Annotated in this window: 278 protein-coding genes, 1 tRNA gene, 15 pseudogenes and 1 riboswitch; of the genes and pseudogenes, 139 read left to right on the top strand and 155 right to left on the bottom strand. The window is 69.7% G+C overall.

Annotated elements, in window-relative coordinates; translation table 11 throughout:
* The 5 genes from AB0C82_RS30035 to AB0C82_RS30015 all read left to right on the top strand — a co-directional run.
* On the top strand, nucleotides 1-5,389 hold a 5,389-nt coding region (locus tag AB0C82_RS30035), incomplete at its 5' end, for an RHS repeat-associated core domain-containing protein (RefSeq protein ID WP_362847949.1).
* A complete protein-coding gene (locus tag AB0C82_RS30030) occupies nucleotides 5,386-5,652 on the top strand; it encodes a hypothetical protein (protein WP_362847946.1) in 267 nt (88 codons plus the stop codon). The genes AB0C82_RS30035 and AB0C82_RS30030, both read left to right, overlap by 4 nt.
* A 208-nt stretch (nucleotides 5,653-5,860) precedes the next feature.
* Nucleotides 5,861-6,742, top strand: a complete 882-nt coding sequence (locus AB0C82_RS30025; protein WP_362847943.1) for an oxygenase MpaB family protein — start codon at nucleotides 5,861-5,863, stop codon at nucleotides 6,740-6,742.
* A gap of 27 nt (nucleotides 6,743-6,769) precedes the next feature.
* Complete coding sequence (locus AB0C82_RS30020; protein WP_362847941.1) at nucleotides 6,770-9,025, top strand: serine/threonine-protein kinase; 2,256 nt, start codon at nucleotides 6,770-6,772, stop codon at nucleotides 9,023-9,025.
* Between the two features lie 50 nt (nucleotides 9,026-9,075).
* The gene (locus AB0C82_RS30015) at nucleotides 9,076-10,635 is read left to right on the top strand and encodes an NAD(P)/FAD-dependent oxidoreductase (protein WP_362847938.1); all 1,560 of its coding nucleotides are present in this window, start codon (nucleotides 9,076-9,078) and stop codon (nucleotides 10,633-10,635) included.
* 84 nt (nucleotides 10,636-10,719) lie between these two features.
* On the opposite strand, the gene AB0C82_RS30010 is transcribed toward AB0C82_RS30015, so the two are convergent.
* The 11 genes from AB0C82_RS30010 to AB0C82_RS29960 form a co-directional block, all read right to left on the bottom strand.
* Nucleotides 10,720-11,694 carry an acetylxylan esterase gene (locus AB0C82_RS30010; RefSeq protein ID WP_362847935.1) on the bottom strand — a complete coding sequence of 325 codons (975 nt, stop codon included), beginning with the start codon at nucleotides 11,692-11,694 and terminating at the stop codon, nucleotides 10,720-10,722.
* Nucleotides 11,695-11,698: 4 nt separating this feature from the next.
* A complete protein-coding gene (locus tag AB0C82_RS30005) occupies nucleotides 11,699-14,095 on the bottom strand; it encodes a polysaccharide lyase 8 family protein (protein ID WP_362847932.1) in 2,397 nt (798 codons plus the stop codon).
* Between the two features lie 11 nt (nucleotides 14,096-14,106).
* Nucleotides 14,107-15,261: an SGNH/GDSL hydrolase family protein gene (locus tag AB0C82_RS30000; RefSeq protein WP_362847929.1), complete on the bottom strand. Its 1,155-nt coding sequence runs from the start codon at nucleotides 15,259-15,261 to the stop codon at nucleotides 14,107-14,109.
* Nucleotides 15,258-16,340, bottom strand: a complete 1,083-nt coding sequence (locus AB0C82_RS29995; protein WP_362847926.1) for a right-handed parallel beta-helix repeat-containing protein — start codon at nucleotides 16,338-16,340, stop codon at nucleotides 15,258-15,260. The genes AB0C82_RS30000 and AB0C82_RS29995 overlap by 4 nt, the downstream gene beginning before the upstream one ends.
* On the bottom strand, nucleotides 16,337-16,939 hold the full coding sequence (locus AB0C82_RS29990; protein ID WP_362847923.1) for a YesL family protein: 603 nt from the start codon (nucleotides 16,937-16,939) through the stop codon (nucleotides 16,337-16,339). Before AB0C82_RS29990 ends, AB0C82_RS29995 begins: the two co-directional genes overlap by 4 nt.
* A 4-nt stretch (nucleotides 16,940-16,943) precedes the next feature.
* A complete protein-coding gene (locus AB0C82_RS29985; RefSeq protein WP_362847920.1) occupies nucleotides 16,944-18,929 on the bottom strand; it encodes a hypothetical protein in 1,986 nt (661 codons plus the stop codon).
* A 3-nt stretch (nucleotides 18,930-18,932) separates the two neighbouring features.
* Complete coding sequence (locus tag AB0C82_RS29980; RefSeq protein ID WP_362847918.1) at nucleotides 18,933-20,720, bottom strand: heparinase II/III family protein; 1,788 nt, start codon at nucleotides 20,718-20,720, stop codon at nucleotides 18,933-18,935.
* Nucleotides 20,708-21,472, bottom strand: a complete 765-nt coding sequence (locus AB0C82_RS29975) for an SDR family oxidoreductase (protein WP_362847916.1) — start codon at nucleotides 21,470-21,472, stop codon at nucleotides 20,708-20,710. The genes AB0C82_RS29980 and AB0C82_RS29975 overlap by 13 nt, the downstream gene beginning before the upstream one ends.
* Before the next feature lie 50 nt (nucleotides 21,473-21,522).
* Nucleotides 21,523-22,440: a carbohydrate ABC transporter permease gene (locus AB0C82_RS29970; protein ID WP_362847914.1), complete on the bottom strand. Its 918-nt coding sequence runs from the start codon at nucleotides 22,438-22,440 to the stop codon at nucleotides 21,523-21,525.
* The gene (locus AB0C82_RS29965) at nucleotides 22,427-23,263 is read right to left on the bottom strand and encodes a sugar ABC transporter permease (RefSeq protein WP_362847911.1); all 837 of its coding nucleotides are present in this window, start codon (nucleotides 23,261-23,263) and stop codon (nucleotides 22,427-22,429) included. The genes AB0C82_RS29970 and AB0C82_RS29965 overlap by 14 nt, the downstream gene beginning before the upstream one ends.
* Nucleotides 23,264-23,404: 141 nt before the next feature.
* Entirely contained in the window at nucleotides 23,405-24,670 is a 1,266-nt protein-coding gene (locus AB0C82_RS29960) for an ABC transporter substrate-binding protein (protein WP_362847908.1), read from the bottom strand.
* Between the two features lie 224 nt (nucleotides 24,671-24,894).
* Between AB0C82_RS29960 and AB0C82_RS29955 the strand changes: the two genes are divergently transcribed.
* A complete protein-coding gene (locus AB0C82_RS29955) occupies nucleotides 24,895-25,974 on the top strand; it encodes a LacI family DNA-binding transcriptional regulator (protein ID WP_362847906.1) in 1,080 nt (359 codons plus the stop codon).
* A 95-nt stretch (nucleotides 25,975-26,069) separates the two neighbouring features.
* Here the strand turns inward: AB0C82_RS29955 and AB0C82_RS29950 are convergent, their stop codons facing one another.
* Nucleotides 26,070-27,986: a serine hydrolase gene (locus AB0C82_RS29950; RefSeq protein ID WP_362847903.1), complete on the bottom strand. Its 1,917-nt coding sequence runs from the start codon at nucleotides 27,984-27,986 to the stop codon at nucleotides 26,070-26,072.
* A 197-nt stretch (nucleotides 27,987-28,183) separates the two neighbouring features.
* Between AB0C82_RS29950 and AB0C82_RS29945 the strand changes: the two genes are divergently transcribed.
* A complete protein-coding gene (locus AB0C82_RS29945; protein ID WP_362847900.1) occupies nucleotides 28,184-29,293 on the top strand; it encodes a nitronate monooxygenase family protein in 1,110 nt (369 codons plus the stop codon).
* Nucleotides 29,290-30,840, top strand: coding sequence for an acyl-CoA synthetase (locus AB0C82_RS29940; RefSeq protein WP_362847897.1), 1,551 nt, complete (start codon nucleotides 29,290-29,292; stop codon nucleotides 30,838-30,840). The genes AB0C82_RS29945 and AB0C82_RS29940 overlap by 4 nt, the downstream gene beginning before the upstream one ends.
* A gap of 72 nt (nucleotides 30,841-30,912) precedes the next feature.
* Here AB0C82_RS29940 and AB0C82_RS29935 read toward each other — a convergent pair whose 3' ends face one another.
* Nucleotides 30,913-33,324 (bottom strand): penicillin acylase family protein, encoded by a 2,412-nt coding sequence (locus tag AB0C82_RS29935; RefSeq protein WP_362847894.1) that lies wholly within the window; start codon nucleotides 33,322-33,324, stop codon nucleotides 30,913-30,915.
* A 151-nt stretch (nucleotides 33,325-33,475) separates the two neighbouring features.
* Between AB0C82_RS29935 and AB0C82_RS29930 the strand changes: the two genes are divergently transcribed.
* From AB0C82_RS29930 to AB0C82_RS29920, 3 genes are all read left to right on the top strand, one after another.
* The gene (locus AB0C82_RS29930; RefSeq protein ID WP_362847891.1) at nucleotides 33,476-34,975 is read left to right on the top strand and encodes an acyl-CoA synthetase; all 1,500 of its coding nucleotides are present in this window, start codon (nucleotides 33,476-33,478) and stop codon (nucleotides 34,973-34,975) included.
* A 385-nt stretch (nucleotides 34,976-35,360) separates the two neighbouring features.
* The gene (locus AB0C82_RS29925; RefSeq protein WP_362847888.1) at nucleotides 35,361-35,861 is read left to right on the top strand and encodes a sortase; all 501 of its coding nucleotides are present in this window, start codon (nucleotides 35,361-35,363) and stop codon (nucleotides 35,859-35,861) included.
* 161 nt (nucleotides 35,862-36,022) lie between these two features.
* On the top strand, nucleotides 36,023-36,796 hold the full coding sequence (locus AB0C82_RS29920; RefSeq protein WP_362847886.1) for a class F sortase: 774 nt from the start codon (nucleotides 36,023-36,025) through the stop codon (nucleotides 36,794-36,796).
* Between the two features lie 28 nt (nucleotides 36,797-36,824).
* Here the strand turns inward: AB0C82_RS29920 and paaK are convergent, their stop codons facing one another.
* The gene (paaK, locus tag AB0C82_RS29915; RefSeq protein ID WP_362847883.1) at nucleotides 36,825-38,111 is read right to left on the bottom strand and encodes a phenylacetate--CoA ligase PaaK; all 1,287 of its coding nucleotides are present in this window, start codon (nucleotides 38,109-38,111) and stop codon (nucleotides 36,825-36,827) included.
* 206 nt (nucleotides 38,112-38,317) lie between these two features.
* On the opposite strand from paaK, the pseudogene AB0C82_RS29910 reads away from it, so the two are divergent.
* A pseudogene (locus AB0C82_RS29910) lies at nucleotides 38,318-39,695 on the top strand (alpha/beta hydrolase).
* Nucleotides 39,696-39,723: 28 nt separating this feature from the next.
* Here AB0C82_RS29910 and AB0C82_RS29905 read toward each other — a convergent pair.
* Entirely contained in the window at nucleotides 39,724-41,370 is a 1,647-nt protein-coding gene (locus AB0C82_RS29905; protein WP_362847880.1) for an FAD-dependent monooxygenase, read from the bottom strand.
* 265 nt (nucleotides 41,371-41,635) lie between these two features.
* Here AB0C82_RS29905 and AB0C82_RS29900 point away from each other — a divergent pair, with 265 nt between their 5' ends.
* The 7 genes from AB0C82_RS29900 (at nucleotide 41,636) to AB0C82_RS29870 (ending at nucleotide 46,884) form a co-directional block, all read left to right on the top strand.
* A complete protein-coding gene (locus AB0C82_RS29900; protein ID WP_362847877.1) occupies nucleotides 41,636-42,760 on the top strand; it encodes a SchA/CurD-like domain-containing protein in 1,125 nt (374 codons plus the stop codon).
* A 76-nt stretch (nucleotides 42,761-42,836) separates the two neighbouring features.
* On the top strand, nucleotides 42,837-43,271 hold the full coding sequence (locus tag AB0C82_RS29895; protein WP_362847874.1) for a cupin domain-containing protein: 435 nt from the start codon (nucleotides 42,837-42,839) through the stop codon (nucleotides 43,269-43,271).
* Entirely contained in the window at nucleotides 43,268-44,536 is a 1,269-nt protein-coding gene (locus AB0C82_RS29890) for a beta-ketoacyl-[acyl-carrier-protein] synthase family protein (protein ID WP_362847871.1), read from the top strand. The genes AB0C82_RS29895 and AB0C82_RS29890 overlap by 4 nt, the downstream gene beginning before the upstream one ends.
* Nucleotides 44,533-45,783, top strand: a complete 1,251-nt coding sequence (locus AB0C82_RS29885) for a ketosynthase chain-length factor (RefSeq protein ID WP_362847868.1) — start codon at nucleotides 44,533-44,535, stop codon at nucleotides 45,781-45,783. The genes AB0C82_RS29890 and AB0C82_RS29885 overlap by 4 nt, the downstream gene beginning before the upstream one ends.
* Nucleotides 45,784-45,799: 16 nt before the next feature.
* A complete protein-coding gene (locus tag AB0C82_RS29880; protein WP_362847866.1) occupies nucleotides 45,800-46,057 on the top strand; it encodes an acyl carrier protein in 258 nt (85 codons plus the stop codon).
* Between the two features lies 1 nt (nucleotide 46,058).
* The gene (locus AB0C82_RS29875; RefSeq protein ID WP_362847865.1) at nucleotides 46,059-46,538 is read left to right on the top strand and encodes an SRPBCC family protein; all 480 of its coding nucleotides are present in this window, start codon (nucleotides 46,059-46,061) and stop codon (nucleotides 46,536-46,538) included.
* 13 nt (nucleotides 46,539-46,551) lie between these two features.
* Nucleotides 46,552-46,884, top strand: coding sequence for a TcmI family type II polyketide cyclase (locus tag AB0C82_RS29870; RefSeq protein ID WP_362847862.1), 333 nt, complete (start codon nucleotides 46,552-46,554; stop codon nucleotides 46,882-46,884).
* 78 nt (nucleotides 46,885-46,962) lie between these two features.
* On the opposite strand, the gene AB0C82_RS29865 is transcribed toward AB0C82_RS29870, so the two are convergent.
* The 3 genes from AB0C82_RS29865 to AB0C82_RS29855 form a co-directional block, all read right to left on the bottom strand.
* On the bottom strand, nucleotides 46,963-48,039 hold the full coding sequence (locus AB0C82_RS29865; protein ID WP_362847860.1) for a methyltransferase: 1,077 nt from the start codon (nucleotides 48,037-48,039) through the stop codon (nucleotides 46,963-46,965).
* A gap of 35 nt (nucleotides 48,040-48,074) precedes the next feature.
* A complete protein-coding gene (locus AB0C82_RS29860) occupies nucleotides 48,075-49,139 on the bottom strand; it encodes a right-handed parallel beta-helix repeat-containing protein (RefSeq protein ID WP_362847858.1) in 1,065 nt (354 codons plus the stop codon).
* Between the two features lie 381 nt (nucleotides 49,140-49,520).
* Nucleotides 49,521-51,149, bottom strand: coding sequence for an acyl-CoA synthetase (locus AB0C82_RS29855; protein WP_362847855.1), 1,629 nt, complete (start codon nucleotides 51,147-51,149; stop codon nucleotides 49,521-49,523).
* A gap of 167 nt (nucleotides 51,150-51,316) precedes the next feature.
* Between AB0C82_RS29855 and AB0C82_RS29850 the strand changes: the two genes are divergently transcribed.
* From AB0C82_RS29850 to AB0C82_RS29820, 7 genes are all read left to right on the top strand, one after another.
* A complete protein-coding gene (locus tag AB0C82_RS29850; protein ID WP_362847852.1) occupies nucleotides 51,317-52,117 on the top strand; it encodes a crotonase/enoyl-CoA hydratase family protein in 801 nt (266 codons plus the stop codon).
* Between the two features lie 15 nt (nucleotides 52,118-52,132).
* The gene (locus AB0C82_RS29845) at nucleotides 52,133-53,080 is read left to right on the top strand and encodes an OB-fold domain-containing protein (RefSeq protein ID WP_362847849.1); all 948 of its coding nucleotides are present in this window, start codon (nucleotides 52,133-52,135) and stop codon (nucleotides 53,078-53,080) included.
* Nucleotides 53,081-54,133, top strand: coding sequence for a thiolase domain-containing protein (locus AB0C82_RS29840; protein WP_362847846.1), 1,053 nt, complete (start codon nucleotides 53,081-53,083; stop codon nucleotides 54,131-54,133).
* A complete protein-coding gene (locus AB0C82_RS29835; RefSeq protein WP_362847843.1) occupies nucleotides 54,126-55,292 on the top strand; it encodes a thiolase domain-containing protein in 1,167 nt (388 codons plus the stop codon). Before AB0C82_RS29840 ends, AB0C82_RS29835 begins: the two co-directional genes overlap by 8 nt.
* Before the next feature lie 53 nt (nucleotides 55,293-55,345).
* Nucleotides 55,346-55,963: a CGNR zinc finger domain-containing protein gene (locus tag AB0C82_RS29830; protein WP_362847840.1), complete on the top strand. Its 618-nt coding sequence runs from the start codon at nucleotides 55,346-55,348 to the stop codon at nucleotides 55,961-55,963.
* A gap of 10 nt (nucleotides 55,964-55,973) precedes the next feature.
* On the top strand, nucleotides 55,974-56,375 hold the full coding sequence (locus AB0C82_RS29825; protein ID WP_362847838.1) for an ACT domain-containing protein: 402 nt from the start codon (nucleotides 55,974-55,976) through the stop codon (nucleotides 56,373-56,375).
* Nucleotides 56,376-56,487: 112 nt separating this feature from the next.
* A complete protein-coding gene (locus AB0C82_RS29820; RefSeq protein ID WP_173310419.1) occupies nucleotides 56,488-56,988 on the top strand; it encodes a hypothetical protein in 501 nt (166 codons plus the stop codon).
* Between the two features lie 173 nt (nucleotides 56,989-57,161).
* Here AB0C82_RS29820 and AB0C82_RS29815 read toward each other — a convergent pair whose 3' ends face one another.
* Nucleotides 57,162-59,381: a terpene synthase family protein gene (locus tag AB0C82_RS29815; protein WP_362847836.1), complete on the bottom strand. Its 2,220-nt coding sequence runs from the start codon at nucleotides 59,379-59,381 to the stop codon at nucleotides 57,162-57,164.
* Between the two features lie 327 nt (nucleotides 59,382-59,708).
* Between AB0C82_RS29815 and AB0C82_RS29810 the strand changes: the two genes are divergently transcribed.
* On the top strand, nucleotides 59,709-59,939 hold the full coding sequence (locus tag AB0C82_RS29810) for a hypothetical protein (RefSeq protein ID WP_362847833.1): 231 nt from the start codon (nucleotides 59,709-59,711) through the stop codon (nucleotides 59,937-59,939).
* Between the two features lie 138 nt (nucleotides 59,940-60,077).
* On the opposite strand, the gene AB0C82_RS29805 is transcribed toward AB0C82_RS29810, so the two are convergent.
* Nucleotides 60,078-61,211 (bottom strand): aminoglycoside phosphotransferase family protein, encoded by a 1,134-nt coding sequence (locus tag AB0C82_RS29805; protein WP_362847831.1) that lies wholly within the window; start codon nucleotides 61,209-61,211, stop codon nucleotides 60,078-60,080.
* Between the two features lie 231 nt (nucleotides 61,212-61,442).
* Here AB0C82_RS29805 and AB0C82_RS29800 point away from each other — a divergent pair, with 231 nt between their 5' ends.
* Nucleotides 61,443-62,936 (top strand): hypothetical protein, encoded by a 1,494-nt coding sequence (locus AB0C82_RS29800; protein WP_362847828.1) that lies wholly within the window; start codon nucleotides 61,443-61,445, stop codon nucleotides 62,934-62,936.
* A 187-nt stretch (nucleotides 62,937-63,123) separates the two neighbouring features.
* On the opposite strand, the gene AB0C82_RS29795 is transcribed toward AB0C82_RS29800, so the two are convergent.
* Nucleotides 63,124-64,560, bottom strand: a complete 1,437-nt coding sequence (locus AB0C82_RS29795; protein ID WP_362847825.1) for a SpoIIE family protein phosphatase — start codon at nucleotides 64,558-64,560, stop codon at nucleotides 63,124-63,126.
* Between the two features lie 363 nt (nucleotides 64,561-64,923).
* On the opposite strand from AB0C82_RS29795, the gene rpmG reads away from it, so the two are divergent.
* The gene (gene rpmG, locus AB0C82_RS29790; protein ID WP_362847823.1) at nucleotides 64,924-65,088 is read left to right on the top strand and encodes a 50S ribosomal protein L33; all 165 of its coding nucleotides are present in this window, start codon (nucleotides 64,924-64,926) and stop codon (nucleotides 65,086-65,088) included.
* Nucleotides 65,089-65,332: 244 nt separating this feature from the next.
* Here rpmG and AB0C82_RS29785 read toward each other — a convergent pair whose 3' ends face one another.
* Complete coding sequence (locus AB0C82_RS29785; protein ID WP_362847820.1) at nucleotides 65,333-65,833, bottom strand: tetratricopeptide repeat protein; 501 nt, start codon at nucleotides 65,831-65,833, stop codon at nucleotides 65,333-65,335.
* A 90-nt stretch (nucleotides 65,834-65,923) separates the two neighbouring features.
* On the opposite strand from AB0C82_RS29785, the gene AB0C82_RS29780 reads away from it, so the two are divergent.
* On the top strand, nucleotides 65,924-66,790 hold the full coding sequence (locus AB0C82_RS29780; protein ID WP_362847818.1) for a VanZ family protein: 867 nt from the start codon (nucleotides 65,924-65,926) through the stop codon (nucleotides 66,788-66,790).
* Here AB0C82_RS29780 and AB0C82_RS29775 read toward each other — a convergent pair.
* Nucleotides 66,787-68,520 (bottom strand): glycoside hydrolase family 6 protein, encoded by a 1,734-nt coding sequence (locus AB0C82_RS29775; RefSeq protein WP_362847816.1) that lies wholly within the window; start codon nucleotides 68,518-68,520, stop codon nucleotides 66,787-66,789. The genes AB0C82_RS29780 and AB0C82_RS29775 overlap by 4 nt on opposite strands.
* A gap of 16 nt (nucleotides 68,521-68,536) precedes the next feature.
* Nucleotides 68,537-69,999, bottom strand: a pseudogene (locus AB0C82_RS29770) (cellulase family glycosylhydrolase).
* A 430-nt stretch (nucleotides 70,000-70,429) separates the two neighbouring features.
* Here AB0C82_RS29770 and AB0C82_RS29765 point away from each other — a divergent pair.
* The 3 genes from AB0C82_RS29765 to AB0C82_RS29755 all read left to right on the top strand — a co-directional run bounded on the left by AB0C82_RS29765 (nucleotide 70,430) and on the right by AB0C82_RS29755 (nucleotide 74,824).
* Entirely contained in the window at nucleotides 70,430-73,267 is a 2,838-nt protein-coding gene (locus AB0C82_RS29765; protein WP_362847813.1) for a glycoside hydrolase family 48 protein, read from the top strand.
* A gap of 211 nt (nucleotides 73,268-73,478) precedes the next feature.
* Nucleotides 73,479-74,270 carry a DUF4389 domain-containing protein gene (locus AB0C82_RS29760; RefSeq protein ID WP_362847811.1) on the top strand — a complete coding sequence of 264 codons (792 nt, stop codon included), beginning with the start codon at nucleotides 73,479-73,481 and terminating at the stop codon, nucleotides 74,268-74,270.
* Between the two features lie 38 nt (nucleotides 74,271-74,308).
* The gene (locus AB0C82_RS29755) at nucleotides 74,309-74,824 is read left to right on the top strand and encodes a DinB family protein (protein ID WP_362847808.1); all 516 of its coding nucleotides are present in this window, start codon (nucleotides 74,309-74,311) and stop codon (nucleotides 74,822-74,824) included.
* Between the two features lie 25 nt (nucleotides 74,825-74,849).
* Here AB0C82_RS29755 and AB0C82_RS29750 read toward each other — a convergent pair whose 3' ends face one another.
* Nucleotides 74,850-75,422 (bottom strand): PadR family transcriptional regulator, encoded by a 573-nt coding sequence (locus tag AB0C82_RS29750; RefSeq protein ID WP_362847805.1) that lies wholly within the window; start codon nucleotides 75,420-75,422, stop codon nucleotides 74,850-74,852.
* A gap of 91 nt (nucleotides 75,423-75,513) precedes the next feature.
* On the opposite strand from AB0C82_RS29750, the gene AB0C82_RS29745 reads away from it, so the two are divergent.
* From AB0C82_RS29745 to lepB, 6 genes are all read left to right on the top strand, one after another.
* The gene (locus AB0C82_RS29745) at nucleotides 75,514-75,954 is read left to right on the top strand and encodes a nuclear transport factor 2 family protein (RefSeq protein ID WP_362847802.1); all 441 of its coding nucleotides are present in this window, start codon (nucleotides 75,514-75,516) and stop codon (nucleotides 75,952-75,954) included.
* Nucleotides 75,955-76,075: 121 nt separating this feature from the next.
* Entirely contained in the window at nucleotides 76,076-76,750 is a 675-nt protein-coding gene (locus AB0C82_RS29740; RefSeq protein ID WP_362847799.1) for a TNT domain-containing protein, read from the top strand.
* Nucleotides 76,751-76,754: 4 nt separating this feature from the next.
* Nucleotides 76,755-76,988 carry a hypothetical protein gene (locus tag AB0C82_RS29735; protein ID WP_362847796.1) on the top strand — a complete coding sequence of 78 codons (234 nt, stop codon included), beginning with the start codon at nucleotides 76,755-76,757 and terminating at the stop codon, nucleotides 76,986-76,988.
* A gap of 56 nt (nucleotides 76,989-77,044) precedes the next feature.
* Entirely contained in the window at nucleotides 77,045-77,554 is a 510-nt protein-coding gene (locus AB0C82_RS29730) for a DUF664 domain-containing protein (protein WP_362847794.1), read from the top strand.
* 113 nt (nucleotides 77,555-77,667) lie between these two features.
* A complete protein-coding gene (locus AB0C82_RS29725; protein ID WP_362847791.1) occupies nucleotides 77,668-77,985 on the top strand; it encodes a hypothetical protein in 318 nt (105 codons plus the stop codon).
* A 133-nt stretch (nucleotides 77,986-78,118) separates the two neighbouring features.
* Nucleotides 78,119-78,811, top strand: coding sequence for a signal peptidase I (lepB, locus tag AB0C82_RS29720; protein WP_362847987.1), 693 nt, complete (start codon nucleotides 78,119-78,121; stop codon nucleotides 78,809-78,811).
* Between the two features lie 62 nt (nucleotides 78,812-78,873).
* Here the strand turns inward: lepB and AB0C82_RS29715 are convergent, their stop codons facing one another.
* The 5 genes from AB0C82_RS29715 to AB0C82_RS29695 all read right to left on the bottom strand — a co-directional run bounded on the left by AB0C82_RS29715 (nucleotide 78,874) and on the right by AB0C82_RS29695 (nucleotide 83,450).
* The gene (locus AB0C82_RS29715; RefSeq protein WP_362847788.1) at nucleotides 78,874-79,146 is read right to left on the bottom strand and encodes an HPr family phosphocarrier protein; all 273 of its coding nucleotides are present in this window, start codon (nucleotides 79,144-79,146) and stop codon (nucleotides 78,874-78,876) included.
* Nucleotides 79,147-79,207: 61 nt separating this feature from the next.
* Nucleotides 79,208-81,214 carry a fructose-specific PTS transporter subunit EIIC gene (locus AB0C82_RS29710; protein WP_362847786.1) on the bottom strand — a complete coding sequence of 669 codons (2,007 nt, stop codon included), beginning with the start codon at nucleotides 81,212-81,214 and terminating at the stop codon, nucleotides 79,208-79,210.
* A 96-nt stretch (nucleotides 81,215-81,310) separates the two neighbouring features.
* Nucleotides 81,311-82,258 carry a 1-phosphofructokinase gene (gene pfkB / locus AB0C82_RS29705; RefSeq protein ID WP_362847783.1) on the bottom strand — a complete coding sequence of 316 codons (948 nt, stop codon included), beginning with the start codon at nucleotides 82,256-82,258 and terminating at the stop codon, nucleotides 81,311-81,313.
* Nucleotides 82,255-83,016 (bottom strand): DeoR/GlpR family DNA-binding transcription regulator, encoded by a 762-nt coding sequence (locus tag AB0C82_RS29700; protein WP_362847984.1) that lies wholly within the window; start codon nucleotides 83,014-83,016, stop codon nucleotides 82,255-82,257. The genes pfkB and AB0C82_RS29700 overlap by 4 nt, the downstream gene beginning before the upstream one ends.
* Before the next feature lie 185 nt (nucleotides 83,017-83,201).
* Nucleotides 83,202-83,450 carry a DUF6296 family protein gene (locus AB0C82_RS29695; protein ID WP_362847780.1) on the bottom strand — a complete coding sequence of 83 codons (249 nt, stop codon included), beginning with the start codon at nucleotides 83,448-83,450 and terminating at the stop codon, nucleotides 83,202-83,204.
* A 182-nt stretch (nucleotides 83,451-83,632) separates the two neighbouring features.
* On the opposite strand from AB0C82_RS29695, the gene AB0C82_RS29690 reads away from it, so the two are divergent.
* Entirely contained in the window at nucleotides 83,633-84,487 is an 855-nt protein-coding gene (locus tag AB0C82_RS29690) for a PepSY domain-containing protein (protein WP_362847778.1), read from the top strand.
* A 105-nt stretch (nucleotides 84,488-84,592) separates the two neighbouring features.
* Here AB0C82_RS29690 and AB0C82_RS29685 read toward each other — a convergent pair whose 3' ends face one another.
* Together AB0C82_RS29685 and AB0C82_RS29680 are read right to left on the bottom strand one after the other, a co-directional pair.
* Entirely contained in the window at nucleotides 84,593-85,093 is a 501-nt protein-coding gene (locus tag AB0C82_RS29685) for a GNAT family N-acetyltransferase (protein ID WP_362847775.1), read from the bottom strand.
* 104 nt (nucleotides 85,094-85,197) lie between these two features.
* A complete protein-coding gene (locus tag AB0C82_RS29680) occupies nucleotides 85,198-86,046 on the bottom strand; it encodes a transglycosylase SLT domain-containing protein (RefSeq protein ID WP_362847772.1) in 849 nt (282 codons plus the stop codon).
* 4 nt (nucleotides 86,047-86,050) lie between these two features.
* Nucleotides 86,051-86,237: riboswitch (cyclic di-AMP (ydaO/yuaA leader) on the bottom strand.
* An 83-nt stretch (nucleotides 86,238-86,320) separates the two neighbouring features.
* Between AB0C82_RS29680 and AB0C82_RS29675 the strand changes: the two genes are divergently transcribed.
* Nucleotides 86,321-86,485 carry a hypothetical protein gene (locus AB0C82_RS29675; protein WP_362847769.1) on the top strand — a complete coding sequence of 55 codons (165 nt, stop codon included), beginning with the start codon at nucleotides 86,321-86,323 and terminating at the stop codon, nucleotides 86,483-86,485.
* A 559-nt stretch (nucleotides 86,486-87,044) separates the two neighbouring features.
* Here AB0C82_RS29675 and AB0C82_RS29670 read toward each other — a convergent pair.
* The 12 genes from AB0C82_RS29670 to AB0C82_RS29615 form a co-directional block, all read right to left on the bottom strand.
* Nucleotides 87,045-87,251 carry a DUF5988 family protein gene (locus tag AB0C82_RS29670; RefSeq protein WP_362847767.1) on the bottom strand — a complete coding sequence of 69 codons (207 nt, stop codon included), beginning with the start codon at nucleotides 87,249-87,251 and terminating at the stop codon, nucleotides 87,045-87,047.
* 98 nt (nucleotides 87,252-87,349) lie between these two features.
* Entirely contained in the window at nucleotides 87,350-88,606 is a 1,257-nt protein-coding gene (locus tag AB0C82_RS29665) for a bifunctional GNAT family N-acetyltransferase/ATP-binding protein (protein ID WP_362847764.1), read from the bottom strand.
* A gap of 151 nt (nucleotides 88,607-88,757) precedes the next feature.
* Entirely contained in the window at nucleotides 88,758-90,137 is a 1,380-nt protein-coding gene (locus tag AB0C82_RS29660; RefSeq protein ID WP_362847761.1) for a deoxyribodipyrimidine photo-lyase, read from the bottom strand.
* A 74-nt stretch (nucleotides 90,138-90,211) separates the two neighbouring features.
* Nucleotides 90,212-91,741 carry an SDR family oxidoreductase gene (locus tag AB0C82_RS29655; protein WP_362847758.1) on the bottom strand — a complete coding sequence of 510 codons (1,530 nt, stop codon included), beginning with the start codon at nucleotides 91,739-91,741 and terminating at the stop codon, nucleotides 90,212-90,214.
* Between the two features lie 185 nt (nucleotides 91,742-91,926).
* Entirely contained in the window at nucleotides 91,927-92,967 is a 1,041-nt protein-coding gene (locus AB0C82_RS29650; protein WP_362847982.1) for an SPFH domain-containing protein, read from the bottom strand.
* Nucleotides 92,968-92,969: 2 nt separating this feature from the next.
* Nucleotides 92,970-93,401: an NfeD family protein gene (locus AB0C82_RS29645; protein ID WP_362847755.1), complete on the bottom strand. Its 432-nt coding sequence runs from the start codon at nucleotides 93,399-93,401 to the stop codon at nucleotides 92,970-92,972.
* Nucleotides 93,402-93,538: 137 nt separating this feature from the next.
* Entirely contained in the window at nucleotides 93,539-94,141 is a 603-nt protein-coding gene (locus tag AB0C82_RS29640; RefSeq protein WP_362847752.1) for a gamma carbonic anhydrase family protein, read from the bottom strand.
* A 7-nt stretch (nucleotides 94,142-94,148) separates the two neighbouring features.
* A complete protein-coding gene (locus tag AB0C82_RS29635; protein ID WP_362847749.1) occupies nucleotides 94,149-94,580 on the bottom strand; it encodes a VOC family protein in 432 nt (143 codons plus the stop codon).
* Nucleotides 94,581-94,735: 155 nt separating this feature from the next.
* Entirely contained in the window at nucleotides 94,736-95,476 is a 741-nt protein-coding gene (locus AB0C82_RS29630) for a hypothetical protein (protein WP_362847746.1), read from the bottom strand.
* Nucleotides 95,473-96,150 (bottom strand): hypothetical protein, encoded by a 678-nt coding sequence (locus tag AB0C82_RS29625; protein WP_362847743.1) that lies wholly within the window; start codon nucleotides 96,148-96,150, stop codon nucleotides 95,473-95,475. Before AB0C82_RS29625 ends, AB0C82_RS29630 begins: the two co-directional genes overlap by 4 nt.
* Before the next feature lie 48 nt (nucleotides 96,151-96,198).
* Nucleotides 96,199-96,618 (bottom strand): DUF6281 family protein, encoded by a 420-nt coding sequence (locus AB0C82_RS29620; RefSeq protein ID WP_362847740.1) that lies wholly within the window; start codon nucleotides 96,616-96,618, stop codon nucleotides 96,199-96,201.
* A gap of 99 nt (nucleotides 96,619-96,717) precedes the next feature.
* Entirely contained in the window at nucleotides 96,718-97,299 is a 582-nt protein-coding gene (locus AB0C82_RS29615; RefSeq protein ID WP_362847737.1) for a hypothetical protein, read from the bottom strand.
* A 96-nt stretch (nucleotides 97,300-97,395) separates the two neighbouring features.
* Between AB0C82_RS29615 and AB0C82_RS29610 the strand changes: the two are divergent.
* Nucleotides 97,396-97,527: pseudogene (locus AB0C82_RS29610) on the top strand (SAM-dependent methyltransferase); the annotation flags it as partial.
* A gap of 31 nt (nucleotides 97,528-97,558) precedes the next feature.
* Here the strand turns inward: AB0C82_RS29610 and AB0C82_RS29605 are convergent.
* From AB0C82_RS29605 to AB0C82_RS29595, 3 genes are all read right to left on the bottom strand, one after another.
* The gene (locus AB0C82_RS29605; RefSeq protein WP_362847735.1) at nucleotides 97,559-98,716 is read right to left on the bottom strand and encodes a hypothetical protein; all 1,158 of its coding nucleotides are present in this window, start codon (nucleotides 98,714-98,716) and stop codon (nucleotides 97,559-97,561) included.
* Nucleotides 98,717-98,927: 211 nt separating this feature from the next.
* Nucleotides 98,928-100,202: a DUF3533 domain-containing protein gene (locus tag AB0C82_RS29600; RefSeq protein ID WP_362847732.1), complete on the bottom strand. Its 1,275-nt coding sequence runs from the start codon at nucleotides 100,200-100,202 to the stop codon at nucleotides 98,928-98,930.
* Between the two features lie 199 nt (nucleotides 100,203-100,401).
* Nucleotides 100,402-101,349, bottom strand: coding sequence for a helix-turn-helix domain-containing protein (locus tag AB0C82_RS29595; protein ID WP_362847729.1), 948 nt, complete (start codon nucleotides 101,347-101,349; stop codon nucleotides 100,402-100,404).
* Between the two features lie 98 nt (nucleotides 101,350-101,447).
* Here AB0C82_RS29595 and AB0C82_RS29590 point away from each other — a divergent pair, with 98 nt between their 5' ends.
* Complete coding sequence (locus tag AB0C82_RS29590) at nucleotides 101,448-102,479, top strand: saccharopine dehydrogenase NADP-binding domain-containing protein (protein WP_362847726.1); 1,032 nt, start codon at nucleotides 101,448-101,450, stop codon at nucleotides 102,477-102,479.
* Nucleotides 102,480-102,832: 353 nt separating this feature from the next.
* Here the strand turns inward: AB0C82_RS29590 and AB0C82_RS29585 are convergent, their stop codons facing one another.
* Entirely contained in the window at nucleotides 102,833-103,570 is a 738-nt protein-coding gene (locus AB0C82_RS29585; RefSeq protein ID WP_362847723.1) for a hypothetical protein, read from the bottom strand.
* A gap of 511 nt (nucleotides 103,571-104,081) precedes the next feature.
* On the opposite strand from AB0C82_RS29585, the gene AB0C82_RS29580 reads away from it, so the two are divergent.
* Genes AB0C82_RS29580 through AB0C82_RS29570 form a run of 3 tightly spaced genes read left to right on the top strand, consistent with a single transcriptional unit; the run spans nucleotide 104,082 to nucleotide 107,103 of the window.
* On the top strand, nucleotides 104,082-104,705 hold the full coding sequence (locus AB0C82_RS29580; RefSeq protein WP_362847980.1) for a methyltransferase: 624 nt from the start codon (nucleotides 104,082-104,084) through the stop codon (nucleotides 104,703-104,705).
* Entirely contained in the window at nucleotides 104,702-105,661 is a 960-nt protein-coding gene (locus AB0C82_RS29575; protein ID WP_362847720.1) for a UbiA family prenyltransferase, read from the top strand. The genes AB0C82_RS29580 and AB0C82_RS29575 overlap by 4 nt, the downstream gene beginning before the upstream one ends.
* Nucleotides 105,658-107,103, top strand: coding sequence for an FAD-binding monooxygenase (locus AB0C82_RS29570; RefSeq protein ID WP_362847717.1), 1,446 nt, complete (start codon nucleotides 105,658-105,660; stop codon nucleotides 107,101-107,103). Before AB0C82_RS29575 ends, AB0C82_RS29570 begins: the two co-directional genes overlap by 4 nt.
* Here AB0C82_RS29570 and AB0C82_RS29565 read toward each other — a convergent pair.
* The gene (locus AB0C82_RS29565) at nucleotides 107,064-107,735 is read right to left on the bottom strand and encodes a response regulator transcription factor (protein WP_362847715.1); all 672 of its coding nucleotides are present in this window, start codon (nucleotides 107,733-107,735) and stop codon (nucleotides 107,064-107,066) included. The two genes, AB0C82_RS29570 and AB0C82_RS29565, sit on opposite strands and share 40 nt — an antisense overlap.
* The gene (locus tag AB0C82_RS29560; protein ID WP_362847712.1) at nucleotides 107,732-108,856 is read right to left on the bottom strand and encodes a histidine kinase; all 1,125 of its coding nucleotides are present in this window, start codon (nucleotides 108,854-108,856) and stop codon (nucleotides 107,732-107,734) included. The genes AB0C82_RS29565 and AB0C82_RS29560 overlap by 4 nt, the downstream gene beginning before the upstream one ends.
* 308 nt (nucleotides 108,857-109,164) lie before the next feature.
* Here AB0C82_RS29560 and AB0C82_RS29555 point away from each other — a divergent pair, with 308 nt between their 5' ends.
* Nucleotides 109,165-109,614 (top strand): DUF6223 family protein, encoded by a 450-nt coding sequence (locus AB0C82_RS29555; RefSeq protein WP_362847710.1) that lies wholly within the window; start codon nucleotides 109,165-109,167, stop codon nucleotides 109,612-109,614.
* A gap of 104 nt (nucleotides 109,615-109,718) precedes the next feature.
* Here AB0C82_RS29555 and AB0C82_RS29550 read toward each other — a convergent pair whose 3' ends face one another.
* On the bottom strand, nucleotides 109,719-110,444 hold the full coding sequence (locus tag AB0C82_RS29550; protein WP_362847708.1) for a response regulator transcription factor: 726 nt from the start codon (nucleotides 110,442-110,444) through the stop codon (nucleotides 109,719-109,721).
* Complete coding sequence (locus tag AB0C82_RS29545) at nucleotides 110,441-111,664, bottom strand: sensor histidine kinase (RefSeq protein WP_362847707.1); 1,224 nt, start codon at nucleotides 111,662-111,664, stop codon at nucleotides 110,441-110,443. The genes AB0C82_RS29550 and AB0C82_RS29545 overlap by 4 nt, the downstream gene beginning before the upstream one ends.
* Before the next feature lie 324 nt (nucleotides 111,665-111,988).
* Here AB0C82_RS29545 and AB0C82_RS29540 point away from each other — a divergent pair, with 324 nt between their 5' ends.
* The 6 genes and pseudogenes from AB0C82_RS29540 to AB0C82_RS29515 all read left to right on the top strand — a co-directional run bounded on the left by AB0C82_RS29540 (nucleotide 111,989) and on the right by AB0C82_RS29515 (nucleotide 119,622).
* Entirely contained in the window at nucleotides 111,989-114,199 is a 2,211-nt protein-coding gene (locus AB0C82_RS29540; protein WP_362847704.1) for an MMPL family transporter, read from the top strand.
* A 237-nt stretch (nucleotides 114,200-114,436) separates the two neighbouring features.
* A pseudogene (locus AB0C82_RS29535) lies at nucleotides 114,437-114,712 on the top strand (beta-galactosidase); the annotation flags it as partial.
* 301 nt (nucleotides 114,713-115,013) lie between these two features.
* A pseudogene (locus AB0C82_RS29530) lies at nucleotides 115,014-115,859 on the top strand (chitosanase); the annotation flags it as partial.
* Nucleotides 115,860-115,871: 12 nt separating this feature from the next.
* Entirely contained in the window at nucleotides 115,872-117,149 is a 1,278-nt protein-coding gene (locus AB0C82_RS29525; protein WP_362847977.1) for a discoidin domain-containing protein, read from the top strand.
* 143 nt (nucleotides 117,150-117,292) lie between these two features.
* Nucleotides 117,293-118,594, top strand: coding sequence for an MFS transporter (locus AB0C82_RS29520; protein WP_362847701.1), 1,302 nt, complete (start codon nucleotides 117,293-117,295; stop codon nucleotides 118,592-118,594).
* Nucleotides 118,591-119,622: a hypothetical protein gene (locus AB0C82_RS29515; protein WP_362847699.1), complete on the top strand. Its 1,032-nt coding sequence runs from the start codon at nucleotides 118,591-118,593 to the stop codon at nucleotides 119,620-119,622. The genes AB0C82_RS29520 and AB0C82_RS29515 overlap by 4 nt, the downstream gene beginning before the upstream one ends.
* Nucleotides 119,623-119,747: 125 nt before the next feature.
* Here the strand turns inward: AB0C82_RS29515 and katG are convergent, their stop codons facing one another.
* Nucleotides 119,748-121,976, bottom strand: a complete 2,229-nt coding sequence (katG, locus tag AB0C82_RS29510) for a catalase/peroxidase HPI (protein ID WP_362847696.1) — start codon at nucleotides 121,974-121,976, stop codon at nucleotides 119,748-119,750.
* Between the two features lie 299 nt (nucleotides 121,977-122,275).
* On the opposite strand from katG, the gene AB0C82_RS29505 reads away from it, so the two are divergent.
* Nucleotides 122,276-122,704 (top strand): Fur family transcriptional regulator, encoded by a 429-nt coding sequence (locus AB0C82_RS29505; RefSeq protein WP_362847693.1) that lies wholly within the window; start codon nucleotides 122,276-122,278, stop codon nucleotides 122,702-122,704.
* Between the two features lie 197 nt (nucleotides 122,705-122,901).
* Complete coding sequence (locus tag AB0C82_RS29500; RefSeq protein WP_362847690.1) at nucleotides 122,902-123,327, top strand: hypothetical protein; 426 nt, start codon at nucleotides 122,902-122,904, stop codon at nucleotides 123,325-123,327.
* Nucleotides 123,328-123,547: 220 nt separating this feature from the next.
* Here the strand turns inward: AB0C82_RS29500 and AB0C82_RS29495 are convergent, their stop codons facing one another.
* From AB0C82_RS29495 to AB0C82_RS29465, 7 genes are all read right to left on the bottom strand, one after another.
* Nucleotides 123,548-125,593 carry a CocE/NonD family hydrolase gene (locus AB0C82_RS29495; protein WP_362847687.1) on the bottom strand — a complete coding sequence of 682 codons (2,046 nt, stop codon included), beginning with the start codon at nucleotides 125,591-125,593 and terminating at the stop codon, nucleotides 123,548-123,550.
* 29 nt (nucleotides 125,594-125,622) lie between these two features.
* A complete protein-coding gene (locus AB0C82_RS29490; RefSeq protein ID WP_362847685.1) occupies nucleotides 125,623-126,936 on the bottom strand; it encodes an ATP-grasp domain-containing protein in 1,314 nt (437 codons plus the stop codon).
* Nucleotides 126,937-127,110: 174 nt separating this feature from the next.
* Nucleotides 127,111-127,563: a DUF6098 family protein gene (locus tag AB0C82_RS29485; protein WP_362847682.1), complete on the bottom strand. Its 453-nt coding sequence runs from the start codon at nucleotides 127,561-127,563 to the stop codon at nucleotides 127,111-127,113.
* 193 nt (nucleotides 127,564-127,756) lie between these two features.
* Nucleotides 127,757-129,169 (bottom strand): GH1 family beta-glucosidase, encoded by a 1,413-nt coding sequence (locus AB0C82_RS29480; RefSeq protein ID WP_362847974.1) that lies wholly within the window; start codon nucleotides 129,167-129,169, stop codon nucleotides 127,757-127,759.
* A 106-nt stretch (nucleotides 129,170-129,275) separates the two neighbouring features.
* Nucleotides 129,276-130,205 carry a carbohydrate ABC transporter permease gene (locus AB0C82_RS29475; protein WP_362847679.1) on the bottom strand — a complete coding sequence of 310 codons (930 nt, stop codon included), beginning with the start codon at nucleotides 130,203-130,205 and terminating at the stop codon, nucleotides 129,276-129,278.
* Nucleotides 130,202-131,257, bottom strand: coding sequence for a sugar ABC transporter permease (locus tag AB0C82_RS29470; RefSeq protein ID WP_362847677.1), 1,056 nt, complete (start codon nucleotides 131,255-131,257; stop codon nucleotides 130,202-130,204). Before AB0C82_RS29470 ends, AB0C82_RS29475 begins: the two co-directional genes overlap by 4 nt.
* Before the next feature lie 182 nt (nucleotides 131,258-131,439).
* Entirely contained in the window at nucleotides 131,440-132,753 is a 1,314-nt protein-coding gene (locus AB0C82_RS29465) for an extracellular solute-binding protein (RefSeq protein WP_362847674.1), read from the bottom strand.
* A 327-nt stretch (nucleotides 132,754-133,080) separates the two neighbouring features.
* Between AB0C82_RS29465 and AB0C82_RS29460 the strand changes: the two genes are divergently transcribed.
* From AB0C82_RS29460 to AB0C82_RS29450, 3 genes are all read left to right on the top strand, one after another.
* Nucleotides 133,081-134,097, top strand: coding sequence for a LacI family DNA-binding transcriptional regulator (locus AB0C82_RS29460; RefSeq protein ID WP_362847671.1), 1,017 nt, complete (start codon nucleotides 133,081-133,083; stop codon nucleotides 134,095-134,097).
* A 196-nt stretch (nucleotides 134,098-134,293) separates the two neighbouring features.
* Nucleotides 134,294-135,088, top strand: coding sequence for an SDR family oxidoreductase (locus tag AB0C82_RS29455; protein WP_362847668.1), 795 nt, complete (start codon nucleotides 134,294-134,296; stop codon nucleotides 135,086-135,088).
* Between the two features lie 224 nt (nucleotides 135,089-135,312).
* Entirely contained in the window at nucleotides 135,313-135,942 is a 630-nt protein-coding gene (locus AB0C82_RS29450; protein ID WP_362847666.1) for a dihydrofolate reductase family protein, read from the top strand.
* An 80-nt stretch (nucleotides 135,943-136,022) separates the two neighbouring features.
* Here AB0C82_RS29450 and AB0C82_RS29445 read toward each other — a convergent pair whose 3' ends face one another.
* Entirely contained in the window at nucleotides 136,023-136,772 is a 750-nt protein-coding gene (locus AB0C82_RS29445; RefSeq protein WP_362847664.1) for an NAD(P)H-binding protein, read from the bottom strand.
* Between the two features lie 124 nt (nucleotides 136,773-136,896).
* Between AB0C82_RS29445 and AB0C82_RS29440 the strand changes: the two genes are divergently transcribed.
* A complete protein-coding gene (locus AB0C82_RS29440; protein WP_362847662.1) occupies nucleotides 136,897-137,388 on the top strand; it encodes an Rrf2 family transcriptional regulator in 492 nt (163 codons plus the stop codon).
* Between the two features lie 311 nt (nucleotides 137,389-137,699).
* On the opposite strand, the gene AB0C82_RS29435 is transcribed toward AB0C82_RS29440, so the two are convergent.
* Together AB0C82_RS29435 and AB0C82_RS29430 are read right to left on the bottom strand one after the other, a co-directional pair.
* Nucleotides 137,700-138,029, bottom strand: coding sequence for a contact-dependent growth inhibition system immunity protein (locus AB0C82_RS29435; RefSeq protein WP_362847659.1), 330 nt, complete (start codon nucleotides 138,027-138,029; stop codon nucleotides 137,700-137,702).
* Nucleotides 138,030-138,141: 112 nt separating this feature from the next.
* Nucleotides 138,142-138,657, bottom strand: coding sequence for a hypothetical protein (locus AB0C82_RS29430; protein WP_362847657.1), 516 nt, complete (start codon nucleotides 138,655-138,657; stop codon nucleotides 138,142-138,144).
* Nucleotides 138,658-139,238: 581 nt separating this feature from the next.
* Between AB0C82_RS29430 and AB0C82_RS29425 the strand changes: the two genes are divergently transcribed.
* Nucleotides 139,239-139,586 (top strand): hypothetical protein, encoded by a 348-nt coding sequence (locus tag AB0C82_RS29425; RefSeq protein ID WP_362847654.1) that lies wholly within the window; start codon nucleotides 139,239-139,241, stop codon nucleotides 139,584-139,586.
* A gap of 121 nt (nucleotides 139,587-139,707) precedes the next feature.
* Here AB0C82_RS29425 and AB0C82_RS29420 read toward each other — a convergent pair whose 3' ends face one another.
* Nucleotides 139,708-142,128 carry a polysaccharide lyase 8 family protein gene (locus AB0C82_RS29420; protein WP_362847652.1) on the bottom strand — a complete coding sequence of 807 codons (2,421 nt, stop codon included), beginning with the start codon at nucleotides 142,126-142,128 and terminating at the stop codon, nucleotides 139,708-139,710.
* A gap of 222 nt (nucleotides 142,129-142,350) precedes the next feature.
* Nucleotides 142,351-143,484, bottom strand: coding sequence for a substrate-binding domain-containing protein (locus AB0C82_RS29415; protein WP_362847649.1), 1,134 nt, complete (start codon nucleotides 143,482-143,484; stop codon nucleotides 142,351-142,353).
* 286 nt (nucleotides 143,485-143,770) lie between these two features.
* Between AB0C82_RS29415 and AB0C82_RS29410 the strand changes: the two genes are divergently transcribed.
* The 3 genes from AB0C82_RS29410 (at nucleotide 143,771) to AB0C82_RS29400 (ending at nucleotide 146,049) form a co-directional block, all read left to right on the top strand.
* The gene (locus AB0C82_RS29410; protein ID WP_362847646.1) at nucleotides 143,771-144,343 is read left to right on the top strand and encodes a dihydrofolate reductase family protein; all 573 of its coding nucleotides are present in this window, start codon (nucleotides 143,771-143,773) and stop codon (nucleotides 144,341-144,343) included.
* Nucleotides 144,344-144,751: 408 nt separating this feature from the next.
* The gene (locus tag AB0C82_RS29405) at nucleotides 144,752-145,111 is read left to right on the top strand and encodes a hypothetical protein (RefSeq protein WP_362847644.1); all 360 of its coding nucleotides are present in this window, start codon (nucleotides 144,752-144,754) and stop codon (nucleotides 145,109-145,111) included.
* A 182-nt stretch (nucleotides 145,112-145,293) separates the two neighbouring features.
* Complete coding sequence (locus AB0C82_RS29400; RefSeq protein ID WP_362847642.1) at nucleotides 145,294-146,049, top strand: alpha/beta hydrolase; 756 nt, start codon at nucleotides 145,294-145,296, stop codon at nucleotides 146,047-146,049.
* 156 nt (nucleotides 146,050-146,205) lie between these two features.
* Here the strand turns inward: AB0C82_RS29400 and AB0C82_RS29395 are convergent, their stop codons facing one another.
* The 5 genes from AB0C82_RS29395 to AB0C82_RS29375 all read right to left on the bottom strand — a co-directional run bounded on the left by AB0C82_RS29395 (nucleotide 146,206) and on the right by AB0C82_RS29375 (nucleotide 151,897).
* Nucleotides 146,206-146,805: a hypothetical protein gene (locus AB0C82_RS29395; RefSeq protein ID WP_362847639.1), complete on the bottom strand. Its 600-nt coding sequence runs from the start codon at nucleotides 146,803-146,805 to the stop codon at nucleotides 146,206-146,208.
* A complete protein-coding gene (locus AB0C82_RS29390; protein WP_362847971.1) occupies nucleotides 146,802-148,244 on the bottom strand; it encodes a HAMP domain-containing sensor histidine kinase in 1,443 nt (480 codons plus the stop codon). Before AB0C82_RS29390 ends, AB0C82_RS29395 begins: the two co-directional genes overlap by 4 nt.
* A gap of 80 nt (nucleotides 148,245-148,324) precedes the next feature.
* A complete protein-coding gene (locus tag AB0C82_RS29385; protein ID WP_362847636.1) occupies nucleotides 148,325-149,008 on the bottom strand; it encodes a response regulator transcription factor in 684 nt (227 codons plus the stop codon).
* Nucleotides 149,009-149,054: 46 nt separating this feature from the next.
* On the bottom strand, nucleotides 149,055-150,725 hold the full coding sequence (gene murJ, locus AB0C82_RS29380) for a murein biosynthesis integral membrane protein MurJ (protein WP_362847634.1): 1,671 nt from the start codon (nucleotides 150,723-150,725) through the stop codon (nucleotides 149,055-149,057).
* The gene (locus AB0C82_RS29375) at nucleotides 150,722-151,897 is read right to left on the bottom strand and encodes a peptidoglycan bridge formation glycyltransferase FemA/FemB family protein (RefSeq protein ID WP_362847632.1); all 1,176 of its coding nucleotides are present in this window, start codon (nucleotides 151,895-151,897) and stop codon (nucleotides 150,722-150,724) included. The genes murJ and AB0C82_RS29375 overlap by 4 nt, the downstream gene beginning before the upstream one ends.
* Nucleotides 151,898-152,077: 180 nt before the next feature.
* Between AB0C82_RS29375 and AB0C82_RS29370 the strand changes: the two genes are divergently transcribed.
* Complete coding sequence (locus tag AB0C82_RS29370) at nucleotides 152,078-153,283, top strand: Ig-like domain-containing protein (RefSeq protein ID WP_362847630.1); 1,206 nt, start codon at nucleotides 152,078-152,080, stop codon at nucleotides 153,281-153,283.
* 154 nt (nucleotides 153,284-153,437) lie between these two features.
* Here the strand turns inward: AB0C82_RS29370 and thpR are convergent, their stop codons facing one another.
* From thpR to AB0C82_RS29345, 5 genes are all read right to left on the bottom strand, one after another.
* Nucleotides 153,438-154,019: an RNA 2',3'-cyclic phosphodiesterase gene (gene thpR, locus AB0C82_RS29365; protein ID WP_362847628.1), complete on the bottom strand. Its 582-nt coding sequence runs from the start codon at nucleotides 154,017-154,019 to the stop codon at nucleotides 153,438-153,440.
* Between the two features lie 287 nt (nucleotides 154,020-154,306).
* The gene (locus tag AB0C82_RS29360; protein WP_362847625.1) at nucleotides 154,307-155,098 is read right to left on the bottom strand and encodes an ABC transporter permease; all 792 of its coding nucleotides are present in this window, start codon (nucleotides 155,096-155,098) and stop codon (nucleotides 154,307-154,309) included.
* Nucleotides 155,095-156,111, bottom strand: a complete 1,017-nt coding sequence (locus AB0C82_RS29355) for an ATP-binding cassette domain-containing protein (protein ID WP_362847623.1) — start codon at nucleotides 156,109-156,111, stop codon at nucleotides 155,095-155,097. Before AB0C82_RS29355 ends, AB0C82_RS29360 begins: the two co-directional genes overlap by 4 nt.
* Before the next feature lie 65 nt (nucleotides 156,112-156,176).
* Nucleotides 156,177-157,025, bottom strand: coding sequence for a DUF4097 family beta strand repeat-containing protein (locus AB0C82_RS29350; protein ID WP_362847621.1), 849 nt, complete (start codon nucleotides 157,023-157,025; stop codon nucleotides 156,177-156,179).
* 94 nt (nucleotides 157,026-157,119) lie between these two features.
* Entirely contained in the window at nucleotides 157,120-157,641 is a 522-nt protein-coding gene (locus AB0C82_RS29345; protein WP_362847619.1) for a hypothetical protein, read from the bottom strand.
* A 473-nt stretch (nucleotides 157,642-158,114) separates the two neighbouring features.
* Here AB0C82_RS29345 and AB0C82_RS29340 point away from each other — a divergent pair, with 473 nt between their 5' ends.
* Nucleotides 158,115-158,564, top strand: coding sequence for a spore-associated protein (locus AB0C82_RS29340; protein ID WP_362847616.1), 450 nt, complete (start codon nucleotides 158,115-158,117; stop codon nucleotides 158,562-158,564).
* Between the two features lie 271 nt (nucleotides 158,565-158,835).
* Here the strand turns inward: AB0C82_RS29340 and AB0C82_RS29335 are convergent, their stop codons facing one another.
* The 4 genes from AB0C82_RS29335 to AB0C82_RS29320 form a co-directional block, all read right to left on the bottom strand.
* Complete coding sequence (locus tag AB0C82_RS29335) at nucleotides 158,836-159,801, bottom strand: endonuclease/exonuclease/phosphatase family protein (protein ID WP_362847969.1); 966 nt, start codon at nucleotides 159,799-159,801, stop codon at nucleotides 158,836-158,838.
* 203 nt (nucleotides 159,802-160,004) lie between these two features.
* Nucleotides 160,005-160,943, bottom strand: a complete 939-nt coding sequence (locus AB0C82_RS29330; protein WP_362847614.1) for a sigma-70 family RNA polymerase sigma factor — start codon at nucleotides 160,941-160,943, stop codon at nucleotides 160,005-160,007.
* A 10-nt stretch (nucleotides 160,944-160,953) separates the two neighbouring features.
* Complete coding sequence (locus AB0C82_RS29325; RefSeq protein WP_362847612.1) at nucleotides 160,954-162,147, bottom strand: FAD-dependent oxidoreductase; 1,194 nt, start codon at nucleotides 162,145-162,147, stop codon at nucleotides 160,954-160,956.
* Nucleotides 162,148-162,348: 201 nt separating this feature from the next.
* Nucleotides 162,349-163,671 (bottom strand): MFS transporter, encoded by a 1,323-nt coding sequence (locus AB0C82_RS29320; RefSeq protein ID WP_362847966.1) that lies wholly within the window; start codon nucleotides 163,669-163,671, stop codon nucleotides 162,349-162,351.
* Nucleotides 163,672-164,154: 483 nt separating this feature from the next.
* On the opposite strand from AB0C82_RS29320, the gene AB0C82_RS29315 reads away from it, so the two are divergent.
* Complete coding sequence (locus tag AB0C82_RS29315) at nucleotides 164,155-165,117, top strand: SDR family NAD(P)-dependent oxidoreductase (RefSeq protein WP_362847610.1); 963 nt, start codon at nucleotides 164,155-164,157, stop codon at nucleotides 165,115-165,117.
* 49 nt (nucleotides 165,118-165,166) lie between these two features.
* On the opposite strand, the gene AB0C82_RS29310 is transcribed toward AB0C82_RS29315, so the two are convergent.
* Entirely contained in the window at nucleotides 165,167-165,298 is a 132-nt protein-coding gene (locus AB0C82_RS29310; protein ID WP_362847607.1) for a hypothetical protein, read from the bottom strand.
* 120 nt (nucleotides 165,299-165,418) lie between these two features.
* Between AB0C82_RS29310 and AB0C82_RS29305 the strand changes: the two genes are divergently transcribed.
* The 3 genes from AB0C82_RS29305 to AB0C82_RS29295 all read left to right on the top strand — a co-directional run bounded on the left by AB0C82_RS29305 (nucleotide 165,419) and on the right by AB0C82_RS29295 (nucleotide 171,006).
* Nucleotides 165,419-165,877, top strand: coding sequence for a hypothetical protein (locus tag AB0C82_RS29305; RefSeq protein ID WP_362847604.1), 459 nt, complete (start codon nucleotides 165,419-165,421; stop codon nucleotides 165,875-165,877).
* 300 nt (nucleotides 165,878-166,177) lie between these two features.
* Nucleotides 166,178-166,348: a hypothetical protein gene (locus AB0C82_RS29300; RefSeq protein WP_362847601.1), complete on the top strand. Its 171-nt coding sequence runs from the start codon at nucleotides 166,178-166,180 to the stop codon at nucleotides 166,346-166,348.
* An 821-nt stretch (nucleotides 166,349-167,169) separates the two neighbouring features.
* Nucleotides 167,170-171,006, top strand: coding sequence for an FG-GAP-like repeat-containing protein (locus tag AB0C82_RS29295; protein WP_362847598.1), 3,837 nt, complete (start codon nucleotides 167,170-167,172; stop codon nucleotides 171,004-171,006).
* 561 nt (nucleotides 171,007-171,567) lie between these two features.
* Here the strand turns inward: AB0C82_RS29295 and AB0C82_RS29290 are convergent.
* Nucleotides 171,568-172,740 carry a serine hydrolase domain-containing protein gene (locus tag AB0C82_RS29290; protein WP_362847596.1) on the bottom strand — a complete coding sequence of 391 codons (1,173 nt, stop codon included), beginning with the start codon at nucleotides 172,738-172,740 and terminating at the stop codon, nucleotides 171,568-171,570.
* Between the two features lie 324 nt (nucleotides 172,741-173,064).
* Between AB0C82_RS29290 and AB0C82_RS29285 the strand changes: the two genes are divergently transcribed.
* Both AB0C82_RS29285 and AB0C82_RS29280 read left to right on the top strand, forming a co-directional pair.
* On the top strand, nucleotides 173,065-173,403 hold the full coding sequence (locus AB0C82_RS29285; protein ID WP_362847593.1) for a hypothetical protein: 339 nt from the start codon (nucleotides 173,065-173,067) through the stop codon (nucleotides 173,401-173,403).
* Nucleotides 173,403-173,846: a MerR family transcriptional regulator gene (locus AB0C82_RS29280; protein WP_362847591.1), complete on the top strand. Its 444-nt coding sequence runs from the start codon at nucleotides 173,403-173,405 to the stop codon at nucleotides 173,844-173,846. The genes AB0C82_RS29285 and AB0C82_RS29280 overlap by 1 nt, the downstream gene beginning before the upstream one ends.
* Nucleotides 173,847-174,050: 204 nt before the next feature.
* Here AB0C82_RS29280 and AB0C82_RS29275 read toward each other — a convergent pair whose 3' ends face one another.
* The 5 genes from AB0C82_RS29275 to AB0C82_RS29255 form a co-directional block, all read right to left on the bottom strand.
* On the bottom strand, nucleotides 174,051-174,695 hold the full coding sequence (locus AB0C82_RS29275) for a dihydrofolate reductase family protein (protein ID WP_362847588.1): 645 nt from the start codon (nucleotides 174,693-174,695) through the stop codon (nucleotides 174,051-174,053).
* 226 nt (nucleotides 174,696-174,921) lie between these two features.
* Complete coding sequence (locus AB0C82_RS29270; protein ID WP_362847585.1) at nucleotides 174,922-175,275, bottom strand: VOC family protein; 354 nt, start codon at nucleotides 175,273-175,275, stop codon at nucleotides 174,922-174,924.
* A gap of 350 nt (nucleotides 175,276-175,625) precedes the next feature.
* On the bottom strand, nucleotides 175,626-176,855 hold the full coding sequence (locus tag AB0C82_RS29265) for a sensor histidine kinase (RefSeq protein ID WP_362847582.1): 1,230 nt from the start codon (nucleotides 176,853-176,855) through the stop codon (nucleotides 175,626-175,628).
* Nucleotides 176,856-176,947: 92 nt separating this feature from the next.
* A complete protein-coding gene (gene ctaD / locus AB0C82_RS29260) occupies nucleotides 176,948-178,603 on the bottom strand; it encodes a cytochrome c oxidase subunit I (protein WP_362847964.1) in 1,656 nt (551 codons plus the stop codon).
* A gap of 1,253 nt (nucleotides 178,604-179,856) precedes the next feature.
* Complete coding sequence (locus tag AB0C82_RS29255) at nucleotides 179,857-180,993, bottom strand: endonuclease/exonuclease/phosphatase family protein (protein ID WP_362847579.1); 1,137 nt, start codon at nucleotides 180,991-180,993, stop codon at nucleotides 179,857-179,859.
* Nucleotides 180,994-181,434: 441 nt separating this feature from the next.
* On the opposite strand from AB0C82_RS29255, the gene AB0C82_RS29250 reads away from it, so the two are divergent.
* From AB0C82_RS29250 to AB0C82_RS29235, 4 genes and pseudogenes are all read left to right on the top strand, one after another.
* Complete coding sequence (locus AB0C82_RS29250; protein ID WP_362847576.1) at nucleotides 181,435-182,130, top strand: response regulator transcription factor; 696 nt, start codon at nucleotides 181,435-181,437, stop codon at nucleotides 182,128-182,130.
* Nucleotides 182,123-183,213 (top strand): annotated as a pseudogene (locus tag AB0C82_RS29245) (HAMP domain-containing sensor histidine kinase). The gene AB0C82_RS29250 and the pseudogene AB0C82_RS29245 overlap by 8 nt, the downstream one beginning before the upstream one ends.
* Nucleotides 183,214-183,401: 188 nt before the next feature.
* Complete coding sequence (locus AB0C82_RS29240; protein WP_362847990.1) at nucleotides 183,402-183,551, top strand: hypothetical protein; 150 nt, start codon at nucleotides 183,402-183,404, stop codon at nucleotides 183,549-183,551.
* A pseudogene (locus AB0C82_RS29235) lies at nucleotides 183,548-183,856 on the top strand (DUF6228 family protein). The gene AB0C82_RS29240 and the pseudogene AB0C82_RS29235 overlap by 4 nt, the downstream one beginning before the upstream one ends.
* Nucleotides 183,857-183,966: 110 nt before the next feature.
* On the opposite strand, the gene AB0C82_RS29230 reads toward AB0C82_RS29235, so the two are convergent.
* The 4 genes from AB0C82_RS29230 to AB0C82_RS29215 all read right to left on the bottom strand — a co-directional run bounded on the left by AB0C82_RS29230 (nucleotide 183,967) and on the right by AB0C82_RS29215 (nucleotide 188,863).
* Nucleotides 183,967-184,971, bottom strand: a complete 1,005-nt coding sequence (locus AB0C82_RS29230) for a winged helix-turn-helix domain-containing protein (protein ID WP_362847573.1) — start codon at nucleotides 184,969-184,971, stop codon at nucleotides 183,967-183,969.
* Nucleotides 184,972-185,050: 79 nt separating this feature from the next.
* A complete protein-coding gene (locus AB0C82_RS29225) occupies nucleotides 185,051-185,983 on the bottom strand; it encodes a hypothetical protein (protein ID WP_362847571.1) in 933 nt (310 codons plus the stop codon).
* Between the two features lie 45 nt (nucleotides 185,984-186,028).
* A complete protein-coding gene (locus AB0C82_RS29220; protein ID WP_362847568.1) occupies nucleotides 186,029-186,535 on the bottom strand; it encodes a peptidase inhibitor family I36 protein in 507 nt (168 codons plus the stop codon).
* A gap of 774 nt (nucleotides 186,536-187,309) precedes the next feature.
* Nucleotides 187,310-188,863: a glycoside hydrolase family 43 protein gene (locus AB0C82_RS29215; protein ID WP_362847565.1), complete on the bottom strand. Its 1,554-nt coding sequence runs from the start codon at nucleotides 188,861-188,863 to the stop codon at nucleotides 187,310-187,312.
* Between the two features lie 726 nt (nucleotides 188,864-189,589).
* On the opposite strand from AB0C82_RS29215, the gene AB0C82_RS29210 reads away from it, so the two are divergent.
* Nucleotides 189,590-190,822 (top strand): PP2C family protein-serine/threonine phosphatase, encoded by a 1,233-nt coding sequence (locus tag AB0C82_RS29210; RefSeq protein ID WP_362847563.1) that lies wholly within the window; start codon nucleotides 189,590-189,592, stop codon nucleotides 190,820-190,822.
* A gap of 277 nt (nucleotides 190,823-191,099) precedes the next feature.
* On the opposite strand, the gene AB0C82_RS29205 is transcribed toward AB0C82_RS29210, so the two are convergent.
* A complete protein-coding gene (locus tag AB0C82_RS29205) occupies nucleotides 191,100-192,245 on the bottom strand; it encodes an epoxide hydrolase family protein (protein WP_362847560.1) in 1,146 nt (381 codons plus the stop codon).
* 63 nt (nucleotides 192,246-192,308) lie between these two features.
* Here AB0C82_RS29205 and AB0C82_RS29200 point away from each other — a divergent pair, with 63 nt between their 5' ends.
* The 4 genes from AB0C82_RS29200 (at nucleotide 192,309) to AB0C82_RS29185 (ending at nucleotide 197,387) form a co-directional block, all read left to right on the top strand.
* Nucleotides 192,309-193,307, top strand: a complete 999-nt coding sequence (locus AB0C82_RS29200) for a YafY family protein (protein ID WP_362847557.1) — start codon at nucleotides 192,309-192,311, stop codon at nucleotides 193,305-193,307.
* A 377-nt stretch (nucleotides 193,308-193,684) separates the two neighbouring features.
* On the top strand, nucleotides 193,685-196,177 hold the full coding sequence (locus AB0C82_RS29195; protein ID WP_362847554.1) for a bifunctional serine/threonine-protein kinase/ABC transporter substrate-binding protein: 2,493 nt from the start codon (nucleotides 193,685-193,687) through the stop codon (nucleotides 196,175-196,177).
* A gap of 161 nt (nucleotides 196,178-196,338) precedes the next feature.
* Nucleotides 196,339-196,890, top strand: a complete 552-nt coding sequence (locus AB0C82_RS29190) for a hypothetical protein (RefSeq protein WP_362847552.1) — start codon at nucleotides 196,339-196,341, stop codon at nucleotides 196,888-196,890.
* A 378-nt stretch (nucleotides 196,891-197,268) separates the two neighbouring features.
* Nucleotides 197,269-197,387, top strand: a tRNA-Glu gene (locus AB0C82_RS29185).
* 596 nt (nucleotides 197,388-197,983) lie between these two features.
* On the opposite strand, the gene AB0C82_RS29180 is transcribed toward AB0C82_RS29185, so the two are convergent.
* A complete protein-coding gene (locus AB0C82_RS29180) occupies nucleotides 197,984-198,712 on the bottom strand; it encodes a DUF1775 domain-containing protein (protein WP_362847549.1) in 729 nt (242 codons plus the stop codon).
* Nucleotides 198,713-198,770: 58 nt separating this feature from the next.
* Entirely contained in the window at nucleotides 198,771-199,160 is a 390-nt protein-coding gene (locus tag AB0C82_RS29175) for a hypothetical protein (RefSeq protein ID WP_362847546.1), read from the bottom strand.
* A 533-nt stretch (nucleotides 199,161-199,693) separates the two neighbouring features.
* On the opposite strand from AB0C82_RS29175, the gene AB0C82_RS29170 reads away from it, so the two are divergent.
* Nucleotides 199,694-200,830 carry a cation diffusion facilitator family transporter gene (locus AB0C82_RS29170; protein WP_362847544.1) on the top strand — a complete coding sequence of 379 codons (1,137 nt, stop codon included), beginning with the start codon at nucleotides 199,694-199,696 and terminating at the stop codon, nucleotides 200,828-200,830.
* Between the two features lie 101 nt (nucleotides 200,831-200,931).
* Here AB0C82_RS29170 and AB0C82_RS29165 read toward each other — a convergent pair whose 3' ends face one another.
* The 5 genes from AB0C82_RS29165 to AB0C82_RS29145 form a co-directional block, all read right to left on the bottom strand.
* Nucleotides 200,932-201,477 (bottom strand): MarR family transcriptional regulator, encoded by a 546-nt coding sequence (locus AB0C82_RS29165; RefSeq protein ID WP_362847962.1) that lies wholly within the window; start codon nucleotides 201,475-201,477, stop codon nucleotides 200,932-200,934.
* 96 nt (nucleotides 201,478-201,573) lie between these two features.
* Nucleotides 201,574-202,200: an SRPBCC family protein gene (locus AB0C82_RS29160; protein WP_362847542.1), complete on the bottom strand. Its 627-nt coding sequence runs from the start codon at nucleotides 202,198-202,200 to the stop codon at nucleotides 201,574-201,576.
* Between the two features lie 56 nt (nucleotides 202,201-202,256).
* Complete coding sequence (locus AB0C82_RS29155) at nucleotides 202,257-204,644, bottom strand: xanthine dehydrogenase family protein molybdopterin-binding subunit (RefSeq protein ID WP_362847539.1); 2,388 nt, start codon at nucleotides 204,642-204,644, stop codon at nucleotides 202,257-202,259.
* Nucleotides 204,645-204,649: 5 nt separating this feature from the next.
* On the bottom strand, nucleotides 204,650-205,186 hold the full coding sequence (locus tag AB0C82_RS29150; protein ID WP_362847536.1) for a (2Fe-2S)-binding protein: 537 nt from the start codon (nucleotides 205,184-205,186) through the stop codon (nucleotides 204,650-204,652).
* The gene (locus tag AB0C82_RS29145; protein ID WP_362847533.1) at nucleotides 205,183-206,064 is read right to left on the bottom strand and encodes an FAD binding domain-containing protein; all 882 of its coding nucleotides are present in this window, start codon (nucleotides 206,062-206,064) and stop codon (nucleotides 205,183-205,185) included. Before AB0C82_RS29145 ends, AB0C82_RS29150 begins: the two co-directional genes overlap by 4 nt.
* A 137-nt stretch (nucleotides 206,065-206,201) precedes the next feature.
* Here AB0C82_RS29145 and AB0C82_RS29140 point away from each other — a divergent pair, with 137 nt between their 5' ends.
* Complete coding sequence (locus AB0C82_RS29140; protein ID WP_362847530.1) at nucleotides 206,202-207,296, top strand: XdhC/CoxI family protein; 1,095 nt, start codon at nucleotides 206,202-206,204, stop codon at nucleotides 207,294-207,296.
* 47 nt (nucleotides 207,297-207,343) lie between these two features.
* A complete protein-coding gene (locus AB0C82_RS29135; RefSeq protein ID WP_362847528.1) occupies nucleotides 207,344-208,606 on the top strand; it encodes a TetR family transcriptional regulator in 1,263 nt (420 codons plus the stop codon).
* Between the two features lie 48 nt (nucleotides 208,607-208,654).
* On the opposite strand, the gene AB0C82_RS29130 is transcribed toward AB0C82_RS29135, so the two are convergent.
* Nucleotides 208,655-210,025 (bottom strand): MFS transporter, encoded by a 1,371-nt coding sequence (locus AB0C82_RS29130; protein ID WP_362847525.1) that lies wholly within the window; start codon nucleotides 210,023-210,025, stop codon nucleotides 208,655-208,657.
* Nucleotides 210,026-210,320: 295 nt separating this feature from the next.
* Between AB0C82_RS29130 and AB0C82_RS29125 the strand changes: the two genes are divergently transcribed.
* From AB0C82_RS29125 to AB0C82_RS29070, 12 genes are all read left to right on the top strand, one after another.
* Complete coding sequence (locus AB0C82_RS29125) at nucleotides 210,321-211,805, top strand: aldehyde dehydrogenase (protein ID WP_362847522.1); 1,485 nt, start codon at nucleotides 210,321-210,323, stop codon at nucleotides 211,803-211,805.
* A 45-nt stretch (nucleotides 211,806-211,850) separates the two neighbouring features.
* Nucleotides 211,851-212,795: a VOC family protein gene (locus AB0C82_RS29120; RefSeq protein ID WP_362847520.1), complete on the top strand. Its 945-nt coding sequence runs from the start codon at nucleotides 211,851-211,853 to the stop codon at nucleotides 212,793-212,795.
* Entirely contained in the window at nucleotides 212,792-213,589 is a 798-nt protein-coding gene (locus AB0C82_RS29115; protein WP_362847517.1) for an aspartate dehydrogenase domain-containing protein, read from the top strand. The genes AB0C82_RS29120 and AB0C82_RS29115 overlap by 4 nt, the downstream gene beginning before the upstream one ends.
* Complete coding sequence (locus tag AB0C82_RS29110) at nucleotides 213,586-214,377, top strand: alpha/beta fold hydrolase (protein WP_362847514.1); 792 nt, start codon at nucleotides 213,586-213,588, stop codon at nucleotides 214,375-214,377. Before AB0C82_RS29115 ends, AB0C82_RS29110 begins: the two co-directional genes overlap by 4 nt.
* A gap of 10 nt (nucleotides 214,378-214,387) precedes the next feature.
* The gene (locus AB0C82_RS29105) at nucleotides 214,388-214,909 is read left to right on the top strand and encodes a cupin domain-containing protein (protein ID WP_362847511.1); all 522 of its coding nucleotides are present in this window, start codon (nucleotides 214,388-214,390) and stop codon (nucleotides 214,907-214,909) included.
* Nucleotides 214,902-215,657 carry an SDR family oxidoreductase gene (locus AB0C82_RS29100; RefSeq protein ID WP_362847508.1) on the top strand — a complete coding sequence of 252 codons (756 nt, stop codon included), beginning with the start codon at nucleotides 214,902-214,904 and terminating at the stop codon, nucleotides 215,655-215,657. Before AB0C82_RS29105 ends, AB0C82_RS29100 begins: the two co-directional genes overlap by 8 nt.
* 19 nt (nucleotides 215,658-215,676) lie before the next feature.
* A complete protein-coding gene (locus AB0C82_RS29095; RefSeq protein WP_362847505.1) occupies nucleotides 215,677-216,465 on the top strand; it encodes an SDR family oxidoreductase in 789 nt (262 codons plus the stop codon).
* A gap of 9 nt (nucleotides 216,466-216,474) precedes the next feature.
* Nucleotides 216,475-218,103: a thiamine pyrophosphate-binding protein gene (locus AB0C82_RS29090; RefSeq protein ID WP_362847502.1), complete on the top strand. Its 1,629-nt coding sequence runs from the start codon at nucleotides 216,475-216,477 to the stop codon at nucleotides 218,101-218,103.
* 39 nt (nucleotides 218,104-218,142) lie between these two features.
* On the top strand, nucleotides 218,143-219,081 hold the full coding sequence (locus tag AB0C82_RS29085) for a PDR/VanB family oxidoreductase (protein ID WP_362847499.1): 939 nt from the start codon (nucleotides 218,143-218,145) through the stop codon (nucleotides 219,079-219,081).
* Nucleotides 219,082-219,106: 25 nt separating this feature from the next.
* Nucleotides 219,107-219,337 carry a recombinase-like helix-turn-helix domain-containing protein gene (locus AB0C82_RS29080; protein WP_362847960.1) on the top strand — a complete coding sequence of 77 codons (231 nt, stop codon included), beginning with the start codon at nucleotides 219,107-219,109 and terminating at the stop codon, nucleotides 219,335-219,337.
* A 2-nt stretch (nucleotides 219,338-219,339) separates the two neighbouring features.
* Entirely contained in the window at nucleotides 219,340-220,356 is a 1,017-nt protein-coding gene (locus AB0C82_RS29075) for an aromatic ring-hydroxylating dioxygenase subunit alpha (protein ID WP_362847496.1), read from the top strand.
* Between the two features lie 202 nt (nucleotides 220,357-220,558).
* A complete protein-coding gene (locus AB0C82_RS29070) occupies nucleotides 220,559-221,407 on the top strand; it encodes an aminoglycoside phosphotransferase (RefSeq protein WP_362847493.1) in 849 nt (282 codons plus the stop codon).
* Nucleotides 221,408-221,463: 56 nt separating this feature from the next.
* Here AB0C82_RS29070 and AB0C82_RS29065 read toward each other — a convergent pair whose 3' ends face one another.
* From AB0C82_RS29065 to AB0C82_RS29055, 3 genes are all read right to left on the bottom strand, one after another.
* On the bottom strand, nucleotides 221,464-222,609 hold the full coding sequence (locus AB0C82_RS29065; RefSeq protein WP_362847958.1) for an MFS transporter: 1,146 nt from the start codon (nucleotides 222,607-222,609) through the stop codon (nucleotides 221,464-221,466).
* 38 nt (nucleotides 222,610-222,647) lie between these two features.
* On the bottom strand, nucleotides 222,648-223,214 hold the full coding sequence (locus tag AB0C82_RS29060; RefSeq protein WP_362847491.1) for a Chromate resistance protein ChrB: 567 nt from the start codon (nucleotides 223,212-223,214) through the stop codon (nucleotides 222,648-222,650).
* Between the two features lie 95 nt (nucleotides 223,215-223,309).
* Entirely contained in the window at nucleotides 223,310-224,137 is an 828-nt protein-coding gene (locus AB0C82_RS29055; protein WP_362847488.1) for a GntR family transcriptional regulator, read from the bottom strand.
* A gap of 639 nt (nucleotides 224,138-224,776) precedes the next feature.
* On the opposite strand from AB0C82_RS29055, the gene AB0C82_RS29050 reads away from it, so the two are divergent.
* The 3 genes from AB0C82_RS29050 (at nucleotide 224,777) to AB0C82_RS29040 (ending at nucleotide 230,035) form a co-directional block, all read left to right on the top strand.
* Nucleotides 224,777-226,207, top strand: a complete 1,431-nt coding sequence (locus AB0C82_RS29050; protein WP_362847485.1) for a cellulose binding domain-containing protein — start codon at nucleotides 224,777-224,779, stop codon at nucleotides 226,205-226,207.
* 166 nt (nucleotides 226,208-226,373) lie between these two features.
* A complete protein-coding gene (locus AB0C82_RS29045) occupies nucleotides 226,374-227,003 on the top strand; it encodes a hypothetical protein (RefSeq protein ID WP_362847482.1) in 630 nt (209 codons plus the stop codon).
* 104 nt (nucleotides 227,004-227,107) lie between these two features.
* Nucleotides 227,108-230,035 carry an AAA family ATPase gene (locus AB0C82_RS29040; RefSeq protein ID WP_362847479.1) on the top strand — a complete coding sequence of 976 codons (2,928 nt, stop codon included), beginning with the start codon at nucleotides 227,108-227,110 and terminating at the stop codon, nucleotides 230,033-230,035.
* Nucleotides 230,036-230,291: 256 nt separating this feature from the next.
* Here the strand turns inward: AB0C82_RS29040 and AB0C82_RS29035 are convergent, their stop codons facing one another.
* The 5 genes and pseudogenes from AB0C82_RS29035 to AB0C82_RS29015 form a co-directional block, all read right to left on the bottom strand.
* Complete coding sequence (locus tag AB0C82_RS29035; RefSeq protein ID WP_362847476.1) at nucleotides 230,292-230,930, bottom strand: SMI1/KNR4 family protein; 639 nt, start codon at nucleotides 230,928-230,930, stop codon at nucleotides 230,292-230,294.
* Between the two features lie 170 nt (nucleotides 230,931-231,100).
* Nucleotides 231,101-231,205: pseudogene (locus tag AB0C82_RS29030) on the bottom strand (VOC family protein); the annotation flags it as partial.
* A 127-nt stretch (nucleotides 231,206-231,332) separates the two neighbouring features.
* Nucleotides 231,333-231,632: a hypothetical protein gene (locus tag AB0C82_RS29025; protein ID WP_362847474.1), complete on the bottom strand. Its 300-nt coding sequence runs from the start codon at nucleotides 231,630-231,632 to the stop codon at nucleotides 231,333-231,335.
* 186 nt (nucleotides 231,633-231,818) lie between these two features.
* Nucleotides 231,819-233,363: a hypothetical protein gene (locus AB0C82_RS29020; RefSeq protein ID WP_362847471.1), complete on the bottom strand. Its 1,545-nt coding sequence runs from the start codon at nucleotides 233,361-233,363 to the stop codon at nucleotides 231,819-231,821.
* 61 nt (nucleotides 233,364-233,424) lie between these two features.
* Nucleotides 233,425-233,565, bottom strand: a complete 141-nt coding sequence (locus tag AB0C82_RS29015) for a hypothetical protein (RefSeq protein ID WP_362847468.1) — start codon at nucleotides 233,563-233,565, stop codon at nucleotides 233,425-233,427.
* Nucleotides 233,566-233,971: 406 nt separating this feature from the next.
* On the opposite strand from AB0C82_RS29015, the gene AB0C82_RS29010 reads away from it, so the two are divergent.
* Both AB0C82_RS29010 and AB0C82_RS29005 read left to right on the top strand, forming a co-directional pair.
* Complete coding sequence (locus tag AB0C82_RS29010) at nucleotides 233,972-234,250, top strand: hypothetical protein (protein ID WP_362847465.1); 279 nt, start codon at nucleotides 233,972-233,974, stop codon at nucleotides 234,248-234,250.
* Between the two features lie 209 nt (nucleotides 234,251-234,459).
* Complete coding sequence (locus tag AB0C82_RS29005) at nucleotides 234,460-234,942, top strand: hypothetical protein (RefSeq protein ID WP_362847462.1); 483 nt, start codon at nucleotides 234,460-234,462, stop codon at nucleotides 234,940-234,942.
* Nucleotides 234,943-235,069: 127 nt separating this feature from the next.
* Here the strand turns inward: AB0C82_RS29005 and AB0C82_RS29000 are convergent, their stop codons facing one another.
* The 3 genes from AB0C82_RS29000 to AB0C82_RS28990 all read right to left on the bottom strand — a co-directional run bounded on the left by AB0C82_RS29000 (nucleotide 235,070) and on the right by AB0C82_RS28990 (nucleotide 238,600).
* The gene (locus tag AB0C82_RS29000; protein WP_362847459.1) at nucleotides 235,070-235,960 is read right to left on the bottom strand and encodes a hypothetical protein; all 891 of its coding nucleotides are present in this window, start codon (nucleotides 235,958-235,960) and stop codon (nucleotides 235,070-235,072) included.
* A gap of 276 nt (nucleotides 235,961-236,236) precedes the next feature.
* The gene (locus tag AB0C82_RS28995; RefSeq protein ID WP_362847456.1) at nucleotides 236,237-237,118 is read right to left on the bottom strand and encodes a hypothetical protein; all 882 of its coding nucleotides are present in this window, start codon (nucleotides 237,116-237,118) and stop codon (nucleotides 236,237-236,239) included.
* A gap of 717 nt (nucleotides 237,119-237,835) precedes the next feature.
* Nucleotides 237,836-238,600, bottom strand: coding sequence for an SDR family oxidoreductase (locus AB0C82_RS28990; RefSeq protein WP_362847454.1), 765 nt, complete (start codon nucleotides 238,598-238,600; stop codon nucleotides 237,836-237,838).
* 53 nt (nucleotides 238,601-238,653) lie between these two features.
* On the opposite strand from AB0C82_RS28990, the gene AB0C82_RS28985 reads away from it, so the two are divergent.
* Complete coding sequence (locus tag AB0C82_RS28985) at nucleotides 238,654-239,280, top strand: helix-turn-helix domain-containing protein (RefSeq protein WP_362847452.1); 627 nt, start codon at nucleotides 238,654-238,656, stop codon at nucleotides 239,278-239,280.
* Between the two features lie 224 nt (nucleotides 239,281-239,504).
* Here AB0C82_RS28985 and AB0C82_RS28980 read toward each other — a convergent pair whose 3' ends face one another.
* The gene (locus tag AB0C82_RS28980; RefSeq protein WP_362847449.1) at nucleotides 239,505-239,825 is read right to left on the bottom strand and encodes a hypothetical protein; all 321 of its coding nucleotides are present in this window, start codon (nucleotides 239,823-239,825) and stop codon (nucleotides 239,505-239,507) included.
* Between the two features lie 202 nt (nucleotides 239,826-240,027).
* Here AB0C82_RS28980 and AB0C82_RS28975 point away from each other — a divergent pair, with 202 nt between their 5' ends.
* The 3 genes from AB0C82_RS28975 (at nucleotide 240,028) to AB0C82_RS28965 (ending at nucleotide 242,054) form a co-directional block, all read left to right on the top strand.
* Nucleotides 240,028-240,606, top strand: a complete 579-nt coding sequence (locus AB0C82_RS28975; protein ID WP_362847446.1) for a restriction endonuclease — start codon at nucleotides 240,028-240,030, stop codon at nucleotides 240,604-240,606.
* A gap of 13 nt (nucleotides 240,607-240,619) precedes the next feature.
* Nucleotides 240,620-241,300: an isochorismatase family cysteine hydrolase gene (locus AB0C82_RS28970; RefSeq protein WP_362847443.1), complete on the top strand. Its 681-nt coding sequence runs from the start codon at nucleotides 240,620-240,622 to the stop codon at nucleotides 241,298-241,300.
* Between the two features lie 304 nt (nucleotides 241,301-241,604).
* A complete protein-coding gene (locus tag AB0C82_RS28965) occupies nucleotides 241,605-242,054 on the top strand; it encodes an SRPBCC family protein (RefSeq protein WP_362847440.1) in 450 nt (149 codons plus the stop codon).
* 139 nt (nucleotides 242,055-242,193) lie between these two features.
* Here AB0C82_RS28965 and AB0C82_RS28960 read toward each other — a convergent pair whose 3' ends face one another.
* From AB0C82_RS28960 to AB0C82_RS28935, 6 genes are all read right to left on the bottom strand, one after another.
* Nucleotides 242,194-244,338 (bottom strand): alpha-galactosidase, encoded by a 2,145-nt coding sequence (locus AB0C82_RS28960; RefSeq protein WP_362847437.1) that lies wholly within the window; start codon nucleotides 244,336-244,338, stop codon nucleotides 242,194-242,196.
* Nucleotides 244,338-246,413, bottom strand: coding sequence for a beta-galactosidase (locus AB0C82_RS28955; RefSeq protein WP_362847434.1), 2,076 nt, complete (start codon nucleotides 246,411-246,413; stop codon nucleotides 244,338-244,340). The genes AB0C82_RS28960 and AB0C82_RS28955 overlap by 1 nt, the downstream gene beginning before the upstream one ends.
* Nucleotides 246,410-247,306, bottom strand: a complete 897-nt coding sequence (locus AB0C82_RS28950) for a carbohydrate ABC transporter permease (protein WP_362847431.1) — start codon at nucleotides 247,304-247,306, stop codon at nucleotides 246,410-246,412. Before AB0C82_RS28950 ends, AB0C82_RS28955 begins: the two co-directional genes overlap by 4 nt.
* Nucleotides 247,303-248,214, bottom strand: coding sequence for a sugar ABC transporter permease (locus tag AB0C82_RS28945; protein ID WP_362847429.1), 912 nt, complete (start codon nucleotides 248,212-248,214; stop codon nucleotides 247,303-247,305). The genes AB0C82_RS28950 and AB0C82_RS28945 overlap by 4 nt, the downstream gene beginning before the upstream one ends.
* 64 nt (nucleotides 248,215-248,278) lie before the next feature.
* Nucleotides 248,279-249,661, bottom strand: a complete 1,383-nt coding sequence (locus AB0C82_RS28940) for an extracellular solute-binding protein (RefSeq protein WP_362847427.1) — start codon at nucleotides 249,659-249,661, stop codon at nucleotides 248,279-248,281.
* A 280-nt stretch (nucleotides 249,662-249,941) separates the two neighbouring features.
* The gene (locus AB0C82_RS28935; protein ID WP_362847424.1) at nucleotides 249,942-250,934 is read right to left on the bottom strand and encodes a LacI family DNA-binding transcriptional regulator; all 993 of its coding nucleotides are present in this window, start codon (nucleotides 250,932-250,934) and stop codon (nucleotides 249,942-249,944) included.
* A 317-nt stretch (nucleotides 250,935-251,251) separates the two neighbouring features.
* Here AB0C82_RS28935 and AB0C82_RS28930 point away from each other — a divergent pair, with 317 nt between their 5' ends.
* A complete protein-coding gene (locus tag AB0C82_RS28930) occupies nucleotides 251,252-252,046 on the top strand; it encodes an SGNH/GDSL hydrolase family protein (RefSeq protein ID WP_362847421.1) in 795 nt (264 codons plus the stop codon).
* A 211-nt stretch (nucleotides 252,047-252,257) separates the two neighbouring features.
* On the opposite strand, the gene AB0C82_RS28925 is transcribed toward AB0C82_RS28930, so the two are convergent.
* Nucleotides 252,258-253,088, bottom strand: coding sequence for a glycoside hydrolase domain-containing protein (locus AB0C82_RS28925; protein WP_362847419.1), 831 nt, complete (start codon nucleotides 253,086-253,088; stop codon nucleotides 252,258-252,260).
* Nucleotides 253,089-253,681: 593 nt separating this feature from the next.
* On the opposite strand from AB0C82_RS28925, the gene AB0C82_RS28920 reads away from it, so the two are divergent.
* On the top strand, nucleotides 253,682-254,761 hold the full coding sequence (locus tag AB0C82_RS28920; RefSeq protein WP_362847417.1) for an N-acetylmuramoyl-L-alanine amidase: 1,080 nt from the start codon (nucleotides 253,682-253,684) through the stop codon (nucleotides 254,759-254,761).
* Nucleotides 254,762-254,882: 121 nt separating this feature from the next.
* Here AB0C82_RS28920 and AB0C82_RS28915 read toward each other — a convergent pair whose 3' ends face one another.
* Nucleotides 254,883-255,191 (bottom strand): immunity 53 family protein, encoded by a 309-nt coding sequence (locus tag AB0C82_RS28915; protein ID WP_362847414.1) that lies wholly within the window; start codon nucleotides 255,189-255,191, stop codon nucleotides 254,883-254,885.
* 19 nt (nucleotides 255,192-255,210) lie between these two features.
* Between AB0C82_RS28915 and AB0C82_RS28910 the strand changes: the two genes are divergently transcribed.
* Complete coding sequence (locus AB0C82_RS28910; RefSeq protein WP_362847411.1) at nucleotides 255,211-255,411, top strand: hypothetical protein; 201 nt, start codon at nucleotides 255,211-255,213, stop codon at nucleotides 255,409-255,411.
* Between the two features lie 50 nt (nucleotides 255,412-255,461).
* Here the strand turns inward: AB0C82_RS28910 and AB0C82_RS28905 are convergent.
* The 5 genes and pseudogenes from AB0C82_RS28905 to AB0C82_RS28885 all read right to left on the bottom strand — a co-directional run.
* Nucleotides 255,462-256,025 (bottom strand): annotated as a pseudogene (locus tag AB0C82_RS28905) (N-acetylmuramoyl-L-alanine amidase); the annotation flags it as partial.
* Nucleotides 256,026-257,077: 1,052 nt separating this feature from the next.
* On the bottom strand, nucleotides 257,078-257,581 hold the full coding sequence (locus AB0C82_RS28900) for a hypothetical protein (protein ID WP_362847408.1): 504 nt from the start codon (nucleotides 257,579-257,581) through the stop codon (nucleotides 257,078-257,080).
* Nucleotides 257,582-257,627: 46 nt separating this feature from the next.
* Nucleotides 257,628-258,311, bottom strand: coding sequence for a hypothetical protein (locus AB0C82_RS28895; RefSeq protein ID WP_362847405.1), 684 nt, complete (start codon nucleotides 258,309-258,311; stop codon nucleotides 257,628-257,630).
* Between the two features lie 45 nt (nucleotides 258,312-258,356).
* Nucleotides 258,357-259,049, bottom strand: a complete 693-nt coding sequence (locus tag AB0C82_RS28890) for a peptidoglycan DD-metalloendopeptidase family protein (protein ID WP_362847402.1) — start codon at nucleotides 259,047-259,049, stop codon at nucleotides 258,357-258,359.
* A 65-nt stretch (nucleotides 259,050-259,114) separates the two neighbouring features.
* The gene (locus AB0C82_RS28885) at nucleotides 259,115-260,611 is read right to left on the bottom strand and encodes an alpha/beta fold hydrolase (RefSeq protein WP_362847399.1); all 1,497 of its coding nucleotides are present in this window, start codon (nucleotides 260,609-260,611) and stop codon (nucleotides 259,115-259,117) included.
* A gap of 295 nt (nucleotides 260,612-260,906) precedes the next feature.
* Here AB0C82_RS28885 and AB0C82_RS28880 point away from each other — a divergent pair, with 295 nt between their 5' ends.
* Entirely contained in the window at nucleotides 260,907-261,629 is a 723-nt protein-coding gene (locus tag AB0C82_RS28880; RefSeq protein ID WP_362847397.1) for a hypothetical protein, read from the top strand.
* 589 nt (nucleotides 261,630-262,218) lie between these two features.
* Here the strand turns inward: AB0C82_RS28880 and AB0C82_RS28875 are convergent.
* From AB0C82_RS28875 to AB0C82_RS28860, 4 genes are all read right to left on the bottom strand, one after another.
* Entirely contained in the window at nucleotides 262,219-263,289 is a 1,071-nt protein-coding gene (locus AB0C82_RS28875) for a tryptophan 7-halogenase (RefSeq protein WP_362847955.1), read from the bottom strand.
* Between the two features lie 29 nt (nucleotides 263,290-263,318).
* The gene (locus tag AB0C82_RS28870; protein WP_362847395.1) at nucleotides 263,319-266,693 is read right to left on the bottom strand and encodes a LodA/GoxA family CTQ-dependent oxidase; all 3,375 of its coding nucleotides are present in this window, start codon (nucleotides 266,691-266,693) and stop codon (nucleotides 263,319-263,321) included.
* A 232-nt stretch (nucleotides 266,694-266,925) separates the two neighbouring features.
* Complete coding sequence (locus AB0C82_RS28865) at nucleotides 266,926-267,690, bottom strand: peptidoglycan-binding protein (RefSeq protein WP_362847393.1); 765 nt, start codon at nucleotides 267,688-267,690, stop codon at nucleotides 266,926-266,928.
* A 51-nt stretch (nucleotides 267,691-267,741) separates the two neighbouring features.
* Nucleotides 267,742-267,879 (bottom strand): hypothetical protein, encoded by a 138-nt coding sequence (locus tag AB0C82_RS28860; protein ID WP_362847390.1) that lies wholly within the window; start codon nucleotides 267,877-267,879, stop codon nucleotides 267,742-267,744.
* 1,054 nt (nucleotides 267,880-268,933) lie between these two features.
* On the opposite strand from AB0C82_RS28860, the gene AB0C82_RS28855 reads away from it, so the two are divergent.
* From AB0C82_RS28855 to AB0C82_RS28835, 5 genes are all read left to right on the top strand, one after another.
* Complete coding sequence (locus tag AB0C82_RS28855; RefSeq protein WP_362847388.1) at nucleotides 268,934-270,043, top strand: peptidoglycan-binding domain-containing protein; 1,110 nt, start codon at nucleotides 268,934-268,936, stop codon at nucleotides 270,041-270,043.
* A gap of 110 nt (nucleotides 270,044-270,153) precedes the next feature.
* Entirely contained in the window at nucleotides 270,154-272,106 is a 1,953-nt protein-coding gene (locus AB0C82_RS28850) for a DUF6603 domain-containing protein (protein WP_362847385.1), read from the top strand.
* On the top strand, nucleotides 272,106-274,925 hold the full coding sequence (locus AB0C82_RS28845) for a hypothetical protein (RefSeq protein WP_362847382.1): 2,820 nt from the start codon (nucleotides 272,106-272,108) through the stop codon (nucleotides 274,923-274,925). The genes AB0C82_RS28850 and AB0C82_RS28845 overlap by 1 nt, the downstream gene beginning before the upstream one ends.
* Nucleotides 274,922-279,568: a hypothetical protein gene (locus tag AB0C82_RS28840; protein WP_362847380.1), complete on the top strand. Its 4,647-nt coding sequence runs from the start codon at nucleotides 274,922-274,924 to the stop codon at nucleotides 279,566-279,568. Before AB0C82_RS28845 ends, AB0C82_RS28840 begins: the two co-directional genes overlap by 4 nt.
* Before the next feature lie 5 nt (nucleotides 279,569-279,573).
* Nucleotides 279,574-281,244, top strand: coding sequence for a hypothetical protein (locus AB0C82_RS28835; RefSeq protein WP_362847377.1), 1,671 nt, complete (start codon nucleotides 279,574-279,576; stop codon nucleotides 281,242-281,244).
* 448 nt (nucleotides 281,245-281,692) lie between these two features.
* Here the strand turns inward: AB0C82_RS28835 and AB0C82_RS28830 are convergent, their stop codons facing one another.
* From AB0C82_RS28830 to AB0C82_RS28820, 3 genes are read right to left on the bottom strand one after another with little or no spacing between them, the layout of a single operon-like run.
* A complete protein-coding gene (locus tag AB0C82_RS28830; RefSeq protein WP_362847375.1) occupies nucleotides 281,693-282,442 on the bottom strand; it encodes a hypothetical protein in 750 nt (249 codons plus the stop codon).
* On the bottom strand, nucleotides 282,442-282,708 hold the full coding sequence (locus tag AB0C82_RS28825) for a hypothetical protein (RefSeq protein ID WP_362847372.1): 267 nt from the start codon (nucleotides 282,706-282,708) through the stop codon (nucleotides 282,442-282,444). Before AB0C82_RS28825 ends, AB0C82_RS28830 begins: the two co-directional genes overlap by 1 nt.
* Nucleotides 282,709-282,765: 57 nt before the next feature.
* Nucleotides 282,766-283,629, bottom strand: a complete 864-nt coding sequence (locus tag AB0C82_RS28820) for a nuclease (RefSeq protein WP_362847369.1) — start codon at nucleotides 283,627-283,629, stop codon at nucleotides 282,766-282,768.
* Between the two features lie 901 nt (nucleotides 283,630-284,530).
* Here AB0C82_RS28820 and AB0C82_RS28815 point away from each other — a divergent pair.
* The gene (locus AB0C82_RS28815; RefSeq protein ID WP_362847366.1) at nucleotides 284,531-285,694 is read left to right on the top strand and encodes a DNA gyrase subunit B; all 1,164 of its coding nucleotides are present in this window, start codon (nucleotides 284,531-284,533) and stop codon (nucleotides 285,692-285,694) included.
* A gap of 244 nt (nucleotides 285,695-285,938) precedes the next feature.
* On the opposite strand, the gene AB0C82_RS28810 is transcribed toward AB0C82_RS28815, so the two are convergent.
* From AB0C82_RS28810 to AB0C82_RS28800, 3 genes are all read right to left on the bottom strand, one after another.
* Nucleotides 285,939-286,385, bottom strand: a complete 447-nt coding sequence (locus AB0C82_RS28810) for an alpha/beta hydrolase (protein WP_362847363.1) — start codon at nucleotides 286,383-286,385, stop codon at nucleotides 285,939-285,941.
* The gene (locus AB0C82_RS28805) at nucleotides 286,385-287,200 is read right to left on the bottom strand and encodes an alpha/beta hydrolase (RefSeq protein WP_362847361.1); all 816 of its coding nucleotides are present in this window, start codon (nucleotides 287,198-287,200) and stop codon (nucleotides 286,385-286,387) included. The genes AB0C82_RS28810 and AB0C82_RS28805 overlap by 1 nt, the downstream gene beginning before the upstream one ends.
* Before the next feature lie 366 nt (nucleotides 287,201-287,566).
* On the bottom strand, nucleotides 287,567-287,893 hold the full coding sequence (locus AB0C82_RS28800) for a hypothetical protein (protein ID WP_362847358.1): 327 nt from the start codon (nucleotides 287,891-287,893) through the stop codon (nucleotides 287,567-287,569).
* Between the two features lie 394 nt (nucleotides 287,894-288,287).
* Here AB0C82_RS28800 and AB0C82_RS28795 point away from each other — a divergent pair, with 394 nt between their 5' ends.
* From AB0C82_RS28795 to AB0C82_RS28785, 3 genes and pseudogenes are all read left to right on the top strand, one after another.
* A complete protein-coding gene (locus tag AB0C82_RS28795; RefSeq protein WP_362847356.1) occupies nucleotides 288,288-289,547 on the top strand; it encodes a hypothetical protein in 1,260 nt (419 codons plus the stop codon).
* 560 nt (nucleotides 289,548-290,107) lie between these two features.
* Nucleotides 290,108-290,281: a hypothetical protein gene (locus tag AB0C82_RS28790; RefSeq protein WP_362847353.1), complete on the top strand. Its 174-nt coding sequence runs from the start codon at nucleotides 290,108-290,110 to the stop codon at nucleotides 290,279-290,281.
* Nucleotides 290,282-290,909: 628 nt separating this feature from the next.
* A pseudogene (locus AB0C82_RS28785) lies at nucleotides 290,910-291,741 on the top strand (IS5 family transposase).
* A gap of 208 nt (nucleotides 291,742-291,949) precedes the next feature.
* On the opposite strand, the gene AB0C82_RS28780 reads toward AB0C82_RS28785, so the two are convergent.
* On the bottom strand, nucleotides 291,950-292,951 hold the full coding sequence (locus AB0C82_RS28780) for a GDSL-type esterase/lipase family protein (protein ID WP_362847351.1): 1,002 nt from the start codon (nucleotides 292,949-292,951) through the stop codon (nucleotides 291,950-291,952).
* Nucleotides 292,952-293,382: 431 nt separating this feature from the next.
* Between AB0C82_RS28780 and AB0C82_RS28775 the strand changes: the two are divergent.
* Nucleotides 293,383-294,250 (top strand): annotated as a pseudogene (locus AB0C82_RS28775) (IS5 family transposase).
* 23 nt (nucleotides 294,251-294,273) lie between these two features.
* Here the strand turns inward: AB0C82_RS28775 and AB0C82_RS28770 are convergent.
* Nucleotides 294,274-294,846: a TetR/AcrR family transcriptional regulator gene (locus AB0C82_RS28770; protein WP_362847349.1), complete on the bottom strand. Its 573-nt coding sequence runs from the start codon at nucleotides 294,844-294,846 to the stop codon at nucleotides 294,274-294,276.
* A gap of 109 nt (nucleotides 294,847-294,955) precedes the next feature.
* On the opposite strand from AB0C82_RS28770, the gene AB0C82_RS28765 reads away from it, so the two are divergent.
* The gene (locus AB0C82_RS28765) at nucleotides 294,956-295,837 is read left to right on the top strand and encodes an NAD(P)-binding domain-containing protein (RefSeq protein WP_362847347.1); all 882 of its coding nucleotides are present in this window, start codon (nucleotides 294,956-294,958) and stop codon (nucleotides 295,835-295,837) included.
* A 795-nt stretch (nucleotides 295,838-296,632) separates the two neighbouring features.
* Here the strand turns inward: AB0C82_RS28765 and AB0C82_RS28760 are convergent.
* The 4 genes from AB0C82_RS28760 to AB0C82_RS28745 form a co-directional block, all read right to left on the bottom strand.
* Nucleotides 296,633-297,454, bottom strand: coding sequence for an ATP-grasp domain-containing protein (locus tag AB0C82_RS28760; RefSeq protein WP_362847344.1), 822 nt, complete (start codon nucleotides 297,452-297,454; stop codon nucleotides 296,633-296,635).
* A gap of 218 nt (nucleotides 297,455-297,672) precedes the next feature.
* Complete coding sequence (locus tag AB0C82_RS28755; RefSeq protein ID WP_362847341.1) at nucleotides 297,673-298,086, bottom strand: DUF6086 family protein; 414 nt, start codon at nucleotides 298,084-298,086, stop codon at nucleotides 297,673-297,675.
* A 144-nt stretch (nucleotides 298,087-298,230) separates the two neighbouring features.
* A complete protein-coding gene (locus tag AB0C82_RS28750) occupies nucleotides 298,231-298,593 on the bottom strand; it encodes a DoxX family protein (RefSeq protein ID WP_362847339.1) in 363 nt (120 codons plus the stop codon).
* 167 nt (nucleotides 298,594-298,760) lie between these two features.
* Nucleotides 298,761-298,895: a hypothetical protein gene (locus AB0C82_RS28745; protein WP_362847336.1), complete on the bottom strand. Its 135-nt coding sequence runs from the start codon at nucleotides 298,893-298,895 to the stop codon at nucleotides 298,761-298,763.
* 80 nt (nucleotides 298,896-298,975) lie between these two features.
* Between AB0C82_RS28745 and AB0C82_RS28740 the strand changes: the two genes are divergently transcribed.
* Together AB0C82_RS28740 and AB0C82_RS28735 are read left to right on the top strand one after the other, a co-directional pair.
* Entirely contained in the window at nucleotides 298,976-299,827 is an 852-nt protein-coding gene (locus AB0C82_RS28740) for a LysR substrate-binding domain-containing protein (RefSeq protein ID WP_362847333.1), read from the top strand.
* Nucleotides 299,828-300,257: 430 nt separating this feature from the next.
* Nucleotides 300,258-300,911, top strand: a complete 654-nt coding sequence (locus AB0C82_RS28735; RefSeq protein ID WP_362847331.1) for a GNAT family N-acetyltransferase — start codon at nucleotides 300,258-300,260, stop codon at nucleotides 300,909-300,911.
* A gap of 167 nt (nucleotides 300,912-301,078) precedes the next feature.
* Here AB0C82_RS28735 and AB0C82_RS28730 read toward each other — a convergent pair whose 3' ends face one another.
* The 3 genes from AB0C82_RS28730 to AB0C82_RS28720 all read right to left on the bottom strand — a co-directional run bounded on the left by AB0C82_RS28730 (nucleotide 301,079) and on the right by AB0C82_RS28720 (nucleotide 303,547).
* Nucleotides 301,079-301,378: an SHOCT domain-containing protein gene (locus AB0C82_RS28730; protein ID WP_362847328.1), complete on the bottom strand. Its 300-nt coding sequence runs from the start codon at nucleotides 301,376-301,378 to the stop codon at nucleotides 301,079-301,081.
* 36 nt (nucleotides 301,379-301,414) lie between these two features.
* Entirely contained in the window at nucleotides 301,415-301,867 is a 453-nt protein-coding gene (locus AB0C82_RS28725; protein ID WP_362847325.1) for a DUF6325 family protein, read from the bottom strand.
* A 255-nt stretch (nucleotides 301,868-302,122) separates the two neighbouring features.
* Nucleotides 302,123-303,547 (bottom strand): helix-turn-helix transcriptional regulator, encoded by a 1,425-nt coding sequence (locus AB0C82_RS28720; protein ID WP_362847322.1) that lies wholly within the window; start codon nucleotides 303,545-303,547, stop codon nucleotides 302,123-302,125.
* Between the two features lie 356 nt (nucleotides 303,548-303,903).
* Here AB0C82_RS28720 and AB0C82_RS28715 point away from each other — a divergent pair, with 356 nt between their 5' ends.
* On the top strand, nucleotides 303,904-304,431 hold the full coding sequence (locus AB0C82_RS28715) for a hypothetical protein (RefSeq protein ID WP_362847319.1): 528 nt from the start codon (nucleotides 303,904-303,906) through the stop codon (nucleotides 304,429-304,431).
* Nucleotides 304,432-304,826: 395 nt separating this feature from the next.
* On the opposite strand, the gene AB0C82_RS28710 is transcribed toward AB0C82_RS28715, so the two are convergent.
* On the bottom strand, nucleotides 304,827-305,234 hold the full coding sequence (locus tag AB0C82_RS28710) for a hypothetical protein (RefSeq protein ID WP_362847317.1): 408 nt from the start codon (nucleotides 305,232-305,234) through the stop codon (nucleotides 304,827-304,829).
* Between the two features lie 623 nt (nucleotides 305,235-305,857).
* Nucleotides 305,858-306,220 (bottom strand): DUF1214 domain-containing protein, encoded by a 363-nt coding sequence (locus AB0C82_RS28705; protein WP_362847314.1) that lies wholly within the window; start codon nucleotides 306,218-306,220, stop codon nucleotides 305,858-305,860.
* Between the two features lie 805 nt (nucleotides 306,221-307,025).
* Here AB0C82_RS28705 and AB0C82_RS28700 point away from each other — a divergent pair.
* A complete protein-coding gene (locus tag AB0C82_RS28700; protein WP_362847311.1) occupies nucleotides 307,026-307,658 on the top strand; it encodes a DUF2461 family protein in 633 nt (210 codons plus the stop codon).
* Between the two features lie 1,044 nt (nucleotides 307,659-308,702).
* On the opposite strand, the gene AB0C82_RS28695 is transcribed toward AB0C82_RS28700, so the two are convergent.
* Nucleotides 308,703-309,398, bottom strand: a complete 696-nt coding sequence (locus tag AB0C82_RS28695; protein ID WP_362847308.1) for a hypothetical protein — start codon at nucleotides 309,396-309,398, stop codon at nucleotides 308,703-308,705.
* A gap of 556 nt (nucleotides 309,399-309,954) precedes the next feature.
* On the opposite strand from AB0C82_RS28695, the gene AB0C82_RS28690 reads away from it, so the two are divergent.
* Nucleotides 309,955-310,305: a hypothetical protein gene (locus AB0C82_RS28690; RefSeq protein ID WP_362847305.1), complete on the top strand. Its 351-nt coding sequence runs from the start codon at nucleotides 309,955-309,957 to the stop codon at nucleotides 310,303-310,305.
* A 238-nt stretch (nucleotides 310,306-310,543) separates the two neighbouring features.
* On the opposite strand, the gene AB0C82_RS28685 is transcribed toward AB0C82_RS28690, so the two are convergent.
* Nucleotides 310,544-311,185 (bottom strand): hypothetical protein, encoded by a 642-nt coding sequence (locus AB0C82_RS28685; protein WP_362847303.1) that lies wholly within the window; start codon nucleotides 311,183-311,185, stop codon nucleotides 310,544-310,546.
* Nucleotides 311,186-311,799: 614 nt separating this feature from the next.
* Between AB0C82_RS28685 and AB0C82_RS28680 the strand changes: the two genes are divergently transcribed.
* The 4 genes from AB0C82_RS28680 to AB0C82_RS28665 all read left to right on the top strand — a co-directional run bounded on the left by AB0C82_RS28680 (nucleotide 311,800) and on the right by AB0C82_RS28665 (nucleotide 314,534).
* A complete protein-coding gene (locus AB0C82_RS28680) occupies nucleotides 311,800-312,240 on the top strand; it encodes a VOC family protein (RefSeq protein ID WP_362847300.1) in 441 nt (146 codons plus the stop codon).
* Between the two features lie 732 nt (nucleotides 312,241-312,972).
* Nucleotides 312,973-313,182, top strand: a complete 210-nt coding sequence (locus AB0C82_RS28675; protein ID WP_362847297.1) for a hypothetical protein — start codon at nucleotides 312,973-312,975, stop codon at nucleotides 313,180-313,182.
* A gap of 154 nt (nucleotides 313,183-313,336) precedes the next feature.
* Nucleotides 313,337-313,672, top strand: a complete 336-nt coding sequence (locus tag AB0C82_RS28670; protein ID WP_362847294.1) for a hypothetical protein — start codon at nucleotides 313,337-313,339, stop codon at nucleotides 313,670-313,672.
* 256 nt (nucleotides 313,673-313,928) lie between these two features.
* Nucleotides 313,929-314,534, top strand: a complete 606-nt coding sequence (locus AB0C82_RS28665; protein WP_362847291.1) for a dihydrofolate reductase family protein — start codon at nucleotides 313,929-313,931, stop codon at nucleotides 314,532-314,534.
* Nucleotides 314,535-314,629: 95 nt separating this feature from the next.
* On the opposite strand, the gene AB0C82_RS28660 is transcribed toward AB0C82_RS28665, so the two are convergent.
* Complete coding sequence (locus AB0C82_RS28660) at nucleotides 314,630-314,890, bottom strand: hypothetical protein (protein WP_362847288.1); 261 nt, start codon at nucleotides 314,888-314,890, stop codon at nucleotides 314,630-314,632.
* Nucleotides 314,891-316,094: 1,204 nt separating this feature from the next.
* Between AB0C82_RS28660 and AB0C82_RS28655 the strand changes: the two genes are divergently transcribed.
* The 3 genes from AB0C82_RS28655 (at nucleotide 316,095) to AB0C82_RS28645 (ending at nucleotide 318,526) form a co-directional block, all read left to right on the top strand.
* A complete protein-coding gene (locus AB0C82_RS28655; protein WP_362847285.1) occupies nucleotides 316,095-317,663 on the top strand; it encodes a PQQ-binding-like beta-propeller repeat protein in 1,569 nt (522 codons plus the stop codon).
* A 374-nt stretch (nucleotides 317,664-318,037) separates the two neighbouring features.
* Nucleotides 318,038-318,202: a hypothetical protein gene (locus AB0C82_RS28650; protein ID WP_362847283.1), complete on the top strand. Its 165-nt coding sequence runs from the start codon at nucleotides 318,038-318,040 to the stop codon at nucleotides 318,200-318,202.
* Between the two features lie 132 nt (nucleotides 318,203-318,334).
* Entirely contained in the window at nucleotides 318,335-318,526 is a 192-nt protein-coding gene (locus tag AB0C82_RS28645; RefSeq protein WP_362847281.1) for a tyrosine-type recombinase/integrase, read from the top strand.
* Nucleotides 318,527-318,800: 274 nt separating this feature from the next.
* On the opposite strand, the pseudogene AB0C82_RS28640 reads toward AB0C82_RS28645, so the two are convergent.
* The 4 genes and pseudogenes from AB0C82_RS28640 to AB0C82_RS28625 form a co-directional block, all read right to left on the bottom strand.
* A pseudogene (locus AB0C82_RS28640) lies at nucleotides 318,801-319,254 on the bottom strand (transposase); the annotation flags it as partial.
* Nucleotides 319,255-319,284: 30 nt separating this feature from the next.
* Nucleotides 319,285-320,904 (bottom strand): cation acetate symporter, encoded by a 1,620-nt coding sequence (locus tag AB0C82_RS28635; RefSeq protein WP_362847279.1) that lies wholly within the window; start codon nucleotides 320,902-320,904, stop codon nucleotides 319,285-319,287.
* Complete coding sequence (locus tag AB0C82_RS28630) at nucleotides 320,901-321,482, bottom strand: DUF485 domain-containing protein (RefSeq protein WP_362847276.1); 582 nt, start codon at nucleotides 321,480-321,482, stop codon at nucleotides 320,901-320,903. Before AB0C82_RS28630 ends, AB0C82_RS28635 begins: the two co-directional genes overlap by 4 nt.
* Nucleotides 321,483-321,992: 510 nt before the next feature.
* The gene (locus AB0C82_RS28625; protein ID WP_362847274.1) at nucleotides 321,993-322,139 is read right to left on the bottom strand and encodes a hypothetical protein; all 147 of its coding nucleotides are present in this window, start codon (nucleotides 322,137-322,139) and stop codon (nucleotides 321,993-321,995) included.
* Between the two features lie 477 nt (nucleotides 322,140-322,616).
* On the opposite strand from AB0C82_RS28625, the gene AB0C82_RS28620 reads away from it, so the two are divergent.
* From AB0C82_RS28620 to AB0C82_RS28595, 6 genes and pseudogenes are all read left to right on the top strand, one after another.
* On the top strand, nucleotides 322,617-323,741 hold the full coding sequence (locus tag AB0C82_RS28620) for a DUF6183 family protein (RefSeq protein WP_362847272.1): 1,125 nt from the start codon (nucleotides 322,617-322,619) through the stop codon (nucleotides 323,739-323,741).
* Between the two features lie 928 nt (nucleotides 323,742-324,669).
* Nucleotides 324,670-326,730 carry a discoidin domain-containing protein gene (locus AB0C82_RS28615; RefSeq protein ID WP_362847269.1) on the top strand — a complete coding sequence of 687 codons (2,061 nt, stop codon included), beginning with the start codon at nucleotides 324,670-324,672 and terminating at the stop codon, nucleotides 326,728-326,730.
* A gap of 309 nt (nucleotides 326,731-327,039) precedes the next feature.
* A complete protein-coding gene (locus AB0C82_RS28610; protein WP_362847266.1) occupies nucleotides 327,040-327,840 on the top strand; it encodes a class I SAM-dependent methyltransferase in 801 nt (266 codons plus the stop codon).
* A gap of 45 nt (nucleotides 327,841-327,885) precedes the next feature.
* Nucleotides 327,886-328,433, top strand: a pseudogene (locus tag AB0C82_RS28605) (AraC family transcriptional regulator); the annotation flags it as partial.
* A 242-nt stretch (nucleotides 328,434-328,675) separates the two neighbouring features.
* Complete coding sequence (locus AB0C82_RS28600) at nucleotides 328,676-330,169, top strand: hypothetical protein (protein ID WP_362847264.1); 1,494 nt, start codon at nucleotides 328,676-328,678, stop codon at nucleotides 330,167-330,169.
* A gap of 40 nt (nucleotides 330,170-330,209) precedes the next feature.
* Complete coding sequence (locus AB0C82_RS28595) at nucleotides 330,210-330,587, top strand: hypothetical protein (protein WP_362847261.1); 378 nt, start codon at nucleotides 330,210-330,212, stop codon at nucleotides 330,585-330,587.
* A gap of 40 nt (nucleotides 330,588-330,627) precedes the next feature.
* Here the strand turns inward: AB0C82_RS28595 and AB0C82_RS28590 are convergent.
* A pseudogene (locus AB0C82_RS28590) lies at nucleotides 330,628-331,023 on the bottom strand (transposase); the annotation flags it as partial.
* A 175-nt stretch (nucleotides 331,024-331,198) separates the two neighbouring features.
* Between AB0C82_RS28590 and AB0C82_RS28585 the strand changes: the two are divergent.
* Nucleotides 331,199-331,396, top strand: a pseudogene (locus tag AB0C82_RS28585) (VOC family protein); the annotation flags it as partial.
* Nucleotides 331,397-331,461: 65 nt separating this feature from the next.
* On the opposite strand, the gene AB0C82_RS28580 reads toward AB0C82_RS28585, so the two are convergent.
* Nucleotides 331,462-332,214: a methyltransferase domain-containing protein gene (locus AB0C82_RS28580; RefSeq protein ID WP_362847258.1), complete on the bottom strand. Its 753-nt coding sequence runs from the start codon at nucleotides 332,212-332,214 to the stop codon at nucleotides 331,462-331,464.
* Nucleotides 332,215-332,271: 57 nt separating this feature from the next.
* Between AB0C82_RS28580 and AB0C82_RS28575 the strand changes: the two genes are divergently transcribed.
* Nucleotides 332,272-332,646 (top strand): MerR family transcriptional regulator, encoded by a 375-nt coding sequence (locus tag AB0C82_RS28575; RefSeq protein WP_362847255.1) that lies wholly within the window; start codon nucleotides 332,272-332,274, stop codon nucleotides 332,644-332,646.
* A 674-nt stretch (nucleotides 332,647-333,320) separates the two neighbouring features.
* Here the strand turns inward: AB0C82_RS28575 and AB0C82_RS28570 are convergent.
* The gene (locus AB0C82_RS28570) at nucleotides 333,321-333,971 is read right to left on the bottom strand and encodes a ScbR family autoregulator-binding transcription factor (RefSeq protein ID WP_362847952.1); all 651 of its coding nucleotides are present in this window, start codon (nucleotides 333,969-333,971) and stop codon (nucleotides 333,321-333,323) included.
* Between the last annotated feature and the right edge of the window lie 217 nt (nucleotides 333,972-334,188).

The following is a 334,188-nucleotide window of genomic DNA, read 5'->3' as shown; positions in this document are numbered from 1 at the left end:
GGTCACGTACATCGACTCCACGACCGCGTCGACGTACTTCGCGCCGCAGACCCCGGCCCGGATGACGCCGAACACCACGTACACGGTCGACTTCAACCTCACCAACACCACCTCCTCGGCGTGGGCGGCCGGTGAGCGGGAGCTGTCCTACACCTGGAAGCTGCCCGACGGCACGGACGTGACCAACGGTGGCAACCAGATCGCCACGCCGGTCCCGGCCCTTGCTCCCGGCGAGTCCGCCGCCCTCCAGGCGCAGGTGAAGACCCCGATCAACTCGGACTCGGGCAACAAGCGCACCGACTACGTCCTGGGCTGGGACGTCCGCAAGATATCCGACGGCTCCTGGCTGTCGGCCGGTACCGGTGCCATTCCGGCCCTGGTGCAGAACGTCGCGGTCGAGGATCCCACCTCCAACACCCTCGGGATGGAGAAGTTCTACTCCTACACCGGCAAGAACACCGGTGCCGGTTCGACGGTGATGAACAACCTCTCGGCCGGTAACAGCGTCTGGTCGTACAACGCGTTCACCAACCCCGGTCGCGGGCTCACGACCTTCGCGCGGTTCGCGTACAACTCCCTCGACACATCCGACACCGTTCTCGGTGCGGGCTGGTCGGGGCAGGCCGCCGGGCCCATCCGGATGGGTGCACCGCTGGAGTTCCACCCCAAGCCCCACCCGACCGAGATCAGGCTCCCCGACGGCGACGGCACCACCCACGTCTTCCGTGAGCAGGCCGACGGCAGCTGGAAGGCCCCGGCCGGTGTCCACTACAAGCTGGCGGCCAAGCCGGGACTGGACTGCACCCCGCTGAAGGACCCGGTTCCCGACGCATGGACGCTGACGCGCCCCGACGGCACCCGGTTCGTATTCGGCTGCGACGGCTACATGACGTCGACCGTCGACAACAACGGCAACACGCAGACCCACACGTACGAGGAGCGCAAGTCCAACAACAAGCCGACCAAGTTCCTGACCTACATCACGGACCCGGCCGGCCGTCAGTCGCTCACCGTCGAGTACTACAAGAAGGGTGACGCGTCCTACGAGTACATCAACGACTCGGGCGCGAAGGTCACCGGCTCGAACCTGACCAACTCCAAGATCTACGACCACGTGAAGTCCATGACGGACGTCTCGGGCCGCAAGATCTCCTTCTACTACACCGACAAGGGCCTGCTCGGCCAGCTCACCGACGGTGTCGGCTCCAGCCAGCCGAAGAACTTCAAGTTCACCTACGACGCCACGCAGGGCAACAAGAACGTCAAGCTGGTCAGGGTCGTCGACCCGCGAGGCAACGGCACCTCGCTGGCCTACAACACACCGCAGGCCGGTGACGACCCGAAGTTCCACTGGTGGACCAAGAGTGTCACCGACCGGCTGAACAACGCCTCGACGTACGTCTACCAGGCGAACACCTCGAACTCGAAGTTCATCGACGCCAAGGTCACCGACGCCGAAGGCCGCGCCACCAACTATGTGCTCGACGACTTCGGCCGTCAGGTGCAGGTCACGAACGCCAAGTCCGAGACCACCAAGATGAACTGGGACGCGGACAACAGCGTCACGTACATCGAGGAGGCCAACGGAGCGAAGTCGGCCTTCTGCTACGACCAGAAGACCGGCTACCCGCTGCGTGAGTGGGACGCCGAGACGACCAAGAGCTGGACGTCCCAGCAACTGGTCGCCACCTACTACTGCGACCCGGCCAACGAGGGCAGCCTGCCCGGCGCGGCCAAATTCGCCTACACGACCCGCCTGGACGGCTACTCGGCGGACCTGACCGTCAAAACGTCTCCGGAGGGCCGCAAGTGGAATTTCGGCTATGACTCCTTCGGTAACCTGACGGCGGTCACCGACCCCAAGGGTGTCGCCACCGCGACGGTGGGCGACTACACCACGAAGTACGAGTACGACGTCTTCGGCCAGCAGACCAGGACCGTCGACGCCAACGGCAACCCGAGCGTGAACGCGGACTTCGAACCCAGCGGGTATCCGAAGACGATCACGGACGCGGAGAGCCACGCCACGAAGTTCGTCTACGACGAGCGGGGCCAGGTCACCTCGGTCACCGACGCCCTGCAGAAGACCACCACGCAGACCTACGACACCTTCGGCCGGCCGATGGTCAGCAAGGTGCCGAAGGACCAGGCGGCCGGGGTCTACATCACCACCCAGGCGCCCGACTACGACGCCAACGACAACGTCACCCGGTCCACCGACCCGGCGGGTGTCCCCACCACCGCGGTGTACGACGCGGGTGACCAGCTCACGTCGTCCACGGGCCCCGACAACAACACCATCGGCCGTAAGACGGCCTACACCTACGACAAGGTCGGCAACCTCAGGACGACGACCGAGCCGAAGGGCGTAGCCACCACCACCGACGCCACGGACTTCGTCACCACCAACCACTACGACGCCGCCTACCAGCTCACCAGCGTGGTGGACGCCAAGGGCGACAAGCTCTCCTACGAGTACGACAACGTCGGCAACATGGTGACGGTCGTCGACCCGAAGAAGAACGCCACCACCGACACCACCGACTACACGTCGAAGTCCACGTACGACCTCAACCACCGGGTCGTCAAGGGAACCGACTCGGCGGGCAAGTACACCACCACGGTGTACGACAAGGACTCGCTGGTTGTCGCGGCCACGGACAAGGAGCGCAACAAGACCGAGCTCCTCTACGACGAGCGCGCCATGCCCGTCGAGAAGAAGGAGCCCTACGAAGGCACCACGGTCCGCAGCACCAAGTTCGAGTACGACCAGGTCGGCAACCGGACCAAGGTCATCACCCCGCGCGGCGTGAACACCTCCAACACCGAGGACTTCACCCTCCGCACGGAGTACGACAAGCTCGGCCGGGCGGTCAAGGAGTACCAGCCGTACGACCCCGCGGACGCCCGCTTCAACAGCCCGAACGTCTACACCCAGACGGTGTTCGACGCCGTCGGCCGGGTGACCAAGGTGTCGGCGCCGCCGTCGTCGGGCGAGTCGGCCCGTATCGAGACCTCCTACACCTACTTCGACAACGGCTCGGTCCGCACGTCGACCGACACGTGGGACATCCGGACCGCGTACGAGTACGACAACAGCGGCCGGCAGACCACGCGCACCCTGACCGGGGCGGGTGGCACGCCCTCGCGGACGATGACCACCGGCTACTGGCCGGACGGGTCCATGAAGACCCGTACGGACGCGCCCTCCGCGGGAGCGGAGCGCAAGTCCTTCGCCTACGCCTACGACGCCAACGGCAACACCACGTCGATCAACGACACCTCAGCGGGTGCCGGGATCGACGCGTACACGATGACCTACACCGGCCTCAACCAGGTCGAGAAGGTCACCGAGGCGCTGGCCGGTGAGGCGAAGAAGACCACGTCGTACGTGTACGACGCGAACGGCCAGCCGGACAGCGTGACGCATCCGGACCAGTACTCCCAGTTCACGTACGACCCGCGCGAGCTGGTCAAGACGGTGAAGGTCGGCGAGACGCCGACCGACGCCACGCCGGAACTGACCGAGTACACCTACACCGACCGCGGCAAGATGCTGCGGGAGACCAAGGCCAACAAGAACACGGTCGACTACGCCTACTTCCTCAACGGGGCGCTCAAGAGCACCACGGAGAAGAAGTCCGGCGGCGCGCTGGTCGCCTCGCACGTCTACACCTACGACGCCAACGGCAACAAGGCGCAGGACGTCGCGAAGAAGATGAACGCCGACAACCACTCGGCGTACCTCGACAGCACCAGCGACTTCGTCTACGACCCGGCCGACCGCATCGGGAAGGTCACCAAGACGGGTAGCGGTGCCGGCACCGAGACCTACGTCCACGACAACAACGCCAACGTCATCAGCCAGACGGTGAAGGGCGTCTCGACGACCTTCGACTACGACCGCAACCGGCTGACCACCGCCACCTCCGGCGGGATCGCGGCGACGTACAACTACGACGCCTACGGCCGGCTGGACCATGTCGTCTCCGGCGGCAAGACCGTCGAGGACAACACCTACGACGGCTTCGACCACGTCACGGAGCACACCAAGCTCCAGCCGGACGGCTCGTCGAAGACGACGAAGTACAGGTTCGACCCGCTGGACCGCAAGACGGCCAAGACCGAGGGCACCAAGACCACCGACTACAACTACCTCGGTACCGGTGGCGAGGTGCTCGACGAGCGGGTGGCGGGTGAGATCACCAAGTCCTACCAGTACAGCCCGTGGGGCAAGCGCCTGTCGCAGATCAAGCACGGCAGCGACGGCACCGAGGAGCTCGGGGTCTACGGCTACAACAGCCACACCGACGCCGAGATCCTCACGGACAGCACGGGTGACACCAAGGCGACGTACGGCTACACCGCCTACGGCAAGGACGACGAGGCCGAGTTCACCGGCATCGACAAGCCCGAGGCGGCCCAGCCGGACAAGGAGGCGTACAACCCCTACCGCTTCAACTCCAAGCGCTGGGACGCCGCTTCGGGTACGTACGACATGGGCTTCAGGGACTACAACCCGGGCCTGAACCGCTTCACCACGCGGGACATGTACAACGGTGCCCTTGCCGACATGCGGCTGGGCAGCGACCCGTACACCGGTAACCGGTACGCCTTCTCGGGCGGCAACCCGGTCAGCAATGTCGAGCTCGACGGGCACTGCTTCGGAATCGACTGGTGCGAGAGCGCGGTCTCCGCCACCGGGGACGCCATCGCGGACACCGCCAGCGGTATCTACATGGGCACCGGTGAGGTCTTCTACGGACTGGTGTCGAACATTCCGGACACGGCGTCGTACGCCGGCTGGATGGTCGACGGCGACTGCTGGAACGGCGGGGCCGGCGCGCCCGGCTGCGACTACGGCGCCACGTTCGACAACTGGGCCGCGAGCCAGGGCTACAACACCGACAAGTGGACGTACACCCTTCCCAGCATGGTGGCCGATCTGGTCGGCCGGAAGCCCTCCATGGCGCCGTCGCCGGGGGCCATGCCCAAGAAGAAGACGCCGCCCGCACCCAAGCCCACGACGCCGCCCGCGCCCAAGCAGGAGAAGTACGGCGACAGGGACGGCTACATCTCCCTCTTCAAGGCACCTTGGAAGGGGTATGGGCAGGGCCAGTACGACAACGGATACAATGCGGCGGACTTCCCTGATTCGGCGAAGGAGAAGGGTGCGGCGTACTTCGGAAGGAAGTACAGCCTCGTGGACGAGAAGTACGCGCGGTACTACGGGGACGGCATCATCGAGATCCGCATCCCCGAGGACGACTACAATCGCTACTTCAAGGGCTACGAGAAGTTGTACGAAGGCGGCCCCGAAGTAGAGGTGCCGGTCCCGACCGAAATGTTCGGCCGGCTGAACTCGTACGAGAGACTGTGGCACAAGTGACAGAAGACGAATGGGACTCCGCCAAGCGGAAGTTCCCCTACGGATCCACGGTCGACGGCACCGTCAACCAGGTCGCGCCCTTCGGAATCTTCATTTCGGTGGAGAATCTGCAACTGACCGAGGCATTCGCGGATGTAGCGGGAATGCATCACGGGGGCGCCGACGGTTCCACGGTGCTCTGGCCCGAGGTGGGTGACGCGGTCACCGGAGTCGTGGTCGAGCACACGGAACGCAACCATCAGCTCAAACTTCATCTGAGGTAATCGAGCCGAAGGTCGCTACGGCGACACCAGGAAGGGCCGTCCCCCGGAAACCGGGGAGGCGGCCCTTCTTCCGTCCCAGGTGACCGGGGCGGACCGTGCCGGAACGCTACGGACAGGTGTCGAAAGGCCCGGACGCCTGAATTCCGGCTCCCCGGTACGCTTGAAGCGCCGTACCATGGCCGATCCGCCGAGCGGAAGGTGCGAGCCGATGAAGGACGCGGACCCGGGGCTCTTCGGCCCCGAATCGGTCACCTGGCAGATGCACGGCGACCCGATGATGTGGATCGCCGGAGTGCGCGCCCTCTACCTCCAGGCACTGCATCCCCGCGCCGTACGCGGAGTCATCCAGAACTCGGACTTCCGCCGCGACGCCTGGGGCCGGCTCCTTCGCACCGCGAGCTTCGTCGGCACCCTCACCTACGGCACCACGGAGGCCGCCGAGAAGGCGGGCGCCCGGGTCCGCAGGATCCACCGCCTGCTCAAGGCGACGGACCCCGACACCGGGGAGGTCTACGGCGTCGACGAACCCGGACTGCTCCTGTGGGTGCACTGCGCCGAAGTCGACTCCTACGTCCAGGTGCAGCGCCGGTCCGGGTTCCCGCTGACCGACGCCCAGGCCGACCGTTACGTCTCCGAGCAGCGCGAGAGCGCCCGCCTCGTCGGGCTCGACCCCGCCGAGGTCCCCGCCACCACCGCTCAGCTCGCCGCCTACTTCGAACGCGTCGGGCCGGAACTCGCCGCCGGAGCCGAGGCGTCCGAGGTCGACGACTTCCTCCGCAACCCGCCGGTGCATCCCCTGCTGACCCCGGCTCGCGTGCTGCTGTGGCGGCGCGTGGCAGCGCTCGCCTACCAGTCACTGCCTCCGTACGCCCACGCGTTGTACGGCAGGCCCGCGCCCGCCCCGCACACGGTCGACCGAGGTCTGCGGGCCACCGGGGCCGTGCTGCGCCGCGTACCCGCGCGGCTGCGCTGGCGACTGCCGCCCCAGCACATTCTGAAGGCCATGGCCCGGCTCGGCCCGGACAGCCGCCCCGCACCGTACAAACTCCGCAGACAGGCCGCCATACTGGACGGGCCGGGGAGGGCGTAGGCGAAGCGACGGGGGCGACAGCACACGATGGCGGAGACCAGGCTGATCCAGAGCCGGTACCGGCTGCTCGATGTCATCGGGCGCGGGGGCATGGGCGAGGTGTGGCGGGCGCGCGACGAATCGCTCGGCCGCCAGGTGGCCGTCAAATGCCTCAAGCCGCTGGGCCCCCAGCACGACCAGTCCTTCACTCGGATCCTGCGCGAACGCTTCCGCCGCGAGGCCAGGGTGGCCGCCGCGCTCCAGCACCGCGGAGTCACCGTCGTCCACGACTTCGGCGAGCACGACGGCGTCCTCTACCTGGTGATGGAGCTCCTCGACGGCCGCAACCTGAGCCAGCTCCTGGAGGACAACGAACAGAACCCGCTGCCCGTGCCGGACGTCGTCGACATCGCCGAGCAGGTCGCGGACGCCCTCGGCTACACCCATCAGCAGGGCATCGTCCACCGGGACCTCAAGCCCGCCAACATCATGCGCCTCGCCGACGGCACGGTGAAGATCTGCGACTTCGGCATCGCGAGGCTCGGCCACGACATCGGCTTCACCTCACGCCTGACCGGCACCGGCATCGCCATGGGCACCCCGCACTACATGTCGCCCGAACAGATCAGCGGGGGAGACGTCGACCATCGCAGCGACCTCTACTCGCTGGGCTGTGTGCTGTACGAGATCGCCACCGGCGTCCCACCGTTCGACCTGGACGACTCCTGGGCCGTCCTCGTGGGACACCGGGACACCCAGCCCGAGCCGCTGCGCAGCCACCGGGCGGAGCTCCCCGGTTTCTTCGACCGGGTCGTCCTGGACCTGCTGGCCAAGACGCCGGGCGAACGCCCCACCGACGCGGGTGACCTGCGCCGCCGCATCCTCCACGGACGGACCGGCGAGCAGCCACAGGTGTCCGGCCACGTCCGCCTGGCACCCCCCGTCCTCGTCGAGCACCCCTCCGGCTCCCGCCCGCCGAGGCTCCCCTCCTGGACCCGCGACATGACGACGGGTCACAAGGCGACGGGCACGGTCGCGGCCGGTTTCCCGCTGCCCGACCACTCGGCGGGCCTGACCGGCGAGTGGACGACCGGCACCGACCTGCGCGTCCTGCCCAGCGCCTACCCCGCCGTCCGCGGCGAACGGCCTACGCCGTCCCCCGAACTGCTCTCCACGCTCGCCAACCGCCACAGTGCCGGCCTCAACCTGGGCCGCCTCGGTCACTGGGAGGAGGCAGGCGAGGTGCACCGCGCGGTCGCCGCCGAACGCGAACACGCCCTGGGCCCCGACCACCCGGACACGCTCGCCAGCCGCTACGAGGTCGGCTTCACCCTCAGCCGCACCGGCCGGGCGGCCGACGCCCTGCGGGAGTTCGGCCGGGTCGCCGACGGCCGCGAACGCACCGTCGGCCCCGACCACCCGGAGACCCTCGCGGCCCGGCAGGAGACGGCGTACGTACTCGGCCAGCTCGGGCGGCACTTCGAAGCCCACCAGGTGTACGCCGCCGTGCTCGGCTCCCGCGAGCGGACCATGGGACGCGATCACCCGGACACCCTGCGCTGCCGCCACAACCTCGCGTTCAACCTGAGCAGGCTCGGGCGCCTGGAGGACTCCTACCGGATGGCACACGAGGTGGCGGCCGCCCGGAGCCGGCTGCTCGGGGCCACGCACCCCGACACGCTCGTCACCCTGTACGAGGTGGCGTACACCCTCGGGCGCCTCGGCCGCTGGGACGAGGCCCTGCGCATGTACGGCGAGGTGGCGCAGGCCCGCGCCGTGTCGCTCGGCCCCGACCATCCGGAGACGCTCTCCGCCCGCTACGAGGTCGGCATCAGCCTGGGCCGGCTCGGGCGCAGTGCGGAGGCGCTGGAGCTGTACCGCGCCCTCGTCGAAGCCCGAACCCGGGTCAGTGGACCCGCCGACGCCGAGACCCTGCGGGCCCGTCACGGGCTCGGCGTCAACCTGGGACGGATGGCCCGCTGGGAGGAGGCCCTCGTCGTGGCACGCGAGGTGTGCGACATCCGCGAGCGGACCCTGGGCCCCGACCACCCGGACACGCTCGTCAGCCGGCGGGAGATCGCCGTCGGCCTCGGCTGGCTCGGCCGCTGGGCGGAAGCGCTCACCGTCTACCGGCAGGTCGCGGAGATCCGCACGCGGGTGCTCGGCGCCGATCACCCCGACGCGCTCGCCGGCCGCAACGACGAGGCGCACTGCCTGGAGCAGCTGGGCCGGGGCACCGAGGCCGTCGAGCTGTACCGTCAGGTCGCCGCACTGCGGCAGCAGCGGGGGACACCGTCCCACTGACGGCCGCTCCCCCTCTGGTCAGGGCCGATCTACGCGTGTTACGAAGGTGCATGACCGAACAAGACGCGCCCGCGCAGCACCGCTACGACGCCGTGATCGTGGGCGGCGGCCACAACGGTCTGGTCGCCGCCGCCTACCTCGCCCGCGCCGGCCAGTCCGTCCTCGTACTCGAACGCCTCGGGACCACCGGGGGAGCGGCCGTCTCGACCCGGCCCTTCGCCGGGGTCGATGCCCGGCTCTCCCGCTACTCCTACCTGGTGTCCCTGCTGCCCCGGAAGATCGTCCGGGACCTGGGCCTCGAATTCGCCGTACGCAAGCGGACCGTGTCCTCCTACACCCCGGCCGTCCGCGACGGCCGGCCCACCGGGCTGCTCGTCGGCGGTGACGGCACCCGGGACTCCTTCGCCGCGCTCACGGGCGGGGACCAGGAGTACGAGGCGTGGCAGCGGTTCTACGCCATGACGGGCCGGGTCGCCGAACGGGTGTTCCCGACACTCACCGAACCACTGCCCGCCCGCGAGGCGCTGCGCGACCGGATCGACGACCCGGAGGCCTGGCGGATGCTCTTCGAGGAGCCCATCGGTGTCGCCGTCGAGGAGAACTTCACCGACGACCTCGTACGCGGAGTGGTGCTCACCGACGCCCTGATCGGCACGTTCGCCGACGCGCACGACCCGTCCCTGGCGCAGAACCGGTGCTTCCTCTACCACGTGATCGGCGGCGGCACCGGCGACTGGGACGTTCCGGTGGGCGGTATGGGCGCCCTGACCGACGCGCTCGCCCGCGCCGCCCGGGAGGCGGGCGCCGAGATCCGGCCGCTGCACGAGGTGACCCGGATCGAGACCGACGGTACGCACGCCGAGGTCACCGTCCGCTCGTCCGGCACGCAGCAGGTCATCGGCGCCCGGCGGGTTCTCGTCAACGCCTCACCGCAGGCCCTCGCCCAACTCCTCGGCGAGGAGCCGCCCGCCCCGGCGGAGGGGGCGCAACTGAAGGTCAACATGCTGCTCACCCGGCTGCCCCGGCTGCGCGACCACGGCGTCGACCCGAGGCACGCGTTCGCCGGTACGTTCCACATCGCCGAGGGCTACGGGCAGCTCGCCTCCGCCTACCGGGACGCCGAGCAGGGCAGGCTGCCCGCCGCGCCCCCGTCCGAGATCTACTGCCACTCGCTGACCGACCCGTCGATCCTCGCCCCGGACCTGGCTGCCCGTGGCTACCAGACCCTGACGCTCTTCGGCCTGCACACCCCCGCCCGGCTCTTCACCGCGGACAACAGCGGGACACGCGCCGAGCTGCTCAAGGCCACCCTCGCCGAGCTCGACGCCCACCTGGACGAGCCGATCGCCGACTGTCTCGCCCTCGACGAGAACGGGGAACCCTGCATCGAGGCCAAGACCCCGCTCGATCTGGAACGGGACCTGCGGCTGCCGGGCGGCCACATCTTCCACCGGGATCTGGCCTTCCCCTACGCGACGGAATCCACCGGCCGCTGGGGAGTCGAGACCGCGCACGCCAACGTGCTGCTGTGCGGAGCGGGCGCGGTGCGCGGCGGCGGGGTCAGCGGAGTCCCCGGCCACAACGCCGCGATGGCGGCCCTGGGCCGGTGACCTCCTTGTGCCGGACCGCCGGCGCCGGCCAAGGCAACGGCACCTGGCCGACGTCGGGTCCCGGGGCCGGAGGCGGGGCCCCGATCAGTGGCCGAACACTCCGCGCAAGGCCGTCAGCTTGCGCGGCAGGTCGTACTCCGCACCGCCCTCGTGCCCGTTGTACGCGAACACCTCGATCTCGGCGGGGCCCGCATAGCGGTGGTAGGCGGCGAACACGGTCGATGACGGGCAGATCTTGTCCATCAGCCCGACCGAGAACCACGCCGGGGCGCTCGCCCGCGCCGCGAAGTTGACGCCGTCGAAGTACGACAGGGTCTCCATCGCCTCCTCCACCCGGAAGCGGTTCCCGGAGAGCCAGCGGGCGATCTCCCAGTACGGTCCCGCGTCCGTGATCTGCGAACCGCGCCGGAAGTGGCAGAGGAACGGCACGTCCGCGAGGGCCGCCGCCACGTCGTCCCGGAGTCCGGCGACCGCGAGCACCAGCCCGCCGCCCTGGCTGCCGCCGAGGACCGCCACCCGTGAGGCGTCGACGGCCTCATGGGCCTTCGCCGCGTCCACGGCCCGTACGGCGTCGGTGATGAGCCGGCGGTAGTAGTGGCGGTACGGGTCCTCGATGCCCCGGGTGAGGAAGCCGGGCGAGGACGAACCGTGCCCCTCCGGATGGAAGTCCGGGGTGTCGGCGGTGTTCTTGCCGCCACCGCCCTGCCCCCGGTTGTCCATGACCAGATGGGCGTATCCCAGCGCGCTCCAGGTCAGCCACGAGTAGGGGATGCCGCGGCCGCCGTTGTAGCCGATGTACTGCACGACGGCGGGCAGCGGGCCCGTGCGCCCGCGCGGCAGCATCAGCCAGGCCTTCACCGGCTGACCGCCCCAGCCGCGGAACGTCACGTCGAACACGTCGACGGTCGCGAACCCCGCGTCGTACGGGACGAACTCGGCGTCCAGATCGTGCCGGGCGGTCTCGGCGAGGGTCTTCTCCCAGAAGGCGTCGAAGTCGGCCGGTTCCTCCGGCTCCGGCCGGTACTCGCGCAGCCGTTCCAGGGGCATGTCGAACAGCAAGGGTCTAGCTCCTCTTCAGGGTGAGGTTGAGGGTCGCGCCGTAGCGGCCCGCCGTGTCGGCGGTGATCCGGATGCCGTCCCTGACGGGGGCGGCGCGCACACCCGGGTCCGCCGAGGTGACGGTGAGACCGCGCACGGCCAGTTCGACGGAGACCGTGCTCCGCAGCTGGGTCGGGTCGGACAGGGACACCGTCACCGCCTTGCCGTCCGGGCGCACCAGCACGGAGGCGGGACCGTCGGCCTTCAGCTCCTGGGCCGAGCCCGCAGCCCAGAAGTTGGCGGCCAGGAGGCCGTCCGCGCAGCGGCGTACCGCGTGCACGGCGGTGGAGCGGGCCACCAGCCGCACGGGCGGGGCCACCGACCACAACCGGGTGCGCTCGGCGGAGGCGGCCGGTGCCTGGAGCCAGAAGTAACCCGCGTCGGCGGGCGCCGTCCCGTGGTCCTGCCACAGCGTCAGATAGGGGCGGGTGACCGGTGTGTCCGTGCCGTACTTGAGGTTGATCTCCCGCCAGGTCGCCGTGCGGTCCTCCCGGAGCCCTCTGAGCGTGACGGGCTGGGGGAAGACGTAACCACCGGTCCCGGCGACGTGCAGCCAGCTGACCCGGTCGAGCTGCGCCGACCAGCCCGCGCCTGTGGGCGCCGCCGCACCGTTGACCAGGAGGGCCGCCGCCGGGTCGCGCAGTTTGCGGTTCTCGACGACCGTCTCGGCCGTGCCCGCGTCGGCGGTGATGCCGGATCCCACGCACGCGATCACGTCGTCCAGGCAGAACCAGCTCTTCAGGCCCCGCAGCGAACTTCCGTACGCCCGCAGCTCCATCCCGTACGCGCCGAGCGTCGTCCCGGGCAGTGCCGTGCCGCCCGTCCAGTCCGCCGTGCTCGTCGTGCGCTGTCCCGCCGCGTTCGCCGGCCGGCCCGCGATGACGGTCGTACCGGGGAGCCGTGCCGGGTCCACGGTCGGCCAGTAGTCCTCGCTGTAGTGCCCGAGGTCGTCCGTGTGGAGCAGCACCATGCCGTCGGAGAGGTGCCAGCCGTGCAGGTTCTCGTTCTGGATCGACTCGTAGTTGTAGATCCGGGTGGAGTACGCGGAGATGCCGAGGGCGAACGAGGGGCGGTGGTGCGCCGCCTTGTCCATCCGGGGGTGCTGCTTGTGGGCGACGAGCGGACCGCGTGCGGGGACGGGCGAAGCGATGACCTGCCGGGCGGCGACCAGCGAGGCCAGGTCGGTGACGGCGAGGAAGTCCCGGTAGGTGTCCTCGGCTATCCACTGCTTGACCAGGGCTGTGAAGCGCTCGGCGGTCTCCCCGGGGAACCCGGGGATCAGGCGCAGCACCGCCTCGATGACCGTCTGCGCCGAGGCGTGGCCCTGCTTGCTGGGGCGGGCGATCTCGCGTCCGCACACCGAGGCGAGGACGTCACCCCGGGCGAGCAGCGGGTCGAAGCCCTCGTCCACCCAGACGCGCACGTTGTCGAGATCGGGATCGGTGACCGTCCAGGCCGTACCGGCCAGCAGGTTGAGCAGCCGGGAGAGGTTGTTCAGCAGTTCCTTGCCGTAGCCGCCGGTGTACGGGTGCTTGTAGTGCTGGAGGAACGAGCCGTCCGAGTAGAAACCCTCGCCCGTGCCCTGCGCGGCCGCGCCCGCGTCGTTGAAGGCCAGGACGCTGTTGGCGCCCGAACCCTCGACGTCCGAAAGAGCGTCACGGACGCGGGCCAGGGCGTCGCCGTCGTCCAGCAGCACGGCGTTGACCGCGACCACCGTGGAGATCCACACGCGGTTGGCACCGGTCGCGATCTGCCGGTCGGCGCGCCACAGGTTGGGGTCGGGCGTGTAGTGCCGTACGGCGGTGGTGATCCGGGTGAGCCGCTCCGCGCCGAGCGTGTCGTACAGGAGCACCGTCGCGTCGTTGAGCGCGAGCGCCGAACCGATCTCCCAGTCCCAGTCGTTGTCGAAGCGGGTGTGGCCGGGCCCGTAACGATGCGCCAGCATCCAGTCGATGCCGCCGAGCAGCAGATCGCGCAATGCCGTGTCGCCGTACTGCGGGGTGCCGGGTACGGCCCACGCGGTCGCGATCGTGGCGAGCCGCTTGAACGACGTCGTCACGTGGTTGGAGAGCGTGGTGCTCGTCAGATCGGGGAACAGCCCGTCGGTGGCGGCCGGGTCGAGGCCCTTCGCGGCGGTGGCCGCTGCCCTGCCGATCCGGGCGACCGCCGCCGCGATCCGCGCGTCGGCCAGGTCGAGCCCGGGGCCGCCGGTGAGCAGGGTGTGCCAGCGGCCGCGCAGCGCGGCGGCGTCCCCCACGGCGGCGTGCGCGGTGCCCGCCGAGAGGGAGACGGGCAGGGCGACTGCAGCGCCGAGCGCGGCCGCCGTGGCCAGGACGGTACGCCGGGTGGTGCCTGGATTCATGATGGTGGCCCTCACAGGAGGTGTCGGCGGTCGACTGCCGCGGCGAGCGCGGTATGACCGGAGGGATTGGGGTGCAGGCCGTCACCGCTGTCGTACGCGGGCAGCAGACGCGAAGGGCGTCCGGGATCGCGGAGCGCGGTGTCGAAGTCCGCGAGGGCGTCGAAGACCCGGCCGGTGCGCAGCGTGCGGTTGATCCGCTGCCGGACCGTGTCGAGCTCCGGGGTCCAGCGGACCCACCCCTCGAACGGGGCGATGGTCGAGCCGACGATCCGCAGCCCGGCGTCGTGGGCGCGCAGCACCAGCTGCCGGTATCCGGCCAGGAAGAGGGCCGGGTCGGTCTGGCCGGGCGGCTGCTGGAGGTCGTTGACGCCGAGGTGCACCAGGACGGTGCGCAGCCCCGGCAGCGGGAGGACGTCCCGGTCGAAGCGGGCCTGTCCACCGGGCCCGAACCGGGCGTCGTTCAGCAGCAGCCGGTTTCCGCTGATCCCCAGATTGGCGACGGCCGACCCGGGAAGCCGCCGGGCCAGCTGATCCGGCCAGCGCATGTCGGCGTCGTCCGGGGTCCCGACTCCTTCGGCGATGGAGTCGCCGAGCACGGCGAGGACCGGGCCGTCGGCACCCGTCGTCTCGACACCCGTCAGCAGGAGCACGGACGTGGTGCGCACCCCGTCGACCGTGTGCGAGGCGTGCGTGTTGCGGTGGAAGGACAGCGGTCCGGTGGGGCCGGGCAGCCGCGTCTCCACGGCCAGCCGCGCGCCTTCGGAGACCCGCAGTCCCTCGACCTGATCACTGGTGAGCGAGGCGCCGGCGGCCAGCCATGCCTGCGGCCGGCCGTCGAACGTCACCGGGTGCCCGCCCGCCGTCACGGGACCGACCAGGATCGGCACGGCACCGAACGCGTTCCCGTACCGCAGCCTGACCTGACCGCCCGCGGACAGCCTGACCACCGCCGTGTGGACGCCGTCGGTCAGACCCGCGCTCGCCACGACGTCGGTCGCCGTCGGCGCGGTCTGCGCCGTCGCCCAGGACGTGGCCCACCGCGAGCGGGCCGCCCCGGACCGCTCGGCCGCCTGTGCGCCCGGAGCGGCCACGGCCACCGCCGCCACCCCGGCCATCCCGGCCGCCGCCGTCAGGATCCCGCGTCTCGCTGGGCTGCGGCCGCTCACTGGGGGCACGCGCCGGTCGGGTTGTACTCGCTCGCGTACGTGCCCACCGCGTCGCCGCCGGTGTTCGAGCTCATCGTGTTGGTGCAGACAGGGCCCTGCGGGGTCCGCATGAACTTGATGCCGCCGCCGGCGTTCCCGGTGATGGTGTTGCCGTAGACGCTGGTGTCGATGCCGTCGGTGGCGGTGTCCCCACCGAGCCGGATGCCCGCGCCGGCGTTTCCGTGCACGGTGTTGTAGCGGAAGATGTTGCCGCTGCCGCGGGCGTCGAGCCCGCCGGAGCTCGCGTCCTTCTGGCCGGTGCAGTCGTTGTACTCGACGTAGTTGACGGTCGAGTTCTCCTTGACGTCGACACACTCGTTGCCCTGCGTGTCGATCGTGTTGTGGTGGATGCGGTTGTTCCTGCTGATGTCGGCCGCCGCGTCGGGTGCGCCGTTCGCCCCCTGCTGCTCGGGGGCCGTGCCGAGGTAGATGCCCTCGCCGTTCTTGCCGCCCCCGCCGAACCGGAAGTCGGCGACCCCGCAGTTGGTGATGGTGTTGCCGTTCACCTCCGCCCCGGTGATGAGGTAGCGCAGCCGCAGGCATTCGTCGGCGGCGTTCTTGAGGGTCATCCCGGTGATGTGGAGCGCGCCCACTCCGTTGCCCGGAGTCGTGCTCATGACATAAATGAGCTTGAGGCGGTAGCCCGCCACCTCCGCGGACGAGCCGTGCAGCCCGTCCACGGTGAAGCCGCTCAGCGTCGTCGAGTCGTGCTGGACCTGGATGATCCGGGCCCCGCCCGCACCCTTCACGATCGCGTTCGACGGACCGGTGAGCGTCACCCCGGCGCGCTTGGTCACCACGTCCTGCCGGTACGTGCCGGCTGCGAGGTTCACCACCGCACCGGTCGGGGCCACGTCCATGGCCTTCTGGATCGTGGCGAACGGGGCGCCCGCCGACGTACCCGCGGCGGCGTCACTGCCGGACGGTGCGACGTAGTACGCCGTCGCCGCCTCGGCCGCGACCGAGGCGGTAGGGAGGGCGAGCGGCGCGAGAGCGGCGGCCAGCGCGGTGGCGAGCACGGTGAACGAGTGATGCCTCATGGGGTGTGCCTCCTTGGGTCTGCGAAGGACAGAGCGAGCAGTACGGGGATGCTGGGCCCCAGAAGCAACGGCCCCAGCGGTACGACGAGCGAGAGCAGCACGGCGGAGACCACCGCGCCGAGCAGGGCGGTGCCACGGGCCGCCGATCCGAAGCCCAGGGCCAGGGCACCGGGCGACCAGGAACGCACCGAGCCGTCCGGCGCCCGGCCCGCCTCGGCGGCGAGTGCCACATGATGGATGACGAACGCGGCCGCGATCCCGGCCTGAGCGGCGAGCACCACGAAGGTCCAGGGCTCGGAACGGCCCAGCAGGTACGTGATGTTCGCCGCGAGGACCGCCGCCACGACGGTGGACAGCAGCCCGTGCCGCCACAGCGCCCGCCAGTACCGGGGGAACGCGGACAACGCGTTGGCGAAGCAGCGGCTGTCCCCCTCCTCGCGCCACCGCTGCAGGGCGTGGCCCATCGCGGCGAGCGCGGGCAGCCACGTCACCACCCCCAGCGACAGCAGGGTGAACGCGGCGCCGGCGGCGGCCGGGTAGGCCACGAACTCCAGCCGCCGCAGCAGCGTCGGCCATCCCGACGAGAGGGTTGCCCGCATGGTTTCAGCCGACCTTTCCTGTGTACGGCTCCGCGACGTCGAGGAGCACACGGCCGTTCAGCTCCAGCCGCGTGGCCCGTACGACGTACGGGGCGCCGGCCGCGGAGAGGAGCACGGCCGCCGCGTCGGCGTCGACCGTCGCCGTACGGACGCGGCGGCCGACGGGGGAGAGCAGCACGGTCTCCTCCCCGTTCTCGAAGCTGACACCGTGACCTTCCACGCAATCGGCCCGCTCGGCCCGGCACGACGCGCCGGGCGTGATCGTGGTGAGGAACCGGGCCCGCGACGACCTGGCTGTCGTCGAACGAAGCGTGTGCAGCGTGCGGGTGAGCCGCAGCTCCGGCGTGCTGGACGTCGGATTGGCCTCCACCTCCGTGACCCCGGATGCGACCGTCCCGCCGGGCGGTGCGAAATGCCGCACCCGGGCCACTGCCGAACCCGTGCGGATCAGCCGGGTGCCGTCGGGCAGCGCCTCGGTCGGCCGGTCCGTCTGGAGCAGGAACGTCCACTCCCGTCCCTCGTCCGCCTCGGCGAGATCGAGCAGCACCAGCCGCCCGGCAGGGGTGAACACCAGGGACCGGTCGAGGCGCCGGACCCCCAGACCGGCGTCGTACATCGCGGCGATCTCGGCGGTGGAGTGCGCCCACCCGCCCTCGGCGTCGACCAGCACGTCGCGCTGCCGGGCCTGCCGCTCGAACGGGATGTCCTTGTAGACGTGGTAGCGGTCCTCGTCGGCGTACCCCTGGCCGTCGACCAGGAGCAGATTGTGGTGCGCCGCCCGCTTGCGGTTGCTGTAGCCCTCGTCCACCGCGAGGAACGCGCCCTGCGAGACCAGCACGAAGGAACCCGAATCCGGGTGGTGGTGCCCCTGGTTCAGGGTTTCCCAGCCCAGCTCCGCGCGGTGCTTCTCCGCCGTCTCCCACGCCCGGTGCCCACCGCCGGGACTCGCCTTGAACGACACCATCGTGGCGTCGTCCTCCCAGCCGGTCCTGGCAGCCAGCAGCCCCAGATCGGGGAAGAACGCCCGGGTCTCGGTGGGACGAGCGGCCGGCACCGACGGGTCGTACCAGAGGTACTCCAGATACGCCTCCGGCAGGATTCCGGGCCGCACCCCGCTCTCGGCCGCCTCCTGCCACAGCAGTTCACCCGACGCCAGATCACCCATCCACTGGGCCTCCGCGATGCCGTACTGAGCGGCCAGCCGGTAGTACAGCCCGGCACTGTGACCGCTGCGCCGGTCGTGGCAGTCGCCGTGGTCGATGACGAACGCGAAGCCGGGAGCCGTCTGGTGCAGGCGGTAGCGGAAGGTGCGGGAGAGGAAGTCGCCCCGTCCCCACCAGTCGATGCCCTCGGCCTCCTGCAGGAGATCCAGATGGGCCGCCAGGAACGGGACCCCGTAACGCCAGTACACGACGCCCTCGGCATGTGAACCGTCCTGCGGCATCAGGTCCAGGACCCGGCCGAGATTGTCCTTGGCGCGCTCGGTCCACTCCTCCTTGCCCAGCACGTAGCCGGCCGTCGCCAGTCCCGCGTAACAGATCCAGTTGTGGTTCTGCCAGTACGACGACGACCACCAGCCGCCCTCGCTCGCCACCGCGAACTCGTACATCCGCCGCCCCTGGAGCAGCAGCTTGTACTTCAGCAGTGCCCGCAGTCCGTCCGGCAGGTCGTCACCGATCCACCGGTGCACGAGTGACAGGTGGTGGAGCAGCCAGCCCGCGTCCAGGTCGTGGTCGGGCATGTGGGCCCTGCCCCAGTGCGGCAGCCGGACCGCGGCCTCGATCCAGCGGATGCTCTCCGTCAGGTGCGCCCGGTCGCCGCCGACGCGGTAGGCCAGCGCCGGGTTCGAGGCCGCCGGCCCCAGCCAGGTGATGCTTGCCAGGGGGTGGGTACGGGGAGGGGTCAGCCCGCGATGACGGGCCGCCTCCTCGTACAGCCTGGCCTCCCGGTCCGGGCGCGGTCCGGGCGGCGGGGTCGCCGACAGCAGCAAGGATCAGCCCTCCGTCCGGAAGCGCGCCGAGGAGCCGTCGGCCAGTTCGACCGTCAGCTCCTCGCCGTCCAGGCGTACGGCGCTGACCGCCGGACCGGCGGACGAGGCCTGGTACACCGAGGCCAGGACGACCCGGTCGGCGTCGGCGGTGAAGTCGACCCGGGTGCGGGTCCGCTGGGGGTCGTCCGCCGGCCCGGGGCCGGGTACCGCCACCGGACGGACGGGGACCCCGCCCGTGTGGGTGTGCCAGCCGTGCAGGGTCTCCTCGCCGTACCAGGTGGTGCGCAGCGGCCCCGTGGCCTGTGTCTGGACGTCCAGCGCCGTGCCGGGACGCAGCTGCGCGGTGATGCGGCGGGACTCCGTGCCGGTGACCGTCAGCAGGTCGACCAGATAGCAGGAGCCGAGCGTGACGCCACGGACCGCGCGCACTCCCTCGTACGCCGCCGTCACCTCGGCGGTCACCGAGCGGCTGTCCGAGCCGACCAGTTCTCCCGCGCACTCGGCCTGTTCCGCGCCGTCCACCCGGAACGTCGGGTGGGCGGCGGTCGAGGCGTACAGGTCCCTGAACTCTGCGTGCGCGTAGGGGACCTGCCCCGGGTCGGGCTGCCACGGGGTGTTGTCCCCGTACAGGTACAGCGACAGCTTGTCGCGATGTCCGTGCGAGCCGCCGTGCGGACCGAAGTCCAGCAGCGCGTGGATGCCCGCTCCGCGCAGGACTCCGTAACCGGCGGACGCGAACACCGTCACCGGACCGGGCGCCGCACGCTCCGGCAGCGGGGGACCGGCGAACCAGCCGGCCAGCTCGCCGTCGAGTCCGTCGTCCGCCGTGCCGAGCTCCGAGCGAGCCCGCGCGGCCACCGGCTCCAGTGCGGTCGACGGCACCAACTGCTGCGCCAGTGCCACGAGTTCGAGCCATTCGAGGGCGAGCGGGGCGCGCAGGTACGGGCCGTCGTGCAGGGCGGGCAGGATGCCGCCGGGCGTCGCGATCGTCGCCAGGACGTCCGTCATGCCGGCCAGAACACCCACGACGTCGGAAGGGATGTCCGCGGGGTCGGTGGAGCGCAGCGCCAGCAGCGCGGCCCGCAGCACGAACCCGTGGTAGTACGTGCTGCCCTCCCACTCCCAGCCGTCATCGGCCACCGCGACCCGCAGGTGGGCGTACAGCCCGTGCTCGCCCGACAGCCACCGCTCGCCGCCGCCCCAGTCCCGGCCGCGCACGGCCGCCGCCGCGCGACTTGCCGCGCCACCCGCCGCGTTGAGCCAAGCCGTGTAGTTGGACGCGAGCTGACCCTGGCCCGTCAGCACGGTGCGGGCGTCGAGCGCCGCCCGCTCCAGCTCGTCCAGCAGCGGAAGGACCGCCCACAGGTCGTCGGTGTCCTTCTCGGCCAGCGTGATCACCGTGTGCCCGATGTTCACCGCCCAGATGGCGTCCGTAAGCGCCTGGTGGAAGAGCCGGCCACGCAGCATCCAGGTCTGCGCCTCGCCGTGCCGCTCGGTGGCGAGCTCCCCGTACAGACCGGTGTACTCGACGAGACGGGCGACGGTCCCGGCACGCTCGCCCCGGTGGGCCAGCACCCGCAGGTGCCGGGCCCACGCCTGGTGCGACAGCACCAGCCAGGCACCGCGCACCGCCTCGTCGTCCACCCGGCAGCCGTGCGCACACCGCGCACCGCCGTCCGGGAAGACCCCGGCGAGCAGATCACCGTGGTCCAGCTCCACTCCGTGCGCCGGGCAGACGTACGCGTGCCACCAGCCGCCCCGCTCCCGCGCGATGCGCCTCAACGCGGCCACACGCCACCGTCGATGTCGACCGTGGTGGCCGTGAGGAAGCCGGACGCCGGCGAGGCCAGGTGGACGACCGCCGAGGCGACGTCCTCGGGGGTGCCCGCCCGGCCGACCGGGATCCCCGCCTCCATGGACTGCTGGGCCTCCGGTGCGGTGAACGTGTCGTGGAAGGCGGTGCCCTTGATGAAGCCGGGCGCGACAGCGTTGACCGTGATGCCCGTACCGGCCAGCTCCTTGGCCAGGCCCTTCGTGAAGCCGCGCACGCCTGCCTTGGCAGCGGCGTACGCGACCGAGCCGGGGCCGCCGCCGTTGTGCGCGGCAAGCGACGACATCGTGATGATGCGGCCCGCCTGCGACTCCGTCAGGTGGGGGAGTGCGGCCCGTACCGTGCGGAACGCGGATGTCAGGTTGACGGAGAGGACCTGCTCGAAGTGGTCGTCGGTCATCTCGGCGATCTTCGCGCGGCCGATCAGATGGCCCGCGTTGCAGACGAGGACGTCGAGGCCGCCGAGGAAGCCGGCCGCCTCCTCGACGAGACGGTCCACGTCCGGGGTCACCGTCACATCGGCCCTGAACGCCTTCGCCCTGCGGCCCAGTGCCTCGATCGCGGAGACCGTCTGCGCGGCCTCGTCGGCGGAGGCGTGGTAGTGGACGGCGACGTCGGCGCCGGCCTCGGCAAGGGCGACGGCGATGGCCCGGCCGATGCCGTGGCCCGCCCCCGTCACCAGTGCGCGGGAACCGTGGAGATCAGCAGACATGGGTGAAGCCCTTTCGATCATTCGATGGCCGGCCGGAGGGCCGGTACCGGTCACTTGAGACCGGCGGTTGCGAAGCCCTGCACGAAATAGCGCTGGCCGATGAGGAAGAGCACGACCATGGGGAGGGTGGCCAGCGTGGTGCCGGCCATCAGGAAGTGCCATTGGGTGCCGTTCTCCGTCTTGAAGACGGAGAGCCCCACCTGGATCACCCGCAGACTGTCGGTGCGGGTCACCAGCAACGGCCAGAGGAAGTTGTTCCACGAGGACTCGAAGGTCAGCAGCGCCACCGTGGTGAGCGCGGGCTTGACCTGCGGCGTCATGATCTGGGCGTAGATCCGGAACTCGCTGAGTCCGTCGAGCCGCGCCGCTTCCTCCAGTTCCACCGGCAGGTCGAGATAGAACTGCCGGAAGAGGAAGACCGCGAACGGCGTCACCGCGCCCGGGATGATCAGCGCCCACCAGGTGTCCAGCCACCCGCTGCCGCCCTGGCCGAGGATGTCGTTCCCGCCGGCCAGCGGCATGAAGCGGACGATCAGGAACTCCGGCAGCACCTTGGTGTACGTCGGGATCATCAGCGCCGCGATGAAGAGCAGGAAGATCACCTCGCTGCCGCGGAACTTGATCCGCGCCAGCGCGTATCCCGCCATCGAGGCCACCAGCACGTTGAGCACCGTGTGGCTGATCGCGATGACGAAGCTGTTGCGGGCGTAGGTGGCGAACGGCGCCGCCTCCAGAGCGTCGAGGTAGTTCCCGAACTCCCAGTGTTCCGGCAGCAGTCCGGCGTCCTGCGAGGCGATCTCCACCGGCGTCTTGAGCGAGGTGAGGATCATCCAGACGAACGGCACCACCATCAGCAGGGAGATCACGGACAGGGTCACGTAGAGCGCGATCCGTCCGGCCGGGACGGGTGCGCGGCGCGGCCGCGGTCGCGCCGCGGGTACGGGTTTCTGCAGCTCAGTTGTGGCCACGGGTGCCTCCCATGATCCGCCGGTTCACCAGGGTGAAGCCCATCAGCAGGACGAACAGCACCAGCGACTGCGCGCAGGCGTAACCGACGCGGAACTCCCGGAAGGCGGATTTGTAGATCTCGTACGTCATCATCGTGGTGCTGTTGGCGGGTCCGCCGTCGGTGAGGATGTAGATCTGGTCGAACGACTGGAACGCGCTGATCATCGAGGTGATGAGCACGAAGAACGTGGCGGGCTTCAGCAGCGGCAGTGTGATCGAGAAGAACTGCCGCACTTTCGACGCGCCGTCCACCGACGCAGCCTCGTACAGCTCCTTCGGCAGGGACTGCAGCGCGGCCAGATAGATGAGCATCTTCATGCCGATGCCCTGCCAGATGCCGACCAGGATCACCGAGGGCATAGCCCAGGTGGTCGAGTTGAGCCAGGCCGGACCGTCGATGCCGAGGAACGCCAGCAACGCGTTGAGCAGACCGTTGCCCGGGTTGTAGATCCACAGCCAGACGAGGGCGATCGCGACGGTCGCCGTGACCTGCGGCAGGAACACCGCCGTACGGAAGATGCCGCGGGCCTTGAGTCCGGTGTGCAGGGCCAGCGCCAGCAGCAGACCCAGCAACATGCCGAACGGCACGGTGAAGAAGGTGTAGATGATCGTGTTGACGACGGACTTGCGGAAGACCGCGTCGTCCAGCATGTCCCGGAAGTTGTCCAGACCCACGAACTGCGGCGCCGTCAGCACGTCGTACTTCGTGAAGGCCAGGGCCACCGAGGCCACGACCGGCAGGCCGATCCACAGCGAGGCGTGCAGCAGCGCGGGCGCCACCATGAGCATGCCTGCCCGGCGCCGGCGCCGGCCCGGGCCCGTGGGGGTCCGGCCGGCGCGCCGGGGCGCCGCTTTCTCAGGGGGTGAAGGCGGCCGCGCGGGGCGTGCCTTCACCACGGATGTCGCTCCCACAGTGACGGGTCCTTACATCCGGCCGATCGCGGCCTCGGCGAGGCGGCCGAGCTCGGCGATGGCGTCCTTCGCCGACTGGTCGCCCACGATGGCGGGCTCCAGCGTCGGCTTGATCTTTTCGCGGATCTCCATCCAGGCCGCGGTGCCGCCCTCCGAGACGGCGTGCTCCAGGCTCTGCAGAGAGAGATCGACGAACTGGTTCTCCTTCACGTAGCTCGTGTCGTCGAGGTCCCGCAGACCGGGCACCGAACCCCGCTGCTCGGCCGCCCCGAGGATCGACTCGGGCGACGCGAGGTACTCGACGAGGGCGAGTGCCGCGGCCGGATGCCTGGAGCTCGCGGAGCGGGAGACGAGCGTGCCGCCCTGGAGCATCGCCGGCCTGCGGTTGGCCAGCACGAACGCACCCAGCTTGTCGCCCTCGATCAGCTCCGGGTTCTGCTCCGTGACCTGCCTCCACAGCGCACTGGTCGACATCATCATCGACGCCCTGCCGGTCTGGACGTTGGACGGGGAGCCGGCGTCCGTCTTCTTCGCGTAGTCGGCCGAGCCGTCCTTGACCAGGTCCTTGAAGAACTGGAGCGCCTCGACACCCCGGGAGTCGGTGAACAGCACCTTCCTGCCGTCCTCGCTGAAGAGCCGGCCGCCGTTGGCGAAGAGGAACGTCTCCCAGCACTGGCGCAGATCGATGGAGAACGGGTCGAAGCCGATCCGGTCGCCCGTCGTCAACTGCTTCGCGACAGCGCGCAGTTCGGCCCAGGTGGCGGGGGTCATCTTGATGCCTGCCTCGGCGAAGTGGTCCTTGCGGTAGACCACGATGCGGGTGTCGAGGACGACCGGCAGGGCGTACAGCTTGCCGTCGTGACGCGACGGGTCGAGCACCCGCTCCTCGTAGTCGTGCGCGGCGGCGAGCTTCTCCGGCAACTCGGCGATCGCCTTCTTGGCGGCGAACGGGGGGATCCAGCCGACCCCCATCATCAGCACGTCGGGCAGCAGTCCGCCCGCGAGGCCGGTGGTGATCTTCTCGTTGAGCTGGGCGTACGTGGTGTAGTCCACGTTCACCTTGACGTCCGGATACTTCTTCCGGAACCCGCCGAGGATCTTCTGCTCCAGCAGGGTCTTGCCGTCGGAGCCCTCGAAGATCGGGGTGAGCAGCGTGATCTCACCCTCGGCCGGGCCGTCGGCCGATCCGGAAGCGGTGGACCCGGTGCCGCAGCCCGTGAGCGCGGCAGCGGTACCCGCACCGATCACGGCGAGCAGTGATCGTCTGTTGAGTTCCATGTGACACCCCTTTTGAGGTGGAGGTTGTGGATCGATCCAGTCATGTCACCCCAGGTATGGCTGGGAAGCGCTGGTAAATCGATGCACTGATGCTAGGAACGCCGTGAGAGTGGCGTCAACAGCTGATGCACAAGAATTTTCAGGGATGTTAACGGGTGTACCGGTGGAGTGTGTTCAGTAAATCGGTACACTGGCCGGGTACGGCGTTCCGAACCGGAGGTGGCATGAGCGGGGCAACGATTCATGAGGTCGCGGCAGCGGCGGGGGTGTCCGCGAGCACGGTCTCCAACGTGCTCAACGGGCGTACCGACCGTATGCAGGCAGCCACCCTGGCCCGCGTCGAGCAGGCCATCGAGCAGCTCAGCTACCGGCCGAACCGGGCCGCGAGGATGCTGCGCACCGGCCGGATCAAGGTCATCGGTCTCATCGTGCCGTCCGTCGCGAACCCCTTCTGGGGCTCCCTGGCCCGCGAGTTGGAGGCCATCGCGCTCGCCGAGGGCTATCACGTGCTGCTCTGCAACAGCGAGCGCGACCCGGCCCGTGAGCTCAAGTACGGCGAGGAACTGCTCGCGGACGGGGTGAGCGGAGTGGTGCTCTGCTCCTCGCTGCCGTCGCTGGACCACATGACGCCGCTGCTCAGCCGGGGCCTGAGGATGGTCGCCTTCGACCGCACGGCGCAGGCGGGCGACCCGCCGTCGCTGGCCAGCATCAGCGTGGACAACGCGATGGGCGCCGAGCTCGCCACCCGCCACCTCATCGAGCTCGGCCACCGCAGGCTGGCGTTCGTCTCGGGTTCCGTCAACAGCGTCAACCGCCGTGAGCGGCTGCGCGGTTTCCGGTCGGCCCTGGAGTCGGCGGGCCTCGATCCGGCCGACGCGATCGTCTGGCCGGGGGCCGGGACGACCGAGTTCGGCGACAAGGACGCCGCCGAGCTGGGGCGCAACGCGGCCCGGGAACTGCTGTCCGGACCGCGCCCGCCCACCGGGTTCGTCGCGATCAACGACATGTGCGCCATCGGTATCTGCCGGGGTGCCAAGGACGCCGGGCGCACGGCGGGGCAGGACGTCTCGGTGGTCGGCTTCGACGACATCCTGCTCGCGGACCTCTTCGAACCACCGCTCACCACCGTCCGCCAGCCGCTGCCGGAGATGGCGGCGGAGACGTTCCAGCAACTGCGCGCCCGCATCGACTCGGCGCCGGTGGCCGGGCGTTCGCTGCTGATCCGTCCACGCCTGGTGGTACGTGAGTCGACGGCGCCGGTCGAGGTGGCGGTGCCGGCTCCCACACCCGAACCGGTCGCGTGAGGGACGGGTCCCGCGGCGCGGACGTCATGCCCTCAGCCGCCGGGCGGCGCAGGCCCCCGCCCTGAACCGGGGGGCGAGGGGCCCGTCCGCCGACCTCAGTCCGCCGAGACCGTCCAGCCCACCGCCTCGATCCGCCGCCGATCGCCGGGCCGCGCCTCGTTGAAGACCGTGCGCCCGCCGTCCTCGACGCGGAGGGAGTCCACGTACACACCGCGCCCCACGTACAGCCGGTCGGTGCTGTACCTCCATCGCAGCCGCACCTCGGTTCCGCGCCAGGCAGCCAGGTCCGCGTCGAGGCGGTGCCAGACGCGGCCGGACCAGCCGGACGCCGAACCCGTGGGGTGCGGCACCGGGCGGGGGTTCTGGGCGTCGTCGTCGCGCAGCGTCGTGAACGGCACCGGCTGCCAGCTCGCCCCCGCGTCCGCCGAAGCCTCCAGATACACGCCGTCGGCCCCTGGCTCGGTGTCCCACCACAGCGCACAGCTCAGCCGGGCACGGTCGGACGCCGGGCGCAGGGCGGGCAGGGACAGGGTGGCGGTCGCGGTGCTCGCCATCCCGGAGAACCAGGCCGTGCGCCCCGCCGCGGGACTGACGGCGACGGCCCGTGCCATCTGGTTCGCCGCCGCGACCCGGGGTGCGCTGCCGGACCGCCAGCTGCGCACCGGGTGGACGGAGTTGCCGAGGACGATCAGGAACGAGTCCGTCGTCGGGTCGAGGACGAGGCTCGTGCCCGTGAACCCGGTGTGCCCGGCGCTGCGTGGCGTGGCCATCGCGCCCATGTACCAGTGCTGGTAGAGCTCGAAGCCGAGACCGTGCTCGTCGCCGGGGAAGGCGGTGTTGAAGTCGGTGAACAACAGCTCCACCGAGTCGTCGGAGAGGATGCGGGACCTGCCGTAGACGCCGCCGTTGAGCAGCGTACGGGCGAGGATCGCCAGGTCCCAGGCGCAGGAGAAGACACCGGCATGGCCGGCGATCCCGTCCAGGCTGAACGCGTTCTCGTCATGGACCTCGCCCCAGACGAGGCCACGTTCCAGGCCCGACCAGGGCAGCCGGGCATCCTCGGTGGCGGCGATCTTCGGCTTCCAGGTGGCGGGCGGGTTGAACCGCGTGCGGTGCATCCCGAGCGGAGCGGTGATCTCTTCGCGGAGCAGGACATCCAGAGCGCGGCCGGTGATCTTCTCGAGGACCAGTTGCAGCGAGATCAGATTGAGGTCGGAGTACAGGTACGCGGTGCCCGGCGCACTGGCAGGCACCTCCTTCCACAGCAGTGCCAGCTTGCCTTCCCGGGTCGGCTCCTTGAAGAGCGGGATCCAGGAACGGAAACCCGAGGTGTGCGTGAGGAGCTGACGGACCGTGACGGCCTGCTTGCCGCCGCCCGCGAACTCGGGAAGGTACGAGGCGACGGTCGCTTCCAGCTCCAGCCCGCCCCGCTCGATCTGCTGGACCGCCAGCATCGAGGTGAACAGCTTCGAGACCGACGCCAGGTCGAAGACCGTGTCCTCGGCCATCGCGATCTGCTGGTCCGCGGGGAACTCCACGCCGCTGTCGGTCTTCTCGTCGTACGCCGCGTAGCGCACCGCCTTGCCGATCGGCCGGTGCAGTGCCACCGTGCCGCCCCGTCCCGCGAGGAGCACCGCACCCGCGTACCAGGGGTGCTTGGGCGAGTCGGCGAGATACTGCTCCGCATCGGCGACGAGCTGGTCCAGTGGCTCCTGGAGAAGTCCGGCGCGCTCGGCGGAACCGCGACGCAGTGTGGGCCGCCCCGTACCTGATCCCATGCCTCCGGCCTCCGCCCCTGTGCTCGGCGCCTGCGCGCCGGATGCTGCCGCGTTCCGCTGCGCGCCTGCCGCCGTCCCCGCGAAGGGAATCGGTGCGAGGGCGAGCGCGCCGCCCAGGGCCAGTATCCCGCCGCCCAGCCTCCGGCGGCTGACTCCCGCGCCCGCCGCGCCCCCCACGTCTGCTGAGTCCGTCGTGTACTTCGCGTTCCTCGCGTTCCCCGCGTCCTCGGTCATCCGGAACCCCTCTCCCATCCTGTAGAAGCACGTGCGCGAAAGTAACTTTCGAAATCTCGTCCGGCAGTGAAACTTCCTGCCGCCGCAGAGATTACTGTCACCGCCCACGCCCCGTACGCCCCTGACGGAACAAAGAATCTGACACAACGTCAGAAAACCTCTTCCCTCGCCCGCCCGGCTGCGGCATCCTGCCGCCCATGGAGACGGAGCTGAGCAGGAACCTGGGGATCGAGCACGCCATCTTCGGCTTCACGCCGTTCCCCGCCGTGGCCGCGGCCATCACCAGAGCGGGCGGACTCGGCGTACTGGGGGCGGTGCGCTACACCGCTCCCGACGACCTCGCGCGCGACCTCGACTGGATGACGGCCCATGTGGACGGCAAGCCGTACGGCCTCGACGTCGTCATGCCGGCCAAGAAGGTCGAGGGGGTGACGGAGGCCGACGTGGAGGCGATGATCCCCGAGGGGCACCGCCGCTTCGTCCGGAAGGTCCTGGCCGAACACGGGGTGCCCGAACTCGCGGAGGGCGAGGCATCCGGCTGGCGTATCACCGGCTGGATGGAGGAAGTGGCCCGCAACCAGCTGGACGTGGCCTTCGAATACCCGATCAGACTGCTCGCCAACGCGCTGGGCTCCCCGCCCGCCGACGTCATCGCGCGCGCCCACGCCCACGACGTCCTCGTCGCCGCGCTCGCCGGAAGCGCCAAGCACGCCCGCCGGCACGCCGAGGCGGGCATCGACATCGTCGTCGCGCAGGGGTACGAGGCCGGTGGCCACACCGGTGAGATCGCCTCCATGGTGCTGGTGCCGGAGGTCGTCGACGCCGTCGGCCCCCTCCCCGTACTCGCCGCCGGAGGCATCGGCAGCGGCGAACAGGTGGCCGCCGGACTCGCACTCGGAGCCCAGGGCGTCTGGCTCGGTTCCCTCTGGCTCACCACCGAGGAGGCCGACCTCCACTCCCGCGCGCTGACCCGCAAACTCCTCGACGCGGGCTCCGGCGACACCGTCCGCTCCCGAGCCCTCACGGGCAAGCCCGCCCGCCAGTTGCGTACCGAATGGACCGATGCCTGGGACGACCAGGCAGGACCCGGCACCCTGCCCATGCCGCTCCAGGGCCTCCTCGTCGCCGACGCCGTGTCGAGAATCCAGAAGTACGAGATCGGGTCACTGCTCGGCACACCGGTCGGCCAGATCGTCGGATCGATGAACACCGAGCGCAGTGTCCAGGCCGTCTTCGACGACCTGACCCGCGGTTTCGAACGCGCCGTGGACCGCATCAACCGCATCGCCGGACGGAGCGCCCGGTGAACCAGCCCCCCAACGGATTCTGGGCCCAGGCCGCAGCCGACCCCGGCCGTACGGTCCTCGTCGCACCGGACGGCGAGCGCTGGACGGCGGGCCGGCTGCACGCCGCCGCCAACCGGATGGTCCACGGCCTGCGGGCCGCAGGACTGGGCCGCGGTGACGCGTTCGCCGTGGTCCTGCCCAACGGTCCCGAGTTCTTCACCGCCTACCTGGCCGCCAGCCAGGCCGGCTTCTACCTCGTGCCCGTCAACCACCACCTCGTCGGCGCGGAGATCGCCTGGATCGTCTCCGACTCCGGCGCCAGGGTACTGATCGCCCACGAGCGCTTCGCCACCGCCGCGACCGCCGCCGCCGACGAGGCGGGGCTGCCCGCGAGCCACCGCTTCGCCGTCGGCGCGCCCGCCGGATTCCGCCCGTACGAGGAACTGCTCGACGGACAGCCTGACACCCCGCCCGACGACCGCACCCTCGGCTGGGTCATGAACTACACGTCGGGAACCACGGGCCGCCCACGCGGCATACGCAGGCCGCTCTCCGGGAAGCTCCCGGAGGAGAGCCATCTCGGCGGATTCCTCGCCATCTTCGGCATCCGGCCGTTCGACGACAACGTCCACCTGGTCTGCTCGCCGCTCTACCACACGGCCGTACTCCAGTTCGCGGGCGCTTCCCTGCACATCGGACACCCCCTCGTCCTGATGGACAGGTGGGCTCCGGAGGACATGCTGCGCGCCATCGACACCCACCGCTGCACACACACCCACATGGTGCCGACCCAGTTCCACCGGCTGCTCGCCCTGCCCGCCGAGGTGCGTGAGCGCTACGACGTGTCGGCGATGCGCCATGCCATCCACGGGGCCGCGCCCTGTCCGGACCACGTGAAGCGCGCCATGATCGACTGGTGGGGCCGGTGTGTCGAGGAGTACTACGCGGCGAGCGAGGGCGGTGGCGCGTTCGTCACGGCGGAGGAGTGGCTGAAGAAGCCCGGCACGGTCGGCAGGGCCTGGCCCATCAGTGAGCTGGCCGTCTTCGACGACGAGGCCAACCGCCTTCCGGCCGGTGAACTCGGCACGGTCTACATGAAGATGAGCACGGGCGGCTTCAGCTACCACAAGGACGAGACCAAGACGGCGAAGAACCGCATCGGCGACTTCTTCACCGTCGGCGACCTCGGCATCCTCGACGAGGACGGCTACCTCTTCCTCCGCGACCGCAAGATAGACATGATCATCTCGGGAGGCGTCAACATCTACCCCGCGGAGATCGAGGCCGCACTCCTCACCCATCCTGCCGTGGCCGACGCGGCGGCCTTCGGGATCCCGCACGCCGACTGGGGGGAAGAGGTCAAGGCGGTCGTCGAACCGGCCGAGGGCCACGAGCCCGGCGACGCACTCGCCGCCGAGATCCTCGGCCACTGCGAAGAGCGGCTCGCCGGATACAAGCGGCCCAAGAGCGTCGACTTCGTCGAGGCGATGCCCCGCGACCCCAACGGCAAGCTCTACAAGCGCCGACTGCGCGAACCGTACTGGGAGGGCCACGCGCGCGCCATGTGACGTGTTGACCGACGAGGACCCGCCCGGCGCCTCGGCGCCGGACGGGTCCTTTGCGTACGCATGGCCGAGCGGCTACCGGCCCTCGCGCACCCGCACCACGCGCAGGTCCGGCGAGCGCGCGATGTCCCTCTCGCAGAAGCGGGACGTCACCCAGCGCTCACCCGAGAACAGTTCCGTCTGGTCGCTGTAGTGCGGCGACGCCGCGTTCGAGGACTGGGAGTACGTGAGCAGCGTGCGCGCCACCGGGCACGCGCTGCCGTTCCAGCCGACCGCCTGGATGTAACTGGAGCCGGCCGAGACCTCGGTGTAGCCGCCGCCTGCCGCGTTCCACACGGGCTCGGTCTTGTTCCAGATCCCCAGCGACTCCGTTCCGCCGCCGACCGGGATGCGCTTCCCGTTCCGTACGACGAACTGGTGGCCGCCCAACGGCGCGTCCAGAGCCATTCCGGCGGTCCGCAGCTCCGTCACCGCGTCGGCGAGGGCCGCGGTGACGCCCGGAGCCGACGTGTTCAGGGTGTGGGGCGTGCGGACCGGGTCGGCGGCCGAGTAGGGCACCTTCCACAGCTGGGCCGCGGGCACGGCGCTCGCCTTGCGCCAGAAGCGGTCGAACAGCAACGCGCCCCGGCTGCCGGTGTCCACGCTCCGGTCCCAGGCCCGCAGGACGGGACACGCCGCCGAGACATCGACAAGGGCGCCGTTCCCGCCCCTCGCCACCCCGCCGGGCAGCGCCGCGCAGGCTTTCGCGAGGTCGGCGGCGACCAGATCACCGGCGGGCGCCCGGTTCGCGAACTGCTGGCGCTGGAGGTCCGAGACGGTGAGCCGCCCCTTCTCCGCCATGGCCGCCACGTCCTCGATCGCCCCGCGGGTCCGCATCGACCGCTGCGTCCCGGTCGTACCGAAGACCCGCTCGTAGCCGGTCAGCGGCTGCCCGGCGTTGGTCAGCCAGGCGCTGTCGTTGGAGTTCTCGACGTACGAGGTGTCCTTGAGCGTCGGCATCCGTCCCGGTCCGAAGATGCCGGGCTGCACCGCGTCCGGGTCCGAGCCGAGCGCGCACTCGCTCCGCGAACCGTCCAGCACGGCGAGACCCGACGAGGGGTAGGTGGCCTTGCCGAGCGGGGTGGAGCAGCGCTGCGCCAGGTCGTCGGTGATGCGTGGCAGCACCTGCGACTGGGAGAAGAACGAGTGCCCCGAGGAGTCGGCGGCGACCGTGTTCACCCACGGCAGGCCCTGCGTCCGGCGCAACGCGGCCTCGACGCCGGCCGTGGTGCGCGCCCTGCTGAAGCCGAGCGCGGTGTCGGATGCGCGCAGGTTCGTGGCGTTGGGGTCGTTGAGCGCGTACGCGGACGTCGCCGTCCACGGCAGCGGCAGCCCGGCGCCCAGCGCGGTGACGACCGGGCCGTACCGGGTCCACCACTGGGTACGGGTCACCGGGGCGCCGTCCTTCACGGGCGCCGTGACCGTACGCTTCGTCATCCGCTCCGGCCTGCCGTCCACGAGGTAGACGGTCGGGTCGGCCGGATCGAGGGTCAGCTGGTGCAGATTGAGCGTCACGCCCGTCGCGACCGTGTGGCTCCACGCGATGTTCGCGTTGTGCCCGATGGACATGGTCGCGGAGCCCAGCAGCGAGGCCCCCGCCACGTTCAGCTCGCCCGGGATCGTCTGCTGCGACTGCCAGAACCTGCGCCCGCCCTGCCACGGGTAGTGCGGATTACCGAGCAGCAGCCCGCGCCCGTTCGCCGTCGTCGCGCCGTTGAACGCCACTGCGTTGGAGCCCATGTCGGCGTTCTGCGTGGACAGCAGACGCTGCGCCGCCTCGGCCGCGTCGTCCGGCCGGACAGCCGGGGCGACGGCGGTGGCGGCAGGCGGCGTGGCCGCCGTTATCCCGTCGATCCCACGCCCCTGCCCGCCCAGCACCGACAGGGCGAAACTTCTCACCGCGACGTCCAGCTGAGTGACGGGGCGCACCCATGACGCCCCCCGGCAGGCCGGATCGGTGATCCGGTTCTGCGCGATCCACGCGTTGTACCCGGCCGCCCAGCCGCGCATCATCTCCTTCGCGTCGCGGCTCGGTCCCTGCGGAGCGGGCAGCTTCAGGAGTTCTTCCACCGTCCCGCTGTCCCGCACCCCACGGAAGTACAGGTCGCTGGAGAGGTTCTTCGTCGCGGACGACAGGGAGCCGTCGGGCGCGGCGTCCGCGCCGAACTGCCGCGACCGCTCGCCGCGCACCGTGAGGAACCCGTCGGCCAGGACACACACCTGATCCGCCGCCTGCGCCCACCCGGTGCCGAAGCCCAGATTCGCGTAGTCCCTGGCCACGATGTGCGGGATGCCGTACTCGGTGTACCGGACGACGGCCGACAGGCCACCGCCCGAAGGGTGCCGGCTCGGCGAGGTGCCGGCCGCGGCCGGTGGCAGCGACGCCGAGACGGTCAACAGGGCGAGGCCGGAGACCGCGAGGAGTCTCAGACGATTACGGAGGGGCAAGGGTCCTCCCAACTGTGCGGGCGAGAAGAGCGGTTGCCCGGGGCATCCGGGCAGCCATGCGCCACTCAGCCAGCACACCCATGTACCTGTCAACCGTCTGGTCGGTATCCCGGGTCTTGACCACCGGCACGAGGCCGCTCAGGATCGCGCCATGACAGGTGTACGCAGCAGCACAGTCGACGGCGTCGTGACCCGCAGCGCACGGCGCACCCCCGGACGCACCGCCGTGCGGTACGCGGACCGGATCTGGACCTACGAGGCGCTTGACGCGGCGATCAGCACGGCGGCCGCCGTCCTCACCGGCGAGCACGGTCTGAGCCCCGGCGACCGGGTCGCCGCGTACGCGCACAACTCCGACGTCTACCTGATCGGCTACCTCGCCTGCGCACGGGCCGGGCTCGTGCACGTCCCCGTCAACCAGAACCTCACCGGTGACGACCTGACGTACATCCTCGACCAGTCGGGCAGCGCGCTGGTCCTCACCGACCCCGCCCTCGCGGAGCGGCTCCCGGCCGCCTGTTCCGTACGAGCGCTGCGCGACGCCCCGGACTCGCTCCTGGACCGGCTGAGCACGCCCCTCCCGTTCACCCCGGAGCGGGAGCCGGCCGCCGACGACCTGGTCCAGCTGCTCTACACCTCCGGGACCACCGCCCTGCCCAAGGGCGCGATGATGACGCACGGTGCGCTGGTGCACGAGTACGTCAGCGCCGTCACCGCCCTCGGGCTCGCCGCGACTGACCGGCCGGTGCACTCGCTGCCGCTCTACCACTCGGCCCAGATGCACGTGTTCCTGCTGCCGTACCTCGCGGTCGGCGCCGAGAACACCATCCTTGACGCCCCGGACGCGGGCCGGATCTTCGACCTGGTCGAGGCCGGGCAGGCGGACAGCCTCTTCGCCCCGCCCACCGTCTGGATCGGGCTCGCCAACCGCCCGGACTTCGCCACCCGGGACCTCGGCGCACTCCGCAAGGCGTACTACGGGGCGTCCATCATGCCGGTGCCCGTACTGGAACGGCTCAGGGAACGGCTGCCCGGCCTCGCCTTCTACAACTGCTTCGGCCAGAGCGAGATCGGCCCCCTCGCCACCGTCCTCGGCCCCGACGAGCACGAGGGGCGGATGGACTCCTGCGGCCGCCCGGTGCTCTTCGTCGAGGCGCGCGTGGTCGACGAGGACGGCAAGGAGGTCCCCGACGGCACGGCGGGCGAGGTCGTCTACCGCTCCCCGCAGCTCTGCCACGGCTACTGGGACAAGCCGGAGGAGACCGCGGAGGCGTTCCGCGACGGCTGGTTCCACTCCGGCGACCTGGCGGTCCGCGATGCCGAGGGCTTCTACACGGTCGTCGACCGGGTGAAGGACGTCATCAACTCCGGTGGGGTCCTGGTCGCCTCCCGGCAGGTGGAGGACGCGCTCTACACCCATCCGGCCGTCGCCGAGGCGGCGGTCGTCGGACTGCCCGACGACCGCTGGATCGAGGCCGTCACCGCCGTCGTCGTACTGCGCGGGGAGGCGACCGAGAGCGAACTGCTCGCGCACGCCCGCGAGAAGCTCGCCCACTTCAAGGCCCCGAAGAGGGTCCTGTTCGTGGACGAACTCCCGCGCAACGCCAGCGGAAAGATCCTCAAGAGGGAACTGCGCGACCGGTTCGCCTGAGGGCTGTCCCCCGCCAGGGATCGCGGGACAGCCCTCACGGCCGCTCGGGAAGACCGCCGCGGCCCGTGGCGCACCGGTCCGGAGCCGCGTTCCGGCGAGGCGCCGGACCGTCCTGTGTGACCGCCGGCATCCGTGGGCCCGCAGATGCCCGGCCCGAACCGGACGACAGGCCCTAGCCCGTTCGCCGTCCCTCCGGTGATGTCCCCCTTTTGCGGGTCTCCGTGCCGGTGACCTGCGCAAGCAGGGAGCTGCTGCGCCTGACGGAGTGACATGTGCGCCGTCACGTCCTGTTGCGGATGTGACGGGCTGTCGGTTGCCTCGGATACGGAGCACAGCAGAGGCGCCGCGCAGACAGGCCGGCCCCTGCACCCGTTGGAGGAGCAACATGCGCAACACACGAATCGGTGCGGGCATCGGTCTGGTCATCGGTGCCCTCGGTCTGTCGGTCCCGGCGGCTGTCGCCGTCGGCAGCCCCGCCAGTGACTCAGGTATGCACATCCGCTCGGGGAACGGTTCCCCGGGCTCCACGGTCACCGTCTCCACCAGGGCCTGCGGCTCCGAGACATACGGCAAGGGCACGTCGGAGGTGGCAGGCGCGTTCCACCTGTTCAAGGGGGACCGCAAGGGAGAGCTCGTCGGTACGTTCAAGATCCCGTTGGAGGCCGAGGCGGGAGTCGACACCGTCATCCTCAAGTGCCCGCCGCGGATCAAGATCACGGGTACGTACAAGGTCACCGACCGGATCCCGAGCGGAGCGGTCGCTGCCGGCTTCGGGGCCGCCACGGACAAGGGCACCCAACTGGCCGTGGGCGGTGTACTGATCGCCGGAGCCGCGGCCGGTGGCGTGATCAGGGTGCGCCGTCGCATGAGCGGCGTCCGGACCTGACGGACGCCGATTCCTTCCGCCGGCCCCCGGACGCCGTGTCCGTCCGGGGGCCGCGAAGGTCCGGCGCCCGGTTCGTGCCGGGCCTCGCGGGCCCCGGCGCGAACCGACAGGCGCACCGGGCCCCACCACCCCACCCGCTGCGAAGCAGAGGCTCACACACGATGGAAAACGGGCGTACGACCGGCACGTCACCCCACTCGTTCACCCCTTCGGTCAAGCATCTGGCCGTGGCACTGCTGGTGGGTACCGCGCTGGTGATCAGCGGGACACGCGACGAGAAGCCGCCGCAGCCCTCGACGTCCCAGGCGTTCACCGCGCCCGTGGTTGCCCCTCCGAGCCGGAGCGGCTCGGTCATGCCCCCCGCCATCCAGCCGGCGCGGTCCTCCGTCGCCCAGTTGTTCACGGCTCCGGTACGTCCCGCTCCGAGCCGCACCGCCCTGGCCGCACCCCCCGCCGTCCAGCCGCTGCCCCCGTCGGATCCCGTACGGATCCACATCCCCGCCATCCGCGTGGACGCCCTCATGATGAAGCTGAAGCTCGACGCGGCAGGGGCGCTGGAGCCCCCACCGGTCGACAACCCCGCCCTCGCCGGCTGGTACGCCGCGGGCACGTCTCCCGGCTCGGTGGGGACGGCCCTCGTAGCGGGGCATGTCGACACGCGCGTCGGCCCAGGCGTCTTCCACGCTCTCGGCTCCCTCGCCAAGGGCGCCACCATCGACGTCGTCCGAGCGGACCTGCGCACTGCCGTGTTCACGGTCCGCGCCGTGGAGGTCTACGCCAAGAAGGACTTCCCGGACAAGAAGGTCTACGGCCCTTCCCCGCGACCGGAACTGCGGGTGATCACCTGCGGCGGAGGCTACGACAAGAAGACCGGATACGAGAGCAACGTCGTGGTCTACGCGACGCTGACCGCGGTGAAGGGGCGCGCATCCTGAAGGCTGTCCTCAGGACGCGTCGCCAGGGTCAGGCATCCCTCAGGTCGGCGATCCGCTTGATCTTGCCGACCGACCTCTCCAACGACTCCGGATCCAGGATCTCGACCCCGACCGACACCCCGACCCCGTCCTTCACCGCCGCCGCGATCGACAGCGCGGCGGCGGCCCGCTCCTCCGGAGTGGCATCGGCACGGGCCTCCGCGCGTACCGTCAGCGCGTCAAGCCGCCCCTGACGCGTCAGCCGCAGCTGGAAGTGCGGGGCCACCCCCGGCGTGCGCAGCACGATCTCCTCGATCTGGGTCGGGAACAGGTTCACCCCGCGGAGGATCACCATGTCGTCGCTGCGCCCGGTGACCTTCTCCATCCTGCGAAAGACCCGGGCCGTACCGGGCAGCAGCCGCGTCAGGTCCCTGGTCCGGTACCGGATCACCGGCATGGCCTCCTTGGTGAGCGAGGTGAAGACGAGCTCGCCCTCCTCCCCGTCGGGCAGCACCTCGCCGGTGAACGGATCAACCACCTCCGGGTAGAAGTGGTCCTCCCAGATGTGCAGGCCGTCCTTGGTCTCCACGCACTCCTGCGCGACACCCGGGCCCATCACCTCGGACAGTCCGTATATGTCGACCGCGTCGATCGCGAACCGCTCCTCGATCTCGCGGCGCATTGCCTCGGTCCACGGCTCGGCGCCGAAGATACCGACCTTCAGCGACGTCGCACGCGGATCCACGCCCTGGCGCTCGAACTCGTCGAGGAGCGTCAGCATGTACGACGGCGTGATCATGATGATCTCGGGCCTGAAGTCCTGGATCAGCTGTACCTGGCGTGCCGTCATGCCGCCGGACGCGGGGATGACCGTGCAGCCGAGCCGTTCCGCGCCGTAGTGCGCCCCGAGACCGCCGGTGAACAGCCCGTACCCGTAAGCCACGTGCACCTTGTGCCCGGGACGGCCTCCGGCGGCCCGGATCGACCGGGCCACCACATCGGCCCAGGTGTCGAGGTCTCGGGCGGTGTAGCCGACCACGGTGGGCCGCCCGGTGGTCCCGCTGGACGCGTGGATCCGTCGCACCTGGTCCTCCGGCACGGCGAACATGCCGAAGGGGTAGTTGTCGCGCAGATCGGCCTTGGCCGTGAACGGGAAGCGGGCGAGATCGGCGAGTGTGCGGCAGTCCTCGGGCCGCAGCCCGGCCTTGTCGAAGGCAGCACGGTAGAACGCGACGTTCTCGTACGCATGGTGCAGCGTGTCCCGCAGCCGCTCCAGCTGCAGCGCCTCCAGCTCGTCGCGGCCGAGTCGTTCCGCTGCGTCCAGCAGAGCCGTCATGCGGATGATCCTCTCCTTGCACAGGCGACCGATCATTCGGTCGTTCCCACTGGGAGCAGTAATTCAGGATGCCGGGGGCGTGGCAAGGGGAAGACGGTTCGCTACGAGCAGACGTGCCTGAACAGCCGTGCGGAAGTCGCGCATTTCGTCCGTGTGGGCCCGGCGGACAGCCGGGAACGGCGGCGCGCCCTGTTTGGATGGCACCCATGCCGATCTTCCACGCGTACGACGGGACCCGACTCGCCTACCGGCTGGTGGGGGAGGGCGAGCCGCTGATCTGCCTGCCTGCCTGGCCGTCCGACACCGGCCGGCAGCCCCCTCGGAGACCTCGGCGGGCTCTCCGCCGCGCGCCGGCTGGTTCTGCCCGATCTGCGCGGCGCCGGCGACCCTGCCGCCCTGGACGGCCCGGCTGCGTACCGCCACGACCTGCTCGTCGACGACGTCGAGGCGCTGCGCGAACACCTCGGGCTGGAACGGATCGATCTGCTGGCCCACTCCGCGGCCGGGAATCCGGCGGCGCGCTATGCCGCCCGGTACCCGCACCGGCTGCTCACACTTACTTTCGTCGCGCCCCTCACCCCCGCCGTCGGAACCGCGGCCACCGACGGGATCCGGCCCGGTGCCCCCGGGCCGCGCGGCCCGGAACCCTGGTACGCCGAGGCGTGGGCCGCCCTGGGGGAGGGGGGGCCCGCATCCACCGTCGCCGCGCTGCGCAGGCTCAAGGCGCCGGTGCTGGTCCTCGCGGGGGAGCTCGACGAGGACGCGACCCCCGACCGCGCCGCCCAGCTCGCGGCCCTCTTCCCGCACGGCGAGTACGTGGTGCAGCGGGGTGCGGGGCACTTCCCGTGGACCGACGACCCGGGCGCCTTCGCCCGGACCGTCCGCGCGTTCCTCGACCCCCGGGTCAGCAACGTGCAGGCCGGCGGGATACGGCTCGCGTACCGCACCTGGGGCGAGCCGACGGCGCCGCCTGTCGTGCTCGCCCACGGGCGCTGCGGCAGCAGCCGGGACTGGACGGTGATCGCCGAAGGGCTCGCGGCCGACCACCGGGTGTACGCCTTCGACTTCCGGGGGCACGGCCTCAGCGAGTGGACCGGCCGCTACTCCTTCGAACTGTTCCGCGACGACCTGCACGCGTTCCTGGAGGCCCGCAACCTGTCCGGTGCCACGGTCGTCGGGCACTCGATGGGCGGCGTCGCCGCCTATCTGCTCGCGGAGCGGGAACGGGGACTGATCGGCAGACTCGTCATCGAGGAGGCGCCGCCACTCCATCCCCTGGACCCGCCTCGCCCGCTCCTCGAACGGCCCCACGGGGAGCTGGAATTCGACTGGCCGGTCGTGCCGTCCATCGACGCCCAGCTGAACGACCCCGATCCGGCGGGGCGCGAGCGCCTCGGCGAGATCACCGCGCCGACACTCGTCGTCGGTGGTGGTCCCCGCAGTCACATTGCGCAGGACCGGCTCGCCGGGATGGCGGAGCAGATACCCGGCGCCCGGTTCGTCACCATCGACGAGGGTCATCTCGTCCACTCCGGCCGGCCGGACGAATTCCTCGCGGCGCTGAGGTCGTTCGGCCTGGCGTGAGACCTCATCAGGTCAGGCTGGGCTCGGCTCAGTCCCGGCTCAGCACCGCGGCCATGACCTCGTGCAGCGTCGCCTCCGGGTCCGCCACGGCCTCCGTCGCCCGCCAGGCCACGAAGCCGTCCGGGCGTACCAGAACGGCCCCGCCCGCAGTGGTGCCGTGCGCCTCCGCCCAGTCGGCCCCGCCTTCCGTCTCCAGGTCGCAGCCCGGTCCGGAACCGACACCGAAGGCGTCGAGGCGCACCGACAGCCGGTCGGCGACGCGTGCCGCGGCCGGTCGCCACGCCGCGTCCCGGGCGTCGCAGAGCAGGACGAAGGACCTTTCGTACAGATCCAGGGTGGACTTCCGCTCGCCGGACCGCAGGACCCACAGATGCGGTGCCCGGGTACCGGGTCCGCCCGTCAGCGCCATGCCTTCGGGCACCACGGGCAGTGCGGGATCGGCGCCCACGACCGCGCCCCGGACGTAGCGGTATCCCAGCGCGACCGTGAGCATCCCGCCCTTCTTCCCGCCGCCCGCGCCCGGTGCGGGTGCGGCGGCGTATCCCGGATGGCTGTGTTCCCCCGAGCGGGCCGACGCGCGCGCGCTCGTCGCCCTCGCCACCGGCAGGCGCTCCGCCTCGTACGTCTCCAGCAGCCCGGGGCCCGCCGCACCGTCGAGCACGGCGGCCAGCTTCCAGGCGAGGTTGTGTGCGTCCTGGATACCGGTGTTCGAACCGAACGCGCCGGTCGGGGACATCTCGTGGGCCGAGTCCCCGGCGAGGAAGACCCTGCCTGACGCGTACCGGTCCGCGACCTGTTCCGCCGCATGCCACGGCGCCTTGCCGCTGATCTCGACGTCGAGACCGGGGGCACCGATCGCCGTGCGGATGTGCTCGGCGCACCGCTCGTCGGTGAAGTCCTCCAGCGTCTCACCCCGGTCGGGCTGCCAGGGCGCGTGGAACACCCACTGCTCCTCGTTGTCCACCGGCAGCAGCGCACCCTCCGCCTTCGGGTTCGTCAGGTAGCACACGATGAAGCGCCGTTCGCCCACCACCGCGGCGAGCTGCCGGGACCGGAAGGTGATGCTCACGTTGTGGAAGAGGTCACCGGGCCCCGACCGGCCGATACGCAGCTGCTCGCGGATCGGGCTGCGAGGCCCGTCGGCCGCGATGAGGTAGTCCGCGCGCACCGTGCTGTGCTCCCCGGACTCCCGGTTCTTCACCACCGCGGTGACTCCGGTCCCGTCCGCGTCGAAGGAGAGCAACTCCGTGGAGAACCGGAGATCGCCCCCCTGTTCGCGGGCCTGGGCCACCAGCACCGGTTCCAGGTCGTTCTGGCTGCACAGGCACCAGCCGGTGGGACTGAAGCGCGCGAGTGCGCCACCGGGGTCGATCTCCTTGAACAGCCACTCCTGGTCGTCGCCGGTCAGCGACCCGGCCTGCAGGATGCCGTGATTGGCCGCGAGGACGGAAGCGGCGTCCCGGATCCGGGGCTCGGCTCCGGCGGTGCGGAACAGCTCCATGGTGCGCACGTTGTTGCCCCGCCCCCTCGGGTGCTTCGAGGTGGCCGAGTGCTTCTCGACGAGCAGGTGCTCGATGCCGAGCCTGCCCAGGAAGAGTGAGGCGGACAGACCCACCAGGGAGCCGCCCACGATGAGGACCGGTACGCGGAGGTCGACGTTCTCGTTTTCGTTCATCAGTTGCTCCAGCTCGGACGCTCTGCGGATGCAGTGTCCATGCCCTTGTAGGAGCGTTTCGGACGTCGACTCACCTGAACGGTACATATTTCTGGCGCCACCCGTACCAGCGCCTCACGATCACATGACGGGGGCGTTGCCCGCGATGTGCGAGGCGGGAAGTACGCATCGGCCGGAGCGGTCCCTCTCCGGCTCCACTGGATACGACGGTCGAGCTCGTGCCACCGGACGTGGCCACGGCACCGTCTCGAAGGAGAGCTGAAACATGACATCGACCCTCTCGGAACGGATCTCGCAGTCCGCGTTCGACGGCTCCAGGCTCCGGGTCATCCTGCTGCTGGATCTCTACGACGGCGCCCAGAAGCAGTTCCTGGAGGCCTACGAGCACATGCGCAACCAGATCGCGTCCGTGCCCGGACACATCAGCGACCAGCTGTGCCAGTCCATCGAGAACCCCTCGCAGTGGCTCATCACCAGCGAATGGGAGAGCGCGCCGCCCTTCCTCGCCTGGGTGAACAGCGAGGAGCACGTCCAGATCGTCCAGCCGCTGCACAGCTGCGTACGGGACACCCGGTCCCTGCGCTTCAGCGTCCTGCGGGAGACCGGCGGCGCCGCAGAGGGGGCCCCCGCTCCGGCCAAGGGCCGCCTCCAGTCCGCCCCGCGGCTGGGTGACGGCGTGGTGCGCCACGCCCTCACCTTCACCGTCAAGCCGGGCAGCGAGGAGTCCGTCGCGAAGATCCTCGCCGACTACGAGCCCCCGAAGGCGCGGGTCGACGAGAACACCCGGCTGCGCCGCACCTCCCTCTTCATGCACGGAAACCGTGTCGTGCGGGCCGTGGAGGTCGAGGGTGACCTCCTGGCAGCGCTGCGGCACGTCTCCCGGCAGCCCGAGGTCAGGGCCGTCGAGGAAGCCATCAACCCGTACCTGGAACAGGACCGGGACCTCTCCGATCCCGACTCGGCCCGGATGTTCTTCACCCGGGCGGCGCTCCCGACCGTGCATTACGTCGCGGCCGGCCGTCACGATCCCCAGGACGTCGACCGGCACGCGCTGTTCTACCAGGCCAAGGAGGGTTGCGGCACGGCTCTCGCCCGGCTGCTCGCCGGGCAGGACGAGGACGCCGCCGACGACCCGACCAGCCCCATCGAGAGCAGCACCATCTTCCAGCGCGACGACATCGTCGTCCGTCTGCTCGAGGTGAGCGGCTCGATCGCCGACCAGCCCGCCCAGGTGCTCGGCGTCGACGGTGACCGTAAGGCCGCCGTGCTGGGACGTCTCCTCGACGACAGCGCGAACGAGGGCGTCCCGATGTCCGAGCGGGAAGCCGTGCGGTTCCTCGCACAGTCCGAGATGCGCCTGATCACCGACCGCAGGGCCTCGGAGTCCTGAGCCGCGCGCCGGGACGCCAGGGGGGCTGCCTCACCACCGTCGCCATCGCCCGCTACGGGCCCGAAGGAGAGCAGTTATGACCACGTTCCGACCTCGCATCGTCGACCTGAGCGAGACCGAGCCGAACCGCAGGCGCGGAGGCGATCTGCGCGCCGTGCTCACGCCCACGGCGGTGGGTGCCACCAGCGGTTTCATGGGCCTGGCCATCATCGAGCCGGGCGACCGCATCGGCGAGCACTACCACCCGTACTCGGAGGAGTTCGTGTACGTCGTGAGCGGCCTCCTCGAGGTGGACCTCGACGGTGAGCCGCACCGGATGCGTGCCGACCAGGGTCTGCTGATCCCCCCGCACGTGCGCCACCGCTTCCGCAACGTGGGCGACGTGGAAGCGCGCATGGTCTTCCACCTCGGCCCGCTCGCCCCCCGCCCGGAGCTCGGTCACGTCGACACCGAAGAGACCGAGACCGCCGGGCTGGGCGCGCGTCCGGAACGATCCGAGACCGCTTCATGACCCGGCGCGTGGCGGTCACCGGAGTGGGCGTCGTCGCCCCCGGAGGGATCGGCGTGCCGGCTTTCTGGGATCTCCTCGCCAACGGCCGCACCGCGACGCGGGGCATCACACTCTTCGACCCCGCGGGGTTCCGCTCGCGTATCGCCGCCGAGTGCGACTTCGATCCGGCGGCGCACGGTCTCGACGAGGAGCAGGTCGCACGCTCGGACCGGTACGTCCAGTTCGCCCTGGTGGCCGCCAGGGAAGCCCTGAACGACGCCGGACTCGACCTGGAGAAGGAGGACCCCTGGCGTATCGGGGTGTCCCTGGGCACCGCGGTCGGGGGCACCACCCGACTGGAGCACGACTACGTCGCCGTCAGCGAGAGCGGCGCGCGCTGGGACGTCGACCCCCGCCCCGCCGGCCGCCACCTGGAACGGGCCTTCTCGCCCAGTACCCTCGCCTCGGCCGTGGCCGAGCAGGTCGGCGCCCACGGCCCGGTGCAGACCGTGTCGACGGGCTGCACCTCCGGCCTCGACGCGATCGGGTACGCCTTCCACTCCATCGAGGACGGCCGGGTCGACGTGTGCGTCACCGGGGCGTCGGACTCGCCGATCACCCCCATCACGGTGGCGTGCTTCGACGCCATCAAGGCGACCTCGCCGAACAACGACGACCCGGAGCACGCCTCCCGGCCCTTCGACGCCCGCAGGGACGGCTTCGTCATGGGTGAGGGCGGAGCCGTCCTCGTCCTGGAGGAGCTGGAACACGCCCGCGCCCGTGGCGCGACCGTGTACTGCGAGATCGTGGGCTACGCCACCTTCGGCAACGCGTACCACATGACCGGGCTGACCCCCGAAGGTCTGGAGATGGCCGAGGCGATCAACTCGGTCCTCGACCACGCCCGGATGGACGGCACCCGGATCGACTACGTCAACGCGCACGGCTCGGGCACCAAGCAGAACGACCGGCACGAGACGGCCGCGGTGAAACGGGCACTGGGCACACACGCCCACAAGGTGCCGATGAGTTCGATCAAGTCCATGGTCGGTCACTCGCTCGGCGCCATCGGGGCGATCGAGATCGCGGCCTGCGTGCTGGCCCTGGTCCATCAGACGGTGCCGCCGACGGCGAACTACGAGACCCCCGACCCCGAGTGCGACCTCGACTACGTGCCCCGCACCGCACGTCCCCTGAAGCTGCGCAGCGTCCTATCGGTGGGCAGCGGATTCGGCGGTTTCCAGTCCGCGGTGGCCCTGACCCGTCCCGCTGGGAGGACCCATTGAGCACCGGACAGAAGCGGCGATCGGTCGTCACCGGAATCGGTGTCGTGGCTCCCAACGGGACAGGCACCGGTGCCTTCTGGAAGGGGACGCAGGAAGGTCTGAGCGTCCTGGACCGGGTCTCCCGCGAGGGATGCGAGCACCTGCCGTTGCGCGTCGCGGGCGAGGTGAGGGACTTCGACGCCGACGCGCTGATCGAAGAGCGCTACCTCGTGCAGACCGACCGGTTCACGCACTACGCGATGGCCGCGGCGGACCTCGCCCTGGCCGACGCCCGGCTCGGCCGCGCCGACTACGAGGACTCGCCGTTCAGCGTGGGCGTGGTGACCGCCGCCGGATCCGGCGGCGGGGAGTTCGGACAGCGCGAACTGCAACGGCTGTGGGGCGAGGGATCCCGGTACGTCGGCCCCTACCAGTCCATCGCCTGGTTCTACGCCGCGAGCACCGGCCAGATCTCGATCCGCGGCGGGTTCAAGGGCCCCTGCGCGGTGGTGGCCAGCGACGAGGCCGGCGGGCTCGACGCACTCATGCACGCAGCCAGGTCCATCCACCGAGGTGCGGGCGCTGTCGTCGTCGGTGCGGCCGAGGCGCCTCTGGCCCCGTACTCGGTCGTCTGCCAGCTCGGGTACGAGGACCTCAGCACGTGCGAGGACCCGACGCGCGCCTACCGCCCGTTCACCGCGGACGCCTGCGGCTTCGTGCCGGCCGAGGGCGGCGCCATGCTGGTGGTCGAGGAGGAGGCGGCGGCCCGCGACCGCGGGGCCGACGTCCGGGCCGAACTGGCCGGCCACGCGGCGACGTTCACCGGTACCTCCGGATGGGAGCACTCCCGGGAGGGTCTCGCCCGGGCGATCACCGGGGCGCTGAGGGAAGCGGGCTGTGCGCCGGAGGAGATCGACGTCGTCTTCGCCGACGCGCTCGGCGTACCGGCGGCCGACCGCGCCGAAGCGCTGGCCATCGCGGACGCCCTCGGCGCCCACGGACGGCGCGTACCCGTGACGGCGCCCAAGACCGGCACGGGCCGTGCCTACTGCGGCGCGCCCGTACTGGACACCGCCGCCGCCGTGCTGGCCATGGAGCACGGCCTCGTTCCGCCCACTCCGAACGTCTTCGACGTCTGCCACGACCTCGATGTGGTCACCGGTCGCGCCCGCCCCGCGGAACTGCGTACGGCGCTCGTGCTGAGCCGGGGACTCATGGGTTCGAACTCGGCACTCGTACTGCGACACCCCGTCGCCATCCCGTCGTGAGAAGGAGAAACCCCTCATGAACGCTCAACTGACCTACGAGGAACTGGCCGCGCTGATGAAGGCCGGTGCAGGAGTCACCGTCGATCCGCAGCAGATGGAGAGCCGGCCCGCGACCGCCTTCGAGGAGTACGGCCTCGACTCGCTGGGACTCCTCGGCATCGTGGCCGTCCTGGAGAACCGGTACGGCCGGCCCCTGCCGGCCGACGCCGACCGGTGCAAGTCGCCCCGCGAATTCCTCGACCTCGTCAACAACACCCTCGTGGCAGGAGCCTGACGTGTCCGGACACACCGAGAACGACATCACCATCGCCGCACCCCTGGACTTCGTCTGGGACGTGACGAACGACCTCGAGGAATGGCCGCGGCTCTTCAGCGAGTACGCGTCGGTCGAGGTGATCTCGCGCGAGGGTCAGAAGACGACCTTCCGCCTGACCATGCACCCCGACGACAACGGCAAGGTGTGGAGCTGGGTCTCGGAGCGGACCACCGACCGTGGTGCGCGCACCGTCCGCGCCCGTCGCGTCGAGCCGGGGCCGTTCCAGCACATGGACATCCACTGGGAGTACTCGGAGGTCCCCGGCGGCACGAAGATGCACTGGACCCAGGACTTCGCGATGAGGCCCGACGCTCCGGTCGACGACGCGTGGATGACGGAGAACATCAACCGCAACTCCCGCATCCAGATGGAACTCATCCGGGACAAGATCGAGGAGCGGGACCGGGAACGCCGCACCGCCTCGGTCACGGCGAACTGAAAGGCATCCCCCGATGCATCACGGTCTCATCGTCGCCCGTATGGCGCCTGACTCGGCGCCGGACATCGCTGAACTGTTCGCGGCCTCCGACAGCACCGAACTGCCGCACCTCGTCGGGGTCACCCGGCGCACCCTGTTCCAGTTCGGCGACGTGTACCTGCACCTGATCGAATCGGACAAGCCTCCGGGTCCGGCGATCGCCAAGGTGACGGAGCACCCGGCGTTCAAGGACATCAGCGACAAGCTCACCGCCTTCGTGAGCCCCTACGACCCGCAGACATGGCGCGGTCCCAAGGACGCGATGGCCCAGCAGTTCTACAGCTGGCAGCGCGACGGCACCGCGTGACACACCGGATCGCCCCTGTCCCGGCACAAGCGCCGGGACAGGGGCGATTCAGTGTGTTGCGGCATGTTGCGGCGGAGATCAGCCGGGGACGACGCATTCGAACGCGTGCAGGTACGTGTTGACCGGACGGACCTCACCGACGAGCAGCCCGGAGTCCGACAGCCGGCCGACCAGACTGTCCCTGGAGTGCTTCGCCCCGCCGACGTTGAGGAGCAGCAGCAGGTCCATGGCGGTGGTGAACCTCATCGACGGCGTGTCGTCGACGAGGTTCTCGATGATCACGACCCGGGCGCCCGGACGGGCCGCGGCGACGATGTTGCGCAGGGTCCTGCGGGTGCTGTCGTCGTCCCATTCCAGGATGTTCTTGATGATGTAGAGATCGGCCTCGACCGGGATGTCCTCGCGGCAGTCCCCGGCGACGATGCGCACCCGCGCGGCGAGCGTGCCGTCGCCCTGGAGCCGGGCATCGGCCTTCGCGACCACGCCCGGCAGATCGAGCAGGGTCCCGCGGACCTGGGGGTGCTTCTCCAGCAGACTCGCGAGCACGTGTCCCTGGCCGCCGCCGATGTCGGCGACGGCGGAGACCCCGGTGAGGTCGAGGAACTCGGCGACATCCAGCGCGGACTGCATGCTGGACGTGGTCATGGCCCGGTTGAAGACGTGGGCCGACTCGGCCGCGTCCTGGTGGAGGTAGTCGAAGAACCCCTTGCCGAAGGTCTCGGGGAAGACGCTCGTGCCGGAACGGACGGCGTCGTCCAGTCGCGGCCAGACCTCCCAGGTCCAGGGCTCCGTGCACCACAGGGAGATGTACCTCAGGCTGTTCGGGTCGTCCTCGCGGAGCAGCCGGGACATGTCCGTGTGACCGAACTTCCCGTCCGGGGTCTCGGTGAAGACGCCGTAGCAGCACAGGGCACGGAGCAGCCGTCGCAGGGGTACGGGCTCGGTGTTCACCAGTCGCGCGAGCTCTTCCGCGCCGGCCGGCGATTCCCCGAGCGCGTCGGCGACCCGCAGCCGGGCGGCCGCTCGTACGGCTGCGGCGCAGGCCGCCCCGAAGGCGAGCTCCCTCAGCCGCATGGCCGGTGGCGGGGCGGGCGCGGGGGGCGGGGGATCGGTCTGGGTGGTGGTGCTCGTGGTGGTGGGGCTCACGGTGGTCATACCGTCTCGGTTCCTCTCGTGCAGCGGATCACGCGTCAGCACATGCCTGCCGGTTCGGACGTCCCGCACTGGTTGCGGACGAAGGTGTTGCCCGTCCCGGTGTCCCGGTCGGCCAGGTCAGCCGGCTGGTTGTCCTCCACCACGTTGTCGGTGATGGAGTTGCCGGTGTTGGGGGCGCCCACGAAGCTCTTGACCAGGACGATCCCGCCCGAGAGCGGCGTGGAGCCCACGTTGTTCCGGATCAGGTTCGAGCGCACGGTCGTGTCCTCGCTCCCGGTGAGGACGATGCCCGTTCCCTGAATGGCCGACAGCCGGGGGTTCGCGGGGCAGAACTTGTTGTTCGCGATGATGCGGTTGTCCTGGATGGTCATCGCGCCGGCCCGGGGCCTGGACTCGTCGCCGACGACGAACACGCCGCTGCAGTTGCCGGTCATGAGGTTGTCCTGGACCGTGAGGTTCCTGACCCGCCGGGCGGTGACGCCGATCCGGTTCCCGGTCAGGGTGTTGTCCCGGATCTCCGCCCCGAGGGTGTCGGTGGCCCCGGCCTCCGCGTCGACCGTGTTGGCGAGGAAGATCCCCGCGTCGCCGTTCTCGCGCGCGGTGTTGTGCAGGAACTCACCCCGGGTGGAGCGCTCCTGCCCGATGCCCCACGTGCCGTTGTTCGTGGAGGTCACCTTGCGGACGGTCAGCCGGTCGGTCCAGGAGGACCAGACGCCGTTCTTCTTGAATCCCGAGACGGTCAGCGAGCGGATGCTCACGTCGTCGACGGGCTTGCCGGACGCACCCAGGACGCAGATGCCGTTCCCGGCCGTCGCGCAGACGTTTCCGGTCGCGGCACCCGGCCTGATGACGGTCCTGCTCCCGGTGCCGAGCAGGGTGAGGCCGGGCTTCGTGATCAGGACGCTCTCTCGGTAGGTCCCGGGCAGTACGACGATGGTGTCGCCCGGCCGCGCGGCGTCCACGGCCTTCTGGATCGACTCGCCCGGACGGACCACGTGTCCGCCTGCGACGGCTGCGGAGGAGGACGGGGCGGCGACGCTCAGCCCCGTGGCCGCGGCGAGCACGATGCCGGCCAGGCATGTGAGGTGTTTGTTCTTCATGATTCGAAGCTATGGGTGATCCCTCCCCGCGGCCACACAGGGTGATCTGGTGAGTGCATGGCGTGCCTAAATGGCTTACGCCGGACCCGCCGTCCGCGCTCATCAACGGCTTGTGCCGGACCCGTCGCCGCCCCGCATCGACCGCCTGTGCCGGACCGTCGCCTGCCCGCATCCGGTGAGCGGACCAGGCTCCCCGCTCGTACATGAGCAGGTCGGGCGAGGGGCCCGCGTCCGGAGCGGGGCCGCAAGGCTTCCCCGGCGCCGCGCTCCCCGGCTCGCCGACGTGGGCCTGGTGGGCCCCGGGGGAACCGTCGGCGCGCCGGCCCCGTGTCGGCACGCCATGGGCCGGTTCCGGGCGCCCTGCCGGGATCGAAGCGCGTTTCAGTCCTGCGGGGCGTCGGCCGCCGCGACCGCCTTGGCCCACCGGTAGTCCGCCTTGCCGCTCGGTGAACGCCGTATGCGGTCGGCGAGCACGACGCTGCGGGGGATCTTGTACCCGGCCAGCCGTGTCCGGCAGTGCGCCTGCACGGCGGCCAGGTCCAAGGCTCCGGCCTCCTCGCGCAGTTGGAGTACGGCGGCGACCCGGTTGCCCCACCGGACATCGGGCACGCCCGCGACCAGGGCGTCGTACACGTCCGGATGGGACTTGAGCGCCTGCTCGACCTCCTCCGGGTAGACCTTCTCCCCGCCGGTGTTGATGCACTGCGACCCGCGCCCCAGGACGGTCACGATGCCCTCGTCGTCGACGGTCGCCATGTCGCCCAGCAGCACCCAGCGTTCCTCGCCCCTCATGAAGAAGGTCTCCGCCGTCTTGACCGGGTCGTTGTAGTAGCCGAGCGGTACATGACCACGCTGCGCTATCCGCCCCGGTTCGCCGGGTGTGACCGGCTCGTGCGTCGCCGGATCGACCACTGCCGTACGGGAGTTGACCTGGACCCGGAAGCCCCGGGCCGGTCCCGAGTCCGCTGTCGCGGTGCCGTTGAAGCCGGACTCCGAGGAACCGAAGTTGTTGAGCAGCATCACGGTCGGCACGAGTGCCTGGAACTCCGCGCGCACCGAGTCGGACATGATCGCGCCGGAGCTGGAGACGGAGAACATCGACGAGCAGTCGACGCCTCGCAGGGGTCCCTTGAGCGCGTCGATCAACGGGCGCAGCATCGCGTCGCCGACCAGGGACACGCTCGTGACCTTCTCCTTCTCGATCGTCCTGAGCACCTCCTCCGGCGCGAACTTGCGGTGGATGACGACGCGCTGGCCGAAGTTGAACCCGATGAAGGCGGTGAGGGTGGAGGTGCCGTGCATCAGCGGGGGAGTGGGGAAGAAGGTGATGCCATCACCGCCCGCGGCCACCCGCTCGGCCAGCTCCTGCGGCGTCTTCACCGGCTCGCCCGTCGGAGCGCCGCCCCCGAGTCCGGAGAAGAAGAGGTCCTCCTGGCGCCACATCACGCCCTTCGGCATTCCGGTGGTGCCGCCCGTGTAGATGATGAACAGGTCGTCGGCCGAGCGCGGCGCGAAGCCACGGCCGGGGGAGCCGGCCGCTTCCGCCTGCGTGAACGGTACGGCGCCGAGTGGCCCCGGACTGTCCGCCGCCGGCTCGCCCACGCGTACCAGATGGCGCAGTTTCGGCGCCTGCGGAGCGGCCGCGGTCACCCGTTCGTCGAACTCGGCATCGAACACCAGCGCGGCCAGGTCGGCGTCCCGGTAGAGGTAGACCAGCTCTTCCTCCACGTAGCGGTAGTTGACGTTCACCGGCACGATGCGGGCTTTGAGGCAGCCCAGCACGGTCTGGAGGTACTCGATGCCGTTGTAGAGGTGCAGGCCCAGGTGCTCGCCCGGGCGGATACCCGCGTCGAGGAGGTGATGGGCCATCCGGTTGGCGGCCGCGTCCAGCTGGCCGTACCGCAGACGGCGCTCGGCGCCCGTGCCGGGATGGTCGAGGTAGACGAGCGCCTCGCGCTCCGGGACGGCGTCGACGACCGACTCGAACAGGTCGGCAAGGTTGTACTCCACCGTTCCTCCTGACCCCGGGGTGACTGACCGCTCGGCCGTCATTAGAGCGCCGACCGGCGCAAGTGGGAAGAGGAGGCACAAGCCAATCTGACTGACTGTCAGAAAACTATTGAACTGCGGCCACTCCTACTGCAACCTGTTCTAGGTCTTGAGACTGGAGGCAGGCAATGGGCGGTACGGAACACCTGGACGTGCGGCGCGAAGGCGCCACGCTGGTGCTCACTCTGAACAGGCCGGAGGCGAAGAACGCACTCTCGCTGCCGATGCTCGTGGGGCTCCACGACGGCTGGCTCGCGGCGGACGAGGACGACACGGTCCGCTCCGTCGTCCTCACCGGCGCGGGCGGCTCCTTCTGCGCGGGCATGGACCTCAAAGCCCTCGCGGGCAAGGGGATGGAGGGTGAGCAGTACCGGGACCGGATGAAGGCCGACCCCGATCTGCACTGGAAGGCGATGCTGCGCCACCACCGCCCCCGCAAGCCCGTCATCGCCGCCGTCGAGGGCCACTGCGTCGCGGGCGGCACCGAGATCCTCCAGGGCACCGACATCCGCATCGCCGGCGCCGGCGCCACGTTCGGGCTCTTCGAGGTCAGGCGCGGCCTCTTCCCCATCGGTGGCTCCACGGTGCGCCTGCCCCGCCAGATCCCCCGCACCCACGCCCTCGAAATGCTGCTCACCGGCCGCGCCTACAGCGCCGCGGAGGCCGCGGGCATCGGCCTGATCGGCAGGGTCGTCCCCGACGGCACCGCACTGGAGCAGGCACTCGACGTCGCCGAGCAGATCAACGCCTGCGGGCCGCTCGCGGTCGAGGCGGTCAAGGCGTCGGTGTACGAGACCGCCGAGATGACCGAGAGCGAGGGGCTGGCCGCCGAACTCACGCGCGGCTGGCCCGTCTTCGCCACCGACGACGCCAAGGAAGGCGCCCGCGCCTTCGCCGAGAAGCGCCCGCCCGTCTACCGGCGCTCCTGAATCGAGGAGGCAACCGTGCCCGACGTCCTCAGCGCCCCGCTGGTCGTCGAATTCCCCTTCACCCGCTCACTGGGCCCCGTCCAGAGCGCCTTTCTCACCGGACTGCGCGAACGCACCGTCCTCGGCGTCCGCACCGGCCGGGGCACGGTCCTCGTCCCGCCCGTCGAGTACGACCCCGTCACCGCCGAGGAGATCGGCGACCTCGTCGAAGTCGCCTCGACCGGCACCGTCACCACCTGGGCCTGGAACCCCGCACCCCGCCGGGACCAGCCGCTCGGCACCCCGTTCGCCTGGGTCCTGGTCCAGCTCGACGGCGCCGACACGGCGCTGCTCCACGTCCTCGACGCACCCGGCCCCGAAGCGGTCCGCACCGGAATGCGCGTGCGGATCCGCTGGGCACAGGACCGCACCGGCGCCATCACGGACATCGCGTGTTTCGAACCGTACGAGAGTGAGAACGTCACCCCGCGACCCGTTCCGCACAGCGGTGAGTTCGCCGACCCGGTCACCGGAATCGTGACCCCGGCCCGCCTCGACTACACCTACCACCCCGGCCGGGCCCAGAGCGCCTACCTGGAAGCGCTGGCCGGGCAGCGGGTCGTCGGCGAGCGCTGCCCGGCGTGCCGCAAGGTCTACGTACCGCCGCGCGGCGCCTGCCCCACCTGCGGAGTCGCCACGGACGAGCGCGTGGAGGTGGGGCCGCGCGGCACCGTCACGACGTTCTGCATCGTCAACATCAAGGCCAAGAACGCCGCCATCGAGGTCCCCTACGTCTACGCCCACGTCGCCCTCGACGGCGCCGACCTCGCCCTGCACGCACGGATCGGCGGCATTCCCTACGACCAGGTCCGCATGGGACTGCGCGTCGAACCCGTCTGGACCCCCGGCAGCCGCCACCCCGACCACTACCGGCCGACCGGCGAACCGGACGCCGACTACGACACGTACAAGGAGCTGCTGTAGATGCGAGACGTGGCGATCGTGGCCTTCGCGCAGACCGGCCACCGGCGGCGCACCGGCGAACTCTCCGAGGTCGAGATGCTGATGCCCGTCCTGCATCGGGTCCTGCACGCGACCGGCCTCAAGGCGAGTGACATCGGCTTCACCTGCTCCGGGTCCACGGACTACCTGGCCGGCCGCGCGTTCTCCTTCACCATGGCGCTCGACGGGGTCGGCGCCCATCCGCCGATCTCCGAATCGCACGTCGAGATGGACGGCGCCTGGGCCCTGTACGAGGCATGGGTGAAGATCCGCACCGGAGAGGCGGACACCGCACTCGTCTACGCCTACGGCAAGCCCTCCTCCGGCGAGGTCCGCGACGTCCTCACCCGTCAGCTCGACCCGTACTACGTGGCGCCCCTCTGGCCCGACTCCGTCGCACTCGCCGCACTCCAGGCCCAGGCGCTCATCGACACCGGAGCCACCGACGAACCCGCCCTCGCCCGGATCGCCACCCGAAGCCGCACCGCCGCGACGGCCAACCCGCACGCCCAGCTCCGCGGCAGCTTCCCGGCCGGCGACTATCTCGTACAGCCGCTGCGAACCGGCGACTGCCCGCCCATCGGTGACGGGGCCGCGGCAGTGATCCTCGCCGCAGGGGACACGGCCCGCGCCCTGTGTCCCCGCCCCGCCTGGATCCGCGGGATCGACCACCGCATCGAGGCCCACTCCCTCGGTGTACGCGACCTCACCGACTCACCCTCCACCCGCCTCGCCGCCGAACGCGCCGGGGCGTTCGAACGCCCTGTGGACACCGCCGAGTTGCACGCCCCCTTCACCTCCCAGGAAGTGATCCTGCGCAAGGCTCTCGGGCTCGGCGACGACGTCGACGTGAACCCGTCCGGTGGCGCGCTCGCCGCCGACCCCGTCATGGCGACCGGCCTCATCCGCCTAGGTGAAGCCGCCGCATGCATCCACCGCGGCGAGTCCGACCGGGCGCTCGCCCACGCCACCTCGGGCCCCTGCCTGCAACAGAACCTGGTCGCCGTACTGGAAGGGGAGCGCACCCATGTCTAAGGAACCCGTGGCCGTCGTCGGCATAGGCCAGACCAAGCACGTGGCCGCCCGGCACGACGTCTCCATCGCCGGCCTGGTCCGTGAGGCCGCCGTACGGGCGCTTCAGGACGCCGGGCTGGGCTGGGCGGACATCGACGCCGTGGTCATCGGGAAGGCCCCCGACTTCTTCGAGGGCGTGATGATGCCCGAGCTCTACCTCGCCGACGCCCTCGGCGCCGTCGGGAAACCCATGCTCCGCGTCCACACCGCCGGATCGGTGGGCGGCTCCACGGCCCTGGTCGCCGCCAACCTCGTCGCCGCCCGCGTCCACCGCACCGTCCTCACCCTCGCCTTCGAGAAGCAGTCCGAATCGAACGCCATGTGGGGCCTCTCGCTCCCCGTCCCCTTCCAGCAGCCGCTGCTGGCCGGCGCGGGCGGCTTCTTCGCCCCGCACGTCCGCGCGTACATGCGCCGCACCGGCGCGCCCGACACGGTCGGCTCGCTCGTCGCGTACAAGGACCGGCGCAACGCCCTGCTCAACCCGTACGCCCACATCCGGGACCCCGGCATCACCCTGGCGAAGGTCCAGTCGGCTCCCATGCTCTGGGACCCGATCCGCTACTCCGAGACCTGCCCCTCGTCCGACGGTGCCTGCGCCATGGTCCTCACCGACCGGAGCGGGGCGGCCCGTTCACCCCGTCCGCCCGCGTGGCTGCACGGCGGAGCCATGCGCAGCGAACCGACGCTCTTCGCGGGCAAGGACTTCGTCTCGCCGCAGGCCGGCAAGGACTGCGCGGCAGACGTCTACCGGCAGGCCGGCATCACCGACCCGCGCCGGGAGATCGACGCCGTCGAGATGTACGTCCCGTTCTCGTGGTACGAGCCGATGTGGCTGGAGAACCTCGGGTTCGCGGCCGAAGGGGAGGGCTGGAAGCTCACCGAGTCCGGCGCCACCGAACTCGACGGTGATCTGCCGGTCAACCCCTCGGGCGGAGTCCTGTCCACCAACCCCATCGGAGCGTCCGGCATGATCCGCTTCGCCGAGGCCGCCCTCCAGGTACGCGGCCAGGCGGGCGAGCACCAGGTGGACGGCGCCCGGAAGGCACTCGGTCACGCGTACGGAGGAGGGGCGCAGTTCTTCTCCATGTGGCTCGTCGGCTCGCACGAGCCGGAGAGCTGAGGGGTACCCCGGCGGTCCGGTCACCGGTCGAGGGCCGCACTATCGTCAGGCGCATGTCCGACACCCGGCCCGAGACCCGCCTCACGCTCGACCTCGCCCTCACCGTCCGCCACGACGGCCGGGGCGGCGTCGGCGACGACCTCGACACCGTCGAGGGCCTCACCCGATGGGTCCGGGAGCACCCGGCCGTACTCGACAGGGCCCCGGCCGGTCACTGGCAGGCCGACCCGCCCACCCTGGAGGCCGTCCGGTCGCTGCGCGCCGCCGTGCGCGTGCTCCTCGCGCACGCCGTACGGCCTGACGCCCCGGGCCCTGCCGACGCCCGGCGGCCGCCGCCGGTCACCGAGGCACTGCAACGGCTCAACGCGGCCGCTGCCGCCGTCCCCACCGTGCCGGTGCTGAGATGGCGGGAAGGCCATGATCCGACGGTCACCGACCGGCCCGCCCCCCTCGCCCTGACCGGGCACCGCGCCATGACGGCCACCCTCGCCCGCGCCGCGATCGGCTTCCTCACCGGGCCCGACCTGCACGCACTGCGTGCCTGCCACGCCCCGAGGTGTGTGCGCTACTTCCTCAAGGAGCACCCCCGCCAGGAATGGTGCAGTCCGTCCTGCGGCAATCGCGCACGGGTGGCCCGCCACCACGAGCGGCACCGCGCCCCGCAGCCGTAGCCTGGCGCCCATGACTGGCGAGCGCGATCTGCGAACCCTCCTGAAGAGCATGAGCCCCGAGCTCGACCCCGGCCGGTACGTGTTCACCACGATGCCGGACGGGGTGGTGCCCGAAGGCGTGTCGCCCGTGGTCACGGTCACCGAACGCGAGGGACTGACCCTGGTGCTGCCGGAGGCGGAAGCGGACCGGGCAGGGCTGGCATACGCCTTCGTCGCCGGCCGGATCACCCTGCGCGTCCATTCGGCGCTGGACGCCGTAGGGCTGACCGCCGCCGTGGCGCTCGCCCTGACGGACGCCGGAATCAGCTGCAACGTGGTCGCCGGCTACCACCACGACCACCTCTTCGTCCCCCACGGGAGGGCCGCCGAGGCCGTGGCCGTCCTGGAGCGGCTGGCCGCGGAGTCGGTCTGATCCGCACCGCCTCCCGGTACCTCCGCCGACGGTTCACCCGAAAGCGCCGGTCACGGCCGCCGGCGGCCGGGCCCGGCTCCGCGACGTGAGCCGGGACACGTACCATGTCGGCATGTCCTTCCTCCGCCGCCGTAGCGCCGCCACACCCGCGGGCCCGGACTTCGACGTCCTGGCCATGGATCCGGGGGACTGGCCCGGTAACCTCGGCGCCGGTCTGCTTCCTGCTCCCGACGGGACATGCCAGGGCGTGTTTCTGCGGTACGACCTGTTCGGCGGGCGTGGCCCGGCGATGATCATCGGGAATCTGCCCGAGGGCTCGCCGGCCCGTGAGACCGAGGAGGGCCAGGTCCCCTTCGAGGTCGCCCAGCTGCTGCTCGCGCTCGAGAACGACGAGCCGGTCGAGGTGACAGGCACCGAGGACTCCCCGGTCATGCAGGGCGACAACCTCCTGATCGTCCGGCGCGTCAAGCTCTCCGAGAGCCGCATCTCCTGCGTCCAGTTCGACCGGAGCGACGGCGTCCTGGTCACCATCGCCAGCTGGGACCGGCCGATCACGGACGATCTCTACGCACTGCTGAAGCCGCTCCCCGCCGAGCTCTTCCAGCAGGGCTGAAACGTCCCTCCAGGGACCCGCTCACCTCTGTCCGAGCCGAGCCGCCTCCCTCCAGGAGGCGGCTTCGTCATGTGCCTCGTCACCACGTCGCGACCACCCCGCCACCGGGCGGGCAGCGGCGTCACCGCCGTCATCACCTGGGCCGACGATGACGCCACGGAGGGCGGCCGACGCTACGTGTTCACGGGCTGAGGCATCAGCAGGGAGGCGACCTGCGCAGCCGACGTGCCGATCCCCGTGGGACCACCGAGGTGCCACGGGGCTCCGCCCGTACCCGAGCGCAGGTCGGCGTCGTAGTACCGGACGCAGTTGCGGTGCCAGTTGAGAATCCCGGCCATCCAGTTCTGCAGTTCGATCACATAGGTGTCAAGGATCTCGCGGGCCTCCGCACCGAGCGCGAAGTCGTCGTAGACGATCGGCAGTTCGTGCTCGATGACGTGCTGGAACTGCCGCATCCGGCCCTTCATCAGCTCGTGCACCATCGACACGCCCGTCGGGTAGTCCACGCCGAAGAAGTTCTGCACGACCAGGACGCAGTTGTGCACCTCGCCCTCGTACTCGATCTCCTTCTGGTACGAGAAGAGGTCGTTGAGGAGCGTCGCGTAGTCGACCGCGGCGTTCTCCAGCGAGCGGACAGGACCGCTGCGGTAGACCTCGGCCGGTACCCGGTCACCGTGCTCCAGCCGGCACAGTCGCATCGTCATGTCCGCGCCGAACGTGAACCGCCGCATCTCGATGTAGTCGACCGGGTCGGGAATGCGGTTCTGCGCCTGGTTGGACAGCTCCCAGAGCCAGCTGTTGAGCATGTCGTCCACGGACTTGCGGAACGTACGCCGCGACGCGTCGTCCATCGGGCCCGCCGTCCGCTCCCACAGATCGGCGAGACCGCGCTCCATCGCGTCGGACGGCTCGGGAACCGGTCCGCCGTCCAGCGGCATGAACAGCCGCAGCCTCTCGTTGGCCGCCCATGCCCCGGCCACGTCACGGGTACGCCCGTAGATCACCGGATAGAGGTCGTCGCCGTACGTCCCCCACGTCAGCCAGTTCGACGAGAGGTCCAGCTCCTGCGGCGTCGCGTCCGGATCGAGGCCCGCCGAGCAGAGGGGAAGATCGATGTTGCGTGCCCGCCGCTCGTCCCAGACGTGCGATCCGGGCCGGCCGGGCAGCCCGTCGAGCATTCCCATCCGGCGCGCCCACACGATGTTCCGGTCCCGGGCGGCCCCCAGGTGCGGGCTGAGGGTGAGCGCGTACGGGAAGTCGAAGTCGGGCAGGATGGACGGGCCGACGTGCTGGAACGGCACATGGGTACGGCTGCGCAGACGGGCCGCCTCCGCCCGCGAGGTGAAGCGGATCGACGCGGCGGCCATGCCCCAGCCGGAATCGGCCGGCCCGGCCGGCACCCCTCCGCCGTTCATGTAGCGGCTGGAGCGCATGTGCCACTCGTGCCCGCCGGACTGCCAGTCCTGGAGCCCCTTGGTGTACGCGAGAACAGCAGCCGTCTCCGCGGCGTCGAGCCCCTTCTCCACGCACAGAGGGCCCACTTCCGTGAGCGCCGTGTTCTCGAACTGCTGGAGCCGCGACGTCAGCAGGTCGTTGACCGCGTCCGCTGCCTCCTGCGTCGTACACCCCAGGAAGTGCTCAAGGACCAGCACGCCGTTGCTGTTCTCCTTCTCGTCCTCCACCTCGCGCTGGTACGAGAAGAGGTCGTTGCGCAGATGCACCGCGTCCGAGAAGGTGTCCCGCAGCACGCCGAGCGGCCTGGACCCGGCCACCGAGGCCGGGACTTCCGCGTTCGCCGCGTACTCCACCAGTCCGGCCGACCAGGGCGCACCACCGACCTTCCGGCGCATCTCGATGTACTCGACGGGGTTGGCGATCCGCCCCTCGTCCATGTTGGAGAGTTCCCACAGGGACTCGTTCAGCAGGTGCTCGGTGTTCTCGGCGAACCGGGCCCGCCAGGCGTCCGACATCGACGGCACCGTACGCGCCCACAGATCGGCGAGCCCGGCCTCGACCGGGTTCTCCGGCTCCGGGGCGGCTGCGGCCGGATCCATCGGCATGAAGGCCGGCAGCCGGTCCAGATACCGCTTTCCGCCCTCGCGGTCCAGTGAGCGCTTGAAGGTCTCCAGGAAGTGGTCGTCGAAGAAGAAGACCCACACATACCAGTCGGTGACCAGCGCGAGCGCCTCGGCGTCGCAGTCGGGGTGGGTGTACGCGCAGAGCAGTGCGTAGTCATGGGCATCGAGATCGTGCTCCTCCCAGATGCCGGAACCCTCCAGCATGTGCATCCGGCGCGCCCACTCCTTGGTGTGGCGCCGGGCCTCCTCCACGTGAGGGTTGAGCCGCGCCGGATGCGGAACATAGAAGTCCGGCAGTGAGAAGGGCTGTGCCATGTGCCTGCGGCCTTTCCGAGGTGTATCCGCGCATCCGCGCGCTGTCGGCGCGGACCGGTTCTGTCCGCGCCAGCACTACCCCTCGGCCATCCGGGGCACGCATGACGCTCACTAGTCACACAAGCGCGGCAGTCCGGCGGCATCGAGTGAAACCCAGGTAACGGGACCCGTCGGTACCCCTGACGGATCTCTCGGACCGCAGGTCAGACCCTGTGTCAGTGGACTGGTCCGGCGACACGTTCCGCCGCCCCCGCAACGGCACTTGACGTGCCGTCATGGCCCGCCCGAGAGTGTGTTCGCCCACCGCCGGTTCCCAGAAGGGGCGTCATGACGTCCACGCAAAGGACCGGACTCGCTCTCGCGTTGACCGCGGTGGGGCGCTCGGTGTCACGCCTCGCACCCATGACCCACGCCGAGGCGGAAGAGGTGAGGACTGAGTGCCCACGTGATCTCGGCTGCGACGGCGGCGGCCAGGCCCCCACCGGGTACTACTACGCACCGACGATCGACTCCTCGAAGCCGTACGACCACACGTACTTCAGCGGCGAAGCGGGTTAACTGACGGTCCAGATCGGCCATCGCATCGGCTTCGTGAAGACCTCGGACGTGGACGTGGTCCGCGCCCGTTGACACAGCGTGCTGCGGAACCGGCGTGTCGGCACCGGTCCCGCAGCACGCTCTTCCCCGTCGACGCGGTCAGCGGGTACCCACCGCTGCACGCACGGCCCGCCGCGCCATCGCGCAGTCGTCGTGCAGCCTGCGCAGCAGGAGACGTTGCTCCTCGCCGGAGGACAGCGCACCCGGCCTCTCCTGGCCGCCGCCCACGGACGGTGCCTCCCGCATGGTCCGCTGCACGGCGGTCTCGTACGTACGGATCTCCCGGGTCAGCACGAGCATGAGATTCACCAGGAACGCGTCACGCGCCGCCGGACCGTTGACCTGGGCCAGCTGACTGATCTGGCGCCGCGCCAAGGGGGCGTCACCCAGCACCGCCCACAGCGTCGCCAGGTCGTATCCCGGCAGGTACCAGCCCGCGTGCTCCCAGTCGACCAGCACGGGACCGGTGGGCGACAGCAGGATGTTCGACAGGAGCGCGTCACCGTGACAGAACTGCCCCATGCCCTGCTTGTTGCCCGAGTGGGCGAGACCGTGCAGCAGTTTCTGCAGATCACCCAGGTCACGGTCGGTGAAGAGCCCCAACTCGTGATAGCGGGCGATGCGTCCGGGGTAGTCCAGCGGGGCCTCGAACAGCCCCGCAGGCGGCCGCCAGCTGTTGACCCGGTTGATCGCACCGAGCGCCGCCCGCACATCCGCTCTCGGAGGGGCCTCCACCGGATGCCTCGTCAGAGCCGCGACCCGTCCGGGCATACGCTCGATCACCAGCGTGCAGTTCTCCGGGTCCGCGGCGATGAGCCGCGGTGCCCGCACCGGTGGGCGATGCCGGACGAAGGCGCGGTATGCAGCTATTTCGTGCCGGAACCGCTCCATCCACGCGGGCGAGTGGTCCAGTAAACACTTGGCCACGGCGGTGGTGCGCCCGGTGGTTCCCACGATGAGGACCGACCGGCCGCTGCGCCGCAGCACCTGCACGGGGTTGAACTCGGGGCAGATGCGGTGGACCGAGGCGATGGCCATCCGGAGCTGCGCGCCCTGGGGGCCGGACAAGTCGATTCTCCCGCTGAGCGGTTGCGTACCCAGCCCGGCCGGTCGCCTGATCCGACCCAGGCCGGGCGCCGGTGCGGCGTGGGGGTCGAGATACGGTCCGCCACCCGCCCCCATGGGACGGTACGGGCGGGGCGGGGCGGACACGGAGGACGATGCTGTGTACATGAGCGAGACAGATCCCTTCGTGCGCCGACAAGTTGCGTACGCCGCCCCGGCCGGCGGCCGTCAGGCACCCTGGGGAGTACCTAGGGCTGCCGGGCGGGGTGGCGCTTTCCTACCTGACACCGGCTCACGGGTGGCAGACCATCTGGCGCACCCTGGCGAACCCTGGCGAATAGTCGACCCGCATCTGCCAGGGGGTTAGTGTCAAGTCAGCCGAGAACCTGGGGGCTTGACGTGACCGGAGAACCCAACACCCGCCTCAACGACCTGTTCGGCCTGGCCGGATGGTCCAAGGGCGAACTCGCGAGAATGGTGAACCGACAGGCGGCGGCCATGGGCCACCTCCAACTGGCGACCGACACCTCGCGGGTCAGGCGTTGGATCGACATGGGGGAGTCCCCGCGCGATCCCGTGCCCGAAGTGCTGGCAGCCCTGTTCACCGAGCGGCTCGGCCGTGTCGTGACCATCGAGGACCTCGGGTTCGGCCGGCGCGGGCGTGTGGGGAAACGGCAGGACCCAGGGACGGAGAAGAATCCCGACGGCCTGCCGTGGGCGCCCGAACGGACGGCAGCGGTCCTCACCGAATTCACGGGAATGGACCTCATGCTCAACCGACGCGGCCTGGTGGGCGCGGGCGCGGCGCTCGTCGCCGGCTCAGCACTCACCAGCGCAATGTACGACTGGCTGCACGCCGCCCCCGCTCCGGCGGCCGACGCGCCACGCCTCAACGACGCGATGTACGCCGACAACGCCGGCTTCGACCGGTACGAGGCGGCACCCATCGGATCCGAGGAGATCGAGGCGCTCGAGCGCTCGGTCGAGGTGTTCCGTGCCTGGGACGCCTCACGCGGTGGCGGTCTCCAGCGCAAGGCGGTCGTGGGCCAGCTCAACGAGGTGGGCGGGATGCTCTCGTACCGCCACCCCGATCATCTCCAGCGCCGCCTGTGGGGCGTCGCCGCCAACCTGGCCGTCCTGGCCGGATGGATGTCCCACGACGTGGGCCTCGAACCCACCGCACAGAAGTACTTCGTCATCGCCGCCCACGCGGCGCGCGAGGGCGGCGACCGTCCCCGGGCGGGCGAGGCCCTGTCCAGGGCCGCACGCCAGATGGTGCACCTGGGCCGGCCCGATGACGCCCTGGACCTGATGAAGCTCGCGAAATCGGGTTCCGGCGAGGAGACCCTGCCGCGCACGAGGGCCATGCTCCACACCATCGAGGCGTGGGCCCAGGCATCCATGGGCAAGGGCCAGGCCATGCGCCGCACCCTCGGGGAGGCCGAGGAGCTCTTCGTCTCGGACAAGGGTGACGTCCCGCCGCCCAGCTGGATGCAGATGTTCGACGAGGCGGACATGCACGGGATGCAGGCACTCGCGTTCCGTACGCTCGCCGAGCACGACCCGTCGGCGGCGACCACCGCCCAGCGCCATGCCAAGCAGGCACTGGACCTGCGCATCAACGGTCGACAGCGCTCCAAGATCTTCGACTACATCTCGCTCGCCTCGGCCTGCTTCATCGCCGACGACCCCGAGCAGGCCGATCGGTACGCACGCCTCGCACTGGTGTCGATGGGGGAGACCTCCTCACACCGCACCTGGGACAGGCTGCGGGAGATGTACCGTCTCACCGGCCAGTTCGCGGGATACGCGAAGATCGAGGATCTGCGCGAGGAGATCGAACTGGCCCTTCCCCAGAGCACGTTCAAGAAGTCCCGGGGAAGCCAGATCTGACGCCGGACGGCGCCGCGTCCCTGTAACCCGTCACCAGGAATCCGTCACCACTGCGTCCGTCCCGGCGCGGGAACGTCCCAGCCGGAACGCCACAGCGCGGGAACCGTCACAGCGTGGAGACCGGCACACCTGACGGTGTGTCGGGCCGATTGGCGCTGCCCCGTACCCGCTTTTCCGACTGCCCGTCTCACTCTCCGATGCGGGCAACCAGCACACACGCGTCGTCCGGGCGTTCGGTCCCGCCGAACTCCTCGACAACGGCTCGTACGCAGTCCTGCGCCGTGCGGGCCTGTGCGAAGCGCGGCGCGAGCGCGAGCAGAGCCTCCGGGCCCGCACCCCGGCTCTCTCTGCGACGTGTCAGGCCGTCCGTGTGCAGGAACAGCACGTCTCCGGGCAGCAGCCGCACCTGGTCCTGCTCATAGGTGACTCCGGAGGCCGCGCCGAGCAGTACGCCGTCGGGCCGGGGCAGGGGATGCCCCGTTCCGCCACGGAACAGCACCGGTGCGGGGTGACCTGCCTGCGCCCAGGTGAGGCTGCCGGTCGCGGGGTCGAAGCGGCAGTACACGGCGCTGCCCAGAGCCGGCTGCACCGTTGATTCGAGCAGCTGGTTCAGGTGGCCCATCAGGGTGGCCGGCTCGATCCCGGCCACGGCCATCCCGCGGAGCGCGCCCAGCAGCATCGCCATGGCGGAGGTCGCGGGGATGCCGTGACCGGTGAGGTCGCCGACCGTCAGCAGCGTCCTGCCGTCCGGCAGTTCCAGTGCGTCGTACCAGTCGCCGCCGATCAGAGCGCTCGACTCCGAGGGCAGGTAGTGGCCCGCGACGTCGAGGGCGCCCGCTCCGTGCTTCGGAAGCCGGAGCGACCCACGCCATGGAGGCAGTACGGCCTCCTGCAGTTCGACGGCCATCCGGTGCTCGGTCCGTGCCCTGTGCTGTTCACGACGGACCGACTCGCGGGTCCGGCCGACGGCACGCTGGCTGCGGCGCAGCTCGCTGACGTCGCGCAGGACGGCCCACATGGAGGCGGTGCAGCCGTCCGCGTCGAGAACGGGTTCGCCCATCATGTGCAGCGTGCGCATGTGACCGTTGCTGCGCAGGATGCGGAATTCGCCGTCTATCGGTTTGCCGTCGACCAGGCAGGCGGTCACCATCGACGTCAGCAGCGGCTGGTCCTCGGGGAGGAGGACCGACGGCAGCTCGTCGAGTGACAGGGGCCCGGATGCGGGCGTCCTGCCGAAGATCTCGTACAGCTCGTCCGACCAGGTGACCTCGTCGGTCAGCAGGTTCCACTCGGCGCTGCCGACCCTGCTGAGGAGTGAGCCGGGCGGTGCGTCGGTGACGCTCGGCCGGGCGGTCACGGGCTCCGGTTCCACGGGGGCCTGGTCCGGCAGTCCTTCCCTGAGCTGTCCCAGGTGTCCGTCGAGGTCGTCGAGGTGATGGACCGCGAGGTCGCAGAGCGCGCGCTGCCAGCGCAGCTGGGGGTCGTCCTCGTCGATGACCACGGCGTCCCGCCGCACGGCATCCACATCTCCGCGCAGTCGACGGGCCCGGTGGATCAACGCGTCGACTGCATCTCGCTCGGGAAGCTGTGGTGCGGGGCGGTCCGCGAACAGATGGGACGGCATGTCGTACTCCGATACAGGCGCGGCGGCCAGTTCTCAAGGGTGGACCGAGACGACTGTCGCACAGGCTGGGGAAGCCCGTAAGGGATTTGGCAACACTCGATGCGTTGTTGCATCCGGCATATGCCATGGGCCCCCGAGACCGGTCTTCACTCCGAACATCCTTTCCTTTAAAGGGTGTTGAGGGCGCGCTGTCTCCGGCCTCAAACCTCCGGCGCGCGCCGGAGCGATAACGAGGAACCCCGTGCGCCCCCGCGAGGATGCGCGGGGAATGCCACCGCACCGCCCCGCGTTGACCGAGCAGAACGAAAACGACACCCATTCCCGTAACGGGGAGGGGGTCGGCGCACGCATCTGGAGGTGCCCATGGCACGCAGTGAAACCAGGCCCGTAGTCACACTCCGGTCGACCGCCGGAACGGGGCAGACCTACGTGACCCGCAAGAGCCGGCGCAACAACCCCGACCGGCTGGAACTGCGCAAGTACGATCCGGCCGCAGGTCAGCACGTTCTCTTCCGCGAGGCCCGCTGACGCAGGTGACCGAATGGGCGGCCGGTGGTACCGGCCCGTGGCCCGGCTCACATCCCGGGGTGGCGATTTCGAGGAACGCGCCCGGATGGTTTATCGTTCACCTATACGTGGGTGAACGGGGCCCTCGCCCGAGGCGACCGCTCCCCGTCCCCACTCCATGAGCAGCCCCGGCCGGATTCCCCCGATTCGGCCGGGGCTTCCCCCTTGCCCCGTCCGGTGCTCACCCGCGCGGTACCCGTCGGCGTCACATGCTCTCGTCGAGGTCCCCGGCATAGAGCTCGATGGCCCGGCGGTAGCGGGCCACGTACGGGTCGGTGCTGGTCGTGGCCACCAGCCTCAGCAGGATCTCCATCGCCTCGTGATGCTCGCCGATGTTGTACAGGGCCATGGCGAGGAAACTCCGCAGGGCCCCGTCGTCCGGGAACTCCGCCACGCCCGCGCGGAGCGTCTCGACGGCCTGGCCGTACCTGCCCAGTACCCGGTACGTGCTGCCGAGGCCGAGCATCGCGCCCCGGCGGTCCTCCACGGTGAGGCCGGGCAGTTGGAGGCAGCGCTCGTAGTACGGCACCGCCTCGGTCTCCAGGCCGAGCACGTCATGGACCCATGCGGTCTGGTAGGCCACGTCGGCCGCGTCGGGGAACTCCGCGGTGAGTGCGAGCAGGCGCTCCCTGGCCCGTTCGGGGTGGCCTTCCGCCCGCAGCCGTGCGGCCTCTGCCACCAACTTGTCCTTGTTCTGTGTGCTCATGCCGACATCGTCGCAGGCCGGTCCGGACCGCTCGGCAGGCGGGACGCGACCGGGCGTGTGGTCAAGGAAGTTCGGGGCAGTCTTTCGCCCATGACTGCTGAGGCGGAACACACCGGAGCGAGACACTGGGGACGGCTGCTGCTACGGGCCTCGATGCTCGTGGCGACGATCATCGGCCTGGTCGCCTTCTCCGTCGTCCTGGCCCACGTGACGCTCACCCCGTCGCCGGCCTCCGAAGACCTCGTGACCTCGAACCTGCGGCCCGGGCGGTCACTGCGGCAGTACGCCGAGGACTACACGTTTCTCGCCGCCTGCAAACAGGCGGGCGGAAATCTGCTGCTGGGCGCACCGTTCGGTGTGCTGCTGCCGATCCTGGTGGCGCGCAGGCTGCGGATGATCCGCATGATTCTCCTGACCGTGGCGGTCATGGTGATCGTCGAGCTCGTGCAGGGGGCACTCGTCGCCGGGCGGGCGTTCGACGTCGATGACGTGATCCTCAATACGACCGGCGCCCTGCTCGGCTATCTGCTGGTGGGCCGCAGGATCAGCCACCGCTACCACACGCTGAACGAAGGTCCCCGGGCAGCGGCACCGGCCGCCGGACCGGACACTTCGAAGGCGAACGCCGGGGGAGAGGACAAGGCCAAGGCCGGAACCAAGGCGAAGGCCGGGATCAAGCCCAGGCCGAGGACCAAGGCGAAGGCCGGGACCAAGGCCGGGGCAGGGACCACGGTCACGGACCGGATCAAGGCGAAGGCCGGGATCAGGTCCAAGAACGGGATGAAGGGGAAGTCCGGGACCACGCCCCGCGCGAAGCCGCGCAAGCCCGGTGCCGGCGCCCGAGAGGGCCGGAGCGTCTCCGCCCCGGCCCGTGTCCGTGAACTGTTCACCCGTATCCGGGACCGCGGGCCGGGCAAGGACGGAGGAGCGCCCCGGCCCGGCCGTAGCCGGCGTTAGAGAGCCGGGTGGGCGTTCTTCATGAGCTCCTGGAACTGGGCGGAGAACCAGTGGCCGGAGACCGGGGCGTTCGCCAGCGAGCCGGTCATGCTGTTGCCGTTACGGGGGTTACCCGTGTACGTCGGGTCGCACATACGGTCGAAGCCCTTGCCCTCGTCGTTCGGGATCGCCTTGCTGGAGCCGTCCGACTCACCCGGGGGCTTCACCCAGACGTAGGCGTCGATGCCGGGCTCCGGTGCGGTCTGCGGCCGCTCGCCGAGTCCGGCTCCGGCCTGGTTGCACCAGTTACCCATGTGGATGCGCCGGTCGTAGCGTCCGCCGTCGACGTAGGTGTCGACGCTGGTGCTCGCTCCCGGGCCGGCGGGCCTGGCGGTGCCTCCCCAGCCGTTGCGCGAGGTGTCGATCAACATGCCGATGCCGGAGTTGAAGCCGACCGAGACCAGCTTGGTGCGGAACCCCTGGGCGAAGGACAGCTCGTCCGTGTAGCGGTTCCAGTCCACCCACTTCGACTGCCGCACCGACGTTCCGTTGACGGAGTCGCCGATGGAGAAGTTCTCCTCCTTGAGCGCGCTGTAGTTGGCCGTGTTGGCGACGAATCCGTGCACGTCGTTCACCGTGGCGCCCTCGGAGGTGGCCGCCGCCTTGAACGTGTCGGCCGACGGGCCGAAGTTGTCGTCCCAGCCGATCCAGCCGTGGTGTCCGGCGTCGATGTAGTTGTAGACGTTGGGAGCGTCGCCGAGCTTGTTGAGCGCGTAGCCGACGCCCTTCACGTAGTTGCCGTTGGCCTTCATGACGTCGCAGGCCGGGGTGGCGGTGGCACGGCTGCCGGTGTTGGTGACCAGGTTGGGCAGCGAGTCGATCTCGACCGTGTTGACGATGCGCAGGCCGGCGTACTTGGGGTCGGCGAGGATCGCCGCGATCGGGTCGATGTACTCGGTCTTGTACCGGCCGATCTCGGTGGGACCGAGCTCGCCGTTGGAGGCGAGCGCCGCGCAGTCGCGCCCCGGCAGGTTGTAGATGACGAGCTGGACGACCAGCTCACCGGTGCCCTTCTGGGTGAGGGCCGCGTCCAGGTGGTCGCGCAGGCCCATGCCGCCGTTGACGCCCTCGATGGCGGCGATGCGGTCGAGCCAGACGGCGGTGGGCTCACTGGCGACGCGGGAGCCCCCGGGCTCGGCCGCGGCCTTCGCGGACCATTCCGGGTTCACGTAGACGTCGGCGCCCACGTACGGGTTGTCGACGCGGTCACCGACCGGCGGATCGGTGGGGTCGGTGGGGTCGGTCGGGTCCGTCGGGCCACCGTTGCACGTGACGCCGTTCAGTTTGAACGTCGCCGGAACGGTGCTGTTTCCGCTGCCACTGGCGTTGAAGCCGAAGGAGGTGGACGCCCCCGTGGCCAGGGAACCGTTGTACGAGACGTTCTTCGCGGTGACGGCGGCGCCGCTCTGCGACACGGTGGCGTTCCAGCCCTGGGAGACCTGCTCGCCGGCGGCGAACGACCACTCAAGCTGCCAGGCGTTGATCGCGTCGCCGGTGTTGGTGATGGTCACGGCGCTGGTGAGGCCGCCGTTCCACTGGTTCTGGATCTTGTAGTCGACGGTGCATCCGGCGGCTGCCGCCGCGGAGGGTACGGCTGCGGCGGCGGTGCCCGCCGCGGCGGCGACCAGCGCTCCCGCCGCGATGAGGGCGGTGCGTGACCTGCGGAGGGGGGTACGGCTCGTGCGGCTCATAAGAGTTTCCGTTTCCTCAGTTGTCGAGGGCGCGCAGGTGATCGCGCAGCCCGATTCCGTACGGGGTGGGGGTACCGTCGTAGTTGCTGATCAAGGCCGGACCGGTGGAACAGTCCCAGGTGTCCAGGTCCATCCGAGATAGGAGAGTCCGCGGTCGTCGAACCACCGCATGACCCGGTCGGCGAAGCCGTGGGAGCAGGTGTTCTCGCCGATCTCGCCGGCGACGAGGGGGACTTCGGCGGCGACCGGTGCGAGCGTGGAGTTCCAGCACTCCTCGTCAGCACAGACGTTGAAGTTGTAGACGTGCCAGGCGGCGGCGAGATTGCCCGCAGGGTCGTCCGGCCTGTGCTGGAGCCACTGACCGAGGTCGTTGGAGTACGCGAGACCGCCGGCCAGGATCAGGTTCCCGGCGCCGGTCGCCCGTACGGCGTCGACCAGATCCTGCATTCCCGCGACCTCGTATCCGATGCCCGGGCAGGTCCCGCCGTCCCGCCAGCAGGCCCAGGCCTTTCCGATGGTGGGCGTGGCACGGTCCGGATACGGCTCGTTGAAGAGGTCGAACACCACGGTCGGATCGTCCTTGAAGGCCGAGGCGACCGAGGACCAGAAGGCGGGTGTGTACCGCGCGTCGGGCATGGGCTTCTGGCAGCTGGCGTGCACGTCGGAGCAGCCGGCCGAGTTACCGGTGTACTGCCCCCACGTCCAGTGCAGTTCGACCATGGGTGTCATGCCGTGGTCCTTGACCCGTTGGACCAGGGCCTTCACGGCGTTGATGTAGTTGTCGCCCGCATAGCGCGGATCGATGTTGTCCAGGCCCAGCCAGCACTCCTCGTTCAGGGGGATACGGACGGTGTTGGCATTCCAGTCGGCGATCGCCTGTACAGAGGCGTCGTCGACCGGGCCGTCGAAGATTCCATGTCCCTGTACGCACATGAACTCTCCGCCGGAGCGGTTGACGCCGAGCATCCGGCGCGTGGCGCCGTTCGCGTCGACGAGCTTGTTGCCCGACACCTTCAGGACGGGAGGGCCGTCCGGCGGGTCGGGTGGATCGGTCGGGTCCGGTGGATCGGTCGGGTCCGGTGGGTCGGTCGGACCCGGGCCGCCGCCGCACGGCGTCCCGTTGAGCGTGAACGCGCCGGGCGCAGATCCCGTACCGGCTCCCGAGGCGAGGAAGCCGGCACTGACGCTCGCACCGTTCGCGAGCGTGCCGTTCCAGTTCTCGTTCGCGGCGGTGACGGTACTGCCCGACTGCGACCACCGGGCATTCCAGCCCTGCGTGACCTTCCGGTCGCCGGGCAGGTCGAATCCCAGGCTCCAACTGGTCACGGAGGAGCCGAGGTTGGTGAGCGTGAAAGACCCCTGGAAGCCGCCGTCCCACTGACTGGTGGTGGTGTACTCCACCGTGCAGAGGGGTGCGGAGCCGGAGGCGGTGACCACGGGTGCGACGGCAAGGCCGACCGTGGCGAGAACAGTTGCCAGGACTGAGCGGAACACGTGCCGTAAGTGTGGTGAATGCGGGGGGTGTCGCACGAAGCGACTCCTTATCGGCCGGACGTGCCCCCTACGGCACGTTGACTGATGGAACCGCTCCCACTGGTGTGGCAGACGTTAGAGCGTCAACTCGTGTCGGTCAACACACCAGTTCTGAACTCTATCTATCGAATTTATTCGACTCTTCAAGTCTATTGACTCCCTTTTTCCTCGTCCCCATGCTGGGAGCGCTCCCACTGGTTCAAGGCTTGTGCTCAACCCCGCAAGACCCCCCATGTCGTCGAGCCGCGAGAGGAACCCGCGCATGCCATCGGTAAGCGCACGAAGTACGTGGGTACCAAGGAGATCCGGCAGAACCGGAACGAAATCCCGACGGTTATGGACGGCGTTCGTCGCCGCCCTGGCGCTCCCCCTGGGAATGACCGCCGCCGCCGGCACTCCGGCCCAGGCCGCCGCTGTTCAGTGCAGCGTCGACTACAAGGCCAATGACTGGGGTTCGGGTTTCACCGCCGAACTCAACCTCACCAACCGGGGTTCCGCTCCCGTCGACGGCTGGACCCTCGCCTACAGTTACGCGGGCAATCAGACGCTCAGCAACGGCTGGAGCGGTACCTGGACCCAGTCCGGGAAGAACGTCACCGTCAAGAACGCCTCCTGGAACGCGACCATCGCCCCGGGAGCAGCCGTCACGACGGGTGCGCAGTTCACCTACAGCGGTACGAACGCCGCCCCCACCGGCTTCGCCGTCAACGGCACCACCTGCGCCGGCGCCCACCAGCCGCCGATCGCCGTCCTCACCAGCCCGGCGGCGGGTTCCGTCTTCACCGTGGGCGACTCCGTCCCGCTCGCCGCGACGGCGGCGGCCGCGGACGGGGCGACCATCAGCAAGGTGGAGTTCTACGACGACACGACCCTGCTCGGCACGGACACGACCTCGCCGTACTCCTACAACGCTTCGGGGCTCGCGGCGGGCGGACACTCCGTCTACGCACGGGCCTACGACAGCCAGGGCGCATCGGCCGAGTCACCTCCCGCGGGCATCACGGTCGTGGCGGGACCCGCCGTCGTCGCCACTCCCGCCCAACTGGGCGTCCGCCAGGGCACGTCCGGGACCTTCGGCGTATCGCTGTCCACGGCGCCGTCCGCTCCCGTCACCGTCACCGTGGCGCGGACCGCGGGCAACGCGGGACTGACGGTCACCGGCGGAGCGAGCCTCTCCTTCACACCGTCGAACTGGTCGACGGCACAGAAGGTGACCGTGAGCGCCGACAGCGCGGGCACGGGCGCCGCGACCTTCACCGTGACGGCTCCGGGGCACGCCAAGGCCGAGGTCACCGTCACGCAGCTGGCCGCGACCAAGACGTACGACGCGCGCTTCCTCGATCTGTACGGGAAGATCACCGACCCGGCGAACGGCTACTTCTCGCCGGAGGGCATTCCGTACCACTCCGTGGAGACGCTGATCGTGGAGGCACCGGACCACGGGCACGAGACGACGTCGGAGGCGTACAGCTACCTGATCTGGCTGCAGGCGATGTACGGGAAGATCACCGGGGACTGGACCAAGTTCAACGGGGCGTGGGACACCATGGAGAGGTACATGATCCCCACCCACGCCGACCAGCCCACGAACTCCTTCTACAACGCGTCCAAGCCCGCCACGTACGCACCGGAGTACGACGTACCGACCCAGTACCCCGCCGTCCTCGATCCCTCGGCGACCTCCGGCTCGGACCCCATCGCGGGTGAGCTGAAGAGCGCCTACGGCACCGACGACATCTACGGGATGCACTGGATCCAGGACGTCGACAACGTGTACGGCTTCGGCAACACACCCGGCAAGTGCTCGGCCGGCCCTGCCGAGACCGGGCCCTCGTACATCAACACCTTCCAGCGCGGGCCGCAGGAGTCCGTCTGGGAGACCGTCACCCACCCGACCTGCGACAAGTTCACCTACGGCGGTAAGAACGGCTACCTGGACCTGTTCACCGGGGACGCCTCGTACGCCAAGCAGTGGAAGTTCACCAACGCCCCCGACGCCGACGCCCGCGCGGTGCAGGCCGCCTACTGGGCCGACATGTGGGCCAAGGAGCAGGGCAAGGGCGGCGAGGTCTCGGCGACCGTCGGCAAGGCCGCCAAGATGGGCGACTACCTGCGCTACGCCATGTTCGACAAGTACTTCAAGAAGGTGGGCGGCTGCGTCGGCCCGACCACCTGCCCGGCGGGCACCGGCAAGGACAGCTCGCACTATCTGATGTCCTGGTACTACGCCTGGGGCGGCGCGACCGACACCGCGGCCGGCTGGTCCTGGCGCATCGGAAGCAGCCACGCGCACGGCGGGTACCAGAACCCGATGGCCGCGTACGCACTGAGCGCGGTCCCCGATCTCAAGCCCAAGTCGGCCACGGGACAGCAGGACTGGGCGAAGAGCCTCGACCGGCAGCTGGACTTCTACCAGTGGCTGCAGTCCTCCGAGGGTGCCATCGCGGGCGGCGCGACCAACAGCTGGAAGGGCAGTTACGCCCAGCCGCCGGCCGGGACCCCGACCTTCCACGGCATGTACTACGACGAGAAGCCGGTGTACCACGACCCGCCGTCCAACCAGTGGTTCGGCTTCCAGGCGTGGTCCATGGAACGCGTCGCCGAGTACTACCACGAGTCGGGCGACGCCCAGGCCAAGGCCGTACTCGACAAGTGGGTCGACTGGGCCCTGTCGGAGACGACGATCAACCCGGACGGCACGTACCGGGTTCCGTCCACCCTCAAGTGGACGGGAGCGCCCGACACCTGGAACGCGTCGAGCCCCGGCGCGAACAGCGGACTCCACGTGACCGTCGCCGACTACACCAACGACGTCGGTGTCGCCGGCGCCTACGCCCGGACGCTGACCTACTACGCGGCCAAGTCCGGCGACGCGGCGGCGAAGACCGCGGCGAAGGCCCTTCTGGACGGCATGTGGGACCACTACCAGGACGACGCCGGGGTGGCCGTCCCCGAGACCCGCGCCGACTACAACAGGTTCGACGACCCGGTGTACGTGCCGGGCGGCTGGACCGGCGCCATGCCCAACGGCGACACCGTCGACGCAGGCTCGACGTTCGCCTCCATCCGCTCGTTCTACAAGGACGACCCGAACTGGCCGAAGGTCCAGAGCTACCTGGACGGTGGCGCCGCTCCGGTGTTCACCTACCACCGCTTCTGGGCACAGGCCGACATCGCTCTGGCCCTCGGAGCGTACGGAGACCTCCTGGAGTGAGCGGGGGAGTGAGTACGCGAACGAGTGAATGAGCGAGGGCACGGAGGTGCGGGCCAGGGACCCGCACCTCCGTGTTCCTCCCGTGTTCCCCCGTGTGCCGGGCGGTACCCGTTCGGCCCGGCGGGGATTGCGCGCGGCCCCGGACCCGTCCAGCGTGGGATGACGTCGCGCGTGCCGAAGCCGTGCGGCTCACCTGCTCAGGAGGAGCACCATGGCGGACGGTCAGTGGAGTCCTGGGCGCGTGGCCGGGGACCCGGACGAATTCCTGCCCGTCCTCGACGTCATCGAGCCCGCACGTCAGCGCCGGCTCACCGTGCTGCTGCGTCTGCTCCTGCTCATCCCGCACTTCCTCGTGCTGGTCCTCCTCCATATCGCCGCCGTGTTCACGGTGATCTTCGGCTGGTTCGCCGCACTCGTTCTGGGGCGGCTGCCCGGCCCCGTGTTCGGCTATCTCGAGAAGTACCTCGGCTACCACATGCGGGTCGCGGCGAGCGAGATGCTGCTCATCGACCGCTATCCGCCGTTCGCCCTCACCCCGCCGCCGGACTACCCCGTACAGATCGAGGTGCGTCCGACGGACCTCAACCGGCTCGCCGTCTTCTTCCGTATCTTCCTCATGATTCCGGCGGCGGTCGTTCAGTCGCTCGCGACGAGCGGCTGGTTCGCGCTGTCGTTCATCTGGTGGGTCATCACGCTGATCCTCGGCCGGATGCCCCGGCCGCTCTTCGACGCGACCGCGGCGACGCTGCGCTACCACATGCGCTTCTCCGCCTACGCCCTGATGCTCACACCGGCGTACCCGCGTGGCCTCTTCGGTGACGACGACCTCGCGGTCACCGGCCTGCGTAAACGCTCCGCGACCAGGCCCCTGATCATGAGCGGCGCGGCGAAGGGCCTGGTCGTCCTGTTCCTGGTCTGCGGTCTTCTGAGCGGACTGGGTTCGTCCACGCCGTCCTGGACCACGGACGACACCGATGACTTCAGCGCCTCCGCGGGCGAATAGGGTCGCGTGACCGCGCGGTCGACGGGCATGATCGCGCGATGACATGGACAGCACCCGAAGTCACCCGGACCTCCGGATCCCTCGTCGGGAACGAGCGCGAGACACTGGAGGGATTCCTCGCCTACTACCGCAGCACGCTCCTCGGCAAGTGCGCCGGACTCACCGGACAGCAATTGGCCGAGCAGACGGTCCGCCCCTCGAACCTCACCCTGCTCGGCCTGGTGCGGCACATGGCGAAGGTCGAACGCACCTGGTTCCGTGAGCGGTTCGCCGCTCTGCCGCTCGCGCCGATGTACGCGCCGGAGCTCGGCAAGGACGCGGACTTCGAGGACCTCGCCGAGGAGCGCGCCGAGGAGGACTACACGCGCCTAGTCCAGGAGATCCGTCTGGCGGACGAGACGGTGGCCGATGCCTCGCTCGACGACACCTTCACCCACAATGGCACGCTCTACTCGCTGCGTCTCGTCCACGTCCACATGATCGCGGAGTACGCCCGGCACATCGGCCACGCGGATCTGCTGCGCGAGAGTCTGGACGGCGCCACCGGGTACTGAGCGCGGACCCGGACCATGCCGGCGGTCAGGAGGGCCGGTCGCCGGTGCCCGCCCGCCCGCGCAGGACGTCGGCGGTCCGCAGGCACCAGTCCCGGTTGTCCCGCTCGAAGGCCAGCCCGCGCAGGCAGGTGAGATACGGCCCGATCCGCTCACCGTCGCGCAGGAACTCCTCCTCGCCGACCGGGCCGCGCAGCCGGATCAGCAGGTCGGCGAGGATTTCGGTCTTGGCGGCGGCGGTCGCTGCTCGTTCCTCCAGCTCGTCGATCACGGGACCGGCGTCGACCCGGTCGACGGCCTGGACCTTGACGAGGAGGTCGTCCCGGATGAAGGAGGCTTTCGCGGTCGCGGCCGCGAAAGCCTCCAACTCCGCGAGGCCCGCTCCGGTGACCCGGAACACGCGCTTGTTGGGCCTGGTCTCCTGGACCACCTCGCGCCCGGCGACCAGCCCGTCCTGTTCCAGCTTCGACAGCTCGGCGTACACCTGCTGGGGAAGCGCGTGCCAGAAGTTCGCGACGCCGATGTCGAACGCCTTGGCCAGCTGATAGCCGCTGTACTCACCGTCCAGCAGGGCCGCGAGTACCGCGTGACGCAGAGCCATGGGCCACCCCCTTCCGTTGTTGTGCTTCTGCCTGCATCATAGTCTGAAAATTGAATAGTCAGATTCTTGAGTACGCAGAGGAGAGTCAGCCATGACGAGTGCCGACACGGCGCAACGCTTTCGCACCGCCATCGAGAAGCGTGACCAGCCGGCCCTGGAAGCGCTTTTCACCGAGGACGTCCGCTTCTACAGCCCGGTGAAGTTCACCCCGTTCGAGGGCAGGCCCATGATGCTGGGCCTCCTCGGCGTGCTGCTGCGGACGTTCGAGGACTTCCGGTACGTCGGACAGCTCGACGGTGCTGTGGACACCGCAGTGGACGGCGAACCGGCCGCTTCGGAGGTGCTCGTCTTCAGGGCCACGGTGAACGGCAAGGAGATCCACGGCATCGACCTGCTCCAGTTCGACGAGTCGGGCCGTATCAAGGAGTTCACCGTGATGGTCAGGCCGCTGTCGGCGGTCAAGGCGCTCAGCGACGCCGTCTTCGCGGGCCTGGTCGCCGACGGCCTCGTGCCGGACCCCGCGGGCGGCTGACGCGGGCGGATCACTCCCACGTTCGGGGCCGGCAACGGCATGGTGCGGATACCCGGAGCCATCGAGGCGTTACCCTGCGTCAGCTGTCGATGGATCATCAAATTTCCGAGGTGCCCTGCCAATGAACCGTATGAGTACCGTACTTGCCGCACTCGGCATCACCGCCGGGCTCCTGAGCGCGCCGGCGAGCGCCGCGACGTCCCACCTCAACGGCACGCCGGCCGCCGCGCCACGGCACGAGCCGTGCACCGGGGAGTTCCAGGGTGACGCGCGGCTCGGGCCGAAGTGGCTGCCGAAGAAGCAGCAGGCCCCCGTCGGCCCGCTGCTGAACGGTTACGAGAGGACGGGTGACCTCTCGCCCGCCGACTTCCTCAAGAAGTACTGGGAAGGCCCGGCGGAATCCGGGAGCTGGAAGTACCCGCCGAACGACGGCTTCGGCGAGGTCAACGGCGAGCTCGACAAGGAGCCCGCCAAGCTGCGCGCGGGGCAGCGGCTGGACCGCTTCGGCTCGGAGTACGGGAGCTACCTCGCCCCCGCCGGTGACGCCTACGCCGAGCGTGCGCTGCCTCCGCAGAGCCTCAACACCCGTGACGCCGCCGTCGCCTGCGACTACCGCGTCTACAAGGTCGCCAAGCCGTTCTGGGTGTGGCAGGGCAGCATCGCGCCGTGGTTCGAGCAGCCGGGCGGCGGTCAGCAGATCAAGCTCGACGCCGTGTTCCTGGACCCGGGCGAGGGCCTGCGGCTCAACGTGAAGTGGCTGCTGGACCACGGCTACCTGACGCCCGCCGGAGTCTAGGGCGATGGACCGCCCGCACCTGCGGGCCGCGCTGCGGGCTGCGGGCGTGCCCGACGGCTACTACCGCATCGAAGGCGTCCACGAACCGGTCCCCACGCCCACCGACTTCCTCTTCCTGCGGAGGTCGCCCGACGGGGTGTGGGAGACCGGTGCGTTCGAGCGCGGCACCTACGAGGTCATCGCCCGGCATCCGGACGAGCGGACGGCGTGCGCGCATCTGCTGGGGCTGCTCGTCTGACAGGCCGGCCGCGTGTCGGACCCAGGGCACCGGGAGGTACCGGCCATGGTGTTCGTATGAACACAGCAGGCATCTTGGCCGACGCGTTCGAGCGCGTCAGGGAAGCGGTGCACACGGCGGTCGACGGCCTCCCGCCCGAAGACCTCAACGCCCGGCTCGACGAGGGGGCGAATTCGATCTCCTGGCTCGTCTGGCATCTCACGCGCATCCAGGACGACCACGTGGGCGATGCGGCGGGAACCGGGCAGGTCTGGCTGTCGCAGGGCTGGGCCGAGCGGTTCGGCCTGCCCTTCGCCGAGGACGCGACCGGCTACGGTCAGACCGCCGACCAGGTCGCCGAGGTGCGGGTGGACTCGGCCGAACTCCTTCTCGGCTACTACGACGCCGTCCACGAGCGGAGCGTCGGATACGTCCGCGGCCTGGACGGCAGGGCGCTGGAACGCATCGTGGACGAGAGATGGTCACCGCCGGTCACGCTCGGCGTGCGACTGGTCAGCGTCCTGGCCGACGATCTCCAGCACGCGGGCCAGGCCGCCTTCGTCAGGGGGGCGCTCGAGCGCCGCTGACGATCTCCGTACGGCGGACCGGCCGGGAGACGCCCATGCGGGCTCCGAACTGCGGTGTCATACTCGGAGCAGTCCTCTTGACAGGGTTGTCACTGTCCGAAAGGCGTCGCGTCATGAGCTGGGCATCGTGGACGACCAGCGGTGTCTTCGCGGGAGCCGGCGGAGTCCGCACCGAAGAAGCAGGAATCGTGGGCGGCGATCTCACCGTCCATACGACATGGGCCGACGGTCAGGCCGAAGTGGCCGTGCAGTTCAGTGGAGCCTCGGACTGGTTCACCTTGGCCGGCAGCCCCGTCCGCTGCCCCACCGAACAGGCCAGCAGGGCGTTCCATCAGGCGGTCGTCGAGGCGGTGCGCGCCGGAGGCGGCGCCACGGTCCCCGATCCACGGTTCACGGAACAGGCCGCGCCCCCGCAGCCCGAAGCTCTGTGACCGTACGCCTGAGACATTCCCCTGAAAGCCTGGCCGCATGACCTTTACGCGCCTCCGTCACAGCTATCGCGCCTAGAGTGAGCCGGTGCTGCCCACGCAGGGCGGTGGCGAACACGGGGCGAGGAGCGGCTTGATGGTGCTGACGGGCGCACGGCGGACGAGGACGCGGACGAAGACGCAGCGACCGCTCTGGAAAGAACTCCCGATTCTCATCGGCGTAGCCCTGCTGCTGGCGCTGTTCATCAAGACGTTCCTGCTCCAGGCGTTCTCGATTCCGTCGGAATCGATGCAGAACACACTGCAGAAGGGCGACCGGGTCCTGGTCGACAAGCTGACCCCGTGGTTCGGCTCCGAGCCCGAACGCGGGGAGGTGATCGTCTTCCACGATCCTTCGAACTGGCTGAGGGGTGTGCCGACCGAGCCTCCCAACGCGTTCCAGGAGGTACTGGGCTTCGTCGGGGTGATGCCGTCCGCCGAGGAGAAGGACCTCATCAAGCGGGTGATCGGCGTCGCGGGGGACACCGTGGAGTGCAAGGGCGACGGCCCGGTGAAGGTCAACGGGAAGCCGCTCGACGAGCCGTACGTGTTCCCGGGCAACACCGCCTGCAGCACCGACGACGCGGGCCAGTTCAAGGTCACGGTGCCCGACGGCCGGGTCTGGGTGATGGGCGATCACCGCCAGGCGTCCGGGGATTCCCGTTACCACCAGGACGATCCCTACCGCGGCATGGTGCCGGTCGACGAGGTGGTGGGACGCGCGGTGGTGGTCGCCTGGCCGCTGACCCGCTGGGACACACTGCCGGTGCCCGACACCTTCGGCCGCTGACGACGCCTCTGCCTCCCCGCCGTGAACGGCCGGGAGGCAGAGGCGCATCGGAGACCGGGGGATCAGGCCTCGGCGTCCAGGTCCTGTGCGAGGAGCGCGGCGAGCTCGTCGACCGATGCTCCGGCGCCGTCACCCACGGCCGACAGCACCAGGGAGTCACCGTGCTGAGCCGCCAGCGCGAGCACGGAGAGCATGCTGCGGGCGTCGACAGGCTGCTGCCCCTCCCGCCCTACGGTCACCTTGACCGGCTGACGGGCTGCCGCCTGGACGAACAGCGAGGCCGGGCGGGCATGCAGGCCGCTACGGGAACCGACGGCGACGGTGCACTGGTACATGCGATCACTCCTGTGGGGTGGATGGGTGCCGGATGGCCGGCCGGTGTGCCGCTCGGCCCGGTCAGGCGGCGACGGGGATCTTCGAGGCCCCGGAAGCCGGAGCCGGGTCCTGCGCGGTTGGGCGTGTTCCCTTGAGGACGACGACCAGCGTGGTCGCCACGACCGTGCCCGCGGCGATCGCCACCAGGTAGAGGAACGGCTGGCCGATCAGCGGGACGACGAAGATGCCGCCGTGCGGTGCCCGCAGGGTGCAGCCGAAGGCCATCGACAGGGCGCCGGTGACCGCACCGCCCGCCATCACCGAGGGGATGACGCGCAGTGGGTCGGCCGCCGCGAACGGGATGGCGCCTTCACTGATGAACGACGCGCCCAGCACCCAGGCCGCACGGCCGTTCTCCCGCTCGGTCCGGGTGAACAGCCTGGCGCGCACGGTCGTCGCCAGGGCCATCCCCAGGGGCGGCACCATACCGGCGGCCATGACCGCCGCCATCACCTTGAGACTGCCGGTCGTCGGGTCGGCGAGCCCGCCGACCGCGAAGGCGTAGGCGACCTTGTTGAGGGGGCCGCCCATGTCGAAGCACATCATCAGGCCGAGCACGATGCCGAGGATGATCGCGTTGGAGCCGGAGAGCCCGTTGAGCCCGTCGGTCAGCGCCTTCTGCAGCGAGGCGATCGGCTTGCCGACCACGACGAACATGAGGAAGCCGACCACCGCTGAGGAGATCAGCGGGATCACCAGCACCGGCATGATGCCGCGCAGCGTGGGACGGACCTTCACGCGCTGGATCGCCATCACCACAGCACCGGCCAGCAGACCGGCGACGAGACCGCCCAGGAACCCCGCCTCGATGGTCAGGGCGATGGCTCCGCCGACGAACCCGGGGACGAGCGCCGGGCGGTCCGCCATGCCGTACGCGATGTAGCCCGCCAGCACCGGGACGAGGAACCCGAAGGCGGCGCCGCCGATCTGGTTGAGGAGAGCGGCCCAGCTGTCGGCCTCGCCCCACACGAAGTGATCGGCGACGGACTTCGCGCCGGCGATCTCGTACCCGCCGATGGCGAACGACAGGGCTATCAGGAGTCCGCCCGCCGCGACGAACGGCACCATGTAACTGACGCCGGACATCAGGTACGTACGCAGCCGGACACCGAAGTGCGTGCCGGCGCCGCCAGATCCGGGCACGGCGGCCTCGGAACCGCCGTCGTCGGCGGCGCCGCTGATCTCGCCCCGCTCGGCCTTGCGCCGGGCCTCGGCGATCAGTTCCGCGGGCCGGCCGATCCCCGCCTTCACCCCGACATCGACGATCGGTTTGCCGCCGAACCGGGCCTTCTCGCGCACGTCGACGTCGTGCGCCCAGATCACCGCGTCGGCGGCGGCGATGACGGACGGGTCGAGCGGCTCGAATCCGGCCGAACCCTGCGTCTCGACGCTGAGGATGATCCCTTCGGCGCGGGCCGCCGCCTCCAGCGACTCGGCGGCCATGTAGGTGTGGGCGATGCCCGTGGGACAGGAGGTGACGGCGACGATGCGGAACGGTTCGGGCGTCGCAGTCCGAGCCGCCCCTGCCGCCCCGACCGTCTCTTGCGCTTCCGTCTCCTGAGCGGGCTCCTCGGCGGCGGACGGCGGCTCGTCGCCGCGGATCAGGCCCGCCGCGACGGCAGGGTCGGCCTCCGCGCGCAGGGCGCCGGTGAAGGAGGGGTCCATCAGCCGCCGCGCCAGGCTCGACAGGATGGTGAGGTGGTCCTCGTCGGCCCCCGCGGGAGCCGCGATGAGGAAGATCAGGTCGGCGGGTCCGTCCGGCGCACCGAAGTCGATGCCCGGGCCACTGCGCCCGAACGCCAGCGTCGGAGCGCTGACGTGCGTGCTGCGGCAGTGCGGGATACCGATGCCGCCGTCCAGGCCGGTCGGCATCTGCGCCTCGCGGGCGGCCACGTCGGCGAGGAAGCCGTCGAGGTCGGTGACGCGCCCGGCGGCGACCATCCGCTCGGCCAGCGACCTCGTCGCGGCGTTCTTCGTCTCGGCGGACAGATCGAGGTCGACCAGGTCCGCGGTGATCAGCTCACTCATCGCGGGGCTCCTTGCTCGTGGACCGCCGTGGTGGCGGCAGGGGGGACGGGTGGCTGTCGGCTCGTACGGGGGATCTCGTAGTCCAGGACACGGACGTCATGGCGCGGGCTCCGTCAGCACGCGGTCCAGGGGGATGTCCGTGGTCGTGACGACCGACGACAGATCGACGTCGGCGGGAGTGGGCATCACGCTGCCGGGAAGCTGGACGGCTGCCGCGCCGTGCGCGACAGCGGCCGCGAGCGCGGACCGGCCGGAGCCCCCGGCGGCCAGGAAACCGGCGAGCGAGGCGTCCCCGGCACCGACGTTGCTGCGGACGGTCTCCACCCGGGCACTGGCGAAGTACGTGCCCGAGGCGTCCACCAGAAGCTGCCCGTCGGCTCCGAGGCTGGCCAGTACGGCCCGCGCCCCCCGCCCGCGCAGTTCCTCGGCGGCCTTGACCGCGTCCCCGACCGTCGCGAGAGGCCGGCCGACGGCTTCGGAGAGTTCCTCGGCGTTGGGCTTGATCACGTCCGGGCGCTCGGGGAGTGCGGCGAGCAGGGCGGCCCCGGAGCTGTCCAGGGCGATCCGCGCACCGGCCCGGTGGCTGCGCGCCACCAGTTCGGCGTACCACTCGGGGGGAAGGCCCCTCGGCAGGCTGCCGCAGCAGGCGATCCAGTCGGTGTCCGACGAGCGGGTCCGCACCGTCTCAAGGAGGGTCTCGGCCTCGGACTCCGTGATCTCGGGCCCGGTCGCGTTGACCTTGGTGAGGGTGCCGTCCGGTTCGACGAGCGTGATGTTGACGCGGGTGCTGCCCGCGATCGGCACACCGGCGGCCTCGATCCCGTGCTCCCCGAGAAGCCGGGCGAGCAGGGCCCCCTCGGGCCCGCCCAGGGGAGCGACCGCGACCGTACGGTGGCCGGCCGCCGCCACCGCGCGGGAGACGTTGATCCCCTTGCCACCGGGATCGACCCGGTCCCCGGTGGCGCGAAGGACCGCGCCCCGGGTGAGGTCCCGCAGCTCGTAGGTGCGGTCGAGGCTCGGATTGGGGGTGACGGTGAGGATCATGCGCGTATCACTTCCGTGCCCCGGCTCTCGATGGCCCGGGCGTCCTCGGGGCTGAGCCCCGTATCGGTGATGAGCAGGTCGACGTGGGAGAGATCGCCGAAGCGGGCGAAGTGCTCCTGGCCGAACTTGCCCGAGTCGGCCAGGAGCACGACCCGGCGGGCAGCCGAGATCATGGCGCGCTTCACGGCGGCCTCGGCGAGGTCCGGGGTGGTCAGACCGCCTTCGGCCGAGAAGCCGTTGGTGGCCAGGAGGACGACGTCAGCGTTGATCTCGGCGTAGGCGCTGAGGGCCCAGGCGTCGACGGCCGCGCGCGTACGGTGGCGGACCCTGCCGCCGACGAGGTGCAGCGCGATCCCGGGATGGTCGGCGAGGCGCGCGGCCACGGGCAGGGCGTGGGTCACCACCGTCAGGGTCGATTCGAGCGGGAGCGCGGCGGCCAGCCGGGCCGTGGTGGTGCCTGCGTCGATGATCACGTTGCCGTCGACGGGCAGCTCGCCCAGCGCGGCGGCGGCGATCCGGTCCTTCTCGTCCGCGGCCACGACGTCGCGTTCGGCGAGGTCGGGCTCGAAACCGAGCCGGCCGGCCGGAATCGCCCCGCCGTGCACCCGGCGCAGCAGCCCGGCCCGGTCGAGCGCCTTGAGGTCACGCCGCACGGTCTCGGCGGTCACCTGGAATTCCTCTGCGAGGGAGAGGACGTCGACGCGTCCGCTCTCCTGGGCGAGGCGGAGGATTTCCTGCTGCCGCTCCGGTGCGTACATGTGGTTTCGTGTCCGTTCCATGCCCGAGTCTGTGGTTTCGCGATCAGGTTACGTCCGGGGTGCCGGAAAGTAAACAGATTCGGGGGACGAGCGGGCATGAACGGACTTCGGGGCGTCACACGGCCGGTGCGCAGCACACAGCGCACCGGGACGCCGACCACGTCCCGGTGCGTGCTCTTCTCCGCTCAGCGGACCGGCGGCGCCCCTTCCGACAGGGGACGCACGAGCAGGGGGATCCCCGGTGCCTGGTGTCCGCCGCTGGCCAGCATGCGTACCTCGCCGCGGTAGCTGATCTCCGCGCGCACGATCCCGGTGTCGTCCTCGTACACCGGGTATCCGCCGGCCCCTGACCGGTCGGTCATCCGGACGACGACCACGTCGTCCGCCGCGCCGTGCGTCTGGAAGATCAGCTCGTAACTGTCCGGGTAATCCATGGGGGCCTCCCGACCGGACGCCGGCTGGAGCCGGTGTCCGTGGTTGTGCTCTCCATTGTTTCGCACCCTCGACCGCGGCGCGCCCGGGCGGGATGACGCCAACGGGGGAGCCGCCCGGTCGATCGGGTGACCCGTCCCGCGGGTCGACATGACCGGCCGGTGCCGGGGCTAGTCATGCGTGTATGAGCCTTGAATTCCGACGAAAAACCACACTCTCCCCGCGCGCCCGCCGTCTCCGCGTCGCCGCAGGCGCGCTGTGCGCCGTCGTCGCCTCCGCCCTGGTCGCGGGCTGCGGTCAGGAGGGTGGCGATCAGACAGGGGCGGCCACCTCGGAGGCCGCCAAGGTCATTCCGCAACAGACGACCTCCCCGTCCCCGAGCCCCTCCGGCAGCCCGAAGCTGACCGAGAACCAGACCGAGCGCAAGAACCTCCTCCAGGCAACCAAGGTCACCTTCGACAAGGCGGCGAAGGTGGCGGTCGGGGCCGTACCGAACAGCAAGCTGGTCGAGCTCGACCTGGAGGGCCTGGACGACGACACCGACCGGCGTACCGACGCGAGCGAGAGTCCCTCGCCGACGGGGACCGCCAGCCCCGCCGGGACGGCGAGTCCGACCGGCAGTCCGACCGGCGTGGCCACTCCTGGCGGAACCGCCTCCCCGAGCGGCAGCCCCAGCCCGAGTGGCACCGGCCCGCAGTGGGTCGCCGAGGTCGTGGAGACGGACGGCGCCGCGCACACCATCCGCATCGACGGGGTCTCCGGCAAGGTGATCGAGTCGGAGCCCGACGCCGACCAGGACGCCGCCGACAAGAGCCAGATGGCCGACTGGATCGCCGAGGCCAAGCAGACGCCCGCGCAGGCGGCCAAGGTGGCGACGGACAAGAAGAAGGGGACTGTCACGTCGATGGGCCTGGACACGAACGACGACGACACCCTGGTGTGGGCGGTCGATGTCGTGGCCAAGGACTGGAACAAGACCGAATTCGAGGTCGACGCGGTCAGCGGCTCGATCGTCCGCGAGGAGACCGTCCGCGACTGACGCCGACATCGGGCGGCGCAGCCCTGCCCGCGGCGGTGGCGGGCCGGCCCCGGCTCGCCACCGCCCCCTTACGTGGGCCACGCGCTGCTCCCCAGGACCGTCGGGTCAGGGGAGCAGCGCCTGTGGGTCCAGCGGCCGTTCGTAGGACAGCCCCGGGTGGCCGTCGAGCACGGTCTCACCGGTGCGCACGAAACCGGTGCGGGTCAGCACGGCCTGGGAGCGGGCGTTGTCCAGGGTCGTCGAGGCCCGCAGCGCCGTCAGGCCGTAGTCGGTGGCGGCCAGGACGCATATGCGGTGGACCGCGGTCGTGGCCAGGCCCCGCCCGGCTGCCTTCTCCGCGATGCGGTACCCGAGGTCGGCGGAACCGTCCGCGACGTCCACCAGGTTCACCCGGCCCAGCACCTCGCCGTCCGCACCCACCAGCACGTGGAAGTAGCACAGCCCCTCGGCCTGTTCGGCCAGGAGGCTGCTGTGCCGTGCGTCGAACCGTGCGAAGTAGTCGTCGCCGCGGTCCGGGACCGAGGCGGCGAAGTAGGCGCGGTTCTCCTGCTCGAAGGCGAACAGGGCTGCGGCGTGATCGGGGCGCAGGAGCTGGAGTTCGGGCATGGGGGCGAGTCTTCCACGGCCTGTGCACACGCGGAACTGCCGGGTGGTGAGGGCCCGTCGGACCCTCACCACCCGGCAGTGACACCGCGGCCGAGGCCAGGGGATCAGTACGCGCCGAAGACGTTGTCGATGGAGCCGTACCTGTCGGCGGCGTAGTTGCACGCCGCGGTGATGTTGGCGACCGGGTCGAAGCTGTCCATCGACGTGCCGGGCACGTGGTACGCCTGGAACGTCGGGTCGATCACCTGAAGGAGGCCCTTGGACGGGGTGCCCGCAGCTGCGTTCGAGTCCCAGTTGTTGACGACCTGCGGGTTGCCCGAGGACTCACGCATGATGTTGCGGTGGATGCCCTCGTAGGTGCCGGGGATGCCGTTCGCTGCCATGACGGCCAGCGACTCCTTGATCCAGCCGTCGAGGTCGTTCGTGTACGTCGCGGGCGCGGCGGCCGGGGCGGCTGCCGGAGCGGCGGCGGGAGCGGCGGCCTTCTTCGCGACGGGAGCGCTCGACCGCTCCGAGCGGTCGGCGCGGTCGGCGCGGTCGGCCGTCGCGGTGCGCTCGGACGAACCCGAGGCCTTGGCCTTCGACTTGGCGCCGATCGCCAGCTCGAGGCCCGGGCGAATAAGCCCGGGATTGTCGCCGACGGCCTTCTTGTTGTCCTTGTACAGCCGCTGCCAGCCGCCGTCCAGGGAATGCCCGTCGGCGATCTTGTACAGGGAATCACCCTTGACGACGGAATAGGTGGTGATTCCGGCCTTCTGCGCGGTGATTGCCTTGGCGGGGGCGGCCGCCGATACACCCGCCCTTTCGGCGGTGACGGACTGTGCCGGTGCGGCGGACGCGGTGGTGGCGCCGATCACCGGAAGTGCGAGAACGGCTCCGCCTGCGGTTACGGCGACGAGGCCACGGGACAGCGGGCTGCGCTTGGTACGGCGGTGCTTACCCATCGTGGGCATGGTGAATTCCTCTCCGGTGCCTACGAGGTGAGCTGTCGGGTTCAGGCTGGAGATGCCTGGCCGCAGGTGACTGCGACTTAACCCCGAGCCGTTCCGCATAACGGATCGGCGACTTACCTGGGTCCCCCGCTCCTGCCGGGCGTGAGTGGTCTGGGTTTCCGGACAGCGGCAGGATTCGGCGTTCCATCCGGATTGAGGGTGACCGTAGGCGAGAAATGCCGAAAGGGACAAGTCCCGAATTCCGGATCACAATTCATTTGCAAGATCGAAAAACATGATCGTGAATGGATTCACCCGAACCGCGAAGCCAACTCTCTTCTCGCGCAAGGGATCCGCGGTGCATGTCGGGAATCTGCCGATCGTGGACGTGACGCTGGCCACTGAGTCCGAAAAGGGCGATTTGCGCGAAGGTGATACCGGTGCGGTTCGGGTGAAATGAATGCTATGGGTTATAGAAGATTATTGCTTCAAAAGTCCGTATTGGGATTATTTAGTCATATGTGTACGGCTCGGGTGCCCGGGGTAGGGCCGGAGCGATCCTCCGTACGGCGGCAGCGGCAGGCATCGAGGACGTCGACAGGCGATCGAGCGCTTCCGCCGGGACCGTGACATGGCGGCCGAGCGGCACACGGACGCCCGGGACCGGCTGCGTACCTGCATCGCGTCCGGCATGGCAGCCGGCCCGCAGGACCAGCCGCCACGGCTTCTCTTCGAGTGCTGGCCCCGCACCCTGCGCGACCCGAAGGCCGCCGGCCTGGACAGCGTCCTGACGGAACGCCAGATCGGCGTGTACCAGGGGATCCTGGTGCTCGGTGAGACTCAGGGGCACTTCGCGCTGTCGGACATCGCGCACACGAGTCGGACTTCGTGGCGATGGAGGACGGGTATCAGATGGACGTGCCGGCGGGCCGCCGCTCACGACCGGAGGTCGTCAGTGCGCTGCGCTCGTATGCGCGGGCCGCGACGGGGTGCGTACCGGGGGAGCGGGGCGCGGGCTTCTAGCCGGGTACTTCCGTGCGCTCCCACCATTCGTAGACCGGCAACGGGCCCTCCGTCGTTTCCTTCCGGCGGTCCGTCGCCCTGAAGTGCTCGTACCCGCCCCGGAACGGGATCTTGACGTCGAGCCCGGACTCGGTGACGGGGACGATCCGCTCGGGGAGATCCCCGGGGCCGCCTTCGAGGGCGGCTTTCGTTACGTTGGCCATGGGGAAAGTCTGCCCGGAGCGCTGCCCGCCTCCGCCGTGACGCGCCGACGTCACGGCATCGCGCGGGAGGGCGGAGCGACGGGCGGCCGCGCATCCGTTCAGGTCCGGGCGTGAGTGGTGATGTCGGCGGTGAACTCCGCGATGACCGCGGGGGTGACCGTCGGCCGGCACTGGCTGAGCGCGGCGAGATAGTCGTCGGTGTCCGCGCCGGCCTCGGCCACATCGCGTTCGAAGGCGGCCTGGGCGGCGGTGCGTGCCGCGTGCTCGATATCTGCCGGGGTGAAGAGCTCGCTCGCCGCGACCAGCGCGTCCACGTCGACGTCGTCCCGCCGTGCCGAATGCCGGGACCAGATCGCCGCCCGCGCCGCCACGTCCGGGGTGCCGATCGGGACCAGGTAGTCGAAGCGACCCGGACGGAGGAAGGCCGGGTCCAGTGAGCGGATGGAGTTGGTGGCGCACACCAGCAGCCGCTCGTCGTGCTCCCGGAAACCGGGGATGAGCTTGAGGAGTTCGTTGGTGACGCCGTGCATACCCGGCTCCTGGCGCTCGCCGCGTACGGGGGCGATCTCCTCGACCTCGTCGATGAAGACCAGCACCCGTTCCAGTTCCGCTATCCGGGCGAACGCCGTGCGCAGGGCGGCCGCGAGATTGCCCTCGTCGGCGAGGCGGGACGGCAGCAGTTCTACGAAAGGCCACCCGAGACGTGAGGCGATGGCCCGGGCGAACGTCGTCTTCCCGGTCCCCGGTGGACCGAAGAGGGCGATCGCGCGGGGCGGGACGACTCCGTGCCGTGCCGCACGCTCCGGCTCGGCCAGCGGCATGACGACACGGCGCTCGATCAGGCTCTTCTCCGCCGCCATGCCGGCCACCTTGTCCCACAGGTCACCGGACAGCACCCGGCCGCCCAGCTCCTGAATGAGGTCGGCCGGCGTACCCGTGGCCGGCTCCGCCTTCTCGAAGTAGGCGACGGCGGGGCGCCTCGTGTAACCGGCCTTGCGCAGACCCTCGCCGAGCATCTCCTCCTCCGCGAGCACGTAGGCGATGCGGCGCACCCGCGCCTCGATCAGCCGGCGCTCCAGCTCCACCAGCAGTGCGCTGGCCAGGCCCCGGCCGCGCCAGGCCGGTTCGATGGCGATCCGCATCACCCAGGCACGGCCTCCCGAGACGTGCGCCAGGGCCGCGCCGATGGGACGGCCGCGGTGGACGGCGACCACCGCGGGCTGACGGGACGTCAGCGCGCTGATGCACTCCGCGAGGGAGAAGACGGACTCCTGTCCGAGGTCCGCCGTCGTGTCGATGAGATGGACGACCGCCGCCAGATCGTCCTCGCGATAGTCATGGATGAGCCAGTTCACATGCCGCTCCTCGCCGCTGGGTGGTCCCGGAGACGCTAGATCCCCGGTGGCCCGCCGTCGTGCGCCGCGGAGGACAACGCCACGGGCGCAGTCGTACGAAAGGGAAGCGGTGCCAGCGGTTGACTTACGGGACGGGGCCGCCCGCCGGAGCTCAGGTGAGGTCGCGCGCGGCCTTGAACCGGGCGAGGGAATCAGCCAGTTGCACGACCTGCTCCGGGTAGGCGTACTCGTCCCGGGCTGAAGCCGGCAGCTTCCACGGCTCGTGGACCGCGCCGCCCTCCAGGCCGCGGAGCTCGGGAACCCAACGGCGTACGTACGTGCCATCGGGGTCGTACCTCTTGCCCTGGATGACAGGGTTGAGTACGCGGTTGGGACGGCTGTCCGTGCCCGTACCCGCCACCCACTGCCAGTTCAGCTGGTTATTGGCGATGTCGCCGTCCACCAGCAGGTCGAGGAAGTGGGTGGCGCCGATCCGCCAGTCGACGTACAGGGTCTTGGCGAGGAAACTCGCGGCGAGCAGGCGGCCCCGGTTGTGCATCCATCCCTCGTGGCGCAGCTGGCGCATGGCGGCGTCCACGACCGGATAGCCGGTACGGCCCTCCCGCCACGCGGCGATGTCGCCGGCCGCGGACCGTTCGGTGCGCCAGTGGTCCCGCCGCGTCCGGTAGTCGGCGTGCGCGGCCGCAGGACGGGCGGCCAGGACTTGATGGTGGAAGTCCCGCCAGCACAGCTGGCGTACGAAGGCGTCGGCGCCCGGTCCGCCCGCCGCGCGAGCCCGGTGGATCAGCTCGACGGGGGAGAGGGTCCCGAAGTGCAGGTCGGGGGAGAGCCTGGAGGTCGAGTCGCCCGCGAGGTCGTCCTGGCGGTCCTGGTACTCCTCGATCCCGTCGCGGTACCACCCGGCGAGCCGCTTCCTCGCCGCGTCCTCACCGCCCGTGGCCAGCCCTTCGGCGACACCCGTCACGGCCGTACGGTCGGGGACGGCCTCCGAGCCGGGGCCGTCCGGCACGCGAACCGCGCGGGGGGCCGCGAACACCTCACGCAGGGGCTGTCCGGACCACCGCCGGAAGTACGGGGTGAACACGGCGAAGTGGTCGGAACCCGACCCCGAAGGAGTCACCGTGCCCGGGGCGACGGCTGTGACCACGGCGTCATGGACGTGCAGACGGCATCCCTGAGACTCCAGGGCGGTCCGGAGCCGCTCCTCGCGCAGATGTGCGTACGTCGTCACCCCGGCGGCCATGTGGACGTCCCTGGCCCCCGACTCGGCGGCGACCCGGCACACCTCGTCGGCCGGCCTGCCCGAGCGGATCACCAGACGCCCGCCGCGGTCACGGAGACCGGCGTCGAGGTCACCGAGACAGTCGGCGAGGAAGGCCCGGCGGTTGGGCACACCGAAGCCCAGGTCCGCGATGTGGCCGTCGAGGACGAACAGCGGCACCACCTCGTCCGCGGCCGCGAGTGCCGCGTGCAGCGGCGGATTGTCGTGGAGCCGCAGGTTGGAGGTGAACAGGACGACTGCGACGGTCATGGGGGAACCTCTGACGGGAAGCGAAGGGGGAACGCTGACACCTTCTGTCCCGCCGCACCGTTTGGTTGCGGCAGTCAGTCGAGAGCAGCGGATTTCACGCGGGCGGGTGACGTCTCCTTGGTGGCCGCGAGGGCGATCCTGCGGGCCATGCCGCCGAAGACGACGGCGTGGAACGGTGAGACGCTCCACCAGTAGAGGTGGCCCAGGAGCCCGCGCGGGTGGAAGACGGCCCGCTGGCGGTAGTGGGACCTTCCGTCCGAGGCCTCCTCGCAGTACAACTCCAGCCAGGCCAGACCGGGCAGACGCATCTCCGCGCGAAGCCGCAGAAGCCGTCCCCGTTCGATCTCCTCGACCCGCCAGAAATCGAGCGAGTCCCCCACTCTGAGCCGCTCGGCGTCCCGTCTGCCCCGGCGCAGCCCGACTCCGCCGACCAGCCGGTCCAGCCATCCCCGTACGGCCCAGGCCAGCGGGAACGAGTACCAGCCGTTCTCACCGCCGATTCCCTCGATGACGTGCCAGAGCGCTTCGGGCGGGGCGTCCACGGTGCGTTCCCGCACATCCGTGTAGAGGCTTCCGCCCGCCCAGCCGGGGTCGGTCGGCAGCGGATCGCTCGGAATGCCGGGGGTCGATGCCGAGGACCAGCGGGTCGTCACCTGGGCCTCGCGGACCCGCTGCAGGGCGAGGGAGAGCGCGGTCGCGAACGGGAAAGGCTGCCCGGGGCCGTCGGGTACGTACCTGGCGATGTCGTGCTCGTTGCACACGACCTCGTGGCGCAGCGACTCGGCGAGCGGACGGGCGAGCGACCGCGGGACCGGGGTGACCAGCCCGATCCAGTGGCTGGAGAGTCGCGGAGTGAGCATGGGCACCGGCAGGATCAGCCGGTGCGGCAGCCTCGCCACCTGTGCGTACCGTTCCATCATGTCGCGGTACGTGATGACGTCCGGGCCGCCGATGTCGAAGGAGCGGCTCACCTCGTCCGGCATCCGCGCACTGCCCACGAGATAGCGCAGCACGTCGCGTACGGCGATCGGCTGGATCCTCGTCGACACCCAGCTCGGCGTGACCATGACCGGCAGCCGCTCGGTGAGATAGCGCAGCATCTCGAAGGACGCGGACCCCGAACCGATGATGACGGCGGCGCGCAGTGCGGTGGTCGGCACCCCCGATGCGAGGAGGATTCTGCCCACCTCGGCCCTGGAACGCAGGTGCGGCGACAGCTCCGCCTCGGGGACGTCCGACGGAGTGAGACCGCCGAGATAGACGATGCGCCGGACACCCGCTGCCCGTGCCTCACGGCCGAAGGTGCGGGCGGCCTCGCGATCCGTCTCCTCGAAGCCGGTACCGGCGCCCAGCGCGTGCACCAGGTAGTAGGCGACATCGATGTCCCGCAGGGCCGGGCGGAGTGAATCCGCGTCGGTGACGTCCCCCTTGACGACTTCCGCCCGGGCCGCCCACGGGTAGTCCCGCAGCTTCTCCGGAGTGCGTGCCAGGCAGCGCACGCTGTGCCCCGCGTCCAGCAGCTCGGGGACGAGTCGGCCGCCGATGTACCCGGTCGCCCCCGTCACCAGGCACCGCAACCCGGTCCCGCTCTCCTGGCTCCGCATAACGCCTCCGCTTCGGCTCGTGTCGTCCCTCCCACTGTGTACGCACGGCGGCGGTCCGGCTTCCCGGGCGTACGCCGAACACTGTCCGCGCGCGCCCTCAGCCGGCGGGGACCGGCTCTCTCGAAGAAGGACCCAAGGGCGACCGTCGTATGACTGCCGCTCACGCGTCGCCGCACGCCCAGTCGTCAGCGAGGGCCGGTGGGGGGCAGCGTGCCGGAGGTCGTGTTGTCGGCCTTCGCCGCGTCCGCGAGGGCCTCGGCAGCGGCCTCGGCGGCCTGCGCGGTGTCGTCGGCGGTGTCGTACGCCGCCCTGTCCTCGGGCGTCCTCTCCCGCGTGGCCGGTGACTGCGGGAGCGCCTCGCCGAAGGCGCGGGAGATGCCCTGGAGTGCGGAGGTGACCTCGCTCGGGATCACCCAGAAGGTGCTGCCCTGGCCCTGTGCGAGCTGGGGCAGTGTCTGGAGGTACTGGTACGCGAGCAGTTTGGGGTCGGGGTCGTTGCGGTGCACGGCCTGGAACACCTCGTCGATGGCCCGGGACTGGCCCTCGGCCTTGAGGATCGCGGCGGTGCGGTTGCCCTCCGCCCGCAGTACGGCGGACTGCTTGTCGCCCTCGGCGGTGAGGATCTGGGCCTGGCGCTGCCCCTCGGCGCCGAGGATCGCGGCCCTCTTGTCCCGCTCGGCCCGCATCTGCTTCTCCATCGCGTCCTTGATCGACTGCGGCGGATCGATGGCCTTGATCTCCACCCGGTTGACCCGCAGGCCCCATTTGCCGGTCGCTTCGTCGAGTACGCCACGGAGCTGGCTGTTGATGGTGTCGCGGGAGGTAAGGGTCTTCTCCAGGTCCATCGATCCGACGACGTTGCGCAACGTGGTGACGGTGAGCTGCTCGACCGCCTGGAGGAAGTTCGCGATCTCGTACGCGGCGGCCCGCGGGTCGGTGACCTGGAAGTAGATGACGGTGTCGATCTCGACGACGAGGTTGTCCTCGGTGATGACCGGCTGCGGCCTGAAGGAAACCACCTGTTCGCGCAGGTCGATCGCGGGGTGGACGCGGTCGATGTACGGGACGACGACGTTGAGGCCGGGTTGCAGGGTGCGGTGGTAGCGGCCGAGCCGCTCGACGTTGCGCGCGCGTGCCTGGGGCACGATGCGCACCGCTCGCAGCACGGTGAAGACCGCGATGACTGCGACGATCAGGCCGGCGATGAGGAAAGCCGAGACTTCCACGGTCACTCCCGGGGGTATACGAGCGCGGTCGCGCCGCTGATCTCTATGACGTCGACGGTCGTTCCCGGCGGGATCACCAGCGTTTCGTCATAGGCGCGGGCCGTCCATTCCTCGCCGCCGATGCGGACCCTGCCACCCCGGCCCGTCACCTCGGAGATGACGTGGGCGGAGCTGCCGACGAGTGCGTCGACGCCGAAGCGCGCTGCCGGGGGCCGGGTGAGGTGACGCAGGGCCAGGGGACGCAGGAACAGCAGGGCCGCCGCCGCGGCGATGGTGAACACCACGAACTGGAGGGGCAGCGGAAGCCCCACGGCGGCGAACCCAGCCGTGACCAGCGCAGCCGCGCCCAGCATTCCGAGGGCGGCGGTGAGGGTGACGATCTCCGCGACGGCCAGCACCGCCGCGACGATCAGCCAGATCAGCCACGGATCCATGAGCAGCCCTTCTCGCCCGTGGGTGCGCGAATGGGGGACTTGGGGACTGAGGAGGAACTATTAGCCCTTTAGTCTAATTTTACCCATTTTGGGCGGCATCGAGTTTCGGGCGCGAGGCGGATCCCGAAAGGGCAGGCTCAGATCTGCTCGTCGTCGCCGTGACGCCCGAGAGCGCGGCCGAAGCGCTCGGAGATGGCCGGCATCAGGCTCTCGCCCTCACCGGGGCGGTCCAGGCCGAACACGTAGCCGGGGAAGTCCAGGTCCTTCTGCACCGCCCAGATCGCGTCGTGGTCATCCGGCGGAAGGATGGACACGGGGTCGCCGACGGCGACCCAGCCGATCGGGACCATCGAGTCGGCGGGCAGCACGGTGCGCAGGTGCACGATGCCGTTGATCCGCACCTCGGACCGGGTCCCGATCCGTGCTCCGTTGAAGACCCGGCTGCCGGTGGCGAGGAAGACCTCGTCCTCGACCCGGCAGCCGGTCAGGTAGGAGGTGGGGCCGACCAGGACCTGCCGCCCCAGGACCAGCGGATCGCGCCGGGTGCCGCGCAGCACCGCGTTCTCCATCACGATGCTGCCGTCGCCCACCTCCACCGGCCCACCCTCGGCGGTGAGCACCGCCCCGAACAGGACGCGGCAGCCCGCCCCCACGCGAACATCCCCGCACAGGGTGGCGGTCGGCGCGACGTACGCGGTGGGGTGGACGGTGGGGGACCGGCCTTCGTGAGCGATCAGCACGGCCCGCTCAGCGTTCCGACAGTTCCGACGGGGCTTCCTGGACCACCCAGCCGTTGCCGTCGGGGTCCTCGAAGGACATGAACGAGTTCCAGGTCTCGCCCTTGCCGTCCTCCCAGCCGGTGGCGCCGACGTGGCGGATGGCGGAGACGTCCACTCCGCGGTCCACCAGCTCCGCACGGGCCGCCTCGATGTCGGTGACGCAGAGCTGGAGGCCCTGCAGTGTGCCCGGGGCCATCTCCTTCATGCCGGGAGCCGAGGGCATCCCCTTGAGCATCGCCACGGAACACCGTGAACCCGGCGGCGTCAGCTGGACGATGCGCATCCCGGGAGCCACCTCGTCATCGAGGTCGACCTTGAATCCGACCTTGTCCGCGTAGAACGCCTTCGCGCGGTCCATGTCGGTGACGGGGACCGGAATGACCTCAAGAGTCCAGTTCATCGAAAACCCTCCTCAGAAATTGGCGGAGTGCCTGGCAGAACGGAACCCACCGTCTCTCACAAGGCAGCGGTCCCGCACGTCGAACCACCGGATTGCCGCCCGTTCATCCGCCTACACCTCATCCGCCCTGCCCCGGAGATTCCTCCGCCCCTCGTTCATCCGCCGTCCGGCATACGTGCGAGACGGGTCCGCAGTGCGGCCTCGTCGACGCCGTACGGGCCGGGAAGACCGGGCAGCAGGGCCAGGGCGGCGAGGAGGAGTTCCCTGGTCGCCTCCGGATCGTCGCGGACCGCTTCGAAGGCCGTCGTGGCGGCCATCGGCGCCAGCCGGTAGCGCCAGGCCGGATGGGCATGGGTCGCGGCGTAGTGCGCCGTCACGGTCTCCAGGGGAGCCAACCGTCCTCCGGCCCGCCGGAGCAGTGGCGCGAGGCCCACCTGAGCCACCAGGGCGCAGATGTCAGCCGGGGCGGCCCGGTTTCGGCGGTGGTTGTCGCGCACCTCGTAGATCACCGCGTACACGAGCAGTCGCTCGCGTTCCGTGGTCGGGCAGGGAAGGGGCACCGTCCGCCAGAACTCCTCGGCCGCGCTCCGTGTGACCGTGGGGCGGCGCCGGGCGTCAGCGGGGGTGGTGGCGACCGCCAGCCGTACGGCGCCGAGGGCGACGGCCTCCTCCGAGAGCCGGCGTACGTACCGAAGTTCGGCGGCGATGTGCGGTTCCGCGTGGTGGGCGGCGCTCCGTACGTGCTGGCCCGTCGGCCCGTCGGTCCAGACGAGCGCCCACCCGTCCGGGGAGACGGAGCGCTCGGCCTCGATACGTCGGCCGGTCGTCTCGGAGAGCACGGCGGCCAGCCGGTGGATCCGCGGCTCAGGGACGGATCCGGCGGGGCCGGGCGTCATCCGTCCCCTCCCTCGCCCAGCGGATATCCGATCGCGGCGATGGCCTCCGCGAGCCCGTTCAGGGACGCCTCGGGGTTCAGGTCCGCGACGATCGCGGGCGTGAGCGGCCGCAGTGCGTACACGTGACGTACGGCTTCGAGGCCGACCGGCCTCCCGTAGTAGGACGAGGCCCAGTCGGCGTACCTCTCGGGCGAACCGTCGGTGAGGAAGCCGAACAGCCAGTCCGCGCCGTCCGGGACGGTGGAGCTGCCGTCGAAGTCGACGTCCCCCGTGTGCCATTGACCGTCCTCGGCCTCCCGCCACAGGCAGGCGGTCACATCGGGGATGCCGTCGGACGTGAAGGCCGGATGCCGGGTGAAGGCCCGGAACGTCTCAGGGACCCGGTCGAATATTCCGGGCCACGCACGTCCGTCCCCGACGTGCGGGCTCATGGGTGATGTGTGGTCGAAGCCGCGGATGTACACACCGGCCGACGAGAAGACGACCGAATAGGTGTCGCCTCCGCCGTTGTCCATCCACGCCAGTTCCCGCGTCCCGGTCCAGCCCGCGTCGAAGCCATGACGGCGGTACGGGCTGTCCGGCTCGAGGACCGCCTCCACCGTCGCCATCGCACGGCAACGGTCGCGCAGCACAGGTATACCGGGCAACTGCCGAGCCACGTCACGAACGGTCATGCGCACATCTCACCAGACGCCACTGTCACCGCGTCCCGGAGCCCGCTGTCACTGCGCCGGGGAGCTGTCGCGCAGCCTCCGCACCTCGGGCGGAAGGTCCGGGCCCGCGTACACGGCGAACAGCGCGGCTTCCTCCGGCGAGTCCCCGACGGCCACGGCCACCAGGGGCGGGAGACCGTCCACCGCGTAAACGGTCCCCGTAGTGGTCGGCGCCGCGTTCCCGTCCTGAGGGCCGGTGTCGTCGCAGGGCGGCTGGGTGGCCGTGCCGAGTTTCTCTCCGACCGTGAACCTGACGTTCGCGACGTCCTGGTACGTGCGGTTCTGGTAGACGAACCGCAGAGCGCAGGACGGCGATTCCTGCGCTCCGCCGACGCTGCCTGCCGTGCAGGCGACTGCCGACACCGCGACGGCCGACATCACCACGACCGCCGTCAGTGTTCCCCGCACAGATGTCCTGGCCCAGCTCATGCGGGTCCCTTCGGTGGATGGCGCGCCGTTGTCGTGTCCGGTAGACGGCCGCGATCCGGGGTGGGTTCCCCTCAATCGCAATTCCCTGGTCGGCCCGGATCAGGCGGCGTAGGCGGACAGGGTCAGGGTTTCGGCGAGGACGAGCCAGAGCACCCAGGCACCCGCGCGGCTGGCGATGTTGCACAGCCTGTTCTCCGTGCACCGGGTGGGACCGTTCTGCCAGGCGGTGACGGCCAGGTAGTGCAGGCCCAGGATCCGCGTGAACGTGAAGCGGATGTGCAGACCGGCTCCGAGATCGTGCCCGCGAAGCGTGGCGATCTGGACGTAGTCGTGGCCGATCTCCTCCACCAGCACCGGATTCGCCCCGAGCAGGTCGCACTCGTCCTGCGCGCGGATGCGGGCCGGGCAGCCACCGCTCACCGGGAACAGCCAGAAGTTGCTCGTCAGCTGTGCGCGTACGTCGTGCGGGCTGGTGAAGGGGTGAAGGCCCAGGGAGTAGCTGTACCGGTACAGGCCGTTCGACCCCGCGGTGTCCCGCTCCGTGACCTGCGCGGGCATGCGTGTACCGGCGTACGAGGCGGGTGGCGGCGTGGCCACCACGAGCACCGCACCGAGGACGGACGCCAGCGCGGCACGGGTCACCGGGCCGCGGAGCACCTGCACGAGCCGGGTAAGCGACACATCCGGAAACTATGCGCCGGGAACCGTTGCGGCATTCCGGGACGAGCCGTTCCAGCGACACGGAAGGGGTACCCGGAGGGGGCGCGACGGCGTCGGCCCGCCGAGCTGGACCTGATGGTCCGGCTCGGCGGGCTCCGGCCGGGGGACCGGTGGGAAGGGTGGACGCGGGACCCTTCATCCGGTGAGAGCACCGGGCACGTCTCCGTCCGGGAGACGCCCGCGGAGTGACTGCGGGAGCCCGGGCCCGGCCCGCCCTGCGCTACGAGGCTGTGGCCAGGTATACGCCCGAGGTGCCCGACCCGGCCGTGTTGCGGCAGCTGTGGTTGCCGGTCGGCCGGGCGTGGATCAGTGCGAGGCAGCGGCCGAGCGCCAACTGGCCGTAGTAGTTGGGGTGTACGGACTCCTGCACAGGCCCCTGGGTCTCGTTGCTGTCGATCCAGCGCGCCCATTCGCTCGCGGTGGCCGAAGCGGGCACGGTCGAGCTGACCAGTTTGCTGGTCCTCGCGCAGACCTCGCGGCCCTGGAGAAGGTCACGCAGGTCCATGAACTGCACTGCCTTGGTGGCGGCGACCGCCTGGAGGCGGTTGGCGACCTGGGGGACGAGCGAGTCGCGGGCCCAGTCGGAGTCCTTGTTCCAGAAGGGGCAGCCACCCGTGCTGGTGCGGCTCCACCCGCTCTCCGAGTAGCGGTTCTCGGCGCCGCGCGGGATGGGGGAGGGATAGGACTGGAGCACGATCCGGTAGTCCGTCTGGGCGTATCCGGCCCCGGACATGACCGCGCGGACCTCGTCGACCGACTTGGCGACGTCCGCCATCACCGTGTTGATCTTCGCGTCCACGGCGGCCTGCTGGTCGTCGTGGCAGTACGAGTACCAGACGATGTAGTCGGTCGCGCACGTCCTGATGATGTCGGAGAATCCCAGATCGTTGCCGCCGACGGACAGCACGACCATCTCGACGTCGTGGGTTCTCGCGATGCCGGCGAGCTGGTCGGCCTGGGGAGCCTCGCCCTTGTAGGAACTGCCGCCGTTCGCCGCACGGAACACGTTCTGTGTCGTGGCGCCCGAGCAGGCGATGTTGATCAACGCCCCCGCTGCCCCGGTCGCGCCGTGCACCTCGGCGGAGTCCGAGCGGTGGCAGCCGTTCGCCGCAGTGGCCCCGTATACACGGCTCGGGTCGTACGTGCTTCCCGTCCATGCACGGTCGGTGCCGTTGCGGTTGCCGCTGGTGGTGAGGCTGTTGCCCCGCCAGCGACCGGCCTCGCCGGAGATGTAGCTGTCCCCCATCGTCACGATGGCGGTGGTTCCGGAGCCGGGGCTCGCGGCGGCGGGGGAGACGCCGGCGGCCGTCAGCGCCGCGGCGGCGGTGAGGGAGAGCGCGAGAAGCCCGCGAACGGCGCGGGTGGGGGATGAGCGCATGGCTGTGTACTCCTGCGTCGGTGCAGATGAGCGGGGACAGCCGCCGGCCGGTGGCATACGGAATCTGGCACGCGGTGGCTTGTTACCGCTAGGTAGCGTCAGGTTTCTCTTTCGTCACGTACGTGAGCGCGGGTACGGGCCCGGACCCGGACCGAGACACGGTCCGGCCGGTGGACGGGTCACAGCGGCAGCCGCGGTGCCCGGTGCGTGTTCAGGCAGGCTGGGGCGTGAGGCGGGACAGGCCCCGGCGGTCGTAGTACTGGGTCATGGCGAATCCGAACGCGAGGGCGGCGGCCACCCCGACCGCGATCATGATCCAGGCACGGGCCAGGCCGGCGTCGGCGCGGGCGTCGAAGTAGAGGATGGAGCGCACCCCGGCGCTGAGTTGGTGCATCGGCTCGAAGGTTCCCAGGAAGCGGTAGAAGCCCGGGGTCGCCTCCAGAGGTACGGTCGCCCCGGACGAGGGAAGCGCGAGCGCGATGAAGACGAACATGGACACGAGCTGCCCGATACCGCCGAACGCGGCGTTGATGGCCTGGACGCCCAGGCCGATCGTGACCGTCGCGCAGAAGGAGAAGATCCACAGCAGCGGCAGGTGCGAGGCGTCCATGCCCAGGATCGCGATCGTCGCCACCATGACGAGTGTCGTGGTCAGCACCGAGATCCCGGCCGTCATCAGCATCTTCAGCACCAGCGTCTGCGTGCGGCTGATCGGAACGGTGGGCCGGCGGGCGTGCCACGGACCGATCTCGCTGTCCGCGTAGCCGAGCGCGGTGTCGACGCCGCTGTGGATGAGGTTGCCACCGATGAAACCGCTGAGGACCAGCAGGAGGGTGTAGTAGAAGGCCGTGAGGCCGAGGCCGCTGTGCCGTCCGATCGGATGGCCGACGCGGGTGGTGACGGCGACGGGATCGGTGAGGAGCAGACGTGTGGTGGGGGCCGCGCTGGAGTCCGCGAGCTGCTCGCCGATGGTGCGCGAGGCCTGACCGGCCGCCCGCTGGCTGATCTGGGCCGCGATGGACGAACCCAGGCTGCCGACACCGGGATTGGTGAGCACGGTGAGGGTCGGCCGGGCGGTCGCCCGGTCGGTCGTCAGGGCGGCGACGGACGAGGTGAAGTCCTTGGGGACGACCAGCGCGCCGTACACCTTGCCTGAAGCCAGCGCGTCCTCGGCGGCCTCGCCGCTGAGCCGGCGCCATGCGACGGAGTCCGACGGGCCTTTGGCGGAGACGACCGCGTCGGTGAGCTGCTTCCCCAGGTTCTCCCGCTGCCCGGGCAGCGGGCGGCTCCGGTCGCCGTCGACGAGGGCGATGGGCAGGCGGTGCAGGTTGTCGTTCGGGCTGAGGATGCCGCCCATGTAGAGGAGCGACAGCAGCAGCGCGACCAGAGCGCTGAGGGCGGTCGGTACGAGCCACAGCTTGGCGTGTCGTACGAGGGTGCCGGCACGTGCCTGCGGGGTGCCGGTGCTCGGGATGTCGGAGGGCATGGTGCTCCGTGGATGCTGGAACGGACACGACAGGGCGGACGTCACGGACGCGTGTCGGCCGGTCGGTGGCCCCGGACGATCCGCGATCCGCGTGCGGCCATCGTCGACGGGCGGACCCTGAAGCGGCGCGTAGCGGGAGGAAATCGCGCTACGGGCGTGTCGCCCACTCCGTTCGTACAAGCAGCCCGGCACGTGCCGGTCAGGCGGCCCCGGTGCTGTGGAACGAGCGGCGGTAACTGTCCGGCGGAACCCCGACGATCCGTTTGAACTGGCGCCGAAGAGTGGTGGCGGTACCCATTCCCGTCGCCACGGCCACGGCCTCCACACTTTTGTCCGTGGCCTCCAGCAGTTCCTGTGCGCGGCGTACGCGCTGAATCAGGAGCCACTGGATCGGTGTCTGCCCGATCACCGCCCGGAACTGCCGTCCGAGGTTGCGCGGGCTCATGTTCGCCTTCCGCGCCATGTCGGTCACCGTCAGCGGCTGATCCAGCCGTTGCTGGACCCAGGCGAGCAGCTGGGTGAGCATGTGATCGCCCGTCGCCTGCACCGGAGTGGACACGAACTGGGCCTGACCACCCGGCCGATGGGGTGCCATGACGAGACGCCGGGCGACGGAGTTGGCGACGGCGGCGCCGTGGTCGAGGTGGATCAGGTGGAGGCAGAGATCGACGGCGGCGGCCTTGCCCGCAGCCGTGAGCACGCTGCCGTTGTCCGTGTAGAGCACGTCCGGGTCGACGGAGGCCAGGGGGTGGCGTGCGCTCAGCTCAGCGGCGTGAGCCCAGTGGGTGGTGGCCCGACGGCCGTCCAGCAGGCCCGCGGCGCCGAGTACGAACGCTCCGGTGCACAGGGACGCCACCCGCGCTCCCGACGCGTGGGCCGCACGTACCGCGTCGACCAGTTCCACCGGCAGCGGTTCGTCGACGTCGGCACACGCGGGCACGATCACGAGGTCGGCGTCCACCGCCCGCTCGAGCCCGTGATCGGGCTCGACCATGAAGGGGCCGACCTGCACCGGCCCCGGCCCGCAGAGCATGACGTCGTACCAGCCGCCCGTCGCCTCACGCGGGGGGTTGCCGAAGATCTCGTACGCCACCGCCAGCTCGAAGTGCAGCAGGCGACCGGCCGTCAGCAGCGCGACAGTTGGCATGTCCGAAAGTGTACGGGTGCTGTCCTTCCGGCCCATCACACCGCCGCTCGGGCCCGGTCGAGACTGGGGTCATCAGAACAACGAGAACGGGGACAGCGATGAGTAGCACGGCTGCAGTGGTGGTGTACGGGGCGACAGGTCACACCGGTCGGTTCGTCGTCGCCGAACTGCGAAGGCGCGGCGCCGCCACCATCATCTCCGGACGTAACGCGGCCCAGCTGGAGGCGCTCGCGGCCGAGTGGCCGGAGGTGGCCGTACGTCCGGCCGCCGTGGACGACGCGAGCGCACTGGACCGGGCGCTCGACGGCGCGGCGGCGGTCGTCAACTGCGCCGGGCCGTTCGCGGTGACGGGAGGTCCCGTCGTCGAGGCGGCACTGCGGGCGGGTATCCCGTACGTCGACGTCGCGGCGGAGATCGAGGCGAACGTCGCGATGTTCGCCGACTACGCGGAGGCGGCCCGTCGGAGCGAAACCCCCGTGGTGCCGGCGATGGCCTTCTACGGCGGACTTGGCGACCTCCTGGTGACCGCCGCGATGGGGGAGTGGAAGGAGGCGGAGGTGGCACACGTCGCGTACGGGCTGAGCAGCTGGCGCCCGACGGCGGGTACACGGGAGGCCGGCCAGGTGTCCCACGAGCGCCGCGGGGGCCGTCGGGTGCGCTTCGTGGACGGTGCGCTGCAGTATCACGACGACAAGGCGTGGGAGCAGGAGTGGGACTTTCCCGAACCGCTGGGACGCCGGTCGGTGCTCGCCGAGTTCACCATGGCCGACGTGGTCACCGTGCCCAGCCACCTGACCGTGTCCGAGGTCCGTTCCCACATGGCCGTCGAGGCGGCGAGGGATCTGGCCGGGGAGGAAACGCCGGCGCCGGAGGCGGTCGACGAGCTCGGGCGGTCGGACCAGACGTTCGTCGTCGACGTCCGGGTCCGCTCGGGCGGCGTCGAGCGGCGCGCCACGGCTCAGGGGAAGGACATCTACCAGATCACCGCACCCCTGGCGGTGGAGGCCGTCCAGCGGCTCCTGTCCGGCCGGACGCGGACGACGGGTGTGGCGTCCGCCGGCGCCATGTTCGACGCGGCCGACTTCCTCCACTCGCTGGCGCCGTACCTGTCGGTCGAGCTCCCGCACTGAACAGTCATGGCGACCGGGCGAAGGGTGAGGTGGCGTCGGCCGTGTCGGCGGCCGGGCCTCAGGACCGCGTCGTACCTCCGCGGTTTTTCCGGCCGCACATGCGGGTTGTCGGCCCACGGGGGTCGCCATGACGTGCCACCGGTGTGACCGGCCGGCGCGAGGCCGGGGGCTCCGGTCCAGCCGTCCGGCCGTCAGCGGCCGGTGGCTCGGGGAGGGGGGACGGGTGCCACCCCGTGGTCCATCGCGGAGGCCGCGGAGGGCGCCACGGGCCGGACACCGTGTGTCCCGGCGAGTTGACCCTTGTGCCGCCCTCCGGGCTGCTCGCCCCCGCGACATGGTGTGCCCTTCGGCCGTCAGGCCTTCGCGGCTGCCTCGGCGTCCGTCGCCTCGGCGTCCGCCGTCGGCTTGGGAGCGGTGTACATGGCCGATCCCTTCTGGATCTCCTTGCTGATGACACCCCGCTTGACCAGCGTCTCCAGGCTGTTGCGCACCACCTGGGCCGAGGTCTTGCGGTCCGGGTGCGCCTTCTCCAGGTCCGCGTGCACCTCGCGCACCAGGCGCGGTTCACCGGCGGGCAGGAACTCACGGAGAAGCTGGTGCAGCGGAGCCTCGGCGACCTTGGGGGCGGCTTCCTCCGACACCTTCGCCGCGACGGTGCTCTCCTCGGACGCCTTCTTGGCCGTCTTGCGCGCGGTGGACTTCGCCGCGGCGGCGGGCTTCTTGGGCGCGGCCTTGGTCTGGGTGCTCCTGGCCTGCGCCGCCTTGGGCTGCGCGGACTTCGTGCGGGTGCCCTTGGCCGACCGCGGCTGAGGAACGGCCTTGGTCTCCGCAGTGGCCTCGGCCACGGGCGCGGTGTCCACGGCCTCGGCGGGGACGGCCTGCGGGGTGGGTGCCGCGGTCGGCAGCGTCCCCTGCATACCGGCCAGCCAGCCCTCGTCCTTCTTGAGCTGCTCCAGCCGGGTCTGCAACTGTGCGATCTGCGCGGTGACTTCGCCCTGCTCCGACCGATTGGCCACCAGGTCGGCGGCGAAACGCTCCGCGTACGTGCTCTGCACGCTCTTGAGGTCGGCGTCTTCCAGCTTGTCGGCCACGGTAGTTCACACTCCTTGTATAGGGGGATTGCTGCCGGATGCTACCCATGTTGGACGGCCTGTGGTTACCGTCGCGCACATCCGACACCCGTGCGGGCGGCATAGTGAACCGTGTCGGCCCTCCAACTCGCGTGTGTGCGGGTCCGTTTACGGAGTAGGGCGGAAATGCGAGGAAGGTACGGCGGCGATGCCGCCGCACAACCCTCACACGACCCACGGTTGTCACTCTTTGTGTTCGACCTGATACGGTGCGGCACTGTGTGCGGGTGATCAGAAGCTGACCCACGGCGCCGCTACGGCCATGGACCCGCCCATGAAGCCGTCGAGCACCTGATCCCCCCACGCCGCAACCGTTGAACGCTTCCTCGCCCGACAAGGAACATGCATGTCAAGTCCCCTTGCCCATACCCCGGTTGCCGCAACTCCGGCACAGTCGGATGACTCCCTCCTCGACGTAGGCCGGCGACTGGTGGAGCGGCACGACAGGGGGAGGGAGTCGCGAGAGTTCGAGATGCTGGGGTTGAGCTGGCATCTGCTGCCGCAGGTGTTCGCGCCCGTCCACACGGACTCCACGGCACTGTTCACCGAGTGGCTGCCCTTCCCCGTAGGGGGAAGTTTCCTCGAAGTGGGCTGTGGCGCCGGAGTCACCGCCGTCATGGCGGCGCTGGCGGGATGCGCGAGGGTCACGGCCCTGGACATCAACCCGGAGGCCGTACGCAATGCCGGGCTCAACGCCCACCGTCACGGCGTGGCGGACCGGATGCGGGTGCTGCACAGCGATCTCTTCGACGCCCTGGCGCCCGGCGAGCGGTTCGACGTGGTGTTCTGGAACTCCAATGTCATCTGGGCCCCGGAGGAATTCGTCTACACACGCCCGATGCAGCACGCCATCTTCGACCGCGGTTACACCACCCACGAGCGCTATCTCCGGGACGGCCAGGCACGGCTGACCTCGTCGGGCCGGCTCCTTCTCGGCTTCAACAGCCTCGGCGACACCGGCCGGCTCGACGCACTGGCCACCACGGCCGGTCTGCGGCTCACCGAGCGGGAGCGGACGACCCGCCGGGCCGGCGATGTACCGGTGACCTTCCAGCTGCTCGAAGTGGCCCTCAGCAGCGGCCGGGAGACGGCGTGACCTTCACCCGGACACCGGTCGCCGCGCCGATCGCAGCCGGGCCGAAAGCCCTCAGCTACCTGAGACTCGGCAAGGCACGTGTCTACCACTACGTCTACGGCTGGGCCCTCGGCCTGCTGCTCCTGCTCATGGACGGTCTGCTGACCAGCGGCACGCTGCTCCCCCTTGCTCTCCTGCTCGCCGGGACGCTGGCCATCCAGTGGAGCACGTCTGCCGCCGACGACGTGTGCGGGTTCCTGGACGGCAGCGACGCCCGCAACTACGAGGGCCGGCCACCGGTGACGACGGTGAGGAAACCCTTGCTCACCGGCGCGCTGACCCTGTCGGAGGCCCTTCGGTTCGCCATCGGCGCGTGGATCGTCGGCATGGCCGCGATCGCCCTCTCCGCGGGGGTCCTGGACCGTCACGTGCCCACGCCCGCCTGGGTGATCGCGCTCGGTGTGCCGGTGCTCGCCGTCCAGTACTCCTGCGGAGTCAAGCTCAGCTACCGGCCTCTGGGACTCGAGTCGACGATCTTTCTCACCGGCGCCTTCACCGTGGTCATGCCCTACTGGTTCGTCGCAGGAACGGTCAGCCCCGAGACGCTCCTGGTGGGCGCGCTGGTCGGTCTGTGGCTGCTCCTCGTGGTGGCGTACGGCAACGCGTCGGACCGGGAGGGCGACGCCGCCGTGCACCGGCGAACTCTTGCCGTCCTCCTGCCACCCACGTGGTACGCGGCCGTCCTCCACCTCCTGGTCGCGCTGAACGTGCTGCTGTTCCTGGCGCTGTTCACCACCACACGGCTGAGCACGGTGTTCCTCGTGGCCGGTGCCCCGGTGGTGCTGCTGCATCTCGTACAGCTCTACTACGGGGTGTACCGCGACGAGTTGCGGAAGGCACGCTTCCTCGTGCTGATCTCCATCGACCTGGGGTTCCTCGGCCTCGCCGCCGCCCTTCTCATGGGTTCCACGTCGTGAACGAAGCTGTCGGCGACCGGGCGCTGGTGCTCGGCGGGAGCATCGCCGGGACGTTCGCGGCCAGGGTGCTGTCCGAGTTCTACCGCGAAGTCGTCGTCGTGGATCGTGACCGGGTGACCGGCGTGCGCAGGGCGCGGCGCGGAGCTCCCCACGCCGCTCAGGCCCATGGGCTGCACGCCCGGGGCTGCCAGATCCTGGAGACGTTCTTCCCGGACCTGATCGAGGACATGCGCCGGGCGGAACTGCCGGTAGGTGATCTGGGTGAGCAGCGCTGGTACTTCAACGCCCGGCCCTTCCGGTCGAGCCGAACCGGACTGACGTCGCTGACGGCACAGCGGCCCGTGGTCGAGGAGTACTTCCGCAACAGGGTGGCCGCCCTGCCCAACGTCACCTTCCTCGAACGGACCGAGGCCACCGGCCTGCTGCCGGCCCCGGACGGCACGCGGGTGACGGGCGCTCGACTGCGTTCGAGTTCCGCGGAGAGCGGGGGCGAGTTCAGCCTCTGCGCCGATCTGGTCATCGATGCCACCGGCCGCGGATCGCGCACCCCGGTGTGGCTGGAGCACCTGGGATACGAACGGCCGGTCGAGCAACGCATGGCGATCGGCCTGGCGTACACCACCAGGCTCTACCGCAGCCGCCCCGGGATGCTCGGTGGCACCCGGTTCATCAACTGCCTGCCGTCGCGTGAGAACCCGAGAGGAGCGTTCTTCGGTCAGGTCGACCGCGATACGTGCATCGTGTCGCTGACCGGCATCCTGGGCGACCACCCACCCACCGATCCCGGCGGCTTCCTCGAATTCGCCAGGTCGCTGCCCTTTGCCGGGGTGTACGAGCAGATCCGCGATGCCGAGCCGCTGACCGACCCTGTCCGCTTCTGCTTTCCCGCGAGCGTGCGCCGCCGCTACGAACGTCTGTCCCGGCTGCCCGAAGGGCTCCTGGTCATCGGCGACGCCGTGTGCAGCCTCGACCCCAACTACAGCCAGGGCATGACCGTGGCCGCCATGGAAGCACGGGCATTGCACCACCACCTGCGGCGCGGCACACCGCGAAGCCGCGCCTTCATGCGTGAGGTCGGCCGGATCGTGGGCACGCCATGGTTCACCTCGACGACGGGCGACCTCGCGTACGAGGGAATGGCCGAGCACACCGGAACGACGGGGCTGCGGCGACTTGTCGCGCGCGTGGGCAACGCGTACGTGGCGCGCCTGCATGACGCGGCGACGAAGGACCCTGCCGTCACGAACGCTCTCATGCGCGTGGCGGGGCTGGTCGACCGGCCGACGGCGCTCATGCGCCCCCGCGTCCTGCTGGGGGCGCTCCGGAGGCCGGCGGACACGGAGCGGGAGCCGGCGAGTGACCCGCCCGCCCGACGCTCGGGTTCAGGCCGGACCGACGCGCTTCAGCGACTGGGCGGCGGGACGACCAGTCCGGACTCATAGGCCAGGACCACGAGTTGGGCCCGATCGCGGACGTGCAGCTTCGTCATGGCTCGGTTGATGTGGGTCTTCGCCGTGAGGGGGCTGATCACCATGTGGGCGGCGACCTGGTCGTTGGAAAGCCCCTGCGCGACCAGGGCCACGGCCTCACGCTCCCGGTTGGTGAGCTCGCCGAGACCGGTGGCCGTCGAGGAGCCGGTGGTGAGCGGCTGACTGACGTACCGGTTGATCAGTTTGCGGGTGATCGAGGGGGCGAGGAGCGCGTCACCGCGCGCGGCGACGCGAACGGCATGCACGAGGTCTTCCGGCACGATGTCCTTGACGAGGAAGCCCGCCGCCCCTGCCCGCAACGCGTGGAGAACGTACTCGTCGAAGCCGTAGTTGGTGAGGATGACCACGTGCACCTCGGCCAGGGCCGGGTCCTCTGCGATGAGCCGGGTGGCCTCGACGCCGTCGAGGACCGGCATCTGGATGTCGATGAGCGCGACGTCGGGCAGGTGCTCCTTCGCGAGAGCCACCCCCTCCAGTCCGTCGCCGGCCTCGGCCACCACCTCGATGTCGTCCTCGAGGTTCAGAAGTGCGCGGAACCCGCTGCGCAGCAGCGGCTGGTCGTCGACCAGCAGGACACGGATCACGGCGTCCGCTCCACGGGGAGTTCCGCGTGGACGGTGAATCCGCCCCCGGTACGCGGCTCCGCGCGCAGGCGCCCACCGAGCGCGGTGACGCGTTCACCCATCCCGAGCAGCCCGACGCCCGGTGCCGGAGCGACGGCCGGCGTGGCCGCACCGTCGTCATCCACCCGTACGGTGACGGCGTCGGCACCGTACTCGATCCGAACCGTCGCCTTGGTCGCGGCGGCATGACGGGCGATATTGGTCAGTGACTCCTGCACGATGCGGTACACGGTCCGGTCCACCGCCGCGGGCAGGTCGTGCTGTGGGCCCTCGATCGTCAGCGCCGCGGAGAGGCCGGCCGACCCCGCCCTCTCCACCAGCTCCGCGACGTCGTCCAGACCGCGCGGCGGAGCCGTGTCGTCGTCACGGAGAGCCTCCAGGGTCGCCCGCAGTTCCCGGGTCGCCTCGCGGGCGGCCTGCTGGATCGCCAGCAGGGCTTCCGGCACCTGCTCACCACGTCTGCGGGCCACGTGTACGGCGACCTCGGACTGCACCTTGATGATCGAGATCTGGTGCACGAGCGAATCGTGCAGTTCCCGCGCGATGTGCAGCCGTTCCTCGTCGGCGCGGCGCCGTGCGGTCTCCTCGCGGGTGCGTTCCGCTTCGTCGGCCCGTCGCTCCGCCTGTCGCAGGGCCTCGCCCGCGGCGCCCGCCGCGATCAGCCAGGCCAGCTCGAGCGCGCCGCGGGCCTGCGCGAACGCCTCCGCCGTGTCGTGAAGGGAGAGCAGAGCCGCGAGGGGCAGCGCGGCCAGCATGGCGAGGCTCGCCGCGATCGTGACGGCACGGTGCCCCGCCCGTACGGCTGCGTACACCGCGAACAGGAAGGCGACGGCCGGCACGTCGAAACCGGCTGCCTGATAGCCCACCGCGCACAGCCCGGTGACGGCCAGGACCGGGACGGGTGCGCGGCGACGCGCGACCAGGGCCAGGCCGCCGACCGCCAGCAGTGCGTAGCCGAGAGGTGCGAGGTCCCCGGTGGCGGGCCGCGCGGACACTCCCGTGATCAGGAGCGCCGTAGCCACACCGACGGCGATCGCCCAGTCCATGACGCCGGCCGGCAACCCGGTCCACCTTCTGCTCATGCGCGCACCTTAACCCCGATGCGGTTGCGGGCGAGTCACGCTCGGGAACGAGCGGCCGACTACCACGGACGCGGTAGCCGTACGCCGGCTGCGGTGTTGGTGGCAGCGGGGTGCTCCGGTCGCGGCACCGCGAAGTGCATCCGCTCGCAGGACGACCGGCTCCCGCACCCGGCGACATGATCAGAGGGCACCCACACCTCCTGACGGAGGCGTGGGGAATCGGCCCCACGACGCGACGACCCAACGACGCGACGAAGTCACGGCGTTACGAAGCACGAGGTCGTGACGTCAAGAAAGAGGAGAAGGACATGAGCGCATCACGAGTCCTGAAGTCGGTCCGCCCCCTGCTCACCACGACCGGAGCCGCCCTGCTGGCATCCGTCGCGCTCGCCGCACCGGCAGCCGCGCGCGTCTCCGTCGTCGCGGCCGGCGACGCGGACACCGGTTCAGGTCGCCTCGGAGCCATCGTGGCCGCACTGGTGGCGCTCACCGGCATACTCGTCGGCGGCCTGGCCCTGGCCGGCTCCACCGGCCGCATCGGCCCTCGGGTCAGCCGGGGCACCTGGCGGTGGGCGGCCTTCGCCGCCATGGCGTCGGGGCTCCTCGGCGTGATCCTCGCGGCGCTGCACCTGGCCGACTCCACCGGTGGTATCGGCACGGGCAACGGGCGAGCGGGGGCCATGGTGGCCGTCGTACTCGGACTGATCGCCATGGCGCTGGGAGGTATGTCCCTCCGGAGCGCCCGCCGCCCGGCCTGACGCAGCTGTGGCACACCCTCCGGCCGGTCGCGTTCGGTTCCTGGCCCCGTGTCGTGGGCCCGACGGGTCCCTTCGTGGGGCCCGACGGCCCGGAGCCGGTCTGGTCAGCTCCGCCCGTCGGCGGGCGGGTTCCCGGCCGGCGGCCGGGCGGTGACCAGGCCTGATTCGTAGGCGGCGATGACAGCCTGGGCGCGGTCACGGACGGCTAGCTTGTCGAAGATGCTGGTGATGTAGTTCTTGACCGTGGAGAGGCTGAGGTCCAGGGCGCGGGAGATACCGGTGTTGTCGAGGCCGGTGGCCATCAGGTGCCACACCTCGACCTCGCGGGGGGTGAGCTCGTCACCCAGGCCGGTGGGAGCCGGCCGTGCCTCGTGGGGAGCCCGTACGTAGGTGGAGATGAGCCGGGTGAGCAGGCGCGGCGCGACGACGGCCTCACCGGCGTGAACGGTGCGGATCGCCGCGCTCAGGTCCTCGGGCGAGCTGTCCTTGGGCAGGAAGCCGTAGGCTCCGGCACGCAGCGCGCCCACGACGTACTCGTCCATGTCGAAGGTGCTGAGGGCCAGGACCCTGGCCTCCGGCACGGTGGCGGCGAGTTCCCTGGTCGCACCGACTCCGTCGAGCACCGGCATCCGGATGTCCATCACCACGACGTCGGGGCGCAGTTGGGCCGCGAGGGTGACGGCCCGCGCGCCGTTCTCGGCCTCTCCCACCACCTCGAAGGCCGGGTCGGGGGCGAGGATCAGTGACAGGCCGCGGCGCACCAGCGGCTGGTCGTCCACGATCAGCACCCTGATGCCCGGCGGCGGCGCAGTCGGCCCGTTCCCCGTCATCGGAGTGTCCCTTCCTGCTGGACGGCTGCCGCGTCCGTCTCGTCCGTGGCCAGCGGGAGGTCGGCCACCACGGCGAACCCACCGTCTGCCTGCGGACCGGCGGTGAGGGTGCCGCCGTGCAGGGCGACGCGCTCGCGCATACCGATGAGGCCGTAACCGCCCGAGCACACCATCGGCCCCTCCCGGGGCGGTCTGCCTCCACCGTCGTCCCGCACCTCGACGACGACCCGCTCCTGTCGGTACGTCAGCTGGACGGAGGCGCGGGCGTCCCCCGCGTGCTTCCGGGTGTTGGTGAGGGCCTCCTGGGCGATTCTGAACACCGTGAGGCCGACGGTCGGGGGCAGCGGACGCTGTGGCCCGCGGACGTTCAGCTCGGTCGGCAGGCCCGCCAGGCGGGACTCGGCGACCAGCCCGTCGAGGTCGTCGACACCGGGCTGGGGCAGCGAGGGCGCCGCCTCCGGCTCGTCACCGGCCCGCAGGACGTCCAGGAGCTGGCGCATCTCGCGCAGCGCGAGCCGCCCCGACGCCTCCAGGGTGACCAGGGCGTCCCGGACCACTTCCGGTTCGGCGAGGTTGGCCCGGGCTCCACCGGCCATCAGCTGCATGGTCGTGATGTGGTGGGCCACGATGTCGTGCAACTCCCTTGCGATACGACGACGTTCCTCCGCCACCGCCCGGTCGGCGAGGAGTCTGCGGTTGGCCGCCATCTCCCGCTGCCGACGGCTGACCACCAGGGCCGCGCCGACGACAACCGTCGTGTTGAGGACGGTGGAGAAAGTCTCCTGCCAGGGCGGAATCCGGCCGCCGCTCTGGCTCAGCAGCGTCAGCGACACCGTCGCGACGGTCGCGAGTGCCGACACCCGGCCGGGACAGGTCCTGACGACCGAGTACAGGGCGACCGCCAGCACGGCGCCGAAGTGACTGGGCAACGGCGCAAGCACGGAGGCCGTCGCGTCGAGTGCCAGTACGGCGGTGAGCGCCGCCACCGGGTGGCGGCGCCGGGCGAGGAGCGGCAGGGCCGCCAGCGCGACGAGAAGGAATCCGGCTACCTGTACGTCGTGGCGGCCGTCGGGGTCGTTGAAGAACACGTAGCTGAGCAGGTTCAACGCGCAGGCACCGCCGGCCACGAGCGCGTCGTTACGGGTCCACGCCGGACCGGCCCCGCCGATGTGCGGCGACTCCCGGGTGTCACCGGGCCCGATGTGTCGGCTGCTGAGCATGACTGTTTCCCCCGTATCCGGCCTTTCCGCCCTGGGACAGGGTTGCACAGCAACCGCGGCGGCAGGACCGGCGGCAGCGGTGCAAGGCCGGGCCCGGACCCGCGACCGACCAGGAGCAGGACCCGGGACCCGCGCCGGACCATCACCGGGGCCCGTCCCGTGACCAGGACCAGGGTCCTGGTCACGGGACGGGGAAGGACCCAGGGCCCCGGCCCGGATCATCCGCTGCCCCGACGCCCGGTGGCGCCTTCCGATGATGGTCTGGAGACCGGCCGGGAACCCCCGGCAGACAGCCCCCTTCAAGTCCGTCCGCCGGAGGACATCGTGATCCGCGCCCTGACCGGATTCTCCACCAGACACCCGTGGAAGGTCATCGCCCTCTGGGTGGTGCTGGGTGTCGCACTGAGCGCCCTCGCCCCTCTCCTGATCGCTCGCGTCACCCAGCACCAGACCGGGGACTTCCTGCCCCGCAGCTACGACTCGGCTGCCGCACTGCACATCGCCCAGGAGCAGTTCGGAGCGAACCCCGACGCCACCATCGTGACGGTGCTGGTCGCCCGTGCCGACGGCAAGTCACTCGGCGCCGCCGACAAGCAGCGCATCGAGGCCGAGGCCGCGAAGCTGGCGCAACGCCGGGTGGTCATGCCCAGGGAGAAGGACGTCCCGCAGTTCCTGGTACCTGACCGTTCCCAGACGCCGAAGGTGGCCCCGGCCATGACGGCGCCCGACCGGAGCTTCGAACTGCTCTCCGTCCAACTGACCGGAAATCCCTCCGACGCGGGAGTCCAGGGCGTGTACCGGACCTTCCGTGACGACGCCCGGGACCGGTTCGCCGAGGTGGGGATGCGCACCGGCTTCACCGGGGGCCTCGCCGACACCGTCGACACCACCGACGCCCACGAGACCGCCGCGAAGGTCGGGAGCGCCCTCATCATGGGGCTCATCGTCCTGCTCAACGTGCTGGTGTTCCGCAGCGTGCTGGCCGCCCTCCTCCCGCTGCTCGCCGTCGCCCTCGTCGGCGGCGTCGCGTTGGGAGCCGTGGCGGGTGCCGCGCTGCTCACCGGGCGCAAACTCGACGCGGGCACGCCTGGGCTGATCAACGTGGTGCTGCTCGGCATCGGCATCGACTACCTGCTGTTCCTCCTGTTCCGCTTCCGTGAGCACCTGCGCGACCGGCCCGACCAGCCCGCCCGTGAGGCGGCCGAGCAGGTGTCCGGCCGCGTGGGCACCGCGATCACCTCGGCGGCTCTGACCATCGTGGCCGCGTTCGCCACACTGGGTCTGGCGACCTTCGGACAGTTCCGCTCGCTGGGCCCCGCGATCGCCGTCGCGGTCCTGGTGATGCTGCTCGGCAGCCTCACCCTGCTGCCGGCGCTGCTCGCCGCCGCCGGGCGCAAGATGTTCTGGCCGTCCCGGGCCCTGCGCCACAAGCCGGGCGAAGGACGTGCCGCCCGTTTCGGCGCGCTGGTCACCCGACGCCCGCTGACGATGCTGATGGCCTCCGTCGCCCTGCTCGCCGCCCTCGCGGCCGGGTTGGCCGGCATCCGCATGGACTACGGCCGGGGCGACTCCGGTGAGCGGACCCCCGCCGCGGCCACCGCCGCCGAGATCTCCCGCACACTGCCGGCCGGGGTCTCGGACCCGACGAGCGTCTACGTCACCACCACGGACGGCGGCACGCTCACGACGGCCGGACTCGACGGCCTCTCCCGCGCGCTCTCCCAGGTCGACGGTGTGGGCAAGGTCGCACGGACGGTCCTGAACGAGGACCAACAAGCCGCCAGGATCGATGTCTACCCGACCGCCGACCCGCAGAGCCAGGAAGCCCGCGACCTGGCCTCCGGACCGATCAGGGCCGCGGTCGCCCGGCACACGCCCGCCGCGATGACCGCACACGTAGGCGGCACGGCGGCGATCTTCGCCGACGTCGCGACCGCCGTCGACCACGACCTGAAGATCGTGTTCCCGGTCGCGGCCGCGCTGATCGGCCTGATCCTCGTGCTGCTCCTGCGCAGTCTGCTCGCACCGATGGTCCTGATGCTCTCCGTCGGGCTCGGCTTCGCCGCGACCCTCGGCGCCGCCACGCTGCTGTTCCAGCACGTCCTGGGAGAGCCCGGCGTCAACTTCACCCTCCCCCTGGTGCTGTTCCTGTTCGTCGTGGCACTGGGCACCGACTACAACATCCTGATCGCCGACCGGATCCGCGAGGAGATGCGGCAACCTGGTCCGGCCCGTGCCGCCGTGGCCCGCGCGGTGCGGCACACGACACCGGCGATCGCCACGGCCGGGCTGGTGCTCGCAGGCTCCTTCGCCACGCTCGCCACCACCCCGGGAAGCGAACAGGTCGCCTTCGCGATGACGCTCGGCATCATGCTCTCCGCGCTCGTTCTCTCGCTCGTGCTGGTACCGGCCCTCGCGGCCCTCCTCGGCCGGAGCCTGTGGTGGCCCGTCCGCCCGCGGCCCGGGACGGGCGGCGTCCCGGAGCACCGTGCGACCGCCACCGCGCCGGAGACGGACCGGGTCGCGACCTACTGACGCGTGGATCGGGAGTGCCTCATGAGCGCATGAGGCACTCCCGATCCGCGTACGCACCCCGGCGTCCGGGTTCGGACAAGCGGCCGGGGTGCGCGGGTCAGCACCTGCGATGCCACCAGCCCAACTCGGGGTCTGCCGCGGGCTCATGGTGCGTCCGTCCGAGCAGCACCTCGTCCGGGCGCTCGACAGCTCGGCAGAGGCGGCCCTCGGCGGCAGCATGGACAGAGCCTCCTCCAGAGCCGCTACCTCACCCGGGGCGGCCGTCCGTGGTTCCCCGTCTCCGGCGAGTTCCCCTTCACGCGCTACCCCGCAGGGCAGGGGGAGGAAGAGCTCCTCAAGATGAAGGCGGGCGGGATCACCGTCGTCGCCGCGTACGTGATCTGGATCCACCACGAGGAGACCGAGGGCCGGATCCGGTTCGACGGCAACCGCGACCTGAGGCACTTCGCCGAGCTGTGCGCCCACCCCGGTCTCGACTTCATCCCCCGGATCGGCCCCTGGTGCCACGCCGACACGGCTGACCCGGGCAGATACCGGACGTAGCCCCTCCATGTCGGCGCGATGCCACCGCCGTCGATTCCCGCGCGCCTGTGCGAATCGGTCAACTCCCCGTGCCCTGAGCCGGATTACCGCTGTCGGGGCCCTTGCGGGGAAGGGGCCGGCACGCTCCAATGGACGCGGCCAATGGAAAGGAAACTTTCCTAACAGAGCTGACCTCCCCGGCTGAGCTGTGTCCGGACGACCCTCCACGACGCTCCCGCGCGTTCGGCGTCCGGCACATCGCGAGAGATCGGAGAACCACATGCGCATGCGTATGCCCCGCCGTATTTCCCGGCGCGTCCCACGTCCGGAACAACCACCCCGCCCCACACACCGCCGTCGGCGCACCGGCCTGCGGATCGTGCTGGCCACGGCCTTGGCCGCGATCCCCGCCGTGGTCGTCCTCAACACCGGACAGGCGGCCGAGGCGGCCGGCCTCGACGATCCGGTGAAGAAGGAAATCGCCATGCAGATCGTCTCGACGGCCGAGAACTCCTCGCTCCAGTGGCGCGAGCAGTTCGACTACATCGAGGACATCGGCGACGGTCGCGGCTACACCGCCGGCATCATCGGCTTCTGCTCCGGCACGCACGACATGCTCGAACTCGTCGAGTACTACACGGGCAAGGTGCCCGGCAACCCGTTGGCCAAGTACCTCCCCGCCCTGCGCGAGGTCGACGGGAGCGACTCGCACGAGGGCCTCGACCCCGGCTTCACGACCGCCTGGGAACAGGCGGCGGCCACCCCCGAGTTCCGGGCCGCTCAGGAACACGAGCGGGACCGCGTCTACTTCGGCCCCTCGGTCTCCCGGGCCAAGAGCGACGGACTGCGGGTGCTCGGCCAGTTCGCCTACTACGACGCGATCGTCATGCACGGTCAGTCGGGCTTCGAGAGCATCCGCGCCGAGGCCATGAACGACGCCGACACCCCGGCCGAGGGCGGCGACGAGACCCGGTACCTCGACGCGTTCCTCGACGCCCGTGTCGTGGAGATGAAGAAGGAGGCGGCACACGAGGACACCAGCCGCGTCGACACAGCCCAGCGCGTGTTCCTGCGGAACGGCAACCTGAACCTCAACACCCCGCTGGCCTGGGCCGTCTACGGCGAGAACTTCCGCATCGACACCGACCCCGTGCCCGGCCCGGGACCGACCAACCCGCCCGGTACCGAGGCGCTGATATCGCGGGGCAGGCCCGCCACCGCCTCGTCGTCCGAGGACTCCACCCTGACCCCCGGCAAGGCCGTCGACGGTGTCGCGACCACCCGTTGGGCCAGTGCCGAGGGCGTGGACCCGCAGTGGCTCCGCGTCGACCTCGGTGAAGGGGCATCCGTCTCCCGCGTCGAGCTGAAATGGGAGGCCGCGTACGCGAAGCAGTACCGGCTGGAGATCTCGGCGAACGGCACCGACTGGACCCGCCTCGCCACCGAGACCGCAGGCAACGGCGGCACAGACACCTGGACCGGTCTGGCCGGCAAGGGCCGGTACCTGCGTGTGTACGGGACCGCACGCGGCACCGCCTGGGGGTACTCCCTCTGGGAGGCCGATGTGTACGGCACCGTCGGGGGCACCACACCCGGCCCCACCGACCCGCCCACGAGCGGCGCGTTCACCGTGGTCGGCGCCGGTGACATCGCCGACCAGTGCAACGAGAGCGATGCCGGATGCCAGCACTTCAAGACCGCCGCACGCGCCATGGCGATCAACCCGGCCTTCTACATCACCATGGGCGACAACCAGTACGACGACGCCCACATCGAGGACTTCCGCAACTACTACGACAAGTCCTGGGGCCGGTTCAAGGACAAGACCCACCCCGTGCCCGGCAACCACGAGGCGTACGACGACTGGAACAACCAGGACGAGGTCGCCTACCGGCAGTACTTCGGTGACCGAGCCACTCCGCAGGGCAAGATGTGGTACAGCTACGACTACGGCAACTGGCACTTCGTCGCCCTGAACTCCAACCGGTTCGACGAGCGCGAACAGCTCGACTGGCTGAAGGCCGACCTCGCCAGGAACAGCAAGAAGTGCGTCGCCGCATACTTCCACCACCCGCTGTTCAGCTCCGGAAGCCACGGCAACGACCCCGTGAGCAAGCCGGTCTGGTCCATGCTGCGGGCCGCGGGCACCGAGCTGGTGCTGAGCGGCCACGACCACCACTACGAGCGTTTCGCCCCGCAGAGCCCTGACGGCCAGGCAGACCCCAACGGCATCGTCCAGGTCCTCGGCGGCATGGGCGGCAAGGACCTGTACGGCCAGGGTGACACCGTGCAGAAGAACAGCCAGAAGCGCATCTGGGACAAGTTCGGTGTGATGCGGCTCGACTTCACCGACACGAGCTTCACCTCGAAGTTCGTCGGCACCGACGGGACGGTCCTGGACACCGGCCCGACGTACAGCTGCCACTGACGTCCGTACCCGACACCGCCCCTCCCACCGTCCGGCTTGGCCGGCTGCCGTGCTCCGGCGGCCGGCCACGTCCGGGCCACGAAGCCGCCCGGAGCGCCGGTTGTGCAGCCAGACCTCGGGCACCGCGTACCAGGAGCGTCCTCATGTACCTCGCCGTCGGCAGAGCCCGTCCACCGGACGGCCCCACCCGGACCCCCTCACCCGCACGGCCCGCCGGCCGAAGACGCCTCACGGGCACGGTCGTCGCTCTCGGCGCGGTCAGCCTCGTCACCGACATCTCGTCCGAGATGGTCACCGCCGTGCTGCCCCTCTACCTCGTCCTGGGCCTGGGGCTCAGCCCCCTCCAGTTCGGCTTCCTCGACGGCCTCTACAACGGTGTCACCGCGTTCGTCAGGCTCGCCGGCGGGCACGCCGCCGACCGCTGGCAGCGCCACCGGCTGGTCGCCGGTACCGGCTACGCGCTGTCCACCGTCTGCAAACTCGGCCTGTTGTTCGCGGGCGGCTCCACCCCTGCCCTGTCCGCCGCTCTCGCGGCCGACCGGGTCGGCAAAGGCGTACGCACGGCGCCGCGCGACGCCCTGATCTCGCTGAGCTGCGACGAACAAGACCTCGGCCGCGCCTTCGGTGTGCACCGGGCGATGGACACCACGGGCGCCATGCTCGGTCCGCTCGTCGCCTTCGCCATCCTCTGGGCGACCGTCGACGCCTACGACGCCGTCTTCGTCGTCAGCTTCTGCTTCGGACTGCTGGGCGTCCTGATCCTCCTCGCGTTCGTTCCCGGCCACGACGCGGCGCCCGCACGCGCCCCGGGCAAGGCGGCGGCCACGCTCGGCGAGACCCTGCGGCTCCTCCACGTCCCCGCCTTCCGCCGGATCCTCGTCACGGCCACGATGCTCGGCCTCGCCGGCGTGGGCGACGGGTTCCTCTACCTGGTCCTGCAGAAGAGGCTCGCCCTCGACGTGGAGTACTTCCCTCTGCTGCCGCTCGGCAGCGCCGCCGTCTACCTCCTGCTCGCCGTCCCGCTCGGCCGGGCAGCCGACCGGACCGGCCGCCGCGTCCCCTACCTGCTGGGGCACGTCGCGCTGCTCGGGGTCTACATCGCGCTGTTCTCACCGATGGCCGGCCTGCCGCTCACCGTCCTGGTGCTCGTGCTGCACGGCACGTTCTACGCGGCGACCGACGGGGTGCTGATGGCCCTCGGCGGTCCCGTCGTGCCGGCGGACCGCCGCGCGGGCGGGATGGCGCTGCTGCAGACCGGCCACGGGGTGGGCCGGCTCCTGGCGTCCGTCCTGTTCGGAGCCGTCTGGACGGTCTGGGGCATGGACACCGCACTCGTCCTCGCCACCGCCGCCCTCGCCGCAGTCCTGGTCATCGCCCGCGTACTCCTGCCGGCCGCCCCGTCACCCGCCGCCCCCGCACCCTTCGACGTCCCGGAGCGCTCATGACCCTGCCCCCTCTCTCCCTCCGCGCGCGGATCACCGCGCTCACGGCGGCCACCGCCGTGCTGGCGGCCGTCGCCGTCGGCTACACGGTCGCGGCAGCCGACGGCGACGGCCGGGCGCCGGCGGCCACCGCCGCTCCGGGCCTGACACTCGACAACGCTCCCGGCCTGTACCACGCCTCACGAGGGGGCACCGCGCTCTCCACGCCGTACAGCCCCTCGGGTACGGGTACGGCCGACGGGGCGCGGAGCAGGAGCACCGGTCTGTCGTGCGGCCGCTTCCACGCGAGCGGGCGGTCGGCCGTCTGTATCGCGCACCACCCGGGCCTCTCGCAGAAGACGAAAGTGACCGTCCTCGACCGCGCGCTGGACACCCGCAGAACCGTCGTGGTCGGCGGCATCCCCAACCGGGCACGGGTCTCCCCGTCCGGCCGGATGGTCGCGTGGACGCTGTTCGTCAGCGGCGACTCCTACGCCTCGTCGTCGTTCTCGACGAGGAGCGGGATCCTCGACACCCGGACCGGCTACCTGATCAAGAACGTGGAGACCCTCCAGCTGTACCTGGAGGGCAGGCGCTACCACGCGCCGGACGTGAACTACTGGGGCATCACCTTCGCGGACGACGACAACCGCTTCTACGCGACGGTGGCCACGAAGGGCAGGACCTACCTGGTCGAGGGCGACGTGAAGACGTGGAAGGCCCGCACGCTCCGCCGGAACGCCGAATGTCCGTCCCTGTCGCCCGACGGCACCCGGATCGCCTTCAAGAAACGCGTCCGTCAGGGCACCGAGGACCCGTGGCGCCTGCACGTCCTGGACCTCAGGACGATGCGGGAGACTCCCGTCGCCGAGACCCGCAGCGTCGACGACCAGGCGGCCTGGCTGGACAACTCGACCCTCGCCTACGCCCTTCCGGGGCGGACGAAGGGCACGTCGGACATCTGGACCGTCCCCGCCGGTGCGTCTGCCATCGCGCCGAGCCTGCTGCTGAGCGACGCGTCCTCGCCCTCCATGGTTCCGGCAGCGGAGTGAGGGTGGCCGCGTGTGCGCACGGTGACGCCCCGGTGCGGAATGTCACGCGCCCGGGGCGGGGGTGCCGATGAGGGTTCAGCGGCGGACGGCGCCCGGGCCGGCTCGCGCCGGCCCGGGCGTCATGCTCAGCGCAGGTCGAACCGGTCGAGGTTCATGACCTTGTCCCACGCTGCCACGAAGTCCTGCACGAACTTCTCCCCGGCGTCGTCGCTCGCGTAGACCTCGGCGACCGCGCGCAGCTCCGAGTTCGAGCCGAACACGAGGTCGGCACGGCTGCCGGTCCACTTGACGTCGCCCGTGGCGGAGTCGCGGGCCTCGAACGTGTTCGCGTCCTTCGACGTCGCCTTCCACTCCGTGCCCAGGTCGAGCAGGTTGACGAAGAAGTCGTTGGTCAGACGCCCGGGGGTCGCGGTGAGGACACCTTGCGACGAGCCCCCGTAGTTCGCGCCGAGGACCCGGAGGCCACCGACGAGGACCGTCATCTCGGGAGCGCTCAGGGTGAGCAGGTTCGCCTTGTCGATCAGCAGGTACTCGGCAGGCAGGCGGCTGCCCTTGCCGAGGTAGTTGCGGAACCCGTCGGCGGCCGGCTCGAGCGCGGCGAACGACTCCACGTCGGTCTGCTCCTGGGACGCGTCCACCCGGCCCGGCGTGAAGGGGACCTCGATGTCGAAGCCGGCGTCCTTCGCGGCCCGCTCGACGCCGACGGCGCCGGCGAGCACGATCAGGTCGGCGAGCGAGATCCGCTTGCCGCCGCCCGCGCTGTTGAACGCCTCCTGGACGCCCTCCAGCGTGCGCAGCACCGTGGCCAGCTCGTCCGGGTTGTTGACCTCCCACCCGCTCTGCGGCTGGAGGCGGATGCGCGCGCCGTTGGCGCCGCCGCGCTTGTCGCTGCCGCGGAAGGACGAGGCCGACGCCCACGCGGTCGACACCAGCTGGGACACCGACAGCCCCGAGTCGAGGATCCGGCTCTTGAGGGAGGCGATGTCCTCGGCGCCGACGGGCTCGTGCGTCGCGGCCGGCAGAGGGTCCTGCCACACCAGGGTCTCGCTGGGCACCTCCGGGCCGAGGTAGCGCACGACCGGGCCCATGTCACGGTGGGTCAGCTTGAACCACGCCCGCGCGAACGCGTCCGCGAACACGGCCGGGTTCTCCAGGAAGCGGCGCGAGATCTGCTCGTACGCGGGGTCGACCCGGAGCGAGAGGTCGGTGGTCAGCATGGTCGGGACGTGACTCTTCGAGGCGTCGTGGGCGTCGGGCACCGTGCCCGCGCCGCCGCCGTCCTTCGGCCGCCACTGGTGTGCGCCGGCAGGGCTCTTGAAGAGCTCCCACTCATAGCCGAAGAGGATCTCGAAGAAGCTGTTGTCCCAGGTGGTGGGGGTGTTCGTCCAGATGCCCTCAAGACCGCTGGTGATCGCGTCACCGCCCTTGCCGGTACCGAAGGAGTTCCGCCAGCCCAGGCCCTGGTCCTCGATCGGGGCGGCCTCGGGGTCGGCGCCGACGCTCTCCGCCGGTCCGGCACCGTGCGTCTTGCCGAAGGTGTGACCACCGGCGATGAGGGCGACCGTCTCCTCGTCGTTCATCGCCATCCGGCGGAACGTCTCGCGGATGTCGCGGGCCGCGGCCAGCGGGTCCGGATTGCCGTTGGGGCCTTCCGGGTTGACGTAGATGAGGCCCATCTGGACGGCGCCGAGCGGGCTCTCCAGCTCGCGGTCGCCCGTGTAGCGCTCGTCCCCGAGCCACGTGGTCTCGGGACCCCAGTACACGTCCTCGTCGGGCTCCCACACGTCGGCGCGACCGCCGCCGAAGCCGAACGTCTCGAAGCCCATCGACTCCAGGGCGACGTTCCCGGTGAGGATCATGAGGTCGGCCCACGAGATGTTCTTGCCGTACTTCTTCTTGACCGGCCACAGCAGACGGCGGGCCTTGTCGAGGTTGCCGTTGTCCGGCCAGCTGTTGAGGGGCGCGAAGCGCTGCTGCCCGGCACCGGCGCCACCGCGGCCGTCGCTGATGCGGTATGTACCCGCGCTGTGCCAGGCCATCCGGATCATGAGCGGGCCGTAGTTCCCGAAGTCGGCGGGCCACCAGTCCTGCGAGGTGGTCAGCACCTCCGCGATGTCCCGCTTGACGGCCGGAAGGTCGAGGGCCCCGAACGCCTCGGCATAGTCGAAGTCCGCACCGAGGGGGTTGGCCACAGCGGGGTTCTTGGCCAGGATCTTCAGATTGAGGCGCTCCGGCCACCACTGACGGTTTCCACCGCCCTGCGTGGGGTGCGGGGCACGCCCGTGCGCGACCGGGCAGCCGCCCTCGCCCTCCGTTTTCGCGTCGGTGACGATTGCGTCGTGGTTCTCAGACATGGGAATCCTTCCGGACGGGGCGGATCACACTGCTCAGGAACTGCGGGCACAGGCACAGCCGGGGGACAGGCCCCGGTGGACGGAGAGTGACCCACGCGATCACACGCCCCGGAAGCGATCGCCCTGACGTCGTGGTGGCCACTGCCGCTTCCTGTCCCTTGGCTATTGCCATAACCGATCCTACGATGGACGCAATCCAAGTCAAGAAGCGAACCAAGTCTTTCCTCCTCGGACACTGGATGTGCAGACGCACACCCCCTGAATCGGGCATACCCCACCGAACCGGATAGGTGAACCTTATGAGCGGACTTCTGGAGCGACTCCGGGGGCGCGGCTGGCGGATGACCTCCCAGCGGCGTGTCGTTGCGGAGGTCCTCGACGGCGACCATGTGCACCTCACAGCCGACGAGGTGCACGCCCGGGCGGTGAGGCTGCTCCCGGAGATCTCCCGGGCCACCGTCTACAACGCCCTGGGTGAGCTCGTCGCTCTCGGTGAGGTGGTGGAGGTGTCCACCGACGGCCGCGCCAAGCGCTACGACCCCAACGCGCACCGGCCGCACCAGCACCTCGTGTGCTCCGGCTGCGGCATCATCCGCGACGTCCATCCGACCGGTGACCCGCTGGCCGGCCTCCCCGCGGAGGAACGGTTCGGATTCACGGTCTCCAAGGCCGAGGTGACCTATCGGGGAACGTGCCCGTCGTGCGACGCGCCGGGGGCGCCCCGGTAGCGCCGATGTCCGGGCCGCACGCCCGTTCGCCAGGCCGGTGGTCCCACTGTGGCCCGGCTCGGAAAGGGCCGGAACCCACAGGGCTGACGACCTTCACGCATACGTTCGGAGCCGGTGGGCACACGGATGTCAGCCAGGCTCACGAAGCGTGACACATCGGCTGTTTCACCCGAGAGGGAGAGGCAAGGAGGACGAACATGACTGCTGAAAGCGGAACCACGAAGAATTCCGGCGTCATGAGGTCGACGGCCCAGCGCACGGTGAACACGGCGAAGGCGAGCGGTGCGAAGGCCGCGGCGGCTGCGAGCGGAGCCGAGCGCGCGGCGCGCGACACGGCGAAGTCCGCGTCGCAGGGTGTCAGGTCCGCCGGCGGCGCCACCAAGCGGGCCGGCCGCGCTGCGGCGAGTGGGCTGCACAGCGGGCAGCAGGCCGTGACGGAGAACGCCACGAAGGCGGTCTCCGCCACCACCACCGCCTGGACGGTCGTCAAGCACAAGAAGGGGGTCGTGACCGGGGCGGCCGCGGGCGTCGCCGGAGTGGCCGGTGCCGCCTTCGCCCTGGGCCGCTCGACGGCGAAGCCGCCGGCCGGCCCGCTGACCCGGCTCACGCGCGGGCGGATCTGAGAAGGGAGTAACTTTCCCTTCCCGCCCGCACGTCACCAGCCGTCCGCCCCCGCCCCGTCTCCACGGGGCGGGGGCGGACGCGCGACCGGCCGGTGGCGTTCAGGCAGGCTCTCCTCCGACGCCCCGCCTTGACGAGCTGCCGCGACGAGCGGGCCGCGAGCCACCGGCCTTCTTCACGCCGGTGACCTGGAGGGGGCGATGCGCCCCCCTTGCGGTCCGTTCACAGCAGGTCACGGGGCACTGTCTCGTTCCAGGTGCGGGAGAAGACGCGCCGCTCGCCCTCGTAGCCGTCGAGAGTGGCGTCGATCAGGAACTCCGTCTCACTGCACCGGAGTTCGGTGCGCGTCTCCACCCGTACGTCCCAGTCGTCCCGCCCGAAGCGCATCGTCCACGCCGATTCGCCACCGACGGACGTGAAGTCGTCGGCGGTGGCCGTGTAGCGCTCGTAGGCCCGGCATCCGACGTCCATCCCGATCGCGTCGATGCGCACCGTACCCCGGTCCTTGACGATCTCCAGTGCCGACTCGTACCCGATCAGGTCCCGCTTGACCTCCCAGCGCTGCTCGGGAGGAGACAGCCGGGTGGTGGGGAGGGGCGGCGCGCCCTCCGGCTCACCGAAGGGGCGGTGCGGCATACCGTCCGGCTCGTCCACCGGGCGTACCGGCAGCGTCAGGGTGCTCGACCCTTCGTACACGCTGAGCAGGACGGGCCGCGGCGGCGGCCAGGCGAGCGGCCAGTACGACGTCGACAGGGACAGCCGGATCCGGTGACCGCGCGGAAAGACCTGGGCCACGCCGTTCAACTCCACGGTGGCCCGGTAGCGGCGCCCCGGCTCCAGCGGCTCGGGCTCGCCGGTCGTGTCGCGGTGTGTCAGGTTGAGCAGGCCGTACGTCACCCGCGTCGCCCGGCCGTCGGGTGCCACGTCGGAGATGCGCGCCGCGACCATGGCCACCGGTTCACTCACGGACAGGTCGAGCTCGACCGTCGGTGACCCCAGGATCTCCACCGCTTCCTCCAGCGGCCCGGTGTCGTAGACGAGCGAACCGCCGTCCTCCTCGCGCTGGTCGTACGGCAGGTCCGGCGGGGCGTTGTACGAGGCCCACTTGCCGGCGAACTGGCCCACCGAGAGCGGTGACTGCACCGTCGTGGCGTCGCCCGTACCGTCGCCGTCCCCCGCGGGCTCCGGATCGCCGGGCCTGAGGATGCGGTGCCGCGACAGCGGATGCGCGACCGCCTTGATGTGCGGCGAGGGCCAGCACGGCTCGCCGACCCAGCGTCCGGGGCGCTCCTCGTACGAGGTGGAGGGCGGCACACTCTCCTGCATCCAGGTCTGCAGCATGGGGCCGTCCATCACCCCGTTGTCCACGTCCTTGAGCCAGTGGTCCCACCACCGCACGACCTCCTGCAGATAGCCGATCGCGGGGCCCGGCTCACCGAGATGCGGGAACGTGTGGGACCAGGGGCCCACCAGCCCCTTGCGCGGAACGTCCAGATGACCGAGCAGGCGCATCACGGCGTTGGAGTAGCCGTCCGCCCAGCCACTGGACGCGAGCACCGGGCAGCGCACGGCCGTGTAGTCCTCGCAGACGGACGCGTGCCGCCAGTAGTCGTCGCGGCGTTGGTGGCGCAGCCACTTCAGGACCCAGGGCTCGGTGTGCTCCATCCGCTCGTGCCACATGTCACGCCACCGGTCCCCGACGACGGCGGGGTCCGGCGGGCACGTCGCGTACGCGAACATGGTCCCCGCCTCCGCGAGGTTGTCCGACAGCATCGTGCCGCCCATGTAGTGCATGTCGTCGGCGTACCGGTCGTCGGTGAACGACGCGATGACCACGGCACGCAGGCTCGGCGGCTGGCGGGCCGCGGTCTGCAGCGCGGCGAAGGCCCCCCAGGAGATGCCCATCATTCCCGTGGAGCCGTCGCACCAGGGCTGGTCGGCCAGCCAGGCCAGCACCTCTTCGGCGTCGGCCTGTTCCCGCTCCAGGTACTCGTCGGCCAGTACGCCCTCGGAGTCCCCGGTGCCCCGCAGATCCACACGCACGCACGCGTAGCCGTGGCCCGCGATGTACGGATGGTGGATGGAGTCGCGCACGGCGGTCAGGTCCCGCTTGCGGTAGGGGATGTACTCCAGCACCGCGGGCACCGGCTCGTCGTCCGATGACACCGGACGCCAGATCCTAGCGGACAGGCGTGTCCCGTCGGACAGGGGGACGACGACGTGCTCTTCTTCCTTCGTCTCGTGCGGCAGGTTGCTCACGCATCGCATACGGCGGTACCGCTCCTCTCGCTGGTCTGTCAGCCGTTCTTCAGGTCGCGCCCGCCCGGCGTGGTCTCGTCGAAGGCCAGGCCCAGGGCCGCCACGCAGCGGTCGTACTTCACCCGCAGTTCCTTCTCGCTGTCCCCGCCGGTGAAGATGTGCGCGATCTCGTAGCTGTAGGTGTCCTGCTGCGCGGTGTCCGAGAGGCGCTGTCCCTCCTCGGGCACCACGTCGACCCGGACGCCCGGAATCTCGCGCTCGATCCGCTCGATGTCCGCCCGCGAGGGAACGCGGTGCGCCACCCCGTCCGCGAACCACCGGTGGTACCACTTGGCGGCCATCGCGTACGGCCCGGCCCGGTGCGGGAACGAGGGGTCCTCGCCGAGTGCCAGGCTGATCATGCAGTGGTGGTTGGGGACGCCGTCGACGTACGCGAACAGCTCCGCATGCGACTGCGAGTGCCGGGGGTTGATCTCCAGCAGGCCGATCGCGTCGGTCCGCGGATCGTAGAAGTACTCGATGCTGAAGGTTGCCGCGTTCATGCCGATCTGGCGCATCACCCGTCCGGAGATGTCGTGCAGGCGGCGCACCACCGGTTCGGGCAGGGCCGAAGGGTACTGGTGGCGCAGAAAGCTCGAGGAGTCGGGATAGTTGATCGAGTCCAGGACGCCGTAGACGGTGACCTCGCCGTCGTGGACGTATCCCTCGACAGCGACCTGGAGTCCCGTGAGGGACTCCTCGGCCAGGCAGACCTGGCCCCCGACACCGGCCATCTCCTCGGGCAGGTCGAGCCGGTCGAGGATGTACTCGAAGGGGCGTCCCACCCTGGCGACCCCCGCGCGGATCTCCTCGACCGCCTCACGGAACTGCTGCTGGTCCTTGACACCGAAGGCGAGCTCGGACGAGTACGCCAGGGCGGGCTTCAGCCACATCGGGAATCGCATGCCCTCGGGCGGTCGGGGATCGTCCGCCTCCATGTCGACCCGGCCGAAGCGCGGGTGCTCCTCGATGACCTTCTGCTGCTCCAGGCGGCTCCAGTACTTGTGCTCGCACTTGACGACGGACCGCAGGTCCGTGCTGCGCGTGCCGTAGTGCTCGCTCAGCATCGGCACGAGCGTGCTCACGGGGAAGTCCCAGTAGCCGACGATCGCGTCGATGCTGCCGTCGAAGGCGTCGAGTACGCCCTTCGCCTTCTCGGCCAGGTCAGCCACCGACACCTCCCCGATCTGCAGTTCCTCGATCGTGAGCAGCGGGTGTAACGCGTACGTGTCGGCACGGGGAACGGCCAGTAGAGTTCTCAGATTCGCCTCTTCCAGACCGAGCACGAATATGTTCCTGCGCTGCGTGGACATGTGATTCACTCGCCTCCTTCGCGGGTTGCGCGATGCGGCGCGCCGTCGATGGCGTGCACTGGGCGCGTTCCTCGCACAGCGCGTTTCACACCTCCGCCCGGCAGCACAGGGGTGGTTCCGCAGCGAGCAGGACCGGCCCGCCCGGCGCCCCGGGCACCCGCGGTTGGCGCCTGTTCAGGCCGAGTCGTTGCGCAGCATGGGGCCCCACGGGCCCGGCTGATGGGTGATCACCTCGCACGCCTCGCCGATGGCGCAGGCGCCGATCCACGCCAGCGGCTCGACCTCCTTGACGAGAGGCTCGTTGTCCGGACCGCGTCCCGCCTCCGTGCCGTGCAGCACCCAGGGCCGGGTGCCGGGAGCCCTGACGCGGGGGAGGTGGGAGTAGTCGTACAGCCTGCGCGCCACCCATGTGCGTACCGAGCGGCCGTCCCACCAGATCTCGACGTCGAGTGCGTTCGCCGACAGTCCGGGCAGGGAGAGCCCCGTGAGCCCGTCCCTGCTGGATGCCAGTTCGAGATCGCACTCCGGACCGTGCGACCAGCGCACGTACAGACCCCGCCGGCTCGCGACCAGTTCAGCCAGGTCGTCCAGGGAGTCGAATACGGGCATTGATTCCGCGTCGCTCATAGCCCCTCGTCCGCAGCCTGCACCGACCGTTCTCCATCGGTTCCCCGAAGCGGGCCGAGTTAACTGCGGACGGGGCGGGGGGTACCCGAACGGGCGTATCGGTCAGGCCGGGCTCGCCACCGCCCTCGGAAACGCCGAGTGGTGCGTGCCCCGCCGTGGGCACGCACCACTCGGTTCAGCCGGTTCAGCCGGATCAGTCGGTCGGTACGGCTCCGGTGCGCGCGACCTCCGCGTACCAGCGGGCGCTGGACTTGGGCGTACGACGGCCGGTCGGGTAGTCCACGTACACCGCGCCGAAGCGCTTGCTGTAGCCGTAGCCCCACTCGAAGTTGTCGAGCAGCGACCACAGGAAGTAGCCACGGACATCCACGCCGTCCGCGATCGCGCGGTGCACCGCGGCGAGGTGACTCTGCAGATAGGCGATGCGGTCCGGGTCGTGAACGGTGCCCGCGGGGTCGACGTAGTCGTCGAACGCGGCGCCGTTCTCGGTGATGACGAGGGGAAGCGACGGGAACTCGCGCTTCAGGTCCCGCAGCAGGTCGTACAGACCGCTCGCGTCGACCGCCCAGCCCATCGCCGTGGTGCTGCCGGGCGGGCGGTGGAAAGCGACCCGGTCGGCGCCGGGCCACGGGCTGTGCTCGCTGACGCCGTGACCGTCGGAGTGGTGGACGCCTTCGCCCGTCGCGGCGGAGACCAGGGTCGGCGTGTAGTAGTTGACCCCCAGGAAGTCCAGCGGCTGCCGGATGTCCTGGGTGTCGCCGTCCCGGACGAACGACCAGTCCGTCAGGTGGGCGGTGTCGGCCAGTACGTCGGCCGGATAGGCGCCGCGGAGCATCGGGCCCGTGAAGACACGGTTGGCGACCCCGTCGATACGGCGGGCCGCGTCGATGTCCTCGGCGCTGCCGGTGAGCGACCGCACCTGATGGATGTTGAGCGTGACGGACATCCGGGCATCGGACGGCAGGACGGCGCGCATCGCCTGCACGGCCCGGCCGTGGCCGAGGTTGAGGTGGTGGGCCGCCCGCAGGGCGTCGACGGGGTCGGTGCGCCCGGGGGCGTGCACCCCGGAGCCGTAACCGAGGAACGCGCTGCACCAGGGCTCGTTGAGCGTCGTCCAGGTCTTCACCCGGTCACCGAGCGCTTCCGCGACGATGCCTGCGTACTCTGCGAAACGCTCCGCCGTGGCACGCTCGGGCCAGCCGCCGGCGTCCTCCAGCTCCTGCGGCAGATCCCAGTGGTAGAGGGTCGCCACCGGCTGGATGTTCTTCTCCAGCAGACCGTCGGTCAGGCGGCGGTAGAAGTCGAGCCCCTTCTGCACCGCGGGCCCGCGACCGGTGGGCTGTACGCGGGACCACGAGACGGAGAACCGGTACGCGCCGACGCCCAGGTCGGACATGATCTGCACGTCCTCGGGCCAGCGGTGGTAGTGGTCCGTCGCGATGTCCCCCGTGTCGCCGTTGCGGACCTTGCCGGGGGTGCGCGCGTAGGTGTCCCAGATCGACGGCGTCCGCCCGTCGGTGTCCGCGGCCCCCTCGATCTGGTAGGCGGCGGTGGCCGTCCCCCAGAGGAAGTCCGGCGGGAAGACGAGTGACGGCTGGGCGGGCAGGGGGGCGGAATGGGTGAGGCGCGAGGGGGCGGTGACCACGGTGAATCCTTTTGTGTGAAACGGGAGAGGGGGGAGGGGGAACTGGGTAAGGGGGAGGCTCGGAGGCTCAGCCCTTGACGGCGCCCTGCATGATGCCGCCGACGATCTGGCGGCCGAGGACGACGAACATCACGAGCAGGGGGAGCGTGCCTAGCAGCGCGCCCGCCATGATCAGCGACTGGTCGCGCACGTAACCGGCGCTGAGCTGGGTGAGGGCGACCGGCACGGTCGGGTTGTCCATGTTGAGCGCGATGAACGGCCAGAAGAAGTCGTTCCACGCGTGTACGAAAGTGATCATGAAGAGCACGGCCATCGCCGGCCTGGCCACCGGAAGCACGATGCTCCAGAAGATCCGCAGCGAGTGCGCGCCGTCCACGCGGGCGGCCTCGATGAGCTCGTCGGGCATCGACTCCATGAGGTACTGCCGCATGAAGAACACGCCGACGGCGCTGACCAGGGTCGGGAAGATGACGGCCGGCAGCCGTTGTCCCCAGCCCAGGTCGCTCATCATCATGAAGAGCGGGACCACACCGAGCTGCGGCGGGATCATCATCGTGCCGATGACGAGGGTCAGCAGCCCGTTGCGGCCCGAGAACCGCAGCTTGGCGAAGGCGAATCCGGCCAGGGTCGCGAAAAGTACGGTGGCCGTGGCGATACTGCCCGCAACGATCAGGCTGTTGAGCATCGCCTTGCCGAGCGCCGCTTCCGTCCAGGCCCTGCTCAGGTTGGTGAACAGATTGGGGCCGGGCAGGAACGGTGGCGGTGTCTGGGTCACCCGCGTGTTGTCGGTCGATGCCGCGACCATCGTCCAGTACAGAGGGAACAGGGACACGAGTGCGACGAGGCCGAGCAGGGCGTACGCCACGGGCCCCGCGTGGTGCTGACGTCCCGCCTTGACCTTGAGATAGGGGAGCCGGGAGCCGCTGCGGAACGGGGCGACGGACGGCTTGCTCTTCGAGGTGCGCCCGGGCGCACCCCGCAGACTGTCGGTGGTCATCGCTTTCCGCTCCTGATTCCCTGTGAGGTACGGGACCGGCCGGCCGCGCTCTTGATGAGGCGCTGCAGGACGAAGGCCAGGACCAGAATCAGGAACATGGCCCACGCGATGGTCGAGGCCCGGCCCATCTGGTAGTTCTTCCAGCCCTCCTCGTACATCAGCAGTCCGAGCGTCTGGTATTGGTTGTCGGCCCCGCCGGAGATTCCGTTCGGTCCCTGTCCGAAGATCAGCGGCTCGCCGAAGAGCTGCGTGGCTCCGATCGTCGACAGCACGATGGTGAACACGATCGTGGCCCGGATCCCGGGCACGGTCACCGTGAGGAACTGCTGCCAGCGCGAGGCCCCGTCGATCGCCGCCGCCTCGTAGCGGTCACGCGGGATGGCCTGCATCGCCGCCAGGTAGAGAAGGGCGTTGTAGCCGGTCCAGCGCCAGATGACGATGGTCGAGATCGCGATCTGGGCAGGCCACTTGTCGCCCTCCCAGTCGATGTTCTCCACGCCGAACATCCCGATGAACCAGTTGATCATCCCGAAGTCGCGCTCGAACAGCATGGTGAACACCAGCGCCGCGGCACCTACGGATGTCGCGTACGGCGTCAGGGCCGCGACGCGGAAGAAGGTCGAGCCGCGCAGCGAGTAGTTGAGGAGATGGGCGATGCCGAGCGCCATCAGCAACTGGGGCACCGTGGAGATGACACCGATGGTGATCGTGTTGCCGAGCGCGTTCCAGAATCGGTCATCGGCCCACAGCGCCGTGTAGTTGGCGAAACCACGCCACTCCATGAGGTCCATGGTGGCCAGCTCGACCTTGTGCAGCGAGATCCACGAGGTGTAGATCAGCGGGTAGAAACTGAAGGCGCCGAAGACGATGAAGAACGGGGCGACGAAACCGTACGGTGCGCCCCGCAGGTCGAGCCGGTGGAGCAGGTTGCGCCGTCGCTGCCGGGGCCGGTCCTTGTCACCGGGGACTTTGCGACCGGGGCCGGGCGGGGCGCCGGTTACCGGCCCGGCGGGACCGGGGGCCGGGGTGTGGGCGGAGGTGGAGGTGACCACTGCGGCCTCCTTCCTGAGGGAGAACTGAACTGGGCGTGTGGCGGCCGCCGCTGGGCGGCGCGGGTGTCGTTGAGGGAGCCGGCGGCCGGAGCGGCCCCGCCCGCACCCGGCGGGGAGGGCCGTCCGGCCGCAGGTGGCCGGGCCCGGGCGCTACGAGGCCCGGGCCCGGCACGCGGCGTACGTCAGCCGACGGCCTTGCGAATGCGCTCGTCCGTCGTGTCCCACGCCTCGGAGGGCTTCCTGCCCTTGGACTCGATCAGGTGCAGCCCCTGCGAGAAGGTGTCCTTGATCGTGCCGTCCTTGCGGCCGAGGACCTGCTCCGCCGGGATCTCGTTGGCGGCCGCGCCGAAGATCTCACCGATCGGCGCGTCGTTGAAGTACGGCGACTTCGCCCCCGAGACCTCAGGCTGGGCCAGTGCCTCCTTCGAGGAGGGGAAGTTGCCGATCCCCTTGAACAGGGCGGCCTGCTGGGCGGGAGCGGTCAGCCACGCCACGAGCTTCTGCGCTTCGGCCTTGACGGGGCTCTTGTCCAGGACTCCCAGGAAGGCGCCGCCCCAGTTGGCGCCCTTCGGTGCCTTGGCGACATCCCACTTGCCCTTGTTGGCGGGCCCCGCCTTCTCACTGATGTGGGCGAGCATCCACGCCGGACACACCGTGGTGGCGAAGGTGGAGTTGGCCAGGCCCGGGTCCCAGCCCGGCTGGAACTGGCGCAGCTTGGCCGTCATGCCTGAGGTGCCGGCCTCGGCCGCCAGGTCCCACGCCTCCTTCACCACGGGGTTCTTGTCGTAGATGAGCTCCCCGTCCTTGTCGTAGAACTGCTCGGAGGCGCCGTAGATCATGGCGTTGAACAGCCCGGTGGAACTGTCCATGAAGGCGAGCTTGCTGTTCTTCGAGCCGTCCTTGAACTTCTGTCCCGTCTCGACGTACTTGTTCCAGTCGCCCGCCCACAGCTCGGCGACCTCGTCCCGGTCCGTGGGGAGCCCGGCCTGCTCGAACATGTCCTTGCGGTAGCAGACCGCCATCGGGCCGATGTCCGTACCGAGTCCGAGGACCTTGCCGTCCGGTGTGGTCACCTGGTTGAGCTTCCACGGCTGAAAGTGGCCGGTGCCCTCGGTCTTGGCGAAGTCCGCGAACTTGGCGGCCTGGGTGTCCACGATCTCCTTGGCGCGGCCCACCTCGATGCCCTGGATGTCCTTGAGGCCGCTGCCGCCCGCGAGGTGGGTCTGGAGCGCGGTGTAGTACGTCTGCTCGTCACCGGCGATCTCCGCCTTGATGGTCACCCCCGGATTCTCGCGCTCGTACTGCTCGAGGAGCCCGGTCTCCTTGAAGCCCATGACGCCGAACAGGCCCATCGTGATGGTGACCTTGCCGTCCTTCTTGCCGCCTCCGGTGGAGGATGTGCTGCCTTCCGAGCAGCCCGCGAGCAGGCCGAGGGCAGCGATGGTCGAGACCGCGACGGTCGCTCGCGACCGTGACAGCGTTCGGGATATGCGCATGAGAGTCCTCCCAGCGGCGGCTCCGGCGCACGGCAATATCCGTTCGTCCGGTCCACGCTGCGGCTCGAAACGTGAAGTGGGATCGATTCCAATCGTGGTGGGATCGATCCCACCGACGTGCCGTGAAGACTGGCTAACTCCCCGCCCTGTGTCAAGAAGTTGAAACGAACTCATTTCAGAAGAGGTCGTTGCGTTCAACTGATGTGGCTGGGGGAAGTCGGACGCGGTCTGGCAGAATGCGCTGGCGAGCGCCGTTTCCGGGCGCCCGGAGCGTGCCTGACGGCGCGGAGCGAACGCGCCGGCGGCGCGGGACACGGGGGAGGGCACATGGGCACCGGTCGGCCGCCGACCATCAAGACCGTCGCCGCACGGGCAGGGGTGGGGCGTACGACGGTGTCCCGCGTCCTCAACGGCTCACCGCTGGTGAGCGACAAGGCGAAGGCCGCCGTCGAAGCGGCCATCGCGGAGCTCAACTTCGTACCGAGTTCGGTGGCGCGGGGACTCGTCACACGCCGGACCAACTCGATCGCCCTCGTGATCCCCGAGTCGGAGAGCCGGCTGGGTGCGGAGCCCTACTTCTCCGCCGTGATCCGGGGTGTGAGCACCGGACTGGCCGCGACGCAGACGCAGTTGCAGCTCGTGCTGGTCAGGGACAAGAGCGAGCTCGACCTGCTGACCGAGACCGTGACGGCCCGCCGGGTCGACGGGGTACTCCTCGTCTCGGTCCACCGGGACGATCCCCTGCCGGATCTGCTGGAGGCCCTGGGCCTGCCCACCGTCCTGGCAGGGCGGCGCTCGGACACCGAACCGCTCAGTCACGCGCACTCCGACAACCTCGGAGGGGCGGTGGCAGCCGTGCGCCACCTCATCGAACGCGGCCGGGAACGGATCGCGACGATCACCGGGCCGCTGGACATGGAGGTCGGCCGTGTCCGCCTCCAGGGATGGCGCGATGCCCTGACCGAGGCGGGCCGGTCGCCGGGTGAGGAGCTGGTGGCCGTTGCAGACTTCACCGAGGAGGGCGGACGCCGGGCCATGGTCGACCTGCTCGCCCGGGTCCCGGACCTGGACGCGGTGTTCGTGGCGTCGGATGTGATGGCGGCCGGTGTGCTGCTGGAGCTCCGGGCGCGGGGCAAGCGGGTTCCGGACGACATCGCGGTGGTCGGCTTCGACGACTCGCTGATCGCGCGCCACACGAACCCGTCCCTCACCAGCGTCCGTCAGCCGGTCGAGGAGATCGGCAGCACGATCGCCCAGATGCTCCTGGAGGAGATCGAGGATCCCGAGATGCCCCGGCGCTGTGTGCTGCTGCCCACCGAGCTGGTGGTCCGCGAGTCGTCCTGACGGCGCAGGCGACGGCTCCGCCGGTCGAGCAGGCGTTCTACGCGCGGACCTGCGTCACGCCGACACCCGCCGCCTCCACCGGTTCGGGCGCGCATGTTGCGAGGATTGCGGCTCCGGCCTCGTGCCGTGATCCGGTGCGCGGTACCGGACAGCCGCAGCGCTGCTCGCGGGCGCGCTTCTTCGGGAAGGACCGACGGTGCTGATCGACCTCACAGGGAATACCGCCCTGGTCACCGGATCGACCCAGGGCATCGGAGCGGCCATCGCGTCGGGCCTGGCCCGGGCGGGGGCACGCGTGGCCGTCAACGGCCGTACGGAGGCATCCGTCGCCGACGCGGTGGAACGGCTGAGCCGGCAGGACCCCGGAACCCGGTTCGTGTCGGCGCCCGGGGACATCGCCACGGACGAGGGCGCCGAACGGGTGGTAGGCGCCGTGCCGCGCGTGGACATCCTCGTCAACAACCTCGGAATCTTCGGTGCCGAGGACGCGCTCACCATCAGCGACGACGAATGGCGGCGGTACTTCGAGGTGAACGTGCTGTCGGCGGTCCGCATGATCCGCAGCTACCTGCCGGGCATGATGGAACGTTCCTGGGGGCGTGTCCAGAACATCGCCAGCGACTCCGCTGTCGTCATCCCCGCCGAAATGATCCATTACGGGATGTCGAAGACGGCACTCCTCGCGGTCTCGCGCGGATTCGCTAAGGAGGCGGCGGGGACGGGAGTCACGGTCAATTCGGTGATCGCGGGCCCCACCCACACCGGTGGGGTGGAGGACTTCGTCTACGAGCTGGTGGACAAGGACCTCCCCTGGGACGAGGCGCAGCGCGCGTTCATGCGCGAGCACCGGCCTCAGTCACTCATCCAGCGGCTGATCGAGCCCGACGAGATCGCGAACATGGTCGTCTACCTCAGCTCGGCCTTCGCCTCCGCCACGACGGGAGGAGCGGTCAGGGTGGACGGTGGATACGTGGACTCCATCCTGCCGTGAGCCGTGAGCCGTGAGCCGTGAGCCGTGAGCCGTGACCCGTGACCCTCGGGCCATGTCGTGACCGGTGCTCGTAGGCCGCTCGCCCCGGGGAGATCCTCGGAAGAATTCGCCGGGACGTGTCGATCCGGCCGTGCCTCGTTCGACGTACTGACGAGGGCAAGGAGCGGCGCCCGCGCTACCGGCCGGACGCCGTCCGTCCGGCCAGCCGCACGAAGGAGAAGGCCATGCCCAAGCTGCGCGTCCACAACGTCACCATCTCGCTGGACGGCTTCGCGTCCGGTCCCGACCAGCGTCTGGAGGAACCGCTCGGAGAGGGCTTCGAGATCGCACACGAGTGGATGTTCGCCGCGCTGCGGGAACGTGCCGAGGGCAGGCGCGGGATCGACGTCGAATACGTCGAACGCGGCGAGCACAACATCGGCGCCACCATCATGGGCCGCAACATGTTCGGGCCGGTGCGCGGACCGTGGCCGGACGAGTCCTGGACGGGCTGGTGGGGTGACAATCCGCCGTTCCACCACGACGTGTTCGTCCACACCCACCACCTGCGGCCGCCGCAGCCGATGGAGGGCGGGACCACGTTCCACTTCACGGACGAGCCCCTGGAGACCGTGCTGCAGCGCGCGTACGAGGCCGCTGAAGGCAAGGACGTACGTCTCGGCGGTGGAGCGGCCACGATCCAGCAGTACGTGCGAGCGGGGCTGGTCGACGAGATGCATCTGGTCATCGCGCCGATCCTCATCGGCAGCGGCGAGCGCCTGTTCGACAACCTCGGTGACCGGATCGACGGCTACCGGGTCGAGGAGATGGTCAGCTCACCGGCCGTCACGCACGCCCGGCTGATCCGCCGCTGACGGACCCGGGCCGACCCGGGCGAGGCCGCGTGGGCCGGCATCCGGACCGGCCCCGACCGGCCCGGTCCCGTCGCGAGGGGTCATACCGTCCGGCGAGGCGTGGCCAGCCAGTCCTTGTACGAGGTGGGGGCCAAGCGGGCTGCGGGACCGGCGACGAGGACGTCACCTTCGATCGCGGCGAACATGCCGGCCTGCTCGTCGGTGACGACCGTGCGGTCGTCCCGCCTCGTGGACAGCGTGAGGCGGCCGAGCTCGTCGAGGGCGAAAACGTCGGGCCCGGCGACGTCGAGCGTGCCGTTGAGCGGCCGGCCGGTGGCGACGTCCGCGAGGGCGGCGACCACGTCGGCGGTCGCGATGGGCTGCACGGGGGTGGAGGGCAGCCGGACGGTGCGGTCGTCCGCGGTCCAGGACATGACAGCGTCCACGAACTCGAAGAACTGGGTGGCGCGCACGATCGAGTAAGCGGTGGGACCCTGCCGCAACAGGTCCTCCTGCAGGGTCTTCGCGCGGTAGTAGTCCAGCTGCGGCACCTGGTCGACCCCGACGATGGAGAGGATGACCTGGTGGCCGACGCCCGCCCGTTCACCGGCGGCCAGCAGGTTCCCCATGGTGGTGCGGAAGAAGTCGGGGGAGGCCTCGTCGAACGTGGGGGAGTTCGTCACGTTGACGACCGTGTCCGCGCCCTGGAGTGCCTGGTCGAGGCCCGCACCGGTGAGCAGATCGACACCGGTCGACAGTGACGCGGGTGTCACCTCGTGTCCGGCCGAGCGGAGTGCGGTGACGAGCTGGGAACCGATGAGGCCGGTGGCGCCGATGACCGTGATCTTCATGATCGAGCCCTTCTGCGAGTCGCGTACCGAGTGGCGAAGGCCGAGTGACGCGCGCTCTAACCCGGACAGCTGATATCCGAGATAATACTCGGATAGTCTGTGTCTGAGTCAAATAGGAGCGCGCATGAAACTGTCCGGTGGCGTCGAATGGGCGCTGCACTGCTGCGTCGTACTGACCGCCGCGACCGAGCCTGTCCCGGCCGCCCGGCTGGCGTTGCTGCACGACGTCTCGCCCAGCTATCTGGCCAAGCAGATGCAGGCCCTGTCCCGGGCGGGCCTGGTGAAGTCCGTGCAGGGCAAGACCGGCGGATACGTCCTGACCAGGGCGGCGACCGCGATCACGGTCCTCGATGTCGTGCAGGCCGTCGACGGGGCGGACCCGGCGTTCGTGTGCACCGAGATTCGCCAACGGGGGCCCTTCGGGACGCCGCCCCAGGACTGCACGAAGCCGTGCCCCATCGCACGCGCGATGTCTGCCGCCGACGCCGCTTGGCGGGCATCGCTGCAGACCGTCTCCATAGCGGACCTCGTGGGCTCGGTGGAAACGGACAGCGGGCCCGAAGCCCTGCCACGCATAGGTACGTGGCTCAACGGGGCGAGCACCCCCCGCGACTGAGAGGTACGGTGCGGCCGGCCGCCGCCACCGCCCCGCAGGCCGCCGTCGCACGCATGGTGCTGTGCCCGCGCCGCTCCTCGTCGGTGGGGGTCTCCACTCACTCGGTGGACCCGTCGACGAGCCTGACGGTGTGAAGTAGCGCGAATCGGAGTCGACTCCGCCGGATTCGTCCCCCAGGCCCGACCGGTGGCGCCGGCCACCGCCACCCCGGATCGGTCAGTGAAACTGTCCCGGGCCGGCGACGAAGCGGGCCAGCTCGTTCGCGGCGCCGCGTGGCAGATCGCGGACCGCTGCGTCCGGCAGGCCCGCGATCACGGCGCGCAGCCGCGCCGCGAGGTCAGCAGCACGGTCCAGGCCGAGGCCGGGACGCCGACGGCCGAGAGCAGCAGGTCCCCCTCGTAGAAGTACGCGTCCAGCAGCGGGCGTTCGAGCAGCAGGCGCACCGCGGGCGGCAGGACGAACGGCAGGGCCACCCGCTGCGTGAGCAGGGTGCGCAGATCCGCCGGGCGCAGCTCGCTCAGCGGCACACGCCGCAGCTCATGCACTCTGCGGACCAGATGCGTCGCGTCGGCAGCGGGCGCCGCCCAGCGCGGTGGATCGAGGTCGTCGAGAGTGCGGTCGAGGTGGAGGAGGCGGTCCATGGCCTCATTCTCGTCCCTGGCCGCAGCACGACACGGCTCACCGGCGACCGGCTGCCCGACCGCTGGTGCCCGTACCCTTTCGACACCATGGATGGGAAACCGCCGGGGGTGATCACCCGAGTGATGCGCCGACGGTGGTCCGGCTTGCCGTTGGGGGCGCCCCGAGCGGTGTGTACGACAGCTCCCACGGCACGCTCTGTATGTGCTCCCGCCAGAGCAGCGCAGCGTGCTTCCTCTCCCAGGATGCCGCGATTCCGGCCCGTATCAACCAGTCCATGGCCATGGCCAAGGGGGCCAGTGTCAGCCAGGGGTTCACAGCCAGTCCGATGACCAGTGCAGGAACCAACATCACTGGCAGGAAGCGCCAGTTGAAGAGGAGAGGGCCCACGGAGTAGTCGGCGGGCAGCACCGTTTCGGGATCCTTGAGCGGCACCGCCTCGTCGAAGTCGCGAACCAGACCGATCCACCTGAGACGGGATGCCTCCAACAGGCCGAACAGCAGGCCGCATCCGACAACGACGAGGGCGACCTTCCGCACGGTGTCGTCGACGACCGGCAGTTCCCCCCGCACGCCGAACGCCACCGGTGCGCTCAAGGCGCTGGCGCACAGAGCCGACACCACACCCATCAGCTGATGGTGGACGTACCTGATCATCTGGCTCCCCCGATGACTCCGCCGAAATGCCCCGTGTGTATGGGTTCTCTGTGGGCCGGACGGCGTCCACGATAGTTTTTGCGCGTTGGTTCAACCCTCCTGGCAGCTTGAACTGCCGGTGAACATCGGGCCTGTGGGCCGTGGGCGAAGCCCCGCAGCACCGGCCGTCCCGTACGACACCGTGGACGCGGCGCTCCCGGGACGGGAAGCTTGACCGAAGCACCCCAGGCAGGTGGTCCAGGTAGGCGACGGCTCCGGTCGAGCCGTCGGGCCGTCGGGCCGTCGGGCCGTCGGGCGGAGGGACAGCGGAGGGACATATGAAGCGGAGCAGGAGCCATGCAGCGGCGTGCTCGGCGCTGATGAGCGCGGTGATTCTGCTGACGGGATGTGGCGGGGGGAGCGGCGCTGATTCGTCCGAGGGAGTGCCTGGGGCATCCCCCAGCAGTGCCGGCTCGGGCGCCACCGACGCCGCTACCCCCACCGCCTCCGCCGGACCGTCGTCCACGTCCTCGGGTCCTGCCTCCACACCAACCTTGTCCGCCTCCGCTGACCCTGTGCGTGCGGACGACCTCCTTGTCGTCGTGACGGTCAGCGGGGGGATCGACGGTCGGCACCGGAGCGTGCTCATCGACGGCGACGGTTCGTACGCGACGCTGTCGCGCGGGGAGCCCGAGGGGAAGGGGCGGATGAAGCCCGCGGAGCTGGCGGCGTTGCGTGCGGCTCTTGCGGAGTCGGAGTTCGCGACCCTGCCCCGGGTCAACCTCGCTGAGCAGCCCATCCCCGACGGGCTCACCACCGCTGTCGTGTATCAGGGCCATGAGGTGGTGACGGACGGATCGAAACCGCTGCCCGGACTGGACCGTGTCATAGCGGCCCTGCCACCCATGGAGGCCCGGTCGTGACCATCCCGCCAAGGGGGTGAGGAGCAGCCGGTGCCCGCGGCGCCGCGCTGGAGCGGGGGAGTGGGTAGGGAGCAGTGGCCCCGGCCTCGGGTGGGGCGGTGAGGGCCACCGCCGCTTCGGTTCAGCCGAGGCGGACCGTCACCCTCTGCGGCGCGCCCGCCCGGCCGGTGAGGTCGCCGAACGTCAGCTTCAACGAAGGCCCGGTGGTGGCGCCGACCAGGGTGGACGGCCTGGAGAGCACCTTGGTGACCCGCCGGTTCCAGGAGACCTCCAGGGAGGTGGCCTGCCTGGACGGGTCCGAGACGACGATCGTCGCCGTGCCGTTCCCGTGCTCACGGACGAGCACGGAGGCGGGCGCGTTCGCGGTGATCCTCTCCACGGTGCCGGGTGCCCAGAAGTTGACCGCGGTGAGTCCGAGGCGGCTCACCCGTACACCCTGCCGGGTGCCCGTGTTCGCGAGGATCCTGAGCCAGTCATGGTCACCGGCACGCCGGGCCGTGGCCTGTGCACTCGCGCCCGGCATGAGGACGTACGCGTAACGGCCGTCGACCGGGTCGGTGCCGTGGTCGGTGAACAGGGTCAGGTAGCGGCGGGTGAGGGGGTCGGCCGGCCCGCCTGCGTTGATGTCCTTCCAGGCGCCCGTCCGTTCCTCGCGTACCGCGTCGACCTTGGCTCCACCGGGGAAGACGTAACCGGCCTGGCCGGCGATGTGCGCCCACCCGGCGTTCTCGAAGGTCGCCGACCAGCCCTGGGCCGTGGGCTGCTGCCTGCCGTCGACGGTGAGGGCGGGCGCACCGCTGGTGCCGAGGTGGCGGTTGTCGATCGTGGTCTCGACGGGGAATCCGTCGGCCGATGTGATTCCCGCGCCGAGGCAGACGACGGAGTCGTCCAGCCAGAACCAGGACTTCTTCGCCTCCATCGTGCCGGACAGGCCCTTCAGGTGCTGGCCGGTGACGCCGAACTCGCCGTCGGTGGTGCCGCCGACCCAGGCGGCGTCGGGCATGGGCTGACCCCAGTTGCCTCCTTCGCCGTCCGCGAGTGGCTTACGGGAAGCCGTGATGCCGGGCAGACGGTAGGGATCGACCGTCGGCCAGTACGCGTCGGAGTACTGCTCCAGGCCGAAGTCGTCGCCCCACCAGGAGAGCCAGCCGGAGCCGGTGTGGTAGCCCCGGGCGTTCTCACCGTTGCCGAACTCGTAGTGCGCGATGCGGTTCGAGGCCATCGAGACCGATGCGGCCCAGGTGCGACGGCGGTGGGTTGCGCGGTCCATGTGGTGGAACAGCCGGTGCTCGACGGGCTCGGGGGCCTCCATGACGGACGCGTCGTCCTGCACACCCTGCAGCAGCGACGCCCGGATCAGGCTCAGACCGGGGTTCTTGAGGGGCGGGTAGTGGTAGTCGCGCCGCATCCAGCCCTTGACCATCGCCCGCCAGCGGGCGTTCTCCTCGGCGCCGGCGCCCTGGCCGAGCAGCACGAGGGTGGCGAGCAGGCCGTGGGCGCGCTGGTGCTCGTTGCCACCGCTGCGGCTGATGCCGCGCGAGGTGACGTTGTCCATGATCAGTCCGTTGTAGATGAACGGTGCGACGGCCTTCTCGACGGTGTCGAGGAAGAGCTGGGTGTTCGGGTCGTTCAGCTGCCAGGCGGATCCGCGCAGCAGCGCGAGCAGGCGTCCCACGCCGTCGTGTAGCACGGCGCCGTAACCGCCGATGTAGGGCACGTTGCGGTGCTGGATGAACGAGCCGTCGGAGTAGAAGCCGTCACCCGAGGTCACATAGGGGAAGACCGGAGCGAGCGCACGGGCGGCGAGTGCGACCTTGTCCGGATCCTCGCCGACGATGCCGCGCAGGACGATGCTGCGGCACAGGTCGACACGGTTCGCGCCCGTGCTGGTGCCGGTGTACTCGGCCACCGCCGAGTCGGGCACGAAATGGTCGACGGCCCGGCAGAAGGCGGCGATCCGGTCCGGGTTCAGGTGTTCGTGGAGGAGCACGCAGGTGTCCATGAGCGCCTGCGCACCGCCGATCTGCCAGTTCCACCAGTTGCCATAGCGCGTGGTGTTCTCGTTGTAGACCTCGGCGTGGACGTGGTCGAGTCCCGCGACGACCGCGTTCAGCAGCTCGGTGTCACCGGTCAGCCCGGTGCCGGGCTGACAGAACGCCTGCGCCATCAGGTTCAGCCTCGTGAAGGTGTCGTTCATACGCGACGAGAAGACGTACGACTCCGCGTCCAGGTCGGGCTCCGGGTCGCTCCACACCAGCCCCGGCCAGAGCGAGCCGCTCGCCGGAGCGATGGTCGACAGGTAGTCCCGCGCGGACGTGCCGAGGCCGGCGAGGAGCGTCCTGAACGGCTCGGCTGTCGGACTGAACCCCGTACCCAGCACAAGATCACGCCATTTCGCCCGAAGGGCGGCGAACTGTTCGTCCACGGTGACCGTTTCACCGGCGACGGCTGGGCCGGGTACCAGTCCTGTGAGCCCCGCGGCGAGGGCGGTGCCCCCGGCGGCGTACAGGAAGGCGCGACGATGCCAGGCCGAAGCAGTCATGGAGGATCCCATCCTTGTGGGGATGCCTTGCAGTCGGACTCCCGGCCCGGCCTACGGCCATCCCCGTAGTGGCTGCGCCGGCCGACGCGGAGCCCCGGGTGCGCACGGGCGGCGCTCGGGAGGCCTCGCAGGGTGCCGGACATCTACGGATCGGACCGCGGTGAGCGGTCCTACTGGTTGGCCAGACTGGGATTCCCGCATCGCGAAGTCAACGATCGACGTTCAATCGGTCAAGAAACGGTCAATGAACGGTCGGTCGGATGCGTGGGCGCCGCACGACTCCCGCACGCGCAGCTGCGGCATCAGCTCGATGTGTGAGCTCTCCGCGCCCGGTTCCTGGAGCCGGCGCAGCAGGAGCTTCACAGCCGCTTCGCCCATCGCGTGCTTCGCCGGCGCGATCGAGGTGAGCCGTACGTCCGCCAGGCCGGCCAGCTCGTCGTCGTAGCAGACGATCGCGAAGTCCTCCGGCACGCGAAGCCCACGGACCGTCAGCCGTTGGAGCAGGTTGATCGCGTCGGCGTCGGTGTGCACGATCGCGGCCCTCACCCCGTCGTTGACGGCGAGGTCGAGGAGCCGGTCCACGTCCTGCTCGAACGTCTCGAATCCGCCGGGGCCGGTGGACCCGTGCGGGGACAGGTCGTCCGCGGGGAGTCCGAGGGAGTCGATCGCGGCGTGGTATCCGCGCCGGATGTAGGGGCAGGAATGCGTGGTCCGGGAGAGGAGGGCTACGCGACGGTGGCCGAGGGCGGCGAGATGGCGTACCCCCGAGGCGGTGCCCTGCGCATGGGCGGAGCTCACCCGGTCGCCCTCGGCACCTGGAGCGCCCACCGGGACGTGCCGTTCCACCAGGACGGCTGGGACCGGCAGGTCCGCGAGCTGCCGCAGGTCGTCCTCGTCCGGCCCCTCGACGCCCCAGCTGGGGGTCAGGAGCAGACCGGTGGCGCCTGCCTCGACGAGGGTCCTGACGCGGGTCGCGTCCTGGTCCCTGCGGTAGTCGGTCGTGCCGACGAGCAGCCGCGCCCCGACGGCCGCCGCCGCGTCCCGGGCACCGCGGATGACCGACGGATAGAAGTAGCCGGCCGCCGGTACCACCATGCCCAGCATCAGTCCTCCCGGGGCGGTGGGAGGTGCCGAGCGTGCGAGGCGGGTTTCGCGCGGGCTGAGCCGCGCTGTCGGCCAGACGGCTGATCCGTGCAGTCGCCGTACGAGCCCCACGTCGGCGAGTGCGGCGACGTCCCGTCTGGCCGTTTCGACGGAGGTGCCCAGGGCCGCTGCCAGATCGGCGATGCGCACGCTTCCGCGCTCCCGCACGAGCCGGATCACCCGCTTGTGCCGTTCGTCCACACGTTCACGCATGGGTTTCTTCCTCCCCGCCCCGCTCCCCGGTCCGTTCTCCGGCCGCGGTGGTCCGTCCAGCCCGTCCTGCGTCCGATGACCGCATGATGGCCGCGTCGAGCCCGGCACGGGCCGGTCGGACGTGATCGTGATCTTTCTTTGTTGTTCGTCCCGCGCTGTGTCGATGAGTTTCCTCATGCCCGGCAGTCATAGATCATGTCGGTACGGGCGACAGCCCCACCAGAGGCCGAAGCGCACACCGACCGAAGTTGCCGAGAACCAGACACGAGACACCGGGGAACCTTAGATGCGTACTCTGATCAGCACTGCCTTCATCTCCCTCGACGGTGTCATGGAGGCCCCGGGTGGCGAGCCCGGCTACCGCAACTCCGGCTGGACCTTCAAGGACATGGAGTTCCTCCCCGAGGCGTATGAGCTCAAGGGCCGGGAGCAGGCGGAAGCGACCGCGATGCTGCTGGGCCGCGCGAGCTACGAGGCGTTCAGCCCGGTGTGGCCGGACATGGAGGACTTCGCCGAGTACAGGGCGATGCCGAAGTACGTCCTGTCCACCACCCTCACCCAGGACGACCTGGTCACGAACTGGGGCGAGACCACGATCCTGCGCTCGCTCGACGACATCGCCGCGCTGAAGGAGACCGAGGGCGGCGCGATCATCATCCACGGCAGCGCCGCGATGAACCGGAGCCTGTCGGACGCCGGTCTGATCGACCGCTACCACCTCCTCGTCTTCCCGCTGCTGCTCGGTGCGGGCAAGCGCCTGTTCAGCGACACGGACAAGGACACGCAGAAGCTGAAGCTGGTCGAGCACGAGGCTTACGCCAACGGTATCCAGAAGAACGTCTTCGACGTCATCCGCTGACGAGCAGTCACCGCCCGTTTCCCTCAAGGCTTCCTCAGGAAATCCCGCATATACCGCGGTGATCGCGGAAGTTGCTTAGGTTGCAGCTGACCTGAACAGTCAACTCCGTTCCGTCGCAGGGGGAACGCCCGTGAGTGATTCGATGAGGACCGGCGTCGGGGGCGGTGGCCCTAAGGCACAGCGGAAGGCGGCGCCGCCTCCGCAGTGTGGAGAGCGGCCGCCGCCGTCCGGCGGGACCGACCGCGTGAAACGGCAATCGCGCTCACGCTCCCTGGCCCTCTGCCACGTCGTCCTGTCCGCCGCCCTTGCCGCCGGCTGCACGGGCGGCTCCAGCGAGCGGTCAGGGCCGACACACCGAAAGGGGTCACGTCGGAGCAACGGGCCCATCCCTCCCAGGCCTTAGGCCGCATGGAGGAGAGTCTCGGCGAGCGGGCCGAGGCGGCACTCGGTACCCAGAAGACCGACGACAGCGGTCCGCTGTTCGTCGAGGCGGGCCTTGAGCGCGTAGCCGACGGATTCCACACCGAGCCGGAACTGACACGCGGACACACGTACACACTGGCTGTCGCCTGCGTGGGTCAGGGCCGCGTCTCCCTCACCCTCGCCCCCGAAGCCACCGGCCGCCGGACCGTGGACTGCGACGGGGTCCCGTATCGCCTGGACATCACCGCGTCATCGGCGCGGATCAGGATCGGCACCGACGCGATGCCGGGAGCCTCGGGAATGGTCGCCTGGCGGCTGGACAGGGCAGACACCCGATCCGGGTGACAACGGCCTGACCTTCCCCGGTCGTACGGCGCGCCTGAGCCGGGCCGCGAACTGCCCTGTGCCCTGTCCGGCAGCTCGGTTCCCGCGCTGCCGCTCTCCACGCGGTCTGGACAGTGCACCGACTGCTCGGCCACGCTGCTTCAGGCCATCCGGCCGGCCGTCGCCAGGAGAGGACCCTCGTCATGAGCACTGCGCACCGCCTGCTCGGTTCCGGAGACCACAAGGTCCTGGTGCTCCACGACTGGTTCGGCACGAGCGCCGGCTGGGGTTCCTTCCTGGACTATCTGGACGGCGACACCTTCAGTTACGCCTTCCTCGACTACCGCGGCTACGGTGACCGCAAGGACGTCACCGGTGCGTACACGCTCGCGGAGATCGCCGACGACGCCCTCGCCCTGGCCGACGAGCTCGGCTGGGAGAACTTCTCCCTCGTGGGCCACTCCATGGGCGGCAAGGCCGTCCAGCAGGTGCTGGCACAGGCCCCGCACCGGGTACGCAAACTGGTCGGCCTGGCCCCGGTCCCCGCCGGTGCGTACCCCCTCGACGCCGACGGCGAAGCCCTCTTCTTCGGCGCCGCACTCGACCGCGACAAGAGACTCGCCATCGTGGATCTGGTCACCGGGCAGCGCGCGAGCAGGGCGTGGGTCGCCCTGATGGTCGACCGTTCCATCGAGCACTCGACCCGTGAGGCGTTCGGCGGGTACGTCCAGGACTGGGTCACCGCGGACCTGGCCCACCGGATCTCCGGCAGCCCCGTCCCGGTCAAGGTCATCGTGGGCGAGCACGATCTCGCGCTGACCGCCGAGGTGATGCGCGGTACGTGGCTCGCCCACTACCCGAACGCGGAGCTGGAGGAGATCGCCAACAGCGGCCACTACCCGATGCACGAGACACCGGTGGCACTGGCGACGTCACTTGAGGCATTCCTGCGCGCCTGAACGCCCTCGCACTGAGCTCGACCCGTACGTCTTCCGGCGATGGCGGTCTACACGCCGATGATCGAGGTCTGCCCCGGCGGCCGGCGGCATTCGGCCCGGAATCGCCGGAGTACCGGACACCGCCGTCACCGATGACCCGGACATGCCCGGCGTCCGCTACTCCGGCGGCGTCCGCAGTTGCGCCGGCGTCGGCCAGGCGTCGCAGGGCTCGGGTGCCAACGCAGCGTCCGTGCCCCGCAGTCTCACCATGACGCTGCCGTCCGGGCTCTCCGCATACGCGACGGTGCAGACGAGCTGACGTCTGGCAGGTCCGGTCAGACCACGCACGGGGTTGCCCACCACGACGTCCGCCGTCTTGCCGGACAGTGAGATGCGGACATCGGCGATCGCGGCGGTCAGTGACGAATCGTTGCGCATCCCGGCCCGGCGCTCCGCCTTCTGCGGGCCCGCAACCAGCGCGGCCACGGTTTTCTCCGTCGGCGGCCGGGTGGGGGCAGCCGAATCGGCCCCGCCGTCGGTGGAGGAGCTGTACTCCCCGCCGAAACCCCCGGAGTCCCCGTCGCCCACAATCCGCGCCACCGGCATCAGGGCGCCGTCCGGGGAGAGGAAGAAGAGCAGCATCCGGACCTGCCGTGCCGGGAGTATGTCCACGGTCGCCGGGCCACTCGCCCCCACGACATCCGTTTCCTGGATGCCGCACGCGGTGAGTGCCGCCAGCGCCGCCACGCCTGCGGCAGGACGAAGGAACGGCCTCATTCCGATGTCTCCCCTTCGCCGGGCCGAGTGGCCAGCGGTATCTCGACCGTGAAGACCGCGCCGCCCCCCGGACCGTTCGCGGCCCGGACGGTGCCGCCGTGCAACCGCACGTTCTCCTGCGTGATCGCGAGTCCGAGACCACTGCCCGCCGTGCGGACACGAGCCGCGTCGGCCTTGTAGAACCGGTCGAAAATATGCGGCAGCACGTCGGGCAGGATGCCGGGGCCGTTGTCGGTGACCTGGGTGACCAGCACCTCCGTCCCGTCCGCGGCCGAACCGGTGTCCACCCGTACGGTGACGGGCCCGCTGCCGTGCCGCAGCGCGTTGCCGACCAGGTTGGCGACCACGACGTCGAACCGGCGCGGGTCCAGGCGGATCCTGATGCCCTCGCGCAGCTCGGTGCGGACGAGACCGTCCCAGTGCCGGTTGTGGAGCGTCTTGCGCACGGTTTCCGCGGCGTCGACCTCGTCGGTGTTCAGCTCGGCGGCGCGGGCGTCGAAGCGGGAGATCTCCATCAGGTCCTCGACGAGCACGGCGAGCTTGCCGGTCTCCGCGCTGATCAGCCGGACCGCCCGCGCGGTGTCGGGGTCGAGGCTGTCGGCGTCCTCGTCGAGGACCTCGGTGACGGCGAGCATCCCGGCGAGCGGGGTACGCAGTTCGTGCGAGACGTCGGATGCGAACCGGCGGGCGCGGGCTTCGGCACGCTTGAGCTCGTCCACGGAGCGTTCCAGTTGGCCGGCCGACTCGTTGAACGTACCTGCCAGCCGGGCGAGTTCGTCGTTCCCCCTGACCGGGATACGGGTGTCGAGGCGGCCGCTGCCCATGGAACGGGCAGCATCGTTCAGCGCACGGACGGGGCGCAGCACACTGCGCGCCGCGATCAGTGCGGGCACGAGGGCGATGACCAGGCCGGGCAGCGCGCCGTTGCGCGCGGCGGTGAGCAAGGCGTCGACGTTGTCCTGTTCGACCGTCATCCGCATCACGGCGAACAGGAGGAGCCCGGTGGGCAGGCTGCTGCTGCTCACGTCGGTCCTGGTGACGACGGGGATGCCGATGGTCAGGTAGGGCACGTCGTTGCTGACGACCCTCTGGAAACCGCCGTACGGCGAGGAGAGGGCGATGCGCCGCAGCTCGGCGGTGACCACCGAGGAGGTGGGGCTGGTGCCGGAGGAGACGCGCAGTGAACCGTACTCGGCGAAGACGATCCAGGGGCGCGGTTTCGCCTTGCTCGCGATGACGAAAAGTGACTCCCGGAGCATGTCGGGGTCCACCGGCAGTGAGGGGGCCAAGGTCTCGGCCTGCTCGCGGAAAGACGTCACCGCCGTGTCCTGGGCACCGGCCAGAACGGCGTTGCGCGCCTCACGGTAGGTGAGAGCGGCGGTCGTCCCGGCGCTGACCGCTGCCACCAGCAGGAACGCGAGGACGAGACGGGTACGCAGGCCGAACGGCCCTGTCCGGTGCGGTCGGTCGGATCGCGGAACACGGCTCGCGGCGCGGGAGGGGTGGGCGCCGGGGGAGGTCACAGCGGCCCGAAGCGGTAGCCGAAGCCGCGCAGCGTCTGTATGTAGCGTGGGCTGCCCGGTGTGTCCTCGATCTTGTTGCGGAGACGTCGTACGCAGGTGTCCACGAGGCGCGCGTCACCGTGGTAGCTGTGCTCCCACACGTGCTCCAGGAGTTGCTGACGGCTGAAAACCTGCTCGGGCGCTGCCGACAGGTGCAGGAGCAGTTTCATCTCGGACGGGGCGAGCGCGACGCGCGTCCCCTTCTTGGCGACGGTGAGTCCGGTGCGGTCCACGGCGAGGTCACCGTGGAACTCCACGGCGGGTCTTCCGCCACCGGGCGCCTCGATCCTGCGCAGCACCGCACGGATGCGGGCTTCGATGACCTCGGTCCTGGCGGGTTTGACGATGTAGTCGTCGGCACCGGCCTCCAGGCCGACGACGACGTCGAAATCGTCGTCCCGCGCGGTGAGCATGATGATCGGCAACTGGCTGTCCTCGCGCACCCGGCGGCAGACCTGCACCCCGTTCATGCCCGGGAGCATCAGGTCGAGCAGGAGCAGATCGGGCCGGAACTCGACGAGCGCGGCGAGCCCGGCCTCGCCGGTGGCGGCGGTCCGTACGTCGTGACCGCGCCGGCGTAGTCCGAGCTCGACCCCTTCGCGCACGGAGGGGTCGTCTTCGATGAGGAGCACGCGTGGCATGGGCAAAGTATCCCTGGGAGCTGGGTGAAAGGGAGGGGCGGGCCGCTCATCGCCTGCGGCGCAGGCGGGCGGCCGCGCCGGTGACGAGCGCGGCGATCTCGGTCAGCCGCAGCGGGCGGGCCAGCAGGAGGAAGACGGCGCTGATGGCCAGGGCCCCCGCGCCGGTGGCCGCGGCCGGCCCGCCGGGGGCCGCCCAGCGCGCGGTGACGTATCCGACCAGCGTCGCGGGAACGGCGGCGAGCAGCAGCCGGGCCTGCGCGGCGAGCGTCGCGGACCGCCACAACGTGGGTGCCCGCGTGTGCTTCCCGGCGAGGCCGCGGTTCAGTACGAGGGCGGTGACCGCCCAGCCCACGAACAGGGCCAGCGAGTACGCCCCGGCAATGCCCGTCACCGCCCAGCGCGCCGGTAGCAGCACGTACGCGGTCACGGACAGGCCCGCGTTCAGTCCGGCGATCAGCAGGTTGATGAGGAAGGGGGTGCGCGTGTCGGACAGCGCGTAGAAGGTGCGGGACAGGACGTACTGCCCCGAGAAGGCGATCAGCCCCGGTGCGAACGCCATCAGCGTGCCCGCCATGACGGCGATGTCGCCCGCGTCCGTCTCGCCGTACCCGAACACGAGTGTCATCGCGGGCAGGGCGAGGGCGAACAGCGCGCACGCCGCGGGTACGACGGCCGCCGCACTCGTGCGCAGCGCGTACGAGAGGTCACGCCGTATCCCCACCGTGTCGCCGTCGGCGGCGGCCGCGCTCATCCGGGGCATCAGCGCCGTCACCAGCGACACCGTGATGATGCCGTGCGGCACCGCCCACAGCAGGTAGGCGTTGTTGTAAGCGCTGAAACCGGCACCCCCGTCGATGCCGGCCGCTTGCGCGCGCACGCCCGCCGCGGTGGCCAGGCGTGTCGTTACCCAGTACGCCGCCTGGTTGGTGAGCACCAGGAGCACCAGCCACCCGGCGGACCGCAACGGGCGGGTGAGCCCGCTGCCGCGCCAGTCGAAGCGGGGACGGAAGCGGAAGCGGGCCGCGCGCAGGGCAGGCACCAGAGCCAGCGCCTGGACGGCTATGCCCGCGGTGGTGCCCCACCCGAGCAGTGCGGTCTCCGACGTGGTGAGTGACCCGCCGTCGCCGGCCGCGAGGTACAGGCCGAAGCACGCGACGACGACGACGTTGTTCAGGACGGGTGTCCACATCATCGCGCCGAACCGGCCACGCGCGTTGAGCACTTGGCCGAGCAGGGTGAACAGCCCGAGGAAGAAGATCTGCGGCAGACAGTAGCGCGCGAAGGCGACCGTCATGGTGGCCTGCCCGCCGGTGTAGTCGGTGTACGCGCCGACGATCGCGGGCGCGCCCCACACCGCTGCCCCGGTGATCACCAGCAGGACGAGGACGCAGACGGTGAGGAGCCGGTCGGTGTAGGCCGCTCCGCCGTCCTGGTGCTGCTTGGCGGCCTTGACGAGTTCGGGTACGAACACCGCGTTGAGGGCGCCGCCGATGAGCAGCATGTAGACGATGGTGGGCACGGAGTTGCCGACGGCGTACCCGTCCGCGGCCAGCCCAAGGCCGAGTGCGGCGGCGACCACGGAGGACCGTACGAACCCGGTCGTCCGGGAGACGACCGACCCGGCGGCCATGATCGCGCCGCTGCGCAGGACGGAGGGGGACCGGGGCGGCGCCGCCACGTCGGATGCGGGCGTCGTCGTCGTGGACGGAGTGCTCATCGACGCGCCAAGTACGCCTGAAAGGCGCGGTGGAGCGCATGGTTGGCTGTGCCGTCCAACGGTCTCTCCCATTCCCCCAGCGTCTCGACGACCTCGCCTCCGGTGCCGAGCTTCCAGCGCAGCAGTCCGTGGGCCCGGTCGTCGGGATCGAGGGTCGAGGGTACCCCGCGCATGTCGTAGACATCGGCGCCCAGCGCTTGGGCGTCGAGCATCATGCGCCACTGCAGAAGATTTGAGGGACGCACCTCGCGACGGTGGTCGGCGGAGGCGCCCGTCTGGTACCAGACCCGGCATCCCACGCGGACCATGGTGTGTGCGGCGAGTGTCTCGCCCCCGTGTCGGGCGAGGTAGAGCCTCATCCGGCCGGGTTCCTCCGCGTTGAGCGCCGCGTACTGGCGCTCGTAGTACTCCAGCGACCTGCCCAGCCGGAATCCGTCACGCTGCTCGGTGATCCGCAGCAGACGGTAGAACTCGGGGAGGTCCGCCGCGTCGCCGACGACGACCTCGACCCCGGACTTCTCGGCACGGCGGACGTTGCGGCGCCACTCCTGGTTGAGCCCGGCCCACAGGTCGTCGGGTCCACGCCCGCGGAGCGGAACGCGGAAGACATGGCGCGGTTGCGCGTCCCCGTCCTCCTCCCCGCCGCACCTCTGCCACCCCCGGGCGCGCAGCCGCTCGGCGACCGCCGTGCCCAACGGGTCGACCTGACTCGCGAGGACGTCGGAAAGCCTGCGGCCCGGCCCCGTCGCCGACTTCACCCGCGCAGCGCTCCAACTGCGGTACGCCGGCGAGGGCCCGATCCGTACGGCGAAGGCGCCCGCCGCGCGCAGGTGCCGCAGCAAGGGGCTGAGCCAGCTGTCGATGCCGGGATCCGCCCAGTCGGCGACGGGACCCTCCGGCAGGTAGGCGAAGTACTTCCGCGTGCCCGGCAGTTGACGCAGAAGGACGAGCGCCCCACCGGACAGCCTGCCGGACTCCGCGTCCTGCCCCCAGCCCACGAACTGCGAGCGCCAGCCGTCCTTGACCTGTGCCCAGGAAGGGCACTGAAGGAATCCCGGGCCCAGCTCCCGGCCTTCGCCGGAGGCCAGAAACGTGCGGTACACGGCGGGCGTGACGGGCCCCAGCGGTAGTTCATGGCCGAGGCGGTCGGCCGTCACGAGCAGCTCTGACACGGTATGAGCCTTTCTCTGGGCGGAATACCGCCGATGCTCACAGCCGTCAGTGACCGCTCCACGCGCCTTGTGTGACCGGACGGCGACCGTTTCCCCGCAGTCGCCGTCACACGGCTGCATTCGCTCTCACCTGCGGTTCTTCCGCCCTACAGTCGCTGCATTCCCACCGAACGACGATGGATGGAGGCTCAGTTGAGCCATATACGGGTGCGCATCGCGATGGTCGCGGTGCTCCTGGCACCGCTCGCCGCGTGTTCGCCGGGACCCGGCTCCGAGGCCGCGACCCGGAGCGCCGGCCAAGGTGGCACGGAGTCCGAACGGGGCCGCCCCGCGACCGTGACCACGCTGCCCGAGGGCCGCGGAGTCAGGGCCGGTGTCACGGTGAAGGTCACGGCGGCGGGAGGCACACTCACCGCGGTCACCGTCACCGACGCCGCCGGCCACGCGCTGGGCGGCACGGTCTCACCGGACGGGGCGAGCTGGGTGTCCCGGCGCAAGGCGGCACCCGGCACCTCCTACACGGTGACGGCCACCACCGCGGCGAAGGGCGGCACGAAGAGCACGACCACCTCCGTGTTCACCACGGCCGGAGCCGACAAGATCAACAAGGTCGACTGGCGGCCGGGTACCGGATCAACCGTCGGCATCGCACAGCCGGTCTCCCTCGTCTTCGACCATCCGGTCACCGACAAGGCGGCGGTCGAGGAGCAACTGAAGATCACCACCTCGAACGGGACCGTGGGCTCGTGGGGCTGGATGAAGGACTGGTCCGGCCGGGACCGGGTCGACTGGCGGCCGAAGGGTTACTGGAAGCCTGGTACGAAGGTCACCCTCGACGCCCAGCTCGACGGCACCGATTCCGGAGAAGGCGGCTGGTTCGTCCGCGACTACTCGACCACGTTCACCATCGGCGCGGGACACGTCGTGAAGGTCGACCTCGACCGCAAGCTGCTGACCCTGGAACGGGACGGCAGCACGGTCCGCACGATCCCGGTCTCCGGTGGCACACCCGGCGGCGACAAGCGTTCCTGGCGTGGCACCGCGGTGCTGATGGCCAAGGAGGGCACGATCAACATGAATTCGGAGACCGTCGGACTCGGCGATGCCTACGACAAGATGGTCGACCACTCGATGCGGCTCACATGGTCCGGCATGTACGCGCACGCCGCACCCTGGAACGACCGGTGGTTCGGCAAGGCCAACATGAGCTCCGGATGTATCGGCATGAGCGACGCCGACGCCGACTGGTTCTACGGCCAGGTCCGCCCGGGCGACCCGTTCGAGATCACGGGCCGCGACACGAAGGGCACAGTCGCGCCGGGCAACGGCTTCGGTGACTGGAACGTGCCGTGGGACCGGTGGCAGACGATGAGCGCTTTGCGCTGACCATCTCGGCCGGTATCCGACCGGGCCCGTCCCCCGAACCGGGGACGGGCCCGAAGGATGCCGACGCCGGCTGCAGTCGCGATCACCTCGATCTCCTGCTCCGGCGGCCCGGCGGCCTGGCGGACACTGTGAGTCCGTTCAAGACCCGGTGTCATTACGGCTGCTGGAGGGCCCAGGCCTCGATGTCCCGGTAGTGGATCGGTCCAGCGCTACGACCGACGTTGCTGCCGACCAGATGCAGCCGTTCGGCCGGCCATCGGTGGCCGGTGAATCCGGTGAGCCCTCCGGCGATCTCTCCTGCCGAGGTCCGGTCTCCACGGCGGGCGCGCGCCAACGTCAGATGCGGGCGCATCGGCCGGTCCTCGAAGGCGACACCGCAGCCCTTGACCACGGTACGCACGTCGGCGGCGAGCATGTGCAACTCGTCGAGGTCCCCGTCGATTCCGCTCCACAGCACCCGGTCGTCGAAGCATCCGCTGCCACGCAGAGCCAGGCACGGTGGTCGGCGGTCCGCAGCGAGGGCAGCGAGAGGCGGGCGCAGGAGCGGAACGGTCTCGACCGGCAGTTCGCCGAGGAACGCCAGCGTGATGTGCCAGTCCTCGATACGGTTCCACCGCATGAGCGGGTACGCGTCGTAAGCGGGTCGCAGCTCCCTGGCCAGTTCTTCTTTCGCGGAATCGGGCGGGGCGAGGGCGATGAACACGCGAACGGTCGCGGGCTGAATCTGTTCGTTCACACCGCCTTCGTACCGCATCGGGAGGTCGGGGGCGACGATCGGGGTCTGGGGAGGTGCGCAGGCGGCGGGCAGCGGGTTGAAGGGTCGCCCCCCGTTATGGTTGCGGGCGGCCTGTGTCGCGCGCATTGCTGCCCGTCCCGAGATTGCTCGACCAGACGACCGGGGCTGCCGGAGTGCACCGCGCTCGTCGACCCCAGGACATGGTCTTCCCGGCCCAACGGCGCTCACCCGGACGCTCGCAGGCAGTGCCTGCGAGCGTCCGGGTGAGCGTGGTGCGTGGTTCTCCGTCAGCTCGGGTCGCTGTTGAACTTGGAGGTGGACCAGAAGTATCCGAGAGCGGTCAGCCCCAGGCACCAGGCGAGGGCCAGCCAACCGTTGTGGCCGATCGGGGTGCCGAGCAGCAGGCCGCGCAGGGTCTCGATCGCGGGGGTGAAGGGCTGGTACTCGGCGATCGGCCGGAACCAGCCCGGCATGGTGTCGGCGGGGATGAAGGCGCTGGAGATGAGCGGGAGCAGGATCAGGGGCATGGCCATGTTGCTGGCTGCCTCGGCGTTGGGGCTGGCCATGCCCATGCCGACCGCGATCCAGGTGAGTGCCGTGGCGAACAGGACGAGCAGTCCGAACGCGGCGAGCCATTCCAGGGCGGTGGCGTCCGTGGACCGGAAGCCGATGGCGACGGCGACGGCGCCGACGAGGACCAGGCTGGCGAGGACCTGCAGCACGCTGCCGACGACGTGCCCGACGATCACCGAGCCCCGGTAGACGGCCATCGTGCGGAAGCGGGCGATGAGGCCCTCGGACATGTCCATCGAGACGGATACCGCCGCACCGATCACGGTGGAGCCGATGGTCATCATCAACAGGCCCGGGACGATGTAGGCGATGTAGTCGGAGCGGTCCGCCCCGCTGCCGCCGATGCCCGCGCTCATCACGTCGCCGAAGATGTAGACGAAGAGCAGCAGCATCATGATCGGCGTGAGCAGGAGGTTCAGCGTCATGGACGGGTAGCGCCGGGCGTGCAGCAGGTTGCGGCGCAGCATCGTGGAGGAGTCGCGGACGGCGAGGGAGAGGGTACTCATCGGGCGTTCTCCTTGGTCTGGTCGGCCTGGTCGGCCTGGCTGGGCACGGTGGAGCTGGTCAGGGCGAAGAACACGTCGTCGAGGTCGGGGGTGTGCACGGTCAGTTCGTCGGCCTCGATGCCGGCGGCGTCGAGCCAGTCGAGGATGGCGCGCAGTTCGCGCTGGCTGCCGCCGCTCGGGATCTGGAGCGTCAGTGCCTCGTCGTTCCGGGTGGTCTCGCGCAGGGCGACGGCGGCGTTCTGATAGGTGTCCGGGTCGGCGAACCGCAGTCGGACGTGTCCGCCGGGGATGAGCCGCTTGAGTTCCTCGGCGCTGCCCTGGGCGGCGATCCTGCCGTCGTGCAGTACGGCGATGCGGTCGGCGAGTTCGTCGGCCTCCTCCAGGTACTGGGTGGTGAGGAAGACGGTGACGCCGCCGGAGACAAGCCCGCGGATGATCTGCCACATGTTGTGCCGTGAGCGGGGGTCCAGGCCGGTGGTCGGTTCGTCGAGGAAGATGATCCGGGGGGCGCCGACCAGGGTCATGGCCAGGTCCAGGCGGCGCTTCATGCCGCCGGAGTAGCTGGAGACCGGCTTCTTCGCGGCGTCGACCAGGTCGAAGCGTTCGAGGAGGTCCGCGGCGACCCGTCGGCCCTCGTCCCTGGGCAGGTGGTGCAGGTCGGCCATGAGGAGCATGTTCTCCTCGCCGGTGATCAGCCCGTCCACGGCGGAGAACTGTCCGGTGACACCGATCGCGGCACGCACGGCCTGCGCGTCGGTCGTCAGGTCGTGGCCGCCGACGTGCAGTTCGCCGGCGTCGGCGCTGATGAGGGTCGAGAGGATCTTGACGGCCGTGGTCTTGCCGGCACCGTTCGGGCCGAGGAGGGCGAAGACGCTACCCGCCGGGATGTGGAGGTCGATGCCGTCGAGGACGGTCTTGTCGCCGTACGACTTGCGCAGACCGGTGGCGGAGACTGCGGCCGGAGGCGTGCGACCGTCACTCCGGGTGGACGTGGGCATGACAGAAGAAGGCATGGAACCCTCCTGGTAGAAGGCTGAAGAGGATGGGGGAGCAGGTGAGTTGAGGCCCGTGCCTACGGTCAGGCCTTGGCGCGGCGCACGTCGATGTTGCCGTACCGGGTGCGGGCGCGGATCTTGACGGTGTCCTCGGCCTCTTCCGGAGTCTCGGACGCGGTGAGCGTGTTGCGTACCTGCCCGGAGCTCGACTGGACGTCGAGCCAGGCGGCCGTACCCTCGCGGACGCCGACCTCGATGGCGCCGTAGGAGGTCTCCAGCTGGACGGTGCCGCGGGCGACCTCGCCCACGCGCAGGGTGCCGTGGGCGGTGGTGGCGCTGACCGAGTGCTCGGCGCGCCGGACCTCGATGTCGCCGTTAGCTCCGCTCACCCGCAGCTCGCCGGTCGCGGCGCCGACGGTGGTGGTGCCGTGGGAGTTCTTCAGGACGGCCGGGCCGTCGATGAGGCCGATGCGCAGGCTGCCGGAACTGGTGGTGATCTCGGCCGCACCCTCCACGCGGTCCACGGTGATCGAGCCGTGCGATGCGGTCAGATTCAGCGGGCCGGTGGTGTCGAGGCGGACGTCTCCGGACGAGGTCTTCACGCGGACCTCACCGAGCCGCCCTTCACCGAGCATCTGGGCCCAGGAGCCGGTCATGTCGACGTGTGAGCCCGTGGGCAGCTGAACCGTCACATCGACGGTACCGGTGCGGCCGAGGCCGAAGAGATTGGCCTTGGGCGTCCGGACGCTCAGTACGCCGTTGGCGTACGTGACCTCGGTCTGGTCGGCCGACCGGATGTCCTGGTCCTTCTTGGGGTCGCGGGGCCGCACCTCGACGACGGTGTCGAGGCGGTCACCCGCGGTGAACTGGATGGAACCGGCCTCCACGTGCGCCGTGGCCGAGATCGGTTCGGGAGTGTCGAAAGAAGGCATGGCTGTCCCGTCCTCTTGGGTCTTCATTGCGTCCCCGCTGGTGGGACGTGGTGTGGGTGAAGTCGATGCGGGCAAGGTGGCGGCGCCGGTACGGCTAGCGCACCCAGCCGGTGAAGCTCTGTCCGACGCTCTGGGCCTTCTCGGTCGTACGTGGCCGGGTACCCGCCGTGTCGACCGCGGCAGACACGGCCCGCACCAGCCACGCGTTGACCGACAGGCCCTCGCGGCTCGCAGTTTCCTCGGCGCGCGCCTTGAGGTGGGCCGGCAGGCGCAGGTTGACGCGGGCGGTGCCGCCTTCGTCGCCGTCGGCCGGGGCCGGGGCCCTGAGCGGTTCGACGGGTGCGGCCGGTCCCGCCGGCGTGCCACCGTCGGTGGGCGGCAGAGTCACCACGAAGTCGGGGTCGAGGCCCCGCAGCCGTACGTCGACCGAGCCGGGGGCGAGTTCGCGGGTGATCTCGTCCATCGCGGCGGAAAGCACGTTCAGCATGGTCAGCCGGGTCGCCGACTCCAGCGGAGCGGTTAGCCTCTCGGCCAGCTCGCGGGCTTCGTCGCCGCCGGCCTCTGCAGCCACCGCGAGTTCGCGGTGGAGAGTGTCGATGTACGGGGTGAGGTCCATGACGCCATGATGGCACCACAATGGCGTCATCTGCAAGCAGGGGCGTGACATTTTTCCTCAGTGACCGTGAGAAGGCTCTTTGACCTGCGGAAACGTGATGGCGCCTGTCTGGCGATTGGTGGCGCCATTCGAGCTCATTCGCCTCGGTGGGCGCGAAATGACGTCGAGTGGCACCGGATGGCGCCGGGGTGGCACCAGGTGGAGCCAAGCGGGGAGTCGAGTGGGGGAGTCGATTGGTGTCCGGTGGCGTCAGCCGGTGCCGGCGGGGCGAAACGCCGCGCCCTCGCGCAAGGGATGTTCTGCGCGCGCAGCCCCATCCGTCTCGTGAATCCCTGCCGTATCAGCCCTCGTCGGCGCATCACATGATTCATCTAGGAATTCCGGGTATCTCTGAGTTTCGGCACAACCATCCTCGCCACTCGCGGGTCACATCAAGTGGGAGCAAACCGCTCTCGCAGACACAAGGGGGAAATATGGGAAGTGTGCGTAATGTCGTGACTGTCGGGGCGCTGGCCACCCTGGTGGTGGGGGCCACGGCCGTGTTCGGTGCGACGGCCTCCGCCGCACCCAACGTCACACCGCAGGGTGTCTGCGGCAGTGCCTACAAGACCGTCAACTCGGTTCCCGTCGGCTCGCTGGGCACCGTCTACCTGACGTACAACTCCTCGAACGGCAAGAACTGCGTGGCGACCATCCGCGCCAACCCGGGCACGGCCAGGGACATGTCCACGTACATCTACGTCCCCGACACGGACCAGTGGGCCGGGGACTCCGGCTACTTCACGTCGTACGCGGGGCCGGGTTACGTCTACGGCAAGGGTCACTGCGTGAGTTGGGGTGGCCACATCACCAACGTGTACGTGTCGGTGGAGAACTCCAACTGCGCGGCACGCAAGGAACAGCGGGTCACCGAGATCCGCTGATCCCGCTCATCACCCGGTCCACGAGTTCCCGCGCCGGCCCCACCGGTACCTGGAGCCTTGCCGCTGACGGTTCAGGGGCGGTCGCCATGAGCCGCGGGCGGCGCGGGATCTCGTCGTGGACCGGCCTGCGGCGGCACGGGCGGCGTGAGGCGGAATGTCCCGCGCGGGTGCCGATCGACCTGCTCCGGCCCACTCCACGAGCCGGAGCAGGGAGGGCGTCACTCACCATCACGCACCGTAATGCCCGGAGCTGTTGACACCGGCACTGGTCTCAGCGCCGAGTGATCCCGGCGATGACGGGCAGATGGTCGCTGCCGGTCCCGGGCAGGGTGCGGATCTGGGTGACGGTTGCCGTGCGGGCCATGACCTGGTCGATACGGGCCAGTGGGAAGGCGCCGGGGAAGCTGAAGGCGAAGCCACCCTCCGCGACGTTCATCCGTGAGGTCAGCGGGGCCAGCCCGCGGTCGTCGACCGTGCCGTTGAGGTCGCCCAGCAGGATCACTGCTTTCACCGGTTCCGCCGCGACGGCCCTTCCGAGCAGGGTGGCGCTCTCGTCCCGCCAGGAGGAGGCGAGTCCGCCGACTCCGACACGTACCGAGGGCAGGTGCGCGACGTACGCGGCGACCTCGCCGCGCGGCGTGTGAACCACGGCCCGTAGCCCACGGTTCCAGGCCTCCGTGATCCCCGCAGGTTTGATGTGCAGGAGCCGGTCACGGGTCAGCGGGTACTTCGACCAGAGCCCTACGGTGCCGTGAACCGCGTGATGCGGGTATGCCGGGGCGAGAGTCCTCTCGTAGACCGGCAGCGCCGAGGGCACCAACTCCTGGAGCGCGATGAGATCGGGGCCGGCGTCAGCCAGGGTCCGGGCCGTGCCCGCAGGGTCGGGGTTCTCATCGCTGACGTTGTGCTGCACCACGACGAGGTCCGGCACGCCAGGACCTCCCCCCGGCAGCAGCAACCCACCGAAGAGGTATGTCCAGGTCGCCGCCGGCAGCAACAAGGCCACCAGTGCGGTGGCTGAACGGCGGAGCAACGCGATGCCGAAAAGGATCACGACCACCAGGCCGAGCCAGGGCAAGAACGTCTCGAGCAAACTCCCCAGCCGGCCGGGGGAGTTGGGCACCGCCCGAGGGAACGCCAGTAGTCCGGCCGTCAGTACGGCGAACGCGGCGGACACCCGCCCCCGCGCCCAGACCGACCGGCCCTTCCCTTCACCTTCCCCGCCCCGGGCCCGCAGCCAGGCCCGGCACCGTACCCACCAGGGCGCAGCCGCCTTCACCGTGGACGTCACACCGCTGCCCGCCTGCTCCACCTAGTTTCCCCATCGTTCGGTCTCTTTCCCCAGGACGAGTCACGGGGTGAATCAGTTGCCGGTTTCGTCGGTGACTGTAGGGGCCAGAAGCGGGGACGTCCGTGCTCCGTCTCGGGGCACCGCGCCTGTCACCAAGCGCTGATGACCGGCGCGTCGGGTTCGTGCCGGCGCCAGGCCTCGTCGAGGCGCGCGAGCCGGTCCGAGGCGGCGATGCCGTGCAGGGACGCGACCTTGTCGTCGATGACCTCGAACGCCACGGCGCCTGCGACCCGGCCGTCGACCACCGCCAGAACGGCCGTGGAGCCGTTGACCACCGCGATATGGAACGCGGGCGAGCCACCGGCCAGCCGCCGCTTCGCCGGCGTGGGCTTGAAGCCGGCGCGTACGAAGGTGGCGACACGCTCGCGCGTCCTGTACCGCAACAGCCGCTTGGCCAGTCCGGCGCCGTCCGAGACCGCTGTCACGTCGTCGGTGAGCAGCGCCACCAGCCGTTCGGTGCGCCCCGACATGGCGGCGGCGAGGAACTCCTCGACGACCCGGCGCGCGGACGCGGGGTCGGTCCCGGCCCCACGGTGGCGTTCGGCGGCGACCCGGGTCCGGGCCCGGTGGACGTGCTGCTGGCTCGCGGACTCGGTGATGTCCAGGATCCCGGCGATCTCAGCGTGGCTGTACGAGAAGGCCTCACGCAGGACGTACACGGCCCGCTCGACCGGCGAGAGGCGCTCCAGGAGGGTCAGTACGGCCAACGACACCGACTCGCGCTGCTCGAAGGTCTCGGCAGGGCCGAGCATCGGGTCGCCATCGAGGAGGGGCTCAGGCAGCCAGGCACCGGCTGCTCGCTCGTGCCGCGTCTGTGCCGAGCGAAGCCGGTCGAGGCAGAGATTGGTGACGACCTTGGTCAGCCACGCCTCCGGCACCCTGACCTGTTCCCGGTCCGCGGCCTGCCAGCGCAGGAACGCGTCCTGCACGGCGTCCTCGGCGTCGGCTGCCGAGCCGAGCAGACGGTACGCGAGCGAGGCCAGCCGGCCCCGGCCGGCCTCGAAGCGATCGACGGCTGCGCTGTCCATGCGGCACAGCCTATGCGGCGACCCTCGCACCGGCCCGGTCCTCCCGCGCGGTGGTCAGGCGGCGCCTGCGCTTCGGCATACCGAAGGTCGGGTGGGCGATGCCCCACCCGGCTCCCTTCAGCACGCCCGACTTGAGACGCGCGGCGGTGCGGCCTCCCAGGTACCAGGACTTCGACCGGACGTTCCCGTCCACCATCTGGAAGATCGCGTCCCGCCGCCCCAGGCTGATGTGGTTGCCGTGGTACTTCAGCCCGGTGACAGGGACCTCGCCGCCTGTCAGGCGCGCGATGATCGCGGCGGTCGCCTGCATGTTGGTGAAGCCTGCCGAGGCGCAGGACATCGGCAGCGGGCGCCCGTTCTCGCCGATCGCGTATGCGGAGTCCCCGGCGGCGTAGACGTCCGGGTGAGAGACCGAGCGCATGGTGCGGTCGACGACGATCTGGCCCGTCTCGGTAACCTCCAGGCCGCCGGCGGCCGCGATCTGGTGCACGGCGAACCCGGCGGACCACACGGTCACGTCGGCGGGGATCGACGTGCCGTCGGCGGCGATCGCCCGTGTGGGCTCGACGGCTTCGATGCCGGTGTGCTCGTGGACGGTGATGCCGAGCCGGCCGAAGGCCTGGCGCAGGTGCCGGCGCGCCTTCGGCGAGAGCCATGCACCCAGCTCGCCCCGGGCTGCGAGCGCGACCGAGAGGTCGGGCCGGGACTCGGCGAACTCGGTGGCGGTCTCGATACCGGTGAGCCCCTCACCGACGACGAGCACACTGCCTCCCTCGCCCAGGCCGGCCACGCGCTCGCGCAGGCGCAGCGCTGAGGGCCGGCCGGTCACATCGAAGGCGTACTCGGCCACGCCGGGTACGCCGTGGTGGGCCACCGAGCTGCCGAGCGCGTAGAGCAGGGTGTCGTACGCGAGCTCGCGGTCGCCGTCCTCGCCGGTCACGGCGACAGTCCTGCGCTCCGGCGCGACGCCGGTGACGCGCGCGACGCACAGTCGCACCCCGGTGCCGGCGAACACGTCGGAGAGCTTGCGGGTAACGATGTCCTGTCCGGTCGCCAGCTGGTGGAGCCGCATCCGCTCAACGAAGTCGGGCACGGCGTTGACGACGGTGATCTCGGTATCGGCGGGGAAGAGCCGACGGGCCAGGTTTCCGGCGGCGAATGCCCCGGCGTATCCGGCACCGAGTACGACGATGCGGTGCTTCATGACGTTGCTCCTGTCTCGTTCGTGTGCCCTCTGAACGGGACGGCTCCTCGATTCCTGACAGAATTGGATGTGACGTGGGTCACATGCGCATGTGGTGGGCGGCTGCGCCTCCGACAGGCCGTCGACCCCAAGCCAGGAGCCACTGCCGAGCCTTGCGAACTTCGGCCAGGTTGTCGGACGAGGCCGTGGCGCCGCCTGCTGTCATGGGCCGTTCTCCACTGCTGCGCCCCGGCCGGCATCGGTGGCGCGGGGGACCGCGTCGTGGGCTTCAGGCGGTGCGGCCCGCTGTGGTGCGTCGGGCGAGGACGGAAGCTCCCGTCCCAGGCGGGCCAGCGGGGACAGAACCATGATCACGGGGGACAGCATCATGCCCGCGGCCGTGACCAGGAGGCTGGTGCGCAGTCCCCACTCCGTCGCGAGAAACCCTCCGAGCAGGGAGCCGAGCGGGGCCATCCCCATACCGACGAACGTGATCGTCGCCGCCGCGCGGGCCTGCACCCCGTCAGGAGTGACTGTCTGCCGCACCGCCATGACCGTGACATTGACCAACTGACCGGCCGTCCCGAACGCGAAGTTGATGGCGAGGAGCGCCGTAACCGTCAGCGCCGAGGAGCCGTGCAGTGCGGGCACACACAGGAACACGCCGTCGCCGAGTGCCGCAGCGGAGACGAGCACCGCGCCGTAGCCGAACCGGCTCGGCAGGCGGGCGGCGAGCATCGAGCCCAGCAACGCGCCCGGCCCCATCGCCGCTAGCGCCAGCCCCACGGTGGTGCCGGACAGAAGCAGTTCCCGTGGCAGGAAGAGCAGATAGACGGTCATCATGGCGGCGAAGGAGAACTGGAAGGCGGCCGAGGCCGAGCACACGGTCCGCAGGGAGGTATCGCTGACGACGAAGCGGAGGCCCTCATGGATCCGTCGCCATATCCGCGCGGGACGTTCCTGGCGCTCCGGCATCACTTCGGTCCGGCGGATCCTCCGGATCGACTGGAACGACAGGGCGAAGAACACCGCGCCGGATGCGGCAGCGATCGGCGCCGACAGTAGTGACACCAACGAACCGCCGAGGGCGGGCCCGCCGATCTGCGCTGCGGACCGGCTCCCCTCAAGCGCGCTGTTGCCCCGCAGCAGATGATCGCGTGTCACCAGCCGTACGAGGGAAGCCTGATACGCCACGTCGAAGAACACGGACAGCGCCCCGACGGCGAAGGTGACCACCAGCAGCGCGGGCAGATCGAGCCGGCCGAGGAGAGCGGCGATGGCCGCAGTGCCCAGTACCAGGGTCCGGCCGGCGTCGGTCACCACCATCACAGTTCGCGTCCGCCACTGGTCCACCCAGGCGCCGACGAAGAGCGAGAGCAGCAGGATCGGCGCCTGCCCCACCGCACGGAGGATGCCCAACTCTGCGGCGCCGGCGTCGAGCGTCAGGACGGCGAAAAGCGGCAGCACGATCAGAGTGGTGTGTTCGCCGAGCTGGGAGGCCGTCTGACCCACCCAGAGCCTGCGGAAGTCGCGATCCCGCCACAGACTTGGCGCAACAGCTGGGCCGGAATCGCGTGCAGCGGAGGGAGTGGACGGCACGAAGGTTCCTTGGTTGCCGACGAGGAGGCCCGTCACCCGGCGCGCACCAGATGCGCCTGCGATTTCGGGCAGGGGAAGGCTCGCTGTGCCGCAACATCAAGGACGGCACGCGATGACGGACCGCTCACGGCCTACAACGTCAACGCGCGCTCGGACGACCGACCATGCCTCAGCTCCTTGTGGCTCACTGGCTGCGGCCAAACCCTAGCTGTCGGCCGCCTGCCGCGAAAGCCGGTTTCGTTCGACGCTCGCGCGGACCAAGTCGACCGCAACCGTGGTGCGGAGAGGGGAGAGTGAGCCGTGTTGTGCAGGTGCGCGCGAAGGCCGGATGGTGTGGTGGACGCCCTCAGGCATCAGGGCACCGGGCACGGAGCATCGCCGTCATCATCCCTTGACCTAGAGCGCGGTCCAGCATCTAGCGTCTTCGTCATGACGACACCTCAGCACAAGATCGGGTCAGGCTTCGGTGCCCGGAGCACCGCGGATGACGTCCTGAGCGGGATCGACCTGTCCGGCAGCACTGCGATCGTCACCGGTGGCTACTCGGGGCTCGGCCTGGAGACGACCCGCGCCCTCGCGGGCGCCGGAGCCCGTGTCGTAGTCCCTGCCCGGCGGCGGGCGGCCGCTCAGGAGGCAGTCGAGGGCATCGACGGCGTCGAGACGGACGACCTCGACCTGTCCGACCTCGAAAGCGTCCGCGGCTTTGCCGAGCGGTTCCTGGACTCGGGCCGCGACATCGACATCGTGATCAACAACGCCGGGGTGATGGCCTGCCCGGAGACGCGGGTCGGCCCGGGATGGGAAGCGCAGTTCGCCACCAACCACCTCGGTCACTACGCGCTGATCAACCACCTCTGGCCGGCGATCGCCCGCGGTGGCGCGCGCGTGGTCGCCGTGTCCTCCGGCGCTCACGGCATCACGGGCGTGCGCTGGGACGACGTACATTTCGAGCGCGGCTACGACAGATGGCAGGCGTACGGGCAGGCGAAGACGGCGAACGTCCTGTTCGCGGTGCAGCTCGACGCTCTCGGCCGCGACGCCGGAGTCAGAGCGTTCGCGCTGCATCCGGGAAGCATCCTCACTCCTCTGCAGCGCCACCTCGCGAAGGCGGAGATGGTGGACGCGGGATGGATCGACGAGCACGGCAATCCGACCGACCCCACGTTCAAGACGCCCGGGCAGGGCGCGGCGACGCAGGTGTGGGCGGCGACCTCACCTCAGCTGGCGGGTATGGGCGGCGTGTACTGCGAGGACTGCGACGTAGCCGAACCGGCGGGCGACAGCTCGGAAGGCGGCGTGCACGCACACGCGACCGACTCCGAGCAGGCCGCGCGCCTGTGGGCGCTGTCGGCCGACCTCACGGGCGTCAACGCCTTCGCAGCGGCAAGCTAGTGCCGCATCAGGCAACGTCTGCCCGTTTGCGCATGGGGTCTCTCACCGATCAGGTGAGAGTCTCCTGAGCCCAACGGGCAATGCCGCCGAGCTTGGTAGCCGCGATGTCGATGTCGCCGGTTCGCACCGGCTGCTCGACTTCGTAGTCGTAGCCTTCGAGGCCGCACACCTCTTCAACCATCCGCCCAAGGCGATACGCCTCCGCCATGATCGGCAGCGCTTTGCTTCCCGTAGGACCCCGGGCTGTCAGTGGTCGCTGGGATACTCGGCGGACACGGCACACCCAGGAGGCCCAGCACCCATGACCGACAAGCAGCAGGCACCGACCGCCGCCGAGCTCCACGAGGTGATGAAGGAACTGCACGCCGTACAAGGACGGGTGCAAGACACTTACCTGCGGCTGTGGTCAGCTCCGGAGACGTGTGATGTCGCCTACCAGATCGAGGACGCGGCCGGAGACATCCGCCGCGCCTGGGAGGCGCTGGAGAGGATCTCGGGAAGCTTCGCCCGCGTCTACGTCATTCCTGGAACCGAGAGCCTGTGCGGAGTGCCGTGGGGTGTCTGCCCGGACCACGGGAACACCCTCCGTGTCAGCGAAAGGAAAACCTGGTGCACGGTTGCGGAGTGCTCACACAAGTGGGCTTATGACAAGCTCAGTAATCCATGCGCTGAGCCTGTGACCGATACGGTCACGGACGCTCGTGGAAAGTCGTTTCTGGCCTGCCGGGCACATGCGACGGACGCCGGGAAGAGGTTGTAGGGCTGCGCCGGTCCGGCTGAGTCCGGCTGACCGCGGCCATAGGGCGCGGCTGCGTGGCGGCGCCGCGAACGCGGAGACGGCGGCGCGATGACTGACTAGAGCCAGACTGACGTAGGACGGCTTGCGGTCGGCTTTGCGCGTGGAGGACCGCGCCTTCACGCTCAGTTCAATTTCCTTGCTGCTTCGGCGCCTACCAGCGACTCTGGACCGGTGCCAGGACAGGGGAAGAGGAAGCGGCGGCAAGAGGCCGAGAGACGGCGGTTCGCTGCCCGCACTGCGCCGGACGCGGGGCGGTGGGAAGTGATCTTCGAGAGTCAGGACAGGGCGGAGTTGCGCGTGCGCCTGCGCCGGCTTCGTGAAGCACAGGTCGACGAGTCGATGATCCGGATCGACGTGCTGTGTGGCCGCTCGGTGCAGCCGACCACCTACCGGCTGAGTTGGTTCGTCGCAGACAGCCGCGTCCAAGTCTGACAGTGAGCACGCTCTTCATTCGAACTCCTTCTGCGGGCGGACGTCCGTCTCCCCGCCCTGTGCGCCGCCTGGTTGAGCCGCTCGGGTGGTCCCTGACACGTCGACGAAGAGGGGCGCGCGTCCGTCAGGAGGGGTCGCACCTTGGCCGCCCGCGCCCCCGGACCGCGCCGAAAGCCCGTAGAGCGGTTCACCCGGGACCCGGACCCTGCTGCTGTACGAGCCGCGTCGGCACGCCACGCGAATCGTCCGCAGCCGCAGCTGACGGAACTCCTCGATGACGAGGAGGGCTCATGCCGGAGAGCATGGCGCAGGGGTCTGACATTTCCGGCTGCCGAGTCACTGCTCTGCTGCGGGCTGCCGGGGAGCGCTGAACGTGAGAGCGGTGCGTTAGCAGGACGTCAGTGGAACGGCAGCGCCAGGAGCGAAGCTTTGACTGGCCGCACTGATCGTTTCACCCGGGGAGCCCCACATACGCACCTTCACACGCGGCCCCGCCGACACGGACGACACAGGCACCACGGGTTCCAGCACCCAGTCCGGCGTCCGAAGGGAACTGGCGTACTCCAGCCCTTACTCATCGGGCTCGACGGCCTTCCGCGGGCATCCGGGGACGTTCCGTCGGTCGCCAAGAGCATCACCGCGCCCGCGAGCGGCACTCCCGCCGTCGACGAGGCCCGCCAGTACCAGCCACTGGACGCATGAGCCGCGCGACAGCGCCGACAACTTCTGATCAATTCGTGGACCGACAGTCCAACCCGACCTTCAAAGGGACACACATGAGACGCATTTACGGGCATCGCCGAAGACGACCATCCCTGTCTGTGGGAGCGGCCGGCCACCAGCCCGTCACACCCCTGCCCGCCCACCGGCGTGTCCGCATCGGCGCGCGGCTGCTCGCCGCCTCCCTCGTGGGAGCTCTGCTGGCCGCAGGCGCGGCCGTGGCGGGAACCTCGACCGCCGCCGCGGCTCCTGGCGATCCGGTGACGGGTGGTCCTCCCACCGAAACGACCGTCGTCATCCAGAGCATCGGAGACGACAACGAGGGCAGGGGCGGCGGCGGTTACCAGATCTCGGGTACCGAACTGCTCTTCCGGGCCACGCCTCCCAAGGGCGACGAGGCCGACCAGTGGTGGTATCTCCAGGCGTCCACCGACGGTACGTACAAGGTCAGGAGCCGCACCCAGGGCGACCGGTGCATGGGGCGGGACTCCAACGCGGAGGGGGCCGCGCGGCTCGCCTTCCGCGACTGTGCGGGCACAGGAACGGACTGGCTGTTCCAACGGGTCAAGGGCGAGCGGTACAAGATCCGCCCGGCGGGCTACGCGGAGTATCTCCAGACCCCGGCGACCGTCGACCACAAGGACCGCGTGAACGGGGGTGATGTGACGATCGAGTCCACCGAGTCGCCGGGCGACAAGCAGCTCTGGTACGTCACCACCGTGGCGCCCGCGAAGCAGGCCATGCCGTCCGACCCGACGTTCGACCAGCGGACCTTCCTCACCGCGCACAACGCCTTCTACAACCAGGACGACGCGGACGGTGCGGCCCCCACACCCAGCCAGTCCCACTCCATCCGGGAGCAGTTGGCCAACGGCGTACGGGGCCTGATGCTCGACGGCCACCACCGCAACGGCAGGGTCCGCATGTGTCACATCTCCGGGAGCATGGATGGTCTCTGTCTGCCGACGGGCCAGACCATGTCCGAGGTGTTTACCGTCATCGCCGAGTTCATGAAGGCACCGGGCAACGAGCGGGAGATCGTCACCGTCTTCCTGGAGGACTACACCACGTACGACGAGCTGGACGCAGAGGTCGGGGACGACCTCAAGCCCGGCGGTCAGCTGGAGGGCCTCGTGTTCAACCCGACGGCGGCCACGATCCCCGGCTGGACGTCGGATGTGGCCTGGGACGTGAAGGAGAGGGGGTGGCCCCGTGTCTCGGAGATGGTCGCGAAGAACAAGCGGCTCGTCCTGTTCTCCGACAAGTCTGACAAGTCGAATCTCGGCTTCGTGCTGGGGTCGGACTGGACGGCCGAGAACTACTGGTCGATGGGCATGAGCATCGGCGATTCCGACTGGACGTGCAGCTCACGGTGGGACTCGATCCCGCTGGCGAAGGAGGAGCCGAAGTTCCGTCGGCTGTTCGTCATGAACCACTTCCGGGACATCGCCAACGAGGACACGTCCGAGATCGACAACTCGAAGTTGGTCAACCGGGCACAGCGTTTCTGTTCCCCGGCTGCCCGCAAGAAGCCGAACTTCCTCGCGGTGGACCAGTACGACACCTCGTTGACGAATCCCGCTCCCGCCAGTGACGCGTTGGCGGCCGTGAACGAGCTCAACACGTACACGTACCACGGTGACACCCCCGGCCAGGGCGGCACGCCCGACGAGCTGGGCGAGGACTGGCAGGTGCCCCGCCTCACGGTCATGCCGCTGGGCGACTCGATCACCGAGGGGGCGGGCAGCTCCACCCGGTCGAGCTACCGGGCCGCGCTGTGGCCCAGGCTCGTTCCGCGGGCAGGGCTGCTGGAATTCGTCGGCTCGCTGAAGCACGGGCAGCTGCCCGACGTCGACCACGAGGGCCACTCCGGGTGGCTGATCGAGGGCCTCTCGGCGAACATCGACTTCTGGATGGCAGAGGCCAAGCCGAACGTCGTGCTGCTGCACATCGGTACGAACGACATGGACCGCGACCACCAGGTCGCCACCGCGCCCGCCCGGCTGGCCGGGCTGATCGACCAGATGATCGCGGCGTCCCCGGACACCACGATCGTCGTCGCCTCCCTCGTTCCGTCGACGTCCGCGGTGGTCCAGGCGCGGATCAACGCGTACAACGCGGAGATCCCGAAGATCGTCGCCGAGCGGCGTGCTCAGAACCACAAGGTCGGCTTCGTCAGCATGGCGTCCGTCACGACCGCCGACCTGAGGGACCGGCTCCATCCCAATGACCAGGGCTACGTGAAGATGGCCGGTGTCTTCGCGGACGGGGTCTCACAGGTCGCCCGCAGCGGGTGGATCAGCGAGCAGGTCGTCGTGAAGCCCGCGCCGCCCCGTGCGGGCATGGGCGACTACCAGGTGGACCTGAACGCCGACGGCCGCGCCGACTACCTCGTCGTCGACGTGAACGGCGCGGTTCGGGCCTGGCTCAACAAGGGTGGTGACGGTCGCGGCGGCTGGACCGCCGCCGGACAGGTCGCCTCCGGTGTGAACCTGGCGGGCGGTCAGGTGCGGTTCGCCGACCTCAACGCCGACGGGTACGCCGACTACCTCGTCGTCGACCCGAACGGCGCCGTACGAGCGTGGCTGAACAAGGGCGGCAGCGGCATCAGCGGCTGGACCGACGCCGGATCAGTCGCCTCGGGAGTGAACCTCGCGGGCGGTCAGGTGCGGTTCGCCGACCTCAACGCCGACCGCTTCGCCGACTACCTCGTCGTCGACCCGAACGGCGCCGTGCGCGCCTGTCTCAACAAGGGCGTCGTGGGCGGCTGGACCGCCGCCGGGCAGATCGCCTCCGGGGTAGGCGTCCCGGCCGACCAGATCCGGTTCGCCGACGCCAACGCCGACGGATTCGCGGACTACCTGACCGTGGACGCCAACGGCGTCGTGCAGGCCTGGCTCAACAAGGGCAGCACGGGCGGCTGGACGGCGGCCGGGCAGATCGCCTCCGGCGCGGGCGCTCCCGGTTCCTCGGTACGCTTCGCCGACGTCAACGCGGACCGCCGGGCCGACTACCTCGTGGTGGATGCCAACGGCGCGGTACGGGCCTGGCTCAACGACGGCGGCGACGGTGGCGGCGTGGGCGGGGGCGGCTGGACCGCCGTCGCTCCCTTCGCGGTGGGCGTAGGAGCCCCGGCGGACCAGATCCGCTTCGCGGACGTCAACGCGGACCGCAGGGACGACTACCTCGTCGTCGCCCCGGACGGCTCGGTGCGTGCCTGGTTCAACAACGGTGCCGCCGGAGGCTGGACCTCTGCCGGCCAGATCTCCGCGGGCGTGGGCGCTCCCGGCGCCTCCGTGCGCTTCGCCGACGTCAATGCCGACGGCCGCGCCGACTACCTGACCCTCGGCGCGGACGGCTCCGTACAGGCGTGGCTGCACAACGGCGGTGACGGAAAGGGCGGCTGGACACCCGTCGGTGTGTACGCCTCGGGGACCGGCGCCCCGGCCACCCAGGTCCGATTCGCCGATGTCAACGCTGACGGCCGCGCGGACTACCTCGCGGTGGCCGACGACGGTTCGGTACGCGCCTGGCTCAACCACGGCGGGAACGGCAACGGCGGCTGGAGCAGCGTCATCCGCCTCGCCACCGGTACCGGTGCCACCGGTGACCAGGTGCGGTTCGCCGACCTCAACGCTGACGGCCGCGCGGACTACCTGGCGGTCGCTGCCGACGGGTCCGTGAAGGCGTGGCTGAACAAGGACGGCAACGGGAACTGGACCGCCCTCGGCGCCTACGCCCCCGCCATGGGAGTGCCCGGCGCGCAGGTGCAGTTCACCGAGGCCAACGGCGACGGCCGCGCCGACTACCTCGCGGTCGCGCCGGACGGCTCGGTGCGGGCGTGGATGAACAACGGCGGTGAAATCACCGGCGGTTGGTCGAGCCTCGGCATGATTGCCTCCGGTGCGGGAGCCCCGGCGTCGCAGGTCCACATCTGACCCGGGACGGGCACCGTCCCGACGCGTGACGCACAACCATGACGGACCGCACGCTGCCACCACAGTCGTGGCAGCGTGCGGCCGTACGGCAGCACGCCTGACCCTCCCGCTCATCGACGATGATGGCTGCCGGTGCCGTAGCGGCGGCCCGTAGGTACTCGGGTGGGGTGGGGCAGTGAGCGCGGTGGGGCCGGAAGGCGCGTTCAGCGTCAATGGAATCGGGAGCGAGTGCCGGCCGTACCCGTTGAGCTTCAGTGTCCGCGAGGCCGAGGGGGCATGGCGGGTGGCCGCCGGCGCGGCACAGGCGGGCGAGCTGGTCGACCTGCTCGTTGCCGCGACGAATGACGCGGTCGCGGTGGTGTCACTGGAGACCACCTCCTTTCTGGACACGGACTGGCGGACGCTGCGGCCGTGCTGCCGCGGACCAGGAGACGGCGGAAGTATGACCGGGGTGGGGCAACCGTGGTGACGGGCGGCGCCGCGACGCCGCGTGACGACTGGCTCGGTGCACTCGCCCGCGACGCCTCCGCCGGAGGACCGGTCCGGGCTTCCGCGTCCCGCTTACCGCTTGCGCAGCAGCGCGCAGACGAAGTTCTCCTCCACGGCCCGCAGCCGCTCCAGCAGTTCCGGCTTGTTGGTCTTGTTGATCTGGGTGGTGAGGGAGAAGGTCAACGACCGCTTTCCGTCCGGCGTGGCCGCGATCAGCTGCGTGTAGCCGGGGAAGTTGCCCGTGTGGCCGTACACCACGCCGCAGCGGGTGGTGTACCGGAAGATCGCCAGACCGGCCTTGTTCCTGCCGGGACCCGCGGGTTCGGATGCGCCGTTCACCCACTTCAGCTGCTGATGGCGTGTCCGGTCGGAGATCAGCTTTCCGCCGGCGTAGCCGCGGATGAACGCCGTCATGTCCTTCGGCGTCGAGATGATCCCGCCCGACGCCCACACGCCCGAGGCACTCAGTACCTCACTGACGTCCTCGGGCGGGTTCGGCGGGGTGACGTCGTACCCGTGCATGTACGGCTCGGGCATCCGGTAGCCCTGCGGCAGGCTGGTGCTACGCAGATGCAGCGGGCGGTATACGAGCCGGGCGAGGAGGTCTTCGTACCGGCAGCCCGTCGCCGCCTCCGCCATCAGTGCCACAGCGATGTTGTCGGAGTTCGAGTAGGCGTACCGGGCTCCCGGACGGAACAGCAACGGCTCGTCGGCCACGAAGTCCAGCAGCCGGCGGGAGTCGAAGCGGCGGCGCGGGTTCTCGGTGACCAGGGCCAGGAACTCCGGGTCCGCGCTGTAGTCCGGCAGCCCGCTGGTGTGGTTCAGGAGCTGCCGCAGCGTAACCCGATGCCACGCACGTGGCAGCTGGGGAAGCACCTTGCCGATGGTGTCGTTCAGGCGTAGCTTCCCCCGGTCCACGAGCTGGAGGGCGACCGCGCCGCTGTACGCCTTGGCCGTACTCGCGATGCGCATGTGGTCGTTGACCTCGATCGGCCGGTCGGTGCCGATCTCTGCGACGCCTGCCCGGTAGACCTCGGTGCGGGACTCGTGCTTCAGAACGGCAATCGCTCCGGGCGGTCCGCCGGGCGCGGTGGTCAGTTCCTGCAACTGGCGTCGCAGTGCGCGGTTGTCGTCGGCGGTCACATCGCCGGCCTGGGCCGGAGCCTGCACCAGCCCGGCCGTACAGGCAGCGGCCAGCAGGGCGACAAGGGACAGGCGGACCTGGGTGGAGCTGGGAACTGGCACGGGAGAACTCCTGAAACGTGAGCGCGGTGGGACGTTCAGCTTCACCCGTCGGTCAGGAACCTGCGCGCGGCTCTGCTCCAACCAGCCGAGGGGGGACGCGGCGCGACGCCGACCCCGCGGCGACCTCTGAGGCCGTACGCACGACTTCACGTTCACTGTCGCCCCGCATTCCTCCGCAACCTCGACGGGCTCTTCAGCAGCCATAGGGAAAATCAGTTGGCCCGCTGTGCCAAAAAGGGCTCTCGACATTGCATCCGGGACCTAGGTACAGGTTTACCGTCGGAGGTGTCACCTGCTGCGAGACGTGACGACGGGGTGAGTTCGATGAGCGATATGGCGTGGGCGCCGCAGGCGTGCACACTGCCCACTGCGGCGCTGTCCTTGCGTGTCGCGGAGTGGGACGCACTGTTCTCCGAGCGGCTGACCTCGGTTTCCCGGCCACAACCGCTCCGTCTGCGCCTCGATCTGGCCGGCGGACCGGGTGTCGAGGAACGGATCCGTGACTTGGTGGTGCGCGAGACCGAGTGCTGCTCGTTCTTCACCTTCACGTTCACCACCGCTTCCGGCGGGGATCGGATCCGTCTGGACATCTCGGTGGACCAGCCGCACGAGGCTGTCCTGGACGTCCTCGCCGCACGGAGCCTCGCGGGCGGGGAGCGGTGATGATCAGGGGCCTGCGCAGCGGGCAGGTGGCCGAGGCGGCCGGGGTGAACGTCCAGACACTGCGCTATTACGAGCGGCGGGGACTCCTGGCCGAGCCCCGGCGCACGAACGGTGGTCATCGCGTCCACGGCGAGGAGGCCGTCACCGCACTGAGGGTGATCAAGGCTGCCCAACGCCTCGGATTCACGCTGGAGGAGGTTGCCGAGCTCCTGGCGGCCGGCCGGCACCGGCACGGCCGCCCGTCCCGGGACTCCAAGCGCGTGCTGCGGCCAAGCTGGCCGAGATCGACGCGAAGATCTCCGACCTCACCACGATTCGCACCACCCTCGCAGCGGCGGTCGACGCGGGCTGCGAGGACCTGGCTGTCTGCGCCTCCAGCGCCTGCTGCCCCATCCCCTTCACCGACCTCGCCCGGGACGACCGCCATGCAGGCTACTGGCTGACACGGCCCCCGCACCGCACCCCTGGACCGCCCCTGGGTGCGGCAGAATGCGCGCAGCCCGCCCTGGCCACGGCAGGCACCATCGGCGTACCTCTTCGGCCCGGGAGCGGGCGGTTATGCGCGGCCGACCTGCATTCCGGCGGCATTCCGGCCGGCATTCCGGTGATCGTTTCGCAGTCGCACGGCCTCGCAAGCGTGGGTGGTCTCAACGGTCGCTTCCGGCACCGCGATCGGGTGCGGTCATGTCCCCCGTGGCGGGAGTGCCGTCGGCGAGCCCGTAGCGCAGGTACACGGTGCCCTTCGGGCTTGCTACCGGGGGAGTGAGCAGCGTGACGTTGGTGGGCACCGTGCCATCGGCGAACACTTTCTTGCCCACGCCGAGCACGATCGGATGCAGCCAGAGGTCGAGCCGGTCGAAGAGCTTCTCGCGCAGGAGGGTCTGCACGAGATTCAGACTCCCGACGACCTTTACGTGCTCGTGCCGCTCACGGATTTCGCGCACCGAGTCTGCGAGGTCCGGACCGAGGTGTGTGGACCCGGCCCACGAGAGGTCGGGCCTGCCGCGAGAGGCGACGTACTTCGGGACGCTGTTGAAGAGCGTGGCGATCTCGCTGTCCTCGCCGCCCTCCTGGTGAGGCCAGTAAGCGGCGAAGATGTCGTACGTCCGCCGGCCGAGCAGGAGGGCATCCGTGCCCTCGTACGCGGCATCGACCTGAGCCCCGGCGACCTCGTCCAGCAGGGGCGCCTGCCAGCCGCCGAACGGGAACCCCACCGGGTCCTCGTCGGGGCCGCCGGGCGCCTGCCCGACGAGATCGAGGGTCGCGAACATCTCGATGTGGATGAGGCCCATGGCTTACTCCCGATGAGTCGGTTCTCCCTCTCACTCATTCTCATCAGATAGACCGACGGATGCGCGCGGACTCATCGCCGCGACGAGTCCCGGTTTCGTCCGATGGTGCGGAGCCGGGGCCCCGGGCGGCCCCGGGCAACGGAAGCCCGGAACCCCGGAACCCTGGGGAAGCCGCTAGCGCACGGCGGGGCGCTCGCCCCAGAGGAGCGGGGTGGAGCCGAGCCGGTCAGTAGTACTGGGCCATACAGAACTCGTGATCTTCGGGATCGGTCATGACAACGACTACGCCCTCGTCGTAGTCATGACGCTCGCCGGTGAACCTGCCGCCGAGGGCGATGACCTGTGTGATTGCCTGGTCGATGTCGTCCACCGCGACGTCGAGGTGGAGGCGTACCTTGCCGTGCTTCGGCTCGGTCACCGGTTGGAAGACGAGGCGGGGCTGCGGGTCGTCACGGTGGCCGAGGTAAATCCAGCCGGGCTCGGACGGCCCCTGTGGACGGTTCAGCAGCGTGCTCCAGAAGCCCGCGACCCGTTTCACGTCGACACAGTCGATCGTCACTCCGGCCCATCGATTGGCCATGTCTTCAGCACTCCTGCTTTGTCGTGTGGACGGTTGCGGTCCGTAAGGTCAGGCGGCCGGGCACTTCAGGCAGCATCGCAGCACTGATCAGGCCGGCGAAGGCCAGGCGCCGGAACCTGTCCGCATCGCCCGCGGCCGGCCGAGGCGAGCGCGCGGCGCCTACTGCCAAGCAGCGGCGGGGTGTCAGCCTTGGCCGCCAGGCTGACCAACGTATCGCCCAGGCCTACGACGGCCCATGCGGCACCGGCTTCGGCCCGCTACGGCGATTCCTGTCAGCGTGGCTGCTGACTGTTGGCCGAGGCCCTCCACCGCTGTTACGCACTCAAGGGCGAGCCCTCCTGGGATCGCGGTCACAGCATCGGGGCGAGGGGAATCGCGGCGGAGACCGCCGTCCCTTCGCCGGGTGTCGATTCGACTGTCAGAGTGCCGCCGAGCTGTTGTGCGCGGGCACGCATGGCGGGCAGGCCGTGGCCTCGTACGCCGCCCGGCTTCTCGGCAGGATCGAAGCCGCGGCCGTCGTCGGCGACGTCCAGGACCACCTGGTCGTCCAGGTGGCTGAGTGTCAGAGCCGCCGTGGTGGCGTCGGCGTGTTCGCGGATGTTGGCGAGGGCGCCCTGCGCGATCCGCAGCAACGCGGACTGCACGCGTTCGGGGAGGGGCGTGGCCGGGGTCCCGTCCTGGTGGAAGCGCACATGCAGGGCGTCGGTGGTTTCCCGGTCGGCGAGAGTCCGAAGAGCGTCGTCGAGGCTGCTGCCGTCAGCGAGGTCGGCCGGGGCGAGGTCGTGGACGAATCGACGGGCCTCGGCGAGGTTGTGCTCGGCGATGGACGCGGCGGTGCTGACGTGGCGGCAGGCAGTCCGCGGGTCGTCGTCCCAGAGGAGATCGGCAGCCTGGAGCAGCATCTTCTGGCTGGACAGGCCCTGAGCGAGGGTGTCGTGGATCTCCATGGAGAGCCGCTGGCGTTCGGCGAAGATACCTTGGCGGCGCTCGGTCGCGGCCAGTTCACGGCGGGTGCGGACGAGGTCGGCGATGACGGTCCGCAGCCGGTCGGCCTGCCGCTGGGCGTGCAGGAACACGGCCGTGGCGATCGCGGCGATGGCCGGCGGCGCGAACATGAGGGTCGGGTCGAAGCCGTAGCGCAGCCGCAGCTTGACCTGCGCGCCCACGACGATGGCCGTGAGCAGGGCGACGAGGATGATCGCGGACTGGGTTCGTAGCGTCCGCAGCCCGGTGTAGAAGAGCGGCACCGCGCAGTATCCGAAGCTCGGGGCCATGATCACCAGGGTGAGCCAGACCCCGATGACGGCCACCAGCCAGAGCATCGGGCCCTTGGCGGCAGGGCCTTTGCCTCCACCGGACTGCCTGGGCCCGAGGATGGGGCCGAGTACGTACAGAAGGGCCAGCGCGACCGCGAGAGCGATCACCCAGGGAGTGGCACGGTCACCGGGGTGGACGATCAGGTACCGGGTCAGTGATGAGCACAGGAGTACGAAGAATGCCACGTGCATCACGGTCGCGAGCCAGTCGACGTCGGGATCGACCGCCTCGACGTCGATGGGTGACCGCTGGTCCATCCGCATCGCTCGCTCCTCGCCGCCGCCCCGTCCTCCTCCTGGTCCTCGAAGTGAGGAGGAGGACGGGGCGGGGTGTTACGCCCAGCCCAGGCTGGGACTCATCTGTCGTCCCTGTCCTTACCGAGCGGGTGGGCGGTTCCTTCACCCGGCTCGAAGACGTCCCTGCGCCCCGCTGCTTTGGCTTCGTCGAGCTGGGTGATTCCCGGGTGGTGGAGCTCGAACGCGGGGGACTCGGACCGGATCTTGGGGAGCGTGAGGAAATTGTGCCTCGGCGGGGGACAGGAGGTCGCCCACTCGAGCGAACGCCCGAAGCCCCAGGGGTCATCGACCTTGATGCGCTTTCCGGTCTTCGCGGTCTTCCACACGTTGTACAGGAACGGCAGCGTCGAGGCGCCCAGGAGGAAGGCGCCGATTGAGCTGACGGTATTCAGGGCGGTGAAACCGTCGGCCGCGAGGTAGTCGGCATAGCGGCGAGGCATGCCCTCGGCCCCCAGCCAGTGCTGGACGAGGAAGGTGGTGTGGAATCCGATGAACAGAGTCCAGAAGTGGATCTTGCCGAGCCGTTCGTCGAGCATGGTGCCGGTCATCTTCGGCCACCAGAAATGGAACCCGGCGAACATGGCGAAGACGACGGTGCCGAAGACGACGTAGTGGAAGTGAGCCACGACGAAGTAGCTGTCGGTCACATGGAAGTCCATCGGAGGCGAGGCCAGGATGATCCCGGTCAGCCCACCGAAGAGGAAGGTGACGAGGAATCCGATCGACCAGAGCATCGGTGTCTCGAAGGACAGCGATCCCTTCCACATCGTGCCGATCCAGTTGAAGAACTTCACACCGGTCGGCACGGCGATCAGGAAGGTCATGAAAGAGAAGAACGGCAGCAATACCGCACCGGTGGCGAACATGTGGTGTGCCCACACGGTGGCCGAGAGGCCTGCGATGGCGATCGTCGCGGCCACCAGGCCGATGTAACCGAATACGGGTTTGCGGGAGAACACCGGAAAGATCTCCGTGACGATCCCGAAGAACGGCAGCGCGATGATGTACACCTCGGGATGACCGAAGAACCAGAACAGGTGCTGCCACAGAAGTGCGCCACCGTTCTCGGGAGCGAACACCTGCGCACCGAAGCGACGGTCCGCCTCCAGAACCAGCAGAGCAGCGGCCAGCATCGGGAAGGCCAGAAGCACCAGCACGGACGTCAGGAGAATGTTCCAGGTGAAAATCGGCATCCGGAACATGGTCATGCCCGGTGCGCGCATACAGATGATCGTCGTGATGAAATTGACCGCGCCCAGAATCGTGCCGAAGCCGGCCAGCGCCAGGCCCATGATCCACATGTCACCGCCGATGTACGGTGTTCGGTCGCCGCCGCTGAGCGGTGTGTAGGCGGTCCAGCCGAAGTCGGCTGCGCCTTGCGGTGTCAGCAGGCTTCCGAGGACGATCAGCCCGCCGAAGAGGAACAGCCAGAACGAGAACATGTTCAGCCGGGGAAACGCTACATCGGGCGAACCGATCTGCAGTGGCATGATGGCGTTGGCGAACCCGGCGAAGGTGGGGGTAGCGAAGAGCAGCAGCATGATCGTGCCGTGCAAGGTGAATGTCTGGTTGTACTGCTCGTTCGAGATGATCTGAATGCCGGGTCGGGCCAACTCCGCACGCAGGAGCAAAGCCATCAGGCCGCCGACCATGAAGAAGAGGAACGACGCGCCCAGGTACAGGTGCCCGATTTTCTTGTGGTCCGTCGTGGTCATCCACGTGACGACGACACTCCCTGGCCGCCGGCCCTTGACGGGCACCAGAGTTGGCGGCTCGGTGGTGGATGCAGTCACTCAGGGCTCCCGATACGTGTATGGAAATGCGGCCTGGGCATAAATCGAGCCGCCGACCGCCAGCTGTGGTTCCTGTCCTACCGGCGCACGGTCGTTGCGAGCTGCTCAGCCACACGCGCGTCAGGGTGAACTTTGCTGACGCTGCGACAACGGTCCATCCACGCCAGCATTTCCCGGAGCCCGGCTCAGGTGCCGCCCCGAGGCAACGCTCGCCCCGCCGGTCCTGGGTGCCGAATGCGCGCAGCACCACCGGCACAGAATGACCTCGTCTCTCCTGGAGGCCGCAGGATCCGGTTCAGGGGTCCGCGCGGGCAGATCGGCTGCCGCGCCCACGAGCTAGTGCAGTATCAAGCAAGGTTCTTCCTGTTTCGGCGGCTGCTTTGTCGCCTGGTAGCCACGCGCCCGCGCGCTCCGCGACGCTAGACACACCAGACGCGGCAGTGCGGCGAAGCCGGCGGGGAACACCAAGTCGCACTCGAGGATCAGCCGGTAGCCAAGCTCATCCCACGCCTCTGCGTCGTCCTCGCGCTCGGCCCTCGCCAGGAGCTCGGGTACACGATCGGCGTCCCCGTAACAGTCGTACATCTGCGCCCAGTTCACCACCCGAGCATTTAACCGCCCTGAGGCAGCCGGGGCCGACTCCGCATTCAAGAGCTCTGTTGCACGAACCATCAGACAGCCCTAGGCGCAGTCGAAGAGGTCGTCGACCTGTGCCTCATCGCTCGTGTCGACCCGCACGCGATGTGGTGCCCGTCGGCGGCGAGGCGTGCACAGATCGCGGCGCCGATTCCCCGGGGGCCGCCCATGACTGATTGCAGCATGAGAGCTCCGGGCCGCACGGTAGCGATCGACCAATATGGGTGGTGAGTGCAACAAGTCGGGAGCCGGACCCCTCAGTGATCTGCTTCCGCGCCGCGCGGGCCGCCCTGGCCGCCCCGTTCGACGCCGACATCTCGGACGCGGCGTGCGGACCTCCGGGCGTCGAAGCGGCACTAGCCCGTTCAGCTGTCCAGGGGAGGTGGCATCTGCGGACCGGCCGGGCAGACTTCGTGGACGGGGCGCAGCAGCTCTGGGCGGACTGCCGCAGTCGGCCCAGATGTGCTCGGCATGTATCTGGTTGTCGATATGCGGACTTTATGCGTCACGTGCCCCCGGGGCGTCTGCCTGCCCTGACGTCACCAGCTGATCCTGGCCGCCACCGGCAGGTGATCGCTGCCGGTCTCCGGCAGTACCCACGAGCTCACCGGCTCCACGCCGCGTACCAGGATCTGGTCGATGCGCGCCACCGGGAAGGAGGCCGGCCAGCTGAAGCCGAAGCCGTCCCCGGCCTCGTCCTGGGCCGAGTGCAACCGCGAGGTGATGCCGTCGAGCGCGCGGTCATCCGTCGTGCCGTTCAGGTCACCGAGCAGCACCACACGCTCATTCCGCTCGGCGGCAACGGCCTCGCCGAGCGCCTGGGCGTTCCTGTCCCGCGAGTCCGTCCAGAAGCCTGCCCTGGGGTTCACCCGTACGGACCCCAGGTGCGCCACATACACCGCCAGCGACCCCTTCCCCGTGGCCACCGTGGTGCGCAGCGCCCGGTTGTAGGCCATCTTGACCTCGGCCGGCTTGCTGTCCCCCAGCGGCCCGACGTCCTGCTTGAGATCGACCGGCCGGGTGCCGGACAGCGGCAGCTTGCTCCACAGTCCGACCGTGCCCTGCACCGTGTGGAACGGGTACGCCTTCGCCAGCCCCTTCTCGTACGTTCCCCTGGCATCCGCGGTCAGCTCCTCCAGCGCGAGCAGGTCCGCACCGGAGGCGGCCAGGTCGCGGGCGGTCCCGGCCGGGTCCTGATTCGCGGCGCCGACGTTGTGGCTGGCCACGGTGAGGTCACCACCCGACCGGGATCTGTCGCCCAGCAGCCCGCCGAAGAGGCTCAGCCACACCGTGACCGGCAGCAGCAGCGCGACCACCGCCGAGGCGGAACGGCGCCACACCGCGGCGGCCAGAAGCACAGGGACCGACAGGCCGAACCATGGGAGAAACGTCTCCACCAGACTGCCGAGGCCACCACGGCCCGTGATCTGGGTGTGCAGCAGCATGAGCAGGCCCAGCAGGAGGGCCGACCCTGCGGGTACCGGACCACGCTTCCATGGCCCCGGCCCGGCGAGGGAGCGGATCACCCGACGTAGGCGCGCACGCCGCGTCCCGCCGGTCCCGGCCGTCGGGGCAGAGGCTCCGGCACCTGCCGTACCGGTATCCGCCGGGCTGTCCTGTCCGGCCTGTGCGGCATCCACCTGCGTCATCGTCTGTCCTCGCTCATTGCTGCTCACGGCTGCATTCTCAGGTCCGGTGGGGGATCGGCGTACATCCGGGGGCAGCTACGGCCGATCGCATCGGTGCGTTGTCCGTGGCGCCAGGGTTCGTTCGTTCCGGCAGTTGACACAGTTCCTACGGGGCGCCGGGACTGGGCAACTACGCCGTCGCTTCGGCTTCCCGATGCCGACCGCCGCCCCCGAAACGTGAGGAGTTGTGGTCGGGGTGGCCCCCGCCGGGCGGCCTCGCGTTCGGAGCCGTACCTGGTCGAGTGCGGTGATCACTGCGGTCAGGACTGCCAGGCCGACGGCAAACAGCAGCCGGTGAGCCCGGCGCGGTGTCGCTCGTGCTGATGCTGGGGCTCGAACTCATGCCGCCAGTGAAATCGACCGGATGTTGCCGACCCGTATGCGGTTTTCGATACGCCGGCGATACGGGACGGCTCGTAGCCTGAGGACATGCGTGTCTTGATCGTCGAGGACGAGCCCTTCATGTCGGAAGCCATCCGCGACGGCCTACGCCTGGCAGCGATCGCGGCCGACATCGCGGGGGACGGCGAGACCGCTCTGGAACTGCTCGGCGTCAACGCCTACGACATCGCCATCCTCGACCGCGACATCCCCGGCCCTTCCGGCGACGAGATCGCCAGACGCATCGTCGCCTCCGGCAGTGGCATGCCGATCCTCATGCTCACCGCCGCCGATCGTCTCGACGACAAGGCATCCGGGTTCGGACTGGGCGCCGACGACTACCTCACGAAGCCCTTCGAGCTGGGGGAGCTCGTGCTCCGTCTCAGGGCGCTCGACCGCAGGCGTGCGTACGCCAGGCCTCCCGTACGCGAGATCGCGGGCCTGCGCGTGGATCCGTTCCGCCGCGAGGTCTACCGCGACGACCGTTACGTCGCGCTCACCCGGAAGCAGTTCGCCGTTCTCGAAGTCCTCGTCGCCGCCGAAGGCGGAGTCGTCAGTGCCGAAGAACTCCTGGCACGGGCATGGGACGAGAACGCCGACCCGTTCACCAACGCCGTACGCATCACGGTCTCCGCACTGCGCAAGCGACTCGGCGAACCCTGGCTGATCGCGACGGTGCCAGGCGTCGGCTACCGCATCGACACGGGGCCCGGCGCCGGTCGTGAGGGTGGGGACCGTGGATAGGCGGCGCGGGTTGAGCGTTCGCCTCAAACTCACTCTGAGCTACGCCGGATTCCTCTTGGTCGCGGGCACCTTGCTGCTCGCCACCGTGTGGGTGTTCGTCCTGCGTGACCTGCAGGTCGTCTCGACCCGCCCCGGACAGTTCGAGCCCATCCGCAACGTCATTCTGCGCGCCTACGCCCCGGTGACAGCCGTGATGCTTGTGTTCCTGCTCGTCCTGGGTCTCCTGGGAGGATGGATTCTCGCCGGCCGTATGCTCGCCCCGCTGACGCGCATCACGAAGGCACCCGAACGGCCGCGAACGGATCGCTCTCGCACCGGATCCGGCTGACGGGCCGCAGGGACGAGTTCCGCGAACTCGCCGACGCCTTCGACATGATGCTCGCGCAGCTCGAAGCACACGTCGCCGAACAGCGGAGATTCGCGGCCAACGCCTCTCACGAGCTCCGCACCCCGTTGTCGGTCTCGAAGTCGCTGCTCGACGTGGCCCGCGCCGATCCGGACCGCGCCGCCGACCCACTCATCGACCGCCTCCACACCGTCAATACCCGAGCCATCGACCTCACGGAGGCTCTTCTCCTGCTCAGCCGCGCCGACCGGCGCTCCTTCACCCGCGAACACGTCGACCTGTCCCTCATGGCGGAGGAAGCCACCGAAACACTTCTCCCCCTCGCGGAAAAGCGCGGCATCGACCTGGAGACCGACGGTGATGTCGCCCTCACGCTCGGATCGCCGACGCTCCTGCTTCAGCTGACCACGAACCTCGTACAGAACGCGATCGTCCACAACCTGCCCGAACACGGCAAGGTGTGGGTCCACACCAGCGTTCACCCGAAGGCCGTGGTGCTCACCGTCGAGAACACCGGCGAGCAGCTCACCTCCCAGCTGGTCTCCACCCTCACCGAACCATTCCAGCGCGGTACCGAACGCATCCACACGGACCACGCAGGCGTCGGCCTCGGTCTGGCCATCGTCAGAACCATCACGCTGGCGCACGGCGGAACTCTGACCCTCACCCCGCGCGCCGCCGGCGGGATCCGGGTCATCGTGGAACTGCCTGTGGTGTCCCAGCACGCTGACAAGTGAGGAATCGCGGTACGGCTCACCTGACATCTCGGAGCTGGCAGAGGTTGGCGCCCGCCCCACACGGAGTGAGGCGAGCGGGCCCCTCGTCCGGTCGGTCAGGGCGCACCCGAGCTGCCCGAGCCCCCTTCCCTGCGTCAGCGGCTCATTTCGAGTGACCACAGAGAGGGCTCCGACCTGGCGTTCCGCCCATGCCCTCCCCGGACGACGACACCGGCGACAGTTCCCGCGTGACCGTCCGCTGCCAGGACAACGCCTCCGTCGGCGTGACCTTCCGCGACCGGTACAGCTTCGACGCGGACGCCGTGCACTATGCCGTCGAGCTGGAGGCCCGGGGCTGAGCGCTCGCGTCGACGAGGTCGTCGCATGGATCTGGGACAGTGATCCCGCCCTGTTCCTGGACGAGCTCGCGGCCGACTACCGGGGATGGGACGGCGCACGGAGCCGGCAGACCGACGACCGGGACTTGGCGGTGTCGGCCGAATTCCGCTCCGGCGGGTACGTCGCACTGACCTGGAGCGTGCGGCCGTGGCCGTAGGCCGCCGGCGGCTGGGGCGCATCGGTGACCACCTGGCTGGAGGCCGGCGAGCAGATGGCCTCCCTGGCGGCCGACGTCCGGCACTTCCTCGCCGGGGACCAGAGGTGACAGCCGGCATCCTGTCACCTGGAAGCTGAGGTCACCCGGATGGGCCGACTGCGCGGCCGAGGAGGATGACGGCGGCACCAGGCTTCGCAGAGAACCACGCAGGCGGTCGACTACGACACCTCCGCGCTCGGCACCGTCCCACTGAGCAGGGCAGCCCCCAGCGGCGTCAGGACATGCAGAACGATGCTGCTGTGCCGTTGGCTGTTGATGAGCTTCGCGTCCCGGAGCGCCCGCGTATGAAAGGTGACGGTCGCCGGGGAGATCCCGGCGAGCCGCGCGAGCTCGCCGGCGGAGGCTCCGTTCGCCACGGCGCGTAACAGCACAGCACGAGTGGTGCCGATCAGGGCCGCCAGAGGAAGCGTTTCGTCACAGCGTCGGCTGGTTGTCGCGGTCGCCTCGTGGTTGAGCGGGTAGATCAGCACCGGTGGAAGCGCGGGATCTGCGAGGGCGACCGGATAGTTCCAGCAGAAGTAGGAGGGCACCAGGGTCAGACCACGGCCGTCGAGATGGAGGTGGCGGTCCTCGGCCGGGTAGTCCACCTCCAGGACCGGTGGCCGCCAGCGCATCCTGGGCGTCAGACTGTCCAACAGCCCAGCGACGCCCCCGGAAAGCAGCGCACGGCTGCGCACCAGCCGTTCCGTCGTGACGCCCGCAAGGATCCGGTCTCCATGCGGTGCTATCACCGCGTCGTGGTACTCGCGCAACAGCTTGACCAACTCCTCCCGCTGGTCGTGCTCCGCGAACCGGCGCAGCCCCGGCGGTGTGGTGATCACCGTCCGGGTCAGCAGGTCGAGTTCGCCTTCGACGTGCTTCGCGGGCGCGTCCAGGACGGCCTTCAGCCCCGGCGTCAGCCCTGCCGCTCCTGCCGCAGGAGTGAGGAAGTCCGGGAAGTACGCCGCCCGCACGAACAGCGGCAGCAGCACGGTGCGTAACGCCCTGGACAGACCTGCCTCGTGGATGCGGGGGCCGAACTCTCGGAGCCAGTCGGCGTACGCCCAGCGCCCGTTGCGTGTCTGCAGCCGATGCAGGCTGCTCGCGATCTCCCACAGAGGATCAGGCCTGGTCGCGACCGTGACTCTGGCGAGGTCTGCGTCGGTGAAGTGGATGCGGAGCATATGGTCCCCCCAGAGCGGGCCGCGCCCAACGGTGTGCTCAAGCGGATGCGCACCGCGCCGGTTTCGTACCGGCGTCGCCTCAGTTGACCAGATCATCCGCCCGCCGGACAGCGTCGGTGCGCAGGGCAGCCAGCTCCTCCAGCTCCTTCGCCTGGGCGGCCGGCAGCTCCTTCGCGAAGTCGCTCAGGAGCCCTTGGACGGTCTGGGTCAGCCTGGCAGTGCCGACGCATCGCGCGTCCGCGACCGCGACCGCGATCTCCTGCTTCCTGGCGGCCGTTCCACTGCTGGACTCATGGGCGGCCGCGGCCTGTGCACGGGCCTGCGCCTGCGTGGCGAAGGGATAGCCGCTGCCGCGCATGCAGTCACCCCAGACCTCCATGGCGCGGCGGTAACGAGAGGCCTCGATGGCTTTGAAGTACAGGCGCACGTAGTGACCTTGCGGGACGAACTCGATGCGGGCAGCCGTGGTCGGTGAGCCGTAGAGCCGCCCCCGGCTCTCGGCGATGCAGCCGGCGGTGGGGAAGGTGAAGGTCTGGCCGCTGCTGATCGTCAGGGGAGCACGGTCGCTCGGCCCGCCGGCCAGTGCCCGTTGGAATCGCTCCCGCTGCCGGGCCGAAAGCGTCCGCAGATAGGCATCCGCACTGCTCTCCGACGCCGGCTTGCCGTCGGCCTCGCCCAGCCGGTAACCGCGGATGCGCCGTTGCTCAAGATCGGGGCGCCAGTCCTCGTCGCGATCGATCTGTGCCGGAGCGTCGAGCGCCGGATCGCGGAAGCCCTGCCGCCTCATGCACCTGTCGCTGAGCTTGAGCTCCGCCGTCCGGAGATGCTGCTGATCCGTGTAGTAGGAGTCGCCCTTGGTGAGCAGCGCGACAGCGGCCGTGCCGAGCGCCGGCTCCTTGTCCGAGGCATCGTCGCCTCGACCCGCCGGCTGCGCGGAGGCGCAGCCGGCGAGGCCGAGCAGCACGGCGACGACGATCGCGGGTCGCGTCAGGGTTGCGTATCGCGCCGGCATGGAGAGTCCACCGTCCCGTGGTGAGGAGATCCGCAGTGTGAGCGGCTAGCACCAGTTGTTGGAACGGATGTTGTCGTTCCAGTTCCCGGCGACGCCGTACCCCAGCGCGACGGCCGACAGGGAGTTGTAACCGGTCTGGCGCGATATGTTCAGCTTCGGGGTCTGGTAGTTCTCCAGGTAGTACACGTGCGCGGTGCAGCTGTTGCCGTTGTTGTACAGCGATGAGGCGCAGTCCTCCCAGGTGCCCGTCTGGCACGTCGAGTGGCTGTATACGCCCCAGTCGGCGTTGTTGCCGTCAAGCCTGCCCGGCCCGTCGACCCAGTTGTCGTGCACCCAGAAACACAGGTTGCCGGCCGTGCAGCCGGAGGGAGCGGCCAGGATTCCGGCGGTGGCAGGGGCGGCCGCGCCGGCGGACGGGCGGCCGTTGGACGATGTGTCCTTGTCCGCGGCGGCCGCGACCGGCACGGCAAGCACCACGGCGAACACCGAAATGATGGCGATCAGCAAGGTTCTCAGGCGCCGAAGCGGCACCTGCGAGATGGTTTTGGACACGTGCGTTCCCTTCGCTTGTCCCACATTCCGTCTGACTTCGCGAACGCTGCGACGAGGCTGCGACCAAATGCCTCGCAGGTCAATCGGCATATGGTGAACCTCGGCGCGCTTGCATAGTGCCCATGCCGAGAACCCGTGCGCCATGCTGTTTGACGGGCGTCAAAATCCGCAGCTTGAGGGCCGGTCAGGAGCGCTGGTCAGTCCGCCGGGCCGGACGGCCGTGCACGGCGGGACAGCGACCGCGGCGTCCTCGTCGGCCGGGAGCGTGTGCCGCTCGCGGTGTAGCTGACCGGCGGGAACCGGGATGACGTCTCCCTTTCGTGTCCCTCCTGACGGGCATCCCGTTCGGACCGACACGCGTGGGACGGCCACGCCGACGGCCTGATTTCCGTTCGGAGACCGCTGCCGAGACCACGACACGTGCCGACGTCCGGCCGGCGCCCTGGGTGACAGGCCGGCGGTCGATCGGCGCGGTGCTCCGCACGGCTCCGGCCTCGGGCTGCACCGCTGGGTTTCGCCGACCGCCCACGCATGACTTCCGCGGCGCTTGCGACCGGCACGCCGGCTGATCGGCTGATCGGCTCGGAGGTGGCGTGGTTGATCTGTCGTCGCCGCAGGTATCGGCGGATGCGACGAGAGGATTACGCCGCATGCGGGGGGGGGGAGGGCGGCAGTGAGGACGCCCCGGAGCGGGTGGCAGTCAGGCCGCCCGGAGCGTCCGAGTACCTCGGGACTCATCCCCCGTGTGTGAAGGATGAGTCCCGCCGGGGGCTCTCAGTGCTCGCCGGAGCCCGGCCGCAGTTCGAACCAGTCGAAGGCAGGAGCTCCCTGGGTCGCGTACATCCCGATGACCCGGCCGGTGAAGCCGCCGGCCACCTCGGTGGTGAGGTAGCGGCCGTCGAGTTCGGCGAGGATGTCGAAACTCCCGTCTTCGGTCTCGTACCCGAGACGGAGCGTGTCGGGGCCGCCGACGCGGAGACCGGATGGAAGCACGGCCCCGGGTCCCGTGGGGCGTGCCGTGACGGTGGGCGGCAGGATCTCGGTGGTCGTGATGTCGATCCGCAGCGTCAACGGACCGGCGGGCACGGCTCGTTCGGCGACGGTCTGGCGCACCGGACCGATACGGGCGACCGCCCGCACGATGCCGTCGGCGATCTCCACCTGGTAGTGGTGTGCCTCGTCGAGACGTACGGCGATTCCGCCCCGGTCACCTTCAGCCGCGTCGACACGTGTCCGCGCACTGCAGTCGGGATCGCGCTGACGTCGGCCCACGAACAGCGCGCCAGGCTTCTCCAAGCCGTCCGCGCGGGCGTGCAGCACCACATGGCCCGGCCGCGTATCGAGGCGTACGGCACCCGGGTGCTGCCGTCGCAGCGACATCCAGCAGGCGGCGAGTGCGGGAGAGTCGAAGTCGTCGCGAGCCGGCTCGGCCGGCCAGGGGTGCGGGGTCAACTCGGGTGCGGGGGAGCGGAGTTCCAGAGGTCCGGGCAGCGGCCACTCGTCCTCCCAGCGGACGGGCGCCAGGAACGTCTCCCGGCCCATTCCGTGGAACTTCGGGGTGTCACCGCGAGGCCGGGTGCCGAGCAGAACCATCCACCATGTGCCGTCATGTGCCTGCACGAGGTCGCCGTGGCCGGTGTTCTGCACGGGATGGCCCGTGCTGCGGTGGGAGAGTACGGGGTTGTCCGGGTGCGGTTCGAACGGCCCCGGCAGGTCGCGGGCACGGGCCACCGACATCGCGTGACCGCGTTCCGTGCCACCCTCCGACAGCAGCAGGTACCACCAGTCGCCGATCCGGTACAGGTGCGGGCCCTCCGGATACTGCAGCCCGCTCCCTGACCACATGGCCGTCGGTTCGCCCAGAAGCTCGCCTGTCTCCGGATCGATCCGCACGCCGCGGATCATCCCGTCGTGCGAGAACACGCACCAGCACCGCCCCGCCTCGTCCCAGGCCAGATCGGGGTCGATCCCGGGTATGCCGACCGGTACGGGCTCCGACCACGGGCCGGCGGGGTCCTTCGCGGTCACCACGATGTTGCCCGCGCCGGCAACCACGGTCGTGATCATCCAGAAGCGTCCGTCGTGGTACCGCAGTGTGGGCGCGTACACACCGCACGAGGACGGGGCCTCGTCGTCCAGCGCCAGTTGCGAGGGCCGGTCCAGGGCGTGCCCGATCAGCCGCCAGTGCACGAGATCGCGGCTGTGCCACAGCGGCACCCCGGGTACGTACTCGAAGCTGGACGTCGCCACGTAGTAGTCGTCGCCCACGCGGCAGACGCTCGGGTCGGGGCTGAAGCCGGGTATCACCGGATTGTCGAAGAACGCCATGTCCATCCTCGGATGGGTCGCGGTCACGCAGTCGGACGGGCGCCGGTGAAGGACTGACCGTCAGGCGTACGGGCCTCAACGGTCGATTGTTGAAGCGCTTCGAAGATCGCATCCGGCCAGCGGGCTGTCAATAACCTCGCGGTACAGCGCTCTATCCCGGAATCCGGGAAAGTGGCGGCCTCGCGACAGTAGCGGTCGGACGTGGCAGGCAAGGAGGGCTGTCGAAGCGCTTCGACACTCCGCTCGGAGTGTGACCCCGACCCAGGCCGGGTCTCCGCCTGACCGCTCCTTGCAGGCGATGGCCTTGTTGGAGGGCGAGAGGCGGTTCCCACGGGTACGCCGCCAGCTGAAGAGTTCTCGCACGGTCCGGTGGGGTGCGTGCGATGCTGGAGGTGCGGCTGACTCTCCGGGCTTCGTGCGGCTTCACTCCTCTCCCGAGAAGGGCTCGTCGGCGGTTTCGATACGCGGGCCGAGTGCGCACTTTCCGCATGCCCGGGGCGACAGTTGTTGCATGGCCATCAGCCGGCAGGATCGGGTAGGGCCGATAACGGTGACCGGCGTGGCTGTGTGCCGCGAGAGAGCTGGATGAGACGCGGAACGGCCGGCAGTGAACCCGGGGCGGGCTCCGGATGGCAGCCCGCCCCGGGGAGGCAGCGTCCAGCCTTACCCGTACGAGCATCCACCTGCGAGGGAACCATGAATGAGGCCCAGGAAGATCACCTGTTCATGGTTGACAGTCTGCTCGAGTCGAGTCACACCCTGACCCTTGAAGAGCTTCCCGACCTGGTGTCCCGCGCTGCGGCCCGCGCCGGTATGGAGAATGCCCACATCTACCTGGTCGATCTGCAGCAGGACACCCTTCACCTCCTGACCGGAGCCGGCCTCGACGCCGGCCGGACCACCGGCCGCGGCACGGATGCTGCCACGCTGCTCGTCGAGGACACCGACGTGGGCCGTGCCTTCCAATACCTCGAACCCGTCAACGCCACGACCGACCCGGCAGGAGGGGACGGAGCGGGACGATGGTGGGTTCCTCTGCTGGACGGCACGGAGCGCATCGGAGTCCTCGGAGCCGACCTCGGCCCCGGCGGGCATCGCGGGATCAAGGGCCTGGAACGCCTCGCGGAGCTGGTGACGCTCTTGGTGGTCAGCAAAAGGGATCAGTCGGATTCTCACGCCCGGCTCGTCCGCAACCAGCCGATGAACGTCGCGGCGGAGATGCAGTGGCATCTGCTGCCGCCCCTGTCCTTCTCCAACCACGGCGTGTCCGTCAGTGCCGTGATGGAGCCCGCCTACCAGATCGCGGGTGACACCTTCGACTACGGCATCGCCGACGACAGGCTCTACCTGGCGCTGTTCGATGCCATGGGCCACGACGTCGCAGCCGGCCTGACGGCCAACCTCGCATCCGCCGCCTGCCGCAACCTTCGCCGCCAGGACGTCGCCCTGCCTGATCTCGGTGCGGCAATCGAGGAGATCCTCATCCAGCATGCCTTCGGCGAGGACCGCTTTCTCACGGCAGTACTCGCCGAACTCGACCTGTCCACCAACGAACTGTCCTGGACCAACCACGGTCACCACCCGCCCGTGCTCATCCGGGACAACGCCTGGCACAGCACCCTGCACGGGCCGTCCAGTCACCCCCTGGGCACGGGCCTCGGCCTGCCTGTAACGGTGTGCCGCGAACAACTCAAGCCCGGTGACCGCGTGCTGCTCTACACCGACGGCATCACCGAGGCCCGCCACCCGAACGACGACACCGAATTCGGCCTCGAACGCCTCGTCGACTTCCTCATCCGGCACGCCCACGAAGATCTGCCCCTCGCCGAAGTCCTGCGCCGGCTCATTCACAGCGTCCTGGACTACCACCACGGCCGTCTCACCGACGACGCCACCGTCCTCGTACTCGAAGCGCGCCGTAGCGATACGTCACGGGAGACGGCCTGGCCCCTCGCCTGACGTCCTGTGCGGGGCACGAGGTTTGGTGCCCAACAGGCCGCTCGACCCTCCCGGTGGGGGAGGGGCCGGACCCGACCTGCCTGGCTGGGAGTGCCGCGCCCGGCCCTGCCCGGTCGGGAGGACCCGCCCGAACGCTGCCCAGCGGACGAGCGGATCGCCGTTGTCCGCCGGATCAACCGCCCGCACCGGAGGGCGACGGCGCCGGGTGCCCAGGCGGGACCCGGCGCGAGGCCGGTCGGCGGTCGGGCCGGGGCCGTAGCCCAGCGGCTAGGCGACGTCAGTCCCGGAGCGTGCCGAAGAACGCGCGCACTTCGGTGACGAACGCCGCCGGCTGTTCCAGCGCGAGGAAGTTGCCGCCGTGTTCCATCTCGCTCCAGTGCGTGACGTTGTGATCCCTCTCGGCGAAGCGACGGATGGCGATATCGGTCCTGAGCGCCACGGCCACGCCGGTGGGGACGGTGCCGCGGGGCTTGGGGGCCCAGGCGCTCGGGTCGTGGCCCGACTCGTAGTAGAGGTTGGCGGAAGAACCCGCCGTACCGGTGAACCAGTAGACGCTGATGTTGGTCAGCAGCCGGTCGCGACCCACGGCGTCCTCGGGGAGCTCGGCGGCCGGGTCCGTCCACTCCTTGAACTTCTCCGCGATCCACGCCAGTTGTCCGACCGGCGAGTCGTGCAGCCCGTACGCGAGAGTCTGCGGGCGGGTGGACTGGATGGCGTTGAACCCCATCTTGTCCTGCTGGAACGTCTCCAGTCGGCCCAGCCGCTCCTGCTCGGACTCGGTCAGACCTTCGAGCTCCGCGGGATCCCCGGAGGGGAAGGTGACCAGCCCGTTGACGTGCACGCCGACGACCCGGTCGGGCGCCTGGCGCCCCATCTCGGCAGCGATCCAGGCGCCGCCGCCGGTTCCCTGCACGCCGTAGCCGGTGTAGTCGAGCCGGCTCATCAGCTCGACGAACGCGCCCGCGATGCGGCCGGTGTTCCATCCTGCCTCGGCGAGCGGACCGGAGAACCCGGTACCCGGGGTCGACGTGACGACGACGTGGAAGTCCTCCGTCAGCGGCTGGATGACCTCGACGAACTGCACGAACGAGCAGGGCCAGTCGTGCAGCAGAAGCAGCGGGACGGCCGCCGGGTTCTGGGACCGGACGTGCATGAAGTGGATGTTCTGACCGTCGATCTCGGTGGTGAACTGGGGGAACTCGTTGAGCTCCGCCTCCGCCTTGCGCCAGTCGAAGCCGTCGGCCCAGTACGCGGCCAGTGCCTTGAGGTAGTCGGTCGGCACCCCCCGGCTCCAGCCGGTACCGGGGATCTCACTTCCCCAGCGCGTACGTGCCAGACGCTCGCGCAGGTCGACGAGGTCGGCCTCCGGGATGTCGATGCGGAACGGGCGGATCAGGGCGTCGGTACCGCTGTTGGTCTCCATGGGTAAAAAGGTATCCTCGATATAGGCACAGTACGTTCCTAATGGTCCGACAGGCTGGGCTTCATGCTTGATACCTCCGCGCGTCTGCTGCGTCTGCTCTCGCTGCTCCAGACTCCGCGCGCCTGGCCCGGATCCGAACTCGCCGAACGTCTGGGAGTGAGTGGCCGTACCGTCCGCAACGACATCGACCGGCTGCGCGACCTCGGCTATCCCGTGGACGCCACGCGCGGGGCCACCGGCGGCTACCGGCTCGGAGCCGGGGCGGCGATGCCGCCGCTCCTCCTCGACGACGAGGAAGCCGTAGCGGTGACGATCGCGCTGCGCACCGCCGTACAGGGCGCCGTCCCCGGCACCGAGGAGACCTCCCTCCGGACGCTGGGCAAGCTGGAACAGGTGCTGCCTTCGCGGCTGCGCCGACGCGTGCGGGCCCTTCAGACGTACACGGTGGCCGTACCGGCCGACCGTCCGGCCCCGACCGTCACCGCGGACGTGCTGACGACGCTGGTGTCCGCCTGCCGCGACCGGGAACGGCTGCGCTTCGACTACCTGGACCACGCTGGCTCGCCCACCCGTCGCCTGGTAGAGCCGTACCGGGCGGTGAACTGGGGGCGGCGCTGGTACCTGGTGGCCTGGGACGTCGAGCGCGAGGACTGGCGGACCTTCAGAATCGACCGGGTCAGGCCTCGTACGCCGACCGGCCCGCGCTTCGCCCCGCGCGAGATACCCGGGGGCGACGCGGCGGCTTATGTCTCCCAGCGCGTGTCCAGCGCGGCCTGGCGGCACTACGCGCGGGTGACCGTCCACGCACCTGCGGCGGCGGTGATCGAGCGGATCAACCCCGCGGTAGGCACGGTGGAGGCGGTCGACGCCGACAGCTGCGTCCTGATCACCGGCGCCGATACGGTCCAGACCCTCGCCGTCCACCTGGGCATGCTCGACCTAGACTTCGACGTCACCGAGCCCGAGGAGCTGGTCTCCTGCCTCCGGCGGCTTGGCGAGCGCTATGCCCGCTCGACACCGCCCGCATCTTCGTCGGTCGAGCCGGAGATCCGGAAGCCGTGAGCTGACCGCGTATGGCGTGAGGCGTGGGGCGTGCGGCGTGAGGCGTGCGGCGTCCGCGCCGGGTGTGGGCCCCCTCCTCGGGCGCGTCCGGCTTCCACGGCCAGTAGGACGAATCGGGGCGAGGGAGTTGGTGACTGACCGGCCGACCCGCGACCCCTCAAGCCGCAGACCCGCTGTCCGTCGTCCCGCCGAACCGCCGATCAGCAGGTCACCGGCGCGCTGACGCTGTCGGCCCGCCCCAGCACACGGTGCCGAATCCGGAGAAGCGATGACGGTGGAGCCGGTTCCCACGGCGTCACCATCCCGCACCGGGCCGCATCCGTGATCAAGCCATCGTTCTGTCACCTGATCAGCCCACCAGGCCCTACAGTATGCGCGTGACCGACCAGAACTCCGAACTCATCGCCGGCCGGTACCAGCTGGTCGAACTCATCGGCCAGGGCGGCATGGGCCGGGTCTGGCGGGGCGTCGACCAGCAGCTCTTCGGACGCGAGGTCGCCATCAAGGAGATCCGCTTCCCGGTGGGGCTGGACGACGGCGACCGCGCCATGCTGCTCCGGCGCTTCACGGACGAGGCCCGTGCGGCGGTCACTCTCAGCCATCCCGGCATCATCACCATTCACGACGTCGTGGAACACCGCGGCGCCCCCGTGATCGTCATGGAGTTCATCCGGGGGCAGTCCTTGGCTGCGGCCATCCGCCGGCATGGACGGCTGCCCGCGCAGCGGGTGGCGGAGATCGGCTCCGCCATGCTCGACGCGCTGGCCGAGGCGCACGCCGCGCGGATCGTCCACCGCGACATCAAGCCGGACAACGTGCTCCTGACCAAGGACCGCGTCGTCCTCACCGACTTCGGCATCGCTCACCTCGCGGACGCCACGACCAGGCTCAGCCACAGCGGGATCGTCATCGGCACCCCGCACTACATGCCGCCGGAGCAGCTGGAGGGCAAGCGCCCGACCCCCACCAACGACCTGTGGGCGCTCGGCGCCACCCTTTACCACGCCGTCGAGGGACGGCTGCCGTTCGACGCCGAGGGCATTCACGCCCTCGCCGTGGCCGTCTTCACCCGCCCCCACCAGCCGCCGGTCCACGCCGGCCCGCTGGCGCCCGTCCTGGACGCCCTCCTCACCAAGGACCCGGCGCGCCGACCGGAGATCGCCGAGGTCGCGGAGTTGCTGGCGTCGGCGCTGCAGGCATCCGGGCCCCGGACAGGCGCAACCGCCGAGGCCGATCAGCCCGTGCCGGTGCCCAGGCCCGTGCCCGACCCCGCACCAGCACCGGCACCAGCGCCGGATCCGGCGTCCGTTCCGGGCGAGCCCAGGGAGCACACCTCCACGCCCAGGGAGCACACCCCCACGCCCACGGAGCACGCCTCCCTTCCCACCGAACACGCCTCCCTTCCGGTGGAGCAGAAGGCCGAACTGCCGCCCCGGCCACCCCAGCAGACGCCTACGGTCAGGGACTCCCCGTCCGCCCCCCACTCTCCCCGCAGGCCCGAACCGAACAGGCCGGCCCCCAAGCCCGTGCCGCTGCCCACGACCACGTCGGAAGAGGTGGTCGCGCTCGGAGGGAGGGGCGACGCGGGCGACGCCGGCGGGGCGACCACCCGGCGGCACAGTGTCACCCGGCGCTCGACCGTTCTCGCGGTGGCGGTTGCCACGCTCACCGTCGGATCCGTCCTGGCCTGGACCTTCAACCGGGACGACCTGCCCGGCGGCGACGGTGCGGCGGGCAAAGGCTCCCCGGCTTCCCCGGTGACCGTGGTGATCGGGGTGGACGCACCACTCAGCGGCGCCCTGTCCCCCCTCGGCGTAGGCATCAGGAACTCCGCAGACCTGGCAGCCAGGACGGCCAACCGGACCCGGCACGTACCCGGCGTCAACTTCAAGATCAAGGCCCTGGACGACGAGTCCTCTCCCGCCGAGGGCGCACCGAACGCAGCCCGGTTCGTTGCCGACGAGGAGGTGCTGGGCGTCGTCGGACCGCTCAACTCCGCTGTCGCCCGGACCATGGGGGAGCCGCTCGCGCAGGCGAACCTGGTCAACGTGTCGCCGGCCAACACCAGCCCCGGACTCACGCTGGGCCCCCACTGGGCCGAGGGCACCAAGTCCCGCCCGTACAAGACCTACTTCCGCACGGTCGCCTCGGACGTCGCCCAGGGGCCGTTCGCCGCCCGGTACCTGCACGGAGAGATCGGGAGGACGAAGCTCTACGTCATCGACGACGGCGGCGACTACGGCACCACCCTCACCTCCGGGTTCACGGCCGAGTTCACGAAGCTCGGCGGAGCGGTCGTCGGCACAGAACAAGTCGACCCTGCGGAAGCCGACTTCGCGGGTCTCGCCGCGAGGGTCCGGAGTTCAGGAGCCGAGGCCGTCTACTTCGGCGGCTACTACACCACCGCGGCGCCGCTTTCCCGACAGCTCAAGCAGGCAGGCCTGGACATCCCGCTGATGGGCGGCGACGGCATGTTCGATCAGCAGTTCCTCGCGACCAATCCGAACGCCGAGGGTGACCTCGCGACCAACATCGGCGTACCCGCCGAGAGCCTCGCGGGGGGAGGGGAATTCCTCGCCCGGTACCGAAAGGCCGGGTATTCCGAGGAGGCAGGTTCGTACGGCCCCTACGCGTACGACTCGGCCTGGGCTGTCATCGAGGCGGTGAAGGACGTCGTGGCGACCCACGGAAGTCTCCCCAAGGACGCTCGGGCGAAGATGCCGCAGGCGGTGGCGGGACTGCGGTTCGACGGCGTCACGGGTCGCGTGGCCTTCGACGAGTACGGGGACACGGTCGATCCGCAACTGACGGTGTACGAGGTGGAGAGCGGCAACTGGACGACGATGAAGAGCGGCTCGCTCACGCCTTGACCGCCCTCGTGGAGGCTCCGTGGCTGTCGCACCCGGCGAAGCGGCGCTGCTCGATGCTGTGCGGGCCAGTATCCGGACACGTAAGGGTCCTGACTCTCCAGCTGCAGCCGCGAGCCCGATGTATAGCCTGTCGATCTGTTCGAACAGGATGAGGGTGGGACGTGGAGACACTCGTGGAGGGCGCGGTCGCGGAGGTACTTCGTGATCGGAAGGGTGAAGCGATCCGTCTGTACGTCGCCGCCTGCGCCGAACGCATGGCGCCGCTGTTCGTGGGCCTCCGGGCGTACGAGCCGGCGCGGGAAGCGGACCTGGACTTCTACGCTGAGTCCGTACGCGATCTCTGGTACGCCGACCGGCCGCTCGCCGACGCCGTCGAGCGCGTACGTCTGCTGGACCGGTTCCCTGAGCTTCAGCCGAACGAGGAGGGGATCACTGATGTCGCAGACACCTACGCCTTCTTCGCTGCTCTCAGTCTGCGGCATGCCCTCCTGGCCCATGGCTCGGGCGACGCCGATGACGCGGTGTCCTGTGGCCATGTGGTGCTCACCGCGATGGGGATGCTGGACCAGAATGTGGCGGGTGCCGGCCTTCTGGCCGAGGAACATCGTCTCCAGTCCCTCTCGCTGAGCGAAGACGTCTCAGGTCTGTGGGACGCGAGTGTCATGGCAGGGCGGGAGAGGCTCCGTGCCGTCTCGCACCGCCTACACCGTTAGGCACTCCCGGGAAGGCCGTGCCTCGTCGTACCGCAGTGGTCCACGACCCGGACCCAGCTTCCGCCGCTGGTCGTGGAGCCGGCGGACCACTCCTCCGGGTGCCGTCGGGTCATTACGGCATTGCTCGGCCGTCTACGGACGGGTGCACGGGTGCTGAACAGGCGGGTGCCAAGCGTGCCTGTACCGCACACAAGCGTGCGGAGAGACGCACCTGCCCCTGCGCGGCGGATGGGTCACCGGCCTACGCACCCACAGGCAGGCGCGGCCCAGACCTGGATGAGTATCACGGAGGGGTGGACGGGTGGAAAGGACTCGTCCGCAGAGGGCGATGTCTCTACCCTGGGTCGGAGCGGGGCTGCGCGCAGTCCCGCAGGTTGCGGTGCCGTGGCAGAGCGGCCCATTGCGATCGCCGTGAGCGAGGTCCCTCTCACGGCGACTGACGGAGACGGGGCGGGCCTGCTCCTATCTGTCCGCGGGTTCGAATCCCGTCGGCACGGCAGCCGGCCCCGGGCTCGGTTCAGCGCACCGGACTTGTCCTTCGGCCGGGTGCACGGAAGGTGGGCCCTCGCCCGCTTGGCGCACCAGCACTTCCGCAACCGACAACCCGATGCCAGCCGTTCAGCGAACGCGCCTCAGCCGATCGGCCCAGCGGCCGAGCCCCCATCGTGATCGACGAGGCGGCACATGAAGCGCTCGACGACCCTCAACTCCTGCCGGAGCGGCCTCCCCAGTGCGACGCCGCCAGTGGTCGTCAGGGGACAGGATGGGCGCCTTGCGTTCCGCCTGAGCTCGGACCTCTACGTACGATTCGTGAGCAGTAACCCGGAACGCCTCTTCATAGGAGGCCAAGGCGGCGCTCATGGCTCCGCCTGCGAGACCACGGCGACGAATACGTGATGCCAGCCAAGCAAAGAGGATCAGGACTGCGGCAAGGACCCCGACCAGGATCAGCAACGGCAAGAAGGCACCCATGGGCCTGAGCCTACGTCGTGGCTCCTTCACTCCTCCTGGTGCAGGCCACGCTGCGGCGAGCGCCCACCGGCCCCGGCCGGGCGCCCCGCGGGCGCGCGACCGCAGCCCGGATCGCTCCTGATCAGGTGCTGGTGGTGTTCGACCGGCGCTTGAACCACCACCATGCGCCGCCCGCCAGGGCGATGACCACGAGGGCCAGCGCGATGGGCAGCGCCACAGAGGTTCCACCTTCTTCAGCGTTCTTGTCATCCGCAGCCGCTGCCGGCGTGGTCTCCGCCGTAGCGGAAGGGGAGGGCGCGGGAGTCGCGGGAGCCGGAGTGGTGGGCTCGGCACTCGGGCTGGGACTGACCGGCTCGGCGCCGGGCGCGGCCGGTCGCAGGGTCAGTGTGGGAGCGGAGGAGCCGTGGCCGTGGCCGCCGGTCGACTCCTCCAGTTCGATCCAGCGGTCGATGCGACCGTCGCTGTACGACTGCAGGGTCTTGAAGGCGAGGGATTTCGCGTCCGGCAGCTGGCGGACGGTGACGGCGTACTCTGCGTCCTCGCCCGCGGGGACGGCCGGGCCCGCGACGGTGTACCCGTCGTCGCCGGCTGTGAACTTCCAGCCCTTGGGGCCTCCCTTGTAGGTGACGTCTCCGGGCACCAGTCCCTTGGGGAGGGTCACCTGGAGCTTGGTGATGCCGGCCGAGGCGGACTCGGACTCCGCGGCGAAGTTCAGGGTGACGTTCTGCGCGAGGGCGCGGGCGTCGTCCGCCTCGACCTCCACGTGGGCGGCTGCCGAGCCGGCCGCCCCTGCGAGAGCCGCGAGCACGGCGGCGGCGATCACGGAACTGCGGGCATGGGTACGGGACATGGGAACTCCTCGTGCGAGGTGCGGAAGCGTCGGTGCGCGCGACGCGCACCGGAAGGAATCAGATGACGGGGTTCGCCGGTGTCATCGGAGGTCCTCGGCGCACTACCGCGTGTGCCAGCAGTTCCCAGTGGCCGGGCCGGGAGGGCTCGCGCAGGCGTGTGGTGGGAGGTGCCTGCTGCCCGCACACATCGGGCGTGCCGATGGATGGCCGGAATCTGCGGAGGAGTTCGCGCAGGAGGACTCCGGCCGCGACTGCCGCCCGGCTCGCCCTCTCCGCGTGCTGGACGCCCCAGGCGACCAGCAGCGCGGCTGCCAGGTGGGCGGCCGTCATCGCCGTGGTGGCGTGCTGGGCGGTGTTCCAGAGCTTATGAGCCTGCGGCAGGGAGTTGTGCGCCGCATGGTGCACGATGTGCGCGCCCGAGGGTGCGGAGCGGTCTGTTGCAGCCACCAGTGCACACCGGCCTGAGCCGTCCCGTTGGCGGCCCACACCACGGTCAGCGACCGCGGCCGACGCACTACGGGCAACAGTGCCGCGGCGGCGAACAGCCCGGCCCGCCACGTCAGTCCGTGTCCGGAGACCAGGTGGTGGGAGCCGGCCGCGAGCGCGGTGCCTGCCACGGCGAAGACGGCGGCGCGGGCAGCGACGAGCGGCGCCCCGTCCCCGGGCCCAGGCCCGGTCCGGTGCGCAGTACGGGCACGCGAGACCGTCCACAGCATGGCGGACCCATCATGATCGATGCCCGGCCGGCCCAAGACGCGAACCGTGTCATCCGTTCGCTCCCGAGCGAGTGCCGCACATCCCTTGCCCATTTGTCAGCCGGCCGACCCCGCCTCGGCACATCCCCCGGCCAGAAGCGGCGGCCCTGAGCTGGACGGTGTCGGTCTGCTGCCCCAGCCGTGCTGTTGCGAGTGCATCGCACCTGGTCGCAGAGGGTATGACGGCCATAGCCGCAATCAGATCCGTGTGTCACGGTGGCGCACATGGAGGGTAATCAGCACACCCACACACACGTCCACCACTCCGAGCAGGCAGCGGCTCACGAGTCCGGCCACACGAACAAGGCACATCGGCACGGGCCGACGAGCTCCCGACCGGCGAGGCTGCGGCACCGACTCGCCCACCTGGTCACGCCGCACAGTCACGAGGCCGCTGACAAGGTCGATTCGGCGATGGAGACCTCCCGCGAGGGAATGCGCACCCTGTGGATCTCGCTCGCCGTCCTGGGAGTCACCACCGTCGTTCAGGGCGTCATCGTCGCTCTGTCCGGGTCCGTGGCGCTGCTCGGCGACACGATCCACAACGCCGCCGACGCACTCACCGCCATCCCGTTGGGCATCGCGTTCCTGCTCGGGCGCAGGGCGGCGAACCGCCGCTACACGTACGGATACGGCCGCGCCGAGGACCTCGCGGGCATCCTCATCGTGGCGACCATCGCCGCCTCCGCCGCACTGGCCGCCTGGGTGGCGATCGACCGCCTCCTCAACCCCCGGGACATCACCCATCTCTGGGCCGTCTCCGCCGCCGCGCTGACCGGTTTCGTCGGCAACGAGTGGGTGGCCCGCTACCGCATCCGCACCGGAAGGAAGATCGGCTCCGCCGCCCTCGTCGCCGACGGCCTGCACGCCCGCACCGATGGATTCACCTCCCTCGCCGTCCTCCTGGGATCCGGAGGCGCGGCACTCGGATGGCAGGCTGCCGACCCGGTCGTCGGCCTGCTCATCACCGCCGCGATCCTGTTCGTCCTCAAGGACGCCGCCCGAGAGGTCTACCGGCGCCTGATGGACTCCGTCGATCCCACCCTCGTCACCACCGCGGAGGACGCACTGCGCGCGGTGAAGGGCGTACGGGGCATCGGACCGGTACGGATGCGGTGGATCGGCCACGCACTACGGGCCGAGGCCGACATCGTCGTCGACGCACACCTCACCGTCGTCGAGGCCCACCGGCTGGCAGTCGCCGCCGAACACGCGCTCATCCACGCCGTACCCAGGCTGACCGCCGCGACCGTACACACCGACCACGTCCCCACCGCCGGCACCGACCCGCACACCGTGCTCGCCCACCACGCCGAGGGTCCCGGGGCGATGTCTGCGGTGGCCGGACAGGTCCACGTATGACGCACTCCGCCGGCTTGCGGCGATGAGGCGATGAGGCGATGAGGAGTGAAGGGGGGATGGACGGGCGGGCGGCGGACCGGGGCGCGAGTCCGCGAGCGGTCCTACACCGTCGTGCCGGTCGGTTCCTCGTCCGAGTCGACGATCGACTCCTCGAGCTTGCGCAGCAGTCGTGCGAGCTGGCGGCGCTCGGACGGCGACAGCCCGCCGAGCATCCGGCGTTCGTTGTCGAGATGCTCCGCGAACACGGTGTCCACCAGCGCGAGGCCCTTGTCGGTGAGACGCGAGTAGACGACTCTGCGGTCGTCTGCGTCCCGTTCGCGCACGATGAGGCCGTCCTTCTCCAGACGGTCGATCCGCAGCGTCACACCGGCCGATGACACCAGTCCGGAGTCCGCGAGCTGCCCGGCCGTCAGCCGGTACGGCGATCCCGAACGCCGCAGTGCGGTCAGGACGTCGAAGCCCGCCACGGACAGACCGTGACGGTCGATCGACGTGGTGAGCCGGGTGCTGTAGCGCAGGAAGGAGCGGTGCAGCCGAGCGAGGACCTCCAGCGGGCTGGTGTCCAGCTCCGGCCGTTCCCGCGCCCAGTCCTCGATCACGCTTGCGACGGCGTCCCGGTCCACCGGCCTCGATGCAGCCATGCCCATCCCCTCGTACGGCATCCGTCAGATTCTCACGGCACTGAGAATCTTACTGCTGAGGGGACGGAGCAGAGCCTGGCAGGGGCAGCGGCCCCTGCTCGCCTAGCGTGAACGCCGCCTCAGCGCCCGGATCACCACGACGGCGACCAGCACGGCCGCCGCGGGTGCGGCAGCCTTCCTGAGCAGGACGGGCAGCGCTGCCGCTCCGAGGTCCACCGCCTCCGGCTCGGCCGGGAAAGCCCCGGGGGTGCCCACACCTGTCGGTGCCGGGGAAGGGGCGCCCCGTCCGGTGTCCCGCAGCAGCTCTTCGAGGCGGGTGGCGAACTGCTGGACGATGCGGTCGCCGACCTCGGTCATGATGCCGCGGCCGAACTGTGCGGGCCGGCCGGTGATGTCCAGGTCCGTGCGGACCCGCACCCGGGTGCCGGCCGGGTCGGTGGCCAGCGTCGCGGTGACCGTGGCCGACACGGTGCCCGAGCCCCGGGTCTCGCTGCCGCTGAGACCGAGGTGCATCGAGCGGGCGGCCTCGTCCCGGGTGACGGTGCCCTCGCCCCGGTAACTCATCTGTACCGCACCGACCTTCACCTTGACGCGGCCGGTGAACGCGTCGCCGTCGAGGGTGTCCAGCACGGCGCCGGGCATACACGGAGCGACCCGGCCGAGGTCGAGGAAGAGCTTCCAGGCGTCGTCGGGTGCCGCCGCGACGGTGAAGGAGTGATCGAGCTGCATGTGTTGTCCAATCGGGGGAGCGGCCGGCCGGGACCGGCCGCGTTCGGGGGTCTGACTCAGCTGCGGCCGGCCGTACGGATCAGCTCCCGCACCCGGCTCGGCGAGAGCGGTCCTCGGCGCACGACGACGCCGAAGGGACGCAGTGCGTCCTCGACGGCGCCGGCCAGCACCGCCTGCGGGGCGATCGCGCCGCCCTCGCCGAGGCCCTTGACGCCGAGGTCGTTCATGGGGCTCGGCGAGAAGATCTCGTCCATGTCGAGGTCGGGAATCTCCGAGGAGGTGGGCACCAGGTAGTCCATGTACGTGCCGGTGCGGGGCTGGCCGTCGGGACCGTAGATCATCTCCTCGTAGAGCGCACCGCCGATCCCCTGGGCGATGCCCCCGGTGACCTGGCCTTCCGCGATCATCGGGTTGACGATGTTGCCCGCGTCGTGGACGACCACGTAGTGCAGGATGCTGACCTCGCCGGTGTGTTCGTCCACTTGGACGACGGCAGCGTGAGCGCCGCTCGCGACCGCGAAGCCCGGCGGCCTGAAGTGCACGGTCTCACTGATCTCGGTGCCGTGGCGGCCGTCGGTGGGTTCGGGGATGCCGGGCAGCGGAGCCCGTCCGGCCAGCTCGGCCAGGCCGATCGACGGGCCGCCTGGCTCCTTCGCCGCCACGACGCCGTCGCTGAGGTCGAGACGGTCCGCGGCGACGCCGAGGCGGCGGGCCGCCGCTTCGATGATCTTCTCGCGGACCAGCTTGCCCGCCCGGTGGGTGGCGTTGCCCGCGTTGACCAGGGCGCGGCTCGCGATGGTGCCCACTCCGAACGGGGTGGCCTCGGTGTCGCCGCCCGTCACGTCGATGATCCGCAGCGGCACCCCGATGGCGTCCGCGGCGATCTGCGCCATGGAGGTGCGGTGGCCCTGGCCCTGTGACGGGGCACCGATGGCCAGCCGTACCCGGCCGTCGGGGGCGAGGTCGATCCGCGCCGTCTCGAACGGACCGAGTCCGGTGGCCTCGATGTACATGGCGAATCCGACCCCGACGTGCCTGCCGTCTCGTGCGCCTTCGCCCTGACGTGCGCGGATCCCCTCGACGTCCGCCTTGGCGACGGCGCGGCGCAGCAGCTCGGGGAAGTCCCCGGAGTCGTAGGACTGCGGGCTGCCGGAGCGGTCCACCAGCCCGGTGGCGTACGGCATCTCGTCGGGACCGACGAGATTGCGTGCCCTCAGCTCCTCCGGAGCGAGGCCGAGTTCGGAGGCCAGCCGGTCCATCGCCCGCTCCATGGCGAACACCGTCTCCGGCCGGCCCGCTCCCCGGTACGGCGTGGCGAACGTGGTGTTGGTGAGCACGCCGGTCACCTCGATGTCCACGTGAGGGACGCGGTAGGGGCCGAGCAGGTGGCAGAGGGAGTTGTACGGCACGACGAGGCCGGTCATGTTGTAGGCGCCGAAGTTCACCGTGATCCGGTCGCGTACGGCGAGGATGCGCCCCTCGGCGTCCGCGGCCAGCTCGATGCGGTGGATCTGCTCCCGGGCGTGCGAGGAAGCGGTGAGGTTCTCGTTGCGGTCCTCGCGCCACAGCACGGGGCGGCCGAGCAGGCGGGCGGCGTGGGGGACCAGCAGCTCCTCGACGTAGAGGATGCCCTTCTGGCCGAAGCCGCCGCCCACGTCCGCGGCGATGACGTGGACCGCCGCCGCTGCTAGGCCGAGGGTGTGGGCGATGGCGTCCCGCAGGCGGTGGGGGGTCTGGGTGCCCGCCCACACGGTGAGCCTGCCGCTGTACGGGTCCACCCGTGCGGAGATCGCCCGGGTCTCGATCGGCGATGCCACGTACCGGTGGGCGTCGAAGCGTTCGCTCACGACCGCGTGGGCGCCGGCGAACGCCGTGTCGGGGTCGCCCACCCGGGCCGTGACGGCGACCGCGGTGTTGTCCGGCAGGTGCTCGTGCAGCAACGGCGCTTCTGCCGACAGGGACACCTCGGGATCGACGAGCACCGGCAGCGGGGCGTAGCCCACCTCGACCAGCTCCAGGGCGTCCTCGGCGAGGTAACGGTTCTCGGCGAAGACGACGGCGACCGGCTGCCCGACGTACAGGACCTTCTCCCGGGCGAGCAGCGGCATCGGGGTCATCCGGACCACCGGGTCCAGGAGTTCGGCGAGCCCCGGAGGCGTGCGGAGCTCCTCCTTGTTGAGCATCGCGGGCAGGTCGGCCACGTCGTCGCCGGTCCACACCGCGACGACCCCCGGGGCGGCCAGCGCGGCCGTCACGTCGACGGATTCGATACGGGCGTGGGCGTGCGGGCTGCGCAGGAAGGCGGCCTCGACGCCGCCGGGCAGGGCGATGTCGTCGACGTACCGCCCCTTGCCGCGCAGTAGCCGGTCGTCCTCGACGCGGGGGACGGAACGGCCGGTCCAGCGGCCCTCGCCCTGCTGGTGCGGGCCGGAATCGTGGGACATACGGGTCACTCCCCGAAGCGCTCGTCGAGTGCCTGGCACACGGCACGGCGGATGTTGCGGTAGCCGGTGCACCGGCACAGGTGCCCGCTCAGGGCGTCGGCGACCTGCGTCTCGTCCGGGCGGTCGGACCGCTCGGTGAGCGCGGTCGCCGTCATCACGAACCCGGGGGTGCAGAAGCCGCACTGCATTCCGTGGCACTCGTGGAAGGCGCGCTGCACGGAGGTCAGGGGGGCGTCGTCCGTGGTGAGGCCCTCGACGGTGCGGATCGCGCTGCCCGCGCACTGCACGGCCAGGGTGAGACAGGTGCGCACCGGCTCGTCGTCGACGAGCGCGGTGCAGGCGCCGCAGACGCCGTGTTCGCAGCCGACGTGCGTGCCGGTCAGCCCCAGGCGGTCGCGCAGGAAGTCGCTGAGCAGCAGACGGGACTCGACCTGGGCGGTGACCGCCTGCCCGTTCACGGTGACGGTGATCTCGTGCCAGGCCGAGGGCTCGGCGAGGGGCGGCATGCGGGCCGTCAGCGGGGTGGGGACGGAGGGGGTCATGAGCAGCGCTCCCAGGCGGTGGTGCAGGCGCGGACGAGGAGATGGGCGGCGCCCTCGCGCCGGTACTCGGCGGTGGCGTGGATGTCGTCGGAGGGTGTGAGTCCGGCGAGCGCGGCACCGGCCGCCGCGGCGAGGGCCTGCTCGCCCGCGGTGCTGCCCACCAGCGCGGCCTCGGCGGCCGGCAGGCGCACGGGGACGGGGGCGGCGCCGCTGAAGACGACGCGGGCGTCGCGCACGGTGTCCGGCCTGTCCGGCCCGGTGTCCCGTTCCAGCAGGACGGCCACCCCGACGGTGGCGAAGTCGCCGTGCCTGCGGGTCAGTTCCTCGAAGGACCAGCCGTGGCCTGCCGGGCGGGGCGGGAACACGACCTCGGTCAGGAGCTCGTCCGCCTCCACCGCCGTGGAGAAGGTGGCGACGAAGAAGTCTCCGGCGTCGACGGTACGGGTGCCACGCGGGCCGGTGATCACGAACCGGGCGTCCAGCGCCAGTGCGGCGGCCGGCAGTTCGGCGGCAGGGTCGTGGTGGGCGAGGCTTCCGCAGACGGTGCCCCGGTTGCGTATCTGCGGGTGTCCGATGTGCTCCACGGCGGCGGCCAGCAGCGGCCAGCCGTCCCGTACGGCGGTGTCGGCCGCGGCCCGGGCCTGGCGCACGGCCGCTCCGATGCGGAGGCTGCCCGTCTCGTCGACGTGGATGCCACCGAGCTCCGGGATGCGCGTGATGTCCACGAGCAGCTCGGGTCTGGCGAGGCGCATGTTCAGCATGGGTATCAGGGACTGGCCGCCCGCCACGACCTTGGCCTCCCTTTCCTCGTCGGCGAGGAGGGCGACCGCCTCGCCGAGGGTGCTGGGGGCGATGTAGTCGAACGATGTGGGTTTCACCTGCTGCCACCGGACCTCTCTGGTCGTCGCGCCGTGGCAATCGGCACGTGCAGATCTATCTAGTACCTAAAATGATTTACTCTAAAGTTTCTGCTGGCAAGAGGCTGACCGAAATTTCCCCGTTCGAGGTGAGAGACGTGCGTCATGTCATCGACCAGGCTGCGGCCTGGCAGTCCTCCGGAATCCGCTTCGCCATGGCGACCGTCGTACGCACCTGGGGCTCGGCGCCGCACGGTCCCGGCGCGTCCATGCTCGTGTCCGAGGGCGGTCGCGTCGTCGGCAGCGTGTCCGGCGGTTGTGTGGAAGCCGCCGTCTGCGCGATCGCGGAGGAGGTGCTCGCGGGCGCCGCGCCGACCGTCGAGCGCTGGGGGATCGCGGACGACGACGCCTTCGCGGCCGGCCTGACCTGTGGCGGCACCATCGAGGTGCTGATCCGCGAGGTGGGCCGGGAGGTGCCGCTCGGCCGCATCGCCGCCGGTCTCGCCGCCGGAGTGCCGGTGGCCCTGGTCACCCCCGTGGACGGTCGCGGGGGACTGGTGGTCAGCGATGGGAAGGTCACAGGAACGCTGGGTGACCCGGGCGCGGACCGGGCGGCCGCCGTGGCTGCCGAAGGCATGCTGAGCCGGGCCGTCAGTGGGCTGGTGACCAGCGGAAACGTGGACGGTGAGGCGGCGGTGTGCGCACCGGGGCAGCACCTTCTGGTGCAGTCGTTCGCGTCCCGTCCGCAGTTGCTGATCTTCGGTGCGGCAGAGTTCGCCCGCCCGCTGGCCGGTGTTGGAGCCGTACTCGGGTACCGGGTGACGGTGTGCGACGCCCGGCCCGCCTTCGCGGTGGCCGAGCGCTTCCCGGGCGCCGACGAGGTCGTCACCGACCTGCCCGACCGCTGGTTCCGCGCCCACGAGGGCCGGGTCGACGCGGCGACCGCGGTCTGCGTCCTGACCCACGACGACCGCTTCGACGTACCCGTCCTCGCGCTCGCCCTGCGCAGCCGGGCCGGATATGTGGGGGCGATGGGTAGTCGTCGCACCCACACCGACCGGCTCGTGCGACTGCGGGAGGCGGGTGCGGGCGAGGAGGAACTCGCACGGTTGGACTCGCCGATCGGGCTCGACCTCGGCGGCCGGGGCCCGGAGGAGACGGCCGTGTCGATCATGGCGGGGATCATCGCGGCGCGACGCGGCGGCAGCGGACTGCCCCTCGCGGGGCTGTCCGGGTCCGTGCACCGTTCGTGATCGATTTTGAACGACTGTTTTTCTGAACACTCGTTTAATCTGACGGAGTGGAACCAGAAGACGAGAACGGCTCACGGGCAGCCGCACGCCCCGTACCCGCCGGGGACGGCACCGGACCGTCGGCGGGCGCGCAGCGCCGCCCCGGCTCCCACGACCCGGAGGGCAACCGGCGCGCCGTACTCGACGCCGCCCGGCGCCTGTTCGGGGCGCACGGGTACCAGGGCGTCGGTGTGCGCGCCATCGCGGCCGAGGCCGGTGTCACGCCCGGACTGGTGATGTCCTACTTCGGTACGAAGGACGGGCTGTTCCGGGAGGCGGTCGCGGGCGGGACGGGCGTCACCCACGACGTACTCGGCACGAGCGGTGGTGATCTGCCCGCTGCCCTCGCACGGGCCTACCTCGACCGCTGGGACCGGCTGCCGTCCGACGACCCCTGGCCTGCGCTGATCCGCTCGGCCGTCAGCCACCCGCCGAGCGCGCAGGTGCTGCGCGACATCCTGGAGAAGCAGGTCGGCGAGCCTCTCGCCAGGCTGCTCGGCGACACTGCAGGGGCGGACGTGCGCGCCGCGATGATCCGCAGTGTGCTCTTCGGAGTGATCATGGAACGCTATGTCTTCGCGCACGAACCGGCGGCCTCCGTCCCCACGGAGGAGCTCGCCCCCGCCCTCGCGGACGTGCTCGCCACCGCTTTCGGCGACGCCTCGCCGCGGACCGGCGTGGGAGCGGGGGAGGAGGCGGAAACCCCGCAACCGGCCCCGGAGGAAGCGACCGCTACGTACCCCGTCGCGGACCACCCCGCCCCGGTCGGCAACCCCGCCCCCTTCCCGGGCGCGGTCGGCAACCCCGCCCCGGTCCCCGCCGCGGACGGCTCCGCCGCCTCGCTCTTCGCAGCTCTGAGCGCGTGCGCCGTGCGGTACCAGGCGCTCATCGGGCGGACCGTTCGCGCGTACGGCATCAGCCCCTCCGCCTACGAGGTCATCGCCGCGATCCGTGACGCGGGCGAGCCCTACCGGCTGACCATGGGAGAGGTGGCGGACGCCGGAACGGTCCGGGCGGGCGGCCTCACCCAGCACGCGGACCGGCTGGAGGCGGCGGGCCTGATCCGGCGCGAACGCGACGCCGGGGACCGTCGGATCGTCCGGCTGGTTCTCACGCCCGAGGGCCTGGAGCTGGCCGAGCGGGTCCACGCCGCACGGTCGGACCAGGAGCGCGAGCTGCTGGCGGGGCTGGCACCCGCGGACCGGCGCAGGCTCCCGGGGCTGCTGGGCGCCCTCGGGCGCACGCTCGGGGCCGGTGTCCCGGAGCAGTGATCACTGCCCTGGTACACCGGCCCCGTTCGAGCAACCAGCTTCGCTGCGTCAGGAGTTGAGCTCCTCCAGCGTCCTGCCCTTGGTCTCCACGGCGAACCAGGCGATCACGGCACCCACCGCGGCCACCGCGGCGAGCTGTGCGAACACCAGGGTCAGGCTGCCGCCCGCGCCGATGATCGCGCCGACGGTCACCGGGCCGAGGATCACGCCGATCCGGTTCCACAGCCCGCCGAACGCCGCGCCCTTGGCGCGGTTGTGCGTCGGGTAGAGCTCGGGGGAGTACAGGTAGAGCCCCGCGTTGATCGCGTACAGGAAGAAGGTCGTACAGGAGGCGAAGACCGCGACCTGTATGCCCGAGGTGGCTCCGGCCAGAGCCAGCACGCCCAGGGAGAGCATGGTGCCCACGAGCGCGCCCATCAGCGCGGGCCTGCGGCCGATGCGGTCGACCAGCATGGCCACCACGAAGGTGCCGAGCAGACCGGTGACATTGCTGAGCAGCGTGTAGACGAGCGCCGTGGTGAGGTCCAGCCCGAACTGCTTCGTGTAGAGCGACGGCAGCCAGGTGGAGATGCCGTGGTTGACGTAGTACGCGACGAACCACAGCCCCGAGAGCACCGCCGTGCGCCGCAGGTAGCGGCCCCGGAACAGGTCGGCGAGGCGCCCCTGGGGCGTCTCCTCGGGGATGCTCGACGCGGGGGCGGGCGCGGGCAGTTCCTCGGAGGTGGCGCGGGCAACCTCGGCCTCGATGCGGCTGATCGCCGCCTCGGCCTCCGCCGTACGGCCCCGTGCCAGCAGCCAGCGCGGGGACTCCTCGACGTGGCGGGGCAGCATCGCGGCGATCACGACGGGGATCGTGCCGACGACGAACATGGCGCGCCAGCCGAAGTTCGGGACCACCCACACGGCGAGCAGCGTGGCGGCGGCGAGTCCGGCAGGAAAGATCATTTCGTAGAGCAGGACGAACCGGCCGCGTTTGTCGGAGCGGGCGATCTCGTTGATGTACGTGGCCGCCACGGGCACGACGCCGCCGATGCCCAGGCCCTGGACGAACCGGAACACCGAGAAGGTCTCGATGCTGCCGGAGAAGGCCACGGCGAGGCTGGCCAGTCCGGTGACCGCGACGCCCAGGGCGACGGTGCGCACCCGGCCGATCCGGTCGCCCAGCCAGCCGGCGGCCAGCGCCCCGAGCAGCATGCCGATGGAGGCCGAGGTGACCGCGAAGGTGGCCTGCCCGGTGGTGAGGTTCCACTCCTTCATGAGGACGGGCAGTGCGGAGGCGGCCAGCAACTGGTCGAACGCCTCGAAGAACGTGACGGCTCCGATCAGGAACCGGACCTTGATGTGCCAGCGGGAGTGCGGCAGTCGTTCAAGTCTCGCGGCTATGGAGCCGAGTGCTGGCTTGCCGGCCACAGTCGTCATGGAGGGGGTCCTTCCGCGGGCAGTGGAGTTGCCGAGACAGTAGGGTCAGTTACCTAAGCGGTCAATGGTTAAGCGGTTAGAAACCTCGATTCGAGCAACTCGGTGCCCATCGTCCGTGCCGAAGGGTGCTCAGCTCAAGAGATCGCGGGCAACGATTTCGACCGGGGGGCTTGTGCCCAGATAGTTAAGCCCTTAGATTTCTAGCACTTCGGCAGTTCCGGATGGTGACAGCGCCCCGAGCGCGTCCCGCATCCGGTGCCCGCTCCCTTCCCCCCGCCTTGCCCGGAGGTCCACCGTGCCGCAGTTCCCCACCGACATCCTGATCGCGGGCCAGTGGCGACGTGGTGCGGGCGATCCCGTCGACACCGTCGACCCGGCGACCGGGCGTCTGCTCGCCACCGTCCACTCGGCCTCCGCCGAGGAGGTCGCCGAGGCGGCCGAGGCAGCCGCGAAGGCGGTGGCCGACCCCGCATGGCGTGACCTGCTCGCCCACGAACGCTCACGGCTGCTGTACCGCATCGCCGAGCTGACCGAGGAAGCGGCCGACGAGCTCTCCGCGCTGCAGACCGCCGACACCGGCAAGACCCTCACCGAGACCAGGGCCCTCGCGCTCAGCGCGGCAGGCACCTTCCGCTACATGGGCGCCGCCCTGGAGACGGCGGAGGACACGCTCACGCCCTCCCGCGGCCCGTACGTCACGATGAGCGTGCACGAGCCGCTCGGCGTCGTCGGTGCGATCAACCCCTGGAACTCGCCCGTGGCCAGCGACGCCCAGAAGATCGCCCCGGCCCTCGCCGCCGGAAACGCCGTGCTGCTCAAGCCCGCGGCGTGGACCCCCCTCGTCTCCCTCGCCCTCGGGCGGCTGATCACCCGGGCACTCGAGGAGTTCCGCCTGCCGACCGCCCTGCTGTCGGTACTGCCCGGCAGCGGCCGTGTGGTCGGCGACGCCATCGTGCGCCACCCGCTCGTCGCCCGCATCGGATTCACCGGCGGTACGGAGACGGGGCGCTCCATCGCCGAGGCCGCCGCCCGCAGACTGGTCCCGGTCTCCCTGGAACTCGGCGGCAAGTCGCCCACGATCGTGCGGGCCGACGCGGACGTCGAGCAGGCCCTGGCGGGCGTCCTGTTCGGGATCTTCTCCTCCAGCGGCCAGTCCTGCATCGCCGGCTCCCGGCTCTTCGTGGCCCGGGAGATCTACGACTCCTTCGTCGGCGAACTCGTCGCGCGCGTGACCAAGCTGCGCGTCGGGCCCGGAACCGACCCGGCCACCCAGGTCGGCCCGCTGGTGCACCACCGCCACCGCGACTCCGTCGCCGCCTACGTCGACCTCGCACGCTCCGAGGGAGCCAGGGTCCTGTGCGGAGGGTCGGCTCCCGAGGGCGAGCGGTACGCGGACGGCGCGTACTACCTGCCGACGGTCCTCGACGGGCTCGCCAACACCTCCAGGACCTGCCAGGAGGAGATCTTCGGCCCGGTCCTGGTCGCCCTGCCCTACGACGACGAGGACGACCTGGTCCGCCAGGCCAACGACTCCGTCTACGGACTGGCCTGCGGAATCTGGACCCGGGACCTGGGGGCCGCGTGGCAGCTGGCCCGCCGGATCGAGGCGGGGACCGTCTGGATCAACACGTACAAGCAGTTCAGCGCTGCCACGCCGTTCAGCGGATGGAAGGACAGCGGCCTCGGCACGGAGAAGGGCCGCGACGCGATCCGCGCCTACCAGCGCCAGAAATCCCTGTACTGGGGCACCTCCGGCCACCCGCTTCCCTGGGCCGGCTGACCCGAACCCCCGCCCCCACGTACACCCGCCCGTCTGGAGAGACCGTTGCACCCATCACCCCCCGGTCCGATCGCCCGGCTCCGCTCCCTGCGCTACGTCGAGCTGCACACCCCGGCCTTCACCGAGACCGCCGACTTCTACGAAGAGGTCTGGGGCCTGGAGACCGTCGAGTCCGACACCGGTGCCCGCTGGCTGCGCGGCACGGGCGACGAGCACCACGTCCTGCACCTCACCGAGCGGGAGCGGCTCGGTCTGGGGCGCATCGCCTTCGCCGTCGCGACGCCCGCCGAGGTGGACGAAGCGGCGCGACGCCTGGAAGCGCGCTCCATCGTCCCCGTCGCCGGCCCCGGCCCCCTGGAGCAGGCGGGCGGCGGCTACGGGCTGCGGTTCACCGACCCCGAGGGCCGTCTCATCGAGATCAGCGCCCACGTCGAGGCGGTCACTCCGCGCGGCCGGGACGGTGCGGTCCCGGTCGGGGTGACGCACGCGGTGCTCAACACCACCGACATCGACGCGGCGGTCACCTTCTACTGCGAGGTGCTCGGACTGCGCGTCTCCGACTGGTCCGAGCACCAGATGGCGTTCCTGCGCTGCAACGCCGACCACCACTGCATCGCGTTCAACCAGGCCGAGTGGACCTCGCTGAACCACGTGGCGTACGAGATGACGTCGGTCGACCACTTCATGCGCGGCCTCGGACGGCTGCGCCACCACGGCGTCGTCCCTCAGTGGGGACCGGGCCGGCACGGCCCCGGAAACAACACCTTCTCCTACTTCACCGACCCGTCCGGGCTGGTGTGCGAGTACACCTCCGAGGTCGCCCAGATCGTCGAGGACGCCTGGATCGCCCGGGTGTGGCGGCGCGTGCCCGACCTCTCCGACCTGTGGGGGACGGCAGGGCCGCCGTCGAAGGAGATCCGCTGCCACATGGCGGGCGCGCCGGACCCCGGCCCGCTCGCTCCCCTCGACACCCAGGAGGCCGGAGCATGAGCACCGTACGCAAAGTCGGCATCGTCGGCTGGGGCGCCATCGGCCGGGTGGTCGGCACCGCGCTCGTCGAAGGACAGGTGGAGGGCGCCGAGCTGGTGTGCGTCGTCGACAACCGCCCGCTCGGAGAGACCGCGCCCGCCCGGCAGGCATCCTTCGAAGAGGCCCTGGAGGCCTGCGACCTCATCGTGGAGGCGGCAGGCCAGGGTGTCGTACGGGAATGGGGCACGCGGGTCCTGGAGTCCGGCACCGATCTGCTCATCGCCTCCACCGGCGCGCTGACCGACGACGAGCTCGCCAAGCGGCTGCTGGCGGCCGGACCGGGCCGGGTGTACTTCACCGGCGGCGCGGTCGGCGGCCTCGACCTCCTCCAGGCGGCACGCTCACTGGGCCCGCTGACCGACGTCAGGCTCATCACCACCAAGCTGCCCGCCACCCTCGAACAGCCTTGGATGGGCGCGGAGTTGCTGCACCGGATGCGGACGGCCACCGGGCCGGTCGAGGTCATGTCCGGCACCGCGCGCGACGTGCCGGTGAAGTTCCCCAAGTCCACGAACGTGGCCGCCTCGGTCGCGCTGGCCGTCGGCGACCTGGACGCTGTGCGGGTCCAGGTCGTCGCCGACCCGGCGGCCCACCGCACCCGCCATGTGATCGAGGCGTCCGGAGCGCACGGTGCGTACCGCTTCGAGGTCGCCCACCAGCCCGACCCGGGCAACCCCGCCACCAGCCAGGTGGTGCCGTACGCCGTCCTGCGCAGCCTCGCCGCGCTCGCCGGCCGCACCGGGCAGATCCTGTGAGCGGCACCGAAACGGCGATCCACGTCGAGGAGGCCGGTGACCGGGGACCCCTGCTGCTGTGCCTCCACGGCATCGGCTCCTCCTCGGCCGCCTTCGCCCCCCAGCTCGCCGAACTGTCCGCCTACGTCAGGGTCGTGGCCTGGGACGCCCCGGGATACGCAAGATCCGCGGATCCGACGGCCCCCTACGGCCTCGACGACTACGCGGACGCGGCTGCTGCCCTGATCCGCGAGCGCGCCACCACCGCACACGTCCTCGGCGTCTCCTGGGGCGGGGTGATCGCACTGCGGCTCGCCACCCGGCACCCCGAGCTAGTCGCCTCACTGATCATCGCCGACTCCAGCACCGGTTCGGGCACCGACGAGGCGAAGGCGCGGGCCATGCGGGCACGCGCCGCCGACCTGGCCGAGCTCGGCCCGAGGGCGTTCGCCGCAGCACGCGGCCCCCGCCTGGTGTCACCCGACGCGCCGGACGACCTCGTGGGCGCCGTCGTGGCGAACATGGCCGCGTCGGTACGCCTGCCGGGCTACGCCTTCGCCGCCGAGTCGATGGCATCCGCCGATCTGCGGGCCGAGCTTCCCTCGATCACCGCGCCGGCCCTCGTGCTCTGCGGAGAGCACGACCGGGTCACCGGCCCCGACGCGAGCCAGGCCATCGCGGGGGCCATCCACAAGACCGCCTACGTGATCGTCAAGGACGCCGGTCACCTGGCCAACCAGGAGCAGCCCGGGCACTTCAACGCCTGGGTCCTCTCCCACCTCCGTATCACCGCCTCCATCCCCGAGTAGGAGCTCTGCCATGCCTCTGACCACCACCGCGTACGACAACGGCGACGACCTCTCCGCGTACACCGACTCCCTCATCGCCACCAAGGCCTCCCGCGTGGCGGACTTCGACACCCTCTCCTTCCAGGAGAAGGCCGGCGCGCAGTTCCGCCGCGGCCAGATCCGCTACGTCGGCTCGGGCGCCACCGGCAACCACGAGAGCGACAGCCGCATCCTGCCCTCCGGCGGGTTCACCTTCTCCAACATGCTGCTGCCGCCCGGCGCCGAGGGCCCGGCCCACACCCACCACGACGTCGAGGAAGCCTTCTTCGTGCTGGAGGGCGAGGTCAAGGTGGGCATCCACCGCGGCCCCGACGAGGCCGAGTTCCGCACCCTGGGCTACCGGGACATGATCGTCGTACCGGCCGGAGTGACCCGCTCCCTCAAGAACGAGGGCGACACCGACGCACTGTTCTGCGTGGTGATCGGCACGCAGAAGCCGCAGGTCCCGACCTACCCGGAGTACTCGCCGATGCACGGCGTCACCCGTGGCTGACGAGCCCCCGGCCGTCGTACGCACCGTCGTCGTCACCGGTGCGGGCCGTGGCCTCGGACTGGCCATGGCCCGCCGGGCAGGCACCGACGGCTTCCGGGTCGTCGTCGCCGAGCTGGACCCGGAGCGGGGCGGGCGCGCCGTCGAGGAGCTGTGCGCGGAGGGCATCGACGCCCACTTCGTACGCTGCGACGTGGCCGACCCCGCTTCGGTGGACGCCCTGGCGGCCGCCGTAGGCGAGCTGGGCCCCCTGTACGGCCTGGTCAACAACGCGGCACTCGCCAACGGCGTCGGCGGCAAGGAGTTCCAGGACCTCGACGTCGAGGAGTGGGACCGTCTGATGACGGTCAACGCCCGCAGCCCCTGGCTGGTGGCGAAGACGCTGTACCCGCTCTTCGCGGCACCCGGACGGATCGTCAACATCGCATCGGATGCCGCCCTCTACGGCTCCCCACGGCTCGCCCACTACATCGCCTCCAAGGGGGCGGTCATCGCCCTCACCCGGGCGATGGCACGCGAGCTCGGAGACAAGGGCATCACCGTGAACGCGGTCGCTCCCGGGCTCACCGAGTGCGAGGCGACCGCGACGGTGCCCGCCGAACGCCACGACCTCTACCGCTTGAACCGCGCCATCTCCCGGCCCCAGCAGCCGGACGACCTCATCGGGATCGTCTCCTTCCTGCTGGCCGAGGAATCCCGCTATCTGACCGGACAGGTGATCGCCGTCAACGGCGGCTTCACCATGAACTGAACCGCAGGAGACACAAGTTATGGATCTGGGCCTCGCCGACCGCACGATTCTGGTCACCGGCGGCAGCTCGGGCGTCGGCCTGGCCACGGTCCGCGCCCTGCTCGACGAGGGCGCCCGCGTCGCCACCTGCGGCCGCGACACCGACCGGCTGGCCAAGGCGGCGGCCGGCCTCGGTGCCGGCCCCGACAGGCTGCTGACCGGCGCCTGCGACGTACGGGACGCCGGCGCCGTACACGACTTCGTGCGCCGCACCGCCGAGGAGTTCGGCGGCATCGACGGACTCGTCAACAACGCCGGACAGTCCCGGATGAAAGGGCTGGACGACTCCACCGCGGAAGACTGGCGCGACGAGCTGGAGCTGAAGTTCGCCGGCGTCCTCAACCCCCTCCAGTCAGCGCGCCCCCACCTCGCCGCCTCCGGCACGGCGAGCGTGGTCAACATCAACGCAGTCCTCGCCAAACAGCCCGAACCCCGGCTCATCACCACGAGCGCGGCCCGCGCCGGCATCCTCAACCTCTCCAAGTCCCTGTCCGTCGAACTGGCCGCCGAGGGCATCCGGGTCAACTCCGTCTGCCTCGGCCTCATCGACACCGGGCAGTGGACCAGGCGCCATGCGGCGGCGGACCCGGGCACGACCTACGAGGACTGGCAGGCGGAACTCGCCGCGGACCGCGGCATCGCGCTCGGCCGCCTCGGCCGAGCCGAGGAAGTCGCGTACGCCGTCCTCGCCCTCCTCTCACCCCGCGCCTCGTACATCACCGGAACCAGCATCGACGTCTGCGGCGGCGTCGGCCGCTCCATCCTCTGAGGAGACCCCATGCGTCACGACAACGGAGGCGATCTCCTCGTCGCCGTCCTGCGCGAACTCGGTATCGACACCGTCTTCGGCATCGTCAGCGTCCACAACCTGCCGCTCGTCGAAGCCGTCGACCGCGAACTGCGGTTCGTCCCCGTACGGCACGAGGCGTCCGCGGTGAATGCCGCCGACGCCTACGGCCGCGCCCGCGGCTCGATCGGCTGCGCCCTGACATCCACCGGAACCGGCGCGGGCAACGCCGCCGGATCGCTGATCGAGGCGCTCAGCGCCGGCAGCTCCGTCCTCCACATCACAGGGCAGGTCGAGAGCGAGTTCCTGGGCAGCGGACGGGGCTTCATCCACGAGACCAAGGACCAGCTCGGCATGCTCGGGGCCGTCTCCGCCTACGCGGCGAGCGTTCCGGACGCCGCACGGGCCGGGCACATCCTGCGCGAGGCGGCCCGGTCCGCGCTCGCGGCGCCGGGCGGCCCGGCCAGCGTGGAGTGGCCCATCGACCTCCAGTACGCGCCCCAGACCGACGAGCCGGCCCCGGCCGCGCCCGTCCCCGCCGGCCCCGCACCCACCGAAGGCGAACTCGCCGCAGCCGGGGCCCTGCTGGCCTCCGCGCGCCGCCCGCTGATCTGGGCGGGCGGCGGCGCGGCCACCGCCCGCGACGAGCTGACCCGGCTCCTGGAGGCCACCGGCGCGGGTCTGCTCACCTCGAACTCGGGGCGCGGAGCCGTGCCCGAGGACCACGAACAGGTCATCGGCAACTTCGCCACCACCCCCGCGGTACGTGCCCTGCTCGCCGACGCCGACGTCCTGGTCACCATCGGGACGCACTTCCGCTCCAACGAGACGGCCGACTACACGCTGGAGCTCCCCGGGGCGCACATCCAGATCGACGTCGACGCCGCGGCACTGGGCCGCGTGTACCCGGCCGCCCACCCGCTGCACGGCGAAGCGGCAGGCACCCTGCACGCCCTGCTGCCCCACGCGGCGCACGCGGAGGCCGGCTGGACGGACCGCGTCGCCGCCGTCCGCACCGAGGTCAGGGCGAACCTGCACGCCGGCATCGGACCGCAGGCCGCGATCTGCGAAGCCATCCGCGCGGCGTTGCCCCGCGAGGCCGTCGTCGCCCGGGACGTCACCATTCCCTCCAGCAGCTGGGGCAACCGGCTGCTGGAGATGTACGACCCCCGGGACAACGTCTTCCCGCGCGGCGGCGGCATCGGGCAGGGGCTCGGCATGGGCATCGGCGCCGCGCTCGCCAGGCCCGGAGCGCCCACCGTCGTGATGGCCGGGGACGGTGGGCTCGCCGTCCACCTCGGGGAACTCCTCACCCTTGCCCAGGAGCGGCCCCGGCTGACCCTGATCGTCTTCAACGACGGCGGCTACGGAGTCCTGCGCAACATGCAGGACCGCTACAGCGAGCGCCGCTCCGGAGTCGACCTCGTCACCCCCGACTTCGAACTCCTCGCTCGGGCCTGCGGGTTGCCCTACGCCCGTATCGCCGCGGAGGAGCACGCGGGCCCCGTGCTCGCCGAAGCCGTCGCCTCCGACGGTCCGACACTCGTCGAGGTGGACCTCGGCGCACTCGGCCCGATGAAGACCCCGTTCACCCCGCCCGTGAGGATTCCGGGCCAGTAGCCCGGCCCGCCCGTACTGCCGGTAAGGAGGCAACAGGCCATGAGCGAGCATTCGCTGCGGCTGATCGTCCGTCGTATGACCTGGGAGGCCGAGGGCGTCCTGTCCGTCGAGCTGGTTCATCCCGACGGCAAACCCCTGCCCGCCTGGACGCCCGGCGCGCACCTCGACGTCCATGTCGGCGGCCAGATCCGCCAGTACAGCCTGTGCGGTGATCCGCACGACTGCGACGTCTACCGCATCGGCGTCCTGAACGAACCCGCTTCGCGCGGCGGTTCGCGCTACGTCCACACCCAGCTGCGCCCCGGCCAGCAGGTGACCGTCTCCGAACCCCGTAACCACTTCGCACTGGAGGACGCCGAGGGTTACGTGTTCGTCGCCGGCGGCATCGGGATCACCCCGCTGCTGGCCATGGCCCGGGAGGCGGCCCGCAGGGGCGACCCGTGGCGGATGGTCTACGGCGGCAGGAGCCGGGCCTCCATGGCGTTCGCCCAGGAACTCACGGCACTCGGCGGCGACGTCACGTTCGTCCCGCAGGACGAACGCGGCCACATCGACCTGGCCTCCGAACTCGCCGGGCTCCCCGCCGGCACGCTGGTGTACTCCTGCGGCCCCGAACCGCTGCTCACCGCCGTCGAGGCGCGCTGCCCGGGGGACCGCCTGCGCCTGGAGCGGTTCGCCGCGCCCGTCGTGGAACGGACCGGTGACGACGAGGCGTTCGAGGTGGAGTTCCGCAGCTCAGGAGTGACCCTCACCGTGGACGCCGGCACCTCCATCCTCGACGCGGCGGAAGGCGCCGGGCTCACCGTGGCGAGCTCGTGCCGCGACGGGATCTGCGGCTCCTGCGAGACACGGGTCCTCGACGGCACCCCCGACCACCGCGACTTCCTCCTCAGCGACGCCGAACGTGCGGCGGGCGCCACGATGATGATCTGCGTCTCGCGGTGCGCCTCCCGCAGCCGGCTCGTCCTCGACCTGTGACCTTTCGACCGCACTCCCAGGAGGCATCACCGTGACCGACACCTGGCCCCGCCTGGACATCCACCAGTCCCGCACCCATGAGCCGACCCCGTACGAACGCAAACTCGCCGCGACCCTGGAAGACGTGTTCACCCACGAGGGCCACGAACTCGCCGATGTGGTACTCGGCCTGAACAACCGTCAGGTACACGCTCCTGACGGCGCCCCGTGGACCGAGAAGTCCTTCCGTGCCGAGATGAACCGACTGGGAGCCTGACCATGACGCTGTCGTCCTCCGCCACCGCGGACCACATCTACGCCACCGGACTGCGCAACCAGTGGCACGCGGTCGTCCCCTCGCACTTCGTGGCTCCCGGTGCGATGCGCAAGGTGACCGCGCTCGGCGAGCAGTGGCTGCTCTTCCGCCGTTCCGACGGCGTCCTGTCCATGCTGGCCGACCGCTGCCCGCACCGCGGCGCGCCGCTGTCGCTCGGAAAACACCTCGGCGACCGCGTCGCCTGCTGGTACCACGGCGTGGAGGTCCAGTCCGACGGAACGGTTTCCTCCGTCCCGGGCCTGCCCGGCTGCAGCCTGGAGGGCAAGAAGCTCGTCACCTCGCTGCCGGTCCGCGAGGTCGCCGGGGCGGTCCTCGCGTACTTCGGGGACGAGGAACACCCCGAGCCTCCGGAACTGACCCTCCCGGAGCCGCTGACGGACCCGGAGGTGGACGCGTTCCTGTGCTACGCCGAGTGGAACACCCCCTGGCGCTACGCCGTCGAGAACCTGCTCGACCCGATGCACGGAGCCTTCCTCCACCACGACTCGCACACGATGGCCGACGGCGACACGACGGCGAAGTTCCGCATCCGGGAGACCGGCCGGGGCTACTTCTTCGAGAAGACGGATCAGCGCGGAGTCAACTTCGACTGGGTGGAACTGTGCCGCACCGGCGTGGACTGGGTGGACCTCTCCATCCCGTACCCGCCGTCGGCGGGCCCCGGCGGCCCGTTCGGCATCGTGGGGATGGTCTGCCCGGTGGACGAGCAGCGCTGCGGCGTCTTCTTCTGGCGCTACCGCAGGGTCCAGGACTGGCAGCGGGACTCCTGGCGCTTCCTGTACCGGACGCTGATCGAGGAGCGCCACTGGGACGTCCTGGAGCAGGACCGCGTGATGCTGGAGGCGATGCCGGCCGATGCGGACCAGCGGGAGAACCTCTACCAGCACGACCTCGGCGTGGTGAGGCTGCGCCGCCTCTACCGTGCGGCGGCCGATGCCCAGTCCTCGGCGGGCGCCTGAGGTTGTCGGCGGGGGCCGTTGCTTTCGCCGACGCATCGCGGCCCGCCGCCGACGCCCGACGTAGTCGCGGCCCGGATACGCCCTTCCCGTCACCTGTACGTGTCCGCACGTCACCCGACCGGGTTCTGTGGGCGCCCGTGAAGGCCGGCGCCGGGCGAAATGAAGATGCGCTCGGCCGGGTCGTGTCGGCAGGATGCCTGGCGTGACCGAGCTGCCGAGCGATGCCGTCCCGCCCCGTTACGTCCTCGACGCCTTCGGCGTGAAGGGCACTCCTGTCCCGTTGGCCGGCGGGCAGGGGCGGAGCGCTCTCGTCGGTGGGTTCGTGTTCAAGCCTGCCGAGGGAGCTGAGGAAGAGGCCGAATGGGCCGCATCCCTCTTCGAGGAACTGGCGCCAGGCAGTGGCTTCCGCGTCCCGCTGCCACTGAGGGCCGCTGACGGGCGATCGCTCGTGGACGGCTGGACCGCCGGCGAGTTCCTGACCGGTGAGCCTGGCCCGCAGGGGCACTGGACCGGTGTGCTCGGAGCCGGCCGCGCGTTCCACGCTGCCCTGCGACAGGCGCCCCGGCCCGACTTTCTTGCTCGCCGTACGCACCCCTGGGCTGTGGCCGACCGGGTCGCGTGGGGCGAGCAGGACATCGAGGTGATCGATGACCTCTCCGCACCGTTCTCGGCCCTGCTGGAGCTGAGGCGCCCGGTGAAGCAGGACACGGCCCAGCTCATCCACGGAGATCTCACGGGCAATGTGCTCTTCGCCGCGGAGGAAGCACCTGCTGTGATCGATTTTTCGCCCTACTGGCGGCCTCCGGTGTTCGCCGAGGCCATCGTGCTCGCAGACGGCCTGTTGTGGTTCGATCTTCCGCCGGACCTGCTGTCGACCGGTGGCAGCGGCGAACCCGACTGGCACCAGATGCTGATTCGCGCCCTGATCTTCCGGCTGGTCGCGCAGAGTCAGATCGCAGAGCTGTCGGGGCGGGCGCAGACCGGTGAGCCGGAGCGGTATATGAGGGCGACCGACGTAGTGGTGCGGAAGTCGGCGGAGCTGCAGGGGTAACCGACTCCGGGTGGTCACCAGCTGTCCGCCGGTCGTGCTGTGCGCTACGGCCCTGATCAACGCGGCGTTTGCTCGGCGCGCGGGCGGACCGCGAGTGCGACCAGTGGGCCCGCGGCCAGGAGCACGGCGAGAACGGCGTATCCGGTGGTGAGGGTTGCGACGGTGGCGACGCCTGCGACGAGGAGGGGGCCGCCCGCGTCGCCGAGCTCGCGACCGAGTTCGGCCGAGCCCATGGTCTGGCCCATCCGCTCTTCGGGGGTGGAGGCTGCGAGAGCGGCGAAGCCGAGCGGGGTGATGAGTCCGGTGCCGGTGCCGATGAGGGCGGCGGCCAGCAGGACCCCGGTCAGGCCGGGGAGCATCGCGGCAGCGAGCCCCGCGGCGGTGACGAGCAGTCCGGTGAGCAAGCCGGTGCGGGTGGTGAGGCGTCCGGCGTCCAGGGCGCGCCCGGCCTTGGGCTGGACGAAGGCGGCGGTGGCGGCGAGGACGGAGACGGCGGCGCCGGTGGCCACGGTGCCCAGCCCGGCCGCGGCTCCGGAGACGGGCAGGAAGCCGACGCCGACGGACAGCGCGGCCGTTGCGGCGGCGAGAGCGGCGGTCGGGGCGAGGAAGGACCCATCGGCCAGGCGGCGGGCGAGGTCGGCGACGGTCTGCCGCTTGCGGGGCAGCGGTTCCACGACGGGCACGGCGAGAGCCGCCCACACCGCGACGGCCACCGCACTCAGGGCCATGACCGTGAACAGCAGCCGCAGGCCCCCCACCCAGACCAGGACGCCGCCGAGCAGGGGGCCGAGGGTGTAGCCGATTGACTTGTAGAAGCCGTAACTGCCGAACGCGCGGCCCCGCTTGGCGGCCGGGTTGAGGCGGGCGACGAGTGCGGAGGCCGAGGGGGAGAAGGCTGAGGCGGCGGCGCCCTGGCCGAGGCGGGCCGCCCAGAGCCAGCCAGGGCTGTCGGCGATCGCGTACAGCGCGGAGGCGGCCGCGAAGGCGATCAGGCCGCCGAGGAGCACCGGCTTGCCGCCGATCCGGTCCGCGAGCGAGCCGAACACGGGCTTGAGCAGTACCTCGGCGCCGTCGTACAGAGCGAGCAGCCCACCGAGGACGAGGAGGGATGTGACAGCGTCCTCGGAGAAGCCGCCGAGGTTGGCGGCGATGCCGTGGGCGCCGAACGCGGTGGTGAACCCGGCCGCGTACAGCGGCAGCATGGCCGATCTCGGGGCGGCCGCGACTATGGGCCGAGGGGTCACGATGCGTCCTCGTCGGTGGAGTGCAGCGCGGCGAAGACGCGCTCGGAGTAGTCCTCGCAGGCGTCTGTGCACTGCCTGAGCCGCTCCGCCGCCTCGACGGCTTCGGGTGCGCCGAACACGTCCCGGGCGGTCAGGTCCCGGTGCCAGCGGCGCAGCCGCTCCAGGCTCTGTTCCTCCTCCTCCAGCTCGGCGAGCGTGAACTTGGCGATCCGGATCTCCTTGGCGATCTCGGCCTCGAACTTGCCGCAGTCCGCGAGGAACTCCGTCCAGTCGGCGGAGCGGGCGGCGGTGAACATGTCCTGGAAGCGGGCCGCGTCCTCGTCAGTACGGCCGGAGGCCTGGAGCGTCGTGCCCTGGCCGCCCGCGACGGAGGTGAGTTCGAGGGCCCGCCGGACGCCGTCGGCGAAGACCGGCACCTCCGGCACAGCCCAGATGCCCTGCCCGAGCGATAGCGCACCGATCTTGCGCAGCTCACGCCACACCGCGACGCGGTGCCGTGAGGGGTCGGCAGGCAGCTTGATCACGAGAATCAGCCACCGCGCATGGCCTTCAGCAGTCGTCACGTCAGGGAATGTAGCAGGCGTTACAAACCCAGCGGATCCCAGGTCTCAGCAGGGCCGACGATTCGACCCCCGAGCAACGAACGTGGATCGGCTACTCAGCGCGCGTCCCCTGTCGTCGACGACGTGATGATGTCCCCGTGCGCGTAGTCGCCCGGAGGGATTCCTGGGTGGTGGCTCTCGGGGCGTGGGCGCGGAGCGGCGGCCCCCAGGGCGAGCCGGGAGACGATGCGGTAGCGATCGCCGCGGTAGACGGAGTGCACGTACTCCACGGGGTTGCCCGCGGTGTCGGTGGTGAGGCGTTCGATCAGCAGGGCGGGTGAGAGGACGGGCACGTCGAGCACGCCGGCTTCCGCCTCGTTGACGACGGTCGGCTCGATCGACTGCACCGCGTGGTCGACGTGGACCTGGTGGTGCTCGCGCAGATGGTCGTACAGGTCTCCCGCTTCCAGTTCCTGCGGACGGAGGGAGGGGACCAGGTCGGCAGGGATGTGGAGGTGCTCGATCGCGATCGGTGACCCGTCGACCAGTCGCAGCCGCGCGATGTAGACCACTTCCGCAGCAGGGGAGATGCGCAGTTTACGCCCGATACGGGCGCCCGCGCGGATGGTGTCGAGTCGCAGCAGCCTGCTGGACCAGGTGCCGCCTGCGCGGGGTACGGCGAACGCCGCGTCGTCGGAAACGAGTTCCTGGGTGATCTTGGCGGGTGCGACGAACATGCCGCGGCCATGCTCGCGTACGAGCTGCCCCGTGGCGACGAGTTCGTCGACGGCGGCACGCAGGGTAGGGCGGGAGACGCCCAGTTCGGCGCAGAGCGTGCGTTCCGAAGGGATGGCGTCGCCGTGCCGGCGGACCTCGATCAGGCCGAGGAGGAACTCCCGGACCCGCTCACGCTTGAGTACGGCACCTGAGGAGCTGCTGTCCATGGCTCCTGCCTTTCTCCCTCGTCACCCACAACTGGTCAAGTGGTAAAGGGCAGTTTAGGCGCACTCCGCGCCGTAGCCTACTGAAAAACCCTTATTTCATTGGGGGTTGACGCCCACATTGGTCTATGCCACCTTCGAGCCACGTCGTTGTCCAGTTGCCCAACTGGTCAACTCCCTCTCGAGGTGACCCCAGTGAATATCCGCTTCACCCCCACTGCCGCGGCGTCGTCGGCCGCCTGCATGCTCACCGCCGGCGGTCCGTCGCCGTCCGGCTCCGAGCAGGCGTCCGGCCGCGAGGCACTCACTGTATGGATCACCGAGGACGCCCGGCCGGCGCACTGCACGCAGGGCGGCCGCGTCCTCGATCTGCGTGCCGAGGCCCACGGTAGAGCCGCTCGCCCACCCGTACGGCCCCGCCGGCCTTCCTGTGAAGCGATTCCTCCCGCCCGGTGCTCACCGCCGCCGCTCATGCCGAACACCAAGCCTCCTTCCGGCCGCGCGCACAGGCTGACCACCTGACGGACGGCCGGGCACGGCCCGGTCACCAGGCGCGGCTGCACCCCCACAGAACCCGGCTCGACGCTCTCGGAGTGCCGAGTCGTCCCCCTCCGCGATCCTTCATCCTGAGAGGACCACCAGATGACCACCCCCCGCACGAGCGCGAGAACACGCAACCCACGGATCCGTGCGGCCCTGGCCGCCGCCCTCGTGGCCGGCCTCGGCTGTGCCACCCTGTCGGCAGCGCCCGCTGTCGCCGCCGGCGAGTCCCTGGCGGTCCAGTACCGCCAGAGCGCCTCCGGCAGTGACCAGGTCGAACCCTGGTTCAAGGCCGTCAACACCGGCAGCGCTCCGGTCTCCCTCAGCCAGGTCAAGATCCGGTATTACTTCAAGGCCGACGCGGGCGCCTCGTACACCTTCGCTTGTTCCTGGGCGGTCAAGGGCTGTGCCAACATCACGGGCACCTTCGGCACTCTCGCCCAGCCGACCGCAACCGCGGACCGCTACCTGGAGATCGGCTTCACCGCCGGCGCCGGCAGTCTCGCACCGGGTGCTGACACCGGCGACATGCAGTTGCGCTTCCACCGCTCCAACTGGCAGCCGCTCAACCAGAACGACGACTACTCCTTCGGCCCGTCCCAGACGGCGTACGGCAACTGGTCCAAGGTGACCGCGAGTGTCGGCGGTACGCCGGTATGGGGAACGGCGCCCGCGGGCAACGACCCGGGGCCGGGCCCCGACCCGACCGATCCGCCGACCGGCGGCGCCACTCTCTTCGACGACTTCAACTACACCTCGCACACCGATCCGGCGATAGGCGCCCACGGCTGGAGCGTCCGGTCCAACGCGGGAGGGCCAGGAGTGCCGGGAGCGACCTGGGCGCCGCAGAACGTCACCTTCGCCAAGGAGGGGACAAACTCGATCATGAACCTGGAGACCTCGTCCGCCGGCACACCCGAGTCGACGAAGCACACCGAAGTCCTCACCAAGGCGACGAAGTTCAAGAACGGCACCTACGCGGCCCGGGTGCGGTTCTCCGACGCGCCGAAGTCGGGTCCCGACGGCGACCGTATCGTGCAGACGTTCTTCACGATCAACGACCTCAAGGCCCCGATGGCGGACGACTACGCCGAGTACGACTTCGAGTACCTGCCCAACGGCGGCTGGGGCGAGCCGGCCAACATCCTGTACACCACCTCATGGGAGACCTACCGGCCCGACCCCTGGGAGGCCGTCAACCAGCACTCGGAGTCGCGTACCAGCTACGCCGGCTGGCACGACCTCGTCCTCACCATCGACAACAACAACATCACCTACTACGTCGACGGCCAGGAGTTCGGTCGCCACGACGCCCGCTACCTGCCCGAGCGGCCGATGTCCATCAACTTCAACCAGTGGCTCATCGACCTCGCGGGCCAGACCAGCACCACGTCGCGCGCCTACGACCAGAAGGTCGACTACGTGCTCCACATCAAGGACCAGATGCTGACCCCGGCCCAGGTCGCCACGAAGGTCGCCGCCTACAGGACCGCAGGCACGACCTTCGAGGACACGGTGCCCGCGAGTCAGTGACCACCCTGCGGTGGGCGGGCGCCACTTGCGCTCCCGCCCGCCGCACCCACGGAACCCGGGCGTCCGCCACGACGGCGCCGGTGCAGCGGCGGCTTGCCGGTTCTCCATGGGTATCCGCGGCACGTCAGGGAAACCACGGACGCGCGGCACCGTAAGGGGTGGGAGCGTGGTGGTCGGTTCCGGTGAGCCGTACCTGTCACGGGCGGTCTGCGTGATCGGCGGCCTGCAAGGGGAGGCAGGCGGTGTGGCGCAGAAGGCGGGGACATGGGAGCGGCGGGTGGGCCTGACCGGAGCAGTGGTCAGCCTCGCCGTCGCCGGGTGGCTGATATGGCTGCTTCCGGCACCCCATCTGGCGGCCGTCCTGGGCATCGGCCCCGTGGACGGCGCCCTGAGTATCACCCGTTGCTACGAGGCGACCGACCTGCAGGGCTATCCGGACGGCACCGACTGCACCGGCATGTACACGCCGCGTGCTGCGGGTGAACGCCGGCGTGAGATCACTCTGGACAAGGCCGCCAGGATGCACAGGCCCGGCAGCACCGTAGAGGTGCGGATGGTGAGAGGCAGAGCCCACGAACTGTCGGGCCACGCCCTGAGTACGTGGGTCACCGCCACCGGGCTCATGCTCGGACCGTTCCTCGCCCTCTCGTTGTCGTTCCGCGCCAGCGCGCGGGACGGCACGTGGAGCCACGACGGTGACTACGTCCTGGTCCTCATCGCCGCCGAGATGGCCGCCCTCGTCCTCGGAATCCTGGTCCGCGTCCTCGCCTGGATCGCTCTTGCCCTGTTCGGCTGAGATGGCTGATCGTTCCGTGCGGCCCCGCGTCCTCGGCGGAGAGGTTGGGCGCAGCGTGCGTACGGCTCCCGAACGACCGCCCGTCCAACGTGATAGACAATGCCGTGGAGTTCGGTAGAGACATCACACACGCGGGAGCACCGGAAGGCGCTGCCACCCATCACGACGGTGGGAGTCCTCTCGTCGGCCGCACGGCCGAACTGGGGCTGCTCGACACGGTGATCGACCGGCTGGGCCGTGGGGGCCCGCCCCTCGTCGACATCACCGGCGCGGCGGGGATCGGCAAGAGCAGGCTGATGGCGGAACTCTGCCTGCGCGCACGGCGTCGCGGCGTGACGGTGCTGCGCGGCCGGGCGGCGGAGTACGAGCGGCACCTCCCGTTCCATCCGTTCGCCGACGCGTTCGCCGATCTGGACGACCACCCGCCACATGCGGCACCGGACATGCTCGACGCGGTCTCCCGTATCCTCGGCGGCCGTGGTGCCGTGCCGTCCCCCGGAGCGGTGCCGGGCACCGCCGACCGCTTCGGGTTCCACCGCTCCCTGGCGGGGCTGTTGGCGCAGCTCGGCCGGGCGGGCGGCCTGGTGGTGGCGCTGGACGACGTGCACTGGGCGGACCCGGCGTCACTGGAGCTCCTGGACCATCTCGTCCGTCATCCCGTACCCGGCCCGGTCGTCCTCGTCGTCGCGCGGCGTGACCGCCAGACTCCGACCGCGCTCACCGCGGCGCTCACCCGCGGAGTCGATACCGAGGCGGTGCTCCGGATAGGACTGGCGCCTCTCGCGGAACAGGAGTGCGTCGAAGGACTGGCCCACGATCTGCCGCGCGCCCAGGCCGAGCAGCTCTATGCCGCAGGGGAGGGCAACCCCCTCTACTTCCTCTCCCTCCTGCACGCGCACCGCGAGGGCGCCGCGCGTCGCCGTACGTCCTCCTGGGCATCCGCCGGCGACGGTCTCGGCGAACTGCCCACCGGGTTGGGGGCGTTGCTGCTGAACGAGCTCACCCCGCTGACCCCTTCGCAGCACCGGACCCTGGAGGCGATCGCCGTGCTCGGCGATCACGCGGTGGCCTCGGTGATACGCAGGGCGACCGGCCGTACCGATGCCGAGCTCGACGACGATCTGGGCACCCTTGCGCGACGTGACCTCGTGCGGCTGGACCCGGGCGGCCGCATGGTGTTGCGCCACCCGGTGATCCGGACCCTGGTCCACGAGTCGACCGCCGCCCGGCGGCACGTCGAGATCCATCGCGCCGCCGCCGCAGAGCTGGCGCGCACCGGCGCACCGGCTGTCGAGCAGGCCCCGCACATCGAACGGTCGGTGACCACGTGGGACCCGCAGGCGTACGCCGTACTGAGGCAGGCGGCCGAGCAGACCGCGTCGACGGCTCCGACGATCTCCGCGCACTGGCTCCGGGCAGCACTCCGGCTGCTGCCCGACACGGTGGAACGCGGAGCCGAGCGACGTGATCTGATGCTGAGGCGCGCACGCGCACTCGGTGTCGCCGGCGGGCTGCGGGAGAGCCGCGACCTGCTGCACAAGGTGATCAGCACGGCCGGTCCCGACGAGACCGGCGTCAGGACGTCGGCTGTCGTGCAGTGCGCCCTGACGGAGCGGCACCTCGGAAGATATCCCGAGGCGATCGCGCTCCTGCGCCGCGAGCTGAACAGGCAGCCGGAACTGTCGGCGTCCGACAGGGTGTCGATCGGCCTCGAACTGAGCTCGTCGGCACCGCACAACGCCCCCTATCCGCAGATGCGGGGCGAGGTCGCGCGGACGCTCGCGGACGCCCGCGCGCTCGGCAACGAACTCGGCGAGGCGGGGGCACTGGCGGTCGCCGCGTTCGGCGAGGCGTACGAGGGCGGTGTGGCCGCGGCGAGCGCGTACGCCGCGCAGGCGGCCGGGATGCTGGACGGTCTGCCCGACGACGACCTCACGGCGCTGTGCGAACCGCTGGGCAGACTGGGCTGGGCGGAGGCGTTCCTCGGCCGCTTCACCGACGCCGAGCGCCACGCCGACCGGGGCCTCGGGATCGCCCGGCGCAGCGGCCAGGTCTACCTCCTGCCGCTCCTGCTGCTCTGCAAGGCCCACGTACGGATCCAGACCTGCCGGCTGCCGTCGGCCCTGGAACTGGCGGACGAGGCCGAGGACATCGCCCGCGGCATCGGCAGCAGCGAACTGCTCGCCTTCGTCCTGGCCAACAATGCACAGGTGCGCATCGCGGCGTCCGCACCCGGTGACGCGGAGGCCCTGGCGGCCGCCGAGGAGGCCGTAGCGTCCATGGGGGCGAGCGACAACTGGCGGGCTTCCATGGCCTGGTGCATGCTCGGCTACGCGGCGCTCACCGGCGGCGATCCGCACCGCGCCCTGGCGGCCCTCCTCCGGGCGGGCGGCGACGACCTGCGCGGCCTGCAGCCCTCGATGCGCCCCCTCCTGTCGGAACTTCTCGTCACGGCGGCCCTCGCCACAGGGAACGTCGACTCCGCCTCCGCATGGTCCGAGCGGGCCCGCAAGGAGGCGGAGCAGCTGGGCCTGCCCGTGCAGCGCGCCTCCGCGATGCGGAGCGCGGCACAGCTCGCACTGCACCACGACGACCACGCCAGGGCGGCCACGCTGCTCTCCGGGGCGGCGGCGGAATGCGCACGGTCCGGCGCGGTGTTCTGGGAGGCGCGGTCCCTGCTGCTCGCCGCCCCCGTGATGACGGCTGCCGGGTTCGGAGCGCGCGGGGCGGCCATGTGGGAGCAGGGCCACGGGCTGGCCACCGGCGGAGGCGCGGGCCTGCTGATCGGCCTGGCGGAGATGACGCGGCCGTCCGAACCCCGCACGTCCTCCACGGCCCCACCGTGGCTGGCCTCCTTGACAACACGTGAACGGGAGGTCGCCGAACTCGTGACGGAGGGCCTCACCAACCAGGCGATAGCCGCGAGGCTCTACCTCAGTCCCCGTACCGTCGAAACCCACGTCTCCCGGGTGTTTCGCAAGACCGGCGTGGCGACCCGGGCAGGCCTCGCCGCCCTCATGGCCCGTTCCTGACGTCGGGAAACTGCTTCCCTGCGGCCGCCCGCCTCCACCGAGGGGTCCGGGCTGCCGCAGCAGCGTTCCCGGGCGGGAGGAGCGAACGTTTCCGGCGGAGACCGGTCCGTCGCAGCGCGTCGGTCGCGTGCTCCACGGGAACAAGGGGGGGCTGATGGGATTGGCTCGGGACGGGGTTCCGCAGCGGGAGCTCGGCCGAGGCCGGCGGCTGAGCGTGTGAAGCACGTGGGCGAGGACGGCACGGCCATCCCCGCGCTCAGCGTCGGATCTCCCACTCAAGACAGTGGTGGCCCGACTCGTCCGCGTAGATCGCGGGCAGGTAGTACAGGAAAGGGCTGCTCGACTCCAGGGCATCAGCCAGGGCCCTGAAGAGCTCTGTCAGGCTCGTCGCCCACAGCGTTCCGTCCAGATCCCCCGATCCGATGCCCATTTCATACACGTGCCCGTATGTGGGTCCGGGGCGGTGGTCGACGAAGGCGACACCGCCGTCATTGGGAAGTGCGAAGGGCACACAGCGGTGCAGATTCACCGCCAGCGCTTCTTCCTCCCACAGATCGGCCTCGATGTTGTCCTCGCCGACGTCCACGAGGACGTCGTACATCATCACGAGGTCGTCCACCCCGGTCAGTCGGTGTCCCAAGGGCAGGAACGCGCCGATCGGCAGGACGGTGCGTGCACCCGGGTCGGCAGCCGGCTGAGCGGCTCCATCGTGCAGTTCCAGCAGCGCTTTCAGTTCCGGGTGCAGGGCGAAGCCAAGCCGTGACTCCAGTTCGGCGAGCCGCCACCGTTCCGTCGGCCTGCGTAGGGCGGCGTAATCCGCAGGTGAGTGGGACACGAGCCACGACTCGAAACGAGACCACTCACGACCGAACGCATCCACGTCTGTCTCTGTCATGCGCAGAAGATAGACGGTCACGCTGACAACGAGCTCGAGTGCCGTAATCAGGCGACGTCACGTGCGGCGATTACCGCCGAACCGGTACCTCTACGGACGATCCGCAGCAGCCGCATTCCCTCGTCGTCACGATCCCACGGACTCACACGCGTTCTGCCACCGCAGCAGAGTGCAGGTAGCCCCGGCTCGAAGCGATGTTCCCACTGCTTGGTGAAGCCCAGGCGCTCGTACCAACCCACCACCGCAGCGGCGTCCTCGACCCGAAGGATCGGAATGTCTGGCGCCGCCGCAGGTAGCGGCGGTTCTGACGTTCGACAAGCGCGCCTGCGTCTTTCACCGGACGGTGACCGCTGTATCGCTTCGGCTGTGGCTCCGCTCGGGACCCGTCAGCCCTCAGCCCTGTCAGGGGACGTCCTGGCCGATCGCCCGGATCACATCGGCAAGCCACACCAAGTGGTAACCCACGGCCCGGTCCTTGTCAGCAAGCAGATCCTCAAGATGCTGCCATGACTCCGAAAGCTGCCCGATTGTGAGGGCCTGCGGCTCGACGCCGACGTCGTAGAGCTCGTCGGCTGGGACAGACCAGAAGAGGTCTTCCTTGAGCGTCACCGTGGGTCCGGCCGACGCTTCAAGGTGCCGAAGCGCCACGTCCCAAGCACGACGAAGCTGATCGATCGGGATCTGCACGGGTTCGCCGGCCATGGCCGCCATTCTTACTCATTCACACCGGCAACGAACCGTCGGACACCTGCTGAACACAGCTGAGACCAGGCCGACATGGGCCGATTCCTCGGGTCGCATCGCATCGTGCCGTTCGGCGCCTGGCCGCTTGGCCCTTCACCAAGCCCCGCCGTCCGGCCGCGGCCTGAAGAGCCCACGCGCGGGTGCTCAGGGGTGGAGAATCGCCTCGCGCAGCGCTCGTGTCAGGGCGGGGGCGTATTGGTGATCGAGTCCCGTCCCGTTGAAGGTGACCGTGCCCGTGCTGCCCTTGTCAGCCCAGGAGCAGGCCACTCGCGAGCCGCCCGTGCCCCATCCCTCCTCGTACGGCACGCACCTCAGCCAGCCGCCCAGTCTGCCGGGATCGGCGTCCCAGGCGTCGGTACCGGGCCTCAGACCCATGGACCGAAGGCCCTCCTCGAAGAAGCGGACGGAGTCCGACGAGACGTCGTGGAAGTCGCCGGTCGCACCGATGACCAGGACCGCCCCCGCCTCCTCGGCGCTTCCGTAGAGATACGTGAACGGCTCGATCGCGCCGTCCGCGTTCTCCGTCTCCACCAGGGTGCTGATGTCTGCAGCGACCTGGCTGTCGGAGAGCAGATGTGTATCGCGGAAGGTGGTGGGTGCGGAGATCGTGTAGCGGGGATACGCGCGGTACTGGACGTAGGACCAACCCGCCGAGCCCACCACCGCGCCGACGACCAGCACGATCGCGGCCAGGGACACTGTCGTCTCGCGGCGTGACGGCGCCGGGACGGGAGGCAGCGGGGGCGTAGCGGCCTGCCCCGCCGCGATCGGGTCGGGAGGCGTAGCGGTTTCGGCGCGCAGGCGGGCGGCGTGCAGTACGAGGCGGAGCAGGCGGAACGGCAGCCACAGCACCAGACCGAGGAAGCCCGTCCACCACGGCAGGTGGAAGGCCGGCGGCGCGAGCACCAGTGCGCTCACACCCACCGATAGGGCGGACAGACCGGCCAGCGGCGCCCTCACCATGGCAGTGAAGAGCCCTCGACCGGGCGCGGCGAGCGCCGTCAGCGTCTCGGCGAGGATCGCGAGACGGACGTCGTGCGGGAATCGCTGGGCCTTCTCGCGGGCCAGGCGCGCGGCCTCGGCCCGGTCCGGGACTGCGGTGAGCGCCGCACGGGCGTCATGACTCTGGACCCGAACCGGCGACGGCGGCCTGGTGCCACCTCCGACGACGGTCCTGCCCCGGTTCGCGGCTGCGTGTTCGGCGCGCGTGGTCTGGGGGGAGTAGGGCGCGAGCTCGCGCAGACGGGCGGTGAGTTCCGGGCCGCGGCGGTGACGGGCCGGGCGGTCGAACGGGTCGCTGTTCAGGCAGAGCTCCGCGTGGGCGGCGAGCAGGTCCAAGTCGTCGGGAAAGAGGGCGAGGCCCCGGCGGAAAACCTCGTCGGCACGGTCATCGTGGTCGTCCTCGTTCTCGGCCGTGTGGGCCTGGCCGAGTACGGCGAAGAGCGCGGCGGCGGGGCCGTACACGTCGAGCGCCGACTGCGCGAGGGTCCGTGCGGCGGGGAGGTTCCGGGCGCGCAAGGCCGTGTGTGCCTCGCGCGCTGCTCCTGCCGCCGGAGACTCCTGGACCGGCGGGGATTCGGGCGCCCCGGGCACTGTTTCGGCTGATGTCGCGCGCGCCGGATCGATCTCTTCGGCCTTGCCCTGCATGAGTCCCCACCCCTGGAAGATCAGCCGAACGATTTCGGCCACGCGCCACTATCGCCTGCTGCCCGACACCGGTCAACGGGCGACGGCGGGGTGAAGCAGCAGCTCAGAGGCTTTCGGGGCCTTCGAGCCGGGTCAGCAGGCCGCCGAAGTGGGCAGCAGCCTCATCGCGGTTGTAGTGCTGCGGCCACTCCGGGTCATCGAGGTCTCGCAGCAGTGCCAACAGATCCGCCCGACTCAATGTCATGCTCCATCCTGCAACGACAGCCACATGCGGAGCGGTTCGGTGTCCCGCGGTGGGCGGACCTGGTTGTCGCTGTCGTCCAGACCGTGTACTGACTGCCTGCCTGCTCGCCTCCACCTTCTCGATGCTCGGTGGACCTGCGGTACCGGCTCTGGTCACACAGCGAACTTGGGGCTTGGATGGCAACCGTCGACGCAATTCGTACGGGAGAAGTTTGACAGTGCTGATCGTATTCAGATGCCGGTCGTGCAGTGCGCCCCTGTCGAATCCACTGGAGCAGTGTGATTGGAAGCCGCTGCCGCGGGTGAGGCGCAGGGAGCACTACACGTACGGCCCCTCGACGGTGAGGGTGGGTTCCTTCTCCTCGGACCCGGAACCATTCGGTCCCGCTGATGCGACTGCCACCTGGGTGATCAATCCGTTGGACGGTGTGCTGCTGCGGCCCCATGTGGACTCCTCCCGGCTCTACGGGTGTTGCAGACGCGACGGACTCAACGGCCCGAATCTGCTGTGCGGCCGGTGCGACAGCGAGGTCGGCATCGAGATCTCCGATTGCTGGACCGAGTACGACATCCGCCTGTCGCGCTCCGCGGTCTCCGAGAGCCCGCACGGTCGACCGACGGGTGTCGACGTCGGCACGCCGGAGGGACCCACTTCCGCAGAGACCGACGGCCTGCAGGGCCGATGATCCCGCTTCCCTACGGCACACACCGCTGTCATGCTGCAAGCCTTCGCCTGCCTCTCTCACCCCTCACCTGGCTTCCTCACTTCTCAATCGATCGAGTCCGCGCAGGCCCGCCGGCGCGCGGTCAACGCACCTCACCTCGTCGCCCCGGTCGGGTCGGCGCCCACTTCGAAACGCGGCCGGCTGATCGGGCGGCCCGAAAGGATTGCCGTATGACCGGCCCCGACCTCGATGAAGAGCCCCCCGAGCACCTTCGCTTCCGCCACTACCTGCGGGCCCTCGACGGCGTAGCGGAGGCGGACGAGGCCGATCTGGTGACCACCGTGCTACGCGACCCGGTCATGTCAATGGCGGAGTCTGCGGTCAACCACCACGTGGAACGCCGGGTTGCCCAACTGCTCACCGACCCGACGTTCACCGCCTGGGCCCAGATGATGGCCACCGTGGTCGCCGACCGATCGTTCCTCGTCCGCCGTCTGAACGAGTGGACGCTGCTCCGAGCGATCGCGTTGCGTGAGCCGTGGACCGCCGAGGACCTCACCGGTGCGTCCGACTGGTTCCAGCGCACAGCCACGACTGTCGAGATAGTCACCGCACCCGAGGTCTTCAGCCTGCTGGCCGAACGGGGACGAACCCGCCGTGTTCGCAACGCGGCGAGTCGGCGACTCCAACGGTCGGATCAACAGCCCAGCTGACTCGATCCACTGAGCTTGGCGAATGCTCCCCCCGGTGTTCGTTGCGTATGCGCCTGTTCTGAACCTTCCTGAGACAGCGGTCTCCACGCACCCACCTTCAGGTGAGGCGCCAAAAGCATCACGCTGGTCACACGTGAAGGTGCAAGTAGACCAGAAGGGTGTTGTCCGGTACGCCTTGCAGGTAACGCTGCACGGCGACGTTCGAACCTGGTGCGATGTCCTGTGCGTGCGGGCACACGGAGCGGCCGCCGCAGGCACTGTGGATCCCATCTTCGCCGTCCGCGTACCACCAGCCGTCCAGGGTGAGCACGTTGGGCAGGTTCGCTCCGTCGCACAGCGAGTGGTCGCGGACGAACTCCCCGCGGGCGAGACCACCGACGCTCACCAGGGGATCCCAGATGTCCAGGAAGCCGGGGCCGTAACGGTGGGCGCGGGCCCTGCTCTTGAGTTCGTCCAGCGCGGACAGGTAGGCGCCGATGAGGGGCTGCGCCTGGTAGCGCTCACAAGCCGGGGTGAATGGGTCAGGCCAACCCTCCATGCGGAACTGGAGAAAGGGCGGGACATTCATCTCCGCCTTGCTGCGTTGCAGGAACAGTTCGTACGAATGGGGCGTGGGATAGCGGCCGGACAGCTCCGCCCACAGCTCCCACGCCCGGCCGGCCAGGGCGACGGACTCCGAGTGGCTCGCGGTGAGGTCGAGCAGGCCTCGGGGTCCGCCGGCGCACATGCCGTGTTGGCTGGGCTCAGTTGTACCGTCATACCGCGGTCGGTCATGCAGAAGTCGCGGATCCTTTTCGAAGCCGGCGTGGACAGCGAAGCCGCCGCCCGAAGCGCCGCCGCAGATCCGGTAGTGGTCCCAGATGTCGAATTCCGCGCCGAGCCCCTTCTCCCGTTCGAACGGAGCCATCGCCTCCGCCACCGCCGCGTCCACCTGCCCAGCTGCCGAACCCGGCAGACATACCACTATTCTCATTCCGGCCATTGCGTGATCATGTCGCAGAGCTGCAAGCACCTCCATCCAGTTCTTCCCGCACGTCACAGCACGCGGAGAATGACCCTCTGACGGGAGGTCACCGCCGGACTGACCCTGCCAAGACGCTCAGGCGTCGTCGAGGGCCACGTCAACCGCAGGTGTGGCAGTGGCGCGCGGCGGGTGCGAACCCCTGGCCGTGCCGCCTCGCGTCATGTGGGCCGGGACCTGCCCACGCAGTCCGTGCTGCTGCGGGCGGTCTGTCACGTCTTCGACCTGCGGTAGCCCTGCGCGCCTGCTTGGAAGTCTCGACGGATCCTGCGTCTACTGCACGCCGGGCGTGAACTCGATGCGCACATGGTCGGCTTCCCGGATGACGTAGACATGATCGGTCTTTGCCCTCCATCCGATAGGCACGGCGTAGTAGCGCCCCTCGCGTGCCGTGATGAGCCGCAGGCCCGTGTAGCGGTAGCGAAGGTGGACGTTCTTGCCGAGGTCGTCGAAGTGGAGATCCGGTGATCGTGAGCGGAGACCGAGTCGCTGCGCGCTGTAGACCACCAGGCCCGTGCGCTTGACCACATCGCGGGCCTCGTTCTTGGCCGTCTGTTCGCCGAGCTGGCCTGCTGCCAGGGTGACAGCCCAGAGCAGGAACACTCCGGCGGCGAAGATCGGCACAGCTGTGTCCAACAGGCCCCTCGGCCGATCCACGTCAGTCGGACGTACTTCACCGAGCAGCAGACCGATGCCGATGAGAAGCGGGCCGACCCAGCGGTAGGGCAGCAACAGTTGCCATTGCCACCACAGGATGAGCAGGAGCAGGCCTGCGCCCACGACGACCAAGTAGTAGCGGGCCAGAGCCGACGTACCCAGCGACGTGCCGCGCACCAAACCGTTGGGTAGCGCTTGTCGCGGTCGGCGCCCGCTGATGGCAACCGCGATGAGCAGCACGACGGCGCCCACGAGGACCGGAAAGGTCATCAGTTGCAAGCTCTGCAGGACGAACTCAGCAAAGCCGAAGCCGAGAGAGAAGGGCGAAAGGTGGAAGTAGCCGTAATACGCGCTCGTGTAGATCACGCCGACGTAGAACATCAACGCGGCGATGAACGACGCCTGGGCAACCACGATATTGACCAGCGCGGTCGGCGACGCCGGGTCCGGGCCTGCCCGCTTGGCCCACCGCTCAAGGCGAGGCTCTGTTTCGCTCACGTGCCGTCCGGCGCGGGCTCTTGCTCGCGGTTCCCAGGAGTCGGGGAACAACCGGGAGCGCCGGGGCAAACGGGAGAAGGGGGTTCCGACGGAGCATCCGACGGAGCGATCTCGGGATCCGTCTTCTTCGACGGTCCGGTGTGCTTCGGAACAGGCCGATGCGGGGCGACCGACTCGCCCCCGTAGGAACGAGAACCGGCGGACGTCGAAGGTGTCGCGTTCGTCTGTGAACCGGTGGGGTCCGGAGTGGATGCCGTGGGGCTCGGGGACGAAGGAGTGGGGGATGCGTCGTCCTCGCCGGGGCCCCCTCCCGAACCGCAGGCTGCGACAAGCCCAAGGCCCGCCACGAACACGGCGACGCGAGCCAACCAACAGGCGCCATAACTCATGCGCGCTCTCCGTGTCCTCTGGTGTGACCGAAGGCGAACATAGCGCCGCTTCTGCTGGTCACTGGGACCTGAGGGCATGAGTGGGACCGCACCGCTCGATCGGAGCAACAGGAACCTGCCGTCAGGGAAAAGCAGCCTGGCGCGCAGCGACAGAAACTGAGGCGCCTCGCCCGACGCTCGCCGTCACTCGGCGTGCCGCTCCACAGAACCTGCGCCAGAACCTCAGCTCTGGAGGCGGCTGCCGACCATGGTGACGAGACGGGCACCGGTTCGGACAGCGCCGAGCGGGAATACCGGTGCGATGAGGCCGGTGCGTTGCCCTCGTCGGTCAAACGCGTGGGCCGAGAAACAGGCCTCCGCTCGCGTCGATGACCTGGCCTGTGACCCAGCGGGCGGCGTCGGACGCAAGGAAGGCGACCACGTCGGCGACATCGCCGGGCCCGCCCAGTCGGTCGAGTGCTGTCATGCCGGCGATCTGTTCGGCGAGGCCCGGCACGTCGAAGACGGCCTCGTTGGTCGGAGTCCTGGTTGCTCCGGGAGCGACCGCGTTCACCGTGATCCCTCGGGCTCCCAGCTGGTTGGCCAGAGTCCTGCTCATCGTCTCGACCGCAGCCTTCGTCATGGCGAAGGACGTCTGGGCCGGGTTGGCCATCCGGGTCGCCACCGACGAGATCGTGATGATCCGGCCGCCTTCCCGCATCAGGGGCAGTGCCTGTTCGATGATGAAGTAGGGGGCTCGCACGTTCACGGCGAACAGGTGGTCGAACTCTGCCCGTGTCGTCGCACCGAGCGGTCCGGCCGGTGCTGCCGCGGCATTGTTGACCACGATGTCGAGCGGTCGACCGGCCAAGCCGGCCTCTACGCCGGTGAAGAGCCTCTCGACGTCACCGTCCCTACCCAGTTCGGCCCCGACGGCGAAGGCGCTCCCGCCGGCGCGTTCGATCCTCTCGACCGTGGCCGCCGCCCCGCCCTCGTCCGTGCCGAAGTGCACGATGACCATGGCCCCTTCGGCCGCGAGCCGGGTCGCGATCGCCTGCCCGATGCCACGCGACGCACCCGTCACCAGCGCCGTCCTGCGAACCGAACCAGTCATGCCGTCCACCTCATCCATCTGTTAGTCACTAACATTACGGTAGTGTCTATCACATGAGAGAACGGCAACCCACCCTGCGGGAGCGACAGCGACTTGAGACGCGCCGGGTGATTCAAGGGCACGCGGTACGGCTGTTCACCGACCGTGGCTACGACGCGGTGACGGTGGCCGACGTCGCCGGGGCCGCCGGCGTCTCGGCGATGACCGTGTACCGGCACTTCCCCACCAAGGAAGATCTGGTCCTCATCGAGCAGCCTGCCCGGCTCATCGCCGAGCGGGTGGCCGCGTCGTCCGAGACGCACCCCTTGGTGCGCCGCGTCGGCGGCGCACTCGTCGACGCGGCCACGGAGTTGACCGGCGGTGACGGGGACGAACCGGAGGCGAACGAACGGTTCCTGCTGGACTGCCTCCGGCTCATGGTCTCGACTCCCGCGCTGCGGGCGCGGCACCTGGACAGCCAGTACGCGCTGCAGCAGGCCATTGTCGGCGCACTCGGGGCCGACACGGCCGATCCCGACACCGCGTTCCGTGCCCAGGCAGCGACCAGCGCGTGCCTGGCCGCGATGCACACAGCGCTGACGCGCTGGGCACAGGAGGACGGGCAGACGAAACTGCCGGAACTGATCGCCCGAGCGCTCGCCGCGTCCTTCGGCGACGTCGCCATCGAGCTCAGGGACTGAGGTAGCTGATGCCCGCTGTCTGGAGAGGACTGGATGCGGGCAGGTGAGTTGCCACGTCCGGCTACTGGCACGCGTGGCCGGCGCTGGCGCAGCATCGCTCCGCACTACGGCTCAGGCATCGTCATGCGAATCGTGGCGGACTGGACGGTGTCGTGACGTCCCGCGCGGCCGCGCGCCGACTTGATCGAGATCGAGGCCGGACGAACCCGCTCGCGAAGCCCCAGTCAGCCGTTCTCCCGGCCCGGCAGAGGCGCGCCCGCCAGAAAGGCTCGATAGGTGCCGGCAGCTTCCGGGTCGATTTCAGGGTCGGAAGGGGAGTAGCGGGTGTCGGCGCGGTCCCGTTTCGGTCCGGAGACCCAGAACTCCTCGTTGGTCTGTGCGTCGTAGAAGTTCGCGTCGAACATCCCCTTTGCCCGGCGCAGTGTCCTCCCGTGCACGTAAGCAGTGCTCCAGGTCTTCGAGAAGTCCACCCAGCCGATCCAGGAGGGTCCACGGTCGGTGTCGTAACCAGTTTTCAACTGCACGAACATGAGACGTCGAGGCATGTGCACAGACTCCCTCACAGGCCGCACCCGTGGCCACGGCTTTTGCAGCAGGCCGGAACCCGAACCTTCGCCGCCACCGAACCGCAGTGGCTCCATGCGTGCCTGCCGGATCTATCGGGTCTCTCGGATCTGTCGGATAGACCGGCTGTCCGCTGGGGAACAACAAAGCGGCGCACCGCCGAAACAGGGGAGGGGCACACGCATGGGGACAGTGCTGCTGGTGGCGTTCGCCGCCGTTGTGACCGCGACGGTTGTCACGGGTCTGGTACGCGCCGGGCGGCGCGAAGCGCAAGCCGAGAAGGCCCGGCTCGGCGAAGAAGCGCGGCGACAGGCGCGGCGGTCGCTGGAGGCGGTGTGGGCGATGGACGACCGCGAGTTCGAGGAGTACATCGCCCAGCTGTGCCGCAGGGACGGCTGCACAGAAGTGAAGCGGGTCGGAGGCTCCGGCGATCTGGGAGCCGACGTGACCGGCTGCCTACCCGACGGACGGAAGATCGTCATTCAGGCCAAGCGCTACGCGAAGCACCGCACGGTCGGCAGCCGCGACATCCAGACATTCAACGGCACCGCCCGCGCCGAACACGGCGCAGACGTCCCCGTCTTCGTCGCCTCCTGCGTCTTCACGAAACCGGCCCGTGAATTCGCTGCCCGGCAGAGCCTGACGCTGGTCGACATCAACCTGCTCGGCTTCTGGAACAACGGCACAACGCTGACCTCCCTCCTGGACCTGGACATCGCTCGCTCAGGCACCCACCGCAAGCTCCGCCCCGACCACGACTGACAGGAGCACCGTGTTGCCGGACCCCGAGGCACTCACCCACGCCTGGCACATCGAGAACCGGGAGTACCGGCGCCAGGAGGAACGACGCGGCCGCCGGTTCGCGTACACGAGCCTGGAACCCGCCCGCACCGCGCTGGTCGTCATCGACATGGTGCCGTTCTTCGTCGACGCCAACCCCTATGCCCGCGGCATCGTCCCGAACATCCGCCGGCTCGCCGACCACCTGCGCCGTGCCGGGGGAACGGTCGCCTGGGTCCTGCCCGCACGCACCGACGGGACCCCGGTCGGCGACGAATTCCACGGCCCCGCGGCAGCCGAGATGTTCCGCAACTCCGGTGGCACCGGCCCTCTCAGAAACCGGCTGTGGCACGAGCTCACCACCAGCACCGATGACCTGGTGGTGGAGAAGTCCGCACCCAGCGCGTTCTTCCCCGGCCGCTGCCCGCTCCCCGGCCTGCTCCAGGAGCGCGGGATCGACACGGTTCTGATCACCGGCACGGTCACGAACATGTGCTGCGAAAGCTCAGCACGGGACGCCTGCACCTTCGGCTACCGAGTCGTCATGGTCGCCGACGCCAACTCCACCGGCCGCGACCAGGACCACAACGCCACTCTGCGCACGGTCTACCTGTCTTTCGGCGATGTCCGGCCCACTGAGGACGTTCTCGCCCTGCTCGACGCGACGGGCACCTGAACGACTCCCTGCCGTGCCCTGCACGGCGCTCGCAGGGTTCTCGGGGGCAGGAGGCCGTCGAGCATCCTGATTCGGCTGATGTGCGCGCTGAAATCGGCGAAGCCGTGTGCAGGCTTTCGCGGAGCTTCCGGCGGAGCCTGGACGCTCGTTGTCTCCGTCTTGAGCCCGGGCGTTCTGGCTGAATCCTGCTGGTGCGTCCCGTCGGGAGCATGGACGTCGGCAACGCGGGCAGGGGCGCCGACAGGGGAAAGGCTCCCCGGGTACGGCTGGGCACCGCCCGGTCGGCGAAGAGGAAGGACCTACCGTGTCGAAGGTCGAAGAGTCCGTCGAGGTCGACGTCGCCGTGCGCACGGCCTACAACCAGTGGACGCAGTTCGAGACGTTCCCCCACTTCTTGGATGGCGTGGAACGCATCGAGCAGCGCACCGACACCATGACGCACTGGGTCGCGAAGATCGGAGGCGTGACCAAGGAGTTCGACGCGGAGATCACCGAGCAGATCCCCGACGAGCGGGTTGCGTGGACCACACTGGGCGGGGAGGTCAGGCAGGCCGGCGTGGTCACCTTCCACCGCCTGGACGACGTCAGGACCAAGGTGATGCTCCAGCTCGACTACGACCCGGACGGCTTCGCCGAGACGGTCGGAGACAAGCTCGGTTTCGTCAAGCGGCAGATCACCGGCGACCTGAAGCGGTTCAAGAGCTACATCGAGGACCGCGGCCACGAGACCGGATCTTGGCGCGGCGCTGTCTAGTACCGCAACGGTCCTGGCTGTGCGACCGGTCGGACAATTGAGGCGGCGGCGTGACGTGGGGCGGGCAGAGCCCGGTCAGGGGCCCGCCCTCGCCGGGAAGTGGGACAGGAACAGCGTGCGGGACCGGGCCGCCGTGCGGTCAGTCCACCCGACGCAGTGTCAGCATCCTGCTCGCGTAGCCGCCGGGCGGCAACTGCGCGGCGACACCGTACGCCGCCAGCGCGGCACCGCGGTGTTTCGTTCCCGCCGGCACTGCCCCGCTGTCGTCGTCGATGCGGTACACCGCATCGGGATCGAGGCCGCGTAGCTTCAACCGGGGCAGTGCCGTGCGTTCGGCCGGGCCCGGCCGCCACTGGAGGACCACGCTCTCGCCGCCGTCGCGGGCGACGTACTGCGCGCAGTGGGACCCGTCCGCCGGGGAGCCCAGGCGGTACAGGTCGCCGGTCTGGATGGTGGACCGTACCGCTTTGTAGCGGGCGATGTACTCGGTCGTCTCGTTCAGGTCACTCTCCGGCCACCGCGTCAGGTCACCGCCGATCCCCAGTGCCCCGGCCATCGCGCTGTGCAGGCGGAACCGCAGAGGTACGGCCCGCCCGGTGTGGGGATTCGGGCTGTCGGTGACCCAAGCACCCATCACCTGAGCGGGATAGAGCTGCGAGAAGCCGTACTGGATGCTCAGCCGGTCCACCGCGTCGGTGTTGTCCGAGGCCCACGCCTGGTCGGTGTGGGCCAGGCTCGCCAGATCGACCCGTCCGCCGCCGCCCGAGCAGGTCTCGATCCGCAGGGCGGGCCGGGCGGCGCGCAGCCGGTCGAGCACGCGATGGGCGCCCAGGGCGTGTTCGATGAAGATCCTGCGCCCATCAGGGCGGCGGCCGACTGAACCCGCTTCCGTGAAGGACCGGTTGAAGTCCCACTTGAGGAAGTCCACACCGCAGGCGTCGACGGTGCGCAGCAGCCAGTCGAGGGCCCAGTCGGTGACCTCGGGCCGCGAGAAGTCGAGCACCAGTTGGTTGCGCAGGGTGTGGGCGGTGCGGTCGGGCAGGTGCAGAACCCACCCCGGCCGTTCGCGGAACAGATCGCTGTCCGGGCTGACCATCTCCGGTTCGACCCACAGCCCGAACCGCATGCCCAGTCCGTGTACGTGGTCGGCCAGCGGGCGCAGGCCATCGGGGAAGGCGGACGGCCGGGGGGTCCAGTCCCCGAGGCCCGCTCGGTCGCTGTCGCGGGCTCCGAACCAGCCGTCGTCGACGACGAAGAGCTCTGCGCCGACGCGGGCGGCCAGCTCGGCCAGCTCCCGCTGCCCGTCGAAGGTGACGTCGAAGGCAGTCGCCTCCCATGAGTTGTAGAGCACCGGCCGCCGCTCCCCGGGTGCGGGCAGTACGTGCTCCCGTACGTAGGCGTGGTAGGCCCGGGAGGCCCCGCCGAAGCCGCCGGGTGTGTACTGCCCGGTGCTGACCGGGGTCGTCCAGCTCTCGCCCGGAGAGAGGGAGATTTCCACACCCTCGTGACCGCTGCCGCCCAGCACACTGCACCGGCCCTCCGCCGAGCGCACCGCCGTCATCCGCCAGCTCCCCGCCGTGGCCAGGGCCACGGTCCACACTTCGCCGCATTCCTCGGTCGCGTCCCCGGCGTCGAGGGCGAGCCAGGGGTTGCTCTGGTGGCCTGTGTGGCCGCGCCTGCTGGTGAGGGTCGTCTCGCCGACGGTGAGGGGGGTCCGGCGCAGCTGGAACTCACCCGCCCACTGCCCGTGCACGGAACTCATCCGGTAGGCCGGCAGGACGGGAAGATTCCACTGCGCGGCCGCGTGCCGCACCAGAGACAACGGCGGTTCCTGGGGGGTTCCGGTGTGCAGTATTTCGGTCCAGCGTTCGATGACAGGGCAGTCCCCGCGGACCCGGTAGTGCAGCTCCCACTTGAGTGGACGCCCGGCGTCGCGGAGACTCACCGTCAGCTGTGCGCTGTCGCCGTCCTCCCGGACGCCGTAACCGTCGACGGCGGGCTCGACCGAGCTGGTGCCGTCCGCGTACCGCACGTCCAGGGCGGGAAGGGCGAACCGCACCTGACCTTCGAGGGCCAGTTCCTCCGTACCGTCGAGCGGGCTGTGGAAGCTGCTCCCCACAAAGTCCGGCTCGCGCAGCGCGAGGGCGTCCTCCAGGGGGAGAGGCGCTCCCCAGTGCACCAGGCGTACGGTCCCGGCGGCTCCGTCGACGCGAAGCACGTAACCGGTGCCGCCGGCGTGCAGGAGTACGGTCCCCGAAGGGCGGTCGATCTCGACGAGTGACATCAGCGGTCCACTTCCCGGTGTCGTACGGCCCAGGCGGTTGATGCGGGCTGTTCCCGCAGGACCACCACATCACCCGCTGGAACGGATGCGCGGCCCTGGAGCGCCGAGCCGTCGAGCCGTGTGTGGGCTTCGACCGGAACGGTCACCTCCCCGTCCGTGTGGTTGATGAGGAAGAGGTACGACCGGTCGCCGGCGCTGCGGCGCACGGCCTCGACACCGGGGGGAACGGCCGCCGTCGGGGCGGCCCCGGCCTCCCGGCAGACGGCGTCGAGGAGATCGCGCAAGGATCGCGGGGGCAGAGCCGCCGCCGCGTACCAGCCGGCGCCGGCGCCGTAGGAGTGCCGGGTCACGGCCGGGCCGCCGCGGGCGGGGCCCCCGGCGGGGCCGTCCGCGAACCGCAGTCGAGCGGTACAGCCGCGCGACTCGACCCGCTCGGTCCACAACCGCGCACGGGAGCCGTCGGACAGCAGCGCCGATTCGCCCTCCCGCAGGGGCACGTACTCGTCGACGACGAGGCCCAGAAGATCGCGGAACGCACCGGGGTGCCCCCCGGTCCGCACCCTGTCGTAGGAGTCGACGGCCCCGCTGAACGGGCCGAGCACGGCGTGACCGCCACCCCTCACATAAGCGTGCAGGGCATCGGCGTCCGCGTCGGACACCAGGTACAGGCTGGGCGCGACGACGGCCCGGTACGGAGTCAGGTCGGCGTCGGGCGCGACGAGATCGCACGTGACCCCGAGGTCCCAGAGGGCGCCGTACCAGTCCCTGACCGTGTCCAGGTAGCGCATGTGCTCGGAAGGGCGGGCCTCGAGTTCCAGGGCCCACCAGGCGTGCCAGTCGAAGAGCATCGCCACGTCCGCCCGCACCCGGGTGCCGCGTACCTCGGACAGGGCGGCGAGCTCGGAGCCGAGGGCGGTGACCTCGGCCCAGGTGCGGGTCCGGGTGCCGCCGTGCGGAAGCATCGCGGAGTGCCACTTCTCCGCGCCCGCCCGGGACTGCCGCCATTGGAAGAACATGATGCCGTCGGCGCCGCGGGCCAGGTGAGTGAGGCTGTTGCGGCGCATCTCGCCGGGCCCCTTCGGCACGTTGACGGGCTGCCAGTTGACCGCGGACGTGGAGTGTTCCATGAGCAGCCAGGGGCGGCCGCCGGCCATGCCGCGGGCCAGGTCGGCGTTGAGCGCCAGGTCGACGTGGTTGCCGGGATCGGCCGCGACGAGGTAGTGGTCGATGGAGACGATGTCGGAGTACCGGGCGAAGGCGTGGCCGTCGACCTTCTTCTCCAGGGTGCCCAGCAGGTTGGTCGTGACCGGGATGCCGGGCGCGAGGTCGCGCAGCAGCGTGCTCTCGGCCCGGTGCCGGGTGAGCAGGGCGTCGGAGGAGAAGCGCCGGTAGTCGAGTTCCTGGCCCGGGTTGCGGAAGGCGGTGGTGTCGCGTGGCGGATCGATCTCGTTCCAGTCGCCGTACCGCTGGCCCCAGAAGTCGGTGCCCCAGACGTCGTTGACCCGCTCCAAGGAGGCGTACCGGTCGCGGAGCCAGTCGCGGAAGGCGGCTGCGCTGGTGTCGCAGTAGCAGAGCGCGTTGTGGTTGCCCCACTCGTTGTGCACGTGCCACATGACGACGGCCGGGTGGGCGGCGTACCGGTTCGCCAGCGCGGTGACGACGGCGTCGCAGGCGTTGGCGTAGTCGGGACTGCTGGGGCAGAACGCCTGACGGCTGCCGTGGGTGAGACGGGTGCCCGACGCGTTCTGCGGGAGCGAGGACGGGTGGGCCTTGCTGAACCAGGGCGGGGGAGCGGCGGTGGGGGTGGCGAGGTCGACCGCGATGCCGTTGTCGTGCAGCAGGTCGAGGACCGTGTCGAGCAGGGTCCAGTCGAACGAGCCGGCGCGGGGTTCGACGCGGGACCAGGAGAACACTCCGACGGTGACGAGGTTGACTCCCGCCTCACGCATGAGGTGTACGTCCTCGTGCCAGACGTCCCGCGGCCACTGTTCCGGGTTGTAGTCGCCCCCGTAGGCGATGCCGCCGAGCCGCCGGGCCAGGGCCTCCAGGGGGTCGGCCGGGTCGGGTCCGTTCACGACTTCACCGCCCCGGCGGCCAGGCCCGCGCGCCAGTAGCGCTGGAGCAGGAGGAAGGTGATCACGATCGGAACGACCGAGACGAGCGCGCCGACCAGGGTCAGCGTCTGGAGCTCGGGTGCCCGGCTGGTCTGCGACTGCCACGTGAACAGGCCGAGGGTGACCGGGTAGAGGCGGTCGTCCTGGAGCATGATCAGCGGGAGCAGGAAGTTGTTCCAGATGACGACGAACTGGAAGAGGAAGACGGTCACCAGGGCCGGCGACATCATGCGCAGCGCGATGCTGCGGAAGATGCGCCATTCGCCGGCGCCGTCGATGCGGGCCGCCTCGATGACCTCCTCCGGTATGGAGGCGGTGGCGAAGATCCGCGAGAGATAGACGCCGAACGGACTGACGACGCTGGGCAGGAACACCGACCAGAAGGTGTTCGTGGCGTCCACCTCGGCGAAGAGCAGGAACAGCGGCAGCGCGAGTGCGGTGGCGGGTACCAGAACGCCGCCGAGGATCACCGAGAAGACGGCTTCCCGGCCCTTGAACCGGTATACGGCCAGCGCGTATCCGGCCATGGCGGCGAGCAGCGTGCCGACGGCCGCACCCGCCCCGGCGTACGCGAGGCTGTTGACGAGCCATCGCAGGTACACGCCGTCCTGCTGTGCGAAGAGGGCGCTGAGGTTCTCGCCCAGGTGCCAGTCGGCCGGGAGCAGGCCGGGCGTGCTGACCAGGTCGCCCTGGCTCTTCGTCGCGGACACGAGCAGCCAGTAGACGGGCAGCAGCATGTAGCCGGCGACCAGCGCCATGAACACGAACACCGGCACGCTCGACAGGCCGGGGCCGCGGCGCGGGCGTACGGGAGTCGGGGCGTGTGCGCCTTCGGCACGGGTGAGGAGGGTCATCCCTGCCTCCTGGCAGTGAAACGGAGGAACAGGAAGGACAGCGCGAAGGTGGTCACGGCCAGCAGCACGGACAGGGCGGCGGCCTCGCTGTAGTGGTCGCCCGCCGCGAGTGAGTACGCGGCCAGGTTGGGGGTGTACGTGCTGGTCACGCTGGTGGAGATGGCGCGGAACACCTGCGGTTCGGTGAACAGCTGGAACGTGCCGATGAGGGAGAAGACCCCGGTGAGTACGAGGGCCGGCCGGATGACCGGCACCTTGATGCGCAGGGCGATCGTCCACGGCCCGGCACCGTCCACCCGTGCGGCCTCGCTGAGGTCGGCCGGCACGGCCTGCAGCGCCGCGTACATGATCAGCATGTTGTAACCGGTGTACGTCCAGGTGACGACGTTTCCGATCGACCACAGGATGGCGTCGGGTCCCAGGAGGTCGACGTCGAGGTGCGCCGAGCGGAGCAGGTCGACGACGGGGGAGAGCCGTGGGTCGTAGAGGAATGCCCACATCAGGGCGGCCACGACGCCGGGTATGCCGTACGGCACGAAGTAGACCAGGCGGAAGAACCGCTTGAGGCGGGCCACCGCCGAGTCGAGCAGCAGCGCGAGGGCGAGCGCGAGCGCGATCATCACCGGGATCTGCACGACGGCGAAGAGCGCCACGCGCACCAGGCTGTCCACGAAGAACGGCTCGGACATGACGTCCGCGTACTGCTCGAACCCGGCGAAGACCGTCCTGGTGCGGCCGAAGGTGCCACCCGTGCGCTCGGTCCTGTGCAGGCTCTGCCAGAACGCGTAGCCGACCGGCACGAGCGTGAAGAGCACGAAGGGGATGAGGAAGGGGGCCAGGAACGCGAGCGGTGTGAGGGAGCGGCGGTGGCGGCGGGGCGCCACCACCGGGGTGTCGGTGGTCGTCACGGGTGACCTTCGGGTTGGGCCGTACCGGCGGAGCGGGGGCGGGAGGAGAGACCGGCCTGAGGCGTCAGTCCGTCACGTCCAGCGACTGCTTGCGCAGCGACTCGGCGCTCTGGGAGTCGGTGTCCTTCAGCACGTCGGCGAGCGTGCTGCCGCCGCCGGTCGCCTTCGCCGTGCCGTCGCTGAGGAAGCGGTAGGTGTCGGTCATGGTCGGACCCCAGGTGAAGTCGGTGTCGACGTTCGCCGACGCCTCCGAGAAGACGTCGAAGATCTTCTGCTTGCCGTAGAAGTCGACCGGCTGCTGCAGCGCGGGCAGTTCCAGACCGGCCTCGGCCGCGGGATAGAGGCCGCCCTCCCTGTTGAGGATCTCCAGCGCCTTCGCGTCCGTGTTCAGCCACAGCGCGAACTTCGCCGCCTCGGCCGGGTGCTTGCTGCCCGCGAGGACGGCGGTGGTCGAACCGCCCCAGTTGCCGGCCTGCTTCTGGCCCTTTTCCCACTGCGGCATGGGGGCGACGGCCCACTTGCCCGAGGTCGACTTGGCGTTGTCGCGAATGGTGCTGTAACCCCAGGCCGCGCTGATCCAGGTGACGACCTCACCGTCGTTCCACGACTTGTACAGAGCGGGCGAGAAGCCCTGGAGGTCGGTGGCGACGAGGTCGTCGTCGATCAGCTTCTGCCAGTAGTCGGCCACCTGGCGGCTCTCCGGCCGGTCCACGCTGACCTTCCACTTGTCGCCTTCGCGCTCGAACATCGGGGCTTTGTTCTGCCACAGCAGCCCGGTGAACCAGTTGGGGTCTGTCTGCGAGAAGTGGGTGATGTACTGCCCCTTCTTCGCCGCCTTTATCTTCCGGGCGGCCTCCGCGTACTCCTCCCACGTCGTCGGGGCTGCCAGCCCGAGCTTGTCGAAGACGTCCTTGCGGTAGAAGAGCGCCATCGGGCCGGTGTCCTGCGGCACCGCCCACACGCCGTCCTTGCCCTCGGCGCCGAAGTCGACCTGCGACCAGGTCCAGTCGACGAACTTCGGCGCGGCTTCCGTGACGCCGTCGCACTTCGCGATGTCCTTGAGCCCGCCCTTGAGACGGAAGCTCGCCAGTGAGTCGTACTCGATCTGCCCCAGGTCGGGGGCCTTGTCGGCCTTCAGCGCGTTGGACAGGTTCTGATAGGTCCCCGCGTTGCCGGACGCCGTCGTCTTGAGTGTGACCTTGATGCCGGGGTTCTCGCTGTTCCAGAGGTCGACGGCCTTCTGCATGCCGGGCACCCATGACCAGTAGTCGAGCGTGACCTTCCCCGAGGCCGGTTCGCAGGCGGACCCCGCAGCGGAGTCCGCGCTGTCGTCGGAGCCCCCGCCGCACGCGGTGAGCGCGGAGAGGGTGAGTACAACGGCTCCGGCCAGGCCACGCCGGACGAGGGAACCGCGCCGGGCGACCGAACCGTACTTGTGAACTGCCATGAGGGTGCTCTCCCTTGAGCCGGTGCCGTGACGCCTGAGTGAGGCGACGGCGGCTACCTTCACAACAAAGTTCAACGAAAGTCAACAGATTCGCCGGATTCTTATGGGCGCCGCGACCGTTTCGTGATGCGGGCGAGAGTGGTCGGAGTGGCGGCAAACGGGCTTTGAGCTGCAGAAACGAGAATGTAAGCGGTTGTGCGGGTACGAGCGGCGAGGTGGACGTAATCGATTACGCGATACGTCATGGACGCTGAGCCAACGACCCGGCGGGGGAGTCGGTTCAGATGGTCTCGCGCGAGACGAACTCGGCTTTGACATGCACGGTCTTGCGCGTCACGCGACCGTCGAGGCGCTCGATGAGAAGCCGCGCCGCCGCCTTTCCCACGTCGACGGCCGGATACCTGACCGTGCTCAGACGCGGTCGCACCAGCGACGCGAACGACGCGTCGTCGTGGCCGATCAGAGCCACGTCGCCGGGAATGCCGATCCCCAGTTCCTCCGCCGCGTCCATCGCGCCGATCGCGACGGCGTCGTTCGCGCAGAAGACCGCGTCCGGCCGGTACTTCATGCGCATCAGGTGCCGGAAGCCCATGGCGCCGGCCTCCCGGGTGTGCTCGCCGCGCACGACCAGCCGGCCCGGGAGCGTGGTGCCGAACCGGGCGGCCAGGGAGCGCAGGAGCTCCAGTCGGGGATCGCCGCCGGTGGCGTCCCGCGGACCCGCGATCATGGCGATGCGCCGGCGTCCCGCCCCCGTCACCTCCGCCAGCGCCGCGCGCATGGCGGCCCGGGCGTCAGGAGTCACCAAGTCCGCCTCGCCGAAGGGCAGGTCGGCACTGACGACCACCGGGATACCGGCCTCCGACAGCGTCAGGAAGTCTCTCGCCACCAGTCGGAACGGGGTGATCACGACCCCCGCGAACCGCTGCTGGACCGCCTCCCTCAGGAAGGCTCGTTCCTCGTCCCGGTCCGCCTTCGTGTCGCAGACCATGACGTGCAGGCCCAGCGTCCGCAGTTCCTCCTGGAGGGAGGCCGCGAGCTGGGCGTAGAAGGGATTGGAGAGATCGGGCACGACCAGCGCCACGACGCTCGAACGCCCCGTCCGCAGGCTCCGCGCCACCGTGTTGACGGTGAACCCCAGATCGTCGATGGCAGCCTCGACCACCCGCCGGGTCTCCTCCGCGACGGCCCGCTTCCCGGAGAGGACGTAGGACACGGTCGCCGACGACACTCCGGCGGCACGGGCGACATCGGCCATGGTGACCCGAACTGTCAACGCACACGCTCCCTCCGTACGGTTCGTCACCCTACTTCACAGCTCAACGCCGCAGGTCACGCTCCCGTCCGGGTGACATGCCCCGAGTGCGCGGTGCCCCGCCCGCGTGCCGCGGGACGCCGGACCTTTACGGGGAAGGGCCCGTGAAATCGACAAACGGGGGCGACTCTACGCGCGGAGAAATAAACATCGGTCCAAAACGGACGACCTTCGTCCGCAGGGCTACTCGCCGGTACTTCGCCCCTGCTAGAAGTGAGCCGCTCCACAGAAGCACCCCCCACTCCCCTTCCCTGACACAAGACTTGGGGCTCATCAGCATGCTCTGGCGAAGAATCGTCCTCTCCGCGACCACCGCCCTCGCCGTGGCCGCGACAGCACTCGGCGCGGCTCCGTCGGCCGTCGCTGCCGGACACAACTACGTGGCCCTGGGAGACTCCTACTCCTCGGGCGTCGGCGCGGGCAGCTACCTGTCGGACAGCGGCGACTGCCGCCGCAGCAGCAAGGCGTACCCCTCGCTGTGGGCGGCGTCGAACGCCCCCGCGTCGTTCGCCTTCAAGGCGTGCTCCGGTGCCACCACCGGATCCGTTCGCAGCGGCCAGCTCAGCGCCCTGACCGCGTCCACCACCCTGGTCAGCGTCACGGCGGGCGGTAACGACGTCGGATTCGCCGACGTGATGCAGACCTGCGTCCTCAACAGCGAGGCGACCTGCGTCGCGGCGGTGAACACCGCCGTGTCCAAGATGAACGGCAGCCTGCCGGGAAGTCTGTCCGCGCTCTACTCCAACATCAGGAGCCGTGCCTCGCGGGCGCACGTCGTCGTCCTCGGCTACCCGCGCTTCTACAAGCTCGCCGGCACCTGTATCGCCGGGCTCAGCGAGACCGAGCGAGCGGCGATCAACCAGGGCTCCAACACGCTCAACGGTGTCATCGCCAAGCAGGCGGCGAACGCGGGCTTCACCTTCTCGGGCGTCGCCGACGAGTTCACCGGCCACGAGATCTGCTCAGCCGACTCCTGGCTGCACAGCGTGGCCATCCCGGTTTCCGACTCCTACCACCCCAAAGCAGCGGGCCAGTCCGGCGGATACCTGCCGGCCTTCCGCTCGGTCGCGTAGCTCGCGAGCGACGCTCCCGTAGCTCGCGGTGCCGGCTACGGGAGCGTACTGAACGCGTGCACCTGCCGGAGGGAAGCGGACTCCGACTGCGGCGTGACCACGAGGACGGCGTGACTACGTCGGTCACCTGCGCGCGGCGGCCGTGATACCGAGCGAACGCTCGCCGGTCCTGCGAGCGCGCGACGCGCGATCAGGCCGTCATACCGAACGGTCAGCCGATGATGGCGACCGGGGCGTCCCAGGCGTTGCGGTCGACGGTGATGGTGTGACCGCCCCGGGTCTCCTTGCTGTTGGCCTTGTACTGGTGGCCGCGGCTGTGGTCGGTGTACAGCTTCGGGTTCCAGGGCCAGTCCTTGGTGGTGGTCTCCTGGCCGTTCCACAGGGCGTACCAGAGGTTGCCCGGCAGGTCCGTGCGGTCCTTGGCGGTGGCGACCGCCTTGGCGCTGGAGCTGCTGAAGCCGTAGAGGCCGGCGCGGTAGGTCTTGGCACGCAGGGTCTTGGTGAAAGCCCGCACGTAGGTGAGGGTGGCGTCGTTGCACGCCTTGTCGGCGATGTCGTACGACTCCATGTTGAGGTAGATGGGGCTGCCGGCCTTCATGCCGAGCGCCGAGGCCTTGAGGACCGCGTCGTTGGCGTTGCTCACCCCGACCGAGGCCGCGGTGGCCGCGGTGAACCGCTCCTTGTTTGCGCTCTTCTGGCAGGGCGGCTGCGCGCCGACGTACAGAGGGATCACCCGCCAGCCGAGCGTGTTGACCGACTTCGCCCAGGACTTGGTCAGGTTGGGCTGGGCACAGCCGCGGTTCTTGCCGCCGACGTAGACGGCGATGCCGCCGTAGTAGGCGTCCCTCTTCCATGCCTTCATCGCGGTGAGTGAGGGCGCCGTGCATGCGTCGAACGCCCGGCCGGTGTAGGTCTTCTGCGCCGGCCACGCAGTGGCGGCCATGGAGGTCTGCGCCGCGAGCCCGGCACCCGCCGCTACGACGACACCGGTCGCCGCCAAGGCGATGTAACGGTTCTTCCTGGACAACCGGTGCTTCGGCATTCCCCACCCCAAATGACGTATCAAATCAAGCTCCGGTACGGAGCCGGACCGCGACCAATTCCGGCCCAGTCTCGCAGGTCGCACCCGTGGGCGTGGCATCGGCCGACGCGCGGTGCGGTCGCGGTCGAACCCGTATAACGGCGGGCGAACGCCGGGCGACCTGACCGCAAACGGAGAGCTGTCGCAAGGCCCCGGCGTCTGCCGGCGGCGACGTCCGATCAATCACGAAAGCTGACCCGCCCGGGCAACCGAACGGCATGACCGGGCGGGACTACCTTCCGGATGTGGAGGTGCGACCTGGTGAGAATCACATCGGTCGGGCCACCGCCACACCCAGGCCGACCGACTCTCCCGGGCTCAAGGGTCGCCGCACGTCCGCATCGGTGCTGAGGACTCACCTGCCTCCGGTACGCACACCGGCGCCGGGTGGCACCGCGTCACTCCGGTCCTCGACGCCACGGTTCTCTCCGCCGAGCGGGCGCAAGGCGTCCATCAGGGGCATATGCCGTCCGTGTGTTGGCCAGGTCAGGACGTGTCATGTCTATGATGCTGGTCCTCTTGTGAAAGGACTGACGTTGCGTCACCAGCCATACATGAAGCGGCGAACCATCCTCCAGGCGGCCGGAGTCGCCGCTGCGGCGGGCCTCGCCACCGCCGCCCCTGCCTCGGCCGCGCCGTCCGTGCCGGCCGCCCGGGCGGGCCGGTCGCCCCGGACGCTCGCCACGCCCGTCAGCAACGTGGCCGGACGGCCGGTCCGGGCGGACTTCCCCATCGAGTACGTCGGAGTCTCCTGGAACGGACCACGGCGCGGGGCAGGCATCCGGCTGCTCGGACAGGACGGCAGCCGCGGCGAGTGGACCGCGCTGCAGCCGATGTGCGCGGGCGGTGCCGACGGTGACCCCGCCCCCCGCGTCGGCGTGCTGGTGCCGGCCGGTGGTGCCGCCGGGTACGAGCTCCGCCTGCCGGACGGAGCGGGAGACCTGCGCGCGACCGCAGTCGACACGGTGAACGGCCCCACGGCTGCGGCCTCCAGCGCTCCTGCGACCCGCTGTATCGGGAGCGTCGAGTACGTCACGCGCGCCGGCTGGGGAGCCGACGAGTCGCTTCGTTTCAAGCCGGACGGCAGCGAGAACTCGCCGCAGTCCTACTACCCGGCGCAGACCCTGACCGTCCATCACACGGCCGGCGTCAACGGCGACCCGGACCCGGCGGCCACGATCCGTGCGTACTACCACATGCACGCGATCACGAACGACTGGGGCGACATCGGTTACCACTTCCTCATCGACGAGGCCGGGCGGATCTACGAGGGCCGGTACTCGGGCACGGACGGCCTCCCGGCGCATGACTCCACCGGGAAGATGGTGACCGCCTTCCACGCGGCCGGATACAACTCGGGCAACCTCGGCATCGCGCTGCTCGGCACCTTCAGCGACCAGTCCACCGCCGCGGCGGCCCGTGAATCACTCACCCTGCTCCTGGCGGCGCTGTCCGCGGCGCACGACTTCGACCCGCAGGCCGACGTCACCTTCGTCAACCCCGTCAACGGGGTCACGAGGAACGTTCCCATGATCAGTGGCCACCGCGACTGGCTCGCCACTGAGTGCCCCGGCACCACGCTGTACGGCGAGCTGCCGGCGCTGCGTGCGGACGTCGCCGCGGTCTCCGCCTGACACGACGGCCGTACACCCGGCGGCGTCAGCCTTGCTCTCGCCGACGCCAGGGTGTGCGGCCGTCATCGGCGGACGCTCACCACGCACAGGTTCGCCGGTCCCCGCATCCGGCTCTCCGGCATCAGGGTGCGCTGGTGGTCGCCCACGTACGGAAAATCGCAAGGGCCTCGGCAAGGTTCCCGGGGCCGCACGCGGCGTGGAAGGTCTTCTCGGCGGTCCAGGCCCAGACCCAGTCCTGGGGGCTGCGATCGACGTCCTGGCGGGGGTACTGGTGTCCCTCCAGGTCCGTCTCCGCCAGATCGATTTCGACGGTCCAGCCGGGGTTGTCGAGCGTGGCGATCTTCACACCCCACTCGTGCTCCCAGTCGCCGTCGCACTGTTTCGCGTACCAGCCTTGCAGCCAGGCCAGAAGATGCTCCGAGTCGCTCATGGCAGGAGAGGCTAGTGGTGTGACCGAGGATGCGCCGGGTTGGGTCGCAAAGGCGACGGTGGCCCGGCCGGGGCCCTCCTTCGTCGTCGCTGACTCCGCCGACGCGGAAGTGGCCGACGGAGCCGGATTCGGCAACGTGACGCCGGTCGAGGTGTCGCGCATCGTCGGTGGCATCACCGACGGCCTGGCCAGCGGGATTGATCCAGACGAGAGTGCCTAGTTCACCGGCGTGCCGGGCACCGTGACGACCAGGCGATCTCGCACCTCCTGGCGCACGGTCGCCATCTCAAGGCCCCGGGGATCGACCTTGCCGGGCTGCCATTCCAGATGGCCGATCACACTGCGCTCGCGCCAGCCGTGAGCACGGCACACGGCGGCGGCCACCTTCTCGATGGCCTCCACCTGCGCCTTCGGCCAAGGGTCCTGCCCGTCACCGAGGTTGACGCATTCGAAGCCGTAGAAACGTGCGTTGCCGTCCGTGTCGGCCGCGTTGTCGGGCGGCAGCGCGGTTTCGTCGATCACCGCACGCAGGACGTCGCCGTCGCCCTTCCCTGCGTGGTTGGTTCGGCCGTAGCCGACCAGGTAGACCGTGCCGTCCTTGGCGATGACTCCGTGGCACAGCGGTCCGGGAAGGGTGGAGTGGCCGTTGTAGCACAGTTCCACGCTGCTCATCGTGCCGGAGGTCACGGTGTGATGGATCATCACTCCGTGCACAGGGCCCCAGAGCCCCTTGTGGTTACGGTTGTGCGTACGCCACGACCGGTGTTCGACCACGTTGAGCCCCTCGGAGCGCAGCGCGGCAAGGAAGCGGTCTGCTGAAAGTGGGGTGGCCATGGTTCTCCTCGGAAGATGTCGAGCCGGCACGCCCCGAGTCCCTGGCGGCTTCTCGCTGTCCCCCTTTCCCGGCGAGGCGTGGCCGGAACGTGTCGCCTCACCACGCGCCGGCGGATGGTGAGGGCTCGCGACCAGCCGGTACAGGCTCTCGGATCGCTCCGCTGCCCGTAATCCTGCGGCAGCAGGCGATCAGCCACGCTGGACGATTCGACGGCCGTCGTCGGTCTTGTCGAACCGGATGGGACAGCTCAGCCATCGTCATGATGCGCTCGTTGGAGCGGCAGAACTGTCGATCTTATCTGTCCGCCACGGAGGCCTCAGAAGAAGCGATGACACCGCCTCAACTCCGGTGCTGCCGCACGTGGCAAGGACTTTGAGAGTTAACACACCGTACTGAGTTGGCCTCATCTCGACTATAAACCCGCCCACGCCGACTGGCCAATATGGCTTGACAACGGTTTCCGTGCGATTTGAATACGGCCTTCCGCTGCCCCGCCTCCTACGGTCGAGCGGACAACAAAATTTCTCCATCAGAAGTCGCTGAACAACCAACATCTTTGTCAGCAGGTCGAATTGACTCCAGCCGGGAGAAGAGCCGAGCCGCCGAGGTAAGCACCGAGTCGCATGACCCATTCCATAGCGACGCTCCTTTCGGCGGCATAAACGTGCAGCACCGATGGGCATGGAAACCAGGCGACGAGAGGCGGGCACGTCAGTGCGTGCCCGGAGGAGAGCGGCGGGCAGGGCCTCCGGGTGTCGCCGACGTGGCGGGTCGTACCGAGCGCAGCTCCCACACTCGACCGCAGCCTCCAAGTCCCACGGGGGAGCGGGCCGCGATACGTGGATCGGATGGCGCGTTGAACGGTGCGCTGGGAGGTGAGGACGCCGGTGCGTTCCCGGTCTGCAGTTCCGGGTCCGCCTGCGTCCAGATGTCCGCAGGTGCTGGGTCGCGGTACGCCTCGGCGAGCGGGGCGAGAAATGTGGGCCGAGCGGGGCCGCTCGGCCCACTTGCTCACGCGCCGCCGACGGGACAGGTCGTCGATGAGGCCGCTTCAGTCGATGAGGACGCTGCGGTGAGCCAGAGCGCCCCCCGTGGGAGTCCAGCTGATATGCCCGTGTTCGAAGCGGCTTTGCCGGCCGTCGCTGGTGCCTGTCTCGTCGGTGGTCGGGTATCCGAGGAAGCAGCGTTCCCAGCCCATGCTCGACCACAGGTCCCGGATCGCTCCGTGCACTTCCTTGGCGCCCGTACGAGGGGTCCAGTAGATGGAACCGCCCTCGAAGTGGTTGAACCGGCCGACCCCGTCGGGGCACCCCAGCTCGTCGGTGACCGGGTAGCCGAGGAATCCGCCCGAGCCGCCCAACTGCGCGTAGTGCACGCGGATGTCGCCGTGGACCTCCATCGCTCCTGTTCCCGGCGACCAGTAGATCGTGCCGTGCTGGTAGTCGCGCGACGCGCCGCGGCCGTCGGGGTTGGGTCCCTCGTTGGGGCCGGCACCGGCGTCGAACGGCGGCCCGATCCACTGGATCTGTGCCCACTTGTCATCGATGAGCGTCATCTTCTCGACCTCCCGTTGTGGTTGGCACGGTTGTCGCACCTGGGGCTCATGGCATGGTGAGGTCGCGCTGGTCCAGGGGGATCCAGTCCCAGAAGTTGTGATCACCCGCAGAGCGGTAGCGCACCAGGCCGGAGAAGTGAATGGTCCGCACCCGCGCATGGAGCTCGGCCTCGACGCGGGCGCTATCAAAGGACTCGGACGCCGAACCGTGCCAGTAGCCCGCGTCGAGCACCGGGTCCCCCGCCAGGTCGTGCGGTGGGGAGAGGCAGACCGGCAGGTAGAGCCGATCGGTGCCCCCCAGCTCGGTGAGTGCCCTGTTCAATGCGCTGCCCGCCAGCTGGGACGTGAGGAAGGTGTCAGCCTCCGGCGCCACGTGGTGCAGCAGCACTCGCAGTGGCAGCGAGCCCACGCTGCTCCACGCGGCACCGAACGCAGAGGCCGTGTCGCCCGTCTCGCCACTGCTTTGCGGCTTGATGTCCTGTGCCCGTGTGGCGGGCCTATCGGCGTCCTCCCCGACGGGGCACAGCCGCCAGCCCTCGGACTGGCCGTCGGCATTTCCCGCGGTCGCTCCCTCGGCCCAGGCGTCCATGTAGTCGGGGTCCCGGGTCAGCGGAGACTGTGGTGCACCTGCCGGTGAGCTGACGCCCGCGTCGTAGCCGGCCTGCCATCCTCGAGCTTCAGGTGACGGGCCGAGGCCGGTCTCGCCGAGGTGTGGATTTCTACGAGGCATGTTCGCTGCGCTCCTCTGCCGTTTCGTCCGTGACCCGGGCTCCCGTCACCACCGGGGCTTCGCGACCTTTCCGTACGACCAGGTGGATCCCTTGGACATCTCGAAATGCAGGTGGGGGCCGCTGGAGTTGCCGGTGGAACCGACCTTGCCCAGTTGCTGGCCGGCGCGCACCTTCTGCCCGGTCTTGACCTGCATCGTGGAGAGGTGGCAGTACGTATAGACATGACGGTTGTCGGCGAGCAGCCCGACCCAGTTGCCGTAGGCGCCCCCTTTACCGTTCGACCAGGCGATGCTCCCGCTGCGCACAGCCACGACCGGGGCCCCGGCAGGTGCGGCGAAGTCCTGGCCCGTGTGCCGGCCGACTCCATCCGGTTCCGGCTTCCAGGCATAGGGGCCTTTCGCGTAGAAGGGAAAGGACACGGGGTGTCCGGGGACGGGAGACGCCACCGGCTTGCCTCCCGAGGCCGGCGTGCCTGGAACGACTGCGCCACGGCAGTCCACGGCGAAGCCGCCGTGGCGGCCGAGCTCGGTGAGTGACTTGCAGCCTGGGATGCCGTCGGCATCCGTGCCCTTGTAGCCCTGGGCCTTCTGCTCCGCCGCGTAGGCGGTCTTGGTCTGGTCACCGAAGAAGCCGGTGGCGCCGTCAGGGATGCTGCGGCGCCGGGCCAACAGCGCGCGCTGTACGACGCGCACGTCGTCGTTCTTCTTGCCGTACTGGACGTTTGTCAGCTTCACCATGATCGACACTTCGCTTCCTGGGACATGGCTCGCGCGCCCTGTCTCCGGACGCGGAGGAGCTGCTGCTATTCCCACGGGGTGACGGTGAGACGAATCCGGGCCTGATCACCCAGGATCGGTTTCGCGCTGTCGGGCAGCGGGATGCTCGCCTCCCACCTGCCCTTGGCCGGGTCCTCGTCCGCGAGCGGCGTGCCACCGGGGGCATGGTCCCGGATACTGCCGGGAATGAGTGAGTTCCATGCCGCCCACGTCCCCTGGCCGACGTCGATGACGAGGATGTCGTCGAAGTCGGCGGTCTGTTCGAGGTGGTCACCGAAGCTCATGAACCCGCGCCGTTCGTGCAGGGACAGGATCCGCAGATGCATTGCGTAACGCATGGTTCCCTGCCCGTCATGAGGCCGCAGGCCGGTGCACAGGAACGTGCTGGTCAGAGGAACGTCCGCCGGGGCATCCGACGGCGGCAGTTGAAGCGGGCACCAGTGTTCGGCCGTCTGCTCGTGAATCACGATCGGCAGCCCCCGTACCGACATGCGTACCTCGGCCTGCCAGGTGGTCCCCTCCTCCGAAGGGAGACGGTAGTCGGCCAGCGTCGCCTCGACCTTGCGGTCCCCGAAGAGGAATCGCCGCAGGTTCTGGTAGCCCTCCTCCGAGTTCACGAGACCGTAGCGGCCGCTGTGACTGCGGTGCACGAATGCCCTGTGCGAACCCGGCACGAAGGCGTTCTCGATCTGCACGAGCCCATCGCTCCGTGGGCCTACGGCGGCGGCTGACAGGCCGAACGCCACGTCGTAGTCCGTGGGGTCGGTGCCGACCAGGCAGAAGATCCGAGGACGGGGAAATGCCGTGGGGTGCGCCGCGTCGCGCGCGGGCATGTCACGGGCGCGCCACTCCGACGGGCGCCCCTGAGGGTCGTAGTCCGACTTCGGGGTGAGGTACTCGTACATGCGCTTCGGCCCGAAGATCTCGGCGCCGTTGAGACCGGTTGCGTCGCGGACCTTCTCGAACAGGCCGAACCCGGCGTCGAACGTGATTCCTCCGTGCGGCGATCCGTACGTGAAGACCTTGTCCACGCAGTCGGCCGGGTCACGTCCGAGGTCGGGGAGCAGTTTCTGCAGGAGGCAGCGGCAGACGAGTCCGCCCATGGAGTGGGCGACGAGGTGGACGCGGTCGGCCCCGGACTTCGTACGGATCTTGTCGATCAGGTTCAGCAGGTCAGCCGCCGCGTCCTCGATCCGGAATTCCTTCGGCTCGGATCCCCAGGTGCTGGCGGACAAGTCATAGAAGCGCAGCACCCAGATCGAGTTGGCGGGAATGCTGTCATGGGCGTTCAGATAGGCGTCCTGACCGCCCTCGACCAGAAGTTTGTACTCGTCGTCGAGGAGGAGGCGCAGCAGCGGGCTCTCGAACTGGTGGAAGCTCGGTTCGTTTCCCGCTCCGACCCGGACGTGGGTGGAGCCCTCGTTGAATCCGTAAAATGGATCCTTGACGGCCTTGTCGATTCCCGACGTGTCGCCGGCGAACCCTCGGACGTACACGATCGGGAGCTTTGTATTGTCGGGCATCGCGAACCTCTCCATCCCCCGGGCAGCGCATATTCCTCCCTTTCAGGGTAGACCCGGACTGCTGTGCCTGCCATCAGAGTTGTGATATGGGCACGCTCGTCCAGCAGGTCGGGAGTTTCTGATGATCCTTCGTCAGAAGCCGATTCTGAATTCAACTTCTGCGAGTGGCGCATGGCGCCGGCGAACGTTTGCAAGGTGATGGCGGACTGTCATGATGAGAGATGGATATCCCGATACTTATGGTAGTCGGAGTATGGCTCGTCAGTTTCTTGATGTGGGGAAGGAGCCGAGCGGGATGGTGCTGTTGAGAAACACTCAATTCGGCCTGTCGAACGAGGACGTCCGCACGGTGCAGCGCGCGCTGATCGACCGGCGCCGCAGCATCCCTGACGGGGCCACCGGCTTCTTCGGTGAGCAGACCAAGACCGCCTACGCGGAGGAGCAGCAGGCACAGGGCTACAAGGGCACGGACGCCGACGGCATCCCAGGCTGCAAGTCACTCACCGAGCTCGGCCGCCACGCCGGATTCCCCGTGGACTGCGGAGGCGTTACGGCCTCCTCGTCGAACGCCGGTCGGCTCAGACTCGACCAGGTCACGTACGACGACCCGAACGACGGCGCGGGCGAGGGAGCGATGGAGGGTTACGCGAGGAAGGCATGTGCGCTGACCGGGATGGACCCGCGCTACGGAGTGCCGGCCCTCCTCACGATCAGTAGACGCGAATCCGCCTGCAACAACCGTCGCTGGCGAGTCAACACGGTCGACTCCAACGCGCACGGCCGGATCATGGCCGACGGGCACCCGCAGAACTGCTCCCGCGGCGCCACGCAGTGCGTTCCCGCCACCTTCGCCGCCTACCACCAGGCAGGCACCGCGACCACGCCGTACGACGTCGTCGCCGTCATGTGCGCCACCATCAACTACGTGCGCGATCGCTACGGCGTCAACCGTGATGGTTCCAACTTCGCCGCCCGCGTACAGCAGGCGGACCCGAAACGGAAGCCTCGCGGCTACTGACACCGCGGTGCGGTCACGTCGTTCGATGTGCGGAACTCGCCGACGTGGAGCTCGTCGACGCACTCGCCGAGTCGGCTGAGCTCGTACCGGCGCTTGAGATTTGTACCGCCTGTATCGGCTCTGCGGTTGCAGGACGGCGAGAAGCCGATCATGAGATGCACATCGGGGGTGAGGCGCACACCGATGCCCGATGCCCGGTGCCGGTGTGAGGGCGAAGATTCCGTGGCGGTTCCGGTGATCGTCGGCACAATCCTCGGTGAGAGCGGCGTACCGGCTGAGATCCAGCACGGACCGCGATCCAGCACGGACCGCGTGGCGAAGTCCAGGTGTCGGTTGCGAGCCACGCGGTCCGGGCCCAGCCAGCGGCGCGCCGGCCCGGAGATCGTCAGGGAAGGCCCGGCGCGGCTGATGTCGACGCTGGAACCCGGGAGCTCGTTCACTAACGGGTGCCCGGTGTTCTCCGCCGATGAGAGCGTCGACAGGTTGGTCTGACCCCTCGACCCGGCGCTGGGCCGCACGATCACCGTGTCTCGACGCCAAGAACCAGGCATGGCGTCTGCAAGCCGAACCGCCGCCCCAGTGACGGTTGTCAGTCCGTACGCCGTGTCCAGAACGGTGTGTCCCAGCGGCGCCCCGCCCGGTAGCACGCCGTCCGTGCCCGCAGGAACTCGTCATGCACCCCGGATGTGAGATCGGCATAGCGGCCGAGGGCCTGCCCGTCGCCGTCCGCGCGGGCCGTGAGAGCGGAGGCCGCTGCAATGCCCGTCGCCAAGGCCGATGTGATGCCCCGTGCGGCGATGGGGTCGGTGGCCGAAGCCGCGTCGCCGACGGCCACCCAGCCCGCGCCAGCCGTCGGCAATACGCGTGATGTACCGGCGCGCACCACGGACAGCCTCTGCGGCGGCCCGGTGCCGCGCACGGCCAGGCGTGCGTGCACATGCCGGGTCGTAGCGAGGGCATCGAACCAACCGGTCGGCGTACGCAGCCCCGCGCGTGCGACCAGATCGGGATCCGTGAGGGCCATGGCGACGTGGTGTCCGGACGGCAGGGGCGCGGTGTACCACCAGCCGAAGGCGGTGGACTCGATGAGAGACACGCGCTCGGTTCCGCCCCGCCTGGTCCCGCTCTGCGGACGGGCACCGGGCAGTACGGCGGCCACGGCAACGAGGTGGTCGGTCGGCAGGACGCCGGCCCCGAGCCGGCGGGCGACCCTGGCCCCCGCCCCCGTGGCGTCGACCAGGTAGGGCGCGACGACTTCGGTGCCCGAAACACTCACCCGCCACAGGTCGCCGGTGCGGACCACCGCCGTGACGCTGCCGCTGTGCAGGCGCGCCCCCGCCTCGTGCGCGGCTTCACGCAGCGAACTGTCGAAGAGCCGCCGGTCGAGATGCCAGCCCGAGCCGTAGGGGCCGCGGACGTGGTCCTGTGCGGTGAGGGTGTCCTGTCCCCAGGCCGAGTGACTGCCGTAGCAGGGCCGGTGGCCCCGTGCTGTGACTCTGTCCAGGACGCCGAGATGTTCCAGCAGAGGGCGTGCGGTGGGCGCCAGACTCTCCCCCACGGGCAACCGGGACGGCCGCTCCCGATGAACGAGGACGACATCGGCGCCGGCGGTCGCCAGGGCCAGCGCAGCGGCACAACCGCCTGGGCCCGCCCCGGCCACCAGCACGTCGGCGCGCTTGACCCGCGGCGTCAATGGATCGTGCCCATCCCGTCAACCCTCAGTCTCAACGGGCTGTCGACGTCAGTGACCGACTGGACGGTGGACAGACTGACTCTGCTGACAGGGGCCGTCGTGTCGGGCAACGGGCAACCCGCGTCGACCCAGTCGGCGACGATGTCCTTGACTCCCTTGCTGACCGGCAGATCGTTCGCCAGCCGCGAATGCTCCGCCGTGGCGAAGAACTCGTCGATGAACCTCCGGCCCACTGCGAGGCCGTCCCCGGTTCCGTCGGGCGAGGCCCCCGCGGCGCTGTTGGCGGGATGAGTGACGGCGGCGAGCAGAGCGGAAGCGGGCTGGAGGGACCACCAGGCGACCGGCCTCTCGACGATCTGGTCCGGGTTTCCCGGCTGCGGTCCCACGAGGGTGCGGTCGTCGGACAGGAATCCGTCGGGCCGCGCGCGCACCGCGTCGGCCAGCAGGACCATCGACTCGAGAGGGGAGTAGGTCCGCTGCTGCGTGGGTTCCGCACCGAGTGAGCGGATCCACTCGCGCCAGATTTCGGTCTCCTCGTCGTCGAACACCTTGTACATCGGACCATCCCAGCCCAGCAGCCGGAAGAACGTGCTGTCGCCGGGATCGCCCGGGGTGATCCACTCGGATTCGCTCAACGCGGCCAGGAGGCCTTCCGGGTCGGCGAACCAGTCGTTGAGGTAGCTGTCGGCGAGCTTCTTCCTCTCATGGTTGAGCGCGGCCCGCGGTGCCTTGTCCTGGATCATCCGGATCAGCCGGTCCTCCGGCGTGGGGGGTGCTTTGAGCCGGGCGACGAGTTCCTCGCCGAGGTTCCCGGTGATCTGGAAGGCGACGTACCCGTTCCAGATGCGTTCCCACTGCCGCTGCACCGCTTCGTCGCCGCCGAGAGTGTGCAACTGGTCGAGATGGTGCATCACGGCGTCGCGGGCGAGCGCGCCGTGCCCGTCGGCGGCATTGTCGATCCCGATGTGCATGCGGAAGAACCGGGAGTCGATGCCATGGTGCTCCAAAAGCTTCGCTGTAGGCAGGACGCCCATGACTTCCCACTCCAGGAACAGGGTCATCCCGAGAAGCTCAGGGAAGAAGGCCTCGGGGTGGGCGGAGATCGCCAGCTCGAAGGCCGGCACCGTGTAGGCGGAGTCGAGGATGTCGGTCCGGGTGGCGAAGGCGTAGGAGTCGACGGGCGGAAGGTAGATCCCCAGTTGCTGGAGAAGGGTCTGGTACAGATTCGAGTGGTTGAGGGCGGGGTTCCCGTCGCCGACCTCTTCCTTCCAGATCGAGAAGAGCAGTGCGTGTACGTCGTCAATGGGTTTGGCCTCGGTGACGTATCGCAGCCAGACGCCGTCGAGAAGGTTGAACGGGGCCATCTGTTTCAGTCGTTCGACGACCGAATTCCGGGTCCGGAAGACCGGCTCGACGTCCGGGTCGGCGGGATCGTACGCCTCGGCGTCCTGTGCCAGTCCGGTGTAGATGAGGTCGAGCCGCTCCTCCAGGTTCTCCCGGGTGTACCGAAAGGGGCGCAGCGTCTGCGCCGCGGCGGGGCTGTGCTGAGCGGCGGTGGCGGCCCTGAGAACGCTGTGCACGAACTCCCGTGAGAGTCTGACCTGCTCGGGGAAGCGGTCGGGATGCTGCAGCGCGTAGAACCACTCGCGGTGGCTCAGGCCCACGTGGTGGGAGCGTTCCGACTCGACCAGCGCGCGGCTGCCGTCCGGGGACTGCCGGGCCACGACGAATCCCAGCCGGTTCCATTGCCCGACCATGTCGTCGGCGCCCGCGTGCTCGCGGATCCTCTTCCACGAATCGGCCACCCGTTTCTCGTACGCCGTGTCGCTCTCACCCGCTCCGCGAGGCAGCTTGGGCTTGCGGATCACCTGCTGACCCACTCCGCGGGCCCACGGCCGTCGGTAGGGGAACGGGCCGGTCACCGAGGCCCCCTGTTCGCCCGCGGAGCGGATCAGGGCGTGGAAGTGGGACTCGGGGTAGACGTCGTCAGGTCGTTGAGCAGGCCACCAGTGCGTATGGCATTCGTAGAAGTCGGCCTGCCACGGCACGGCCATGTGTTTGGTCAGATCGCCCGCCTCCAGATCCTCGCGAAGACGAAAGGGGCCCGACCACGTATCCGGGCGCTGCGCGATGTAGGTCATCTCGATGCCGGGGTAGAACGGGCCGCCGGTGCAGGCCTCCAGGGCCGCACGTACCAGGGCGTGAGGCTCCTGCGACAGGGTGGGTTCCCGGGGCTCCGGAGCCGAGCCGGTCCAGTCCGCGAGGAACTCGCCCTCCGCCCAGCGCCTCATGCGCTCGTACTGGCCAGGCAACAGCGACATCCACGTCCGGGGCTGGCCGTCCACCGGCTCCCCGTCGTCCCCCGCGAGCTGCGGCATGTACTCCGAGGTCGCCTCGGCGACGTTCGTGCTGCCCGGCTCCCGCAGCCGCCGGAAGACGGTGCTGCGCAGATCGGCGCTGTCCGGACCGTTCGATGCCAGTTGCCGCAGGAACGCCGGAGCGACGAAGTTTCCGGGCTCGCCGTCGCCGTGGCCCCGGAGCGCGGCAGCGTTGACCCATTGATAATCGCTGATACGTCGCAGGATCGGGTACACGTCCCTGGTGAACGAGACGTCCTCGAACTGCTCGGCACCCTGGGTTTCGGAGACCACGTCGTAGAGGGTGACGAGATTGACGGTGTGGGGGGAGAAGTCGGGTGGGGCGACGACGACCCATGCCGGCTGTGCCTGGAGCGTCCGCGTGCCGCCCCGCAGTGTCACCAGGGCGGACACCGGACCGTCGGATACGTCGTCGTACCAGAAGTCGTTGTTGGCGTAGTCGGTGATGGGATTGTCCGCCGTTGTCGTGCCGGAGTCACCGAATCCGCCGAGGACCAGCAGACGACCGTCCTCGTCCGTACGCAGCTCGCCCAGTGGCACCTGCTTGCCGAGGAAGGTGCCTGTGTCGAACCTGCCGGCGCTGCCGTCCTGATCGGGGCCGCTCACCGTACGGGGACCGGGCTTGATGACCAGACGGGCGCGGGCCTGCGGATCACTGACGTCGACTGCCTGGTTGCGGCGCGTCCTGGGATCGCGGCCTGCCTCGTCGGGGTCGTCCTGCTCCCCGGCGTCGTGATGCCGGCCGAGGAACTTGAACCACGCGGCCTTGGAGTTGGCCAGTTCGGCCGTCCAGGAGATCTCTGCGTGGGCTGCGGTCAGCTCGCCCACGACGTTGCCGTCCGCGTCGTAGCCGTAGACGCGGAAACGCGCCGCCTGGCGCTTCACCCGTCCGGCGGAGTCCTTGAACCCTCCGGCGGGCTGTGCCGGAACGCCCGGGTGCTCGGGACCCACGAAGAACTCGGTCGGACTGTTGCCGACCCGGGCGATGCCCACGGTCGGATGGATCTCGCATCGAACTACGTCGTCCAGATTCACACGGAGCAGTTCACCCGATGTCTCGGCGAATCGAGGGAATGCTTCCGCGGGACGCGGGTTTGTCACCTGTGCGGGGCAGTGATGAAGCAATCGATCAGGCAGCAGGCCGGAGCGGAACCCGAAGCCGGCACGGAAGCGCACTGTTGTGGGAAGCCCTACGCCTGCAGACGGATGGGACCACGACCACAGGTCAGAACCCGTCCACCTGGTAGCCCTGCGCCATCAGAGCGCTTGCCAGAGCGCCGAGGGTCTCGGCGGTGTACTGGCCGTCCTGCGGCAGGCCTTGATCCCCCTGAAACGCCTGCACCGCGGCCTGGGTGTTCGGCCCGTCCAGGCCGTCGATCGCCCCGGGGTCGTATCCGAGTACGGCCAGGCCCTGTTGAATCCCGGCCATCGTGCTGAGGTGGATGACCGTCGGACCGCCCGCGCCCAGGAGCGGGGGCGAACCGTCCTGCATGAACGAGACGGGGGTGACGGAGTCCGAGTTGGCCGAGTCCTGGAAGAAGCCGTACAGATTGTCGACACCTCGGTACGAGCCGTTCGGTGCGCCGCCGACGATCTCGACCAGCGCCATGTGGAGATGGGACGCGGTGCCGTCGAACCGCAGCACCGAACCGAGGACATCACCTCTGCTGACCGTGGAGCCGGCTGTCAGGTGGGGTGGCACGTCCTTGAGGTGGGTGTAGAAGCCGCCCATCATGTCGTTCGGGGATCGCATGAAGAGCTGGGCCCCATAGATCTTGGCAGTGTCAGCAGCGGGGTCATGGCGATGGAAGACGGTGATATGGGCGTCGAAGGCCGCACGGACTTCCGCACCCTCCTGCGCACCCAGGTCCATCCCGTACTCGATGTACCACTCCGCCGGTGGCTCATGCGTGCCCACATGCGGGCCGCCGAGCCCACTGGTGAAACCCGAGGAGAAGGGGTTGGACACATCGATGTCGAACGCGGCCATGCTCGTTCCTCCTGTCGCCCTCCGGGCCCGTTGTGCGCCGCCCCCCCAGCTTCAGCTTCGGGCTCCACCGCAGTCCGCGGCCAGCGAGGATTCGCGCTCCGTCGGGCTCGGAGGGGAGTTCTCGTGCACGGTCTCGTCGATCTTGTTGCCGATCCCGGTACTCACCCAGCCCTTTTGGTCCAGGTACATGAGGTCGACGCGTCCCTCGAGCGGATCGTTGAATGCGATCCCATAGTCACGAACGCTCTGGTGCAAGGGCCTCGCTCATCCCGGTATCGGTGAACCTTCGAAACTCCCCACGTTTACGAGCGTATGCCCCCGAAACGACTGCTGCGACCGGGGCCAAGTGGCTCCGGGAGGTTGAATATCACAAGCAGTCTCGTCGCCAGGGGAAGGGCGGCGCGGCCTGGTGAAACGGGAGAGTGGGCGTGGTCAACCGCGCCGTCGTGCGGTGCGGTTGGCACATTTTGCTCTCGATGGCCATTGACTGCGCGAGCGCACCTGATTCCTACGCGGATGGCCCCAGGCGGCCCTGAGTCGTGAGGTCTGGGTGCTGTGGTCGTACGCACGGGGGTACCCACGTTGTTGAATGGGAAGCCGGATTCCGGCCGTCAGCCGGCCTCGCTCCGGAAGTCGTGCGCCTCGCCCCGCAGCGGCTCGCACTGCCCCGCACCGCCCCGGCTCGCCTGTCGGCTCCTATTCACGGGCAGCTGTTCTTGAAGGGGTCAACCAGTCTTTCTCCTCGGCCAGTGCGAGAAGCGTCTTGCGGACGGCCGGGCTCAGCCGACGACACGTCTGCTGCCGCCGCCGGGCGGTGCGCCCGTTCCAACGGTGCTTCTCCGGAACCGAGTTCTGGTATTCCCGCAGATACCGTGACTCACGACCACCGACGGCGCGAGCGACCTCTTCGATCCCGCCATGGCCGCCGGACTGGTCCTCTGACCCACTCGACAGGCGACGCTGTCGCCGTCGCCCCTCGGGGTGCGGCATAGGTGCCTCGAACATGGCTGCCAGCAGGGCCTGTTGTACTTCCGGCCCGCCACGCCGGACCGACTCGGCGCCGATCGGCAAGCTACGAGTTGGTGATCTGCACGCCTCTGGAACCCCAGGACTCACTGAGAGTCAGGCACGAAAACCGGCGTGGACTCCGCGGACCGAGGGGACGGTGACACGACATGCATGTGGATGGCTGCGGGTCGATACTGGAAGGGAGTTGCGTTGTGGGCAGGGGAAGGAGTCCGTCATGGCGCTGCTTTCGTCCGCCCGATTTCGCGGCGAGCCCATTCTTGAACGCATCCGTGCTGCGGATACGACCGCCTATGTGAGCCACGGCCACCAGGGCGAGCATGTCAGCACGGTGCAGTACGCCCTGATGGACCTGAGTTACGAGATTCCCGATGGAGCGACCGGCTATTTCGGGGACCAGACCGCCGCCGCTGTGAAGGTGTTCCAGGAGAGCCACGGGCTGGACGACGACACGATCGTCGGCATTGACACGATCTCCGCCCTCGACGACGCATGGGCCCTGCCCTTCGCCGATCGCGAGGAATGGCTCTCCTGGCAGGAACGGCCGATCCCCGAGTTCAACTTCACGCGCAAGAACGAGCTCGACAGGCAGACGCTGGGCAACCTCTACTCGTTCAGCCCGGAGGGCGCACCGCTGCCGCTGGAGTACCAGGACGGTCTGCTGCTGGGAATCGAGTGGCTGCTGAACCCACGGGGTTCTCCGGACGGCATCTTCACACCGCCCGCGTCGTGGGGCGCGGGCCCGCTCGACCTCTTCCACTGTCATCTGCTGCTGGCGAACGACCCGCCGCCGGCGCCCGAATGGGAAAACGTCCGGAGCCTGGGTGCCGTCGTGCGCAGGCGCGCGAACGACCTTCAGGTGAGGGCCGAGATGGCGGGCCCTGTGGGGACACGCCCCTGGACCGAGGCCTACCGGTCGTACCTGCTGGCCACCCCGGAGGACGGCTCCCAGACCTTCCGGGACGCCTACGTCGCGGTGCTGAAGGAGGTGCTCGTCGTCGCCCGCGCGACGGGACAGCACGCCTGGATGCTGTGGCACACCTTCGAGGAAGGCGAGTGGCGTCCCTCGGATGTCCCTATGGACAGCCCACGCCGCCAATGGTGGAACGCCGTCGCCCCCTACCCGACGGATCTGACGCACACGCCGTTCGCCACCACCGAAGCCGCCGTGAGAGCCCACACGGTGCAGCTCATCGACCTGCACTTCTACATCGACCGGCAGGGAGTCGTCACCGTCCTGGGGCCCACCAACATCGAAGCGGGCGCGATCGTGCACCTGGAGACGAACCGCATCGACGCCGCCTCGGCCAGGCTGCCCTATCCATGATCTGAGCTTGATCCGCAGGCAGGCGTCCCATCGGGAAGGAGGACACGCGCGGCCGGACATCACTTCTTCGACCTGCTGCCCCTGGGCGTTCAACTGCCCAGGAACCGCTGATGGCGAGGTGCGACATGGGCGGCATCTTCGGACTCGACCTGGCACGGCTGGCGAGCGACCCGACGAAACTGGACATCGACATCCCACTGCCTCCGGTGCGGCTGCGGGGACGACTGGAACGCCGGCAGCCCGACTCGTACTCCGGCGTGCTGAGTGCGGCCGTGCCGGCCACGACGGTGACCGCCTTCGGACAGCTGGACCTCGCGGCACCGGGCGGCCCGGCGTTCGTCGCGTTGATGGGCGCCGTCCTCCCCCCGCCCGGCCTCCAGCTCGGTCTCGGCTTCTCGCTCAGCGGTGTCGGCGGCGTGGTCGGCATCAACAAAGCGGTGAACCAGGACGCACTGATCGCCGCCATCGCCGACGGCACGGCCGGGGAACTGCTGTTTCCCCCCGACCCGGTGGCCGCGGCGCAGCGCGTCGTGCCCCGGCTACCGGGGCTCTTCCCGACCGCGCCCGGGCGCGCCGTCGTCGGGCCGATGTTCCAGGTCTCCTGGGGCGGACGGATGGTCTCCGTCTCGGCGGCCGTCGTCGCCGAGCTGCCCGAACCCGTACGGCTCTCCCTGCTCGGCGTACTGCGCGTCGCGGTGCCCGACCCGGTGGTGCCGCTGATCCATCTGAAGGCCACCTTCGCCGGCCAGTACGACACCTCCGAGCCCAGCGCGTTGCTGATGGCGAGCCTCACCGGCTCGCACATGGCGGGGGTGCCGCTCGAAGGGGACGTCCTGCTGCTGAGCCGGGGCGGACGCGACCCGACGTTCGTCCTCAGTGCCGGCGGCTTCCATCCTGCGTACGCCATCCCGCGCGGCGTTCCGGCACTGCACCGGCTGAACATGAACCTCTCACCGGTGCCCTGGATCCAACTGGGCTGCGAGGCGTACTTCGCGATCACCAGCAACACCCTCCAGTTCGGGGCGCGGATCTCGCTGGTCGCCGAGATCGCCGACTGCGGGCTGCGCGGCCAGTTCGGACTCGACGTACTGATCCGCCGGGAACCGACCCTGTCGTTCACCGCCGAGATGCGTGGCTCGGTCTCCGTCGAGGTGTTCGGGGAGTCGCTGCTGGGCATCTCCTTCGCGCTGACGCTGGAAGGACCGGCTCCCTGGCATGCGGTCGGGCGCGGCAGCATCGACCTGTTCCTGTTCAGCGCGTCCTTCGACTTCGACGAGCGCTGGGGCAATCCTCCGCCCGCACTGGCGGCCGAGCCGGCTGATCTGCAGGGCAGGCTGGAGAAGGCGTTCGCCCGCCCGGAGGCATGGACCGCGATGCCGCCCACCAAGGGCGCATACCTGCCTGTGCTGCTTTCCGCTGCTGCCAACCGGCTGATCGGCGACGGCAGTCTGGTCCATCCGCACGGCACCATCGTCGCGCGACAGCGTGTCCTTCCCTTCGGAGTGGACATCGAGCGCTTCGGCCCGTCGGTGGTCGACCCTCCGGAGTACTGGGACGTCGAGTCGTCCACCCTCGGCGGAGAGGATGCCGACGACGGACCGACCGTGGACGACTTCGCCCCCGGCCAGTTCCGCAGGCTCAGCGACGAGGAGCAGCTGACCCGCCCCGCGTACGAGACCTACCGCTCGGGCAGGCGCTTCGCGGCCGACATCACCGAGCCGGAGAACGACGCGTTCGTCAAGGCCACGCTCGACTGGGAGACGAAGGTGGTCCCCAACCCCCGTCCCCAGCGGCCCCTGGATCTGCTGAGGTTCCTGCGCATCGCGTCCCTCGCGGACGCCGAGGACGTGGCCGTCGCGACCTCCGTACAGGATCCGCGCTGGTGGCGGACCGAATTCACCCTTCTCGTGGCCGACCGGACGCCGATCGCCGCGGCATCCACCTGGTCGATGGCCTCCGTCGAGACAGCGGCCGGGCCGACGGCCACGGACGCGGAGCTCCTTCTGCGATGCGGCGCCCTGGCCGGCGTACGAGCCGTCGAGGCATGGGAGGTGGGGAACTGATGGCCGAGGACCTCGAATTCGCCCCGTACATGCAGAGCTCCATCGGCGCCGCGCTCAGCAGCAGCGTGCCCGACGGGCCGGCGCTGATCCAGCCCGAACTCACGCTCGTCGGGCCCAACAGGGAGATGAAGGTCCGGCCGCCTCGCGGTGACCTGCGGATGCTCGGCCCCGAAGGTGTGATCGGCATCGACACCGGGCGTGTCCTACGGGTCGACCCGCCACCCGGCATCCAGGATGCCGAGCCGAACTACATGGCCTGCGTCGAGTTCGACGCGCCCGAACTCCCGTGGCTGTTCACGCCGGCCCGCGCCGACGGCGACAGGCTGCGGCCCTGGCTGGTCCTGGTGGTGCTGGAGACCGCCGGGCACCCGCTGCAGAGCGGCCGTGCGCTGCCGTTCGTGGAGGTGGACGCCGCCGCTCTGCCGTCGCTGGGACAGTCCTGGCAGTGGGCCCACGTGCAGCGACCGGCGGGCCGGTCGGAGCCGCTGACCTCACGACTGCTGTGCCCGCTGCGGCTGAAGTCGGGCACCGACTACACGGCCTGCGTCGTGCCCGCCTTCCAGGGCGGGGTCGTGGCGGGGCTCACCGGCGGTCTCACCGACGCCGAGCCCCACGGCGATGCCTGGTGGCCCGGTCAGGCCGACATCCGCCTGCCCGTGTACCACAGCTGGCAGTTCCGAACCGGCGAGCCGGGCGACTTCGAGCAACTCGCCACCGCGATCGTCCCGTTGTCGCCCGAGGAGAACGCCCTGCTGGCCGGGCGGACCGTGGACATCACCGAGCCCTGGCTGTACGACGAGCCACTCGCCTCCGACGGGCCGCCTGGCACCCGGCAGACCATCAGCGTGCAAGGCGCGCTCCAGCTTGTCGACACTCCCGCGGAAGAGCAGGGGACCGCCCTGATCAACTTCGCCGAGCGGGTCGCCGTGTACATCGACCGGGGCAGGGAGGACGTGGTCGCCCCGCCCTTGTACGGCGGCCATCCGGCCGTGCGCGAGCGGATCGGTGACGGTGAGGAGGGGTGGATCGAGGAGCTCAACCTCGGTCCGGAGACCCGGATCGCGGCCTCCCTCGGCACCGGCTGGGTGCGGGACAACCAGGAGTGGCTGATGGCACGGGCATGGGACCAGATCGGTGCCGTCCGCGAAGCCAACCGGCTGCGCAACCGCACCGCGTTCTGCGCAGAGGTGTCCGGGTCGGTGCACCGCCGCGACGTGCAGACGCTCGCACCGGACGAGACCCTCGGGTTCAGCGCCCCGGTGCGCGACCGTGTACGTACCGACAGCGACCTGCCGCTGAAGACGGAGGTCGCGGTCAGCCCGGCCCCGAACGAGCTGGTCGCCCCCGCCCTGCGGCGGCTGCTGCGCCGCCGAGGGCCGCTGGCCCGGCACGCGGGCCTGGACAGTGAGTCGTACGCACGGCGCACGCTCAGCGGCGAGCTGCTGCCGCCGCTGCCCACGGCGATGGTGACCCGGCCGGCGCAGCCGGAGCCGATGGAAGGGGCGGACGCCGACGAACTCAGCGCCACGGTGGTCAACGCGGTGCGCGCCACCGGTGAGCAGCGCGACGCCGAGCGGATCAGGCTTTTGTCGGCCATGGCCCCCTCCGCCCTGGCGAACGGCTTCGACGTCCAGGCGAGCGCGATCACCGCGCTCCTGGAACGCCCGGCCACCACGCTCGGGGCGGCCCCTGCGCCGGAGGACGAGCCTCTCACCGGGGCGGCCCGGCTGTTCCGGGCACTGTCCGTCGCCGACACGTCGAACCTGGTCGGCGACGTTCACCCGGCCTTCGTCGAGCGTCCTCCGGACTCCGTCATGACGCTGGCCGAGCCCGGCACCGCGCTGATGCCCGGCGCGTCGATGGGCGACGACCCCGCGGCGCACATCCTGGAGTTCGGCGTGCCCGTCGACGCCGACGCGATGGGCGGCCGGCTCGTCGAGGCCCTCGATCCCGGTCCCCTGCTCTCGGCCAGGCTGGACAGCAGGGTCGCCGTCCTGTCGGAGGACGCGTACACCGTGCCCGAGGCACCGGGCGAACCCATCATGGCGTGCCCCGACTTCGCCGCGCCCATGGCACTGGCCCTGCAGAAGGACGCCCCGGACTGGTTCCTGCCGGGCTCGGCGGCGATCCCCGACGACCGGGCCGTGCTGCTCCAGGCGAACGCGCCCTTCATAGCCTCCTTCATGGTCGGCGTGAACGACGAGATGAACAGAGAGATGCGCTGGCGCGAGTACCCCACCGACCTGCGCGGCAGCCCCTTCACCCACTTCTGGCCGCGTCCGGACGGCGCCGCGGACGTTCCGCCCGTCCACAGCTGGGCACGGGACCAGGGACTCGGAGCCCAGCTCGCCCTGGACGCCGGCGAGGTAGACGTCCTGCTCATCAGGGGCCGCCTCGTGCGCCGGTATCCCAACCTGATCGTCGCCGCTGTACCGGCGTCTTCGGTGAGCGACACCGAGGACCTGGCGGAGGGCACGTGGCAGCACCCGAAGATGGTGCTCACCCTGGACGAGCGGACAGTCGCCTACACCTTCGTGCTGGAGGGGGACATCCACGACTGGTGGTTCGTGCTCGCCGAGAACAGCTACCGGATGCGCTTCGGGTTCGACACCGGATCCGACGGCTACGAGCACTGGTCGGACCTCACCTGGCGGGATGTCCCGGAAGGCGGCTTCGCCGATCTCTCCGTGATGCCCGACCTGCCCGCGCAGGAGCCCGGTCCGGACCGGTGGAACGCCGCCACGGTGGCGAAGGTGTCCCTGCAACGGCCCTTCCGGGTCCTCATGTCGGCCCGCAAACTGATCGGAGACCCGCGGTGAGCGTCAACCTGGAACTGGCTCGAGCCCACCAGGAGGTCCGCGACGCCCGGATCAGCCTGGGGAACGCCCGCACGGACCTGGCCATGTGCACCAAGCGCATGGTGGCCCAAGAACCGGGAATGGAGATCGAACAGTTGACCGCGGCGCAGGAGCACGCCGCCGAGCAGGAGACGCGCCACGACGCCGCTCGCGAGGCCTACGACGCACTGGCCGACGCGGAACCGGAGCTCTGGGACGACGACAGCGGCGCCGATCCGCTGCTTCTCCTCCCGCTCCGCCTGGAGACGGTGTACCGCAACGCGGGAGAAGCCGGCTTGGAGCTGCTGATCCGTGCCTACCCCGACGACGTGCACATCGACTCCCACGATCCCACCCTCACCGCGGCCGAACGCGCCGCCACCGAGGCGTACTGGCGCGAGGTGTGGGCCGCGGGTCCTCACCACGAGCGCCGCCAGGGAGCCTGGGCACGGCTCGTCGCCGCGATCGGCCCCGGACGCGCCGCCTGGGCGGTGAAGGCGCTGCGGCCCGACCGGACGGAGCCGCCGGACACGGAGACCCCGGCCGGCGAGGCCGGGCCGTCACCGGAGCCGTGGGCGACGCAGCCGACGATGCGGGAGGGCGCCTGGTCCCGGGCGGCGCACAGCGACGTGATGCCCGACCGGCTCGTGTTCTCCGGCTACGAGGTCGACGGCGTCGGGCAACCCGTGCTGCTCTGGCGCGAGGAGGGCGCGCCCATCCCCGAGGTGCTCGACGTGGGCCCCGGCCAGGGCTCGCCCGAGCCTCCCACCTGGCTGAGCGACTTCGACGAGGCCGTCCGTGTGGGCATGGGGGTCAAAGTCGTCATCGAGGGCGAGATGCGGCCCGACTTCGCCCTGGTCACCGCCGTCGGGGTACGGGGCGGGACCACGGAGCACACGGCGGAGCTGATCGGCACCCTGCTGGAAGCGCACCGCTGCACCGACGGCCTGGCCGTGCTGCCCACCGGCACACCCACCAACAACACCGAGGCCACCAGGTCCGCCTGGCGCACCCGTATGCCCCCGCCGGCCCCCGAGGAGGCCGACGCACAGCGCGTCGCCCTCGGCGACCTCGCCCCCGGAGATCCCCACGCCGCTGCCCGGACCACCTTGGCCCTCGGTCCTGCCGCCGGCCGCGTTCTGGCCGAGACCGCCGACGGGCTCGACGTCGACGACCACGACCTGCTGACCGAACTGCACGCGGCGATCGGCGCCATGGTGGCCGCGTCCACCAGATGGCGGGACTACGACGTCGATGCCCCCGTGGACCTGACCTTCCTCGTCTCGCACTTCATCGAACACGTACGCGCCCGGGGTCAGTTGCCCACGCTGCGCGTCGGCAGGCAGCCGTACGGCATCCTGCCCGTCACCTCACTCGACCTGTGGCACGGCACCGAGGTCGACCTGCGGATCCTCGACCACATACAGGCGTTCCGCACCCACGCCGAATTCCAGTCCTGGCGTTCACCGAGCGTCGGCCGCGGGGGAGACGCCGATGAGGTCATCAACGACCTGCTGCACCGGCTGCCCGCCTCCCGCCGGGTGCGCTTCGTGCAGCAGGTTCCCGTGGACCCGCCGTTGCAGCCCGTGCCCTTCACCCCGGTCGCCATCCCGGTCAAGAGCAATTTCGCCTGGCTGGAGCCACCCGACCTGACGATTCCGCCTTTCCCCCTGGAGTTCTCCGTCACCTCCGAGGCCACGCCGGAACTCCAGGAGCTGTTGAGCGCCGGGCCGCTCGCCACGCTGTTCCATGCCCTGCACGAGATCGGCCAGGCACGATCCCAGCAAGGCGACATCCCGCCGGAGGTCCTCCAGCCGATGTTCGACCTGGCCCCTGCCTTCAAAGGACTGCGCGAGGGCCGTCTGGGGCTCTGGTACCACTTCGGCGGCATCGCCCTGTACATGTACCACCAGCGCCATGAGCAGCGCATACAGTCCGGTGGCGCGCTGGACTCCGTCGTCAGCATGTCGAACGACCAGGTGACGGTCTCCGACGGCGCTGTTCCCGACCTCTTCGACTGGGCGGCCATGGCCATCGACCGGCTGGCCGTCGCCGAAGGTCTGGCCTACGGGGACCTGCCGCGGCTGGAGCGGCTGCTCTGCGAGGTGCTGGACACCCAGTCCCACCGCCTGGACGCGTGGATCACGTCCGTCGCCTCGGCGCGGCTCGACGTGCTGCGCGGCGACCGCCCCGAAGGCACCCACCTCGGCGCGTACGGCTGGGTCACCGATCTGCGCCCCAACGGTTGGGAACCGCCGAGCGTGCCGACCGATCCGGAGGACGACGAGCTGGTGGCCGGAGACAACCCGGAGGGTGGCGAGGAGGTCGTCGGCGAGATCCCCGAGGGTGGCGAGGTAGCCTCTGAGGGTGAGGTCCCCGAGGGTGGCGAGGTAGCCGCTGAGGGTGATGACGAGGTCCCGCAGGACGAAGAGGCCCGGGAGGCCTGGCTCCGGGGCGAGATTCCCGCCGACACCGGGGACGGGGACGACGCAGGGGACGGGGACGGGGACGACGCCGGGGACGGGGACGACTTCGGGGTGGGCGCGGCATCCGGGCGGACCGATGACGGCTATCTCGTGGCACCCTCCATGCACCAGGCCACCACCGCGGCCGTCCTGCGTTCGGGATGGCTCAGCCACGATGACGATCAGGCGTTCTGCATCGACCTCACTTCGAGCCGCGTGCGCAAGGCGCTCCCCGTGGTGGACGGCATCCGCTCAGGCCAGACCCTCGGCGCACTGCTGGGCTACCGGCTCGAACGCGCCCTGCACGATGCACACCTGGACCAGCTGATCAACGTCTTCCGCACCGGCTATCCCACACCGCACCTCGTCGATCCCGAGGCGCCGGACAGCGAGGAGGCCCTTACGGCGACAGCCGCCCACGACGTCGTCGACGGCCAGGCGCTCGTCGCCGACTTCATGGCCCACGGACGTGAGCTCCAGGACCTGGACTCCCTCACTTCGCAGCTGACCCCCGACCTCCTTCCCCTGCTGGACCAGGCTCTCCCGTTCGTTTCCGACCTGGAAGCCACAGTCGACGCCGTCGGCGACCTGCTGCTCGCCGAGAGCGTGCACCACCTCGTCGCGGGCAACCCGCTGCGTGCCGGTCAGGCAGCCGACGGCATCGCGCGCGGCGACAACCTTCCCCAGGACTTCGAGGTGCTGCGCACCCCCCGCGCCGCGGTCGACCTCACCCACCGCCTCGGCCTGCTGACCCCTACGACCGGCACCGACGGCTGGGCGGCGAACCGGCCGCTGGCCGCCCTCGATCCCGCCCTTGAGCGGTGGTGCCAGACCCGCCTCGGCCCCGCCTCCGGCTGGAGCTTCGCCTTCGGCGACCCGGACTCGCCCACCCCGGTCACCCTGGCCGACCTCGGAGTCTGCGCGCTGGAGACGGTGCTCGGCGCGGGGCTCTTCGGTCACCGGGCGGACCAGGCGTCCACCGCCCTGGGCGACCCCAACGGCACGCTGGCGCGGCGGCTCCTGCGCCAAGCGCCGGCAGGTGTGCCGGTCGCCGAGGCCGGAGCGGCGCGGTTCGCCGAACTCCAGCTGCTGTGCAAGGCATTGGCCGATGTGCTGTCCGCCGGACGGCCTCTGCTCATCACCGACCTGGACACCGCGGCGGGCGCCGACTGGTCGACCGCCGATCTCCCGGACCTGGCGGCGCGGATCACCGCCTGGCACACGGCGGTCTCTTCCGCGCTCGCCGAACTTGACGGGGATTTCGAGGAGTTGCCGGACAGCGCGGACGACGTGGTGCGCAGGCTGGAGATCCTCGCCGGCCTCGGGGTGCCCAATGCCTGGCCGACGGATGACGCCGAACAGGTGGACGCGCTACGTGAGCAGGCGCGAGCGGTTCTGAGACGTTTCGGGGCCGAGCCACTGCCCCCGCTGCCGGGACCTCCGCCGCAGGAGCCGTCGGCGGTGCTGGAGTGGGTGACGCAGCTCCGTACCGCGGTCTCCTCGGTGTTGGGCCGGACGCTGCCGGTTCTGCCCGTACTCCGCCTCAACGGCAGCGCCGCCGCGGCTGCGCTGAGCGGTCCCGCCCCGCAGGGCGCGGACGAGGACGCGGTCGCGGACTGGCTGATGGAGATGGAACGGGTCAGGCCGCAGGCAGGCGTTCTGGGTGACGCGCTGGCGGCCGCCGAGACCCTGGCGGGCACGGCACCGCCCGCCGCCGTCGTCGCGCAGGTGCCCGCCGGGCAACAGTGGATCGCGCGCGGCCCGGCCCCCGTACCGTCCCGTAAGCACCCCGCCCCGCACCACAGTACGGTGCTGCGCGCCGACGGCGCGGCCGATCCGGGCCAGATCGCCGGGCTGGTCGTGGACGCCTGGACCGAGACCGTGCCCGAGCCCGCAAGGGGTGAACCCGGCGAGCAGGAGGAGCTGGGCGGGCTCGCCTTCCACTACAACCAGCCCGACGCCCGGGCCCCGCAGGCGCTGCTGCTGGCCCTGCCGCCCGACCCTCAGCGCGGCTGGCGGACGCAGGACGTCCACGCCGTCGTCGAGGAGACGTTCGCCCTTGCCCGGCTGCGCGGAATGGACCTCGATGACCTCTACGCTCTGCAAGGGCTGCTGCCCGTGCAGTGGCTGAGGCCGGAACAGGGATTGTTGCCACTATGAGCACCATGTTCAGATACCAGCCTGTGCCGCGTGACATCGGTATGGAGGAGGCACTCGCCGCCCGGACCGGCGACGCCGCATGGTTCCTTGCCCGCCAGTACGGGTTCGGGGAGTTCCGGGGTGAGGACGCTGCCTCCCCGGTGTCGGTTTCGATCGCTCAGGAGTCCCACCGGCTGGACCTCTGGCGCAGCAGTTCCGACGCCGAGTGGCAGCCGTACGATCCGTCCACGATGGTGTTGGAGGCGCTGGTCGAACAGGAGCCCGTGGAGGGTCCCGACGCCCGGCTGATGATGGCGGGGGCGCTGCGCTGGCGCCGGGCACTGGCAGCCGCCGGCCTCGTCGCCCTGCTGCCGGCCTTCGCCCGGGTCTGCCCCTTCGACACCGAAGGCACCCTCGCCCCGACCGGCCTGTCCGCGGCTGTCCGCGACCGGCTCCCCGACCCGGTCGCCCTCGCCCCCTGGCTCGCGCGCCTCGCCGAGCGCGACGAGACGGCCGCCAAGGAGTTCGACGCCCCCGACACCGATGCGGTCCGTATCGCCCTGGCCACCGCGGCCACGGCCTGGCTGTCCTGGTGGCAGGCGCGCGTGCCGGTGGTGGAGGCGGCCGAGGCGCCAACGCCTCCCGAGGCGTGGAACGCCCGCCGGCTCGAGTACGCCTTCGAGGTGTCCGCCTCCAGCCTGCCGGGCCTCGAACTACGCGCCGACGAGTACCACGGCGGTCACCTCGACTGGTGGGCCGTGGACGCCCCGGACGCCCAACTGCCGGTCGACCAGGCCGCGACGAAGCGCGAGGCACGCAGGATCATCCCGACGCCCGCGGTGTACGGAGGCATGCCGGTGTCCCGCTTCTGGGAGATGGAGGACGCCCGTATCGACTTCGGCTCCATCGACGCGTCCCCCGCCGACCTGGGGCGGCTGATGCTGGTCGCGTTCGCCACCGTGTACAACAGCGACTGGTTCTGCATCCCGCTGCCGCTCGTCGTCGGCTCCCTGAGCCGGGTCGTGGACTGCACGGTCACCGACGTGTTCGGCGACCAGACCCCTCTCCACCACGCGACCGCCGACGACAGCGTGAGCTGGAACCTCTACGGCCTGGGGGACACGGCCTACGCATTCCGCACCCCCGACATGTTCACACCGCCCTCGCCCTGGATGTACCGGCCCGCCTCGCTGCCGGGCGGGCTGGCGAGCCCAGCGATGGAATCTGTGGTGATGCTGCGCGACGAACAGGCCAACCTCGCCTGGGCCGTCGAGGAGTCGGTCGCCGACCGTGCCGGCGAGCGGGTCGACCGCCACGAGCGCTGGACGACCACTGCCCGGCCGCGTCCGGCGCCCGAGCCCGGCGCCGACCCGCGCTACCTGGTGGCGACCGAAGTCCCGGCGCACTGGTACCCGTTGGTGCCTGAGGTGCTCGACGACATGGAATCGACCTCCTTCCGCCTCGCAGGTCTGGTCCGCGGCGAGGGCCACCCTCAGTCCCCGCTGGGCCGGCTTCTGGGTGAGACGGACTGGCTGTTCGAGGAGGAGGTGCCGCGCTCCGGCATCAGGGTCGAGCGCAGTCGTCAGCTCACCCGTTGGCAGGACGGCGCACCGCACTCCTGGACCACCCGTCACAAGATGAGCGGCTTCGGCGGCGGCTCGAGCGGCTTGCGCTTCGACGTGGTGGACGAGCCCTAGTCTTCGACGGGGGCTGGCGGTTCAGTATCCGGTGTTCAGCTCCCCACCAGGCCTCGGCACCAAACGCCCATGGGGCCGTGGCGCGAACGCGAAGAAAAACCCACCCGTGGCCGGCATGTCGGTCGGCTGCGGCGGCGTAAGGGCGGCGGGTCGGGCTGTCGGCGGCGACCGGTCACGACTCCACGTACAGCTATCCCTCGCAAGCGACAGTTCAGGACCGGTCAGCGCGTCAACGTCAATGCCGGCAGCAGCTCACCACGGAAGAAATCAGTGCAACTTCACCGGCCACCACTGCACTTCGAGCTGACGAAAGTGCGCAGCTGGTCGTACGGCGAGATATCCGAGAGGCGCGACGGTGCCGGCGGTAGTCGTAGAGGGGGCCACGACTAGCGCCGGCATCTGTTCGCCGCCGCTGACGACTGAGGCGACTGCACGCCAAATAGCACGCCTACGGGTATGCCAGGCGTCTGAACGGGACGCGGACCAGGATTTCCTTCACGTCGGCGCCGCCTCCCACGGCCGTGCTGCCGAGCCAGGCGGCCGTGGGGGCCAGGAAGACGGCTCCGATCGCCAGGACGGCCACGGCCGTCGCCACGCTCGCGGCGTAGTCCTCCTCACCGGTCGTGATCCTCAGCTGTACCTGGAGCTCGCCGGACACCTGGGCCTCGCCCTCGGTAACGGGGTGCGTCTTGAAGACGGGCACACTCCCGGTGTAGATCACGGTACGTTCCACCGGTTCGAACTCGACGCGCAGGAAAGCCGTGTCGTCGCCGATGGTGCCACCGATCCGGGGTGTGCCGTCGAGCCCCGTGCTGATGCTGACGGACTTGAACAGAGAGTCGATCGCGCCCTTTGACTCGAAGCGCAGCCGAGAGCAGAGCTGGTCCAGAGCGACTCCACCGATGGCTCGAGCGCTGCCGGAGGCCACAGCCGCGTCCAGGGCCGTGAAGTCGGGGGACACCTCGCAGCCCAGGTTGTAGGCGTCGTGGCTCCAGGAGACCTTCAACGGCCCGTTCACCCAGAGCTCCATGTGGATGCCGGGGCCGTCCCATTCCGCGACCTGCCCTCGGAGGGTGTAGCTCAGGGACGGCCAGGGCGCGGCGTTCTCCGGCAGCTCGAAGACCTCATAGTTCGAGACGGCGAGCAGTAGCGGAGTGCCCGCCTCGGAAGGGGCGCCGGCCGGATCGACCAGTTTCATCAGGTGGGTCCAGGTACCCCCGCCCACATCCACCCGGCATCGGCGACGAGGCCGTCCTGAACTGTCTGGAAGTTCCGGACGGCCTCACAGAGTTCGTACGAGGCATGCCCGTCCCCGATCGGCGGGATGGCGTCCAGCGATGTGCCGTCGGCGGGCAGCCCGACCGCGTCGAGGAGTTCGGCGACCTGTTGCTGATCGGAGGCGTGGTTGGGGCACTGGGTGCCCTCGTCCGTCAGACCGACCCCTTCACGCAGTCCCCAAGGCATGGCAATCCTTCCGGTTTCCCCGGCCCCGCGGCCGGACGCGGCCTGGGACGCCCGGTGTCAGGAGTCCTCGAAGAGCAGGTCCTCGGGGGGATGCGTCATCTTCACGGTCTCGCCGTTCGAGGTCTCCACGACTCGGTGCAGGCCCACGCACCGTTGGCCCGTGGACAGGATGGAGAAACGGTCACCGATACCGGCCAGGTAGGCCGGGAAGCACGCCAGCGGCATGGTGCCGAGCCGGAGGTAGTCCACCAGCCGGCGGAACAGCTTGGGGAGGATCACGACGTCGTCCGTCAACGAGGCCAGACCGGTGATCTTCGCCCCGGTCGTGGTGACATCGCTCGGCCACAGGCCCCGCCCCTGGTCTCGGGCCTCCTTGGTCACGGTGGCCATCTCGACCCGCAGGCTGGTGAACAGGCTGCGGTAGAGCGTCGGATACACGAGGCCGGACGTGATCAGATGGTGATTCACCGTTGTCCTCAGCACGGCCTCGTCGACATCGATCTCCAGCCCGCTGGCCCCCGGGGGCGTTCCGCGGCCTGCCAGGGCGATGCAACGACCGTGGACATCGGAACCGCGGGTGAGGATGAACCCGGGAACCGACGCCGGTGTCGTGGCCTTCACCGTCTCGCCCGCACCGTGCTGGACATCGGTGAAGCCCAGCCACTTCAACATCTCGTCGCGTGCGGCGTGGGCGAAGTGCAGCGGCTGGTGGACACGGTTCGGGCCGTAGTGCGTCTCGAGTGCGTCGATCGCGTCAAGCCGCATCTTCGCGCGGCCCACAGCATTGTGCTCGACGGCGCGGCCCAGCCCGCCGCCGACCAGTCTCCAGTCCTCGAGGTCATCGGCCGTGAAGTGGACCGTGTCCCCGTCCGGCTGCGAGCCCTTGACATCGTAGAAGCCCTTGATCAGCAGCATGGGCATGACGACTCCTCCGCGGATGCAACGGGTGATTTTTGTCGGCAAATTGCTTTGGCCCCCACCTGTTACGGCTCTTCGCCCCCTGCTTAAATGGTGCGCTTCAATGAGTGGTCCCGCACCTCCGCTTGTTGTTTAAACGCATACGGCTCGTCAGTGTGTTGCGCCGGCAGCGCTGCGCCTAGGCGGACGGACATCTCAGTCGTCCGCCACTGCGGTCGCGTCCCGGGAAGCTGATGATCGTCGTGTGCTGACCGGATGCTCATAGGCGCCCGTCGGGCAGCCATTCCTTGCCGCGGGGCAGAGCTTGCGATGCCTCCATGACCGGCGAACAGAATTCACACCAGGGGGAGTTGACACGATGGCCCTCTCGACCCCATGAGAGAACAGCCAGCAGCAACCTTCCGCGGAGTCCCCACCGTGGTTGGTCCCCGACCGCCGTCACGGCTCGCACCACTGGGGCTCTGCAACGGCCACCACGCACCCACGCGGCAGGTGTTGCCACAATCGCGACCCGGACCCTGCGCTTCAGAGCTACAGATGCGATGGCCGCCGTCTGCGCAGGATCTGCGCTGGCTCCCTGGCGACGACCCTGTGCACCGAGATCACGCGCATCATCGCTTCGTCCCCACGCGCGTGGGGACGGATTCCTCAGAAGCCCGCCATCACGTCGTGTCTCACATCTACAGGAATTGCGGGTGTCGGCGCGGCCCAGAACACGGCCGCCGGCGGCCTGGGCGGTGCCCCGGGTGCGCTTTGAGTGCCCTCGCGTCGTCTCCTGCCGACTGCTTGGCGACCGGCCCGCACGCGCTCACTCAAGCCCTCGCAAAACAGGCCCTGACCTGGGAGTTTCCGAGCGTTCGCCTAGAGTGGAACGTCCTGGCGGACAGCATGTAAGGGGGGTTCCGTGAGCGAGGGAACCAGCGGATACGAGGCCACTCACATCGAAGTGCTGGAGGGGCGTGAGGCCATCCGGAAGCGGCCCGGGATGTACGTCGGATCGACCACCATCCGCGGCCTGCACCAGGTGTTGTTCGAGGTCCTTGGCCGGTCGGTGAACGATGTACTTGCCGGTGGTGGCGGTTGCGTCGACGTCACCCTCACCCCTGACGGCGGTGTCCGTGTCACCGACAACGGGCCCGGCGTCCCCGTCGAAGCGGCAGGCGACGGCGGCGGTGTCGGCCTCGAATCCCTGCTGACCCGCCCGCACGCCGGCGCTGCGCCTGGTGACCGTCACACGGCGGCCTGGAGTGTCTACGGCATGGGGCCTTGTGTCACCAATGCTCTGTCCAGCCGCCTTACGGCAGAGGTGCGGCGGGGGCACGTGCGCTGGGTACAGGAGTACGTACGGGGCGAGGCCGTCGCTCCTCCCGCCGCGGCGGGAGGAGCGACCGGAAGCGGCACATCGATCACCTTCTGGCCCGACGCCGACATCTTCGAAACGACTGAGTGCTCGTTCGCCGTGCTGGCCAAACGCTTCGGAGAGGTGGCCATGCTGAACCGCGGGCTGAGTCTCTCCCTGACCGACGAACGCCCCAAGAACGGGCTCCGGTCGGTACGGTTTCAGTACTCTGACGGACCGGCGGACGTCCTGGCCGCCCTTGACGCGGAAACCGGCGTGCAAGTTCCCCCGGACATCGTCGCCTTCGAGCGGGAGGACGAGAGGATGGCTGGGACCCTGGAGGTGGCCCTGACCTGGCACAGCCTGAGTGAGCAGCGGGTCCGGACGTTCGTCAACAGCGTGCCCACCTGCGAGGGGGGCACGCACGCGGACGGGTTCCGGGCAGGGGTGACGGCTGCGGTCAACACCCACGCGCGTCAGCGGCAGCTGCTGACGACGGCTGATCCCGACCTCACCGCTGAGCAGGTCGGCAGGATTCTGACAGCGGTCGTCTCCGTGAAACTGGACAGCCCCCAGTACGAGGGCGCCACCCGTGGCAGGTTGGGGGGCACCACCGTGCACGATTGCGTCGAGCAAGCCGTCCGCGAGTACCTCGGCGCATGGCTGGCCCGACATCCGGAGCAGGCCGCTGACATCATCGGCCGTATCAAGGCACCATCCTGGGACTGACGAGCGGCGGACCTCCTCCTCCACTTCTCCGGGACGGCCCTGCGAAGGCGGTCCGAGTGCAACTCGGTGCGGAATCAAACCCGGTGCCGGTTCGGGACCTTCACGGCGTCGGCATCTCGGGCAGCTCGATCACGGTCACAACCGAGTTCTGGAGGAGCTCGGCCCGTCGGCACCGGCGACGTCGGGTCCCTGCCTTTCTCCTGTCCCCGTGCGGCCCGCGCGTCTTCGTCCGTACGCTCCGGTTCTATCGGAGTGCCGGGCCCGACCGGAGTGTCGGCGTCGGGGCGAAGGGCGCCGTGTCCTGTTCGCAGGTGGTGCCGATCGGGGGGAGCCTGCCGTCGCGGAAGTAGCGGACCGCGTGGTTGTTGACGCAGCTGCTCGGATTGTCCAGCGCGGTATGGCCGTACCCCTTGAGGGTGAGCAGGCGGGCGTGGCTCAGCTCCCGGGCCATGGCCTGGCCCCCCTGGTACGGGGTGGCGGGGTCGTAGGTCGGATTGACGACCAGGACAGGGTGCGCGGTGCGGCGGTTCCACGGTCCGGTGTACTTCGCTGCGGCTGCGGCCGGCCATGTCGCGCACGGCTCGTTGGCCCAGGCCCACCAGTGCCCCAGATCCCCGGCTCGCGATGTGCTCAGTTCGTCGAGTACGACGTAGCGTCGCGGGTCCCGGGGGTTGGGGCTCTCCGCGCACATCACACCGAGAGGCTGTTCGAAGCCGGGGTAGGCCGGGGGGGGCCGGGAGGGGACGGAGGTTCCTGGGGTGCGGCTCCCTCCCACAGGCTCTGCAGCGTTCCGGCGGTGTGCTGCCAGCCCGGGTGGACCGTATAGAGGCCGCCGCGGACCTCGCTCACGACTCTTGCGTACGTCCAGGACCCCACCGGCTGCGCTGCGAGTCGGCGCATCAGCTCGGTGAACTTGGCGCGGGTCGCCGCCGGGGATCCTGCGGAGAATGCGCAGCGGCCGGCCGGTGCGCTCCCACACTGATCGAGGAACTGGCCGAGGGTGTCGGCGGAGCCGAGATCCGATTCCAGGCGCAGGAATGTGCTCAGCTCGGGCTCCTGCCTGGAACCGCCGTTCATCCAGGCACGCGGGTCGACATTCCCGTCCAGCAGCAGGCGGCCGACGCGGGAGGGGAACAGGTTCGCGTACGTCGCTCCCAGGAAGGTGCCGTAGGAGATGCCCCAGTAGCGCAGGGTCTTCTCACCGGCGGCGCGGCGCAGCCGGTCGAGATCCCGGGCGACGTCGGCAGTCGAGATGTAGCGCATCAGGTCCGGATCACGCTGCTCGCAGCGCCGCGCGAGATCGGCGTACGCGGCGATGAACGCCCTGCGTTCCTGTCCGCCGACGGGAAACGGCGGAACTCGCGAGTGCCATGCGTGGGCCTCCTCCGCGGTGTCGAAACATCGCAAGGGCGTGCTCTGCCCGATGCCGCGCGGGTCGAAGCTGATGATGTCGTACCGTTCGCGCAGCTGCTCGGGGAACTTCTCATACAGCTCCGGCAGCCCCACGGTCCCGGCACCGCCAGGTCCACCAGGGTTGAAGAACAACGATGCGGCCCGCCGTGTGGGGGCGGTGGCCCGGTGTCTGATCACGGCCAGTTCGATGCTGCGCCACCGAGGACGGGCGTAGTCGAGAGGCACCTTGGTCGTGGCGCATTCGAATCCGCGCTGCGCTTCGCCTCTGCAGGGCTGCCATCTCAGCACCGTGCCCCGGTCGCCTCCGGGCGGGCCCTCACGGGGAGGCTCGGCCGCACCTGAAGTGGAAACGACGGCGGTGGAGGCCAGTAGCGCTCCTGCCGCGCATACGGCAACTCGGCGCCGCCAGCTCATCATCAGTCCTGACACCGGCAGACTCCTGTACGAGGTGACTCATGTTCAGGCGCCGTCGGATGGCAGGCCCACCGCAATCCCGCGGGCCGCACACGTCTCGGGCAACAGACGGGTAGCCGAACGGGTTGCGGTGGTGCGGGTGCTTCGTGTGGAGCAGAGGGCGACGCAGACGAGGACGAGGGCGACATCCAGCCCATCAACGCGGACCAGGTCGAGGGGGGTCCTGGTCGTCGGCGCGTGCATCTGCAGGTGGGTGATGCCGTCGAGGACCCAGACCTTGGCACGGTTGGCCAGAGAAGCGGTGGTCTGGCAGATCGGTCGCGAGGCCCGCGTCCTCGTGGACGGGCTGCGTAGCCGCTCGAACAGCACCACAGCCGACACGTCTCGCCAACTGCGGTGCTCAGCGCACGTCGTGCCTGTCTCCGTGTCCGGCAGCAGGACCGGCCCGTGAGCTCGTACGCCGGACTGGGCCCATCGGCGATCTCGGTCTTCCGGGAGTCTCCGGCCTGTCCACAGGGCTTGGTTGCGGCAAGATCCAGCCGAGATGACTGTGTCCCTGTGGTGCGTACGGGCCGTAGTGGCGTGGGGCCTAGCAGGTGTCGTGCCTGCCTGACCAGGGGTTTCGAGCACTGGTCACCCGAGTGTGGGCGCGTCTCCTTCACGGGAGAGTGATGCTGGATGTTCCGGACAGAACGGGGCGGCCGGGCCGTGATCATGGTCCTGTCCGGCGGCACCACCAGCCGCCACATCAAGGAGACGTCGAATCATGTCCAAGCCTGTCACCAGCATCTGGGGCCCCCTTCCGGACGCTCAGCCCACCTCCGCGCGAGAAGCCGCGTGGGACAACACCTGGCCGCTCAGGGGCGGAACCGCCTGGGTGTTCTACAGCGAGCCCGACCAGACGCACGTCAAGCGTCCGGTGATCCTCGCCGACGGCTTCTCCATGGGAGCCAGCAAGCCCGAGGAGCTCTACGAGGGCCTGGAGAACGGGCAGTTCCCGTTCATCACCAAGCTCCGGGAGCACGGCTTCGATGTGGTGCTCCTCGGCTTCGAGGAACGCTCCGCCTCCATCCTCGACAACGCCGAAGTCGCTATCGAGTGCATCAGGAGGACGATCGCCGACCGCGAGGGCGAGGCCAAACTGACCGTTGGCGGCTTCAGCATGGGCGGACTCGTCACCCGCTACGCCCTGGCCAAGATGGAGCGCCGGCGCGAGCAGCACGAGACCGGCACCTACCTTTCCTACGACACCCCGCACCGTGGCGCGTGGCTGCCCATCGGAGTCCAGTCCTTCTCCCACTTCGTGAAGGAACACTGGGGCAGCACGCCCGTCACCGGCCCCCTTCTCAGCATGTACTCCAACCTGGTCAACAGCCCGGCCGCACGCCAGCTGCTGCGCTGGCACGTCGAAACCGGCACCGACACCACCCTCGACGTCGCCGGCGGCCAGGACCAAGAACGCACCGACTTCCTGGCCGCACTCGACCGGATGGGGAGCTGGCCCCAGATCCCCCGCCTGCTCGGTGTCGCCAACGGAACGGGCACCGGCGCCGGGAACAGCATTCCGGCCGGCGAACCCGCGATGACCAGCTCCGGGCTCCAGCTCAACGGCACCGTGCTGAACACCCAGGCATCCGGGACGCAGACCGTCGCTCAGCTCCACAAGAAGGACGCCACCCCGGTCACGGTCACGACCACCAACTTCCCCGCAATCGACGGCGCGCCCGGTGGCCTGTTCCCCGAAGCTCCTCTGGAGGACAACCCGGCCAACTTCGGTATGGCCGCCATGCTGGCAAAGATCATCGACAGGCAGAAGGCGGACCTGACCTACAACGCCTCCGTCTTCGTCCCCACCATCAGCGCCGTCGCGGCGGGCGACATCGACAACCACGACACGCTCTACGCCAAGATCGAAGCCGAGGACAGCGAACTCCACGACTTCAAGTGCGCCGGCAACAACGAAGGTCACACCGTCATGACCGAAGAACTCGGCCAGTGGATCCTGGACAAGCTCAACGAGGGGTGACGGCCCGCAGTGACCGCTGACGCAGGCCCGACCCACCTCCCGGCAACGGGCGGGCACAGTTCTCGCTGCACCAGCATGTAGAGCCTGGTAGATCGGTGGCACGCACCCCATGCGTGCCACCACCCGTTCTCCAGCCACGCGCACGAACAGTCGCCCGGGGGCAAAACGGATCACCGCGCGGTATGCCTCTCGCTATCTGCCGGGGCTTATGGAGATTGAGTTCGAAGTCCGAGGTGAGCCGGTCAATCCCGGCGGTGTCTTCTGCAGTCGAGGCGGGGAAGTGGCTGCAGGAGGGCGGAGGCGAGGAGAGCGGCCGCAGTGCCTCTTCTTGATCACGCCCGGGATCCGACGACAGTGTTAGCGGTCCCGCCAAGGAGCTGATCGGGCGCCCCACGACCGCAGCCACGTGCGGTGGCGCCGACGCAGCGGCCGGCTGGCCGGCAGGCCCACCCCCCCCATGCCGACCGGGCTCATCAGGTACACCTCGCGTTGCTGTGCCCATGGTTTCCGCTTCGGAGCCAGGGGCAGGTGGATGAGTGAGTGCCTACGAAAGGACCGACATGAGTGCCGGAGAGAAGGTCAAGGCCAAGACCGAGCAGGTTGTCGGGAAGGCTGTGCGGAAGGTGGCCCACGCGTTGGGTAACGAGACCACCGCAGCCAAGGGCGCCGCACTGGAGACTCGGGGCAAGGCTCGGGACACCAAGGAGAGGGCGAAGGACACCTTCAGGCGCTGACAAACGCCGCATCGTGGGTGGAGCCGGTGCGGGCCTGCCTGGGCATGTTCGTGCGTCCTGCGGTGTACAGGTGGGCCGGCGGCGCAACGACTAGCCCCAGCACACGTCGCACCAGCCTCCTCCGGCGTGTGTGATGCGGCCTTTTTCGGCCGGCGCTCGTCCCTCTGGGCGACACGACGGTAACTCCCGGTCGTCCGAAGATCGTTTAACTGATCGTTTGCGAAGCGACGTTCGAGGCATCTCAATCAGATCATGCTGCAGGGCGGGCTGCCGGGGTACAAGGTGGAAATCGGCGGGCACCCTCGTAGCGAATGCGCGGTCACTCACCGGGTCCTGCCCAGGCCGGAGCCGTGCGGGGCACCGCGGCGGGCAATCTCGGGCGTGATGCCGCGGACCCGGCGAGGCGGCGGCACACCTGTCCATGCGTAAGGGCGGTCGGCGAACAGTCGCCGGGGCCGGGCCTTCGCCGACGTGTCGGCCACAGTCAGGCACGGCTCTGCGTATCCGATGAACGTCTGCCGCTCGCTGGCGGCGGCTAGGCCGTGTGTGAGAAGTGGCTCCCGTGTCTCGCCTCGTACCGTGATGATCTCGGTGTGGGGCGCGGGGATCTTCTGATGACCAGTGGGCAGTGTTGTGCCCTTTGCTGCCGGTCGCGGTGTTGGGCAGGCCGTCGGTGTGCCAGCGGAAGCTGATCAATGGGATCCGCCGGCGGGTTCGGACCGGGGCCCCGTGGCGGGATCTGCCGGCGGATTACGGTCCGTGGCAGACGGTCTACGGGCTCTTCCGCCGCTGGCAACGCAATGGGGTCTGATCGTCGGTACTGACCAGGCTGCAAGCGCGGGCGGACGCAGTCGGGCTGATCATCTGGGAGGTGAACGTCGACTCCACGATCTGCCGGGCACATCAGCATGTGGCCGGTGCCCGGCGGGATGGCCAAACACAGAAGGAACCGCCGGGCGGCCAGCAGAGCGAACCTGACGATCACGGCTTGGGCAGGTTCCGCGGCGGCTGGACCACGAAGATTCACCTGCCTGTGGGCAAGGCCAGCGGCCGTTGTCGCTGCTGGTCACAGCAGGGCAGCGGGGTGACGGCCCGACGTTCACAGCCGTGCTGGAAGCTATTCGGGTTCCTCGTCCTGGGCTGGGGCGGCCCCGGGTTCGTCCGCTTCGGGTGCGAGGCGACAAAGCGTTTCATCGCGCGCGAACCGTGCCTATCTGCGGCAGCGCGGGATCCGCTGCACGATCCCGGAACCTGCCGATCAGGCAGGCCACCGCGACCGCCGGGGAGCGGCCGGTGGGCGCCCTCCGGCCTTCGACCGCGAGGACTACGAGGCCCGGCACGCGGTCGAGTGCGGCATCAACCGGCTCAAGCGGAACCGGGCCGTGGCCACGCGGTTCGACAAGCTCGCGGTCCGCTTCAAAGCAACCCTACTCATCGCCGCGATCAACGAGTGGCTGTGATCTGTCGGACGTCTCGGTCCCGCATGTCATGCCATGGGCGCCGCGTAAGGCGGACGTCCAGTTCCGCTACGAGATCAGCCTCTCGCCCGGCGGCCGGACCCGAATGCGGGGCCGGGGCAGGGGCCGCTGCCGCGCGGTGAGCCTGTCCCACAGCGGACCCCCGTAGCCTTCGCCCGTGGTGCCCTCGACCCAGGTGATCAAGCCTTCCTCACCATCCCGTCGGCAGGCTCCTGAGGAACGGGGCAAGCCGGTCGGCGATCACCCGGTCGTCGTGAGCGGAGGTGTGCCCGTCGCATCCGAGGAAGTCCAGGCCCGTCTGATCGAGGAACCAGTAGTGGACCCCGCTGTCGCCGGCGTCGTTGCGCTCCTCGACCACCTGCCGCACATGCTCGGCGTTTCTGTCGAAGCCGACGGCCACGAGGGTGGTGCCGGCACCGTAGCGGGTCCGTAGTTTCCGGAGGAACTCGCCGTAGGCGGTGCGGTAGGCGGCCGCGAGGCTGTCGGGCGTCCACGGTTCACCGGGGGTGAGGTCGGTGAAGTCGTTGGAGCCGAGGTTGACCACCACGATCTGAGGGCGCCACGTCCCCGGCTTCTGCCAGACGTCGCCGTCCATGTTCAGCAGGGCGCGGTCGTAGTAGGTCCGGTACGTGATGTCCGGGCAGATGCCGGCGACGTTGCGCACCATGCCGAGGCCGGAGAGGCCGTTGATCTGGTAATCGGCGTCCAGTTGCTGGGCCGTGAGAGCGCCGTGGCTCACTTCGGTGTTGGTGTTCCGCTTGAGCTGCTCCGGATTGCAGTCGCGGGTGCCCGAGACATTGCCGTAGCCCACCGTGATGGAATCCCCGATGAACTCGATCTGGCGGTCCCGGGGCGCCGGCTTGCTCAGTACGGCGCCCCCGAGGGCGGGGACGAAGCCTCCGAACGTGCTGGTGTCCCCCGGGGTGTCGTTGCGTTTGGCGACCCGGACCGTGTGCTCACCGTCCCGCAGGCCGTTGATCCAGTGCGTGGTGTCGCCGGGTGTGACGAGGGTGGCGACCGTGGCCCCGTCGACCTGGACGTCGTAGTCGGCGGCCGCGCAGTCGAGTACCACCCCGAGGCCGGTCCCGCGGAAGCGGCCCTCGAAGTACACCCCGGGCCAGCTGAACTGCAGCGTGGTCCCCAGGTCCTTGACCCGCCCTGCGGTGTGCACCTGCTCCGAGACGCTCTTCACGGGGACCAATTGCCTCAGCTCGTACCGCGAGCCCGCGTCCATCGCGGCAGGCGCCGCCGGGCGCCTCCCGCGCCCTGGCGTCGGGTTCCCTCCTCTGAAAGTCATCTGCGTGCCATCTCTCGTCCCTGTGGCGCATCGTTGGTCACGGCTGAACGTCCGACATTCCACCCCTGAATGTCAACCAATTTTGAAGGGAAGGAATTGATCAACAGGCGCTCGTTTTAAGCGACTTGTGGGGCGGGCCTTGACCAGCGCGCGCCAGTTCTCCAGGTGCGCGAAGCCGAGCTCGAGCAGGGCCTGGACGGCGGCCCGGGGCCTTGGCGTATTGACCCGCAGCGTCGCGACGCCCGGCACACCGAGAGCGCGCACCGAACGCCGCTCCACGCCGACTTAGACCGTGTCCTATGTGGGTTCGGCTCGTTGGGCCAGTCATGGGGCGGGGTACGTGGAGTTGGATTGTTCCGGACGGGCTGTGGGAGATCGCGGAGCCGCTGATCCCTCCGTCGAAGGTGCGCCCGCAGGGCGGGGGGACGCAGGACACGCCTGATGAGACGCTGTTCGCCGCGATCATCTACGTGCTGGTCAGCGGATGCGCCTGGCGGGCGTTGCCGCCGTGCTTCGGGGTATCGAAGTCGACGGCCCACCCGCCTGGCGGGCGTTGCCGCCGTGCTTCGGGGTATCGAAGTCGACGGCCCACCGCAGGTTCCTGATCTGGTCCAGAGCCGGTGTCTGGGGCCGGCTCCACGAAGAGATCCTGCACCGCCTGGACGACGCCGGCCTCCTCGACCTGACCCGGGCAGTGCTCGACTCCGCCCACGTGAGGGCTAAAAAGGGGGCGAACTCACAGGTCCGAGCCCCGTGGACCGGGGCAAACCGGGTTCCAAGATGCACGTCCTGTCGGACGCAAACGGACTGCCCCTCCTCGTCGGCCTCTCCGCCGCGAACACCCATGACAGCCTCGCGCTGAAGCCCATGGTCGAGGGTCACCAAACGAGACACGACCCCCACCGCGGTTGCTACTTCAAGCCCCAGCGTCTCCACGCCGACAAGGCATACGACGTTCCCCACCTGCGGAAATGGCTCTGGGGCAAGCACATCGGCGGTATCGCCCGCAAAGGAGTCGAATCCAGCGAGCGGTTAGGGCGCCGACGATGGGTCATCGAACGCACCATGTCCTGGCTGACCGGCTACCGCAGACTCAACCACCGATACGAACGACAACCCCGCAACTACCTGGTCTTCCTCGGCCTCGCCGCTGCCCTCTGCTGCTACAAACGACTTGCCCGACTCACCACATAGGACACGGTCTTAGAAAACTCGGCCTAGGCATCGTGCGAGCGTACGAGGCGAGCGAGTTGCCGACCCGCCATGAGTAGTGGTTCCTCACTGCGGTTGACCTGGGCAGTGACTTCGGCACCTTCCAGGGCGGAGATGATGGTGGTCGCCAGCTCCCGGGCGTTCTGGGAGGGGAAGCCGCAGCGCAGCAGCTTCTCTCGAACCAACTGTTCCCAGCTGCGCAGAGCGTCGGCGCACGCCTGCTGGATCTCTGAGTCGGTGCCGAGCGTCTCCAGGGCCGCTGCTGTGACTGGGCAGCCGTCGATCCAGCCTGACTCGCCTAGTTCGTCGGCGAGTTGCTGGGCGCAGGCCAGCACTGCGTCCGCCGGGTCGTCCTCACTGTCCAGTGCCTTACGCAGGAGCGTCGCGAATTCCTCGGTGCTGTGCTTGATCGCAGCGACGGCGACGGCCTCCTTGCCGCCCGGGAAGAAGTGGTAGACGGAGCCGAGAGTGGCCTCTGCCTCCTGGGCGATCTGTTTGATCCCCGTTCCGATGTATCCCTGGCGCTGCAGGAGGCGTGATGCGGCTACGACGATCCGGTCCCGTGTGCTGGTCTGCATGCAGCCACCGTAGCGGCCCATTGAGTAGAGCGTTCGTTCTAGGGCTGTGGTACGTTCTCACCACGCTCTAAATAGAGCGTTCGTTTTAGTGAGGGGTGGAGTTCTTGTCATGAGCAGCACCAAGCAGTCGGTCACGGTCATCGGCCTCGGCCCCATGGGGCAGGCCATGGTCGGCGCCTTCCTCGACAACGGATACGAAGTCACCGTGTGGAACCGCACCGCGTCGCGCGCGGACGCCCTGGTCGCGCGCGGGGCGGTGCTCGCGCCGAACGTGGAGGAGGCCCTTGCCTCCAACGAGCTGGTCATCCTCAGCCTCACGGACTACGACGCCATGTACGCCACGCTCGAGCCCGCGGCGGCCGCGCTGGCCGGCAGGACCCTGGTGAACCTCAGCTCGGACACACCGGAAAGGGCCCGGACCGCGGCCCGTTGGGCAGCCGAGCGGGGCGCCGTCCAGCTGACCGGCGGCGTCACGGTGCCGCCCTCCGGGATCGGTCAGGCGGAATCGTCGACCTTCTACAGCGGCCCGCGTGAGGTCTTCGACCAGCACCGGCCCGCTCTCGAAGTCATCACGGGGCGGACCGACCATCGGGGCGAAGACCCCGGGCTCGCCGCGCTCATGTATCAGATCGGCATGGTCATGTTCTGGACCTCCATGCTGAGCTATTGGCAGGCCATCGCCCTCGCCGACGCCAACGGCCTGAAGGCGGCGGACATCCTGCCGCACGCCGTGGAGACCGCCAACTCGCTGCCGGGATTCTTCTCCTTCTACGCCGAGCGCATCGACGCCGGCCGGCACATCGGCGACGTGGACCGCCTTGCCATGGGGATGGCCAGCGTCGAGCACGTCCTGCACACCAACGCGGACGCGGGAGTCGACACCACGCTTCCGGCCGCGGTCGTCGAGCTCTGCCGACGTGGCATGGAGGCCAGCCATGCCGCGGACAGCTTCTCCACGCTGGTGGAGTTGATGAAGAAGGCCGAGGCATGACCACGTCTGCCGGGTGAGTTATTCACCGCGCCGGACATGATCAGCAGAGAGATGCTCCGGCCCACGGAGAGCAAACCATGCGGGCTCGCGGTGACTGGCAACCGATGCGGCCGACGGCGTAGCCGCAGCGAGGTGATCAACGGAAATCATTCACCGGCTGAGCACCGGCTGAGCACCGGCTGAGCACCGGAGTGCAGCGGAGAGAACTGCCTCAGCGGTTCGGGCCGTGGCGGACTGTCGGCAAACGGCACCTGCTCGGTCGGCGGACGGTACCTGAGACAGGCTCCCGCAACATGTGCGGGCCGTCTCTTACGTCACAGGGGACATTGGCCGAGGCATCAGCACCGATCCGGCGCTCTCGGGGACTTGCTGCCAGGGCACCCCATTGCGACTCAGTCGTGTCGTCGAGCGCTTCGAAGAGCGCCGGTCAGGTCCGTGCCGATGGCGACCACCTCGTGCGCGATCGTCACCGAGCGGTGCGCTGCTGCCCTTTGAGGCGAAGCTGGACTGTATGTCGACGTAGTCGGACGGTCGCAGATCATGCGGGTATGGATCTACAAGATCGGCGGACGCGGTTGCGGAGAACGGCGAGGCGGCTGCGATGACGCGGCTGCTGGGCGCGGGGGCCGGGGTGGATACACTCGACAGTTGACACACCCGACAGTGTTCGGCCAACTGCGCCGGAGCTGGCGGTGAGCGAGGGGCAGGCCCGTCCGCCTGCTCCTCGCCGTAGGGGCGGATCATGCCCGGACGGCGGGTGAGTTGCTCAACGCCTGGGCCAATCACCCTGCCATCTCAGCCGGTTAGGTGAGCATCGACCCTCTTGCAGAACCTGCGGTCTCGCCTCGCCATCTGTGTCCGCGGACCAGCTGAGCGCAGGACGACGTCCAGGACCCGGTCAGGATCTGCGGCGTAGCAACTGCTGAACCACGCCATGTTCGCTTCGACCACCGCCCACCGGTCAGCGGCCCCGCGCCCAGGCGCGATCAGAAGCCCGACGTCGACCACTACCGCGCTGGGCAGGCCACCGCCGCACATGGCCAGGAAGTCGTTCGCGAACTCCAGAACTGCGACTTCATAGCGGTGCCCGTTCAGCCGTTCGGCGTCGAGACGGCCGAAGGTGGCGTACTGCGAACCTGTGAGGACCTCGCCGTCCAGCACGTACAGACGAAACTCCGCTGACCAGGTCACCACGTCGCTGATCAGTACCGGCACGTCCAGTGACAACTCCGGTCCCGCCGGGAGGTGACTACCGTCGGCGTAGACGGCGGCCGGGAAGCTTTTGTCACTCGGCGGCTTGACGAACGCCGGCCGGGCCAGACGGCGCGCCTCGCCCACCGTCGTCATGGCAATGCGCCGTCCGGTGTACTCGTAGGGCAACGTGGCCAGCCAGTCGTCAGATGGCTCCAGGAGCGCTACCTCAAGGGCATCCACGACGCGTGCCGCGAAAGCGGGGCCGCCGTAGTAGTGGCCACCACGCTTCCCCATGGCGGAGCCTGTACCGCCATGGGCGGGAAGCACCTCTACGCCTATGCCCCGCCGATGCGCCGACCTCGCGAGCAGCTCGGATGTCGTGGTGTATTGAGGCGCCAACGCCAGGAAACCATGCTCTGTCACGGTCCCTGACGATGCCACCGATTCGGTCGCACGGTCCACAGCATTCGGGCCCACAGCGCTCCGGCTCACAGCGCTCCGGCTCACAGCGCTCCGGCCCACACCACTCCGGTCCACACATCGGAGCCCCACTCGACCGCACCGCGCCGGGCCGCGACATCACCGGAGCAGCGACCGCCTACGCGCTTGCGGCCCTGCCGCCGGTGCCGGGCGGACGAGCCTCAGGTCGCCATGTGTCTGGTGAGTTCGCGTGACCTCTGCTGCAGTGCGGCTGTCCACTCCCTTGCACGGGGATCCGAAGTCGTCTTGAGATAGCGGCTCTCGGCGTGCTCGGCCGCCTGCCAGTTCACCTCGATGTTCGCTTTCTCGGCCAAGGTCAGCACCGTGGCAACGAACCCTTCGGACATGGTGGTCATGATGGCGTTCCTGGTTTCGCTGTGCCAGGCGAGCAGGGCGTCGACGAACGCCGCGAAGGCTATGGGGTCGATCTGACACTCGTCAGCGTCCGTGGGGCTGATGCCGGATGGCAGACCCACTTGGGTTTGATAGACGGTGACATGGCTCATGAACAGCCGGGACGCCCCGTTGGGCGGGTTCCACAGGGTTCGGTCGCCCAATTTGTAGTACTGGCTCACGTCAGCCTCTCACTGCTGGTCATAGGGGGCGACGATACGGTCGCTCAGCCTCCCACGGAAGGTGAGCCAGAGCATGAGATATACCAGTGGACATGGGGCGACTGGACCCCACAGTCGCATCCACCGGCTGAGAACCGTGCTCGATCACAGCCAGGTGACGGCCAGCCAGACGGTCACAACAGCTGTGGCCATGAGCCCGACGTTGAGTGTGATCCGGCGGTCTTCGCCGGTCAGGTGGACGGCGATCGCACCGATCTGCAGGAGCGCGAACCCGATGGCCGCGGCCGGTGCCAGCCAGGGGGCGATGCCGGTCAGGGGCGGAAGGATCAGCCCGGTCGCGCCGAGTACCTCGACCGCCCCCAGCGCCCTCACGGCAGCCACGGGTATGCGATCGACCCAGGCCATCATCGGACGGAGTTGATCTCGGCTCCGGAAGACCTTCAGCGCGCCTGCGTAGAAGTAGAAGAGGGCGAGCAGTCCGGCGACGATCCAGTACGCGATGTTCATGATTCCCATCCACGGTCACCGGGCAGGTGACCGGTCGATTCCCAGGGCAGCCGTCGGAGAAGGCCAGAGCCATGGTCTGAGTGATCCGGAGGTTGATCGGCGGGAGAGCCCAGCTGCGCTGGTCAAGTGGAGGACGGCAGGGCCTGGCGGTGTCATCCGCGCAGGCTTCAGGCGAGGTCGGCTGAGGGCTCGATCGCGCAGGGGCTCATCGCGTGGGCTACGGCCGGTGGAGTCAGCAGCGGGCTGCTGGCGATCACGTCCTGGAGGTTTCGCAAGTACCCGCTCTTCGCTTCTTCGGTCATGCTCCGAGTGCACCGCCAGTGCCCTGCGACTGTCCAAGACCCATTCTGCGACGCCGATACCGTTTGGGTATCGTTGCAGCGTGGAGCTACGTACCCTGCGCTACTTCGTGGCAGTCGCCGAGGAACTCCACTTCGGCCGGGCCGCCGCTCGACTGCACATGAGCCAGCCGCCGCTGAGCCGGGCGATCAAGCAGCTGGAGACCGAGGTCGGCGCCCTCCTGTTCGCCCGCTCGCCTGTGGGCGTCACGCTCACCGCTGTAGGGGGAGTGCTGCTCGATGAGGCGCGGGCCCTGCTCGACCATGCGGACCGCGTCCGGGTACGAGTGACCGCAGCCGCCGGCGTCGCGGCCATCACCGTCGGCATTCTGGGCGACGGTACTGACCCGGGAACGACCAGGCTGGCCGCCGCTTACCGACGAAGTCACCCCGGCGTCGACATCCGCATCCGCGACACCGACCTGACCGACCCGACCTGCGGGCTGCGCGCCGGACTGGTCGACGTCGCCCTGACGCGGGCGCCGTTCGACGAGACCGCCCTGACGGTGCGTGAGCTGCGTACGGATCCGGTGGGCGTGGTCCTGCGCGCCGACGATCCGCTGGCCCGCCGCGGCCGGCTGCGGCTGGCCGACCTTGGCGACCGTCGCTGGTTCCGGTTCCCGGAGGGGACAGACCCGATCTGGCAGTCGTACTGGAACGGCGGCGTGCCGCGCGAGGGTCCAGTGGTGCGCGTTGTCCAGGAATGCCTGCAGGCCGTGCTGTGGAACGGCACGGTCGGCCTGGCCCCGCTAGGGCACGACCTGAGCGCAGAGCTGGTCGTGGTGCCGCTGGTCGACATGACGCCAAGCCGAGTGGTGGCGGTGTGGAACGAGGGTGACACCAACCCGTTGATCCGATCGTTCATCGAGATCGCGACAGCCGCGTACCGCCTCTGAGTACCTGGAAAACGGTGCTGCCGCAGCTCGTGGCCATTCGACGTGATCTTCTTGGCCGCCGTCTTCGGTCGGGGGAGTGGCCTTCTTCGCGAGCACCTTTCTCATACTGGGCCGCATCGGGTGGGACGTATCGTCCCCGCCCTTTCGTGCGTCTTCGCCGCGAGATTCGTTCGCCGCAGCGGCAGCGGCGTTCAGTGCGGCCATCAGGATCTGTAGCGCTCCGGTAGGCATCGCAGCGGACTCCCGGTGTGGACCCGCCACTTCGACGCGTCGAGCTGCCGCCGTAGACGCGGAGCGGTCCTCGTGGCCAACAGTGACAATCGCTCGTAGTCCCTAGGCTGAGCCGCCTGCGCCTGTGGTCAAATCCCACCCCTGTCACGTAAGGTTCATGCCGCACTATTGGCTATTACCAGTCAGGGGGCGGGCGGCGATGCCGGACACCAGGATCAATGAACTCGTGCGGATGTGGATCGACGGCTGGATCGTCTCCCGCGGCAGCTCGGACCCGATCGAGGAGCCGTGGGGTTGGACCATCGACGTCGGGCAACCCATGCAGGTTGCCCGGCACGTGCTGCCGGAGCCCACAGAGGCCGACGTACGCAAGATCGTCGCCGCGACGAGCGCGCCGGGGACATGGCTGAAGCTCTTTGCCGAAGACCATTCGGTTCTGCCCTGGGTCGGGCAGGGCTGGCGGAAGGACCGTCCCGGCTTCCTGATGGCAGGTCACCTCGAACCGGAGCGCACCGAGGTGCCGGCCGGTTACACGCTTACCAGTTGGACCCGGGGCGGCGTCAGCAAGGTGCTGGTCCGAACGGGCGACGGGCATTTCGCTGCCCGCGGACAAATTGCCCGCGTCGGAGATCAGGCCGTGGTCGACCAGATCGAGACCGCCGCCGAGCACCGGCGCAAGGGCCTCGGCGGCCTGGTGATGCGCACGCTGCAGAACACCGCGTACGAGGCCGGCGCGAGGACGGGCGTCCTGGTCGGCACTCCCGAGGGCCGGGGGCTCTACTCCTCGCTGGGCTGGACCACGTACTCCCCGATGGCGAGCCTCTGGTACGAGCCGGCGGATGCCGCCCAGTGAGCGGTGGACACATCGAGGCCTGGCCCTTGACTCGCACGGCAGGGCCCCGGCACCGCAAAGGCGACTCCTGAAACAAGGCAGCACAAGCCTTGCGCCCAGGGCCGGCCGTCACTTCTTGCCCGGTTGCCGGCGTGAGGCCCGATCGTACGGAGTGGAGCGTCGTCCGGTCAGAGTTCGAGGATGCGGCTCTTCTGGGCGGCGAACTCGGCCTCGGAGAGCACCCCTTGTTCCTTGAGCTGACTGAGCTCCTTCAACTGAGAGATCTTGGCGTCCATCGACACTGCGGCCGCAGGCTCGGGCTGGGGTGCCGGAGCGCCGTAGCCCGGCTGGGGCGGCGCCGGGGCGGTCTCCTGGTAGTCCTGCTGAGCCCATCGGCCGGCTTGTCGTCGTGACACCCGGTTGGAGACGGCGGTGGCGGTTCCGGAGATGACAGCGGTGCGGGCGACCCCGCGGAGCAGACCAGGCATGGCAGGTGTCCTTGTCGTCGGTCGGGTGTCGGCACGCTAGGAGGCGGATCCGGCCTCGGCAGCTTCTAGAGTCGCGAGGAGGTCCTCGGCCGGAATCCGTCCGTTGGCCACCATCCGCGCTCCACCACGCCGCAGGGCCGCTGCGAGGGGTGCGGCCCACACGTTCTCGTACACGATGACGCCCGCGGAGTTGCCGGGCTCGAGGACGGCGGCGGCCTCCTGGAGATCGTCCTCTCCGAGCAAGCCCGAGGAGGCACCCTCGAAAACGGCCAGGTCGAGTTCCCCGTCGCCGTCCATGTCACTGAGCATGAGCGCCCTGACCCCGCCGTCCTCGTCCTTGCGGACGAAGGACAGGTCGAGGATGCGAATGATGTGCCGGTCCACGAGATCGAGCAGTAGAGGCACGCCTTCCCCGGTCATGCGATTGCCGGGGAACTCCAGGATCAGGTAATCGACCGGTCCCATATCGGAGAAATCGTCGACGCTCATACGAACTCCTTGCCTGGCGGTTCTGCCTCCGGTGGTGCGACAGCCGCGTTCCGCCGGCCGCGCTCAGTGCCGCCTTCAATTCCAACACCGCAGGACACCGCACGCATCTTCGAGACTGTGGTGGGCCCGGGCTGCTCAGGTGAGTTCGTAGCGTCCGTGCGGCCCTGGACACCGTCGTGCCCCCTGTCCATATCTGCTGACAACCCCCCGTGGGCAGGCCTACGGCAGTCCCTCCCCAAGACCTTCGTGAGTGTTCTAGCTGTTGTACGGGACCCAGGCACGCCCGCCTGCGTCGTTCGTGCCGTACCAGTAGTGAGGCATTCCCTTGACGCTGGTGGTGTGGAACGGGCGGCCGCGGTCGTCGATGCGGATAGTGCCGGTGCGGCCCTGGGAGGACCAGTCGAGTTCGAGGTACCAGCGGGCGTCGTAGGTCTGTGTGGTCGCGGCGACCAGTAGCACCTCCGGGTCCTGGGCGGAGACGAGGTAGGGGAAGTGCATGGCAGGAACGGTGTGTCCGCTGTCGGCGCCGGCATTCGGGCGGGCGATGGGCCGGTCGACATCGAGGTTCACGGTGAAGCGGCGGGGTCTGAGGTCGCTGCCGCAGCCCTGGTCCATGGCGTACGCGCTCCCAGGAGCCGGGTTGCCTCGGCTGACGATGCGGACGCGGAGCGCCTCCAGGACCACGGCCGTGGACGTTCGCCCCTGGACCGCGATCTGCACCCTCGTCTGCCGCCCGTGCAGCGCGTCATGCGCCGCTGCCCACGCTTCCGCGTCCTGCTCCACCGGCGGCGGGGGCACCTGTGCGGGCGGCTTGTCGATGACGTAGTCGTGGTCGCATCCCTTGTCCCAGACCAGGGAGTCGGTGCTCCAGGCGAGGGGCAGGCCGGTGGTCGGTTGCGTAGCCGAGGTGGCACCGCTGCTGGTGGCTCGCGGGGCGGGCGTGGTCCGTTGGGCGTTGGGCGGCACGGAGTTTCGGGAAAGGGAGGGGGCGTCGTCGGCCGATGGCTTCGCCGAGTGGTGGTGTGCGCCGGGGGTGGTTGTCGGAAGGTCCGTCGCGCGAGAGAACTTCGCGTCGGCCGAGTGGTCGTCCGACAGGGTGGCCGTGGTGCCTACAGCGGCGAGTAGCGCGCAGGCAATGGCGGTGAGTGCCAGTACCTGGCGGCGGTGGTGGTACCAGGGGCGGGGAGCGGGGGAGAGAGCGGGCTGTTCCGCGGGGTCGCGTTCGCCTTCGCGCTGTTCCGCGGAACAGTTCTTCTCGATGAGTGCCCCGCCGCCGTCCCCGCCGCCGTCCCCGCCGCCGTCCCCGCCGCCGTCCCCGTCTCCGCCCTCGTTTCCGTCCGTGTGCGTGTCCCCCGCCGGAACCGCCGTGTCTGTCTCCGTGGCAGTGTCCGGCGCAGGCACCGCTGCCTCCGCCGAACCGGCCGTGCTCGCCCGCCGGCGAGCCGCCACTGCTGACAACCACAGTCGGTGCAGTTCGTGCCGTTCCTGCGGTGTGGCGTCACAGAAGGCCGCGAGGCGTTCCACGGGCGCGAAGTCCTGCGGCACCGCTTCGCCTGCGCAGTACCGGTACAGCGTGGAGGTGTTCATGTGGAGGCGGCGGGCCAGGGAGCTGTAGCTCCGGCCCGTGCGGTCCTTCAGCTGGCGCAGGAGCGTCGCGAACTCCACTACATCGGCCCGCATTACACCGTTCCTCTGTCGTCCGCCCGCGATCCGGTATTCCAGGCGCTCATGTTCCTGCACGTCAGATGGGCTGGAACGGTTCCACCCTCGCCAAAGGGGCGTCAGTCGTTGTGTTGGACTCCGGTGACCGCCGATGCTCTTGTTGTCGCGCCGGCCCCGGCTGCAGGGACCAACCGGCCTTGGGCGACATCCGACACGCATCCACTGACGCAGGCCCGACCGTCTGATCGGACAGTCGGGTGGCCGGCCTTCGAATCGGCCGCGGACGCGATGGCGGCATGTCGGTAGGCGCCTTGAGTACATGCAAGCCGGAACCGGCCGCGATCGACCACACACGGATCAGAAAAGGAACACACATGAACAGGAACACTCCCGCACACCGCCGGCCGGGTCGCCGAGCCGCCGCCGCCGTCGGCGTTCTCCTGGCTGTCGGTCTCGGCGTGTCGACAACACAGGTGTCGGCACAGGCGTCCGCCCATGCCACCGTGAAGACGTCCACTGCCGCGCCGCAGTCGGCCAGCGGCACGTCTGGCCACGTGGTGACCCGGGTCGCAGACTTCTACGGCGCTTACGTGGACGCGAAGGGCGACTACGCGGACCCGGACGTCACGCTGGCCACGGCGCTCCGCAAGCACTACCTGACGCCCGCCTTTGACAAGCGGCTGGCGGCCTGGGAGGAGAAGAACGGCGTGGACGGCGTCCTGCGTGCCCAGAACGTCCCGGCGCGGTGGACGGTGACCGACAACGGAACCGTGGGTAACGGCCACGAAGTCGTCGTCACCCTTGCCTTCGGCAGCGGCGAGACGATGCAGAAGACCAAGCTGTTCGTGCTGGTGGAGCGGTACGACCACATCGTCGACATCAGCACCACGACCGCCCGCTGACGACGGATCCGCGGCAGGCCTGGTCTGGCCGGCCAGGCATGCCGGGAGGGCACCGGGACGGAACGTCGACGGCTGCCCTCCGGGGACCCCTGGAAAGCCGATAACGATCTTGAGGGTTCTGGCCCCGCCGCATGAGTGGCGGGGCCACTGCCGACCATCCCGAGTTCGGCGATGAGAAGGTCTCGCTCACGAGCTCGTGCAGCTTGCTCACGCGGCCGCCGCGCTTCCGAGCCCCAGTGCGTGTACCAGTCGGCGCCGGTGAATCGCGCCGTACACTCCACCACCGTCGAGGAGTGAGGGTTGGTGGCGATGACCAGGTGCCGGTGTGCTGGTCTGTGATGTCCCCGCGTACGAAGTGATCGTCGTCCGGGTCGCCATGGGGCGCCATCCTGGCGTCAGCCCTGGCGTTCAATTCCCGCCCGCGGTGGCTGGTGGGCTGCTGCGAGAGCGTTGCGGACAGCAAGGCGGCCGGCCTGCCGGAACGCCCGGGGGTGGGAGTCGACCGGGTGGAAGCGCATGCGACGTAGGACCACCGCTGCAGCTGGAGAGAACCCGGTTGCTGGCTGTGTGAGTTCGTCGCGGATACCCGCCTCGACAGCGGCCTGGCACTCGGCCTGCCACGCCGGGTCGTCGTCGCCGTCAACTGCCAGGTCAGCGGCGATCTCGAAGGTGATGCCTGTTTCCCGCGGCTCGAAGTCCACTGTGACGTCCGCGAAGTCGGAGGGGCAGCTGGCCTGGCGAGCGTAGATGGCTCGGACGCCCTGGATCGGGTGAGGCGGGAACGTTGCAGTGTCGGATTTCACGGGTTCACGATAGCCAAATCTGCGTTTCCATCCACGGCTGGCCGGGTCTGCCGGGATTCAGCGTGGCCCGCGTCTCGCGCCGGCGCGCGGCGGGCCCGGGAGGAGTGCGGCGCACGGCGAGTGGCACGGGGCGGCAAGGGGACGCCCCGCCAGGGTGACCTGGCGCCGCGGCAGTTGGGGAGGCGCGATGCTCAAGCGGCGCACATTGCGCATAGTCGAGGAAGCGTTGAGGAACAGGGACGGCACGCTTTGGCTGATCGTCTTCATGGGAGCGACTGCATACACCGCACTCACCCTCGGTCGCGGCGCGCCTGGCTCGCCGGTCTGCTGCCACGGTGCCGAGGCGCGATCCTGACTTGCGGATTGCGGATTGCGGATTGCGGATTGCGGATTGCGGATTGCGGAGTGCTGAGTGCTGAGTTCGGCGGTCCGAGGGGGGTCTAGGGGGGTCGAGGTCTGAGTATGTCGAGAGGGTGCCACCGGCTCCGTCCCAGGGACATCAGAGGGACACAGAGCCGCCAGGCTCGCCGCGCTCGGCGGTTCGCCCTCCGGCACATCCGAGCTTCTGGAGGAAGTCGACGTGCCGACTGCGTCCTAGCCGATCTTGACGACGTCGTCGGGGATCAACTCTGGTCGTAGAAGGGCTGGGTGGCCCCGTACAAGCGCAGGGCGACGGCGTAGCCCTCGCCCGGATGGGTCTTGATCCAGTTGGTGGCGGGGGCTCCGGCCGGAAGCTCGGGGGCGAAGTGGAGATCGACGGACCCGTCCGGCTCCACGACGACGCGGGTGTCGAGGGAGTTGACGGAGGGGAACGGCTGTCCGTTGTCGATCATGGTGCCGTTGACCGGGCTGTACAGGTTTACGGCCCAGAAGAGGGCTGCCGGAATTCCGGGTGGCAGGTGGAGCCGGTACGTGTGCTCGCCGGTCAGGTACGCGCCGTCGGCGTCCCAGAAGGTGCTGGGGTAGTGGGCGCCGAGGCCGGGCATGTAATGGCGGGCTGGCCAGGGTGTGGGCCGACCAGTTGATCAAGGGGGAGAGGTTCTCATCGCGTGGCGGAAGAAGGCTGGTGTTGGCAGCAGCCTGCGTACGTAGGCGGTGGCGTGTCCTTGGTGCAGGGCGTCCAGGGCCACGTGGTCGAGGGCGCCGGGCTGCAGGGCCAACCGACCCAGGAGGCGTGCGGAGGGGCTGCGTTGTAGCCATGTGAGGACGGGATACGGGTATCGCAAGCGTCGAATCCGGCGCCCCGGACAGCCGTGAGGAACCGCCTGAGTCCGGATCGGGTCCGGATGCGGGAGGCACTGGCCGCCGCCGCCCGCGATCACCGATCCGGCGGAGTGACCATGGCAGCCACCACGACCCTTGTCCTCCTGGCGGCCGTATTCACACCACCGCAACCGCGGCCGACCGACCCCCGGCCCGGAGGGTGTGATCTTGCGTGAGCTGGCCAGCCGGGTGCACCCGATCGTCCGACGAGGCCAAAGCCGATCGCCGACAACGGCTCCGAGGCGGGCAGGAAGAGGAGTCGACGCGTGGAAATGTGCTCCCCGCACCCCCGCTGATCGAGGCGCGATCACAACGGAAGGATCTGTGGGATCTCAAGTCGGCTGCACAATCTCAGCGCCCGCTTCACGTCGGCTGCACCCCCCGTGTCCCTCGACGAGCACGCCCACCGCGCACGACACATCGAACTGGACGACGAGCCCGCCGCAGCACCTCCCACCTTGTCTCGGGTTACGCCCTCCAGCCGTCACACTCTCCGCGCACGGATCAGGGGTGAGCTATTCTGCGCCCATGCGTGGACAGTTCACCGGCTGGCCGGAGCAGGCCATGGACGTGTTGTGGCAGCTCCAGGGCGAACCGACCCACGCGACCCGCGAGCGCTACCGCGCGGACCGCGAACGGCTGGTCCGGCAGCCGATGATCGCCCTGCTCAACGAAGTCGCGGACACCGACCCCCGGTACGAGGACTTCTCCGTCTGGCACTACCGCACCGACTCCTGGTGGTGGCAGAACCAGAGCGCGGTGATTCGGCTCGGCCGCAAGGTCGAGATCGGCCTCCGGTTCTCCCTGGACGGCCTGCGGATCCAGGGCGCTTGGTGGTACCCCGATCCCGGCCAGGTGGACATGTTCCGCAAAGCCGTGGCCGCCGAGGGGAGTGGCCGCGAACTGTCCGCCATCGTCGAGGACGTGCGGAAGAAGGGCTACGACATCTCCGGGGACGTGATGAAACGCCCTCCGCGCGGCTATCCGACGGACCATTCCCGTACGCACCTGCTGCGCCACCGTTCGCTGATCGCCGCCCGTCCCCTCGGCTGCGAGGAGTGGCTGCACACCCCCGAGGCGGTCGACCGGGTCCTCTCGGCCGCCGCCGACCTGGACCCCCTGCTGATGTGGCTGGTCCGCCACGTGAAGCGCCCCACCTGACATGAGGAGGGCGCCACGCGGCAGGGAGAAGCACATCCGTGCCGCCGGGCCCCGCGCTTTGAAGGTGATGCGCACCTTCAGTACGGACCGGTCGTCCATCGCCCGCTAACCGTCCGGCACCTCGGCCCGGGGGGACGGCACGGTCGAAGACGGGCCCCGGATCGAGGGCCTGGAGAGCACATCCGGCAGAAGTCTGGGACTGAGACTTGCCCCGGCCGACGGGCTGTTCAGCGGCGAGACTGACCCAGGCGAGAGCGCCGGCGTATACAGAGGCCCGCGAGACCCTACCGGAACCTCCAGGACGCACCTGTTCGACCGACAACTTGCATAGCCCCAGCCCCAGTTGCTCTCGCTCTACGACTCCTTCTTCCTCCACGAGGGCTCAGGGCAGTCAGCCGCCCACCAGCACCACCACCCCGGCGGACAATCGCTTGGCCTGTCGGTGTAGCTCCGCCGATGAGGAACATCACCGCCGTGATCTGTGCCGATCACCGGCTCGAGGGCGGGTGTCGCCCAGCTCGACCCCACCCGCTCGGTCCTCGGAACAGCTCGCCGTCCCTGCTGCCTACGGCGAACGGCACACCGCTGCGCTGGGCGGGAATCACCTCGCCCCGGCGGGCTCGGAGACCTTGCCCTGGCGTACCAGTGCCGCAGTGGCCGCCTGGGCCGCTGCCAGGGTTTTCCTTGTCCACCACCGGCATCGGATCGGGTCCACACCCGCCCGTCGAACACTGCCGCAGCAGCGCGCTCCTGCTCGCCACCGCACCCATAAGCCCCCAGGGCGCCGCCGAGCTGATGTCACTGGCGTACCGTCGGAAGACCGACGTCGCGCCACGGCAGGGGCGGAGGCGGTAGCGAATTCGGAGCGACGGTGATGACGGCACCCCTGTCGCAACGGCTCGTGGGCGGCGTCGGATACGGACGGCGGTGGGCTGGTGTATTAGCTCAGGGCGTCATCGGGCGGTGAGAATCATTGGCTTCCCGCACGGCTCTCCGCCATCTCGGCCTCGCCGTTTCTGCCCAGTTCAGGCTGCGAAGACTCACTCAAGGGCTACCGGGCGGCAGAAGCCCTCTGGTGAGCGAGAACGCAGATGCCGCTGTCGCCAGAAGGGAGTTGACCCGGCCGAGGATGCGGTCGACACGGGCCGGGTTCTCTTCCTGGACTGCCTCCGCCAGGTCATCGGCGTACTCATGTGCCCGTACGGCCTCCGCGGGTTCCGCAGCGCGGGCGTCGGTTCGCAGGGCCTCGACCAGGTGCCGGTGGGAGACATCGTGCCGGTCGGCCTGGTGGCCGTAGCCCGACTGTGCCACCGCATGGGCGCTGTTGATGTTGGCTGCCACGAATCCGCCTGCGGATGCCGAGATGTTCACCGAGTCCGCCAACATGAACCTCTTCCGGTACTCGCTCCAGCCCCTGCGCGTGGGAAAGTACACGCTGCGGCTCCAGCCACGCACGCTGATCAACTTGTGTTTGAGCGGCTCGGCGAGGATGAGCGCGACGTCGCCCCGGTTCCAGCCCTGCTCGTCGAAATATCCCCGCATGTCCACGTCGGAGACCGGGCCCTTGGCCATGCGGCAGATCTCTCGGAACGCGACCTTTTCCAGATGATCTACCTGCGACCGGAGGATGGTCGAAGGCGGCAAGCGCCAGTGGTAGAACCAGTTGCGTGCAGCCCGGAAGCATCCGTAGGTGACCAGCACCAGGAGGACGAGCGTGATCACGAACTCCCCGTTCTTCACCTGCTCTACTCCCTCGCCTACGCCATGGCGCCCAAAGCGTCCTTATATTAAGGGTGTTGAGATTGATTGGGAATGGTCCTTCTCGGCGTGCCCCGGGAGTTCCGTCCGCATTGCACCCCAAGGCGCGTCCGGGCCTCCTGGACGCCCCGTGATCCTGCTCCTCATCGCCGCCCTGAACCTGCCGGTGGGGGAGTCCCCCTTCGGTGCTCTCTCGCCGGCTTCACGCTCCTGACGTCGGCTGCGCGATGAAGGGCCTGCGCCTGCGCCGTATCGGCCCGGCCCGCCGGGAACAGGCCGTTTCTCATGATCAGCCCCCGGCCGACGTGATTGGCACGACACCTCGTCCATGAACGATCTTGAGGGAGATGCGCCGAGGTCAGGGCCCGACGGGAGGCCGCTGGCTGTCAACTCCGGGAACAAACCGCCTTGCCCTTACGGGCATCGTGCCTCCCATGGGCAAAGTGAGACAATGCCCCTCGCGCTTCAGTTTGTGGGCTTCACGTCTGGACTGACGAGGACCGGGACCGGATCCGGCGCGGAATATCGAGCCCGGGACATGGACGAGAAGTGGCAGGTCTCCGTCGAAGGCGATGTCGTTTTCATGCAACGGAGTTGGACCGGTCGCGGCGTCTATGAGGCGTCCTTTGTCCCTGTGTCTGGTGGTGGGAGGAGGAGGATCGCATCTGCCGTGGTGGAGGCCGATGGGAAGTGCTGTTGGAGCATTAACTACGAGTACGACCTTCTCATGATGGAATTGATCATCAGCGCGGTCGTCCTTGGTGAGCCAGCCGCCGACCTCCGGGCCGAATTCGTGGAGCTGACTGCCCGGCTTCCAGATGGAGTGATCTTTCCTCGGGCGTGGTGCAGACAGCGTTCTGGGATTGCCTTCTGGATCGTGAGCTCTTGAGCCAGACGAGCGCTGTTGCGACCTCGGGCCATGTACTGGATCGCGTGTCGCGAGCGCACGGATCATGCCCGGCCGTTGTTCACGTTTTGGGTTCTGGTTCAGTTTCCGTGAGCGGGTCACGGTGGTGGGTGTGACGTCGTCCGAAGGCGGGGTTTGGTGTCATCGAGCTCGCCTGGTCGGCTGCTGGTGGGTTCATCCTCGCCGGTGACGTCCCATGGCGGTGGGGGTGGTTGTGGGCTCAGCCTGTGAGGAAGGCACCTTCACGGCATGGGCGGCAGACGAATACGTAGCCGAGCTGGCCGCCGAGGTTCATCGCGGTCTGCGCGGAGATCCCTGCTTCCAGATGTGCCGCGAATTCGGTCGGGCCGGCGCAGGAGGGGCATGTGGGCAGCCGGTCGTCCTCAAGGTATGAGGGGCTGCCTCCGAGTGACCCGAGCACTTCGCGTTGTTTCCCGAATCGTTCCTCGGGTTCCCACTTCCAGCCCGAACGGGCAAGGTCGTATGCGTCAGGCGCGACCTCCTCGTCGTGGTCGTCGTTGGCTTGGGGGTCGAGGGTGACGACGTGGGTGCGGATGGCTGAGGTGGCGGGCAGGAGCGTCACTCCCTTCTCGGGCACTGCTACCGGCTGCAGTTCCTCCCGGGAGAACAGATAGACCCGGTTCGCCCCGGAAGTAGCGTCCCAGGATTCACATGCGCCGGGGTCGTTCTGGCACACGAATACCGACAGGACGCCGTACTCGACAGGGAGATGGGCGAAGAATTGCAGCGGCTCTCCGCAACAGGAGCCACACAAGGGCCAGGTGAATCCTGCGGGTGCCAGCGGCACGCCCCCGGTGCGCGGGACGTCGGAGTCCGCCGGTGCGGTGCCGTCGTAGATCATCAGAGTTGTCTGCATGGCGACAGGCTACGGGCGGCCTACGACACGAGAGCCTGCGTGCCGCTATTCCAGCAGTGCGGGGGCACACCTGCATCACCGCACGCATCACGGTCCGTGCCCGGATACGAGGCCGTGCCCCGGCGCAGTTGACGGTGCGCGCCCATGTCCAACACCGGGTTGGTCGCCGGGCCCGGACCAGCTGGCGCCGCCCCAGTCCCGCGCTGGTACGCGCACCCCGCACCGCCTTGCCGGTGGCGGCGAAGGTGAGCGGCACGGGGAACTCCACCCGCAAGTTTGACGCGGCACCGTGATGTGGTCGGGGAGGCGCGATGCTCCAGCGCGCATGCTGCATAAACGTGCATGCTGCGCATTGTTGAGGATGTATTGAGAGTGGGGACGGCTGTTGTGGCTGATCGGCCTAATGGGAGTAGCCACTCTGCGGCCGCATCCCGTCGGAGGTGGCGCGCCTGGCTCGAGGGTCTGCTGGAGCAGTGCTGAGGCGCGATTCAGTATCTGGGGGTTCGGTTGGCCTGTGGATGTCGAGGGCGTGTCACCTGTTCCGTCCCAGGGGCATCAGCGGCCATTATTGGCCGTGCAAGGATGAAGGAGGAACCGGCATGGCGATTCAGCGGATGGACAACGTCGGGATTGTTGTCGAGGACTTGGATGCCGCTATCGCGTTTTTCGTGGAACTCGGTATGGAGCTGGAGGGCAGGGCAACGGTCGAGGGTCTTGTCGCTGACCAGTGCACCGGACTTGAGGGCGTTCGCTGTGACATCGCAATGGTCCGGACCCCGGATGGTCACAGTAGGCTCGAGCTGGCGAAGTACCGCTGCCCTGCGGCGCTCAGTGCCGGGCCGCGCGACCGGCCGCACAACATTCTGGGCACGCATCGCGTCATGTTCGCCGTCGATGACATCACGGACACCGTTGCCCGCCTGCGACCTCACGGCGCCGAGCTCGTCGGCGAGATCGCCCGGTTCGAGGACAGTTACCTGCTCTGCTACGTCCGCGGCCCGGAGGGCATCATCGTCGGACTGGCCGAGCAACTGCGCTGAGAGAGAGAAAGCGAGTTGTCCGGCCGAACGAGCTCGACGCGCCCGCCGGACACAGGGAGTGGGTCGAGGCGACGCTTGTATCCAATCTCGTGGTGATCGAGGCCGCCCATAGATCATCGAGGTTCTGAACTGACCGGGTCAGCCTGTCCACGGTGTCGGTGCAGGCGCCGTCACAAGTGAATGCCGGACTGCGCACGTGGTTCCTGCGGATCCGGAACCTTGGCCAAACGATCCGGGAAGCCGGACCCTCACGGTTCATGGCTTGGGGATGAGGCCTGAGTGGGTCGAGCACGGGCGGGATAGGAGCTGATGCGTCAGGTGACACTTCCAAAGATCACTGAGCGTCGAGAACTCGTTATCACGGACGTCTGTGCCTGAGGCAGAGGTCAGAGAGGCGTCAGGAAGTAGGCCAGCACCACGCCGTAGGCAGGATCAGTCCGGATAACAGCAACGAGAGCAGGTAGGGATCTCTGAAAGCGGCTCTGACCGGACTTCCGTGATGTCCTGGTTCGCCCAGCCCTGGCCACAGCAGACCCCCGGTGCGGATCACCGGTGCGTCTATACGGGTCACTTCCGGGCGTCCACCGAGCGAAAGACGCTCGGTGGGGGTAGGTCGCTTCGCGCAAGGTGACCTTGGGATCCGTGAGGAGATCAGCTGTGTACGCAGTAATTCGGCGTTACGAAGGAGTGACTGACTCTGCCGAGGCGGGACGCCGAGTGGATGAGGGATTCGTGCCTCTCCTCCGCCGAGTCCCCGGCTTCGTGGCCTACTACTGGGTGGACGCCGGGGACGGAGTGATGCTCTCCACCAGCGTCTTTGAAGACCAGTCCGGGGCCGAAGAGTCGATCGAGCGGGCGGCGGACTTCGTGAGGGACAACCTCGCGTCGCTGCTCCCCAACCGTCCTCAGGTCACGGCCGGCATGGTTGTGGCTGCTGGGTAGCGACCTACGAAGGGGGCCGCTGGATCCCCGCCACCTCCACTCCGACGACCTGGCCCTTCACGAGACTCCGGTCAGAGCCCTGAAAGCGGTTCTGGACGCAGTTTGGTGAAGGGCCATATGGCGGACCGGACATGTGTACGGGCACTCTGGCAGGGTGGGGGAAGGAGGCGCGTCCCGTGCGGCAGAGGGCTGGATCTGGAACGAGAACGTCCAGCCCTTCTTGGGCCTTCTGCCTCGCTACGCCGGCTACGACTTCGATGACACGGACTGGCGGGCGGTGGAACTCGGCATCGAGGCTACCGATGACGAGCATCCGGATCGCTGGTACAGCTACCCGCTCATCGGATTGGACCATCGGGTCGAAGCGCATCTCGCCTATGCCGCAGGAGGCGACGAAACTTCTGTCCGTGCGGTGGAGGACTTCGATCCTGAGCTTGGATTGAGGACGGACACGCTGATGGCGGCGTTTGCAACCAGATCCATGCCGTGAGACGAGCGAGAGTCGCATTCCTTATGGCTGGGTGAGGATGCGGGTCCGGAGGAGTTCGAACGAAGCCCAGCCACACACGGCTCTCTTGAGTGTTTTCACCCGGTTGACGTGGCCCTCGACGACATCTGCGCCGCCGGACTCACTCGACCTGATCGGCTGCAGAGTCATGGGCTTTCTCGTTACTCCACAGCGCGGCCGATGAGTTTGTGGCTCCCGGCTGGTCCAAGCTCGTAACACCCTAGGAAGGGACACCGCCATGTCGGAGCTTCTTGTCGACTTCATCACCTCCCTCGACGGCCACGCATCGGGAGAGGGATGGCCCGGTTTCTGGGGCCTCGAGGGCCCGGAGTACCTCGCATGGCTCGGCGAGCAGCCCGCGGCCACCTACCTGATGGGAGCGAATACCTACCGCCTGATGTCGGGCTTCGCCGCAGGCGAGGTCCCGAATGGCCAAGACGAGTTCAGGCCCGAAGAAGAGGCGTCCGTAGACGAGCTCACGCAAGCGTCCAAGGTGGTGTTCTCCTCCTCACTCGAGGAGCCACTGACGTGGGCCAACGCCACCCTCGTACGTGACGACGCCGTCGAGGCGGTCCGCGCCATGAAGTCGAGCGGCTCGGGGCTCCTCAGCACGATCGGTAGCCTCAGCCTGTGCCGGTCCCTGCTACGTGCCGGACTCGTCGACCGCTTCCGGGTCGTGATGTTCCCGGTGATCACCGGGGCCACGGGCGAGGAACGCATCTACGACGGCTATCCGGACGTTGCCCTCGAGATGATCGAGCACCGCACCTTCGACGGCCGCATCCAGCTGGTCGAGTACAAGCCCCGCGTGCTCGAGCACCCGCCGCTCGGCGTCCCTGCGTGACGTGTCGCCCCGTCCGCCGGTCTGGACGGCCGTCAGGCCGGCGCCGGCGGCGCGGAGCAAGACCTGGCTGAGGCGCGGCTCCCGCACAAGGGGCCCTATCCCACCTGCCACCCCGTGCGGCACCGAACCGCCCAACGCAAATCGATCACCTCGATACCGCCCAGGAACGCGGTGAACCACACCCACGAGCGCGGCCCGAAGACAAGCGCACCGCGCCACCCACCGGGCTCCGGCCACGAGTACGGCCGCACCAGAGCCGCAGCGATGGTTTCCATGATTTCCCGCCGACCATCCTCGGGCAGTTCATCCAGCGTCGCTTCCGCATGGGACGCCAAGTCCACCGCCGTGTACGGCATCTCGCACCCCCGTGCTCATGAGCAGTGAAGGCAACACCGTACGGACCCCAGTCACGTTGCGGGACAGCAGTCGGCTCCGCTGCTGTTGCTCCCAACCGAGGAGCATCGCCTCGAACATTGCCGGGCTCGGGTCCAGAGCCCGTACGTTTCCCGGGACGATCAGCCGAAACGCACCCGGCACATCGACACTCCGCACGGCCACTCCCACGGTTGCATTCAGTGCAACATCGTGGCGGTGGCTCACCATCGATGTTCCAGTGTTTGCAGACGTCCCGCTTGTATCCCTCGCGCAGTTCGGTCGCGCTGGGATGGGCTGACTGCGGCCGCCAACGTCAGCAGCGCGAACGCGGCGACCGCTGCTGTGGAGCCGGGCGTACCGGGTGCGTCGAGTGCGTGCGCGGTGGGTGCGGTGGCGAGCAGCGGGAGTGCGGTGATAGCGGCGGCCGCTGCGAGGCCCGCACGAGGATATTGATCATGAAGCTTTGGTACCGGCTCCATGATTGCCGTGGTGACGAACCGAAGGGGTGTCACCCCGAAGCGAAGTAGGTCGTATTGGCCACCCGGTCGACCCTGGGTCGCTCACCCAGGGCCAGCAGACCCAACTGGCTTCCAGGCGCCACGTGCGCCGCCGCGAGTACGAGCAGGACGGCGGCCCTACCCCGGAGGCAACGGACCGCTGGACCTGGATTCTGATCGTCGCCCACACCCCAGCTCCGGCTCGCCCGCCCCTCGCCGAGCACCTCCGACGACCCTGGGGGAAAGCCACCCCCCTCCGACCGACTCACCCGGCCCGAGTCCGCCGAGAGGTCAGGAACATCCGCGCTCACTCGCCTGCCCGGCGCGTGTCCCCAATCCACAGGCACCGGCCCCGGACGGCCACCTGGCTCCAAGAACAAACGTCGGGCACTCCGCTACGACATCGGCAAGTGACCGTCAAACGCCCCGAGAACCTCAAGGCCATCGGCAGACCCGGCAGGTCCTGGTAGATGGCAAACAAGCTCGTCAAGAATGGTTGACGGCTTCTCAGCGACCTCGCGGTCCCTTGTCGTTGCGGGAGAACCGCATCGGCGCGTGGCGCGTCCATACCAGTGATCTTCGCGGGCGGCATCGTGAGATGACGGAGCACACCTCCGCCCGGCGTCTCCCGAGCTTGAGTCCGAGAAGCAGTTTCCTGACCGAGTGGCACCTCTCAGGGGGAAGACCCATGCCCAATCCGCCGCAGCCCTGGTACACACCGGGCTCGCCGCAGCAGCCCGTTCCCGGCAACCCGTATGCCTCGGAGGGCTTCGGGCCACCGCCCGGAGGGCCACCGCCCGGAGGGCCACCGCGCCGGCGGCGCTTCGGCGGAGCACCGGTCATCGCGGCCGCCGTCGTGCTCCTGCTCGTGGCCGTGGGAGGAGGGGTGTACGCCCTCGTCGACCGAGGAATGGACGGGCCCGCCACTCCCGTGGCGAAGGAATCATCCGGCCCGTCCGCGCCGACGACCCCGCCTGGTTCCCCAGCGGTCAACACCCCGCAGGCGAAGCACATACCGACCACGGAGGAAATCAACGCCGCACGAAAGCCGGGGGAGGCGGCGGCGTGGATCGTCGATGACAAGACCGACCTGCCCAGCGGGCGCCAGAAGCTCTACGACCTATGGATCGTCGGCGACACCGTCGTCCAGACTCTGCACAGAAAAGTCGCGGCCTACCGTCTCTCGGACGGCGCCGAGGTCTGGAGCATGCCGTTGCCCGCTCCCGTCTGCGAGACACCGGCCAACCCCACGCCCGATGGCAAGGTCGTGCTCGTACACCACAAGAGGCCCGACTCCGGGAGGAACAACCGGTGCAACCAAATGCAGATGATCGATCTGAGGACCGGGAAGCCGGGATGGCACAAGGAGCTCCCCGAGACCGGTGACGGGGACAACACCTTCATCGTGCACAGCGCCATCAGCGCCGGTACTTTCGCGATCGCCCGGAGCATGAAGGCGACCGCCTATCGGGTCGATGACGGAACCGAGTTGTTCGAAATCCCCTGGGAGGACCCTGGAAAGTGCTTCCCGGACGACGTGGCGGGCGGTTCCCGGCTCCTGGTGAAGTCCGACTGCGCGATCGACATCGACCAGAGCAAGAACCACAGCCAGCTCCGCGAGATCGACCCGCTCACCGGCAAGGTCCTGTGGCGCCACCGGACCAAGACCGGATGGAAGGTCGGAAGCATGATCTCCGTCGATCCGGTCGTCTTCACCACGGAAAACGCCGTGGACCACATCGACGACTGGCGGGTCGTGGCCCTGAGCCCGGGAGGAAAGCCCGGCGCCACCATCGACCCACGGGGCACGAGCATCGAGCGATGCGCCGGGGACGGGAGCGGCGGCGACATCCAGCCCTGTCGCGGCACAGCGGTCGGACATGGCCACATCATTCTGGGCGGCAACGACAGGATCCGCTTGTACGACCTGGCCAGCGGGAAGTTCCTCTGGGGGGTCAAGAACAACGAGCTGCGCACCTTGCACCCCCTGCGTGCGGAGAAGGGCAAGGCGGTGCTCGTCTACGAGTCGGCCACACCGAGCCGCCCCGGCCGGACCTTCCTGATGGGCCCGGGTGCCGCGGGTACGGAAAAGGTGGTGCTGCGACACCCCCCAACGACCACGGCGCAGGAGTACGAGATGGCCGGCGGACGGCTGGCCTATGCCGGCGGACGGGTCGTCCTCACGTCGGCGGGCGTGAGCGGCGACGACGACCAACACGAAGCCCGCATGCTGTCCTTCGCTCCCGGCCCGCCCTGACGGGCACCGGGCGGGTCGATCGCCCATGCACGCCGGGCACCAGGCCTGCTCTTCTGTGCCGCCTCCGCGAACGTTTCTCTCCGGACAGCATCAGGCAGCAGACTTACCCTCACAGCCTTCGTCGTGGTCACGTGCACCTCGGCCGAAGCACATGATCAGACGATTGCCGCCCTCGCGTCCGGCCAATCCCCAGGTGAGCGACTCAGTTCGAGGCCGCCAGGGCCGCTAGATAAAGAACAAACTAAGTGCCTGTCTCCGAACTCCGAATGTGAGAACAGGACGGAGACGAAAGCCCGGTGGCCCGGGCCGGCGAGGGCCCGGCCACCGGTGCGATCGCAGGAGCCTAATTCGAGGGCTTCTCGAACTGGATGTGCATGACAGGTCCGCCCCTGCTGCGCTATGGCGAGCAGCTGATCGACAAGACGCTGTACCCGGACCGGGCCAGCGCTCCGAAGGACGAGCCGCTCGTCGAGCAGCTCCTCGCGGCCGGCACGCGGAAGCGGCCTTCGGGAGCCGGGTTAACCCTCGGTGGCCTGTGATCCCCCGTCCGGCCAGGGCCAGTTCCTCGGCCTCCCGCATGTGCTGGCACACGGGGCGGTCGTACGTCTTCGTCAACCTCGCTCGCGAGCCCCGGTTCGCCAAACTTGGTCGCCAGACAGCGTTTACGACCTGTGAATCGCCTCCGACACCAGCTCGCCGGACGCGTTCCCGGCCCCTGGATACTCCACTGGTTCCGCCACAGCCACGCCACTGCGCTGTTGCCGGCCGGGGTCCCGGTCCACGTGGTCTCTCGAAGACTCGGGCACGCCGACGTGCAGACCCGCTGCACACGTATGCCCACGTCACCGAGGACGCCGAACTGAGGGCCGTTGCCGACCGGAAGGCGCTGACCTCCAGGTGGCGGGCCACGATCGACGTCGCCGAAGAGATCGGACCGTGCTCATGAGGGTCAACGTCACGCTGGAGAACCTCAGCGAGCCGGTCGGCTTCTGTCCGGAGACCCTGGAGACGCAGTGGTCGCGGATCTCGCCGGGACTGCCGACTGTTACTCGGAACTCTCCTGACATCTCCGGCGAGTTCGCGGAGGGCTTCACCCGCCCCGTCGGACGGACACTTGGCCGGCGCTTCACCCTCGCCGTCGGGGATACCGGCCCGACGGCAACGGCCCGGCTCGTCCGTGCACTCCCGGGGCAGATACAAATGCCAGTCCAGCGGGCACGACGCAGTGTCGGTGGCGGCGTGGACACTGACCGCGACCTGGCAGTGCGCCCGCTTCCCCAGGACTCCGCAGTACTGGCGGGCAACGCCGGCCGAGGTCCGGCCGCACTTGGGAGCGACACGTCGTCGATCACCCACACCTGTGGCGTGATCGCCTCGGAGAGTCGACGAGGGATCCGTTTCCGCACCGGCAACGGATCTCACGGCGACTGGTTCACGAACTGCTACAGGGACTGCACCTTCCCGTCCGGCAGCCGCGCGCCATCGGCTGGATCGACTTACGCCGACCGTCCAGCATCGGGCCCCGCAGATAACACGCGCCCCACTGCCGCTGATCCCGCCGCACCGGAAGGGCGCCCGGCCTGAACTTCAGGCCGGGCGCCCTTTCGTCGGGGCGTGCGCGTCAGGACGCGGAGGCGCTGCTCGCCGCGGGTGTGCCGGCCAGGATCGTCTCCTCTACCGCTTCGTACCGCATGCGCTGGTCGGCCGGGTCACGTTCGTGGAGCACCGTGCCGAGCCAGCCCGCGAGGAAGCCCAGCGGGGCCGAGAGGATGCCCGAGGTGGTGAACGGGAACCAGTTGAAGTCCTCGTCCGGGAAGATCGCCTGGGGCGATCCGGACACCAGGTTGCTGCCGGTCATGAGGATGAACGCGGAGGCGCTGCCGACGATGAGAGTGCAGAGCAGTCCCGTACGGGAGTAGCGGCGCCAGAAGAGGCTGTAGATGAGGGCCGGTGCGACCGCGGACGCGCCGATGCAGAACGACAGGGTGAGCAGCGCCTGAAGGTTCAGATGCCGTGCACCGGCGGCGATCGCGATCGCCACGAGCCCGACGCCCGCCGCGGCGGTCCGGGCGATGGCCATCTCTGCGGAGGCTTTCAGTTGCGTCTTGCGGCGCAGTCCGTGCGTGATGAGGTCGTGCGCCAGCGTGTTGGCACAGGCGAGGGTGATCCCGGCGACCGAGGCCAGCAGGGTGAGGAAGATGGCTGTCGCCACGGCCGTGAACAGCAGTGTCTCGACGGTCGTCTGGTCCGTGCCCATGACGGCCTGGCTGACCATGAGGAACGCTGTCTTGCCCTGCGGGTCGCCGGCGACGATCTTCTGGTGGCCGACGATCGCCGCCGCGCCGAAGCCGATGACGGCGATCAGCAGACAGGTCACGACGACGGTCGACACGGCCCAGGACATCGAGCGCCGCACGGCTGCAGCGCTGCGTGCGGTGAACATGCGCATGGTGATGTGCGGCAGCACCGCGGCGCCGAGCACGACCGTCAACTGAGTGCTGATCATGTCGAGTTCGTTGCCGCCGAACTGCAGACCGGAGGCGAGATAGGCGTCTCCCGCCCCGCTGCCGCGCTTGGCGGCGTCCAGCAGGGAGGGCAGGCTGAAGTCGAAGCGGTTGAGGATGAGCGCGGCGATCGCGAGGGACGCGCCGAGCAGGGCGACGGTCTTGACGATCTGGATGAAGGCGGTGCCCTTCATGCCGCCGATCGCCGCGTACGCGATCATCAGCAGGCCCAGGAACACGATCGCCCCGGTCTTGAAGCCGTCGGCGTCGAAGCCGAGAACGACGGAGAGGAGATCGCCGGCGCCCGCGAGCTGGAAGATCACCAGCGGCAGCAGTGCCGTCAGGGTGACCGCGGCCGTCGTGATCCGCACTGCGGGGCCGGGGAGACGCCGGGTGAAGACGTCGCCGATCGTGAACTGGCCGGCGTTACGCAGCGGTTCGGCGAGCAGGAACATCATCAGGACCAGCGAGAGCACGGTGCTCAGTACGAGCGTGACGCCGTCGTAGCCGACGAGCGCGATGATGCCGATGGTGCCGAGCACGGTGCCGGCGGAGATGTAGTCGCCGGCGATCGCGAGGCCGCTCTGCACGGGGGAGAGCGAGCGGTAGCCGGTGTAGAAATCGCCCAGGTCGTCACGATCGGGGCCGGTTATCACGCACAGCAGCAGCGTGACAGTGATGACCGCGATGAACGCCATCAGCGACATGGTCTGGGCATCGGAACTGAAGCTGGTCATGCGCGCGCACCTCCGGTGGGCTGCTGCCACACGGGGCGTCCGGAGCGGCTCTGGCGTTCCGGCCGGGGCGCGGCTGCCGCGGCTGTCTGCTCGGCGCGTTCGCGGATCGCCATGGCGAGCGGGTCGACGTGGTTGCGCGCGCTCCGCTCGTACAGCGCGATCGCAGCCAGCGCCACGGGCAGCTGGAGGAGCCCCAGGACCAGACCGGTGGTGAGACCACCGGTGATGTTGCTGGTCATCATCGAGGGGGCGTAGCCGGACAGGAAAAGGAAGATGACGAAGTAGCCGAGCGCGGTGAAGGTGGCGACGCGGCGGAGCCTGCGGTAAGCCGATCCGAGCCGGTGCAGATCATCACGATCGTCGGTGGCGGCGGGCGGTTGCGGCTGCGGGGAAGCGTCCCAGGGCTGCTGCGCGGAGTCCCAGCCCTGCGGCGAGGAGTCCCACGCTCGCGGGGACGAGTCCCAGGCTGCCTGTGGATCGGTGTCCCAGGACTGCGACGCCGCCTCTTGGCGGTGCCGCCCGGCATTCCGGTGCTGGGGTACGGGTGGTGGGCCGGGGAAAGGCTGGTGGTACGACATCGATCTTGCTCCTTGCCGCCCCGGGGAACGGGCGGGTGGCGCTGGTGGTCCGCGTACGTTACTCATGGGTATAGCCCTTGCGTAAGGGGTTTCCGACCGCTTGGTATGTCGGTTCGGTGACGATCCTGTGCGCGTGGCGAAGGAACCCGCGGTAACCCCCGCAGTGGATCTTCCGCAGGTCACGGGTGAGTCTCGGGTCGCCCCTGGTGCCGGGCAGGCCGCTCGGCACGACCGGTCCGGCGAATGCGCAGGGCGGGCCGACGATGTGGTCGGGGTGGATGCCCTCGGCTGCCCCGTTCCGGATCGGCCTGGATCGTCCCGCAGTCCAGATCGACGCCGACCACCATGCCGCTCGGATCCCCGACCCCCGTATTCGTTAAGGCACGACGGTCACCGCGGGCTGCGACTTGGCGGGGTTGTTGACCTCGTCCTCGAAGGTGTTCGCCGGTGAGCGCGGGAGTTGTAGATGCCCAGGGCCAGCGGCAGACCGATCCGGGCACCGATGCCCGCCTAGAGGCTGACCTTGCGGAGCACCGTGATCACAACGATGGAGATCAACGCGACCGTGAGGCCCTTGTCGCTCCAGTCCTCAAGGGTGCCCAGCGACGAGTCACCCAGCGAATCGAGCTTCCCGGCCAGCAGGAGGGAGCGGCTCACTGCTCCTCACCCCCGACCACACCGGAGAGGTTCGCCGACGGCTTCACCGCCGGATCGGCTCCCGCGTGCAGGGCGGTGACTTCCCACCGACCGGACCGAGCCGTCATCGTCAGCTCGTAGGCCAACGGCCAACGCCCTGCCTACGCCGCCTGCGCGGTCACCGACCTCTGCACCCCACCGTTGTGCCGTCCCGGGGCATGTGCCCGCCGGCCACGTCTGCGTCCGCGGCCGCTCCTCCACACGCACCACCATGTAGCCGGAACGCGCCACCGCGGCCAGCTCCGCACCAGGCGACAGGTACCTGCCGACCTCACCGACCCCGGCGAGATAGGGGTTGAGGAACTCACCCAGCGAGGCGACCAGCTAGCTGTCCGCCGGGAGCCGGTTCTTGAACCGCGCACCGCCTGCTGGCACCACCGACGGACCGGCGTCGTTCATGGGGTGAGCTGGGGCCGTCGGATGCGTAGGCTCAGGGCCGTGGCTGATCAGATACAGAAGATGGTGACGGGGCTGCCGGACCTGGCGGACGTCACCGGCGTATGGGCGGTGGCCGATGGCCGTGCCGCGCAGGGGGATGCTGCCTTTGCCGCGGACCTTGGCATCGCTCTCGCCAGGACTTACGGCACCGGGGGGCAGATGTGGCAGTACCGAAGCGTCTTCGACCATCTGCTTCGACTGTTGGCCACCACCGCCGGTCCTGAGAATGTCACCCAGGCGCTGCGGCTGATCTCCTCGGGTGAGGTCAACAACAGGAAGCTGGATCGCTACGCGGCTTCGTTGCTGGCTTCCAGCCACAAGGCGACCGACCTGGCTGCGGCGTTCACCGGCCGTGCTTCGGAGGAGCTTCGGGCCTGCCTGGTCCATGAGCTGGTTCTCAGAGGCGTGTTCGTCGAGGACACGCCGGGGATCGCGGGTTGGGCGACGTCGCCGCATTGGAGTCATCACCCGCTGGGCTGGCTGCCCCTGACTCTGTCCGACGTGGAGGGAAATGCGGATCTGCCGAGCTACAGCATCCGTGGCAGCAGCCACTCGATGCCGTACGGACCGTCGGAGAGCCGCGAACTGGCGGTGATCGCCGACGCACGCGTCCCGTCGGCGAAGGAGACGACAACACAGGCCGCTGCAAGTGCGATTGGCAGGGCCGTGGCGAACTGGGCTGAGGAGTCCAACGGGCGCATCGAGGCACGCGTGTTCGGCCTCGCGGAACCCCTGGACGCCGAGTCGGTCCCGACCGCGCTCCTGACGCTGGGGCTGGAGTGTCTGCGCGGAGCGGGGAGGAAGGCCCCTCTGTCGGTAGCTGTCCGTCCGCCGGCCCAGGCATGGCGAGTGCTCTTCGCGGCGGCGTCGACGGGAGGGGCATACAACTCCGGTTCCTATGGCGCCTACGGCCGATTGGCGGCCTGGCAGTCCCTGGCCGCGCTGGCCGGAAGTCCAGAGGGCTCCACCGTCGCTGAGGTCGAAGCACATGTGCGGGACTGCGTCTGGCATGGCTACGGTGCCGACACGAAGTGGTTCGAGCAGGAGGCCTGGGACATCGGTCTAGCCGCGCTTTCCTCAGGCCGTCGGCGCTTGGCCGTGCTTGCCGCGACCGATACCGATTGAGGTGCCCGTGGTTCGTGTGTCGAGGAGCTGAACCAAGTGAACTACGCCGAGCCCTGCCGGGATCAGCGATTCTCCAGCGGGTCGGCCTGGCCGAGCAGCTCCGCGAGCGGAGTGCCGGTCCGAGCGGCGACCCTGCGGCGGGCTCGCAGCTGTGCACGGGTACGAGGGCGGAACTTCGGATCCCGCCCGCAACCACACGGTTCGAAGCCCTCGTAGCGCAGCCCAGCGCCCAGGACCACCGCGACGACCGACCATGCCTTCCGATTACTGCGGCGAGGTGCCGCAAAGTCGTGGCCAGCACACAGCAGCGGTCCGGCGCAGCGCGGGCACGTGTGTCCGGCGTTGCTGGGATGGCGCTTGAAGCTGATCCGGCACGATATGCACGCGTAGTGCAGCTTGTAGTGGACGGAGGCGTAGGTGCACACGGACTGACCGTACCGGTGGCGCGTCGTCCCGGGCCAGCAGGTTCCGCTTCCTCACCCGGTGGCTGCCGGCTGCGGTTCGCCCGTCTGTTGAGATGGGATGGGTAACTGGCCACGTGTACGTGCGAAGTGGCCGCGGGGCCGGTCCGTTGGAGCGCTCAGGCCGGCCGCAAGGCGATGATCGGGCGGATCAGGCATCTGGAGACAGGAGGCGACCTGATACTGCGGCTGATTGCCCTTCGGGCGTGACGCATCCGTGCCCAGGCTCATCCTCGCCCGAGTCCGACTGGCGGCACTCTGGGAGTGGCGTCAGCGGGGGCGATCTGATGGGCTGCGACGCATCCACGTCCTCGGTTACGCCTCGTGTCTCGCGCGTGGCATAAGTTCATCAAAACTGAGGGGCCATCAGATTTGGCGTCCCGGGCCATTGACTCTCCTGTCAGCCGCCGGGATCCTCAACTCACCAGTAACTTGAGTGGGCATGTCAATTAAGGTGAGTGGCAGCCATGGTCCGACCTCCACACCGCAGGCTCAGATCCCTCACGGTGGTGTCACTGCTCCTCACCGTGATGGCCCTGGCACTCGGCCCGATACCCAGCTCCGCCGCGGAGCCCGGCTGGTGGACCCCCGCCGCGCGGCCCGCACCCGACTCGCAGATCAACGTTACGGGCGAACCCTTCAAGGGCACCGACGCCCTGGGGCGCGTAAGGGGCTTCGTCGACGCCCACGATCACATCATGTCCAACGAGGGCTTCGGCGGCCGGCTGATCTGTGGCAAGCCGTTCTCCGAGCAGGGCATAGCTGACGCTCTGAGGGACTGCCCCGAGCACTACCCCGACGGCACGCTCGCCGTCTTCGACCTCATCACGAAGGGCGGTGACGGCAAGCACGACCCCAACGGGTGGCCAACGTTCAAGGACTGGCCCGCCCACGACTCGCTGACCCACCAGCAGAACTACTACGCCTGGATCGAGCGGGCATGGCGCGGCGGCCAGCGGGTTCTGGTCAACGACCTGGTCACCAACGGGGTGATCTGCTCGGTCTACTTCTTCAAGGACCGCGGCTGCGACGAGATGACCGCCATCCGTCTCCAGGCGCAGAAGTCGTACGACATGCAGGCCTTCATCGACAGGATGTACGGCGGCCCCGGCAAGGGCTGGTTCCGCATCGTCACCGACAGCGCCCAGGCCCGCCAGGTCATCGAGCAGGGCAAGCTGGCCGTCGTCCTGGGCGTGGAGACTTCCGAGCCGTTCGGCTGCAAGCAGATCCTGGACATCGCTCAGTGCTCCAAGGAGGACATCGACCGGGGCCTGGACGAGCTGTACAAACTGGGCGTGCGCAGCATGTTCCTGTGCCACAAGTTCGACAACGCCCTGTGCGGGGTGCGCTTCGACTCCGGGGCACTCGGTACGGCGATCAACGTGGGGCAGTTCCTGTCGACGGGCACCTTCTGGAAGGTGGAGACCTGCCGGGGACCGCAACACGACAATCCCATCGGCAACGCGGTGGCGGCGCAGGCGGAGAAGCAGCTGCCGACCGGGGTGGCCGTCCCCTCGTACGCCTCGGACGCGCAGTGCAACACCCGAGGGCTGAGCGATCTGGGTGAGTACGCGGTGCGCGGCATGATGAAGCGCAAGATGATGCTGGAGATCGACCACATGAGCGTGAAGGCCGCGGGCCAGGCCTTCGAGATCCTCGAATCCGAGTCGTACCCGGGCGTCATCTCCTCGCACAGCTGGATGGACCTGGGCTGGACCGAGCGGCTCTACAGGCTGGGCGGGTTCATCGGCCAGTACATGAGCGGTTCTCAGGCGTTCAGTGCGGAGGCCAAGCGCACGGATGCGGTACGCGAGAAATACGGGGTCGGCTACGGCTACGGCACCGACATGAACGGTGTCGGCGGCTGGCCGGGCCCGCGGGGCGGGGACACCCCGAACCCGGTGAAGTACCCCTTCCGCAGCACGGACGGCGGCTCGGTGATCGATAAGCAGACCACCGGCGAGCGCACTTGGGACTTCAACACCCATGGCGCGGCGCACTACGGCATGGTCCCGGACTGGATCGAGGACATCCGGATCGTCGGCGGCCAGGACGTCGTGGACGACCTCTTCGCGGGCGCCGAGTCCTACCTCCGCACCTGGGGGAAGTCCGAGGAACACAAGTCCGGGGTGAACCTGGCCTCGGACGCGGCCGCCTCGGCGTCCACGTCGGAATGGTGGAACCCGTTCGTCAACTTCGCACCGGGCCGGGCCGTGGACGGCGACGAGGGCACCCGCTGGGCCAGCGAGTGGAGCGACGATCAGTGGCTTCGGATCGACCTCGGATCGGCGAACCTGATCAAGCGCGTCACCCTCGACTGGGAGGCGGCGTACGGGAAGTCCTACCGTGTCGAGCTGTCGGCCGACGGCACGAACTGGCAGACGGCGTGGTCCACGACCGCTGGTGACGGCGGCCTGGACACGGCGCGCTTCGCCGGAACTCCGGCACGCTACGTACGGGTTCAGGGGCTGGAGCGCGGCACCCGGTGGGGCTACTCACTCTCCGAGGTCGGCGTCTACAGCGACTGACCGCAGCGGGGGCGATGTCCCCTTGATGCGCCGGCCCCGGCTCACTCCCCGGCGCGTTCACCGGCGTGCCAGGCAGAGGGAAGGGATGCTCAATGAGAATTGTTCATCCTGATTCTGCACGAGAGGCCCGCCTGCTTCCCGCTCAGGCGGCTCTGCCCTTCTTGATCAGGCTGATCGAGCCATTCATAAGGTTGATCACCCGGGGGTGCTGGGTGTGGCTATCAGGCGGCCGCCGTTTCGTGGCCCGCCGTGCCTCGCAGCCCGGCACCCCAGCGGAACTTGCGCGGTGCAGCAACTAGGGTACGGCGTATGAGCCAGACTCCCGTCGACCCCGTCGCGCACAACCGCCTCGCCTGGGACCGCGAGGTGGAGCAGGGTAACGAGTGGTCACGCCCGGTCGGCCCCGAGGTGATCGCGAAGGCGCGGGCCGGCCAGTGGTCCATCGTCCTGATCGGGTACGAGCCGGCCGACCCGACCTGGTTCCCGCCGGAAATCGCCGGTCGCGACGTGCTCTGCCTCGCCTCCGGCGGCGGGCAGCAAGGTCCGGTGCTGGCCGCGGCGGGCGCGCGGGTGACCGTCTTCGACAACTCGCCCCGCCAGCTGGCGCAGGACGAGATGGTCGCGGCGCGGGAGGGGCTCGACCTACGCACCGTGCTCGGCGACGCACGCGACCTGAGCCCGTTCCCGGACGCCTCGTTCGACCTTGTCGTCCACCCGGTCTCCAACCTGTTCATCCCGGAGCTGGCGCCGGTCTGGCGCGAGTGCCACCGCGTGCTGCGCCCCGGTGGGACGCTGCTGTCCGGCTTCCTCAACCCGGACCTCTACCTCTTCGACGCCGAGTCCTTGGAGGCGCGCGGCGAGCTGACGGTGCGCCACCGCCTGCCCTACAGCGACCTCACCCACCTGGAGCCCGCCGAGCGGGAACGGCTGTGGGGCCTCGACGCACCGGTGGAGTACAGCCACACGCTCACCGAGCAGCTCGGCGGGCAGATCGCGGCGGGCTTCGCCATCACCGGCTTCGCCGAGGCGCCGCACCACTCGGAGGCCACCGCCGGCTGGCTCTCCGGCTACTTCGCCACGAAAGCGGTCAAGGCTGGCGCCGGTCACTGACCCTCCACAGGCCAGGCCAGGCCAGGCCAGGCCAGGCCAGGCCAGGTCTGGGACCCCGACGCCGGGCGAGCCGAGGACAGGCGCGGGCGGCCGCGTCGTGGGACGAGCGGTTCACCATCGCAGAGGATGCCCTTGGCCGACGGCTGAGTGCCAGCCCGTCCCTTGATCCAGAAGTGGCTGCTGCCTGGTGGCTGCTGCTCGCCGGCCGGGGACGGGTGCGCGTCGATGCACTGGCGAACGAGGTGGGGTGGAGCCGTAAGCGCCTGCGGTCCCGCTTCCGTTCCCAGATCGGCGTCACGCCCGAGCGTGCTGCCCGGCTGGTGCGCTTCGAGCACGCCGCCCATCTTCTCGCAGCCGGTGACGCCGCCGCCCAGGTGGCGGCCACCAGCGGCTACGTCGACCAGGCCCACCTCCACCGCGAGGTCAAAGCGTTCACCGGAGTGACACCCACCGCCGTGGCCGCTGCGCCGTGGCTCGCCATCGATGACGTGGCGTGGCCGAGGTTGTCGGCGAGATCGGCCGGTGAGGGCTTGTCTCTTTGGTCAGGGTCGGGTCCAGACGAGGATGCCGACGAAGTGGAAGCGGCCTGGTAGGCAGTAACGATTTCGGCTATTCCTGCCAGGTCATCCGCGTGGTCCGGCATGTCTCGGGCCTCGTGAACCGGGCCTGCCCGTCACCGGTGGTCTGACCTGGGTCTCGCTGCGCCGCGCACCGCCCATGCGGCTGGCCCGCACTTGCTCCAGAGGGCTGGGCGGTTTCCTCACCCCGCGTCGAGCCTCTACCTTGAACACCGACGGAGATTACAAGTGACGGCGAATGCAGGTGAGTTGGGGTAATGGCGGCAGATCCGGCGGATGCGGTGTCCGTCAGCGGCGTCGGGTTCGGGGACTACTACCGGGCGCATGTGGGGCCGCTTGTCGCCCTGTCGCTGCTGCGGGGCGCGGATCTGGTGGAGGCGGCGCGACTCGCCCAGGACTCGATGGCGGTGGCCCGGCGGTGGATGGACCTCCTTGTCGGGAACGCGGTCGGGGCCGCGAAGGACACCAGGACCCCTGTGGTCACCGCGCAGGCGCTGCGGTCCTGGACGTGCCGGATGACCGTCGGTGGCGGCGTCGGAGCGCTCCGCCCGGCGCACGGGACGGTGCCCGCCCTCCTGGGTAAGGGCAGCACCGACGCCCTGGTGCAGGCCCGGACGGTGGTGGCGCTCGCGCCGCTGAGAGAGTTGAACGAGCGCCAACTCAACGTCATTGCCTTTCGGTTGGCCGGCTGTGCGCCAGGAGCGATCGGGTACGAGCTGGGCCTGTCGATAGCGAAGGTGCACCGCACCCTGCGCCATGTCGGCAAGCTGCTCGAAGCGGACACGGGGGTAGGGCAGTCCAGGAGTGCCGAGGCGCCGGGGGAGGCCGGGGGGTCTGGAGCGGCCGAGGGGACCGCCGAGGCAGACGTCAGGTTCGCGGAGCTGCTGGGCGAGCTGGCAGCCGCGCTGGATCCTGTACTCGACCTGCGGGCCGGGCTGGACGAGGTGAGCGGCTCCATTGGTGCAGACGGGACCATCGCTCGCCGCGCCCCCGTACCTCCGCTGTGGAACCTCGGCCCTTCGCTCCCCGTGCCGCCCTTCGGCGCACCAGAGCTGCACTCGTTCGCCGAGCCCGCGCCATCTGGGATTTTGGCGTACGCGGCCGGCCTCGCCCGGTGCGACGCGCAGGGCCGCGAGGCTGCGCTCGGCGGGATTCCCACGGTCGAGCTGGCGGCCGTGCGGCTCGGAGCGGTGCTCGCCCTTCAGGTGGAGCGATTCCGGCGGGAGGCCGAGAGGTCCGGGACACGGGCCACCAGGGACGAGTTCCGGAGGGAGGACGCGCGGGCGTTCGCGGTCGCACTGGCACAGGACGCCGCGCTCGCCGCGCCGATGTTCGACTGGGTGAAGGACCTCGACGTCCCGCGCCGCGTCGGCTTCCTGGCGGCGGGCCTCGCCCATGACGACCCCTGGACGAACGAGGTCTCCTACGACGGGATCGAAGCGTCCCTCGCCCTGGTCCAGTTCCGGCGCGCGGCGGTGCGTGCGGCGCTGCGCGCGTTGCACCGGCCCGGTGCGGACAACTTCCCTCAGCCCGGCGGCTCGCTTGCCGAGGCCCTCACACAGTCCCTGAGCGACACCCACCGGATGATCCACCAGCTCGACGAACTGAACAGCGACCTCTCGCGTGCCGAGTCGACACTGCCGGACGGCTACTACGTCGACATGACCCGGGACTTCGACCTCCACCAGAGCTTCCACGCGGACCTGGCCCTCGGCATCGACGCCGTCCGGGAGGCCCTGTCGCACCCCTGAGGAACTGTCTCTTGGATCCGCTCGTGAGATCGTCGTGCTCGTGATCGAAACCTGGGTGATCAACGACGACAGTTCTGTTCCTGTCACGTCCGAGGTGGTGCTGGAGGCTCTTCGGTCGAGGATCGACAGCGGCCGGCTCGAGACGTGGCTGATCAGTTCGTCCGGACGGTTGCTGGCCTTCGCGACGAACACCGAGCGCGCGATGGTGATGCTGCTCGAAGAGGAGGGCGATCCCGGCGAGCATGCTGTGGACCCTGGATCCGGTGGGTCGAGCGACGGGTTCTTCCTGTCCGGCGGGCAGCACGACCATTACCCGGACCAGGACACCGTACCCATGGGTGAAGCATGCAGACTCGTGGAGCACATCGTCGGCACGGGCTCGTGGCCCGCGGACGCGCGCTGGGTCGTGGATCGCTGACAGCGGTCTATCGCCGGGCCCGGATGAGGATGGCGACGAGGCCTCGGGACCGTCCGAGTGCGTGATCGTCGGGCTCGGCCCGGCCTGGAGCCCTTTTTCCTGGCTACGGCGGAATGCTGGTGGGCCCGGCAGCGTGGAGTCCACCGACACGGTGCGGCCGACATCGCCGCTGCAATCCGCTGCTGACAGGACTACGGCGAGGTTTTGTCCCCCGGGTGTCGTCCACTGCCCTCCTGATCAGCCGTTTGTGCGCGGTCTGGATCAGGCCGAACTCGTCCGGCAGATCCCGCCAGGGCGAGCAGGTTCGGTACTTCCACGCGATGGCCTCCAAGGTGCGGCGGTGATCGACCCACCGCCGACCGCGGACGGGATCGGCCGGCATCAGCAGCTCGATCCGGTCCCACATCGCATGAGTGATGACTAACCGGACGGACACATCTGATCAACTGACCAGCCGATCAAAGAGACGCGCTCTAGCACCCCTGTCACGACGACCCGGGGTGCGGCAGCTGTGCCGGAAGGTGAGTTGGTCGACAGCACGGCCCGTGGCGGCAGCAGCTGCCGGGCGTTCGCCCGTCTGCCCGGGGTGGCGCACGGCATCACGCTGCTTCGCACGGGTGAAGGACGAGAGGCAGCGTGCCGTCGTGCGCACGTATACGGGCGGACGGGACGGCTTCTTCCTGTACACCGACGATCTCGCCGCTGATCACGCCCGCATGACGGCGGCGGGCGTGTGTTCTCCGGAAGGGGGGCGAGCCATCGAGCCGTACGGCTCGATGGCCCCTTTCGTGGATCTGCACGGCAACCGTTGCACTCTGGGGGGCCGCGCTGAGCGCTGCCGCTACGACCGCGCGGCACGGGGTGGTGCTCTCGTTCAGTCGCGTGGAACGGTGGCGGAGGCGAGGAAGAACGGCACCGCCATGAAGAATCTGTCCCGTGCCGCCCGGTCGTGCTGCTCGGCGATCCATGCCGCGGCCTCCGGCGCCGGCACCGCGCCCGCCGCGGCGGCCGCCTGGGCCAGACCTGTCGCCATGGGCAGCAGGTCCGGCCCGGTGAAGACGGCCGTGCGGACCTCCACCCGTACCTCGTGGAATCCCGCGTCCAGCAGCAGGTTCCGGTGGGCCCGTGCGGCGCGGGGGCTGGCGACCAGGGAGGCCCTGGCCCGGACGACGGTCCGGGTCAGCGCCGCGTCGTCGGAGTCGATCACCGCGGTGTCCCAGTCCTGCCCTACCAGCACCGCCCGCCCTCCCGGCTTGAGTACCCGCCGCGCCTCAGCCAGCGCCCGTGCCGGGTCCGGAAGGGTGTGCAACAGTTTGTCGGCCCGGTACCCGGCCAGGGAAGCGTCGCCGTACGGCAGGTCACAGGCGTCCGCGACGTGAAACGTCCCGCCCGGCAGCCGGTCACGGGCCGCCTCGATCATGCCCTCGTCCAGGTCGGCGCCCTCGGCCGCCACTCCCAGGGCGGTCAGTTCGGCGACCGCGCGCCCGGCCCCGCAGCCGGCGTCCAGCACGGCCCCGTCCACAGCCCCGCTCAGCAACGCGTAGGTGAGCGAACGCAGTTCGGCCGCGCCGGGGGAGTGGTCGACGGCATCGAGTACGCGCAGAAGGTTCTTCGTGTCCTTGTCCATGACGCCAGACTGCGACTTAATGCCGACATGAAGTCAAGCGATTGCCCGCCTGTCACCTTGAGTATCGGAGTCCTGGCCGAGCGGTTCTCTCTCGCCACGCACGTGCTGCGTCACTGGGAGGCGGAAGGTCTGCTCGCCCCGGCCCGCGACGCGGCCGGCCGCCGCCGCTACGGCGAACAGGACGCGGTCCGGATCGCCGTGATCCTGCGCGGCAAGGAGGCCGGGCTCGGCCTCGACGCCATCCGCACGCTGGTCTCGGCGTCCGCTCCCGGCGCGCGCCGACCCGTCCTGCACAGCGAGGCGCAGGCACTGCGCTCCCGGATCGCCGCCGCGCAGGCATCCCTGGACCTGATCGAGTGCGCGCTCGCCTGCGAGCACGAGGACTTCATGGAGTGTCCGCACTTCCGGGGGACGGTCGGGCTCGCGCCCTGACAGCCAGGACCGTGCCGGCCAGGCGCAGGCGAGGTGATCTGCTCGAACCCGAGAGCGCCCGGCAGGCCCTTGAACATCGTGGTGCACTTCTCCGCCCGCGCGGTCAGTTCGCTGCTGTCGGCGGCCTGGCCGACGCGCTTGGCCGCCAGGAGGTGTACGGCCCGCTCGTCGGCGGGGATGCCGGGTGAGGAGCTCGCCGAGTCGACCGAACGGTTCGCCCTGCTCGGAGACGGCGTACGAACGGTCCGGCTCCAGGGCAGGTCAACCGAGCTTCGCATGCGGCAGTCGCAGCAGGGGACGGGTGCGGTGCGCTCCTTGCCGACGGTGACGCTCTTGTCCCCGATGCTCCCCAAGTCGACGTAAGCGCCACGCTGCCGGCCGCCACACCGGGCCACGTGCCGGGCACGGCTGCCCTTCAGCGCGTCGTGCAGGAACACGGCGTCCTTCTCACAGGTCCACGACAACCTGAAAGTCACCTGTGGCCCCCTCGTAGCGACCGATGTCCTGGATCGACTCGAAGAGGGCCGGATCGGTACGCTCCCGCCCATTCGAGGAAGACGCCGTCAAGGCCGGCCGGCGACCGCGACGAGGTCCGCCGCTCCACCGCCCAGGCCGTTTTTCATGGGCAGGGGGCGGGCGCTTGTTCGGGTGCCGGTGGGGGAGTCGACTGGCTGTCAGGGGGCGGCGGTGGCAGTGGTCGTGTGGCTGATGATGCGTTCGGCGCGGTATGGAGAAGTGTCGAGGCGTGCGAGGACGGCGGGTTGGGTGATGTTGGGGAGGATGGTTTCGAAGAGGGCGGAGATTTCGGTGACGAGGGCCAGTGGGCGCTCGGGCATCGATTCCCTCACCACCTGTACTCCGGTCCAGGCGCCGACGAGGAGGCGTGAGGTGGTGGCCGGGTTGACGTGGGGGAGGAGTTCACCGCGTTCCTTGGCTTCGGTGAGGAGTTCGGCTCCGTAGGTGATCCAGTCCGGCCAGCGGGTGCCGAAGAGGTTGCGTGCGCGGGGGTCGACCGATAGCCGGATGGCCGCGCTGAGGAGGGGCTCTCTGGGGAGGCGGTAGGCCAGCAGGAGTGCTGCGTCTATCCATTCCTGGAGTTTGAAGGCCTGCGGGGAGACTCCGTCTGTGGTGACGGCCTCTTGGAGGACACCGCGGGCCAGTTCTTCCTTGGAGGTGAAGTGGAAGTAGAGCGCGCCCTTGGTGAGGCCGGCCCGATCAAGGATCGCGGCGATCGTGGCAGCGTCGTAGCCGTGCTCGTTGAAGACCTCGGCGGCCGCCTTCAGGAAGACTTTGCGCGTGCGGATCGCGCGCTGCTGCTGTACCAACTCGCGCTCCCTGGGGGACTGCGTGACGATCATTCAAAATGTACCGATGAGGCGGTACTGTATCAGCGCCACTGACCATTTTGTCATGTCCCGGGGGGACCGTGCACGACGTAGCCGCTTTGCTGCAGACACCACACGTCGGGGCAGGGGGAGTGGACAGCGTACCCAGCGCATATGTCCACCTCAGCCGTTCCGACGCTGTTCTGATCACCGGATG

Origin of the sequence: Streptomyces sp. NPDC048560 (assembly GCF_040650955.1) — a bacterium.
Taxonomy (GTDB): Bacteria; Actinomycetota; Actinomycetes; order Streptomycetales; family Streptomycetaceae; genus Streptomyces.
Note: the sequence above shows the minus strand (reverse complement) of the source record. Positions and strands in the feature narration are given on the sequence as shown.

Bases quoted from the DNA above. Each gene is read 5' to 3' on its own strand.
- AB0C82_RS29990 (WP_362847923.1), bottom strand. From the start codon at position 16,939: ATGCGGGCAACCCTCTCGTCGGGATGGCCGACGCTGCTGCGGCGGCTG.
- AB0C82_RS29495 (WP_362847687.1), bottom strand. From the start codon at position 125,593: ATGCGATGCGTGAGCAACCTGCCGCACGAGACGAAGGAAGAAGAGCAC.
- AB0C82_RS28885 (WP_362847399.1), bottom strand. From the start codon at position 260,611: ATGCCCGACAATACAAAGCTCCCGATCGTGTACGTCCGAGGGTTCGCC.
- AB0C82_RS28825 (WP_362847372.1), bottom strand. From the start codon at position 282,708: ATGCCTTGGGGACTGCGTGAAGGGGTCGGTCTGACGGACGAGGGCACC.
- AB0C82_RS29430 (WP_362847657.1), bottom strand. From the start codon at position 138,657: ATGGGTGTGGTGTCGGCTCTGTGCGCCAGCGCCTTGAGCGCACCGGTG.
- AB0C82_RS29315 (WP_362847610.1), top strand. From the start codon at position 164,155: ATGACGACACCTCAGCACAAGATCGGGTCAGGCTTCGGTGCCCGGAGC.
- AB0C82_RS28860 (WP_362847390.1), bottom strand. From the start codon at position 267,879: ATGTACCTGGACCAAAAGGGCTGGGTGAGTACCGGGATCGGCAACAAG.
- AB0C82_RS28770 (WP_362847349.1), bottom strand. From the start codon at position 294,846: ATGCAGACCAGCACACGGGACCGGATCGTCGTAGCCGCATCACGCCTC.
- AB0C82_RS29105 (WP_362847511.1), top strand. From the start codon at position 214,388: ATGCCTCTGACCACCACCGCGTACGACAACGGCGACGACCTCTCCGCG.
- AB0C82_RS29895 (WP_362847874.1), top strand. From the start codon at position 42,837: ATGACCACGTTCCGACCTCGCATCGTCGACCTGAGCGAGACCGAGCCG.
- AB0C82_RS29240 (WP_362847990.1), top strand. From the start codon at position 183,402: ATGCCCTCCCCGGACGACGACACCGGCGACAGTTCCCGCGTGACCGTC.
- AB0C82_RS29805 (WP_362847831.1), bottom strand. From the start codon at position 61,211: ATGTACACAGCATCGTCCTCCGTGTCCGCCCCGCCCCGCCCGTACCGT.
- AB0C82_RS28685 (WP_362847303.1), bottom strand. From the start codon at position 311,185: ATGATCTACGACGGCACCGCACCGGCGGACTCCGACGTCCCGCGCACC.
- AB0C82_RS29905 (WP_362847880.1), bottom strand. From the start codon at position 41,370: ATGAACGAAAACGAGAACGTCGACCTCCGCGTACCGGTCCTCATCGTG.
- AB0C82_RS29735 (WP_362847796.1), top strand. From the start codon at position 76,755: ATGGACCGCCCGCACCTGCGGGCCGCGCTGCGGGCTGCGGGCGTGCCC.
- AB0C82_RS29265 (WP_362847582.1), bottom strand. From the start codon at position 176,855: ATGCGGATGGACCAGCGGTCACCCATCGACGTCGAGGCGGTCGATCCC.
- AB0C82_RS29870 (WP_362847862.1), top strand. From the start codon at position 46,552: ATGCATCACGGTCTCATCGTCGCCCGTATGGCGCCTGACTCGGCGCCG.
- AB0C82_RS28925 (WP_362847419.1), bottom strand. From the start codon at position 253,088: ATGCCGAAGCACCGGTTGTCCAGGAAGAACCGTTACATCGCCTTGGCG.
- AB0C82_RS29820 (WP_173310419.1), top strand. From the start codon at position 56,488: ATGTCCTTCCTCCGCCGCCGTAGCGCCGCCACACCCGCGGGCCCGGAC.
- AB0C82_RS29545 (WP_362847707.1), bottom strand. From the start codon at position 111,664: ATGCTCAGCAGCCGACACATCGGGCCCGGTGACACCCGGGAGTCGCCG.
- AB0C82_RS29700 (WP_362847984.1), bottom strand. From the start codon at position 83,016: ATGTACGCACCGGAGCGGCAGCAGGAAATCCTCCGCCTCGCCCAGGAG.
- AB0C82_RS28850 (WP_362847385.1), top strand. From the start codon at position 270,154: ATGGCGAGGTGCGACATGGGCGGCATCTTCGGACTCGACCTGGCACGG.
- AB0C82_RS28795 (WP_362847356.1), top strand. From the start codon at position 288,288: ATGTCCAAGCCTGTCACCAGCATCTGGGGCCCCCTTCCGGACGCTCAG.
- AB0C82_RS29920 (WP_362847886.1), top strand. From the start codon at position 36,023: ATGGAAAACGGGCGTACGACCGGCACGTCACCCCACTCGTTCACCCCT.
- AB0C82_RS29760 (WP_362847811.1), top strand. From the start codon at position 73,479: ATGGCGGACGGTCAGTGGAGTCCTGGGCGCGTGGCCGGGGACCCGGAC.
- AB0C82_RS28730 (WP_362847328.1), bottom strand. From the start codon at position 301,378: ATGCCTGGTCTGCTCCGCGGGGTCGCCCGCACCGCTGTCATCTCCGGA.
- AB0C82_RS29675 (WP_362847769.1), top strand. From the start codon at position 86,321: ATGATCGTGAATGGATTCACCCGAACCGCGAAGCCAACTCTCTTCTCG.
- lepB (WP_362847987.1), top strand. From the start codon at position 78,119: ATGGTGCTGACGGGCGCACGGCGGACGAGGACGCGGACGAAGACGCAG.
- AB0C82_RS29945 (WP_362847900.1), top strand. From the start codon at position 28,184: ATGGAGACGGAGCTGAGCAGGAACCTGGGGATCGAGCACGCCATCTTC.
- AB0C82_RS28915 (WP_362847414.1), bottom strand. From the start codon at position 255,191: ATGAGCGACTCGGAGCATCTTCTGGCCTGGCTGCAAGGCTGGTACGCG.
- AB0C82_RS29865 (WP_362847860.1), bottom strand. From the start codon at position 48,039: ATGACCACCGTGAGCCCCACCACCACGAGCACCACCACCCAGACCGAT.
- AB0C82_RS29025 (WP_362847474.1), bottom strand. From the start codon at position 231,632: ATGGCCGGCGAACCCGTGCAGATCCCGATCGATCAGCTTCGTCGTGCT.
- AB0C82_RS29710 (WP_362847786.1), bottom strand. From the start codon at position 81,214: ATGAGTGAGCTGATCACCGCGGACCTGGTCGACCTCGATCTGTCCGCC.
- AB0C82_RS30025 (WP_362847943.1), top strand. From the start codon at position 5,861: ATGAAGGACGCGGACCCGGGGCTCTTCGGCCCCGAATCGGTCACCTGG.
- AB0C82_RS29900 (WP_362847877.1), top strand. From the start codon at position 41,636: ATGACATCGACCCTCTCGGAACGGATCTCGCAGTCCGCGTTCGACGGC.
- AB0C82_RS29655 (WP_362847758.1), bottom strand. From the start codon at position 91,741: ATGCGGAGCCAGGAGAGCGGGACCGGGTTGCGGTGCCTGGTGACGGGG.
- AB0C82_RS29250 (WP_362847576.1), top strand. From the start codon at position 181,435: ATGCGTGTCTTGATCGTCGAGGACGAGCCCTTCATGTCGGAAGCCATC.
- AB0C82_RS28865 (WP_362847393.1), bottom strand. From the start codon at position 267,690: ATGGCCGCGTTCGACATCGATGTGTCCAACCCCTTCTCCTCGGGTTTC.
- AB0C82_RS29225 (WP_362847571.1), bottom strand. From the start codon at position 185,983: ATGCCGGCGCGATACGCAACCCTGACGCGACCCGCGATCGTCGTCGCC.
- AB0C82_RS29305 (WP_362847604.1), top strand. From the start codon at position 165,419: ATGACCGACAAGCAGCAGGCACCGACCGCCGCCGAGCTCCACGAGGTG.
- AB0C82_RS29670 (WP_362847767.1), bottom strand. From the start codon at position 87,251: ATGGCCAACGTAACGAAAGCCGCCCTCGAAGGCGGCCCCGGGGATCTC.
- AB0C82_RS29520 (WP_362847701.1), top strand. From the start codon at position 117,293: ATGTACCTCGCCGTCGGCAGAGCCCGTCCACCGGACGGCCCCACCCGG.
- AB0C82_RS29130 (WP_362847525.1), bottom strand. From the start codon at position 210,025: ATGACGACTGTGGCCGGCAAGCCAGCACTCGGCTCCATAGCCGCGAGA.
- AB0C82_RS29050 (WP_362847485.1), top strand. From the start codon at position 224,777: ATGACCACCCCCCGCACGAGCGCGAGAACACGCAACCCACGGATCCGT.
- AB0C82_RS29740 (WP_362847799.1), top strand. From the start codon at position 76,076: ATGAACCGTATGAGTACCGTACTTGCCGCACTCGGCATCACCGCCGGG.
- AB0C82_RS28665 (WP_362847291.1), top strand. From the start codon at position 313,929: ATGTCGGAGCTTCTTGTCGACTTCATCACCTCCCTCGACGGCCACGCA.
- AB0C82_RS28725 (WP_362847325.1), bottom strand. From the start codon at position 301,867: ATGAGCGTCGACGATTTCTCCGATATGGGACCGGTCGATTACCTGATC.
- AB0C82_RS29435 (WP_362847659.1), bottom strand. From the start codon at position 138,029: ATGGACCGCCTCCTCCACCTCGACCGCACTCTCGACGACCTCGATCCA.
- AB0C82_RS29645 (WP_362847755.1), bottom strand. From the start codon at position 93,401: ATGGATCCGTGGCTGATCTGGCTGATCGTCGCGGCGGTGCTGGCCGTC.
- AB0C82_RS29635 (WP_362847749.1), bottom strand. From the start codon at position 94,580: ATGAACTGGACTCTTGAGGTCATTCCGGTCCCCGTCACCGACATGGAC.
- AB0C82_RS29580 (WP_362847980.1), top strand. From the start codon at position 104,082: ATGCTGGGGTTGAGCTGGCATCTGCTGCCGCAGGTGTTCGCGCCCGTC.
- AB0C82_RS29170 (WP_362847544.1), top strand. From the start codon at position 199,694: ATGGAGGGTAATCAGCACACCCACACACACGTCCACCACTCCGAGCAG.
- AB0C82_RS28735 (WP_362847331.1), top strand. From the start codon at position 300,258: ATGCCGGACACCAGGATCAATGAACTCGTGCGGATGTGGATCGACGGC.
- AB0C82_RS29310 (WP_362847607.1), bottom strand. From the start codon at position 165,298: ATGGTTGAAGAGGTGTGCGGCCTCGAAGGCTACGACTACGAAGTCGAG.
- AB0C82_RS29465 (WP_362847674.1), bottom strand. From the start codon at position 132,753: ATGCGCATATCCCGAACGCTGTCACGGTCGCGAGCGACCGTCGCGGTC.
- AB0C82_RS29150 (WP_362847536.1), bottom strand. From the start codon at position 205,186: ATGACCCCCTCCGTCCCCACCCCGCTGACGGCCCGCATGCCGCCCCTC.
- AB0C82_RS29955 (WP_362847906.1), top strand. From the start codon at position 24,895: ATGAGCGGGGCAACGATTCATGAGGTCGCGGCAGCGGCGGGGGTGTCC.
- AB0C82_RS29355 (WP_362847623.1), bottom strand. From the start codon at position 156,111: ATGCCTTCTTCTGTCATGCCCACGTCCACCCGGAGTGACGGTCGCACG.
- AB0C82_RS29155 (WP_362847539.1), bottom strand. From the start codon at position 204,644: ATGTCCCACGATTCCGGCCCGCACCAGCAGGGCGAGGGCCGCTGGACC.
- AB0C82_RS29085 (WP_362847499.1), top strand. From the start codon at position 218,143: ATGAGCGAGCATTCGCTGCGGCTGATCGTCCGTCGTATGACCTGGGAG.
- AB0C82_RS28880 (WP_362847397.1), top strand. From the start codon at position 260,907: ATGGTGCTGTTGAGAAACACTCAATTCGGCCTGTCGAACGAGGACGTC.
- AB0C82_RS28745 (WP_362847336.1), bottom strand. From the start codon at position 298,895: ATGACCGAAGAAGCGAAGAGCGGGTACTTGCGAAACCTCCAGGACGTG.
- AB0C82_RS29780 (WP_362847818.1), top strand. From the start codon at position 65,924: ATGACTGCTGAGGCGGAACACACCGGAGCGAGACACTGGGGACGGCTG.
- AB0C82_RS29630 (WP_362847746.1), bottom strand. From the start codon at position 95,476: ATGACGCCCGGCCCCGCCGGATCCGTCCCTGAGCCGCGGATCCACCGG.
- AB0C82_RS29065 (WP_362847958.1), bottom strand. From the start codon at position 222,609: ATGCTGCCGCTGTACGCGGCCGGGTTCACCACCGCGTTCGGCGCCCAC.
- AB0C82_RS29485 (WP_362847682.1), bottom strand. From the start codon at position 127,563: ATGAGCGACGCGGAATCAATGCCCGTATTCGACTCCCTGGACGACCTG.
- AB0C82_RS28960 (WP_362847437.1), bottom strand. From the start codon at position 244,338: ATGTCACTCGTCGAGATCGACCGCCCTTCGGGGACCGTACTCCTGCAC.
- AB0C82_RS28895 (WP_362847405.1), bottom strand. From the start codon at position 258,311: ATGCCTCGTAGAAATCCACACCTCGGCGAGACCGGCCTCGGCCCGTCA.
- AB0C82_RS29890 (WP_362847871.1), top strand. From the start codon at position 43,268: ATGACCCGGCGCGTGGCGGTCACCGGAGTGGGCGTCGTCGCCCCCGGA.
- AB0C82_RS29880 (WP_362847866.1), top strand. From the start codon at position 45,800: ATGAACGCTCAACTGACCTACGAGGAACTGGCCGCGCTGATGAAGGCC.
- AB0C82_RS30005 (WP_362847932.1), bottom strand. From the start codon at position 14,095: ATGAATCCAGGCACCACCCGGCGTACCGTCCTGGCCACGGCGGCCGCG.
- AB0C82_RS29340 (WP_362847616.1), top strand. From the start codon at position 158,115: ATGGGAAGTGTGCGTAATGTCGTGACTGTCGGGGCGCTGGCCACCCTG.
- AB0C82_RS29660 (WP_362847761.1), bottom strand. From the start codon at position 90,137: ATGACCGTCGCAGTCGTCCTGTTCACCTCCAACCTGCGGCTCCACGAC.
- AB0C82_RS29850 (WP_362847852.1), top strand. From the start codon at position 51,317: ATGGGCGGTACGGAACACCTGGACGTGCGGCGCGAAGGCGCCACGCTG.
- AB0C82_RS29205 (WP_362847560.1), bottom strand. From the start codon at position 192,245: ATGGAGACCAACAGCGGTACCGACGCCCTGATCCGCCCGTTCCGCATC.
- AB0C82_RS29550 (WP_362847708.1), bottom strand. From the start codon at position 110,444: ATGACGGGGAACGGGCCGACTGCGCCGCCGCCGGGCATCAGGGTGCTG.
- AB0C82_RS29995 (WP_362847926.1), bottom strand. From the start codon at position 16,340: ATGAGGCATCACTCGTTCACCGTGCTCGCCACCGCGCTGGCCGCCGCT.
- AB0C82_RS29490 (WP_362847685.1), bottom strand. From the start codon at position 126,936: ATGTCCACGCAGCGCAGGAACATATTCGTGCTCGGTCTGGAAGAGGCG.
- AB0C82_RS28845 (WP_362847382.1), top strand. From the start codon at position 272,106: ATGGCCGAGGACCTCGAATTCGCCCCGTACATGCAGAGCTCCATCGGC.
- AB0C82_RS29115 (WP_362847517.1), top strand. From the start codon at position 212,792: ATGAGCACCGTACGCAAAGTCGGCATCGTCGGCTGGGGCGCCATCGGC.
- AB0C82_RS30015 (WP_362847938.1), top strand. From the start codon at position 9,076: ATGACCGAACAAGACGCGCCCGCGCAGCACCGCTACGACGCCGTGATC.
- AB0C82_RS28600 (WP_362847264.1), top strand. From the start codon at position 328,676: ATGGCGGCAGATCCGGCGGATGCGGTGTCCGTCAGCGGCGTCGGGTTC.
- AB0C82_RS29730 (WP_362847794.1), top strand. From the start codon at position 77,045: ATGAACACAGCAGGCATCTTGGCCGACGCGTTCGAGCGCGTCAGGGAA.
- AB0C82_RS29055 (WP_362847488.1), bottom strand. From the start codon at position 224,137: ATGGACAGCAGCTCCTCAGGTGCCGTACTCAAGCGTGAGCGGGTCCGG.
- AB0C82_RS29725 (WP_362847791.1), top strand. From the start codon at position 77,668: ATGAGCTGGGCATCGTGGACGACCAGCGGTGTCTTCGCGGGAGCCGGC.
- AB0C82_RS28750 (WP_362847339.1), bottom strand. From the start codon at position 298,593: ATGAACATCGCGTACTGGATCGTCGCCGGACTGCTCGCCCTCTTCTAC.
- AB0C82_RS29600 (WP_362847732.1), bottom strand. From the start codon at position 100,202: ATGCCCTCCGACATCCCGAGCACCGGCACCCCGCAGGCACGTGCCGGC.
- AB0C82_RS29500 (WP_362847690.1), top strand. From the start codon at position 122,902: ATGACTGCTGAAAGCGGAACCACGAAGAATTCCGGCGTCATGAGGTCG.
- rpmG (WP_362847823.1), top strand. From the start codon at position 64,924: ATGGCACGCAGTGAAACCAGGCCCGTAGTCACACTCCGGTCGACCGCC.
- AB0C82_RS29475 (WP_362847679.1), bottom strand. From the start codon at position 130,205: ATGACCACCGACAGTCTGCGGGGTGCGCCCGGGCGCACCTCGAAGAGC.
- AB0C82_RS29015 (WP_362847468.1), bottom strand. From the start codon at position 233,565: ATGACATTGAGTCGGGCGGATCTGTTGGCACTGCTGCGAGACCTCGAT.
- AB0C82_RS29445 (WP_362847664.1), bottom strand. From the start codon at position 136,772: ATGAAGATCACGGTCATCGGCGCCACCGGCCTCATCGGTTCCCAGCTC.
- AB0C82_RS28650 (WP_362847283.1), top strand. From the start codon at position 318,038: ATGACAGGTCCGCCCCTGCTGCGCTATGGCGAGCAGCTGATCGACAAG.
- pfkB (WP_362847783.1), bottom strand. From the start codon at position 82,258: ATGATCCTCACCGTCACCCCCAATCCGAGCCTCGACCGCACCTACGAG.
- AB0C82_RS29750 (WP_362847805.1), bottom strand. From the start codon at position 75,422: ATGGCTCTGCGTCACGCGGTACTCGCGGCCCTGCTGGACGGTGAGTAC.
- AB0C82_RS29795 (WP_362847825.1), bottom strand. From the start codon at position 64,560: ATGCCGTCCCATCTGTTCGCGGACCGCCCCGCACCACAGCTTCCCGAG.
- AB0C82_RS28610 (WP_362847266.1), top strand. From the start codon at position 327,040: ATGAGCCAGACTCCCGTCGACCCCGTCGCGCACAACCGCCTCGCCTGG.
- AB0C82_RS29950 (WP_362847903.1), bottom strand. From the start codon at position 27,986: ATGACCGAGGACGCGGGGAACGCGAGGAACGCGAAGTACACGACGGAC.
- AB0C82_RS29625 (WP_362847743.1), bottom strand. From the start codon at position 96,150: ATGACCGTTCGTGACGTGGCTCGGCAGTTGCCCGGTATACCTGTGCTG.
- AB0C82_RS29405 (WP_362847644.1), top strand. From the start codon at position 144,752: ATGGAGGAGAGTCTCGGCGAGCGGGCCGAGGCGGCACTCGGTACCCAG.
- AB0C82_RS29000 (WP_362847459.1), bottom strand. From the start codon at position 235,960: ATGGAGGTGCTTGCAGCTCTGCGACATGATCACGCAATGGCCGGAATG.
- AB0C82_RS29330 (WP_362847614.1), bottom strand. From the start codon at position 160,943: ATGGACAGCGCAGCCGTCGATCGCTTCGAGGCCGGCCGGGGCCGGCTG.
- AB0C82_RS28930 (WP_362847421.1), top strand. From the start codon at position 251,252: ATGCTCTGGCGAAGAATCGTCCTCTCCGCGACCACCGCCCTCGCCGTG.
- AB0C82_RS29160 (WP_362847542.1), bottom strand. From the start codon at position 202,200: ATGCAGCTCGATCACTCCTTCACCGTCGCGGCGGCACCCGACGACGCC.
- AB0C82_RS29555 (WP_362847710.1), top strand. From the start codon at position 109,165: ATGAGCGCATCACGAGTCCTGAAGTCGGTCCGCCCCCTGCTCACCACG.
- AB0C82_RS28990 (WP_362847454.1), bottom strand. From the start codon at position 238,600: ATGACTGGTTCGGTTCGCAGGACGGCGCTGGTGACGGGTGCGTCGCGT.
- AB0C82_RS29840 (WP_362847846.1), top strand. From the start codon at position 53,081: ATGCGAGACGTGGCGATCGTGGCCTTCGCGCAGACCGGCCACCGGCGG.
- AB0C82_RS30020 (WP_362847941.1), top strand. From the start codon at position 6,770: ATGGCGGAGACCAGGCTGATCCAGAGCCGGTACCGGCTGCTCGATGTC.
- AB0C82_RS29450 (WP_362847666.1), top strand. From the start codon at position 135,313: ATGCCCAAGCTGCGCGTCCACAACGTCACCATCTCGCTGGACGGCTTC.
- AB0C82_RS29590 (WP_362847726.1), top strand. From the start codon at position 101,448: ATGAGTAGCACGGCTGCAGTGGTGGTGTACGGGGCGACAGGTCACACC.
- AB0C82_RS28765 (WP_362847347.1), top strand. From the start codon at position 294,956: ATGAGCAGCACCAAGCAGTCGGTCACGGTCATCGGCCTCGGCCCCATG.
- AB0C82_RS28615 (WP_362847269.1), top strand. From the start codon at position 324,670: ATGGTCCGACCTCCACACCGCAGGCTCAGATCCCTCACGGTGGTGTCA.
- AB0C82_RS29745 (WP_362847802.1), top strand. From the start codon at position 75,514: ATGACGAGTGCCGACACGGCGCAACGCTTTCGCACCGCCATCGAGAAG.
- AB0C82_RS29765 (WP_362847813.1), top strand. From the start codon at position 70,430: ATGACCGCCGCCGCCGGCACTCCGGCCCAGGCCGCCGCTGTTCAGTGC.
- AB0C82_RS29415 (WP_362847649.1), bottom strand. From the start codon at position 143,484: ATGCGTGAACGTGTGGACGAACGGCACAAGCGGGTGATCCGGCTCGTG.
- AB0C82_RS28720 (WP_362847322.1), bottom strand. From the start codon at position 303,547: ATGCGGGCCGATGTAGTGGAGTTCGCGACGCTCCTGCGCCAGCTGAAG.
- AB0C82_RS28900 (WP_362847408.1), bottom strand. From the start codon at position 257,581: ATGACGCTCATCGATGACAAGTGGGCACAGATCCAGTGGATCGGGCCG.
- AB0C82_RS29560 (WP_362847712.1), bottom strand. From the start codon at position 108,856: ATGAGCAGAAGGTGGACCGGGTTGCCGGCCGGCGTCATGGACTGGGCG.
- AB0C82_RS29215 (WP_362847565.1), bottom strand. From the start codon at position 188,863: ATGGCGTTCTTCGACAATCCGGTGATACCCGGCTTCAGCCCCGACCCG.
- AB0C82_RS29420 (WP_362847652.1), bottom strand. From the start codon at position 142,128: ATGACTGCTTCGGCCTGGCATCGTCGCGCCTTCCTGTACGCCGCCGGG.
- AB0C82_RS29325 (WP_362847612.1), bottom strand. From the start codon at position 162,147: ATGAAGCACCGCATCGTCGTACTCGGTGCCGGATACGCCGGGGCATTC.
- AB0C82_RS29360 (WP_362847625.1), bottom strand. From the start codon at position 155,098: ATGAGTACCCTCTCCCTCGCCGTCCGCGACTCCTCCACGATGCTGCGC.
- AB0C82_RS28985 (WP_362847452.1), top strand. From the start codon at position 238,654: ATGAGAGAACGGCAACCCACCCTGCGGGAGCGACAGCGACTTGAGACG.
- AB0C82_RS29825 (WP_362847838.1), top strand. From the start codon at position 55,974: ATGACTGGCGAGCGCGATCTGCGAACCCTCCTGAAGAGCATGAGCCCC.
- AB0C82_RS29680 (WP_362847772.1), bottom strand. From the start codon at position 86,046: ATGCCCACGATGGGTAAGCACCGCCGTACCAAGCGCAGCCCGCTGTCC.
- AB0C82_RS29860 (WP_362847858.1), bottom strand. From the start codon at position 49,139: ATGAAGAACAAACACCTCACATGCCTGGCCGGCATCGTGCTCGCCGCG.
- AB0C82_RS28830 (WP_362847375.1), bottom strand. From the start codon at position 282,442: ATGAAACTGGTCGATCCGGCCGGCGCCCCTTCCGAGGCGGGCACTCCG.
- AB0C82_RS29095 (WP_362847505.1), top strand. From the start codon at position 215,677: ATGGATCTGGGCCTCGCCGACCGCACGATTCTGGTCACCGGCGGCAGC.
- AB0C82_RS29515 (WP_362847699.1), top strand. From the start codon at position 118,591: ATGACCCTGCCCCCTCTCTCCCTCCGCGCGCGGATCACCGCGCTCACG.
- AB0C82_RS29370 (WP_362847630.1), top strand. From the start codon at position 152,078: ATGGAGGCTCAGTTGAGCCATATACGGGTGCGCATCGCGATGGTCGCG.
- AB0C82_RS28630 (WP_362847276.1), bottom strand. From the start codon at position 321,482: ATGTCGTACCACCAGCCTTTCCCCGGCCCACCACCCGTACCCCAGCAC.
- paaK (WP_362847883.1), bottom strand. From the start codon at position 38,111: ATGACGGCTCTGCTGGACGCAGCGGAACGACTCGGCCGCGACGAGCTG.
- AB0C82_RS29180 (WP_362847549.1), bottom strand. From the start codon at position 198,712: ATGTCCCGTACCCATGCCCGCAGTTCCGTGATCGCCGCCGCCGTGCTC.
- AB0C82_RS29815 (WP_362847836.1), bottom strand. From the start codon at position 59,381: ATGGCACAGCCCTTCTCACTGCCGGACTTCTATGTTCCGCATCCGGCG.
- AB0C82_RS29965 (WP_362847911.1), bottom strand. From the start codon at position 23,263: ATGGTGGCGCCCGCGCTGCTGCACGCCTCGCTGTGGATCGGCCTGCCG.
- AB0C82_RS28950 (WP_362847431.1), bottom strand. From the start codon at position 247,306: ATGACCCTCCTCACCCGTGCCGAAGGCGCACACGCCCCGACTCCCGTA.
- AB0C82_RS28680 (WP_362847300.1), top strand. From the start codon at position 311,800: ATGGCGATTCAGCGGATGGACAACGTCGGGATTGTTGTCGAGGACTTG.
- AB0C82_RS28855 (WP_362847388.1), top strand. From the start codon at position 268,934: ATGGCGCTGCTTTCGTCCGCCCGATTTCGCGGCGAGCCCATTCTTGAA.
- AB0C82_RS29785 (WP_362847820.1), bottom strand. From the start codon at position 65,833: ATGAGCACACAGAACAAGGACAAGTTGGTGGCAGAGGCCGCACGGCTG.
- AB0C82_RS29695 (WP_362847780.1), bottom strand. From the start codon at position 83,450: ATGGATTACCCGGACAGTTACGAGCTGATCTTCCAGACGCACGGCGCG.
- AB0C82_RS28660 (WP_362847288.1), bottom strand. From the start codon at position 314,890: ATGCCGTACACGGCGGTGGACTTGGCGTCCCATGCGGAAGCGACGCTG.
- AB0C82_RS29395 (WP_362847639.1), bottom strand. From the start codon at position 146,805: ATGAGGCCGTTCCTTCGTCCTGCCGCAGGCGTGGCGGCGCTGGCGGCA.
- AB0C82_RS29350 (WP_362847621.1), bottom strand. From the start codon at position 157,025: ATGCCTTCTTTCGACACTCCCGAACCGATCTCGGCCACGGCGCACGTG.
- AB0C82_RS29975 (WP_362847916.1), bottom strand. From the start codon at position 21,472: ATGTCTGCTGATCTCCACGGTTCCCGCGCACTGGTGACGGGGGCGGGC.
- AB0C82_RS29345 (WP_362847619.1), bottom strand. From the start codon at position 157,641: ATGGACCTCACCCCGTACATCGACACTCTCCACCGCGAACTCGCGGTG.
- AB0C82_RS29930 (WP_362847891.1), top strand. From the start codon at position 33,476: ATGACAGGTGTACGCAGCAGCACAGTCGACGGCGTCGTGACCCGCAGC.
- AB0C82_RS28980 (WP_362847449.1), bottom strand. From the start codon at position 239,825: ATGCCTCGACGTCTCATGTTCGTGCAGTTGAAAACTGGTTACGACACC.
- AB0C82_RS29165 (WP_362847962.1), bottom strand. From the start codon at position 201,477: ATGGGCATGGCTGCATCGAGGCCGGTGGACCGGGACGCCGTCGCAAGC.
- AB0C82_RS29810 (WP_362847833.1), top strand. From the start codon at position 59,709: ATGACGTCCACGCAAAGGACCGGACTCGCTCTCGCGTTGACCGCGGTG.
- AB0C82_RS29460 (WP_362847671.1), top strand. From the start codon at position 133,081: ATGGGCACCGGTCGGCCGCCGACCATCAAGACCGTCGCCGCACGGGCA.
- AB0C82_RS28940 (WP_362847427.1), bottom strand. From the start codon at position 249,661: ATGGCAGTTCACAAGTACGGTTCGGTCGCCCGGCGCGGTTCCCTCGTC.
- AB0C82_RS29925 (WP_362847888.1), top strand. From the start codon at position 35,361: ATGCGCAACACACGAATCGGTGCGGGCATCGGTCTGGTCATCGGTGCC.
- AB0C82_RS28705 (WP_362847314.1), bottom strand. From the start codon at position 306,220: ATGCCCGGCCTCGGCGCCCACTACCCCAGCACCTTCTGGGACGCCGAC.
- AB0C82_RS29270 (WP_362847585.1), bottom strand. From the start codon at position 175,275: ATGGCCAATCGATGGGCCGGAGTGACGATCGACTGTGTCGACGTGAAA.
- AB0C82_RS28700 (WP_362847311.1), top strand. From the start codon at position 307,026: ATGCGTGGACAGTTCACCGGCTGGCCGGAGCAGGCCATGGACGTGTTG.
- AB0C82_RS29280 (WP_362847591.1), top strand. From the start codon at position 173,403: ATGATCAGGGGCCTGCGCAGCGGGCAGGTGGCCGAGGCGGCCGGGGTG.
- AB0C82_RS28635 (WP_362847279.1), bottom strand. From the start codon at position 320,904: ATGACCAGCTTCAGTTCCGATGCCCAGACCATGTCGCTGATGGCGTTC.
- AB0C82_RS29440 (WP_362847662.1), top strand. From the start codon at position 136,897: ATGAAACTGTCCGGTGGCGTCGAATGGGCGCTGCACTGCTGCGTCGTA.
- AB0C82_RS29690 (WP_362847778.1), top strand. From the start codon at position 83,633: ATGAGCCTTGAATTCCGACGAAAAACCACACTCTCCCCGCGCGCCCGC.
- AB0C82_RS29285 (WP_362847593.1), top strand. From the start codon at position 173,065: ATGAGCGATATGGCGTGGGCGCCGCAGGCGTGCACACTGCCCACTGCG.
- AB0C82_RS29410 (WP_362847646.1), top strand. From the start codon at position 143,771: ATGCGTACTCTGATCAGCACTGCCTTCATCTCCCTCGACGGTGTCATG.
- ctaD (WP_362847964.1), bottom strand. From the start codon at position 178,603: ATGACCACGACGGACCACAAGAAAATCGGGCACCTGTACCTGGGCGCG.
- AB0C82_RS29035 (WP_362847476.1), bottom strand. From the start codon at position 230,930: ATGACAGAGACAGACGTGGATGCGTTCGGTCGTGAGTGGTCTCGTTTC.
- AB0C82_RS29075 (WP_362847496.1), top strand. From the start codon at position 219,340: ATGACGCTGTCGTCCTCCGCCACCGCGGACCACATCTACGCCACCGGA.
- AB0C82_RS28715 (WP_362847319.1), top strand. From the start codon at position 303,904: ATGAACAGGAACACTCCCGCACACCGCCGGCCGGGTCGCCGAGCCGCC.
- AB0C82_RS28790 (WP_362847353.1), top strand. From the start codon at position 290,108: ATGAGTGCCGGAGAGAAGGTCAAGGCCAAGACCGAGCAGGTTGTCGGG.
- AB0C82_RS28820 (WP_362847369.1), bottom strand. From the start codon at position 283,629: ATGCCCATGCTGCTGATCAAGGGCTTCTACGATGTCAAGGGCTCGCAG.
- AB0C82_RS28690 (WP_362847305.1), top strand. From the start codon at position 309,955: ATGGACGAGAAGTGGCAGGTCTCCGTCGAAGGCGATGTCGTTTTCATG.
- AB0C82_RS28920 (WP_362847417.1), top strand. From the start codon at position 253,682: ATGAAGCGGCGAACCATCCTCCAGGCGGCCGGAGTCGCCGCTGCGGCG.
- AB0C82_RS28655 (WP_362847285.1), top strand. From the start codon at position 316,095: ATGCCCAATCCGCCGCAGCCCTGGTACACACCGGGCTCGCCGCAGCAG.
- AB0C82_RS28810 (WP_362847363.1), bottom strand. From the start codon at position 286,385: ATGTGCGCGGAGAGCCCCAACCCCCGGGACCCGCGACGCTACGTCGTA.
- AB0C82_RS28835 (WP_362847377.1), top strand. From the start codon at position 279,574: ATGTTCAGATACCAGCCTGTGCCGCGTGACATCGGTATGGAGGAGGCA.
- AB0C82_RS29005 (WP_362847462.1), top strand. From the start codon at position 234,460: ATGACCGGCCCCGACCTCGATGAAGAGCCCCCCGAGCACCTTCGCTTC.
- AB0C82_RS29715 (WP_362847788.1), bottom strand. From the start codon at position 79,146: ATGTACCAGTGCACCGTCGCCGTCGGTTCCCGTAGCGGCCTGCATGCC.
- AB0C82_RS29605 (WP_362847735.1), bottom strand. From the start codon at position 98,716: ATGCGCTCATCCCCCACCCGCGCCGTTCGCGGGCTTCTCGCGCTCTCC.
- AB0C82_RS29275 (WP_362847588.1), bottom strand. From the start codon at position 174,695: ATGGGCCTCATCCACATCGAGATGTTCGCGACCCTCGATCTCGTCGGG.
- katG (WP_362847696.1), bottom strand. From the start codon at position 121,976: ATGTCTGAGAACCACGACGCAATCGTCACCGACGCGAAAACGGAGGGC.
- AB0C82_RS29210 (WP_362847563.1), top strand. From the start codon at position 189,590: ATGGTTGACAGTCTGCTCGAGTCGAGTCACACCCTGACCCTTGAAGAG.
- AB0C82_RS29830 (WP_362847840.1), top strand. From the start codon at position 55,346: ATGTCCGACACCCGGCCCGAGACCCGCCTCACGCTCGACCTCGCCCTC.
- murJ (WP_362847634.1), bottom strand. From the start codon at position 150,725: ATGAGCACTCCGTCCACGACGACGACGCCCGCATCCGACGTGGCGGCG.
- AB0C82_RS28890 (WP_362847402.1), bottom strand. From the start codon at position 259,049: ATGGTGAAGCTGACAAACGTCCAGTACGGCAAGAAGAACGACGACGTG.
- AB0C82_RS29385 (WP_362847636.1), bottom strand. From the start codon at position 149,008: ATGCCACGCGTGCTCCTCATCGAAGACGACCCCTCCGTGCGCGAAGGG.
- AB0C82_RS29400 (WP_362847642.1), top strand. From the start codon at position 145,294: ATGAGCACTGCGCACCGCCTGCTCGGTTCCGGAGACCACAAGGTCCTG.
- AB0C82_RS29835 (WP_362847843.1), top strand. From the start codon at position 54,126: ATGTCTAAGGAACCCGTGGCCGTCGTCGGCATAGGCCAGACCAAGCAC.
- AB0C82_RS29685 (WP_362847775.1), bottom strand. From the start codon at position 85,093: ATGCCCGAACTCCAGCTCCTGCGCCCCGATCACGCCGCAGCCCTGTTC.
- AB0C82_RS29620 (WP_362847740.1), bottom strand. From the start codon at position 96,618: ATGAGCTGGGCCAGGACATCTGTGCGGGGAACACTGACGGCGGTCGTG.
- AB0C82_RS28580 (WP_362847258.1), bottom strand. From the start codon at position 332,214: ATGGACAAGGACACGAAGAACCTTCTGCGCGTACTCGATGCCGTCGAC.
- AB0C82_RS29200 (WP_362847557.1), top strand. From the start codon at position 192,309: ATGCTTGATACCTCCGCGCGTCTGCTGCGTCTGCTCTCGCTGCTCCAG.
- AB0C82_RS29755 (WP_362847808.1), top strand. From the start codon at position 74,309: ATGACATGGACAGCACCCGAAGTCACCCGGACCTCCGGATCCCTCGTC.
- AB0C82_RS29090 (WP_362847502.1), top strand. From the start codon at position 216,475: ATGCGTCACGACAACGGAGGCGATCTCCTCGTCGCCGTCCTGCGCGAA.
- AB0C82_RS29960 (WP_362847908.1), bottom strand. From the start codon at position 24,670: ATGGAACTCAACAGACGATCACTGCTCGCCGTGATCGGTGCGGGTACC.
- AB0C82_RS29505 (WP_362847693.1), top strand. From the start codon at position 122,276: ATGAGCGGACTTCTGGAGCGACTCCGGGGGCGCGGCTGGCGGATGACC.
- AB0C82_RS29230 (WP_362847573.1), bottom strand. From the start codon at position 184,971: ATGCTCCGCATCCACTTCACCGACGCAGACCTCGCCAGAGTCACGGTC.
- AB0C82_RS29595 (WP_362847729.1), bottom strand. From the start codon at position 101,349: ATGCCAACTGTCGCGCTGCTGACGGCCGGTCGCCTGCTGCACTTCGAG.
- AB0C82_RS28975 (WP_362847446.1), top strand. From the start codon at position 240,028: ATGGGGACAGTGCTGCTGGTGGCGTTCGCCGCCGTTGTGACCGCGACG.
- AB0C82_RS29775 (WP_362847816.1), bottom strand. From the start codon at position 68,520: ATGAGCCGCACGAGCCGTACCCCCCTCCGCAGGTCACGCACCGCCCTC.